Annotated in this window: 406 protein-coding genes, 1 tRNA gene, 3 rRNA genes, 12 pseudogenes and 1 riboswitch (2 of these 423 only partly in view); of the genes and pseudogenes, 253 read left to right on the top strand and 169 right to left on the bottom strand. The window is 71.7% G+C overall.

Features of this window, described 5'->3' with window-relative positions; all coding sequences use genetic code 11:
• The 4 genes from uvrB to QT196_RS10220 form a co-directional block, all read left to right on the top strand.
• Positions 1-783, top strand: the final stretch of a protein-coding gene (uvrB, locus tag QT196_RS10235) for an excinuclease ABC subunit UvrB (protein ID WP_168478595.1). Its footprint begins 1350 nt before the window's first position; the window shows 783 of its 2133 coding nt (coding positions 1351-2133); its start codon lies off the left edge, out of view; it ends in the stop codon at positions 781-783.
• A 240-nt stretch (positions 784-1023) separates the two neighbouring features.
• Positions 1024-1602, top strand: a complete 579-nt coding sequence (locus tag QT196_RS10230) for a TerD family protein (protein ID WP_085928208.1) — start codon at positions 1024-1026, stop codon at positions 1600-1602.
• 103 nt (positions 1603-1705) lie between these two features.
• Positions 1706-3832, top strand: coding sequence for a TerD family protein (locus QT196_RS10225; RefSeq protein ID WP_290354783.1), 2127 nt, complete (start codon positions 1706-1708; stop codon positions 3830-3832).
• Between the two features lie 215 nt (positions 3833-4047).
• Positions 4048-5031, top strand: a complete 984-nt coding sequence (locus tag QT196_RS10220; protein WP_168478594.1) for a TerC family protein — start codon at positions 4048-4050, stop codon at positions 5029-5031.
• 127 nt (positions 5032-5158) lie between these two features.
• Here the strand turns inward: QT196_RS10220 and QT196_RS10215 are convergent, their stop codons facing one another.
• The 3 genes from QT196_RS10215 to QT196_RS10205 form a co-directional block, all read right to left on the bottom strand.
• Entirely contained in the window at positions 5159-5815 is a 657-nt protein-coding gene (locus QT196_RS10215) for an MBL fold metallo-hydrolase (protein WP_290354782.1), read from the bottom strand.
• Between the two features lie 9 nt (positions 5816-5824).
• Positions 5825-6568 carry a maleylpyruvate isomerase family mycothiol-dependent enzyme gene (locus QT196_RS10210; protein ID WP_168478592.1) on the bottom strand — a complete coding sequence of 248 codons (744 nt, stop codon included), beginning with the start codon at positions 6566-6568 and terminating at the stop codon, positions 5825-5827.
• Between the two features lie 127 nt (positions 6569-6695).
• Complete coding sequence (locus QT196_RS10205) at positions 6696-8252, bottom strand: FAD-dependent oxidoreductase (RefSeq protein ID WP_290354781.1); 1557 nt, start codon at positions 8250-8252, stop codon at positions 6696-6698.
• A 59-nt stretch (positions 8253-8311) separates the two neighbouring features.
• Between QT196_RS10205 and QT196_RS10200 the strand changes: the two genes are divergently transcribed.
• The gene (locus QT196_RS10200; RefSeq protein ID WP_168478590.1) at positions 8312-9037 is read left to right on the top strand and encodes a TetR/AcrR family transcriptional regulator; all 726 of its coding nucleotides are present in this window, start codon (positions 8312-8314) and stop codon (positions 9035-9037) included.
• A gap of 257 nt (positions 9038-9294) precedes the next feature.
• A complete protein-coding gene (gene uvrA / locus QT196_RS10195) occupies positions 9295-12264 on the top strand; it encodes an excinuclease ABC subunit UvrA (protein WP_290354780.1) in 2970 nt (989 codons plus the stop codon).
• Between the two features lie 162 nt (positions 12265-12426).
• On the opposite strand, the gene QT196_RS10190 is transcribed toward uvrA, so the two are convergent.
• Both QT196_RS10190 and QT196_RS10185 read right to left on the bottom strand, forming a co-directional pair.
• Entirely contained in the window at positions 12427-13434 is a 1008-nt protein-coding gene (locus QT196_RS10190) for a carbohydrate kinase (protein ID WP_168478588.1), read from the bottom strand.
• Entirely contained in the window at positions 13431-14501 is a 1071-nt protein-coding gene (locus QT196_RS10185; RefSeq protein WP_290354779.1) for a LacI family DNA-binding transcriptional regulator, read from the bottom strand. Before QT196_RS10185 ends, QT196_RS10190 begins: the two co-directional genes overlap by 4 nt.
• A 251-nt stretch (positions 14502-14752) precedes the next feature.
• Between QT196_RS10185 and QT196_RS10180 the strand changes: the two genes are divergently transcribed.
• Positions 14753-15166 carry a Rieske (2Fe-2S) protein gene (locus QT196_RS10180; protein WP_290354778.1) on the top strand — a complete coding sequence of 138 codons (414 nt, stop codon included), beginning with the start codon at positions 14753-14755 and terminating at the stop codon, positions 15164-15166.
• A 38-nt stretch (positions 15167-15204) separates the two neighbouring features.
• Here the strand turns inward: QT196_RS10180 and QT196_RS10175 are convergent, their stop codons facing one another.
• Positions 15205-16143: a hypothetical protein gene (locus tag QT196_RS10175; RefSeq protein ID WP_168478585.1), complete on the bottom strand. Its 939-nt coding sequence runs from the start codon at positions 16141-16143 to the stop codon at positions 15205-15207.
• Between the two features lie 242 nt (positions 16144-16385).
• On the opposite strand from QT196_RS10175, the gene QT196_RS10170 reads away from it, so the two are divergent.
• The 13 genes from QT196_RS10170 to pgi all read left to right on the top strand — a co-directional run bounded on the left by QT196_RS10170 (position 16386) and on the right by pgi (position 30723).
• The gene (locus tag QT196_RS10170) at positions 16386-17033 is read left to right on the top strand and encodes a papain-like cysteine protease family protein (protein WP_168478584.1); all 648 of its coding nucleotides are present in this window, start codon (positions 16386-16388) and stop codon (positions 17031-17033) included.
• Positions 17034-17037: 4 nt separating this feature from the next.
• On the top strand, positions 17038-17925 hold the full coding sequence (locus QT196_RS10165) for a hypothetical protein (RefSeq protein ID WP_168478583.1): 888 nt from the start codon (positions 17038-17040) through the stop codon (positions 17923-17925).
• 227 nt (positions 17926-18152) lie between these two features.
• Positions 18153-20240: an excinuclease ABC subunit UvrC gene (uvrC, locus tag QT196_RS10160; protein ID WP_168478582.1), complete on the top strand. Its 2088-nt coding sequence runs from the start codon at positions 18153-18155 to the stop codon at positions 20238-20240.
• Complete coding sequence (rapZ, locus tag QT196_RS10155) at positions 20237-21181, top strand: RNase adapter RapZ (protein ID WP_290354777.1); 945 nt, start codon at positions 20237-20239, stop codon at positions 21179-21181. Before uvrC ends, rapZ begins: the two co-directional genes overlap by 4 nt.
• The gene (gene yvcK, locus QT196_RS10150) at positions 21178-22239 is read left to right on the top strand and encodes a uridine diphosphate-N-acetylglucosamine-binding protein YvcK (protein ID WP_168478581.1); all 1062 of its coding nucleotides are present in this window, start codon (positions 21178-21180) and stop codon (positions 22237-22239) included. The genes rapZ and yvcK overlap by 4 nt, the downstream gene beginning before the upstream one ends.
• Positions 22230-23219: a DNA-binding protein WhiA gene (whiA, locus tag QT196_RS10145; RefSeq protein ID WP_018091880.1), complete on the top strand. Its 990-nt coding sequence runs from the start codon at positions 22230-22232 to the stop codon at positions 23217-23219. The genes yvcK and whiA overlap by 10 nt, the downstream gene beginning before the upstream one ends.
• A 313-nt stretch (positions 23220-23532) precedes the next feature.
• Positions 23533-24537, top strand: coding sequence for a type I glyceraldehyde-3-phosphate dehydrogenase (gap, locus tag QT196_RS10140; RefSeq protein ID WP_168478580.1), 1005 nt, complete (start codon positions 23533-23535; stop codon positions 24535-24537).
• A gap of 114 nt (positions 24538-24651) precedes the next feature.
• The gene (locus tag QT196_RS10135; protein ID WP_290354776.1) at positions 24652-25854 is read left to right on the top strand and encodes a phosphoglycerate kinase; all 1203 of its coding nucleotides are present in this window, start codon (positions 24652-24654) and stop codon (positions 25852-25854) included.
• Positions 25855-25859: 5 nt separating this feature from the next.
• Positions 25860-26636 carry a triose-phosphate isomerase gene (gene tpiA / locus QT196_RS10130; RefSeq protein WP_168478578.1) on the top strand — a complete coding sequence of 259 codons (777 nt, stop codon included), beginning with the start codon at positions 25860-25862 and terminating at the stop codon, positions 26634-26636.
• Positions 26637-26777: 141 nt separating this feature from the next.
• Positions 26778-27014: a preprotein translocase subunit SecG gene (secG, locus tag QT196_RS10125; RefSeq protein ID WP_042161713.1), complete on the top strand. Its 237-nt coding sequence runs from the start codon at positions 26778-26780 to the stop codon at positions 27012-27014.
• A 156-nt stretch (positions 27015-27170) separates the two neighbouring features.
• On the top strand, positions 27171-27506 hold the full coding sequence (locus QT196_RS10120; protein WP_078518748.1) for an RNA polymerase-binding protein RbpA: 336 nt from the start codon (positions 27171-27173) through the stop codon (positions 27504-27506).
• 202 nt (positions 27507-27708) lie between these two features.
• Positions 27709-29013, top strand: coding sequence for an MFS transporter (locus QT196_RS10115; protein ID WP_290354775.1), 1305 nt, complete (start codon positions 27709-27711; stop codon positions 29011-29013).
• Positions 29014-29070: 57 nt separating this feature from the next.
• Positions 29071-30723, top strand: a complete 1653-nt coding sequence (pgi, locus tag QT196_RS10110) for a glucose-6-phosphate isomerase (RefSeq protein WP_168483662.1) — start codon at positions 29071-29073, stop codon at positions 30721-30723.
• A gap of 90 nt (positions 30724-30813) precedes the next feature.
• Here pgi and pgl read toward each other — a convergent pair whose 3' ends face one another.
• From pgl to tkt, 5 genes are read right to left on the bottom strand one after another with little or no spacing between them, the layout of a single operon-like run.
• Positions 30814-31596, bottom strand: a complete 783-nt coding sequence (gene pgl / locus QT196_RS10105) for a 6-phosphogluconolactonase (RefSeq protein WP_290354774.1) — start codon at positions 31594-31596, stop codon at positions 30814-30816.
• A complete protein-coding gene (gene opcA, locus QT196_RS10100; RefSeq protein WP_168478576.1) occupies positions 31593-32636 on the bottom strand; it encodes a glucose-6-phosphate dehydrogenase assembly protein OpcA in 1044 nt (347 codons plus the stop codon). Before opcA ends, pgl begins: the two co-directional genes overlap by 4 nt.
• Positions 32633-34165 carry a glucose-6-phosphate dehydrogenase gene (gene zwf / locus QT196_RS10095; protein WP_168478575.1) on the bottom strand — a complete coding sequence of 511 codons (1533 nt, stop codon included), beginning with the start codon at positions 34163-34165 and terminating at the stop codon, positions 32633-32635. The genes opcA and zwf overlap by 4 nt, the downstream gene beginning before the upstream one ends.
• A gap of 6 nt (positions 34166-34171) precedes the next feature.
• On the bottom strand, positions 34172-35290 hold the full coding sequence (gene tal, locus QT196_RS10090; RefSeq protein ID WP_168478574.1) for a transaldolase: 1119 nt from the start codon (positions 35288-35290) through the stop codon (positions 34172-34174).
• A gap of 34 nt (positions 35291-35324) precedes the next feature.
• Positions 35325-37427 (bottom strand): transketolase, encoded by a 2103-nt coding sequence (tkt, locus tag QT196_RS10085; RefSeq protein WP_266730182.1) that lies wholly within the window; start codon positions 37425-37427, stop codon positions 35325-35327.
• A gap of 458 nt (positions 37428-37885) precedes the next feature.
• On the opposite strand from tkt, the gene QT196_RS10080 reads away from it, so the two are divergent.
• From QT196_RS10080 to QT196_RS10070, 3 genes are all read left to right on the top strand, one after another.
• Positions 37886-38836: a heme o synthase gene (locus QT196_RS10080; RefSeq protein WP_290354773.1), complete on the top strand. Its 951-nt coding sequence runs from the start codon at positions 37886-37888 to the stop codon at positions 38834-38836.
• Positions 38837-38882: 46 nt separating this feature from the next.
• Positions 38883-39263: a hypothetical protein gene (locus QT196_RS10075; RefSeq protein WP_290354772.1), complete on the top strand. Its 381-nt coding sequence runs from the start codon at positions 38883-38885 to the stop codon at positions 39261-39263.
• A gap of 136 nt (positions 39264-39399) precedes the next feature.
• On the top strand, positions 39400-40446 hold the full coding sequence (locus tag QT196_RS10070) for an amidohydrolase (RefSeq protein WP_290354771.1): 1047 nt from the start codon (positions 39400-39402) through the stop codon (positions 40444-40446).
• Here the strand turns inward: QT196_RS10070 and QT196_RS10065 are convergent.
• The 3 genes from QT196_RS10065 to QT196_RS10055 all read right to left on the bottom strand — a co-directional run bounded on the left by QT196_RS10065 (position 40419) and on the right by QT196_RS10055 (position 43273).
• Positions 40419-41423, bottom strand: a complete 1005-nt coding sequence (locus tag QT196_RS10065) for a COX15/CtaA family protein (protein WP_290354770.1) — start codon at positions 41421-41423, stop codon at positions 40419-40421. The two genes, QT196_RS10070 and QT196_RS10065, sit on opposite strands and share 28 nt — an antisense overlap.
• Before the next feature lie 84 nt (positions 41424-41507).
• Positions 41508-42314, bottom strand: a complete 807-nt coding sequence (locus QT196_RS10060) for an ABC transporter permease (RefSeq protein WP_290354769.1) — start codon at positions 42312-42314, stop codon at positions 41508-41510.
• Positions 42311-43273, bottom strand: a complete 963-nt coding sequence (locus tag QT196_RS10055; RefSeq protein WP_168478567.1) for an ABC transporter ATP-binding protein — start codon at positions 43271-43273, stop codon at positions 42311-42313. The genes QT196_RS10060 and QT196_RS10055 overlap by 4 nt, the downstream gene beginning before the upstream one ends.
• 276 nt (positions 43274-43549) lie before the next feature.
• On the opposite strand from QT196_RS10055, the gene QT196_RS10050 reads away from it, so the two are divergent.
• The 12 genes from QT196_RS10050 (at position 43550) to QT196_RS09995 (ending at position 53384) form a co-directional block, all read left to right on the top strand.
• On the top strand, positions 43550-44407 hold the full coding sequence (locus QT196_RS10050) for an ArsR family transcriptional regulator (protein ID WP_168478566.1): 858 nt from the start codon (positions 43550-43552) through the stop codon (positions 44405-44407).
• The gene (sufB, locus tag QT196_RS10045; RefSeq protein ID WP_168478565.1) at positions 44404-45825 is read left to right on the top strand and encodes a Fe-S cluster assembly protein SufB; all 1422 of its coding nucleotides are present in this window, start codon (positions 44404-44406) and stop codon (positions 45823-45825) included. The genes QT196_RS10050 and sufB overlap by 4 nt, the downstream gene beginning before the upstream one ends.
• Positions 45826-45884: 59 nt before the next feature.
• Complete coding sequence (gene sufD / locus QT196_RS10040; protein WP_168478564.1) at positions 45885-47069, top strand: Fe-S cluster assembly protein SufD; 1185 nt, start codon at positions 45885-45887, stop codon at positions 47067-47069.
• Positions 47066-47383 carry a non-heme iron oxygenase ferredoxin subunit gene (locus tag QT196_RS10035; protein ID WP_018091858.1) on the top strand — a complete coding sequence of 106 codons (318 nt, stop codon included), beginning with the start codon at positions 47066-47068 and terminating at the stop codon, positions 47381-47383. Before sufD ends, QT196_RS10035 begins: the two co-directional genes overlap by 4 nt.
• A 7-nt stretch (positions 47384-47390) precedes the next feature.
• Positions 47391-48155, top strand: coding sequence for a Fe-S cluster assembly ATPase SufC (gene sufC / locus QT196_RS10030; RefSeq protein ID WP_085927733.1), 765 nt, complete (start codon positions 47391-47393; stop codon positions 48153-48155).
• Positions 48152-49408, top strand: a complete 1257-nt coding sequence (locus QT196_RS10025; protein ID WP_168478563.1) for a cysteine desulfurase — start codon at positions 48152-48154, stop codon at positions 49406-49408. The genes sufC and QT196_RS10025 overlap by 4 nt, the downstream gene beginning before the upstream one ends.
• A 37-nt stretch (positions 49409-49445) precedes the next feature.
• Complete coding sequence (gene sufU, locus QT196_RS10020; RefSeq protein ID WP_030411905.1) at positions 49446-49904, top strand: Fe-S cluster assembly sulfur transfer protein SufU; 459 nt, start codon at positions 49446-49448, stop codon at positions 49902-49904.
• The gene (locus QT196_RS10015; protein WP_168478562.1) at positions 49901-50236 is read left to right on the top strand and encodes a metal-sulfur cluster assembly factor; all 336 of its coding nucleotides are present in this window, start codon (positions 49901-49903) and stop codon (positions 50234-50236) included. The genes sufU and QT196_RS10015 overlap by 4 nt, the downstream gene beginning before the upstream one ends.
• A 124-nt stretch (positions 50237-50360) precedes the next feature.
• Positions 50361-50681, top strand: a complete 321-nt coding sequence (locus QT196_RS10010; RefSeq protein ID WP_168478561.1) for a multidrug efflux SMR transporter — start codon at positions 50361-50363, stop codon at positions 50679-50681.
• Positions 50681-51220 carry a TetR family transcriptional regulator gene (locus QT196_RS10005; protein ID WP_168478560.1) on the top strand — a complete coding sequence of 180 codons (540 nt, stop codon included), beginning with the start codon at positions 50681-50683 and terminating at the stop codon, positions 51218-51220. The genes QT196_RS10010 and QT196_RS10005 overlap by 1 nt, the downstream gene beginning before the upstream one ends.
• A gap of 122 nt (positions 51221-51342) precedes the next feature.
• Positions 51343-52338 carry a 2,3,4,5-tetrahydropyridine-2,6-dicarboxylate N-succinyltransferase gene (dapD, locus tag QT196_RS10000; RefSeq protein ID WP_168478559.1) on the top strand — a complete coding sequence of 332 codons (996 nt, stop codon included), beginning with the start codon at positions 51343-51345 and terminating at the stop codon, positions 52336-52338.
• 101 nt (positions 52339-52439) lie between these two features.
• On the top strand, positions 52440-53384 hold the full coding sequence (locus QT196_RS09995; RefSeq protein WP_290354768.1) for an EI24 domain-containing protein: 945 nt from the start codon (positions 52440-52442) through the stop codon (positions 53382-53384).
• On the opposite strand, the gene dapA is transcribed toward QT196_RS09995, so the two are convergent.
• The 3 genes from dapA to QT196_RS09980 form a co-directional block, all read right to left on the bottom strand.
• Entirely contained in the window at positions 53296-54252 is a 957-nt protein-coding gene (gene dapA, locus QT196_RS09990) for a 4-hydroxy-tetrahydrodipicolinate synthase (RefSeq protein ID WP_168478557.1), read from the bottom strand. The genes QT196_RS09995 and dapA overlap by 89 nt on opposite strands.
• A 146-nt stretch (positions 54253-54398) precedes the next feature.
• A complete protein-coding gene (locus QT196_RS09985) occupies positions 54399-54548 on the bottom strand; it encodes a hypothetical protein (RefSeq protein ID WP_168478556.1) in 150 nt (49 codons plus the stop codon).
• Positions 54549-54673: 125 nt separating this feature from the next.
• Complete coding sequence (locus QT196_RS09980) at positions 54674-56512, bottom strand: endonuclease/exonuclease/phosphatase family protein (protein WP_168478555.1); 1839 nt, start codon at positions 56510-56512, stop codon at positions 54674-54676.
• Between the two features lie 256 nt (positions 56513-56768).
• Between QT196_RS09980 and QT196_RS09975 the strand changes: the two genes are divergently transcribed.
• Positions 56769-58280 carry a hypothetical protein gene (locus QT196_RS09975; RefSeq protein ID WP_290354767.1) on the top strand — a complete coding sequence of 504 codons (1512 nt, stop codon included), beginning with the start codon at positions 56769-56771 and terminating at the stop codon, positions 58278-58280.
• Positions 58281-58338: 58 nt separating this feature from the next.
• Here QT196_RS09975 and QT196_RS09970 read toward each other — a convergent pair whose 3' ends face one another.
• Together QT196_RS09970 and QT196_RS09965 are read right to left on the bottom strand one after the other, a co-directional pair.
• The gene (locus tag QT196_RS09970; RefSeq protein WP_290354766.1) at positions 58339-58725 is read right to left on the bottom strand and encodes a cupin domain-containing protein; all 387 of its coding nucleotides are present in this window, start codon (positions 58723-58725) and stop codon (positions 58339-58341) included.
• Positions 58726-58822: 97 nt separating this feature from the next.
• On the bottom strand, positions 58823-59719 hold the full coding sequence (locus tag QT196_RS09965; RefSeq protein ID WP_168478552.1) for an alpha/beta hydrolase: 897 nt from the start codon (positions 59717-59719) through the stop codon (positions 58823-58825).
• A gap of 96 nt (positions 59720-59815) precedes the next feature.
• On the opposite strand from QT196_RS09965, the gene QT196_RS09960 reads away from it, so the two are divergent.
• Complete coding sequence (locus tag QT196_RS09960; protein ID WP_168478551.1) at positions 59816-60856, top strand: helix-turn-helix domain-containing protein; 1041 nt, start codon at positions 59816-59818, stop codon at positions 60854-60856.
• 121 nt (positions 60857-60977) lie between these two features.
• Positions 60978-62429: an alkaline phosphatase PhoX gene (locus tag QT196_RS09955; protein WP_168478550.1), complete on the top strand. Its 1452-nt coding sequence runs from the start codon at positions 60978-60980 to the stop codon at positions 62427-62429.
• 18 nt (positions 62430-62447) lie between these two features.
• Here QT196_RS09955 and QT196_RS09950 read toward each other — a convergent pair whose 3' ends face one another.
• The 4 genes from QT196_RS09950 to QT196_RS09935 form a co-directional block, all read right to left on the bottom strand.
• Positions 62448-63326, bottom strand: coding sequence for a class I SAM-dependent methyltransferase (locus tag QT196_RS09950; RefSeq protein WP_168478549.1), 879 nt, complete (start codon positions 63324-63326; stop codon positions 62448-62450).
• 278 nt (positions 63327-63604) lie between these two features.
• Positions 63605-64837 carry a TerD family protein gene (locus QT196_RS09945; RefSeq protein ID WP_290356631.1) on the bottom strand — a complete coding sequence of 411 codons (1233 nt, stop codon included), beginning with the start codon at positions 64835-64837 and terminating at the stop codon, positions 63605-63607.
• 76 nt (positions 64838-64913) lie between these two features.
• The gene (locus QT196_RS09940) at positions 64914-65186 is read right to left on the bottom strand and encodes a GlsB/YeaQ/YmgE family stress response membrane protein (protein WP_168478548.1); all 273 of its coding nucleotides are present in this window, start codon (positions 65184-65186) and stop codon (positions 64914-64916) included.
• Positions 65187-65302: 116 nt separating this feature from the next.
• Positions 65303-66121, bottom strand: coding sequence for an NAD(P)-dependent oxidoreductase (locus QT196_RS09935; RefSeq protein ID WP_290354765.1), 819 nt, complete (start codon positions 66119-66121; stop codon positions 65303-65305).
• A gap of 240 nt (positions 66122-66361) precedes the next feature.
• Here QT196_RS09935 and QT196_RS09930 point away from each other — a divergent pair, with 240 nt between their 5' ends.
• Positions 66362-67330, top strand: a complete 969-nt coding sequence (locus QT196_RS09930; RefSeq protein WP_290354764.1) for a 5-dehydro-4-deoxyglucarate dehydratase — start codon at positions 66362-66364, stop codon at positions 67328-67330.
• Positions 67331-67369: 39 nt separating this feature from the next.
• Here QT196_RS09930 and QT196_RS09925 read toward each other — a convergent pair whose 3' ends face one another.
• From QT196_RS09925 to QT196_RS09915, 3 genes are all read right to left on the bottom strand, one after another.
• A complete protein-coding gene (locus QT196_RS09925; RefSeq protein ID WP_168478545.1) occupies positions 67370-68080 on the bottom strand; it encodes a response regulator transcription factor in 711 nt (236 codons plus the stop codon).
• A gap of 100 nt (positions 68081-68180) precedes the next feature.
• Positions 68181-69452, bottom strand: a complete 1272-nt coding sequence (locus QT196_RS09920; RefSeq protein ID WP_266731412.1) for a histidine kinase — start codon at positions 69450-69452, stop codon at positions 68181-68183.
• Positions 69453-69802: 350 nt separating this feature from the next.
• Complete coding sequence (locus QT196_RS09915; RefSeq protein WP_266730139.1) at positions 69803-70573, bottom strand: IclR family transcriptional regulator; 771 nt, start codon at positions 70571-70573, stop codon at positions 69803-69805.
• Positions 70574-70711: 138 nt separating this feature from the next.
• Here QT196_RS09915 and QT196_RS09910 point away from each other — a divergent pair, with 138 nt between their 5' ends.
• A complete protein-coding gene (locus QT196_RS09910; RefSeq protein ID WP_168478543.1) occupies positions 70712-72262 on the top strand; it encodes an aldehyde dehydrogenase (NADP(+)) in 1551 nt (516 codons plus the stop codon).
• A 5-nt stretch (positions 72263-72267) separates the two neighbouring features.
• Positions 72268-72831, top strand: coding sequence for a GNAT family N-acetyltransferase (locus QT196_RS09905; protein ID WP_290354763.1), 564 nt, complete (start codon positions 72268-72270; stop codon positions 72829-72831).
• Here the strand turns inward: QT196_RS09905 and QT196_RS09900 are convergent.
• Both QT196_RS09900 and QT196_RS09895 read right to left on the bottom strand, forming a co-directional pair.
• Positions 72758-73462 (bottom strand): class I SAM-dependent methyltransferase, encoded by a 705-nt coding sequence (locus QT196_RS09900; RefSeq protein WP_290354762.1) that lies wholly within the window; start codon positions 73460-73462, stop codon positions 72758-72760. The two genes, QT196_RS09905 and QT196_RS09900, sit on opposite strands and share 74 nt — an antisense overlap.
• Before the next feature lie 41 nt (positions 73463-73503).
• Complete coding sequence (locus QT196_RS09895) at positions 73504-74283, bottom strand: helix-turn-helix transcriptional regulator (RefSeq protein ID WP_290354761.1); 780 nt, start codon at positions 74281-74283, stop codon at positions 73504-73506.
• A gap of 702 nt (positions 74284-74985) precedes the next feature.
• Here QT196_RS09895 and QT196_RS09890 point away from each other — a divergent pair.
• From QT196_RS09890 to QT196_RS09880, 3 genes are all read left to right on the top strand, one after another.
• Positions 74986-75690, top strand: coding sequence for a DsbA family oxidoreductase (locus tag QT196_RS09890; protein ID WP_290354760.1), 705 nt, complete (start codon positions 74986-74988; stop codon positions 75688-75690).
• 113 nt (positions 75691-75803) lie between these two features.
• Positions 75804-76865: an aminotransferase class V-fold PLP-dependent enzyme gene (locus QT196_RS09885; RefSeq protein ID WP_266730117.1), complete on the top strand. Its 1062-nt coding sequence runs from the start codon at positions 75804-75806 to the stop codon at positions 76863-76865.
• Between the two features lie 92 nt (positions 76866-76957).
• Positions 76958-78025 carry an alkene reductase gene (locus tag QT196_RS09880; protein ID WP_290354759.1) on the top strand — a complete coding sequence of 356 codons (1068 nt, stop codon included), beginning with the start codon at positions 76958-76960 and terminating at the stop codon, positions 78023-78025.
• A 117-nt stretch (positions 78026-78142) separates the two neighbouring features.
• Here the strand turns inward: QT196_RS09880 and thpD are convergent, their stop codons facing one another.
• The 4 genes from thpD to ectA form a co-directional block, all read right to left on the bottom strand.
• Entirely contained in the window at positions 78143-79042 is a 900-nt protein-coding gene (gene thpD, locus QT196_RS09875; RefSeq protein ID WP_168478530.1) for an ectoine hydroxylase, read from the bottom strand.
• Between the two features lie 95 nt (positions 79043-79137).
• The gene (locus QT196_RS09870) at positions 79138-79554 is read right to left on the bottom strand and encodes an ectoine synthase (RefSeq protein ID WP_018091828.1); all 417 of its coding nucleotides are present in this window, start codon (positions 79552-79554) and stop codon (positions 79138-79140) included.
• 54 nt (positions 79555-79608) lie between these two features.
• The gene (ectB, locus tag QT196_RS09865; protein WP_168478528.1) at positions 79609-80877 is read right to left on the bottom strand and encodes a diaminobutyrate--2-oxoglutarate transaminase; all 1269 of its coding nucleotides are present in this window, start codon (positions 80875-80877) and stop codon (positions 79609-79611) included.
• A gap of 139 nt (positions 80878-81016) precedes the next feature.
• Complete coding sequence (gene ectA, locus QT196_RS09860; RefSeq protein ID WP_168478527.1) at positions 81017-81583, bottom strand: diaminobutyrate acetyltransferase; 567 nt, start codon at positions 81581-81583, stop codon at positions 81017-81019.
• A gap of 610 nt (positions 81584-82193) precedes the next feature.
• Between ectA and QT196_RS09855 the strand changes: the two genes are divergently transcribed.
• Positions 82194-83285 carry an amidohydrolase family protein gene (locus QT196_RS09855; RefSeq protein ID WP_290356630.1) on the top strand — a complete coding sequence of 364 codons (1092 nt, stop codon included), beginning with the start codon at positions 82194-82196 and terminating at the stop codon, positions 83283-83285.
• Between the two features lie 287 nt (positions 83286-83572).
• Positions 83573-84538, top strand: coding sequence for an SCO1860 family LAETG-anchored protein (locus tag QT196_RS09850; RefSeq protein WP_290356629.1), 966 nt, complete (start codon positions 83573-83575; stop codon positions 84536-84538).
• Positions 84539-84701: 163 nt separating this feature from the next.
• On the opposite strand, the gene cobC is transcribed toward QT196_RS09850, so the two are convergent.
• From cobC to QT196_RS09810, 8 genes and pseudogenes are all read right to left on the bottom strand, one after another.
• Positions 84702-85793: an Rv2231c family pyridoxal phosphate-dependent protein CobC gene (cobC, locus tag QT196_RS09845; RefSeq protein WP_290354758.1), complete on the bottom strand. Its 1092-nt coding sequence runs from the start codon at positions 85791-85793 to the stop codon at positions 84702-84704.
• Between the two features lie 2 nt (positions 85794-85795).
• The gene (locus QT196_RS09840; RefSeq protein WP_290354757.1) at positions 85796-86704 is read right to left on the bottom strand and encodes a sirohydrochlorin chelatase; all 909 of its coding nucleotides are present in this window, start codon (positions 86702-86704) and stop codon (positions 85796-85798) included.
• Positions 86705-86889: 185 nt separating this feature from the next.
• Positions 86890-87309: pseudogene (locus tag QT196_RS09835) on the bottom strand (cobalamin biosynthesis protein); the annotation flags it as partial.
• A 169-nt stretch (positions 87310-87478) separates the two neighbouring features.
• Positions 87479-88879, bottom strand: coding sequence for a cobyrinate a,c-diamide synthase (locus tag QT196_RS09830; RefSeq protein ID WP_266730106.1), 1401 nt, complete (start codon positions 88877-88879; stop codon positions 87479-87481).
• 16 nt (positions 88880-88895) lie between these two features.
• A complete protein-coding gene (gene cobO, locus QT196_RS09825; RefSeq protein ID WP_042161622.1) occupies positions 88896-89492 on the bottom strand; it encodes a cob(I)yrinic acid a,c-diamide adenosyltransferase in 597 nt (198 codons plus the stop codon).
• Entirely contained in the window at positions 89492-91600 is a 2109-nt protein-coding gene (locus QT196_RS09820) for a putative cobaltochelatase (protein ID WP_168478523.1), read from the bottom strand. Before QT196_RS09820 ends, cobO begins: the two co-directional genes overlap by 1 nt.
• A 55-nt stretch (positions 91601-91655) precedes the next feature.
• Positions 91656-93227 (bottom strand): cobyric acid synthase, encoded by a 1572-nt coding sequence (locus QT196_RS09815; protein WP_266730102.1) that lies wholly within the window; start codon positions 93225-93227, stop codon positions 91656-91658.
• Positions 93228-93336: 109 nt separating this feature from the next.
• A complete protein-coding gene (locus QT196_RS09810) occupies positions 93337-94404 on the bottom strand; it encodes a cobalamin biosynthesis protein (RefSeq protein ID WP_290354756.1) in 1068 nt (355 codons plus the stop codon).
• A gap of 153 nt (positions 94405-94557) precedes the next feature.
• A riboswitch (cobalamin riboswitch) is annotated at positions 94558-94708 on the bottom strand.
• A 202-nt stretch (positions 94709-94910) separates the two neighbouring features.
• Here QT196_RS09810 and QT196_RS09805 point away from each other — a divergent pair.
• Genes QT196_RS09805 through QT196_RS09795 form a run of 3 tightly spaced genes read left to right on the top strand, consistent with a single transcriptional unit; the run spans position 94911 to position 99378 of the window.
• Positions 94911-95348 (top strand): hypothetical protein, encoded by a 438-nt coding sequence (locus tag QT196_RS09805; RefSeq protein ID WP_168478521.1) that lies wholly within the window; start codon positions 94911-94913, stop codon positions 95346-95348.
• A gap of 5 nt (positions 95349-95353) precedes the next feature.
• On the top strand, positions 95354-97978 hold the full coding sequence (locus QT196_RS09800) for a caspase family protein (protein ID WP_290354755.1): 2625 nt from the start codon (positions 95354-95356) through the stop codon (positions 97976-97978).
• Positions 97975-99378 carry an extracellular solute-binding protein gene (locus QT196_RS09795; RefSeq protein ID WP_168478519.1) on the top strand — a complete coding sequence of 468 codons (1404 nt, stop codon included), beginning with the start codon at positions 97975-97977 and terminating at the stop codon, positions 99376-99378. Before QT196_RS09800 ends, QT196_RS09795 begins: the two co-directional genes overlap by 4 nt.
• Before the next feature lie 46 nt (positions 99379-99424).
• Here the strand turns inward: QT196_RS09795 and QT196_RS09790 are convergent, their stop codons facing one another.
• Positions 99425-99661, bottom strand: coding sequence for a hypothetical protein (locus tag QT196_RS09790; protein ID WP_168478518.1), 237 nt, complete (start codon positions 99659-99661; stop codon positions 99425-99427).
• A 24-nt stretch (positions 99662-99685) separates the two neighbouring features.
• Entirely contained in the window at positions 99686-100993 is a 1308-nt protein-coding gene (locus QT196_RS09785; RefSeq protein ID WP_168478517.1) for an inorganic phosphate transporter, read from the bottom strand.
• Positions 100994-101386: 393 nt separating this feature from the next.
• Between QT196_RS09785 and QT196_RS09780 the strand changes: the two genes are divergently transcribed.
• The 6 genes from QT196_RS09780 to QT196_RS09755 all read left to right on the top strand — a co-directional run bounded on the left by QT196_RS09780 (position 101387) and on the right by QT196_RS09755 (position 108665).
• Positions 101387-102055 carry a class II aldolase/adducin family protein gene (locus QT196_RS09780; RefSeq protein ID WP_168478516.1) on the top strand — a complete coding sequence of 223 codons (669 nt, stop codon included), beginning with the start codon at positions 101387-101389 and terminating at the stop codon, positions 102053-102055.
• 124 nt (positions 102056-102179) lie between these two features.
• Positions 102180-103307 carry an alpha/beta fold hydrolase gene (locus QT196_RS09775; protein ID WP_168478515.1) on the top strand — a complete coding sequence of 376 codons (1128 nt, stop codon included), beginning with the start codon at positions 102180-102182 and terminating at the stop codon, positions 103305-103307.
• Positions 103308-103509: 202 nt separating this feature from the next.
• Positions 103510-104946, top strand: a complete 1437-nt coding sequence (locus QT196_RS09770) for a hypothetical protein (protein WP_266730088.1) — start codon at positions 103510-103512, stop codon at positions 104944-104946.
• 670 nt (positions 104947-105616) lie between these two features.
• On the top strand, positions 105617-107215 hold the full coding sequence (locus QT196_RS09765; protein ID WP_290354754.1) for an ABC-F family ATP-binding cassette domain-containing protein: 1599 nt from the start codon (positions 105617-105619) through the stop codon (positions 107213-107215).
• 335 nt (positions 107216-107550) lie between these two features.
• Complete coding sequence (locus tag QT196_RS09760) at positions 107551-107772, top strand: helix-turn-helix domain-containing protein (RefSeq protein WP_006606369.1); 222 nt, start codon at positions 107551-107553, stop codon at positions 107770-107772.
• 113 nt (positions 107773-107885) lie between these two features.
• Positions 107886-108665 carry an enoyl-CoA hydratase/isomerase family protein gene (locus tag QT196_RS09755; RefSeq protein ID WP_168478513.1) on the top strand — a complete coding sequence of 260 codons (780 nt, stop codon included), beginning with the start codon at positions 107886-107888 and terminating at the stop codon, positions 108663-108665.
• Between the two features lie 74 nt (positions 108666-108739).
• Here QT196_RS09755 and QT196_RS09750 read toward each other — a convergent pair whose 3' ends face one another.
• Complete coding sequence (locus QT196_RS09750; RefSeq protein WP_168478512.1) at positions 108740-109477, bottom strand: hypothetical protein; 738 nt, start codon at positions 109475-109477, stop codon at positions 108740-108742.
• 219 nt (positions 109478-109696) lie between these two features.
• Between QT196_RS09750 and QT196_RS09745 the strand changes: the two genes are divergently transcribed.
• The 5 genes from QT196_RS09745 to amaP are packed head-to-tail and all read left to right on the top strand — an operon-like array spanning position 109697 to position 112083.
• Positions 109697-110158: an Asp23/Gls24 family envelope stress response protein gene (locus QT196_RS09745; RefSeq protein ID WP_168478511.1), complete on the top strand. Its 462-nt coding sequence runs from the start codon at positions 109697-109699 to the stop codon at positions 110156-110158.
• A gap of 35 nt (positions 110159-110193) precedes the next feature.
• A complete protein-coding gene (locus tag QT196_RS09740; RefSeq protein WP_235470422.1) occupies positions 110194-110388 on the top strand; it encodes a hypothetical protein in 195 nt (64 codons plus the stop codon).
• Between the two features lie 6 nt (positions 110389-110394).
• Positions 110395-110787 carry a hypothetical protein gene (locus QT196_RS09735; protein ID WP_168478509.1) on the top strand — a complete coding sequence of 131 codons (393 nt, stop codon included), beginning with the start codon at positions 110395-110397 and terminating at the stop codon, positions 110785-110787.
• Complete coding sequence (locus tag QT196_RS09730; protein ID WP_168478508.1) at positions 110784-111470, top strand: DUF6286 domain-containing protein; 687 nt, start codon at positions 110784-110786, stop codon at positions 111468-111470. The genes QT196_RS09735 and QT196_RS09730 overlap by 4 nt, the downstream gene beginning before the upstream one ends.
• 7 nt (positions 111471-111477) lie before the next feature.
• A complete protein-coding gene (gene amaP / locus QT196_RS09725; protein ID WP_290354753.1) occupies positions 111478-112083 on the top strand; it encodes an alkaline shock response membrane anchor protein AmaP in 606 nt (201 codons plus the stop codon).
• Positions 112084-112124: 41 nt separating this feature from the next.
• Here amaP and QT196_RS09720 read toward each other — a convergent pair whose 3' ends face one another.
• The 6 genes from QT196_RS09720 to QT196_RS09695 all read right to left on the bottom strand — a co-directional run bounded on the left by QT196_RS09720 (position 112125) and on the right by QT196_RS09695 (position 118342).
• The gene (locus QT196_RS09720; RefSeq protein WP_290354752.1) at positions 112125-112880 is read right to left on the bottom strand and encodes an SDR family oxidoreductase; all 756 of its coding nucleotides are present in this window, start codon (positions 112878-112880) and stop codon (positions 112125-112127) included.
• 5 nt (positions 112881-112885) lie between these two features.
• Positions 112886-114670 carry a glycoside hydrolase family 15 protein gene (locus QT196_RS09715; RefSeq protein WP_290354751.1) on the bottom strand — a complete coding sequence of 595 codons (1785 nt, stop codon included), beginning with the start codon at positions 114668-114670 and terminating at the stop codon, positions 112886-112888.
• A gap of 55 nt (positions 114671-114725) precedes the next feature.
• On the bottom strand, positions 114726-115613 hold the full coding sequence (locus tag QT196_RS09710; RefSeq protein ID WP_290354750.1) for an SURF1 family protein: 888 nt from the start codon (positions 115611-115613) through the stop codon (positions 114726-114728).
• A gap of 157 nt (positions 115614-115770) precedes the next feature.
• A complete protein-coding gene (locus QT196_RS09705; protein WP_006606380.1) occupies positions 115771-116004 on the bottom strand; it encodes a hypothetical protein in 234 nt (77 codons plus the stop codon).
• Between the two features lie 63 nt (positions 116005-116067).
• Positions 116068-117099, bottom strand: coding sequence for a DEDDh family exonuclease (locus tag QT196_RS09700; RefSeq protein WP_266730072.1), 1032 nt, complete (start codon positions 117097-117099; stop codon positions 116068-116070).
• A gap of 610 nt (positions 117100-117709) precedes the next feature.
• A complete protein-coding gene (locus QT196_RS09695) occupies positions 117710-118342 on the bottom strand; it encodes a TetR/AcrR family transcriptional regulator (protein ID WP_168478503.1) in 633 nt (210 codons plus the stop codon).
• Between the two features lie 127 nt (positions 118343-118469).
• On the opposite strand from QT196_RS09695, the gene QT196_RS09690 reads away from it, so the two are divergent.
• From QT196_RS09690 to QT196_RS09675, 4 genes are all read left to right on the top strand, one after another.
• Positions 118470-119267, top strand: a complete 798-nt coding sequence (locus QT196_RS09690; RefSeq protein ID WP_168478502.1) for an acetoacetate decarboxylase family protein — start codon at positions 118470-118472, stop codon at positions 119265-119267.
• Between the two features lie 124 nt (positions 119268-119391).
• The gene (locus QT196_RS09685) at positions 119392-120285 is read left to right on the top strand and encodes an SDR family NAD(P)-dependent oxidoreductase (protein WP_168478501.1); all 894 of its coding nucleotides are present in this window, start codon (positions 119392-119394) and stop codon (positions 120283-120285) included.
• A 12-nt stretch (positions 120286-120297) separates the two neighbouring features.
• Entirely contained in the window at positions 120298-121671 is a 1374-nt protein-coding gene (locus QT196_RS09680) for an amidohydrolase family protein (RefSeq protein WP_290354749.1), read from the top strand.
• Positions 121668-122897 carry an amidohydrolase family protein gene (locus QT196_RS09675; protein WP_168478500.1) on the top strand — a complete coding sequence of 410 codons (1230 nt, stop codon included), beginning with the start codon at positions 121668-121670 and terminating at the stop codon, positions 122895-122897. The genes QT196_RS09680 and QT196_RS09675 overlap by 4 nt, the downstream gene beginning before the upstream one ends.
• A 136-nt stretch (positions 122898-123033) precedes the next feature.
• Here the strand turns inward: QT196_RS09675 and QT196_RS09670 are convergent, their stop codons facing one another.
• Positions 123034-124269 (bottom strand): glycosyltransferase, encoded by a 1236-nt coding sequence (locus QT196_RS09670; RefSeq protein WP_168478499.1) that lies wholly within the window; start codon positions 124267-124269, stop codon positions 123034-123036.
• 203 nt (positions 124270-124472) lie between these two features.
• Positions 124473-125189 carry a peptidase E gene (locus QT196_RS09665; RefSeq protein ID WP_168478498.1) on the bottom strand — a complete coding sequence of 239 codons (717 nt, stop codon included), beginning with the start codon at positions 125187-125189 and terminating at the stop codon, positions 124473-124475.
• Positions 125190-125318: 129 nt separating this feature from the next.
• Between QT196_RS09665 and QT196_RS09660 the strand changes: the two genes are divergently transcribed.
• The 4 genes and pseudogenes from QT196_RS09660 to QT196_RS09645 all read left to right on the top strand — a co-directional run bounded on the left by QT196_RS09660 (position 125319) and on the right by QT196_RS09645 (position 128616).
• A complete protein-coding gene (locus tag QT196_RS09660) occupies positions 125319-126230 on the top strand; it encodes a sterol desaturase family protein (RefSeq protein ID WP_168478497.1) in 912 nt (303 codons plus the stop codon).
• Positions 126227-126934 (top strand): lysoplasmalogenase, encoded by a 708-nt coding sequence (locus QT196_RS09655; protein ID WP_168478496.1) that lies wholly within the window; start codon positions 126227-126229, stop codon positions 126932-126934. Before QT196_RS09660 ends, QT196_RS09655 begins: the two co-directional genes overlap by 4 nt.
• Positions 126935-127149: 215 nt before the next feature.
• A pseudogene (locus tag QT196_RS09650) lies at positions 127150-127224 on the top strand (heavy metal-responsive transcriptional regulator); the annotation flags it as partial.
• Entirely contained in the window at positions 127225-128616 is a 1392-nt protein-coding gene (locus QT196_RS09645) for a TIGR03086 family metal-binding protein (protein ID WP_290354748.1), read from the top strand.
• 91 nt (positions 128617-128707) lie between these two features.
• Here the strand turns inward: QT196_RS09645 and QT196_RS09640 are convergent, their stop codons facing one another.
• Entirely contained in the window at positions 128708-130222 is a 1515-nt protein-coding gene (locus QT196_RS09640; RefSeq protein ID WP_168478494.1) for a S8 family serine peptidase, read from the bottom strand.
• 571 nt (positions 130223-130793) lie between these two features.
• Here QT196_RS09640 and QT196_RS09635 point away from each other — a divergent pair.
• The 3 genes from QT196_RS09635 (at position 130794) to moaA (ending at position 133946) form a co-directional block, all read left to right on the top strand.
• The gene (locus tag QT196_RS09635) at positions 130794-131138 is read left to right on the top strand and encodes a DUF485 domain-containing protein (protein ID WP_085927232.1); all 345 of its coding nucleotides are present in this window, start codon (positions 130794-130796) and stop codon (positions 131136-131138) included.
• Positions 131135-132772 (top strand): cation acetate symporter, encoded by a 1638-nt coding sequence (locus tag QT196_RS09630; RefSeq protein WP_168478492.1) that lies wholly within the window; start codon positions 131135-131137, stop codon positions 132770-132772. Before QT196_RS09635 ends, QT196_RS09630 begins: the two co-directional genes overlap by 4 nt.
• A 184-nt stretch (positions 132773-132956) precedes the next feature.
• Positions 132957-133946: a GTP 3',8-cyclase MoaA gene (gene moaA, locus QT196_RS09625; RefSeq protein WP_168478491.1), complete on the top strand. Its 990-nt coding sequence runs from the start codon at positions 132957-132959 to the stop codon at positions 133944-133946.
• Positions 133947-133958: 12 nt separating this feature from the next.
• On the opposite strand, the gene QT196_RS09620 is transcribed toward moaA, so the two are convergent.
• Together QT196_RS09620 and QT196_RS09615 are read right to left on the bottom strand one after the other, a co-directional pair.
• A complete protein-coding gene (locus tag QT196_RS09620; RefSeq protein ID WP_290354747.1) occupies positions 133959-134201 on the bottom strand; it encodes a hypothetical protein in 243 nt (80 codons plus the stop codon).
• Between the two features lie 230 nt (positions 134202-134431).
• On the bottom strand, positions 134432-134806 hold the full coding sequence (locus QT196_RS09615; protein ID WP_290354746.1) for a DUF3099 domain-containing protein: 375 nt from the start codon (positions 134804-134806) through the stop codon (positions 134432-134434).
• A gap of 222 nt (positions 134807-135028) precedes the next feature.
• Between QT196_RS09615 and QT196_RS09610 the strand changes: the two genes are divergently transcribed.
• Positions 135029-135307 carry a GlsB/YeaQ/YmgE family stress response membrane protein gene (locus tag QT196_RS09610; protein WP_168478489.1) on the top strand — a complete coding sequence of 93 codons (279 nt, stop codon included), beginning with the start codon at positions 135029-135031 and terminating at the stop codon, positions 135305-135307.
• Between the two features lie 104 nt (positions 135308-135411).
• Here QT196_RS09610 and tyrS read toward each other — a convergent pair whose 3' ends face one another.
• From tyrS to QT196_RS09595, 3 genes are all read right to left on the bottom strand, one after another.
• The gene (gene tyrS / locus QT196_RS09605; protein WP_266730048.1) at positions 135412-136815 is read right to left on the bottom strand and encodes a tyrosine--tRNA ligase; all 1404 of its coding nucleotides are present in this window, start codon (positions 136813-136815) and stop codon (positions 135412-135414) included.
• A gap of 124 nt (positions 136816-136939) precedes the next feature.
• Positions 136940-138379 (bottom strand): metallopeptidase TldD-related protein, encoded by a 1440-nt coding sequence (locus QT196_RS09600; protein ID WP_168478487.1) that lies wholly within the window; start codon positions 138377-138379, stop codon positions 136940-136942.
• 208 nt (positions 138380-138587) lie between these two features.
• The gene (locus tag QT196_RS09595; protein ID WP_168478486.1) at positions 138588-139061 is read right to left on the bottom strand and encodes an ArsI/CadI family heavy metal resistance metalloenzyme; all 474 of its coding nucleotides are present in this window, start codon (positions 139059-139061) and stop codon (positions 138588-138590) included.
• Positions 139062-139140: 79 nt separating this feature from the next.
• Here QT196_RS09595 and QT196_RS09590 point away from each other — a divergent pair, with 79 nt between their 5' ends.
• The 4 genes from QT196_RS09590 (at position 139141) to QT196_RS09575 (ending at position 141412) form a co-directional block, all read left to right on the top strand.
• Positions 139141-139548, top strand: coding sequence for a metalloregulator ArsR/SmtB family transcription factor (locus QT196_RS09590; protein WP_168478485.1), 408 nt, complete (start codon positions 139141-139143; stop codon positions 139546-139548).
• A complete protein-coding gene (arsB, locus tag QT196_RS09585) occupies positions 139545-140639 on the top strand; it encodes an ACR3 family arsenite efflux transporter (RefSeq protein WP_290354745.1) in 1095 nt (364 codons plus the stop codon). The genes QT196_RS09590 and arsB overlap by 4 nt, the downstream gene beginning before the upstream one ends.
• Positions 140632-141051 carry an arsenate reductase ArsC gene (locus QT196_RS09580; RefSeq protein ID WP_168478483.1) on the top strand — a complete coding sequence of 140 codons (420 nt, stop codon included), beginning with the start codon at positions 140632-140634 and terminating at the stop codon, positions 141049-141051. Before arsB ends, QT196_RS09580 begins: the two co-directional genes overlap by 8 nt.
• A 124-nt stretch (positions 141052-141175) precedes the next feature.
• Positions 141176-141412, top strand: coding sequence for a hypothetical protein (locus QT196_RS09575; RefSeq protein WP_168478482.1), 237 nt, complete (start codon positions 141176-141178; stop codon positions 141410-141412).
• 276 nt (positions 141413-141688) lie between these two features.
• Here the strand turns inward: QT196_RS09575 and QT196_RS09570 are convergent.
• Positions 141689-141958, bottom strand: a pseudogene (locus QT196_RS09570) (TldD/PmbA family protein); the annotation flags it as partial.
• A 297-nt stretch (positions 141959-142255) separates the two neighbouring features.
• Here QT196_RS09570 and QT196_RS39355 point away from each other — a divergent pair.
• The 3 genes and pseudogenes from QT196_RS39355 to QT196_RS09560 all read left to right on the top strand — a co-directional run.
• Positions 142256-142432, top strand: a pseudogene (locus QT196_RS39355) (transposase); the annotation flags it as partial.
• Positions 142433-142438: 6 nt separating this feature from the next.
• Positions 142439-142546, top strand: a pseudogene (locus QT196_RS09565) (IS5/IS1182 family transposase); the annotation flags it as partial.
• A gap of 766 nt (positions 142547-143312) precedes the next feature.
• Complete coding sequence (locus QT196_RS09560) at positions 143313-144833, top strand: ice-binding family protein (RefSeq protein ID WP_211117325.1); 1521 nt, start codon at positions 143313-143315, stop codon at positions 144831-144833.
• A 733-nt stretch (positions 144834-145566) separates the two neighbouring features.
• On the opposite strand, the gene QT196_RS09555 is transcribed toward QT196_RS09560, so the two are convergent.
• Positions 145567-147099, bottom strand: coding sequence for a TldD/PmbA family protein (locus QT196_RS09555; protein ID WP_290354744.1), 1533 nt, complete (start codon positions 147097-147099; stop codon positions 145567-145569).
• 286 nt (positions 147100-147385) lie between these two features.
• Here QT196_RS09555 and fabG point away from each other — a divergent pair, with 286 nt between their 5' ends.
• Both fabG and fabI read left to right on the top strand, forming a co-directional pair.
• Positions 147386-148090: a 3-oxoacyl-[acyl-carrier-protein] reductase gene (gene fabG / locus QT196_RS09550; protein ID WP_168478480.1), complete on the top strand. Its 705-nt coding sequence runs from the start codon at positions 147386-147388 to the stop codon at positions 148088-148090.
• A gap of 5 nt (positions 148091-148095) precedes the next feature.
• Positions 148096-148866, top strand: coding sequence for an enoyl-ACP reductase FabI (gene fabI / locus QT196_RS09545; RefSeq protein WP_006606409.1), 771 nt, complete (start codon positions 148096-148098; stop codon positions 148864-148866).
• Positions 148867-149186: 320 nt separating this feature from the next.
• Here the strand turns inward: fabI and QT196_RS09540 are convergent, their stop codons facing one another.
• Positions 149187-149867: a FadR/GntR family transcriptional regulator gene (locus QT196_RS09540; protein ID WP_168478479.1), complete on the bottom strand. Its 681-nt coding sequence runs from the start codon at positions 149865-149867 to the stop codon at positions 149187-149189.
• Positions 149868-150011: 144 nt separating this feature from the next.
• On the opposite strand from QT196_RS09540, the gene QT196_RS09535 reads away from it, so the two are divergent.
• The 4 genes from QT196_RS09535 (at position 150012) to QT196_RS09520 (ending at position 152542) form a co-directional block, all read left to right on the top strand.
• Positions 150012-151331 (top strand): MFS transporter, encoded by a 1320-nt coding sequence (locus QT196_RS09535; RefSeq protein ID WP_168478478.1) that lies wholly within the window; start codon positions 150012-150014, stop codon positions 151329-151331.
• Between the two features lie 16 nt (positions 151332-151347).
• Positions 151348-151464, top strand: coding sequence for an SGM_5486 family transporter-associated protein (locus tag QT196_RS09530; protein WP_251085181.1), 117 nt, complete (start codon positions 151348-151350; stop codon positions 151462-151464).
• Between the two features lie 239 nt (positions 151465-151703).
• Positions 151704-151916 carry a hypothetical protein gene (locus QT196_RS09525; RefSeq protein ID WP_168478477.1) on the top strand — a complete coding sequence of 71 codons (213 nt, stop codon included), beginning with the start codon at positions 151704-151706 and terminating at the stop codon, positions 151914-151916.
• Positions 151917-152023: 107 nt separating this feature from the next.
• The gene (locus tag QT196_RS09520) at positions 152024-152542 is read left to right on the top strand and encodes a histidine phosphatase family protein (protein ID WP_042161540.1); all 519 of its coding nucleotides are present in this window, start codon (positions 152024-152026) and stop codon (positions 152540-152542) included.
• A 246-nt stretch (positions 152543-152788) separates the two neighbouring features.
• Here the strand turns inward: QT196_RS09520 and serB are convergent, their stop codons facing one another.
• Positions 152789-154030, bottom strand: a complete 1242-nt coding sequence (gene serB, locus QT196_RS09515; protein ID WP_290354743.1) for a phosphoserine phosphatase SerB — start codon at positions 154028-154030, stop codon at positions 152789-152791.
• Positions 154031-154578: 548 nt separating this feature from the next.
• Here serB and QT196_RS09510 point away from each other — a divergent pair.
• On the top strand, positions 154579-157122 hold the full coding sequence (locus QT196_RS09510) for an FHA domain-containing protein (protein ID WP_290354742.1): 2544 nt from the start codon (positions 154579-154581) through the stop codon (positions 157120-157122).
• A gap of 93 nt (positions 157123-157215) precedes the next feature.
• On the opposite strand, the gene QT196_RS09505 is transcribed toward QT196_RS09510, so the two are convergent.
• The 3 genes and pseudogenes from QT196_RS09505 to QT196_RS09495 all read right to left on the bottom strand — a co-directional run bounded on the left by QT196_RS09505 (position 157216) and on the right by QT196_RS09495 (position 160575).
• Positions 157216-157986, bottom strand: coding sequence for a transglycosylase SLT domain-containing protein (locus tag QT196_RS09505; RefSeq protein ID WP_266730021.1), 771 nt, complete (start codon positions 157984-157986; stop codon positions 157216-157218).
• A gap of 554 nt (positions 157987-158540) precedes the next feature.
• Positions 158541-159694: pseudogene (locus QT196_RS09500) on the bottom strand (S-adenosylmethionine:tRNA ribosyltransferase-isomerase).
• Entirely contained in the window at positions 159694-160575 is an 882-nt protein-coding gene (locus QT196_RS09495; RefSeq protein ID WP_290354741.1) for an SDR family NAD(P)-dependent oxidoreductase, read from the bottom strand. The pseudogene QT196_RS09500 and the gene QT196_RS09495 overlap by 1 nt, the downstream one beginning before the upstream one ends.
• Before the next feature lie 187 nt (positions 160576-160762).
• Between QT196_RS09495 and QT196_RS09490 the strand changes: the two genes are divergently transcribed.
• The 3 genes from QT196_RS09490 (at position 160763) to QT196_RS09480 (ending at position 163073) form a co-directional block, all read left to right on the top strand.
• Complete coding sequence (locus tag QT196_RS09490) at positions 160763-161908, top strand: GAF domain-containing sensor histidine kinase (RefSeq protein WP_290354740.1); 1146 nt, start codon at positions 160763-160765, stop codon at positions 161906-161908.
• Positions 161909-161927: 19 nt separating this feature from the next.
• Positions 161928-162623: a response regulator transcription factor gene (locus QT196_RS09485; RefSeq protein ID WP_248001587.1), complete on the top strand. Its 696-nt coding sequence runs from the start codon at positions 161928-161930 to the stop codon at positions 162621-162623.
• Between the two features lie 207 nt (positions 162624-162830).
• Positions 162831-163073, top strand: a complete 243-nt coding sequence (locus tag QT196_RS09480) for a chaplin (RefSeq protein ID WP_168478471.1) — start codon at positions 162831-162833, stop codon at positions 163071-163073.
• 288 nt (positions 163074-163361) lie between these two features.
• Here QT196_RS09480 and QT196_RS09475 read toward each other — a convergent pair whose 3' ends face one another.
• Complete coding sequence (locus QT196_RS09475; protein WP_290354739.1) at positions 163362-164177, bottom strand: hypothetical protein; 816 nt, start codon at positions 164175-164177, stop codon at positions 163362-163364.
• 90 nt (positions 164178-164267) lie between these two features.
• On the opposite strand from QT196_RS09475, the gene QT196_RS09470 reads away from it, so the two are divergent.
• From QT196_RS09470 to QT196_RS09455, 4 genes are all read left to right on the top strand, one after another.
• Positions 164268-165080: an ABC transporter ATP-binding protein gene (locus tag QT196_RS09470; RefSeq protein WP_085927207.1), complete on the top strand. Its 813-nt coding sequence runs from the start codon at positions 164268-164270 to the stop codon at positions 165078-165080.
• 107 nt (positions 165081-165187) lie between these two features.
• Positions 165188-165601: an NfeD family protein gene (locus QT196_RS09465; protein WP_085927206.1), complete on the top strand. Its 414-nt coding sequence runs from the start codon at positions 165188-165190 to the stop codon at positions 165599-165601.
• A gap of 101 nt (positions 165602-165702) precedes the next feature.
• Complete coding sequence (locus QT196_RS09460; protein ID WP_168478469.1) at positions 165703-166638, top strand: SPFH domain-containing protein; 936 nt, start codon at positions 165703-165705, stop codon at positions 166636-166638.
• 82 nt (positions 166639-166720) lie between these two features.
• Positions 166721-167488, top strand: a complete 768-nt coding sequence (locus QT196_RS09455) for a sulfite exporter TauE/SafE family protein (protein WP_266730011.1) — start codon at positions 166721-166723, stop codon at positions 167486-167488.
• 33 nt (positions 167489-167521) lie between these two features.
• Here the strand turns inward: QT196_RS09455 and QT196_RS09450 are convergent, their stop codons facing one another.
• From QT196_RS09450 to QT196_RS09440, 3 genes are all read right to left on the bottom strand, one after another.
• On the bottom strand, positions 167522-168025 hold the full coding sequence (locus tag QT196_RS09450; RefSeq protein ID WP_042161512.1) for an HNH endonuclease: 504 nt from the start codon (positions 168023-168025) through the stop codon (positions 167522-167524).
• A 392-nt stretch (positions 168026-168417) separates the two neighbouring features.
• The gene (locus tag QT196_RS09445) at positions 168418-168957 is read right to left on the bottom strand and encodes a YbhB/YbcL family Raf kinase inhibitor-like protein (protein WP_168478467.1); all 540 of its coding nucleotides are present in this window, start codon (positions 168955-168957) and stop codon (positions 168418-168420) included.
• A 42-nt stretch (positions 168958-168999) separates the two neighbouring features.
• Positions 169000-169782: a sporulation protein gene (locus QT196_RS09440; protein ID WP_168478466.1), complete on the bottom strand. Its 783-nt coding sequence runs from the start codon at positions 169780-169782 to the stop codon at positions 169000-169002.
• Between the two features lie 168 nt (positions 169783-169950).
• Here QT196_RS09440 and QT196_RS09435 point away from each other — a divergent pair, with 168 nt between their 5' ends.
• The 6 genes from QT196_RS09435 (at position 169951) to QT196_RS09410 (ending at position 178621) form a co-directional block, all read left to right on the top strand.
• Positions 169951-170601: a DNA-3-methyladenine glycosylase gene (locus tag QT196_RS09435; RefSeq protein WP_168478465.1), complete on the top strand. Its 651-nt coding sequence runs from the start codon at positions 169951-169953 to the stop codon at positions 170599-170601.
• Between the two features lie 630 nt (positions 170602-171231).
• Positions 171232-172760, top strand: a 16S ribosomal RNA gene (locus tag QT196_RS09430).
• A gap of 301 nt (positions 172761-173061) precedes the next feature.
• Positions 173062-176184 (top strand): 23S ribosomal RNA (locus tag QT196_RS09425).
• 114 nt (positions 176185-176298) lie between these two features.
• Positions 176299-176415, top strand: a 5S ribosomal RNA gene (gene rrf, locus QT196_RS09420).
• Together the 16S, 23S and 5S rRNA genes form the textbook arrangement of a ribosomal RNA operon.
• Positions 176416-176657: 242 nt before the next feature.
• Positions 176658-177932 carry a hypothetical protein gene (locus QT196_RS09415; protein WP_290356816.1) on the top strand — a complete coding sequence of 425 codons (1275 nt, stop codon included), beginning with the start codon at positions 176658-176660 and terminating at the stop codon, positions 177930-177932.
• Positions 177869-178621: a tetratricopeptide repeat protein gene (locus QT196_RS09410; RefSeq protein WP_211117571.1), complete on the top strand. Its 753-nt coding sequence runs from the start codon at positions 177869-177871 to the stop codon at positions 178619-178621. The genes QT196_RS09415 and QT196_RS09410 overlap by 64 nt, the downstream gene beginning before the upstream one ends.
• Before the next feature lie 85 nt (positions 178622-178706).
• Here the strand turns inward: QT196_RS09410 and QT196_RS09405 are convergent, their stop codons facing one another.
• The 5 genes from QT196_RS09405 to QT196_RS09385 form a co-directional block, all read right to left on the bottom strand.
• Positions 178707-180557, bottom strand: a complete 1851-nt coding sequence (locus QT196_RS09405) for an IucA/IucC family siderophore biosynthesis protein (protein ID WP_290354738.1) — start codon at positions 180555-180557, stop codon at positions 178707-178709.
• A complete protein-coding gene (locus QT196_RS09400) occupies positions 180554-181123 on the bottom strand; it encodes a GNAT family N-acetyltransferase (protein WP_266738999.1) in 570 nt (189 codons plus the stop codon). The genes QT196_RS09405 and QT196_RS09400 overlap by 4 nt, the downstream gene beginning before the upstream one ends.
• Positions 181120-182439: a lysine N(6)-hydroxylase/L-ornithine N(5)-oxygenase family protein gene (locus QT196_RS09395; RefSeq protein ID WP_290354737.1), complete on the bottom strand. Its 1320-nt coding sequence runs from the start codon at positions 182437-182439 to the stop codon at positions 181120-181122. Before QT196_RS09395 ends, QT196_RS09400 begins: the two co-directional genes overlap by 4 nt.
• A gap of 31 nt (positions 182440-182470) precedes the next feature.
• On the bottom strand, positions 182471-184003 hold the full coding sequence (locus tag QT196_RS09390) for an aspartate aminotransferase family protein (protein WP_290354736.1): 1533 nt from the start codon (positions 184001-184003) through the stop codon (positions 182471-182473).
• Positions 184004-184155: 152 nt separating this feature from the next.
• On the bottom strand, positions 184156-185421 hold the full coding sequence (locus QT196_RS09385; protein ID WP_168478460.1) for a DUF1015 domain-containing protein: 1266 nt from the start codon (positions 185419-185421) through the stop codon (positions 184156-184158).
• 171 nt (positions 185422-185592) lie between these two features.
• On the opposite strand from QT196_RS09385, the gene QT196_RS09380 reads away from it, so the two are divergent.
• On the top strand, positions 185593-186618 hold the full coding sequence (locus QT196_RS09380) for an HAD-IIA family hydrolase (RefSeq protein ID WP_290354735.1): 1026 nt from the start codon (positions 185593-185595) through the stop codon (positions 186616-186618).
• A gap of 226 nt (positions 186619-186844) precedes the next feature.
• Here the strand turns inward: QT196_RS09380 and QT196_RS09375 are convergent, their stop codons facing one another.
• Together QT196_RS09375 and QT196_RS09370 are read right to left on the bottom strand one after the other, a co-directional pair.
• Positions 186845-187735 carry a siderophore-interacting protein gene (locus QT196_RS09375; RefSeq protein WP_290354734.1) on the bottom strand — a complete coding sequence of 297 codons (891 nt, stop codon included), beginning with the start codon at positions 187733-187735 and terminating at the stop codon, positions 186845-186847.
• A 179-nt stretch (positions 187736-187914) separates the two neighbouring features.
• The gene (locus QT196_RS09370) at positions 187915-188943 is read right to left on the bottom strand and encodes an ABC transporter substrate-binding protein (RefSeq protein ID WP_290354733.1); all 1029 of its coding nucleotides are present in this window, start codon (positions 188941-188943) and stop codon (positions 187915-187917) included.
• A gap of 107 nt (positions 188944-189050) precedes the next feature.
• On the opposite strand from QT196_RS09370, the gene QT196_RS09365 reads away from it, so the two are divergent.
• The 3 genes from QT196_RS09365 (at position 189051) to QT196_RS09355 (ending at position 192365) form a co-directional block, all read left to right on the top strand.
• Positions 189051-190055 (top strand): iron chelate uptake ABC transporter family permease subunit, encoded by a 1005-nt coding sequence (locus tag QT196_RS09365; RefSeq protein WP_290356628.1) that lies wholly within the window; start codon positions 189051-189053, stop codon positions 190053-190055.
• A gap of 26 nt (positions 190056-190081) precedes the next feature.
• On the top strand, positions 190082-191197 hold the full coding sequence (locus QT196_RS09360; RefSeq protein ID WP_168483652.1) for an iron chelate uptake ABC transporter family permease subunit: 1116 nt from the start codon (positions 190082-190084) through the stop codon (positions 191195-191197).
• A 175-nt stretch (positions 191198-191372) separates the two neighbouring features.
• Positions 191373-192365 (top strand): ABC transporter ATP-binding protein, encoded by a 993-nt coding sequence (locus QT196_RS09355; protein ID WP_290354732.1) that lies wholly within the window; start codon positions 191373-191375, stop codon positions 192363-192365.
• Positions 192366-192535: 170 nt separating this feature from the next.
• Here the strand turns inward: QT196_RS09355 and QT196_RS09350 are convergent, their stop codons facing one another.
• The gene (locus QT196_RS09350; protein WP_168478455.1) at positions 192536-192883 is read right to left on the bottom strand and encodes an SCP2 sterol-binding domain-containing protein; all 348 of its coding nucleotides are present in this window, start codon (positions 192881-192883) and stop codon (positions 192536-192538) included.
• Positions 192884-192957: 74 nt separating this feature from the next.
• Here QT196_RS09350 and QT196_RS09345 point away from each other — a divergent pair, with 74 nt between their 5' ends.
• The 5 genes from QT196_RS09345 (at position 192958) to QT196_RS09325 (ending at position 198476) form a co-directional block, all read left to right on the top strand.
• Positions 192958-193431: a hypothetical protein gene (locus QT196_RS09345; RefSeq protein ID WP_290354731.1), complete on the top strand. Its 474-nt coding sequence runs from the start codon at positions 192958-192960 to the stop codon at positions 193429-193431.
• 7 nt (positions 193432-193438) lie between these two features.
• Positions 193439-194254 carry a TlyA family RNA methyltransferase gene (locus tag QT196_RS09340; RefSeq protein WP_085924223.1) on the top strand — a complete coding sequence of 272 codons (816 nt, stop codon included), beginning with the start codon at positions 193439-193441 and terminating at the stop codon, positions 194252-194254.
• Positions 194251-195192 (top strand): NAD kinase, encoded by a 942-nt coding sequence (locus QT196_RS09335; protein ID WP_229893503.1) that lies wholly within the window; start codon positions 194251-194253, stop codon positions 195190-195192. Before QT196_RS09340 ends, QT196_RS09335 begins: the two co-directional genes overlap by 4 nt.
• Positions 195193-195774: 582 nt before the next feature.
• Positions 195775-197502 carry a DNA repair protein RecN gene (gene recN, locus QT196_RS09330; RefSeq protein WP_168483650.1) on the top strand — a complete coding sequence of 576 codons (1728 nt, stop codon included), beginning with the start codon at positions 195775-195777 and terminating at the stop codon, positions 197500-197502.
• Between the two features lie 182 nt (positions 197503-197684).
• The gene (locus tag QT196_RS09325; protein ID WP_266739006.1) at positions 197685-198476 is read left to right on the top strand and encodes a hypothetical protein; all 792 of its coding nucleotides are present in this window, start codon (positions 197685-197687) and stop codon (positions 198474-198476) included.
• 126 nt (positions 198477-198602) lie between these two features.
• Here the strand turns inward: QT196_RS09325 and QT196_RS09320 are convergent.
• Positions 198603-199729: pseudogene (locus QT196_RS09320) on the bottom strand (DUF6596 domain-containing protein).
• A gap of 5 nt (positions 199730-199734) precedes the next feature.
• Entirely contained in the window at positions 199735-200154 is a 420-nt protein-coding gene (locus QT196_RS09315) for a YciI family protein (protein WP_168483648.1), read from the bottom strand.
• A gap of 547 nt (positions 200155-200701) precedes the next feature.
• Here QT196_RS09315 and QT196_RS09310 point away from each other — a divergent pair.
• Positions 200702-201865 carry a glycosyltransferase family 4 protein gene (locus QT196_RS09310; protein ID WP_168478453.1) on the top strand — a complete coding sequence of 388 codons (1164 nt, stop codon included), beginning with the start codon at positions 200702-200704 and terminating at the stop codon, positions 201863-201865.
• Positions 201866-202075: 210 nt separating this feature from the next.
• Complete coding sequence (locus QT196_RS09305; protein ID WP_248001077.1) at positions 202076-202312, top strand: hypothetical protein; 237 nt, start codon at positions 202076-202078, stop codon at positions 202310-202312.
• Positions 202313-202337: 25 nt separating this feature from the next.
• Here the strand turns inward: QT196_RS09305 and QT196_RS09300 are convergent, their stop codons facing one another.
• Both QT196_RS09300 and QT196_RS09295 read right to left on the bottom strand, forming a co-directional pair.
• Positions 202338-203969 (bottom strand): PucR family transcriptional regulator ligand-binding domain-containing protein, encoded by a 1632-nt coding sequence (locus QT196_RS09300; RefSeq protein WP_168478452.1) that lies wholly within the window; start codon positions 203967-203969, stop codon positions 202338-202340.
• A gap of 103 nt (positions 203970-204072) precedes the next feature.
• Entirely contained in the window at positions 204073-205125 is a 1053-nt protein-coding gene (locus QT196_RS09295; RefSeq protein WP_266739007.1) for a LacI family DNA-binding transcriptional regulator, read from the bottom strand.
• A 142-nt stretch (positions 205126-205267) separates the two neighbouring features.
• Between QT196_RS09295 and QT196_RS09290 the strand changes: the two genes are divergently transcribed.
• Both QT196_RS09290 and QT196_RS09285 read left to right on the top strand, forming a co-directional pair.
• Positions 205268-205390, top strand: a complete 123-nt coding sequence (locus QT196_RS09290; protein WP_266739008.1) for a hypothetical protein — start codon at positions 205268-205270, stop codon at positions 205388-205390.
• The gene (locus QT196_RS09285) at positions 205387-206610 is read left to right on the top strand and encodes a beta-1,3-glucanase family protein (RefSeq protein ID WP_168478450.1); all 1224 of its coding nucleotides are present in this window, start codon (positions 205387-205389) and stop codon (positions 206608-206610) included. The genes QT196_RS09290 and QT196_RS09285 overlap by 4 nt, the downstream gene beginning before the upstream one ends.
• Before the next feature lie 72 nt (positions 206611-206682).
• Here the strand turns inward: QT196_RS09285 and QT196_RS09280 are convergent, their stop codons facing one another.
• The gene (locus QT196_RS09280; RefSeq protein ID WP_168483647.1) at positions 206683-208494 is read right to left on the bottom strand and encodes a glycoside hydrolase family 15 protein; all 1812 of its coding nucleotides are present in this window, start codon (positions 208492-208494) and stop codon (positions 206683-206685) included.
• 414 nt (positions 208495-208908) lie between these two features.
• Between QT196_RS09280 and QT196_RS09275 the strand changes: the two genes are divergently transcribed.
• The 9 genes from QT196_RS09275 to QT196_RS09235 all read left to right on the top strand — a co-directional run bounded on the left by QT196_RS09275 (position 208909) and on the right by QT196_RS09235 (position 220255).
• Positions 208909-210564, top strand: a complete 1656-nt coding sequence (locus QT196_RS09275) for a CTP synthase (RefSeq protein WP_168478449.1) — start codon at positions 208909-208911, stop codon at positions 210562-210564.
• Positions 210565-210659: 95 nt separating this feature from the next.
• Complete coding sequence (locus QT196_RS09270) at positions 210660-211286, top strand: NUDIX hydrolase (RefSeq protein ID WP_168478448.1); 627 nt, start codon at positions 210660-210662, stop codon at positions 211284-211286.
• A gap of 168 nt (positions 211287-211454) precedes the next feature.
• On the top strand, positions 211455-213599 hold the full coding sequence (locus tag QT196_RS09265) for a tetratricopeptide repeat protein (protein WP_290354730.1): 2145 nt from the start codon (positions 211455-211457) through the stop codon (positions 213597-213599).
• A gap of 168 nt (positions 213600-213767) precedes the next feature.
• Complete coding sequence (ald, locus tag QT196_RS09260) at positions 213768-214883, top strand: alanine dehydrogenase (protein ID WP_168483645.1); 1116 nt, start codon at positions 213768-213770, stop codon at positions 214881-214883.
• 489 nt (positions 214884-215372) lie between these two features.
• Complete coding sequence (locus QT196_RS09255) at positions 215373-216389, top strand: ParA family protein (RefSeq protein WP_168478447.1); 1017 nt, start codon at positions 215373-215375, stop codon at positions 216387-216389.
• Positions 216374-217039 carry a hypothetical protein gene (locus tag QT196_RS09250; RefSeq protein WP_266735700.1) on the top strand — a complete coding sequence of 222 codons (666 nt, stop codon included), beginning with the start codon at positions 216374-216376 and terminating at the stop codon, positions 217037-217039. The genes QT196_RS09255 and QT196_RS09250 overlap by 16 nt, the downstream gene beginning before the upstream one ends.
• Before the next feature lie 212 nt (positions 217040-217251).
• Positions 217252-218400, top strand: coding sequence for a segregation/condensation protein A (locus QT196_RS09245; RefSeq protein ID WP_266735702.1), 1149 nt, complete (start codon positions 217252-217254; stop codon positions 218398-218400).
• The gene (gene scpB, locus QT196_RS09240; RefSeq protein WP_266735704.1) at positions 218397-219095 is read left to right on the top strand and encodes an SMC-Scp complex subunit ScpB; all 699 of its coding nucleotides are present in this window, start codon (positions 218397-218399) and stop codon (positions 219093-219095) included. The genes QT196_RS09245 and scpB overlap by 4 nt, the downstream gene beginning before the upstream one ends.
• Positions 219095-220255 carry a pseudouridine synthase gene (locus QT196_RS09235; RefSeq protein WP_290354729.1) on the top strand — a complete coding sequence of 387 codons (1161 nt, stop codon included), beginning with the start codon at positions 219095-219097 and terminating at the stop codon, positions 220253-220255. The genes scpB and QT196_RS09235 overlap by 1 nt, the downstream gene beginning before the upstream one ends.
• 594 nt (positions 220256-220849) lie before the next feature.
• On the opposite strand, the gene QT196_RS09230 is transcribed toward QT196_RS09235, so the two are convergent.
• A complete protein-coding gene (locus QT196_RS09230) occupies positions 220850-221545 on the bottom strand; it encodes a nucleotidyltransferase domain-containing protein (protein WP_168478444.1) in 696 nt (231 codons plus the stop codon).
• A gap of 232 nt (positions 221546-221777) precedes the next feature.
• Here QT196_RS09230 and aroH point away from each other — a divergent pair, with 232 nt between their 5' ends.
• From aroH to der, 5 genes are all read left to right on the top strand, one after another.
• On the top strand, positions 221778-222140 hold the full coding sequence (gene aroH, locus QT196_RS09225; protein ID WP_042157464.1) for a chorismate mutase: 363 nt from the start codon (positions 221778-221780) through the stop codon (positions 222138-222140).
• Entirely contained in the window at positions 222137-223222 is a 1086-nt protein-coding gene (locus QT196_RS09220; RefSeq protein WP_168478443.1) for a prephenate dehydrogenase, read from the top strand. The genes aroH and QT196_RS09220 overlap by 4 nt, the downstream gene beginning before the upstream one ends.
• Before the next feature lie 86 nt (positions 223223-223308).
• Positions 223309-224043, top strand: a complete 735-nt coding sequence (cmk, locus tag QT196_RS09215; protein WP_168478442.1) for a (d)CMP kinase — start codon at positions 223309-223311, stop codon at positions 224041-224043.
• Positions 224040-224696 carry a lysophospholipid acyltransferase family protein gene (locus tag QT196_RS09210; protein ID WP_290354728.1) on the top strand — a complete coding sequence of 219 codons (657 nt, stop codon included), beginning with the start codon at positions 224040-224042 and terminating at the stop codon, positions 224694-224696. Before cmk ends, QT196_RS09210 begins: the two co-directional genes overlap by 4 nt.
• A 63-nt stretch (positions 224697-224759) precedes the next feature.
• Positions 224760-226220 carry a ribosome biogenesis GTPase Der gene (gene der, locus QT196_RS09205; RefSeq protein WP_168478440.1) on the top strand — a complete coding sequence of 487 codons (1461 nt, stop codon included), beginning with the start codon at positions 224760-224762 and terminating at the stop codon, positions 226218-226220.
• A gap of 26 nt (positions 226221-226246) precedes the next feature.
• On the opposite strand, the gene QT196_RS09200 is transcribed toward der, so the two are convergent.
• Positions 226247-226585 (bottom strand): hypothetical protein, encoded by a 339-nt coding sequence (locus QT196_RS09200; RefSeq protein ID WP_168478439.1) that lies wholly within the window; start codon positions 226583-226585, stop codon positions 226247-226249.
• A gap of 118 nt (positions 226586-226703) precedes the next feature.
• On the bottom strand, positions 226704-227513 hold the full coding sequence (locus tag QT196_RS09195; protein WP_085924245.1) for a hypothetical protein: 810 nt from the start codon (positions 227511-227513) through the stop codon (positions 226704-226706).
• A gap of 284 nt (positions 227514-227797) precedes the next feature.
• Here QT196_RS09195 and QT196_RS09190 point away from each other — a divergent pair, with 284 nt between their 5' ends.
• Positions 227798-228358 (top strand): transglycosylase family protein, encoded by a 561-nt coding sequence (locus QT196_RS09190; RefSeq protein WP_168478438.1) that lies wholly within the window; start codon positions 227798-227800, stop codon positions 228356-228358.
• A 28-nt stretch (positions 228359-228386) separates the two neighbouring features.
• Here the strand turns inward: QT196_RS09190 and QT196_RS09185 are convergent, their stop codons facing one another.
• Positions 228387-229181, bottom strand: a complete 795-nt coding sequence (locus QT196_RS09185; protein ID WP_168478437.1) for a phytanoyl-CoA dioxygenase family protein — start codon at positions 229179-229181, stop codon at positions 228387-228389.
• A 311-nt stretch (positions 229182-229492) separates the two neighbouring features.
• Here QT196_RS09185 and QT196_RS09180 point away from each other — a divergent pair, with 311 nt between their 5' ends.
• The 3 genes from QT196_RS09180 to QT196_RS09170 all read left to right on the top strand — a co-directional run bounded on the left by QT196_RS09180 (position 229493) and on the right by QT196_RS09170 (position 232833).
• Positions 229493-230752 (top strand): glycosyltransferase family 4 protein, encoded by a 1260-nt coding sequence (locus QT196_RS09180; protein ID WP_290354727.1) that lies wholly within the window; start codon positions 229493-229495, stop codon positions 230750-230752.
• A complete protein-coding gene (locus QT196_RS09175; protein WP_290354726.1) occupies positions 230749-231726 on the top strand; it encodes a hypothetical protein in 978 nt (325 codons plus the stop codon). Before QT196_RS09180 ends, QT196_RS09175 begins: the two co-directional genes overlap by 4 nt.
• A 72-nt stretch (positions 231727-231798) precedes the next feature.
• Positions 231799-232833, top strand: a complete 1035-nt coding sequence (locus QT196_RS09170; RefSeq protein ID WP_168478434.1) for a YafY family protein — start codon at positions 231799-231801, stop codon at positions 232831-232833.
• On the opposite strand, the gene ctaD is transcribed toward QT196_RS09170, so the two are convergent.
• Positions 232724-234403: a cytochrome c oxidase subunit I gene (gene ctaD, locus QT196_RS09165; protein WP_168478433.1), complete on the bottom strand. Its 1680-nt coding sequence runs from the start codon at positions 234401-234403 to the stop codon at positions 232724-232726. The two genes, QT196_RS09170 and ctaD, sit on opposite strands and share 110 nt — an antisense overlap.
• Before the next feature lie 508 nt (positions 234404-234911).
• Between ctaD and QT196_RS09160 the strand changes: the two genes are divergently transcribed.
• Positions 234912-235124 (top strand): I78 family peptidase inhibitor, encoded by a 213-nt coding sequence (locus tag QT196_RS09160; RefSeq protein WP_042157438.1) that lies wholly within the window; start codon positions 234912-234914, stop codon positions 235122-235124.
• Positions 235125-235226: 102 nt separating this feature from the next.
• Here QT196_RS09160 and QT196_RS09155 read toward each other — a convergent pair whose 3' ends face one another.
• Entirely contained in the window at positions 235227-236264 is a 1038-nt protein-coding gene (locus tag QT196_RS09155; RefSeq protein ID WP_290354725.1) for a phosphatase PAP2 family protein, read from the bottom strand.
• A gap of 288 nt (positions 236265-236552) precedes the next feature.
• Positions 236553-237746 (bottom strand): hypothetical protein, encoded by a 1194-nt coding sequence (locus tag QT196_RS09150; protein WP_290354724.1) that lies wholly within the window; start codon positions 237744-237746, stop codon positions 236553-236555.
• Between the two features lie 212 nt (positions 237747-237958).
• On the opposite strand from QT196_RS09150, the gene QT196_RS09145 reads away from it, so the two are divergent.
• Positions 237959-239602, top strand: a complete 1644-nt coding sequence (locus QT196_RS09145) for an MFS transporter (protein WP_168478431.1) — start codon at positions 237959-237961, stop codon at positions 239600-239602.
• A 135-nt stretch (positions 239603-239737) separates the two neighbouring features.
• A complete protein-coding gene (locus tag QT196_RS09140) occupies positions 239738-240934 on the top strand; it encodes an acyl-CoA dehydrogenase family protein (protein WP_168478430.1) in 1197 nt (398 codons plus the stop codon).
• A gap of 105 nt (positions 240935-241039) precedes the next feature.
• Here QT196_RS09140 and QT196_RS09135 read toward each other — a convergent pair whose 3' ends face one another.
• A complete protein-coding gene (locus QT196_RS09135; RefSeq protein WP_168478429.1) occupies positions 241040-241489 on the bottom strand; it encodes a cell division protein SepF in 450 nt (149 codons plus the stop codon).
• 833 nt (positions 241490-242322) lie between these two features.
• Here QT196_RS09135 and QT196_RS09130 point away from each other — a divergent pair.
• The 3 genes from QT196_RS09130 to QT196_RS09120 all read left to right on the top strand — a co-directional run bounded on the left by QT196_RS09130 (position 242323) and on the right by QT196_RS09120 (position 245908).
• Positions 242323-243231 carry a S1 family peptidase gene (locus tag QT196_RS09130; RefSeq protein ID WP_266735732.1) on the top strand — a complete coding sequence of 303 codons (909 nt, stop codon included), beginning with the start codon at positions 242323-242325 and terminating at the stop codon, positions 243229-243231.
• Between the two features lie 227 nt (positions 243232-243458).
• Entirely contained in the window at positions 243459-244379 is a 921-nt protein-coding gene (locus QT196_RS09125) for a slipin family protein (protein ID WP_168478427.1), read from the top strand.
• A gap of 452 nt (positions 244380-244831) precedes the next feature.
• Entirely contained in the window at positions 244832-245908 is a 1077-nt protein-coding gene (locus tag QT196_RS09120; RefSeq protein ID WP_168478426.1) for a S1 family peptidase, read from the top strand.
• An 87-nt stretch (positions 245909-245995) separates the two neighbouring features.
• Here the strand turns inward: QT196_RS09120 and QT196_RS09115 are convergent, their stop codons facing one another.
• The 3 genes from QT196_RS09115 to QT196_RS09105 all read right to left on the bottom strand — a co-directional run bounded on the left by QT196_RS09115 (position 245996) and on the right by QT196_RS09105 (position 248428).
• Positions 245996-246823 carry a metallophosphoesterase family protein gene (locus tag QT196_RS09115; RefSeq protein WP_290354723.1) on the bottom strand — a complete coding sequence of 276 codons (828 nt, stop codon included), beginning with the start codon at positions 246821-246823 and terminating at the stop codon, positions 245996-245998.
• Between the two features lie 90 nt (positions 246824-246913).
• Positions 246914-247354, bottom strand: a complete 441-nt coding sequence (locus QT196_RS09110) for a subtilase-type protease inhibitor (RefSeq protein ID WP_085924260.1) — start codon at positions 247352-247354, stop codon at positions 246914-246916.
• Positions 247355-247723: 369 nt separating this feature from the next.
• Entirely contained in the window at positions 247724-248428 is a 705-nt protein-coding gene (locus QT196_RS09105; protein ID WP_266735740.1) for a TetR family transcriptional regulator, read from the bottom strand.
• 107 nt (positions 248429-248535) lie between these two features.
• On the opposite strand from QT196_RS09105, the gene QT196_RS09100 reads away from it, so the two are divergent.
• Positions 248536-249306: an SDR family oxidoreductase gene (locus QT196_RS09100; protein ID WP_290354722.1), complete on the top strand. Its 771-nt coding sequence runs from the start codon at positions 248536-248538 to the stop codon at positions 249304-249306.
• 91 nt (positions 249307-249397) lie between these two features.
• Here the strand turns inward: QT196_RS09100 and QT196_RS09095 are convergent, their stop codons facing one another.
• A complete protein-coding gene (locus QT196_RS09095; RefSeq protein WP_290354721.1) occupies positions 249398-250432 on the bottom strand; it encodes a DUF3533 domain-containing protein in 1035 nt (344 codons plus the stop codon).
• A gap of 219 nt (positions 250433-250651) precedes the next feature.
• Here QT196_RS09095 and QT196_RS09090 point away from each other — a divergent pair, with 219 nt between their 5' ends.
• Positions 250652-254254 (top strand): DNA polymerase III subunit alpha, encoded by a 3603-nt coding sequence (locus QT196_RS09090; RefSeq protein WP_290354720.1) that lies wholly within the window; start codon positions 250652-250654, stop codon positions 254252-254254.
• Positions 254251-255357 (top strand): hypothetical protein, encoded by a 1107-nt coding sequence (locus QT196_RS09085; RefSeq protein WP_290354719.1) that lies wholly within the window; start codon positions 254251-254253, stop codon positions 255355-255357. Before QT196_RS09090 ends, QT196_RS09085 begins: the two co-directional genes overlap by 4 nt.
• Before the next feature lie 118 nt (positions 255358-255475).
• Here QT196_RS09085 and QT196_RS09080 read toward each other — a convergent pair whose 3' ends face one another.
• Entirely contained in the window at positions 255476-256123 is a 648-nt protein-coding gene (locus QT196_RS09080) for a pyridoxamine 5'-phosphate oxidase family protein (RefSeq protein WP_290354718.1), read from the bottom strand.
• Positions 256124-256451: 328 nt separating this feature from the next.
• On the opposite strand from QT196_RS09080, the gene QT196_RS09075 reads away from it, so the two are divergent.
• Positions 256452-257354, top strand: coding sequence for an alpha/beta fold hydrolase (locus tag QT196_RS09075; protein ID WP_266735748.1), 903 nt, complete (start codon positions 256452-256454; stop codon positions 257352-257354).
• 64 nt (positions 257355-257418) lie between these two features.
• Here QT196_RS09075 and QT196_RS09070 read toward each other — a convergent pair whose 3' ends face one another.
• Positions 257419-258006 carry a TetR/AcrR family transcriptional regulator gene (locus tag QT196_RS09070; protein WP_290354717.1) on the bottom strand — a complete coding sequence of 196 codons (588 nt, stop codon included), beginning with the start codon at positions 258004-258006 and terminating at the stop codon, positions 257419-257421.
• 85 nt (positions 258007-258091) lie between these two features.
• Between QT196_RS09070 and QT196_RS09065 the strand changes: the two genes are divergently transcribed.
• A complete protein-coding gene (locus QT196_RS09065) occupies positions 258092-258304 on the top strand; it encodes a hypothetical protein (protein ID WP_266735751.1) in 213 nt (70 codons plus the stop codon).
• On the opposite strand, the gene QT196_RS09060 is transcribed toward QT196_RS09065, so the two are convergent.
• Positions 258294-259577 (bottom strand): APC family permease, encoded by a 1284-nt coding sequence (locus QT196_RS09060; protein WP_266735753.1) that lies wholly within the window; start codon positions 259575-259577, stop codon positions 258294-258296. The genes QT196_RS09065 and QT196_RS09060 overlap by 11 nt on opposite strands.
• Before the next feature lie 80 nt (positions 259578-259657).
• On the opposite strand from QT196_RS09060, the gene QT196_RS09055 reads away from it, so the two are divergent.
• The gene (locus QT196_RS09055) at positions 259658-260125 is read left to right on the top strand and encodes an Lrp/AsnC family transcriptional regulator (RefSeq protein ID WP_168478419.1); all 468 of its coding nucleotides are present in this window, start codon (positions 259658-259660) and stop codon (positions 260123-260125) included.
• A gap of 68 nt (positions 260126-260193) precedes the next feature.
• On the opposite strand, the gene QT196_RS09050 is transcribed toward QT196_RS09055, so the two are convergent.
• Positions 260194-261210 (bottom strand): lytic polysaccharide monooxygenase, encoded by a 1017-nt coding sequence (locus QT196_RS09050; RefSeq protein ID WP_168478418.1) that lies wholly within the window; start codon positions 261208-261210, stop codon positions 260194-260196.
• A 410-nt stretch (positions 261211-261620) separates the two neighbouring features.
• Positions 261621-264146 (bottom strand): SpoIIE family protein phosphatase, encoded by a 2526-nt coding sequence (locus tag QT196_RS09045; RefSeq protein WP_290354716.1) that lies wholly within the window; start codon positions 264144-264146, stop codon positions 261621-261623.
• Positions 264147-264340: 194 nt separating this feature from the next.
• Between QT196_RS09045 and QT196_RS09040 the strand changes: the two genes are divergently transcribed.
• The 5 genes from QT196_RS09040 (at position 264341) to QT196_RS09020 (ending at position 270139) form a co-directional block, all read left to right on the top strand.
• The gene (locus tag QT196_RS09040) at positions 264341-265516 is read left to right on the top strand and encodes a methyltransferase domain-containing protein (RefSeq protein WP_290354715.1); all 1176 of its coding nucleotides are present in this window, start codon (positions 264341-264343) and stop codon (positions 265514-265516) included.
• A gap of 276 nt (positions 265517-265792) precedes the next feature.
• Positions 265793-267643 carry an asparagine synthase (glutamine-hydrolyzing) gene (asnB, locus tag QT196_RS09035; RefSeq protein ID WP_168478415.1) on the top strand — a complete coding sequence of 617 codons (1851 nt, stop codon included), beginning with the start codon at positions 265793-265795 and terminating at the stop codon, positions 267641-267643.
• A 233-nt stretch (positions 267644-267876) separates the two neighbouring features.
• On the top strand, positions 267877-268266 hold the full coding sequence (locus QT196_RS09030; protein WP_168478414.1) for a GntR family transcriptional regulator: 390 nt from the start codon (positions 267877-267879) through the stop codon (positions 268264-268266).
• 67 nt (positions 268267-268333) lie between these two features.
• Positions 268334-269110, top strand: a complete 777-nt coding sequence (ddaH, locus tag QT196_RS09025) for a dimethylargininase (RefSeq protein WP_168478413.1) — start codon at positions 268334-268336, stop codon at positions 269108-269110.
• 69 nt (positions 269111-269179) lie between these two features.
• Positions 269180-270139 (top strand): pirin family protein, encoded by a 960-nt coding sequence (locus QT196_RS09020; RefSeq protein ID WP_168478412.1) that lies wholly within the window; start codon positions 269180-269182, stop codon positions 270137-270139.
• A gap of 384 nt (positions 270140-270523) precedes the next feature.
• Here QT196_RS09020 and QT196_RS39350 read toward each other — a convergent pair whose 3' ends face one another.
• The 5 genes from QT196_RS39350 to QT196_RS09000 form a co-directional block, all read right to left on the bottom strand.
• Positions 270524-270616, bottom strand: coding sequence for a plastocyanin/azurin family copper-binding protein (locus QT196_RS39350; protein ID WP_353962384.1), 93 nt, complete (start codon positions 270614-270616; stop codon positions 270524-270526).
• A 267-nt stretch (positions 270617-270883) separates the two neighbouring features.
• Complete coding sequence (locus QT196_RS09015; RefSeq protein WP_290354714.1) at positions 270884-271003, bottom strand: helix-turn-helix domain-containing protein; 120 nt, start codon at positions 271001-271003, stop codon at positions 270884-270886.
• Positions 271004-271041: 38 nt separating this feature from the next.
• A complete protein-coding gene (locus tag QT196_RS09010) occupies positions 271042-271872 on the bottom strand; it encodes a class I SAM-dependent methyltransferase (protein WP_168478411.1) in 831 nt (276 codons plus the stop codon).
• A 757-nt stretch (positions 271873-272629) separates the two neighbouring features.
• Positions 272630-272977, bottom strand: coding sequence for a hypothetical protein (locus QT196_RS09005; protein ID WP_290354713.1), 348 nt, complete (start codon positions 272975-272977; stop codon positions 272630-272632).
• Between the two features lie 98 nt (positions 272978-273075).
• Complete coding sequence (locus QT196_RS09000; RefSeq protein WP_168478410.1) at positions 273076-274188, bottom strand: DUF5925 domain-containing protein; 1113 nt, start codon at positions 274186-274188, stop codon at positions 273076-273078.
• A 213-nt stretch (positions 274189-274401) separates the two neighbouring features.
• On the opposite strand from QT196_RS09000, the gene QT196_RS08995 reads away from it, so the two are divergent.
• The 3 genes from QT196_RS08995 (at position 274402) to QT196_RS08985 (ending at position 276739) form a co-directional block, all read left to right on the top strand.
• Complete coding sequence (locus QT196_RS08995; protein ID WP_266735857.1) at positions 274402-275112, top strand: YoaK family protein; 711 nt, start codon at positions 274402-274404, stop codon at positions 275110-275112.
• Between the two features lie 285 nt (positions 275113-275397).
• Positions 275398-276204 carry an SGNH/GDSL hydrolase family protein gene (locus QT196_RS08990; RefSeq protein ID WP_168478409.1) on the top strand — a complete coding sequence of 269 codons (807 nt, stop codon included), beginning with the start codon at positions 275398-275400 and terminating at the stop codon, positions 276202-276204.
• 271 nt (positions 276205-276475) lie between these two features.
• Positions 276476-276739 carry a hypothetical protein gene (locus tag QT196_RS08985; protein WP_085924290.1) on the top strand — a complete coding sequence of 88 codons (264 nt, stop codon included), beginning with the start codon at positions 276476-276478 and terminating at the stop codon, positions 276737-276739.
• Positions 276740-277049: 310 nt separating this feature from the next.
• Here QT196_RS08985 and QT196_RS08980 read toward each other — a convergent pair whose 3' ends face one another.
• Positions 277050-278300, bottom strand: a complete 1251-nt coding sequence (locus QT196_RS08980; RefSeq protein ID WP_266735860.1) for a type ISP restriction/modification enzyme — start codon at positions 278298-278300, stop codon at positions 277050-277052.
• Between the two features lie 218 nt (positions 278301-278518).
• On the opposite strand from QT196_RS08980, the gene QT196_RS08975 reads away from it, so the two are divergent.
• On the top strand, positions 278519-279910 hold the full coding sequence (locus QT196_RS08975) for an MFS transporter (RefSeq protein WP_266735862.1): 1392 nt from the start codon (positions 278519-278521) through the stop codon (positions 279908-279910).
• Positions 279911-280129: 219 nt separating this feature from the next.
• Here QT196_RS08975 and QT196_RS08970 read toward each other — a convergent pair whose 3' ends face one another.
• Positions 280130-280876: a GntR family transcriptional regulator gene (locus QT196_RS08970; protein ID WP_168478407.1), complete on the bottom strand. Its 747-nt coding sequence runs from the start codon at positions 280874-280876 to the stop codon at positions 280130-280132.
• 15 nt (positions 280877-280891) lie between these two features.
• Positions 280892-282217, bottom strand: coding sequence for a homogentisate 1,2-dioxygenase (gene hmgA / locus QT196_RS08965; protein WP_168478406.1), 1326 nt, complete (start codon positions 282215-282217; stop codon positions 280892-280894).
• 138 nt (positions 282218-282355) lie between these two features.
• Between hmgA and QT196_RS08960 the strand changes: the two genes are divergently transcribed.
• From QT196_RS08960 to QT196_RS08945, 4 genes and pseudogenes are all read left to right on the top strand, one after another.
• Positions 282356-283012, top strand: coding sequence for a TetR/AcrR family transcriptional regulator (locus QT196_RS08960; protein ID WP_168478405.1), 657 nt, complete (start codon positions 282356-282358; stop codon positions 283010-283012).
• Positions 283013-283205: 193 nt separating this feature from the next.
• A complete protein-coding gene (locus QT196_RS08955) occupies positions 283206-284651 on the top strand; it encodes a citrate:proton symporter (RefSeq protein ID WP_168478404.1) in 1446 nt (481 codons plus the stop codon).
• Positions 284652-286091 (top strand): annotated as a pseudogene (locus QT196_RS08950) (MFS transporter). It abuts the gene before it with no gap.
• Between the two features lie 75 nt (positions 286092-286166).
• Positions 286167-287066, top strand: coding sequence for an NAD(P)-binding domain-containing protein (locus tag QT196_RS08945; RefSeq protein ID WP_168478403.1), 900 nt, complete (start codon positions 286167-286169; stop codon positions 287064-287066).
• An 86-nt stretch (positions 287067-287152) separates the two neighbouring features.
• Here the strand turns inward: QT196_RS08945 and QT196_RS08940 are convergent, their stop codons facing one another.
• Positions 287153-287734, bottom strand: coding sequence for a hypothetical protein (locus QT196_RS08940; RefSeq protein ID WP_168478402.1), 582 nt, complete (start codon positions 287732-287734; stop codon positions 287153-287155).
• A 78-nt stretch (positions 287735-287812) separates the two neighbouring features.
• Positions 287813-289855 (bottom strand): hypothetical protein, encoded by a 2043-nt coding sequence (locus tag QT196_RS08935; RefSeq protein ID WP_290354712.1) that lies wholly within the window; start codon positions 289853-289855, stop codon positions 287813-287815.
• A gap of 743 nt (positions 289856-290598) precedes the next feature.
• On the opposite strand from QT196_RS08935, the gene QT196_RS08930 reads away from it, so the two are divergent.
• Complete coding sequence (locus tag QT196_RS08930) at positions 290599-291996, top strand: aldehyde dehydrogenase family protein (RefSeq protein ID WP_168478400.1); 1398 nt, start codon at positions 290599-290601, stop codon at positions 291994-291996.
• A gap of 79 nt (positions 291997-292075) precedes the next feature.
• Positions 292076-293158, top strand: a complete 1083-nt coding sequence (locus QT196_RS08925; RefSeq protein ID WP_290354711.1) for a zinc-binding dehydrogenase — start codon at positions 292076-292078, stop codon at positions 293156-293158.
• Here QT196_RS08925 and QT196_RS08920 read toward each other — a convergent pair.
• Genes QT196_RS08920 through QT196_RS08910 form a run of 3 tightly spaced genes read right to left on the bottom strand, consistent with a single transcriptional unit; the run spans position 293155 to position 294878 of the window.
• Positions 293155-293358 carry a DUF397 domain-containing protein gene (locus QT196_RS08920; protein ID WP_290354710.1) on the bottom strand — a complete coding sequence of 68 codons (204 nt, stop codon included), beginning with the start codon at positions 293356-293358 and terminating at the stop codon, positions 293155-293157. The two genes, QT196_RS08925 and QT196_RS08920, sit on opposite strands and share 4 nt — an antisense overlap.
• Positions 293340-294182, bottom strand: coding sequence for a helix-turn-helix transcriptional regulator (locus QT196_RS08915; RefSeq protein ID WP_290354709.1), 843 nt, complete (start codon positions 294180-294182; stop codon positions 293340-293342). The genes QT196_RS08920 and QT196_RS08915 overlap by 19 nt, the downstream gene beginning before the upstream one ends.
• Before the next feature lie 54 nt (positions 294183-294236).
• Positions 294237-294878, bottom strand: coding sequence for a TetR/AcrR family transcriptional regulator C-terminal domain-containing protein (locus QT196_RS08910; protein ID WP_168478396.1), 642 nt, complete (start codon positions 294876-294878; stop codon positions 294237-294239).
• Between the two features lie 74 nt (positions 294879-294952).
• Here QT196_RS08910 and QT196_RS08905 point away from each other — a divergent pair.
• Positions 294953-295084 (top strand): annotated as a pseudogene (locus QT196_RS08905) (acyl-CoA dehydrogenase family protein); the annotation flags it as partial.
• Positions 295085-295211: 127 nt separating this feature from the next.
• A complete protein-coding gene (locus QT196_RS08900; protein WP_190140999.1) occupies positions 295212-295841 on the top strand; it encodes a TetR/AcrR family transcriptional regulator in 630 nt (209 codons plus the stop codon).
• Between the two features lie 88 nt (positions 295842-295929).
• Here the strand turns inward: QT196_RS08900 and QT196_RS08895 are convergent, their stop codons facing one another.
• The gene (locus QT196_RS08895; protein ID WP_168478394.1) at positions 295930-296391 is read right to left on the bottom strand and encodes a MaoC family dehydratase; all 462 of its coding nucleotides are present in this window, start codon (positions 296389-296391) and stop codon (positions 295930-295932) included.
• Positions 296392-296552: 161 nt separating this feature from the next.
• Between QT196_RS08895 and soxR the strand changes: the two genes are divergently transcribed.
• Complete coding sequence (gene soxR, locus QT196_RS08890; RefSeq protein ID WP_290354708.1) at positions 296553-297110, top strand: redox-sensitive transcriptional activator SoxR; 558 nt, start codon at positions 296553-296555, stop codon at positions 297108-297110.
• Between the two features lie 52 nt (positions 297111-297162).
• Here soxR and QT196_RS08885 read toward each other — a convergent pair whose 3' ends face one another.
• The 3 genes from QT196_RS08885 to QT196_RS08875 all read right to left on the bottom strand — a co-directional run bounded on the left by QT196_RS08885 (position 297163) and on the right by QT196_RS08875 (position 300230).
• The gene (locus QT196_RS08885) at positions 297163-298602 is read right to left on the bottom strand and encodes an amidase (protein WP_290354707.1); all 1440 of its coding nucleotides are present in this window, start codon (positions 298600-298602) and stop codon (positions 297163-297165) included.
• A 188-nt stretch (positions 298603-298790) separates the two neighbouring features.
• Complete coding sequence (locus tag QT196_RS08880; RefSeq protein ID WP_290354706.1) at positions 298791-299546, bottom strand: 3-keto-5-aminohexanoate cleavage protein; 756 nt, start codon at positions 299544-299546, stop codon at positions 298791-298793.
• A gap of 69 nt (positions 299547-299615) precedes the next feature.
• Positions 299616-300230 carry a hypothetical protein gene (locus QT196_RS08875; protein WP_168478391.1) on the bottom strand — a complete coding sequence of 205 codons (615 nt, stop codon included), beginning with the start codon at positions 300228-300230 and terminating at the stop codon, positions 299616-299618.
• Between the two features lie 239 nt (positions 300231-300469).
• Between QT196_RS08875 and QT196_RS08870 the strand changes: the two genes are divergently transcribed.
• From QT196_RS08870 to QT196_RS08840, 7 genes and pseudogenes are all read left to right on the top strand, one after another.
• Positions 300470-303289, top strand: coding sequence for a penicillin acylase family protein (locus tag QT196_RS08870; protein ID WP_290354705.1), 2820 nt, complete (start codon positions 300470-300472; stop codon positions 303287-303289).
• Between the two features lie 176 nt (positions 303290-303465).
• Positions 303466-304488, top strand: a complete 1023-nt coding sequence (locus QT196_RS08865) for a LysR family transcriptional regulator (protein ID WP_266735880.1) — start codon at positions 303466-303468, stop codon at positions 304486-304488.
• A gap of 125 nt (positions 304489-304613) precedes the next feature.
• A complete protein-coding gene (locus QT196_RS08860; protein ID WP_290354704.1) occupies positions 304614-305849 on the top strand; it encodes a helix-turn-helix transcriptional regulator in 1236 nt (411 codons plus the stop codon).
• A gap of 94 nt (positions 305850-305943) precedes the next feature.
• The gene (locus tag QT196_RS08855; protein WP_266735884.1) at positions 305944-306174 is read left to right on the top strand and encodes a hypothetical protein; all 231 of its coding nucleotides are present in this window, start codon (positions 305944-305946) and stop codon (positions 306172-306174) included.
• Positions 306175-306440: 266 nt separating this feature from the next.
• Entirely contained in the window at positions 306441-306578 is a 138-nt protein-coding gene (locus QT196_RS08850; protein ID WP_266735886.1) for a hypothetical protein, read from the top strand.
• Positions 306575-307762: a methyltransferase domain-containing protein gene (locus QT196_RS08845; protein ID WP_266735888.1), complete on the top strand. Its 1188-nt coding sequence runs from the start codon at positions 306575-306577 to the stop codon at positions 307760-307762. The genes QT196_RS08850 and QT196_RS08845 overlap by 4 nt, the downstream gene beginning before the upstream one ends.
• A 62-nt stretch (positions 307763-307824) precedes the next feature.
• A pseudogene (locus QT196_RS08840) lies at positions 307825-307947 on the top strand (LysR family transcriptional regulator); the annotation flags it as partial.
• A 21-nt stretch (positions 307948-307968) separates the two neighbouring features.
• On the opposite strand, the gene QT196_RS08835 reads toward QT196_RS08840, so the two are convergent.
• The gene (locus tag QT196_RS08835) at positions 307969-309303 is read right to left on the bottom strand and encodes an MFS transporter (RefSeq protein WP_290354703.1); all 1335 of its coding nucleotides are present in this window, start codon (positions 309301-309303) and stop codon (positions 307969-307971) included.
• Between the two features lie 104 nt (positions 309304-309407).
• The gene (locus tag QT196_RS08830) at positions 309408-310685 is read right to left on the bottom strand and encodes a DUF1343 domain-containing protein (protein ID WP_290354702.1); all 1278 of its coding nucleotides are present in this window, start codon (positions 310683-310685) and stop codon (positions 309408-309410) included.
• 176 nt (positions 310686-310861) lie between these two features.
• Between QT196_RS08830 and QT196_RS08825 the strand changes: the two genes are divergently transcribed.
• The 4 genes from QT196_RS08825 (at position 310862) to QT196_RS08810 (ending at position 314871) form a co-directional block, all read left to right on the top strand.
• Positions 310862-311632, top strand: coding sequence for an SDR family oxidoreductase (locus tag QT196_RS08825; RefSeq protein ID WP_290354701.1), 771 nt, complete (start codon positions 310862-310864; stop codon positions 311630-311632).
• A gap of 96 nt (positions 311633-311728) precedes the next feature.
• Entirely contained in the window at positions 311729-313390 is a 1662-nt protein-coding gene (locus QT196_RS08820; protein WP_168478386.1) for an AMP-binding protein, read from the top strand.
• 26 nt (positions 313391-313416) lie between these two features.
• A complete protein-coding gene (locus QT196_RS08815; protein ID WP_085924316.1) occupies positions 313417-314022 on the top strand; it encodes a TetR/AcrR family transcriptional regulator in 606 nt (201 codons plus the stop codon).
• 228 nt (positions 314023-314250) lie between these two features.
• Positions 314251-314871 carry a methyltransferase domain-containing protein gene (locus tag QT196_RS08810; RefSeq protein ID WP_168478385.1) on the top strand — a complete coding sequence of 207 codons (621 nt, stop codon included), beginning with the start codon at positions 314251-314253 and terminating at the stop codon, positions 314869-314871.
• A gap of 163 nt (positions 314872-315034) precedes the next feature.
• Here QT196_RS08810 and QT196_RS08805 read toward each other — a convergent pair whose 3' ends face one another.
• The 7 genes from QT196_RS08805 to QT196_RS08775 form a co-directional block, all read right to left on the bottom strand.
• Positions 315035-316285: an acyl-CoA dehydrogenase family protein gene (locus QT196_RS08805; protein ID WP_168478384.1), complete on the bottom strand. Its 1251-nt coding sequence runs from the start codon at positions 316283-316285 to the stop codon at positions 315035-315037.
• A 7-nt stretch (positions 316286-316292) separates the two neighbouring features.
• Positions 316293-317381 (bottom strand): phosphotransferase family protein, encoded by a 1089-nt coding sequence (locus QT196_RS08800; protein WP_168483638.1) that lies wholly within the window; start codon positions 317379-317381, stop codon positions 316293-316295.
• A gap of 191 nt (positions 317382-317572) precedes the next feature.
• On the bottom strand, positions 317573-318631 hold the full coding sequence (locus QT196_RS08795; protein ID WP_290354700.1) for an MBL fold metallo-hydrolase: 1059 nt from the start codon (positions 318629-318631) through the stop codon (positions 317573-317575).
• Positions 318632-318753: 122 nt separating this feature from the next.
• Positions 318754-319092 carry a DUF202 domain-containing protein gene (locus QT196_RS08790; protein WP_356948460.1) on the bottom strand — a complete coding sequence of 113 codons (339 nt, stop codon included), beginning with the start codon at positions 319090-319092 and terminating at the stop codon, positions 318754-318756.
• Between the two features lie 26 nt (positions 319093-319118).
• Positions 319119-319529, bottom strand: coding sequence for a DUF202 domain-containing protein (locus QT196_RS08785; RefSeq protein WP_266735901.1), 411 nt, complete (start codon positions 319527-319529; stop codon positions 319119-319121).
• Between the two features lie 43 nt (positions 319530-319572).
• A complete protein-coding gene (locus QT196_RS08780; RefSeq protein WP_290354699.1) occupies positions 319573-320106 on the bottom strand; it encodes an NUDIX domain-containing protein in 534 nt (177 codons plus the stop codon).
• Positions 320107-320292: 186 nt separating this feature from the next.
• Positions 320293-321186: a DMT family transporter gene (locus QT196_RS08775; protein ID WP_190140981.1), complete on the bottom strand. Its 894-nt coding sequence runs from the start codon at positions 321184-321186 to the stop codon at positions 320293-320295.
• A gap of 210 nt (positions 321187-321396) precedes the next feature.
• Here QT196_RS08775 and QT196_RS08770 point away from each other — a divergent pair, with 210 nt between their 5' ends.
• From QT196_RS08770 to QT196_RS08755, 4 genes are all read left to right on the top strand, one after another.
• Positions 321397-323052, top strand: coding sequence for an FAD-binding dehydrogenase (locus QT196_RS08770; RefSeq protein ID WP_290354698.1), 1656 nt, complete (start codon positions 321397-321399; stop codon positions 323050-323052).
• 329 nt (positions 323053-323381) lie between these two features.
• Positions 323382-324365 (top strand): hypothetical protein, encoded by a 984-nt coding sequence (locus tag QT196_RS08765; protein WP_266736489.1) that lies wholly within the window; start codon positions 323382-323384, stop codon positions 324363-324365.
• 63 nt (positions 324366-324428) lie between these two features.
• Complete coding sequence (locus QT196_RS08760; RefSeq protein WP_168478378.1) at positions 324429-325181, top strand: molybdopterin-dependent oxidoreductase; 753 nt, start codon at positions 324429-324431, stop codon at positions 325179-325181.
• Entirely contained in the window at positions 325165-325845 is a 681-nt protein-coding gene (locus QT196_RS08755; RefSeq protein ID WP_290354697.1) for a cytochrome b/b6 domain-containing protein, read from the top strand. The genes QT196_RS08760 and QT196_RS08755 overlap by 17 nt, the downstream gene beginning before the upstream one ends.
• A gap of 21 nt (positions 325846-325866) precedes the next feature.
• Here the strand turns inward: QT196_RS08755 and QT196_RS08750 are convergent, their stop codons facing one another.
• Positions 325867-327036 (bottom strand): NAD(P)/FAD-dependent oxidoreductase, encoded by a 1170-nt coding sequence (locus tag QT196_RS08750; protein ID WP_290354696.1) that lies wholly within the window; start codon positions 327034-327036, stop codon positions 325867-325869.
• Between the two features lie 438 nt (positions 327037-327474).
• On the opposite strand from QT196_RS08750, the gene QT196_RS08745 reads away from it, so the two are divergent.
• From QT196_RS08745 to QT196_RS08730, 4 genes and pseudogenes are all read left to right on the top strand, one after another.
• On the top strand, positions 327475-328080 hold the full coding sequence (locus tag QT196_RS08745; RefSeq protein ID WP_266735912.1) for a TetR/AcrR family transcriptional regulator: 606 nt from the start codon (positions 327475-327477) through the stop codon (positions 328078-328080).
• Positions 328081-328251: 171 nt separating this feature from the next.
• Positions 328252-328377, top strand: a pseudogene (locus tag QT196_RS08740) (IS5/IS1182 family transposase); the annotation flags it as partial.
• Between the two features lie 89 nt (positions 328378-328466).
• Entirely contained in the window at positions 328467-329111 is a 645-nt protein-coding gene (locus tag QT196_RS08735; RefSeq protein ID WP_290354695.1) for a helix-turn-helix domain-containing protein, read from the top strand.
• Positions 329108-330409 carry an MFS transporter gene (locus QT196_RS08730; protein ID WP_290354694.1) on the top strand — a complete coding sequence of 434 codons (1302 nt, stop codon included), beginning with the start codon at positions 329108-329110 and terminating at the stop codon, positions 330407-330409. Before QT196_RS08735 ends, QT196_RS08730 begins: the two co-directional genes overlap by 4 nt.
• 24 nt (positions 330410-330433) lie before the next feature.
• On the opposite strand, the gene QT196_RS08725 is transcribed toward QT196_RS08730, so the two are convergent.
• On the bottom strand, positions 330434-331579 hold the full coding sequence (locus tag QT196_RS08725; protein ID WP_290354693.1) for a HAMP domain-containing sensor histidine kinase: 1146 nt from the start codon (positions 331577-331579) through the stop codon (positions 330434-330436).
• 182 nt (positions 331580-331761) lie between these two features.
• Here QT196_RS08725 and QT196_RS08720 point away from each other — a divergent pair.
• A pseudogene (locus tag QT196_RS08720) lies at positions 331762-333008 on the top strand (transposase); the annotation flags it as partial.
• Positions 333009-333056: 48 nt separating this feature from the next.
• On the opposite strand, the gene QT196_RS08715 reads toward QT196_RS08720, so the two are convergent.
• Together QT196_RS08715 and QT196_RS08710 are read right to left on the bottom strand one after the other, a co-directional pair.
• On the bottom strand, positions 333057-333860 hold the full coding sequence (locus tag QT196_RS08715) for a response regulator transcription factor (protein ID WP_290354692.1): 804 nt from the start codon (positions 333858-333860) through the stop codon (positions 333057-333059).
• Between the two features lie 142 nt (positions 333861-334002).
• Positions 334003-334404 carry a hypothetical protein gene (locus tag QT196_RS08710; RefSeq protein ID WP_085927044.1) on the bottom strand — a complete coding sequence of 134 codons (402 nt, stop codon included), beginning with the start codon at positions 334402-334404 and terminating at the stop codon, positions 334003-334005.
• Between the two features lie 182 nt (positions 334405-334586).
• Between QT196_RS08710 and QT196_RS08705 the strand changes: the two genes are divergently transcribed.
• The 3 genes from QT196_RS08705 to QT196_RS08695 all read left to right on the top strand — a co-directional run bounded on the left by QT196_RS08705 (position 334587) and on the right by QT196_RS08695 (position 339939).
• The gene (locus QT196_RS08705) at positions 334587-336011 is read left to right on the top strand and encodes a cytochrome P450 (protein WP_168478370.1); all 1425 of its coding nucleotides are present in this window, start codon (positions 334587-334589) and stop codon (positions 336009-336011) included.
• Between the two features lie 322 nt (positions 336012-336333).
• Positions 336334-337959 (top strand): ABC-F family ATP-binding cassette domain-containing protein, encoded by a 1626-nt coding sequence (locus QT196_RS08700; protein WP_290356627.1) that lies wholly within the window; start codon positions 336334-336336, stop codon positions 337957-337959.
• Between the two features lie 117 nt (positions 337960-338076).
• Positions 338077-339939 carry a hypothetical protein gene (locus QT196_RS08695; protein ID WP_266735921.1) on the top strand — a complete coding sequence of 621 codons (1863 nt, stop codon included), beginning with the start codon at positions 338077-338079 and terminating at the stop codon, positions 339937-339939.
• Between the two features lie 61 nt (positions 339940-340000).
• Here the strand turns inward: QT196_RS08695 and QT196_RS08690 are convergent, their stop codons facing one another.
• The 8 genes from QT196_RS08690 to QT196_RS08655 form a co-directional block, all read right to left on the bottom strand.
• Positions 340001-340438: an NUDIX domain-containing protein gene (locus tag QT196_RS08690; protein WP_266735923.1), complete on the bottom strand. Its 438-nt coding sequence runs from the start codon at positions 340436-340438 to the stop codon at positions 340001-340003.
• A 26-nt stretch (positions 340439-340464) separates the two neighbouring features.
• The gene (locus QT196_RS08685; RefSeq protein WP_085927039.1) at positions 340465-341139 is read right to left on the bottom strand and encodes an HAD family hydrolase; all 675 of its coding nucleotides are present in this window, start codon (positions 341137-341139) and stop codon (positions 340465-340467) included.
• Positions 341140-341245: 106 nt separating this feature from the next.
• Positions 341246-342007 (bottom strand): Bax inhibitor-1/YccA family protein, encoded by a 762-nt coding sequence (locus tag QT196_RS08680; RefSeq protein ID WP_290354691.1) that lies wholly within the window; start codon positions 342005-342007, stop codon positions 341246-341248.
• A 75-nt stretch (positions 342008-342082) separates the two neighbouring features.
• A complete protein-coding gene (locus QT196_RS08675; RefSeq protein ID WP_168478365.1) occupies positions 342083-343453 on the bottom strand; it encodes a hypothetical protein in 1371 nt (456 codons plus the stop codon).
• A gap of 3 nt (positions 343454-343456) precedes the next feature.
• Positions 343457-345991: a hypothetical protein gene (locus QT196_RS08670; RefSeq protein ID WP_290354690.1), complete on the bottom strand. Its 2535-nt coding sequence runs from the start codon at positions 345989-345991 to the stop codon at positions 343457-343459.
• 16 nt (positions 345992-346007) lie between these two features.
• Complete coding sequence (locus QT196_RS08665) at positions 346008-347498, bottom strand: SUMF1/EgtB/PvdO family nonheme iron enzyme (RefSeq protein WP_248001586.1); 1491 nt, start codon at positions 347496-347498, stop codon at positions 346008-346010.
• Between the two features lie 178 nt (positions 347499-347676).
• Entirely contained in the window at positions 347677-348618 is a 942-nt protein-coding gene (locus tag QT196_RS08660) for a pseudouridine synthase (RefSeq protein ID WP_290354689.1), read from the bottom strand.
• A gap of 157 nt (positions 348619-348775) precedes the next feature.
• Positions 348776-348860, bottom strand: a tRNA-Leu gene (locus QT196_RS08655).
• Between the two features lie 316 nt (positions 348861-349176).
• On the opposite strand from QT196_RS08655, the gene QT196_RS08650 reads away from it, so the two are divergent.
• The 3 genes from QT196_RS08650 (at position 349177) to QT196_RS08640 (ending at position 351853) form a co-directional block, all read left to right on the top strand.
• Positions 349177-350502 (top strand): M20/M25/M40 family metallo-hydrolase, encoded by a 1326-nt coding sequence (locus QT196_RS08650; RefSeq protein WP_168478361.1) that lies wholly within the window; start codon positions 349177-349179, stop codon positions 350500-350502.
• A gap of 142 nt (positions 350503-350644) precedes the next feature.
• A complete protein-coding gene (locus tag QT196_RS08645) occupies positions 350645-350878 on the top strand; it encodes a chaplin (protein ID WP_168478360.1) in 234 nt (77 codons plus the stop codon).
• 177 nt (positions 350879-351055) lie between these two features.
• The gene (locus tag QT196_RS08640; RefSeq protein WP_290354688.1) at positions 351056-351853 is read left to right on the top strand and encodes a chaplin; all 798 of its coding nucleotides are present in this window, start codon (positions 351056-351058) and stop codon (positions 351851-351853) included.
• A gap of 86 nt (positions 351854-351939) precedes the next feature.
• Here QT196_RS08640 and QT196_RS08635 read toward each other — a convergent pair whose 3' ends face one another.
• Entirely contained in the window at positions 351940-352128 is a 189-nt protein-coding gene (locus tag QT196_RS08635) for a DUF5703 family protein (RefSeq protein WP_085927031.1), read from the bottom strand.
• Positions 352129-352175: 47 nt separating this feature from the next.
• On the opposite strand from QT196_RS08635, the gene QT196_RS08630 reads away from it, so the two are divergent.
• Positions 352176-352850: a hypothetical protein gene (locus QT196_RS08630; RefSeq protein ID WP_168478358.1), complete on the top strand. Its 675-nt coding sequence runs from the start codon at positions 352176-352178 to the stop codon at positions 352848-352850.
• Positions 352851-352991: 141 nt separating this feature from the next.
• On the opposite strand, the gene QT196_RS08625 is transcribed toward QT196_RS08630, so the two are convergent.
• Complete coding sequence (locus QT196_RS08625; RefSeq protein ID WP_290354687.1) at positions 352992-355772, bottom strand: helix-hairpin-helix domain-containing protein; 2781 nt, start codon at positions 355770-355772, stop codon at positions 352992-352994.
• Positions 355769-356752 (bottom strand): aldo/keto reductase, encoded by a 984-nt coding sequence (locus QT196_RS08620; RefSeq protein ID WP_290354686.1) that lies wholly within the window; start codon positions 356750-356752, stop codon positions 355769-355771. The genes QT196_RS08625 and QT196_RS08620 overlap by 4 nt, the downstream gene beginning before the upstream one ends.
• Positions 356753-356879: 127 nt before the next feature.
• On the opposite strand from QT196_RS08620, the gene QT196_RS08615 reads away from it, so the two are divergent.
• Both QT196_RS08615 and QT196_RS08610 read left to right on the top strand, forming a co-directional pair.
• Positions 356880-357935, top strand: a complete 1056-nt coding sequence (locus QT196_RS08615; RefSeq protein WP_290354685.1) for an LLM class F420-dependent oxidoreductase — start codon at positions 356880-356882, stop codon at positions 357933-357935.
• 271 nt (positions 357936-358206) lie between these two features.
• A complete protein-coding gene (locus tag QT196_RS08610) occupies positions 358207-358995 on the top strand; it encodes a ferritin-like domain-containing protein (RefSeq protein ID WP_290354684.1) in 789 nt (262 codons plus the stop codon).
• A 31-nt stretch (positions 358996-359026) separates the two neighbouring features.
• Here QT196_RS08610 and corA read toward each other — a convergent pair whose 3' ends face one another.
• Positions 359027-360013 carry a magnesium/cobalt transporter CorA gene (gene corA / locus QT196_RS08605; protein WP_168478354.1) on the bottom strand — a complete coding sequence of 329 codons (987 nt, stop codon included), beginning with the start codon at positions 360011-360013 and terminating at the stop codon, positions 359027-359029.
• A 90-nt stretch (positions 360014-360103) separates the two neighbouring features.
• Here corA and QT196_RS08600 point away from each other — a divergent pair, with 90 nt between their 5' ends.
• From QT196_RS08600 to mshC, 4 genes are all read left to right on the top strand, one after another.
• A complete protein-coding gene (locus QT196_RS08600) occupies positions 360104-360802 on the top strand; it encodes a histidine phosphatase family protein (RefSeq protein ID WP_085927054.1) in 699 nt (232 codons plus the stop codon).
• A 120-nt stretch (positions 360803-360922) separates the two neighbouring features.
• Entirely contained in the window at positions 360923-361513 is a 591-nt protein-coding gene (locus QT196_RS08595; protein WP_168483635.1) for a DUF3090 domain-containing protein, read from the top strand.
• Between the two features lie 5 nt (positions 361514-361518).
• Positions 361519-362403 carry an SCO1664 family protein gene (locus tag QT196_RS08590; RefSeq protein WP_290354683.1) on the top strand — a complete coding sequence of 295 codons (885 nt, stop codon included), beginning with the start codon at positions 361519-361521 and terminating at the stop codon, positions 362401-362403.
• 149 nt (positions 362404-362552) lie between these two features.
• Complete coding sequence (mshC, locus tag QT196_RS08585) at positions 362553-363782, top strand: cysteine--1-D-myo-inosityl 2-amino-2-deoxy-alpha-D-glucopyranoside ligase (protein WP_266735943.1); 1230 nt, start codon at positions 362553-362555, stop codon at positions 363780-363782.
• 188 nt (positions 363783-363970) lie between these two features.
• Here mshC and QT196_RS08580 read toward each other — a convergent pair whose 3' ends face one another.
• Positions 363971-365089: a PAC2 family protein gene (locus tag QT196_RS08580; RefSeq protein ID WP_168478351.1), complete on the bottom strand. Its 1119-nt coding sequence runs from the start codon at positions 365087-365089 to the stop codon at positions 363971-363973.
• Positions 365090-365350: 261 nt separating this feature from the next.
• On the opposite strand from QT196_RS08580, the gene QT196_RS08575 reads away from it, so the two are divergent.
• The 8 genes from QT196_RS08575 (at position 365351) to QT196_RS08540 (ending at position 374064) form a co-directional block, all read left to right on the top strand.
• Positions 365351-366694, top strand: a complete 1344-nt coding sequence (locus QT196_RS08575) for an enolase C-terminal domain-like protein (protein ID WP_168478350.1) — start codon at positions 365351-365353, stop codon at positions 366692-366694.
• Positions 366691-367488 (top strand): SDR family oxidoreductase, encoded by a 798-nt coding sequence (locus QT196_RS08570; protein WP_266735946.1) that lies wholly within the window; start codon positions 366691-366693, stop codon positions 367486-367488. The genes QT196_RS08575 and QT196_RS08570 overlap by 4 nt, the downstream gene beginning before the upstream one ends.
• Before the next feature lie 55 nt (positions 367489-367543).
• Positions 367544-368572: a sugar ABC transporter substrate-binding protein gene (locus tag QT196_RS08565; RefSeq protein ID WP_290354682.1), complete on the top strand. Its 1029-nt coding sequence runs from the start codon at positions 367544-367546 to the stop codon at positions 368570-368572.
• 4 nt (positions 368573-368576) lie between these two features.
• On the top strand, positions 368577-370172 hold the full coding sequence (locus tag QT196_RS08560) for a sugar ABC transporter ATP-binding protein (RefSeq protein WP_168478347.1): 1596 nt from the start codon (positions 368577-368579) through the stop codon (positions 370170-370172).
• Positions 370169-371203 carry an ABC transporter permease gene (locus QT196_RS08555; protein ID WP_168478346.1) on the top strand — a complete coding sequence of 345 codons (1035 nt, stop codon included), beginning with the start codon at positions 370169-370171 and terminating at the stop codon, positions 371201-371203. The genes QT196_RS08560 and QT196_RS08555 overlap by 4 nt, the downstream gene beginning before the upstream one ends.
• A 12-nt stretch (positions 371204-371215) precedes the next feature.
• Positions 371216-372217 (top strand): aldo/keto reductase, encoded by a 1002-nt coding sequence (locus QT196_RS08550; RefSeq protein ID WP_266735949.1) that lies wholly within the window; start codon positions 371216-371218, stop codon positions 372215-372217.
• Between the two features lie 23 nt (positions 372218-372240).
• A complete protein-coding gene (locus QT196_RS08545) occupies positions 372241-373122 on the top strand; it encodes an amidohydrolase family protein (RefSeq protein WP_290354681.1) in 882 nt (293 codons plus the stop codon).
• Positions 373123-373272: 150 nt separating this feature from the next.
• The gene (locus tag QT196_RS08540) at positions 373273-374064 is read left to right on the top strand and encodes a 3-oxoacyl-ACP reductase family protein (RefSeq protein WP_211117317.1); all 792 of its coding nucleotides are present in this window, start codon (positions 373273-373275) and stop codon (positions 374062-374064) included.
• A gap of 124 nt (positions 374065-374188) precedes the next feature.
• Here QT196_RS08540 and QT196_RS08535 read toward each other — a convergent pair whose 3' ends face one another.
• The 6 genes from QT196_RS08535 to QT196_RS08510 form a co-directional block, all read right to left on the bottom strand.
• Positions 374189-374860, bottom strand: a complete 672-nt coding sequence (locus QT196_RS08535) for a FadR/GntR family transcriptional regulator (RefSeq protein WP_168478343.1) — start codon at positions 374858-374860, stop codon at positions 374189-374191.
• Between the two features lie 60 nt (positions 374861-374920).
• Entirely contained in the window at positions 374921-375982 is a 1062-nt protein-coding gene (locus QT196_RS08530) for a hypothetical protein (protein WP_290354680.1), read from the bottom strand.
• Positions 375983-376193: 211 nt separating this feature from the next.
• Positions 376194-377798 (bottom strand): glycerol-3-phosphate dehydrogenase/oxidase, encoded by a 1605-nt coding sequence (locus QT196_RS08525; protein WP_168478341.1) that lies wholly within the window; start codon positions 377796-377798, stop codon positions 376194-376196.
• Between the two features lie 2 nt (positions 377799-377800).
• Entirely contained in the window at positions 377801-379342 is a 1542-nt protein-coding gene (glpK, locus tag QT196_RS08520; protein WP_290354679.1) for a glycerol kinase GlpK, read from the bottom strand.
• A gap of 49 nt (positions 379343-379391) precedes the next feature.
• Positions 379392-380180, bottom strand: a complete 789-nt coding sequence (locus QT196_RS08515; protein WP_168478339.1) for an MIP/aquaporin family protein — start codon at positions 380178-380180, stop codon at positions 379392-379394.
• A gap of 229 nt (positions 380181-380409) precedes the next feature.
• Positions 380410-381174: an IclR family transcriptional regulator gene (locus QT196_RS08510; RefSeq protein ID WP_290354678.1), complete on the bottom strand. Its 765-nt coding sequence runs from the start codon at positions 381172-381174 to the stop codon at positions 380410-380412.
• Positions 381175-381436: 262 nt separating this feature from the next.
• On the opposite strand from QT196_RS08510, the gene metH reads away from it, so the two are divergent.
• From metH to QT196_RS08490, 4 genes are all read left to right on the top strand, one after another.
• Positions 381437-384946 (top strand): methionine synthase, encoded by a 3510-nt coding sequence (gene metH, locus QT196_RS08505; RefSeq protein WP_168478338.1) that lies wholly within the window; start codon positions 381437-381439, stop codon positions 384944-384946.
• Between the two features lie 246 nt (positions 384947-385192).
• Positions 385193-385906, top strand: a complete 714-nt coding sequence (locus tag QT196_RS08500) for an HAD family phosphatase (RefSeq protein ID WP_266735960.1) — start codon at positions 385193-385195, stop codon at positions 385904-385906.
• 362 nt (positions 385907-386268) lie between these two features.
• Complete coding sequence (locus QT196_RS08495) at positions 386269-387876, top strand: ABC transporter substrate-binding protein (RefSeq protein WP_168478336.1); 1608 nt, start codon at positions 386269-386271, stop codon at positions 387874-387876.
• 89 nt (positions 387877-387965) lie between these two features.
• Entirely contained in the window at positions 387966-389564 is a 1599-nt protein-coding gene (locus QT196_RS08490; RefSeq protein WP_168478335.1) for an ABC transporter substrate-binding protein, read from the top strand.
• Between the two features lie 95 nt (positions 389565-389659).
• Here the strand turns inward: QT196_RS08490 and QT196_RS08485 are convergent, their stop codons facing one another.
• Entirely contained in the window at positions 389660-390331 is a 672-nt protein-coding gene (locus QT196_RS08485) for a response regulator transcription factor (RefSeq protein WP_020929992.1), read from the bottom strand.
• Between the two features lie 13 nt (positions 390332-390344).
• Positions 390345-391301: a RecB family exonuclease gene (locus QT196_RS08480; RefSeq protein WP_290354677.1), complete on the bottom strand. Its 957-nt coding sequence runs from the start codon at positions 391299-391301 to the stop codon at positions 390345-390347.
• Positions 391302-391476: 175 nt separating this feature from the next.
• On the opposite strand from QT196_RS08480, the gene QT196_RS08475 reads away from it, so the two are divergent.
• The 3 genes from QT196_RS08475 to QT196_RS08465 all read left to right on the top strand — a co-directional run bounded on the left by QT196_RS08475 (position 391477) and on the right by QT196_RS08465 (position 394519).
• Entirely contained in the window at positions 391477-392742 is a 1266-nt protein-coding gene (locus QT196_RS08475; RefSeq protein WP_266735971.1) for a site-2 protease family protein, read from the top strand.
• A 76-nt stretch (positions 392743-392818) separates the two neighbouring features.
• Positions 392819-393745, top strand: coding sequence for a tRNA (adenine-N1)-methyltransferase (locus QT196_RS08470; protein WP_085927759.1), 927 nt, complete (start codon positions 392819-392821; stop codon positions 393743-393745).
• Between the two features lie 201 nt (positions 393746-393946).
• The gene (locus tag QT196_RS08465; protein WP_168483633.1) at positions 393947-394519 is read left to right on the top strand and encodes a hypothetical protein; all 573 of its coding nucleotides are present in this window, start codon (positions 393947-393949) and stop codon (positions 394517-394519) included.
• A 45-nt stretch (positions 394520-394564) separates the two neighbouring features.
• On the opposite strand, the gene QT196_RS08460 is transcribed toward QT196_RS08465, so the two are convergent.
• Entirely contained in the window at positions 394565-394858 is a 294-nt protein-coding gene (locus tag QT196_RS08460) for a ferredoxin (RefSeq protein ID WP_168478332.1), read from the bottom strand.
• A 249-nt stretch (positions 394859-395107) separates the two neighbouring features.
• Here QT196_RS08460 and arc point away from each other — a divergent pair, with 249 nt between their 5' ends.
• The 6 genes from arc (at position 395108) to prcA (ending at position 401269) form a co-directional block, all read left to right on the top strand.
• Complete coding sequence (gene arc, locus QT196_RS08455) at positions 395108-396874, top strand: proteasome ATPase (protein ID WP_042157154.1); 1767 nt, start codon at positions 395108-395110, stop codon at positions 396872-396874.
• A 276-nt stretch (positions 396875-397150) separates the two neighbouring features.
• Positions 397151-398662: a depupylase/deamidase Dop gene (gene dop, locus QT196_RS08450; RefSeq protein ID WP_168478331.1), complete on the top strand. Its 1512-nt coding sequence runs from the start codon at positions 397151-397153 to the stop codon at positions 398660-398662.
• A 189-nt stretch (positions 398663-398851) separates the two neighbouring features.
• A complete protein-coding gene (locus QT196_RS08445; RefSeq protein ID WP_042157149.1) occupies positions 398852-399070 on the top strand; it encodes a ubiquitin-like protein Pup in 219 nt (72 codons plus the stop codon).
• 207 nt (positions 399071-399277) lie between these two features.
• Positions 399278-399535, top strand: coding sequence for an endonuclease domain-containing protein (locus tag QT196_RS08440; RefSeq protein WP_328546396.1), 258 nt, complete (start codon positions 399278-399280; stop codon positions 399533-399535).
• Positions 399487-400332, top strand: a complete 846-nt coding sequence (gene prcB / locus QT196_RS08435) for a proteasome subunit beta (RefSeq protein ID WP_168478330.1) — start codon at positions 399487-399489, stop codon at positions 400330-400332. The genes QT196_RS08440 and prcB overlap by 49 nt, the downstream gene beginning before the upstream one ends.
• Before the next feature lie 91 nt (positions 400333-400423).
• Positions 400424-401269 carry a proteasome subunit alpha gene (gene prcA, locus QT196_RS08430; protein WP_168478329.1) on the top strand — a complete coding sequence of 282 codons (846 nt, stop codon included), beginning with the start codon at positions 400424-400426 and terminating at the stop codon, positions 401267-401269.
• Positions 401270-401317: 48 nt separating this feature from the next.
• Here prcA and QT196_RS08425 read toward each other — a convergent pair whose 3' ends face one another.
• Complete coding sequence (locus QT196_RS08425; RefSeq protein ID WP_168478328.1) at positions 401318-402418, bottom strand: LacI family DNA-binding transcriptional regulator; 1101 nt, start codon at positions 402416-402418, stop codon at positions 401318-401320.
• Positions 402419-402539: 121 nt separating this feature from the next.
• Between QT196_RS08425 and QT196_RS08420 the strand changes: the two genes are divergently transcribed.
• From QT196_RS08420 to QT196_RS08360, 13 genes are all read left to right on the top strand, one after another.
• Positions 402540-403799, top strand: a complete 1260-nt coding sequence (locus QT196_RS08420; RefSeq protein WP_266735978.1) for an MFS transporter — start codon at positions 402540-402542, stop codon at positions 403797-403799.
• A 9-nt stretch (positions 403800-403808) separates the two neighbouring features.
• The gene (gene pafA / locus QT196_RS08415) at positions 403809-405170 is read left to right on the top strand and encodes a Pup--protein ligase (RefSeq protein WP_085927767.1); all 1362 of its coding nucleotides are present in this window, start codon (positions 403809-403811) and stop codon (positions 405168-405170) included.
• Between the two features lie 230 nt (positions 405171-405400).
• On the top strand, positions 405401-406309 hold the full coding sequence (locus QT196_RS08410; protein ID WP_168478326.1) for an FKBP-type peptidyl-prolyl cis-trans isomerase: 909 nt from the start codon (positions 405401-405403) through the stop codon (positions 406307-406309).
• A 57-nt stretch (positions 406310-406366) separates the two neighbouring features.
• Positions 406367-406741: an FKBP-type peptidyl-prolyl cis-trans isomerase gene (locus QT196_RS08405; protein WP_085927769.1), complete on the top strand. Its 375-nt coding sequence runs from the start codon at positions 406367-406369 to the stop codon at positions 406739-406741.
• Positions 406742-406985: 244 nt separating this feature from the next.
• Complete coding sequence (locus QT196_RS08400) at positions 406986-407954, top strand: WYL domain-containing protein (protein ID WP_168478325.1); 969 nt, start codon at positions 406986-406988, stop codon at positions 407952-407954.
• A 16-nt stretch (positions 407955-407970) separates the two neighbouring features.
• Complete coding sequence (locus tag QT196_RS08395) at positions 407971-408921, top strand: WYL domain-containing protein (protein WP_266735985.1); 951 nt, start codon at positions 407971-407973, stop codon at positions 408919-408921.
• 55 nt (positions 408922-408976) lie between these two features.
• Positions 408977-409231: a hypothetical protein gene (locus QT196_RS08390; RefSeq protein ID WP_085927772.1), complete on the top strand. Its 255-nt coding sequence runs from the start codon at positions 408977-408979 to the stop codon at positions 409229-409231.
• A gap of 16 nt (positions 409232-409247) precedes the next feature.
• On the top strand, positions 409248-409451 hold the full coding sequence (locus tag QT196_RS08385) for a hypothetical protein (protein ID WP_168478324.1): 204 nt from the start codon (positions 409248-409250) through the stop codon (positions 409449-409451).
• A gap of 226 nt (positions 409452-409677) precedes the next feature.
• Positions 409678-409977: a Sec-independent protein translocase subunit TatA gene (gene tatA, locus QT196_RS08380; RefSeq protein ID WP_168478323.1), complete on the top strand. Its 300-nt coding sequence runs from the start codon at positions 409678-409680 to the stop codon at positions 409975-409977.
• A 63-nt stretch (positions 409978-410040) separates the two neighbouring features.
• A complete protein-coding gene (gene tatC / locus QT196_RS08375; protein WP_168478322.1) occupies positions 410041-411000 on the top strand; it encodes a twin-arginine translocase subunit TatC in 960 nt (319 codons plus the stop codon).
• Positions 411001-411404: 404 nt separating this feature from the next.
• Positions 411405-414221 carry a DEAD/DEAH box helicase gene (locus tag QT196_RS08370; RefSeq protein WP_168478321.1) on the top strand — a complete coding sequence of 939 codons (2817 nt, stop codon included), beginning with the start codon at positions 411405-411407 and terminating at the stop codon, positions 414219-414221.
• A gap of 91 nt (positions 414222-414312) precedes the next feature.
• Positions 414313-414435, top strand: coding sequence for an L-rhamnose mutarotase (locus QT196_RS08365; RefSeq protein WP_248001070.1), 123 nt, complete (start codon positions 414313-414315; stop codon positions 414433-414435).
• Between the two features lie 88 nt (positions 414436-414523).
• A complete protein-coding gene (locus QT196_RS08360; RefSeq protein ID WP_248001069.1) occupies positions 414524-414877 on the top strand; it encodes a VOC family protein in 354 nt (117 codons plus the stop codon).
• Here QT196_RS08360 and QT196_RS08355 read toward each other — a convergent pair.
• Together QT196_RS08355 and QT196_RS08350 are read right to left on the bottom strand one after the other, a co-directional pair.
• Complete coding sequence (locus tag QT196_RS08355; protein ID WP_266735991.1) at positions 414874-415356, bottom strand: ABA4-like family protein; 483 nt, start codon at positions 415354-415356, stop codon at positions 414874-414876. The genes QT196_RS08360 and QT196_RS08355 overlap by 4 nt on opposite strands.
• On the bottom strand, positions 415353-416306 hold the full coding sequence (locus QT196_RS08350) for a hypothetical protein (protein ID WP_290356626.1): 954 nt from the start codon (positions 416304-416306) through the stop codon (positions 415353-415355). The genes QT196_RS08355 and QT196_RS08350 overlap by 4 nt, the downstream gene beginning before the upstream one ends.
• Positions 416307-416492: 186 nt before the next feature.
• Here QT196_RS08350 and QT196_RS08345 point away from each other — a divergent pair, with 186 nt between their 5' ends.
• Positions 416493-417140: a MerR family transcriptional regulator gene (locus QT196_RS08345; RefSeq protein ID WP_168478318.1), complete on the top strand. Its 648-nt coding sequence runs from the start codon at positions 416493-416495 to the stop codon at positions 417138-417140.
• A gap of 134 nt (positions 417141-417274) precedes the next feature.
• Here QT196_RS08345 and QT196_RS08340 read toward each other — a convergent pair whose 3' ends face one another.
• Positions 417275-418132, bottom strand: coding sequence for a siderophore-interacting protein (locus QT196_RS08340; RefSeq protein WP_290354676.1), 858 nt, complete (start codon positions 418130-418132; stop codon positions 417275-417277).
• A gap of 49 nt (positions 418133-418181) precedes the next feature.
• Positions 418182-419096, bottom strand: a complete 915-nt coding sequence (locus QT196_RS08335) for a 5'-3' exonuclease (protein WP_168483630.1) — start codon at positions 419094-419096, stop codon at positions 418182-418184.
• A 227-nt stretch (positions 419097-419323) separates the two neighbouring features.
• On the opposite strand from QT196_RS08335, the gene QT196_RS08330 reads away from it, so the two are divergent.
• From QT196_RS08330 to QT196_RS08315, 4 genes are all read left to right on the top strand, one after another.
• A complete protein-coding gene (locus QT196_RS08330; RefSeq protein WP_235469203.1) occupies positions 419324-420514 on the top strand; it encodes a betaine/proline/choline family ABC transporter ATP-binding protein in 1191 nt (396 codons plus the stop codon).
• Positions 420507-423107 carry an ABC transporter permease/substrate binding protein gene (locus tag QT196_RS08325; RefSeq protein ID WP_290354675.1) on the top strand — a complete coding sequence of 867 codons (2601 nt, stop codon included), beginning with the start codon at positions 420507-420509 and terminating at the stop codon, positions 423105-423107. The genes QT196_RS08330 and QT196_RS08325 overlap by 8 nt, the downstream gene beginning before the upstream one ends.
• A 222-nt stretch (positions 423108-423329) precedes the next feature.
• Positions 423330-423770 carry a hypothetical protein gene (locus QT196_RS08320; RefSeq protein ID WP_266736005.1) on the top strand — a complete coding sequence of 147 codons (441 nt, stop codon included), beginning with the start codon at positions 423330-423332 and terminating at the stop codon, positions 423768-423770.
• A 65-nt stretch (positions 423771-423835) separates the two neighbouring features.
• Complete coding sequence (locus tag QT196_RS08315; protein ID WP_168478314.1) at positions 423836-424612, top strand: helical backbone metal receptor; 777 nt, start codon at positions 423836-423838, stop codon at positions 424610-424612.
• A gap of 18 nt (positions 424613-424630) precedes the next feature.
• Here the strand turns inward: QT196_RS08315 and QT196_RS08310 are convergent, their stop codons facing one another.
• Positions 424631-425776 (bottom strand): TDT family transporter, encoded by a 1146-nt coding sequence (locus QT196_RS08310; protein WP_168478313.1) that lies wholly within the window; start codon positions 425774-425776, stop codon positions 424631-424633.
• An 86-nt stretch (positions 425777-425862) separates the two neighbouring features.
• Between QT196_RS08310 and QT196_RS08305 the strand changes: the two genes are divergently transcribed.
• A complete protein-coding gene (locus QT196_RS08305) occupies positions 425863-426795 on the top strand; it encodes a LysR family transcriptional regulator (protein ID WP_211117316.1) in 933 nt (310 codons plus the stop codon).
• Positions 426796-426817: 22 nt separating this feature from the next.
• Here the strand turns inward: QT196_RS08305 and QT196_RS08300 are convergent, their stop codons facing one another.
• The 3 genes from QT196_RS08300 to QT196_RS08290 form a co-directional block, all read right to left on the bottom strand.
• The gene (locus QT196_RS08300; RefSeq protein WP_168478312.1) at positions 426818-427516 is read right to left on the bottom strand and encodes a gamma-glutamyl-gamma-aminobutyrate hydrolase family protein; all 699 of its coding nucleotides are present in this window, start codon (positions 427514-427516) and stop codon (positions 426818-426820) included.
• A 101-nt stretch (positions 427517-427617) separates the two neighbouring features.
• Entirely contained in the window at positions 427618-429087 is a 1470-nt protein-coding gene (gene eat / locus QT196_RS08295) for an ethanolamine permease (RefSeq protein ID WP_168478311.1), read from the bottom strand.
• Between the two features lie 132 nt (positions 429088-429219).
• Entirely contained in the window at positions 429220-429951 is a 732-nt protein-coding gene (locus QT196_RS08290) for an FCD domain-containing protein (protein ID WP_168478310.1), read from the bottom strand.
• A 73-nt stretch (positions 429952-430024) separates the two neighbouring features.
• On the opposite strand from QT196_RS08290, the gene QT196_RS08285 reads away from it, so the two are divergent.
• The 4 genes from QT196_RS08285 (at position 430025) to QT196_RS08270 (ending at position 434939) form a co-directional block, all read left to right on the top strand.
• A complete protein-coding gene (locus QT196_RS08285; protein ID WP_168478309.1) occupies positions 430025-431392 on the top strand; it encodes a glutamine synthetase family protein in 1368 nt (455 codons plus the stop codon).
• Positions 431393-431402: 10 nt separating this feature from the next.
• Positions 431403-432773 (top strand): aldehyde dehydrogenase family protein, encoded by a 1371-nt coding sequence (locus tag QT196_RS08280; protein ID WP_266736010.1) that lies wholly within the window; start codon positions 431403-431405, stop codon positions 432771-432773.
• Positions 432770-433555, top strand: a complete 786-nt coding sequence (locus tag QT196_RS08275) for a 3-oxoacyl-ACP reductase (protein WP_085927790.1) — start codon at positions 432770-432772, stop codon at positions 433553-433555. Before QT196_RS08280 ends, QT196_RS08275 begins: the two co-directional genes overlap by 4 nt.
• A gap of 112 nt (positions 433556-433667) precedes the next feature.
• On the top strand, positions 433668-434939 hold the full coding sequence (locus QT196_RS08270) for a haloacid dehalogenase-like hydrolase (RefSeq protein WP_290354674.1): 1272 nt from the start codon (positions 433668-433670) through the stop codon (positions 434937-434939).
• A 27-nt stretch (positions 434940-434966) separates the two neighbouring features.
• Here QT196_RS08270 and QT196_RS08265 read toward each other — a convergent pair whose 3' ends face one another.
• Positions 434967-436187, bottom strand: a complete 1221-nt coding sequence (locus QT196_RS08265; RefSeq protein WP_168478306.1) for an amino acid deaminase/aldolase — start codon at positions 436185-436187, stop codon at positions 434967-434969.
• Positions 436188-436881: 694 nt separating this feature from the next.
• On the opposite strand from QT196_RS08265, the gene QT196_RS08260 reads away from it, so the two are divergent.
• The 4 genes from QT196_RS08260 (at position 436882) to QT196_RS08245 (ending at position 440536) form a co-directional block, all read left to right on the top strand.
• On the top strand, positions 436882-437691 hold the full coding sequence (locus tag QT196_RS08260) for a hypothetical protein (RefSeq protein ID WP_290354673.1): 810 nt from the start codon (positions 436882-436884) through the stop codon (positions 437689-437691).
• The gene (gene mycP, locus QT196_RS08255) at positions 437688-438857 is read left to right on the top strand and encodes a type VII secretion-associated serine protease mycosin (RefSeq protein WP_290354672.1); all 1170 of its coding nucleotides are present in this window, start codon (positions 437688-437690) and stop codon (positions 438855-438857) included. Before QT196_RS08260 ends, mycP begins: the two co-directional genes overlap by 4 nt.
• A 68-nt stretch (positions 438858-438925) precedes the next feature.
• Positions 438926-439657 carry an SseB family protein gene (locus QT196_RS08250; protein WP_168478304.1) on the top strand — a complete coding sequence of 244 codons (732 nt, stop codon included), beginning with the start codon at positions 438926-438928 and terminating at the stop codon, positions 439655-439657.
• A 117-nt stretch (positions 439658-439774) separates the two neighbouring features.
• The gene (locus QT196_RS08245; protein WP_168478303.1) at positions 439775-440536 is read left to right on the top strand and encodes an MIP family channel protein; all 762 of its coding nucleotides are present in this window, start codon (positions 439775-439777) and stop codon (positions 440534-440536) included.
• A 91-nt stretch (positions 440537-440627) separates the two neighbouring features.
• Here the strand turns inward: QT196_RS08245 and QT196_RS08240 are convergent, their stop codons facing one another.
• Positions 440628-441008 carry a DUF1844 domain-containing protein gene (locus tag QT196_RS08240; protein WP_168478302.1) on the bottom strand — a complete coding sequence of 127 codons (381 nt, stop codon included), beginning with the start codon at positions 441006-441008 and terminating at the stop codon, positions 440628-440630.
• A 319-nt stretch (positions 441009-441327) separates the two neighbouring features.
• On the opposite strand from QT196_RS08240, the gene infC reads away from it, so the two are divergent.
• The 10 genes from infC to QT196_RS08190 all read left to right on the top strand — a co-directional run bounded on the left by infC (position 441328) and on the right by QT196_RS08190 (position 452668).
• A complete protein-coding gene (infC, locus tag QT196_RS08235) occupies positions 441328-442062 on the top strand; it encodes a translation initiation factor IF-3 (protein WP_266736496.1) in 735 nt (244 codons plus the stop codon).
• A gap of 123 nt (positions 442063-442185) precedes the next feature.
• Complete coding sequence (gene rpmI, locus QT196_RS08230) at positions 442186-442380, top strand: 50S ribosomal protein L35 (RefSeq protein WP_085925914.1); 195 nt, start codon at positions 442186-442188, stop codon at positions 442378-442380.
• 102 nt (positions 442381-442482) lie between these two features.
• Positions 442483-442866, top strand: coding sequence for a 50S ribosomal protein L20 (rplT, locus tag QT196_RS08225; protein WP_085925915.1), 384 nt, complete (start codon positions 442483-442485; stop codon positions 442864-442866).
• 130 nt (positions 442867-442996) lie between these two features.
• Positions 442997-443851 carry an RNA methyltransferase gene (locus QT196_RS08220; protein WP_168478301.1) on the top strand — a complete coding sequence of 285 codons (855 nt, stop codon included), beginning with the start codon at positions 442997-442999 and terminating at the stop codon, positions 443849-443851.
• Positions 443852-443933: 82 nt separating this feature from the next.
• Positions 443934-445094, top strand: coding sequence for a PAS domain-containing sensor histidine kinase (locus QT196_RS08215; protein ID WP_168478300.1), 1161 nt, complete (start codon positions 443934-443936; stop codon positions 445092-445094).
• Between the two features lie 192 nt (positions 445095-445286).
• A complete protein-coding gene (gene pheS, locus QT196_RS08210) occupies positions 445287-446438 on the top strand; it encodes a phenylalanine--tRNA ligase subunit alpha (RefSeq protein ID WP_168478299.1) in 1152 nt (383 codons plus the stop codon).
• Positions 446438-448963 (top strand): phenylalanine--tRNA ligase subunit beta, encoded by a 2526-nt coding sequence (gene pheT / locus QT196_RS08205; RefSeq protein ID WP_168478298.1) that lies wholly within the window; start codon positions 446438-446440, stop codon positions 448961-448963. Before pheS ends, pheT begins: the two co-directional genes overlap by 1 nt.
• Before the next feature lie 382 nt (positions 448964-449345).
• Entirely contained in the window at positions 449346-450581 is a 1236-nt protein-coding gene (locus QT196_RS08200; RefSeq protein WP_168478297.1) for a PP2C family protein-serine/threonine phosphatase, read from the top strand.
• 150 nt (positions 450582-450731) lie between these two features.
• Complete coding sequence (locus QT196_RS08195) at positions 450732-452069, top strand: transcriptional regulator (protein WP_168478296.1); 1338 nt, start codon at positions 450732-450734, stop codon at positions 452067-452069.
• 68 nt (positions 452070-452137) lie between these two features.
• Complete coding sequence (locus tag QT196_RS08190; protein ID WP_085925922.1) at positions 452138-452668, top strand: NUDIX domain-containing protein; 531 nt, start codon at positions 452138-452140, stop codon at positions 452666-452668.
• Between the two features lie 30 nt (positions 452669-452698).
• Here QT196_RS08190 and QT196_RS08185 read toward each other — a convergent pair whose 3' ends face one another.
• From QT196_RS08185 to QT196_RS08160, 6 genes are all read right to left on the bottom strand, one after another.
• On the bottom strand, positions 452699-452956 hold the full coding sequence (locus QT196_RS08185) for a hypothetical protein (RefSeq protein WP_168478294.1): 258 nt from the start codon (positions 452954-452956) through the stop codon (positions 452699-452701).
• Between the two features lie 352 nt (positions 452957-453308).
• The gene (locus QT196_RS08180) at positions 453309-454391 is read right to left on the bottom strand and encodes a protein kinase family protein (protein ID WP_290354671.1); all 1083 of its coding nucleotides are present in this window, start codon (positions 454389-454391) and stop codon (positions 453309-453311) included.
• 81 nt (positions 454392-454472) lie between these two features.
• A complete protein-coding gene (locus tag QT196_RS08175) occupies positions 454473-455168 on the bottom strand; it encodes a hypothetical protein (RefSeq protein ID WP_168478292.1) in 696 nt (231 codons plus the stop codon).
• 218 nt (positions 455169-455386) lie between these two features.
• Complete coding sequence (locus QT196_RS08170) at positions 455387-456478, bottom strand: NAD(P)-dependent alcohol dehydrogenase (RefSeq protein WP_290354670.1); 1092 nt, start codon at positions 456476-456478, stop codon at positions 455387-455389.
• A 92-nt stretch (positions 456479-456570) separates the two neighbouring features.
• Complete coding sequence (locus QT196_RS08165) at positions 456571-457041, bottom strand: DUF4334 domain-containing protein (RefSeq protein ID WP_290354669.1); 471 nt, start codon at positions 457039-457041, stop codon at positions 456571-456573.
• 222 nt (positions 457042-457263) lie between these two features.
• Positions 457264-458121, bottom strand: a complete 858-nt coding sequence (locus QT196_RS08160; RefSeq protein ID WP_290356625.1) for a 3-hydroxybutyryl-CoA dehydrogenase — start codon at positions 458119-458121, stop codon at positions 457264-457266.
• 158 nt (positions 458122-458279) lie between these two features.
• On the opposite strand from QT196_RS08160, the gene QT196_RS08155 reads away from it, so the two are divergent.
• The gene (locus tag QT196_RS08155; RefSeq protein ID WP_168478284.1) at positions 458280-459509 is read left to right on the top strand and encodes a family 10 glycosylhydrolase; all 1230 of its coding nucleotides are present in this window, start codon (positions 458280-458282) and stop codon (positions 459507-459509) included.
• Positions 459510-459596: 87 nt separating this feature from the next.
• Here QT196_RS08155 and QT196_RS08150 read toward each other — a convergent pair whose 3' ends face one another.
• Both QT196_RS08150 and QT196_RS08145 read right to left on the bottom strand, forming a co-directional pair.
• Positions 459597-459806, bottom strand: a complete 210-nt coding sequence (locus QT196_RS08150) for a DUF1918 domain-containing protein (RefSeq protein ID WP_290354668.1) — start codon at positions 459804-459806, stop codon at positions 459597-459599.
• A 209-nt stretch (positions 459807-460015) separates the two neighbouring features.
• A complete protein-coding gene (locus QT196_RS08145; RefSeq protein WP_290354667.1) occupies positions 460016-461005 on the bottom strand; it encodes a DMT family transporter in 990 nt (329 codons plus the stop codon).
• On the opposite strand from QT196_RS08145, the gene QT196_RS08140 reads away from it, so the two are divergent.
• Positions 461004-461373 carry the start of a PLP-dependent aminotransferase family protein gene (locus QT196_RS08140; protein ID WP_266736053.1) on the top strand. It continues 1136 nt past the right edge of the window, so the window shows 370 of its 1506 coding nt (coding positions 1-370); its start codon is at positions 461004-461006; its stop codon lies off the right edge, out of view. The genes QT196_RS08145 and QT196_RS08140 overlap by 2 nt on opposite strands.

The raw sequence follows: 461373 nt of genomic DNA, 5'->3' as shown, positions 1-461373 counted from the left end.
GACAAGAACGAGCGCGTCCTGGTCACCACCCTCACCAAGAAGATGGCCGAGGACCTCACGGACTACTTCCTCGAGCTCGGCATCCAGGTCCGCTATCTGCACAGCGACGTGGACACCCTGCGCCGGGTGGAGCTGCTGCGGGAGCTGCGATCGGGTGAGTACGACGTCCTGGTGGGCATCAACCTGCTGCGGGAGGGCCTCGACCTCCCCGAGGTCTCCCTGGTGGCCATTCTGGACGCCGACAAGGAGGGCTTCCTGCGCTCCGGTTCGGCGCTCATCCAGACCATCGGACGCGCGGCGCGCAACGTCTCCGGTCAGGTGCACATGTACGCCGACAAGGTCACCCGGGCGATGGAGAAGGCCATCGATGAGACCAACCGCCGCCGGGAGAAGCAGCTGGCGTACAACAAGGAGAACGGCATCGACCCGCAGCCGCTCCGCAAGAAGATCGGCGACATCGTCGCCACCCTCGCCCGGGAGGAGATCGACACCCAGGAGCTGCTGGGCACGGGCTACCGCAAGGGCTCCGAGGGCAAGGACGCCAAGGGCAAGGCACCGGTCCCGGCGCTCGGCGCCAAGGGTGCGAAGGGCAAGGGCGGCAAGGCCGGCGCGGAGCTGACGGACCGCCCCGCCGCCGAACTGGCCGCGCTCATCGAGGAGATGACGGAGCGGATGCGCGCCGCCGCGGCGGAGCTCCAGTTCGAGGTCGCCGCCCGGCTGCGCGACGAGGTGGGTGAACTGAAGAAGGAGCTGCGGCAAATGAGGGAGGCCGGCGTGAAGTAGAGGCCGCAGGCGTGCGCCGAGGGGGAGGCCCGGGACGTACGCGTCCCGGCCGTCCGGGTGGCGGGCCGCACCGGCCCGGGGCGGGTATCGCCGCACGTGGGCGCGGTGTGCTCAGCGGACCGGTGTGTTGCAGAAGCGCCACAAAACGCGGGCCTTGTGCGTGCCCCGCCCGCCGCCGTGCGTAGGGTCGAAGGGCCGCCGGAAAGCTGGGCGGGGACAGTACGAGAGAGGGGACGGCGCGTGTCGGTCAATTTGTCCAAGGGGCAGGGCATCAGCCTGCAGAAGTCCGACGGAGGAGCCCTGACCGCGGTGCGGATGGGGCTGGGGTGGCGCTCGGCGCCGCGCCGTGGCCTGTTCGGGCGGCGGACCAGCGAGATCGACCTGGATGCCTCGGCGGTGCTGTTCGCCGACAAGAAGCCGATAGACGTCGTCTTCTTCCAGCATCTGGTCAGCGATGACGGCGCGGTCCGGCACACCGGCGACAACCTGGTCGGCGGCGCGGGTCAGGGCGGCGACGACGAGGCGATCCTGGTCGACCTGGCGCGGGTGCCGGTGCACATCGACCAGATCGTCTTCACCGTCAACTCCTTCACCGGCCAGACCTTCGCCGAGGTGCAGGACGCCTTCTGCCGTCTGGTGGACGAGTCCACCGGCCAGGAGCTGGCCCGTTACACCCTCACGGGCGGCGGCGACTACACCGCACAGGTCATGTCCAAGGTGCACCGCACGGGCAGCGGCTGGCAGATGACCGCCATCGGCGAGCCCTGCGTCGGCCGCACCTTCCAGGACCTTGTGCCGGCGATCGTGCCGCACCTGTAGCCACCACCGTCGTGGCAGCGCGCACCGGGCCGCGCCGCCGCCGCTCCGGGCCCGCGCCCGGCGTCCGGCCCGGGGAACGCCATCACTACCAGGGGGAACAACGATGACGGCCGAGCTGGTCCGGGGGCAGAACCATCCACTGGACCGGACACGGGTGGAGATCCGGGTGGCGGCGGGCGGTCCCGTCGTGGCCGGGGTGACCCTCGGCGACGAGCAGGGCAGGCTCTCCGGCGTCGAGGCGGTGGCCCACCCGGGCGCACCCCGCCGCACCGGCATCGAGGTTCCCCGCCAGGCGGCCGCCGAGCACCGCATCGCGGTGGATCTCGACGCGCTGCCCGCCGCCGTCCACCGGGTGAGCGTGCTGCTGGCGCTGCCCAGCGGGCTCGGCGAGCTGACCGCCTTCGGCGCCGCCGCCGCACCCGCCGTCACGGTCACCGGCCTCGACGGCACCGGCATCGTCCGCTACACGATCACCGGCCTGGGCGCCGAGTCCGCCGTCGTCGCCGTGGAGCTCTACCGCAGGCAGGACGCCTGGAAGGTGCGCGCCGTGGGCCAGGGCTACGCCGACGGCCTCCCGGCGATGCTGCGGGACCAGGGGCTGCCACAGGCGGCGGAGCTGGCCGCGGAGATCGAGGAAGCGGTCGGCCGGGGGCAGGCCCGTGCGGTCCCCGCGCCCGCCCCCATGACGGCCGGCCGGTCCGAACGCCCCGGCACTGGCCCGGCCGCCGCGCCCGCCCAGGACCGGCCGTCCCCCGCACCCACCACGGCAGCTGACGGCCCGACACCTTCCGGGGCCGAAGCCGTATCGGGGACCGGAGCCGCATCCGGCTCCCGCCCCGGCTCCGCAGCCCCATCCGGCCCCGGCCCCGGCGTAGGAGCGAAGTCCGCCGCCGGCTCCAAGGCCGGAGACCTGCCGCCCACCCCGGCGGACGGCGGCCCCATCGACTACCGGCACCCCGGCCGCCGCAGCACCCCCGCCCCGTCTTCCCCGCGCCCGGCCGGTCCGCCCCCCTCGGCCACGGGGCCCACCGGACCGGACGGCTCCCCGCTGCCGGTGGCCGGTGACGCCGCCGGCTGGAGCATGGACGAGCGGCTCTACAACCAGGTCTGGGGCATGTTCGAGGACCTGGCGCGCTCGGTCGCCGCCTACCGCAGCGCCGCCGACTTCGCCGAGACCCGCCTGGAGCAGGAGCTGGACCGGGCCCTCGCCGACCCGCGCGCCCGCCTCGGCACGGCGGGTGACGCCGCGCGCGCCACCGCCCGCGACAAGCACGCCACCCTCGTCACCCAGGCCCGCGCCGCCCTGGACCGCGACCTCGCACAGCTGACGGCCGAGTCGGAGGTCGTGGAGCCCGCGCTGCCGCCCGCCTTCGCCCGTTGGGACAACCCCGTATGGCAGGGCTACCACGTGCCGCTGGAGCGCCCGATGGCGCTGCGTCTGGGCGATCTGCACCTTCCGGAGGTCCTGGACCTGCGTATCCCCATGCTGGTGCGGCTGCCGCTGGAGCGCGGCCTGTGGATCGACAGCGGACCCGACAGCTACGGCCGCGGCGGCCCCGGCCCCGAGCGGGACATCGGCCGGCGGGAGCTGCCCGGTGCGCTCACGGACGGGGCGCCCGACGGGGCCGAGGCGCGCCGCCTGGCCATGGAGTCGGCCGTCGCGATCGCCGCCCGGCTGCTCGCCATCCACCCCGCCGGTGAGTTCGCGGTCCAGGTCATCGACCCGGCCGGGGCTGCCGCGCCCGCGCTGGCGCCGCTGGTGGAGAGCGGTGCGCTGCCCGCCTACCCGCTGCCCGGCGCCAAGGGCGTGGCGGCGGTCCTGGAGGAGCTGACCCGGCGGGTGGAGCTCGTCCAGATGGCCGTCCGCCATCGCGCCGCGGACGCGCTGCCGGCGGACCTCGACACCGCCGAGCAGTTGCTGATCGTGCATGACTTCCCGCACGGCTTCGACGACCGTGCCCTCACCCGGCTCCGCTATCTGGCCGACGAGGGGCCGGCGGTCGGGGTGCATCTGATGCTGGTCGCCGACCGCGCCCAGAGCCGGGAGCACGGCCCGGTCCTGGATCCGCTGTGGCGCTCCCTGCTGCGTCTCACTCCGGTGCCCGACGCGCACCTCGCCGACCCCTGGGTCGGCCATGCCTGGACGTACGAGCCGCCGCTCGCCCCGCAGGGCAGCCAGGTGGTGCGTCAGGTGCTGGGCCGGCTCGCAGCGGCTCGCCGGGCCTCCTGACCAGCCATTTTACCTTTTTCTTTACTATTCATTGGTCTTCCTTTACGCTTCTTGGTGCGGAGGGGAGTATTCCCACCACGACGTACCCGTCATCACGGATTCGAGTGTGACGAGATCCCGGGGCGTCGGTCCCGTCCCCCTTCGGGCGGACGGGGCGGAAGAGACCTCCGGCAGCGACGACGCTGTAAGTGCCGTACGACTCTGCCGGAGGAGCAGTGGACGTTTCCCTGAACCTGTGGGTGCTGACCATCCTTGGTCTCTGTGCCCTGATCGCCGCCGACTTCTTCATCGGCGGCCGCAAACCACACGAGGTCTCCCTCAAGGAGGCCGGAATCTGGACCGGTGTCTGGATCGCCCTCGCCGCGCTGTTCGGCGTCGGGCTGCTGCTGTTCGCAGGCACCGCACCGGCCGGTGAGTTCTTCGCCGGATTCATCACCGAGAAGTCCCTGAGCGTCGACAACCTCTTCGTCTTCGTGCTGATCATGGCGAAGTTCGCGGTACCGACGATCTACCAGCAGCGGGTGCTGATGGTGGGTGTGCTGATCGCGCTGGTGCTGCGGGCCGGCTTCATCGGTGCGGGCGCCGCGATCATCGCCAACTTCTCCTGGATCTTCTACCTCTTCGGCGCGTTCCTCATCTGGACCGCCTGGAAGCTCATCAAGGAGGCGCGTGCCGACCAGGAGGACGAGGAGTTCGAGGAGAACCGCTTCCTGAAGTTGGTCGAGAAGCGCTTCCCGTCGACCGACAAGTACCACGGAACCAAGCTGTTCATCGTCGAGAACGGCAAGCGGCTGATGACGCCGATGCTGATCGTCATGCTGGCGATCGGCACCACCGACGTCCTCTTCGCCCTGGACTCCATCCCGGCGATCTTCGGCCTCACCCAGGACCCGTACATCGTCTTCACCGCCAACGCCTTCGCCCTGATGGGTCTGCGGCAGCTGTACTTCCTGATCGGCGGACTGCTCAAGAAGCTGGTCCACCTCTCGTACGGCCTGTCGGTCATCCTGGGCTTCATCGGCGTGAAGCTGGTGCTGCACGCCCTGCACGAGTCCGGCGTACCGGTCCCGGAGATCACCATTCCGGTCTCCCTGGGCGTGATCTGCGCCGTCCTGGTCGTCACGACCATCACCAGCCTCCGCGCCTCGAAGAAGCAGGCCGCAGCCGAGGCCACCGCCAAGGAACACATAGACGCCTGACGCCGGCACCCAGGCCCGGAAAACGGCGCCCGGTCTCCGCCCCCTCCAGGGGCGGGGCCGGGCGCCGCCGCCTTGTACGTGGCGGCACCCGTCAGTACGTCACGGTGATCCGCCGCGCCACTCCGTGCTACCAGCCGCGCTTGCGCCACTCCGCGAGCTGTGGGCGTTCCGCGCCGAGCGTGGTGTCGTTGCCGTGGCCCGGGTACACCCAGGTCTCGTCGGGCAGTTCGCCGAAGAGCTTGTGTTCCACGTCGTCGATGAGACGGACGAAGTTCTCGGCGCTGCCGAAGGTGTTGCCGACGCCGCCGGGGAACAGGCAGTCCCCGGTGAACAGATGCGGGGCGCCGTGCGGGTCGTCGTAGACGAGCGCGATGCTGCCCGGGGTGTGCCCGACCAGGTGGCGCGCGGTCAGTTCGACCCGGCCTACGGTGAGGGTGTCGCCGTCCTCGACCGGCACGTTCGTGGGGACGGGAATGCCCTCTGCGTCGTACCGCCCCGCGTAGGTCCGCGCGCCCGTCGCGTCGACGACCTCGCGCAGCGCGCCCCAGTGGTCTCCGTGCCGGTGGGTGGTGACCACGGAGGCGATACCGCTGTCGCCGATCAGCGAGAGGAGGGTGTGCGGCTCGGCGGCCGCGTCGATCAGCAGTTGCTCATCGGTCGCCCGGCACCGCAGCACATAGGCGTTGTTGTTCATCGGACCGACCGCGACCTTGGAAATCATCAGGTCGGTCAGCTCGTGCACGTCGGCCGGTCCGCCGACCTTCACTGCTCCGCTGTAGCCCATGGGACCACTCTAAAGCGGCGGTACTGCGGGCAGTACGCAGCCGTGGCCGTCCAGTTCGGCGTCGTCGCCGCGGCCGGTGAGCCAGCCGACCAGGTCGGCCGCGGAGCCGGTCACCACCAGGGGCGCGGCCGCGGCGTCCGGCCCGGTGGCCGTGCGGCCGGTGCGCCACCGGCGGCCGTCGTCGGCGCGCAGCTCCAGCGGGGGCAGGTCCGGGTGCCCGGCGAATTTGATCGCGGACAGGAAGTCCAGCTCACGGTCGATGAACGCGGGGGACAGCTGGTCGACGGTGTGGCCGACGCCGAGGTCGACATGGTGCAGTTCGAGCTCGGCCAGCCGGCGCAGCGGCAGCCGGTCGGCCCGCTCGACGACGCCGTTGCGCATCTCGACCTCGAACGCCCGGCGGGCCTCCGGCAGCGCCTCCATCGCCGCGTCGAACCGCGCGGCGGTCTCCCGGAGATCCTCCAGCTGCGCCGCCAGCGGCCGGTCCGCGCCCTGCTCGATATCGCGTTCGCGCGCCTCGGCACTGGCGTACATCGGTGTCCGCACGTCCGTACGCGCCCAGGCGAGGAGGTTGCCCAGCGCGTCCGCGTTGCGCGCCAGATGGGCGAGGACATGGCCGCGGGTCCAGCCGGGGAGCAGCGACGGCTCGCCGATCGCCGCGTCGTCGAGCTTGCTCACCGAGACCAGGAGCCGGTCGGTGGCCTCGCGGACGGCTGCCGCATCGTGCGGGAAGTCAGACGGGGTGAGGGTCATGGTGCGACGCTAGCGCCGTCCGGGCGGCTGCGGGAGTCGGCCGACGCCGGTCGGGGCGTACGCGGGCGGGGCGGGGAGCGCGTATCAGCCGAACGGGAGGGCTGGTCCGCGCCACCCGCCCCGCGGGTCAGGCCACCGCGCCGTCCGGTGTGCCGAACCAGCTGCGGAGCGCCGCGGTCGGCTCGTCCCGGGTGTCCGGGCCGCCGGAGTCCGCCGCCCAGGCGGTGCAGCCGTCCGGCCGCACCAGCAGTCCGGCCAGGCCGGGCCGCCCGGGGCAGCCCGCGGTGCGCACCCGCACCCGGCCGCCGTACCCCGCGGCGGCCGCCCGCACCCCGGCGTCATCGGCGAGATCGAGCAACAGCCCGCGCCCGTCGTGCAGATGGTCGGCGAGCCGGGTGCCGTCGGAGAGTTCCAGGTCCGGGGCGCTGCGGCCGGTCAGCGGATGACCGCCGGGCAGGTCGTAGCGCTGTCCGACCCCGGAGATCTTCTTGGCGAAGAAGGTGGTGGCGTGGACGGTCCCGGTCAGTTCCGCGACCACCCCGCGCAGCGCCCGCGCGTGCGACTCCGGCCGCATCAGGGCCACTTGGGCCCGGGTCCACCCCAGCACCCACGCGCCCAGGGGGTGCCGTTCGGCGGTGTACGTGTCGAGCAGTCCCTCCGGCGCCCGGCCGCGTACCGTGGCGGCCAGCTTCCAGCCGAGGTTCATCGCGTCACCGATACCGAGGTTCAGCCCCTGGCCGCCGAACGGGGAGTGCACATGGGCCGCGTCACCGGCCAGTAGTACCCGCCCGGAGCGGTAGTCGGGCACCTGGCGCGCGTTGTCCGTGAACCGGGTCGCCGAGAGCACCTTGTGGATCCTGACGTCCGGCACCCCGGACACCTTGCGCAGCGACTCCTCCAACTCCTCGGCGGTGACGGGGGCTTCGCGGTCCGCGGGCGGCCCGTCGAATTCCACGGTGAGGATCCGGCCGGGCATCGGCCCGTGCACATACGTCCCGGTCTCGGTCCAGTTCCAGCCCGCCCCCAGCCCGTCGGCGCCGGTCATCTCCACCAGGGCCTGTCGGCCGGTGAGCTCGGGGGCGGTGCCGGGGAACGGGAAGCCGGCGAGGCGGCGGACCGTACTGCGGCCGCCGTCGCAGCCGACCAGCCAGTCGGTGCGCAGCGACCCGTCCGAGGTGTGCACATGCACGCCGTCGTCACCGGCGTCGAAGCCGGTCAGGGTCACCCCGCGGCGCAGGTCGACGCCCAACTCGGCGGCGCGGGCGCCGAGGACCCTCTCCAGGGCCTCCTGCGGTACGAGGCCGACCTCGCCGGCGGGCCCGTGGCCGTCGAAGTCGGGGTCGGACTCGTCCAGCAGATCGCCGCGCAGCATGATGCCCGCGAAATGCCCGGCGAACTTCGGCGGCTGCCGCACCTGCGAGGCCCCGGCGTCCTGCCGCTGCCGCAGGAACGCGCTGAACTTCTCGAAGGCCGCGCGCTGTGCCTCCACCAGGCCGGGCAGCATCCCGCGCCGGTAAAACGCCTCCGAACTGGGGGAGTTGATCGCCCCCGCCTTGATCGTCGTGTCCACTTCGGTCAGCCGCTCCAGAACGACGACCGATATCTCTGCCAGTGCGAGTTCGCAGGCGAGCATCAGCCCCACCGGGCCGCCCCCCGCCACCACTACGTCTGCGTCATACGTCATGGAAATTAGTGTAGTCACTAAAAAGTTGTGGCGGCTCAAAGATGGCTAAAATTCCGCCCATGGTGGATGAGGAACGGCGCGGCGGCGCGCGGGCGGCGGACAGTGAGCGGCCAGGGGGCCGGCAGCCGGAGACCGGTTTCGGGGTGGACGAGGGGCGGCTGACCCTCCGCGAGCGCAAGAAGCTGCGCACCCGGCAGCGGATCTCCGGAGAGGCCACCCTGCTGTTCATCAGGCGCGGCTTCGACCACGTCACGGTCGCCGAGGTGGCCCGCGCCGCCGAGGTGTCGACGATGACGGTCTTCAATTACTTCCCGCGCAAGGAGGACCTCTTCCTCGACCGGATCCCCGAGGCTCGGGAGCTGATCCTCCGCGCCGTCCGGGAGCGCGGCCCTGAGGAGTCGCCCCTCGCCGCGCTGCGCCGGCTGGTGCTCGCCCTGCTGGCGGAGCGGCATCCGCTGGGCGGGGTGGGGGAGGGGTTCGGGCACTTCTGGCGCACGGTGCTGGACTCCCCGGCGCTGCGGGCGCGGGGGCGGGAGGCGGTCGAGGAGATGGAGGGCGCGCTCGCCGCACTGCTCGCCGAGGCCGCTGGGGGCGACGCGGAGCGGCCCGGTCAGGAGGCGCGGCTGGGCGCGGCGCTGACCGTCGCGGCGATCCGGGTGGCATACGTCGACGCCGCGGCCCGGCAGCTCGGGGGTGACCCGGTGGACGAGGTGGCCGTTGAGCAGGCGGAGGTGCTGCGGCGGACGTTCGATGCGCTGGAGCGGGCACTGCCGGGCTTTGCTTGACGGGGGCGTTTCCGCAGCGTATGGGCGTGTGGCGGGGCGGGAAGATTGTGCGGCCGCCACACGTTCGGGTGAAGAGGACTTGCGAGTCCGGTAAATCGAATGCGCGTGCTATAAGCTCGTGTGTGGCATCCCAAAGACAGTGCCGCGGCGGGCCCCTACCCTGGGGCGGGGCTCCGCTCGCTCCGCCGCCCCTGCTCACTCCGAGCGGCGGACGCAGAGCCGCGGCCCCCGCCCCCTCAAGAAAGGTGCCGACCGGCGTGGCCGACCGTCTCATCGTCCGTGGCGCTCGCGAGCACAACCTCAAGAACGTCTCGCTCGACCTCCCCCGCGACTCCCTCATCGTCTTCACGGGGCTCTCCGGGTCGGGCAAGTCCTCGCTCGCCTTCGACACGATCTTCGCCGAGGGGCAGCGGCGCTATGTCGAGTCGCTCTCCTCCTATGCCCGGCAGTTCCTCGGGCAGATGGACAAGCCCGATGTGGACTTCATCGAGGGCCTGTCCCCCGCGGTGTCGATCGACCAGAAGTCGACCTCGCGCAACCCGCGCTCGACGGTCGGCACGATCACCGAGGTCTACGACTACCTCCGCCTGCTCTTCGCCCGGGTCGGCAAGCCGCACTGTCCCGAGTGCGGACGGCCGATCGCCCGGCAGTCGCCGCAGGCCATCGTCGACAAGGTGCTCGAACTCCCCGAAGGCAGCCGCTTCCAGGTGCTTTCCCCGCTGGTGCGTGAGCGCAAGGGCGAGTTCGTCGATCTCTTCTCCGACCTCCAGACCAAGGGCTACAGCCGGGCGCGGGTGGACGGGGAGACGATCCATCTCGCCGAGCCGCCGAAGCTGAAGAAGCAGGAGAAGCACACCATCGAGGTGGTCGTCGACCGCCTCACGGTCAAGGAGACCGCCAAGCGGCGGCTGACCGACTCCGTCGAGACGGCCCTCGGGCTCTCCGGAGGCATGGTCATCCTCGACTTCGTCGACCTGGACCCGGACGACCCGCAGCGCGAGCGGATGTACTCGGAGCATCTGTACTGCGCCTACGACGACCTCTCCTTCGAGGAGCTGGAGCCGCGCTCCTTCTCCTTCAACTCGCCCTTCGGCGCCTGCCCGGACTGCACCGGTATCGGTACCCGCATGGAGGTCGACCCCGAGCTGATCGTCCCCGACGAGGACCGCTCCCTCGACGAGGGCGCGATCCACCCCTGGTCGCACGGGCACACCAAGGAGTACTTCGGCCGCCTGGTCGGTGCGCTGGCGGACGCCCTCGGGTTCCGTACGGACATCCCGTGGGCCGGGCTGCCGGCCCGCGCCAAGAAGGCCCTGCTCCAGGGCCACAAGACCCAGATCGAGGTGCGCTACCGCAACCGGTACGGCCGCGAGCGGGCCTACACCACCCCCTTCGAGGGCGCCCTGCCGTTCGTCAAGCGGCGGCACTCCGAGGCGGAGAGCGACAGCAGCCGGGAGCGCTTCGAGGGCTATATGCGCGAGGTGCCCTGCCCGACCTGTGAGGGCACCCGGCTCAAGCCGATCGTGCTCGCCGTCACGGTCCAGCAGAAGTCGATCGCCGATGTCGCGGCCATGTCGATCAGCGACTGTGCCGACTTCCTGCGGGAGATGAAGCTCACCGCGCGCGAGAAGAAGATCGCCGAGCGGGTCCTCAAGGAGGTCAACGAGCGGCTGAAGTTCCTGGTCGACGTCGGCCTGGACTATCTCTCGCTGAACCGCGCGGCCGGCACCCTCTCCGGCGGTGAGGCCCAGCGGATCCGCCTTGCCACCCAGATCGGCTCCGGCCTGGTGGGCGTGCTCTACGTCCTCGACGAACCGTCGATCGGTCTGCACCAGCGCGACAACCACCGGCTGATCGAGACCCTGGTGCGGCTGCGCGACATGGGCAACACCCTGATCGTCGTGGAGCACGACGAGGACACCATCAAGGTCGCCGACTGGGTCGTGGACATCGGCCCGGGCGCCGGTGAGCACGGCGGCAAGGTCGTGCACAGCGGCCCGATGAAGCAGCTGCTGGCCAACAAGGACTCGGTCACCGGCCAGTATCTGTCCGGCAAGAAGGCCATCGCGACCCCGGACATCCGGCGGCCCGCCGACCCGGCGCGGCAGCTGACGGTGCACGGCGCGAAGGAGAACAACCTCCGCGACATCGACGTCTCCTTCCCGCTCGGGGTGTTCTCCGCGGTCACCGGAGTCTCCGGCTCCGGCAAGTCGACGCTGGTCAACGACATCCTCTACACCCACCTCGCGCGCGAGCTGAACGGCGCCAAGTCGGTGCCGGGCCGGCACACCCGGGTGGCCGGGGATGATCTGGTGGACAAGGTCGTGCATGTCGACCAGTCGCCGATCGGCCGCACCCCCCGCTCCAACCCGGCCACCTACACCGGTGTTTTCGATCATGTCCGCAAGCTCTTCGCGGAGACGATGGAGGCCAAGGTCCGTGGCTATCTGCCGGGCCGCTTCTCCTTCAACGTCAAGGGCGGCCGCTGCGAGAACTGCTCCGGCGACGGCACCATCAAGATCGAGATGAACTTCCTGCCGGATGTGTATGTGCCGTGCGAGGTCTGCCACGGGGCGCGCTACAACCGCGAGACGCTGGAGGTCCACTACAAGGGCAAGTCCATCGCCGAGGTGCTGGACATGCCCATCGAGGAGGCCCTGAGCTTCTTCGAGGCGGTGCCGACCATCGCCCGGCATCTCAAGACGCTCAACGAGGTCGGCCTCGGCTATGTCCGGCTCGGGCAGTCCGCGCCGACGCTCTCCGGGGGTGAGGCGCAGCGCGTCAAGCTGGCCAGCGAGCTCCAGAAGCGCTCCACGGGCAGCACGGTCTATGTCCTCGACGAGCCGACCACCGGTCTGCACTTCGATGACATCAGCAAGCTGATCAATGTGCTGGCCGGTCTGGTCGACAAGGGCAACACGGTGATCGTCATCGAGCACAACCTCGATGTGATCAAGACCGCCGACTGGGTCATCGACATGGGTCCCGAGGGTGGCAACGGTGGCGGCCTGGTCGTCGCCGAAGGCACCCCGGAGGACATCGCGTCCATCCCGGCCAGCCACACCGGCAAGTTCCTGCGGGAGATCCTCGGCGACCGCGTCAGCGATGCCGCACCGGTGAAGGCCTCCGCCAAGAAGCCGGTGGCCAAGAAGACCGCGGCGAAGAAGACCGCAGCGAAGAAGACCGTGGCCAAGAAGACCACGGCGCGGGCCCGCCGCACTTCCTGACACCCACGGGCCGTGCGCACCGGGCCGTCACCGCTCTCCGTACGCCGGGGGCGGTGGCGGCCCGTCGTGGTGACGGGCCGCTGGCCTGACAGTGCGCGGGAGGCCGCGAGCCCATACGCCCCGTACCGGAGCGGCCCACCCTCCACCTGCCTCTGCCCCCTCCTACACCGCCACCTCCGCCGCGAACGGCGGCTCCGCGCCCGCTCGCGAGCAGGTGACGGCGGCCGCGCGGGCGGCGAAGCGCAGGATGTCGTGCCAGTCCTCGGTGCCGAGCGCGGTGACGGCGGTGCGGGAGAGGGCGTCGTGGGCGTCCAGCCGGTGCAGCAGCGCGGCGTTGACCGTGTCGCCGGCGCCGATGGTGTCGACGACGGTGACCCGCTCGCCGGGCACCGTCAGCGCGCCGCCGCCCGGCGTCAGCACCGTCAGACCGTCCCCGCCATGGGTGAGAACGATCGCCGCGGGCCCGGCGGCCAGCCACTCCTTCGCCACCGCGAGGACCGCGTCCCGGCCCCCGCCCACGGCACCGCCCGGCCCCTCGCCGGACCCCGCCAGCCACAGCGCGTCCTCCTCGGAGAGCTTCAGCAGGGCGACATCGGGGAGCCAGGAGCGGAAGCGGGCCCGGTAGGCGTCCGGGTCGGGGATCAGACCGGGCCGGATGTTGGGGTCGAGCGCCGTGAAGACCCCGCGCCCGGCCTCCCGGCGCAGCAGGGACTCATACGCACTCGCGCCCGGCTCCAGGACGAGCGAGCAGGTGCCCAGGGAGAGCGCCCGGACCGCGGCGGGCAGCACCGGCGGCAGGGCGAAGAGCCGGTCGGCGGTGCCGTCGGCATAGAAGCCGTAGCCGGCCGACCCGTCCGGGCTGATGTTCGCCACGGCAAGGGTGGTCGGCTCACCGCCGCGCTGCACCAGCGAGGTGTCCACGCCCCCGCCGCGCAGCCCGGCCAGCAGCGCCTCGCCGAACGCGTCGGTCGAGATCCGGGAGCAGAACGCGGCGGGCGAGCCCAGCCGCCCCAGTGCGACCGCGGTGTTGTACGGGCCGCCGCCGCGCCGCGGCAGCAACGCCGGCAACGGGCCGCCCGGGGCGGGGGAGCCGCCGTCGGGGGAGGGCGGGAGAGCGGTCTGCGGGCTGGGGACGAGGTCGATCAGTGCCTCGCCGGCGACGACGATCACGGGGTGCGTTTCCTTTCCTGGGCGGCCGGGCGGGCGGCCTGGGGTGCGGCCGGGCGGGCGGCCGGGGCGGGTTCGGGGCAACCGCACGACGTACGGTGCACAAAGGTGCAGGGGAGACGGAGGGTGCGCGGGGGCCGGTCCGGTTCCGCCAGGCGCTCCAGCAGCAGTCGGACCGCCGCCGCCCCGATGTCCTTGCTGGGCTGGGCGATCACGGTCAGCCGGGGCGTGAACAGCTCCGCCCACGAGAAGTCGTCGAAGCAGGCCAGCGCGATGTCGTGGGGGACCGTCCGGCCCAGTTCGCGCAGCGCCCGCAGCGCGCCGATGGTCATCGCGTTGTTGGCGGTGATCAGCGCGGTGGGCGGTTCCGCCGCGGCGAGCAGCTGCCGGGTGGCGGCCTGGGCGCCCGCCGCCTCGGAGTTGCCACCGGCAAGGAGTGCGGGCACGAACGGCAGCCCGCGGGCGCCGAGCCCCTCGCGGTAGCCCTCGACCCGCTCGGTCGTGGTGCTCAGCCCGGGGAGACCGGCCACCAGGCCGATCCGGGTGTGCCCCAAGTCGGCCAGATGCTCGACCAGTTGACGCACCGGGCCGGTGTTCTCGGCGCACACCTGGTCGTGCGCGTCGCCTACCAGCCGGTCCAGGAAGACCGCCGGCACCGCGCGCCGGGCCAGATACTCCACCATCTCCGAGGGCTCCGCGGACGGCGCCACGATCACGCCGTCGACCCGTCGCTCGTGCAGCAGCTGGACGACCGTGCGCTCATGCCGGGGGTCGTCGTGCGGATCGGCGATCAGCAGGCTGTAGCCGGCCGCCAGGGCGCCGGCCTCGACACCCTGGAGGATCTCGGTGAAGTACGGGTTGCTGATCGCGGAGACCGCGAGGCCGATCGAGCGGGTGCGGGAGGTGACCAGGGAGCGGGCCAGGGTGTTGTGGGTGTAGCCGAGCTCGTCGATGGCGCCGAGTACCGCGGCACGGGTGGTGGGGCGTACCGGCCGGGTCCCGTTCAGCACATGCGAGACCGTGGCGACCGAGACTCCCGCCCGCCGCGCCACATCCGCCATCGTCGTCATCCGCATTTCCTCCCGAGTGTGCGGCACCACGGCGGCGCCCGGGCTTCCCGGGCCTTGTCCCGCGAAGCCCCCACACTACGAGCGCCGACCCCAAACGTAAACGCTTACGTAAGCGTTTACGCCCCGGGGGTGACCCGGGGACGCCCCAGTGCCCGCCGCGGTGCCCGGCCCGGCCGGAAGCGGAACGATCTGCGCCGGTATCGTCGGAAGCCGCCGCCTGTGACCCCTGACCCCTGATCTCTGGAGCAGCCATGAGCCAGTCCCCCGACCGCCGAACCGTGCTGCGGGGTGCCGCGCTCGCCGGGGCCGCCGGCTTCGGGCTGACGGCCTGCTCCTCGGGGGATTCGGGCGCGAACGCCTCGGCGGTGCCCGACGAGCCGGTCGACCTCGGGGCCGCCGCCGACGTGCCGGTCGGTGGTGCCAAGCTCTACCGCGAGGACCGGCTCGTCGTGTCGCAGCCCGCCAAGGGCACCTACAAGTGCTTCAGCGCCAAGTGCACGCACGCCGGCTGCATCCTGTCCGACGTCGAGAAGAAGGAAGGCAGCTGCCCCTGCCACGGCAGCCGCTTCGACGTCACCACCGGCAAAGTCATCCAGGGCCCGGCGACCGAGCCGCTGCCCGAGGTCCCGGTCAAGGCCAAGGACGGCAAGCTGATCGCGGGCTGAGGCAGCGGCTCGCCGGCCTTGCGGGGCCCCCGCAGGGCTCACCCCCAGTCCCAGGCGATGCCCAGTATTCCGGGCCGCACCCCCTGCTCCACGAGGTGCACGGCGCGGTGCCGTCCGCTGAGCGTCAGCTCCTGCTGACCGCTGCGCGGGGCGCCCGCGGAGGTCTGGGCGAAGCGGCGGCAGCGCACCGGCAGCGCCGCCTCGTCGAAGCGCACCTGGAGGACGTACTGGCCGCCGGCGAAGGTGAAGCCGCGCAGGTACTCGGTGCTCGGGCCGCCGCTGCCGTCCTCGAAGACGTAGCCGAAGACATGGGTGTCACCGGCCCGCAGCCGGGCATCGAAGAGCAGCTCGGCGACCACCACCCCGGTCTCGGCGTGCCCGCGGACCCGCCCCAGCCGGCAGTTCTCCGCGGCCCGCACCTGCACCCGGGACGTCTCGCAGCCCGACTCGCCCCGGTGGATGGCGACATAGCGGTCCACGCCGTCCCGGTGGGCCCGGACCACCTGGAGCGATTCGCGGGCGAGGAGCTCACGCCCGGCTCCGATGGCGACCCGCTCGTGGTGGCCGACGGTGTGCAGCCCGCCGTCCACGGGCGTCTCCAGCTCGGCGAACAGCTGCTGCAGCGCGGCGGCGGGCGCCACCAGGGAGCGGTACGAGCGGGCGAGGGGGCGCTCGGCCTCCGGGCGGGCGGTGCCCTCCGGGACCAGCAGACGGTGCAGCGAGTGCGCGGGCAGGTCCAAGACCTCTTCCAGGGCGCGCACCGCCCGCAGTGACTCGGGGCGCTGCGGCCGCCGGGCGCCCTGCTGCCAGTAGCTCAGGCTGGTCACGCCGATGGTGATGCCGCGCTGGGCGAGCTTGTGCTGGACGCGGGTGAGGGCGAGGCCGCGCTCGGTGAGCGCGGAGCGGAGCGCGAGGTGGAACGGACCGGTCCGGAGCAGCTGCGCCAGCTCGGCCGACTGCGGAGTGTTCTCTGCCATTGCCTCGCTCCTCCGGCGCGCGGGTGAACGTTCACAACCGGATCGCGCGCCGCACACTCTGCCTGTCCGTTCACCGCAGTACGCCGGGCACCGGCCGTTCACATCCGGGCCCATCCGTCCACACCCCCATGTCCTTCCGCATTGAAGCGTGTTGACCTGCCTGCGACAACACCTGATGCTCCTCAGCAGCATCCGGATGCGCTCCTCTCACCCCCTCACCCCCCATGTTCGGGAGGAACGCCATGACTCGTGCACCCCACGCACGCCGTTCCCGCCGCCGAGGGCTGTCGGCCGCAGCGCTCACGACCGCCGCACTATCCCTGCTCACGGGCGCGACCGCCGCCTCGGCAGCGCCCCTCACGCCCCCGGCGCACACCCCCACCGCCGCAAAGGCCGCCGCACTGCGCTTCGCCGCCAACCGCCTCGACATCGCCATGCAGGCCCAGGAGAACACCAACTGGTGCTGGGCCGCTTCCGGCAACACCATCGCGACCTGGTTCGGCAGGAACTACAGCCAGAACCAGTTCTGCAATGCCGCCTTCAACCGCCAGCAGGGCAGCACCTGCCCCAACGACCAGGCCACCCTCGGCAATGTGCAGTCCGCCCTCGCCTGGATGGGCATCAACTCCGGCTCCTATGTGACCGGTTGGCTCCGTCCCGACACCGTGCAGAGCGAGATCGACGCCCGCCGGCCGGTCGAGACCCGCATCCAGTGGTCCTCCGGCGGCGGCCATATGCACGTGGTCTATGGCTATGACACAGATCGAAACTGGATTTACTGGGGTGATCCCTGGGCGACCAACTCCCGCTACAACTGGGGCGATTTCGATTACTACGTGAACGGAAGCTCCTTCTCCTGGACGCACTCCCTCTACCGGATAGGAGCCTGAGGCCATGACGAAGCGCACCGCCGTCCGCACCGCCCTCCGCGCCGTCGCCACAGGAGCGTTCGCGACCACCCTCCTCGGCCTCGCCCCGCAGGCCGCCGTGGCCGCGCCCGTCCCCACGCCCCAGGCCCCGGCCCGTGCGAGCGTCGCCGCCGCCCACGAGGCGGCCGCCGCACCCGCGACGCTGGACACCCTCGCCCGTTTCTTCGCCGCCGACCGCAAGCGCGGTGGCGCGCAGGCCCTGGCTCCCACGGCCCAGGGCGCCCCGCGCATCGAGGGCCGCACGGTCCCCGTCTACCTCCTGTCACCGGACTTCGTACGCGGCCGGACCGCGGCCCCCGTGGCCCGCCTGGAGTTCCTCGCCAGCAAGGCCGTCGCCGCCGACGGCCGCACGGCCTCCGTATGGACCGTGCGGCAGGGCGCCGCCTGGAAGGTCGTCAACATCGCCGACGGCGACGACGAGACCCGCTACACCGCGGCCGGGGCCGCGCGGGCCAAGGGCGGCACGGTCTTTCAGGAGCCGCAGATCGACGCCTGGTACGTGCAGCGCGGCGACCGGATCGAGCCGCTGGACGCCGACGCCCGCAAGGCCGTCGGGGCGCACGGCACCACCGTCGCCGCCTACCGGAAGCGGGTGGCGCAGGCATACGGGGACAAGCTGCCGGGCTCCGCGTACGACCGGCGCGGCGAGGCCGGCGGCTACGGGCCGGAGGCCGCGGCCGGCGCCAAGGAGCCCCAGGCCCAGGCGGCGCCGGCCCAGCAGCCCATCACGGCGGGCGCGTTCACGGACGACAGCCTGCCGGTGACCGCGGCCACGACCGTGGCGGGCGCCGCCGCCCTGCTGGCCCTGGGCCTGTCCGCCGCGGCGGCCGTGCGACGGCGCCGCAGCGGCTGACGGGGCGCGTCTGCCCGCCGCATGCCGTCCGTACGGCGGGCAGACGCTTCCCCTCCCCCTCCTCCCCGCCGCCCACACCCCACCGCCCCCCAAGCACCCTGCACCCCAGCCCACGCCGCCCATGCCCCCAAGACGCCCGATATCACCGGCCACACCCCCACGCCCCCCGCCAGGAACGCAGCCGGTCCCGGCCGTGATTGTCGGTGGCGGTCAGTAGGGTGGTGGGCATGGCAGACCCCAGCAGCTATCGACCCAAGCCGGGACAGATCCCCGACTCGCCGGGGGTCTATAAGTTCCGCGACGAGCACGGCCGGGTCATCTACGTCGGCAAGGCGAAAAGCCTGCGCCAGCGGCTGGCCAACTACTTCCAGGACCTGGCCGGCCTCCATCCGCGTACCCGCACGATGGTCACCACCGCCGCCTCCGTGGAGTGGACCGTCGTCACCACCGAGGTCGAGGCGCTCCAGCTCGAATACACCTGGATCAAGGAGTTCGACCCCCGCTTCAACGTCAAGTACCGCGACGACAAGAGCTATCCGTATCTGGCGGTGACCCTCAACGAGGAGTTCCCGCGCGTCCAGGTCATGCGCGGCGCCAAGAAGAAGGGTGTGCGCTACTTCGGCCCGTACGGGCACGCCTGGGCCATCCGCGAGACCGTCGACCTGATGCTGCGCGTCTTCCCCGTACGGACCTGCTCCGCCGGTGTCTTCAAGCGCTCCGCCCAGATCGGCCGCCCCTGTCTGCTCGGCTACATCGGCAAGTGCGCGGCCCCCTGTGTCGGCCGGATCTCCGCCGAGGAACACCATGAACTGGCCGAGGAATTCTGCGACTTCATGGCCGGCCGCACCGGTGCCTACATCCGCCGCCTGGAGCGCGGGATGCAGGAGGCGGCGGAGGAGATGGAGTACGAGCGCGCCGCCCGGCTGCGGGACGACATAGGTGCGCTCAAGCGGGCCATGGAGAAGAGCGCCGTGGTGCTCGCCGACGCCACCGACGCCGATCTGATCGCGGTCGCCGAGGACGAGCTGGAAGCCGCCGTCCAGATCTTCCACGTCCGCAGCGGGCGGGTGCGCGGCCAGCGCGGCTGGGTCACCGACAAGGTCGAGGCCGTCACCACCGGCGATCTGGTCGAGCACGCCCTCCAGCAGCTGTACGGCGAGGAGCGGGGCGACGCCGTCCCCAAGGAGGTCCTGGTCCCGGCGCTGCCCGAGCCCGTCGACCCGGTCGCCCAGTGGCTGACCGGGCGCCGCGGCTCCCAGGTCTCGCTGCGTATCCCGCAGCGCGGCGACAAGAAGGACCTGATGGCCACGGTCGCCCGCAACGCCCAGCAGGCCCTGGGGCTGCACAAGACCAAGCGCGCCTCCGACCTGACCACCCGCTCCCGTGCCCTGGAGGAGATCGCCGAGGCCCTCGGCCTGGATTCGGTGCCGCTGCGTATCGAGTGCTTCGACATCTCCCACCTCCAGGGCGATGACGTCGTCGCCTCGATGGTGGTGTTCGAGGACGGTCTCGCCCGGAAGAGCGAATACCGCCGCTTCCAGATCAAGACCTTCGAGGGCCAGGACGATGTCCGGTCCATGCACGAGGTCATCGGCCGCCGTTTCAAGCGCTATCTCCAGGAGAAGCAGAAGGCCGGCGAGTGGACGGAGGAGCCGGCCGACGACGCCCGTGTCGACGACAACGGCGCCACCGCCTCGACCGTCGCCGCCGGCCCGGACGAGGAGCCGGACCCGATGGCCGGCCGCCCGACCGACGAGGACGGCCGCCCCAAGCGCTTCGCGTACCCGCCGCAGCTCGTGGTCGTCGACGGCGGTGCCCCGCAGGTCGCGGCCGCCCGCCGGGCCCTGGACGAGCTCGGCATCGACGATGTCGCGGTCTGCGGCCTGGCCAAGCGCCTGGAAGAGGTCTGGCTGCCCGAGGACGACGACCCGGTGGTGCTGCCGCGCAGCAGCGAGGGTCTCTACCTCCTCCAGCGCGTCCGGGACGAGGCCCACCGCTTCGCCCTCGCCTACCAGCGCAGCAAGCGCACCAAGCGGCTGAAGTCCTCACCGCTGGACACCGTCGCCGGACTGGGCGACACCCGCCGCCAGGCGCTGCTCAAGCACTTCGGCTCGCTGAAGAAGCTGCGGGCCGCGACGATCGACGAGATCTGCGAGGTTCCGGGCGTCGGCCGCAAGACGGCGGAGACGGTCGCCGCGGCGCTGGCCGGGGCGGCGCCGTCCGCTCCCGCGGTGAATACCGCCACAGGAGAGATCATTGAGGATGACGGGGCCCCACCGGCCGCGTTGTCAGCAGAACGGGGGCAGGACCGATGAGTACACCGCACGAAGCGCAGAAAACCGAGAGAGACGGTGCACAGGTGAGTACGGGCACGACCGACCAGGGCGAGAGCGCCGCGATCCCCGAGTTGGTGATCATCTCCGGGATGTCCGGCGCCGGCCGCAGCACGGCCGCGAAGTGTCTGGAGGACCTCGGCTGGTTCGTCGTCGACAACATCCCGCCCGAGCTGATCGCACCGATGGTCGAGCTGGGCGCCCGCTCGCAGGGCAATGTCGCCCGGATCGCGGTCGTCGTCGACGTCCGCGGCCGCCGCTTCTTCGCCAACCTCAAGGAATCGCTGGCCACCCTCGACGCGCAGAACGTCAAGCGCCGCATCGTCTTCCTGGAGTCCTCAGACGAGGCCCTGGTGCGCCGCTTCGAGTCCGTGCGCCGCCCGCACCCCCTCCAGGGCGACGGCCGGATCGTCGACGGGATCGCCGCCGAACGCGATCTGCTGCGCGAGCTGCGCGGCGACGCCGACCTGGTCATCGACACCTCCAGCCTCAACGTCCACGAACTGCGCGCCAAGATGGACGCCCAGTTCGCCGGCGAGGAGGTCCCCGAGCTGCGCGCCACGGTCATGTCCTTCGGCTTCAAGTACGGCCTTCCGGTCGACGCCGACATGGTCATCGACTGCCGCTTCATCCCCAACCCGCACTGGGTCCCCGAGCTGCGCCCCTTCACCGGTCTCAACGACGAGGTCTCCAACTACGTCTTCAGCCAGCCCGGCTCCAAGGAGTTCCTGGACGGCTACGCCGAGCTGCTGCGGATCGTCGCCGAGGGCTACCGCCGGGAGGGCAAGCGCTATGTGACCATCGCCGTGGGCTGCACGGGCGGCAAGCACCGCAGCGTCGCGATGTCCGAGAAGCTCGGCCGCCGCCTGGTCTCCGAAGGGGTGGAAACCGTCATCGTCCACCGGGACATGGGGCGCGAGTGAGCGGGCGCACCCCACGGCTGCGCCGGGTCCGGCGGTTCGTCCCCAGTGGCCGTATCACGAAGGGCGCCACGCCCAAGGTGGTGGCGCTGGGCGGCGGTATGGGCCTGTCCGCCTCGCTGACCGCGCTGCGCCGGATCACCGGTGATCTGACCGCCGTCGTCACGGTCGCCGACGACGGCGGCTCCAGCGGCCGGCTCCGCGACGAGCTCGGCGTGCTGCCGCCCGGCGATCTGCGCAAGGCGCTGGCCGCGCTGTGCGGCGACGACGACTGGGGCCAGACCTGGTCCCGGGTGATCCAGCACCGCTTCCAGAGCGAGGGCGAGCTGCACGACCACGCGGTCGGCAATCTGCTGATCGTCGCCCTGTGGGAGCAGCTCGGCGACCATGTCCAGGCCCTCGACCTGGTCGGCAAGCTGCTCGGCGCGCACGGCCGGGTGCTGCCCATGTCGGCGGTGCCCCTGGAGCTCCAGGCCCAGGTCAGAGGTCATGAAGCGGGCCGTCCGGACGCGATCACCACGGTCCGCGGTCAGGCCACCGTCGCGCTCACCCGCGGCGAGGTGCAGTCCGTCCATGTGGTCCCCGAGGACCCGCCGGCCGTCCCCGAGGCGGTCGCCGCGGTGCGGGACGCCGACTGGGTGGTGCTCGGCCCCGGCTCCTGGTTCTCCTCCGTGATCCCGCATCTGCTGGTGCCGGAGCTGCGCGAGGCGCTGGAGGAGACCAAGGCCCGAAAGGTCCTTTCGCTCAACCTTGCGCCCCAACCGGGCGAAACCGATGGCTTCTCCCCGCAGCGTCATTTGGAGGTTTTGGCCCGACACGCCCCTAAACTCGCCTTCGACGTGGTGCTGGCCGACAAGGCCGCCGTGCCCGACATCGAAGGTCTGACGGTTGCCGCGAAGCAGCTGGTCGGCAGCGAGGTCGAGCTGGCGGCGGTCGCCGCACAAGGAGACGACGCCCGGTCGAGCGCCGGGGGAGCCCCCGACCGGCATGACCCGGAGCTGCTGGCAGCCGCGTACGACCGTATTTTTCGGATGCATGGAAGGATCGGCCCATGGCGATGACGGCAGCGGTGAAGGATGAAATCTCCCGGCTCCCCGTCACCCGGACCTGCTGCCGGAAGTCGGAGGTCTCGTCGATCCTGCGGTTCGCGGGCGGTCTGCACCTGGTCAGCGGACGCATCGTGATCGAGGCGGAGCTGGACACGGGCATCGCCGCCCGGCGGCTGCGCAAGGACATCCTGGAGATCTTCGGGCACAGCTCCGACCTGGTGGTGATGGCCCCCGGCGGCCTGCGGCGCGGCAGCCGCTACGTCGTACGGGTGGTGGCCGGCGGCGATCAGCTGGCGCGCCAGACCGGCCTGGTGGACGGCCGCGGCCGCCCCATCCGCGGGCTGCCCCCACAGGTGGTCTCCGGCGCGACCTGCGACGCCGAGGCGGCCTGGCGCGGCGCCTTCCTGGCCCACGGCTCGCTGACCGAGCCGGGCCGCTCCTCGTCGCTGGAGGTCACCTGCCCCGGCCCCGAGGCGGCGCTCGCGCTGGTCGGTGCTGCCCGCCGGCTCGGCATCGGCGCCAAGGCCCGTGAAGTGCGCGGGGTGGACCGCGTCGTGGTCCGGGACGGTGACGCGATCGGTGCCCTGCTGACGCGGCTCGGCGCTCATGAGTCGGTGCTCGCGTGGGAGGAGCGGCGGATGCGCCGCGAGGTCCGCGCCACCGCCAACCGCCTCGCCAACTTCGACGACGCCAACCTCCGCCGCTCGGCGCGGGCCGCGGTCGCCGCGGGCGCCCGGGTCCAGCGGGCCCTGGAGATCCTCGGCGAGGAGGTCCCCGAGCACCTCGCGGCGGCCGGCCGGCTGCGCATGGAGCACAAGCAGGCCTCGCTGGAGGAGCTGGGCGCCCTCGCCGACCCGCCGCTGACCAAGGACGCGGTCGCCGGCCGGATCCGCCGGCTGCTGGCGATGGCAGACAAGCGCGCCCAGGACCTCGGCATCCCGGGCACCGAGTCGAACCTCACCGAGGAACTCGCGGAGGGCATGGTCGGCTGACCGCCCGCGCCCCATACACCCCCGGCCGCATCCCTGATGCCCTTGTGTCACTCCCGGATCTGTGTTACCGGGAGCCGGCGCGAGCGGGCGTCGAAGGACGCGGCCGGGGGTGCTCGTTTGAGGGGGCGAAAGCCCGTTTGACCGGCGCGAACAGGCGACGAAGCGCCTGGCCGGGACTGCTCGTTTGAGGGCACGAAAGCCCGTTTGTCAATGTCACGTACGTCTCTTATTGGGGGTAGGGTCGGAGGCGGTCGGGGACAGCCCATACAGCTCGCCGGTGACCCATCGGCGTACCTAACGAGGAGATCGGTTCGTGACGATCCGCGTAGGCATCAACGGATTCGGCCGCATTGGTCGCAACTACTTCCGCGCGCTCCTGGAGCAGGGTGCGGACATCGAGATCGTCGGTGTCAACGACCTGACCGACAACGCCACCCTGGTTCACCTGCTGAAGTACGACACCATTCTGGGTCGCCTCAAGCAGGACGTCAGCCACACCGACGACACCATCACGGTCGGCAACCAGACCTTCAAGACGATGGCCGAGCGCGACCCGGCGAATCTGCCCTGGGCGGAGCTCGGGGCCGACATCGTCATCGAGTCGACCGGCATCTTCACCAAGAAGGCCGACGCCGAGAAGCACATCCAGGCCGGCGCCAAGAAGGTCCTGATCTCCGCGCCCGCCAAGGACGAGGACATCACGATCGTGATGGGCGTCAACAACGACAAGTACGACGCGGCCAAGCACCACGTCATCTCCAACGCCTCCTGCACCACCAACTGTGTGGCGCCGATGGCGAAGGTGCTCGACGAGAACTTCGGCATCGTCAAGGGCCTGATGACGACGGTCCACGCGTACACCAACGACCAGCGCATCCTGGACTTCCCGCACAGCGACCTGCGCCGCGCCCGCGCCGCCGCGGAGAACATCATCCCGACCTCGACGGGTGCCGCCAAGGCCACCGCCCTGGTCCTCCCGCAGCTCAAGGGCAAGCTGGACGGCATCGCCATGCGCGTGCCCGTCCCCACCGGCTCGGTCACCGACCTCGTGCTGGAGCTCGACCGCGAGGTCACCAAGGACGAGATCAACACCGCCTTCCAGAAGGCCGCCGAGGGCCAGCTCAAGGGCATCCTGGAGTACACCGAGGACCCGATCGTCTCCTCGGACATCGTGAACTTCCCGGCCTCGTGTACGTTCGACTCCTCGCTGACCATGTCCCAGGGCAAGCAGGTCAAGGTCGTCGGCTGGTATGACAACGAGTGGGGCTACTCCAACCGCCTGGTGGACCTGACCACCTTCGTCGGCGGCCAGCTCTGATCGCTGGTTGACGCCCGAGGCACCGAGATGTGAGGACGGGGCTCGTATGACGCGAAGAAGCGTCGTACGGGCCCCGTCCCATGGCCGAGCTACGCAAACACGGAGTCACTTCTCATGAAGACGATCGACGACCTCCAGGTCGCCGGACAGCGCGTCTTTGTCCGCGCTGATCTCAACGTGCCGCTGGACGGCACCACCATCACCGACGACGGCCGGATCCGCGCCGTCGCCCCGACGATCGCCAAGCTCGTGGAGCGCGGCGCCAAGGTGATCGTCGCCTCGCACCTGGGCCGTCCCAAGGGCGCGCCGGACCCGGCCTTCTCGCTGGCCGCGGCCGCCGCGCGGCTGGGCGACATCCTCGGGCAGGACGTGGCGTTCGCGACCGACACGGTCGGCGAGTCCGCCCGGTCCGTCGTCGCGGGCCTGTCCGACGGCCAGGTGGCCGTGCTGGAGAACCTCCGCTTCAACGCGGGCGAGACCAGCAAGGACGACGCCGAGCGCGGTGCGTTCGCCGATCAGCTCGCCGCCCTCGCCGACCTGTACGTGGGCGACGGTTTCGGCGCCGTGCACCGCAAGCACGCCTCCGTGTACGACCTGCCCAGGCGCCGTCCGCACGCCGCCGGCGACCTGATCGCCACCGAGGTCGGTGTCCTGAAGAAGCTCACCGACGACGTCCAGCGCCCCTACGTCGTCGCGCTGGGCGGCGCCAAGGTCTCCGACAAGCTGGCCGTCATCGACCAGCTCATCGAGAAGGCCGACCGCATCCTGGTCGGCGGCGGGATGGCCTACACCTTCCTCAAGGCCAAGGGCCACGAGGTCGGTATCTCGCTGCTCCAGGCGGACCAGGTCCCGGCCTGCCTGGAGTACCTGGCACGGGCCGAGAAGCGCGGTGTGGAGTTCGTGCTCCCCGTGGACGTGCTGGTCTCCGCCGAGTTCCCGGACCTGAAGACCAAGGCCCCGGCCCACCCCGACATCGTCGCCGCGGACGCCATCCCGGCCGACAAGGAGGGCCTGGACATCGGTCCGAAGACCCGCGAGCTCTACGCCGCGAAGCTCGCCGACGCGGGCACCGTCTTCTGGAACGGTCCGATGGGCGTCTTCGAGCACCCCGACTACGCCGGCGGCACCAAGGCCGTCGCGAAGGGGCTGCTCGACTCGGACGCCTTCACCGTCGTCGGCGGCGGTGACTCGGCCGCCGCGGTGCGCCTGCTGGGCTTCGACGAGAATGCATTCGGCCATATTTCGACCGGCGGCGGCGCCAGCCTCGAATACCTCGAAGGCAAGACGCTCCCCGGCCTCGCCGCTCTGGAGGACTGAACAACGTGACTGACCGTACCCCGCTGATGGCGGGCAACTGGAAGATGAACCTCAACCACCTCGAGGCCATCGCCCACGTCCAGAAGCTCGCCTTCGCCCTCGCCGACAAGGACTTCGACGCCGTCGAGGTCGCGGTCCTGCCGCCCTTCACCGATCTGCGGTCGGTGCAGACGCTGGTCGACGGCGACAAGCTCAAGATCAAGTACGGCGCCCAGGACATCTCGGCGCACGACTCCGGTGCCTTCACCGGTGAGATCTCCGGCGCGATGCTGGCCAAGCTCAAGTGTGCGTACGTGGCCGTCGGCCACAGTGAGCGCCGCCAGTACCACGGCGAGAACGAAGAGATCTGCAACGCCAAGGTCAAGGCCGCCTTCAAGAACGGGATCACCCCGATCCTGTGCGTCGGCGAGGGCCTGGACGTGCGCAAGGCCGGCAACCAGGTCGCGCACACCCTCGCCCAGGTCGACGGCGGTCTGGCGGACGTCCCGGCCGAGCAGGCCGAGACCATCGTGATCGCCTACGAGCCCGTGTGGGCCATCGGCACCGGTGAGGTCGCCACCCCCGAGGACGCGCAGGAGGTCTGCGGTGCGATCCGCGGCCGCCTCGCCGAGCTCTACAGCCAGGAGCTGGCCGACAAGGTCCGCATCCAGTACGGCGGCTCGGTCAAGTCCGGCAATGTCGCGGCGATCATGGCGCAGCCCGACGTCGACGGCGCGCTGATCGGCGGCGCGGCGCTGGACGCGGACGAGTTTGTGAAGATCGTCCGTTTCCGCGACCAGTAGCAGCTATGACGAGGGGGAACCCTCGTCGTACCCTGTCGGGGCCGGGACCGGTGCAGCAGCACCGCCCCCGGCCCCGCACCATTTGTTCCGTATATCGTGATCCATAAGTCCGTCCGTCAGTCCTAGAGAGTTGGTCCAGCCGTGGTCATCGGGTTCTCGATCGCCCTCATCGTCTTCAGCCTGCTGCTGATGATGCTGGTGCTCATGCACAAGGGAAAGGGCGGCGGCCTGTCCGACATGTTCGGTGGCGGCATGCAGTCCTCGGTGGGTGGCTCCTCGGTCGCCGAGCGCAACCTCGACCGCATCACCATCGTGATCGGTCTGCTGTGGTTCGCCTGCATCGTCGTGCTCGGCATCCTGATGAAGCTCAGCAACTGACACAGTGTCGGAGGCGCGGCCTATCATTGAGGGAGGCGTCCTCGGACGGGTAACTCCAGCCACTGGACGCGCGTTGGGCCTTACGTAGACTGGGGCGTTCCGCAGCGCAGCTGCTGCGAGAGGCTGTGCAGCACCATTACGCAGGGAGTTACGACCGTGGCAAGTGGCAACGCGATCCGAGGAAGTCGGGTCGGGGCGGGGCCGATGGGGGAGGCCGAGCGCGGCGAGTCCGCGCCGCGCACCCGCATCTCCTTCTGGTGCTCCAACGGGCACGAGACGCAGCCCAGCTTCGCCGGCGATGCGCAGGTTCCGGACACCTGGGACTGCCCGCGCTGTGGTTTCCCGGCAGGCAAGGACCGGGAGAGCCCGCCGGACCCGCCGCGCACCGAGCCGTACAAGACCCACCTCGCCTATGTCCGTGAGCGTCGCAGCGACGCCGACGGTGAGGCGATTCTCGCGGAGGCCCTCGCCAAGCTCCGCGGCGAGATCTGACGGATCAGCACCTGACGCGGCCGGCCCGGCCGGAGGGACACACCCCTTCCGGCCGGGCCGGCCGCGTCTGTGCGTCCCCGTGAGCCGTACGCGCCCGACGCGGGGCCGTCGGGCCGCATCTGAGGTAGCGGATGGGGAAGTCGCCCGAGGGCCACTGTCAGTGGCTGCCCGTAGCGTTTTCCGTACGCGGACGATGCGGACGATGCGGACGGGGGGCGGCATGGCGGACAGCGGGACGGGCACCGAAACGGGGCATGCGGCAGGGGCGGGTGCGCTCGCCGCGCGCGGCGGCTTCGGCCGGCTGTGGGGCGCCGCTGCCATCTCCCGCTTCGGTGACGCCCTGCGCGGCACGGCGCTGCCGCTGCTCGCCTACACGCTCACCGACTCGCCGCTGTTGATCTCGCTCGTCACCGCCTGCGGCTTCGTCCCCTGGCTGCTCTTCGGACTGCTGGGCGGCGCGGTCGCCGACCAGGTGGACCAGCGGCGGGCCATGTGGGCGGTCGATGTGCTGCGCGGGCTGCTGATGGCCGGCTTCGCGCTGGCCGTGGCGCTGGACCGGGCGGGTATCGCGCTGCTGCTCGCGCTGTCCTTCGCGCTCACCACCCTCCAGACCCTGTTCGACAACGCCGCCACGGCCCTGCTGCCCGCGGTGGTGCCCAAGGAGAAGCTGGCCGCCGCCAACGCCCGGCTGATGACCGGTCAGGAGCTGGCGGGCCGGTTCGTCGGCGGACCGCTGGCCCCGGTGCTGATCGCGCTCGGCGCCGCACTCCCGTTCCTGGCCGACGCGGCCACCTACCTCGTCGCGGCCGCCCTGGTCGCCTCGCTGTGCACCGGCCCGCCGGCCGGGCGGCCGGCCACCGCCGGGCGCACCGTCCGGCGCGAAATAGCCGAGGGGATACGGCAGTTGTGGTGCGACCGGGTGCTGCGCGCGTTCTGTGTGTCGGTGGCGCTGGGCAATGTCGGCATCGGCGCACTGATCGCGACCCTGGTGGTGGTCATCAAGGGCTGGCTGGGCGCCGGGGACTTCGGCTATGTCGTCGTGACCACCGGCTACGGCATCGGGATGGTTCTGGGCGGGCTCCTCGCGGACCGGACGATCGCCGCAATCGGCGGCACCGGCCGCACCCTGCTGTGCGCCGGAGTGCTCCAGGCCGTGACCCTGGTGGGCTTCGGGACGCTGCGCTCGGTCTGGCTCGCGGCGCTGCTCCTGGGCCTGTTCGGCTTCGCCGGGATGGTGGGGAACGTCCTGGAGGCGACGGCCGTGCAGCAGCGCAGCCCGGCCGGGATGCTGGGCCGGATCAGCTCCGCCTTCCGTACGGTCTCCGTCGCCGGGACCCCGCTCGGCGCGCTGTGCGGCGGCGCGGCCGCCACCGCCTTCGGACCCAACGCGCCCGCGCTGTTGGCCGCCGCCCTGCTGGCCCTGGGGACGGCCGCGTTGACACCTGTTCTTCAGCCCACCGACGGCGCCCCGTCCGGCGGCGGACAGATACCTCCCATCACGCCCTGATCAATTAGGTTGGGAGATGGCGGGGCCGGTACGAGATGAAGAAGGCTGATGTCCGAGATGAACGCAGAAGGCCGCAGCAGGCTCGATCAGATGCCTGAGTGGACGGCGCTGGGCAAGCACCGGGAGCAACTGGCGGAGGTGCATCTGCGCGAGCTGTTCGAGCGCGACCCGGAGCGCGCCGAGCGCTACACCCTGCAGGTCGGCGATCTGCACCTGGACTACTCCAAGCACCTGGTCACCGACGAGACGCTGGGGCTGCTGCGCGAGCTGGCCGCGGCGGCCGGTGTGGCCGGGCTACGGGACGCGATGTTCCGCGGCGAGAAGATCAACATCACCGAGCGGCGCTCCGTGCTGCACACCGCGCTGCGCGCCCCCGGCTCGGCGGTCATCCTGAGCGACGGCGAGAACGTCTCCCCGGGCGTGCAGCACGTGCTCACCCGGATGGGCATCTTCTGCGACCGGGTCCGCTCGGGCGACTGGAAGGGCCACACCGGCAAGCGCATCAAGACCGTCGTCAACATCGGGATCGGCGGCTCGGACCTGGGCCCGGCGATGGCGTACGAGGCGCTGCGCGCCTACACCCACCGGGACATGCAGTTCCGCTTCGTCTCCAATGTGGACGGCGCCGATCTGCACGAGGCGGTCCGCGATCTGGACCCCGCCGAGACGCTGTTCATCATCGCCTCGAAGACCTTCACCACCATCGAGACGATCACCAACGCCACCTCGGCCCGGGACTGGCTGCTGACCGGTCTGGGCGCCGGGGGAGAGGCCGTCGCCAAGCACTTCGTGGCGCTGTCGACCAACGCCGAGAAGGTGGCGGAGTTCGGCATCGACACGGACAACATGTTCGAGTTCTGGGACTGGGTCGGCGGCCGTTACTCCTTCGACTCCGCGATCGGCCTGTCGCTGATGATCGCGATCGGCCCGGAGCGCTTCCGCGAGATGCTGGCCGGCTTCCATCTCGTCGACGAGCACTTCCGCACCGCCCCGCCGGAGGAGAACGCCCCGCTGCTGCTGGGGCTGCTCGGCATCTGGTACGGCAACTTCTGGGACGCCCAGTCGCATGCCGTGCTGCCGTACAGCCACTACCTCTCCAAGTTCACCGCCTATCTCCAGCAGCTGGACATGGAGTCCAACGGCAAGTCGGTGGACCGCGAGGGCAACCGCGTCGGCTGGCAGACGGGGCCGGTAGTCTGGGGCACGCCCGGTACGAACGGCCAGCACGCCTACTACCAGCTCCTGCACCAGGGCACGAAGATGATCCCGGCCGATCTCCTCGGCTTCGCCGAGCCGGTCGCCGATCTCCAGCCGGGCCTGGTCGCCCAGCACGACCTGCTGATGGCCAATCTGTTCGCCCAGGGCCAGGCGCTGGCCTTCGGCAAGACGCCGGACGAGGTGCGCGCCGAGGGCGTGGCCGAGGAACTGGTGCCGCACAAGACGTTCCCGGGCAACCGCCCCACCACCACCATCCTGGCCGCCGAGCTCAGCCCGTCCGTGCTGGGCCAGTTGATCGCGCTCTACGAGCACAAGGTGTTCGTCCAGGGCGCGGTGTGGAACATCGACTCCTTCGACCAGTGGGGCGTGGAGCTCGGCAAGGTGCTCGCCAAGCGCGTCGAACCTGCCCTGACCGAGGGCGCCGAGGTGCCGGGCCTGGACGCCTCCACGGCCGGTCTGGTCGCCAAGTACCGGGAGCTGCGCGGGCGTTGATCCCTTCGGCCGCCGCAGGACCGTCGCACTGACGCCGTAGGCCCCGCACCCTTTGGGGGTGCGGGGCCTACGGCCTTGCTGCGGTGACCCTCAGGCCGACGCCGGCGGGTAGAGGTCGCGCGGCAGTTGGGACGCCGCCGCCTCGTCCAGCAGCCACAGGGTCCGGCTGCGGCCCCGTGCGCCGGCCGCCGGGGCCTGGACCTCACCGGCACCGGAGAGGGCGATGGCCGCGGCGTTGGCCTTGTCCTCGCCGGCCGCCAGCAGCCAGACCTCCCGCGCCGCACGGATCGCGGGCAGCGTCAGCGAGACCCGGGTGGGCGGCGGCTTGGGCGCGCCGTGCACCCCGACCACCGTCCGCTCCTGCTCGTAGACGGCGGGCAGCTCCGGGAACAGCGAGGCGACATGGGTGTCCGGGCCGACGCCCAGCAGCAGGACGTCGAAGGACGGCACCGGGCCGTGGTCCTCGGGTCCCGCGGCGGCGGCCAGCGCGGTCGCGTACGCCTCGGCGGCGGCGTCGGCGTCATTGCCGTACGGGCCGTCCGACGCGGGCATGGGGTGCACCCGGGCCGGGTTCAGCGGCACGCTGTCCAGCAGCACCTCCCGGGCCTGGGTGTGGTTGCGCTCCCGATCGCCGTCCGGTGCGAACCGCTCGTCGCCCCACCACAGATCGAGCCGGGACCAGTCCACCGCGTCCCGGGCGGGCGCCTCGGCGAGGGCCGCGAGCAGCCCGTTGCCGTTGCGCCCGCCGGTCAGGACCACGGAGGCGGAGCCGCGGGCGGTCTGGGCGTCCACGATCTTCGTGATCAGCCGGGCCGCCGCGGCCTTGGCCATCAGCTCCTTGTCGCGGTGCACGACAACCTGCGGAGCACTCACTTGGCGGCCGCCTTCTTCGCGGCCTTCTTCGCCGCGGGCCTGGCCGGGTCGCTCCCGTCCGCCGCCTTCTCCCCGGCGGCCGGCTGCTGCCCGTCCGCCGGCTGCTCACCGTTGCCGTGACCGAGCCGGTCCACACCGAACTTCAGCGCCCTGGCGTAGATCTCGTCCGGGTCGAGCCGGCGCAGCTCCTCGGCGAGCAGCTCGGCGGTCTCCCGCCGCTTGAGCGCCACCGCGCGGTCGGGCTGGCCGTGCATCGAGAGCGTGGCCAGCGAGCCGTCCGGGCGGTCCAGCACGATCGCGCCGATGCTGGACTCCATCCGGACGGCCGTCAGACCGGGGCCGTCGGACACCTTGCGGGTGACCGGGACGTTCAGCCGGTCGGCCAGCCACATGGCGAGCAGCTCGCAGCTGGGGTTGAACTCCTCGCCGGTCACCTCGGCCGAGGTGACCGTGCACGGAGCCTGGTCGAGCGCCGCCGCCAGCATCGAGCGCCATGGCGTTATCCGGGTCCAGGACAGATCCGTGTCACCCGGGACGTAGGTCTCCGCGCGGGCGGACAGCTCATGGATGGGCTGCTCGTCGGCGTAGGCGTCGGTGACCCGGCGCTGGGCCAGCGCACCGAGCGGGTCCTGTGCGGGGGCCGCCGGGGCGTTCACCGCCCACCAGACCACGACCGGGGCGTCCGGCAGCAGCAGCGGCAGCACCACGGACTGGGCGTGGTCGATGACCTCGCCGTACAGCCGCAGCAGCACCGTCTCGCCGGTGCCGGCCTCCGTGCCGACCCGCACCTCGGCGTCCAGACGGGCCTTGGCGCGGTCGCGCGGCGACCGGCTGACCCGCTTGATGACGACGAGGGTGCGCGAGGGGTGCTCACGGGACGCCTCGTTGGCGGCCTTCAGGGCGTCATAGGCGTTCTCCTCGTCGGTGACGATGACGAGGGTGAGCACCATGCCGCTGGTGGGAGTGCCCACCGCGCGGCGGCCCTCCACCAGGGCTTTGTTGATCTTGCTGGAGGTGGTTTCCGTCAGATCGATCTTCATGGCCGACGCCAGCTCCGTCCGTCTCGTGCGAGCATTTCGTCCGCCTCGGCCGGGCCCCAGGTGCCCGCCGGGTACTGCGCGGGCTTGCCGTGCTTGTCCCAGTACTCCTCGATCGGGTCGAGGATCCGCCAGGACTGCTCCACCTCCTCCAGACGCGGGAAGAGGTTGGCGTCGCCGAGCAGCACATCGAGGATCAGCCGCTCGTAGGCCTCGGGGCTGGACTCCGTGAAGGACTCGCCGTACGCGAAGTCCATCGACACATCCCGCACCTCCATCGAGGTGCCGGGCACCTTGGAGCCGAACCGCACGGTCACGCCCTCGTCCGGCTGCACCCGGATGACCAGGGCGTTCTGCCCCAGCTCCTCGGTGGCGGTGTGGTCGAAGGGGGAGTGCGGAGCGCGCTGGAAGACCACCGCGATCTCGGTGACCCGGCGGCCCAGGCGCTTGCCGGTGCGCAGGTAGAAGGGGACGCCCGCCCAGCGGCGGTTGTCGATCGACAGCTTGATCGCGGCGTAGGTGTCGGTCTTCGACTTGGGGTCGATACCGTCTTCCTGGAGGTAGCCGACGGCCTTCTCGCCGCCCTGCCAGCCCGCCGCGTACTGCGCGCGGACGGTCTCCTTGCCGAGCTCCCTGGGCAGCCGGACCGCGCCCAGCACCTTGGTCTTCTCCGCGACCAGCGCGTCCGCCTCGAAGGAGGCGGGCTCCTCCATGGTGGTCAGCGCGAGCAGCTGGAGGAGGTGGTTCTGGATGACGTCACGCGCGGCGCCGATGCCGTCGTAGTAGCCGGCCCGGCCGCCGATGCCGATGTCCTCGGCCATCGTGATCTGCACGTGGTCGACATAGCTGCGGTTCCACAGCGGCTCGAACATCGTGTTGGCGAACCGCAGCGCCAGGATGTTCTGGACCGTCTCCTTGCCCAGGTAGTGGTCGATCCGGAAGACCTCGTGCGGCGGGAAGACCTCGTGGACGATCCGGTTGAGCTCCTGTGCGCTCTCCAGGTTGTGTCCGAAGGGCTTCTCGATGACCGCGCGGCGCCAGGAGTCTTCCGTCTGGTCGGCCAGCCCGTGCTTCTTCAGCTGCTGGACGACCTTGGGGAAGAACTTCGGCGGCACGGACAGATAGAAGGCGAAGTTGCCGCCGGTCCCCTGCGCCTTGTCGAGCTCGTTTATCGTCTCCTTGAGCGTCTCGAAGGCCTCGTCGTCGTCGAAGTTGCCCTGGACGAAGCGGCAGCCCTGGACCAGCTGCTGCCAGACCTCCTCGCGGAACGGCGTACGGGAGTGCTCCTTGACCGCCGCGTAGACCTCCTGCGCGAAGTCCTCGTGCTCCCACTCGCGGCGGGCGAACCCGACGAGCGAGAAACCCGGCGGCAGCAGCCCCCGGTTGGCGAGGTCGTAGATGGCGGGCATCAGCTTTTTACGGGACAAATCGCCCGTGACGCCAAAGATGACCAGGCCCGACGGCCCCGCGATACGCGGGAGCCGTCGGTCCAGGGCGTCACGGAGCGGGTTGGCTCCGTGGGAATCAGTCAAGGGAGATCAGCCCTCCGAGGGAGCGAGGCGCTTGAGCTCCGCCTCCGTGGACTTGAGCAGGTCGTTCCAGGACGCCTCGAACTTCTCCACGCCCTCGTCCTCCAGGAGCTGGACGACCTCGTCGTACGAGATGCCGAGCGCGGCCACCGCGTCCAGGTCGGCGCGGGCGGCCGCGTAGCCGCCGCGCACGGTGTCACCGGTGATCTGACCGTGGTCGCCGGTGGCCTCCAGGGTGGCCTCCGGCATGGTGTTGACCGTGCCCGGGGCGACCAGCTCGTCCACGTACAGGGTGTCCTTGTACGCGGGGTCCTTGACGCCGGTCGAGGCCCACAGCGGACGCTGCTTGTTGGCGCCGGCCTTGTCGAGGGCGGCCCAGCGCTCCGAGGAGAAGACCTCCTCGTACGCCTCGTAGGCGAGCCGGGCGTTCGCCAGCGCGGCCTTGCCCTTGAGGCCCTTGGCCTCGTCCGTGCCGATCTTCTCCAGGCGCTTGTCGATCTCGGAGTCCACACGGGACACGAAGAACGACGCGACCGAACGGATCAGCGACAGGTCCAGGCCCGCGGCCTTGGCCTTCTCCAGGCCCGCCAGGTAGGCGTCCATGACCTCGCGGTAGCGCTCCAGCGAGAAGATCAGCGTGACATTGACGCTGATGCCCAGGCCGATGACCTCGGTGATCGCCGGCAGACCCGCCTTGGTGGCCGGGATCTTGATCAGCGTGTTCGGACGGTCCACCAGCCACGCCAGCTGCTTGGCCTCGGCGATGGTCGGGGTGGTGTGGTGCGCCAGGCGCGGGTCGACCTCGATGGAGACCCGGCCGTCCTGGCCGCCGGTGGCGTCGAAGACCGGCCGCAGGATGTCGGCGGCGTCCCGGACGTCCGCCGTCGTGATCATGCGGATGGCTTCCTCGACGGTGACCTTGCGGGCGGCGAGGTCGGCGACCTGCTGGTCGTAGCCGTGGCCGTCCGAGATGGCCTTCTGGAAGATCGACGGGTTGGTCGTGACACCGACGACATGCTGCTGGTCGATCAGCTCGGCGAGGTTGCCGGACGTGATGCGCTGGCGCGACAGGTCGTCCAGCCAGATCGCGACGCCTTCGTCGGAGAGGCGCTTGAGTGCGTCTGTCATGGGTTCTGCATCTCCTACTAGTCGTGTACGGGCGTCAGCGCGCGGCGGCTTCGAGCGATTCCCGGGCGGCGGCGGCGACCGCGTCGGCGGTGAAGCCGAACTCGCGGAAGAGCACCTTGCCGTCGGCCGAGGCACCGAAGTGCTCCAGGGAGACGATGCGCCCGGCGTCACCGACGAAGCGGTGCCAGGTCAGCCCGATGCCGGCTTCCACGGCGACCCGGGCCCGGACGGACGGCGGCAGCACACTGTCGCGGTAGGCCTGGTCCTGCTGGTCGAACCACTCGACGGACGGCATCGACACCACACGGGTGGGAACGCCCCCGGCCTGGAGCTGCTCGCGCGCCTCGACGGCGAGCTGCACCTCGGAACCGGTGCCGATCAGCACGACCTGCGGCGCGGTGTCCTTGCCCGCGGCGTCGGTGGCGTCGAAGAGGACGTAACCACCCTTGGCGGCGTCCTCGTTGGCGGGGTACGTCGGCACACCCTGACGGGTCAGCGCGAGGCCGTGCGGGGCCCCCACGCCGTACTCCTTGGTGTAGCGCCGGAGGATCTCGCGCCAGGCGATGGCGGTCTCGTTGGCGTCGGCCGGGCGCACGACGTTCAGGCCCGGGATGGCGCGCAGCGAGGCGAGGTGCTCGATGGGCTGGTGGGTCGGGCCGTCCTCGCCCAGACCGATGGAGTCGTGCGTCCAGACGTACGTCACCGGCAGGTGCATCAGCGCGGACAGCCGGACGGCGTTGCGCATGTAGTCGGAGAACACCAGGAAGGTGCCGCCGTAGATGCGGGTGTTGCCGTGCAGCGCGATGCCGTTCATCTCCGCGGCCATGGAGTGCTCACGGATACCGAAGTGGATCGTGCGGCCGTAGGGGTCGGCCTCCGGCAGCGGGTTGTCCGCCGGGAGGAACGAGGAGGTCTTGTCGATCGTGGTGTTGTTGGAGCCCGCGAGGTCGGCCGAGCCGCCCCACAGCTCCGGAATCACCGCGCCGAGGGCGTGCAGCACCTTGCCGGAGGCGGCGCGGGTGGCGACGGACTTGCCGGTCTCGAACGCGGGGAGGTGGTCCTCCCAGCCCGCGGGCAGCTCGCCCGCCGCGATCCGGTCGAACTCCGCGGCGCGCTCCGGGTTGGCGGTGCGCCAGTCGGCGAACGACTTCTCCCACTCCTTCTTGGCGTCGCGGCCGCGGTCGAGGGAGGCGCGGGTGTGCGCGAGCACCTCGTCGGCGACGTCGAAGGACTTCTCCGGGTCGAAGCCCAGGACCCGCTTGGTGGCCGCGACTTCCTCGTCACCCAGCGCCGAGCCGTGCGCGGCCTCGGTGTTCTGGGCGTTCGGGGCGGGCCAGGCGATGATCGAGCGCATCGCGATGAACGACGGACGTTCGGTCTCCGCCTTGGCGGCCTCCAGGGCCTTGGCGAGACCCGCCGGGTCCAGGTCGCCGTTGGGCAGCTGCGCGACGCGCTGGACGTGCCAGCCGTAGGCCTCGTAGCGCTTGAGGGTGTCCTCGGAGACCGCGGTCTCGGTGTCACCCTCGATGGAGATGTGGTTGTCGTCCCACAGCAGGACGAGGTTGCCGAGCTTCTGGTGACCCGCCAGGGAGGAGGCCTCGGCGGAGATGCCCTCCTGGAGGCAGCCGTCACCGGCGATGCAGTAGATGGTGTGGTCGAACGGCGAGGTGCCCTGGGCCGCCTCGGGGTCGAACAGGCCGCGCTCGTAGCGGGCCGCCATCGCCATGCCGACCGCGTTGGCGACACCCTGGCCCAGCGGGCCGGTGGTGGTCTCCACGCCGGTGGTGTGGCCGTACTCGGGGTGGCCCGGGGTCTTCGAGCCCCAGGTGCGGAACGCCTCCAGGTCGGCCAGCTCCAGGCCGTAACCGGCGAGGTAGAGCTGGATGTAGAGGGTCAGGCTGGAGTGGCCCGCGGAGAGGACGAACCGGTCGCGGCCGGTCCAGTTCGCGTCCGCCGGGTCGTGCCGCATGAGCTTCTGGAAGAGAAGGTAGGCGGCCGGCGCCAGGCTCATGGCCGTACCGGGATGGCCGTTACCGACCTTCTGCACGGAATCCATGGCCAGGACACGGACGGTGTCCACTGCCCGCTGATCCAGTTCGGTCCACTCGAGATCTGTGGTGGTCGGCTTGGTGCTCACCCTGAGTCAGGGCTCCTCTCCACATGTCGAATGCCGCGGACGGTATGTCCGCCAGGCGGTGTCGAGCCTACCCCCGCGAGTGCGTGCGTCTTTTCGACGCTCAGTCGGTGTTTTCGGCGCTCAGTCGGTGCGGCGCGGTCCCAGTGGCCCGTCGCTTTGGGCAACCAAATCAGGACTTCCGGCGTTCCGGTCCCAGATGCGAGAGCCATACGACCAGATTGCCGGGCAGCGGTCCGGTTCGCCTCCTGAACGCCGGGCGAACGGCCGGGCAAAGGCATCGGGCGCGCGTCCCCGCCCGGTGCCCAACACGACCCGACCCCCGCGAAGATCGCCGTATGGCCAACGTCTAAAGTGGCGTGGTACGCGCAAGCCCTTTACCGGGTCTTCACTGCCGGAAGTGCTTGCAAGCCTTATCTCTTCTGCGGCAGAGGCCGCTGATGTTACTTCCAGGGGTGTGCGTGACGGCCGTCGAATCCCGTCCAGCGGGGGCGCTCTCTCAGGACCCGGGGAGTCCCGGTCAGCGGCCGTTCGGGGCCCGGGTCAAGGCGTTCGTCGCGCTGACCAAGCCGCGGGTCATCGAGCTGCTGCTGATGACCACGGTGCCGGTGATGTTCCTGGCGGCCAAGGGTGTGCCCGATCTGTGGCTCGTCCTGGCGACCTGCATCGGCGGCTATCTGTCCGCCGGCGGCGCCGCGGCCTACAACATGTACCTTGACCGCGACATCGACGCGCTGATGGACCGTACGTCCCAGCGGCCGCTGGTCACCGGCATGGTGAGCCCCGCCGAATGCCTGGTCTTCGCGACCGCCCTCGCGGTGGGCTCCACGGCCTGGTTCTGGGTCCTCGTCAACCCGCTGTCGGCGATGCTGTCGCTCGGTGCGCTGCTTTTCTATGTCGTCGTTTACACGATGATCCTCAAGCGGCGGACCAGCCAGAACATCGTCTGGGGCGGTATCGCGGGCTGCCTGCCGGTCTTCATCGGTTGGTCCTCGGTGACGAACTCCTTCTCCTGGGCCGCGGTGATCCTCTTCCTCGTGATGTTCTTCTGGACGCCGCCGCATTACTGGCCGCTGTCGATGAAGGTCAAGGACGACTACGCGCGGGTCGGTGTGCCGATGCTGCCGGCAGTCGCGGGCAACAAGGTCGTCGCCCGGCAGATCGTCGCCTACAGCTGGGTGATGGTGGCGGTCTCGCTGCTGCTCCAGCCGCTGGGCTACACGGGCTGGTTCTACACCGCGGTCGCGCTCGCCTGCGGAGCCCTCTGGCTCAAGGAGGCACACGGCCTCCAGGCCCGCGCGAAGGCCGGCATCACGGGCGCCAAGCTCAAGGAGATGCGGCTGTTCCACTGGTCCATCACCTATGTGTCGCTGCTGTTCGTCGCCGTCGCCGTGGACCCCTTCCTGCGCTGAGAGGTGTGGGGGATCACCCTCACCAAAAGCCGTACTCGCGGGTAGCATGCTGGGTATGGCAGACACCCAGCAGGCGGAAGAGCAGGTGGAGGCGGCGGCCGGCACGGCGGCCGACAAGCGGGCCGGCCGGCGCACGGCCAGGCTCACCAAGCAGATCCGCGCCTTCGCCGACAGCCACGGCGGCAGCGCCGAGGGCCAGCTCGCGCACATCGGCCGCGGCCGCGTCCGGATCGCCCTCGTCGGGGCCAACGGCGAGTGGGGCAACCTCGTCGCGGACTCCTTCGACTCCGCCAGGGATGCCGCCACCGCGTCCGGCATCACCCTTCAGGACGACTTCGACGGCGACCTCGCCGCCAAGGTCCGCACCGGCCGCTACGAGTGGTCCCGGATGGCGGGCATCCAGGTCGGCGGCCCGGCCAACACCTGAGGCGCGGTAGCCGGGCGCCGTGCGCCGGAGCGTACGCCGGAAGCGGAGCCCGCTACCTCACCACCACCTCGTCCGTTAAGCCCACCAGGCGCGGCGCTTCGGCCGCGTCCGGCGGGCTCTCGGCGAGGAGAAGCGGATGGACGGCCTTCCACCGCTCATCGACCAGTACAGCTTCGGCGCGGTGCATGACGAGCTCGGCCTCGGCTCCTTCGAGACCCACCTCGCCGCCGCGGCCGGGGCCGATGGCCCGGCCCCCGCCGGCGCCAGCTACTTCGACAGCTTCACCGGCCTCGCGATACGCCGCTGGTGCCCCCCGCTGCTCGGCCTGGAACCGCACTGCCCGCCCGCCCACTACCTGGCGCGCCGCCGCGAGATGGGCGCCTACCGGGCCGGACGCATGCTGCTGCGCGGCTCCGGGATCGGCACGTTCCTGCTGGCGGCCGGGGCGCCCAGCGATCTGACCTCGGCCACCGAACTCGCCACCGCCGCCGCGGCCCACGCCCACGAGGTGGTCCGGCTCGAACCGCTCGCCGAGCAGGTCGCCGACACCTCCGGCAGCGTCGACTCCTTCCTCGGCTACACCGCCGAGGCCCTCTACGCCGCGGCCCAGCACGCCACGGCCTTCGCCTCCGGCGCCACCCACTGCGAGGGGCGCGCCCCGGAGGCCGGTGAGGTGCGGCGGGCCGCGGACCGCTGGCTGCGCCGCCGCCGGCCCGGGGAGCGGCTCGGGGAGCCCGTGCTCGTACGGCATCTGTTGTGGAGCGCGGTGGCGACCGGTCTGCCGGTGCAGCTGCACTGCCCCGACCCGCAGCCGCTGGCGCCGTTTCTGCGCGCCACCACGGGCATCGGCGCGGACCTCGTCCTGCTGCCGGAGGCACCGCACCACCGGCGGGCGGCGCAGCTCGCCGCGGTGCACGCCCATGTGTACGCGGACGCCGGGCCCTGCCCCGAGGAGACGCTGAGCCGGGCGCCGTTCGGCAAGTTGCTGTTCTCGTCGGGGGCCCGCGGGCTGCCCGAGCTCTATGTGACCGGCGCCCGGTGCTTCGTACGGGCCATGACGCGGCTCGTACGGGAGTGGACCGAGGAGGGCCTGTGCGGGCCCGGGGACGGGCGGCGGATCACCGAGACCGTCGGGTTCGGGACCGCGCGCCGGGTCTACCGGCTGAGCGCCGAGGCCGCTTGAGGCTCCGGTGCTTCGTGCGCGCCGGAGGGGGCGGGCCTGCCGGGGTCCTCCTCCTGGAGCGGACCGCGGTCGCGCAGGGAAAGACACACCCGCAGCGCCCAGATCCACACCAGGGCCGAGCCCAGCATGTGGAGCCCGATGACGATCTCGGGCAGGCCCATGAAGTACTGGACATAGCCGATGACGCCCTGCGCGGCGATACAGGCGAACAACTCCAGGAGCAGGCGGCGCGGGGCGGCCGGTGCCTTGACGGCGCGCAGCGTGAACCACAGCGCGACGGACAGGCCGACGACGATGTAGACGAAGTCGACGTGGAGCTGGGTGATCTCCTGCCAGTCCAGCGGGATGCGGTGGACCTTCTTGGCATCGCCCGCGTGCGGGCCGGTGCCCGTGACGACCGTGCCGATGACGGTGAGGGCCCCGGTCGCGGCCACCAGCAGCCAGGCCAGCTGCCGCGCCGGACGGGCGACCAGGTCGCGCGGATCCTCGTCGCCCTCGCTCGCCCGCTTCCAGCTCAGCACGGCGACCGTGAGCAGCGCCGTGGCCGCGAGGAAGTGCGAGCTGACGATGTACGGGTTCAGGCCGGTCAGGACCGTGACACCACCGATGACGGCATTGCTCATGACGAGCCAGAACTGCGCCCAGCCGAGCCGGGTGAGTGAGCGGCGCCGGGGGTGACGGGCGCGGGCGGCGATGATGAACAGCCCGACGACCGCGCACAGCACATACGTCAGCATGCGGTTGCCGAATTCGATGAGGCCGTTGATGCCCATCGCGGCAGTCGGAGTCAGGCTGTCCGGCGTGCACTTGGGCCAGGTCGAGCAGCCCAGCCCGGACTGGGAGAGCCGGACCGCGCCACCCGTGACGACGATGATCACGGCCATCACGACGGTTGCCAGCGCGGCCCGTCGTACGAAGGCCGCGGACGGCTGCCAGCGGCGGGCGATCAGCTCAAGGGGGTTCAGCGTGTTCGGCACGGGAGCCATCGTAAGCGGGCCCTTGTGCAAACTTTCACGAGGGGTGCGTTCGCGGCGGAGCCGCCCGTCCCGTGCCTCGGCCGCTCACTCCCAGCGGAAGAACCGGGCCGCGGCCCCCAGCCCGAGCACCGCCCACACCGCGAGGACGCCGAGGTCCGGCCAGGGGACGCCGGCGCCGTGCTGGAGCACCTCGCGCAGCCCGTCGGACAGCGCCGTGATCGGCAGCAGCCCGAGCACGCTCTGCGCGGCCTCCGGGAACTTCTGCAGCGGGACGATCACACCGCCGCCGACCAGCAGCAGCAGGAACACCAGGTTGGCCGCGGCGAGGGTGGCCTCCGCCTTGAGCGTGCCGGCCATCAGCAGGCCCAGGCCCGAGAAGGCGGCGGTGCCCAGGAGGAGCAGCGCGGCCACCGCGAGCGGGTTGCCCTGCGGGGACCAGCCCAGGGCGAGCGCGACCGCCGTCAGCAGCGTGATCTGGAGGACCTCGGTGACCAGCACCGCGCAGGTCTTGGCGGTCATCAGCCCCCAGCGCGGCAGCGGCGAGACGGCGAGCCGCTTGAGCACGCCGTAGCGCCGTTCGAAGCCGGTCGCGATGGCCTGGCCGGTGAAGGCGGTGGACAGCACGGCGAGCGCCAGGATGCCGGGCGCCAGGAAGTCGACGGAGTGGCCCGCGCCGCCGGCCGTGGCGGTGGGCACCGCGATGATGTCGACGGCGGAGAACAGGACCAGCAGCAGCGTCGGGATGATCACGGTCAGCAGCAGCTGCTCACCGTTGCGCAGCAGCATCCTGGTCTCCAGGGCGGCCTGCGCGCGGATCATCCGGGGCAGCGGAGCCGCACCGGGCCGCGGGCTGAAGGTGCCGGTGACGCCACCGGCCTCGGTGGTGGTCATGCGCGCAGCTCCTTGCCGGTGAGCTCCAAAAAGACGTCCTCCAGAGTGTGGCGCTCGACGGCTATCGCGTCGGGCATCACGCCGTTCTGGGCGCACCAGGAGGCGACGGTGGCCAGCAGCTGCGGGTTGACCTTGCCGTGGACGCGGTAGACGCCGGAGGCGGGCTCCGTGGCGGCGCTGTCCGCGGGCAGCGCCTTGAGGAGCGAGACGAGGTCGAGTCCGGGGCGGCCGGTGAAGCGCAGGCTGTTCTCGGCGCCGTCGCGGCACAGCTCGTCCGGGCTGCCCTGGGCGATCACCCGGCCGCCGTCGATGATCGCGACATCGTCGGCGAGCTGCTCGGCCTCGTCCATGAAGTGCGTGGTCAGTACGGTGCTGACGCCGTCGGTGCGCAGTTCCCGTACGAGGTCCCAGGTGGCGTGCCGGGCCTGCGGGTCGAGTCCGGCCGTCGGCTCGTCCAGGAAGACCAGCTCGGGGCGGCCGACCACGGCCATCGCCAGCGCCAGCCGTTGTTGCTGGCCGCCGGAGAGCCGCCGGTAGGGCGTCCGGCCGCAGCTGCCCAGGCCGAGCCGGTCGATCAGCGCGCCGACGTCGAGCGGGTGGGCGTGCAGGGTGGCGGTGTGCCGCAGCATCTCGTCGGCCCGAGCGCCCGCGTAGACGCCGCCGGACTGGAGCATCACGCCGATCCGCGGGCGCAGCGCCGCGGCGTCGGCGACCGGGTCCAGGCCCAGGACGCGCACCCGGCCGGCGTCCGGGCGGCGGTAGCCCTCGCAGGTCTCGATGGTGGTGGTCTTGCCGGCGCCGTTCGGGCCGAGCACGGCGGTCACCGCGCCGCGCGCGACGGTCAGGTCGAGTCCGTCCACGGCGGTCTTGGTCCCGTAGCGCTTGACCAGGCCGGTGATCTCGACGGCGGGCTCTCGGCCGGGGGGCCGGGGGTCGCCCCCCGGGGAGGTGCTGGGCATGCCGGGCAGTCTACGGAGAGTGGCGGGCCGGGCTTCAATGGGGGCGACGGCCCGGAATCCTGTTCGTTCCCCGATCCGGCGGTGTGTGGCCGAACGGATTTCTGGGCCCGCGACCCCTGGTGCGCCGCTGCCGGCCCGGTGGACGCCCGTGCAGGTGGGCGGCGCTTTCGCCGCTCCGGCGGGTACTTGAATTAGGTAACCCTAAGTGATAGAGGCCACCCGTCGGTGCTCCGATGAGGCTTGAATCGCTTTGACGAATTACGCAACAATGGCGTTGTGAAATACGCGAGCGAGGAACAGGAAGGGCCCGCGGTCGAGCAGACCGAGGGGCCGGCCCCCTCCGCGCCCGAGAAGACCGAGCGGCGAGGGTCCGCCACCCACGCCGCGGCGCCGCACGACGAACAGCAGGGCACCCGCAACCGGGTCGCCCGCTCCATTCTCGACCACGGCCCGTCCACCGCGGCCGAACTCGCCCTGCGCCTGGAGCTGACCCAGGCGGCCGTCCGGCGGCATCTGGACGCGCTGGCCGCGGAGGGCGTCGTCGAGCCCCGGGAGAAGCGCGTGTACGGCACCCGTGGCCGCGGCCGCCCGGCCAAGGCCTTCGCCCTCACCGACTGCGGGCGGGACGCCTTCGACCAGGCCTACGACCAGCTCGCCTCCGAGGCGCTGCGCTGGATCGCGCAGAGCGCCGGCGGCGGCGAGAAGGGCGAGGCGGCCGTCGCCGCGTTCGCCCGCGCGCGCCTCGCCGCGCAGGCCGAGGGGTACCGCGAGGCCGTCGAGGCCGCCGAGCCGGAGGCCCGTACCGAGGCCCTTGCGAAGGCGTTGACCGCGGACGGGTACGCTGCTACGGCGCGCAGCGCCCCCAATCCCCAGCTCGGTGAACAGCTCTGCCAGCACCACTGCCCGGTCGCCCATGTCGCCGAGCAGTACCCGCAGCTGTGCGAGGCGGAGACCGAGGTCTTCTCCCGATTGCTCGGGACCCATGTACAGCGGCTGGCCACCATCGCCCATGGCGACGGGGTGTGCACGACCTTCGTCCCGAAGGCCGGCGCCGGCAAGGCCGCTCACAGCACCGCACGCACCAGTAAGACCACCACAGCATCTGCAAGCACGGCCGGGAGGAACCCCGCATGACGCTCCCCACGGAGACTGCTCACCCCGAGCTCGAGGGCCTGGGCAAGTACGAATACGGCTGGGCCGACTCCGACGTGGCCGGCGCCTCCGCCAAGCGCGGTCTCTCCGAGGCCGTCGTCCGCGACATCTCGGGCAAGAAGAACGAGCCGGAGTGGATGCTCAAGCTCCGCCTCAAGGGCCTGAAGCTGTTCGACAAGAAGCCCATGCCGAACTGGGGCTCGGACCTGTCGGGCATCGACTTCGACAACATCAAGTACTTCGTCCGCTCCACCGAGCAGCAGGCCGCCTCCTGGGAGGACCTGCCCGAGGACATCAAGAACACCTACGACAAGCTCGGCATCCCCGAGGCGGAGAAGCAGCGCCTGGTCGCCGGTGTCGCCGCGCAGTACGAGTCCGAGGTCGTCTACCACCAGATCCGTGAGGACCTGGAGGAGCAGGGCGTCATCTTCCTGGACACCGACACCGCGCTCAAGGAGCACCCGGAGCTCTTCCAGGAGTACTTCGGCACGGTCATCCCGGTCGGCGACAACAAGTTCGCGTCGCTGAACACCGCGGTGTGGTCCGGCGGCTCGTTCATCTACGTGCCCAAGGGTGTCCACGTCGACATCCCGCTCCAGGCCTACTTCCGGATCAACACCGAGAACATGGGTCAGTTCGAGCGGACGCTGATCATCGTCGACGAGGACGCCTACGTCCACTACGTCGAGGGCTGCACCGCCCCTATCTACAAGTCGGACTCGCTGCACTCCGCGGTCGTCGAGATCATCGTGAAGAAGGGCGGCCGCTGCCGCTACACGACCATCCAGAACTGGTCGAACAACGTCTACAACCTGGTCACCAAGCGCGCCGTCGCCTACGAGGGCGCGACCATGGAGTGGGTCGACGGCAACCTCGGCTCCAAGGTGACCATGAAGTACCCGGCCGTCTACCTCATGGGCGAGCACGCCAAGGGCGAGACCCTGTCCATCGCCTTCGCGGGCGAGGGCCAGCACCAGGACGCCGGCTCCAAGATGGTCCACATGGCGCCGAACACCTCCTCCAACATCGTCTCCAAGTCGGTGGCGCGAGGCGGTGGCCGGACCTCCTACCGCGGTCTGGTCGAGATCGGCGAGGGCGCCGCGGGCTCCAAGTCCAACGTGCTGTGTGACGCCCTGCTGGTGGACACCATCTCCCGTTCGGACACCTACCCCTACGTCGACGTCCGCGAGGACGACGTCTCCATGGGACACGAGGCCACGGTCTCCAAGGTCAGCGAGGACCAGCTCTTCTACCTGATGGCGCGCGGCCTGACGGAGTTCGAGGCCATGGCGATGATCGTGCGCGGCTTCGTCGAGCCGATCGCCCGTGAGCTGCCGATGGAGTATGCGCTGGAGCTCAACCGGCTGATCGAGCTGCAGATGGAAGGTTCGGTCGGCTGACGGCCGGCCCCCAGCAGCGACTGACTCTCTGATTGCAGAAAGCGAGCACTACGACAGCCATGGCTGAGGCTCAGAACATCCCGGCGGGCTCCACCACCACCGGCTCCCTTGCGGTGGCGGCGGAGTCCACCGTCGCCACGAGGATGAGCGCCCCGCCGTCCTACGACGTGGCGGACTTCCCGGTGCCGCACGGCCGCGAGGAGGAGTGGCGTTTCACGCCCCTCGCGCGCCTGAAGGGCCTGCACGACGGCAGCGCCGTGGCCGGCGGTCCTGACCTGAAGATCGACATCACCGCTCCCGAGGGTGTCACCCACGAGCTGGTCGACCGCACCGACCCGCGGGTCGGCAAGGCAGGCAAGCCCGTGGACCGGGTCGCCGCCCAGGCGTACAGCTCTTTCGAGAAGGCCTCGGTGGTCACGGTCCCCAAGGAGACCGTGCTCGCCGAGCCGATCCGGATCACCGTCCACGGTGACGGCGGCACGGCCTTCGGCCACCAGGTCATCGAGCTGGGCGCCTTCGCCGAGGCGGTCGTCGTCATCGACCACACCGGTGACGCGGTGCTCGCCGCCAACGTCGACTACCTCCTCGGTGACGGCGCCAAGCTGACCGTCGTCTCCGTCCAGGACTGGGACGAGCACGCCGTCCACGTGGGGCAGCACAACGCCCTCGTCGGCCGTGACGCCACCTTCAAGTCCGTGGTGGTCACCTTCGGCGGCGACCTCGTACGGCTGCACCCGCGCATCACGTACGCGGGTCCCGGCGGCGAGGCCGAGCTCTACGGTCTGTACTTCACCGAGGAGGGCCAGCACCAGGAGCACCGCCTCATGGTCGACCACGAGGCGCCCAACTGCCGCTCGCACGTCACGTACAAGGGCGCGCTTCAGGGCCAGGACGCGCACGCGGTCTGGATCGGCGATGTCCTCATCCAGGCGTCCGCGACCGGTACGGACACCTACGAGCTCAACCGCAACCTCGTCCTCACCGACGGCGCGCGGGTCGACTCGGTGCCCAACCTGGAGATCGAGACCGGCGAGATCGTCGGCGCCGGCCACGCCTCGGCGACCGGCCGCTTCGACGACGAGCAGCTGTTCTACCTGATGGCCCGCGGTATCCCGGCCGACGAGGCCCGCCGACTGGTCGTCCGCGGCTTCTTCGCCGAGCTGGTCCAGCAGATCGGTCTCCCGGACGTCGAAGAGCGTCTGATGAGCAAGATCGAGGCCGAGCTGGAAGCGTCCGCGGCATGACGTACGTACGCGCAGCGGCGCTCAGCGAGCTGGAGGAGGACACCCCCAAGCGGGTGGAACTCGACGGCACGCCCGTCTCGCTGGTCCGCACCGAGGGGGAGGTGTTCGCGATCAACGACATCTGCTCGCATGCGAACGTCTCGCTCTCCGAAGGCGAGGTCGAGGACTGCTCGATCGAGTGCTGGCTGCACGGTTCGAGCTTCGACCTGCGCACCGGCAAGCCGAACGGCCTTCCCGCGACGCGCCCCGTCCCCGTATATCCCGTAAAGATCGAAGGGGACGACGTGCTCGTCTCCGTCACCCAGGAGTCCTGAGTTCCCCATGGCAACGCTTGAGATCCACGACCTGCACGTCTCCGTCGAGGCCGAGAACGGCCCGCGCGAGATCCTGAAGGGCGTCGACCTGACTGTGAAGCAGGGCGAGACGCACGCCATCATGGGCCCCAACGGCTCCGGCAAGTCGACTCTCGCCTACTCCCTCGCGGGTCACCCCAAGTACACGATCACCGGCGGCACCGTCACCCTCGACGGCGAGGACGTCCTGGAGATGTCCGTCGACGAGCGCGCGCGGGCCGGCGTCTTCCTCGCCATGCAGTACCCGGTCGAGGTCCCCGGCGTCTCGGTCTCCAACTTCCTGCGCACCTCCGCGACCGCGATCCGCGGCGAGGCCCCCAAGCTGCGGCTGTGGGTCAAGGAGGTCAAGGAAGCCATGCAGCGCCTCCAGATGGACCCCTCCTTCGCCGAGCGCAACGTCAACGAGGGCTTCTCCGGCGGTGAGAAGAAGCGCCACGAGATCCTCCAGCTGGAGCTGCTCAAGCCGGCCATCGCGATCCTCGACGAGACCGACTCCGGCCTGGACGTCGACGCGCTGCGCACCGTCTCCGAGGGCGTCAACCGCGTCCGCGAGACCGGCGAGGTCGGCACCCTGCTGATCACCCACTACACGCGCATCCTGCGCTACATCAAGCCCGACCAGGTCCACGTCTTCGCCAACGGCCGGATCGCCGAGTCCGGTGGCGCGGAGCTCGCGGACAAGCTTGAGGCCGAGGGCTACGAGGCCTACACGAAGGGTGGCGCAACCGCGTGACACAGCTGCCGGGCCTCCTCGACACAGAGGCGATCCGTAAGGACTTCCCCCTTCTGGACCGTCAGGTCCACGACGGGAAGAAGGTCGTGTACCTGGACAACGCGGCGACCTCCCAGAAGCCGCGCCAGGTCCTCGACGCCCTGAACGCCTACTACGAACGTCACAACGCCAACGTCCACCGCGGCGTGCATGTGCTCGCCGAGGAGGCCACGGCGCTGTACGAAGGCGCCCGCGACAAGGTCGCGGCCTTCATCAACGCGCCGAGCCGCGACGAGGTGATCTTCACCAAGAACGCCTCCGAGTCGCTCAACCTCGTGGCCAACATGCTCGGCTGGGCCGATGAGCCCTACCGCGTGGACCGCGAGACCGAGATCGTCATCACGGAGATGGAGCACCACTCCAACATCGTCCCGTGGCAGCTGCTCTCGCAGCGCACCGGCGCGAAGCTGAAGTGGTTCGGCATCACCGACGACGGCCGTCTCGACCTGTCCAACATCGACGAGGTCATCACGGAGCAGACGAAGATCGTCTCCTTCACGCTGGTCTCCAACATCATGGGCACCGTCAACCCGGTCGAGACGATCATCCGCCGGGCCCAGGAGGTCGGCGCGCTGGTCTGCATCGATGCCTCGCAGGCCGCCCCGCACATGGTGCTGGACGTGCAGGCGCTGCAGGCCGACTTCGTGGCCTTCACCGGCCACAAGATGTGCGGCCCGACCGGCATCGGCGTCCTCTGGGGCCGCCAGGAGCTGCTGGAGGACCTCCCGCCGTTCCTCGGCGGCGGCGAGATGATCGAGACCGTCTCGATGCACTCCTCGACCTATGCGCCCGCGCCGCACAAGTTCGAGGCCGGTACGCCCCCGATCGCCCAGGCCGTCGGCCTCGGCGCGGCCGTGGACTACCTCACCTCGATCGGCATGGACAACATCGCCGCGCATGAGCACGCGATCACCGAGTACGCCGTCAAGCGGCTGCTGGAGGTCCCCGACCTGCGCATCATCGGCCCGAGCACGGCCGAGGACCGCGGGGCGACGATCTCCTTCACGCTCGGCGACATCCATCCCCACGACGTCGGCCAGGTGCTGGACGAGCAGGGCATCGCGGTCCGGGTGGGTCACCACTGCGCACGGCCGGTCTGCCTGCGCTACGGAATTCCCGCGACCACGCGAGCGTCGTTCTATCTGTACTCCACGCCCGCCGAGGTCGACGCCTTGGTCGAGGGGCTGGAGCACGTCCGCAACTTCTTCGGTTAATCAAGCACAGCGGATGAGGACGAGGACTGACTGAGTCGTGAAGCTGGATTCCATGTACCAGGACGTCATCCTGGACCACTACAAGCACCCCCATGGGCGCGGTCTTCGGGACGGCGACGCGGAGGTGCACCATGTCAACCCCACGTGCGGCGACGAGATCACGCTGCGCGTGCGGCTCGACGGCGCGACGATTGAGGATGTGTCCTACGAGGGCCAGGGCTGCTCCATCAGCCAGGCCAGCGCGTCGGTGCTCAACGACCTCCTGGTCGGCAAGGAGCTCGGCGAGGCGCAGAAGATCCAGGAGACGTTCCTGGAGCTGATGCAGTCCAAGGGTCAGGTCGAGCCGGATGACGCCATGGAGGAGGTGCTGGAGGACGCGGTCGCGTTCGCCGGTGTCTCGAAGTACCCGGCGCGTGTGAAGTGCGCGCTGCTCAGTTGGATGGCCTGGAAGGACGCCACGGCCAAGGCCCTCTCCGAGGAGGCGAAGACCGCATGACCGAGACCCCGACCACCACCAAGCCGGCTTCCGAGGAGGAGGTCCGCGAGGCGCTCTACGACGTCGTGGACCCCGAGCTGGGCATCGATGTCGTCAACCTGGGGCTGATCTACGGCGTGCACGTCGACGACGCCAATATCGCCACCATCGACATGACGCTGACCTCCGCGGCCTGCCCGCTGACCGACGTCATCGAGGACCAGGCGAAGTCCGCCACGGACGGCATCGTCAGCGAACTGAAGATCAACTGGGTCTGGATGCCCCCGTGGGGCCCGGACAAGATCACCGACGACGGCCGCGAGCAGCTCCGCGCGCTGGGCTTCAACGTCTGACGAGATCTCCTGAGCGCTACGGCCGTGCCCGCCAGTCACCACTGGCGGGCACGGCCGTTTCGGCGTTCCGGGGCCCGCGCATGGCTATGTACACCCGTACGCAACGTTGTGTACGCTCGTACGCATGGCCCCTTTGATGCTCGCCGGAGCGATCCTTTCCGAGGTCCTCGCGACCACCGCGATGAAGTACAGCGACGGCTTCAGCAAGCTGTGGCCGTCGCTGTACACCGCCGCGGGCTATCTGCTCGCCTTCTTCCTGCTCGCGCAGACGCTCAAGACGATGAGCGTCGGCACCGCGTACGCCATCTGGGCCGGTGTCGGCACGGCGCTGATCGCCGCGATCGGCATGGTGTTCCTGGGGGAGAGCACCAGCGCGCTGAGGATCTTCGGGGTGCTGCTGGTCATCGCCGGTGTCGTGGTGCTGAATCTGGGCGGGGCGCACTGATGGCCCGGCGCTACGACCCGGACCGGCGGCAGCGGATCATCGACGCGGCGATCACCGTGGTGGGCGAGCGCGGGATCGCCGGGCTCAGCCACCGCGCGGTGGCCGCCGCGGCGGATGTCCCGCTCGGCTCGACCACGTACCACTTCTCGACCCTGGACGAGCTGCTGGTCGCCGCGTTGCGGCAGGTCAACGGCGCATGCCTGGCCGACTTCGCACGCTGGGTGGACGGCCTCGATCCGGCGGCGCCGCTCACCGACGAGGTGGCCCGGTTCGTCGAGGAGGCCCTGACCGGGGACCGCTCGCGGATGCAGCTGGAGTACGAGCTGTATCTGGCGGCGCTGCGGCGCGAGGCGGTGCGGCCGATCGCCGCCGAGTGCCTGGACGAGATGGTGCGGCTGCTCGGACAGCGGATCGGCGATGTCCCGACCGCACGGGCCGTGGTGGCCTTCACCGACGGGCTGACGCTCCAGCATCTGCTGACCGGGCAGCCCTTCGATCCCAGCTCGGTACGGGCCGGGCTGGCCGGGGTGCTGGGCTGAGCGGCGGCCCCGGCGACGCGCGCCTTGTGCGCCCGTACGAACCCGGTGGTGCGACCCTACGGACCGGCCCGATCGCTGAGACCGGTTCGCCTCGGCGGGCGCCCTCCGGTTAGGTTTCGAACATGACCGAAGCTGCTACCTCCCGTACGACCGGCGCCGTCGCCGCCGGGCTCGCCACCGTCACCTCCGACGGCACCGTTCTCGACACCTGGTTCCCGGCGCCCCAGCTGGCCGCCGCCGACGGCCTGGGCCCCGCCGGCACCGAGCGCCTCGACGACGAGCGCGCCACCGAACTGCTGGGCGCCGCCGTGCTCAAGGCGATCGGTCCCGACCCGGTCCGCGAGGTCGAGGTCGTCGCCGTCCGCACGGTCATCGGCTCCCTCGACGACAAGCCGCTGGACGCCCACGACGCGTATCTGCGCCTCCACCTGCTCAGCCACCGGCTGGTCAAGCCGCACGGGCAGAACCTGGAGGGCGTCTTCGGCCTGCTGGCCAACGTCGCCTGGACCTCGCTGGGCCCGGTGGCCGTCGACCGGGTGGAGACGGTGCGGCTGAACGCCCGTGCCGAGGGCCTGCATCTGATGGTCACCGGCATCGACAAGTTCCCGCGGATGACGGACTATGTCGCGCCCACCGGCGTGCGGATCGCGGACGCCGACCGGGTGCGGCTGGGCGCGCACCTCGCGGCCGGCACCACGGTCATGCACGAGGGCTTCGTCAACTTCAACGCCGGGACGCTGGGCACCTCCATGGTCGAGGGCCGGATCAGCGCGGGTGTGGTCATCGGCGACGGCTCCGACATCGGCGGCGGCGCCTCCACCATGGGCACCCTGTCCGGCGGCGGCAAGCAGATCATCGCGGTCGGCGAGCGCTGCCTGCTCGGCGCCGAGTCGGGCATCGGGATCGCGCTGGGCGACGAGTGCGTCGTCGAGGCCGGTCTGTACGTCACCGCGGGCACCCGGGTCACGCTGCCCGACGGCCAGATTGTCAAGGCCCTGGAGCTCTCCGGCGCGGACAACATCCTCTTCCGCCGCAACTCCACCACCGGCACCGTCGAGGCCCGCCCGAACAAGGCGGACTGGGGCGGCCTCAACGAGGTGCTGCACAGCCACAACTGAGCGGTCACGGTCACACCACGGCCCGGCGGGTGCACCCGCCGGGCCGCGGTGTTGCCGTCACCCCGCTCCCCGGCCCGGCCGGCCGCCGTTAAGCTTGCGCCATGCGTGATCTTGTAGCGGGGATGCGGTATCTGGGCAAGGGGCAGCGCTGGGTCGCCCAGCACGGCCGGTGGTGGGGATTCGGGCTGATTCCGGCGCTGATCGCCCTGGTGCTGTATGCCGCGGTGCTCACCGTGCTGGCCATCTGGTCCGGCGATATCGCGGCCTGGGCGACGCCGTTCGCCGACGGCTGGGACTCGCCCTGGCAGGGGCTGCTGCGCGGGGTGTTCGTGGCGCTGCTGTTCGCCGGCGGGCTGATGCTCTCGGTGCTGACGTTCACCGCGGTCACCCTGCTGATCGGCGACCCCTTCTACGAGTCGCTCTCGGAGAAGGTCGAGGAGTCCGAGGGGCACTGCCCGCCGTCCCCGGGCCGGCCGCTGTGGCAGGAGATCTGGATCGCGCTGCGGGACAGCGTGCATGTGCTGCTGCGGGCCGCCGGTTTCGGCCTTCTGCTGTTCGTCCTCGGGTTCATCCCGTTCATCGGGCAGACCGTGATCCCCGCGATCGGCTTCTGTGTCTCCGGTTTCTTCCTCGCCGTCGAGCTGACCTCGGTGGCCATGCAGCGACGGGACATCCCGGTACGTGAGCGGCTCCGGCTGCTGCGCGGCCGCAAGGGCCTCGCCGTCGGCTTCGGCACCCCCATCGTGCTGCTGTTCCTGGTCCCGTTCGTCGCGGTGGTGCTGATGCCGGGCGCGGTCGCCGGTGCCACGCTGCTCGTCCGCGACCTGGTGCCGGGCCCGGACGAGCGGTCCGAGCCGGAGCGGGGCGAGGCGGCCGCCGGGCCGGACCAGGCCGCGGCTCCGTACGGGCAGCCGGGCGCGCCGGGCGGCTTCGGACCGCCGCCCGCCCCCTTCCCGCCTAACCAGGGACCCCCGCCGGCACCGCGGTATCCGCATCAGCAGTCCGGTCCAGGGTCGTCCGCAGCGCGTCCACCAGCCGGCTGGTGAGTTCGGCGTCCGCCGCCAGCAGCGGGCCGCGCACCGGTCCGGCGGGCAGCCCGAGGTGCTGGAGCAGCGCCTTCGTGGTGACCGTGCCGGGGGCCTCCCCGCCGGTCACCGCCTCGATGAGCGGGACCAGGGCGAGCTGACGGCGGGCCGCCGCGGCCGTGTCGCCGGCGTCATAGGCGTCCAGTACGGCGCGCACCGCCCGGGGTGCGGCATTGGCGACCGTGCTGACGCAGCCGGCGCCGCCGAGGGCCCGTAGCGGCAGGATCTGTTCATCGCAGCCCGCGTAGTAGGCCAGGTCCGTCGCGGCCAGCACCTTCGCCGTCTTCAGCGGGTCGTAGCCGCAGTCCTTGACCGCCACGATCCGCGGATGGGCGGCCAGCCGCAGCAGGGTCCGGGCGCTCAGCGCGGTGCCGGTGCGGCCCGGGATGTCGTAGAGCATCACCGGCAGTCCGGTGGTGTCCGCGACCGTCCGCAGATGGTGGCCGACGGCTTCCTGGGTGGGCCGCGAGTAGTACGGCGTGACCACCAACAGGCCGTGGGCACCCGCCCGTTCGGCGTCGCGGGCCAGGGAGACGGTGTGCCGGGTGTCGTTGGTGCCGACCCCCGCGATGATCCGCGCCCGGTCGCCGACGGCCTCGGCCACGGCCCGCAGCAGGGTCTCCTTCTCGGCGTCCGAGGTGGTCGGGGACTCCCCGGTGGTGCCGCTCAGCACCAGTGCGTCGCAGCCGCCGTCGTCGACGAGGCGGGTGGCGAGCTGCTGCGCGCCGTCCGGGTCGAGCGCGCCGTCGGCGGTGAACGGGGTGATCATGGCGGCCGCGGTGCGCCCGAAGGGCGGCGCGGCGGTGCGGGGGGCGGTCAGGGTGGTCATGCCGGGAGTGTGAGGGCGCCTCATAATTCACGTCCACTGAGTTGTACTGGTGGGTTTGTTAAGCATCGCTACGCCGGTGAGGCCCGGAAACGCGAAGCGGCCGCCGCACCCTTCGGTGCGACGGCCGCTCGGGCATCACAGGCCCATCACGCGCCAGTCGGGCCATTCCGCGAACGCTTCAGGTCCTGGGTCCGCTCGGAAGCCGACTCCTCCGACGACTTCGGCTTCCGCTGGTCGGCGCGCCTCTCGGCGGCACGGTCCTTGTTGCCCGACTTACGGTTCTGGGACTTCGGCATGATGACTCCCTATGTCTCGCCGAATGGTGCTTACCTGCCCAGTACCGCACCCCAGGCGGCAGTTGGCCCCCGGGCGTGGGCCGGACGGGTGACGAGGGAGTCACGTGCGGTGACCTTCCGCCGTGCTACGGGCGGATCCGCAGCACCTGCGGATCGTGGTCGCTGGCCTGGTCGGCGTACTCGGAGTTGAGGTGCACGATGTCGTAGTCGGCGCGGGTCAGCCGGCGGCTGGTGAGCATGTGGTCCAGCACCTGCGAATTGCCGTTGTAGACATAGCCGTAGCGCTCCGCGGCGGGCAGCCGGCCGACCAGATCGGTGAGCACACCCCCGGCGGTGAGGGACTTCAGGGCCGGCGAGAACTGGTAGTCGTTGAGGTCACCGGCGACCACCACCGCGGCCTTCGGGTCCTTCGCCAGCAGCTCCTTGACGAACGTGTTCACCAGCCCGGCCTGGGCGGTGCGCTGGGTCTCCGAACTGCGGGCCGGCGGCTGGAAGCGGCTGTCCAGACTCTGGTCGCCGCCCTTGGAGTTGAAGTGGTTGGCGATCACGAACACCCGGCTCCCCGGGCGGCTCTTGAGCGAGAACTGGCCGACCAGCGGCTTGCGGCTGGTCTTCCACGCCGGGTCGTCCGGCGCGATCCGGCCCGGGGACGCGGACAGCGTGGCCTTGCCGTGGTCGTCGACCACCTTCACCGGCGTCGTGGCGTCCCCGCCCTTGATGTCGGTGAACGAGACCCGCTCGGGGTTGAACAGGAACGCCACCCGGATGTTGCCGCCGGGCTGGCCGCCGTCCTGGCCGTCGACCGGGTCGATCTGCCGCCACTCGTACGCCGGGCCGCCGGCCGCCTTGATCGCCTCGGTGAGCTTCTTGAGGGTCTCCCCGGCGGTCACCACCCCGTTGTTCTTGGAGCCGTTGTCGTCCTGGACCTCCTCCAGTGCGACCACATCGGGGGTGGCGAGGTGCTCCACCAGCCCCTTGGCCAGCCGGTCGAACTTGGCCTGCGGGGTGCTGGGGGAGAGGTTCTCGACGTTGTAGGTGGCCACCGCCAGCTCGTCGGACTTCTGCTTGCGGGTCTTCTCCGGCTCCGGGCCCTTGTCGGCCAGGTTGCCCAGCTCGGTGGCCTGAAGGGTGTAGCCGCCGAAGCTGTCGTAGTCCAGCGGCCCGGCGGTGGTGCCGGTCAGCGCGTCGCCGACGTCGGCCACCGGGAACGGCTGCTGCGCGAACGGGATCAGCGACGCCACCTTGACCCGGCCGCCGTTGGGGTCCGCGTACGAGCGGTAGAGCGTGCCGCCGCGGGCCGTGCGGTGGTGCCGCGGCTCGGCGGTCACCCACAGCTCGTGATGGGTGTTGGTCGCCCCGACGACCGGCGCGTCCGACACCGCGACGCGCATGCCCTCCAGGGACTCGTAGCGGTCCAGGGCGTACGAGCCGGGGCGCAGCCTCAGGGACTCGATGCTCTTGCCGCCCGCGTTCGGGGCGTAACGATTCGGCACCGAGGCCGGGTTGAGCGTGAAGGCGGCCGGCAGCGGGGCGTCCGCGGAGACCGTCTTCCAGGTCGCGTCGGTGATCTCGGTGACCGACTGGAGACCGGCGTCCTTGCCGCCGGGGTAGTACTCGCTGACCGTGCCGGAGAAGGTGACCGCGTCACCGACGGTGACCTTCGGCGTCTCCTTGCCGGTGAAGACGAAGACCGCCTCACTGGTGGCCGGGTCGCGGTCCGGGTGCGGGTCCTGCACCCAGAAGCCGCGCGCCGAGCCGAACGAGCGGATCGCGGTGACCGTACCGGGCACCTCGCTGACCTGCTGTCCGGCCAGCGGGGATATGCGGGTGCTGCCCTGGATGTCGTGGATCCGGGCGCCGGCTGCCGAGGCGGACTGGGTGGCGGTCAGCAGCCCGCCGGCCAGGGCGGCGCAGACCACCGCGGCGACGGTGGCCGGTCTGCGGAGCGAGCGACGGGACGGCATGGATGCCTCCGAGGGGTTTGGGGGGTGGCTTGGGCAACGTCGATACGAAGCGGGACCGGCGCACGCTACGCGCGTCGATCTGCGTCAATCTCTTGTGCACGCACGGGAGTTGTCAAGCTTCTGCGGGTAACCAGAAGGGGGCGTGCGGGTGAACCGTCCGAGATACGGAGAATTCCGTCTACGCTTGGGCGGCGCACACCCCAGCTACGGCTGGGAGTACCCCCAGCCGTAGTCCGTCCGAGGAGCTGAGCACCCGATGTCCGCAGACCGCCCCACCCTGCCGCCGGTGCGGCTGCACTCCGAAGCGGAACTGGCCCGGGACGCGCTGAGCGCCCCCCTGATGGCCCGCGCCGCGAAGCTCGCCCGCTGGGCCGAGCCCGGCGTCCCGGTCGGCGTCGGCGGCCAGATCCTGGAGGAGCCGCTGGCCGCCGCCACCGAGCACCTCGGCCTGGCCGGTGACGAGGACGGCCCCGCCTACACCGCCGAGGCCTGGCAGCTCGCGGTGGACACCGGACTCGTGGAGATCACCGAGACCGAGGAGAGCGAGGACGGCGCCGACCTGCCCGACGACGCCACAGCCGGGATCGCCACCCCCGGCGAGGAGCTGGGCCTGCTCACCTCCGGCAGCCCGCAGGACATCCTCGACATCTGGCTCGGCGGCATGGAGACCGTGCTCGCCGACGCGGCCGCACCCGACCTCGCCGACCTCGCCGACCAGCTCACCGAGGGCGGCGAACTGGACCTGGACGCGCTCGACTGGAACCCCGAGGAGGAGGCCGAGCTGCTGGACGGCATCCTCGGCAACCTCTATCTGCTCACGGCCCTGAACGAGCGCCCTGACCAGGAGGTTCCGCTGCCCGCGCTGGCCGCCTCCATGATCGTCCCGGACGATATGGACGAGCCCACGGACGATGTCCTCGAAGAGGTCTCCGAGGCGATGATGCGCCTGGACGACCAGTTCCGGGTGCTGGAACCGATCGGTCTGATCGCCTACCAGCCCGTCGACGAGGCACTCATCGAGGAGCTGGACGAGGACGGCGAGACGGCCCTTCCCCAGAAGCCCGGGGGGACCTCCGACGAGCCGCTGACCGAGGAGGACGTCTCCCGCTACGGCCTGGTCCGCCTCACCCCGCTCGGTGTCTACGCCGTGCGCGCCCGGATGCTGGACGCGGGCGTCCACGCCCCCGCGGTCGGCGACCTCACCGACAAGGGCTCCGATGTCCTCCTGGACGCGCTGCCCGACTACCCCGAGGCGCTCGCCCAGGCCGAGTCCGAGCTCTGGCTCGCCGCCCGTACGCCCCTGGACGCCGCCCGGGACCTGCTCACCGCCGCCCGCGGGGACGACGAGCGCGCCCCGCGGCGCCGGCTCGCCGCCCAGCAGACCCTCTCGCTGGTCTCGCCGGACGCCGAGGCCGCGCTGCGCGAGGTGCTCGACGACCGGCAGCTCGGCGGCCTGGCCCGGGTCTGGCTCGCCGAGCGCGCGCTGTCCGGCATCCCCGAGCCGTCCCAGGAGCTGATCTTCTGGCTGACGGTGGACACCATCGCGGCCCAGCTGGACAGCGCCGACGAGGACGCCACGACCGAGCTGCGCGACCTCGTACAGGGCCTGACCGAACAGCACAGCGGGTTCTTCGACACCGCCTGGCGGGTGGACCACCCGGCCACCGCCGACGTCCTGGAGGCCATGGGCCGCCTGCACCCGGACAAGAAGGCCGCCAAGGAGGCCCGCAAGGCCGCGTTCAAGGCGCGGTCGCGACAGTCGGGCTAGGGCTTGTCCGGGCGTGTCCGGCGGACCGGGGGCAGCCCCGATCCGCCGGACACGCCCGCTAACCCGCGCTCCGCTTCTCCAGGAGGCTGCCCCGCGGCAGGGTGACGGACATGATGTCGCCGGGGGCGTCCAGGGCGAGGCGGTGCCACCGCCCGCGCGGCACGATGGCCGCGCTGCCGGGCGTCAGCGCGATCTCCTCCTCCGGGTCTCCCGGCTGTTCCGGGCGCAGGACGAGGCGGATGCCGCCGGTGAGGCAGGAGACGAGTTCCTCCGCGTCGGGGTGGACTTCCCAGTGGTCGGCGTGGAGATCGGCGTCGGTCTCCACATGGAAGGTCATCAGCTGCCAGCCGTCGCGCCCGGCGTCGAACGAGGGCGGCTCGGCGCGCACCCGGCGGTCGTCGAGGTGGATGAAGGAGCCGAAGAGGTCGATCGGGGTGACGGTCATGCCGGGAGGTCCTTCCAGCGGTGGGTGTTCAGGCGGTGGGTTTGCGGGCGGCTCGGGCGGTGGGGTGGCGGCACGGGGGTGGCCGTTCGCGGCCGTGTCACTCGGCCAGGGCGCGGCGCAGGACGGCACCGAGTTCGGCGATCTGGCGCTGGGACACCTCGGCGGACAGGATCGCCTGCGAGCCGTGGAAGGTGCCGGGCCACTGGTGCAGCTCGACCGAGACGCCGGCCTGTAGCAGGCGCAGCGCGTAGGTGATGTCCTCGTCGCGGTTCGGGCAGAGCTCCGCGGTGGCGATGTAGGCGGCGGGCAGGCCGGAGAGGTCGGCGGCCCGTGCGGGGGCGGCGTCGGGTGTGGCGGGAGTGCCGCCCAGGTAGTGCCGCCAGGAGGCGGTGACCTTGTCGCGGTTCATCCAGGGCGTATCGGTGAAGTGCCGCTGCGACCAGGTCTCCTGCCGGTCGTCGAGTCCGGGCTGATTGAGCAGCTGGTAGCGGACCGGCGGCCCCTGCCGGTCACGTGCCCGCAACGCCAGCGCCGCCGCGAGCCCCGCGCCGGCGCTGTGCCCGCCGACCGCGATCCGCTCCGGGTCGATGCCGAGCCCGGCCGCGTGCTCCGCCGTCCAGGCCAGAACGGCGTACGCGTCGTCCAGGGCGGCCGGGTACGGATGCTCGGGCGCCAGCCGGTAGCCCACCGAGATCACCACCGTGCCGGAGAGGTCCGCCATCCGGGCCGCCCAGGGGTGCTCGGTCTCCAGGTCGCCCATGACGAATCCGCCGCCGTGCAGCCAGACGACGGCGCCCTGGGCCTCGCGCGGGCGGTAGATCCGCACCGGCACGTCCGGATCGGCGGGCACCATGCGGTCCTCGATGTCCAGGCGGGTGATGTCCGGCGCCGGGACCGCGGCGGCCAGAGCGGCGAAGTTCTTGCGCTCGGTGACCGGGTCCGTCAGATCGGCCCGGGGGAACAGCGGGATGAATGCTTCGAGTTCGGGATCCATGTCGGCCATCCTCACCGCTGCCGGCCTACCGGATCATCCGCCAACTGTCGGCCGTCCCGCCGGAGTTGCCCGCCGGTCGGCGCCTATCCTCGGCACATGGAGGCACTGGCCGCACGGCTGTCGCAACTGGATGCGCAAGGCGAGGGCGCGATCCGCGTCGTCATGTTCTACGACACCCTGATGCGCCGACGGGTGGATCTCCCGGCGCTCGCCCGGGCCTCGGCGGGCCTGGCCGAGTGCGTGACCGGGATCCGGCTGCACGGCACCGGGCAGGTGATCCGCTTCTCGCCCGGCGGCACGGCGGCGGGCGCTCCACCGCCACCGGCGTCCACCACGGCGCCGATCACCCTCGACGAGGAAGAGATCGGCACGGTGTGGCTGGAGCGCCCCGGCCCGCCCGGCCCGCGCGGCCTCGACGAGCTGCTGCTGGAGCGGCTCTCCCTCGCCGTCGCGGCGGTCGTCGAGCGCTACGGCCCGGCCCGCACGACCATGGCCGACCCCGCCCTGGTCGAGCTGGCGATCAGCGCCGACAGCGACGAGGCGGCCCGGGCCCGGGCGCTGCGGCTCCTGGGTTTCGCCGCCGACCTGCCGGTCCAGGTCGTCGCCGTACGGTCGCCGCTGCCGCTCGACCGGATCGGCGGGCAGCTCTGCCCGGCCCGCCCGGTGAAGGCGGCGCCCCTCGCCGACGTGGGCGTCATCCTGGCCACCACCGTGGACCGGACGCGGATTCCGGCCGGTGTACGCGCCGGCCTCGGCGCCGCCGCGCGCCCCGACCGGTCCTGGCGGGAGGCCCGTACCGCCCTCCGCTTCACCAGCCCGCGCGAACCGGTCATCCGCCACGCCGACCTGGGCGCACTGGCACTGCTGGCCGAGATACCCCGGGACACCGCGCGGGACAACGCCGATGTGGCCGCCATCGCCCGGATCGCCGGCCGCCCGGCGGACCTGGAGACGCTGGACACCTACTGCGCCGCCGGCTCCCTGCGCCGCGCCGCCGACCAGCTCCACCTGCACCACAGCAGCGTCGCCCGGCGGCTGGAACAGATCGGCAAGATCCTGGGCATCGACCTCACCGAGCCCACCGGACTGACCCGGGCCGGGCTCGCCCTCACCGCCTGGCGGCTGCTCGACGGCTGAGGGGCGGCCCGGTGGCAACCGCTGCCCGGATGTCGCATCGCGTTCAACTGGAGTTCGGCGGCGCACGAGAACGTGTGCCCGCAGGCAAGGGGAGAAGAATCCGGCCATCCAGGAGATGACAATGCCGCTCACCCGCAGAGACTTCGCCAAGCGTTCCGCCCTCACCGGTGCCGGGGTCGCCCTGGCCGGCAGCGTCGGCGTGCTGGCCACCGCGCCCGGAGCCATCGGCGCGGAGGTACCGGCCGACGGCGCGGACGGCGCGGCGGACGGGCACGGTATCGGCTACGGCCCGCTGATCCCGGACCCGGAGGGCCTGCTCGCGCTGCCCGCCGGGTTCTCGTACCGGATCATCACCCGGACCGGGGTCACCACGCTCGACAGCGGTGAGTCCACCCCCTCCAACCACGACGGCACCGGCACCTTCGAGGGCCACCGCGGCAGCACCCTCCTGGTCAACAACCACGAGCTGAAGGGCCCGCGCGCCGACTGGCCGCACCCGGTGCCGCTGACCGAAGGACTGGTCTACGACCCGGCGGCGTCCGGCGGCTGCACCGTCGTCGAGGTCGCCAAGGACGGCAGCCCGGTCGGCGAGTGGGTCGGCATCGCCGGCACCTCCACCAACTGCGCGGGCGGCACCACCCCTTGGGGCACCTGGCTCACCGGCGAGGAGACCGAGGACAAGGCCGGCGAGCACGGCATGACCAAGGACCACGGCTACGTCTTCGAGGTCGACCCGCACGACCGCCGCGCCGGCCGCGACCCCAAGCCCGTCAAGGCCCTGGGCCGCTACGCCCACGAGGCCGTCGTCGTCGACCCCAAGCGCGGCCACCTCTACCTGACCGAGGACGCCTCCGGCCCCAACGGCCTCTTCTACCGCTGGACCCCGCCGCACGGCTTCCGCCACGGCCGCGGCCGGCTGCGCTCGCTCGCCGGTGACTCGGGCGTGCTGGAGGCCTTCAAGTGCTTCGACTCCGGCGGCCGGTTCGTCGACGACCTCTCCCGCGCCACCAAGACCGGCACCGTCTACGGCGTCGACTGGGTCGAGGTCCCCGACCGCGACGCCCGTAAGGTCTCGGTGCGCAAGCAGTTCACGGACGGCGAGATCACCCGCGCCCGCAAGCTGGAGGGCCTGTGGTGGGCGGACGGCGGCGCGTATGTGGTGTCCTCGTACGCCCGTGACGAGAGCCCGGTCCAGCACGACGGCCAGGTCTGGTTCTACGACCCCCGGCGGCGGACCCTGACGCTCAAGGTGCTGCTGGGCGTCAACCCGGACCCGGCCAAGGACGGCGCGCTGGACGGCCCCGACAACATCACCGTCTCGCCCTACGGCGGCCTGATCATCGCCGAGGACGGCGAGGGCGTCCAGCACCTCTTCGGGGCCACCGACGACGGCCGGACCTACCCGATCGCCCGCAACGAGCTCAACATCGGCACCGCGGCCGAGCCCGCGTTCAGCGAGTTCACCGGGCCGGTGTTCTCCCCGGACGGGCGGACGCTGTTCGCCAACATCCAGGAGCCCGGCATCATGCTGGCCATCACCGGGCCGTGGAAGCGGCAGCGCCGCCAGCGCTAGCGTCCGTCCGGCGGCGGCTCAGCCGGCCGCCGCCGTCAGCAGGTAGTAGTCCAGCAGACCGGTCTCATACGCCGTCAGATAGCGGCGCGGCCACTCGTCGTCGCGGAGCTCCGGCTGCTGGGCCATATAGCGGTCGTAGGGCTCCCAGACCCCGTCGCCGATCGGCCGGACCCGCACCTCCCGCAGCCCCGCCGCGGTCAGTGTCGCGGCGACCTCGTCGACCACATGCGGGACGTCCAGGCCGTCGGCGTACGGGGGCAGCAGTTCGGGCAGGGCGCGGGCGGCCGCCCGGGTGCGGGCGAAGAACGTGGTCAGCGCCAGTTGGCCGCCGGGGCGCAGCACCCGCGCGGCCTCCCGGGCGAAACCGGGCAGATCGCGGAAGTGCTGCGCCGCCTCGACCGAGAACAGACACTCCACGGAGCAGTCGGGCAGCGGGATGCGCTGGGCCGCGCCCAGCAGGAACTCCAGCCGGCCGGGGGAGTCCCCGGCCGCGGTGAGCAGCTCCGCGTTGGCGTCCCGGGCACGGGCGATCTGGTCGGGGTGCGCGTCCAGCCCGATGACCGGCTCCAGCCCGAACTCCCGCAGCGCCAGCGCACAGCCCAGCCCGCGTCCACAGCCGACGTCGAGGGCGGTGCGGCCCCGCGGCCGGTCGAAGGTGCCCAGCACCAGGCGGTAGAGGTCCTCCTCGCTGCGCACCCGGTCGGCCGTGGTCAGCTCGCGGTCCGCGGGGCCCGGCAGACCCGTCCAGTAGCCGAAATTGATGAAGCCGCCGGCGAAGGCGGGGACGGTGCTGAGGTCGAACTCGCCGTAGACCCGCGCGACCCGCTCCGGAAGCTCCGGGGGCGCTGGGCCGTCCGGGGGGTCCGCGGGGCCGGCCGGCGGCGGCTGCTGCGTCATCGAACGCTCCTCGTGCGTGCCGTGGGGGACATACCGTGACGGGCTCTGCCGTGACGGGGCGAGTCGGAAGGGCGTGGCGGGAGAGGGCGGGATCCGGGGGCCGGTGGACGGGGGAGGAGAGGTTGCTGAGCTGGACGAGACGGACGACAACAATTCTCGATCCTGGCCCGTTGACGCACCAGGGAAGGGCGTCCGTGGCGGTGGCGCCGGGGCGGGTGAGCCGCCGCGGCCCGCCGCCCTGACGGCGGCGGGCCATCAGGGAAGCAGGCGTCCTCGGCTCACAGGGCCTGGCCGGCCGGTTTGACCATGCCGCGGACCGTGCGGGCGTCGACATACTCGCCCAGTGCCGTCATCTCCCACTCGCCGGAGAACTGGCGGATGAGCTTGGCCATCATCACGCCCGTACGGGGCTCCGAGTGGGTGAGGTCGAAGCGGACCAGCTCCTCGCCGCTCTGGGCGTCCAGCAGGCGGCAGTACGCCTTGGCGACATCGGAGAACTTCTGGCCGGAGAAGGAGTTCACGACGAAGACCAGGCCCGTGACCTCCGGGGGCAGCCCGCCGAGGTGGACGGTGATCGCCTCGTCGTCACCGGCGCCCTCACCGGTGAGGTTGTCGCCGGAGTGCTGGATCGCGCCGCCCAGGATCATCAGCTTGCCGAAGAAGCAGTTGTCGACCTTCTTGCGGTCCGGGCCGTAGGCGATGACGGAGGCGTCGAGGTCGATGCTCTTGCTGCGGAAGGCGGGCTCCCAGCCGAGGCCCATCCGCACCGAGCTGAGCAGCGGGCGGCCGCCCTTGACCAGGGAGACGGTCTGGTTCTTCTGGAGGCTGACGCGGCCCTTGTCGAGGTTGATCTTGCCCGGGGCGGCAGCGGCGGGGGCCGGGGGCGCGACCGGGGCGGGGGCGCCGGTGGGCGGCCCCCACTGGCCGGTGGGTGCCGCGGGCGCCGCGGCCGGGGGAGCGGGGGGTGTCTGCGGGGCCGCGGGTGCGGCCGGTGCCTGCGGGGCCGCGGCCGGTGCGGCCGGTTCCTCCACGCTGACGCCGAAGTCGGTGGCGATCCCCGCCAGGCCGTTGGCGTAGCCCTGGCCGACCGCGCGGACCTTCCAGGCACCGGCCCGGCGGTAGATCTCGACGACCACCAGCGCGGTCTCGGTGCCGAGCTGCGGCGGGGTGAAGGAGGCGAGGACGCTGCCGTCGTCGGCGTTGCGGACCGTGCCGGTCGGTTCGGTGCCGGCGAAGGTCGCGCCGGGGGTGTCCAGGCTCGCGGTGACCACGATCTTCTCGATGCCGTCGGGCACCGCGGCGGTGTCCACCGTGATGGTGTCGCCGCCGCCGGCCGCCGCGGAGTGCGTCACGCCCGGCCCGGCGGGCTGGTTGTAGAACACGAAGTCGTCGTCGGAGCGCACTTTGCCGTCGGCGGCCAGCAGCAGGCCCGAGACGTCCAGCCGCACGGGGGCGGTGACGTCCACCGCCACCCGCACGGCACTGAGCGGGAGGTTCGAGCCAGGAGTCATAGCGGTCATGCCGGGCTCAACGATCGGCGCGCCTTTGCGGTTCCATTACCTGCGGCCGGATGGCGGCCCGGCCCGTTCACCGGCGTTCGCGGGAGTTGCCGAAGAGCAGCCGGTAGGCGATCAGCAGGACCAGGGCCCCGGCGATCGAGGAGACCCACATCGACGGCTCGCCGAAGTCCTTCGGAATCGGGCGGTGCAGGATTTTCGTGGAGAGCCAGCCGCCGATGAAGGACCCCACGATGCCGATCAGGGTCGTGCCGATGACCCCGCCCGGGTCCCGTCCCGGCAGCAGAACCTTGGCGATGACGCCCGCGATCAGCCCGAGTACGAGCCAGCTGACGATGCCCATGATGCGTTCCTCGTTCCTGCGCGGAGATTCGGTACGTAGACGAGGACGCCTGGTGGGCGGCACGGGTTCCGTGGCGTGGCCCGTGGGGTGCCCGGTACGGCCGTGGGGCGCGCCGGTCAGTGCGGCCACCGGGGCGGGTCGGTGCAGAAGGAGCCGCCGAGATGGGCGTGGGCGGGGTTGCCGGGGTCCAGTGCGCCCTGGGCGGCGATCAGCTCCGCCGCGTACGGCTCGGAGTCGTCCCGCGGGGTGTACCCCAGTGCGCGGGCGGTCGACAGGTCCCACCACAGACGGGTGTTGGCGGAGGAGCCGTAGACGACGGTGTGGCCCACGCCGGGCGCGGTGAGCGCGGCGTCCAGCAGCCGTGCGCAGTCGGCCGGGCTCAGCCAGATCGACAGCATCCGTACCGAGGTCGGCTCCGGGCAGCAGGAGCCGATCCGGACCGAGACGGTCTCGATGCCGTGCAGGTCCCAGTAGAGCGAGGCGAGGTCCTCGCCGAAGCCCTTGGACAGGCCGTAGTAGGTGTCGGGGCGGCGGGGTGTGCCGACGGGGATGGCGCCGGAGCCGTCCGCGGGGCGCGGGGTGAAGCCGACGGCGTGGTTGGAGGACGCGAAGACGACCCGGTGGACACCGGCCGCGCGGGCCGCCTCGTAAAGACGGTAGGTGCCCTCGATGTTGGCGCGCAGGATCTGCTCGAAGGGGGCTTCCAGCGAGATACCGGCGAGGTGCACGATCGCGTCGACCCCGTCCACCGCCGCGCGCAGCGCCACCGTATCGGCCAACTCGGCGGTGATCGCGTCCGGTTCGCCGTCCGTGGTCTCGATGGTCCGCCGGTCGAAGAGGCGCAGCCGGTAGCCGTACGGCGGCAGCAGCTCGCGCATCAGGGTGCCGACGCCGCCGGCGGCGCCGGTGAGCAGGACGGTGCGGGGTGCGGTCATGGGCGGCGACTCCTCCGGCCGGGCGGCAGGGCCGCGGGTGCGGACGTCATTCAGATGGCTGGACACCGACCGTAGAAAGCCGGATCTCGGCAGGTCAAGACGCTTGACGGGTGGTGTGAAACGGCTTGTGGCACGGCAGTTGTGGCACCTTGACCGGCCCGGTGCGGCTGTCCTAGCGTGGCGCCGTTCAGAAATATGGACGTCGATCATAAACGTGCACAGGTATGCCAGGGAGCGCCCGTGACCTCAGCCCCTCCCCCCGCCACCGTAGGGAGGCAGCAGCGCCGGCTCACCGACCGCCTCGACGGCCCCCTGTTCTTCCCCGTGACCGCGTACGGACCGGACCGCGCCCCGGACCCCGCCGCCTTCCGCGCCCATGTACGCGACGGCATCGACGCGGGCGCGGCCGCCGTCTTCGCCTGCTGCGGCACCGGCGAGTTCCACGCGCTCACCCCCGGGGAGTTCGCGGACTGCGTCGCGGCCGCGGTCGAGGAGGCCGCGGGCCGGGTCCCGGTGCTCGCCGGCACGGGCTACGGCACCGCGCTCGCCGTGCAGTTCGCCGAACTCGCGCACGCCGCGGGCGCCGACGGGCTGCTCGCCCTGCCGCCCTATCTCGTCATCCCCGGCCAGCAGGGCCTGCTGACGCACTACACCGAACTCGCCGCCGCCACCCCGCTCCCGGTCATCGTCTACCAGCGCGACAATGCCGTCTTCGCCCCCGCCACCGTCGCCGCCCTGGCCAGGACCCCCGGCATCATCGGCCTCAAGGACGGGGTGGGCGACCTCGATCTGCTCCAGCGCATCATCAGCACCGTCCGCACCGAGGCCCCCGACGAGAACTTCCGCTACTTCAACGGCCTGCCCACCGCCGAACTCACCGCCCCCGCCTACCGGGCCCTGGGCGTCCACCCCTACTCCTCCGCCGTCTTCGCCTTCGCCCCCGAGATCGCCCTGGCCTTCCACCGCGCGCTGCACACCGGCGACGACACCACCGTGCAGCGGCTGCTCGACGGCTTCTACCGGCCCCTGGCCGAACTCCGCAACCAGGGCCACGGCTACGCCGTCTCGCTCGTCAAGGCAGGCGTCCGCCTGCGCGGCCGCGACGTCGGCCCGGTCCGGCCACCGCTCAGCGAACCGTCTTCTGCCCATGTGAAGGAGCTGGCGAGGTTGGTTGAGCGCGGGTTGGGGTTGGTGGGGGAGGGTGGGTGAGGGGGCGCCCCCCTCACGCCGACCCGATGCCCCCGGCCCTCACCCCGGCCGGACGAACCCGCACTCGTACGCGGCGATCACCGCCTGGGTGCGGTCCCGTACGCCGAGTTTGGCGAGTACGCCCGCCACATGTGTCTTGACCGTGGCCGGGCCCACCCCGAGCCGGTCGGCGATCTCGGCGTTCGTCATTCCGGCCGTCATCAGGCGCAGTACGGCCCGCTCCCGCTCCGACAGCCGGGCCCGCAGTGTCCGCACCGCGTCGTCCGCGGCGCGCTGTGCGGCGTGCCGGGCGGCCAGTTGGCGTACGGCGGCCGGGAACAGCAGCGAGTCGCTGCGCGCCACCAGCCGTACGGCCTGCACCAGGTCCTCCGCGCCGGACCGTTTGAGCAGGAATCCGCTGGCACCGGCCCGGAGCGCGTCATAGACGTAGGCGTCGTTCTCGAAGGTGGTCACCACGATGATGCGCGGCGGCCGGTCCATCCCGGCGAGCACCTGCTCGGTCGCCCGGATCCCGTCGATCTCCGGCATCCGGACGTCCATCAGCACGATGTCCGGGCGCAGTTCACGGATCAGCGGCACCGCCTCGGCGCCGGTCGCCGCCTCGCCGACGACCTCCATATCGCTCTCGGCGCCCAGGATCGCGCGCAGCGCCGAGCGCACCATCTGTTCGTCGTCGGCGAGCATGATCCGGAGGGGGCGGGGGGCGTCCGGGTGTTGGCCCCGCTGGTCGTCGTCCTGCGTCGTGGTCATGCCCCGCTCGTCCCCGTTCCCGGCCGCCGGCCGTGTTCCATCCGCCGCCCCGCTCGCCGTTCCCGGCCGTCGGTCGTCCGTCATCCGCCGCCCGCCCCGCTCACCATTCCTCTGTCCCCGTGCCCGGCCCCGCCTCTGCCCCCGTGACCGTCCCCGTTCCCGCCCCCGTCAGTGATAGCCGGGCCGTGAGCCGCCATACGCCGTCCCGTTCCGCCGCCGACGCCGCACCGCCCAGCAGCCGTGCGCGCTCGGTGATCCCCCGCAGCCCGCGTCCCCCACCCGGCCGGGCCCCCGGGCCCCCCGCCGCACCGGCCCCCGTCCCCGCCACCGGATTCTCCACCCGTATCAGCAACTCGCCCTCCCGGACGCCGAGATGCAGCCGGACCGGTACCGGACCGGCGTGCCGCAGTGCGTTGCTGAGGCCCTCTTGCACGATCCGGTAGGCCTCCCGGGAGATCACCGGCGCCAGCCCCGCGCACGGTCCCTCGACCGTCGCCTCGACCGGTACGCCCGCCGCCCGGGTGCGGCCGAGCAGCGCCTCCAGACCGTTCAGGGTGGGCGCGGGCGCGGCCGGATCGCTGCTGTCCTCCTCCCGCAACAGCCCGAGGACGGTGTCCAGTTCGGCGACCGCGTCACGGGTGGTCTCCTCGATGGCGGCCAGCGCCCGGCGGGCGAACTCCGGGTCCGTGTCGAGGACCCGGCGGGCCGCGCCCGCCTGGAGGGTGACCGCGCTCAGCGCGTGTCCGACCGCGTCGTGCAGGTCGCGTGCCAGCCGGTTGCGGGACGCCAGTTCGGCGGCCCGGCGCTCGGCGGCCGCCAGCCGGTCGGCCGGTGTGGGACCCAGCAGCACGGGGGCGGCGCGGCCCAGCAGCGCCCCCGCACCCCAGGCCGTGCCCACCACCAGGGCCAGCAGCGCCAGCCCCGCGAGCGGGCCCAGCACGCCGTGGAAGGTGTCCGGCAGCGCGGTGTGCCGCAGGGGGTCGGCGAACGGCAGCAACAACAGCACCACCGCGGCCGGCGGCGCGGACAGTGTCATCCCGCTGACGATCCCGCCGGCCAGCAGATGCGCCACGAACCACAGCGCCGTACGCCGCCGGGCCGCCCAGGAGACCGCCGGCCCCTCGGCCAGCCGCTCCGCGGGCACCCCGCACAACGACCGTACGGCGGCCACCTCCAGCGGCCGCAGCAGCGGGAAGAGCAGCGCGGCCAGGGCGGCAAGCGGCAGCGCACCGCCGAACGCGACGAACTGCCAGCCCACGTCGAGGAACGGGTTGGCGCCGTCCGCGAACAGCGGCACGACGACCGAGGTCAGCAGGAAGAACGGCATCAACAGCGCGCCGCCGAGCACCAGATGGACCCAGCGCCGACCCATCAGCAGCACCGGGCGTCCTCGCGTACGGCGAAGAAACGGGCCCCGGCCCCCGCCACGCTCGTCCCGACGCTCATCCGCACAGCGTAAGTGGAGCTCCTCGCCGGCGGGGGCGGCGTGGCTGTCGGCGGAGCCAGCCGCCCCACGGGCCGGGCGGCACGACCCGCCGGGCGTATGACGGGCGGCAGGGCACCGGCGTACGGGGCCCGCGCGGGGTGGTCTCTCCGGTTGCTCATGGCGCCCAGCCTCCCGGCCGCCGCTCCGCAGCGCCTCGCCCGCGCTGACGATCCTCCTCCGCCGCACGGGGGAGGAGCACTCAACCGGCCGTCGCCGATATCAACCGGCCCTCCGCCTCACAACCGCCGGGTCGCCAGCGTCAGCCGGTCGCGGGCGTCGAACAGCGCTTCCTTGATCATCTGCTCGCGCCCCGGGGCCAGCCGGGCCACCGGCACCGAGCAGCTGATCGCGTCCCGCGCCGGGGTGCGGTAGGGGATCGCGACGCCGAAGCAGCGCAGGCCCAGGGTGTTCTCCTCGCGGTCGACCGCATAGCCCTGTTCGCGTACCGCGTGCAGCTCCTCGATCAGCTGCTCGCGGTCGGTGCGGGTGTGCTCGGTCAGCGGGGCGAGGGCCGGCGGCAGCATCGCCCGGACCTGCTCGTCGGTGTAGGTGGCGAGCAGCGCCTTGCCCAGCGAGGTGGAGTGCGCGGGCAGCCGCCGTCCGACGCGGGTGAAGGGGCGCAGATAGTGCTGGGACTGCCGGGTCGCGAGATAGACGACGTTGGTGCCGTCGAGCCGGGCGAGGTGGATGGTCTCGGTGGTGTCGTCGGAGAGCCGGTCCAGCGTCGGCCGGGCCGCGGCCACCACCTCGTCGCCGTCGATGTACGAGGTGCCGACGAGCAGGGCGCGCACCCCGATGCCGTAGCGGGTGCCGGTCGCGTCGGTCTCGACCCAGCCCAGGTCGGCGAGGGTGCGCAGCAGCATGTAGAGGCTGGACTTCGGGTAGCCGACCGCTTCCTGGACCGAGGCCAGGCTGTGCATACCGGGACGACCCGCGAAGTACTCGAGCAACTCCACCGTCCGCACCGCGGATTTGACCTGCGATCCACCGGTTTCGGCAGCTGACATCGCCCTTGACCCCTCTGTTCGGACCGCCATAGAGTCCCAGTTGTTCATCATCTGGAACAGCGTTCACGATATCGAACGTGATCCGGTGTGCGGCAAGGCGCGGAACGACTCGGCAGCATCGCCCGGGAGGAATGCACGGTGGCAGCGACAGCAGCAGCACCAGTCTGGAGTGTCGACCCCCGAACCGGGAAGCAGCGGGAACAGGTCGCGGTGGAAGCCACCGCCGACGAGGTGGACACCGCGGTCCGCACCGCACACGCCGCCCGTGGCGCGCTGGCCGACCGCACCGTACGCGCCGCTCTGTTGCGCCGCTCCGCCGATCTGCTGGACGAGGCGGGTGAGGCGGTCATCGAGGCCGCCGACGCCGAGACGGCGCTCGGCCCGGGCCGGCTCACCGGCGAACTCGCCCGTACCACCTACCAGTTGCGGGCCTTCGCGGACCTGGTCGAGGACGGCGCGTTCCTCGACGTACTGATCGACCACGCCGACCCCGGACTCACCCCGCCCCGGCCCGACCTGCGCCGCTACAAGATCCCGCTGGGCCCCGTCGCGGTCTACGCCGCCAGCAACTTCCCGCTCGCCTTCTCGGTACCGGGCGGGGACACCGCCAGCGCCCTCGCGGCCGGCTGCCCGGTCGTCGTCAAGGCACACCCGGACCATCCGGCGACCTCAGAGCTGTGTGCCGCGCTGCTGCACCGCGCGGCCAGGGAGGTCGGCCTGCCGGAGGGCGTGGTCAATCTGGTGCACGGCTTCCAGGCCGGTATCGACCTGGTGCGCCACCCGCTGATCAGCGCCGCCGGCTTCACCGGCTCGGTGCGCGGCGGCCGCGCCCTGTACGACGCGGCCGCCTCCCGCCCGCACCCGATCCCCTTCCACGGCGAGCTGGGCAGCCTCAACCCCGTCGTGATCACCGAGGCCGCGGCCGCCGAGCGCGCCGAGCAGATCGGGGCCGGGCTGGCCGGGTCGATGACCCTCGGCGTCGGCCAGTTCTGCGTCAAGCCGGGCCTGGTCCTGGCGCCCGGCGGCGAGACCGGCGACCGGCTGCTGACGGCGCTGACCGCGGCGGTCAGTGACACCGAGGCCGGGGTGCTGCTCGACCACCGGATGCGCGAGGCGTTCCTCGACGGGGTCCGCACCCGCGCAGCGCTCCCCGGTGTCCACGCGCCGGTCACCCCCGGCGCGGGCAGCGAGCACACCGTCAGCGCCGGTTTCCTCGCCGTCCCCGCCGCCCACCTGGCCGCCGAAGGGCCGCACGACCTCCTCCTGGAGGAGTGCTTCGGCCCGGTCACCGTCGTCGCCCGCTACGCCGACGAGGCCGAGATCGGCGCCGTACTCGCCCGGCTCCCCGGCAACCTCTCCGCGACTCTTCAGCTCGGCGACGCGGAGAGCGCCGGCACCGATGCCGCGGGCCGCGGCGCCCGGCTGCTGGCCGAGGTCACCCCGCTCGCCGGCCGGGTGGTCGTCAACGGCTGGCCGACCGGCGTCGCGGTCGCCCCCGCCCAGCACCACGGCGGCCCCTACCCGGCCACCACCTCCACGTCCACCTCCGTCGGCGGCAGCGCCGTGGAACGCTGGCTGCGCCCGGTCGCCTACCAGGACACCCCTCCCGCGCTGCTGCCGCCCGAGCTGCACGAGGACAACCCGCTCGGTCTGCCGCGCCGGGTCGACGGCCGCGCCGAGGGCGTCTAGCGACCGTGCGCCCCGCCCCCGACGCGGCCCTCCAGGTCCGCGCCGCGACCGCCGCCGACCTGCCCGCGATCGCCGCCCTGCACACCGGGGCCCGTGCCGCCTACCACCGCGCCCGGTTCCCGGACGCGCCCTTCGACGTCGTCGCCGAACGGGCCCGCCGGCACGACGCCTGGTTACGTGACCTGGCCCGGGGCGACACCCCCGCGCTCTGCGCCGCCCGGCACGGCACCGTGGTCGGTGCGGCCTCCTACCGCCACCGCGCCGACCACCACCGGCCGGCCGTCACCCTCCACCAGCTCCATGTCGACCCCCACCACTGGGGCACCGGCGTCGGCCGCGCCCTGCACGGCGCCTGCCTGCGGGCCTGGTGCGCGGCGGGTTTCTCCCGGGCCGTCCTCGACGTGCTCTGGCACAACCACCGCGCCCGCGCCTTCTACACCCGGCTCGGCTGGCGCCCCGACCCGGACCGCCGCCCCGCTCCGGACGCCACCCACCTCACCCTGTGGCTGGACCTGGCGACACCCCCGGCGGCACCGGCTCCGGCGGTACCGGATCCCGCCGGGCGATGAGCTGAAGCCGATCGGCGGTCTGCCCGTCCAGCGTGGCCACCGACCCCTCCCGCTCCTTCACCACCGAGAAGCCCGCCTCCCGCACCAGCCCCCGCAGCCGCTCCGGCGGATGGTGCCGGAACACCCCGCCGTCGGGCGTCTCGAACACCCCGTACGTCCCGTACCGCGCCGAGAAACGCGCATACCGCTCCCGGTTGAGCGCATCCCCCTGCAACGGCACATCGCTCAGATACAGCACCCCACCCGGCCGCACCAGCCGCCCCAGCTCCCCGACGATCGCCGTCTGGTCCGCGTCCCGGGGCACACAGGTCAGCACCGCGAACAGCAGCGCCGCATCGAAAGCACCGTCCGCGAACGGCAGCGGGAAACCGGGGCAGTGCAGCAGCTCCAGCTCCGGATGCTCCCGCTTCCCCCGCGCGATCAGCGCCGCCGAGACATCCACCCCACGCACCGCGCGGTACCCGGCCCCGGCCAGCTCGGCGGTCAGCCGCCCGTAGCCGCATCCGTAGTCCAGCACCCGCGCGCTCCGCGGCACATACGCGTCCAGCAGCGCCGGGTCGAGCGGGTGGGTGAAGGTCTTGGCGGACCCGGCCGTCTCCCAGAACCCGAGAAATCCCTGTGACGAGGTCATGCGGGGACCGTACCCGGGGAATAGCCCGCCGCCCCGTCGGATCACTCAGGCGGGGTGCTGTACTGCGCCAACGCGGCCTTGCCGGTCGAGCGGTCCACCAGACGCAGTTCCCAGGGGCCCGTGTTCACGTCGAATTCCTTGCCGAAGCCGACCCACTTGCCGGTCATACGGCGGCCGGTCGGCTCGACCAGCAGCTGAACGGCGCCGTGGTAGCGGGCGCCGTTGTAGTAGCCGTCGGCGGCCGTCTGCTCCACCCATGAACCGGTGATGACGTTCCGGTCCACGGTGAGGTCCAGCGTGAGCGGGCTGTCCGGGTTGCTGCTCGCACCGGGCAGGCTCTGCGCGGTCAGCCGGTTCCCGTGCTGCACGATCACCACGTGGTGCCGGCCCTCGTACGTGGCATCCCGGCTGGAGGAGTAGAACTCGTACCGGCTCAGCCACACCCCCGTGAACGTCTCCTCGCCCGACTGCGCGGCCTGCTGCGGGCCCCTGACCGCAGCGGCGGTACCTTCCACCCCGGCATCCATGTCATGCCCTCCTGTCCCGTCTGCGTGCACCCGTGCCATCGGCACCGGAAGGGAGAATCCGAGGGCCTCCACGGGGCGGCCCGTCACCCGCTCCAGGGCCCGCGCGTACACGCCCCTCGGCGTCCTGCTGACACCGGCTTCCCAGCGCTGTACCAGGCGCTTTGATGCCTCGTTGGGTTCTCCGAGCTCGATACCCGCGCGCCGTAGCGCGGTCGCTAACTCGTCCTGACTCATGCGCAGTCCCAGCCGTACGGCCCGCAGCACGTCATTCGGCACCACAACGGTCATCGTCATGCCGTCAAAGCTAGCCCGAATCACCCTCAAATGACACCGGTTTGACGCCCACTCAGGTGTCGTTGACGCCTTTCCGAGTGACGCCCCGGCGACGCCTCAAGCGACGTCGTGATGTCCGTCCATCGCCGGGAGCATCGAAGTACCGAGGAGACGCTCAAGGAGAGGCAGAGCACATGGTCCATGGCAATGAGGGGGCACCCGGAGGCGGTGTCGGCGCAGCGGTCTCCCTTTCGCTGCCGGAGCTGCAACCCACCCCCGTGGAGGGCTGCGCCGTTTGCGGCGACCTCGCCGTGCAGCGCCGGGAAGCGCGCGAACGGGGTGATCTGTCCGCCGCAACGGACGCGAACGTGCGGCTCCGGAAGCACCGTTACCACGCAGCGAGCCGTCCATGACCATGACCGTGCGTGTCTCGCGTGACTCCGGGAGGACGTGGGAGGCCGCGGCTACGTACCCGGCCGACAGCGCCGACCGGTCCCTCAGCCCCGAGGCATCGGGAGTCTGGCCCCCGTGCGGGTGTCCGCGCTGCGTGCGGACTCACGAAGCCCTGCCCCCGTCTCCCACGGCAGATCCACGAGGAAGAGGAGGACCGGAACGTTCTTGACCCGGGCGGTCCACGAAGGCCAGGCGTCCCCCGCCCCGGGAATATCGCCCCCACCCCCCGACGTTGCCCCCGCGCACACCCACCACGAGGAAAGTCAGCTCATGCGCGTCGAAATCTGGTCCGATATCGCCTGCCCCTGGTGCTACATCGGCAAGGCCCGCTTCGAGGCCGGGCTCGCCGCCTTCGCGCACCGGGAGGGCGTCGAGGTGGTGCACCGCTCCTTCGAGCTGGATCCGAACGCGCCGGCCGCCACCGACATCCCGGTGATCGACATGCTCGCCACGAAGTACGGCGTGAGCCGGGCGCAGGCCGAGGCGATGGAGGCCCGGGTCGCCGAGGCGGCCGCGGGGGAGGGGCTGGAGTACCGGTCCGACCGGATCCACGGCAACACCTTCGATCTGCACCGGCTGCTGCACCTCGCCCGGGAGCATGGCGTCGAGGAGGCGCTGCTCGATGCCTTCTACCGGGCCAATTTCGCTGAGGCCGGGCGGCTCGGTGAGCCCGCTGTGCTCCGTGCGACCGCGGTCGGCGCGGGGCTGCCCGCCGAGGAGGCCGACCGGGTGCTGGCCGACCCCGGGGCGTATGCGGAGGAGGTGCGTGCCGAGGAGCGGGAGGCCGCGGAGCTGGGTGCCACGGGGGTGCCGTTCTTCGTCATCGACCGCCGGTACGGCATCTCCGGCGGGCAGCCCGCCGAGGTCTTCCGGGAGGCCCTGGAGCGTGCGTACGCCGACGGGGCGGAGCCGCTCGGGGCGGCCGGGGACGCCGGGGTGTGCGGGGACGACGGCTGCGCCGTGCCCGGGAAGTGAGGTGGGGAGCCGCCGCCCGCACCCGTCGTGATCTGCGGTGACAGGGACGTGGTGCGGGCCGGCCGGACGGAGTCGCCATGGACGGGGCGCGCTGTGCCGAGCAGAGTGGGGACATGCATCGACGTGAGCCACTCGGCGGGGCCGAATTCGCGCCCGAGACGACCTATCTGAACTCCGCCTCCAGCGGACTGCTCCCGCGGCGCAGTGCCGACGCCTTGCGCGCGGCCCTGGAGGAGTCCGCCTCCTACGGAACCATGGGCCGCGACTACTTCGCCGCCGCCACCGCCTCCCGTGCCGCCTTCGCCCGGCTGCTGGACGTGCCCGCCGAGCGGGTCGCGCTGGGCAGTTCGGTCGCGGTGCAGTCCGCGTTCGTCGCCGCCACGCTCCCGGAGGGTGCCGAAGTGCTGGCCCCCGAGGGCGACTTCAGCTCCCTGGTCAATCCGCTCGCCGCCCGCCCGGGCATCAAGCTGCGCACCGTGCCGCTGGAGGCGCTCGCCGACGCCGTGCGCCCCGGCACCGCGCTGGTCGCCTTCAGCGCCGTGCAGTCGCTGGACGGCCGGATCGCCGATATGGCGGCGGTGCGCGAGGCCGCCCGGGCTCATGGGGCGCGCACCTACCTCGACATCACCCAGGCCGCCGGCTGGCTGCCGCTGCGCGCCGCCGACTTCGACTTCGTCGTCGCCGGGGCGTTCAAGTGGCTGCTGTGTCCGCGCGGGACGACCTTCATGGCGTTCGGCGGGGACTACGGGCGGGGCGCGGAGTGGCCGGCCGCGCTGCATGCGGGCTGGGTCGCGGGGGAGGACATCGGCGCGTCCAACTACGGGCTGATCCAGCCGGCGGCCACCGCCCGGCGCTTCGACGAACCGTACGCGCACTTCTCCTACGTCGGCGCGGAGCAGTCCCTCGGCCTCCTGGGGGAGCTGGGCGTGGAGACCATCCATGCCCACAACAACGCGCTCGCCGACCACTACCGCGCGGGGCTGGCCGAGCGGGGTCTGACGCCGCGGCCCGCGCCCGGTTCGGCGATCGTCTCCACCCCGGGGATCGCGGACGCGGAGGACCGGGCCGCCGCGGCGGGGGTGCGGATCTCGGTGCGCGGCGGGCTGCTCCGCGCGGCCTTCCACCTCTACAACTCGACGGATGACGTGGACCGGTTGCTGGCCCTGCTGGGGTAACGGCGGCCGGGGAACAGGGGGCGGGCGGGGGCGTGGGAGCAGCTGGTGTAATGGGAAACGATCTTGTTCAGGAAGCAGTGGAAAGGCCCCCAGTGACCACCGCGTTCGACCCGATAGACCTCGCCGGCATCCCGCTCGCCAACCGCCTCGTCATGGCCCCGATGACCCGCAACCGCGCCACCGCCGAGGGCGTTCCGACCCCGTCGATGGTCCGCTACTACACCCAGCGGGCCTCGGCCGGACTCATCATCACCGAGGCCTCGCAGACCGAGCCGGTCGGCCGTGGCTACCCGCTCACCCCCGGACTGCACACCCCGGAGCAGGTCGCCGGATGGCGCCGGGTCACCGACTCCGTGCACGCCGCGGGCGGCAAGATCTTCGGTCAGCTCTGGCACGGCGGCCGCATCGGTCACCCGGTGCTGCTGCCCGACGGCCTGGTGCCCGTCGCGCCCTCCGCGGTCGGCGCGGCCGGCCAGGGCTTCACCCAGGACGGCCCGACGGACTTCGTCACCCCGCGCGAGCTGACCGACGAGGAGATCCACCGGACCATCCAGGGCTTCGCGGCGGCGGCCCGCAACGCCCTGGAGGCCGGGTTCGACGGTGTGGAGATCCATGGCGGGAACGGCTATCTGATCCACCAGTTCCTGGCGCCCAACACCAACCTGCGGACGGACGCCTGGGGCGGCTCCGACGAGGCCCGCGCCCGCTTCGCCATCGAGGTCGTCAAGGCCGTCGCGGCCGAGGCCGGTGCGCACCGCACCGGTCTGCGGCTGTCGCCCGGCAACCCCTTCAACGACATCGACGAGCCCGCGCCCGAGGCCACCTACACCGCCGTGATCGAGGCCGTCGCCCCGCTGGGCCTGGCCTATCTGCACACCTGCGATGTGCTCGATCTGGAGCTGCTGGCCCGGCTGCGCAAGCGCTTCGGCGGGACGTTCCTGCTCAACCCGGCCACCGTGGGCCGGCCCACCGGTCCCGAGGAGCTGTCGCTGGTCGAGGAGGGCGAGGCCGATCTGCTGGCGTACGGCGCGCTGTTCCTCGCCAACCCCGATCTGCCCCGGCGGCTGGCGCTCGGCGGCCCCTTCAACACCCCGGACCGGGCGAGCTTCTACGGCGGTGACGACTCCGGCTACGTCGACTACCCGGCGCTGGATGCCTGAGGAGCCGTCCGCCGGTGCGGGCCGCCCCGGCGGGGCCCCGCGCACCGGCCGCACAACACGGCGCGGCCGCCGCACAGACCTGCTGTGCGGCGGCCGCGCCACCGGTGCGAACGTCCCCTAACGCACCGGAGCGAAGTCGCGGGCCCCGATGTATTCCGGGCGCCGGACCGGTGCCGCGAACGGCTCCACCGCTTCGTTCTCCACGCTGTTGAAGACGATGAAGACATTGCTGCGGGGGTAGGGCGTGATGTTGTCGCCCGAGCCGTGCATGGCGTTGCAGTCGAACCACGTCGCCGAGCCGGCCTGACCCGTGAAGAGGCGGACCCCGTGCGTGTCCGCCAGCTTCGTCAGCACCTCGTCCGACGGGATGCCCGCGTCCTGCATCTGGAGTGACCGCTTGTAATTGTCCTTCGGCGTCGCGCCCTCGCAGCCCACGAAGTGCTGGTGTGAGCCGGGCATGATCATCAAGCCGCCGTTGGTGTCGTAGTTCTCCGTCAGCGCGATCGAGACCGACACGGTGCGCATATTCGGCAGCCCGTCCTCGGCGTGCCAGGTCTCGAAGTCGGAGTGCCAGTAGAAGCCGGAGGCACCGAAGCCCGGCTTCACATTGATCCGCGACTGATGGACATACACGTCCGAGCCGAGGATCTGACGGGCCCGGCCGACCACCCGCGGATCGGAGACGAGCTTGGCGAACACCTCGCTGATCTTGTGCACCTCGAACACGGTCCGTACGTCCTGTGACTTCGGCTCGACGATGGAGCGCGGGTCGGCGCGCATCGTCGGGTCGAGCACGAGCCGGTCCAGTTCGGCGCGGTACACCGCGACTTCTTCCGGCGTGAGCAGTTCCCCGATGGCGAAAAAGCCGTCGCGTTCGAAGTCGCTCAGCTCGGACGGCTCGAAGGGGCCGGCCGTTCCGGGCTGCGACCACACCACCGGGTCCTTCCGCGGGGTGATGACCTCAGCGGTCCCACGGGTCGGGTACAGGTCGGCGGTGCGCTCGGGTGCGGTGGTCATGGTGTTGCCTTCCTCTCCTCTCGTACGGAATCTGGCTTACGTGCGTGTGCGTGCCTCCTGGGCGCTGCCGGACGGGGCAGCGGGCGGGCGGCGCCTCAGACCGTTTCGGGCTCAGACTCCGGTTCGGTGAGAAGCGGGTAGACCCCGTTCTCGTCGTGGTCCTCGCGGCCGGTGACGGGCGGGTTGAAGACACACACGCAGCGGAAGTCCTCCTTGATCCGCATGGTGTGCTTCTCGTGCCCGTCGAGCAGGTACATCGTGCCCGGCGTGATGGTGTATTTCTCGCCGGTCTCATCGTTCGTGAGCTCGGCCTCACCCTCTACGCAGAGTACGGCTTCGATGTGGTTCGCGTACCACATCGACGTCTCGGTCCCGGCGTACAGCGTGGTCTCGTGCAGCGAGAAGCCGACGCGCTCCTTGGCGAGCACGATGCGCTTGCTCTCCCAGGTGCCGGACTTGGCCTTGACGTGGCGGTCGGTGCCTTCGATGTCCTTGAAGGATCGGACGATCACGGTGCTCGGTGCCTTTCTGTGGAACGGTAAGGATCTCTGGGGCCGCTGGGCCGATCAGGCGCAGTCGCGGACCGCGCGGGCGAGGACGCGGAGTCCCTCGTCCAGTTCCTCGGGGGTGGTCGTCAGTGCGGGGAGCAGTTTGACGACCTCGCTCTCCGGGCCGGAGGTCTCGATCAGCAGACCCAGCTCGAAGGCGCGGGCCGCGATCTTGTTGGCCAGGGGCTTGTCGTTGCACTCCAGGCCCCACACCAGACCGCGGCCGCGGTACTCGGCGATGGCGTCCGGGTGCTCCTCGGCGATCGCCTTCAGGTGCGCTTCGACGATCTCACCGCGGGCGAGAGTCTGCTTCTCCATCTGGCCGTCGGCCCAGTAGGTGTCCAGCGTCGCGGCGGCGGTCACGAAGGCCGGGTTGTTGCCGCGGAAGGTGCCGTTGTGCTCGCCCGGCTCCCAGATGTCCAGCTCAGGCTTGAACAGGGTGAGCGCGAGCGGCAGGCCGTAGCCGCTGATGGACTTCGAGACGGTGACGATGTCCGGCACGATGCCCGCCTCCTCGAAGGAGAAGAAGGCACCCGTGCGGCCGCAGCCCATCTGGATGTCGTCGACGATGAGCAGCATGTCCCAGCGCTCGCACAGGTCGGACAGGGCGCGCAGCCACTCGGGACGGGCGACGTTGATGCCGCCCTCGCCCTGGACCGTCTCGACGATCACGGCGGCGGGGGTGTTCAGACCGGAGCCCTGGTCCTCCAGCAGCCGCTCGAACCACAGGAAGTCCGGGTAGGTGCCGTCGAGGTAGTTGTCGAACGGCATCGGGGTGCCGTGCACCAGCGGGATACCGGCGCCGGCCCGCTTCATGGAGTTACCGGTGACGGCGAGGGCGCCCAGCGACATGCCGTGGAAGGCGTTGGTGAAGGACACGATCGACTCGCGGCCCTTGACCTTACGGGCCAGCTTCAGCGCGGCCTCGACGGAGTTGGCGCCCGTCGGGCCCGGGAACATGACCTTGTAGGGCAGGTCACGGGGCCGCAGGATGATGTTCTGGAACGACTCCAGGAAGGCCCGCTTGGCCACGGTGGACATGTCCAGGCCGTGGGTGACGCCGTCCCGCTCGATGTAGTCGATCAGGGCGCGTTTCAGGACGGGGTTGTTGTGGCCGTAGTTGAGTGACCCGGCGCCGGCGAAGAAGTCGAGGTAGGTGTGGCCGTCCTCGTCGGTCATGCGGCTGCCCTGCGCACGGTCGAAGACGGTGGGCCAGCTACGGCAGTAGCTGCGCACCTCCGACTCCACGGTCTCGAAGACGCTCAGATCGGGCTGGGTGATGGTCACAGCATGCTCCTGGGAGATGAGTGGCGAAGGATGAGGAAGTCTGTTGGGTGCTGGGCGGTACCGGCCGTGTCACGGGGTGTGTGCCGGGTTCCGCCTGACCGCTGCGGCGCCGTCGTCGCGCGGTCCTGTCCTGGGTGCGTCAGTGCCCCGAGCGGGCCGGTGGCTCGAACGGGCCGATGAGGTGCAGCACCTCCGGCTCGTGGCCCTGCTCCGGGAACAGCCCTGCGTCAAAGAGCACCTCGCTCTTGAGGGGCACTGAGTGCCGCTCGGCGAAGGACGCGAACAACCGGTTGGATGCGGTGTTGTCGGGGGTCACGGTGGTCTCGACGAAACGTACGCCCAGCTCGTCCCTGGCCCGGGCGGCGAGCCCGTCCAGGAGTGCGGCCGCCAGTCCCTGCCCACGGTGCGCGTCGTCGACGGCGACCTGCCAGACGACGAGGGTCTCCGGGCGTTCCGGGCGGAGGTATCCGGTGATGAAGGCGGCCGGCTCGCCCTCCGCGTCGCGGGCGACTACGGAGGTGGCGGCGAAGTCGCGACACCACAGGAGGTAGCTGTACGAGGAGTTGAGATCCAGCGCCTTCGAGTCGCGGGCGATGCGCCAGATCGCGGCTCCGTCCTCCACGCGTGGGGTGTCGAGCTTGAAGCCCTCCGGAAATTCTCTGAAATCGCTTCGGGCACCGGCATGGTCTGCTTGTGCGGCGGTCATGGGAATTAAATTTACCTAGGGAAAATGGAAATTGCATCGTGGGCAGGGGTTACGGAAGCGGCCAGGGTGTGTTATCGCGCGGGGGCGCCCGGGTGCGCGATGCCACCGCAAGATGTGCCGATTTGACCGGGATGTTCGGGGCGAAATGGACACGTTGTGTAGTCGGTCACAGCTCCGTAACACCCATGAGATCCGTCCGAATTACGGTACTTGCCACTAGCGAAATCTTGGCGTTTGAGGTGCGGAAAAGCGGGCAGAAGAATACGGGAAGCTGTACTTCTAAGAAATTGGGAATTCGCCGCCGGAAGGCCGGGCGCAGGCCCATGGAAACCTGCGCGGCAAGACCGTGACAAGACCCGCGGGAACATGCGTGAGGCGATCTCCCGGAAGACCGCGTGAAACGTACGCAGAGTCGCCGGGAACACACGGAGAACGGTGCGGCGCGGGTGGCGGAAGCCACACGGAGAGTGCACGGAAAAAAGTTCCGGCGGAAAGTCCGGCGGGGCGCCCGGCGTCCCGGAAACGGGCGGGGAAAGCCGGCCGTGCGAACCGGCGCGACCGCCCCGGCCGCCCGCCGTACCGCGCCGCCTACAGTGCCGGTATGACGTCCATGAGTGAAGGTGCGGTGCTGCACCTCAAGGGGAGGGTCCTCGTCGGACCGGACGATGTGCGCGACGAGCTGTGGGTGGTCGGCGGCCGGGTGACCTTCGACCGGCCATCGATGGCACGGGATGCCACCACGGTGACGGGCTGGGCCCTGCCGGGCCTGGTCGACGCCCACTGCCATGTGGGCCTGGACGCCCACGGCCCGGTGGACGCCCCCACCAGCGAAAAGCAGGCGCTCACCGACCGTGACGCCGGCACCCTGCTGATCCGCGACGCCGGCTCCCCCTCCGACACCCGCTGGGTCGACGACCGCGAGGACCTGCCGCGGATCATCCGCGCCGGGCGCCACATCGCCCGTACCAGGCGCTACATCCGCAACTACGCGCACGAGATCGAGCCGGAGGACCTGGCCGCCTATGTCGCCCAGGAGGCCCGCCGCGGCGACGGCTGGGTCAAACTCGTCGGCGACTGGATCGACCGCTCCACGGGCGACCTGGAGGCCTGCTGGCCCCGCGGAGCGGTCGAGGCTGCCATCGCCGAGGCCCACCGTCTCGGCGCCCGGGTGACCGCGCACTGCTTCGCCGAGGACACCCTCGCTCCGCTCGTCGAGGCCGGTATCGACTGCATCGAGCACGCCACCGGGCTCACCGAGGAGACCATCCCGCTGTTCGCCGAGCGCGGCGTGGCCATCGTCCCCACGCTCGTCAACATCGCCACCTTCCCGCGGCTCGCGGACGGCGGCGCGGCGAAGTTCCCGCGCTGGGCGGACCACATGCGGCGCCTGCACGACCGCCGCTACGACACCGTCCGGGCGGCCTACGACGCCGGAGTGCCCGTCTTCGCCGGTACGGACGCCGGCGGCTCGCTCGCCCACGGTCTGGTCGCCGAGGAGGTCGTCGAGCTGACCCGGGCCGGTCTGCCCGCCGTGGCGGCCCTCTCCGCGACCACCTGGGGCGCCCGGGACTGGCTGGGCCGCCCCGGCCTCACCGAGGGCGCCCCGGCGGACCTGGTGGTCTACGAGAGCGATCCGCGCGCGGACGTCCGGGTGCTGGCGGCGCCGCGCCGGGTGGTGCTGCGGGGGCAGGTCGTGGGATAGCCGCCGGGGTGACCCGGTGAACCTGCGCGGTCAACGCGGGTCACCCGGGAGGTGGGGCGGCTGGGGCGCCGGTGGTGCCCCGTGTCGCAGGAATCGAATACAGGCACGGAAACCACCCATTGGGATGAACTGACGCCACGTGGCTGCCCGTTCACCCTCGGTGCGGACACGATGTGCGGGTCGATGCCGTCGGCCCGCGCGATGTCCCCCATTGGCGCGGCCGGCGGCTCCATTTCTCCTGTGAGGGTTCCACACACGTGTCCACCAGTCCCACCAGCTCCTTCGGCATGCCCCGACGCCTCGCCGCGACCCTCGTCGCCACCGCGCTCACGGCCGGTCCCGCCGTCCTCCTCGGCGCCGTCCCCGCGCATGCCACCGGAGACCATGGCCCGGCCCGCGGCACCGCCGACGCGGTCGTGCTGCGCACCGGCGTGAACGTCGGGCTGCTCAACAAGACGCTCGATGTCCCGCTGAACGTCGCCCTCAACGAGGTGCACGCCCCGGCCTCGGCCAGCAAGACCGCGCTCACCGTCAAGCTCGACGGCATCGACCACGGCCGGCCGTTCAGCGTGCTGCGCGCCGACGCCGCCACCGCACGGGCCACCGCCGACCGCCGCGCCGCCGAGGGCTACGCCAACCTCGTCCGGGCCAAGGTGCATCTGCCCGGTCTGCCGCTGCTCTCCGTGATCGAGGTCCAGCAGGTCACCGCCAAGGCGGTCTGCGAGGCGGGCGCGCGGCCCCGCGCGGAGGCGAACGTGCTGGGCACGGTGCGCGTCCTGGGGCAGAAGGTCACGCTCACTGCGGGCGGCACGACCAAGGTCAAGGTGCCGGGGGTGGGCCAGGTGCGGCTCGACCTGTCCAAGAAGAACGTGACGTCCAAGGGCGCCGCGGCCACCGCCCTCGACCTCGATGTCTCCGTCAACCCGCTGAAGCTGAACGTCGCCGACGTGCACGGCCGGGTCACGCTGGCCAAGGCCACCTGCACCACGCCGCGCAGCAAGGCGCCCGAGGAGAACGGCTCCGGCGGCACCAGCGGCGGTCAGACCGGCGGCGGCACCGAGCCGGCCGGCGGCAAGGGCACCGAGGCGACGCAGACGGGCTCCGGGACCAGCACCCAGAACCTCGCGGAGACCGGCGGCAGCTCGGCCACCCCGTACCTCGCCGGCGGCGCCGCACTGCTGCTCGCCGCGGGTGCGGGGGCGATGGTCTTCGCCCGCCGGCGCCGCAGCGCCGCACCCGAGGGCCGCGGCTGACCGACCCCGTACACCGCGCCGGTGCTGTGGGGGCGTCGCGCGCGGTGTACGGCCCGGGGTGTGCCGTACGGGCCGCGGACCGTGCGGCACACCTCACCCTCGCCGGGAGCCCCGCCAGGCATGGACTGGCGGGGTCCGGCCGCGGGAGACCGTCGCGTCCGCCCTACCCGAGCACCTCTCCCAGCGCCGTCACGAAGCGGTCCGTGGTGGCCCGGTCGCGCACCGCGAGCCGCAGCCAGTCGGGGCCCAGACCGGGGAAGGTGTCACCGCGGCGCACCGCGAAGCCGCGGTCCCGCAGCGCGGCCCGTACCCGGTCCGCGTCCGGCAGCCGGATCAGTACGAACGGGCCCGCCGCCGGGCCGGCCGTCCGGATCTGCCGGAACTCGCCCAGCCGGGCCAGCAGATGGTCCCGGTCCACGGCGATCGCCTCGGCCGCCGCGGCCGCCTCCGCCAGCGCCCGCGGCGTACAGCACGCCTCGGCGGCGGCCAGCGCGGGACTGGAGACCGGCCACAGTGGCTGGGCCCGCTCCAGGGCGGCGACGGTGTCCGGGGCGGCCAGCACATAGCCGATCCGCAGCCCGGCCAGGCCCCAGGTCTTGGTGAGGCTGCGCAGCACCACGAGCCCCGGCAGATCCGTCCGCCCGGCCAGCGCCGCCCGTTCACCGGGCACCGCGTCCATGAACGCCTCGTCCACCACCAGCGTCCGGCCCGGCCGCGCCAGGGAGGCCAGCGCCTCGGCGGGGTGCAGGACCGAGGTGGGGTTGGTGGGGTTGCCGACGACGACCAGATCGGCGTCCTCGGGCACCGCGGCCGGGTCCAGCCGGAACCCGTCGCGTGCGTCGAGCAGCACCCGCCCGACCTCGTGCCCGGCGTCCCGCAGCGCCGCCTCGGGCTCGGTGAACTGCGGATGCACCACCACCGGCCGACGGGCCGGCAGGGCGCGGGCGAGCAGCACGAACGCCTCCGCGGCCCCCGAGGTGAGCAGCACCCGCTCCGTAGGCAGTCCGTGCCGCGCCGCCACCGCCCGGCGGGCCGCACGGCCGTCGGGGTAGGCGGCGAGACCGTCCAGCGACGCGGCGATCCGGGCCTTGAGCCAGGCCGGGGGAGTGCCGGTGCGGACATTGACCGCCAGATCCGTCAGCCCGGCGTCCGCGCCCCGTACCTCGGCGTCGCCGTGGTGCCGCAGATCGGGTTCGGGCGGCGGGGCGGCCGGGCCGGGGCCCCCGAGACGGGCGGCCGCGGTGGGCGAGGGCATGCTCACCGGTCCCCGGCGCCCGCGGTCAGGGAAGCGCCCTGCCATGCCGCACCGTGCGGCTGCCGGGCGTCCTCCGCCGCCGCCCGGCAACTGCACGGCGCGGAGGCGAACGGCGGCTCGCCCGCCACCGCCGCGCGGTAGCGCTCCATGACCACATCGGCCACCTCGGGCTCCGGGCCGATCACCGTCGCGCCGAAGACCTCGGTGCCGGGATGCGCCGCGGCCCAGCCCTCGGCCTGCATGTGCAGCCGCTCCACCGGGCCGCCGGGGAGGAGGAAGTAGGGCAGCACCACGATCCGGTCCGGTTCACCGGCGCCCGCCGCGGTCGCCAGCGCCCGGCACCGGTCCAGGCCCGCCGGGACGTCGGGGGCCGCCTGCGAGACGAACGCGGTCTCCACGCCCGCGAAGCCGCGCCCCTCCCACAGCAGCCGCGCGGCCCGTGCCACCTCGGCGTTGGCGTGCGGATCGGTCGCGCCGTGGCCCACCAGCAGCACCGTGGTGCTGGCCCGGTCGGCGGGCTTGCGGGCGCCGCTGCCCAGTGCCTGGTCCAGCCGCCGCTCCAGTACGTCGAGCAGCTTGGGATGCGGCCCCAGTTCGGCGCCGCAGACATGGGTGAGCCCGGGGTGGCGCTCGCTCGCCCGCGCCAGCACCGTGGGCAGCGCCTCCGGGACCGGGCCGGTCGGGGCGGTCAGCAGGGGTATGACGGCGAGCCGGTCCGCGCCCCGCTCGACGAGCCCGTCGACGGCGTCGGACAGCGGCAGCGGCGAGGCCGGGGCGCCGAAGAACCCGCCGGCGACCGGCACCTCGGGGTGGCGCTCGGCGAGCAGGCGTACCAGGGCGCGCAGGGCGTCGGCCCCGCCTTCGTCGCGGGTGCCGTGACCGGCGATGAGCAGTGCGGGAGAGGTCGTCACTAGGTCTCCTTGGTGCCGGAGGGTCCGCTGCCGGGCGCCGGGTCGCCGGCGACCGCCGTCCACCGATCCGGGCCACGGCGGGGCGGGTTGGGGGAGGTCATGACGATATCCGCAGCGGAAGAGCGGTAGGTGGCCGCTCCCTCCCTACCAGCGGTAAGGGCACCGCTCTTCGTTACAGCGGGCCCGGCCAGCGCACACGTTGCCCCGGGCGGCCGGTCCCGTGGCGCCGACTTCCGCTTGCCGGCGAGCAGTTCCGCGCCCGGCCCGGCGGCCAGCAGCGCCGCCGCCTCGGCCACGCTCGGCGTCCCGACGGCGGCCGCCGCGGCGCCGGACGGAGCGGGCACCGGCACCGCCGCCAGGGCCGCCGCCGGGAAGGACCGCAGCGGCACCCCCAGCCGGCGGGCCGCCCTGAGCAGGCCCGGCTCCGCCGCCTTGGCCGCGACCGTCGCCAGCGCGACGACCGGCCGGTCCGTACACCCGGCCGCCGCGCGGGCGGCCGCGATCAGGTCCAGCACCTCGGACACCGGCACACCACGGCGCGCCCCCACCCCGACGACCAGCGGCGCCGCGGCACCGCCGGTCTCGTCGGGAGTTCGGAGCGTCATGCCGCGACGGCTCTCCGGCCGGAGGCGATCCGTCCGGGCCGCCCCTCCAGGACCGCGGTCGGCCCGACCGGCCCGTTGGCGGCCGCTGCCCCCGGCCGCTGACGGGTGCCCCGGCCCGGACGTCTGCCGCCGCCCACCGGCCGTACGCCGGTCATCGGCCATACGCCGGTCACCGGCCGTCACCCCGGGCCGCCGCGCTCCGTGCCGCGCTCGCCACCAGCCGCCCGGCCAGCGACGGTTCGGCGGCCCAGTGCACATGCAGATACGAGGCATGCACGCCGCCGGACACAAAGCCCTCCACCCGGCGCTCCGGATGCGTCAGCCCCCACGCCGGGTCCGCGCCCGCGCCCGGCTCCAGTGCCGTGCGGTGGAACTCGTGGCCGCGCACCCGGGTGCCGGCCGCGGCCAGCGCGTTGTCCGAGAGCGCCACCGCCTCGCGGTAGCCGAGGGTGAGCCGTTCGGTCATCCGGGCCTCGGCGGGCAGCACCCCGCACATCGGCTTCCCGTCCAGAGACCGGGAGAGGTACAGCAGCCCGGCGCACTCGGCGGACACCGGCGCCCCGGAAGCGGCCAGTTCGGCCACCGCGGCGCGCAGTGGGGCATTCGCCGACAGATCCGGCGCGTACATCTCGGGGAAGCCGCCGCCGATCACCAACCCCTGGGTGCCGGGCGGCAGTTGCTCGTCCCGCAGCGGGTCGAACGGGGCCACCTCGGCGCCAGCGGCGGCCAGCAGCTCGGCGTGTTCGGCGTACGAGAAGGTGAATGCGGCGCCGCCCGCGACGGCGATCAGCGGCTGCTCCGGCGCGGCGGCCGTCCCCTCGGCCGGTGCGAGGTGCGCCGCCGGGTCCCAGGCCGCGTCCGGCAGCTCCGGCACCGTACGCGCCAGCGCCAGCAGCGCCTCCAGATCGCAGCCCGCACGGATGCGCGCGGCGAGTTCGGCCACCGACTCCACGGCCTCGGCCCGCCGTTCGGCGACCGGCACCAGGCCCAGGTGCCGGGAGGGCGTACCGGCCCGCCCGTCGCGGCGCAGGGCGCCCAGCACCGGCACCCCGGAGGAGTCCATCGCCTCCCGCAGCAGCTCCTCGTGGCGGTCCGAGCCGACCTTGTTGAGGATCACCCCGGCCAGCCGCACCTCCGGGTCCCAGGAGGCGAAGCCGTGCACCAGCGCGGCCACCGACCGGGACTGCGAGGACGCGTCCACCACCAGCACCACCGGCGCCCGCAGCAGCTTCGCGACATGCGCCGTCGAGGACAGCTCGCCCATTCCGGACGCCCCGTCGAACAGCCCCATCACGCCCTCGACGAGCGCGACATCGGCGCCCGCCGCCCCGTGCAGGAACAGCGGCGCGATCCGGTCCGGCCCGCACAGATAGGCGTCCAGATTGCGGCCGGGGCGGCCGGTCGCCAGGGAGTGGTAGCCGGGGTCGATGTAGTCGGGACCCACCTTGTGCGGCGACACCGTGAGCCCGGCCTCGGCGAACGCCGCCATCAGGCCGGTGGCCACCGTCGTCTTGCCCGCGCCGGACGACGGTGCGGCGATCACCAGCCGTGGAATCGACCCGCTGCTCACGCGCTGTGCTCCCTGTTCACCATTCGATGCCCCGCTGGCCCTTCTGGCCCGTGTCCATCGGGTGCTTGACCTTGGTCATGTCCGTCACCAGATCGGCGAAGTCCAGCAGCGCCTCGGGGGCGTTCCGCCCGGTGATGACGACATGCTGCGTACCGGGGCGGTCGCGCAGCACCGACACCACCTCCTCGGTGTCGATCCAGCCCCACTTCAGCGGATACGCGAACTCGTCCAGCACCAGCAGCTTGTAGGTCTCCGCGGCCAGATCCCGCTTGACCTGCTCCCAGCCCTCGCGCGCCGCGTCCTCGCTGGAGGCGATGTCGCGCTGCACCCAGGACCAGCCCTCGCCCATCTTGTGCCAGGCGACGGTGCCGCCCTCACCGGACTCCCCGAGCACCTTCAGCGCCCGCTCCTCGCCGACCTTCCACTTCGCCGACTTCACGAACTGGAACACCCCGACCGGCCAGCCCTGGTTCCAGGCGCGCAGCGCCAGCCCGAAGGCGGCGGTGGACTTGCCCTTGCCCTGGCCGGTGTGGACGAACACCAGCGGACGGTTGCGGCGCTGGCGGGTGGTGAGCCCGTCGTTCGGTACGACGGACGGCTGCCCCTGCGGCATTACGCGGCCTTCCTGTTGCCCTGCACGGTCCGTACGAGCGCGGAGACACTGTCCGCGCGCAGTTCGTCGAGGGTGATCGCGGTGCCCTGGAGCTCCCGGGCCAGCTCGCCCGCGAGACCCAGCCGCACCGGGCCCGCCTCACAGTCCACGACCACCGACGCGGTGCCCTCACCGGCCAGCAGCCGGGCGGCGCGGGCGGCCCGCACGACGGGCTCCGGGCCGCCGGTCGCCCGGCCGTCGGTGACGACGACCAGCAGCGGCCGCCGCGAGGCATCCCGCATCCGCTCCACCCGCAGCACCTCATGGGCCCGCAGCAGGCCCTCGGACAGCGGCGTACGGCCGCCCGTCGGCAGCTGCTCCAGCCGCGCCGCGCCCGCCTCGACCGAGGAGGTCGGGGGCAGCGCCAGCTCGGCGCCGGTGCCGCGGAAGGTGATCAGGCCGATCTTGTCGCGCCGCTGGTAGGCGTCCAGCAGCAGCGAGAGCACCGCGCCCTTGACCGCGCTCATCCGCTTCCGCGCCGCCATCGAACCGGAGGCGTCCACGACGAACAGGACCAGATTGCCCTCCCGCCCCTCGCGGACCGCCTCACGCAGATCGTCCCGGCGCACCACCAGTCCCCGCCCGCTGCGGCCGCGGGACCGCTGGTGCGGCGCAGCGGCCTGCACGGTCGCCGCCAGATGCAGCTTGCCCAGGGAGCCCTGGGGGCGGCGGGCGCCGGTGGTCCGGCCGTGCGCGGTACGAGCCCGGGAGCGGCGGCCGTCCGCGCCCTCGCCCAGGCCCGGCACATCCAGCCGCCGGGTGCGGAACGGCTCGGTGGCCCCGACCGCCGCCTTCTCCCCGGCCGCGCCGCCCTGCGGTGCGCTCTCGGGCTCGGGCTTCTCGGGGGCCTGCGGCGTCTGCGGGGCCTCCCGGTCCTGCTGGTGGGGGAGTTCGGCCTCCGGCGGCAGCGGTGCCTCCTCCGGCCCGCCGTCCTGCGGCGGCTGTCCGCCGCCCTCCGGACCGCCGCCGTCCGGGCCGCCCCCGTCGGGACCGCCGTCCGGACCGTCCGGCTCCGGGTCGTCGTCGCCGGTGCCCTCGTCCGCCCCGAACTCCTCCAGCGTCTGGTCGAGTTTGTCCTCGTCCAGACCGGGGGCGTCGAACGGATTACGGCGCCGGCGGTGCGGCAGCGCCAGCAGCGCGGCCTGCCGCACGTCCTCCTCCAGGACGTCCGTCCGCCCCGCCCAGGCGGCCAGCGCGGTGGCGGTGCGCGCCATCACGATGTCCGCGCGCATCCCGTCCACCTCGAACGCGGCACAGGTCGCGGCGATCTGCCGGAGCGCCGCATCACCCAGCGTCACCCGCGGCAGCAGCTCCCGGGCCGCGGCGATCCGCCCGCGCAGCGCGTCCTCCTCGGCCGCCCAGTCCGCCGCGAAACCGGCCGGATCGGCGTCGTAGGCCAGCCGGCGCCGGACGACCGTCACCCGCTCGTCGGGCACGCGGGAGGCGGCGACCTCGACCGTGAGCCCGAAGCGGTCCAGCAACTGCGGCCGCAGCTCGCCCTCTTCGGGGTTCATCGTCCCGACGAGCAGGAAACGGGCCGCGTGACGTACGGAGACCCCCTCGCGCTCCACGTACGAGGCACCCATGGCGGCCGCGTCCAGCAGCAGGTCCACGAGGTGGTCATGGAGCAGATTGACCTCGTCGACGTACAGGATGCCGCGGTGCGCGTCCGCCAGCAGGCCCGGCTCGAAGGCCTTCACGCCCTCCGACAGTGCCCGCTCGATGTCCAGCGCGCCGACCAGCCGGTCCTCGGAGGCGCCGACGGGGAGTTCGACCATCCGCGTCGGGCGCTCCTCGACGGCGCCGGTCTCGTGCGGCCCGTCGGGGCAGCCGGGGTCGGGCGCGTCCGGCGCGCAGGCGAAGCGGCAGCCGCCGACCACGTCCACCGCCGGCATCAGCGCCGACAGCGCCCGGACTGCGGTGCTCTTGGCGGTGCCCTTCTCGCCGCGGACCAGCACGCCGCCCACCGCGGGGCTCACCGCGTTCAGCAGCAGCGCGAGCCGCAGATCGTCCATCCCGACCACCGCGGTGAAGGGGTACTGCGGGGTGGTGTTGTGCGCGGTCGTCATGCTGTGTCGTCCTCCATGTCGCCGTCGAACTCCGGATTCGTCGTGTGCGTACCCCTCATGGCGCCCCCGGAGGCACGAACGGCAGTCCCTCCGGCACCCCTTCCTCCAGCAGCCGCAGCAGCGCGGCGGTGTCCGCGTGCTCCTCGATCAGATCGCCCAGCCGGTCCAGCTGCTCCTCGCGCAGCACACCGAAACGGGTGTCGGGCGCCGGGACGAACGCCCGGCCCGCGTCCGCCGCGACCCGCCGCAGGAAGGCCCGGCGGAAGCCGTCGCTCTCCAGGGAGCCGTGCCAGTGCGTGCCCCATACGGAGCCGGCCCGGCAGCCGTCCAAGAACTCTTCCTCCCCGCCGGTCACTTCGGCGACCCCGTGGTGGATCTCGTACCCCTCCACCGGCTCGCCCAGCGCCTCGCCGGCCGGCCGCGCGAGCGTCTTCTCCGCCGCGAACCGCACCCGTACGGGCAGCAGCCCCAGCCCGTCGACCACGCCCGCCTTCGACTCGACCTCGTCCTCGATGCGCTCGCCCAGCATCTGGAAGCCGCCGCAGATGCCCAGCACCGGGCGCCCCTCGGCGGCCCGCCGGGCGATCGCGTCCGCCAGGCCGCGCTCCCGCAGCCACGCCAGCGCCCGTACGGTGCCCCGGGTCCCCGGCAGCACCACCAGGTCGGCGTCGGCCAGCTCCTCGGGCCGGTCCACGAACCGCACCACCACGCCGGGTTCGGCGGCCAGCGCGTCCACGTCCGTGAAGTTCGACATCAGCGGCACGGCACAGACCGCCACCCGCAGCACGTCCGCCCCGTGAGGCGGTGCCACCACGCTCTCGCGCACCGCGCCGCGCAGCGACACCCGCAGGCCGTCCTCCTCGTCGATGCCGAGCCCGTGCGCGAAGGGCAGCACGCCCAGCGTCTGCCGCCCCGTGAGGCCGCGCAGCATCTCCAGGCCCGGCTCCAGCAGCGTCACATCGCCCCGGAACTTGTTGACCATGTACCCCGCGACCAGCGCCTGGTCCTCCTTGGACAGCAGCGCGGTGGTGCCGAAGAACGAGGCGAACACCCCGCCGCGGTCGATGTCACCGACCACCACCGCCGGAATACGGGCGGCCCGTGCGAGGCCCATGTTCACGATGTCGGTACGCCGCAGATTGATCTCGGCGGGACTGCCCGCGCCCTCGCAGATCACCGCGTCATGGGTACGCCGCAGCTCCTGGAGGCAGTCGGTCACCGTCCCGAGCAACTGCTCCCGGCGGCCCGCGTACTGCGCCTCCCCCTGGGACGTCCCCCCGAAGTACCCCCGGGCGCTGAGCTCGCCCACCGGCTTCCCCAGCAGCACCACCTGGCTGCTGCGGTCGCTGCCCGGCTTGAGCAGGACGGGGTTCATCAGCGCGGTCGGCTCCACCCGCGCCGCGGCGGCCTGCATCGCCTGGGCCCGTCCGATCTCCGCGCCCTCGCGCGTGACGAACGAATTCAGCGACATGTTCTGTGCCTTGAAGGGCGCCACCCGGACACCCTGCCGGACCAGCCAGCGGCAGATCCCCGCCGTCACCACGCTCTTACCGGCGTCGGACGTCGTCCCGGCCACCAACAGGCCACCACCGACCGCCCCGCCGGCTGCCTTCAACCGCCCGTTCACCGGGTCCTCCTCCTGCGCTTCGGGTCACTGCACCCGGCCACCCGCTCCGGGTCACTACACCCGCCCACCCCCCGAAGGGGGGTGGGCGGCGGGGAAAAAACGGACGGCCTCATACCGGCCCCGCCTCACGCCCGCGGACCGAACCCACCACACGCCCGCGCCCCCCGGCCCCCCGAGCCGCCGCAGCCACCGCCCTCCGAGCCACCGCCGTCCGCGCAGCGCCGACCGCCGCCCGCGCCGCCACCGTCGTCACCAGTGCCAGCACGTTCACCCGGCGGGAGAGCCGTACCGCCCGTTCGATGTCCGGCACCGCCACCGGCGGCGCCGCGCCGTTGAGCACCGGACGGTCCTCCACCCGCCCGCCGTACGCCAGCCTGCCGCCGAGCCGTACGCCCAACGCACCCGCGAACGACGCCTCCACCGGGCCCGCGTTGGGGCTCGGATGCGCACCGCCGTCCGCCCGCCAGGCCCGCAGCGCACCGCGCCGGTCGGGGCCCGCGAGCACGGTCAGCGCGGCGGTCAGCCGGGAGCCGGGCCAGCCGGCGAGATCGTCGAGCCGGGCCGCTGCCCAGCCGAAGCGGCGGTAGCGCGGCGACTTGTGCCCCACCATCGCGTCGAGGGTGTTCACCGCGCGGAACGCCACCAGACCGGGCACTCCGCCCAACGCGCCCCATACCAGGGCGCCGACCACCGCGTCGGAGGTGTTCTCGGCGACCGACTCCACCACCGCACGGGCCATCTGCGGCCCGTCCAGCGCCTGCGGATCCCGCCCGCACAGATGCGGCAGCCGCTCCCGTGCCACGTCCAGATCACCCGCCGTCAGCGCCCCGCCGACGGCCCGCGCCTCCCGGCCCAGCGAGGTGCCGCCCAATACGGCCCAGACCGTCGCCGCGGTCAGCGCGATTCCGGCGCCACCACGGAGCGACAGCGGGCCAGCGGGAGCGCCGCCCCGCACGGCGCGCTGCAGCAGCGCGGCACCGGCGGCGGCCCCGCCCGCACACAGCACGGCATGCGCCGCCCCGTAACCGCGGTGGTCGCGCCACAGCCGGCGCTCGACGGCACCCGCGGCCCGGCCGAACGCGGCCACCGGATGGCCGCGCCGCGGATCCGCCGCGATCAGGTCGCCGAGAAAGCCGAGGGCCGCGCCGTACACATATCCCGCGTGTTCGCCGCGCATCGGGTCAGACCGCCGTGCGGGCGCGTCCGTGACGTCCTGCCCGGCCCCGAAGGAGCCCTGTGGCAGCGGGCAGTGGAGATCTCAAGGGGCGGCCGGGCATGGCGGTATGTCCTCACTCAGGGTCCGCGCCCTGGCTCGACGTGACGGCGACCAGAGTCTCCTGGCTCCCGGATCGGCGTGTCCTCCGGCCTTCCAGTCCCGCGTACGTCATCCGACGTATGCGAGGCGGACCGTGGCCTTCGCTGGAGGAACGCTCCCCGGTGACAGTGGCGGGACCGCGCCGGATTCGCACCGGACTTCCTCTGCTGTCGCCGAATGGCTCCGGCAGTCCACCACGCCCCGCGAACGCCGTCAACTCACCCTTGACCTGCGACGCTGCCCTGTGGCAGGCGCTGTGGTGCACGCCACAGCGTGGCTGAGGAGTCACGGACGGTTGCCCGCGCACCTGATCCCGCGTCACTATCTGGTGCACGGCGGCGAAGGGGCCGCCGGAAGGGGGCCGGGGGATGCCGCAGCGCGCTGACCGACATGAGATCCGTATCAGGATCACGGGCACGAACAATCCTGACCAGGACGTCGAGGACCTCAAGGCATGGCTGGAGCGTGAGCCCTGGCTGAACCGGCGGTCGCACGACTGGGAACTGCGGCCGGCGGCGGAGCGCGACGACGGCCCCGGCGACATGGCCATCGGCGTCGACGACCTGATCCTGGTCGTGGTCGGCGCGGCCGCCGCCGAGATCACCAAGAGCCTCGGTATCGCCCTGCGCGAGTGGCTGCGCCGCCGCAGGGAGGAACGCGACACCGGCGAACGGCCCGCCGTGGCGGTCGGCGGCGGGGACGGCGAACTGCGCGCACTGGGCGAGCCGGGACCGGGCGCCGCGGCACCCGAACGCCCCGATCCCGGCAGCCCGGCGAACGGGGGCGGCAGCACCGCCGGGGACTGAGCCGGATGTCCGAATACGACGCACGGGGCAAGGTCAACCGGGCGCTGCTGATCTGCGTCGACGACTACCGGCATCTGCGGCCGCTGCCCGCGGTGCGGGACAACCCCGGGGAACTGGAACGCGTCCTGCTCGCCCCCGGCACCGACCTCTTCACCAAGGGCGAGGTCGTCATCTGCCGGCCCCAGGAGCCCTGGGAGGTCGAACAGGCCCTGGACACCGTCACCCAGGAGGCCCGCGGGCTGCTGCTGGTGTACTTCTCCGGCCACGGCCGGGTGGGACGGGACGGCGGCAATCTCCAGCTCATGGTCGGTGCCTCGGAACGGCGGCACAAAACCGTCTCCTGGCAGGACACGGTGCTGTCCTACCTGGACAACGCGCGGGCCGACCGGATCGTGATCGTCCTGGAGTGCTGTTACGCCGGCAACGCCGGGGAGGCCTTCCACGCCTGCCGCGCCCCCACCTCGCTGCTGATGGCCGCACAGCCCAACCGCCGGATCTTCAGCGGCGAGGAGCCCACCGGCGGCAGTGTCTTCACCCGCGCCCTGCGGCAGATCCTCGAACAGGGCATCCCCGGCAAACGGTTCGTCACCTTCGAGGACCTCGTCCGCGAGCTGCGGGACCAACTGGCCGGTGAGCGGACCCCGATGGGCGACGTCTGGGAGCCCCGCTCGGCCAAGCAGAACACCGTCGACGACGTCATCCTGTCCTTCGCCACCCCCGGCATCCGGCCGCCCACCCCGCTGCGGATCCGCTTACGGCGCCGGCTGAACACCTCCTTCCGGCACTGGTTCCGGATCCTGATGGTGCTGGCGATCATCGCCGTACCGGCCACCGCGGGCGTCGTCCTGCTGAACCTCCCGGGCGCGGCCGTTGCCTGCCCGCCCGCCCTCGAACTGCGGCTGCTCACCGCCCCCGAGGCCGAACCCGCGCTGCGCCAGGCGGCCTTCGACTACGAGATGTCCGCCGCCAACACCCGGCCCCTCAACGGCGAGGGCGACCTCCCCGACGGCTGCCGGCGCGCCCAGATCACCGTCTACTCCGCCGCCAAGGACCAGGTCGACCAGGGCTTCGCCGCCGCCGGCCGCTGGCAGGGCGAGGCCCACGGCACCGGCAAGGACGGGCCGGACGACAAGGGCATCGACCCCCTCTACCGGCCCGGACCCCAGCCCGACATCTGGATCCCCGAATCCACCGCCGACTACTACGAGGCCCGCCGCGGGATGCCCGCCAAGGGCTCCCCGGCGACCCTGCACTACAGCGCCCCGGTCGCCTACACGCCCCTGGTCGTCGGCATCCCGGCACACCGGCGGCTGGACGACGTCGAACCGGCCGGCGCCTCCTGGCGGGAACTGCTCACCGGCACCGACCGCACCCACCGCGACCTCCGGCTGCTGCGCCCGAGCCCGGTGCTCTCCGGCACCGGACTGCTGCACACCCTCGGCCTCTACCTCGCCCACGACGGCTCGGACGCCGCCTCCTCCGGCGCACCCGACCTCACCCTGGCCCGGCACGCCGAGGAGCGGCTGTCCGCCCCCGGCAGCCAGTACGCGGGCAGCACCGAACTGCTCTGTTCGCTGCGCCCCGACGCGGACGCCGCCGGGTCCGTCGACCGCACGCAGTCCGCGCCCCTGGTCTCGGAGAAGTCCCTCGCCGACTACAACCTCGGCCGCGCCACCGGCAGTTGCCCGGCCCTGGACGCCCCGCTCCCGCTCCGCAACCGCTACGTCGCCTACTACCCCCGGCACGTCCCCGCCCTCGACCACCCCCTGATCCGGGTCGACTGGTACGGCACCAGGGACGCCACCCCACGGCAGGCCGCCGTGGCGGGCTTCGCGGCCTGGTTGCGCGCCGCGGACGGCGGCCAGCGCACCCTCACCGCCCAGGGCTACCGTGGGGTGCACGGCACCGGCCCGGGAGCGGGCTCACCGCTGCTCGACAGCCGCGCGGACATCAGCCTCCTCGCCCCCACCGTCCCCTTCCGAGCGGACCCGGACCAGGTCTCCCAGGTACTGGACGGCTACGACAAGGCCCAGAAGTCCAGCCAGGTGCTGATCCTCCTCGACACCTCCACCTCCATGGCCGACGGCGGCCGGCTGCCGACCGCCGTGCGCGCGGCCGGACGCGTACTGGAGATGGTCGGCACACGCCACACCTACGGCCTGTGGGCCTTCCCGGACCGCGCGCACCCCACCGACGCCGACGCGGTGCGCGAACTCGTCCCGCCCGGCAGCGCCGACCCGGCACCGGGCCGGGCCGCGCTGAACCGGATCGCGGGCGGCGAACTGGTCGAGCACGGTGCCGCGATGGAGGAGGCGCTGACCCGCGCGGTGCGCCGGATGAAGAAGTCCCCGGCCACCAACAAGGCCATCGTGCTCATCCTCGACCAGGACGACGGCGCGGGCCCGCAGCGGGCGGCGGGCGTGGAGCGGACCCTCGGCACCCTCGTCGAGGAGCGGCCCGAAGTGCCCGTCCTGGTGCTGGCGCTGGGCAAGAACGGCTGTGACACCTTCGCCCTCCAACGGCTGGCCGACGCCTCCCACGGCCAGTGTGTGCCCGGCGGCCCGCAGGCCGTCGACACCCTGGCCGGCCGGATCGCCTCCATCGGCACGGCCACGAAGGGGGACCGATGACCGCGCCACGCACCGCCGCGGCCGCCGCCCTGGCCTGTCTCGCCCTGACGCTCGCGGCGAGCGGCTGCATGCCGGGGGAGCAACTCGTCCCGGAGAAGGGCGCGATCGTCCTCGCCACCGGCAGCGACCTCAGCAGCTCCGGCGTCCGCCAGGACCTGATCCACGACTGGGAGCGGCGCACCGGCCGTACGGTCCGGATCGTCAAACTCCCGGACACCGCCGACGGCCAGCGCAGCCAGCTGCTGGCGGCGGGCCAGTCCGGCAGCGGTGGCTACGACGTGCTCAACCTCGATGTCGCCTGGACCGCCGAGTTCGCCGAGGCGGGCGTGATCCGCCCCTGGGCCACGGCCCTGGACGGCGACTTCCTCGACAGCGTGGCCAAGACGGTGGAGTACGACGGCAAGGTGTGGGGGGTGCCCTTCAACACCGACGCCGGGCTGCTCTACTACCGCAAGGACATCCTCCGCACGTACGGCCACGGCGCCCCGTCCAACTGGGGCGAGCTGAAGGACGTGGCGACCGAGGTGGCGCAGGACTACAACCGCGAGGCCGCCCGGGACGCCGCCACCGGCCACAAGAAGCAGCGGCCCAGGATGTACGGCATGGTCGCCCAGCTGCGGCCCTACGAGGGGCTGACCGTCAACACCCTGGAGTCGGCCTGGGTCAACGGCGGCGACCCGGACGCCACCAGCTTCACCAAGGGCGAGCAGATCGGCGCGCTCCAGCAGGGCATCGCCGACCTCAAGGTCCGGCTCGACTCGATCATGCCGCACGAGGCCACCACGATGGACGAGACGGAGAGCCGCCGCTGGTTCGCCGACGGCCGCGCGCTGTTCATGCGCAACTGGCCGGTCGAATACGCCTCGGTCGCCGAGAAGCTCACGCCCGGCGAGCAGTTCGACGTCACCCAGCTGCCGGCCCGCCCCAGCGACGGCAAACGGATGTCCGTGCTGGGCGGGCAGAACCTCGCCCTCGCGGCCGGCAGCACCCGGCCGGCCGGCGCCCGGTCCCTGATCGAGGCGCTGACCGGCCCCGGCAGCGAACGCTGCCTGCTGGAGCGGGGATTCGCGGCCACCCGCGACTCGGCCTACCGGAACGAGGCCACCGCACCGCACTGCCCGCTGCCGCCCGGCGACACCGAACACGGCGAGCACGGCGCCACGGGACGGCCGGAGCCCCGGCCCGACCCCCGCACCCTGCACGCGGCGCTGATGGCGGCCGCACCGCGCCCGCGCAGCGCCCACTACCAGACCTTCAGCAAGGTCGTACAGCTCGGGGTGTCCGCCTACCTCAACGGCCCCGGCGGCACCGCCATCGCCGACCGGCTGGCCCGGCAGGCCGATGACGCGCTCGACGGACGGGGCGGACAACGGACGAGGCGCCCGGCGGACGACGGCTGATGCCGGGTCCGCCGGGCGCCTCACCCGGTCCGTCGTGGCGGCGGCGTCAGCCGGCCACGATCAGATAGATGCCATAGGCCACCGCCACCGCGCAGAGGCCGAAGGCGGCCATCGCGCCGGTCCGTGCGCCCGTACCCGGTGCGGCGACCGCGGCGGCCGCACCTTCCTGGCCCGCCTTGCGGGACGTGCCGGCGATGCCGACGGTGAACAGGCCCACGATCCCGACCGTCACCACGAGGGTCACGCCGAAGACCTGGCCGAGAGCTGCCCAGTCGATGCTCATGGAGTTTTCCTTAGGTGATGACAGCTAGCGGGTGACCGTCGCGGCCTTGGCACGCGGGGTGGTGGAGGTGTCGGCGCCGGACGCCTGGGCCGGAATCCCGGCGGCTTCCGGGGCGTCGGCCGCAGCGGCGTCGGTCTCCGGGGCGTCGGCCGCCGGGGCCTGCTGGCCCGCCGGGGGCGGGGAGACGGTGCGCAGCGCGGCGGTCACCACGCCCACCGGCTCGGCCGCGGCACCCTCGTTGACGTTGGTGTGGTCGATCGGCTTGCGCCGGGAGGCGGCCCAGATCGCGCCGCAGATGCCCAGTCCGAGGACCGCCACCGCCGCCACGCCCCAGTCGCCCTGACCGGCGAGGAACGCGGCACCCGCGGCGACCGCACCGGCGGCCGGCAGCGTCAGGCCCCAGGCGAGGACCATCCGGCCGGCCGTGGACCAGCGCACCACGCCGCCCTTGCGGCCCAGGCCCGAGCCCATCACGGAGCCGGAGCAGACCTGGGTGGTGGAGAGCGCGAAGCCGAGGTGGGAGGAGGCCAGGATGGTGGCCGCGGCGCCGGTCTGGGCGGCGAAGCCCTGCGGCGGCTGGATGTCGGTGATGCCCTTGCCCATCGTGCGGATGATCCGCCAGCCGCCCAGGTACGTGCCGAGCGCGATGGCGACACCGGCCGAGGCGATGACCCACAGCGGCGGGTCGGCGTGCGGGGCGACCACTCCGCCGGTGATCAGCGCGAGCGTGATCACACCCATCGTCTTCTGGGCGTCGTTGGTGCCGTGGGCGAGGGAGACCAGGGCGGCGGAGGCGATCTGCCCCGCGCGGTAGCCCTTGGCGGTGTCCGCCTCGTCGCGGTTGCGGGTCAGCCGGTAGGTGAGCCGGGTCGCCGCCATCGCGGCCAGGCCGGCGACGATCGGGGCGGCCACCGCCGGGATCAGGACCTTCATCACAACGGCGTCACCGTGCACACCGTGGGTGCCGACGGACACCAGGGTCGCGCCGATCAGACCGCCGAAGAGGGCGTGGGAAGAGCTGGAGGGGAGACCCGCGAGCCAGGTCAGCAGGTTCCAGACGATCGCGCCGACCAGGCCGGCGAAGATCACTTCAGGTCTGATGCCGGCGGCCTCGTCAATGATCCCCCCGGAGATGGTCTTGGCCACCTCAACGGACAGGAACGCGCCGACGAGGTTGAGGACTGCCGACATCGCCACCGCGGTCTTGGGTCGCAAGGCCCCGGTGGAAATGGTGGTGGCCATCGCGTTGGCCGTGTCGTGGAAGCCGTTCGTAAAGTCGAACACCAAGGCCGTGACGATCACGATCCCGATGAGAAGCGTGATGTGTTCCATTCACCCAGGCAATCAGTTCGAAGGTCAGTGTCGCTGGGACCGTACGGAGAGCGGGTGAACGGAAGATGAACTGGGACGGGCGCGTCGGTGACACCACCGCAGTGTTCACGCGGAGGCGCCTCTGGCGTCACTTCCGCATCACCCGTTGGCGAACTTCGTGCGCTTCACCGACGAGCCGTTCCCCGCGGTCCCCGCTGGTCGTGGATCCCCCTCGACGGTAAGGGCGAGCCACCCGGGAGAACTCGAATCAGGTCAGTTCACGGCACCTGCGCAGGTGTCCCCATCTGGCGGATACCGTGCGGACGGAACCACGACGTACGGTGCCCCGGCCCGCTCGTACGGTGTCGCGCACCGCATCCGCATCCGCATTCGCCGCACCGCGCCGGAGGACCCATGAAGGACCACCCCGACGACCTCGCCGCCGCCTGGAGCGAACTGGTCGCCACCGCCCGCCGAACGGTCACCGACGGCCTGGTCGTCGGCACCTCGGGCAATGTCTCGCGCCGTATCAGGGACCTGGTCCTGGTCACCCCCAGCGGCGTCCCCTACGACCGGCTCGGCCCCGGCGACACCACCGCGGTCGACCTCGAAGGCCGCCAGATCATCGGCGCGCTCCGGCCGACCAGCGAACTCCCGATGCATCTGACGGTCTACCGCACCACCACGGCCACCGCCGTCGTCCACACCCACGCCCCGCACGCCACCGCCGTCTCGACCCTGGTCCCCGAACTCCCGCCGGTCCACTACATGGCCGCGGCGCTCGGCGGCCCCGTCCGCGTCGCCCCCTACGCCCTGTACGGCAGCGACGAGCTCGCCGCGAACATGCGCGAGGCGCTCCGCGACCGCACCGGCTGTCTGCTGGAGAACCACGGCACGATCACCTACGGCGACAGCCTCGACCAGGCACTGGACCGCACCGCCCAGCTGGAATGGATGTGCCGGGTGTGGCTCGCCGCGAGCTCCGTACCGGGCCGCACGCCGAACCTGCTGTCCGCCGGGCAGCTCGACGCGGCCGGCGGCCGGCTGCGCGGCTACGGCCAGCAGGGCCGCGACCGGAGCTGACCGCCCGTCCCGGGGCGGCGGCCCGTACCCCGTCCGCCGCCCCGGGCCCGCCCGGCGCCCCGCCCGGTCACCCGCCCGACTCCGCCCGGTGGCCGCCCCCGGCACCGCTGCGCACACTGGTGAGGTGCGCCTGGGTACTGCGGCGGCCGTGGCCGCCATCACCGTGATAGGAGCCGGGGCGGCCGCCGTGGCGGTCGGCCGGTACGCCAGTGACATTGCCCTGAAACCATCGCCGGACCAGCCCTTCCCGGGCGACTCCCGCCTCACCGTGCACTCCGCCACCGAGGAGCGCATCGCCCTCACCCGCAGCCTGGCGTCCCTGCGCCCCGGCACCTACGGGCTCACCGGCTCCGGCTGCCATGCGGTGCTCGGCGACGTCGTCCACGGTGTCCCGCACCCCGCCGACGCGGTCGTCCGCCGCCTGGTACGGGTCACCCACGGCACCCTCGGGCCGGGCAACCGGATGCGGCTCACCCCCCAGGTGCACCTCGGCAACCCCCGGGACGCCCTCGGCCTGGACTGCGCCGACGTCGACATCCCCGGCGAACTCGGCTCCCTCCCGGCGTGGTTCGTCCCCGGCGTCCGCGACACCTGGGTCATCACCGCACACGGCCTGGGCACCACCCGCGAACACCCCATGGTGGTCATGCCGTTCCTGCACCGCCACCGGCTGCCGGTCCTCGACCTGTCCTACCGCAACGACCTCGGCGCCCCGCGCACCGTCGACGGCGTCAACCACCTCGGCGACACCGAGTGGCGCGACCTGGACGCGGCGATCCGCTACGCCCTGCGCTACGGCGCCCGGAACGTCGTCCTCCACGGCTGGTCCACCGGCGCGACCATGGCACTGCGCGCCGCCACCCACTCCGCGCTCCGCGACCGGATCAGCGGTCTGGTCCTGGACTCCCCGGTCCTCGACCGGAACGCCACGGTCCGCGCGCTGGCCGGCGCCCGGCGGATCCCGCGCGCCCTGCTGCCGCTGGTGGTACGCGCCGCCGAGGGCAGCATCGGAGTGCCCCTCGGCCACCCCGCCGACGCCGTCGACCCCGACGAGCTGGAAATTCCCACACTGCTCTTCCACGGGCCCGACGACGTGATCGCCCCCTGGACCGCGTCCCGCTCCTTCGCCGCCCGCCGGGCCGACCTGGTCACGCTTCAGCCGGTCCCGCACGCCCCGCACGCCGCGATGTGGAACGCCGACCCCTCGGGCTACGAAGAAGCGCTGCGGCGCTTCCTCACGCCGCTCATGTAGCACCGGCCCGGCCCGAACGCCGGCTCCGCCGCCGACCGCCCCCTCCACCAGGCCCGGCGCCCGATGGCTCCCGGGCATCTCCCGGGTATACGGGGGGACAACTCCCCTCATCAGGGATGGGTCGGCGAGATGACACGGCCGTGTCAGATCGCAAGCCGGGTTCCGATTGGGCTTTCGGGCCGACAGCGGCAACACTGCTCCTGTGACGTCCCGTACTCCGCGCGACTCCCGGCTCCGACTCGTCCCCCGTCAACCGGTTGCGGCCGCCCGCCGGGCGGTGACAACCCGGGCCAAGCGTCCGGCGCCCCGCCCGCCCGAGGGCACGCCGCCGCCCGCGGAACTGGCCCGCCAGGCCCGTGCCGTATTGGCCGGCGCCGCCCGGCTCGCCCGCTGGGCCGACAGCGTCGGTGCCGGCGCCGCCGGCGGCAGCCTGCGCGCCGGTCCCGACGGAGCGCTGCCGAAGGCCGCCGCGGAACGCGCCGCCGAGGCCCTGGGCCTGACGCCGCACCAGGTCCGCATCGACTGGGACCGGGCCCGGCTGGCCGGCCTCGTCGAACTCCACGACGGCCTCGCCCGCCCCGGCTGGCGGCTGCGCGCCTGGGACCGCGACGACACCGCCGTGCTGCGCGGCTGGGTCGCGCTCTTCGACGCCTGGTCGCTGGCCCGCCCCGCACCGGCCGGCGCCGGCCCCGCGATAGTCGCCGAAGTCGTCGAGGCGCTGCCGCAGTTGCTGTCCCTGCTGCATTTGTCGGCCGGCCCCGTGCGGCTGCCGGTGCTGCTCGACATGCTCGACCAGCGCGTCGCCGAACTGCGCACCGAACGCTGCGAGGTCCCCTACGGCCAGGACCCCGGCGGCCCCGACGAGGCCGCGGCCGCCGGCGACGCCGCGGGGGCGTCGCTGGCCGCGCTGCTGGACTGGGCGCTGGACGCCCTGCGGACCGTCGGCGCGCTGGTGCCGCCGGACGGCGCGGAGGCCGCGCACGATGCGTCCGAGGCGCAGCTGACGCCGCTCGGCAACTGGTCGGTATGGGTCAAGCTGGAGCAGATCTGTGTGGCCGCGCAGAGCCCGGCCGGCAACATCGAACAGTCCGCGGAGGCGATGCTGCGCGGCTGCGCCCGGCTCACCCCGGGCCCGGCCCGCGCCGAATACCGGGCCTGGCTCGCCGCCCGCTCCGTCGGCGCGGCCGTCGAGGAGCTGCTGACCGTGGCCCGCGGCGAGGACGCGCTGCTGCGCGGTCTGGCCTTCGAGGCACTGCGGGCGGTCGGCGCCCCCGCCGAGGCCGCCGTACGGGCCGCCGCCGACGAGCCGGGCCTGCGGCCGTACGCCCTGCTGTGGCTGGTCGAGCACGAGGGCGGCGACCCGGAGACCGCGCCCGATGTGCTCACCCGCGAGGAGTCCACCTGGCTGTGGGTGGACACCGCCGCGGCCGTCGCCGACCACGGCGAGACCCAGCTGCTCGTCCGCCACCTCGACTCGGCCGTCCAGGGCTCCGTCCCACGCCTCCTGGAGGAGGTCCGCGCCGTAGGCCACCCCAGAACCGTCCAGGTCCTGGTAGCCCTGGCCGCAGCCCACCCCGACCCGGCCCTCGCCAAGGCGGTACGGCGCGCGGCCTTCCAAGTCCACACGGGTGGGGTCTGATCCCACGTTTTTGTCTTTCCCGCCGTGGGTGTTGCTCGCCGTTGCGCCTGCGGCGGGCCGGGTGGTTGTCGGGTGCGGTGACGGACCTCCGGGGCCTGGTGTGTGGACTGCTTCGCTTTACGTCCACACACCAGGCCCCTCCGGCCCGTCCCCTCCCGTTGGGGGAGTGGGTGCAGGTGGGTGGGGGCTGGCCGCCGTAGCCGTGTCAGTGCGACGGAGCTGTTCACTGCGATCTACGAGGCACTGCGATCGGCGAGGCGCACCGGACCACTTACGGGTCCCCCACCGGCCTTCTTCCCACCCCTCAACGGGAGGGGACGGGCCTGCGCGGGTGGGGGTTTCCGGACGTAAAGCGAAGCAGTCCGGAAACCCCCACCCGCGCAGGCCCGTCACCGCACCCCGACAGCCCCGCGCAGCGGACCGCCCGCCGCAGGCGCAACGGCGAGGTCCCACACGGCGGGAAAGCCAAAAACGTCGACCGAGGCAAAGCGCAGCGGAACGGCGAGCAACAACCACGGCGGGCCAGCCGAAAACGTGGGAGGAGAAACGACTTGCGCGGGAACGTTAGACTGCCTCCCATGGCAGTTCTCCCTTGGGTTCATTAGACGGCGCAGCTCGCCCTCGGACCGTCCGTCCAACCCGCCGTCTTCCTGACCCTGGAGCTTTTCCCGTGATCACCGCCTCTGGCCTTGAGCTGCGCGCCGGCGCCCGCATTCTGATCGAGTCCGCTTCCTTCCGTATCGCCAAGGGCGACCGCATCGGCCTGGTCGGCCGTAACGGCGCCGGCAAGACCACCCTGACCAAGGTGCTGGCGGGCGAGGGCATGCCCGCCGCCGGCACGGTCACCCGCTCCGGCGATGTCGGCTACCTTCCGCAGGACCCGCGCACCGGCGACCTGGACGTGCTCGCCCGCGACCGCATCCTGTCCGCCCGTGATCTGGACTCCGTGCTCCGCAAGATGCGGGAGAACGAGGACCGGATGGCCAACGGCAAGGGCGCCACCCGCGACAAGGCGATGAAGAAGTACGAGCGCCTGGAGACGGAGTTCCTGACCAAGGGCGGGTACGCCGCGGAGGCGGAGGCCGCGACCATCGCCGCCAGCCTCGGGCTGCCCGACCGCATCCTCGGCCAGCCGCTGCACACGCTCTCCGGTGGTCAGCGCCGCCGCGTCGAGCTGGCCCGGATCCTGTTCTCGGACTCCGACACCCTGCTGCTCGACGAGCCGACCAACCACCTCGACGCCGACTCGATCGTCTGGCTGCGCGACTACCTGAAGACCTACCGCGGCGGTTTCATCGTGATCTCCCACGATGTCGACCTGGTCGAGACCGTCGTGAACAAGGTCTTCTATCTCGACGCCAACCGCTCCGAGATCGACATCTACAACATGGGCTGGAAGCTCTACCAGCAGCAGCGCGAGGCCGACGAGAAGCGCCGCAAGCGCGAGCGTGCGAACGCCGAGAAGAAGGCCGCGCAGCTGAATTCGCAGGCCGACAAGATGCGGGCCAAGGCCACGAAGACGGTCGCCGCGCAGAACATGGCCAAGCGTGCCGACAAGCTGCTGGCCGGGCTGGACGCCAAGCGCGTCTCCGACAAGGTCGCCAAGCTGCGCTTCCCGGACCCGGCGCCGTGCGGCAAGACCCCGCTCACCGCCGAGGGCCTGTCGAAGTCCTACGGCTCGCTGGAGATCTTCACCGACGTCGACCTGGCCATCGACAAGGGCTCCCGGGTCGTCATCCTCGGCCTCAACGGTGCGGGCAAGACCACCCTGCTGCGGCTGCTGGCCGGCGTCGAGACCCCGGACACCGGCGAGGTCCGTCCCGGTCACGGCCTGAAGCTCGGCTACTACGCCCAGGAGCACGAGACCCTGGATCCGGACCGCACGGTCCTGGAGAACATGCGCTCGGCCGCCCCGGACATGGACCTGGTCGCCATCCGTAAGACGCTGGGCTCCTTCCTCTTCTCCGGCGACGACGTCGACAAGCCCGCCGGGGTGCTCTCCGGCGGCGAGAAGACCCGCCTCGCCCTGGCGACGCTGGTCGTCTCCTCCGCCAACGTGCTGCTCCTCGACGAGCCCACGAACAACCTCGACCCGGCCAGCCGCGAGGAGATCCTCGGCGCGCTGCACACCTTCACGGGCGCGGTGGTCCTGGTGTCGCACGACGAGGGCGCGGTGGACGCACTGGAGCCGGAGCGCATCATCCTGCTGCCCGACGGCGTCGAGGACCTGTGGGGCCAGGACTACGCGGATCTGGTCGCGCTGGCCTGACCGCGGCGGATGGATCATGCCGTATGGATCATTCGGCCGATGTGTGATCCATCATCTGAGTGAGAACGGCTCGTACACCGGCGAGTCTGCGGCCTACGGCCGGGTCCTTGGGGCCCGGCCGTTGCCTTTTCGGTCACACACCACCTGACCTGCCACTTCTCGCGGACGGCCGGACGCGGGCGGCCTCCGGCACAGCCGGAATGAGGCATTCCGGCCCGTGTTTTCGGGCCTCCGCCGGCAAACGATGTCGCATCGACCTTGCGGAATGGGTGGCCAGGAAGCCGGGGAGGGGTGATCATGAGAGTCCAGAGCGCACTTCCCACGAGGAGGCACGGGTGGCCGAGACTCTGAAGAAGGGCAGCCGGGTAACCGGCGCCGCGCGCGAGAAGCTCGCGGCAGACCTGAAGAAGAAGTACGACTCCGGTGCGAGCATCCGGGCGCTGGCCGAGGAAACCGGCCGCTCCTACGGATTCGTGCACCGGATGCTCAGCGAATCCGGTGTGGTCCTGCGCGGTCGCGGCGGAGCCACGAGGGGCAAGAAGGCCGCATCGGCCTGACGGCCGCGACTCCGGGTGCAGCGGTGTCCCCCCGGTCGACCGAGCAGTCGACCGGGAGGTTACCGTTCAGTCACTTACGCACGCAGGTGCGGCTGGCTGACTCGGAGGCGCTCATGACTCTGCTCGACAAGGACGGTGTGCGGCTCACCGTGGACGGTGCGATCGCCACGGTGTCCCTCGCCAACGCGGCCAAGCGCAACGCGCAGTCGCCGGCCATGTGGCGGGCGCTTGCCGAAGCGGGGTCGCTGCTGCCGGGAAACGTACGGATCGCGGTGCTGCGTGGTGAGGGCAAGTCCTTCTCCGCGGGCCTCGACCGTCAGGCGTTCACGCCCGAAGGCTTCGACGGCGAGCCGTCGTTCATCGATCTTGCGCGCGGCACGGACGAGGCACTGGACGCCACCATCGCCGAGTACCAGGAAGCGTTCACCTGGTGGCGGCGCACCGACCTGGTGTCCATCGCCGCTGTGCAGGGGCATGCCATCGGTGCCGGCTTCCAGCTGGCGCTCGCCTGCGATCTGCGGGTGGTCGCGCCGGACGTCCAGTTCGCCATGCGCGAGACCAGCCTCGGGCTCGTACCGGACCTGACCGGTACCCACCCCCTGGTCGGGCTGGTGGGCTACGCCCGCGCGCTGGAGATCTGCGCCACCGGGCGCTTTGTGCACGCCGAGGAGGCCGAGCGGATCGGCCTCGCCAACCTCGTGGTGCCCGGCGACCAACTCGACGCCACCGTGGCCGATTTGGCGGCCGCGCTCACCGCCGCGCCGCGCGATGCCGTCATCGAGACCAAGGCCCTGCTGGCCGGTGCCGCGGGCCGTACGTACGAGGAGCAGCGCCGCGCCGAGCGGGCCGCCCAGGCGCGCCGGCTGCGTGACCTCGCGGGCGTGGGGGAGTAGTTCCCCGCCCCATACCTTCACTTGCCCGAGCTGCCCGGCCGCGCTCCCACGGAGTGCCCGGCCGGGCCGGCTCATCAGGTCCGGTCCACCGCTGTGACCAGCACCGCGACCGTCGAGACCGTGGGCGGCGCGGCCGCCACCGCCTGCCGTACGGCGCAGGCCACATCCAGCGCCCGGTGACCGGGCGCGGTCGCCAGCTGGATCAGGGCATGCCCGTCGGTGAGCCGCACCGGACGGGACGCACCGCCGAGCACCGGCGCCAGCCGGGCCACGCCCGCGACGCCCCGCGCGACGGCGGCGACGCCCGCCGCGCCCTCCTGCGTCGCACCGGTCCGCTCACCCGTCGCGGGCGCGGTGGGCGGTACTTCCTCCTGGGGCGCGGAACCGGCTGACGCGCCCTCCGCCGTGGCCTCGTCCGCTTCCAGCAGGCCGCTGACCCGCAGATCCACCACGCCCACCACCAGCCCCAGCCCCTGGATCGACGCCTCCAGCAGTGCGGCGCGCACCTGGTCGGCGAGTACGGGCAGCGGCCGGTCGGCCACCGCGGCGAACTCCGCCTCGATCCGCAGCGGGCCGGGCGGCAGCGCGCTCGGCGGCGCCGGCACCGCCGGTTCCGGGGCGTGGCCGGGGTCGGCGACGGACAGCCGCAGCGAGCCGAGGCGGACACCGGCCGGGGTACCGGCGGACGCCCGCAGCGCCCCGGTGGCCGCCTGCTCGGTGATCCACGACCCGTCCGCGGGCCCGCCGAGCGGCAGCAGCCGGCCGATCCCGAGCTGTCTGCGGACCGTCTGCGCCAACTGGTTCCCGGCCACCGCGTCACCCCTTTCCCGGAAGGTCCCCGGACGGTTCCGGACACGTCCCGGACCACGCCCCCAGCCTGCCGCAGACCCGCCCGCACGGCAGGGCGGTGGGCCCGGCGGCGCCGTAGGGAGCACTCGCCTGCCACATCCCCGGGGCGGGCCGGAGACACCCGACCTACTGTGGGAATCGGAGCGGGCGGACCGCTTCTCCCCGCGGAAAGGGATACGGCGATGAGCGAGAGCCAGCAGCACGCAGAGGCGCCCAGGACGCCCGCCAAACGGGGCGGCGGCGACCCCGCGACCCGGGGGCGGACCACCATCGCCGACGGTGTCGTGGAGAAGATCGCCGGCCTGGCGGCCCGGGACGTCATCGGCGTGCATGCCATGGGCAGCGGCCTCGCCCGTACGCTCGGCGCCGTCCGGGACCGGGTGCCCGGCGGCGGCAGGTCCGCGACCGCGACCCGGGGTGTCAAGGCCGAGGTCGGCGAGGTGCAGACCGCGCTGGACCTGGAGATCGTGGTCGATTACGGAGTCGCCATCGCCGATGTCGCACGGTCGGTCCGGGAGAACGTCATCTCCGCCGTGGAGCGGATGACGGGCCTGGAGGTCGTCGAGGTCAATATCGCGGTCAGCGACGTCAAGCTGCCCGACGAGGCAGACGAAGAAGAGGAATCGGAGCCACGGCTCCAATAGCCGGACGCGTCCGGAGTGGCAGCGAAGGAGCGACGATGAGTATGGCCGTGGGCGGCCTCTTGGCCGGTATGGCGCTGGGCTTCGCCGGATACTTCGGTGGTTTCGGCGCCTTCCTCCTGGTGGCGGCGCTGGGCGCCATCGGGTTCGTGGCCGGCAGGTTCCTCGACGGGGACTTTGAAGCCGGCGATTTCTTCCGTCCGCGCGGCGGCGACCGCGACCGGCGGCGGTGAAGCCGGGTGGCGACGGTGTCCCCGGCCGCCGCTGCCACCGCCGTACCGGCGGGTGAGCGGGGCGCGACCAGAATCGCGGACCGGGTGGTGGCGAAGATCGCCGCACGGGCCGCCCGGGAGGCGCTGCGCGCGGAGTCCCCGCGCGCCCGCACGGACGCCCATGCGACGGTGACCGTGCACCGGCGCGACGACCGTCAACACTTCGGCGAGGCGCGGGTGCGGATCGCCGTGGAGCTGGGCTACCCCTCCGACATCGGCGGACAGTGCCGGGTGGTGCGCCGCCGGGTCACCGAACGGGTGACGGAGCTGGCGAACATGACGGTGCCCGAGGTCGCGGTGGAGGTCGAGCGGCTGCACTCCCCGCTGCTGGACCGTACGGAGCGCGGGAGGGTGCGATGAGCGACGAGGACGCGGAGCGGTCCGACACCCGGCGGCTGCCCACGCTCGACAAGACGCCGGACGGGACGGAAGGGACGGGCGGGGCGGACGGGGCGACACCGGCCGCCGAGGACGCCCCGGGCACGGGGGCCGCCGACCACCACCGGATCCGGCGCTTCCGGTCGGCCCGCCGGGTGCCGGCCGCCCTGGTGGCACTGGTGCTGCTGGCCGCCGCGGGCCTGTTGCTCTACGACGTGGCCGCGGTACGCGCCAACCGTCCCGCGATGACCTGGCGCCGGTGGCTGGCCCGCGAACTGGGCACCCGTCACCTCGACAACCCCTGGGTCCTGGGCGCCGCCGCGCTGGCCGTGGTGCTCGGCATCTGGCTGGTCGTCTCGGCCGTCACCCCCGGACTGCGCCAGGTGCTGCCGATGCGGCCGGCGGCACCGGACACCCGGGCCGGGCTGGACCGTGCGGCCGCCGCGCTGGTGCTGCGCGACCGGGCCATGGAGGTCGCCGGCGTGCAGTCCGTACGGGTGGCCGTCAGCCGCCGCAAGGCCAAGACGCACGCCGTCTCACACTTCCGCGAACTGGACGAGGTCCGCGCCGACCTCGACACCTCGCTCGGTGAGGGGCTGCGGCAGCTGGGCCTGGCGCACGAGCTCCGCCTGACCGTGGACGTCCGGCGCCCGAAGAAGAGGTGAGCGAGCGATGCGCAGAGGCCGCGGAAGGGTCAACCGGGTGCTGCTGGGGCTGATCGGTGTGGTGCTGTTCGGGGTGGGCGGCCTGGTGCTGTTCGGCGGCTTCGATCTGCCCGCGAAATGGCACCTCGGCCTGCCCGCCGGCTGGCCCTGGTCCCGCCCCGACCAGGTGCTGCTCCCCGCACGGCAGCGCACCCGCTGGACGGACCAGGGCTGGTGGTGGCCCGTCGTCATCGCCGCGCTCGCCGTCTTCCTGCTGCTGATGCTGTGGTGGCTGCTGACCCAGCTCCGGCGGCACCGGCTGACCGAGATCCTCGTCGACAGCGGCGACGGCGAGGGCGCCCAGCTGCGCGGCCGGGCCCTGGAGGCCGCCCTGACGGCCGAATCGGAGGCGCTGAACGGCGTCGACGGGGCCGGTGTGCTGCTGACCGGCCGCCGGGGTGAGCCGCATGTGCGGGCCGTGCTGGCGCTCGCCCCGCACGCCGACCCGGGGACCGTCGTCCGGCGGCTGTCGGACGAGGCGATGGCGCACGCCCGCCGCTCGGCAGGGCTGGACCGGCTGCCGGCCGAGGTCCGGCTGCGCGCGGTCAAGCACCGGCCCGAGCGGGTCAGTTAGGGCCTTGGGACGACGGCGCGGAGGCCGCCGTCCGCCGCGCGTCAGAACCCGTGCCGGGCCCCGCCGTCCACCGGCACCATCACCCCGTTGATGTACGACGCGGCCGGTGACAGCAGGAAGGCCGCGGCCTTGCCGAACTCCTCCGGCCGGCCGTAGCGGCCCAGCGGGATCGCGGCGCAGTTGCGGGCGCGGGACCCCTCGGGGTCGCCGGAGCGCGCGTCGAGCTGGGTCATCCGGTCGGTGGCGATCCGGCCCGGCAGGACGCCGAGTACGCGGATGCCGCGCGGCCCGAGCTCGTTGGCGAGCGACTTGGCGAAACCGGCGAGACCGGGGCGGAGCCCGTTGGAGATGGTCAGTCCGCCGATCGGCTCGTACACCGAGCCGGACAGCACGAAACCGATCACCCCGCCCTCGGGCAGCTCGGCAGCGGCCGCGCGGGCCAGCCGTACCGCGCCGAGGAAGACCGACTCGAAGGCCGACTGCCACTGTGCGTCGGTGTTGTCGGCGGTGGTGCCGGGTGCCGGGCCGCCCACGCTGATGAGCACTCCGTCCAGCCGGCCGAAGCGTTCCCGGGCCGCCGCCATCAGGCGGCCGGGGGTCTCCGGGTCGGCGTTGTCGGCCGCGATGCCCAGGGCCCGCTCGCCGAGCGAGGCGGCCGCCGCGGCCGCGCTCTCCTCGGTGCGTCCGGTGAGCACGACCTGGGCGCCGTCGGCGACCAGTTCACGGGCGGTGGCGAAGCCGAGGCCACGGGTCGCCCCGGTGACGAGGTACGTCCGGTCGGTGAGTCCAAGATCCATGGCCCCTAGTGTGCCCGGGCTCCGTCCTGGAGGCCGAAGGCGGTCCCCACCAGGCCGATATGGCTGAAGGCCTGCGGGAAGTTGCCCAGCTGGCGCCGGGCGGCCGGATCGTACTCCTCGGACAGCAGCCCCACGTCGTTGCGCAGCCCCAGCAGCCGCTCGAACATCTCCTGGGCCTCGGCCCGCCGGCCGCTCAGCCGGAGCGCGTCGGCGAGCCAGAACGAGCAGACCAGGAAGGTGCCCTCGCCGCCCGGCAGCCCGTCGACCGCGATGCCCTCGGTGCTGTAACGGCGTACCAGACCGTCGTGCGTCAGCTCCCGGCGCACCGTGTCGATGGTGCTGAGGACCCGTGGATCGTCCCCCGGCAGAAAGCCGACACGGGGGATCAGCAGGGTCGCTGCGTCTAGTTCCCGGGAGCCGTAGAACTGGGTGAAGGTGCCGCGGTCGGCGTCGTAGCCGCGCTCGCACACCTCGCGGCGGACCTCGTCGCGCATCGCCCGCCAGCGGTCGGCCTCCCCGCCGAACTTCGGATACGCCTCGATCGCCCGCACCGCCCGGTCGGCCGCGACCCAGGCCATGACCTTGGAGTGCACGAAGTGCCGGCGCGGCCCGCGGATCTCCCACAGCCCCTCGTCGGGGTCGCGCCAGGTGGACTCCAGGTAGTCCACCAGCGCCCGCTGGATGCTCCAGGCGTGCTGCTCGGCGGGCAGTCCGGCCGAGCGGGCGATGTGGAAGGAGTCGAGGACCTCGCCGTAGACATCGAGCTGCCGCTGTTCGACGGCGGCGTTGCCGATGCGTACGGGCGCGGAGTCGCAGTACCCGGTCAGCCACGGCAGCTCGGCCTCCGGCAGCCGCCGCTCACCGGCCAGCCCGTACATGATCTGAAGGTCGTCGGGGGCGCCGGCCACCGCGCGCAGCAGCCAGTCCCGCCAGGCGCCGGCCTCCTCCAGATATCCGGCGGAGAGCAGGGAGTTCAGGGTGAGGCTGGCGTCACGCAGCCAGCAGTAGCGGTAGTCCCAGTTGCGTACGCCGCCCAGCTCCTCGGGCAGCGAGGTGGTGGGGGCCGCCACGATGCCGCCGGTGGGCGCGTAGGTGAGGGCCTTGAGGGTGATCAGCGAGCGCATCACGGCCTCGCGGTACGGCCCCTTGTAGCGGCAGCGCGCCGACCAGTCGTGCCAGTCGTCCAGGGTGTCCTGGAGCGCCGTGAACGGTTCGATCTGGGTCGGCCGGGGCTCGTGCGAGGGATGCCAGGTCAGCACGAACGCGGCGCGCTGCCCCGCGGCGACGGTGAAGTCCGAGCGGGTGCTGAAGTCCTTGCCGTAGGTGGTGCTTTCGGCCGGGGTGCGCAGCCACACCGAGTCCGGTCCGGCGATCGCCACCCGGCAGCCCTCGGTGGCGCGCACCCAGGGCACCACCCGCCCGTAGTCGAACCGCAGCCGCAGCACCCCGCGCATCTCGACGCTGCCGCTGAGGCCCTCCACGATCCGTACGACGTCGGGCGCCCGGTCCCGCTGCGGCATGAAGTCGGTGACCCGGACACTGCCCGTGGGGGTCTCCCAGACGGTGTCGAGGATCAGCGAGTCGCCGCGGTAGGAGCGCTGGGCGCGGGCGTCGGGGGAGCAGGGGGCGAGCCCCCAGTGGCCGTTGTCCTTGCCGCCGAGGAGGGCGGCGAAGCAGGCGCCGGAGTCGAAGCGCGGCAGGCACAGCCAGTCGATGGACCCGTCGCGGCCGACGAGTGCGGCGGTCTGAAGATCGCCGATGAGCGCATAGTCCTCGATACGTGGGTGCACTCAGCGCCCCTTCCCGCCCGGAGGGTGCGCTACGCGATGGTGACGGCCGTCCGGGTTACGGGCCGGCCGGGGCCGGCGTCGCCTCGTCGCCGGCTGCCTCGGTCTCCCCGGAACCGGCGGGTTCCGCGGTCCGCCCGCCGTCGCCCGCGGCCGCGGTGGCCCCGGCCTCCCGGGCCTCTTGGGCCTCCTTGGCCGCGGCCGCCCGGTCGCGGCGCTCGCGGCGTACGAGGACGATCCAGCCGACCGGCACGGCGGCGGCGAACAGCCACCACTGGATGGCGTAGGCCATGTGCGGGCCGATGGAGTCGTGGTCCGGCTCGGGGACCAGCTCCGGGGTGTTGCCGGGCGACTTGGGCGTGGTCTGCTCGATATAGCCGCCGAGCATCGGGCGGCCGGTCCGCTTCGTCTGCTCCGAGCTGTTGATCAGCATGACCTGGCGGGCCGGCAGGCCCTTGGTGTCCTTGATGCCGCTGGCGGCGGTGGTCTCGTCGGCCATCATCCGGCCGGTGACGGTGACCTTGCCGCGGGGGGCGGCCGGGACGTCCGGGAACTTGGTGAGGTCGTTGCCGGCCGAGACCCAGCCGCGGTTGATGAGCACGCCCCGGCCGTCGCCGAGGACCAGCGGGGTCACCACGTAATAGCCGATGCTCTGCTCGTCGGCGGCGGTGCGCTGGCGAACCACGACCTCGTGGGCGGTGTCGTAGGTGCCGGTGGCGGTGACCGTGCGCCACATGTCGCGCCGGGGCAGCTCCCGGCCGGGGGCGGCCAGCGTGGTGACCGGAACCGGGTCGTCGGCGAGACTGCGCGCGATCAGCGCGTTCTGCGCCACCTTGTGCTGATGGCGGTGGAGCTGCCAGTAGCCCAGCTTGATCATGACGGGGATCAGCACAAGACCCACGAGGGTGAGGATCACCCACTGCCGGGACAACAGGAAGCGGTACACGGCTTCGACGGTACCTGGGGCGCCGGGACCGCCGAGCCGGGGGTCCCCCTGCGGGTACCGCCGGCGCCCGCCGGGGGAGGCAGCCGGGGAGTGCCGGGCCGGTCCGCCCGGGCCGGTCCGGTGGCCACCCCGGGTTCAGCCCGGGTTCAGCCCTGCTTCAGACCCGGTCGACGATGCCCACGCGGCCGTCCGAGCGGGCGCAGTGCGCGCCGCAGTACCACTTCTGGTCGGCCTCGACGCCCTGCCCGATGATCTGGCAGCGGCAGTGCTCACAGATCGGCGCCATGCGGTGGATGGCGCAGGCGAAGCAGTCGAAGACATGCACCGCGCCCTGCGCGTGCACCTCGAACGTCATGCCGTATTCGTTTCCGCAGACCTCACAACGTGCCATGCGCCACAGATTGCGGGCGCCGCCCGTGCGCGGCGCGGTGCCGACGGGTGTGTTGGGCGGGCTTCACCCGGACGCAGGCGCCGGGGCCACGTCCTGGAGCAGCTGCATGAAGGCCGCCTCGTCGATGACGACCGTGCCGAACGAGGCGGCCTTGGCGGTCTTCGAGGTCCGGGCGTCGGGGTCGTTGGTCACCAGCAGGCTGGTCAGCCGGGACACGCTCGTGGCGACATGCAGGCCCGCCTCGATCGCCCGGTCCTCCAGCAGCTCACGGTCCACCGACGTGTCACCCGAGAAGGCCACCCGCATCCCCTGGATCAGCCGGCCGCCGGACTCGTAGCGCCCCGGGTTGGGGTACGGGCACGCCGGGCGCTTACGGGACGGCCGCCAGGACGTGGGGCGGTAGGACGAGGCGGCGGCATGCTGCCGGGGCGCGGGGGCGTCCGACCACTCCGTCAGCGGCTGGCAGCTGAGCAGCGGCAGCCGCACATTCTCCTGCGCGGCGCGCCGCAGACTCGGGCGGAACGCCTCGGCCAGCACCCGGGCGTCATCGAGCGCATGGTGGGCGCGCTCCTGCACCACGCCGTAATGGGCGGCGAGGGACTCCAGCTTGTGGTTGGGCAGCGGCAGCCGCAGTTCCTTGGACAGGGCGATGGTGCACAGCCGCTGCTGCACGGGGGCGGTCGCCGCGGCGCGGGCGTACTCGCGGGCGATCATCGACCAGTCGAACATGGCGTTGTGCGCGACCAGCACCCGGTCCTCCAGGCGCCGGGACAGCTCCGGGACGATCTCCGGGAAGAGCGGGGCATCGGCGAGCACGGCGCTCGTGAGCCCGTGGATCCAGACCGGCCCGGGGTCCCGCTGCGGGTTGACGAGGGTGTACCAGTGGTCCTGGACGTCGCCTTGGGCGTCGAGTTGATACACGGCTGCCGAGATGATCCGGTCGTCGCGGGCCAGGCCCGTGGTCTCGACGTCGACCACCGCGTATCCCTGCGGATACGCGGCGGGCCAGGGAGCCGGCGGCGTCTGCGGGCCCGGCTGCTGCCCAATCTTCGGCGCGATCGGGTCGGCGGCTGCTGCCATGCGGTCTTCGAGCATGGTCCCTGAGGATACGGGCCACCACTGACAGCCACCGAACCGCATCGGACCACACCGGAGGGAGACACTCCTGGCGCTCCCGCAGATTGCGGGTGGGTGGGGGAGTTGACGGGGTGTGGGGGGGCGGGGCGGGGCGGGGGCTCCGGGGGGTTACCTGGTCCGGTCCGGTCTGTTCTGGTTCGGGGCGGTGCGGGGTCTGGGGCTGGGGGTTGGGGTCTGGGGGTGCCCACCTGACCCGCCCACCCCCCGAAGGGGGGTGGGCGGCGGGGAAAAAACAGCAGGCCCCTAGGAGGAGGCGTGGGAAGCGGGCCCGCCCCCAGGCAGCGAAGTTGCCCAGAAAGCGGGCCTGCCCCAAGAAGCCGGACCTGCCCAACGAAAAAAGCCAGCCACCCGGAATGGCCGAACAACACCCCGGAGAAAGGGGGTATACGGGAACCCCCGAAAGGAAGCAGGCAAAACGCCCCTCCCGTGGCCCCCGGCGAGAATCACACGAACGGGCGGCAGTGGGCCCGGCCGGCTGCCACCGACCCACCCGTATGCCCCCGCGACCCCCGGCCGGGAGTGAGGCCCCAAGCCGCCGACGGTCACCGCCCGCCCACCCCACCCCCGTTCAGCAGCCGGCCACCCCAGGGGCGAGCAGCGAGCCCACCAGTGCCTCCAGCGTGACCGTGAACAGGCGCCCGGTGTCGGCCGGACCGGCGAGTGCGCGGGCCAGTGCCGGGTCGTGTTCGGCGGTGGGGGAGTCCCACAGTTCGCCCTCGCTCGGATGCTGTTCGGGTGACCGCTCGCGGTTGCGCTCGACCAGGACGAAGCCGACGACCTGGAACTGGATCGCCCGCACCGCCTCGGCGGCCGTCTCGCCGCGCAGCCCGGCGGCGTGCATCTCATGGACCAGCGCCTGCTGCGCGGGCAGGAACATCCGTTCCGTCAGGCCGCGTTCGTGCACCATCGCGATCAGCTGCGGGCGCTCGCGCAGCGCCGAGTGCAGAGCGCGGGCGACGGAGACGATGCGGGCGCGCGGGGTGTCCCCGGTGGGGTGGATCTCGCCCATCTCCCGGACGGTGCGTTCGACGAGGGCGTCCAGCAGCGACTCGCGGTTGCCGACGTGCCAGTAGATCGAGGTGACGGCGGTGCCCAGTTCCGTGGCGAGGCGGCGCATGGTCAGCGCGCCGGGGCCGTCCGCCCGCACCAGCCGGGCGGCGGTCGTCAGGACCTCTTCGCTGGTCAGCGCGGTACGTGTCATATTCCCCCCACTATCCCTCAACTCCCGTACGCACACAGCCCTTTACCCTTCATCCCGCTCGGTGTAACAGTGTTACAGACGCCTCGCACGACCCCCGCAAGTCACCGACGACGAAGGGTGGTACGCCATGGCACGCATACGCTACGGAGCCCGCACCGCGGCGGAGATCACCGCGGCACGCACCGCGAGCTCCCGGCTCCCCGAGATCTGGTCCACCGGTGTGGTCGCCGTGTGGGAGAGCGACCCGGACGCGGTCGCGGCCGTGCTGCCGCCGCCCCTCGAACCCACCGGACGCCCGCTGGTCCGGGCCACCATCAGCAAGGTCGAGCTGCCCGGTTACCCCCTGGGCGCCGGCTCGGTCGCCGTCGCCGCCGCCCACCGCGGCGTCGAGGGCTGGTATCCGCTGGTGATGCCGATGACCCATGAGCGGGCCCTGACCGGCGGGCGGGAGGTCTTCGGCGAACCCAAGAAACTGGGCGAGGTCACCGTCGACCGCGACGGCCCGGTGGTGCGCGCCGCGCTCGCCCGGCACGGCATCGCCTTCGTCGAGGTTCGCGGCGCGGTGAGCGGACCGCTGCCGGTCCCCGAGCCGGCCAGGAAGACCGACTTCTACTTCAAGTTCCTGCCCGCCGTGGACGGTTCGGGCCTAGACCTCGACCCGGTGCTGGTGCACTGCCTGCGCCACGAGAAGGTCCGCAGGCTGGAGCGGATCACCGGCGATGTCGTGCTGCGCGAGTCGATGTACGACCCCGTCGCCGACCTCCCCGTACACACCCTCGTCGAGCTCACCCTCGGCGAGAAGACCACCGACCAGCAGGGCCGGGTCGTCGAGCGGGTCAGTGCCGAGTCCCTGCTGCCGTACATCCACCAGCGCTACGACGATCCGCAGCAGATCCTCGACGGGCCGCCCGAGGGGAGCGCCTGATGCCGGTCCTGCCCGGAGCGCGACGCCGAGCCTCCAGCCCGTCCCGAGTCCCCCTGCCGTCCCGAACCCCCCGGCCGTCCCGAGCGGCCCTGCCGTCCCGAGCGGCCCGGCGAGGGGAGCGGGCATGGAGCTGACAGCGGGACAGGTCGCGGTCGTCACCGGCGCCGCGAGCGGTATCGGCCTGGCCATGGCGCGCCGCTTCGCCGCGGAGGGGCTGCGGGTGGTCCTCGCGGACGTCGAGGAGGAGCCGCTGCGGGCCGCCGCCGACGAGCTGACCGCGGACGGCGCCCGGGTCCTGGCGCGCACCGCGGACGTCGGGGTGCGCGAGGAGGTCGCCGCCCTCGCTGACGCCGCGTACGACGCCTTCGGGGCCGTCCATCTGCTGTGCAACAACGCGGGGGTGGGCTCCGGCGCCGAGGGGCGGATGTGGGAACACGAGCCCAACGACTGGGCCTGGGCGTTCGCGGTGAACGTCTGGGGCGTCTTCCACGGCATCCAGTGTTTTGTGCCCCGGATGCTGGCGGGCGGCGGCCCCGGCCATGTCGTCAACACCTCCTCCACGGACGGTGGCGTCGCCCCGCTGCCCACCGCGTCCGTCTACGCCGTCACCAAGGCGGCCGTGGTGACCATGACCGAATCGCTCTACGCCCACCTCAAGGCCGAGGGCGCCCCCATCGGTGCCTCGGTGCTCTTCCCCGGCCCGCACATGCTCCGCACCGGCCTGTGGGAGTCGCACCGCAACCGGCCCGCGCGCTACGCCAAGTCCCGGCCGCGCCGTACGCCGTACCGCAGCCTGGCGCAGTGGGAGGCGGCCATGAAGGAGGCCGGGCAGGACGTCGCCTTCACCCCTGTCGAGGACGTCGCCGCGCAGGTCGTGGACGGCGTACGGGCGGACCGCTTCTGGCTGCTGCCGCCCGCCGCGCACACCGACGCACAGATCCGCGCGCGGTCCGCCTCGATGCTCGGCCGCACCGCCCCCGACTACCTGGAGCACTTCATCCTCGACCCGGACGACTGAGGGAGGTTCGCCATGACGGACCCACAGGCCGCTACCGACCCACAGGCTCCTGACCCACAGGCCCCTACGGACCCACAAGCCCCCGCGGAACGGCCGGACACCCGTCCCGGCCCGGACGATCCGTACCTGATCATCTCCTCCGACTGCCACGCCGGGCTCCCCACCGAGGAGTACCGCCCCTACCTGGAGGCCCGCTTCCACCGCGCCTTCGACACGTTCCTCGGCGAACGGGACGCCCGCCGCGCGGCGGCCACCCGCCTCGGCATCCGCAACGAGGCCTTCGCCGCCCGCTGGTTCCAGGACCACGAGGAGGGCCTGCGCGGCGGCTGGGACCCCGCCCAGCGCCTGAAGGAGCTCGACGGCGACGGGGTGGCGGCGGAAGTCGTCTTCCCCGACGCGGACGCCGTCGACAGCGGCACCGCGGCCCCCTTCGGCGTCGGCCTCGGCCTCTCCGGCGACCAGGACCCGGACCTCGGCATGGCGGGTGCCCAGGCGCACAACCGCTGGCTCGCCGACTTCGTCTCCGGGCACCCCGAACGGCACTGCGGGGTGGCCCTGCTGCCGGTCACCGCCGACACCGGCCGGGTCGTGGCCGAGATTCACCGTGCCAAGGAGTCCGGGCTCGGCGCCCTGATGATCCCGTCCATGTGGGTCGACAAGGAGCCGTACCACGACCGCCGTTACGACCCGGTGTGGGCGGCGGCCGCCGAGTGCGCGATGCCGGTGCTCACCCACTCCGGGGCGGCACCCCGCCACGAGTACGGCGACCACCTCGGGATCTATGTCTCCGAGGTGACCTGGTGGCCCGCCCGCCCCCTGTGGTTCCTGCTCTGGTCCGGGGTCTTCGAACGCCATCCAGGACTGCGCTTCGGCGTCGCCGAGTCCGGCTGCTGGTGGCTCCCCAACCTGCTGTGGTTCATGGACCGCCTCTACCTGGGCGCGCACGGCGGCAAGAAGCTCTCCCCGTTCGCCGCCCTCACACGCCCGCCGCACGAGTACCTGGACCGGCAGGTCTTCGTCTGCGCCACCAACACCAAACGCCGGGAACTCGCCCAGCGTTACGAGATCGGCGTCGACAACATCCTCTGGGGCAGCGACTTCCCGCACCCCGAAGGCACCTGGCCCGACACCCGAAGCTGGCTGACGAAGACCTTCCATGACATTCCGGTCGCCGAGACCCGCCGGATGCTGGGCCTGTCCGCCGCCGAGGCGTTCGGCTTCGACACCGCGCGGCTGGCCCCGCTGGCCCGCCGTATCGGCCCTACCCCGGCGGACCTCGGCCAGAGCGCCGACCAGACGGCGGTCGAGGCCTCCTGGGCCCGCTCCCGCGAGGTGGGCCGCCACTGGCTGACCGACCACGACTTCCCGGTACTGGGGGCGCAATGACCGACGACCGCTACACCGTGATCTCCGCCGACTGCCACGCCGGCGCCGACCTCCTCGACTACCGGCCCTACTTGGAGTCCCGGTACCACGACGCCTTCGACGCCTGGGCGGCGTCCTACGTCAACCCGCACGAGGATCTGCTCGCCGACACCGCCGACCGCAACTGGAACTCCGCCCGCCGCCTGGCCGAACTGGAAGCCGACGGCATCGTCGCCGAGGTCGTCTTCCCGAACACCATCCCGCCGTTCTTCCCCAGCGCCGCCCTCATGGCCCCCGCGCCCAGCGGCACGGACGCCGAGCAGCGCTGGGCGGGCCTGCGCGCCCACAACCGCTGGCTCGCCGACTTCTGCGCCGAGGCCCCCGGCCGCCGCGCCGGTGTCGCCCAGATCCTCCTCAACGATGTCGACGAGGCCGTACGGGAGGTCCGCCGCACCAAGGAAGCCGGTCTCACCGGCGGCATCATGCTCCCCGGCACCCCGCCCGGCTCCGGCCTCCCCGAACTCCACTCCACGTACTACGACCCCCTCTGGGCGGTCTGCGCGGAACTGGACGTGCCCGTCAACCACCACGGCGGCTCGGCCTCCCCGCCGCTCGGCGACGAACCCGCCGCCCGCGCCGTCTTCATGGTCGAGACGACCTGGTTCTCCCACCGGGCCCTGTGGCACCTGATCTTCGGCGGCGTCTTCCACCGCCATCCCGGTCTCCGCCTGGTCCTCACCGAACAGGGCTCCGGATGGATCCCCGGCGTCCTGGACATGCTGGACTACTACCACGGGCGGCTGGTCGCGGCCGCGTCCCAGGCCGCCACCGCCGAGGCCAAGTTCGGCGTCGGCCTGTCCGCCGCCATGGGCGACTCCCCGGCCGGAATCTGGCGCGACCACTGCTTCGTCGGCGCCAGCTTCATGCGCCCGCACGAGGTCCCGCTGCGCCACCGCATCGGCCTCGACAAGATCATGTGGGGCAGCGACTACCCCCACGACGAAGGCACCCACCCGCACTCCCGCGAGGCCCTCCGCCTCGCCTACGCCGACGTCCCGGCCGACGAGACCGCCGCCATGCTCGGCACCAACGCCGCCCGCGTCTACGGCTTCGACCTCGCCCGCCTCGCCCCCCTCGCCGCCCGCGTCGGCCCCAGGGTCACCGACATCGCCGAGCCCCTGGAAAAGATCCCCCCGGACGCCACCAGCCCGGCGTTCGCCCGGGGCGGATCGGTACGGGTGTGGTGAGGGGGCGGACCGGCCGCGCGACGGACTGAAGCGGAATGCCCCACCGGCGGCGGGCCCGGGGCACTCCTTACGGCGTGCCCCGGAAGCCGGTGCTGTTCCGTCGCCCGCCGGTCCCCGGCTCAACGCTTCCGGTGGCTCACGCGGACCCGGGCCGCCTTCCCCGGCCGGCCACGTCGAGCAGCATTTTCGCGGCCAGCGTCGCCCCGTCCGTACGGATCGTGCCCGCCACGGCCCTCGCGCGTACCCCGGTCTCCGGGGCCAGGGTCGTGGTGAGCGCGGCCGACAGGGAGCCGACGGTCGGGGCCGGGCCGTCGTGTACCGCGCCGATGCCCAGCTCGGCCACCCGGGCGCCCCAGTGCGGCTGGTCCGCGATCTGGGGCACCACCACCTGCGGCGCACCGGCCCGGGCCGCCGTCGTCGTGGTGCCCGCGCCACCGTGGTGGACGACGGCGGCCACCCGGGCGAACAACGCCTGCTGGTTCACCTCGCCCACGACGAAACAGTCGTCCCGGTCGTCGATCCGGGCCAGCTCGGCCCAGCCGCGGGCGAGGAGCACGCGGTGGCCCCGCGCGCGGACCGCCTCGACGGCCACCCGGGCGAGGTCCTTCGACATGTGCAGGGCCATGCTGCCGAAGCCCACGTACACCGGCGGTTCCCCGTCGTCCAGGAACGCCTCCAGCCCTTCCGGGAGGGGGCGTTCGTCCGGCAGGATCCACGCCCCGGTCTGCACCAGGTCGAGCTCCGTCATCTCCTGCCACGGGCCCAGGACCGGGTCCGCCGCCAGCCACGGCCGGCCGGTCAGGACATGGTCACGGACACTGTCCACCGGCGGCAGGCCGATCGCCGCCCGGTGACGGTTGAGCGCTTCCCCGTACAGCGCGTTCACCCGCCGGCCGTCCTGCTCCCACAGCACCTTGAGATCGGTCTCCTCCTGTGGGGACGGCGTGCCGGGCCGCGCCCCTGGACGGAAGTGCCGCGAGGGCAGCCCGAACGGATGGAAGCAGGCGAACACGTAGGGGATGCCCAGCTTCTCGGCCACATCCGGTGCGCCGGCCGGCATCAGGCCGGTCGCCAGGAGCGCGTCAGCCCCCTCGGCCGCCACGGAGAGCGTGTCGAACCGCGCGGCGACCAGCTCCGGCGCCAGCCGGAACGCGTCCTGCGCCGTCGGCGGCCGCTCGCCGGTCACCACCGAGCGCACCGACGGGCCGAGCGGCACCAGCTCCACGCCGACACCGGCCAGCAGCGTCGCGAACTCCTCGTCCGGCGGCGCGCACACCTGTGCCTCCACGCCGAATTCCCGCAGCCGCACCGCCAGCGCGGCCAGTGGTTCGACGTCCCCGCGCGATCCCCAAGTCGACAACACCACACGCATAGCGCAAATCCCCCATTTCCCCAGGTTCTGGTTTCGGCCGCCCATCTTGCGGCACGACCCGGGTCTTGCCGCAAGCCCCCTGGTGCGCTATAGGTTGAGAGTGGCAGGGAGATGCACCTCCCTGCCTTTGTTGTGTGCCGTCCGCCCTGGCCGGACGGCCTCCTCGCGAAGCGACGGCCGCCCGCAGCGGATTCCCTGCGCCTTTACGCGAGGTCCTGAGCCCCCAGCAGCCGCGCCGGCCGTGCCACCTCCGTCACCGCGCCGTCCGCCCCGACGCTCACCCGGCGGAGGGTGGCCCCCGGCTTCCGGGTGGCCACCTCCACCAGGCGGCCGTCGGTGAACACCCCGGCGGCGCCGTCATCGACCGCCCAGCCTGCGGGCAGCGCACGGTCCTTGACCGCCGCCAGATAGCCGGGCCGCCGCTCCGGCTCGCTGTCGTAGTGCGGGCACAGACTGCCCGGCAGCAGGCCCAGCCCGTCGGCGAGCGGCGTCGGCGGGCCGAACGAGTCGGAGAACGCGGACTCGAACCAGCAGCACGCCCCGGCGCTGATGCCGCACAGCAGCACTCCGGACGCGTAGGCCTCGCGCAGGATGCCGTCCAGGCCGTGCACCCGCCAGACGGCCAGCATGTTGGCGGTGTTGCCGCCGCCGACGTAGACGATGTCCTGCGCGAGGACGAAGGCCCGCAGATCGGTCACGGTGCGCCGGAACAGCTCCAGGTGGCTCGGTTCGCAGTCCCGCGTCCCGAAGGCCGTGTGGAACTTCTCGATGTAGCCCGGTGCGTCGCCGCTCGCGGTCGGCAGGAAGCAGACCTTCGGCCGGGGGCGCCCCGCGGTTTCCCGTACGAAATCGTCCAGCAGGGTGTCCGGATCGTCGGAGAAGCCGCCGCCGAGCAGGACGAGGGTGGGTGCGCCGGTCATGGGGCCTCGATTCCGGTCGTGGTGGGGGCGCCGGCGGCGGACGGTGCGGCCCAGCTGACGGCACGTCTTACATACTTCTCAGTAACAACCCCTAGCGGCACGCCCGTCAACGCCTTTATGGTGCGGGACATGCCGCACCTGCCCGATGTCCTGTTGTGGTCCGTACCGGCCTTCGTCCTGCTCACCGTCGTGGAGATGGTGAGCTACCGCCTGCATCCCGACGAGGACGCGGAGGGCTACGAGGCGAAGGACGCCGCCACCAGCGTCGGCATGGGGCTCGGCAGCCTCGTGTTCGACGCGCTGTGGAAGTTCCCCATCGTGGCGATCTACGCCACGATCTACGAACTCACCCCGCTGCGGGTGCCCGTGCTGTGGTGGACGCTGCTCCTGATGCTGCTCGCACAGGACTTCTTCTACTACTGGTCGCACCGCGGCCACCACGTCATCCGCGTCCTGTGGGCGTGCCATGTTGTGCACCACTCCAGCAAGAAGTTCAACCTCACCACCGCGCTGCGGCAGCCCTGGACGACCTGGACCGTCTGGCCGTTCTACGTCCCGATGGTCGCCCTCGGCGTCCACCCGGCCGTGATCGCCTTCACCTCCGGGGCCAACCTCGTCTACCAGTTCTGGGTGCACACCGAGCGGATCGACAAGCTGCCCCGGCCCTTCGAGTTCGTGCTCAACACCCCGTCCCACCACCGCGTCCACCACGCCTCGCAGGGCGGCTACCTGGACCGCAACTTCGGCGGCATCCTGATCATCTGGGACCGGATGTTCGGCTCGTTCGTCGCGGAGACGGAGCGGCCGGTCTACGGGCTCACCAAGAACATCGAGACCTTCAACCCGCTGCGGGTGGCCACCCATGAGTACGCCGCCATCGCGCGGGACATACGGGCCGCGGACAGCTGGCGCGAGCGCGCCGGCCGGGTGTTCCGCGGGCCGGGCTGGCAGCCGGCCGAGCGGATCGCCGCGGCGCAGGCGGCGAAGGACGGCACGGCCGGGAACCGGGCGCCCGCCTCCGTCGAGGAGCCGGCCGCGTGACGGCACGCTGGCCGCGGGCCGTATCACCGCTGCTGTGGGCGTTCGTCCTGCTGAGCGTCGTGCACCTCGGGGCACTGATGGCGGGCGTCCTGCCCGTCGTGCAGCTCACCAAGCCCGTACTGATGCCGGTGCTCGCCGGCTATGCGCTGGCGCGCGGCGGCCCCCCGCTGCTCGCCGCCGCGCTCCTCTTCGGCTGCGGCGGCGACACCTTCCTCCAGATCGGCGGGGACATCGCCTTCCTGGTGGGGATGGGCTCGTTCGCCGCGGGACACGTCTGCTATCTGCTGCTGTTCGCCCGTTACGGGGCGGCTCCGGCGGGCGGCCGACGGGGACCGAACGTGGCGGCCGGTGCCGTGTACGCCGTGCTGCTGGCCGGCACGGTGGTGCTCCTGTGGCCGGACCTCCCGGCGGAGCTGCGGATCCCGGTCGCCGGGTACAGCCTGCTGCTCACCGCGATGGCGTTCGGCGGGCTCCGGGCGGGCCCGTGGGCCGCGGCCGGCGGGCTGCTGTTCCTGCTCTCCGACACCTTGATCGCGAGCGGTATCGCGCACTGGCCGCAGCTCCCGGCCCCGCAGTTCTGGATCATGTGCACCTATGCCGCGGCCCAGTGGGCGCTGGCCGACGGGGTGCTGCGGTCCGCCACCACGGCTCCGCGGCCCACGCCACGGCAGGCGGGGGAGCTGCGGGCGGCGGGCGCACCGTAGGCGTGGAAGGGCTTTCGGCGGGCCGGTGCGCCACCGGAAGCCCCTCGACTTGAGTCTCCCTCCGGGGGAGACCCGAGAGTGGACGGCATGAACGAGGACGGCACGGGCCTGCTCACCATCGGCGAACTGGCCGGGCTGACCGGTCTTCCGGTCAAGACCATCCTCCCCCAAGCTCTCAAGGAGCAGGGGGGACCCCCAGTTGGTCGGACCAGGACCTGCTGCCGCCCGCCGCCCGCACCCCCGCGGGCTACCGGCTCTACGGCCCGGACGCCCCGGCCCGCCTGGAGATCGTGCGCAGCCTGCGCGCGCTGGGCATCGGGCTGGCGGCCATCCGGTCCGTACTGCACCGCGAGTGCACGGTCGCCGAGACGGCGGCGCAGTGGGCGGACGCGCTGGACGCGCAGATCCGCACCCTGCGGCTCCAGTCCGCGGTGCTGCGCTCGGTGGCCGCGCGGGGCAGCGCAGCAGAGGAGCTGCCGTACATGACCGAACTGGCCCGTCTGTCGGCCCGGGAACGCCGCCTGATCATCACGGACTTCGTCGAGGACGCCCTCGACGGGGTGGACGCCCCCGCCTACCGCAGCGGTCTGCTGGCCGCCACCCCCGAGCTGCCCGACGACCCCACCCCCGAGCAGATCGGCGCCTGGCTCGAACTGGCCGCCCTGGTCCGCGAGCCGGAACTACGGACGGCACTGCGCCGGCTGGCCGAGCACAGCGCGTGTACGGCGGGGACGGTGGAGGACCCGGCCGCGCAGGAGCAAGCAGCCGTAGGTGTCGCCGAGTTGATGCGGGTACGCGGTGAGGAGGCCGTCGCGGCCGGTATCGCGCCGGACTCCCCGGTCGCCGAGCCCGTCATCGCCGAACTGGTCGCCGCCTGGCTCCCCACCCAGACCGGCACCGCCGACCCGCCCGCCGAGGACGGCCCGGCGGCCCGCGCCCGGCTTCTGGAGCAGCTGGAGACCGCCGCCGAGCCGCTGGTCGAGCGCTACTGGCAGCTGCTGTGCGCGGTCACCGGCCGGCCCGCACCACCCCGCTGGGACACCGCCGGCACCTGGACCACGGCCGCACTGCGCGCCCACCCCGGCCCGTACGAGCTGGACCGCTCCGCGTTCGACGGCACCGACCCGGACCGGGTGCTGCGCGCCTACGAAGAGGTGACCCGGGACGTCGCCGCCCTGGTCGCCGCCGTACGGCCCGAGGACCTGGCGCTGCCCACACCGTGCGCGGGCTGGACCGTCCGGCAGCTGCTCGACCACATGGTGTGGGAGAACCTGATGGCCACCTCGATCGCCGAGGACACCCCGCGCGCCGACCACACCGCCGACCACCTCGGCGACGACCACCGCACCGCCTTCGCGGACTCGGTACGTGCCGCCCATACCGCCTTCATCGAGAGCGGGATGCTGCACCGCACCTACGGCCCCTATGAGGCGCCCGGCGCGATGATCGTCCAACAGGTTGTGGTCGAACTCCTCGCACACGGCTGGGACTTGGCGCGGGCCACCGGCGCACCGACCGTACTGGCGCCGGAGACCGCCGAGGAGACCCTGGCCGCGGCGTACCGGATCTACGGCGCGGCGCCACGCACCGAGGGCAGCTCGTTCGCCCCGGAGCGCCCCGCCCCGCCCGGCGCGGGCGCCACGGACCGGCTGGCGGCCTTCCTCGGCCGCGACGTGGCCTGACCGGCCCACGGGCCCGCTCCCGGGAGGCGGAAAAGAGGGCCGGGTGATGATCACCCGGCCCTCCCCTCAACTGCCGTCACCGGCACATGAGTTACTTCTTCACCGCGTCCAGCGCATCGACGATGCCGTAGCCGAAGTGGCTGTTGACATGCTTGGTGCCGGTGCAGGTGGTGTCACCCGTGGGGCAGCCGGGGTTGTCCGCCTGCTTCTTGAGGAGCCACTGGATCTCCTGCGGGCTCGCCTTCGGGTGGGCGCTCTTGAGCAGCGCCGCGACACCCGCGACATGCGGGCTCGCCATGGAGGTACCGGCCAGGTAGGCCCAGTCGCCGCCCGGCATGGTGGAGAGGATGTTGCCGTTCTTGGCGGGCAGCTCGGGCACCTGCTTCGAGTCACCGCCCGGCGCGGCCACATCGATCTGGTTGAGGCCGTAGTTCGAGTAGTACGACTTGAGCTTCTGCACACCGGTCGCCGCGACCGTCACCGTGCCCGGCAGCTGGGTGGGCACGTCCCAGCAGGTCTTCGGGGTGACCTTGCGCTCGACGGGGGTGGTGTCGTTCGGGCTGGAGTTATCGGTGAGCTGGGCGGCCCCCAGATCCATCCCGGAGTTGCCCGCCGCCGCGACATTGATCGCGCCCTTGCGCTGGGCGTAGCTCGCCGCCCGGCCGACCGCGTCGATGATGGCGGCCTGGTCCGCGTCGTCCTTGCAGTTGAACATCCACGGATCGACGTAGTAGCTGTTGTTGGTGACCTCGACGCCGTGGTCGGCCGCGAAGACGAAGGCGCAGACCACGCTCTCGGCGTAGAAGAGGCTCGTCTCCGGCTCGCTGACCTTGAGGGCGGAGATCTTCACGCCCGGGGCGACCCCCGACACACCGACGCCGTTACGGGCCGCGGCGATCGTGCCCGCGACATGGGTGCCGTGGTAGTCCTCGTCCGGGTTCCAGGGGCGCCAGGCGCCCTTGGAGGTGTCGGCCACGCCGCCCACGCAGTTGGCGGACTGCTTCGCGGAGAAGTTGGCCTTCAGGTCGGGGTGGGTGTCGTCCACACCGGTGTCGATGATGGCGACGGTGACGTTCTTGCTGCCCGGGTTCACCTTCGCGGCCTTGTCGGCCTTGATGGCGGGCAGGTCCCACTGCAGCGGTTCCAGCGGCTCCTCGCCGTTGGCCTTCGCTGCCTGGCCGGCCGCCTTGAGCTGGGACTTCGGCAGGTCGATCTTCTGCGGCTTGCCGATGTCGGTGGTGCCCTGTGCCTTGAGCGGCGCGGTACGGGTCGCGCCCGCCGACTGCACGCCCGGCACCGTCCGCACGGTGGCGGCGAACTGCGGGTCGGCCGAGTGGACGACGATCACGCCTATCTGCTCATGGGCGATGATCACCTTCCCGCCGGCCTGGGCTATCGCCTTCTTGACCTTGCCGACCGTGGTGTGGCCGGGCGTGGTGTTCACGACGTACGAGAGCAGCGGGCCGTCGGCCGAGGCCGCTGCGGCCGGGGCGGAGTCCTGCGGTGCGGCGGTGGCCGCGTTCGGCAGGAAACCGAGCGACGCCGTCAGGGCCAGTCCGAGCGGTACGGCCAGCGCCCGCATGCGTCTTGAGCGGGGATGCGCCATGGATACTCCACATCATCCGTGAGACCGCCCGGGTGCGGATTTGCGCACGGGCGGGTGCGATGAGCGTGAAGTTATCGGCGATCACTCGCGGACAGCAATGGAAATGGGAAAAAAGCAGGGCGAAAACCTGACAAGGGGCCGGAATTGACAGGTAGTCAGCCGTGACGCCGCAGGGTCGTGATGCTCAGCGGGGGCAGTGAGATCCGTGGGCCGTACCAGCGGCGGGCGGCCGCGGCGGCCCCCGGGCGGGGCTCCGACGGCGTGACGGTGAGCGGCGCCGGCAGCCGGACACTGCCGTACGGGCGCCGACGGGGAGCGGGTGGCTGCGGGGCCTGCGGGGGCGGCGGATTCACACCGGGCTCAACGAAGCGCCCCGCGCGCGGTGGCGGTCGGCGCGGGCATTCCCCCGGTTTCTTCTGGGATTCAACCAACGACCCCCTGTCGGATCGTGAGCCACGCCTCTACGATGCGTGATCCAGATCACTTATATAAGCCTTATGATCGGGCGGGTGCTCCCGCGGAGACCCCGGACCGGTTGCTGGGAACCCGCCCCCTCGCGTCAGGAGATCCCGTGAGCGCCGCACCGACCCTCGACCCGGGGACGCATGAGCCGCCCGACTACCTCCAGGTGCAGTCGAGCGCGGAATTCGATGAACTCCGCCGCGCACACCGCTCGTTCGCCTTCCCGCTCACCGTCGCCTTCGTGCTCTGGTACCTCGCCTACGTGCTGCTGTCGAGCTACGCCGGCGGCTTCATGGCCACCAAGGTCGCCGGCCACCTCAACGTCGCCTTCGTCCTCGGCATCGCCCAGTTCGTGACGACCTTCCTCATCGCCTGGTGGTACTCCCGGCACGCCGCCGCCAAGCTCGACCCGAAGGCCGAGGCCATCAAGTCCCGCCTGGAGGGCGACGCATGAACCTCAGTCAGCAGCCGCTCGCGCAGCAGCTCGCGGCCGGCGGCGCGGGCGAGCACCGCGCCCTGATCATCACCCTCTTCGCGGTCTTCGTCGCCGCCACCCTCGGCATCACGGTCTGGGCGGGGCGGCAGACCAAGGGCACGGAGGACTTCTACGCCGGCGGCCGCCAGTTCACCGGATTCCAGAACGGCCTGGCCATCTCCGGCGACTACATGTCCGCCGCGTCTTTCCTCGGCATCGCCGGCGCCATCGCCCTCTTCGGCTACGACGGCTTCCTCTACTCCATCGGCTTCCTCGTCGCCTGGCTCGTCGCGCTGCTCCTGGTCGCCGAACCGCTGCGCAACTCCGGCCGGTTCACCATGGGCGACGTCCTCGCCTACCGGATGCGCCAGCGCCCGGTCCGGACCGCCGCCGGCACCTCCACCATCATCGTCTCGATCTTCTATCTGCTCGCCCAGATGGCCGGCGCGGGCGCCCTGGTCACCCTGCTCCTGGGCATCACCAGCGAGGCGGGCAAGATCCTGGTGGTCGTCCTCGTCGGCATCGTGATGATCCTTTACGTCACCATCGGCGGCATGAAGGGCACCACCTGGGTGCAGATGGTCAAGGCCGTGCTGCTGATCGCCGGCACTCTGCTGATCACCTTCCTGGTGGCGCTCAAATTCCACTTCAACCTCTCCGACCTGCTCGGCGCCGCCGCGGAGAACAGCGGCAAGGGCTCCGCCTTCCTGGAGCCCGGCCTCAAGTACGGCGCCACCGCCACCTCGAAGATCGACTTCATCTCCCTGGGACTCGCCCTCGTCCTGGGCACCGCGGGCCTGCCGCACATCCTCATCCGCTTTTACACGGTCCCCACCGCCAAGGCCGCCCGGAAGTCCGTGAACTGGGCGATCGGCATCATCGGCGTCTTCTACCTGATGACCATCGCGCTCGGCTTCGGCGCCGCGGCCCTCATCAAGCCCGAGACGATCACCGCCTCCAACAAGGCGGGCAACACCGCGGCCCCGCTCCTCGCCGAGGCGATCGGCGGCGGCGCCGGCTCCACCGGCGGCGCCATCCTGCTCGCCGTCATCTCCGCCGTCGCCTTCGCCACCATCCTCGCCGTGGTCGCCGGCCTCACCCTCGCCTCGTCCTCGTCCTTCGCGCACGACCTGTACGTCAACGTCCTCCGCAAGGGCAAGGCCACCGAGAAGGAGGAGGTCGGCGCGGCCCGCTGGGCCACCGTCGGGATCGGCGCGGTCGCCATCGTCCTGGGCGTCTTCGCCCGCGGTCTGAACGTCGCCGGCCTGGTGGCGCTCGCCTTCGCGGTCGCCGCCTCCGCCAACCTCCCGACGCTCCTGTACAGCCTGTTCTGGAAGCGCTTCACCACCCGGGGCGCACTGTGGTCCATCTACGGCGGCCTCGCCTCGTCCGTCTTCCTGGTGCTCTTCTCCCCGGTCGTCTCCGGCAAGGAGACCTCGATGTTCCCCGGCGCGGACTTCGGCTTCTTCCCACTGGAGAACCCGGGGCTGATCTCCATCCCGCTGGGCTTCCTGCTCGGCTGGCTGGGATCGCTGCTGTCGAAGGAGGAGCCGGACGCCCAGAAGTACGCCGAGCTGGAGGTCCGCTCGCTGACCGGGACCGGCGCGCACTGACGCGCTCCGGCTGAGGCGTCCGCACAGGGCCGGGCGGGGGTGGTGTCGTAGGGATCTACGACACCACCCCCGCCCACCTCGTGCTTCTCATCTCTGCTCGCTGTCACACCCATCGCGTAGGCTCGAAGACGTACTGATCCACCAAGGAGAGGTACCGAGCCATCACTCTTGGGGAGGGGGCCCAGTGCTCATCGACACTTTCGGCCGCGTGGCCACCGACCTGCGCGTTTCGCTCACCGACCGGTGCAATCTGCGATGCACGTACTGCATGCCGGAGGAGGGCCTGCAGTGGCTGGCCAAGCCCGATCTGCTCACCGACGACGAGATCGTCCGGCTGATCACCATCGCGGTGCGCGACCTGGGCATCGACGAGGTCCGCTTCACCGGCGGTGAGCCGCTGCTCCGCCCCGGCCTGACCGGCATCGTCGAGCGCGTCGCCGCCCTCGACCCGCGCCCCCAGATGTCGCTGACCACCAACGGCATCGGTCTCCAGCGCACCGCCGCCGCCCTCCGCGACGCCGGCCTGGACCGCGTCAATGTCTCCCTGGACACCCTCCGGCCGGAGGTCTTCCAGGCCATGACCCGCCGCAAGCGGCACGACGACGTCCTCCGCGGTCTGGAGGCGGCCCGCGACGCCGGTCTGACACCGGTCAAGGTCAACACCGTCCTGATGCCGGGCCTCAATGACGACGAGGCCCCCGACCTGCTGGCCTGGGCGATAGCCCACGACTACGAGCTCCGCTTCATCGAGCAGATGCCGCTGGACGCCCAGCACGGCTGGAAGCGCGACGGCATGATCACCGCAGGCGACATCCTCACCTCGCTGCGTACGCGCTTCACGCTCACCCCCGAGGACCGGGAGGAGCGTGGGTCCGCGCCCGCCGAGCGCTGGATCGTCGACGGCGGCCCGCACCGCGTCGGAGTGATCGCCTCGGTCACCCGCCCGTTCTGCCGGGCCTGCGACCGTACGCGACTGACCGCCGACGGCCAGGTCCGTACGTGCCTGTTCGCCACCGAGGAGACGGACCTGCGCGGCGCCCTGCGCTCCGACGCCCCCGATGACGAGATCGCGCGGATATGGCAGACCGCGATGTGGGGCAAGAAGGCGGGCTCCGGTCTCGACGACCCGTCGTTCCTCCAGCCGGAGCGCCCGATGTCCGCGATCGGCGGCTGAGCCGGTCCGGGCTCAGCCGGCGGCCGACGCCTCCCACTCGGTCAGTGTCACGACATCCTTGAGGAAGCCGCGCACCCCGAGGAACTGCGACAGATGCTCCCGGTGCTCCTCGCACGCCAGCCAGGTCTTGCGCCGGTCCGGAGTGTGCAGCTTCGGGTTGTTCCAGGACAGCACCCATACGGCCGCGGCGCGGCAGCCCTTCGCGGAGCAGATGACGGCGCTGTCGGCGGAGTCCTGGGGATTCGGGGAGTTCACGGCCTCAACCCTACGTCCTGGGCCCACGGCCCCGGCCCGGCGATCCCGCCCTCGGGCCCTGCGAACATGACGACGCCGGGCAGCCACGGGGGGAGCCGCCCGGCGTCGGTCTGTCGCTCCGACGGGGGATGCGGAGCGCGTACGCAGTATGTCACGGGGGATGGTGCCGAGTGCACCGGAACTCCATGATTGATCTGAGCTTTTCTTGAGCTTTGCAGACCGCGAGATGATCAGCTGGGGTCGTGTTGCGACTCGGAAGCGCCCGCCGCCGGACGCTCCGGAACGGACTCCGCGGGGGTGTCGGAGGCACCCGGCGTCAGCATCGTCCTGGTCGGGCCCGCGACGAACGTCTTCGGCAGCGAAGGCACGTTCTCCCGGCCCGCGTTGGCGATGACGACCGCGATATAGGGGAGGGCCAGGCCCAGCACCAACGTCGCGATGGCCACCGGCCGCTCAATGTTCCACAGCACGACGGTCAGCACCACGGCGACCGTCCGCACCACCATCGAGATCACATACCGGCGCTGCCGCCCGCGGACATCCTCGGACAACCCCTGCCGGGCCCCCGTGATCCGGAAGGTCTGGCCGCTGTTCTGCTTCCGCATCACGCTCCACCACCTGGTCAGTCATGCCGGATTCTCCCCGGTATCCGGTCGGTTTCCACGGTACGCCGCGACTGCGCCGCCTTCGAGACCGGGTCGTGCCACGCTTCGCCCGGATCGGCCGGGCCACCGTGCGTACCAGCGGCTCCGGCGTGCGCCGTAGTCGAAGCGGGGCGACACTGACGGAGCGACCGTCATCTGCACCGCGCCGCAGGAGGAGCCGACATGACGTGGTTGTGGGCCATCATCGTGGGCCTGGTACTGGGCCTGATCGCGAAGGCCATCATCCCGGGCAAGCAGCAGATCCCGCTCTGGCTGACCGTGATCTTCGGAATGCTGGGCAGCGTGCTCGGCAACTGGCTGGCCACGGGCATCGGGGTCGCCGACACCAAGGGCATCGACTGGATCCGGCATCTGCTGCAACTGGTCGGCGCGGTCTTTATCGTCGCCATCGGCGACCGTCTCTGGGTCTCCATGCGGAGCCGCAAGAAACACGTGGCCTAGGGCGTGTCGAGGATCGGTACGGGCTGATCCGAGCGGCACCGCCCCCACTCGCCACAGGCGGCCGGCGCGCACTTCGCGCACCGGCCGCCCGTACGTCTGCCGTCTCAGCGCCCGTCGAGCTGGGCCAGCTTCCGGCCCGCCTTCAGGTACGCGACGCCGGGGGAGCCCGCCAGCTTCTCGGCCAGCACCTCGCCCAGCGGCCGGGCCGCGTCGGCCTCCGCCAGCACCACGGCCTGCTGGCCGCCCTCGCCCTCCACGACCAGCCGCAGCGCGTTCTGCTTGGCCAGCCGCCGCGCCGCCGAGGCGCTCGGGGTGAACTCCAGCACCGTCGTCAGCACCGCCGCCACCGTCTCCGCGCCGTGCGCCGCGACATCCACGGACGGCAGCGACTCCACATCGGAGAACGACTTCTTGGAGAACTGCGCCACGAAACCGGCCCGCGCGGCCATCGCCGCGTCGATCCCGTACAGCGCGGTCACGACCTCGCCCGCGAGCACCTTCTTGAGGTCCATCGGGTGCATCGAGCGGTCCGCGACCCGGCCCAGGACGAGCGTGATCTCCTCGTCGGTCCACTCCGTCCAGGCCTTCAGGTACGGCTCCATCAGCCGGTCCGGCACTGACATGATCTTGCCGAAGACATCGTCGGCGGGTGCGCCCAGCCCGACGTAATTGCCCTTGGACTTGGACATCTTGGCGCCGGTGCCGTCCGTGCCCTCGATCAGCGGCATGGTCACCACCAGCTGCGGCCGCTGCCCGCGCAGCTCCATCAGCTTGCGGCCCATCTGAAGATTCAGCAGCTGGTCGGAGCCGCCCAGCTCCACATCGCACTCCAGCGCCACCGAGTCCAGGCCCTGCGCGATGGGGTACAGCAGCTCCGTCATGGTCAGACCCGACCCGGCCGCCAGCCGGTTGCGGAAGTCCTCGCGCTGGAGCAGCTGGGAGGCCGGCACCTGCGCGAGCAGTGCGAGCAGCTCAGGGAAGGTGTACGGCGCCAGCCACTCGCTGTTCTGCCGGAAGCTGACCTTCTCGAAGTCGAAGAAGGGGCGGACCTGTTCGCGGTACGTGGCGAGGTTCTGCGCGATGTCCGCGTCGGTCAGCGGCGGACGCTCGGCCGTACGGCCCGACGGGTCGCCGATCTTGGCGGTGAAGTCACCGATGATCAGCGTGACGTCATGGCCCAGCCGCTGGAACCGGCTCAGGATGATCAGCGGGACCGCGTGCCCGAGGTGCACATCGGTCGCCGTCGGGTCGATGCCCAGCTTGATGTGCAGACCCTGGCCGGCCGCCCGGCGCTCCTCGATCCGCTCGGCCAGCTTCTCCACGCCCGGCAGGACCTCGACCGTACGGGCCGCGATCAGCTCGGCCTGCTCCTTGGCGGGCAGGTCCGTCAGATCCAGATAGCGCCGCGCGCCCGTCTCCTTGAGCAGCTCCTGGACCGTGGCGTCCGAGGAGAGGTCGGCGGAGAGCAGACTGCTGGCGCGGGCGACGGATTCGCCGAGGCGTGTCATGGCGTTCCTGATCGATCGTGGTTCCCCGAGGGGAGGACAAGCGGACAGTCTATTCGCCCCGTACGACACTCCCGCGCCGTCCGCCCGCCCGGCCCGCCACGACGGGGCCGGGCGCACCCCCGCCTCACACCCCCCGGCTCACCGAACTCATGTTGAAGTCCGGGATCCGCAGCGCCGGCATCGCCGCCCGGGTGAAGTAGTCGCCCCACTCGCGCGGCAGCGTCGGCTCCGTACGGCCCGCCTCCACCGCCCGGGACAGCAGATCCACCGGCGACTCGTTGAACCGGAAGTTGTTGACCTCGCCGACCACCTCGCCGTTCTCGACCAGATAGACCCCGTCCCGGGTCAGCCCGGTCAGCAGCAGCGTCGCCGGGTCCACCTCGCGGATGTACCACAGGCAGGTCAGCAGCAGCGCGGGACCGTCATGCCCGGCGGCCGCCACCATCTCGTCCAGCGAGCGCGAACCACCGCCCTCCAGAAGGAGGTTGTCGATGCCCGGCGCCACCGGGAGACCGGTCAGCCCGGCACTGTGCCGGGTGGTCGGCAGCCGGTGCAGCACCCCGTCACGGATCCAGTCGGTGGCCGTCAGCGGCAGCCCGTTGTCGAAGACCGAGGCATCGTCGCCGGAGGAGTGCGCCAGGACGAACGGCGCGCACTCCAGACCCGGCGCCCCCGGGTCGCTGCGCAGCGTCAGCGGCAGCTCACTGAGCCGCTCACCCAGCCGGGTACCCGCCCCCGGCCGCGCCTCCCCGTCGCCGTCGGCCGGCCGGGAGAAGACCGTGCGGCCCTCGGCGGCGTCCCGGGCCCCGGACGACCACATCTGGTAGATCAGCAGGTCGGCGACGGCGGTCGGCGGCAGCAGCGTCTCGTACCGCCCGGCCGGCAGCTCGACGCGCCGCCCGGCCCAGCCCAGCCGCCGGCTCAGCTCGCCGTCCAGCTCCCGCGGGTCGACATCGGTGAAGTCACGGGTCGCCCGGCCGGTCCAGGCCGAGCGGCTGCGGTCCGGTGACTTGGCGTTCAGCTCCAGCGTCCCGGTGGGCTGGTCGTGCCGCAGCCGCAGCCCGGTCGAGGTACCCAGATACGACGAGACGACCTCGTGGTGGGCGAAGCCGTACAGCTCCCGGCCGCCGGAGCGGGCCTGCCGGAAGGACTCCCCGAGCGCCGGCGCGAACCCCGCGAACACCTCCGAGGAGGTCTCGGCGGGCGCCTCCGTGAAGTCGGCGGACGCCTTCTCCCCACCGACCAGCGGCTGCGCGTCCTCGGCGGGCCCGGCCTCCCGGGCAGCCGCCTCGGCGGCCCGCACCAGCGGCTCCAGGTCGTCCGCGGTCACCGCCGAGCGCGAGACGACACCCGACGCGGCGCCCTGCCCGCCGTCCACGGTCGCCACCACCGTCAGGGTGCGCCCCCGGGTGACGCCATTGGTCGTGAGCGCATTACCCGCCCACCGCAGATTCGCGCTGGACTGCTCATCCGCGATGACCACACAGCCATCGGCCCGCGAAAGCTCCAGCGCCCGCTCGACGACCTCGTGCGGCGTATTCCTACGCGACCTGCGCGTGCTCATCGACCGGCCTCCTGCGTCGTGTTGAGACAGTGCCATTCCGGGGGACGGCCCCCGGAACCCCGGCCGGATCCGTGGTGGGGTCTGGTGATGACGTGCCGTCGACCGGGGAGGAGAGCTTATCGAGCGGGGGCGGCGCTGCCGTAGAGGGCGACCGGCCTCCCGGCTTCCCGGACGGGCCGCGCTCGGCGCAGCGAAGGTGGCCGCCCGGTCAGCTTCCGCATGCGCAAGCTCCGGCGGAGGCCGGCTGCTCGTGGGCGCCGACGCAGCATCCCTCACCGCCGGTACGTGCCCGGTCGGTGCTCGGGCCCAATGTGTCGGCGTCGGCCTTGACGACGTAGACCTCCCACGGTTCCTTGCCGGGGCCGTGCACCCACACCTTGTCCTGGAGGGCGTAGCAGCACGAGGTGTCGTTCTCCTCGAATGTGGCGAGGCCGGCGTCCTTGAGGCGGGTCGTCGCGGCTGTCACCTGGTCCGTGGAGCCGACTTCCACACCGAGGTGATCGAGGCGGGTTTCCTGTCCGGGCTCGCCCTCGATCAGGACGAGCTTGAGCGGCGGCTCTGCGAGGGCAAAGTGGGCGTAGCCCTCGCGTCGCTTGGCCGGTTCGGTACCGAACAGCTTCGAGTAGAAGGTGATCGATGCTTCGAGGTCGCTGACGCGCAGGGCGAGCTGTGCACGGGACATGGTGCACCTCCCAGCTGGCTGCATTGAGTTCTGTCGATTCAAGGTTGCGCCTTGGATCGAAGAACGTCAACATAGAAGAATGTCGAAACAAGAGCTTGAGGTGCTGGATCAGGACGGCGCGGTGACCGTCTGCTGCCCGGGCATCCTGACGGCGCCCCTCGACGAGGGGCAGGCCGGGGAACTGGCAAAGGTGTTCAAGGCGCTCGGTGACCCGGTGCGTTTGCGGCTGCTGTCGCTGATCGCCTCCCGGGCCGGAGGCGAGATCTGCGTCTGCGACCTCACCCCTGCCTTCGACCTGTCGCAACCGACGATCTCTCACCACCTCAAGCTGCTGCGCCAGGCCGGTCTCATCGACTGCGAGCGACGCGGCACCTGGGTCTACTACTGGCTGCTGCCGGAGATGACCGACCGCCTTGCCGGCATCCTGACGCGCCCCGCAGGCGAACCCCTGCCCTCGCACGCCGGATCGGCCGGAGGATGTTCGTGAGCGCCGCGACGCCTGAGCCCGGCGTCGCCGGCCGTCTCTCCTTCCTGGACCGGTACCTCGCGGTGTGGATTCTCGCCGCGATGGTGGTCGGCCTCGGCTCGGGGCGCCTGGTGCCCGGCCTCGGGGATGCTCTGGCCGGAGTCACCGTGACCGGGGTTTCGCTGCCGATCGCGCTGGGACTGCTGGTGATGATGTACCCGGTCCTGGCCAAGGTGCGTTACGACCGGCTCGACACCGTGACCCGGGATCGGCGCCTGCTGCTGCCCTCGCTGCTGCTGAACTGGGTCGTCGGCCCGGTCATCATGTTCGCGCTGGCGTGGCTGTTCCTGCCGGACCTGCCCGAATACCGCACGGGTTTGATCATCGTCGGCCTGGCCCGCTGCATCGCCATGGTGATCATCTGGAACGACCTCGCCTGCGGCGATCGCGAGGCCGCCGCCGTCCTGGTCGCGCTGAACTCGGTCTTCCAGGTGATCGCGTTCTCGGCCCTCGGGTGGTTCTACCTCTCCGTGCTCCCCGGTTGGCTGGGACTGCAACAGGCGGGTCTGGACGTGTCCGTGTGGCAGATCGCCCGCAGCGTGCTGATCTTCCTCGGTATCCCGCTCGCCGCCGGATGCCTCACGCGGCGGTTCGGCGAACGCGCCAAGGGCCGCGACTGGTACGAGTCCGAGCTGCTGCCGAAGGTCGGCCCGTTCGCCCTGTACGGCCTCCTGTTCACCATCGTGGTGCTGTTCGCGCTGCAAGGTGACGCGATTGCCTCGCAGCCGCTCGACGTCGCCCGCATCGCGCTCCCGCTGCTCGTCTACTTCGCCGTGATGTGGGTCGGCTCCATGGCGCTCGGGCGCGCTGTCGGCCTGAGTTACTCACGCGCCACGACGCTCGCTTTCACCGCGGCGGGCAACAACTTCGAGCTGGCCATCGCCGTCGCCATCGCCACGTTCGGTGCGTCGTCCGGGCAAGCACTCGCCGGAGTGGTCGGCCCCCTCATCGAGGTACCGGTCCTGATCGGCCTCGTCCACGTCGCGCTGTGGGCTCGGCGCTTCTTCACCTCTCCCGCTCCCGCGCCCCAGGAGGGCACCGTCCATGTCTGACACGGCCCCGCCGTCAGTGCTGTTCGTCTGCGTCCACAACGCCGGCCGCTCCCAGATGGCGGCAGCCTTCCTCACTCACCTCGCGGGCGCCCGGGTACAGGTGCGATCGGCCGGGTCCGCTCCGGCGGAAACCGTGCACCCCTCCGTCGTGGCAGCCATGGCGGAGGTGGGCATCGACATCTCTGCCGAGACACCCAAGGTCCTCACGGTTGCGGCCGTTCAGGCGTCCGACGTGGTGATCACGATGGGCTGCGGGGACAGCTGCCCCGTGTTCCCGGGTAAGCGATACCTCGACTGGCAGTTGCCCGACCCCGCCGGACAGGGCATCGAGGCCGTCCGGCCGATCCGCAACAAGATCGAAGAGCGTGTCCGGGGACTGATCGACGAAATCGCCACCGCCGACGAGAAGTGACGGCCGCTCGATGTCGCCCCACCGGCCATGGGGGTACGGCAGATGACGCTTTCCGCGCACGCCCGGTTCGTGATCTCCAGGGAGCCCGGAGGCGATCGTGCGGCCGCGCCCGTACTGTCGCCTCATGGACTTCAACATCACTGCGGCGGAGGAAGCCATGGTCTTCCGTGTCGCCGAACGCGTCCGGGCCGGCGGTGCCCCGACGGACGACGATCTGGCGGCAGAGTTGGGTGACGAGGTCCGGCCGGAGCTTCAGTCGCTCCTCGCAAAGGGTTGGCTCATCGTCGACGCGGAGCGCTCCCTGACACTCTCCAGAATCGCCCAAGAGGCCGTGTCCAGCCGACGCGACATCGGAGGCTGAAGACCGTCCACCGGAACAAGCAGCGGTACGTGAGCTCAAGGCAAAGGCTGAGGCGCTGACCATGCTGCCGCAGCGCATGGCGCCCCGCTTCATGGCGGCCACAGAGGCGTTCACTCCCGGGATACCTCAATACCCCCACAACGGGTCTGCGTTGCCGTAGCGCCACCGATACGAACCCTCTGCTGCTCGTCGGGCAGCGCGGCGGGGGCGGAACCCGTCGCGCCGCCCGAGCGTGTCAGGGGAGGCAGACCGGGCGGAGCCGGCTCGGCCAGGGGCTCACGAGCGACCGGCCTCCTGCGTCGTGTTCAGAATGTTCACGCCCTCGAAGAGCGCTGACGGAGAGCCGTGCGAGACGGCGGCGACCTGGCCCGGCTGGGCCTTGCCGCAGTTGAAGGCGCCGCCCAGCACATAGGTCTGCGGGCCGCCGACCGCGGTCATCGAGCCCCAGAAGTTGGTGGTGGTCGCCTGATAGGCGACGTCCCGCAGCTGCCCGCACAGACGGCCGTTCCGGATCGCATAGGCCCTTTGCCGGGTGAACTGGAAGTTCACCGGAAGAGTGGAGGGCATACCCCTCTGGCGGACATCTATGCAGGTCAGGCGGCTATTCATGGTCTACCCTCAATCCCTGTCCATACCGATTCAAACCGGACTGTGCGGGGCCTGGTGATGACTTGGTGTCGACCTGGGAGCAGAGCTTACCGAGCGGCATCCGCACTGACGGAGACGCCGGTCGGCCGCCCGGCGCCGGTGGCGGGCGGCCGTCGCTGTGAAGTCTTGCCCCACAGGGGCGTCCCTGCACGAACGGGTCCAGGTCGCTGCGACCCTGGGTACCGGCCTTCGGCGCTGGTCAGGTCATGGGGGTCGCCATGGGTCGTGTCAGATGAGCTGTGGAAACGGAGCGAATCGCTGCTGCCGAGGAGGGAGCGGCGATTCCGGTATCCGGGTCGGAGGCCGCTGCCGGACCGGCAGGTGCTGTGCGGGGTCCTCTATGTGCGGTACACCGGCGTCCAGGGGGAGTATCTCGACTTCCAACGCCTCCGCATCCGCTGGGAGAGACGAGCCGACATCCATGAAGCCTTCCTTTGCCTGGCCTGCTCTCTGATCGCCCTTCGACAGATCAACTCAGTGTGTTAGTCGTGGTAAGCGCTGGGCTATTCGGGTGACATCTGGGTTCTGCCTCTATTCAGGACCAGCCGGTGACGACTTAATGGTGATAGTGAGTCCGGAGGCCGCCCATTCCTCTCGGGGACTCATGTTTTGCCGGTTGGCCGGTGAACGGTCAGCGGCATTGCTGATGGGCGCTCCTCGGACGGCTGGTTAGTTGCCCCTACCAGTCTGTTGGCTGACTTCTGATCAGCCCTTGAGAGCCCCGACCTGGATCGACGCAGACCTAGAGGGCGAGGGCTCGACACATGGGCAAGGTATTTCAGCCGAGAAGGCATCAACTGCTTTGAGCCGTGGTGAGTGGAAATCAACTCACGCTGTCGGCTCCGCTGAATCCGGCCGTACCTGTAAGGGGATTCGCTCTCACCCGGCCTCCCCGGACTGCTAGCGCGTCCGGGCGGCCGATTCGGGCGACAACTCCGCCGTTTCCCAGGCGTCCCCGTTCTCCATCAGACCTTGAGGGCGGAGCCCCACAGAGCCCGCCGCAGGCGAGTCCCCCGTGCGGCTTCCCAGGACCCGCGGCAAGGCTCGCCAACGCCTGAACATGCTGGTCAGGCAGTTGTGGCGAGTGCGCACACCACGCTCGGGCGAAGCCTTCATGTTCATCCCGGCGCAGCAGATGGCACAGCTCACCCCGTGCCCAAGGCGCCGGTCGCAGCGGTGCAAGTGCGCCGCTCTCCCACAGTTCCAGGACGGCATCAGGGCTGCCCCGGAAACCTTGGAAAGGAAACCCACGATGGCCACACTTGTACCTCTGGGCACCGCCGCCACCTTCGGCGTGCTCGCCAACACGGCGGTCACCAACACCGGCCCCACCGTGGTCACCGGCGACCTCGGAGTGAGCCCCGCCGGTGCGGTGACCGGGTTCAATCCTCCCGGAACGGTCACCGGAACCATCCACGTGAACGACGCTGTCGCGGCGCAGGCCCAGGCCGACCTGCTCATCGGGTACGGCAACGCACTTCTGCAGCCGGCCACGGCCACTGTCGCGACGGAACTCGGCGGGACCACTCTGACCCCCGGCGTGTACAACTCCGCCTCCGGCACGTTCAGCCTCAACGGGACTCTGACCCTGGACGCTCAGGGCAACCCCAACGCCGTCTTCATCTTCAAGGCGAACACCACGCTCATCACGGGAGCCACCGGCAACGTCAACCTCATCGGCCTCGCGCAGTCCGGCAATGTCTTCTGGCAGGTCGGCAGCTCCGCGACGCTCGGCGCCGGCTCCACCCTGAGGGGCAGCATCCTCGCCAACACCTCGATCACCGCCACGACGGGGGCCATCGTGGACGGCCGGCTGCTGGCTCTCGGCGCCGCCGTCACGCTGGACACGAACGCGGTCACCGTGCCGCCCCTGTCCACCTGCCAGGTGGTGGTCCAGCCGGTGGCCGGGCCGGTGGTCGTGGGGCAGCCGACCTCCGTGTCCGCTGTGGTGACCTGCAACGGTCTGCCGGTCTCGGGTGCGTCGGTGACCTTCAACGGTGGTGCGGCCCCGGTGACCGTCACCACCAATGCGGCCGGTGTCGCGACCGGATCGCTGACCTTCAACACCGCCGGGTCCGCCACGGTCACCGCCACCGTCACCGCGGCGGGCACCGCGTGCTCGTGCACCGGTGTCGTCTCCGCGCCCCTTACCGTCACCGTCACTCCGCAGCCGTCCTGCTCGGTGGTGGTCCAGCCGGTGGCCGGGCCGGTGGTCGTGGGGCAGCCGACCTCCGTGTCCGCTGTGGTGACCTGCAACGGTCTGCCGGTCTCGGGTGCGTCGGTGACCTTCAACGGTGGTGCGGCCCCGGTGACCGTCACCACCAATGCGGCCGGTGTCGCGACCGGATCGCTGACCTTCAACACCGCCGGAACCGCCACGGTCACCGCCACCGTCACCGCGACAGGCACCGCGTGCTCGTGCACCCGTGTCGTCTCCGCGCCCCTCACCGTCACCGTCACTCCGCAGACGAGCCCGCTGAGTGCGTCGCCCGCCTGCTGGCGGGTCAACCTGCCCTTCCCGGTCCCGCACCTGTTCGTGGCGACGCTGAAGGCCACCCTCACGCCGGCGCAAGCGGGAGTCACGGTCACCTTCTACGTCTCCGGCCTGCCGGTGGGCACCGCGGTGACCAACGCCAGCGGTGTCGCCACCCTCAACAACGCCGGCCTGTCCATCCTGCAGATCAGCGCCAGCAGCTACACGGCGGTCGCCACCGTCGGCGGCTCCACGGTCCAGGCGACCGGCTCCCTGGTGCCCTGCTTCCCGCCGGCGTGACCGGCCTGTGCCCGATCGGCCGGGGCAGCGCGACGGGTCCTGCTGCGGTACTCGCGCACAGGTCCGGTCACGCAGTGCAGCCCCTGACCTGACGGCCTTCCGGTAGGCGGCCGGCCCCTCAAGGGGGTGTCCGTCACGGGCTGTCCCCCGTCGTGGAAGGACGGGGGACAGCCCGACCCGAACTTACCGGTGAGCCATTCGGCACCACGTCCGCCGGCGGGACGGAGACGGGGAAACGGACAGCCCCCCGGTGCCGGTGGTACGTGGACGGCTCACGGGTGAGGACCGGGGCCGGTGCTTCCCTCCGGTATCGGCCCCGGGACAGCCGAGCGGCTCTCACAGTCCCAAGGCCCCGCGTGGAGCCCCCAGGTGGCCGGTCAGACACATGCTCGGCATCCGGGGCCCGAAGAACCGCGCCATCCCGAAGAGAACCCAGCCCGTGAGGGGACGGTTTCCGTGAGCTTTTCCGCGTTCCTTCTCGCCCTCGGCGTCACATGTCGCATCACCCGTTTTCTCACCAAGGGCACACTGGCGGCGGGGTCCAGGTCATGGATCGGCGCTCACTTCGGTGACGACTCCCGAGCCGCTTACCTGGTCAGCTGCGGATGGACACAAGCATCTGGGGCGCCACCGCCACGGCCTTGTACGCCTCCTGTTGGGGAGGCTCTCCATGGTCATGCGGTGACGCCTGCCCAGTGGCCGGGGCCCCTCCACCTCTTCGGTGTACTGCCCTTCAGGGACGCCCCGACTCCTCCGCCGTGTTCAGGATGTTCACGTTCCGGAACAGTGCCGTGGGGCAGCCGTGGGACACCGCGGCGACCTGGCCAGGTTGAGCCTTTCCGCAGTTGAAAGCCCCTCCGAGGACGTACGTCTGTGGTCCTCCGACCGCCACCATGGAACCCCAGAATTCAGGGGTGGTGCCCTGATAGGCAACATCCCGGACCTGCCCGCAAAGGCGTCCGTTCCGGATGCTGTATGCCCTCTGCTCTGTGAACTGGAAGTTGTACCGCTGCATGTCGATGGACCACGAGCGGTCGCCCACGGCATAGATGCCGCGGTCCACCCCGGAGATCAGCTCCTCCGTGGACGGTCCGGCCGCCGCCGGCTGCAGCGAGACATTCGCCATCCGCTGGACCGGCACATGGCCGGGGGAGTCCGCGTAGGCGCAGCCGTTGGAGCGCGGGAAGCCCGTCAACTCGGCGATTCTGCGGTCGAGTTGGTAGCCGACCAGGGTGCCGTCCTTGATCAGGTCCCAGGACTGGGCGGCCACCCCCTCGTCGTCGTAGCCGATCGTGGCGAGCCCGTGCTCGGCGGTCCGGTCGCCCGTCACGTTCATCAGTGCGGAGCCGTACGCCAGCTTCCCGAGCTGGTCGAAGGTGGCGAACGAGGTTCCCGCGTACGCCGCCTCGTAGCCCAGCGCCCGGTCCAGTTCGGTGGCGTGCCCGATCGACTCATGGATCGTCAGCCAGAGGTTGGACGGATCCACCACCAGGTCGTACGCACCGGCCTCGACGGTCGGTGCGTGCATCTTCTCGGCGAGGTGCTCCGGGATACGGGCCAGCTCACCGTCCCAGTCGTAGTGGCTGCCGGTCAGATACTCCCAGCCGCGCCCGACGGGCGGGGCCAGGGTGCGCATCGAGTCGAAGTCGCCGCTCGCCGGGTCCACCGCGACCGCGGTGAGCTGCGGATGCAGCCGTACCCGCTGCTGGGTGGTGCTGGTGCCCGCGGTGTCCGCGTAGAACTTGTTCTCCTGGACGGTCAGCAGCGAGGCGTCCGCGTGGGCCACGGCCTCGGCGGCCAGCAGCCGCGCGCTCCACTCCGCCAGCAGCCCGGTCTTGTCGGTGTCCGGGACGTCGAAGGGGTTGATCTCGTACGAGGAGACCCAGGTGCGGTCCGGATGCGCGGGCTCCGCCGCCAGCTCAACCCTCTCGTCGGAGCCCGCGGCCCGGATCACCTTGGCCGACAGCTTCGCCATCGCCACCGCCTGCGCGGCCACCCGCGCCGCCGCGTCCATCGTCAGATCCACCCCGGACGCGAACCCCCAGGCCCCGCCGTGCACCACCCGCACCGCGTACCCCAGCTCGGTGGTGTCCGAGGCCCCGGACGTCCGGGCGTCCCGCAGCCGCCAGGACGCGCTGCGGATCCGCTCCAGGCGGAAGTCCGCGTGGTCGGCGCCCAGCGCGCGGGCGCGGGCCAGCGCGGCATCGGCCAGCGCGTGCCGCGGCAGCGCCAGGAATGTCTCGTCAACGGCATGGGGTGCAGGCAAGGAATTCCTCCCGTGGTCGGCGCCTGCATCATGCCCTGTGGCGGGCCCGCGGCCCAGAGCGCACCGGCGTGCGGCGCCGTGCCGCCGACCGGGGTGGGGCGGGTGCCGGGGCCGGTGCGACACGGCCGGCGGGAGCCGCCGCGGTACGGGATTCCGCCGTGGTTCTGTGGAGACCCGACAGGGACCGGCGCACGCGCCTGTCCGTGCTCGATTCCCCGGAAGGGCCCCGTGACCGATAGTTTCGTATCGAAACGCTGGACGGACAGGAAACGGAAAGGGTGATCTCTTGAGCCGCTCGGTTCTGGTCACCGGAGGTAACCGCGGCATCGGCCTCGCCATTGCCCGTGCCTTCGCCGAGGCAGGCGACAAGGTCGCCATCACCTACCGCTCGGGCGAGCCCCCCGAGGGATTTTTGGCCGTGAAGTGCGACATCACGGACAGCGAGCAGGTCGAGCAGGCGTACAAGGAGATCGAGGAGAAGCAGGGTCCGGTCGAGGTGCTGGTGGCCAACGCCGGCGTCACCCGTGACCAGCTGCTGATGCGGATGTCCGAGGAGGACTTCACCTCGGTCCTGGAGACCAACCTCACCGGCACCTTCCGGGTGGTCAAGCGCGCCAACCGCGCGATGCTGCGGGCCCGCAAGGGCCGGGTCGTGCTGATCTCGTCCGTGGTGGGCCTGATGGGCGCGCCGGGCCAGGCGAACTACGCCGCCTCCAAGGCCGGCCTGGTGGGCTTCGCCCGCTCGCTCGCCCGGGAGCTGGGCAGCCGCAACATCACCGTCAACGTCGTCGCCCCCGGCTTCGTCGACACCGACATGACCCGGGTGCTCACCGATGAGCAGCGGGAGGGCATCGTCAAGCAGGTACCGCTCGCGCGGTATGCGCAGCCCGAGGAGATCGCCGCCTCGGTCCGCTTCCTGGCTTCCGACGAGGCCGCGTACATCACCGGAGCCGTCATTCCTGTCGACGGCGGATTGGGCATGGGTCACTGATCAGCATGAGTGGAATCCTCGCAGGCAAGCGCATCCTCGTCACGGGTGTCCTGACCGAGTCGTCGATCGCGTTCCAGGCGGCCAAGGTCGCCCAGAACGAGGGCGCCGAGGTCATCCTCACCGGCTTCGGCCGGCTCTCCCTCGTGGAGCGGATCGCCAAGCGGCTGCCCAAGCCCGCCCCGGTCATCGAGCTGGACGTCACCAACCAGGAGCACCTGGACGGTCTGGCCGACAAGATCCGTGAGCACCAGGGTGAGGGCGCCCGCCTCGACGGCATCGTGCACTCCATCGCCTTCGGCCCGCAGGGCGCCTTCAACTTCCTGGAGGCCGAGTGGTCCGACGTGGGCACCGCGGTCCAGGTGTCGGCGTACTCCTACAAGTCGCTGACGATGGCCTGCCTGCCGCTCATGGAGCACGGCGGCGCGGTCGTCGGCCTCACCTTCGACGCGCAGATCGCCTGGCCGAAGTACGACTGGATGGGCGTGGCCAAGGCGGCGCTGGAGAGCACCAACCGCTACCTGGCGCGTGACCTGGGCCCCAAGAACATCCGCTGCAACCTGGTCTCGGCCGGCCCCATCAAGTCGATGGCCGCCAAGTCCATCCCCGGCTTCGAGGAGCTGGCGGACGTGTGGAACCACCGCGCCCCGATCGGCTGGGACCTGGCCGACCCGGAGCCGGCCGGCCGCGGTGTCGTCGGCATGCTGTCCGACTTCTTCCCGCGGACGACGGGCGAGATCGTGCACGTCGACGGCGGCGTGCACATGATGGGCGCCTGACGCCCCGCGCGCTTCCTCCGTACCGCCCGTCCCGGTGTGCCGGGGCGGGCGGTATGCATTTGCGGCGGGAGGGGGGCGCGGGACGCTGGGGGCGCCGGGGACGCCAGGGGCAACCCGGGGGCAGGGGAGGGGGACGCCACGGGGTGCCCTGGGATGCCACGTGGTGCCACGGGAGCGCGGTCCCACGCGGTGCCGCGGGAATACCGCCCCCGCCTGGCCCGTTGTGGCCCCGCAGGGGGCGCCGGCATCCCCTACGGGAACCGTTCGACCCCTCTCAGGGCCTGGCTGCGGTCGCCCTCAGGGCTCCGGTGCAGTCCCCCTCAGACCCCCGGCACCGTCAGCCGGCAACCGAAGGGGTGCGCGCTCGCCTCGGCGGCGGCCCGGTCGGCGTCGCCCGCGCGGATCGCCTCCACCAGCCGGGCATGGTCCATGTGCGCCTCGGGCCGCAGCTCCTCGCCCACGTCGGCGCGCAGGAAGTCCCGCAGCACGCCCCCTAGGTCGGCGTAGATCTCGGCCAGCACCTCGTTGTGGGAGGCCGACACGATCGCCATGTGCAGATTCGCGTCCGCCTCCACGAAGGCCTCCGCCGCACCGGATTCCCAGGCCCGCTCGCGCCGCTCCAGCAGGGCGTCGAGCTGCCGCAGGTCCTGTGCGGTACGGCGCTCCGCGGCGAGCCGGGCGGCCGATGCCTCCAGGGCGCTGCGCAGCTCGGCGACGTGGCCGGGCTCGGCGGCCGCGAACCGGCGGTTCATCACCCCGGCGAGCTCACTGGTGGCGACCACATAGGTGCCCGAACCCTGGCGGATGTCCAGCAGCCCGTTGTGGGCCAGCGCCCGGACGGCCTCACGGACGGTGTTGCGGGCCACCCCGAGCTGCTCGACGAGTTCCGGTTCGGTCGGGATACGGGATCCCATCGGCCACTCGCCGGACGTGATCTGGGCGCGCAGCTGCGCGATCACCTGGTCCGCCAGCGCGGACCGGCGGGGCGAGGTCAGAGGCATGGCTGCGCTCCGGGGGGAAGGGGCGGACGGACGGCGGCGGTGCGGCGCCCGCCGGACCCTGTCGGCTCCCGGCGCCGCCCGGGACAGCCGAGGCTATCGGCATCGGTTGGACAAGGATTCATCCCATGATTCTATGATGGGTCTATGGCAGACGACGACCTCGCGACCCTCGGCCCCGCCGCCGGGCCCCGTACGACCTCCACCGACCAGCCGGCCGACGGCCCGGAACACCCGCAGCCGGCCCCTGAAACGGCCCCCGCGGCCGGGCCGGCCGCCCGCTGGCTGCCGCGCCTCTTGATCGCCGGTCTCGTCCTCGCCGCGCTCAACCTCCGCCCGGCCATCACCAGCCTCGGCGCCCTCCTGGAGGAGGTCCGGGACGGCCTCGGCATGAGCGGCACCGTCGCCGGGCTGCTGACCTCCGTCCCCGCCCTGTGCTTCGCCGCCTTCGGTATCGCCGCACCCCGGCTGGCCAGGCGCTGGGGGCCCGGCGCCGTCGTCTGCACCGGCATGGTCGCGATCACCGTGGGCGTCGCGGTGCGCCCGTACGCCGGCGGCACCGGCGGCTTCCTCGCCGCCAGCGGACTCGCCCTGGCCGGTATCGCGGTCAGCAATGTCCTGATGCCGGTCGTCATCAAGAGCTGGTTCCCGAGCCGGGTCGGCCCGATGACCGGGCTCTACTCCATGGCGCTGGCGCTGGGCACCTCGCTCGCCGCGGCGCTCACCGTCCCCATGACCGGGGCGCTGGGCGGCAGTTGGCGGACCGGCCTGGCGGTGTGGGCGGCGCTCGCCGCGGTCGCCGTACTGCCCTGGCTCGTGGTCGTACGGCAGCACCGGGCCGCCGCCGGACCGATCGGTTCCACCGCGGCCCGGCCCGTGGAAGCCCCGGTGCGGATCACCGCGTCGCCGACCGCCTGGGCGCTGGCCGTCTTCTTCGGACTCCAGGCCACCGCCGCGTACATCACCATGGGCTGGATGCCGCAGATCTTCCGCGACGCCGGGGTCTCGGCCGGTACGGCGGGGGTGCTGCTCGCCGTCACCATGGCGATGGGCGTGCCACTCTCCTTCGTCCTGCCCCGGCTCGCGACCCGGATGCGGCATCAGGGTCCGCTCGCGGTGCTGCTCGGCCTCTGCGGTCTGGCCGGTTACGCCGGACTGTGGCTGGCACCGGCCGCCGGCGCCTGGGCCTGGGCGCTGCTGATGGGCATCTCCAACTGCGCCTTCCCGCTGGCCCTGACGATGATCGGGATGCGCTCGACCAGCTCCGCCGGAGTCGTCAAGCTCTCGGCCTTCGCCCAGAGCGTCGGCTATCTGATCTCCATCCCCGGACCGCTGCTGGTCGGCACGCTCTACCAGCACAGCGGCGGCTGGGGGCTGCCGATCGCCCTGATGGCAGGGCTCATGGTGCCGCAGATCGCGGTGGGTGTGCTGGCCGGCCGGGACCGGCGGATCGAGGACGAGGGGTGAGTGCGACACTGGGGCCATGCCAGTGCTCGAACCGAATCCGCAGGGCGGACAGAAGAAGCTGCTCCTCGTCCTGGGCGCCATGCTCGGCGTGACCGTCGTCGTCGCGATCATCGCGAGCGTCGTCGCGCCCTAGTGCCTGCCCCGGCCGGAACGAGGCCGCGACGAGGCCCGGCCAGGGCCCGGATCCCGCGGGCCCGGGGTGGGGAAGACCCCACCGTCCCCTAGGGGGCGGGCATCAGGGTCAAGTGGGTGGCTTCCCGGGTAGGAACGGCCGCCGGTGATCCGTAGCGTCGAAGTACACCGCAAGACAGCGGTGGGCGCGCCGCGGTCCGCGGTCGTGCCGCCCGTCGACGCACCTCGGAGGCGATCCGCATGTCCGCCGTGTTCCGCCGGTCTTCCGCGCCCGGCGCGTCCCGCCTGCGGACGCGGCTGCCGTGGTGGGCGCTGGCCCTGCCGGTGGTCTCCTTCACAGCCCTGCTGGCGCTCGTCGTCGGCTCCCCCGAGGCGAGCGCCGCGAGCGCCGGGCAGGGCCTGGCTCCGCTGCTCCGAATACTGGCCCAGCTGCTGCACGGTGCCTCATGGTGATCACGCGCAGCGCTGCGTGGTGATCAGCCGTGCCCGCGTCCCACCCGGCGGAACGAGCGCTTCAACACCCCGCGCCCCGCGCCGCCTTTCGTGCGAAGCTGGGACGCATGAGCGCCGATACACCCCGCCGGATTGTCCTCCTCCGACATGCCAAGGCCGAATGGTCGGACAGCAGCGATCATGAGCGTCCGCTCGCCGGCCGCGGCCGCAAGGATGCCCCGGTCGCCGGCCGCTGGCTGGCCGGAGCCGGGATCACCCCAGATCTGACCCTGTGCTCGACGTCAGTGCGGACCCGCGAGACATGGAAGCTCGCCGTCCATGAACTACCGCAGCGCCCCAAGACCGTCTATGAGGAGCGGATCTACGAAGCCTCCCTCGGCGAGCTCATCGCGCTGCTGAACGAGACCTCCGACGAGGTGAACGACCTGATGCTGGTCGGGCACAACCCCGGTGTGCACGCCCTCGCGGACGCCCTCTCCGGTGAGGCCGAGGGCGATCTGCTGCCGCGGATGAACCGCAGCGGCTTCCCGACCGCCTCGGTGGCCGTGCTGACCTTCAACGGCTCCTGGAAGTCCGTCGAGCACGGCGTCGGACGGCTGGTCGCGTACTGGACGCCGCACGACTGATCCCGGCGCCCGCGCACGCCCGGTGCGTGCGGGGAGCGGAGACGACGAGGGCCCCGGCAGAGAGGTTTCTGCCGGGGCCCTCGGCTGAGCAAGGGACGGTCCCGCCGGGCGGTGCAGGCCGCCGGCCGTACCAGATGTGGCGGTGCCGGCCGCAGCCGTGCCGGATGTGGCGGTTGCCGGGCGTGGCCGTGCCAGTGGTGGCCGTTGCCCGACGTGATCGCGTCGGCGCGGGCACCGGCCGTGCCGTCACCCGACGTGGGTGTCCGCCGCCTCGACCTCGTCGCGGGTGATGCCCAGCAGATACAGCACGGTGTCCAGGAACGGCACATTCACCGCGGTGTGCGCCGCCTCCCGCACCACCGGCTTGGCGTTGAAGGCGACCCCGAGCCCGGCCGCGTTGAGCATGTCGAGGTCATTGGCGCCGTCGCCGATCGCCACGGTCTGCGCGAGCGGCACCCCGGCCTGCTGGGCGAAGTCCCGCAGCAGCCGGGCCTTGCCGGCCCGGTCCACGATGGCGCCGGTGACCCGCCCGGTGAGCTTGCCGTCGACGATCTCCAGGGTGTTGGCGGAGGCGAAGTCCAGCCCCAGCTCCTCCTTGAGCGCATCGGTGACCTGGGTGAAACCGCCCGAGACGACGCCGACTTGGTAGCCGAGCCGCTTGAGGGTCCGGACCAGGGTGCGGGCGCCGGGGGTGAGCCGCACCTCCTTGCGTACGGTGTCGACCACGGACGCGTCGAGGCCGCCGAGCAGCTCGACCCGGGCGTGCAGCGACTGCTCGAAGTCCAGCTCACCGCGCATCGCGGCGGCGGTGACCTCGGCGACCTCGGCCTCACAGCCGGCGTGCGCCGCGAACAGCTCGATGACCTCGTCCTGGATGAGCGTCGAGTCGACGTCCATGACGACCAGCCGTTGTGCCCGGCGCTGGAGCCCGGCCGCCACCACGGCGACATCCACCCCGAGCTGTGCGGCCTCGGGCGCCAGCACGGTGCGCAGCGCCTCGGTCGCCGCACCGGAGACCGCGAACTCGACGGCCGTCACCGGATACTTGGCGAGTCGGAAGATACGGTCGATGTTGCCGCCGGTGGACGTTATGGCGGCGGCGATCGCGGCGGCCGACTCGGCCGTGAGCGGATGCCCCAGCACGGTGACGTGCGAACGTCCGGTGCCGCGCGGACGGTTGTCGCCCCGGCCGGAGATGATCTCCGCCTGGAGGTTCAGGGACTCGGCCCAGCTGTGCACGGTGGCCCGCAGGTCGCCCTCGGTGGAGCCGGAGCCTCCTGGGGAGGGGGCGGTGACCAGTGCGCACAGCGTGATGCGTCCTCGGGTCACCACCTGTTCGATGTCCACGACGTCGACGGAGTAGGCAGCCAGGGTGTCGAAGAGGCCAGCGGTGATGCCGGGCCGGTCCTTCCCGAAGATCTTCACGAGAAGGGTCGGTACGTCATCGCCCGGTACGGCGGTGGCAGGCGGGGTCTGCGATGCGCTCATGGTGCCCTTACGGTAGCCGCCGGGCGGGCGGGCCCGTACGGGCGTCCGGGGTTCGGACCGGCGCTGCCCCGTTCCCCGCGCCCGCACCCCGTGGCTCCCGGCCCGGACCGCCGCCGTCGATCGTTATGGAGTCGTGTCCGGCCCGCCCCGGGCCGTTGGCCAGGGCATCCGCTCGGCATGCCAACGACCTTGCCGGGCCAAAGCGTTCGGCAGGCCGGGGGAGCGCGACCGCGACGGGTCGCCCCGCCACCCGGGCATTCGTCCGCTTCATCCCATCATGCGGCCTCCGGGGCGGACGTGCATGGCGTACTCGGCGGCCGCCGCCGCTCCCCGCCGCACCCGGTCCGTCCGTAACACCCGGTATCCGATGATCTCTGCCCATCCATGGGTTCTTCCCGTGCTCCGGGACCGTTTGGCGCACCGGCGCGAACTCCTTGCACCCCGGTCCCGTCCCGGTTTCCGGTCGGTGGGCCGAGCCTGAAATAGTTCCTCACGATGTTCGCCATCCCTGGACTTCCCATACAGGGCGTCACTCGGGGGACTATGTAATGGGGCGTGGAGTGCCTGAACTCGTACTCGAATTGAACGGACGGACCTGGACGCTCGACCCGTCCCGGTCCTACAACGTGGGCCGTGATCCGCAGGGCGACATGGTGCTCGACGACGCCAGGGTCTCCTGGCGGCACGCCACCGTGAGATGGGCAGGCCGCAGCTGGATCATCGAAGACCAGGGCAGCACCAACGGGACCTACGCGCAGGGCCAGCGGATCCACCAGATGGAGATCGGCCCCGGCTCGATCGTGCATCTGGGCAATGCCACCGACGGCCCCCGGGTGACCCTGTCGGCCCCGGCCCCGGCCGCCAACGCCTTCAGCGCGCCGCCCGCGAGCGCGCCGCAGCAGCAGGCCGCGCAGGGCTGGCAGGCGCCCCCGGCGCACCAGCCGCCGGCCCAGCAGGGCTGGCAGGCGCCGCAGCAGGCTCAGCAGCCGCCCTACATCCCGCCCCAGCAGGCGCAGCAGCCCCAGCAGGCCGCGCCTCCGCAGCAGGAGCGCCCGGCGCAGCAGGCGGGCGGCGGACCGGTCCACGGCGACCGCAGCCCGACCACCTTCCACCGCCTGGACATGGGCCGGGTGATGCGCATCGGCCGTGCGCTGGAGAACGAGCTGGTCGTCTCCGACCTCCAGGTCTCCCGCCACCACGCCGAGTTCCGCGCCACCCCCGACGGCCGTTTCGAGATCCATGACCTCGGCAGCCACAACGGCACGTACGTCAACGGCCAGCCGGTCCCCAAGTCCGGTAAGGCGCCGGTCGGCCCGAACGACATCATCGGTGTCGGTCACTCCACCTTCCGGCTGGTCGGCGACCGCCTGGAGGAGTTCGTCGACACCGGCGAGGTCTCCTTCTCGGCCCGCCATCTGACCGTCACCGTCGACGGCGGCAAGCAGATCCTCAAGGACGTCTCCTTCGCCGTCCCGGAGAAGTCGCTGGTCGCGGTCATCGGCCCCTCGGGCTCCGGCAAGTCGACCCTCCTCAAGGCGCTGACCGGCTACCGGCCCGCCAACCAGGGCGATGTCCTCTACGACAACCGGAACCTCTACAAGCAGTTCGCCGAACTGCGCCAGCGCATCGGTCTGGTCCCGCAGGACGACATCCTGCACAAGGAGCTGACCGTCCAGAAGGCGCTGCGCTACGCCGCCAAGCTCCGCTTCCCGGGCGACACCGCGGAGTCCGAGCGCGAGGCCCGGATCGACGAGGTGCTGCGCGAGCTCAAGCTCGACATCCACAAGGACAAGCGGGTCACCTCGCTCTCCGGTGGTCAGCGCAAGCGGGTGTCGGTGGCCCTGGAGCTGCTCACCAAGCCGTCACTGATCTTCCTGGACGAGCCGACCTCCGGACTCGACCCGGGCATGGACCGCGATGTCATGCAGCTGCTGCGCGGCCTCGCCGACGACGGCCGTACGGTCCTGGTCGTCACACACTCGGTGGCCGAACTCGCGCTCTGCGACAAGCTGCTGGTGATGGCCCCGGGCGGCGGCGTGGCCTACTTCGGCCCGCCGGACGAGGCGCTCAACTTCTTCCAGTACGACTCGTGGGCGGATGTCTTCTCGGCGTTCGAGAACTACCGCGACTACGACTGGATGGGGCGCTGGCGCGGCTCCCCGCACTACCAGATGTACGCCGCCGACATCGACGCCGTCGCGCCGCAGTCGGTGAACGTCCAGGTGCCGCCGGCCCGGATACAGAAGTCCCAGAGCTGGGGCTCGCAGCTGTGGACGCTGATGCGCCGCTATGTCTCGGTACTCGCCTCCGACCGCGGTTTCCTCGGGCTGATGGTGATCCTTCCCGCGGTGCTCGGTGTGGTCTCGATGCTGATCCCCAGCGACTACGGCCTCGGCTACGGTCCGCTGAACAGACACCGCACCAACCGCGACGCGAGCACGATCATGCTGATCCTCGCGGTCGGCATGTGCTTCTCGGGCGCCGCCAACTCGGTCCGTGAGCTCATCAAGGAGCGCGTCATCTACGAGCGCGAACGGGCCACCGGTCTGTCGCGGTCCGCGTATCTGATGTCCAAGGTGATCGTGCTCGGCGTGGTCACGGCCATCCAGGGCGTGATCATCGCGGTGATCGGCTTCTCGACCCGGAACATGCCCAGCGAGGGCCTCATCGTGGCGAAGGCCCCGGCGATCGAGATGGCGCTGGCGATCATCGCGCTCGGCTTCACCTCGATGATGTTCGGCCTGATCATCTCCGCGCTGGTCAAGACCGCCGAGAAGACCATGCCGCTGCTGGTCATGTTCGCCATCGTCCAGGTCGTCTTCACCGGCGTGCTCTTCCAGCTCTTCGACACCCCGGGCGTCGCGCAGTTCGCCTGGCTGATGCCGTCGCGCTGGGCCGTCGCCGCGATGGGCGCGACCGCCGATATGAACACGCTGCTGCCGTGGGAGCTGGGCAACCCGGACCCGCTGTGGAAGCACCAGACCGGCGTCTACGTGATGGACATGATCATCCTGATCACGCTGGGCATCGGCCTCGCCTTCGTGGTCGCGCGGCTGCTGCGCCGCCACGAGCCGGAGGTCATGCGCAAGTAACGCGCACCGCACGACAACGCCCGAGGGGCGGCACCCGAAACGGGTGCCGCCCCTCGGCGGTGTGCGCGTCCGCGCACTGCGTCAAACGCCGGCTCAGTACGCCGAGTTGACGTTGTCCATCGAGCCGTAGCGGTCGGCCGCGTAGTTGCAGGCGGCGGTGATGTTGGCGACCGGGTCGTACAGGTTCCAGGAGGTGCCCTCGACGTGGTACGTGTTGAAGGTCGGCTGGATCACCTGGAGCAGGCCCTTGGACGGGGTGCCGTTGATGGCGTTGATGTCCCAGTTGTTGATGGCCATCGGGTTACCGCTGGACTCCCGAATGATGTTGCGGTGGATGCCGTCGTAGGAGCCGGGGATGCCCTTCTTGGCCATGATGTCCAGCGACTCGCGGATCCAGCCGTCAAGGTTGTCCGGGTAGACCTTGGCGGCGGGCTTGGCGACGGGCTTCGCGGCCGGCTTCGGGGCGGCCGCGGGGATCGCGGTGCGCACCTGGGAGCGGCTCGCGGCGGCCTTCGCCGCACGCGCCTTCTCGGCCTTCGCCTTCGCCACGGCGGCGGCCTTGGCCTTGGCGGCCTTCTCGGCGGCGGCCTTCTTCGCGGCGGCCTCGGCCTTGCCCTTGGCGGCGGAGTTGTTCGCCTGCTGGGTGATCGTGGCCTGCTGGGTCTTGGCGGCGGTGTCGACGGCGCTGAAGGCAACCGGCTTCACGTTCTCCACGGCGGCGGCCTGGCTCTTGCCCTGGTCCGCGCCGGCACCCGGAACGATGCTGAAGACCAGTGCGGCGGCGCCGGCGGTGGCGACACCGGCGACGGAGAGCTTGTGGGTCCGGGACAGGCGGGGGAGACCAGAAGTGAGGTGCTTAGGCATGGCGGGACAGACCTTCCGAATGGGGGGAGGTCGCACGGGCCTTGAGCGGGGCGAACGCCGAGTTTCCGACCACGGCGCCGAGCGACGAAAGCCATTCTTAGCGGCAGGAAATTGCCCCGGCAAAGGTGTGACGTACGATCCCGCTTAGTGGAACCACGGTGCGGAATATTCCGTCCCGGATGGCAGCAGCCCAGCTCACGCCGTATTTACGGTTCCACTACCCCCGCTCGTAAGTGACCTGCGTCCTATGCGCGGCGTCACAGTGCCGAGGGGTTTGCCTCGCCAGACGTAATTGCAAATGCACAGTCTGTATATGCCGGAACTCGCCCGCGACTCTTTCGAGGGACTTTCTGGTCAAATCGGACACTTCGCATTCCGGTCCGGGGAAAGCGCGCCGGGATCACCGTCCGCGGGCGCTCGCCGACGGGCCTGCGCTGCTCTGTACCGCCGTCCGCCGCCCACGCAGCCGCCCACGCCGCCCGGATCCGGGCGGCGTGGGCGGCTGCGTGGGCGGCGCTTCACGGGGCGGGCGCAGCACCCGCCGCCTCCGGAGCTCAGTCCGGCAGCACCAGATGCAGATCCCCGAATTCGTGCCACAGATAGCGCTCCCGCACCGCCGCCGCATAAGCGCCCCGCAGCAGCTCCCCGGCCGCCGCCCCTGCCGCCGCCGACGCCACCGCCTCCAGCATCAGCAGATGGGACGCGGTGGGCTCGTGCAGCCCGGTGAGCAGGCCGTCCACCGCCCGCACCCCGCGCTCCGGCGTCACCACCAGATCCGTCCAGCCGGCCGCGGTCCGTACCCGCCCGTCCGCGCCGGCCGCCGACTCCAGGGCCCGTACGGCCGTGGTCCCCACCGCCACGATCCGTCCGGCCGGGGTGCCGCCCGCCGCCCGGCCCCGCCGCGCCGCCGCCCCGCGCCGTGCCCGTGCGGCGTTCACCAGCCACGCCGTCACCGGCGGCACCACGAACCGCTCCGGGTGCGGCGGCTCGAACGCCTCCGCCGACGCGACCCCCGTGTGCAGCGCGATCGGCGCGAACTGCACCCCTTGCTCACCAGCCGCGCCACCAGCTCCGCGGTGAAGGGCCGGGCGGCACTCGGCATCTCCGCGCTGCCGCCGCCGGGCGCGTCCACGGCGAACACCGTCTGGTACGCGGCCAGCGGCTGGTCCCGGTCCGTGTAGCCGTAGCGGATCGGCCGCCCGTGGCGCCGCAGCAGCTCCGGCACCCGTACGCCCGTCACCCGCCCCCACCACAGCCGTACGCCCCCGGGGTCCACCGGGGCCTCCAGGGTCAGCCGTGCCCCGCCGGGCAGCCGCACCACGGTGCCCGCCGGGCCGCCCGCCCGCGGCCGGGTGCTGCCGTGCCCGTCCGGGCCGCGCAGCTCCACCGCCCAGCGCCCGGCCGCCGCCCGGCCCGCCGGATGCCACCGGTCCCCGCGGGTCGAGAAGTGCACCACCACCGGCTCACCGCGCCCCCGGCCGTCCCCGATCCGGCCGTCCACCGCGGCCGGCAGCGTCCGCGAGGTGTTCACCACCAGGACGTCCCCGGCCGCCAGCAGCTCCGGCAGCTCCCCGAAGCTGTGGTGGCCGGCCTCGGCCGCGCCCCGGCTCACCAGCACCCGTACGGCGTCCCGGCCCAGACCGGGACCCCGCTGCTCCGCCGGGACCCGGGCCGACAGCTCCTCCGGAACCCGCAGCAGATCCGCGATCACCGGGAGCTCGCCCCGCCGGGCATGGCCGCCGCCGTATACCGCCCGCTGGGGGCGCCGCCGTCCAGCAGCCGCAGCAGCCCCGGGACCACCGTCGCGGGCAGCGGGCGCCCCGAGGCGTCGTCGTCCGGGGCGGCGGCCGCGTAGAGATCGGTCCGCATATCGCCCGGGTCCACCCACCACACCCGCAGTCCCGGTTCCTCCTCCGCGAGCACCGCCGACTGCTGGTCCAGTGCCGCCTTGGCGGCCCCGTATCCGCCCCAGGTCGGATAGGCCGCGACGGCCGCGTCCGAGCTGATGTTGAGAATCGCCCCACCTGTCCCTATATAAGGGGGCGAATCGGACGAACCGGCATTTCGGACATTCTCGGTATTGTGGTGTGAATCGTATGCCTCGCCATTGCTGTCCAGGCTTCCCGGAAGGGCGCTATCTGAGCGAAAAGCGACTTCCTCGTACGACGGCGAATAGGAGGAGGTTCGCAAAAGGGGCATAGCCTCCTGAATGAGTCCGAGTGGCGCCACCACATTCACTTCCAGCGCCGCCCGCAGCCCGTCCAGTGGATGGTCCGCCAGCCGCACCAGCGGCTCGGCCCCCAGCATGCTCGCGTTGTTCACCAGCAGATCGAGCCCGCCCAGCTCACCGGCCGCCGCCACCAGCGCCGCCCGGTGCCCGGCGTCCGCCACGTCCCCGGGCAGCGCCACCACCCGTGCCGCCGCCCCTCGCCCCGCTCCCTGTCCCGCTGCGCGCAGCTCCCGCGCCGCCTCCTCCAGCGGCCCCGCCGACCGGGCGTCCACCACCAGATCCCAGCCGCGCCCGGCCAGCGCCGCGGCGAGTGCCCGGCCCAGCCCCTTCGATGCCCCCGTGATGATCGCCACCGGCATGATCACATCCCCTTTCGGTCCGGACCGGGAGCCCGGCCCTCGCCCTCACGGTAGGAACGGCACCACGCCCCGGACGTCGGCCGCCGGACCGGCCGTGGCCAGGGCATTCGGCCTAGGCCCGGGGGTGTAGGCGGCAGCCGTCATCGGACCGATACGGGCTGGTCGCGCCGCCGGTACGGTGAGCCCCATGACCAACGGACCGGGAGCCGGGATCCCCGCGGTGAGCACCGCGATCCTGGCGATGAGCAGGCATCTGGAGGTGCGCGACGTCCTCAAGACGATCGTCGCCTCGGCCCGCGAACTGCTGGACGCCGAGTACGCCGCCCTGGGGGTGCCCGACGATCACGGCGGCTTCGCCCAGTTCGTGGTGGACGGTGTCAGCGCCGAGCAGTGGAAGGCCATCGGCCCGCTGCCCCGCCAGCACGGCATCCTCGCCGCGATGCTGCACAACGCCACCCCCGAGCGGCTCGCCGACGTCCGGGCGGACCCGCGCTTCGGCGGCTGGCCCGCGGCGCACCCCGATATGTCCGACTTCCTCGGTCTGCCGGTCGCCGATGGTGACGAGATCCTCGGCGCCCTCTTCCTGGCCAACAAGCGCTGCCCCAAGCCGGCCGGCGGCTGCGGCTTCACCGAGGAGGACGAACGGCTGCTCGGGATACTCGCCCAGCACGCCGCCATCGCCCTGACCAACGCCCGCCTCTACGAGCGCAGTCGCGAGCTCACCATCGCCGGGGAGCGCGCCCGGCTCGCCCACGAGCTGCACGACGCCGTCGCCCAGAAGCTCTTCTCGCTCCGCCTCACCGCCCAGGCCGCCACCGCCCTGGTCGACCGGGACCCGGCCCGCGCCAAGGACGAGCTGCACCAGGTCGCCGCGCTGGCCGCGGAGGCCGCCGACGAACTGCGGGCCGCCGTCATCGAGCTGCGCCCCGCGGCCCTGGACGAGGACGGCCTGGTCGCCACCCTGCGCTCACAGGTCCAGGTCCTGGACCGGGCCCACTCCGCACGGGTCACCTTCGAGGCCCACGGCGTCCGGGCGCTGCCCGCCGCCCAGGAGGAGGCCGTTCTCCGGGTGGCCCAGGAGGCGCTGCACAACGCCCTGCGGCACTCCGGGGCCAAGGCCGTCGAGGTGAGCCTGGCCCGCGACGGCCAGGGCGCGCTGCTGCGGATCGCCGATGACGGTTGTGGTTTCGACCCCCGCGCGGTCCGCCGGGCCGGCCGCCATCTCGGCCTGGTCTCGATGCACGACCGGGCCGGCGGCGTCGGGGGAAAGCTCACCGTGGAGTCGGAGCCCGGCAAGGGCACCGCTGTCGAGATGGAGGTGCCCGGTGGCTGAGAGAGACAAGGACGGTGCGATGGGGCTTCCCCGGGACGACGGCAGGGAGCGCCCGGGCCACCGGGCGACGGGCGAGGGGCGGGCCATCCGCGTCCTGCTCGTCGACGATCACCAGGTCGTGCGCCGCGGGCTGCGGACGTTCCTGGAGGTCCAGGAGGACATCGAGGTGGTGGGGGAGGCCGCCGACGGGGCCGAGGGCATCGCCGCCGCCGAGGAACTGCGCCCCGACGTGGTCCTGATGGACGTCAAGATGCCCGGCATGGACGGTATCGAGGCGCTCCGCAAGCTGCGCGCACTCGACAACCCCGCCCGGGTGCTGATCGTGACCAGCTTCACCGAACAGCGCACCGTCGTCCCGGCGCTGCGCGCGGGCGCGGCCGGCTATGTCTACAAGGACATCGATCCGGACGCCCTGGCCGGCGCCATCCGCTCCGTCCACGCGGGCCATGTCCTGCTCCAGCCGGAGGTGGCCGGCGCGCTGCTCGCCCAGGAGGAGAACAACGGCGGCCAGGGGCGCGGTACGTCACTCACCGACCGGGAGCGCGAGGTCCTCGGCCTGATCGCGGACGGCCGCTCCAACCGTGAGATCGCCCGTGCGCTGGTGCTGTCCGAGAAGACCGTCAAGACGCATGTCTCCAACATCCTCATGAAGCTCGACCTCGCCGACCGCACCCAGGCCGCCCTGTGGGCCGTACGCCACGGCATCGGGGCCTGACCGCCGCAGGGGAGAAGCAACTGCGCCGCGGTCCTGTACGGCCGCGGCGCTCTTGTACAACGACAGCAAGCGGAATGTCGTCTTCAGATCCGAGATTCATACTGTCGTGTAGCCGTAGCCCGTTTGGCGTATCCCTTCCCGGGCCGGGCCGTTGTCCAGTGCAGTCGTGGCGGCTGGCCACGGCAACGGCAACGAGGAGCTAGAGAAGTGAAGAACATCAAGCGCGCAATGGCCGTCACTGTGGCGGCGAGTGGTCTCGCCCTCGCGGGCGCCGGCATCGCCTCGGCGCACACCCCGCAGGCGCAGGGCGCCTCGATGGACTCCCCGGGCATCGTCTCCGGCAACAACGTCCAGGTCCCGGTGCACGTCCCGGTGAACGTCTGCGACACCACCGTCACCGTCATCGGTGCGCTCAACCCCACCTTCGGCGCCCCCTGCCTCAACCCCTGAGCACGGGCCTGCCCGCAGGATCCGGCTGACCCGCGCGACGCCACGGTCCGCGCGGGTCACCCCGGACCGGCCCGCCCCTCAGGGCGCGGGGCCGGTCGCCTCCCTCCGCCTCCGCCATTCCGGCCCGGTGCCACCACGTGAGGAACACGCCCTCCCATGAGCACCGCCAAGAAGGCCAACTGAGGTTGTCCGATCTGGGGTGCCCGGCTCCGCCTGCCCAGAGCCGTGCGCCCCACTTCGGCACGGGCCCCGTCGACCACACAATGGTCCGGCGGGGCCTGTCCCGTTTCAGCCCCGGTTCCGCTCCCGCTCCTCCACCGCGGAGTTGTACGCCGCCACCTGCGCCCGCCGGGCCGTACGCTCCACCGGCCGCAGCGCCTCGGCACGGGCCGCGATCTCCGACGAACTCACCGCCGCGCCGTGCTCCCGGCCGTCCCCGCCGGCCTGCTGCGCGATGCCGATCAGCGCACCGACCCGCTGCGCCAGCTCCAGCACCCGCACCGCCCGCGGCGGATACCCCGGAGCGAGCACCTGCCGCCCGGCCTCCGCCCGCGCCCGGTACGCCGCCAGCGCCGCCTGCGCCACCGGACCGGACCCGGCCACGTCCAACCGGGAGAGCAGCGCGGTCGCCTCCTGGAGCGCCTCCGCCAGCTCCCGCTCCGCCTCGCCCAGCGACGGCACATCGGCGGGCGGCGCCTCCCGCACCGGCAGGCAGCGCCAGACCACCTCCACATGCACATCGGGCCCGGCGCCGCCCTCAGGACCGGCCTCGTACGTCTCCGGAATGAGCCCGAGCCCGGCCCCCGAGGCGATCACCGCTTCCTCGGCTTCCAGGGCCCGTGCGTTGAATTCCGGCGGTCCGCACAGTCCCAGCGGATGGCCGGGCGCCGGCAGCGCCACCCGCAGGCCGGCCGCCCCCAGGGCCCGCAGCCGCCCCAGCGCGAGCGTCAGCCCGACCGGGGCCGCCTCCCCGGGCAGGCCCTCCACGCGGTGCACCGCATCGTCTTCCGCGATCCGGTGCGCGGCTTCATCAGGTGAGACAAGTCCGGCCAAAAGGGCATTTCCCCATGCCGCCAACCGTCCTGAACGAGGTTCATCGAGCATGGTCCCCAGCCTAGGGAAGAGCACCGACAACGAGTGGCGTAGGTTTGCAGGGGGGCTGCGCCTACAGGTGTACGCGACGACCGAGAAGCAATGGGAGACAACGCGCTCATGAGCGATGTGCTGGAGCTGGTGGACGTATCCGTGGTCCGCGAAGGACGGGCTCTGGTGGACCAGGTCTCCTGGTCGGTGAAGGAGGGGGAGCGCTGGGTCATCCTCGGTCCCAACGGGGCGGGCAAGACCACCCTGCTGAACCTCGCCTCCAGCTACCTCTTCCCGAGCTCCGGCAGCGCCTCGATCCTCGGCGAGGAACTCGGCAAGGTCGACGTCTTCGATCTCCGCCCGCGCATCGGCATCGCCGGTATCGCCCTCGCCGACAAGCTGCCGCGCAGCCAGACCGTGCTCCAGACCGTTCTCACCGCCGCGTACGGCATGACCGCCAGCTGGCAGGAGAACTACGACGACATCGACGAGCAGCGCGCCCGGGCCTTCCTGGACCGCCTCGGCATGACCGCCTACCTGGACCGGAAGTTCGGCACCCTCTCCGAGGGCGAGCGCAAGCGCACCCTGATCGCCCGCGCGATGATGACCGACCCCGAGCTGCTCCTGCTGGACGAGCCGGCCGCCGGCCTCGACCTCGGCGGCCGTGAGGACCTGGTGCGCCGCCTCGGCCGCCTCGCCCGCGACCCGTACGCCCCCTCCATGATCATGGTCACCCACCATGTCGAGGAGATCGCCCCCGGCTTCACCCATGTCCTGATGATCCGTCAGGGCAAGGTGCTGGCCGCCGGCCCGCTCGAACTCGAGCTGACCTCCAGCAACCTCTCGCACTGCTTCGGCCTCCCGCTGGTCGTCGAGCGCAACGGCAACGACCGCTGGACCGCGCAGGGCCTGCCCCTGACCTGAGCGCCGCCCGCCGCCCGGCCACTTGAGGCGCCGGGTCCGCGTCGCTGACCGATCGTGCCCTGTCCCGGGCCGCCGCACCGATCTACCATGAAGCCGTGGATCCATGGGTGTGGTGGCTGATCGCCGCCGTAGGACTGGGCATTCCGCTCGTCGTGACCGCGATGCCCGAATTCGGGATGCTCGCGGTCGGCGCCGTCGCCGGTGCCGTCACCGCAGGCATCGGTGGCGGCACCGTCCTGCAATTCATCGTCTTCGCCGCCGTATCGGTCGCGCTGATCGCGGTCGTACGCCCCCTCGCCAACCGCCATCGCGGCCAGAGCCCCCAACTCGCGTCCGGAGTCGACGCGTTGAAGGGCCGCAGCGCCACGGTCCTGGAGCGGGTCGACGGCGGAGCCGGCGGCCGCATCAAACTCGCCGGTGAGATCTGGTCCGCCCGCGCGCTCGACGGCAATCAGGTCTATGAGCCCGGCCAGCAGGTCGACGTCGTCGAGATCGAAGGCGCCACCGCTGTCGTCATCTGACCCGAACACGCTGCGCGACGAGCCACGTCTCTGAAAGACTGATCAACGGCAAGCCGGTCGCCGGCCGGCACGGACCAGCAACGAAGGGCACGGGAGCCGCTGTGGAACCGATCATCATCGTCCTGATCATCCTGGTGGTGCTCGTGTTCATCGCACTCATCAAAACGATCCAGGTCATCCCACAGGCCAGCGCCGCCATCGTCGAGCGCTTCGGCCGCTACACCCGCACCCTCAACGCCGGCCTGAACATCGTCGTTCCGTTCATCGACTCCATCCGGAACCGCATCGACCTCCGCGAGCAGGTCGTCCCGTTCCCGCCACAGCCGGTGATCACCCAGGACAACCTGGTCGTGAACATCGACACCGTCATCTACTACCAGGTGACCGACGCCCGCGCCGCGACGTACGAGGTCGCCAGTTACATCCAGGCCATCGAGCAGCTCACCGTCACCACGCTGCGGAACATCATCGGCGGCATGGACCTCGAACGGACCCTGACCTCCCGTGAGGAGATCAACGCGGCGCTGCGCGGCGTCCTCGACGAGGCCACCGGCAAGTGGGGCATCCGCGTCAACCGCGTCGAGTTGAAGGCCATCGAGCCGCCGACCTCCATCCAGGACTCGATGGAGAAGCAGATGCGCGCCGACCGCGACAAGCGCGCCGCCATCCTCCAGGCCGAAGGTGTCCGGCAGTCCCAGATCCTCACCGCCGAAGGTGAGAAGCAGTCCTCGATCCTGCGCGCCGAGGGTGAGGCCAAGGCCGCGGCCCTGCGCGCCGAGGGCGAGGCCCAGGCGATCCGGGTGGTCTTCGAGTCGATCCACGCCGGAGACCCGGACCAGAAGCTGCTCTCCTACCAGTACCTCCAGATGCTCCCGAAGATCGCCGAAGGCGACGCCAACAAGCTCTGGATCGTGCCCAGCGAGATCGGCGACGCCCTCAAGGGCCTCGGCGGCGCCCTCGGCAACTTCAACCCGGCGGGCGGCGGTTCCATCCCCAAGCCCAGCTCGCCGAACCGTGAAGCGCCCCCGATCGACTGACCGTTCAGCCTCGTGCATGATCAGTGGTGGCCCCTCGACCTTCATGGCGGGGAGGCGACCCTGACCATGTGAGGAGATGGCCTTGTCCATCGGGGAAGCAGTCGCAGTCTTCGCCGCCGGGATCGGCGCCGGCACGATCAACACCATCGTCGGATCCGGGACGCTGATCACCTTCCCGGTACTGCTCGCCTTCGGCTTGCCGCCCGTCACGGCCAACGTCTCCAACACCCTTGGCCTGGTGCCCGGTTCGCTCAGCGGCGCGGTCGGCTACCGCCGTGAGCTGACCGGCCAGCGCAGCCGTCTGCTGCGCTTCGCCGCCGTCGCCCTCATTGGTGGCCTCGGCGGCGCGATCCTGCTCCTGGCGCTGCCCTCCGCGGCCTTCGACACCATCGTCCCGGTGCTGATCGCCGTCGCCCTCGTCCTCGTCATCGCGCAGCCCAGGCTCGCCGCGAGGATCCGCGCCCGGCGCGAGCGCAACGGCACCACCGCCCACCCCGACGGTGGCCCCGTCCTGCTCCTCGGCCTGATGCTGGCCAGCGTCTACGGCGGCTACTTCGGCGCCGCGCAGGGGGTGATCTACGTCGCCCTGATGGGCGTGCTGCTCAACGAGGACCTCCAGCGGCTCAACGCCCTCAAGAACGTCCTCGCGGCCGTCGTCAACGGCGTGGCGGCGGTCTTCTTCCTCTTCGTCGCGGACTTCGACTGGACCGCCGTCGCCCTGATCGCGCTGGGCTCCACCCTCGGCGGCCAGATCGGCGCGAAGGTCGGCCGACGGATGCCGCCCACCGCACTCCGCGCCGTCATCGTGCTCGTCGGCCTGCTGGCCATCGTCCAGCTCCTCCTGAAGTAGGGGGAGCCGGACGCGTCTTCCGGACGGTGCGCGTTACGCCGGCACCGGCAGCCACTCCGGCAGCCCGTCCCGCACCGACACCCCCAGCGTCGACAGCAGGGCGTCCGCCGGCGTCGGCTCGAAGGGGCGCCGCAGCAGCCGCATCCCCGCCTGCTCGGGCGTCCGGTCCGCCTTGCGGTGGTTGTCCTCCGCACATGAGGCGACGGTATTCAGCCAGGTGTCCCCACCGCCGTGCGACCGCGGCACGACATGGTCCACGGTCGTCGCCCGGCGCCCGCAGTACGCGCACCGGTGCTGGTCACGCACCAGCACGCCCCGCCGCGACCACGGCGCCCGTCTTCGGAACGGCACCCGTACGTACCTGCTCAGCCTGATCACCTGCGGTACCGGCACATCCACCGAAGCGGCACGGATGCGCAGCCCCGGGTGAGCGTGCTCGACGACGGCCTTGTCCTGCATGACCAGCACCACCGCACGCCGCAGCGACACCGTCGACAGCGGCTCGAAGCTCGCATTGAGCACCAGCGTCTCGCGCATCCCGTCCACCTCCCGGACCCGCTCCGCCCCCGCGGCGAAGTTGCTCCACTGTGCAGCGGCAGGTATTCCCCGAACAACGCAATTTCCGTATGCCACAAGGGAAATGGAGAGGGATCGGCAGATGAAAAAGAGGTGCTCCGGCGGCGCCCCGCACGGCGCGAAAAGCGTGCGCTCCGGGTCCCACCCCCGTGAAACACGCGAGACCCGGAGCGAACGGCAGCCGGCGAGGACGCCCGAGACACGTACGGGCTCCGACAAGCAGCCGGCGACACACCTGCGCCCCGCCGCTCCCGCCACTGCGGTACCAGCTGCCCGACGCCCTTCTTACGGGGCGGCGGCACGGACACCACTCTGCGTGCGGGAAGCGCCGGGGCGCAACGGAATTACGGCGCTCAGCCCGCCGCCGGCACCTCGTACTCGGCGATCAGCTGCGCCCGCCCGAGGGTGTGGAACCGCAGATTGAAGCCCACCACCGCGGGCGAGGCCTCCGCGTCCGGACCGAGCTTCGCCTGGTCCACCGCGTAGACGGTGAACACATAGCGGTGCGGACCGTCCCCGGGCGGCGGCGCGGCGCCACCGAACTCCCGCGTCCCGTAGTCGTTACGGACATGCACGGCGCCCTCGGGCAGCCCCTTCATGTCGCCGGACCCGGCACCGGCCGGCAGCTCCGTCACCGACGCCGGGATGTCGAACAGCGACCAGTGCCAGAAGCCGCTGCCCGTCGGCGCGTCCGGGTCGTAGCAGGTGACGGCGTAGCTCTTCGTCCCCGCGGGCGCACCCTCCCACCGCAGCTGCGGTGAACGGTTCCCCGCCGAGAAGACCTGCTCCGGCCGCAGCGTCCCGCCCGGCTCCACCTCGTCGCTCAGCACCGTGAACTCGGCCACCGGCGGATGGAAATCGTGCGGGAGCGGCCGCCGCTTCAGCTCGGACACTGCAACACCTCCTGGTCGCTTGCTGACACCTGTCCGGCCAGGTTAGAGCCAGTTCCGCTTACCGCCGACCTCCGCCAGCCACTGGTTGAGGTATCCCGCCCAGTCGGTCCCCTCGAAGTCGTTCAGCCCGACCGTGAACGACCGGTAGGTGTCCGACCCCTCGCTGAACAGCCCCGGCTTCTTGTCCATCTCCAGGATCACGTCCATCTCCCGGTCGTCCGCCACGAACGACAGCTCGACCTGGTTGAGCCCGCGGTACTGCTGCGGCGCGTGGAACTCGATCTCCTGGTAGAAGGGCAGCTGCTGCCGCGTGCCCCGGATGTGACCCTGCTCCAGGTCAGCGGCCTTGAAGCGGAATCCGAGCCGCCCGAACGCGTCCAGGATCGCCTGCTGCGCCGGCAGCGGGTGCACATTCACCGGGTCCAGGTCACTGGAGTCCACCGCACGCGCGATCGCCAGCTCCGTCGTCACCCCGACGCTCATCCCGTGCAGATGCGTCCCCAGGAACGTGGTGATCGGCGTCTCCCACGGAATCTCCAGCCCGAACGGCACGGTGTGCGCCGCCCCCGGCTGCACCGTGAACTCCCCGCCCAGCTGCACCTTGGTGAACTCGACGTTCCGCTTGTACTCCTCCTCGCCGCTCTCCACCTCGACGCGCGCCTGGAGCCCGACCGACAGCCCCTGGATCTCCTGGGCCACCGAACCGCCCTGGATCCGCACCTCGCCCTGCACGACCCCGCCCGGGACGACGTTCTCCTCGAAGAGCACCGTCTCCACCGACGCGCCCCCGGCCCCCAGGCTCGCCAGCAGCTTCTTGAATCCCATGCTCGTCCTCCCCAGGCGGAACGCCTGTGCTGTGTGTAGCGCGCCGAGATCTCGGCTTGATTCCTACGAACGCGAAACCGCGCAAGCCGGTTCCACGCCACACCTTCCCAACCTCGGCACTTCCATGGCCAGCCGCCCTCTACAACGGCTCCACTACGCTCGGTCCGCATGACCGACGTACCGGAACGAATGCCGCTCACCCGGGACTTCTTCGACCGCCCGGTCGTGGACGTGGCCCCCGACCTGCTGGGCCGGACCCTCCTCCGCAACACCCCCGAGGGCCCGATCGCTCTCCGGCTCACCGAGGTCGAGGCGTACGACGGCGAGACCGACCCGGGCTCCCACGCCTACCGCGGCCGCACCGCACGCAACGCCGCCATGTTCGGCCCACCCGGCCACGCGTACGTCTACTTCATCTACGGGATGTGGTTCAGCCTCAACGTGGTCTGCGGCCCCGAGGGCAAGGCGAGCGGTGTCCTGCTGCGCGCCGGCGAGATCCTCACCGGCGCACCCCTGGCCGCCGGCCGCCGCCCCAAGGCCCGCAGCACCAACGAACTGGCGAAGGGCCCGGCCCGCCTGGCCACCGCCCTGGACATCGACCGCACCCTCGACAGCACCGACCTGTGCACCGGCGGCGCCGCCCCGCTCTCCCTGCTCCTAGGCCGGCCACCGGCCCCCGAGCGGGTACGCAACGGCCCGCGCACCGGCGTCGGCGGAGACGGCGCGGACCACCCCTGGCGCTACTGGATCGCCGACGACCCCACCGTCAGCCCCTACCGCCGCCACGTCCCCCGGCGCCGCACCACCACCGCTTCTTGACTCTGCTTCGCGAACCGCCTAACGTAGCCCGAGCCGCTGGAGACGGGCAGCGCTATCTGCGCAGACCGCCAGGCGGCACAACCAACTACTCTCAACGATTCCCTAACGGGTCCTCTTTCGCGTTGCCGAAATTTGACCCCAGCCGACCCGATTATGAGTCGCCAGGGAAAGCCGCTAAAGTAGTAACCGCCGAAAGGGCAGCAGTAAATAACTGCTCCGAGGCCGACCTCCGACGGAAAATCGGAACCGGAATCGAAACGAATCCGGATCTGGTAAGGTCGGAAACGCGAAGAAGCCGAAAGGCGGAAACGCACCGGCGAAAATCGGGCCCGCAAGGATCTGATAGAGTCGGAAACGCAAGACCGAAGGGAAGCGCCCGGAGAGCCTGCTGAAACAGGCACAAAGGAAGCGTCCGTTCCTTGAGAACTCAACAGCGTGCCAAAAGTCAACGCCAGATATGTTGATACCCCGTCCACCGGAAACACTTCCGGAGGATGAGGTTCCTTTGAAAAGCCCACCACGGCCCATGCGGTCGGGGTGGCACACACAGCGAGGACGCTGTGAACGACCGGACCTATTCCGTCTGGTCGTTCCGCTCTCGTGTGTGTTTCACCGGATTACCGGTAAACATTCACGGAGAGTTTGATCCTGGCTCAGGACGAACGCTGGCGGCGTGCTTAACACATGCAAGTCGAACGATGAACCTCCTTCGGGAGGGGATTAGTGGCGAACGGGTGAGTAACACGTGGGCAATCTGCCCTTCACTCTGGGACAAGCCCTGGAAACGGGGTCTAATACCGGATACGACCACCGACCGCATGGTCTGGTGGTGGAAAGCTCCGGCGGTGAAGGATGAGCCCGCGGCCTATCAGCTTGTTGGTGGGGTGATGGCCTACCAAGGCGACGACGGGTAGCCGGCCTGAGAGGGCGACCGGCCACACTGGGACTGAGACACGGCCCAGACTCCTACGGGAGGCAGCAGTGGGGAATATTGCACAATGGGCGAAAGCCTGATGCAGCGACGCCGCGTGAGGGATGACGGCCTTCGGGTTGTAAACCTCTTTCAGCAGGGAAGAAGCGAGAGTGACGGTACCTGCAGAAGAAGCGCCGGCTAACTACGTGCCAGCAGCCGCGGTAATACGTAGGGCGCAAGCGTTGTCCGGAATTATTGGGCGTAAAGAGCTCGTAGGCGGCTTGTCACGTCGGATGTGAAAGCCCGGGGCTTAACCCCGGGTCTGCATTCGATACGGGCAGGCTAGAGTTCGGTAGGGGAGATCGGAATTCCTGGTGTAGCGGTGAAATGCGCAGATATCAGGAGGAACACCGGTGGCGAAGGCGGATCTCTGGGCCGATACTGACGCTGAGGAGCGAAAGCGTGGGGAGCGAACAGGATTAGATACCCTGGTAGTCCACGCCGTAAACGTTGGGAACTAGGTGTGGGCGACATTCCACGTCGTCCGTGCCGCAGCTAACGCATTAAGTTCCCCGCCTGGGGAGTACGGCCGCAAGGCTAAAACTCAAAGGAATTGACGGGGGCCCGCACAAGCAGCGGAGCATGTGGCTTAATTCGACGCAACGCGAAGAACCTTACCAAGGCTTGACATACACCGGAAACGTCTGGAGACAGGCGCCCCCTTGTGGTCGGTGTACAGGTGGTGCATGGCTGTCGTCAGCTCGTGTCGTGAGATGTTGGGTTAAGTCCCGCAACGAGCGCAACCCTTGTTCTGTGTTGCCAGCATGCCCTTCGGGGTGATGGGGACTCACAGGAGACTGCCGGGGTCAACTCGGAGGAAGGTGGGGACGACGTCAAGTCATCATGCCCCTTATGTCTTGGGCTGCACACGTGCTACAATGGCCGGTACAATGAGCTGCGATACCGCGAGGTGGAGCGAATCTCAAAAAGCCGGTCTCAGTTCGGATTGGGGTCTGCAACTCGACCCCATGAAGTCGGAGTTGCTAGTAATCGCAGATCAGCATTGCTGCGGTGAATACGTTCCCGGGCCTTGTACACACCGCCCGTCACGTCACGAAAGTCGGTAACACCCGAAGCCGGTGGCCCAACCCCTTGTGGGAGGGAATCGTCGAAGGTGGGACTGGCGATTGGGACGAAGTCGTAACAAGGTAGCCGTACCGGAAGGTGCGGCTGGATCACCTCCTTTCTAAGGAGCATCTAGATCTCGTAAGAGATCCAGAGCCACTACGTCGGCAAATGTTCGACGGTGGTTAGCTCATGGGTGGAACGTTGACTATTCGGCGCACTTGATTGGTTGTCACTAGTACTGCTTCGGCGTGGAACGTGAGGACGAGTGAAGTGGGCCGGGCACGTTGTTGGGTATCTGAGGGTACGGACCGTTGAGTCTGGACCTTCGCGATGCCGGCCCCAGTGAACTCAGCCTTCGGGTTGGGGTGGTGGGTGGCTGGTCGTTGCTTGAGAACTGCACAGTGGACGCGAGCATCTGTGGCCAAGTTTTTAAGGGCGCACGGTGGATGCCTTGGCACCAGGAACCGATGAAGGACGTGGGAGGCCACGATAGGCCCCGGGGAGCTGTCAACCGAGCTTTGATCCGGGGGTGTCCGAATGGGGAAACCCGGCAGTCGTCATGGGCTGTCACCCGCTGCTGAACACATAGGCAGTGTGGAGGGAACGCGGGGAAGTGAAACATCTCAGTACCCGCAGGAAGAGAAAACAACCGTGATTCCGGGAGTAGTGGCGAGCGAAACCGGATGAGGCCAAACCAGTCACGTGTGATACCCGGCAGGGGTTGCGTGGTTGGGGTTGTGGGATCTCTCTTTTACAGTCTGCCGGCTGTGAGACGAGTCAGAAACCGTTGATGTAGGCGAAGGACATGCGAAAGGTCCGGCGTAGAGGGTAAGACCCCCGTAGCTGAAACATTAGCGGCTCGTTTGAGAGACACCCAAGTAGCACGGGGCCCGAGAAATCCCGTGTGAATCTGGCGGGACCACCCGTTAAGCCTAAATATTCCCTGGTGACCGATAGCGGATAGTACCGTGAGGGAATGGTGAAAAGTACCGCGGGAGCGGAGTGAAATAGTACCTGAAACCGTGTGCCTACAAGCCGTGGGAGCGTCGCGTTGAGTCTTCGGACTCAACGTCGTGACTGCGTGCCTTTTGAAGAATGAGCCTGCGAGTTTGCGGTATGTTGCGAGGTTAACCCGTGTGGGGAAGCCGTAGCGAAAGCGAGTCCGAATAGGGCGTTGAGTAGCGTGCCCAAGACCCGAAGCGGAGTGATCTAGCCATGGGCAGGTTGAAGCGGAGGTAAGACTTCGTGGAGGACCGAACCCACCAGGGTTGAAAACCTGGGGGATGACCTGTGGTTAGGGGTGAAAGGCCAATCAAACTCCGTGATAGCTGGTTCTCCCCGAAATGCATTTAGGTGCAGCGTCGTGTGTTTCTTGCCGGAGGTAGAGCACTGGATAGGCGATGGGCCCTACCGGGTTACTGACCTTAGCCAAACTCCGAATGCCGGTAAGTGAGAGCGCGGCAGTGAGACTGTGGGGGATAAGCTCCATGGTCGAGAGGGAAACAGCCCAGAGCATCGACTAAGGCCCCTAAGCGTGTGCTAAGTGGGAAAGGATGTGGAGTCGCAGAGACAACCAGGAGGTTGGCTTAGAAGCAGCCATCCTTGAAAGAGTGCGTAATAGCTCACTGGTCAAGTGATTCCGCGCCGACAATGTAGCGGGGCTCAAGCACACCGCCGAAGTCATGTCATTGCAGCAATACTCCCAACGGAGGCTGTGATGGGTAGGGGAGCGTCGTGTGCCGGGTGAAGCAGCCGTGGAAACGAGTTGTGGACGGTTCACGAGTGAGAATGCAGGCATGAGTAGCGATACACACGTGGGAAACGTGTGCGCCGATTGACTAAGGGTTCCTGGGTCAAGCTGATCTGCCCAGGGTAAGTCGGGACCTAAGGCGAGGCCGACAGGCGTAGTCGATGGACAACCGGTTGATATTCCGGTACCCGCTTTGAAACGCCCAATATCGAATCCATTAATGCTAAGGCCGTGAAGCCGGCCTGGAGTCTTCGGACAAAGGGACGTGGTGGAGCCGCCGATCCAAGGTGGTAGTAGGTAAGCGATGGGGTGACGCAGGAAGGTAGTCCAGCCCGGGCGGTGGTTGTCCCGGGGTAAGGGTGTAGCCCGTCATCTAGGCAAATCCGGATGACGTTAAGGGTGAGACCTGATGCCGAGCCGATTGTGGTGAAGTGGATGATCCTATGCTGTCGAGAAAAGCCTCTAGCGAGTTTCATGGCGGCCCGTACCCTAAACCGACTCAGGTGGTCAGGTAGAGAATACCGAGGCGTTCGGGTGAACTATGGTTAAGGAACTCGGCAAAATGCCCCCGTAACTTCGGGAGAAGGGGGGCCATTGCTGGTGATGGAATTTACTTCCTGAGCTGGTGGTGGCCGCAGAGACCAGCGAGAAGCGACTGTTTACTAAAAACACAGGTCCGTGCGAAGCCGTAAGGCGATGTATACGGACTGACGCCTGCCCGGTGCTGGAACGTTAAGGGGACCGGTTAGTCACATTTCGGTGTGGCGAAGCTGAGAACTTAAGCGCCAGTAAACGGCGGTGGTAACTATAACCATCCTAAGGTAGCGAAATTCCTTGTCGGGTAAGTTCCGACCTGCACGAATGGCGTAACGACTTCTCGACTGTCTCAACCATAGGCCCGGTGAAATTGCATTACGAGTAAAGATGCTCGTTTCGCGCAGCAGGACGGAAAGACCCCGGGACCTTTACTATAGCTTGATATTGGTGTTCGGTTCGGCTTGTGTAGGATAGGTGGGAGACTTTGAAGCGGCCACGCCAGTGGTTGTGGAGTCATTGTTGAAATACCACTCTGGTCGTGCTGGATGTCTAACCTGGGTCCGTGATCCGGATCAGGGACAGTGTCTGGTGGGTAGTTTAACTGGGGCGGTTGCCTCCTAAAGAGTAACGGAGGCGCCCAAAGGTTCCCTCAGCCTGGTTGGCAATCAGGTGTTGAGTGTAAGTGCACAAGGGAGCTTGACTGTGAGACTGACGGGTCGAGCAGGTACGAAAGTAGGGACTAGTGATCCGGCGGTGGCTTGTGGAAGCGCCGTCGCTCAACGGATAAAAGGTACCCCGGGGATAACAGGCTGATCTTCCCCAAGAGTCCATATCGACGGGATGGTTTGGCACCTCGATGTCGGCTCGTCGCATCCTGGGGCTGGAGTCGGTCCCAAGGGTTGGGCTGTTCGCCCATTAAAGCGGTACGCGAGCTGGGTTTAGAACGTCGTGAGACAGTTCGGTCCCTATCCGCTGTGCGCGTAGGAGTATTGAGAAGGGCTGTCCCTAGTACGAGAGGACCGGGACGGACGAACCTCTGGTGTGCCAGTTGTCCTGCCAAGGGCATGGCTGGTTGGCTACGTTCGGAAAGGATAACCGCTGAAAGCATCTAAGCGGGAAGCCTGCTTCGAGATGAGTACTCCCACCCCCTTTGAGGGGTTAAGGCTCCCAGTAGACGACTGGGTTGATAGGCCAGATATGGAAGCCTGGTAACGGGTGGAGTTGACTGGTACTAATAGGCCGAGGGCTTGTCCTCAGTTGCTCGCGTCCACTGTGTGGTTCCCGGGTTGCGAACAGTCGCAATCGCTGGTTGAACCAAGTTTCACTCTTTAACTAAAAAGTGTGCTTGTTCGCTAGAACCCGATAGGGTTTCGGTGGTCATAGCGTTAGGGAAACGCCCGGTTACATTCCGAACCCGGAAGCTAAGCCTTTCCGCGCCGATGGTACTGCAGGGGGGACCCTGTGGGAGAGTAGGACGCCGCCGAACAATCTTTCAGGACCCTTGGTCCCAGCGTTCATGCTGGGACCAAGGGTCCTTTTTGTTTTTTGCCGAAGCGCGCCGAAGTGATCGGTGCGTGAGAATGAATGCAGTACCGAAGACAGGAGTCACGTCGATGTCCACCAACTCTTCCGACGATCGTTCGGAGCGCCGGCCGCAGCGGCGCGACGACGGCGACCGCGGTGGTTTCCGGCGTGACGACCGGGGGTCGCGCGGCGACAACCGTGGTGGTGACCGCGGAGGTTACCGCCGTGATGACCGTCCGTCGGGTGGCGACCGTGGTGGATACCGCGGTGGCGACCGGCGGGACGACCGCGGCGGGGACCGCGGTGGTGACCGTGGTGGCTTCCGCAGGGATGACCGCGGGCCGCGGCGGGATGACCGTTCCTCCGGTGGTGACCGTCGGGATGATCGCGGTGGGTTCCGTCGTGATGACCGGCCGTCCGGTGGCGATCGCGGTGGATACCGCGGTGGCGACCGTCGCGATGACCGCGGTGGCGAGCGCGGTGGCGAGCGTGGCGGATTCCGTAGGGACGACCGTTCCCAGGGCGGTGACCGTGGGGGATTCCGTCGCGACGACCGTCCGTCCGGCGGTGACCGTGGCGGATTCCGCCGTGATGACCGTCCGTCCGGCGGTGACCGTGGTGGATACCGCGGTGGTGACCGTCCGTCGGGTGGTGACCGTGGTGGATACCGCGGTGGTGACCGTCCGTCGGGTGGTGACCGTGGTGGATACCGCGGTGGTGAGCGTCGCGATGACCGCGGCGGGGACCGTGGCGGTTTCCGGCGTGATGACCGTGGTGGCGAGCGTGGCGGTTTCCGGCGCGATGACCGGCCGTCGGGTGGCGACCGTGGTGGGTTCCGCGGTGGCGATCGTCGGGATGAGCGGGGTGGCGACCGGCGGGACGACCGCGGTGGTGACCGTGGTGGGTTCCGTAGGGATGACCGTGGGCCGCGTCGGGATGATGAGCGTGGTGGCGGGTTCCGGCGGGAGGAGCGGGGCGGGGATCGTCCTGGCTTCCGGCGGGATGACCGGCGCGATGACCGCGGTGGGTTCCGGCGCGATGACCGGCCGTCGGGTGGCGACCGTGGTGGGTTCCGCGGTGGTGACCGGCGGGACGACCGTGGCGGCGAGCGCGGTGGGGACCGTGGCGGATTCCGTCGGGACGACCGGCGCGATGACCGGCGTGATGACCGTGGTGGGTTCCGTGGTGGCGACCGGCGCGATGAGCGGGGCGGCGACCGGCGGGATGACCGCGGTGGGGACCGTGGTGGGTTCCGTCGGGATGACCGTGGGCCGCGGCGCGATGACCGTGGGGGATTCCGGCGGGATGACGAGCGTGGGGGGCGGCGGCCGTACGGCGGTGGCCGGGGGCGGGATGACCGCCGGGACGATCGCCGTGATGACCGGCGGGACCGGGACCGGGAGCCGATCAAGCGGCTGCCGATTCCGGAGGACGTCACCGGTGAGGAGATCGACAAGGATGTGCGGCAGGAGCTGCTGAGCCTGCCGAAGACGCTTGCCGACGACGTCGCCAAGAACCTGGTGATGGTGGCGAAGCTGCTGGACGAGGAGCCGGAGAAGGCGTACGGGTACTCGCGGGTGGCGCTGCGGCTGGCGTCCAGGGTCGCGGCGGTGCGTGAGGCCGCGGGCTTCGCGGCGTACGCGGTCGGCAAGTACAGCGAGGCGCTGGCGGAGTTCCGGGCGGCGCGGCGGATGACCGGCAGCGTGGAGCTGTGGCCCGTCATGGCGGACTGTGAGCGGGGCCTCGGCCGTCCGGAGAAGGCCATGGCCATGGCCGGTGAGCCCGAGACGCAGAAGCTCGACAAGGCCGGCCAGGTCGAGATGCGGCTGGTCGCGGCGGGTGCCCGTCGGGACATGGGCCAGGCGGACGCCGCGGTGGTGACGCTCCAGAGCCCGGAGCTCGCGTCGAGTGCGGTGCACCCGTGGACGGCGCGGCTGCGCTACGCGTACGCGGACGCGCTGCTGGCGGTCGGGCGTGAGGACGAGGCGCGCGACTGGTTCGCCAAGGCGCTGGAGGCCGACCAGGGCGGTACGACGGATGCCTCGGACCGGCTCGCGGAGCTGGACGGCGTGGAGTTCACCGACGCGCTGGACGAGGACGACGAGGCGGAGGCGGCCGAGGGCGACGGCGACGGCGCCCAGGGCGAGGCCGGTTCCGCGCGGGACTGAGCCGGCCGTCGGCCCGAGCCGATGTGACGCATGAGAAGGGCGGGACCCCGGGGAGGGGTCCCGCCCTTCGGCGTGTGGGGGTGGGTCAGGAGGCGGGAGCGTAGGGGGCGAGGGGGTTGCGGAGGGTGCCGATGAGCTGGAGGGCGCCCGCCGGGTCCTGGAGGTCGACCATCTCCTGGTTGTTGCGCAGCTGGAGGCGGTTGAGGCAGGAGAGCGCGAACTCGTCGGTGAAGAGGTCGTAGCGCGCGAACTTGTCGGCGAGCTGGGGGGTGGCCGTCCGGTAGTCGGTGACGCAGGCGGCGACCGTGCGCCAGAAGGTGTCCTCGTCGAGGGTGCCGTGGTCGTCGAGGGTGCTGCTGAGGAAGCGGAAGAAGCAGTCGAAGACGTCGGTGAAGACGGACAGCAGCTTCTTGTCCTCGGGGACGTCGGCGCGGATGCGTTCGACGGCGGGGGGCAGGACCGCGTCGATGGGGGCACCTCCCTGGCCCTCAAGGCATTGGGGGACCATGACGGCGATCTCCTCGGCGATGTCCTTGAAGATCACGCGGGCCACGGCGCCGTCCTCGATGACCAGGATGGCGTTCTCGCCGTGTGGCATGAAGACCAGGTCGTAGGCGTAGAAGGCGTGGAGTACGGGTGTGAGGTAGGCGTCCAGGTAGCGGCGGAGCCAGACGGCGGGTTCCAGGCCGGACTCCTCGATGAGGGCGGCGGCGAGGGAGCCGCCGTCGTTGTCGGTGTGGAGGAGGGAGGCCATGGTGGCCAGGCGCTGGCCGGGTTCGACGGTGGGGACGGGGCTTTCGCGCCACAGGGCGGCGAGCATTTTGCGGTACGGGGAGCCCTTGGCGGTGGCGGCCTCGTACTGGCGGTGGTGGTAGCCGATGGCGGCGCGCTCCCGGATGATCGAGAAGCGGGCGGCCCGGAAGGTGTCGTCGGCGTCGATGAGGCGGGCCAGCCAGTCGTTGATGGCCGGGGTGGCCTCCATGTAGGACGCGGACAGGCCGCGCATGAAGCCCATGTTGAGGACGGAGAGCGCCGTTTTGACGTAGTGCTTGGTGGGGTTGGTGGTGTTGAAGAAGGTACGGATGGACTGCTGGGCCAGGTAGTCGTCGTCGCCGGGGCCCAGGCACACCAGGCGCTGCTGGGCGACTTCGGAGGCGAAGGTGACGGAGAGCTTGTTCCACCACTGCCAGGGGTGGGTGGGGAAGAAGTAGTAGTCGGCGGGGTCGAGGCCGAGGCCGGTGAGGGTGGCGGTGAAGCGGGCGTGGGTCTCGTCGGGGAGTTCGTCGCGGATCAGGGCGTCGTAGTCGAGGCCGGCGCCGGCGGTGAAGGTGGCGTGGTCGCGGTGGGCGGCGAGCCAGATCAACCGGAGCGGGGCCGCGGTCTCCGGGGCGTAGGCGTGGTACTCGTGGACGCCGAAGCCGAGCCGGCCGTTGTTGGCGACGAAGCAGGGGTGGCCCTCGGTCATGCCGGTCTCGATGGCCTGGAAGTCGCTTTTCGCGAGCTCGGCGGCGGCGGGCCGGTCGGCGGCGAGCTTGTAGGCGGTGCCGGAGAGGGTGGAGCTGATCTCCTCCAGGTAGACTGGGAGGATGGCCTCGCCGAGGCCCAGGGCGTCGCGGAGTTCGAGGAAGAACGCCAGGGCATCCAGGGGGAGTTCGTCGTGGTCGCGGTGCCGGGTGATGCTGTCGGCGTCGATCTGCCAGTGGTCCAGGGCTCGTCTGCGGGCGGCGAAGCGGTACTCGGTGGCGCCGTCGTCGCTGCGTACGGCGTAGTGGCCGTCCTGGGGGAGGCGCCGGGGGGTGAGCAGCCGTTCATGGGCGAACTCGGCGAGGCCCTTGCGGATCAGCAGCCGGTTGGCGCGGGCCCACAGGTCGGGGGTGAGGTGGGCGACGGCGTCCCGGGCGGACAGGTGCGGGGTGCCGTCGGAGGGGGCGGTCATCGGTGGTCTCCTCGGGTGGCCAGGAACTGGTCGCGGGTGCAGGTGCTGAGGTAGGCGTCTTTGGAGGGGAGCGAGACGGTGCGCAGGACCTCGAAGCCGACGGCCTTGTTGAGGGCGTGGACGGCGGTGTTGCGGGCGTCGGGCTCGACGACGACGCGGCGGGTGTCCGGGTCGGCGAAGAGCATCTCCATGACGGTGGTGATCACGGCGCGGGTGAAGCCGTGCACGGGGGTGTCGGTGGGCGCCGACAGGAAGTGCATGCCGACGTCGCCGGGTTCGGCGGCGTGGATGCCGACGAGTTCGCGGTGGGCGGGGTCGTAGCGCTCCATGAGGAAGGCCGGGGTGCCGTTGTGCAGGCCGAGGAAGGCGTCGTGGAAGGGGTCGGCGGATATCCGCGCGAATTCCTTCTCGACGGCGGCGAGGCCGCAGTCCTGCATCAGCCAGAAGGCGGCCTTGGGGTGGGTGACCCAGCGGTGCAGCAGTTCGGCGTCGCCGTACGGGTCGACCGGGCGGAGCGAGAACTCCCCGAGCGCGGCGTCGGTGCGGGTGAAGAGGGGGGTGGTCATGCCAGGAGCTCCATGGGGTGGTGCGGGCCGGCCGGGGCGGCGAATTCCTGGAAGGCGATGGCCTTTTCGACCGGGTAGTACTCGCGGCCGAGCAGTTCGCGGATGATGCACGCGTTGCGGTAGGCGGCCATGCCGAGGTCGGGGGTGACGAAGCCGTGGGTGTGCAGCTCGGCGTTCTGCACGAAGATGCCCCGGCCGGTGGTGTCGATGCTGTAGTTGCGGGCCACGTCGTAGCGGCCGGCGTCGTCCCAGACGATGCGGTCGCGGACGGGGGAGAGGAAGTCCGGTACGCGGTAGCGGTAGCCGGTGGCGAGGATCAGGCCCTGGGTGTCGTGGGCGAAGTCCGTGCCCTGTTCCTCCTGGCGCAGGCCCAGGGTGTAGGTGCCGGACGTCTCGTCGTAACTCGCCTGGTGCAGGGCGGTGTTGGTCAGGAGCCGGGTGGGGACCGGGCCGGCCAGGTTCTTCTGGTAGAGCAGATCGAAGATGTCGTTGATCAGCTCGGAGTCGATGCCCTTGTAGAGGTGCTTCTGGGTGGCGTTGAGGCGGTCGCGGGTGGCCGGCGGGAGGGCGTGGAAGTAGTCCACGTACTCCGGGGAGGTCATCTCCAGGGTGAGCTTGGTGTATTCGAGGGGGAAGAAGCGCGGCGAGCGGGTGGCCCAGGTCAGGTGATAGCCGTGGCTGTCGATGTCCTGGAGGAGGTCGAAGTAGATCTCGGCCGCGCTCTGGCCGCTGCCGATGAGGGTGATGCTGTCCTTGGCCTGGAGGGCCGCCTTGGCGTCGAGGTACCCGGCGTTGTGCAGCAGGTCACCGCCCAGGTCGCGGCAGGCATCGGGGAGGTACGGCGGGGTGCCGGTGCCCAGGACGAGCCGGCGGGCGCGGAAGGTGTGGCGTTCGCCGGTGGGCCGCTGCTCGGCGTGGACGACGTAGAGCTCCTCGCGCTCGTCGTACTCGACGGTGGTGACCCGGTGGCCGAAGCGGACGGAGTCGAGTTTGCCGGCCGCCCAGCGGCAGTAGTCGTTGAACTCGGCGCGCAGCGGATAGAAGTTCTCGCGGATGTAGAACGAGTACAGCCGCCCCGATTCCTTGAGGTAGTTCAGGAACGAGAAGGGGGAGCTGGGGTCGGCGAGGGTGACCAGGTCGGCCAGGAACGGCACCTGGAGGTGGCTGCTGTCCAGCATCATGCCGGGGTGCCAGTCGAAGGACGTCTTGTCGTCCAGGAACAGGCCGTCGAGTCCGTCGATCGGCTCGGTCAGGCAGGCCAGGCCCAGGTTGAACGGGCCGAGGCCGATGGCGATGAAGTCGTGAGGGGCGGACACAGGGGTCTCCGATGGGGGGTGGTGGGGGAGGTCAGCGCGTGCTGAGGGCCGGCCGGGGCTGCTCGGCGAGGAAGCTGCCGGCGTGCTCGGCGATCAGGTCGAGGACGGTGGCGATGTCCTCGAGCGTGGTCTCCGGGTTGAGCAGGGTGAACTTGAGGTAGTGGCGGCCGTCGACGACGGTGCCCGCGACGATCGCCGCACCGGAGGCGAACAGCGCTTCCCTGGCGTGCAGATTGACCCGGTCGCTGAGGTCGGGGTCCTGGTCGGTGGAGGGCACGTAGCGGAAGACCAGGGTGCTGAGCTGGGGCTCGACGACGACCTCGAAGCGGGGGTCGTCGTGCAGCAGTTTCCAGGCGTCCGCGGCCCGGTCGATGACCTCGTCGAAGAGTTCGCCGACGGCCTGGGCGCCCATGATGCGCAGGGTGAGCCAGAGCTTGAGGGCGTCGAAGCGGCGGGTGGTCTGGATCGACTTGTCGACCTGGTTGGGGATGCGCTGCTCCACCATGCGGCGGGGGTTGAGATAGTCCGCGTGGTAGGTGACATGCCGCAGGGTGGTGCGGTCGCGGACCAGGATGGCGCTCGAACTGACCGGCTGGAAGAAGGACTTGTGGTAGTCGACGGTCACCGAGTCGGCGCGTTCGATGCCGGTCAGCAGGGCGCGGCGGCGGGAGACCAGCAGTCCGCAGCCGTAGGCGGCGTCGACATGCATCCAGGCGCCGTACCCGGCGCACAGCCCGGCGATCTCGGGGAGCGGGTCGATGGAGCCGAAGTCGGTGGTGCCGGCGGTGGCGACGACGGCCATGGGTATCAGGCCGTCGCTCTGGCAGCGGGCCAGTTCGGCGGCGAGCGCGTCGGTGCGCATGCGCTTGGTGTCGTCGCTGGGGACGGTGATGACGGCTTCCGCGCCCATGCCCAGCAGGGTGGCCGACTTGCGGATGCTGAAGTGGCTGCATTCGGAGGTGAGGATGCGCAGCCGGGGCAGTACGTCGGTGAGCCGGGCGCCCGCGGGGGAGCCCTCGCGGCTCAGCTCCCGGCGGCAGGCCTCGTCGCGGGCGAGCAGCATGGCCTGGAGGTTGGACTGGCTGCCGCCGCTGGTGAAGATGCCGTCGGCCGCCTCGCCCAGGCCGATCCGCTCGGCCGTCCAGTCGATCAGCCGGCGCTCGATGAGCGTGCCGCCCGCGCTCTGGTCCCAGGTGTCCAGGGAGGAGTTGACGGCGGAGAGCACGGCCTCGCCGACGAGGGCGGGGATCACCACGGGGCAGTTGAGGTGCGCGAGGTAGCGCGGGTGGTGGAAGTAGACGGCGTCGCGGAGGTAGACCTCTTCGAGTTCGTCGAGCGCGGCGGCCGCGTCGTGCAGCGGGCTGTCGAGGTCGACGCCGGAGACGGTGGGGGTGAGGCCGTCGACGGTGATTCCGGTGAACGGCTGGGCGGTGGCGGCGATTTTGGCGCTGATCCGCGTGACGCTCTCGGTGACCGCGCTGTGGTAGCGCCGGGCGGTGCCGTTGTTGAGCAGATACGCCCGGTTGTCGGCCGGGTCCTCGGCAGAAGGCGCGAGGAGACTCATGAAGATGTCCTCCCTGGTGCGGAGTTGACCACGTCCTGCGCAGGGCGGGGTGTGCGCAGGGGCAGGGAGACCCGCCCGGCGACGTAGTGAGGTAAGCCTAACCTAACTAAGTCGGCGGGCGGGGTTGAGAGGCCGTGACGGCGCCCTGTAGGTCAGTTCTCGTCGCCGTCCAGGGTGCGCAGGACCAGGCCCGTGGCGGGCTTGGGGCCGAAGGAGGTGGACTTCCGCGGCATCGTCACGCCGTGCTCGGCGAGCTGACGGACCGTCTCCTCGGAGGTGGCGCGCATCAGCACGGCGGTACCGCCGTGCCGGGCCGCCTGCTCGACGGCGGCTTCGGTGTGATGCAGATAGCCGATGTCCGACGGGTGGTCAGGGATGTGCCAGACCTCGTCCAGCAGGACGGAGTGCAGCACGGTGGCGTCCAGCCGCCGCCAGGCCTCGGGCCGGTCCCGGCGGATCGTCCGGTCCAGCAGAGCGGGATCGGGACGGTCCAGGAGGTGGAAGGAGTCCGGGCCGCCGGCGAGCACGAAGGCGGTGCCGGGCGTCTCCTCCAGGGCCTCCATGGCGGCGGACAGCCCGCCGGGGAGGGCGCGGGCACGGAAGGTGCCGGCCAGGTCCGCCAGCGCCTTGCCGGGCGGCAGATGGGGCAGTACCCGGTGGATCGCGCGGACCTGGAGCGGATAGCGGGCGGTGTCCACCAGCAGCACCAGACCGGAGGCCCAGGGCGAGCCGGCGGTGGCGTCGGTCTGCTGCTCGTACAGCCGCTGGTAGGTCGCCCAGCGGTGGTGGCCGTCGGCGATCAGGGCCTGCCGGCGGGCGAGGTCGTCGTCGATGGCGGTGAGGTCGGCCGGGTCGGTGACCGCCCACAGGCGGTGCGCGAAGCCGTCCTCCGTAGTGGTGGCGAGCAGCGGCTCCCGCTCCACCACGCGCTCGATGACCGCGGCGGCGCCGGTCGCGGTGCCCTCGCCGCGGTAGGAGAGCAGCAGCGGTTCGAAGTTCGCGGCCGCCGCCCGCATCAGGGCCGCCCGGTCCTCGACCACCTCGGGGATGACCCCCTCGTGCGGCAGCACCGGACCGTCCAGGCGCAGCGCCCCGATCAGCCCGCGCTGGAGCACCTCGCCGGCGCGCTGCTCGTAGACGTACAGCGCGGGCTCGGCGTCCTGCGTCAGCACGCCCTCGCCGCGCCAGCGGTGCAGGGTGTCGGCGGCCTGGCGGTGGCGGGTGGTGGGGTCCGCGGCGTGCGGCAGGATCAGCCGGACGATGTTGTACGGATCGGCGGTCTCCAAGTGGCGCACGCCGTCCGGCCGGACCACCACGTCGTACGGCGGGGACATCACAGCGGTCAGGCTGCTGACCCGCTCCGGGGCGTAGCGCAGCCCGCGGAACGGGAGGAGGCGGAGGCCGTCGGTACTGGTCATTGAAGAATGCTATGCCGCCGGACGGATGAGGGAAGATCGGGGGACAGCCCGTGCGTGGCTGGAATTATCGGTAGGCGCGAAGTGGAGGGCGAGGGTCCCCACGGTGCGGTGAGTGCGCCCCCGTGGGCGGCGGATCCCCGGCGCGATGCGTGGAGCGAGGAGCGAGACGGCATGAACGAGCAGGTTCGCAGGCGGCCCGACGGGTCCCGGCACGCGCTGAGCGAGGCATATGACACCGCGCTGCTGGATCTGGACGGAGTGGTCTACGCCGGCGGACAGGCCATCGAGCATGCCGTGGCATCGCTGACGCGTGCGCGCGAGGGCGGGATGCATCTCGCCTATGTGACCAACAATGCCGCCCGGACCCCACAGGCCGTCGCCGACCAGCTGTCCGGTTTTGGTCTGCCGACCGGTCCGGACGATGTGATCACCTCCGCGCAGGCGGTGGCGCGGCTGATCTCCGAGCAGGTGCCGCCGGGCGCGCGGGTGCTGACCATCGGCGGCGAGGGGCTGCGGGTGGCGCTGCGTGAGCGCGGTCTGGTCCCGGTCGGCTCCGCGGACGACGACCCGGCGGCCGTGGTGCAGGGCTACGACCCCTCGCTGGACTGGGAGCGGCTGGCGGAGGCCGCGTACGCGGTGCAGCGCGGGGTGCCCTGGTTCGCGTCCAACACGGATCTGACGATCCCCAAGGAGCGCGGGATCGCGCCCGGCAACGGGGCGTTGGTGGAGGTGGTCCGGATCGCCGCGGGTGGCACCCCGCAGGTGGCGGGGAAGCCGCAGCCGCCGATGCACCGGGAGACGGTGCTGCGCACCGGTGCGCAGCGGCCGCTGGTGATCGGCGACCGGCTCGACACCGACATCGAGGGGGCCTGCAACGGCGAGGTCGACTCGCTGCTGGTGCTCACCGGCGTCACCACACCGGCCGCGCTGCTGGCCGCCCCGCCGGAGCACCGCCCCGCCTACGTGGACGAGGATCTGCGCGGCCTGCTGACCCCGCAGCCGGAGGTGACCGCGGACGGCGCCGGTTTCCGGTGCGGCGGCTGGCGGGCCGAGGCGGCCGGGGACACCCTGCATGTGGACGGCGAGGGGACGCCGCTCGACGGGCTGCGGGCGCTGTGCGCGGCGGCCTGGACGGCGGCGGGGGACGGCAGTTACGCGGCGGACACGGGGCCGGCACTGGCGCGGATCGGCAGGTAAGGCGGTGTCCCGGCGCGCGGGGCTAGGGTCTGTCGTCACACTCCCGCCTGCCCCGCGGCGCTCCCCCAGCTACCGCTGGGAGGTGCCCCCAGGCACGCACGCTCGCTGCGTTGTCGGATCGTCCACGTAGACCCACTACGAGGACGACCCTCCGCCTTGCGAGCGCACGCACCAGACGCCGCGGGGCCTGCCCTTCGGGCAGACGACGGGAGTGTGACGACAGACCCTAGTCCTCCTCGGGCGCCGGGGCAGCGGCCGTCAGCTCCGCGAGCAGCTCTTCCTCGGAGGCGCCACGGCGCCAGTAGCCGGTGAACTTGACGGCCCTGCGGTCGATGCCGCGCTCGCGGACGAGATGCCGGCGCACCGCCTTGACGGTGCCGGACTCGCCGGCGATCCAGGCGTACGGGGTGCCCTCGGGCAGCTCGGCGGCGCACAGGGCGTCGAGCACCGGCTCGTGCCGCGCGGCGGTCGCCTCGTCCCGGACGAGCCAGGTGATGTCGGTGTCGGCGAAGGACGGCAGCTGCTGCCGGTCGTCCTCGTGCGCGATCTCGATCCAGACCTTGGCGTGGGTGCCGGGGGAGAGCCAGGACAGGATGCCGGCGATCGCGGGCAGCGCCGTCTCGTCGCCGGTGATCAGAATCCAGTCGGTGCCGGCCGGCGGCCGGAAGTCGACACCGCCGTTGTCCTCCACGGCCGGGGCGAGGACGGTCAGCCGGTCGCCGGGCCGGGCGTGGGCGGCCCAGCGGGAGGCGGGGCCGCCGGCCAGCGGCGAGGCATCCGGCGCGGCACCGTGCAGCGCGAAGTCGACGTCGAACTCCCGTGGTTCATGGCGCTGTTCGCGGATGGTGTACGAGCGCATCAGCGGCCGCTCGGCCGGGTCCTGCGCCCGCCAGGTGGTGTACCAGCCGTCGCCGGTGTCGTGGAAGACCGGCCGGTCCTGGTGGGGCTGCGGGAGGAAGAGCTTGAAGCGCTGGTCACGACCGCCGGAGGCCAGTTCGGCCAGCCGTTCACCGCCGAAGGTGACCCGCACCACCGAGGGGCTCAGCCGTCGGGTCCGTACGACCTGCACGTCGAAGAAGCGGAACGGTGCGGTGGCGGGGGCGGCGGTCGTGGTCATGTGGGGGACCTCCCGGGGACGGGGCGGGGACTGTGCGGTGGGGTAGCGCGGTGGCTTCGGGCGGTGCGGTGGCTTCGGGCGTGGCGACGCCGGGGCGCTGAGGTGCAGGGGTGCCGCGGTGGACCGTGGCGGCCGGGGTGTGCTGCGGCCGGGGCCGGGCGATCCACCGCGGCCGTACGTCACTTGGCCTTCTTGGCGCCCTCGATGGCCTTGGCGAGCGACTCGATGAGCGGGGCGGCGCCCGCGTAGGAGAAGCGCGGTTCGCTCGACCACGGGGTGATCTGGCCGGCCTTGACGGCGGGCAGCTTGGCCCAGGAGGGCTTGGCCGCCAGGTCCTTGGGCTGGAGGGTGGCGGTCCGGTTGTCCAGCAGGAGCACATCCGCCTGGTACTTGTCGGCGTTCTCCCAGCTCAGGCTCTCGAAGTAGCCGCCCTTGTCCAGGTGGTCGGGGACGATCAGATCGACGCCGAGGGACTTGTAGTACATGAGGTCGGCGTTGATGCCGGGGTTGGACGCGTAGAAGAGGTTCGGGCTGCCGGAGCAGGCGAGCACCTTGACCGGGTGGGACTTGGCGGCCTTGCGCAGCGCCGCGGAGGCCTTCTCGAAGCGGGCCTTGGCGTCGGTGACCTTCTTCGCCCGGAGGTCGGCGCCGAGTGACTCGGCCAGGTCGGCGTAGCGCTCGATGATCTTGACGAGCGGGACCCGGGCCGAGGTGATGGCGACGGTCTTCGCCAGCGGGGTGATCTTGTCCTTGCTCTCGTCCGGCACGAACCACAGCGCGTCCGGCTCGTACATGTTCGTGACCAGCAGATCGGGGCGCAGGGACGCGTACTTCTCGATGTTGAACTGGTCGTAGGCGTTGCCGATGATGGTGACCTTGTCGACGTCCAGGTCACCGGCCTGCGGATCGGGCTTGCCGTTCTTGAGCTTGGTGGGGCCGAAGACACCGACGATCTGGTCGTCGATCCCGAAGTCGTGAAGCGCGGCCGCGGTGCCGGTGAAGGCGACGATACGCTGAGGGGTGTTCTTCAGCGAGACCTTCTGCTTGCGGTCGTCGGTGAAGGACCACGGGCCGGTGTCGGCGCCCTTGTTGGCACCCTCCGAGCCCTTGTCTCCGCCGCATGCGGCCAGCAGGGCGCCGATACCGACGGCGCCGCCTGCGGCCAGGATGCCGCGACGGGACAGAGTGACGTTTCGGGAGGTGCTCATGGGTGCACTTCTCTCTGGGAGGGGCTGCGAGTCGGATGTGAGGGTAGGCTAACCTAACCATCGTGTTGGTTGACAGTCCCCCCGAAGCGGCAACGGTTCCGGACCCCGTGACACCCCGGCGGCGCCCCCTCCTGCGCTCCGTGGGGCTGGTGGTCTCGGTGGCCGTATTGGCCGTCATCGTCGTCCTCGGCATCGCCGTCGGCGCCAAACAGATACCCCTCGACCAGGTGTGGCACGGGGTGTTCCACTACTCCGGCTCCGACACCGACGTCGTCATCCGCGATGTCCGCTTCCCGCGCACGCTGCTCGGCCTGCTCGTCGGCGCCGCGCTCGGCCTGGCCGGCACGGTCATGCAGGCGCTCACCCGAAACCCCCTGGCGGACCCCGGAGTTCTCGGCATCAACGCCGGTGCCTCGGCCGCGGTCGTCACCGCCATCAGCTTCTTCGGCATCACCTCACTGACCGGCTATGTGTGGTTCGCGTTCACCGGCGCCGCGGTGGTCAATGTCGCGGTGTACGTCCTCGGCGGTACCCGGGGCGCCACGCCCGTACGGCTCGCCCTGGCCGGCACCGCGCTGACCGCCGTCCTCATCGGCTACATCAACGCCGTCAACCTGATGGACACCGCGGCGCTGGACAAGATGCGCTTCTGGACGGTGGGTTCGCTGGCCTCGGCCACACTGCCGACGGTCACCTCGATCGCGCCGTTCCTGGCGGTGGGGGGCGTCCTCGCGCTGCTGATCGCCCGGCCGCTGAACGCCATCGCGCTCGGCGACGACCAGGCGCGCGCGCTGGGCGCCCGACTGACCCGCACCCGGGTGCTGGCGATGCTCGCGGTCACCCTGCTGTGCGGCGGGGCGACCGCCGCCTGCGGCCCGATCGTCTATGTGGGCCTGATGGTTCCGCACGCCGTACGGGCCATCACCGGGCCCGATATGCGCTGGATCCTGCCGTACTCCGCGGTGCTCTCACCGGTCCTGCTGCTCGGCGCGGATGTCCTCGGCCGGGTCGTGGCCCGGCCCGGTGAGCTCCAGGTCGGCATCGTCACGGCCGTCCTCGGCGGACCGGTCTTCATCTATCTCGTACGACGTCGGAGGATGGCCCAGCTGTGAGCGCGACCGTGAAGTCCGGGGAGGCCGTGGAGCCCGAGGCCGGGAACGGCCGGGCGGCGGGGGCCCGGCGGGTGAGAGCGGTACGCACCAGGGGCGGCCTCTCGGTGCGCCTGGACGTACGCGCCACGGCCGTCGGACTGCTGCTGCTGGCCGTCGCACTGGCCGCCGCCGTCGCCCTGATCGGCTCCGGCGACTACCCGATGACCCCGTCCGAGGTGCTCGCCGCCCTGACCGGCGGCGGGGACCCCGGACAGCAGTACATCGTGCACGACCTGCGGCTGCCGCGGGTGCTGGTGGGGCTGCTGGTCGGTGTCGCGTTCGGGATCTCCGGGGCCGTCTTCCAGACCGTCTCCCGCAATCCGCTGGGCAGTCCGGACGTCCTCGGCTTCTCCCAGGGCTCGTCCGTCGGCGCCCTGGCCGCCATCGTCTACTTCCAGGCCGACGCCTTCGGGGTCGCGGCCGGCGCCGTGGTCGGCGGGGTGGGCACCGGGATCGCCATCTTCCTGCTCGCCTGGAAGCGCGGCATCCACGGCTACCGCTTCGTGCTCGTCGGCATCGGAGCCGGCGCCATGCTCTACGCGATGGTGCTCTTCCTCATGACCAAGGCGAACATCGTCGAGGCGACCCGGGCCACCACCTGGATGACCGGTTCCCTCAACGGCCGTGGCTGGGACCAGGTCGAGCCGCTGGCCGCGGTCTGCGCCGTCCTCGTCCCGCTGCTGCTCTTCTTCGGGCGGCCGCTGCGCATGCTGGAGATGGGCGATGACGCCGCGTACGCGCTCGGCGTACGGGTCGACCGGGTCCGTATCGTCGTGCTGCTGACGGCGGTGGTGCTCGTCGCCGCCGCCACCGCGGCGGCCGGACCGATCTCCTTCGTCGCGCTCACCGCACCCCAGTTGGCCCGCCGGCTGACCCTCCCGCGCTGGCTCAAGGGCGGGGGAAACAGGGGCGGTGCGCCGATGCCCGGTCCCAACCTGGTGCTCTCCGGCCTCATGGGCGCCGTGCTGCTGGTCGCCGCCGACTGGGCGTCCCAGCAGCTCTTCGGCGCCGACCAGTTGCCGGTGGGGGTGCTCACCGGCGTTCTCGGCGGCGGCTATCTGCTGTGGCTGCTGGCCACGGAGCGCAAGGCGGGACGGGTATGAGCGGCCGTACGACGGCGCAAGGACGGGCCGGGCGGCGGACGCCGGAGGGCGGCGCGGCCCGCGCCGGGCGCCAACTCCGCGCGGGCCGGGCCGCGGTGCGGCCCCCGGACGGTGACGGCGCGGCCGGTGGCGGGCCGGCCAACAGCAGTGACACGACAACCCCAGGAGTTCCGAAGTGAGCCGTCTCTCGGCCGAGAACGTCACCCTCGCCTACGACCAGCGGGTCATCGCCGAGAACCTCTCGGTCGCCATCCCCGACCACTCCTTCACGGTCATCGTCGGCCCCAATGCCTGCGGTAAGTCCACGCTGCTGCGCGCGCTCTCACGGATGCTCAAACCGGCCGGCGGATCGGTCCTGCTCGACGGTGCGGCGATCTCCTCGCTGCCGGCCAAGAAGGTCGCCAGGACGCTCGGGCTGCTGCCCCAGTCCTCCATCGCCCCGGACGGCATCACCGTGTCGGATCTGGTGGCCCGCGGCCGCTATCCGCACCAGGGGCTGCTGCGGCAGTGGTCGCCCGAGGACGAGCGGATCGTCGAGGAGTCGATGGCGGCCACCGGCGTCGGCGAGCTGGCCGACCGCTATGTCGACGAGCTGTCCGGCGGCCAGCGGCAGCGGGTGTGGATCGCGATGGCGCTCGCCCAGCAGACCCCGCTGTTCCTGCTGGACGAGCCGACGACGTATCTGGACATCCAGCACCAGATCGAGGTGCTGGACCTGTGCGCCGAACTCCACGAGGAGCAGGGACGCACACTGGTCGCGGTGCTCCACGACCTCAATCACGCGGCCCGTTACGCGACGCACCTCATCGCTATGAAGAACGGCGCGGTCATCGCCGAGGGCGCCCCCGCCGACATCGTCACGGCGGAACTCGTGGAGCAGGTCTTCGGCCTCAGCTGCCAGATCATCGAGGACCCGGAGAGCGGCACCCCGTTGGTTGTGCCTGCGGCGCGCAAGCCGCGTAGGGGAAGCGGGCGTGGGGGCCGGGCGGTGGAGCCTGAGGGCGCTGCGGGGGCGGAGAGGCCTTCGGCAGCGGGGGAGGCGTCCGCGGGGGAGGAGGCGCCTTCGGGGGAGAAGGCGTCTTTGGCAGTGGGGGAGGCTTCGGGGGCTGAGGGGCCTGCGGGGGCTGAGGAGGCTTCGGCGGGGGTTGGGCGGGGGAGCGGTCGGTAGGGGGGCGGGCGCGCGTCGCGGGTTGGGGGGCGAGGCGGTACGAGCGGAGCTGGTGCCGGTTGGCCGCCCCGAGCGGGGCCGCGGTCGGCGCGGCACGGCAGGGTGTGACGAGCGGGTCTGCGGCTAGTGAGGCGCGAGGGGCGGGGCTGCTGTTACAGGCGGGGCAACTGTTACAGCAGTGTCCTGAGGCGGAGCAGGTCCCGTAGCCCGGCCTCCAGCTTGACGCGGCCGCTGCCCCAGGCCTTGGCGAAGTTCAGCTCTCCGTCCACCAGGGCCAGCAGATCGTCACCGGCCATGGACAGCCGGATGTCGGCCTTGTGCGGGGGCGGCCCGGGGACGTTGGTCACCTCCTGGATGGTGCCGTCGGCCAGCCGCCCGAGAAAGGTCACATCGAGGTCCGTGATGCGGCAGCTGAGTGAGCGGTCGAACGTGGCGGCCTGGCGGACGCTGCCGTCGGCCGAGGACAGGTTCTGGGCCAGCCGGTCGAGAGCGGCGCGGCACTGGTCGAGGGTTGCCATCGTGATCGACGATACGCCAGGTCGGGGACGGCTCGTTCCTCCTCGACCGGCTTCGCCGAGGTAGCGTCGGGGGCATGGAAGAGCCGACGTCCGGCCCGGAGCCGGAGGCGCCCGCACAAGCCGCGCCAGGGGACCCCACAGAGCCCGCGGAACCGGGGGAGCCCGGCCGGCGCGAGGGCAGCGGAGCCGTGAGCACCACGGGTGGAACGCCGACCGGTCCCGTCGGGTCGGACGATGCCGTCGGGCCGGATGCAGGGGCCGAGCGGAGTGGTGCCGCTGCGTCGGGCGGCCAGGGCCGGCCCGACCCCACGGGCGGGCCGGAGCGGCCCGGCGGGCCGCAGCCGATCAGGGTGGGCGTGACGGCGACCGGTGAGGCCGCGGTCGATACCGGGCTGCGGCGCCTCGCCGACGCCGACCACCTCCCCGCGAGCGAACACCTCCGGGTGTACGAGGATGTGCACCGTGGGCTGCGCGATGTGCTGGCCGGTCTCGACCAGCACCCCGGGCCGCCCGCCCCTTCCTCGACGACGCACGACAACAGGAGCTGAACCACAGGTGGCAGGAGTGGCACGACGCCGACTCGATGCGGAGCTGGTGCGCCGCAAGCTGGCCCGTTCCCGCGAGCACGCGAGCCAGCTGATCGCCGCGGGCCGGGTGACCGTCGGCGGGGCGACCGCGACCAAACCGGCCACCCAGGTGGAGACCAGCGCGGCCGTGGTCGTCCGCGACGACGAGAGCGACCCCGACTATGTCTCGCGCGGCGGGCACAAGCTGGCCGGGGCGTTCGCCGCCTTCGTCCCGCTCGGCCTGAAGATCGAGGGCCGCCGGGCACTGGACGCGGGCGCCTCGACCGGTGGCTTCACGGACGTCCTGCTGCGGGCCGGTGCGCGTCATGTCGTCGCCGTCGACGTCGGATACGGACAGCTCGCCTGGTCGCTCCAGAGCGATGAGCGGGTCACCGTGAAGGACCGCACCAACGTCCGTGAATTGACCCTGGAGCAGATCGACTCGGAGCCCGTCGACCTCGTCGTCGGTGATCTCTCGTTCATCCCGCTGGGGCTCGTACTGCCCGCACTGGCCCGCTGTGCGGCGCCCGACGCGGATCTGGTGCTGATGGTCAAGCCGCAGTTCGAGGTCGGCAAGGAGCGGCTGGGCAGCGGCGGGGTGGTGCGCAGCGCGGAGCTGCGGGCCGAGGCCGTCCGCGCGGTCGCGAGCCGGGCCGCCGAACTGGAATTTGGCGTACTTGGCGTAACTGCGAGCCCACTGCCTGGACCTTCCGGGAATGTCGAGTACTTTCTGTGGCTGCGCGCCGGGGCGCCTGCACTCGACCCGGCGGACGTCGACCGTGCAGTGGCGGAGGGGCCTCGTTGACCACTACCCATGCAGTTGAAGGCAGCGCAGCACACGAGAACACCGGAGCCGGGCGGACGGTGTTCCTGCTCGCTCACACGGGCCGTCCCGCGGCCATCCGCAGTGCCGAACTCGTTGTCCAGGGGCTGCTGCGCAGCGGCATCGGGGTGCGGGTGCTGGCGGAGGAGGCGGCGGATCTGCCGCTGCCGTCGTCGGTCCAGCGCGTCGACTCCGAGCAGTGCGCCGCCGAGGGCTGCGAACTCCTGGTGGTGCTGGGCGGAGACGGCACGCTGCTGCGCGGCGCGGACTTCGCCCGGACGTCCGGGGTCCCGATGCTCGGTGTCAACCTTGGCCGGGTCGGCTTCCTCGCGGAGGCCGAGCGCGACGACCTCGACAAGGTCGTCGACCGGGTCGTCACCCGGGCATACGAGGTCGAGGAGCGGATGACGCTCGATGTCCTCGTCCGCAACAACGGCAATGTCGTACACACCGATTGGGCCCTGAACGAGGCGTCGGTGGAGAAGGCCGCACGGGAGCGGATGCTGGAGGTGGTGACCGAGGTCGACGGCCGGCCCGTCTCGCGCTTCGGTGGCGACGGCGTGGTCTGTGCGACTCCGACCGGTTCGACCGCATACGCCTTCTCGGCCGGCGGGCCGGTGGTCTGGCCCGAGGTCGAGGCCCTGCTGATGGTCCCGATCAGCGCCCACGCCCTGTTCGCCAAGCCGCTGGTCACCTCGCCGCGTTCCGTACTGGCGGTGGAGGTCCAGCCCAAGACGCCGCACGGCATTCTCTGGTGCGACGGCCGCCGCAGTGTCGAACTCCCCGCCGGCGCCCGCGTCGAGGTCCGCCGCGGCGCCGTACCCGTACGCCTGGCCCGTCTGCACCATGCCTCCTTCACGGACCGCCTGGTCGCCAAGTTCGCCCTCCCCGTGGCGGGGTGGCGGGGGGCGCCGCACTAAGGCCTGTCCGGTGCGTCCCCGCTGCCATCGGTTCCGGTGGCAGCGGGCGCCCGCCGCGCGGAGCGTCACGCATCCGCGGCGCTGCCGGGAGACGGGGTCCCTCCTTGAGCTGGAGACGGGGCCACTCGTCCGGACGCTCGCGAATATCGACATGTGGATCCAGTCGCGGAGCGGAGTGACGGCCGTGCGCGCCGCGGCGCCGCCGGCCATCGGTGCCCGGCGCGCGGTGGACGGCAGGGCCTCCGCGTCCTGCCGTCCGACGAGCCGCTTCACCGACGCGACGAGCCGCCTCACCGAAGCGCCGGCAATCGCCACCGCACCCCGCGTGACCACCGCAGTCCTGCCGTCCGCGGGCCGGTGACCGCACCACCCCGCAGACGTCGCTGCGTACCTCGATCCGCTGACCATGACCACACCTTTCGCTCCGGACTGTGATCAGCTTGACGGCTGAGCGTGATCACGCACCATGCGGAATTCCCCCCTTTTTCGATGCGGTTTTCCGCAGGTGCGAGGGCAGGAGTGAGGGGAGGCCGTCGCGGGGCGACCCCGGGACCTCGTAAGGTCGTATCCGTGTTGGAGGAGATGCGGATCCGGTCCCTGGGTGTCATTGATGACGCCGTTGTCGAGCTGTCCCCCGGCTTCACGGCGGTGACCGGCGAGACGGGCGCGGGCAAGACCATGGTCGTCACCAGCCTCGGCCTGCTGCTCGGCGGGCGCGCCGACCCCGCCCTGGTGCGGATCGGCGCCAAATCGGCGGTAGTGGAGGGCAGGATCAGCGTCGGCCCCCAGGCCCCCGCCGCGGTACGGGCCGAGGAGGCCGGTGCGGAGCTGGACGACGGTGCGCTGCTGATCAGCCGCACGCTCTCCGCGGAGGGCCGTTCACGCGCCCATGTGGGAGGCCGTTCCGTTCCGGTCGGTCTCCTGGCGGAGTTGGCCGACGACCTGGTCGCCGTACACGGCCAGACCGACCAGCAGGGCCTGCTGCGGCCGGCCCGCCAGCGCCAGGCCCTGGACCGCTACGCCGGAGACACGGTCGCGGTCCCGCTGGCCAAGTACACCGCCGCCCACCGCCGCCTGCGCGCCGTCGCCACCGAGCTGGACGAGCTGACCACACGGGCCCGCGAACGCTCACAGGAAGCCGACCTGCTGCGCTTCGGCCTGGACGAGATCGCGGCGGCCGAGCCCCAGCCCGGCGAGGACACCGAACTCGCCGCCGAGGCGGAGCGGCTCGGCCACGCCGAGGCACTGGCCTCCGCCGCGACCCTGGCGCACGCCGCGCTGGCCGGCAATCCCGAGGACCCCGAGGGCGTCGACGCCACCACCCTGGTCGCCGGCGCCCATCGCGCGCTGGAGGCCGTACGCAGCCATGACCGGGAGCTCGCCGGGCTCGCCGAGCGGATCGGCGAGATCGGCATCCTGATGGCTGACGTGGCGGGCGAGCTGGCCGGCTACGCGGACGGCCTGGACGCCGACCCGTTGCGGCTGGCCGCGGTCGAGGAGCGTCGTGCCGCGCTGAACCATCTGACCCGCAAATACGGCCAGGACATCGCTGCGGTGCTGGCCTGGGCCGAGGAGAGTGCCGCCCGGCTCGGCGAACTGGACGGCGATGACGACCGGATCGGCGAGCTGACCGCCGAGCGGGACGCACTCCGCACCGAACTGGGCGAACTGGCACAAACGTTGACCGATGCCCGTACAGGGTCGGCGAAGCGTTTCGCCGACGCGGTCACCGCCGAACTGGCGGAACTCGCCATGCCGCACGCGCGGGTCACCGTCGAGATCCGCCAGACCGAGGTCGCCGAGGACGCCGACGGCATCGAGGTCGGCGGCCGCACGGTGGCCTATGGACCGGCCGGCGCCGATGAGGTCGAACTTCTCCTGGCCCCCCACCCGGGCGCACCGCCCCGGCCGATCGCCAAGGGAGCGTCCGGCGGTGAGCTCTCCCGGGTGATGCTCGCCGTGGAGGTGGTCTTCGCCGGCTCCGACCCCGTACCGACCTACCTCTTCGACGAGGTCGACGCGGGCGTCGGCGGCAAGGCGGCCGTCGAGGTCGGCCGGCGGCTGGCCAGGCTCGCGAAGTCGGCACAGGTCGTGGTCGTCACGCACCTCCCGCAGGTCGCGGCCTTCGCGGACCGCCAGCTGCTGGTGGCGAAGACGAACGACGGCTCGGTCACCAGGAGCGGTGTCACGGTCCTGGAAGGCGAGGAGCGGGTCCGCGAACTCTCCCGGATGCTGGCGGGCCAGGAGGACTCCGAAACGGCCCGCGCGCATGCCGAGGAGCTGCTGGAGACGGCGCGCACGGGCAACTAGCAAGCAGCGCGTACGCGGGGCGCTTCAGCTCTCCCACCTGCCACCTGCCACCTGCCACCTGCCGCCGCCTACTGGCCACCGGCCCCCGGTCGCCGGGGGCGTCGTTCCCGCGTGACCGGGCGGCGCTCGCCCCTAGGGTGACGGGAAGCGAGCACGGCAGGGTGCCGGGTGAGGGGCGGGACATGGCGGCGGTGGCAGGCGGCAGGGTGTCGGGGCGGATCTCGGCGCTCCTGGGGGCGGCCGGGGCGACCCGGGCCGTGTACACGGCGCTCAGGAAGCGCCCGCCGGGCGGTGCCGTCCTGTGGGAGCGGAAGAACTACGCCGGCCGCACCGTGAACCTGCATGCGGGTCTCGCCACGGCCACCGGTACCGCCCTCGCCGCCGTCACCGCACCGGGTCTGCCCGCCCGTACCCGGGCCGCCGGGGCGCTGGCTGTACTGGCCGCCGGGGGCTGCGGCGCGTACGACGACGTGTTCGGCGCCGGTGATCCACGCCGCGGATTCCGGGCCCACCTCTCGGCGCTCCGGCAGAAAGAGGTCACCAGCGGGGCGGTGAAGCTGTTCGGGATCGGCGCCGCCGGGCTCGCGGCCGGCGCCCTCCTCAAGGAGCGGCCGGCCGACAAAGTGCTGGCAGGCGTGGTGATCGCGGGCTCGGCGCATCTGGTGAACCTGCTGGACGTCCGGCCGGGCCGGGCGGTCGGCGCCGTACTGGCCATCGGCGCACCCGGGCTGCTGCGCCGCGGCCCGGCGGGCGCACTGTCCGCCGCGCCCATGGGGGCCGCGGCCGCCGTCCTCGGCGACGACGTCGGGGAGCGCACGATGATCGGGGACGCCGGGGCGCACGCCCTCGGCGCGGCGCTCGGCCTCGCCATCGTCACGGGCAACGGCCGCCGTGGTCTGGCCGCTCACGCCGCCGGGCTGATCGCCGCCGCGGCCGCGGGGGACCGCGTCAGCCGGGCAGCGGCAACGCTCTGAGCCGGTAGCCGCTAGCCGGTTGAAGGCCCGCCGAGTCGCTGCCCCTCCGGGGAAGCACCCCGCGAGGGAGCACCGCCCGTCCGGTTCGGGATTCCGAGCGCCCGGCTCAACACCGGGCGGGGCCCGTCACCGCCCCCGCCCGGTGTTGAGCCGGGCGGCCTGGCGCGTCAGGTAGTCGCGCTCGGCGAGGTTGGGTGCCTTCCGGGCCGCCTCGGCGTACAGCCGGGCCGCCGTCGTCAGGTCGCCGTCGCGTTCGTGGAGGTACGCGGCCACCGCGGTGTGGCGGGGCAGGGAGTCGTTCAGCGCCGCGAGTGCCGCCAGCCCGGCGCGCGGTCCGTCGGCCTCACCGACGGCCACCGCGCGGTTGAGCCGGACGACCGGGCTGTCGGTCAGGCGCGCGAGCTCGTCGTACCACTCGACGATCTGCACCCAGTCCGTCTCCTCGGCGGTGGGCGCGTCGGCGTGGAGTGCCGCGATGGCGGCCTGGGCCTGGAACTCGCCCAGTCGGTCGCGGGCGAGGGCCGCCTGAAGGATCTCGACGCCCTCCGCGATCGACGCGGTGTCCCACCGGCTCCGGTCCTGCTCGGCGAGCGGCACCAGGCTGCCGTCGGCCGCGGTCCGGGTGGCGCGCCGGGCGTCGTGGAGCAGCATGAGGGCGAGCAGCCCTGCCACCTCGGGGTGGTCGATCGTGGCCGCGAGCTGCCGGGTGAGCCGGATGGCCTCGGCGGCGAGGTCGACGTCGCCGGAGTAGCCCTCGTTGAAGACCAGGTAGAGGACGCGCAGCACGGTGGCGACGTCGCCGGGCCGGTCGAACTGCACGCCCGAGACGGTGCGCTTGGCACGGCTGATGCGCTGCGCCATGGTCGCCTCGGGCACCAGGTAGGCCTGGGCGATCTGGCGCGTGGTGAGCCCGCCGACGGCGCGCAGGGTGAGCGCCACCGCGGACGACGGCGTCAGCGACGGGTGGGCGCACAGGAAGTAGAGCTGGAGTGTGTCGTCCACGGCGGGCGCGGGGCCTGGCGCGGGCTCCTCGTCGACGAGGTCCTCACGCCGGCGGCGGGCGGCGTCCGCGCGGGTCGCGTCGAGGAACCGGCGCCAGGCCACGGATCGCGCGGCTGGTCGGCCGGCCAGACGCGGACTGCCTCGATCAGCGCGTCCTGCACGGCGTCCTCGGCCGCCGCGAAGTCGGCTCCGCGGCGGACGAGGATGCCGAGCACGCCCGGCGTGAGGCTCCTGATCAGGGCCTCGTTCATCTGCGTCACTTGAAAGTGCACTCCGTGATGCTGGGCTCGGCGGCCAGGAACGGGCGCACTTCGAGCCACTCGTGGATCGGCTTCCCGCCCGCCCCCGGGGCGGCCGACAGTTCCCCGGCCAGTTCGACGGCGCGCTCGTGGCTGTCGACGTCGATCACCATCCAGCCGGCGATGAGGTCCTTGGTCTCGGCGAAGGGACCGTCGGTGACCGGCGGGCGCCCCTCGCCGTCGTACCGCACCCACGACCCCTCGGGGGCGAGCGCCTGGCCATCGACGAACTCGCCGCTCTTCTCCAGTCGGGCCGCGAAGTCGTTCATGTACTGCACGTGCGCCGAGATCTCCTCCGGCGTCCACTGATCCATGGGCACGTCGTTGACCGCGGCGGGAGCGCCTCGGTAGTGCTTGAGCAGCAGGTACTTGGCCATGGTGTTCTCCTCGGTGCTGGTGCGGCCCATTGTGGTCGCCTTCACCCCGGGGACGGAGCCGGTCACGGGTTCTCGACATCGCCGTCCGAAGTTTTTGGCCCGGGTAGCGGAACCTGGGTGAGCCGCCTTGTGAGGTTGGGGTTCACGGGGCGGCGCGAGGGCGAGAAGGCGGGAGGCCATCCCATTCCTTATTCGGCCAAACACCGGCCGCGCTTCGAGTGACGGCGCACGCGCCCTGTGGTGCGGCGCGAGGCGCACTCCGGGGAGTGGGTTCACCCTCAGGAGCCATTAACCCGCGCGGGCGGTTTGTCGCCCATGTGGGTGATCTGGTGGGTGCTGGGGTGAGACTTCCCACCGGAACGGCGGCCGGACGGTGCCGATTTGACCCCGCCGGGCTGGCATCCTGGGCGCGGTGCGCAGTCCCGGGCCCGCTTGCCGCATCCTGGCCCGTCGCCGGGCAGGCAGGTGGCCGCCGGCCGCGCACCGCAGCTCAGCGGACCGACCCGCCGGTACGGCCCGCCCGCCCCCGATCCAGGAGACCCACCACGTGATCAGCACCCCGACCTCCGCGCACGGGCTGTCGCCGCTGCGCACGGTCCAGGTGCTCGGGCACGGCAGCGCCGGCAGCGCGGCACATGTCCGCTCGCTGGCCGAAGGGCTGGTCGCACGCGGGGTCCGGGTGTCCGTCTGTGCCACGCCGGAAACCGAGGAGGCCTACGACTTCACCGGGGCGGGCGCGCGGTTCGTGCAGGTCCCGCCGCGGATGGATCCGGCGAGCGTGGCCGTACTGCGCAGCGCCTGCTGGGACGCCGACCTCGTCCATGCGCACGGCCTGCGGGCCGGGCTGCGGGCCTCGATGGCGTTGCGCGGACTGCGCGGCCCACGGGGCGGGCGCCGGGTCCCCCTGGTCATCACCTGGCACACCAAGGCGCACACCGAGGGTGCGCGAGCCGGGGTGGTGCACCTGATGGAGCGGCGGGTGGCACGGGCGGCCGCCGTGGTTCTGGGAGCTTGTTCCGATCTCGTGGACCGGGCGCGTGAGCGGGGCGCCCGTGATGCGCGGCTTGCGCCGGTCGCGATTCCGCGCCCCCGGTCCGGCGGTACACCGGACGAGATCGAGGAGCACGACCGGACGCGTCACAAGGAACGGGCCGAACTGGGCGCGGTGGACCGTCCGTTGCTGCTCGCGGTGGGCCGTCTCGATCCCAGCCAGGGCCATGACCTGCTGCTGGACGCGGCGCACGCCTGGTGCGCGCTCGACCCGCAGCCGCTGGTCGCGATCGCGGGGGAGGGCGATCAGCGGAGCGCGCTTCAGCGGCGGATCGACAGCGAGCAGCTGCCCGTCCAGCTGCTCGGGCGCCGTGACGACGTGCCCGAACTCCTCGCCGCCGCCGACCTGGTGGTGCTGCCCAGCCGGTGGGAGGCGCGTTCGCTGATCGCCCAGGAGGCGCTGCGCGCCGGGGTGCCACTGGTCGCCACCGACACCGGAGGCACCCGCGAACTGGTCGGCCCGGCCGCCGAGCTGGTCCGTTACGGGGATGCCGCGGCCCTGGCCCGTACCGTTCTCGCGCTGCTCGCCGACCCCGCCCGGCGGGACGCGCTCGCCGAGGCGGGCCGTGCCCAGGCGGCCGGCTGGCCCAGCGAGAACGACACCGTCACCCAGGTCCTCAGCGTCTACGACGAGCTGACCCAGCCGATTCAACCGGTCTAGCCGATTCAGCAGCGGATTCAGCCGACGGCCGGGCCGGCCAAGAGGCGGCCGAGCCGACCACGCCCGGGGCGACGCCCCCGCCCGCCCCGCCCCAGACCCCTTCGACGCCCCGGCACCGGACGCCCGAGCCGCCGCGCCCCTCGCGCCCCCGCGCGCCTTCCGGCAAGGGCTGCTGAGCTGTGGCTGAACCCCAAGGTCGGGATCTTCTTCGTGGCCGTCGTGCCGCAGTTCCTCCCCGAGGGACACTCGGTGCTGGGGACGACGCTGCTGCTCGGGGTCGTCGACGCGGTGATCGCCGCGGGCTGGCTGCTGCTGGTCGTGGTCTGCGCGGGCCGGCTGCTGCGCCGTCTGCGGCGGCCCCGGGTGCACCGCAATCTGGAGCGCACCACGGGCGGGGTGCTGATCGCGCTCGGTATGGGGACGGCGGCCGAGACGGTCGCGGGGTAACGCGCCGCCCGTTGGCCGCCGCCCGTTACGGCTTGTCCGTGTGGCGCCGGGCGCGCAGCGCCAGCCGCAGGCCCAGGACGGTCTGCGGATCGTCCAGGTCCGTGCCGAGCAGCTGCGCGATACGGGCCAGCCGGTCGTACAGCGTCTGCCGGTTCACATTCAGATCGCGGGCGGTCTCGGCCTTGCGGCCCGCGCTGGCCAGATAGGCCTCCAGCGTCGGCAGCAGCGGCTGACGGGCGGCGCGGTCGTGGGCCAGCAGTGGCCCGATGGCGCGCTCCACGAAGTCGGTGAGCACACCCTGCTCGCCGTGTTCGCGCATCCGCCACAACAGCAGCTCGATGTCCAGCCGGCGGGCGTCGTACCAGGGCTGTTCCGGCAGGCCCTGGGCCGCGGCCGCCGCCTCCGCCGCGTGCTGGAGGCCGGGGCCCGCCGCCGCCCAGTCACCGGGCGTCCCGACGACGACCACCGGGCGGTGCGCGGCCGGCCGGTCCAGGCCCGCGCGGACCACCCCGGCGCGCAGGGCCTCGGCGATCCGGCCGGCCAGCGCGTCCCGGTCCTGGCCCGCGCGCAGCGCCACCAGTATCGGTACCCGGCCCTCCACGGGGCGGACGCCGAGAAGTACGGGTACCCCGGGGGCTGCGAGTTCCTCGCGCAGGGCCTGGGCGAGCAGCGCCCAGCTGCCGGGGGACGGCAGCCCCGCCGGCAGCCGCATCACCACCGGGAACACCGGCTCGGGGCCGGGGCGGAAGCCGAGCAGGCGGGCCTGTGCGGGCGCCTCGGCCGCGGAGATCCGGCCCTCCGAGAGGTCGGCCAGGAAGTCGCCGCGCCCCCGGGCGGCGAGCACCTCTTCCTGGCGGGACTGGAGCATGACGACGGCGAGCAGATCGGCGGCGCGTTCGGCGGCGATCCGGTGCACCGGCGCCAAGGGGGCGTTGACGGGCAGCAGGACGAGACGGGCACGGACCGCGTCGGGGCCGTGGCCGCCGCCGGGCACATCGACCCGCAGACCGGTCTCGCGCAGGCCCTCCCAGGCCAGCAGCGGGTCGGCCTCCGCGGGACCGTCGTCCTCGCTGTCCGGGCCCGCCGCGTAGAGCGGGCTGCCGTCGGGGGCCTCCAGGCAGAGCGGGTTGCCGGTGAAGACGGCCAGCAGCCGGAGCACCTCGGGGACGCCGCCGCCGCGCAGCAGCACGTCCGTGCAGCGCCGCAGGATCTCGTCGGCACGCCGCAGCAGCGCGTAGTGGCTGTTGATGATCTCGGTGTGGATCGCCTCGGTGACCGTGACGTACGGGACCTCGCGGTGCAGCTGGATCAGCGGCAGCCCGCAGTCCCGGGCGGCGTCGACCAGCGCGACGGGCAGGGAGGCGAACCGGGAGCCCAGCTCCACGACGAGCGCGGCGATCTCGCGGTCCGCGAGCTTGCGGATGAAGGCGCGCTGCTCGGACGGCCGGGCCCCCAGGCCCAGGCCGGTGGTCAGCAGCAGCTCGCCGCCCTTGAGCAGCGAGGCGATATGCGGGACCTCGCCCGCGTGCACCCAGCGGACCGCGCGGTCCAGCCGGTCCCCGCCGGCCAGCACCTCCGGCAGACCGCGCCGCAGCGCGGGCAGCTCCAGCGCCCTGCGTACCGTGACCTCGGCTTCGATCTTCGCTTCCTGCCCCATGGCGAGGACGGTACCCGTAGTCCGCTATCCGGAGCTTCGCGGTCCGGATCACCGTGCCGTAGGGCGCCGGGAGGGGGCGCGTGCCTCCCGGCGCCTCCGCCCGTCACCCCGATTCCCGCACCACCAGCCGCGCCTCCGTGATCACCGGGGCGAGCTCCACCGCGTCCGCCTCCGCCGCCCTGCCCGGATCCAGCAGTCGCAGCAGCAGCCGGACCATCAGCCGCCCCATCTCCTCCACGTCCTGCCGCACCGTGGTCAGCGGCGGATCGGCCCAGGCCGCCGGTTCCAGATCGTCGAAGCCGACCACCGCCACGTCGTCCGGAACCCGTCGCCCGCGTGCCCGCAGGGTGCGCAGCGCCCCGTTCGCCATCAGGTCGGAGCAGACGAAGACGGCGTCCAGGTCCGGTGCGGCGTCCAGGAGTTCGGCCATCGCCCGCTCGCCGCCGGCGGCCGTGAACCCGCCGTCCGCGATCAGCCGAGGGTCCGGCTCGGCCGTGCCCAGCGCCTCGCGGTAGCCGTCGAGACGGTCCACCGCGGAGGTCTGGTCGAGCGGCCCGGTGATCACCGCGATCCGGCGGCGGCCGCGGCCGAGGAGATGGCGTACGGCCTGCCGGGCGCCCCCGCGGTTGTCGGTGTCGACATACAGCGGGCGCGGCACCCCGTCGGCGCTCGCCCAGCCGGGCCGGCCGCCGTAGACGGTGGGCAGTCCGGCGCGCTCGGCCATGGCGGGCAGCGGGTCGTCACGGTGCAGCGAGAACATCAGCGCGCCGTCGACATGCCCGGCCGCCAGATACCGGCCGATCCGGTCGTAGTCGTCGCGGTGCTCGACGAGCATCAACAACAGCTGGGTGTCGGCGGCGGCCAGTTCCCGGCTGATGCCGCGCAGTTGGCGCCCGAAGAACGGATCGCTGAAGACCCGGGCCTCCGGCTCCGCGATGACCACGGCGACCGCGCCGGTGCGGCGGGTGACCAGGGAGCGGGCCGCGCTGTTCGGTACGTAGCCCAGCTCGGTGACCGCCTGGCGCACCCGTTCCTGGACCGCGGCCCGGACCCCCGCACCGCCGTTGACCACACGGGACACCGTGGCGCGGGAGACCCCGGCTCGGGCCGCGACCGCCTCCAGCGTCGGCCGCGGACCGTTCGGCTCGGACACCATTCAACTCCTTTTTCTACGCGATGACTTGACGGTCTGCCAGGGAATCGGCAGGGTGCACAGCGCACGATATGAGAGCGCTCTCAGTCCGGGTACCCCCCCCGGAACTCCTCACGACCCCCCACCGTGCCGAGGAGAGAATGTCATGAGCATGAGAGTCGGACCCGGATGCCGGACGGTCGCCGTCCCGCAGCCCGCCGGGGCCGGTACCAGCCGGAACGTCACCCCCACCGATCGGCACACCGCCCCGCAAGGAGCCATCTCGTGATCACTCGCCGCAGTCTGCTCGGCGGTCTCGCCGCCGGCGCCGCCGCCTCCGGAATCGCCCTGGCCGGCCGTGCGAACGGCGCGCCCGCCCCCTCCGCCGCACCCCGCGGGCCCGCCCGGTCCGCCGCCGGAATGCCCCTGCACCTCGTCAACAACTCCGGCTCCTACGCCAACTCCTCGGTCTGGATCTACGTCGTCGGCAATGACGGCACCCAGCAGGTGCACGTCACCCCGGACGGCGAGCTCAAGCCCGTGGCACTGGCCGACAACGGGCCGGACGGCTTCACCGACTACGCCATACCGCTCGCGGCGAGCGGCACCACGACCCTCCAGCTGCCCCGGATGTCCGGCCGGATCTACACCGCGCTGGGCGGCAAGCTGAAGTTCAAGGCGGTCGAGGACGGCAACGGCAAGGCCGCGCTCGCCTACCCGGCGGGCTGGGTCGCCGGCGACCCCAACTACGACGTGCTGCACGACTGCGCCGAGTTCACCTACAACTCCGGCGGGATGTACTGCAACACCACCATGGTCGACATGTTCAGCGTGCCGCTCGCGATCCGGCTCACCGGGGCCAAGGACCAGACCACGGGCACGCTCAAGGACGGCGCCCGCGCCAAGATCTTCGCCGACGTCCGGGCCGCCGACGGCTTCGACCGGCTGGTCATCGGCGACCGCCGGGTGATCGCCCCCGGCCACGGTCTGGACAGCGGACTGTTCGCCCCCGACTACTTCGCCCCCGCCATCGACGAGGCCTGGTCCGCCTACGCGGCCAAGGACCTGTCCGTCACCACGAACGCGGGCACCTTCACCGGCCGGGTCCGCGACGGCAAGCTCGTCTTCACCGTCCCCCAAGGACTGAAGGGTCCGCGCGGTGGGGCCGCCCCCACCGGCACGGTCTCCTTCGACAAGCCGTCCACCCGCGATGTCCTCTTCTGCGACGGCACCCTCGCCGCCCCCAACGACGGCACCCGCGGCCCGATCGCGGCCATCCTGGGCGCCGCCCTCAACCGCTCCGCCCTCACCGCGCACGCCGCCCAGCCCACCACCGACCCGGCCACCTTCTACGGCGAGCGGCTGACCCACCACTACGCCAAGGCCATGCACGCCGCGACCCGGGACGGCAGGGCCTACGGCTTCGCCTTCGACGACGTCGCCGGCTTCGCCTCCTACATCGAGGACCCCGCCCCGAAGGAGATCACCCTCACCCTGACCCCCTTCTGACACACACGTGGTGCCGCCCGAAATCCGAGCGGCACCACAGAACTCCGGGCGGTTGGCGCCCCGAAGGGGGCGCTAACCGCCGTAAGCCCCACTGGCCGTCAGCCGCAGCGCGGTGTCGATCAGCGGAACATGGCTGAATGCCTGCGGGAAGTTGCCCACCTGCCGCTGGGCCTTGGGGTCCCACTCCTCCGCGAGCAGGCCCAGGTCGTTGCGGAGCGAGAGCAGCTTCTCGAAGAGCTTGCGGGCCTCGTCGACCCGGCCGATCATCGCGAGGTCGTCGGCGAGCCAGAACGAGCAGGCCAGGAAGGCACCTTCCTCACCCTCCAGACCGTCCACCCCGAGATCATGCGCACCCGACGTCGGGTAGCGCAGCACGAAGCCGTCCTCGGTGGACAGTTCCCGCTGGATCGCCTCGATCGTGCCGATGACGCGCTTGTCGTCCGGCGGCAGAAAGCCCATCTGTGGGATCAGCAGCAGCGAGGCGTCCAGCTCCTGCGAGCCGTAGGACTGGGTGAAGGTGTTGCGCTCCTTGTCGTAACCCTTCTCGCAGACGTCCCGGTGGATCGTCTCGCGCAGGTCCTTCCAGCGCTCCAGCGGGCCGTCGACGTCCCCGGACTCGATCAGCTTGACCGTGCGGTCGACCGCGACCCAGGTCATGACCTTGGAGTGGACGAAGTGCCGGCGCGGGCCGCGGACCTCCCAGATGCCCTCGTCCGGCTCGTCCCAGTGCTTCTCCACCCACTGGATCAGCTTGAGCTGCAGCAGCGAGGCGTAGTCGTTACGGGCCAGCCCCGTCATGTGCGCCAGGTGCAGCGCCTCGGTGACCTCGCCGTAGACATCGAGCTGGAGCTGTCCCGCGGCGCCGTTGCCGACCCGTACGGGACGGGAGTTCTCGTAGCCGGGAAGCCAGGTGAGCTCGTTCTCGCCCAACTCCCGTTCGCCCGCGATGCCGTACATGATCTGGAGGTTCTCCGGGTCCCCGGCCACCGCCCGCAGCAGCCACTCCCGCCAGGCCCGGGCCTCTTCGCGGTAGCCGGTGCGCAGCAGGGAGGACAGGGTGATCGCCGCGTCCCGCAGCCAGGTGAAGCGGTAGTCCCAGTTACGGACCCCGCCCAGGCACTCCGGCAGCGAGGTCGTCGGCGCCGCCACGATCCCGCCGGTCGGCGCGTAGGTCAGCGCCTTCAGCGTGATCAGCGAGCGCACCACCGCGTCCCGGTAGGGGCCGTGGTACGTGCAGTGCTCGACCCACTCGCGCCAGAACTCCTCGGTGGCCTCCAGCGACCCCTCCGGGTCGGCGACGGCCGGCGGCTGCTTGTGCGAGGGCTCCCAGCTGATCGTGAACGCGATCCGCTCACCCGGCGAGACGGTGAAGTCGGAGAACGTCGTCAGGTCCTTGCCGTAGGTCTCCGCCTCGGTGTCCAGCCACACCGAATCGGGCCCGGCCACCGCCACCGTCCGGTCGTCGATCTTGTGCACCCACGGCACGACCCAGCCGTAGGAGAACCGCATCCGCAGCTCCGAACGCATCGGGACGCGCCCGCTGACGCCCTCCACGATGCGGATCAGCTGCGGCGCGCCATCACGGGGCGGCATGAAGTCGATCACGCGGACGGTGCCGCGCGGGGTGTCCCACTCCGATTCCAGGACGAGCGAATCGCCCCGGTAACGCCGGCGGTCGGCCGGTGCGGGCCGCCCCCCGGGACCGTTGACCGGTCCCAGCCGCCAGAATCCGTGCTCCTCCGTGCCCAGCAGCCCCGCAAAGACCGCCGGCGAGTCGAAGCGGGGCAGGCACAGCCAGTCCACCGTGCCGTCCCGGCACACTAGAGCGGCGGTTTGCATATCGCCGATAAGTGCGTAGTCCTCGATGCGCCCGGCCACGTGCATCTCCCGTCGAACTGGAGTCACGCCCCCCATGGGACGTATGTATTGGTCCGTCCTGCCCATGAAACGTCGCCGAGCAGCGGGACCGGAAATCGGGCGGCGGGGGTGGTGCCTTCCCGGACGGCTCGTAGCGAGTGTCCGAGCAGGATACGACGCAGGTGGGTGATCCGCGTGACGCTCGCAAGGACGGAAGTGCTCCGAACGGGTGGCCTCCGTCACGTGACACCGTCACCCCGGCCGTGACCGCGCGATCGCCCTGTGTGGCCGGACACGACCATGCCCGGTCGCTGATAGCCTGGTACCCCGTGGACCGGTGGTCACGAGAACCCCCGAACCGCAGCGACGGCACCCCTGAAAACCAGGACGGCGCCGCTTCGCACCTCTCCACCTCGCGACCACGGGAGCCCCCTCTTGGCCATGCCGCCCAAATCCACGACGACCAAGCACCTCTTCGTCACGGGGGGCGTCGCCTCCTCGCTGGGCAAGGGGCTCACCGCCTCCAGCCTGGGTGCCCTCCTCAAGGCGCGCGGCCTGCGGGTCACGATGCAGAAGCTCGACCCGTACCTGAACGTCGACCCCGGAACGATGAACCCGTTCCAGCACGGCGAGGTCTTCGTCACCAACGACGGTGCCGAGACCGACCTGGACATCGGCCACTACGAGCGCTTCCTGGACGTCGACCTCGACGGCTCCGCGAACGTCACCACCGGCCAGGTCTACAACACCGTGATCGCCAAGGAGCGGCGCGGCGAGTACCTCGGTGACACCGTGCAGGTCATCCCGCACATCACCAACGAGATCAAGCACCGCATCCGGCGGATGGCGACCGAGGACGTCGACGTCGTCATCACCGAGGTCGGCGGCACCGTCGGCGACATCGAGTCGCTGCCGTTCCTGGAGACCGTCCGCCAGGTCCGCCACGAGGTCGGCCGGGACAACGTCTTCGTCGTGCACATCTCGCTGCTGCCCTACATCGGCCCGTCCGGTGAGCTGAAGACCAAGCCGACCCAGCACTCCGTCGCCGCGCTGCGCAACATCGGTATCCAGCCCGACGCCATCGTGCTGCGCGCCGACCGCGAGGTCCCGACCGCCATCAAGCGCAAGATCTCGCTGATGTGCGACGTCGACGAGGCCGCGGTGGTCGCCGCGATCGACGCCCCGTCGATCTACGACATCCCCAAGGTCCTGCACACCGAGGGCCTGGACGCCTATGTGGTGCGCAAGCTGGACCTGCCCTTCCGGGACGTGAACTGGACCCAGTGGGAGGACCTGCTCGACCGCGTCCACAACCCCGACCACGAGGTCAAGGTCGCGCTGGTCGGCAAGTACATCGACCTGCCCGACGCCTACCTCTCGGTCACCGAGGCGCTGCGGGCCGGCGGCTTCGCCAACAAGGCCCGGGTGAAGGTGAAGTGGGTCACCTCCGACGACTGTAAGACCCCGGCCGGGGCCGCCGAGCAGCTCGGTGACTGTGACGCGGTCTGCATCCCCGGCGGCTTCGGCGACCGCGGCGTGGACGGCAAGGTCGGCGCGATCACCTACGCCCGGGAGAACAAGCTCCCGCTGCTCGGCCTGTGCCTGGGCCTCCAGTGCGTGGTCATCGAGGCGGCCCGCAACCTGGCCGGCATCCAGGGCGCGAACTCCACGGAGTTCGATCCGGCCGCGGCCGACCCGGTCATCTCCACGATGGCCGAGCAGATGGACATCGTCGCAGGTGAGGGCGATATGGGCGGCACGATGCGGCTGGGCATGTACCCCGCCAAGCTCGCCGAGGGCTCGATCGTCCGCGAGGTCTACGGCGACCAGCCCTACGTCGAGGAGCGCCACCGCCACCGCTACGAGGTCAACAACGCCTACCGCGGTGAGCTGGAGAAGAAGGCCGGGCTGCAGTTCTCCGGCACCTCCCCGGACAACAAGCTCGTCGAGTACGTCGAGTACCCGCGGGAGATCCACCCCTACCTGGTCGCCACCCAGGCCCACCCGGAGCTGCGCTCCCGCCCGACCCGTCCGCACCCGCTCTTCGCCGGGCTGGTGAAGGCCGCGGTCGCGCGCAAGACGGGCGCCGCGAAGTAGCGGACACCACGGCGGATACGGTTGCCGGGGTACGGCCTCACGCAGGTCGTGCCCCGGTTTCTGCGTTGGTACAGGCACACACAGGAGGACGCGCCATGGCGATCAAGGACACCCCCGAGGAGTGGACGGTCACCGCGACCACGACGCCGTTCACCGGAAACAAGACCAGCGTGCGCACCGACGAGGTCGTCATGCCGGACGGCTCCACCGTCACCCGCGACTACCAGGTCCACCCCGGTTCCGTGGCCGTCCTCGCGCTCGACGAGGAGGGCCGGGTGCTGGTGCTGCGCCAGTACCGCCACCCCGTACGCCAGAAGCTGTGGGAGATCCCCGCCGGGCTGCTCGACATTCCCGGGGAGAACCCGCTGCACGCCGCGCAGCGCGAGCTGTACGAGGAGGCGCACGTCAAGGCCGAGGACTGGCGGGTGCTGACCGACGTCTACACCACGCCCGGCGGCTGCGACGAGGCCGTGCGGATCTTCCTCGCCCGCGATCTGTCCGAGGCCGAGGGCGAGCGTTTCGAGGTCTCCGAGGAGGAGGCCGACATGGAGCTGGCGCGGGTGCCGCAGGACGAGCTGGTCCGTGGCGCGCTCGCCGGTGAACTGCACAACAACTGCCTCGTCGTGGGGGTGCTGGCACTCACCGCGGCCCGGGCCGGTGCGGGCCTGGACGCGCTGCGCCCGGCCGACGCGCCGTGGCCGGCCCGCCCCTTCGAGGCCTGACCGACGGTCCGTCCCCGCCGTACGACGCGCCCGTCGGATGATCCGCCGATCCGATCGGGTGACGTAACCGCCCTGCGCTGCGCGAGACGTGACGTGCCGTGAACTACGCTCGGCAGCGTCCGCCCCAGCGGCGGATTCGTACGCGCAGGTGGACGGGAGCGTGAGCCGGTGACGGACCAGGCGGTGGGCGGGGGGCACCTCCCGCCGGAGGCGGCGCGAGCGCCTGCCACGACAGCGCCCGGACCGCGGGGCACGGCGCCCCGCCAGGACGGTGCCGCCCCCCGCCCCACCGTTCCCGCGACCGCCGCCGCCCCTGCCCCGAGTGGCTTCATCGGGCGGCGCCGCGAGCTCAAGGAACTGCACGCCGATATCGCCCGAGCCGGCCTGGACACCCTCTCCGGCCGCAAGGGCGCCCGCAGCCGGGTACTGCTGATCGCCGGGCGCCCCGGATCCGGCCGTACGGCCCTGGCCGAGGAGCTGCTGCGGGAACGGGCCGGCGACCACCCCGACGGGGTGCTGCGGGCCACCCTGACCGGGCCGGACGGCGAACCGGCCGACACCGGCCGCACCGCACGGGAACTGCTGGCCGCGCTCGGCACCGGCGCCCCGCCCGGCGCCCCCGAGGACGAGCTGACCGAGCGGCTGCGCGAGGCGCTCGCCGGGCGCCGGGCGCTGCTCTTCCTGGACGACGCACCGGGCGCCGACCAGGTCGAACCGCTGCTCCCGGACGCCCCGGACTGCCTGGTCGTGGTGGTCTCGCAGGGGCCGCTGACCGGCATTCCGGACGTCCGGCCGTGTGCCCTGGGCGGCCTGGACAGCGCGGCCGGGGTCGCCGTTCTCAGCCGGTACGCCGGGCCGACCCGGATCACCGTCGATCCGCGGACCGCCGACCGCGTCGTGGAGGAGTGCGGCGGCCAGCCGGCCGCCCTGGTGCTGGCCGGTGCCTGGCTCGCCGCCCGCCCGATGTCCTCGGTCGCCGATCTGTGCCAGGCGCTGCACGCCGTCCCGCTGCCGCCGGACCTGCCCACCGGCGCCCGGCCGCTGTTCCGCGCCTTCCGCCTGGCCCACGACGCGCTGCCGGCGCCCGCCGCCCGGATGCTGCGGCTGCTCACCCTGGCGCCGGGCGGACTGGTGGACGCGCACATCGCCTCCGCGCTGGCCGGCTGCTCGGTGGCGGTGGCCGCCACGACACTGGGCGAATTCGCCGCGCTCGGGCTGCTGCGGCCGGTCACCGCCGTGGACGACGAGGTCCCCGGCGCCCGGGCGCCCGACGCCGCCCTGTATCTCCCGTACCGCCTCCCCGGCTGCCTCGGCCCGCTGGTGCGCGAGCTGCTGACCGGGCACGAGCGCCCGGCCGACGTCCAGCTGGCCCGTGCCCGGATGCTGGAGCGGACCGTACGGCTGCTCCAGTCCTGCCGGGCGATGGGCGAGCCGGCCGATTCCCCCGCCCGGCAGAAGACCGCGGGGCTGCCGCGGTCGCTGCGCTTCAGCTCCCGGGCCGCCGCCGCGCACTGGCTGCGCAGCCGCCGGGGCGCCCTGCTGGACGCCGCCCGGATCGCCGTCGCGGACGGTGAACTCGACACCTTGGACCGGCGGTTGATGGCCGCGCTGACCCGGACGCTGCTGGCCCACCAGGGCGCCGAGGCCGCCGCGCCGGACCTCTACGCGCTGCACGGGCTCGTCCTGCGGGTCGCCGAGCGGCGCGGGCTGCCGCGGGAGCGGGCCGCAGCCCTGCTGAACCTCGGGGACCTGGACGGCCAGGCGGGACGGACCGCACAGGCGGCCACCCGCTACCGGGGTGCGCTGGAGGCGGCCCGCTCGGTGAAGGACCCGATGGCCACCGGCCGGGCGCTGGAGTCACTGGGCGGCGCGTACACCGAGCTGGGCGACTGGCAGCGGGCCGCCGACTGGTACGGCCGGGCCCTGGAGCTGCGGCTCGCCCGGGGCGAGGGCGCGGACGCGGCGCGGCTGCACGGCCGGATCGGCGGCGCGCTCAGTCAGGCGGGCCGGTGGGGCGAGGCGCTCAAGGCGTGGGGGGCCGCTGTCGGGGCCTGCCGGAGGCTCGGCGACGTGGCCGGTCAGGCGCGGGCGACCGGTGAGATGGCCCGGGTGCAGGAGTACGCCGGGCGGCCCGAGGATGCCCTGCGGACCTGCCTCGAAGCCCTGGATACGGCTCGGAAAGCGGGCGACGGACGGCTGGAGGCGGCCCTTCAGCTGCGGATTGCGGACACCCTCGACCGGCTCGGAGATCCGGCCGCGGCACGGCTCCATCGTGCCGCTGGAGAGCGACTCCTTGGAGATCATCCCGAGTGACCTACGAAATCGGTAGTGCTTCTCGCGAGAATTAATGCTTTGCAAGGCTAGACAAGAGGAGCTCCTTCAATAGACTGGCTGGACCGCGTTCGGCGCGGCCAGTTCCGTCATGCAAGGCATGAGGGGATAATTCCTCCTGCACCCTCTCTAGCAAGGACCGTGATCGACGTGAAGGTCGGTATCCCCCGCGAGGTCAAGAACAACGAGTTCCGTGTGGCCATCACGCCCGCCGGAGTCCACGAGCTCGTCCGCCACGGCCACCAGGTCTTCATCGAGAAGGACGCCGGTCTCGGCTCGTCCATCACGAATGAGGAGTACGTCTCCGCCGGTGCCTCCATCCTGGACACCGCCGATGAGGTCTGGACCACCGCTGACCTGCTGCTGAAGGTCAAGGAGCCGATCGCGGAGGAGTACCACCGTCTCCGCAAGGACCAGACGCTCTTCACCTACCTGCACCTGGCCGCTTCCAAGGAGTGCACGGACGCCCTGCTGGAGTCCGGCACCACCGCGATCGCCTACGAGACCGTCGAGACGGCCGGCCGCCAGCTGCCGCTGCTCGCCCCGATGTCCGAGGTCGCGGGCCGTATCGCCCCGCAGGTCGGCGCCTACCACCTGATGCGCCAGGCCGGCGGCCGCGGTGTGCTGCCCGGTGGCGTCCCCGGTGTCCACGCGGGCAAGGCCGTCATCATCGGCGGTGGCGTCTCCGGCTGGAACGCGCTGCAGATCGCCGTGGGCCTCGGCTTCCACGTCACCCTGCTCGACAAGGACATCAACAAGCTCCGCGAGGCCGACAAGATCTTCGGCACCAAGGTGCAGACGATCGTCTCCAACGCCTACGAGCTGGAGAAGGCCGTCGTCGATGCCGACCTCGTCGTCGGTGCGGTCCTGATCCCCGGCGCCAAGGCGCCGAAGCTGGTCACCAACGAGCTCGTCGCCAAGATGAAGCCCGGAAGTGTTCTTGTCGACATCGCGATCGACCAGGGCGGCTGCTTCGAGGACTCCCGTCCCACCACGCACGCCGAGCCGACCTTCCCGGTCCACAACTCGGTCTTCTACTGCGTCGCCAACATGCCCGGCGCGGTGCCCAACACCTCCACCCACGCGCTCACCAACGCCACGCTGCCCTACATCGTGGAGCTGGCGAACCGCGGCTGGGTCGAGGCGCTGCGCCGTGACCCGGCGCTGGCCAAGGGCCTGAACACGCACGACGGCAAGGTCGTCTACGGCCCCGTCGCCGAGGCGCACGGCCTGGAGCACGTCGAACTGCGCACCCTCCTCGGCTAAGACGTCAACCGCGGACGTCAACGCCGTACCACCGGCCGGGCCTTGTCGACAAGGCCCGGCCGGTCGCGTGTGCGACCCGCGGCGCGCCGCCCTCCGGGCCGCCGGTACTCAACTCGCCGCGAACGTAACCCTTTAACCGATTCGCGCACCCCTGAAACATCGGTCCGATACTGCTTGCGCCCTTGACATCGGGGGGTCCGGTTACCGACACATCGTGCCGGGTCCGGTGGATTGTGTTGCTGCGGACGCCCGACACGCCATAGAGTCGCCAACCGTCGGCATGGTGCCACGCTGACCTATCGATAAAGTTTCCTGGTCACGTCCAAGGAGGTAAGACGACTTGTGAATGAGTCGACATTTACTCCCGGAGGCGGTCAACCAGGAGTGGTTGCACGGGACCAGGGTCCCTCGGGGCGCGAGGCTGTCGGCTCCGTTGCGGTCCATACCTACGCAGCCCATCAGAGTATTTCCACGACAGCCCACCAGAGCATGGACGGCCATTACGTGAACGCCATGGCCGGCGACCGGGGCAGTGGAGAACCCGCCCGTCTCGCCGACTACGACGACCTGCCCGAGGGGCACTTCTACGATCCGGACGCGGAGTACGAGCCGGACCCCGAATACGCCGCGACGCTCGCGCCGGACGCCGCGCGCCAGCGCCGCGAACGCGTCGGCCCGACCGGACGCCCGCTCCCTTATTTCCCCATCCCGGGACCGCTGTCGGACCACGGCCCCGCCAAAATCATCGCGATGTGCAACCAGAAGGGCGGGGTCGGCAAGACCACCTCGACCATCAACCTGGGCGCCGCCCTCGCCGAATACGGACGACGGGTGCTGCTCGTCGACTTCGACCCGCAGGGCGCACTGTCCGTCGGACTCGGCGTCAACCCGATGGAACTCGACCTGACGGTCTACAACCTGCTCATGGAGCGGGGCATGTCGGCCGACGAGGTGCTGCTGAAGACCGCGGTCCCCAACATGGACCTGCTGCCCAGCAATATCGATTTGTCAGCGGCAGAGGTGCAGTTGGTCAGCGAGGTCGCGCGCGAGTCGACGCTCCAGCGGGCCCTGAAGCCGCTGCTGGCCGACTACGACTACATCGTCATCGACTGCCAGCCCTCGCTCGGCCTGCTCACCGTCAACGCCCTGACGGCGGCTCACAAGGTCATCGTGCCGCTGGAGTGCGAGTTCTTCGCGCTGCGCGGTGTCGCGCTGCTCACCGAGACCATCGAGAAGGTCCAGGAGCGGCTCAACCCCGAGCTGGAGCTGGACGGCATCCTGGCGACGATGTACGACTCCCGCACCGTGCACAGCCGTGAGGTCCTGGCGCGGGTCGTCGAGGCCTTCGACGACCACGTCTACCACACCGTCATCGGCCGTACGGTCCGCTTCCCGGAGACCACGGTCGCCGGTGAGCCGATCACCACATACGCCTCCAACTCCGTCGGCGCCGCCGCCTATCGTCAGCTCGCCAGGGAGGTGCTCGCCCGGTGTCACGCCGAGTGAGTCTGCCGGGCGCCGACGAACTGTTCCGTACCACCGGGGGAGTGGGGCTGCAGCCCTCCAGCCCCCGGCGCTCGGCGAACGGCTCCCCGGCCGGCGGTGAGGCGCCCCGGGTGCCCGCACCGGCCGGTGAGCCCGATCCGGCGGCGGACGGGCCGGAGGCGGCCACCGCGGTACGGCAGCGTCGGCCCGGGGCCGGCGGCTCGGACACCCCGGCGGCGACGGCCGGTGACGGCGGACCGGCCACCCCGCCCCGGGTGCCCGCCGTCGGCCCCCCGGCCGAGCACAGCGGCCGCGAGACGGCCGGCGAGACCGCCAAGGGCCACCGGGTCAAGGCGGCCAAGGGCGGCCAGACCGGCGCCGAGCCGGACGCCGCGACCGGGCAGACCGGTGGCCAGGGCCGCCGCCGCGGCGGCTCCCGCGGCGCCAACCGCCGCCCCAGCGGCCGGGAACGGCACGACGAGAAGATCACCGTCTATGTCTCCGCCGAGGAGCTCATGGACCTCGAACATGCGCGGCTGGTGCTGCGCGGCGAGCACGGCCTCGCCGTGGACCGCGGCCGGATCGTCCGCGAGGCGGTCGCCGTCGTCCTCGCCGACCTGGAGTCGCGCGGCGACGCCAGCATCCTGGTGCGGCGGCTGCGGGGCCGCTGACGCCCGCTTCCCGCGGTCCGTGCGTGCCGGTCGGCACCGTCGGGACCGCCGTCGTGGCCGCCCGCAGAGGACGGCCGAGAATTCCTGCGCCGGACGCCGCGGTGCGGAAACGTCACGCCGGGCGGGCCGGGATAGCCTGCCTCCTCGGCGGGGTCTCCCGCCCGTGACCAGCCCGTCGCCCCCGGCACGGGACCGCAGCACCATGGACCGCGATGCCGACGACCAACGACGAATCCCCCGCGCCCCGCACCCGCAGACCCCTCGGCCGCGGGGCGGGCGCGGGGCTGGTGTCACCGGGGGAGGCGGCGGCCCCGGAGGGGCCCGGGGCGGTGCCGGACGAGCCCCCGGCAGCTGAGATGCCGGAGGTTTCCGGTACGGCGGAGGCGACCCTCGCCGGGGAGGAACCCGCGACCGTCCCCGGTAGCGCTCCCACCGAGGCGCCGCCCGAGAACGGCGAGCAGGCCGAGCACGTCGAGAGCGGCGAAAGCGGCGAGAACCCCCGGAGCGCCGAGAGCCCCGAAAACCCCGACGGTCGCTTCACCCTCCACCTCGACAATTTCGAGGGCCCCTTCGATCTCCTCCTCCAGTTGATCTCGAAGCACAAGCTGGACGTCACCGAGGTCGCGCTGTCGAAGGTGACCGATGAGTTCATGGCGCACATCCGTGCCATGGGGCCGGACTGGGACCTGGACCAGACCACGGAGTTCCTGGTCGTGGCGGCGACGCTGCTGGATCTGAAGGCGGCCAGGCTGCTGCCCGTGGCCGAAGTGGAGGACGAGGCGGACCTCGCGCTCCTGGAGGCCCGTGATCTGCTCTTCGCCCGGTTGCTCCAGTACCGCGCCTACAAACGGATCGCGGACATCTTCAGCGGCCGGCTGGCGGAGGAGGCCCGCTGCCATCCGCGTACGGTCGGCCTGGAGCCGCAGCTGGCCGAGCTGCTGCCCGAGGTCGTGATCAGCACCGGGGCGGAGGGCTTCGCCAAGCTCGCGGTGAAGGCGATGCAGCCCAAGGCGCGGCCACAGGTCTATGTCGACCACATCCACGCCCCGCTGGTGAGCGTGCGGGAGCAGGCCGAGGTGGTGGTGGCGCGGCTGCGGGAGGCGGGCGAGCGCAGCTTCCAGGAGCTGTGCGCGGACGCACCGGACACCCTCACCGTCGTGGCGCGCTTCCTGGCCCTGCTGGAGCTCTACCGGGAGCGGGTGGTCGTCCTGGACCAGGAGGAGGCCCTGGGGGCGCTGACGGTCCGCTGGACGGGCGCGGAGGGGTCCGAGCCGGTGGTCACCGACGAGTTCGACCAGGAACCGGCACAGCGCGCCGCCGAGGCGGCGCGGACAGAGCGAGCGGGAGAGGAGCGGGCATGAGCGGCGCGGCCGGCGGCGAGGCGTACGACATCACGGAGACCGGTACGGGCGGCACCCCGGGCGAGCGGCCCGGGGCGCCGGCCGGGGCGCTGGGCGTCGACGGGCTTGAACTGAAACCCGCGCTGGAGGCCGTCCTCATGGTCGTCGACGAGCCCGCGACCGAGGAACACCTGGCCAGGGTGTTGCAGCGGCCCCGCCGTGCGGTCGCGCTGGCGCTGCGCGAACTGTCCGACGACTACACCCGCCAGGGGCGCGGTTTCGACCTGCGCCTGGTGGCCGGAGGCTGGCGCTTCTACTCCCGGGCCGCGTACGCGGACGCGGTGGAGAACTTCGTCCTGGACGGGCAGCAGGCCCGGCTCACCCAGGCAGCTTTGGAGACTCTGGCCGTGGTCGCGTACCGTCAGCCGGTCAGCCGTTCCCGTGTCTCGGCCGTACGCGGCGTGAACTGTGACGGTGTGATGCGCACGCTCCTCCAGCGCGGCCTGGTGGAGGAGGCGGGGACGGAACCTGAAACAGGTGCGATCCTGTACAGGACGACGAATTACTTTCTGGAGCGGATGGGCCTGCGCGGCCTCGACGAGCTCCCTGAGCTCGCACCGTTCCTCCCGGAGGCGGACGCGATCGAGGGCGATTCCCCGGAAGGTATCCCGTCGTTCGACGTAGACGACAGCGGCGACTCTCAGACGGATCATTGATGCGAAGCAGCGGCAGGAACAACGACAACGGGCGGGGCAACCACCGCGGCGCGGGTGGGGGCACCTCCCAGCCGAAGGCCGGGGGAAAGAGGGACGACAAGCAGCAGCGCGCCGGCCGTCCCCGTCCCGAGGAGCGCCGCTACGACGTGGGCGGAACCGGCGGCCCGGGCGGCAAGGACGAGCGCGGGGGCGCCAAGAGCGGCGGCCCCAAGAGCGGCGGCGCCAAGAGCACGGGCAGCCGGGGCGCGGCGGCCCGTGGCGGTGCCAAGGGCGGCCCCCGTACCGGCGCCAAGTCCGGCCCCGGTGCCAAGGGCGGCCCGCAGCGCGGCCGTGGCCAGGCGCCCGCGCGGCCCCGTGAGTACGACGCCCAGGTAGAGGAGCGCAACCGCGCCCGCCACAACAAGCCGCAGATCAAGACCCCCAAGACGTTCGGCGACGAGGAGGGCGAGCGCCTCCAGAAGGTGCTGGCCAGGGCCGGCATGGGCTCGCGCCGGGCCTGCGAGGAGCTGATCGACCAGGCGCGGGTCGAGGTCAACGGCCAGATCGTCATGGAGCAGGGCGTCCGGGTCGACCCCGAGAAGGATGAGATCAAGGTCGACGGCCTGACGGTCGCCACCCAGTCCTACCTCTTCTTCGCGCTGAACAAGCCGGCCGGCGTCGTCTCCACCATGGAGGACCCCGACGGCCGCCAGTGCCTCGGTGACTACGTCACCAACCGCGAGACCCGGCTCTTCCACGTCGGCCGCCTCGACACCGAGACCGAGGGCATCATCCTGCTCACCAACCACGGTGAGCTGGCCCACCGCCTCACGCACCCGCGCTACGGCGTCAAGAAGACCTACCTGGCCGCCATCCAGGGCCCGCTCCCGCGCGACCTGGGCAAGCAGCTCAAGGACGGCATCCAGCTGGAGGACGGCTACGCCCGCGCGGACCACTTCCGCGTCGTGGAGAACACCGGCAAGAACTACCTCGTCGAGGTCACCCTCCACGAAGGCCGCAAGCACATCGTGCGCCGGATGCTCTCCGAGGCCGGCTTCCCGGTCGACAAGCTCGTCCGCACGAGCTTCGGCCCCATCGCCCTCGGCGACCAGAAGTCAGGCTGGCTCCGCCGCATGACTAACACGGAGGTCGGCATGCTTATGCGAGAGGTCGAGCTTTAGCTCTTCTTCCCACGTTGTCGGCCGTCCCGCCGTCTGGGACCTCGCCGTTCCGCTGCGCTTTGCCCTGGCCGATGTTTTCGGCTTGCTCACCGTTGCGCCTGGCGGCGGGCGGGGTCCGCTGCGCGGGGCTGTCGGGTGCGGTGACGGGTCTGCGCGGGTGGGGGTTTCCGGACTGCTTCGCTTTACGTCCGGAAACCCCCACCCGCTCCGACCCGTCCCCTCCCGTTGAGGGGTGGGAAAACCTTGGTGGGTGGACCCGTAGGTGGTCCGGTGCGGCTCGTTGATCACATGCCATGGGGACGGGTGTGGGCACGGGCACGAGCACGGGTGTGGGCATCGGCGTAGGGATGGGCATGGGTGGCCCGCCCCCACTCACCGTCACTCACTCCCCCACGGGAGGGGACGGGCCGGAGGGGCCGGTGTGTGGGACGTAAAGCGAAGCAGTCCCACACACCGGCCCCGGAGGTCCGTCACCGCACCCACAGCCCCGCGCAGCGGACCCGGCCCGCCGCAGGCGCAACGGCGGGGGCACCGCGCAAGCGGGCCACAAACGGCGAGCAACCACCACGGCGGGAAAGCCAAAAACGCGGGCCGTCAAGCAAGCGCAGAAGCGCTCCGGGCGCGGTACAAGAAGTCGGCTACCCGGGCCCGGTCAGGGCTGGCTGGTAGGGGGGAGCCGGAGACCGCGGCTTCGGCTTCTTCGGAGAGGCGGGCCATTCGGCGTTCCACCGTGTTCCAGGGGACCTCGCCGCGGCGGACTGCCAGCAGGTGGTCCCGGTCCGGGCCGACGTCGAGGGTGAGCTCGCCGGTGCGGAGCAGGTCGCGGGAGCAGGCCAGTATCCGCAGCAGGTGCATGGCGTGTTTCCAGCGGGGCGCGCCGTGCTGCCGTACGTCGGCGCGCAGTTGTTTGAGCTGGCCGCCGGCGTAGCCGGCGAAGGTGCGGTGGACCTGCCGGGACAGGAACGCCTCGCGCAGCGTGAGCAGTTCCCGGCCGGTGGTGTCGATCCGCTCCACGAGCGGGGAGTGCAGGCATTCCAGGACGGTGGGGTTGGCGCGCAGCGCCAGCTGGCAGAACCGTTCCAGCTCCCAGGAGAACTCCTCCTCGCGCGGTCCCTCCACATGGGTCGGCGGCTTCTCGAAGCCCCAGAAGAGCGGGGTGGGGGCGAGAAACACCCCGCGGCGGTCGGTGTCGCTGGTCTCCGTGGCCAGGCCGAAGGCGCGCGAGCCCATCACGCAGGCGTAGACGGTGTGCTCGGTGACCAGGGAGTGATCTGCGGCGGCTTCGGACATGGCGGCGATTGTCGCTGGCGGGAGGGGGCGGTGTCACCAGGTTTCGGCGGTGCGTTTACCGGCCGGTTGAGGGCTCGGCCACCGTCGGTGCACGGGTGGTCGCGGGGCGCGCGGACCGCCGTCCCGCGCTGCCGGTCCGGCCGCGGCCGTACGGATTGTCCGTGCGGCTGGTTACGCTGATCAGTGCGCGCACAGGTGCGTGACGCGGCACATAACGCAGGGGAGCAGTGACGTGGCGGTACGAGCGGTCCGCGGGGCCGTCCAGCTGGAGCGGGACGACGCGGAGCACATGCAGGAGCAGGTCGGCGCGCTGCTCACCGCCATTCTGGAGCGCAACGAGCTGCGCGCGGACGACCTGATCAGTGTGTGGTTCACCGCCACCCCCGACCTGCACAGCGATTTCCCGGCCGCCGCCGCGCGGGCCCTGGGCATCACGGACGTCCCGCTGATCTGCGCCCAGGAGCTGGACATCACCGGCGCCATGGAGCGCGTGGTGCGGGTGCTGGCCCATGTCGAGACCGATCTGTCCCGGGCCGGGATCGCCCATGTCTACCTCGGCGCTGCCGGGGCGCTGCGGAAGGACATCGCGCAGTGAGGACCGCACTCGTCATCGGCACGGGCCTGATCGGCACCTCGGCCGCGCTCGCGCTCAACGCGCGGGGTGTGCAGGTGTTCCTGGAGGACCATGACCAGGCCCAGGCCCTGACGGCCGCCGCGCTGGGTGCGGGTACCGCCGAGCCGCCGCCGGGACCGGTGGATCTGGCCATCGTGGCCGTGCCGCCGGCCCATGTCGCGACGGCGCTGGCGGACGCGATGCGGCGCGGGGCGGCCCGTGCCTACATCGACGTCGCCAGCGTCAAGGGCGGCCCGCGCCGTGAGCTGGAGGCGATGGGCCGCGATCTGTCCGGCTACCTCGGCACGCACCCGATGGCGGGCAAGGAGCGCTCCGGCCCGCTGGCCGCCACCGCCGACCTCTTCGAGGGCCGCCCCTGGGTGCTGACCCCGACCCGTGACGGCGACACCGAGGTGCTCAATCTCGCGCTGGAGCTGGTCGCGCTGTGCCGGGCCGTCCCGGTGGTGATGGACGCGGATGCGCACGACCGCGCGGTCGCCCTCGTCTCGCACACCCCGCAGCTGCTCTCCAGCCTCGTCGCCGCCCGCCTCAAGGGCGCCGACGAGACCGCCGTACGCCTCTGCGGCCAGGGCATCCGGGATGTGACACGGATCGCGGCCTCCGACCCGGCGATGTGGATCGACATCCTGTCCGCGAACCCGGGCCCGGTCGCCGATGTGCTGTCCGAGATCGCCGCCGATCTCGACGAGACGGTGCGTTCCCTGCGTGCTCTGGAGTCCGCCGACGAGGACAAGCGCGGCGGCGGTGCCGGCGGCATCGAGGACGTGCTGCGCCGCGGCAACGCCGGGCGGGAGCGGGTGCCGGGCAAGCACGGCGCCGCCCCGGCCACCTACGAGATCGTCGCCGTCTACATCGGCGACCAGCCCGGTGAGCTGGCCCGGATCTTCGCCGACGCCGGCCGGGCCGGGGTCAATATCGAGGACGTCCGCATCGAGCACGCCACCGGCCAGCAGGCGGGCTTCATCCAGCTCATGGTCGAGCCGCAGGCGGTGCCGGTGCTCACCGCGGAGCTGCGGGAGCGGGGCTGGTCGATCCGGCAGTGACGCCGTGGACGGGGCGGTGCGGGTGAGCCAGTAACCTTGTCCGAGGCCCTTATGGCCCTTGGACCCCCGCCCCGTGTACAAGAAAGGTGTTCGTCACCGTGGAAACCGCCGCTCGGACCGCCCCGGCAGCAGTGATTGTCGCCATCGACGGCCCCGCAGGCACGGGCAAGTCCAGCACGTCCAAGGCCGTCGCCGCCAAGCTGGGCCTCGGCTACCTCGACACCGGTGCCCAGTACCGCGCGATCACCTGGTGGATGCTGAACAACGGGATCGACGTCAATGACGCGATCGCGGTGGCCGACGCCGCCGCCAAGCCCGTGATCGTCTCCGGCACCGACCCGGCCGCCCCGACCATCACCGTCGACGGCCTGGACGCCGCGGGCCCGATCCGCACCCAGGAGGTCACCTCCGCGGTCAGCGCGGTCAGCGCCGTCCCCGAGGTGCGGACCCTGATCACCGACCTCCAGCGCAGCATCGCCGCGGAGGCGCCGCTCGGCATCGTCGTCGAGGGCCGGGACATCGGCATCACCGTCCTGCCCGACGCCGACCTCAAGGTCTTCCTCACCGCCTCCCCCGAGGCGCGGGCGGCCCGCCGCAGCGGTGAGCTCAAGGGCAAGGAGGCCGGTGACCTGGCCGCCACCCGCGAGGCGCTGATCAAGCGCGACGCCGCCGACTCCGGCCGCAAGACCTCCCCGCTGGCCAAGGCGGACGACGCCGTCGAGGTGGACACCACCGAGCTGACCCTGGAGCAGGTCATCGAGTGTGTGGTCACTCTTATCGAGGGCGCCGGCGCCGAAAAGGCAGGGCGGGCCGCCCGGTGACCGACAGCGGCAGGGCGCCGAGCGCGGCGGGTGCCGCGGTCGGCCGCCGGATCGGCATCGGCCTGATGTACGGGCTGTGGCGGCCGCGGGTGCTGGGTGCCTGGCGGGTGCCGTCGGCCGGCCCGGTGATCCTCGCCGTCAACCACTCGCACGGTATCGACGGCCCGATGCTGATGGGCACCGCGCCGCGGCCGGTGCACTTCCTGATCAAGAAGGAAGCCTTCGTCGGCCCGCTGGACCCGTTCCTGCGGGGCATCGGGCAGCTGAAGGTGGACCGCGACACCACCGACCGCAAGGCGATCACCGACGCTCTCGGGGTGCTGACGGACGGCGGCGTGCTGGGGATCTTCCCCGAAGGCACCCGCGGCGAGGGCGACTTCGCCTCCCTGCGGGCGGGCCTGGCGTACTTCGCGGTGCGCTCCGGGGCCCCGGTCGTGCCGGCGGCGGTGCTCGGCGGCAAGGACCGGCACAGCCGGCTGTCGTCGGCCGTACCGGCGCTGCGCTCCCGCGTCGACGTCGTTTTCGGGGACGCCTTCGAGGCGGGTGACGGCAGCGGTCGGCGCACCCGTAAGGCGCTCGACGAGGCGACCGTACGGATCCAGGAGCGGCTGACCGCCCACCTGGCGGAGGCCAGGCGCCTGACCGGGCGCTGAACCACACATGAGTAGTGGGCCGCGGACGAGTGGCCCACCGATGATGAACGAGGAACGGACTTCATGAACGACCAGACCCCTACCGGCGACGAGCACGGTGCGCTTGGCGACGCCGAGTACGCGGAGTTCATGGAGCTTGCCGCGGAGGAGGGCTTCGATCTCGAGGAGGTCGAGGGTGACATCGCCGCGGCCGGCCATGGTCCGCTGCCCGTCCTCGCCGTCGTCGGCCGCCCCAATGTCGGTAAGTCGACCCTGGTGAACCGCATCATCGGCCGCCGGGAAGCGGTCGTCGAGGACAAGCCGGGCGTCACCCGCGACCGTGTCACCTACGAGGCCGACTGGAACGGCCGCCGCTTCAAGGTCGTCGACACCGGCGGCTGGGAGCAGGACGTCCTCGGCATCGACGCCTCCGTGGCGATGCAGGCCGAGTTCGCCATCGAGGCCGCGGACGCGGTCGTCTTCGTCGTCGACGCCAAGGTCGGCGCGACCGACACCGACGAGGCCGTCGTCAAGCTGCTGCGCCGCTCCGGCAAGCCCGTCGTCCTGGTCGCCAACAAGGTCGACGGCCAGTCCGGTGAGGCCGACGCCGCCATGCTGTGGTCGCTGGGCCTCGGCGAGCCGCACCCGATCTCCGCGCTGCACGGCCGGGGCACCGGCGACATGCTCGACGCCGCGCTGGAGGCGCTGCCCGAGGCCCCCGCGCAGACCTTCGGCACGGCCCTCGGCGGCCCCCGCCGGATCGCGCTGATCGGCCGCCCGAACGTCGGCAAGTCGTCGCTGCTGAACAAGGTCGCCGGCGAGGAGCGGGTGGTCGTCAACGAGCAGGCCGGCACCACCCGCGACCCGGTCGACGAGCTGATCGAACTGGCCGGCAAGACCTGGAAGTTCGTGGACACCGCCGGTATCCGCCGCCGGGTGCACCTCCAGGAAGGCGCCGACTACTACGCCTCGCTGCGCACCGCGGCGGCCGTCGAGAAGGCCGAGGTCGCCGTCGTCCTGATCGACGCGTCCGAGTCCATCAGCGTCCAGGACCAGCGCATCATCACGATGGCCGTGGAGGCCGGACGCGCCCTGGTCATCGCCTACAACAAGTGGGACACCCTCGACGAGGAGCGCCGCTTCTACCTGGAGCGGGAGATCGAGCGGGACCTCGTGCAGATCCCCTGGGCGATGCGGGTAAACGTCTCCGCGCGCACCGGCCGCCACATGGAGAAGCTGGTCCCGGCGATCGAGACCGCGCTGGCGGGCTGGGAGACCCGGATCCCCACCGGGCGGCTGAACGCCTTCCTCGGTGAGATCGTCGCCTCCCACCCGCACCCGATCCGCGGCGGCAAGCAGCCCCGCATCCTCTTCGGCACCCAGGCGGGCACCAAGCCGCCGCGCTTCGTCCTGTTCGCCTCCGGCTTCCTGGAGGCCGGCTACCGCCGCTTCGTCGAGCGCCGGCTGCGGGAGGAGTTCAGCTTCGACGGGACGCCGATCCACATCTCCGTGCGCGTGCGCGAGAAGCGCAGCAAGAAGAAGTAGCGGCGCTCTCCGGCCGTGCGGACGGCTCAGTGTCCGCGCGGCCGGGAATCCCGCCGGGCCGGTGGGAGCGCCGCCGGGCCCTGCCCCCGGGAGTGGTAGGGCTGTCGGCTCACGACCTCCCAGTGGCCCGCGGAGCCCGGCGTACGGCTCCAGCTTCCGCGTAGCGACTCCGGGAGTTCCGGCTCGTCCGTACGGTCCCCGGGCAGCGCCCGGAAGCTGCGGCGGTACTCGGCGTACAGCGCGTCATAGATCGGCGTGGCCGAGCCGTGGTCCGCGGTGTGCGCCGGCCCGTGTTCGCGTGACGGGCGCATGCCGGGGATCGGGTGGGTGTACTGGGCGGGAACGGAGGGGTCGTATGCGTGCACGTATGTGCCAACGACCCCGATGGCCGCGGGATGCGGCTTTCCTGCGGAAATGGCTGATCGCGAGGGCATGACCGGCCGGATCGGCGGTCCTGCCCCCGCGATCGGGACCACGGGAAGATCAGGTGCCGGCCAGCGGGATCTCCGCGGCGACCAAGGCGCCCTTCGCGGCGGCGTCCTCCAGTGCCTGCCGCATCAGGTCCTCGCGGGGCTGGTGGCCGATGGTGCCGGCGGGTGCGGCGTACAGCACCACGGACTGTGCCTTGTTGGCCGCGGCGCGCCAGCCGTCCGAGACGGCCAGCGGCTGGTGGGCCTGCCACCAGGCGGACTGCTGGCCGGAGTTGCCCGGCTGGAGGACGGCGTGCAGTTTGCCCATGGCCAGCAGCGCGGACCAGCCCGGGTTCGGGCCGGGGAGCTGGTTCATGTCCGTGACCGGGTGGAAGCCCTGCTCCAGGAGCAGCGGCAGGAAGTCGTCATCCGGGCCGGCCGAGCCGGGACGGGCGATCGGGCCGTCGGGCTCGACCACCAGGGCCGGGCGCAGGTCGGCCTCGACGAGCACCAGACCGCAGGTGATCCCGAGGGTCGCCTGGCGGGGCGCGGTGGGAACCGGGACGGCCGGGGACGGCTGCGATCCGGGCGTGCGGGGGGCGGCGTCCTCTCCGGTGATGGAGCGTACGGCTCCCTGGAGCTGCTCCTCCGAGACCGGGACGACCTGCGAGGGGATGCAGGTGGCATGGGCGAACGCGAGCACCGCGGTCTCCTCGCCCACGAACAGGACGGTGCTGGTGCGCTCCTGGTCGCTGTCTCCGGGGGTCCGGCAGGAGGTGCAGTCATAGCTGCCGGGGGCGTCGCCACCGGCCAGCAGGCGGTCGGCTTCTTCGTCGCCGATCTCGGCGCGAACGTCGTCGCTGACGTCGAGCATGCGCGGCACGGGTGGCTCCTCGATCTCTGTGCGTCTGCCGGGTGGTCTCCCGGCTCGTACAAGCACAACGGGTGACCTGCGGCAGGAGTCACGCGAGGACGGGAACAGAATCGAACCAATCGCCGCACAGCGGAAAATCACGGAAAGCCGCCCCACAAGCGGTCACTTAACGCCAACTCTTGCGCAGAACTTGGCGCAGTCGGCGGCGTTCCGTACGCCGGACCGGGTGGGACCGGGACGCCGAGGGCGTGGCACGCTCGCCGGCGCCGGCGGGCTGCTTACCGTCACCGGCTATGTCGGACAACTCTTCGGCGCCACGGCGCCTCGTGGGATCCGTCGGGCTGCTCACCGCGGCGGCCGCCGCCCTGCTCCTGGGCCTGCCCGGGGGCGCCGCCGCCGACGGGCCGGACGGCCCCGGCAGGACCTCGCACGCCTGCGCCGGTGACCAGTGGCCATGGGGCTGCCTCGCCGAGTGCGAGAGCAGCGGTGACTGGCACATCAACACCGGCAACTCCTTCTACGGCGGGCTCCAGTTCCACCAGCCCACCTGGGAGGACTTCGGCGGCCTGGCCTTCGCGCGGCGGGCCGACCTCGCCTCCCGTGAGGAGCAGATCGAGGTCGCGAAGAGGGTCCAGGCCGCCCAGGGCTGGGGCGCCTGGCCGGAGTGCGCCCGGCGCTACGGGCTGACCGCCAAGAGCCGGACCCATGTCGTACGGCGCGGGGAGACGCTCGGCGAGATCGCCGCCAAGTACCGGGTGACGGGCGGCTGGCAGGCGCTCTACAAGGCCAACCGGTCGGCCATCGGCCAGAACCCCAACCGGCTGTCGATCGGCACCCGGCTGCGGCTCCCCTAGAACGGCCCTGAACGCTGGGCCGTCGGCGTCAGTATCCGAGACCGCGTCGAATGGCGACCTCCACCGGTGAGTAGTCCCCGTCGGGCCGTTCGATGCGGGGGTCCGCACCCGGCCTGGGGAGCAGCGGCGGCTGGGCCATGAAACGGGGCTCGGTGCCCCGGTGCGGCTGTGCGCCGTGCACCAGGAATGGGTGGCAGAGGTAGACGTCACCGGCGCGGCCGGTGGCCAGGGCGAGCGGCCGGTGCTCGGTGGCGGGCACCGCGCGCCCGGCGAGGTCCATGAAGGACAGCCCGGCCTCACCCTCCGGCCCGAGGAGTGCGGCGACGTCCAGATGGGAGCCGACCCGGATGCGGGTCGGCGCGTCGTCGTCCCCCACGTCGGACATCAGGAACAGCATCAGCAGCCAGCGGCCCCTGGACGCGGCGTTCACCCGGTAGGACAGGAAGTCGGCGGGGTCGTCGCCCGGGAAGCTCGCGTCGATGTGCCAGCCGTCGTCGCCCGGTTCGTCGTCGCTGCGGAACCGCACCGGGAACGTGCCGAGGTCGCCGCGCGGAGCCCAGCGCTCCTTTCCGGTGAGCGCGTCGTACGCGGCGCGCAGCCGGGGCGAATTGACGGCGGCCCGGAAGGGTTCCTGCCCGTAGAAGCCGAGCCGGACGACGGGGTCCTTCCATGTCGCCGGATCGCCGGGCTCACCCGGGAGGTCCCGCCACATGATCTCCCGGCACTCCGCCGCGACCTCGGGTGAGAACGCGCCCTCCACACGGAGGAAGCCCTGCTCCACGAATGCGGATAAGGCGGTGTCATCAACAGTTGAGTCATCCATGGGGCCAGCGTGACGCGGGGGACGGGCGGCGGCCAGCGATTTTCCGGGGGCGCCGCCGGGCCGGGGTGCGCGGCGCTCAGCGGACGTCTCCGGCTCCCGTGGGGCGGAGGGGATTTATGGCCCAAGGGTTCCATGAAGTGATTACCGATGAACTAACTCTTTTGGAACAAGTTGGCGAAAGGCCCAACCGGGATCCCCGTTTCGCGGTCCTTCCCTAGAGCAGGGGGCTGCCTCGCACCATCAGGAGGGGAGCGCGAAGCGGCCCCGGGGGAGATCAGGCAGGACCGGAAGACCAGGGGACACGGGGACGGATGCACATCTCATTCCTGATTCACAATGCCTACGGTATCGGGGGGACGATCCGGACCACGTTCAATCTGGCCCGGACGCTGGCCGAACGGCATGACGTCGAGATCGTGTCCGTCCTGCGGCACCGCGACGACCCGGTCTTCGACCTGGGTCCCCGTGTTTCGCTGCGGCATCTCGTGGACCTCAGGGAGAGCAGTCCGGGCCATGACGGCGCCGATCCCGAGCACGCCCGTCCCGCCAGGGTCTTCCCCGCCGCCGAGGGCCGCTACGACCAGTACAGCGAGCTCACCGACCGCCGGATCGCCCAGTATCTGCGCCGTACGGAGGCGGACGTGCTGGTCGGTACCCGGCCCGGCCTCAATGTGCACATCGCCAGGCAGGCGCGCCGCGGCCCGGTGCGGATAGGCCAGGAGCACCTCACCCTGGACACCCACAACCGGGCGCTCAAGCTGGCGCTGCGCGGCGCCTATCCGCGCCTCGACGCGGTCACCACCGTCACCGAGGCCGATGCCGACGCCTACCGCCGGACGCTGCGGCTGCCCGGCGTGCGCGTCGAGGCGGTGCCCAACAGCGTGCCGGCGCCCGCTCTCGCACCTGCCGACGGCAGCGGCAAATGGGTCGTCGCGGCCGGCCGGCTCGCCCGCGTCAAGCGCTATGACGTGCTGATACGCGCCTTCGCCCAGGTCGCCGCCGAGCGGCCCGACTGGCGGCTGCGGATCTACGGCGGCGGCGCCGAGAAGGCCACGCTGCGCGCCCTGATCGACGAACTCGGCCTGTACAACCACGTCTTCCTGATGGGCCCGGCCAACCCTCTGGAGCCGGAGTGGGCCAAGGGCTCGATCGCCGCGGTCTCCTCCAGCCTGGAGTCCTTCGGGATGACCATCGTCGAGGCCATGCGCTGCGGTCTGCCGGTCGTCGCCACCAACTGCCCGCACGGGCCGGGCGAGATCATCGACGACGGGGTGGACGGCAAGCTGGTGCCGGTCGGCAATCCGGAGGCGCTGGCCGGCTCGCTGCTGACGCTGATCAACGACGATGCCGCCCGCAGGCGGATGGGGGTGGCCGCGCTGGCCTCGTCGGCGCGCTTCGACCCCGCCACGGTCGCCGGGCGCTATGAGGCGCTCTTCGGGGAGCTGCTCGCCCGCAGGCGCGACAGCCGATGGCACAGCAGCCTGCATCGCGCCCGCGGAGCCCTGCTCAGCGGCGCTTACGCCACCAAGGACGCGGCCCGCGCCGCGCTGAGAGGGGTGCGGACGGTATGACGGCGGCGAGCCAGTTGACCGTGACCGGACACGAGACGAAGGAGTCGTCCGCCATCGATCAGGAACCCATGGCTCCGGCGAGCCCGAGACCCGAGGGCCCCGGGCGGCCGGGCGAGCGGGGCGGCGAAGCGGCTCCGGCGGAGCTGCGGGCCGACTGCATCGCGGACTCCGCGGGCGGCCTCACCTTCGACCTGAACGCCCCTCAGGACACCCACACCACCTGGAGCGCGGCGCTGGTCCTGCGGCTGCGCGGCGGCGACGGCGCGGACGACGAGGTACGGCTGCCGCTCGGGCCGAACGGCGCCGGACGGCTGCGCGCCGTACTGCCCAGCACCGTTGCGCTCGCCGAGGGCCGCTGGAACGCCTACGCCGACCTCGGCGACGGCCAGGACCCCCGGCGCCTGCTGCCCGGCGTCAACGATCTGCGGTCGCTGGTGGACCGCCGGCCGCTGGCGGGCATCGGCCGCCTCGGTGTGCGCATCCCGTACGCAACGAAGTTCGGCAACCTCGCGCTGCGCAGCTGGCTGCGCGGCCCGCACGCCGAAGCCGGTGACATCCTTGTCGCCCCCGACGGCATGACGGTCTCCGGCCGGCTCTACGGTGCCGTCCCGGCCGCCGGTGCCCGTGCGGAGGCCCGTGCGCGCCGCAATCCGAAGTCCCCGGAGACGGCACCGGCCACGGTGGCCGTCCCGCTGACCGTCGACGGCGCGGACTTCACCTTCACGCTGCCCTACGCGGAGCTGGTCGGCCGGTGGGCGCACGGCAGCGAGCCGTGGGACCTGTGGCTGCGCCTCGCCGACGGTGCCCGGTCGGTGCGGATCGCCCGCCTCCTGGACGATGTCGCCGACAAGAAGCAGGTGTTCAGCTACCCGGCGCTGCCGGTGCCGGCCGCCGCGGGCGAGCTCAGGATCGGCCCGTATTACACGCTCGACAACGACCTGGCCCTACGGGTCGCCGGGCCGGCCGAGGACTGACGGGGCACCGGCTGCGGTCCCGGTCCGGTATCGAGGACCGCAGCTGTCCGCAAGGGCTGCGAAACTCGGGCCATGTTGGAGACCTCGGCACGTCTGCTCCGTCTGCTCTCCCTGCTACAGGCCCACCGGGAGTGGTCCGGCGCGGAGCTCGCCGACCGGCTCGATGTCACCCCGCGCACGGTGCGCCGGGACATCGACCGGCTGCGCGAACTGGGCTACCCCGTCCACTCCGCGCCGGGGACGGCCGGCGGCTACCGGCTCGGCGCGGGCGCCGAACTCCCGCCGCTGCTGCTGGACGACGACGAGGCGGTGGCGGTCGCGGTCGGGCTGCGCACCGCCGCGGCCGGTGGTGTCGACGGCATCGAGGAGGCCTCCGTACGGGCGCTGGCGAAGCTGGAGCAGGTGCTGCCGCACCGGCTGCGGCGCCGGGTCGGGGCGCTGACCGCCTTCACCGTGCCGATCCTCGACGCGGGCGGCCCCCGGGTGGATCCGCACACCCTCACCGAACTCGCGCACGCCTGCCGGGACAGCCAGCGGCTCCGCTTCGACTACACCACCCATGACGGCACGGCCTCCCGCCGCACCGTGGAACCGCTCCGCCTGGTCTGCGCCCGGCGCCACTGGTACCTCGTCGCCTGGGACGTGGACCGCGACGACTGGCGCACCTACCGTGCCGACCGCATCACCCCCACCCCGCCGCACGGCCCGCGCTTCGACCCCCGTACGCCACCGGCCGAGGACCTCGCCGCCTATGTCTCCCAGGGCATCTCCACCCGGGCGTACGCGACCCGGGCCACCGTGCTGCTGCATGCCTCGCTGGAGCAGGCCGCGGCGCGCATCAGCCCGGCGGCCGGGGTGCTCGAAGCGGTCGACGAGCGGCACTGTCTGCTGCGCACCGGGGCGCACAGCCTCGACCTGATGGTGCTGCACATCGTGCTGACCGGCTTCGACTTCGAGGTCCGGGAGCCGCCGGAGCTGCTCGGCAAGGTACAGGAGGTCAGGGACCGGCTGGACCGGGCTCTGGTACCACCACCGGCTGCTTCCCCACCTCCGGGTGGTGCAGATCGAACGCCGGGGACTCGGAGCGGATCCTCGGCAGGGTCGTGAAGTTGTGCCGGGGCGGCGGTGAGGACGTCGCCCACTCCAGGGACCGGCCGAAGCCCCACGGGTCGTCCATGGTGATCCTGACGCCGTGGTGGGTGGTCTTCCAGACGTTGTAGAGGAAGGGCAGCGTGGACAGCCCGAGCAGGAAGGAGCCGATGGTGGAGAAGGTGTTCAGCGCCGTGAAGCCGTCGGCGGCCAGATAGTCGGCGTACCGCCGGGGCATGCCCTCCACGCCCAGCCAGTGCTGGACGAGGAAGGTGGTGTGGAAGCCGATGAACAGCGTCCAGAAATGGATCTTTCCCAGGCGCTCGTCGAGCATCTTGCCGGTGAATTTCGGCCACCAGAAGTAGAAGCCCGCGTAGGTGGCGAAGACGACCGTCCCGAAGACGACGTAGTGGAAGTGGCCGACGACGAAGTACGAGTCGGTGACGTGGAAGTCCATCGGCGGTGAGGCCAGGATGACGCCGGTCAGCCCGCCGAACAGAAAGCTCACCAGGAACCCGATCGACCAGAGCATCGGCGTCTCGAACGACACCGAGCCGTGCCACATGGTGCCGATCCAGTTGAAGAACTTCACCCCGGTCGGCGCCGCGATCAGGAACGACATGATGGAGAAGAACGGCAGCAGCACCGCCCCGGTCACGAACATATGGTGCGCCCAGACCATCACCGACAGCGCCGTGATGGCCATCGTCGCGCCGATCAGCATGACGTAGCCGAAGATCGGCTTGCGGGAGAAGACCGGGATGATCTCCGTGATGATGCCGAAGAACGGCAGCGCGATGATGTAGACCTCGGGATGGCCGAAGAACCAGAACAGGTGCTGCCACAGCAGCGCCCCGCCCCACTGCGCGTCGAAGACCACCGCCCCGAACTGCCGGTCCGCCTCCAGCACCAGCAGCGCGGCCGCCAGCACGGGGAAGGCCATCAGCACCAGGATCGATGTGAAGAGCACGTTCCAGGTGAACACCGGCATCCGGAACATCGTCATGCCGGGCGCCCGCAGCACGATGATCGTGGTGATGAAGTTGACGGCGCCGAGGATCGTGCCGAATCCGGCGAGCGCCAGCCCCATGATCCACATATCGGCGCCGACGCCGGGGGAGCGGACCATCGAGTTGAGCGGGGCGTAGGCCGTCCACCCGAAGGCCGGGCCGCCGAACGGTGTGAGGAAGCTGCCCAGCACGATCAGCCCGCCGAAGAGGAACAGCCAGTACGAGAGCATGTTCAGCCGCGGGAAGGCCACATCGGGTGAGCCGATCTGAAGCGGCATGATCTCGTTCGCGAAACCGGCGAACGCGGGGGTGGCGAACAGCAGCAGCATGATCGTGCCGTGCATGGTCACCGCCTGGTTGAACTGTTCGGCGTTGATGATCTGGAGCCCCGGACGGGCCAGCTCGGCGCGCATCACCATCGCCAGCAGGCCGCCGACCAGGAAGAACCCGAACGCGGTGATCAGGTAGAGGTGCCCGATCTTCTTGTGGTCGGTGGTGGTCAGCCAGTCCACCAGCACCGAGCCGGGGTGCCGCGCCCCGGAGGGCCGGATGTGCGCCCGGTCGGCGTCCGTAACCATCCGCTGCACCTCGTTCGTCGAAGGTGGACTGGGGCCCGGCACATGATGCTCGCGTGGGGGACGCAGGGCGAGAGGGCGCTCCGGTCCGTTCCGGTGGCATCCGGCGGGCGGTGGACGGCGGGGCCGGGAGAGCGAGGGGCCCGGTAAGCGAGGTGATGGGTGATGTGCGGAAAATGTGTGTGGAGTGTGTCTCGTTGGCCAATTTCCGGTCGGCCGATAAAGGGCGTCGGGTAATGCAAATCCGGAACTGACAGGGGATTGTTTTCGGACGGCGCGTCGCGTTGACCGGACCGACTGCGTCCGTTCCGTCTTCGATCAAGGCGGAATTCCGGCCGATTAATTTTCCACCCGGTTGCGCCGTCACGCGGCGCGTACGGGTGACGGAAGTTCCGGCAAACGCGCGCACGTTCGCTGTGACACAAGTGTGACCAATGCCGGACCGGGAAGTCACCGGGGCGTGCGAGGGCGGGCCTTCCACGGGCCGTCGCGGGCGCCTACGGTGGCTGTCATGGACGTACCGAACCTCCCCGACAACCCCCAGGACGACATCGAGGCGTATGTCGGTCTCGCGCAGCAGGACGCCGAGGAACAGGCGAGAGCGCGCGGCTGGACCACCGTCCGCTCGCTGCCGCCGGGCGCGATCATCACGATGGAGTACCTGGCCGGCCGGCTCAACTTCGAGGTCAAGGACGGCGAGGTGCACCGCAGCTGGCAGGGCTGACCGCGGCTGTCGACGACGAAGGCCCCGGCCGCTCCTGGGAGCGGCCGGGGCCTTCGGTGCGGGGTGAGGGTGTGCGTACCGGCCCCGCGGCTGGTGGGGCGGTCAGCCGCTCCCGTTGCGGCCGCGCCCGGACGTCGGGCTCAGCGGCGAGGTGCGCGGGACGCGGTCCGCGTGCGGTGGCCGCCGGCTGCCCGCCGGGGTGGTCGGCGTGCGCTCCGAGCGGATGGAATACGGGCGCGACGGGTGGTGCGGCCAGCCGTCCGGGGTGTGCCCGGTGGCCGAGCGGCCGCCCGTACCGGCGGAGATCGTCTCGCGTACCAGGACCTCGCCGTCGGAGGCGAGGCGCTGCCGGGAGACTCCCGCGGCCGGCGCGCCGGCCGGCAGCGGCCCGCGCAGCGAATCGGGGCGCAGCCGCAGCCACAGCCGCAGCAGGACGCCCATGAGACGGTCCTCGAACCAGGTGACCGCGGGCTCCAGCCAGGGCATCGCCAGCAGCACCAGCAGCCCCGCGGCCCAGCCGAGCAGCACATCGCTGACCCAGTGGGTCCCGAGGTAGACGGTGGTCATGCCGACGCCCAGCGCGCCCAGCGCGGCGATCACCGACAGCGTGCGGCGGCGCAGCGAGGTGGTCGCCAGGTAGGCCAGCACACCCCACGTGACCACGGCGTTCGCGGTGTGACCCGAGGGGAATATGTCGCCGTCGAGCCACATCTCGTTGGCGCCCACCACGGTCGCGTAGTGCGGGCCGAGCCGGCCCATGCCGAGCTTGGCGGCGCCCACGGTGACGTTCAGCAGCAGCAGTGAGGCGCCGAGCACCAGCAGCGGGTGGAGGTTGCGCTGCCGCCAGCAGCGCCAGCCCAGCCAGGCGGCCACCGCCACCGCGGTCGGTCCGCGCTGCCCCAGCACCACGAAGTAGTCGAGGAAGGCATGGATCTCCGGCCACTGCTTGTAGGGCCGGAAGAACATGACCTGCCAGTCGAACGTGACCAGCCATGAAGTGGCCAGCACCCCGGCCACGATCGCGAGATAGACCGCCAGGGTGCCCCAGAACAGCCACATCCGGGTCGGGGTCATGCTGGGCGGTCGAACGCGATCGGTGGGGCGCTCCTCCATCTGGTCGAGCTTGTCATCGGTACGCACTCAATCGACGTTACCGCGTGTGATGTAGGTGCTTGGTCAAACTGTGCGCTTTGTAATGACGATGTGATGTGGAATGTGTCTCAATCGAGGCTTCGCCACAGGGATTTGGAAGGGAATTCCCGGCGATTCTCAATCGGCTCCGCGCATGCGCGTGTCGTCACCCTGAGCGCCTTATCTTCTTTTCCCCTCCGGAGTTTATCGGCTATTCGCTCATGGGTAGCGTGACGTTTCCTCGCGGCGATGCTCACGGAACGGACTCGATCGGTCACGCGGAGTATCGACGGGAGGTCATGGCGGGCCCGAACCGTTCAGCCAGAACGCCCCGTAGACCGCGGAGCCCGCCGCCGCCACCCCGACGACCAGCCAGGTCCACACCGGGTGTCTTCGCGCCAGCGCCACTGCCAGGGGCAGCAGCAGCGGGTAGGCCGGCAGCATCAGCCGGGGCTTGGACCCGAAGTAGCCCTTGGCGGTCAGCGCGAGCACCAGCACCGCCCCGCCGTAGACGGCCAGCGGCAGCGGCTGCCCCTGCCGCACCCCGTGCACGTGGAGCCAGATCACCAGTCCGACGCCGACGACCAGGGCGATTCCGGCCGCGAACGTGGGCCCCGACAGCTGGTGCCAGACGAAGGAGCAGAACGCGATCCCCCCGTCGAAGCCGTTGCCCCAGCCTTCCTGGACGTCCAGATAGCCGGTGAACGAGCCCTGCCGCGCCCCGACCCACAGGAAGTAGCCGCACCAGCCGAGCGGTGCGAGCAGCACACCGGGCAGCATCCCCGGGTGCCGGAGCGGCGCCGTGCGCAGCCGTGCCCCGCCGGCCCGCTCCCGCCACAGCGTCACCGCCGCGGTGAGCCACACGGCCGCCACCACCGCCGCGCCCACCGGCCGGGTCAGCCCGGCCAGCGAGCACAGCACCCCCGCCCACACCCAGCGCTCCGTCAGCACGGCGTACAGACTCCAGGCCGCGAGCGCGGTGAACAGCGCCTCCGAGTACGCCATCGACTGCACGATCCCGACCGGCAGCGCGGCCCACAGCGCCGCGAGCGCGACCCCGGCCCGCGGCCCGTGCAGCCGCTCCCCGGTCGCGTACAGCGCCCAGGCCGCACCCAGCGACGCCAGCCAGGCCACCAACAGTCCGGCGTCCGCGGGCGACAGCGTCGTGAGCGCCGACAACCCGCGCTCCAGCCAGGGGAACAGCGGGAAGAAGGCCAGGTTGGAGTGCACTTCGCCGGTGGGCAGGGCGACGGTGTAGCCGTAGCCCTGCTCGGCGACCCGGGTGTACCAGAGCGCGTCCCAGCGGGCGGCCAGCAGGGTGTGCCAGTTCTTGCCGTCGGCCGCCGACCAGAGGGCGAGGGTCACGATCCCCAGCAGCCGGATCGCCGCGTACGCCAGCAGCGCGGGCGCGGCCCGGCGCAGCGCGGCCCGTACGACGGATCCGTCGTACGGGGGCCGGCCGGGAACGGCGGCGGAGGCAAGATCGTTCATCGGGACGATTATCCAGGTGGCCGAAGAACGACTGCCGACGGCAAGTGGGGGAACGCATGGCGCTGCGATGAGCGTCTCATCGTGAGGTGAGCCACGCGGCACGCCACGGGACTCGCGTAGTCTGAGCGTCTTAACTCGCCCGTGCCGCCGGTTCGCCCGGGGCGTTTTCGCGCCCTGTTCCGTGGCCGCGAGAGCATGACTGGAGGTGCTGCATGTCCGGGACGACCGCGTCCGGCAGTGGACGGACGGCTGGTGTTCCCCGGCTTTCACGTGGTGGTGCGAACCGCTGGACCGTGCTGATCGTGCTCTGCGTCAGCCTGCTCTTCGTCGCGCTGGACACCACGATCCTCTACGTCGCCGTGCCCTCGGTCACCGAGGACCTGCGACCGGGACCCGTCGAGCTCCTCTGGATCGTCGACGTCTATCCGCTGATCGCGGCCTCCCTGCTGATCCTCTTCGGCACCCTCGGCGACCGCGTCGGCCGCCGCCGCGTCCTCCTTCTCGGCTACGGCCTCTTCGGCCTGGCCTCGGCCGCCGCCGCCCTCGCGCCCAATCCGCAGATCCTGATGGTCGCCCGCGCCCTGCTCGGCATCGGCGGCGCCATGATCATGCCGGCCACGCTGTCGATCCTGCGGCAGGTCTTCCCCGACCGGCGCGAGCGCGCGGTCGCGATCGGTGTGTGGAGCGCGGTGGCCGCGGTCGGTGCCGCGGTCGGCCCGGTCCTCGGCGGCTTCCTTGTCGAGAACTTCTGGTGGGGCTCGGTCTTCCTCATCAACATCCCGATGATGGCCGCGATGCTGCTGATAGGGCGGTGGCTGCTGCCGGAGTCACGCGGTGAGCGCAACGGCCCCTGGGACGTGATCGGTGCGATCGTCGCGGCGCTCGGTGTGCTGGGGATCGTCCTCGGCGTGAAGCGGATCGGCAGCGGTGCGGCCGTGGTGGGCCCGACCACGCTGCTGCCCATCGTCCTCGGCGTCCTGCTGCTGGTCCTCTTCGTCCGCCGCCAGCGCCGCCGCAAGGACCCGCTGATCGATGTGCGGCTGTTCGCCCGGCCCGCGTTCGGCACCTCCGTCGCCTGCATCGTGCTGGCCATGCTCGCCCTGGTGGGCCTTCAGCTGATCGCCGTTCAGTACCTCCAGCTCGTCCTCGGACTGAGCCCGCTGCAGACCGGACTGCGGATGCTGCCGCTGGTCTTCGCCGCGATGGCCGCCGGCCTCACCGGCTCGAAGATGCTTCAGGTCCTGGGCCCGCGCGCGATGGTCTCCCTCGGCTTCGTGCTGACGGCCGTCGCGGTGCTCTGTCTGACCGCGATGAGCGCTCAGGACCGCCCCTGGCTGCTGTCCCTGGGCTTCGTGCTGCTCGGCTTCGGCTTCCAGTCCACGCTGTTCGGCGCCTACGAGTCGATGCTCAGCGAGGCGCCCGCCGAACAGTCCGGCGGCGCCGCCGCGATCGGCGAGACCTCCTACCAGCTCGGCGCCGGTATCGGTGTCGCCCTGCTCGGCAGCGTCATGAACGCCGCCTACGCCCCGGGCCTGAACCACGTCGACGGCGTCCCCGCACGGGCCTCCGCCTCGGCGGCGCACTCCCTCGGCGAGGCCTACAAGGTCGCCGCCGGTATGGGCGGAGCCGCCCGCGCCGCCCTGCGGGAGGCCGCCCGGGACTCCTTCGTCCGCGGGCTGCACGTCACCCTCGTCGCCAGCGCCGTGCTGCTGCTGGTCGGCGCGGGGATCGCACTGCGGCTGCCGCGCCGGGCGGCGGACTCCACGGAGCGTGCGGAGGCGGACGGTGAGCCCGCCCCGGGTGAGGGCGCCGGCCGCGACAGCAGCGAGCCCGCCCCGGCGAGCTCCGGCCGCTGACCCCGGCTCCTCCCGGGCGTCCCTGCCCCGCCGCGCGGCGGTGACCCTTGCCGCGCGGCACCGCGGCCCGTACCGTCGGAAGCGCAAATAACTACCACTGCTAGTTTTTCGCGCCGATCCGCCGGAGGCCCCGCCATGTCCGCACCGCCGTCCTCGACGCTTCCGCCGTTCGACCCCAGCGACCCCCTGGGCCTCGACGATCTGCTGACCGACGAGGACCGCGCCGTACGGGACACCGTCCGCCGGTGGGCCGCCGACCGGGTGCTGCCGCAGATCGCCGACTGGTACGAGCGCGGCGAACTCCCCGGCATCCGCGAACTCGCCCGTGAGCTCGGCTCCCTCGGCGCGCTCGGGATGTCCCTGACCGGCTACGGCTGCGCGGGCGCCTCCGCCGTCCAGTACGGTCTGGCCTGCCTGGAGCTGGAGGCCGCCGACTCCGGTATCCGCTCGCTGGTCTCCGTCCAGGGCTCGCTCGCCATGTACGCGATCTGGCGCTTCGGCTCCGAGGAGCAGAAGCAGCGGTGGCTGCCCGGCATGGCGGCCGGCGAGATCATCGGCTGCTTCGGCCTGACCGAGCCCGACCACGGCTCCGACCCCGCCGCGATGCGGACGTACGCCAAGCGCGACGGCGGGGACTGGGTGCTCAACGGGCGCAAGATGTGGATCACCAATGGCTCGGTCGCCGGTGTCGCGGTCGTCTGGGCGCAGACGGACGACGGCATCCGCGGCTTCGTGGTCCCCACCGACAGCCCCGGGTTCTCGGCCCCCGAGATCACCCATAAGTGGTCCCTGCGTGCCTCGGTGACCAGCGAACTCGTCATGGACGACGTGCGGCTGCCGGCCGACGCGGTGCTCCCCGAGGTCACCGGACTGCGCGGCCCCCTCGGCTGTCTCAGCCACGCCCGCTACGGCATCGTCTGGGGCTCCATGGGAGCCGCGCGCGCCAGCTTCGAGGCGGCGCTGGACTACGCGAAGACGCGGGAACAGTTCGGCAAGCCGATCGGCGGCTTCCAGCTCACCCAGGCCAAGCTCGCCGACATGGCGGTCGAACTGCACAAGGGGATCCTGCTGGCCCATCATCTGGGGCAGCGGATGGACGCGGGGCGGCTGCGCCCCGAGCAGATCAGCTTCGGCAAGCTGAACAACGTACGGGAGGCGATCGAGATCTGCCGCACGGCCCGGACGATTCTCGGTGCCAACGGGATCTCGCTGGAGTACCCCGTCATGCGGCATGCGACCAACCTCGAATCGGTGCTCACCTATGAGGGCACCGTCGAGATGCACCAGCTGGTGCTGGGCAAGGCGCTCACCGGCCTGGACGCCTTCCGGTGAGCGGCCTCGCCCGCTGAGCGGGGCTCTGCCTCAGCCGGGGGCCGGCGCGCCGGTGGCTGCCGCCGCGGGCCCCCGGACCTCCGTCCGGACACCCGGGGGCCGGGCTCAACTCTGGTTGAAGAAGCCGCCGTTGCGATGACCGCGGGCCTCCCCGCTGACCACCCTGTAGTCGGCGGGGGTCAGCAGGAACACACGGGTGGCGACCCGCTCGATCGAACCGCGCAGACCGAACGTCAGGCCGGCCGCGAAGTCCACCACCCTCTTGGCGTCGGAGGAGTCCATGGCCGTCAGATTGACGATCACCGGCACGCCGTCCCGGAACAGTTCGCCGATGCCGCGGGCGTCCCGGAAGCTCTCCGGGGAGACCGTGGCGATGCGGGTGCCCTGGTCCTGGGCGGCCTCGTCGGCCACTCGGATCCGGGGGTCGGTGACCCAGGGGCTGTCGCCCGAGTCACCGGCATCGGGTCCCTCGGCGTAGTCGTCGTCGTAGTAGCGCTCGTCATCACTGTCGTCGACGAGGCCAAGCCAGGCACTCGCCTTGCGCACCGATCCCATTGACGCCTCCTCTCACCCGCGGTCTCTGCGTGTCCGCCCCTATCGTCGTTCATGAGGCGGAGGGTGTGCCAAGTGGATAGCCGCCGCACGGGGGGTTCGTGACACATCTGGTGCAAAGAGGGTGGCGCAGCATCAGCTTACGCGCCCCGTAAGGAAACTGACAGTACGACGAACATCACGGTCGGTACTCTATCGGGTGAGCGGGGCCGGTGCGGGCAAGAAAACGGAGCTGACCCGCGGGTCGGTTCGTGCACGGGACCAGGGCAAATGCCAATGGACTCGGCGGAGGGCCACGGGATAGCCCGATGATCGGGAGACTGGCCCATCGGAGGGGTGTTGACGCGGCGGCGGATTCCGACCTGTGTCCACCGGACCCGCTTCCCTCGAAAGTTGAGCGGGCCGATTGTCCGACGATGGCAGCCGGAGCGCGGCATTCCGGGTGGGTTTCGCGCCCCCCGGCCGGGGGGTCGGGCGCATCATTCGCGCCACGTTCGCCGCCTCCCCGGATCGCGGCACCGAGGAGGGGGCGCGGGCGGGGCGGAACCGTATCGTCCGCTGGTCCGTCCCATCCGCGACCGAGGGGGTCAGCGCCGCCCCGGCAGCCGTCAATGTGGCTGCCGGGGCGGAGTTTTGAGGGTGGCGGGGAGGGTGCGGCCGGGTGCCGGGCGGGAGGCATTGGTGCGGACCTCTTGCGCTGCGGGGGTGGTGCGCCCGAGACTCCGCTCAGCGCTTGTCAGGGGCACGCCGAAAATGAACGTGCGGATTCTTGCGTGCCCTTTGGCTGCGCCTCACCGGCCGCCCACCGGCGGCCCCCGATCCCCTCGGAGGAATCAGTGAGGAACGAGCGCACCACCCCCCGCAGCGGCGTGGCGAGACGCACCCGGCTGATCGCCGTGGCGTCCGGACTGGTGGCCGTCGGTGCCATCGCCATCCCTGACGCCCACGCACAGAACCCCGCTCCCGCACCGAAGTTCAGCGCCGCCCAGCTCTCCGCCGCCGGGAACGCGGTACGCGCCGCGGATGTCCCCGGCACTGCCTGGCGGGTCGACAGCGCGACCCGCACCCTGGTCGTCACCGCCGACCGCACGGTCTCCCGGGCGGAGATCGCCAAGATCGAGCGGGCCGCGGGCAGCAACGCCGACGCGGTCCGCATCGACCGCATCGCGGGCACCTTCCGCAAGTTCATCTCCGGCGGCGACGCCATCTACGCACCCAGCTGGCGCTGCTCGCTCGGCTTCAACGTCCGCAGCGGCAGCACCTATTACTTCCTGACGGCCGGTCACTGCACCGACGGCAACCCGCCCTGGTACACCAACTCCTCGCACACCACGAGCATCGGCCCGACCGCCGGCTCCAGCTTCCCCGGCAACGACTACGGCATCGTGAAGTACACGAACTCCTCCGTGGCCCACGCCGGCATGGTCGGCAGCCAGGACATCACCAGCGCCGGCACCCCGGGCGTCGGCCAGTCGGTCACCCGCCGGGGCTCCACCACCGGCACCCACAGTGGCAAGGTCACCGCGCTGAACGCCACCGTGAACTACGGCGGCGGCGACATCGTCTCCGGCCTCATCCAGACCACGGTCTGTGCCGAGCCCGGCGACAGCGGGGGTCCCCTCTACTCCGGGACCAAGGCACTCGGGCTCACCTCCGGTGGCAGCGGTGACTGCACCTCCGGCGGCACCACGTTCTTCCAGCCGGTCACCGAGGCGCTGAGCGCGTACGGCGTGAGCGTCTACTGACGCCGGCCGCCTGAGTCCGTACGGCCCGGGTCGCGCGGCCCCGGGTCCGTACGGCGGGAACCCCGCACGAACGCCGGACCCGGCTCCGGCGGTATGACGGCCCCCGTCCGCCGGCGGACGGGGGCCCGGCCGTGTCCGCCCCTGAGCCTCGACCGTCCCTCCGGGCCGGGCATACCATGGTAAACAGTGCGATTCAGACGCGTACGGCACATGTTCAGGGAGCCGTGATGGTCGGAGAACTGGTGACGGCCGGGGTGGCGCTGGCCTGCACGGGCACGGTGTATCTCATGGCGGCGGCGCGGGTGGTCAAGCAGTACGAACGCGGTGTGGTGCTGCGGCTGGGGCGGCTGCTCTCGGACGTGCGCGAGCCGGGGTTCACCATGATCGTTCCGATCGTCGACCGGATGCGCAAGGTCAATATGCAGATCGTCACGATGCCGGTGCCCGCCCAGGAGGGCATCACCCGCGACAACGTCACGGTGCGGGTCGACGCGGTCGTCTATTTCAAGGTCGTGGACGCCGCCGACGCGGTCATCCGGGTCGAGGACTACCGCTTCGCGGTCTCCCAGATGGCGCAGACCTCACTGCGGTCGATCATCGGCAAGAGCGAGCTGGACGATCTGCTGTCGAACCGCGAGAAGCTCAATCAGGGCCTGGAGCTGATGATGGACAGTCCGGCCATTGGCTGGGGGGTGACCGTCGACCGGGTAGAGATCAAGGATGTCTCGCTGCCGGAGACGATGAAGCGGTCGATGGCCCGCCAGGCGGAGGCCACCCGTGACCGGCGGGCCCGGGTGATCAACGCGGACGCCGAGCTCCAGGCGTCGCGGAAGCTGGCCGAGGCGGCCGCGGCGATGTCCGACCAGCCCGCGGCGCTGCAACTGCGACTGCTCCAGACCGTGGTGGCGGTCGCCGCCGAGAAGAATTCCACCCTTGTCCTGCCTTTCCCGGTCGAACTGCTGCGGTTCCTGGAGCGCTCCGGGCTCCAGGCCCAGGCGGAGACCGCGGCCGCCGAGGCGGAGCGGGACGGCGTGCAGCGGCCTGCCCCGGCGGCGCCCCGGCCGTCGCGTACGACCGTTGAGCACGGTGCGGAGGTCGCCCTGCCGCCGGAGCTGGCGGACCTCCCGCCGGTGGAGGACCTCCCGTAGGAAGCCCTCGCGCATGAGGCTCTGAGGCGGGCGCAGGCTGCCTTTCCGATGTGCCACTGAATGCCGTATGTACCCCTTGGTGCGGGTATATACGGCGTTTTCGATGCGCCGGGGGGCGGTTCCGGGCCGGTGTTTTCCGGCCAGCTATAGTCCTCACACGTTGCCGTCCGCCGCGCGTTTCGCGTGTCCGCTGATGTCCGCACTCGGCCGAGGTGCACGGATATCGGTGTGTCCTTCGTGTGGCGAAGTGGTGAACTCCCGCAGGTAAGACCGGAACTCGGTCTTGTGCGCGAGTGAGGCGGATGGGAATACTCGGCTCCACCTTGGCATGGACGCGACTCCCCGAGCCGCCGCTTCTCGGGGCGGACCCGTGCCAGTCCTGATCCCCTCACTCCACGGGCCCGGGCGACTCCCCACGGTTTCCGGGCTCTTCCCCCACGGGAGGCCCTGAGTTGCAGCACCGACGCATACCCAACCGGCGCGCCGTCATAGCGGGCGCCGGAGCGCTCGCCCTCGCCGCCACCGCCACCGTCACCCTCGCCAACGCCAACGCGTCCCAGGCCCCCACCCCCAAGCCGACGCTCGCCAAGCTGACCTCGGCTGCGGCGAGCACGCTCGCCTCGCACCTCAAGACGGACACCGCCGGTGCCTTCTATGACGCCAAGGCCAAGAAGCTCGTGGTCAACGTCGTGAACCAGGCGGCGGCCAAGGCCGTACGGGCGAAGGGGGCGGAAGCCAGACTCGTCGAGCACACCTTCGCCCAGCTCGACTCGGCCCGGCAGACGCTGAAGTCGAAGGCGACCATCCCCGGCACGTCCTGGGGCATCGACCCGCAGAGCAACAAGGTCGTGGTGACCGCCGACCGCACGGTCAAGGGCACCAAGCTGGACCGGCTCACCAAGGTCGCCAACAGCCTCGGTGACAAGGTCGAGGTCCGCCACAGCAAGGGGCAGTTCAAACCCTTCATCGGCGGCGGCGACGCGATCTGGGGGAGCGGTGCCCGCTGCTCGCTCGGCTTCAACGTCGTCAAGGACGGCCAGCCGCACTTCCTGACGGCCGGCCACTGCGGCAACGAGATCAAGAGCTGGTCCGACAAGCAGGGCGGCTCGGCGATCGCCACCACCGAGGACTCCAAGTTCCCCGGTGACGACTACTCGCTCGCCAAGTACACCGGCGACACCGCGCACCCGAGCGAGGTCGACCTCTACAACGGCAGCACCCAGAAGATCACCAAGGCCGCGGAGGCCACCGTCGGCGAGAAGGTGCAGCGCAGCGGCAGCACCACCCAGGTGCACGACGGCACCGTCAAGGCGCTGAACGCCAGCGTCAACTACCAGGAGGGCACGGTCGAGGGTCTGATCCAGACTGATGTCTGTGCCGAGCCCGGCGACAGCGGCGGCGCGCTGTTCGACGGCGAGTCCGCCCTCGGTCTCACCTCCGGCGGCAGCGGCGACTGCTCCAACGGCGGCGAAACCTTCTTCCAGCCGGTCACCGAGGCCCTGAAGGCCTACGGCGCGGAAATCGGCTGACCCACCGGCACACCCCGCAGCAGCCCGGCGCACGGTGCCGGGCCCCGGATCCGCTCGTCGCCCGGGGCCGGCACCGTCCCGCGGCGCTCAGCCGTCCGTGCCCGGGGCGGTGTTCCGGCCGTCGCCCGGCCCGAACGCCGCCAGTGCCTCCTCGGCGGAACACCGGGCCCGGACATAGGTATCCGCCCACGCGGCCGCCGACGGAGAGTCCGATTCCCGGGCGATCCGGGCGCAGGCCGCCTCGTGATCGAAGGCCGTATGCCGCAGCGTGACCGCTCCGCCGCCCGGCCCCAGCAGCGCCCAGTGGGCGCCCGGCCGGCCGTATGGCATGCCGATGCTCCCCGGGTTGACCACCAGCCGCCCGTGGGTGAACCGGACGAACGGCATATGGGTGTGCCCGCAGACCACCGTGCGGACGGCATCGGGCACCCCGGCCAGCACCTCCGCCCAGCGCTCCGGCCGGGAGTCGACCAGCGCGATCTCGGTGTCGTCGCGCGGGGTGGCATGACAGAAGAGGACCGGCCCGAGCCCGGCCACCTCCAGCGTCACGGTGGCGGGCAGCGAGCCCAGGAACTCCCGCTCGTCCGGGCCGAGTTGACCTGCCGCCCAGGCGTCCATCGGATCTCCCGGTTCGTTCCCCGGCCGGGCGGCGGCCATCTCACGGTCGGCGTTGCCGCTGATCCACACCGCCCGGTCGCCGAGGGCGCGCAGCCGCGCCAGGGTCTGGCGGGGGAGCGGCCCGGCGAGCAGATCACCGGTCAGCACGATGCGGTCGGCGGCGCGGACATCCGGTTCGGCGAGCACCGCCTCCAGCGCCGGCAGCACGGCATGGATGTCGGAGAGCACGGCGACGCCCGCGCCGTACGGGCGAACGGAGTTGGGGGCGGAGCCGGGGGCGGAGTCGGGAGCGGTCATGCGCTGACCCTAGGCGCCGTCCACGCCCCACCCCATGCGAAATCCCCGGGCACCGCGTCCGGTGCCCGGGGATCTGACGCGATGTTCCGGTCAGAAGTCGAAGACCGCGCCGATGCCGTCGGCCATCGCGCAGGAGTTGGCGAAGGTGTAGGTGTACGAGACCCGCTTGCCCTGCCACACGCCGTCGGCGGTGACCACGAAGGGGTTCCATTCCCTGGTGCACAGCCGGTCGGACGGGGCAGTGGTCACCGCGTTGAAGTCACCGGCCACCGTGCGCAGTTCGGCGCAGGCGGCTTTCGGGTTCGGGTGGCTGCCGGTCGCCCCCGGCATACAGCTGAGCGTCACGGCGCGCTGCACCGTGGCGGTCGCGCGGCTTTCGCCCTGGCCGGCCGTCAGCACCAGTGCCGTGGGGGCGTAGAGCCCGCCGGTCCGCGTGGGCTGCGCCGGTGCGGCGACAGCGTGCGCGGTGGTGGCGAGCGTGCCCAGGACCAGTGCCGCGCCGAGCGCGACCGCCCCAGTGATGTACCGCATGACGAACACTCCCTTGCTCGAAGGTGCAGATACCGGACGGGAGTCTGGCCCAACCGCACCCCGAAAGCATCCCGAGTGGGCAAGGAGCGATCACTTTGAGTCGTTAGATGAAAGCTGAGAGTAATGGCGTGAACCGGCCGGAGGCGGTACCGGACGGCCGGGGTGAAGCGGGGTGCGGCCAGCGGGGATGCCGCTGCCGGTATGCCCCGGGCAATGGGTGATCGGCCACGGAACGACGGAATCCGGCCGCCGACCGGTCGTTCGGGCGGGGTTGGATCTCCGGCGATTGGCCGAAGAGGGGGGCCGGAGGGTCCCTCCGTGCTGCCCGGGGCGCCCGGAGAGGTAAGAACCGGCCGCCCGCGGGTCGCCTTACCGGCCCCGGGTCTCCGCGTTTTCCCGCCCGTTCCCCATGTATGCCCGGCTCGGTGCAACCAGTTCCGGCAGTCCCGCCGTGAGCGCCCGCAGGGCCGGCACCACCAGTGCGCCCGGCCCCCGCGGCCCGTCCGGCGCCGCATCTCCCGCCGCCCACTCCTCCACCGCGATCCGCATCGCGGTGTTCGCGGCGGCCGCGGCCAGCCGCACCGCCCACGGGTCCGCACCGGTCAGCCGCGCCAGGACCGGCCGCAGCGCCTCCTCGGAGTCGTGATGGACCCGGTGCCAGACCGTGCGCAGCGCCGGATCGTCCGGCATCGCCCGCAGCAGCCCGCGGGTCCGGCGCAGTGCCTCGGCGGCCGGTTCGTCGGCGGGGGTCAGGGCCCGGTGGGCCGCCCGCTCCAGCACCTCGCGTACGGGGAGGGTTTCCGGGTCCGCCGGCGGCGCGGCCAGATCGTCGAGCCACTCCCGCACCCCGTTGGCCAGCAGCGGGACCACCGCGTCCTCCTTGGTGCGGAAGTAGCGGTAGAAGGTGCGCAGCGCGACCCCGGAGGTGCGGGCGATCTCCTCGGCGGTGACGGCGGCGCCGCGCTCCGTGAACAGGGCCGCCGCGGTACGGGCGATCTCCAGCTGGGTCTCGGCCTTGCGCCGCTCGGTGAGCGAGGGGCGGGGCGGCGGGGTGGAGCGGGGTGCGGTCGGCATGGGTTCAGTGTAGGGAGTGTGTGTCAGGGTGGCACGGCAGGCGCGAGTGGCATGAAGTGCCACTTGCGGGTTAGCGTGCCCGGGTACTTCGAGAACGGAGCTGGACCATGCATCGCTTTGACGGACGCCGCGTACTGATCACCGGAGCCGGCTCGGGCATCGGACAGGCGACGGTCCACCGGATCCTCGCCGAGGGCGGCCGGGTGGTGGCGGCGGATGTCGACGCCGCGGGCCTGCGGATCACCGCCGACCGGGCCGCCGCGGAGGGCACCGACGGCCGGCTGGAGACCGTGGTGCTGGACGTGGCCGACGAGGCGGCGGTCCGGGCGGGCGTCGCCTCGGCGGTGGCCGCCCTCGGCGGGCTGGACGTGCTGGTCAACGCGGCCGGCATCCTGCGCGCCGCACACACCCACGAGACCGGCCTGGACCTCTTCAACCAGGTCCTCACGATCAATCTGACCGGCACCTTCCTGATGATCCGTGAGTCGCTGCCCGCGCTCCTGGAGGGCGAGGCGCCGGTCGTGGTCAACTTCAGCTCCACATCGGCCTCGTTCGCGCACCCGTACATGTCGGCGTACGCGGCGAGCAAGGGCGGCATCCAGTCCATGACGCACGCCATCGCGAGCGAGTACAGCAAGCAGGGGCTGCGCGCGGTGTGTGTGGCGCCGGGCTCCATCGCCAGCGGCATGACCAGCGGCCCGGTGCCGGGGCTGCCGGAGGACGCCGACATGACCCTGTTCACCAAGCTCTTCCCGGCCATCGGGGAGGGCTTCGCCGGCCCGGAGACGGTCGCCGGGGTCATCGCGATGCTCGCCTCGCGGGACGGTGCGTTCATCACCGGCACAGAGATACGGATCGACGGCGGCACGCATATGTGAGCCAGGGGTGGGGGCCGGGCCGGGTGCCCGGTCGGGCTCAGCTGCCCGCCGGGCGCGGTTGCTCAGGCGCTGCGCCGGCCGGCGGGGAGGGTCATGACGGGTTCTCGCCCTTCTTGCGGAAGATCGACAGAGCCAGGGTGAGCAGGGCGCCGCCCACCGCCCAGGCGGCGAGCACCAGGAGCGGGCCAGTGATCGCGTGGCCGCGGAAGTAGGCGAGGGAGCGTGCCGTCCAGGTGCCCGCGCCCGGTGGAAGGGCGGGGCCGATGGCGCGCCAGAACGGGGGCAGCAGTGGATAGGGGTAGGCGCCGCCCGCGCTCGGGTTGCCGAGGATGACGATCAGCAGGATCGCCAGGCCGATGCCGAGGATGCCCAGCAGGGCCTGGCAGGCCAGGGTGGTGGCGCCCACCGCGAAGACGGTCAGGGCGCCCAGCCCCCACAGCCCGAGGAAGGTGCCGGGCAGGGCGCCGAGGACCGGTCCGACGATGATCGCCCCGGCTAGTCCGGCGGCGAGCGCGTAGACGGTGAGCGCGGCCAGCCGGATGACCGCCCGGTGTCCGTTCGAGGGGCGCGCCCCGGCGCTGATCGCGAGGATCGCGGCGCACAGATAGCCGCCGACGCACCAGCCGACGACGAGGTAGAAGGACGACAGGCTGCGGCTGTCGCCCGCGGCGGCGGGGGCCACGTCGACCGTGCGTACGGTGCGGTGCCGGGCCTTCTCGGCCGAGCGGACGACCAGTTCGACCGCCTGGGCGAGGGATGCGCCGCCCCCGCTGGCCACCAGCAGCCGGTCGGTGCTCCCGCGGGGGTTGACGATCAGTGCGCCGTCGATGGTCCGGTCCGCGAGCTGCTGCCGGGCGGCCCGTTCGGAGGGCAGCGCGCGCGGGTCCAGAGGAGAGCCCGGCAGCCGGTCCAGTTTGCCCACCAGTTGCGTCCTGGCCTGCGCGGGGGCGACGACGCCGAGCGGTACATCGGCCGGTGCGGGGTGGTGGAAGGCGCCGGTGTACGACGTGATGAACGCGATCACCAGCCCCAGGACGCCGAGCACCAGCAGCGAGGCATGCGGCGTCACCGCGCTCTTCACCTCCCCGAGGAAGGTGGTGCGGGTGCCGTCGTCCGTCGTGGCCATGACTCGCTCCTCGCCGCACTTCGGCTGCCGGTCCGGTGCTTTTGCTCCCTTATCTTCCGGTTGGCGGCAAAGGGGCGCAGATCGGTGGGGCTGATCGGCGGATCGTGACCGGCCTCCCGGCATGTCTTCGTACGAATGTTCGATACGCGGGTTATGGTGGAGAGGAGGAACGGGGGACGCAAGGTCAGCCGGGGGGCGGATGAGGTGCAGGAGGTGCGGATGCCCGGGTTCACGCATCTGCACACCGCTTCGGGGTTCTCCCTGCGCTACGGCGCCTCCCATCCGGAGCGGCTCGCCGAGCGCGCCGCCGAACGCGGTATGGACGCCCTCGCACTGACCGACCGGGACGGGCTCTCCGGGGCCGTACGGTTCGCCAAGGCCGCGGCCGAAGCCGGTGTCCGCCCGCTGTTCGGCAGCGAACTCGCCGTGGCGGAGCGCGCGTCGGCGCCCACGCCCACCGCGCGCCGCCGCACCCCGGTGCGCGGCGGCGCCTTCCTCGACGAGTCCGCCGCCCGTGCCGTCTTCCTGGCCCGGGACGGCGCGGCCGGCTGGGCTGCCCTGTGCCGGCTGGTCTCGGCCGCCCACGCCGGGCAGGGGGAGCAGCCCGTCCTCCCGTGGAGTGCCCTGGAGGCCGCCACGGACGGGCTGACCGTGCTGCTCGGGCCGGACTCCGAGGTCGGCCGGGCGCTGGCGGCCGGCCGACCGGACCGTGCCGCGCGGCTCCTCGGCCCCTGGCATGAGCTGTACGGCGAGGCGCTGCGCCTGGAGGTCGTCGACCACGGCCGGCCCGGCAGCGGCCCCGGCTCCCCGCGGCTGGCCGCCCGTACCCTCGGCTTCGCCGTCGACCAGGGCCTCCGCGCCGTCCTGACCAACGCGGTCCGCTATGCCGACCCCGGCCAGGGCCCGGTCGCCGATGTCCTGGACTCCGCCCGCCGGCTGGTGCCGGTGGACCGGCACCGGCCCGAGGCCTGGGACAGCGGGGAGCGCTGGCTCAAGGACGGCGCCACGATGAGCCACACCGCCGAGCGGATCGCCGAGGCGGCCGGTTTCCGGCGCGGCCTGGCCCACCGGCTGCTCGCCATGACCGAGGAGGCCGCCGGGGAGTGCCTGGTCGATCCGCAGGACGACATCGGGCTCGGCCGGATCCACTTCCCCGAGCCGCGGCTGGTCGGCGCGGAGCACCGCACCGCCGCCCGGGTACTGCGCTCGCGCTGCGCCGCCGGGATGGTGCTGCGCGGTTACGACCACGACCGTGAACGCTGGGCGCGGCTGCACGGCGAGCTGCGCACGATCGAACGGCTCGGCTACCCTTCATACTTCCTGACGGTCGCTCAGGTCGTGGACGACATACGGGAGATGGGCATCCGGGTCGCGGCCCGCGGGTCCGGCGCCGGCTCCCTGGTCAACCACCTCCTGGGCATCGCACACGCCGATCCGGTCGAGCACGGGCTGCTGATGGAGCGTTTTCTGTCCGAGCGGCGGGCGGCGCTGCCGGATATCGATATCGACGTGGAGTCCGCCCGGCGGCTGGAGGTCTACCGCGCGATCTTCGACCGGTTCGGTGCGGAGCGGGTCGCCACCGTCTCGATGCCCGAGACCTATCGCGTCCGGCACGCCGTACGGGACGTGGGCGCCGCCCTGGGCATGGACCCGGCGCGGGTGGACCGGCTGGCCAAGGCCTTCCCGCACATCCGTGCCCGGGACGCCCGGGCCGCGCTGGCCGAGCTGCCGGAGCTGCGCGGGGTGCGGGAGGCCGGCGGCGAGCAGCTGTGGCCGCTGGTCGAGGCGCTGGACGCACTGCCGCGCGGTATCGCCATGCACCCGTGCGGGGTGCTGCTCTCCGACGCCACGCTGCTGGACCGTACGCCGGTCGTCCCGACCAGCGGCGAGGGCTTCGCCATGTCGCAGTTCGACAAGGACGACGTGGAGGAGATGGGCCTGCTCAAGCTCGATGTGCTGGGCGTGCGGATGCAGTCCGCGATGGCGCATGCGGTCGCCGAGATCGGCCGGGCCACCGGGCGCCGGATCGATCTCGACGACCCCGCACAGGTGCCGCCGGGAGACCCCGCCACCTACGACCTGATCCGTTCGACCGAGACGCTCGGCTGCTTCCAGATCGAGTCGCCGGGCCAGCGCGATTTGGTCGGCCGGTTGCAGCCCGCCACCTTCCACGACCTGGTCGTCGACATCTCCCTCTTCCGTCCCGGGCCGGTCGCCGCCGATATGGTGCGGCCCTTCATCGAGGCCCGGCACGGCCGCAAGGCGATCCGCTATCCGCACCCCGACCTGGAGGAACCGCTGCGCGAGACCTATGGGGTGGTGGTGTTCCACGAGCAGATCATCGAGCTGCTGCGGATCATGACGGGCTGCGGGCGGGACGAGGCCGACGAGAAGCGGCGGGCGCTGTCGCATCCGGAGCTCCAGGGCCGGGTGCGCGCCTGGTTCGCGCAGCGCGCCGAGCGGCGCGGGTACGCACCCGAAGTGATCGCGCGTACCTGGGAGATCGTCGAGGCCTTCGGCTCGTACGGCTTCTGCAAGGCGCATGCGGTGGCCTTCGCGGTGCCCACCTACCAGTCCGCCTGGCTCAAGGCGCACCATCCCGCGGCCTTCTACGCCGGGCTGCTCACCCATGACCCGGGGATGTATCCGAAGCGGCTGCTGCTCGCGGACGCGCGGCGGCGCGGGGTGCCGGTGCTGCCGCTGGATGTGAACCGGTCGGCGGTCGCTCACCGAATCGAACTGGCGTCCGGTGCGGCTTCCCGTGGCGACGGCCCGGAGGACTCCGCGGTCTGGGGCCTGCGGCTCGCGCTCTCCGATGTGCACGGGATGAGCGAGGCCGAGGCGCAGCGGATCGAGGCCGGGCAGCCCTACCACTCGCTACCGGACCTGTGGCAGCGGGCCAGGCCGGGCCGCCCGGTGGCCGAACGCCTCGCCCGGGTGGGCGCGTTGGACGCCTTCGGGGCGAACCGGCGGGACCTGCTGCTGTACCTCGCCGAGCTGCACCACCGCGGCCGCCAGGCGCCCGGCGGTCAGCTGACGCTGCCCGGCCGGGCCCTCGACGGCGCGGACGCGGAACCGGTCGATCCGGTCGAGCCGGCCGGGCTGCCCGACCTCAGCGAGGTCGAACGGCTCAGCGCCGAGCTGGGCGTCCTCGGTATGGACGCCTCCCGTCATCTGATGGCCGACCACCGGGAGTTCCTCGCGGAGCTGGGCGCGCTGCCGGCCCGGCTGCTGCGCGACGCCCGGCACGGTGAGACGGTGCTGGTCGCCGGGGCCAAGGCGGCCACCCAGACACCGCCGATCCGCTCCGGCCGCCGGGTCATCTTCACCACCCTGGACGACAGCACCGGACTGGTCGACTGTGCCTTCTTCGACGACAGCCATGCGGCCTGTGCGCACACGATCTTCCACTCCTGGCTGCTGCTGGTACGCGGCACGGTCCAGCGGCGCGGTCCGCGCAGCCTCAGCGTGGTCGGCGCCGCCGCCTGGAACCTCGCCGAGCTGGCCGAACTGCGCCGCGAGGGCGGGCTGGAGGCGGTCGCCGCCCGGCTCGCGGAGGTGCCGGACGCGGGGGCGGCCGAGGCGGGTGCGGTGTCGGCCGAGGCGGACGCCCCGTCGGCGGAGCCGGGCCAGGGTCCGGGCCAGGGACGTGGCCAGGAGCCCGGGACGGACCAGGAGCCCGAGCCGGCCGCCGCCCCGGGCCGCACCATCCGGCTGACGACCGGCTACGAGCTGCACCCGTGGGCCGACCTCCAGCCCCCCGGCGAACGCGCCGCCACCGGACGCAAGCTGTGGCACTCCAGCCCGGGGAGCGCGGGATGACCCCCGCGCCGAGGCCGCCCGCCGCACCGCCGGATCCGCCCGGCGCCCCGCGGCAGCCGGGCATGCTCCACGTACGGTTCCGGACCGTCGACGGCACCCCCGTGAGCGCCGGATGCTTCGAACAACTGCTGGGGCTGCTGGCGCAGTTCACCCCGGTGATCGAGGCGCTGCCGCCGGACGCCGCGCTGGCGGATGTGCGCGGTGCGCTGCGCTACTTCGACCGGGACGCGACGGGCCTCGCCGAACTCGTGCGGCTGCGTGCGCTGGCCTGGCACGGCGTACGGTGCACGATCGGGATCGGCGCCAACCCGCTGCTCGCCCGGATGGCGGCCCAGGGGGCGGCGCCCGGGGAGATCCGGGCCGTCCCCGAGGGCGCCCCGGCCGTCGCCGCGTTCCTCGACCGCCGCCCGGTCTCGGCACTGCACGGTGTCGGCCCGGCGACCGCGCGCGCCCTGTGTGCGTACGGGCTCGACAGCGTCGGCCGGATCGCCGCCGCCCCGCCCGCGACCCTCCAGCGGATCCTCGGCGCCAGGATGGGCCGGATCGTGTACGAACGGGCCCGCGGTATCGACCCGACGCCGGTGACGCCCAACGCCGCGGCCCGCTCGATGGGCGCCGAACACCGCTTCGGCCACGACGAGTTGGACCCGGCCAGGCGCCGCCGGGCGCTGCTCTCGCTCGCCGACGGCCTCGGTGCCCGGATGCGCGCGAGCGGGCAGGCGGCCCGCGTGCTCACCCTCACCGTCCGCTACGCCGACCGCTCCACCACCACCCGCACCCGGCGGCTGGACGGGCCGACCGCGCACGGTCCCGCGCTGACCGAGGCGGCCTATGCGCTGCACGCCGCGCTCGGACTTCAGCGGGCGCGGGTACGCTCCGTGGCACTGCGCGCGGAAGACCTCTGCCGCGCCGAACGCGCCGCACGTCAGCTGACCTTCGACCCGTCCGACGACAAGGCACACCGCATCGAGGCCGCCGTGGACCGCGCCAGAGCACGCTTCGGCACCGCGAGCGTCCGCCCCGCCGCAACCCTCGGCCAGGCGGGCCGGACCCCACCGCCGCCGGGCACGAAGCCTCTCGGGCCCGGGGTCAACCGGCCGTAGCTTGCCGCCGGTCAGCCGGCGAGCAGGGCCTTCTCCCACTGGTCCGCCCGCTGCTCGATATAGGCGGCGTCACTGCGCCAGACGTCGCCGTGGCCTTCCGCCCCCGACGCCCCCCGCCTCAGCCGTAGAGCTTTTCCGCGTATTGGGGGCCGTAGTGCTGCTCCAGTTCCTCCAGGGAGTGGTCCGGGGCTTCGAGGCCCTTGACGATGCGGGCCCGGGAGGGCAGCGCGTCGGGGTGCCAGGTTTCCGGCTTCCACAGGTCCGAGCGGAGGAACGCCTTGGAGCAGTGGTAGAAGAGCTCCTCGACCTCCACCAGGAGCGCCAGCCGCGGGCGGTGGCCCTTGATGGTCAGGGCGTCGAAGAACGGGGCGTCGCGCAGCAGCCGGGCGCGGCCGTTGATGCGGAGGGTGTCACCGCGGCCCGGGAGGAGGTAGTTCAGCCCGACATGCGGATTGTCGAGGACGTTCATCCAGCCGTCCATGCGCTTGTTGCCGGGGCGGTCCGGGATCACCAGGGTGGTGTCGTCCAGGACATGGGTGAAGCCCGCGGGGTCGCCCTTGGGGGAGACGTCGCACCGGCCCTGCGCGTCCGCGGTGGCTATCACGCAGAACGGCGAGCGGGCCAGCCACTGCCGGTCGAGGTCGTGCAGCCGGTACCGGGTCTTGTGCGCCGCGTGGGAGCTGGGCTCACCGATCAGCTCGCGCAGCTCCGCCTTCGAGTCGATCTCCACAAGCCCGGTCAGATCCGTCGTCCCGGCCGTTTCCATCGGTCGCCCCCTCATGTCTCGTCCCCGGCCAAGTCCCTTACCTGGCCAAGTCCCGTAGCTGGTCAAGCCGTTGCCGACTCTACGCGACGGGTCTGACATCCGGTCCGGTCGCGACGGACGGGGCGCACAGGCACGGAAACCGTTCGTTGAACCCGGGACGTCCGGTGAGGGTTGTGTGCGGCTTCCTTCACCGTCACACCGCTGGCCCACCGTGCTTACCCAGCCGTAACTTACTTGCCAGTCAACTGCGTTGGCCCTTGCGATCCGGATCGCAGGTGAACGGCTCACGGAGCACTTCGGAGTCCCCTCACCCCGCAAGGAGCATCGTATGAAGCTGCGCTGGTCAAGAACGCTCACCCTTCTCCCCGCCCTCGCCCTGGCCGTCGGTGCCGCCACCGTCCCCGCCGCGGCCGCCGACCCGTCGCCCGCCACCACCCCGGCCGGAGACGCCGCGCAGCACCCCACGCGCGCGGCCGCCGGCAGTGGCTGGAACAACTACTCCTGCAAGCCCTCCGCCGCCCACCCGCGGCCGGTGGTCCTGGTGCACGGCACGCTCGGCAACTCCATCGACAACTGGCTCGGCCTGGCGCCCTACTTGGTGGCCCGCGGCTACTGCGTCTTCTCCCTGGACTACGGTCAGCTGCCCGGTGTCCCGTTCTTCCACGGGCTGGGCCCGGTCGACGCGTCCGCCCAGCAGCTCGCCGCCTATGTCGACCGGGTGCTGACCGCCACCGGTACCGAGAAGGTCGATCTCGTCGGCCACTCACAGGGCGGCATGATGTCGCGGGTGTACCTGAAGTTCCATGGCGGCGCGGACAAGGTGAATACGCTGGTCGGACTGGCCCCCGACAACCACGGCACCGATCTGAACGGTCTGACCCGTCTGCTCGACCACTTTCCCGGCGCCAAGGACTACATCGACAAGCTGACCCCCGGGCTGGCCGACCAGATCGCCGGCTCCGACATCCTCAACCGCCTCAACGAGGGCGGTGACACGCTCCCCGGCGTGCACTACACCGTGATCGCGACCAAGTACGACGAGGTCGTCACCCCCTACCGGAGTGCCTTCCTCAACGGCCCCGACGTACGCAATGTGGTGGTCCAGGATCTGTGCGGGCTCGACCTCTCCGAGCATGTGGCCATCGGGCTCGTCGACCGCGTCGCCTTCCATGAGACGGCCAACGCCCTCGACCCGGCGCACGCCACCCGGACGACCTGTCTGCCGGGCTGACCGGGAGCCGGCCCGGCCCGCTGCCGCGGCGGGGCCGGGCCGCGCTCCGTATCGGGCGTGAGGGTCAGCCGGCGGCCAACAGGGCGTCGGTGCACCGCTCCGCCAGGTCCTCGGCGTGCGGGGGCAGTGGGGTGCCGCCGCGCAGATGGCGGCGGACCAGTGACAGCGGGAGGTCGACGGCGGCGAGCGTCACCCGGTCGAAGCCCTCTCTGCCGTGCAGCCCCAGGGCCCCCGCGAGCGCCGCCAGGGCGGCCCGGACCTCCATGTTCCCCTCTTCCGCGCGCAGCAGATGCTCGTCGGACCAGTCGTCCCGCCCGAACTCCTGGGCCCCGTACAGGAGCAGCGCGGCCTCGTCCGGGTGGGTGCGGCTCCACGCCACGATGTGCCGGGCGCCCGCCCGGCCCCCGGCGCGCGGGTCGTCCGAGGATTCGAGGGCCTCGAAGTAGCCCGCCTGGAAGCCCTCGACGGTACGCAGCCACACCTCGGCGAGCAGCGCCGAGCGGCCGGCGAAACGGTGGTAGAGCGAGCCGCTGGGGGCGCCGGCGGCGGCCGCGACCGCGGACATGGTGACACCCGACGGCCCGGACTCGGCCGCCAGTCGTACGGCGGCGTCGAGGAGCTGTGCGGTGTCGAACCGGGGTGGCCTGGCCATGTTCTAGAGGGTACTCTCCACTATATTGGAGATGCGCCTCTAGAACGAGTGCGGAAGGGGTGCGGACCAGGTGAGGAAGGGCGCGATGGGTGTCTGCAACATGCACGAGTGGGAGCTGCCGGTGTCCGGGGCCGAGGCCGGTCTGCTGATCGACGGCCTGTCCGGCGGCACCGACCCGCTCTGGCCGCGCCACGACTGGCCCGCGATGCTGCTCGACGGCCCGCCGGCACCGGGCGCGGCCGGCGGCCACGGCCCGGTCCACTACACCGTGGCGGCCTACGTCCGCCTCATCGGGTGACCCGCCGCAGCGTCAGAAAGCCGACGGCCGCGCAGGCGAGTCCCGCCGGGATCAGCAGCAGCCATCCGGAGAAGGCCAGCACGGCCGCCGTCAGCAGGGCGCTCACGCATCCGCCGCACCACAGGGGAGTGCGGCGGGGCAGCAGCACCAGCGCGGCGGCCAGGCCGGCGAGGGTCACCGCCGCCAGACAGGTGGCGGTGGCCCTCATCAGGAGGTCCAGGTCGGCGCCGCCGAAGCCCGCCGCCGCCCCCACGAGCACGGCCGCCCCGCCGAGCACCGCCAGTGACCGCCGCGGCACCTCGCCCGGCGCGCCGCCCTTGGCCAGTGCGCGCGGCGCCGCCCCGTCCCGGGCGAGCGCCGCACCGAGCCGGGAGGCCCCGGCCAGATACGAGTTGACCGCGCCGAAGGTCAGAAAGAGCGCCGCCACGGCGGCCACGGGGCGGGCGGCGCCGCCCACGCTCCGGGCGAGCAACTCGGTCAGCGGAGTCTCGGTCCCGGCCGCGGCCGGCCCCAGCGCACCGATCGTGGCCACCGCGAGCCCCAGGTAGAGCACGGTGATGACGGCGAGCGTACGGCGCGTGACCCGCGGCAGATCCCGTCCGGGATCGGCGAACTCGCCCGACAGATGGCTGGCCGCCTCCCACCCGGCGAACGCGAAGAACAGCACCACGGCCGCCGACCCGACCGAGGACCAGCCGCCCGGCATGAACGGGGTGAAGTGGGCGGCGGACACCTGCGGGGCGGCGGCCAGCACGGTACCCAGCAGCACCACCGCCAGCAGCCCGCCGAGCAGCAGCTGCACCCGGCCCGACAGCCGCAGCCCCACCGCGTTGGAGACCAGCGCCACCGCGACCACCGCCCCGGCCACCACGGCCGCGCCGGTGCCGCCCCAACCGGCCGCGTCGGCCACGTACTTCCCGCCGATCCACGACGCCGAGACCACGCCGATCGGCACCGCCCCGTAGAACCACCACCCCACTACGGCCGCCGCCCGCGGCCCGATCGCCCGGTGTACGTAGGTGGCCACGCCCCCGCCGTCGGGGAACCGCGCGCCGAGCGCCGCGAAGGAGGCGGCCACCGGCACACACAGGGCGAGCAGGACCACCCAGGCCAGGATCGAGGCGGGGCCGGCCGCGGCGGCGGCCAGGGACGGCAGCGTCAGCACGCCGGGCCCGAGGACGGCCCCGGCGCACAGCGCGGTACCGCTGCCGACGCCCAGCCGCCGTACATCCGGTAGTGCGGATGCCGGGAGGGATGTTTGTTGTACGGTCACAGTCGCAGAACGTAACCGTTGGATTGATCAATCCGGCCTCTCACCGAACATAATTCGGCGGCTGCGGCACCATGGGGCTCATGGACGACATTGATTCGGCGATTGTGCGTGAACTCCAGCGCGATGCACGGCAGACCAACCGTGACCTGGCCCGTCGGCTGAACATCGCGCCCTCCACCTGCCTGGAGCGGGTCCGGGCCCTGCGCGCCCGGGGAGTGATCACCGGCTATCGCGCGACCGTGGACCTGCGCGCACTCAACCGGCCCGTACAGGCGCTGCTCACGGTCCGTATCCGCCCGATGAACCGCGAGGTCATCGAGCGCTTCAAGGCCTTTCTGACCTCGCTGCCCGAGGTGCTCAGCGTCTATGTCGTCGCGGGCGGCGACGACTTCCTCGTCCATGTCGCCGTCCCCGACGTCGACCGGCTGCACGCGCTCCTGATGGACCAGGTCTTCAAGCGCCGGGAGGTCGTCGACTGCCGGAGCTCGATCATCTACCAGCATGTCGCCAACGACATCATCGAGGCGCTGCCGCCGGCCGGCTCCTGATACGGCGGCGCCGCCCCCGCGGTGAAGCAGGGGCGGCGTCGCTGCCCGGACCCGCCGGGCCGCCGGGTTCAGCCGCGGTGCCGGGCGGCCTTGCGGCGGGTGGTGAGGAACATGACCCCGGCGCCGAGGGCGACCACGGCGGCGCCGCTCACGGCGAGCGGGGCGGTGGAGCTGTCCCCACCGGTCTCCGCCAGCCGCTGCCCGCCGGCCGGCCGGGAGCCGCCGTCGGGGTGCGCGCCGTTGGCCTCCGCGCGATCGGCGGGCGCCGGGGCGTCGGCGGCCGCCGACCGGACCGTGCCCGTGTGGCCGGCCTTACCGTCGTGGCCGCCGTGGCCGCCGTGGTGGTGGCCCGTGCCCACCGACGACTTGGGGGCGCCCGCCGCGATCTGGGCGTCGGTCGGCGCGGAGGCGGATGGCGCGGGCGCCGCCGCGCTGCCGGTGCCGGCCGCCTTCTTACCGAAGACCACGTCCGAGCAGGTGTAGAACGCCTCGGCGCTGTCCGACCGCTGCCAGATGCTGTAGATCAGATGGCGGCCGGACCGCGCCGGCACCTTCGCGTCGAAGACGTACTCGCCGTTGACGAGCTTGGGGTCGACGACCTTCGCGAACGGCTTCGACTCCAGGTCGGACCACTTCAGCGGCTTCTTCGGGTCGTAGCCGGCCCTGGTGAGGTACAGCTCGAACGAACCCCGGTGCGGCGCGGTGGCCTTGTAGTGGAAGGTGTGGCCGCCCGCCCGCATCGGCGACGACGGCCAGTCGGCGCGGGCCAGGTCCAGGCCCTTGTACTCGGCGCTGTTGGCGCTGCACAGCTTGCCGTCCGGGATACGGGTCCGGGACCGGCCGCCCGCTTCGCCGTCCCGTACGCCGTTCCAGTCGTAGAGGGCCTGGGCCCCGCCGGCCTGGACGGCGGCCTTGCACGCCGCGGACCGCGGGCTCTCGGGGCCCTCGGCGTAGCAGGCCGAGACCCGGCTGACCGGGTCCGTCATCGAGCCGTGTGCGGCGGCCGGGCTCGCGGTCAGCGCGGTGAGCGCGAGCGGGGCGATGCCGATGAGTGCGATCCCGGTGGCCTTGCGACGAACGGTCATGGTGGGGGTCTCCTTCAGGTGCGGGGAGCGGGGGTGGCGGGGGAGCGGTGGGGGTCGGGACGCGTCCGTCGGCGCCGCCCCCGGTGACCGGCGCCGACGGTCCGCGACCCGCCTTGCGAACAGCACGCTAGCCCCGCTGAACAGCGCTTTTGCCGGTGAAAGGGCGATCCTGGTGATCGTTATGGTCCGCTTAAGGGACGGCTAAGCGGGGGCTCATGCAGGTGGGGAGGAAACGGGCATCGGCGGGTGGCGGGGAGTGCCCCTCGTACCGGTGGCCGGTTGCCCTGGCGGCAGCGCCCCGGCCACCTTGCGCCGCTCTCGGGCCTTACCCGCAGCGGGAGTTGACGTCGGCGGGAGCCGTCCGCAGGCGGAGCCGTGCGCAGTGGGAGCCGTCCGCGCGGGAGTGGTGGTCAGCGGTCCTCGGTGTCGCTGACGGGGGCCGGGTCGCCGATGTCGTCGAGGCCCTCCAGGAGCGCGTCCATGGCGTTCGCCGATACGGGGCCGTCGGCCGAACGGAGCGGCTGTTCGGCCCAGATGATCTTTCCCTGGGCGGTGTAGCGAGTGCCCCAGCGCTCGGCGTACCGGGCGATGAGGAACAGTCCCCGGCCGCCCTCGTCGGTGGTGCGCGCATGGCGGAGGTGCGGCGAGGTGCTGCTGCTGTCCGACACCTCGCAGATCAGCGTCCGCGCCCGGATCATCCGCAGGCTGATCGGCCCGGAGGCGTGCCGGATGGCGTTGGTGACCAGTTCGCTGACGATCAGCTCGGTGGAGAAGGCGAGGTCCTCCAGGCCCCACTCCGCCAGCCGGCCGGCGGCGGACCTGCGGGCCTGGCCGACCGCGGACGGATCGGCGGGGATCTCCCAGGTCGCCAGCTGGGCCGGTGCCAGGGCCCGGGTGCGGGCCAGCAGCAACGCCACGTCATCGACCGGCCGTCCGCCCGGCAGACCGCCGATCACCGTGTCGCAGAGATCCTCCAGCGGGGCCTGCGGATCGGCCAGGGCGGTACGCAGTCTGGTGATCCCGCCGTCGAGATCGAGCGTCTTCCCCAGCAGCAGACCGTTGGTGTAGAGGGCCAGCAGACTGCCTTCCGGCAACGGGAGTTCGACGGATTCGAAGGGCATCCCGCCCAGCCCCAGCGGCGGTCCGGTCGGCAGCTCCAGCAGCCGGCCTTCGCCCGCGGGGCTGATGAGCAGCGGTGCGGGGTGGCCGGCGCGGGCCAGCGTGCAGCGGCAGCCGACCGGGTCGTAGACCGCGTACAGGCAGGTGGCTCCGATGACCCCGTCGTCGGCGTTGGTGTCGTGGCCGACCCGGTTGACCATGTCGTCCAGGTGCGCCAGCACCTCTTCCGGGGACAGGTCCAGGTCGGCGAGCGCCTGCACCGCGGCCCGCAGCCGCCCCATGGTGGCCGCGGCGTGCACCCCGTGGCCGACGACATCGCCGACCACCAGCGCGACCCGGGCGCCGGACAGCGGGATCACATCGAACCAGTCGCCGCCGACGCCGCTGAGCGAGTCGGCCGGCAGGTAGCGGTAGGCGGCTTCCACCGCGCACTGCTCGGGCAGATCGTGCGGCAGCAGGCTGTGCTGGAGGGTGAGGGCCGCGTTGTGCTCCCGGGTGTATCTGCGGGCGTTGTCGATGGAGATCGCGGCGCGGGTGACGAATTCCTCGGCGAGCACCAGGTCGTCGGGCTGGAACGGCCCGGTGTGCTGCCAGCGGGCGAACGCGGCCGCCCCCAGGAAGGCGCCCCGCGCCCGGAGCGGAACCACCATCAGCGAGTGGAAGCCCAGTTCCCGCAGGTGCGCCGCGCGGACCGGGTCCTCGGCCGCCCAGTCGGCCCCGGCGAGATCCAGCGTCTGGAACAGCGCCGAATCGCCGTCGATGAGACTCAGCACGACGGGCGCCGACGCCGGATAGGCGGCCGCCTCCCCGACCGCCACCACCGCCTCGGGACAGCCCTCGCGTACCGACTGCTGCCCCGCCCGGCGCATGGTGAACAGATCCGCGGCATCGACCGGCTCGGGCAGCGGCTCCTCCCCGGAGAGCAGCGCGTCGAGCAGATCGACGGTGACGAAGTCGGCGAGCTCCGGAACCGCCGTGTCGGCGAGTTCCTGCGCGGTCTGCCAGACGTCCAGGGAGCTGCCGATGCGCTCGGCGGCCCGGTTCAGCAGAGCCATCCGCTGGCGCGCCCGGTAGCTCTCCGTGACGTCGAGGACCATGTAGCAGACGCCCAGCACCTGACCGGCTTCGTCCTCCATCCGGAAGAACGAGGTGGAGTAGGCGTGCTCCCGCTGCGGATCGGACTCCGGGTGCCCCAGGTACTCGTAGCCGACCGACGGGGTGCCGGTGGCCAGCACCTTGCGCATCTCCGCCTCGATGGCCTCCACGGCCAGGCCCGGCTGGATGTCCCCCAGCCGCTTCCCGAGGCGCTGCTCGCGGCTGGTGCCGCCCATCTGCTCCAAGGCGTCGTTCAGCCACACGTACTGGAGATCGGCGTTCACCATGGCCACGCCGATCGGTGACATGCCGAGGATGCCCTCCAGGAACGACCGGCTCGCTCCCGACCAGGGCGTCCGGGTCATCTCGGCGGCAAGGACGAGACGTGTCGAGTGCTCCTGCGCGTCCATCAGCGGCAGTACGCGGAATTCCAGGTCGAGCCGGTGGCCGTCCTTGTGCCGTACGGCTTCCAGCCCGCTCCAGCCGTCCGCCGACGCCAGCCGGGACTCCCACCTGTTGTCCTGCGGCGCCCCGGTGGCCACGCCCGCGAACAGCTCCCCCAGGGGCCTGCCGACGGCCTCGGACACCGCATACCCCAGCAGCCGCTCGGCGCCCTTCGTCCAGCCCTGCGCCACCCCCGCGCGATCGGCCATCACCACGGCCGTCCGCGTGAGGTCGAAGACGCCGTCTCCGGAGAGACGGCTGCTCTGGGAGGCACACATATGACCGGTCCAATGCCGGTCCCCACCGTGCGACAGGCGCTCTCTCAGGGTGGCGCCGCCGCACTCGACCGGCCTTTTCCACGGTACCCCCTCACCCCGTCCGGGCGCTCTCCCCGGCGCCCGCCACCGGCCCGCGCAGCACGCCGGGAACCCGTGTCCGCGGCGTTGTCAGTGGGTGCTGTCACCATCGGCACATGAGTCCCGAAGCGCCCGCCGATCCGTCCCGTCAGCCCGTGACCGACTCCCTCAACCCACCGCTGCCGACCGCCGACGCCGCCTATTGGGAAGCGGCCGCCGCCTCCTTCGACGAGGAGCCCGACCACGGTCTGCGCGACCCCGCCGTCCGCGCCGCCTGGGCCGCCCGGCTGCGCTCCTGGCTGCCGTCCGCGCCCGCCGCCGTCCTCGACCTGGGCTGCGGCACCGGAAGCCTCTCCCTGCTGGCCGCCGAGCAGGGCCATCGCGTCACGGGCATCGACCGCTCCGCGCGCATGATCGAGCGGGCGCGCACCAAGCTCGCGGGCCGCGATGCCGCGTTCCTGGTCGGGGACGCCGCCGAACCACCCGTGGGGGAGCGGCGGTTCGATGTCGTCCTGGTGCGCCATGTCCTGTGGGCCCTGCCCGATCCCGCGGCCGCGCTGCGGCACTGGGCCGGTCTGCTCACCCCCGGTGGCCGGCTGGTGCTGGTGGAGGGCCGCTGGGGCGAGGCCGACCCGATGGGTCTTCCGGCCGACGAACTCACCGCCCTCGTCGCGCCGTTGGCGGCGCGCACACGAGTGGAGAGCCTCGCGCACGATCCGGCGCTGTGGGGCAAGGAGGTGGCCGATGAGCGGTATGTGCTGATCGCCGACCTCCCCCGTCGGCACACCGAAGTGGTCGACGTCCATCTGGTGGTGCGCCGCGGCGACGAGGTGCTGCTCGCCCGCCGGTCCGGCACCGGTTATGCGGACGGTCTGCTGAACGTCCCCTCGGGCCATGCGGAGGACGGGGAGGACGTCCGGGCGGCGGTGATCCGGGAGGCCGCGGAGGAGATCGGGCTGCGGCTGGCGCCCGAGGACCTGCGGGTCGCGCTGGTGATGCAGCACTGCGCCCCGCCCCCGGCACGGCCCCGGATCGGCTGGTTCTTCGAGGCGGAATACGGCGCGGGCGGCGAGCCGTGGAACCGTGAGCCGGACAAGTGCGCGGAGTTGGCGTGGTTCCCGCTGGCGGCGCTGCCGGACGACATGGCCGCCTACTGCCGCGCCGGATTGGACGGACTGCGGGCCGGGCACCGCTTCCTGCTCCACTGGCACCGGCCCGGAGACCCTGTCGCCCACGACCCGTCGGGCCCCGGCCGCGCCGTGGTGCTCGACGGACCGGGCCCGAGGGGGTGAACCGGCGAGCGCGCGCGACGCCCCGGCCACCCCTCAACTCGCTCAGGTGACACGGCTCTTGGGGGAGTGGCCGAAGCCCGGCACGCGACGGGATTGCCGCTTCTTTTCCGGTATGCGGGCCCCGCTTTGCCGCCGCTTTTCCGTAATGCGGTGCGTGCGTGGCCCGTTCCGGGCGCTCCGGGGCGGCTTGTGTGGCTGATACACCTATCCGCGCGTACGGTGCCTGCCGCAGGCCGCCGCCCGGATGCGGCGGCCCCCGAAGGAGGAGCCGCGAGCATGTGCGGAATCACCGGATGGATCTCCTACGACCACGACCTCACCAGACAGCGCGCCACCCTTGAGGCGATGACCGCAACCATGGCCTGCCGGGGTCCGGACGCGGCCGGCCACTGGCTCGACACCCACGCCGCGTTCGGCCACCGCCGGCTCGCCGTCATCGACCCCGACGGCGGCAAGCAGCCCATGACCGTCAACCACGACGGCCGCACCCTGGCCGTCACCACCTACAGCGGTGAGGTGTACAACTACCGCGAGCTGCGCGCCGAACTGGAGCAGCTGGGCCACGCCTTCCGTACCCGCAGCGACACCGAAGTGGTGCTGCACGCCTACCTCCAATGGGGCGAGGCGTTCGCCGAGCGCCTCAACGGCATGTACGCCCTGGCGCTCTGGGACCCACGAAGCCGGCAACTCCTGCTGTTACGTGACCGGATGGGCATCAAGCCGCTCTACTACCACCCCACCCCCGACGGGGTGCTGTTCGGCTCCGAACCCAAGGCGATCCTCGCCCACCCGTCCATACGCCCCACCGTCGACGCCGAGGGCCTGGCCGAGCTCATCACCTTCACCAAGACTCCGGGGCACGCCGTCTACCAGGGCATGCAGGAGGTACGCCCCGGCCATCTCGTCCGGGTCGGCCGCGGCGGGCTGACCGTCAAGCGCTACTGGGCCCTCACCGCCCGCGAGCACACCGACGACCTCGGCACCACCGTCGCGCACATCCGCACGCTGCTCGACGACATCGTGGACCGCCAGCTGATCGCCGACGTGCCGCTGTGCACCCTGCTCTCCGGCGGCCTGGACTCCTCCGCCATCACCGCACTCGCCGCCGGTGCGCTGGCCGCCCAGGGGCGCGGCCCGGTCCGCTCGTTCGCCGTCGACTTCACCGGCTACACCGAGAACTTCCGGCCCGACGATCTGCGGAGTACCCCCGACGGGCCGTACGCGCACGCCCTGGCGGAGCACGTCCGCGCCGAGCACCAGGACATCGTCCTGGACACCACCGCCCTGATGGACCCCGGCCACCGCGCCGCGGTCCTCGCCGCCCGCGACCTGCCCAACGGCTTCGGCGACGGCGACACCTCCCTCTACCTGCTGTTCAAGGCGATCCGCGAACAGTCCACGGTCGCGCTGTCCGGCGAGTCCGCGGACGAGGTCTTCGGCGGCTACCGCTGGTTCCACGACCCCGAGGCCGTGCACGCCGACACCTTCCCCTGGATCGCGGCCGGCCTCTCCGGCCGGTTCGCCGGGGGCGACGGCACCCGCGAGGCGCTGCTGGACCGCGGCCTGCTCGCCAAGCTCGACCTGCCCGGATACACCGCCCGCCGCTATCGCGAGGCGCTCGCCGAAGTGCCCTGCCTCGACAGCGACACCGGCCTCCAGCGGCGGATGCGCGAGATCAGCTATCTGCATCTGACCCGCTTCGTACAGATCCTGCTCGACCGCAAGGACCGGGCCAGCATGGCCGTCGGCCTGGAGGTCCGCGTCCCGTTCTGCGACCACCGCCTCGTCGACTATGTCTTCAACACCCCCTGGTCGATGAAGACCTTCGACGGCCGGGAGAAGTCGCTGCTGCGCGCCGCCACCCGCGATGTGCTGCCCGACGCGGTGGCCGACCGCGTCAAGAGCCCCTACCCCAGCACCCAGGACCCGCGCTATATCGAGGCGTTGCACGACGAACTGCAAGAACTGGCCGCCGACCGCGCCGCCCCCGTCCGGCCGCTGCTGGACTCCGGCGCCCTCGCGCAGGCCACCGCCGACGGCGCGACGCCCGGCATCCGCCCCGGCGCCGAGCTGGTCCTCGGCATGAACGCCTGGCTGCGGACGACGGGCACCACCCTGGAGCTGTGACCCCTCCCTGGGGGACACCGCCTACGTGACGTGCACCGCCTACGTGACGTGCCCTGGGGCTGACACCTCCCGAGAGGGGGACTTCCCGTCACAGCGGGCGCTCCTGACGCACAATGGATGCGACAAACACGCGCACCGACGGGTACGCGTACGCGCACGCATCCCGGGGACACACCCCAGGGGTACGCGCCGTCGCGCATCCGCCCCCCACCACCAGCACCAGGAGCGCCACCGTGTCCCCGCAGACCTTGACCCTCACCATCGATCCGGCCGCGGCCGCCGCGCCGTTCGAGCAGGTACGCACCCAGATCGCGGACCAGGCCAGGGACGGCGGTCTGCCGGTCGGCTACAAACTCCCCACCGTCCGCGGCCTCGCCGAAGAGCTCGGCCTGGCCGCCAACACCGTGGCCAAGGCCTACCGCGCCCTGGAGACCGACGGCGTGATCGAGACCCGCGGCCGCAACGGCAGCTTCATCGCGGCGGCCGGCGAGGCCGCGGACAAGGAAGCCGCCGCGGCCGCCGAGAGCTACGCCCGCCGCGCCCGGCGCCTCGGCCTGGACCACCACGCCGCCCGCGCGGCGGTGGAGGAGGCCCTGCGGGCCACGTATGGGGCTGACGACTGACCGCACGGCCCGAGCGGCCACCGGACCCCGCCGACACCCACCACTACGGCCCCCGAAGAGGAGCCCCATGCCCAGCAAACAGGCGCTCGTGCGCCGCCCCGGTCCCCGTCTCGCCGAGGGGCTGGTCACCCATATAGACCGGCGCCCGGTCGACCCCGCCCTCGCCCTGCGCCAGTGGGAGTCCTACGTCCAGGTGCTGCGCGACCACGGCTGGCACCTCACCGAGGTCGCCCCGGCCGACGACTGCCCCGACGCGGTCTTCGTCGAGGACACCATGGTCATGTTCCGCAATGTCGCGCTGCTCGCCCGCCCCGGCGCCGGAGAGCGCCGGCCTGAAATACGGGACGCCCGAGCGGCCGTCGAGGCGCTCGGCTGCTCCGTCAACGAGATCCGGGCGCCCGGCACCCTGGACGGCGGCGACATCCTCAAGGTCGGCGACACCGTCTACGTGGGCCGCGGCGGCCGCACCAACGCCGAGGGCGTCCGCCAACTCCGGGCCGCCTTCGAGCCGTTGGGCGCCCGCGTGGTCGCGGTGCCGGTGAGCCGCGTACTGCATCTCAAATCCGCCGTGACCGCGCTCCCGGACGGCACCGTCATCGGCCATCCGCCGCTGGTCGACGACCCCGCCGCCTTCCCCCGCTTCCTGCCCGTCCCCGAGGAGTCCGGCGCCCATGTCGTGCTGCTCGGCGGCGGCAAGCTGCTGATGGCCGCCGGCGCGCCGCGCAGCGCGGAGCTCTTCGCCGACCTGGGCTATCAGCCGGTCGTCGTGGACATCAGCGAGTTCGAGAAGCTGGAGGGCTGTGTGACCTGCCTGTCCGTGCGGATGCGCGAGCTGTATGCGTGACGGGGCATCATCCCCGGCGCTACGTGTGCCTGCCCGGACCGCGCCGCTGACCGTGCCTATCGTGGCGCCATGAGCAACCTTGAAGTCAGACCCGCGCCCAGCCTGTGCGGCGGCACCGGCCGCACGGGCCCGGTCCGCGACGTCCAGCCCGGCAAGCAGGTACCCCTCGGCGAGAGCACCGTCGTCCGCCGGCTGCTGCCGAACCTCGGCCGGCGGATGGTCGGCGCCTGGTGCTTCGTCGACCACTACGGCCCGGACGACATCGTCGACGAGCCCGGGATGCAGGTGCCGCCGCATCCGCACATGGGGCTCCAGACCGTCAGCTGGCTGCGCGAGGGCGAGGTGCTGCACCGCGACAGCCTCGGCAGCCTCCAGACCGTACGGCCCCGGGAACTGGGCCTGATGACGTCCGGCCGGGCCATCGCCCACTCCGAGGAATCGCCGCACGGCCATGGCCCGTTCCTGCACGGCGCCCAGCTCTGGGTGGCCCTCCCCGGCGCACACCGCGACACCGCGCCGTCCTTCGAGCACCACACCGACCTGCCGGTGATCAACGGCGGCGGCCTCTCCGCCACCGTCATCCTCGGCGAACTGGCCGGCGCCACCTCGCCCGGCACCACCTACTCCCCCCTGGTCGGCGCCGACCTCACCCTCACCGCCGGCGCGGACACCCGCCTGCCGCTCGACCCCGACTTCGAGTACGCGGCACTCACCATCTCCGGCGAGAGCGAGGTGGACGGCGTCCGGCTGGCCCCCGGCACCCTCCTCTACCTCGGCTGCGGCCGCAGCGAGTTGCCCCTGCGCGCCGACTCCGACAGCAGCCTGCTCCTCCTCGGCGGCGAACCGTTCGAGGAACAGATCGTGATGTGGTGGAACTTCATCGGCCGCTCCCAACAGGACATCGAGGACGCCCGCACGGCCTGGACCACCGGCTCCCGCTTCGGCACCGTCCACGGCTACGACGGCGACCGGTTGGCTGCTCCCGAGCTTCCGCCCGGCCCCTTGAAGCTGCGGGGGCGACTGCGCTGACCTGGTGCTATGCGACTTGAGTGGATCAACGGCGAGTGCGTCCACGGCCGGCCGGGCTTTGCGGACCTGAGTGACTGGCTGCGCTTCAAAGTGCAGGCTCCGGGAGCGCGCCGTCGGTCGCGTGTCCAGTCACGTGTAACCACCTCTAGTCAGACCCACGCTGACCCAATGCTGCCTTTCCTGAAGGGTAGTCAGTTCGGCGATCACCGGGTCACGACGCACCCTCTCCAAGTGCTGTCTTGGCCTGGTGGCCCGAACCCCGCCCGAACGTCAAAGAACTCGAGCCAGACGGGGCGCGACCGTCCTGGTGGCGCATCTCGCCTACCGGCGGCGGGTGAAAGCCGTAGAACTCATTCCGCGGGAGATTCCGGGGCCGCGGCACACTCACCGGACAAGAACCTCCCCCCTCATTCCGGTCCCGGCGTGGTAAGCGCAGAAGAACGAGTGCCGGCCGGTACTGGTGAAGTGGAGCCGGATGCTGCCGTGCCGCCGCCGTTGAGGTTGTCCATGCCGGAGCTGTCATGCTCGTCCCGGTCCCGCAGAGTGAGGGTGTGCGGCGCGCCACCCGCGTTCCGCACGGTGATCACCAACGGCCCCGGGCGGGCTCGTATATGTGCGAGGAAGAAGCGCTGGCGGTCGTTCACGGTGACAGTGATCCGCTGTACCCCGTCCGCTCCCTTCTTCGCGGTGCCGGTCGCCGGCCGGCCGGTTTGGCCGGCCGTCGGGCCTGCGTACGGTGCAGCGTCACGGCCGGGCGGTGGGTGCGACCAGCCGGTAGCCGACGTTACGGACCGTGCCGAGGAAGCGCGGCTGCGCGGCGTCGTCGCCCAACTCCCGGCGGATCGTGCGGATATGGACGTCCACCACTCGCTCATCCCCGAAGAAGCGGACGCCGTCGCAGCTCAGCGTCGTCGGTCGTCGGGTGCGGTGCGTGGGCCGGGCGTCCGGGCGACGGCCAGCAGCCGGCGGTGGGTGGGCGCGAAGGGGTGGCCGTCGTCACCCAGGAACCGCACATCGACGAAACCCGCTTCGCCGAGCCACTGTTCGAGTTCGCTCGGTTCGAGCATCCGTAGCGACCAGCGGCATTCGCGCAGGGCATGGTCGCGCACCACGGTGCGCCGGGATTCGAGCCGGCTCCGGGTCACGTCGTAGGTGACCTCGTCGAGCATGAAGTCGGAGCCCACCCGCTGCAACCCCAGTTGGGGCCGACCGGCGCTCAGGGCCCGCTGCTGGGCCGGATTGAGAATGTCGAGGAGCAGCCGGCCTCCCGGGCGCAGGGCGGTGCGCAGATTGGCCAGGATCACACGGCTGTCGGCATCGCTGCCATAGCCGAAGGAGGTGAACCACACCAGTGCGGCGTCATAAGCACCCGCGGCCGTCAGCTCACGCAGGTCCGCGGTGTCGAAGTCGGCCGGCAGGCTCTCCCGGCCGGCTCGGGTACGGGCGGAGGCCACCAGCGCGGGATTGCGGTCGACGCCGTGCACGTCGATACCGCGACGGGCCAGCTCCAGGCCGATGCGGCCGTAGCCGCACGCCGCGTCCAGCACCCGCATACCGGGTTCCAGCCTCCCGGCGCGTACCGCGAGGTCCGCTTCCTTCCCGTTGAACTGCGGGTCATGACCGGAACTCATGAAGTACTCGTAGTCGGTGTCGAAGACCTCGTCCAGTTCCGTCTCCCGCATGCGCCCGCCGTCCGCGAGCGGCATCCGCCGTATGTCATCCGTCTGCTGCACCTTGCGTCTTCCCCTCGTCCGCCGGCCGGTACCCGCCGGGCCGTGGCACGTCGCCGTGCACGCCGGCCCCCGTCCGACAGATATGCACCCGGCAGCGCCGCTCCGCCACTACGGCGGACTCCGACCAGCACTGTGGCGTCCGTCAACCGGACATGATCAAGCGCGAGGCTATACCTCCTGCACCCCAACTGGCCGTGGACGAGGCTCCTTTACAGCGGGCGGTGGCGGGGCGGGGCCGGTGACGGCGTGCGAACTTCTGATAGGCACCAACGCGGACGAGGCTGATCTGTACACCGTTCCCCGCGGTGCGATCGGCTCGCTGGAGGCATCCGCACCGGCGGCTGCCGCGGCACGGAGCTCTGCCCGGCCTGAGGCGGGCGTACCAGGGGTGAGCGGCTACGACGGCGACCGACTGGCGGCTCCCGAGCTTCCGCCGGTGGCATTGAAGCCACGGGGGAGGGTGCGGTGAGCTGCGGGTATGGCTGATGGGCGGGTTGTTGTGAGGGGTGCCCTTGCCCTCGACCGGACCGGGAAAGCCAGGCCCGATCGAAGGCAAGCGCACCCCTGTCACCCCTCCCCGACCCGCGCTCCGGCGGCGCGTGCCAGCGCCCGCGCCTCGGGGCTGACGCCGCGCTTGCGGGGGGACATTCGTGAATCCGTCGCCTCCCGCTGGGAGACCCACAGAAGGTTCCGGGGCCCAGGGGTCGCTACGACGGCCACATACCGGGGGTCGCCGGCGAACCACGCTGACGTGACCTCACCGGACTTCATGGTGCGCACCCAGAAGTGCTGTCCTGTCCCGATCAGACCGCCGTCCGAGGCTTACGGACTTCTCCGGCCGCTCCGGGACCGGCACGACGAACTGCGTACTCCCCTTCTTCTTCGCTCTCACGTCGGCAATGTCCACCTGCCAGGGGTAGACGCGCAGTACTCGCCGGATTCCCCTCAGGGTGGTGACTGCGACCATCGCCAGCAGGGTGTACCAGATGCCCACCCACAGCACCGGCAGCCACAGGACCAGCAGCCAGGTCGGCGTCATGACGACGGCGAAAAGCCAGGTGGGAAAGCCCAGCAGCCACGCCAGCAGGGCAGCGCACCGGAACATCGCGGTACGGCGCCACGCCTGGCGGGTGGCCGGGTCCTCCCAGGCCGTCTTGTAGTGCGTAAGACGCCTTCCATTGCGGTCTCGTCCTCCTCCGTGAATCACAGATACAACCCCGCGTCCGCGCCCGAGTCCTGGGGTGGGACCGAGGCGGGGCGGGTGCCGCGGCGTAGGGCGTAGAGCTCGGCGAGGGTGGCGCCCTCGCGGCTGATGCCCTGGTCCGTGCCGAGCCAGTGGGTGGCTTCGGGGCGGCTCAGCGGGCCGACCTCGATACGGGCCAGGCAGCGGCCGGGGCGGACCACGGCCGGGTGCATGCGTTCCAGGTCCTCGTTGGTGGTCACCCCGACCAGGACGTTCCGGCCCTGGCCCAGCAGGCCGTCCGTGAGGTTGAGCAGCCGTGACAGGGCTTGGCCCGCGGCGTGCTTGGCCTCGCCGCGGATCAGTTCGTCGCAGTCCTCCAGGAGCAGCAGCCGCCAGCGGCCCTTGCCGGAGCTGTCGTCCTCGCCGATCGCGATGTCCATCAGGTAGCCGACGTCGTTGAACAGTCGTTCCGGGTCCAGGACGCAGTCCACCTGGCACCAGTCCCGCCAGGAGCGGGCCAGGGTGCGCAGGGCGGAGGTCTTGCCCGTACCGGGCGGGCCGTGCAGCAACAGCAGCCGGCCGGAGATCTCCTCGGGGGCCACCTTCATCAGCCGGTCCATGGCGTCGGCCACCGGCGCGGTGTAGTTGGGGCGGATCTCCTCCCAGGTGCCCGCCGAGATCTGCCGGGAAGTACGGTGCGGGCCGCGGCGCGGGGAGAAGTACCAGAAGCCCATCGGGACGTTCTCCGGCTGCGGCTCCGGTTCGTCCTCCGCCCCGTCCGCGGCCTGTCCCAGCACCTTCTCGGCCAGCTCGTCGGTGACGGCGGTGACCGTCACATCGGCGCCGCGGTTCCAGCGGGAGACCAGCAGGGTGAAACCGTCGCCCTCGGCGAGGAGGGCGCTGCGGTCCTCGTCCTTGGCCGAGCGCAGGACCCGGGCGCCCGGGGGCAGCAGGGTCAGGCCCGGGCGGACCCGGTCCATGGACCGGCTGCGGGCGTACGGCTGCTCTCCTTTGGCGAACCGGCCCAGGAAGAGCGCGTCGACGACATCGGCGGGCGAATCGCTGTCGTCCATGGTCAGCCGGAGCGGAAGGGACTCCTCGGCGGCGGACGGCTGGACGTGATCGGCACACATGCGGCCATGATCCGTCACGGCGGGCCACGACGTACACGGATTATCCCGGCGTTTCCCCGGAGCCGGGCGCCGCGGCGAGCGCGGCGGCCGAGAGCCGGGGCCAGTGGTGACGGGCCGCCCACAGACGGCGCAATGACGGCCCGTCGGGCGGGGCGACCGGAGACTGGGGGGACGTGCCGCGAGGTGAGGTGACCGCGGGAAGGAGTCGCGTCCGTGGAGCCGCCGAGCGGAACCCCGCTGACGGTGATCATGGTCTGTCTGACCGTGGCCACCGGGATGCTCGATGCCGTCAGCTTTCTGGCGCTCGGTCAGGTCTTCACCGCCACCCAGACCGGCAATCTGCTCTTCCTCGGCTTCGGTATCGCCGGGCAGGGCGGGCTGCCGGTGGTGGCGACCGCGATTTCGCTCGGCGCCTTCGCACTGGGCGCGCTCCTCGGGGCGCGGATGGAGTCCCTGCTGGCCGCACGGGCCTCGCAGTGGTTCCCGGTGGCGCTGGCCGTGGAGGCGGCGCTGCTGCTCGCGGCCGCGGCGGCGGCCTGGGAGTCGGGGGCGGTCCCGGGGCTGCCGCAGGGCCGGCGCGATGTCGTCATCGGTCTGATGGCGGTGGCGATGGGCATGCGCAATGTCACCGCCATACGGGCCGCGCCGCCCGATCTCACCACGACCGTGGAGACCCGGGCGATGACGGCGCTGGTCAGCGCGTCGCCGCTGGGGCGGGACACGCGGCTGGGGTACGGCGGGCACAGCGCGGGCCGCCGACTGCTCTCGGTCGGCTCGATGTTCGCGGGCGGTCTGCTCGGGGCCGGGCTGCTCGGTCTGGGGACCCGTCCGACGCTGGTGCTCCTGCTGGTGGCCGTCTTCGTCGCGGCCACCGCCTTTCTCGTGCCCGGCCTCGCCCGCCGTCGCCGCAGCAGTGAGGAGTGAGGAGTAGGGGTGAGGAGTAGGGGGATAGGGGTGGCGCGCGGACGGGGCTGCTGCGGAGGGACCGTCAAGAGGCGGGCGGGGAGGCAGGGCAGGCCGAGCGGACGCCTCGGGGGCTCTCCCGGGTGTCATCGGCACGTGCGGGCCGCGGCGATGACATGGCGGTGAACATCGCCTCACATCGGAAGATTTGCCGTGAACCGCAGACAACTTTTGGCATGGACACTTCCGACTACCCGTGAGTCTTGCTACGACAGATAGGGCAGAGCTCCTGCTAAGGGAGGTTCCATGAAACTGTCCCGATTCGCGGCCTTGACGTCCGCCTTCTTCGTCACCACGGCGCTCGCGCTCACCGGCGCGAGCGCCGCCGCGTCCGCCCAACTCCCCGCCGCCACGGGCTATGTGGCCCTCGGCGACTCCTACTCCTCCGGCGTCGGCGCCGGCAGCTACGACAGTGCCAGCGGCTCCTGCAAGCGCAGCACGAAATCCTACCCGGCCCTCTGGGCCGCCGCGCACTCCCCCTCCTCCTTCCGGTTCACCGCCTGTTCGGGCGCCCGAACGGGTGATGTTCTCAGCGGACAACTCACGCCGCTCGGCAGCTCCACCGGCCTGGTGAGCATCTCCATCGGCGGCAATGACGCCGGATTCGCCGACACCATGACGACCTGTGCGCTCCAGGGCGAGAGCGCCTGTCTGGCCCGCGTAGCCCAGGCCAGGACGTACATCGACACCACCCTGCCCGGCCGGCTCGACCAGGTGTACGACGCCATCTCCCAGAAGGCCCCGGCCGCGCATGTGGTGGTCCTGGGCTACCCGCGCTTCTACAAGCTCCGGGGGACCTGCATCGCCGGTCTCTCCGAGAAGTCCCGTACCGCCATCAACGCCGCCGCCGACCACATCAACGGCGTCACGGCCAAGCGGGCCGCCGACCACGGCTTCACCTTCGCCGATGTCAACGCCACCTTCTCCGGCCATGAGCTGTGCTCCGGCAGCGCCTGGCTGCACAGCGTGACCTTCCCCGTCCTGGAGTCCTACCACCCCACCGCCAGCGGCCAGTCCGGCGGTTATCTGCCGGTGTTCGCCTCCGCTGCGTGACGATCCGTTCGCCGGGCGCCGGGGAGAGGCCGTGATCCCGGTCTCTCCTTGTGCGTTCCGGCGGTCCGTCAGGCCCCCCGCCTCACCCGAGCCGAAGTCCGACGGTTGCTCAACTCGCCCTGATCCAAGCCCTGTACGTGACATTCCGTATGGTGTTCGTCAACGTCCGAGCGAGGCAGGTGAATCCGATGACCGGTCTGCACGCGTGTCCTCCAAGAGAGATAGGGTTACCCTGCCCGGGCCGGGGTGCCCTCATAGGGTGGGGAGAGTCATGGAACAGATAACAGTGCGTAGCAGGGCGCGAGTCCCTGCCATCACATGCGGGAGCGTCGCCACCAGTGCGCGTCTCGACCGCCATCTCGCGGTGTTGGGTGGCCCTGCCATCCCGCAGCGTGAGGTGGAGGGTGCGACGTCGCTGATGCAGGAGCTCACCGCGCGCGATCACTCGCGCACGAGGAACGGCCGTGGCGCCAGGGTGTCGCTGTTCGCACCGCTGCGCAGGCTGCGGCGCTCGCTGTTCGGCGGGCACGGCTGACCCGTTTCTGAAGCGGCATCTCGGGCGATCACACCGTCCCGGCGCGGCACTGCGGTCCGATCGCTCAGCAGGCCGGCGGCGCCACCAGTACGTCGGTGTGTTCGCCGGGGTGGGATCCCTCGCCCCGGAGGTGCCGTGAGCCGCTCACTTCTTCGCCCGGCCCCGTCCCCGCCCGGCCGGTTGCACCACCACTCCCCACCACCCGTCGCTCCTACCGCGACGGGTGGTTTGCTGTGCGCGGCCCCAGCGGCCCCAGCGGCCCCAGCGGCCCCAGCGGCCCCAGCGGTCCACGGTCGGGCGTCCGGCGCGCTCACAGCAGCGCGAACTGCCCCTCCGGGCCCTCCTCGTGGTGGTCGAGCACGGAGGCCGGGCGGTGTGCGGAGACCGGCGCCGGGAGGATGCCGGCCGCCCGTAGTTCCCCGGCCGTCAGCTGTGCGGCCTCCGCCGTCTGCCGCCGCAACTCCGCGCACTCCGGGGCGAGTTCGGACAGCAGGGCCAGTACGGTGATCAGCTCCAGCAGCTCCGAGGTCCACTCCTGGGGCCAGCCGGTGGGGCGGAGCGCGGCCAGCGAACCGGGCTCGGGCGGTTCCGTGCCCGCGCCGGTGCGCTCGGCATACCACGCCTCCAGGACCCGGACGCCGCCCGCGTGGAAGTCCCAGGCGCCCGGCGGCACCGGCGAGATCCGGCCGCTGCCGAGAAGCAGCGCCTGCTCCTCCGGGTCGTAGCCGAGGGCCTCGGGCAGCCCACGGGCGGGCAGCGCGGAGCGCACGTACGGGCGCCGGCCGCCTGGCATCCGGGGCCGCTCGCCCGTATGCCCGCCGTCGGTCCCGTGCCCATGGGCGCCCCGGGTGCCGAGCCACAGCAGCCGGGCGCCGAGTGCGACGCCGCGGTCCCAGAGCTCCGGGTCGGTGGTGAGCGGGACCGTGCAGCCGTCGGGGGAGTGGTGGGCGCTCGCGGCGAGCCAGGCGAGCAGGTCCGCCGGGGCCGCCGGGCGGTCCAGTCGCCGGCCGAGGAGGGCGAGCAGGCCCGGGGCGATGTTCGGCTCCTGGCCGCCGGGCCGCCGGTAGAGGGGGTGGATCCGGCCGGGGCGGCCGGCCGGGGACCGTCCGTCCGGCAGCAGCGCCGAGCACAGTACGGCCGGGCCGGGCAGCTGCGGCACCTGCGGCCACTCGACCGCGAACAGCTGCCGGGCGTCCGCGACCCGCCACAGCTCCGGGCGCGCGCCGTCGAGCAGCCGGTGGTCGGGCAGCAGCCACTGCTGGTCGAAGGGGCCGTGCAGGATCCGCACCGGTTCGGGGCACGGTCCGCTCGCCCGGTACAGCCGCCCGGTCGGGGTGGGCTGGCCCGGCAGCTGGCCGACGGCGGAGTGCAGGGTCCGGGCCCGGGACGGCCGGAAGAGCCGCTCGCGTTCCGCCGCGTCCTCGGCCGCCACCAGCGCCGCCCAACGGGCCCGCAGGGTGGCCGGATCCGGCGCCCGCACCCAGGAACGGCCCAGCCGCAGTGGCGCCACGGACCACGGCATGAGATCGGACAGCCGTGGCGCGTCCTGCTTCGCCGTCACGCGGAGCCCCTCCCGGACCGTTCGGTTGACCCGGGCATGGTATCCAGCGGCCCCGCGGCCGCACCGAATCCGCAGGCCGTACCACCCGTCCGGGACGGCACAGGCGGTCTTCCGCTTGCTGATCTTGACGGAGTACGGTCCTCGCCGTACGCCCGACCACGCGGTGCGGACCCGGCTCCGTCCCGCGCGCGCCGGGACCTGCTCAGGGGAGGACCGTCATGACGGACACCACCTCCTCCACGCCGGAACGGCGCGGGGGGACCCCCATCGGTGCCCGGGCCGCGGCCCGGCTGGACCGGCTGCCGCCGTCCCGGTGGCACCGCCGCCTCACCCTCATCGTCGGCATCGGCGCCTTCTTCGACCTCTACGAGATCTTCCTCGGCGGGGTACTGGCCGCGGTCCTCGCCGACCAGTGGCACCTCGGGCACACCGCGAAGTCCTCGGTGATCGCCGCCGGTTTCCTCGGGATGTTCGTCGGCGCGAATGTGCTGTCGGTACTCGCCGACCGTTTCGGGCGGCGCCGGATGTTCCTGGTCAACCTGGGCGGCTACGCCTTCTTCTCGCTGTTGTGTGCCGCCGCCCCGGACCTGTCCTGGCTGCTCGTGCTGCGCTTTCTCTCCGGCCTCGGGCTCGGCGCGGAACTCGTGCTGGTGGACACCTATCTCGCGGAGTTCCTGCCCCGGGCCGTACGGGGCCGCTATATCGCCTATGCGTACACCCTCGGCTTTGTCGGGGTGCCGGTCGCCGCGCTGCTCGGGGCCCGGCTGGTGGCCGCACACGCGCTGTTCGGGATCGAGGGCTGGCGCTGGCTGCTGGTCGCCGGTGCACTGGGGGCCGCGTTCCTCCAGCTGATGCGGCGCCGGCTCCCCGAGTCGCCACGGTGGCTCATGGTGCAGGGACGGGATGCGGAGGCCGAACGGATCGTGGCCGGGCTGGAGGAACGGGTGGCCCGGGAGACCGGCGGCAGCCTGCCGTCCGTACCGGAGGCGGAGACCGTGCCGGAGCGGAAGGTGCCGCTGGCCGAGATGTTCCGGGGCGAGCAGCGGCGGCGCACCGTCATGTGGTGGATCTTCCAGGTGCTTCAGACCGTCGGCTACTACGGCTTCGGCTCGCTGGCGCCGGTGGTGCTCACCGCGAAGGGCCACACCGTCACCGAGTCGCTGCTGTACGCGGCGCTCAGCTTCTGCGGCTATCCGCTCGGCTCCGCGCTGTCCATCCCGCTCATCGACCGGATCGAGCGCCGGACCCTGATCATCGCCGCCGCGCTCGGCATCGCCGGCTGCGGACCGGCCTTCGGCTTCGCCACCGCCACCTGGGCCATCGTCACCTTCGGCTTCCTGCTGACGGTGTGCAGCAACGTCTTCTCCAACGCCTTCCACGTCTACCAGACCGAACTCTTCCCCACCGGTCTGCGCAGCAGCGCGATCGGCATCGCCTACTCGCTGTCCCGCCTCACCTCGGTCGCGCTGCCGTTCATCGCCCTGAGCGTCCTGACCGACCTCGGCCCGGCCGCGGTATTCACCGGCTCGGCGGCCCTGATGCTGCTCCTGTGCGTGGACGTAGCGCTGCTGGGGCCCCGGAGCACGGGGCGGAGCCTTGAGAGGATTTGAGGGCTTCCGGCGTTCTCGGCTGAGTGGCCAGGCCCCACCCACCGTCACACTTCCCTCAACGGGAGGGGACGGGCCGGAGGGGCCGGTGTGTGGGACGTAAAGCGAAGCAGTCCCACACACCGGCCCCGGAGGTCCGTCACCGCACCCGACAACCACCCGGCCCGCCGCAGGCGCAACGGCGAGCAACCCCCACGGCGGGAAAGCCAAAAACGTGGGCCGCTACGCGTCCAGCGTCACCGTGAAGGAGAACCGGTCCCCCCGATAGTGGATGCGGGCGACATCGACCGCGCGGCCGTCCTCGTCGTAGCTGACGCCCGTGTAGTGCAGGATCGGGCTGAGCAGCGGGACTTCGAGGAGCCGGGCGGTTTCGGGGTCGGCCAGGCGCGCCTCAACCGTGTCGGTGATCCGGCTGATCCGTACGCCCGCCGCGTCCCGCAGCACCTTCGTCATCGGCCAGCGGAGCAGATCCGCCAGGTCGATGGCCGCGGCGACCTCGGGGTGGACGTAGTTGCAGGCGTGGTTGGTGGGTTCGCCGGTCTTCTCGTCGCTGCGGAGCCGGCGGAAGCCGGCCACCTCCGCCAGGTCGGGGAAGAACTCCGCCAGTTCGGACGGCACCGGGGTGGGGCCGTGTTCCAGCAGTTCGGTGCGCATTCCGGACTGCTGGGCCACGATGGCGTCCACGGAGCCCAGCAGCCGCACCGGCGCCCCGCGCTGGGCGCTCGGTTCGATGAAGGTGCCGCGGCGCCGGTGCCGGCTGATCAGGCCCTCCGTCTCCAGCTCCTTGAGGGCCTGGCGCATGGTCAGCACGCTGACGCCGTAGTGCGCGGCGAGCGCGTCCTCGGTGGGCAGCCGCAGCGGCGCCTCCGGGGAGCGGCCCAGTATGGAGGCGCGCAGCGACTGCGAGACCTGATACCAGAGCGGCAGCTTGCGGTTCAGGGCGAGCGAATCGGGAGCGAAGGTGGTCACGAGGCGTTCCCGGTGTCACAGGCGGAAGTGGCGCTGGAGACCCTGCCATACGTCGTCGTAGCCGCGCTGGAGATGGCCGGCGTCCCGGGCCTGTTCGGTGAGCGTCAGCGGCCAGCGGGTCTCGAACATGAAGGCCAGCCCGTCGTCGATCTTCTGCGGCCGCAGTTCGGCGGCGCTCGCCCGGTCGAAGGTCTCCCGGTCGGGTCCGTGCGCCGACATCATGTTGTGCAGCGAGCCGCCGCCCGGGACGAAGCCCTCCGCCTTGGCGTCGTAGGCGCCCTCGATCAGGCCCATGTACTCGGTCATCACATTGCGGTGGAAGTAGGGCGGCCGGAAGGTGTCCTCGCCGACCAGCCAGCGCGGCGCGAAGGCCACGAAGTCCACGCCCGCCAGCCCCGGGGTGTCGGAGGGGGAGGTGAGCACGGTGAAGATGGACGGGTCGGGGTGGTCGTAGCTGATCGAGCCGATGACATTGAAGCGGCGCAGGTCGTAGACGTACGGGACGTGGTTGCCGTGCCAGGCGACGACGTCCAGGGGGGAGTGGTCGTAGGTGGCCGTCCAGAGGTGGCCGCAGAACTTGTTGACGACCTCGACGGGGCCCTCGACGTCCTCGTAGGCGGCGACCGGGGCGCGGAAGTCCCGGGCGTTGGCCAGGCCGTTGGCGCCGATCGGGCCGAGGTCGGGGAGCTGGAAGGGCCGGCCGTAGTTCTCGCAGACGTAGCCGCGGGCGGTGCCGTCCAGCAGCTCGACGCGGAAGCGGACGCCGCGCGGGATCAGCGCCACCTCGCCCGGTGCGGCGTGCAGCAGGCCGAGTTCGGTGCGCAGCAGCAGCCCGCCCCGTTCCGGCACGATCAGCAGCTCGCCGTCCGCGTTGCCGAACACCCGCCGTTCCATGGAGGTGTTGGCGTAGTAGAGGTGGACGGCCATACCGGTGCGCTGGGTGGCGTCGCCGTTGCCGCCCAGGGTCCACAGGCCGTCCAGGAAGTCGGTGGGCCCGGTGGGTTCGGGCAGCGGGTTCCAGCGCAGCCGGTTGGGGTCGGGGATGCAGTCGGTGAACGGCGCCGAGCGGAGCGCGTGCCGCTCGGCCCGGACGAACGGCGGATGCGCGGCCGACGGGCGGATGCGGTAGAGCCAGGAGCGGAGGTTGTGGGCGCGCGGTTCGGTGAACGCCGACCCGCTGAGCTGCTCGGCGTACAGGCCGAGCGGGGCGCGCTGGGGGGAGTTGCGGCCCACCGGCAGCGCGCCCGGGACGGCCTCCGAGCTGTGCTCGTTGCCGAAGCCGGTCTGGTACGCCAGCCCCTCGGCCGTCTTCCTCGCCTGCTCGTTGCCCGTGCCTGCCATCGCGTGCTCCCGCCGCTCAAGGAATCCTATGCATGACCTTAGGATTGCGGTCGGGGGCCGTCAACGGAGGATCCCGGCCGCGTCGGCCGGATCGCGGCGCTCATGTACCGCCGCCGGTGAGGCGGGCAGGATGGTCGGGTGCCGCAGCCGAACCCCCGCCCCGACCCGCCGCCCGCCGCCCTGCGCCGCGCCCCCGTCCAGCGGCGCAGCGCCCAGCGGCTGGCCAGAATCCTCGACGCCTGCGCCGAAGTGCTGGAGGAGAGCGGGTACGAGGACCTGAGCACCCGGGCCGTGGCCGGCCGTGCCGGGGTCCCGATCGGCTCCGTCTACCGCTTCTTCCCCAACAAGCGCGCCATGGCCGAGGCCCTCGCCCAGCGCAATCTCGACGCCTACGCGGACCGCATCACCGCCCGGCTGACCGCCCCGGCGCACACCCCGCTCCGGTGGCGCCCCGCGATGGATGTGGTGGTCGACGAGTACCTCGCCATGAAGCGGACGGTGCCGGGCTTCGCCCTGGTGGAGTTCACCGTCCCCGCGCCGAGCGCCTCCCGGCAGGCCAACTACGAGGTCGCCGACCGGCTGCTGGCGCTCTTCGCCGGCCCGCTGGGTCTGGACGCCGCCGACGAACGGCTGCGCACCGCCTTCCTGGTCGGCGTCGAGACGGCCGATGCGCTGCTCCAGCTCGCCTTCCGTACGGATCCGGCCGGCGACCCGGCCCTCGTGACCGAGACCAAGCTGCTGTTGCGGGCCTATCTGGCGCGGTATCTGGACGCGGCGGGCACGGGGGAGGAGTAGTGCCGACGGCGGGGCGGTGCGGGTCCGGTGTGCCGGTTGTGCGCATGCCCGTCCGGTGAGATCCCTATTGACCTGGGGTTTTGCTCTTATTGCTCGCGCGTCAAGACCTTGTTAACAAAACTTTGCGGGACCTAACGTCGCCTGAACCGCCACCCCCGGCAGATGTTCAAGGGCGAACGTGAGGTAACCCCTAATGCTGACAATCCTCGGATTTGTCATGATCGCCGCCTTCCTGGTGCTGATCATGATGAAGAAGATGTCACCGATGGCAGCGCTGGTGCTGATTCCCGCGCTGTTCTGCGTCCTGGTCGGACAGGGCGCGCACTTGGGCGACTACGTCCTCAAGGGCATCGGTGACCTGGCCCCCACTGCCGCGATGCTGATGTTCGCCATCATCTACTTCGGGGTGATGATCGACGTCGGGCTCTTCGACCCGATCGTCCGCGGCATCCTGAAGTTCTGTAAGGCCGATCCGGTGCGGGTGGTGGTCGGCACGGCCCTGCTCGCCACGATCGTCTCGCTCGACGGCGACGGCTCCACCACCTTCATGATCACCGTCTCGGCGCTCTACCCGCTCTACAAGCGGCTGAAGATGAGCCTCGTGGTGATGACCGGTGTCGCCGCCACCGCCAACGGCGTGATGAACACCCTCCCCTGGGGCGGCCCGACCGCCCGCGCCGCCACCGCGCTCAAGCTCGACGCCGGTGACATCTTCGTCCCGATGATCCCCGCCCTGGCCGTCGGCCTGGTCGCGGTCTTCGCCCTCGCGTACGTCCTCGGCCGGCGCGAGCGCAAGCGGCTCGGCGTGCTGACCCTCGGCGACACCGGGCCGGTGACCGAGGCCGTGCCCGAGAAGGAGACCGAGCAGGTCCTGGTCGGCGCGGGCACCGGCGGCACGGGCGGCGCCCCGGCCGAGGCCCGGCGCACCACCGGCGGCGCGGGCACCGGCGCCGACGACGAGCCGGCCGCCGGCTCCGGAGAGCCGGCCGACGACGGCCTCCAGGTCCTGGACCCGCAGCGCGCCACCCTGCGGCCCAAGCTCTACTGGTTCAACGCCGCGCTCACCCTCGCGCTGCTCACCCTGCTGATCCTTCAGACGCTGCCGATCCCGGTGCTCTTCCTGCTCGGCGCCGCCCTCGCGCTCACCGTCAACTTCCCGCACATGAAGGACCAGAAGGCGCGGGTCGCCGCGCACGCCGAGAACGTGCTCAACGTCTCCGGCATGGTCTTCGCCGCCGCCGTCTTCACCGGTGTGCTCACCGGCACCGGCATGGTCGAGCACATGGCCCGCTGGCTGGTCAGCGGCATCCCCGACGCGCTCGGCCCGCACATGGGCATCGTCACCGGAATCCTCAGCATCCCGCTGACCTACTTCATGTCCAACGACGGCTTCTACTTCGGCATCGTGCCGATCCTCGCCGAGGCCGGTGCCGCCCACGGGGTCGCGCCCATCGAGATCGCCCGCGCCTCCCTCGTCGGCCAGGCCCTGCACATGTCCAGCCCGCTCGTCCCCGCCGTCTACGTCCTCGTCGGGATGGCCAAGGTCGAGTTCGGCGACCACACCAAGTTCACCGTCAAATGGGCCGCACTGACCTCTCTGGTGGTCCTGTGCGCCGGTGTGCTCTTCGGCATCCTCTAGATGACCGCCACCCACACCGCGGGGCCCGGCAGGAGTTGGCTGCTGCGCCTGGTCCTCACCTTCTCCTTCGCGCAAGGAGCGGTGAGCATGGCCAGGCCGGCGGTCTCCTACCGGGCCCTCGCCCTGGGCGATTGGGGTCTCCCCTGCTCGAACGTAGTTGAGAGCTTGGGGAAGAACGCGCCGTCGGCGTGATCACGGCCGTCTACGCCCTGCTGCCGCTGCTCGTCGCCGTACCGCTCGGCCGCCGTACCGACCACGGCCGCTGCGCCCCGCTGCTGGTCGTCGGGGTGGCGCTGATCAGCGGCGGCTGCGCGCTCAGCGGCCTGGCCGGGTCACTGCCCGCGATGGCCGCCTGGAGCGGGGTGATGGGCCTGGGGCACCTCTGCTTCGTCATCGGCGCCCAGTCGATCGTCGCCCGCCGCAGTGCCCCCGAGGACCGCGACCGCAACTTCGGCCACTTCACCATCGGCGCCTCCCTCGGCCAGCTCATCGGCCCGGCCGCCGCCGGACTCGTCATCTCCGAGCAGGACGGCCGGATGGCCCCGACGAGCGCCACCGCCCTGCTGGTCTCCGGCGCCGTCGCCGCCGTCTCGTACGCCTCGCTCTGGCGGCTCGAACAGCGCGCCCGCACCGCCCCGTCCGGCACCCCGGCCCCGGCCGCCGGACCGCCGGTCCCGGTCCGCGGCATCCTGCGGACCCGGGGCGTACCGGCCGGCATCTTCATGAGCCTGGCCGTGCTGTCGGCGACCGACATCCTCACCGCCTACCTCCCCGTCATCGGCGAGGACCGCGCCATCACCCCCACCACCATCGGTCTGCTGCTCAGCCTGCGGGCCGCGGCCACCATCGCCTGCCGGCTGGTGATGACGCCGATGATCCGGTGGCTGGGGCGCACCGCGCTGATGGCCGTCAGCTGCGCGCTGACCGGTGTGCTGTGCGGCGGTCTGGTGCTGCCGGTGCCGGTATGGGCGCTGGCCGCGATGCTGCTCGCCCTCGGCTTCTGCCTCGGCGTCGGCCAGCCGCTGTCGATGACGACGGTCGTGCAGGCCGCCCCCGAACGGGCCCGCAGTACGGCGCTGGCACTCCGCCTCACCGGCAACCTCCCCCACGTCTAAAGGACGCGGGGGGACCCCCACCGGCCAGGTCGCCGCCCCGGCCGGCGCCGGACTGCTCGCCGGTGTCGCGGGCACCGCCGCGCCCTTCGTCCTGCTCGGCGCGCTGCTGCTGTCCTCCGCCGCGATGGCCGCCCGTACGGGGCGGGCGCGGGGCGGCGGAACCGCAAGCGGGGGCGGGGTGGCCGCGCCGGTGGGGGAGGAGGCCGGGCCGGCGTGGATGAGGGGGCCGGTGCTCAACAGGCCCGCTCCAAGGGCCCGTAAGCCCTCCCCAAGGGACCGTAAGGCTTCCCCAAAGGACCGTAAGCAGACCCGAAGGGAACCATAAGCGCGGCTCGGCAGGGTGGTGTGCACAGCGGGCCGGGCAGCGGGCCGGGCTCGCGCAGCGGATGAGGAGCACACCATGAGCAGCACCCCGAACGACCCCCGCACCCCGGTGACCGTGCTCGGCCTCGGCGCCATGGGGAGCGCGCTGGCCGGCGCCTTCGTCCGGGCCGGGCACCCCACGACGGTCTGGAACCGTACGCCGGGGAAGGCCGATCCGCTGGTGGCACGCGGTGCGGTCCGCGCGGACACGGTGGCCGAGGCGGTGGCCGCCAGTCCGCTGGTGATCGTGTGCGTGGTGGACTACGCGGCGGCCCGGGAGATCCTGGAGCCGGCCGGTCCCGGGCTGTCCGGCCGGGTCCTGGTCAATCTGACCTCCGACACCCCGGAGCGCGCACGGTCCGCCGCCGCCTGGGCCGCCGGGCACGGCATCGACTACCTCGACGGCTCGGTCATGGTGCCGACGCCGGACATCGGTGAGCCCGGTGCGACCCTCCTCTACAGCGGCTCGCGGCAGGCGTTCGAGACGTACGAGGAGACGCTGAAGGTGCTGGGCGGCCAGGCGGCGTACCTCGGCGACGACCACGCCAGGGCCGCGGTGTACGACCTCGCCCTGCTCGGCTTCTTCTTTCCCGCGATGGCCGGCCTGGTGCACGGCTTCGCGCTGGCCGGCGCCGAGGGCGTACCGGCCGCGGAGTTCGCGCCGTTCACGGCGGCGATCGCCGGCATCCTGCCGCCGCTCGCCGCGGGCATGGCGCGGGACCTGGAGCGCGGCGTCTTCCCCGGCGACCAGGACAACATCGTCATGGAGGCCGCGGGCATGGCCCACATCATCGAGGCGTCCACGGACCGCGGCCTCAACACCGAGGTGCTCGACGCCGTCAAGGGCCTCGCCGACCGCACCATCGCCGCGGGCCACGGCAAGGCGGGCTTCCTCAGCATCATCGAGGAAATCCGCAAGCCGTCCGCCAAGGGGTGAGGGCCGGGGCGCCTCTTCGGGCTTCGGCCGGTGCCGACCGGGTTCGACCGGGTTCGACCGGCAACGGAGCACGAGGCGTCCCGCGTTCAGCCGCCGCAGCCGTCGATGTCGTCGTCACAGCCGTCCACGTCCTCCCGGGCGACGGTGTTCAGCCGCCACAGGACGAGGCCGGTGCCACTCCGCACCGCGTCGACGCGGGCCGTGAAGGGGGCGCCCGGGGGAATGTTGAACTGATCGGCCTCAGGGTCCCCGCAGCCGATTCCGTAGGCCTGTTCCGCGTCGCCACGGCTCAGCGTCAGGGTGAGTTCCTCGACGCCCGCGGTGTCGCAGGTGAGGTCGAGGCGGTACCACCGCTTCCCGGGGGCCCGGAAGGTCCTGCGCACTCCGTCGGCGAGGAACGCGGACCCGGAGTCGGCGCGTTGTACTGTGCTGCCGTCCTCGTCGTAGGCGTCCAAAGCCCGCTCCGCGCGTTGCATGGCGTCGTCGGGCTCCCATGGCCTGCCGCTGTCCGGTGCCGAGGTCTTCTGCTCCTTGGGTGTCTTTGAGGGTTTCGCCGACGGGGTGCGCCGGTCCGCGGTCTCCGGCTGCGCCGCGTCGGCGCAGCCGGACAGGAGTAACGCCGTGGCGGCGCCGAGCGGGACGAAGTGGTACAGCGGGCGCAGACGCATGTGGGCCTCAAGGATGTGGGTTCGCCGATGGCGGGAGCCCGTTGAGAGCTCCCGCCATCGGCGTGCGAAGGATTCTGGCTAACGTGCGGTCAGGCGGCGCAGGCGACCGGGGCCGCACTCAGTGTCACATGACTCTTTGCCGGCTTGCTTTCCAGGAGCGAGAGCAGATGCGGCCGACGGAGGGACGAGTTGATATTCGCGGCCCAAGGCATCGGCCTGAGTGTTCCCGTAGATGGTTACCTCGCCATCGGACCAGCGGACGAAGACATCGTCTTCCCACAGGTTCCCGCCGAACTCGCCAGGGACGATCACACGTGAGTGCGTCCACAAGTCGTTCGGGCCTTTGATCTTGTTCTCCTTCTTGAGTCCGTTGGCACCCAGATCTTCATAGAGGGTGAGCTCACCGTCCGCCCAGCGTACGAAGAGATCGAAGTCGGAGTTGACGGACCCGTCGACGTCGCCGCCCGCAATGATCGAGGCGTGGTTCTTCCACAGATCGTTGGGGGCGAGAAGTTTTTGTTCGGCGTGGAATCCGGATCCATCGACGTTGGTGTACTTCGTCACTTCACCGTCCACCCAGCGGACCACCAGGTCATCGGCCCATGCGTTGCCGCCGTACTTGCCCGTGGCGATACCCTTGGCGAATTTCCATGTGGAGCCGGAAGCGGCCACCTTGATCTCGTTCGACGGGTGCTCGTCCGATGAGGTGGGCAGCTTTGTCTTCTCGTCGATGTCCTTGTAGATCGTGACCTCTCCGTCGACCCACTTGACCATGAGATCGTAGGCATTGGAGCCCGTGTAGTCGCCGGCGGTGATGACGTCCGCGTATTCGGCCCATAACTTGTTGGGCTTCGCCAATTGAGTTTCGCAGGGCTGCCCCGCAGAGCAGCCGGTGTGGAACCCCTGGGCCTGGTCGCCTGGATAGAGCGTCACCTCGCCGTCCGACCATTTGACGATGAGGTCGCCGTCCTTCGTCTTCTGCGACGAGGTGTGGAACTGGCCGGTAGCGGCCGTGGTGGCATGGCGCCACATTCCGGCGTCACCCATCCCGGCGATCCCCGAGGGCTGGTCCGGCGGGTAGTCGTTCACCGCCTGGTTGTACAGGCGCACCACATCGGCATCGAACTGCGAGGAGTAGGAGATGTTCTCGAACTTCCCCCCTGTCTTGTAGCCGCCGATGACACCGATGAGGTCTCCCCGCTTGCCGTCGAAGTTCCGCAGGAACGGCCCGCCGGACACACCCGGCGCGAACCCGTCACAGGCGATCTCCAGGAACCGGTCGTCGTATGCCTTCGTCTCGGTCGAGGGGCATACCAGCGGAGACTTGGCGGAACCAGGGAAGCCGATCAGGGTGACGTTCTTCTGGTTCAGATTCCCGGTGGCGGGGAGGGTGGTCAGTTCGTTACCCATCCCCGTGGCGTTCTCCAGGAACTGGCCCTTGGAGTTCGGACCGGTCTTCAGAAAGGCGAAGTCGAGGTCATCGGCCCTGGCGGGACCCTGAGAGAGATAGCGGCCGTCGAGCCAGATCTTCCCCGGCTTTATCGGGAAGACGCCGTAAGGTGCAATGCCTTTGCTTTTGTCCTTCGGATCCACCTTCCACCCGGGGGCGAAGGCGAGGTTCCGGAAGCGGTCGTTGTCGTTGAGGCAGTGAGCGGCGGAGATGACCAGCGACTTGGTCGGCGAGGTCACGGACGAAGCGGAACAGAACTGGTCCCGCTTCCCGGGATCCGACTGCGGGTCGTCGTCCTGGCTGATGAGGAAGACGCCGGTGGTCGCTACGCCCCTGTCATCAAAGCGGGACGGCGACTTCATCATCTCCCCCAGTGACGTTTGTTTTCCGGCCCCCTTGTCGGGATTGGCCGGAACCGCCATGGCTATGCGCTCCGGGGTCCAGTACGCCTCGGCGGCCTTGGCCTCCGCGATCTCCTGCGGAGTCGCTTTCGGCCCGTCATCTGAGGGTGTGGACTTTCCGGCGGAGCTGTCCGTAGCGGGACGGCCCGAGAAGGAGGGCGAGGGCTCACCAGGAACAGCTGTGGCCGGGCCCGTGGACGTCAAGATGAGAGCCACCGCTGCTGTACCGAGTACCACGGTACGTGCGGCGGTGTATATGTTCTTGATCATAAACTTCTTCCCGCTCTGGGTCTCGTGGCGTGAGCTGCGACGGTTGCGCGAGTTACGGGAAACTCCCTTGCATTGCCGATACGTGACATGGATGCACCTTTCTGATCTGGGCTTTCTGTGGGCGGTACCTGACGGATGGGTGCGGTGTCCCCGGGTTGGTTCGCACCCGGGGACACCGCTGGGCAGGGGGAAGCGAAGAATGTTGCTGAGGAGGAGAGGAGTTCGCCTCTCGCCGAGAGGCTCGGTCCGCCTTCCGTCATTGCCGCCGGGGGTGCGCTGTGGTGTGCGTCCCGCCTCGGTGTTCGTCCCCCTGGACCAGATCCGACAAGTCATCCGCAAGATGAGGTATCTGGCGGATATCTGAACATGCCCCGTTTAGCAGTCAACAGCCGTATAGATGCTGACGGGTGACACATTAAAGGTTTCTATATGTGTTCTCCAGAAATAGGGAATCGTTGTCTCGAACGATCTCCATGCCGGATCCCGAAGCCGACCCCCACCAGTGCCTTTCCGCAACGTGGAATGGTCGTTTTCGGACGGGTGTGGCGGAGCGGCCGGCATCGGTGGGCCGGCGCGTGGCCGCGCTCCCGGCCCGTGAACCACGCTGTAAGGATGAGGCCGGCCTTCCCCGCCGCTCGTGGTGACCGTCACCCCGGGGGTGTGGCGGGCTCCCTGGCGCGGGCAAAACTACCGGCGCTAGTTTGGGAGCGGATGACCATTGGCCGCCGCGGGAGGACCACGACGTGAAGCAGCACGACGCGATGTACATCGACGGAAGCTGGCGGGCCGCTGAGGGCGGCGGGGTGATCGAGGTCGTCAACCCGGCCGATGGGCAGGTCATCGGCACCGTCCCGGCCGGGTCCGCGCGGGATGTGGACGCCGCTGTGCGGGCCGCCCGTGCCGCCCTGCCGGGCTGGGCGGCGACCCCGCCCGGGGAGCGGGCGGACCGGCTGGCCGCGCTGCGCGATCAACTCGTCGCCCGCACCGGGGAGATCGCCGAGACGGTCACCGCCGAGCTCGGCTCACCGCACGCCTTCAGTACGGCGGTGCACGCCGGGGTGCCGGTCGCGGTCTGCGGCTCCTACGCCGAACTGGCCCGGACCTACTCCTTCGAGGAGACCCTCGGCAACTCCACCGTGCTGCACGAACCGGTCGGCGTGGTCGGCGCGATCACGCCGTGGAACTACCCGCTCCACCAGATCGTCGCCAAGGCCGCCCCGGCGCTCGCGGCCGGCTGCACGGTGGTGCTCAAGCCCGCCGAGGACACCCCGCTGGTCGCCCAGCTCTTCGCGGAGTGCGTCGATGCGGCCGGGATACCCGCGGGGGTCTTCAACCTCGTCACCGGCCTCGGACCGGTCGCCGGGCAGGCGCTCGCCGAGCACGACGGGGTCGATCTGGTCTCCTTCACCGGCTCGACGGCCGTCGGCAAGCGGATCGGTGCCCTGGCGGGCGCCGCGGTCAAGCGGGTGGCGCTGGAGCTGGGCGGCAAGTCCGCCAATGTCATCCTGCCCGGCGCCGACCTGCCGAAGGCGGTCGCGGTCGGCGTCGCCAACGTCATGGCCAACTCCGGCCAGACGTGCAGCGCCTGGACCCGGATGCTGGTCCACCGGGACCACTACGCCGAGGCGGTGGAGCTGGCGACGGCGGCCGCCGCGAAGTACGTCCCCGGCGAGAGGCTCGGCCCGCTGGTCAACGCCGCCCAGCGGGACCGGGTGCGCGGCTATATCGAGCAGGGCATCGCCCAGGGGGCGCGGGTCGTGGCGGGCGGCCCGGAGGCACCCGGCGCCGGCCCCGGCTACTACGTCGCGCCGACCGTCTTCGCGGACGTCACCCCGGAGATGACCATCGCCCAGGAGGAGATCTTCGGCCCGGTCCTGTCGATCCTGGAGTACGAGGACGAGGACGACGCCGCCCGGATCGCCAACGACACCGTCTACGGCCTGGCCGGCGCGGTCTGGGCGGCCGACGACGCCGAGGCCGTCGCGTTCGCGCGCCGCCTGCACACCGGGCAGGTCGACATCAACGGCGGCCGCTTCAACCCCCTCGCCCCGTTCGGCGGTTACAAGCAGTCCGGCATCGGCCGGGAGCTGGGCCCGCACGGCCTGACCGAATATCTCCAGACCAAGTCCCTCCAGTTCTGATCCGTCCGGCCGGTGGGGGCGGCCGCCACCGCCCCCACCACGCCACCCCGCCCCGCCGCCCTGCGCACGAGGAGTCCTTGTGGTCCGCGCCGCCGTACTGCCCGCCGTCAACGCCCCCCTCCAGATCACCGAGATCGAGCTGCCCGAGCCCGGCCCCGGCCAGGTCCGTATCCGGCTGGCCGCGGCCGGGGTCTGCCACTCCGATCTGTCGCTGTCCAACGGCACCCTGCGCCAGCCCGCCCCGGCCGTCCTCGGGCACGAGGGCGCGGGCACCGTCACCGCGGTCGGCCCGGACGTGACCACGGTGGCCCCCGGCGACCAGGTCGTCCTCAACTGGGCGCCGTCCTGCGGCGACTGCCACTTCTGCGGACTGTCCGAGCCCTGGCTGTGCGCCCACTCCGGCCTCGCCGCGAACGCCCCGTACGCCCGGCGCGCCGACGACGCCACCGAGCTCTACCCCGGCCTGGGCACCGCCGTGTTCGCCGAGGAGACCGTGGTCTGCGCACGCGCCGCGCTGCCGCTGCCGGACGGGGTGCCGCTCGCCGATGCCGCGCTGCTCGGCTGCGCGGTGCTCACCGGCTGGGGCGCCGTGCACCACAGCGCCCAGGTGCGGGCGGGGGAGTCGGTCGTGGTCTTCGGCGTGGGCGGGGTGGGCCTGGCCACGCTCCAGGCGGCGCGGATCGCGGGCGCCGGCCCGATCGTGGCGGTGGATGTCTCACCGGCGAAGGAGGAGCTGGCCCGCTCGGCCGGGGCCACCGAGTTCCTGGTGGCGGGCGACGACACCGCCAAGCGCATCCGCAAGCTCACCGGCGGCCTGGGCGCCGATGTCGCAGTGGAGTGCGTGGGCCGCGCGGACACCATCCGTACGGCCTGGTCGGCGACCCGCCGCGGCGGCCGCACCACGGTCGTCGGCATCGGCGGCCAGGACCAGCAGGTGTCCTTCTCCGCCCTGGAACTCTTCTACTTCGGCCGCACCCTCTCCGGCTGCGTCTACGGCAACACCGACCCCGCCCGCGACCTCCCGCTGATCGCCCGGCACATCCGCTCCGGCGCGTTCGACCTCTCCGCCCTGGTCACCGACCGGATCGGCCTCGACGGCATCCCGGCGGCCTTCGACGCGATGCTGGCGGGCAAGGGCGGGCGGGCGCTGGTCGTCTTCTAGACGGCTCTGCTCTTCACGGCGGCAACGAAGGACCCCCAGGCGGCGGCGCTGAAGACGAGCGCGGGCCCTTGGGGGTTCTTGCTGTCGCGTACGGGGACGAGAGCGGGGAGGTTGTCGGCGATCTCGATGCAGTTGCCGCCGTCGGAGTTGCTGTAGGAGCTCTTACACCACGTCGCGCTGCTCAGGTCAATGGCTCGCACGGCATTTCCTCCAACAATCGCGTGATGAACTTCTGCGACTCGGCCGGGGACAACGCCAGGTCGCGCACCGCATCATATGTGCGCTGCAAACGCTCAACCCTGTCGTTTTCTTCGATCAGTTCCCCGCGTACGTCGGTCTCGACGTACGCCACGGTACTGCCGTCCAGCAGCCGCAGGAACATCACATCCGTGCTGTCCAGGCCATGCGGGCCAGTGCCGAACGGCAGGACGTGAAGCGTGATGTTGGGGCGCTCCGACGCGTCCACCAGGTGGTGCAACTGCTCCCGCCACTCCAGAGGGTTGCGCAGCGAGTTCCGCAGCACGGCTTCGCAGAGGATGACGCGGAACGGCGGTGGGTCTTCGCCCTCCAGCAGATTCCGCCGGTCCACCCGCGCGTCCACCTGCTCGTCCAGCTCTTTGCCTCTGTGGCCGCCCGCCGCAAGCGCTTCACGTGCGTACGCAGGCGTCTGAAGCAGCCCCGGCGGCCTCCTCACGGAGTACTGCCACAGGCTCATCGCTTCCTGCTCCAGCGACATATAGCGGCGGTACTGCTCCTTGAACTGCGTCGGATCCCCCACCGCCAACTCCCACAGCGTCAGCAGCCATTCCTCCGCCCCGTAGTGCTGGGCCAGTGCCTCCACCACCTCCGGGCTGCCGATGGTCTTCCCGCTCTCCATCTTCCCGAACAGTGACGCGTCCCAGCCGAGCACCTCACCGAGCTTGCGCAGGCTGTCGCCCTTCTGTGCACGCAGTAAGCGCAGTTCCTCCGCGAACCGCTTGCGCGGCTCCTTGCTCCGTCCGGTGACGACCCTTCTCGGCGGCATGGGACCTCCTCCACAACCGGCCAATTCCCGTAATGGCCAGAACACTTACGGTAGTCAGCCCTTGGCGGGCCGCGCAGGGAATTGCAGCGCCAGGCCGTCCACCAGCGCCCGTAGTCCCGTCTCGAACGCGCCCTCGTCCACCTGGCGTTGATGCTCGGCCAGCAGATGCGCCTGGCCCAGGTGGGGGTAGTCGGCGGGGTCGTAGGCGCTCGGGTCGTCGACGAAGCCGCGGGCGAACGAGCCCAGGGCGGAGCCGGCCACGAAGTAGCGGACCATGGCGCAGACCCTGGTGGCCTGGGCGGGCGGCCAGCCCGCCCCGACCATCCCGCCGAACGCCGCGTCGGCCATCTTCAGGCCGGCGGGGCGGCGGCCGGGGCCCTGGGCCAGGAACGGCACGATATGCGGATGGGCGGCGAGCGCCGCGCGGTAGGAGCGGGCCCAGTCGAGCAGCCCGGCGCGCCAGTCCGTGCCCGTCTCGAACGCCGACACATCGACCTCGGCGATGACCGTGTCGGCCACCGCGTCGAGGATCTCGTCCTTGGTCGTGAAGTGGTTGTAGAGCGACGGCCCGCTCACGCCCAGCTCCGCCGCCAGGCGCCGGGTGGAGAGTGCCGGCAGCCCCTCGGCGTCGATGAGCGCCAGCGCCGTGGAGACGATGCGCTCGCGGCTCAGAAGGGGCTTGCGGGGTCGGGCCATGCCGCACATAGTAGAGGCTGCCCACCAAAAACTAGCAGTGCTAATCAACTGTTCCCGTCCACAAGGGGCCCGAGATGAACCTGGAGCTCAGCGCGGAGCGGACCGCGGTACGGCAGCTCGCGAAGGACTTCACCGACCGCGAGATCGCCCCGTACGCCACCGCCTGGGACCGCGCCGAACAGGTCGACCGCGGCATCGTGAAGAAGCCCTCCGGCCCGTACGTCCGCGGGGCCGCGGCCCGCCCGCCGGGCCCTAAGCGCTTGCTCAGCGGCGCGATATGGTGTTCGATCCGTCAGAGGAGGGTCCCTGGTGGGTCGAGGAGCGGGGTGCGCGATGGGTGCGGCGGCGGAGCGGGCCAAAGAGGAGAACGAGGAATGGGCCGGGGTGACCCCGGACGCCGCGCGACGGCTGGTGAGCGCCGCCGTCGAGGCCTTCGCCGAACGCGGCTACCACGCCACCACCACCCGTGACATCGCCGGCCGCGCCGGGATGAGCCCGGCCGCCCTCTACATCCACTACAAGACCAAGGAAGAGCTGCTCTACCGCATCAGCGGCATCGGCCACGAGAAGGCGCTGCGCATCATGGGCGCCGCCGCCGAGGCCGGGGGCAGTGCCGCCGAGCGGCTCCGCGACGCCGTCCGCACCTTCGCCCGCTGGCACGCGGAGCACCACACCACCGCCCGGGTCATCCAGTACGAACTCCAGGCGCTGAGCCCCGACCACTACACCGAGATCGCCGGACTGCGCCGCCGGACCGACCGGTTGCTCCGGCAGATCATCCAGGACGGTGCGGACAGCGGCGAGTTCCGGGCCGACGACGTGCCGGGCACCACCCTCGCGGTGCTGTCGCTGTGTGTGGACGTCGCCCGCTGGTTCACCGCGGACGGCCCGCGCACGCCCGACGAGGTCGGCACGCTCTACGCCGACCTCGTCCTGCGCATGGTGGGCGCGCCGGTCGCCTAGGGCGCGCGGCCGCGAGGCCCCCGGCGCCGGCCGGGAGCCTCGCGGCGGAGGCGGGCACCCCGGTCACACGGCCGGGGCGGCCCACCGCTCACAGATAGAAGCGGCTGACCGTCTCCGCGACGCAGACCGGCTTGTCGCCGCCCTCGCGTTCGATCGTCACGACCGTGGCGAGCTGGACGCCGCCGGACACCTCGGTCACCTCCGCGATCCTGGCCGTGGCCCGCAGCCGCGAGCCGACCGGCACGGTGGCGGGGAAGCGGACCTTGTTGGTGCCGTAGTTGATGCCCATCTTCACGTTGTCGACCCGCATCAGCTGCGGGACGAGGGCGGGCAGCAGCGACAGCGTGAGATAGCCGTGCGCGATGGTGGTGCCGAACGGGCCGGCCGCGGCCTTCTCCGGGTCCACATGGATCCACTGGTGATCGCCGGTGGCCTCCGCGAACTGATCGATCCGCTTCTGGTCGATCTCCAGCCAGTCGCTGGTGCCCAGCTCCTCACCGACCGCGGCCCGCAGTTCGTCGAGCGATCCAAACACTCGGGGCTCTGCCATCTCTCGTCTGCCTCCTCGGGGGTCCGTCCGCCGTTGGCGCGCATCGGCCGACGCTTACTAAGCGCTTGCTCAGAATGCGGAGTGCGAGCCCCCGCTGTCAATGGCCGCACGACCGGTGCCGGTCCGATGGCCCAGTGTCGGACAAGCTCTAGGGTTGAACCGTGCCCCAGCTTCCGTACAAGGTTCATGAACTCTCCGTCGGCCAGCTCTCCGCGCGCAGCGGCGCCGCGGTGTCCGCGCTGCACTTCTACGAGTCCAAGGGGCTGATCAGCAGCACCCGGACGGCGGGCAACCAGCGCCGCTACAGCCGTGACGCGCTGCGCCGGGTCGCTTTCGTACGGGCGGCACAGCGGGTCGGCATCCCGCTCGCGGTGATCCGCGACGCGCTGGCGGAGCTGCCCGACGAGCGCACCCCCAACCGCGCCGACTGGGCCCGGCTCTCCGAGGTCTGGCGCTCCGAACTGGACGAGCGGATCAGTCAACTCGTCGAGCTGCGCGACCGGTTGACCGACTGTATCGGCTGCGGCTGCCTCTCGCTGGAGAAGTGCGCGCTGTCCAATCCGTACGACAACCTCGGCGAGCAGGGGCCCGGCGCGCGGCGGCTGCGGGTCGACCGGAGCGCCAAGGACCCGGAGGGCGCCGAGCGGCGCGCCGGTGGCGAGCCGGGGAGCGGCCCGGGGCTGCCGGACGAGCAGGAGTGCTGCACGGGCGAGAGCTGAGCGCGGACGTGCCCGTCCCGGGGCGGGACGGGCGCGCGCGGTCCGGCGTCGGTCACCACACGGACGGGGTGCGTCCCGCCCACGGGCGGGCCTGTTCCAGCTGCGCCGACAGCGCGATCAGGGTGGCCTCGTCGCCGTACCGGCCGGCCAGCATCACCCCGATCGGCAGCCCTGCGGCGTTCCACTGCAACGGGACGTTCACCGCGGGCTGGCCGGTGGCGTTGTAGAGCGCGGTGAACGGCGTGAACGCCCCGAGGGCGTCGAACTCGGCCTGCGGGTCGGCGTCGTTGCGCAGCGCGCCGACCTCGGCCGGCGGGGCGGCCAGGGTCGGCGAGAGGATCACGTCATAGCCGCCCGGCGGCATCAGGCCGTCGGCCAGGGACTGGGCGAGCATCCGGAAGGCGTACAGCGAGCGGGTGAAGTCCGTGCCCGAGACCTCGGCGCCGCGGTCGCGCAGATAGCGGGTGAGCGGCATCAGCAGCTCCTCGCCCGCGGGCGGCACGGGGCGGCTCGCGGCCAGCACCGACCAGACGCGGGTGAAGGCGAGCAGGATGCTGTCGTCGGCGGGCAGCGTCAACTCCTCGACCTCATGGCCGAGTCCGGTCAGCAGGGCGGCGGTGTCGGTGGTGGCGGTGCGGCAGTCGGGGTGCACCTCGATACCGGGGACGGGCGCCTCGGTGAGGCAGGCGATCCGCAGCCGGCCCGGGTCGCGAAGGGCGTGGTCGGCGAAGGTCTCGCCCAGCGGCAGCGACGGCGCCGCGAAGGGGTCGCCGGGCATCGGCCCCGCCAGGACGTCGAGCAGGGTGGCCGCGTCGGCGACCGTACGGGCCAGCGGTCCCGACGTGGCCAGGCCGGAGATGTCGTGCAGCATCGGGCCGCTGCTGATCCGGCCGCGGCTGGGCTTGATGCCGAAGAGCCCGCAGACCGAGGCCGGTATCCGGACCGAGCCGCCGCCGTCACTGGCGTGCGCGACCGGCGCCAGGCCCCCCGCCACCGCCGCGGCGGCCCCACCGCTGGAACCGCCCGCCGAGCGCGCCAGGTCCCACGGGGTGCGGGCGGGCGGGGCGAGGCCGTTCTCGGTGTAGCAGGGCAGCCCGAATTCGGGGGTGTTGGTCTTGCCGAGCAGAATCGTGCCGCCCGCCCGCAGCTTGCCGACCACATGGTCGTCGGTGGCCGGCACATGCTCGGCCAGCGCCCGGGAGCCCATCGTGCAGCGCACCCCCGCGACCTGGTTGAGGTCCTTCACCGGCACGGGAACGCCGTGCAGCGGCGGCAGTTCACGGCCCTCGCGGCGGGCCGTGGTGGCCTCGCTCTCCGCGTCCGCGGCCTGTTTGCGGGCGATGTCGGGGGTCCGGGTGAGGAAGGCGCCGAGTGTGTCGTCGAGCCGCTCGATCCGCGTGAGGTAGTGCTCGGTGAGTTCCACGGGGGAGAGGTCCCCGGACCGGATTCCCCGGGCCTGTTCGAGCGCGGTCAGATCGTGCAGTTCGGCCATGGACGTCCACCTTCTCCTGGGAGTACCTCCCATGCCCTCACGGCATGAGGGGAGGGCGCTCGTGCGGCCTGGTGCCGTACGGGCGGGGCCGGTGCCCGCCGGGCGCGATGCCGGTGCGGGTGGTCAGCCCGTGCACAGTTGTCTCAGTTTCCGGACCGGGGCGTAAAGGCCGCATATGAACGGGCGGTTCATGCGCCGCCGGGAGGGCCGCTCATCGCGGCCGCTGCGGCGCGTATCAGCTCGGCGTTGTCGCGGGCCGGCCGGCCGTCGGGCAGCAGGAGGGTGTCCTCCAGGCCGATCCGGGTGTCCAGACCCAGTGCGCCGGCCAGCCGCAGCACCGGCCAGGCTCCGCCGTCCATTCCGTGGAGCAGCACCGGGCGGCCGGGCGCGGCACCGGCCAGCGCGGCCAGCAGCTCGCGCGCGGTGGCCGGCGCGGAATCGGCGTCGGTGCCCACATCGGTCCCGGCCTCGGTGCTGATCACTTCGGCCAGCACCCGCAACACCCTGGGGGCGAGCGGGGAGCGGGCGAACAGCCCGGCGCCGGCGGTGCCCGCCCAGATGCCGGCCTCGATGCCGACGCCGCGCTCCAGCAGGGCCGCGGCGAGCGCGTCGGCGCCCGGCTCGTGCCAGTTCACCGACGCGTGATCGGGCAGCACCGTCCAGGAACTGATCCGCGCCAGCCGGCGCTCGGGGTCCGGCTCGGCCCAGGCACCGGTCGTCACCCCGACCGGGACGTCCACCACTGCCCGGATCGCCTCCAGGGCCGCGGCCACCACCTGTGGTGAGAGCGAATCCTGGCCGCACGGGGTCTTGGGATGGACATGGACATCCTCGGCACCGGCCGCCACCGCCTGCTGCGCGGCAGCGGCCAGGGCGGCCGGTGACATCGGTACGGCGCCGGAACCGGCCGCGGTCCGAGGGCCGTTGAGACAGACCTGAAGCATGCCCTCATGATGGCAGCAGGGTCTGACAGCGTCCGGACCCGGCCGTTCGGTGCGGCCTCTCCGGCTTGCTCAGGCCGCCGCGAACGCCCCCGCGCGGTGCACTCGGTCCGCGGCCATCAGCACCTCGGGCGTGAGCACGGAGACCGGCGCAAGCACCCCGCACTGGCGGCAGGCCGGGCCGGAGGCGGGGGAGTCCGGGGACTCCGGGAGCCAGGCGAAGTGGGTGCTGCCGCACACCGGGCAGTCGCGGCGGGGCCGGCCGGCCTCCATCGCGGAGATCATGCGGCGCAGGACCACCGCGAGACGGGCCGCGGGGTGCCGTTGCGGTGATTCGCACGGCACGATGTCGCAGCCGCCCCAGGTCCGCCGGTGCCACTCGTCGAGGGCGCCGGGCTGGCGGATGCCGTGGTATTTCTCCTTGCGGCGCCGGGCGGCGCACTCCTCCTCGTACGCGAGCCAGAGCGTGCGTGCCTCCTCCAGCTCGGCGAGCGCGGCCATCAGCCGCTCCGGATCGGGATCGCGGTCCTGGGTCGCGATACCGGCCCGGGTGCACAGATGGTGCCAGGTCGCCCGGTGCCCGTAAGGGGCGAAGCGTTCAAGGCACTTGCGCAGCGCGGTGCGTCGCTGCGTCGCGACGAGACGTGGATTGCGGACCTGCTCTGCGAGGGCTCTGAAACCGGCCATTTCTTCCCACCTCCGTGGGGAGGATCCGACTGGACGGGGATGAGACGTAGCCTGCCCCCACTTGGATCCATCGAACTTTTTTGTGGCCTTGTCGGCGATGTTCCGAAGTATCGCCGCGGCACGGGCCCGATCTTCCGGCGGAAGAGCAAAAGTTGACTGTTGTTCATCTTCCGGCCGGGGATAACCGCCGGTAACGTCCCGCCCGCCCTCCCCAAAGGGACCCCCATCGAGGAGCTGCAATGCGACGACGTACCGGAAGGTTCAGGACTGCCGCCGCGGCAGCCCTGTTCGCCTTGGGCGCCACGCTCTTGGCACCGCCCCCCACCGCGGCCGCAGCGCCGCCGGACGCCCAGGACTACTGCCGGGGCCAGTGCGGCGACATCCTGCCGCCCGGCGCCACCGGCAACGCCACCCTGGTGGAGATCCTCGGCAACAAGCTGTTCGGCACCCACCCCGAGCACACCACGGACCAACTCGGCCCGTACGGCGCGCTGTCGAGCGGCTATCAGTCGCTCACCGACGACACCCTCGGCAACTTCTTCAACGACGCCTCCTTCGGCGTCCCCGCGGACCAGGTCGGCAAGGTCAGCACGCCCCGCGACGACGTGACCATCACCCGCGACAAGAAGACCGGCGTCCCGCACATCAAGGGCACCACCCGCTACGGCACCGAATTCGGCGCCGGTTACGCCGCGGGCCAGGACCGGCTCTGGCTGATGGACCTCTTCCGTCACATCGGCCGCGGCGAACTGACCTCGTTCGCGGGTGGCGCGCTCGCCAACCAGGGCCTGGAGCAGCAGTTCTGGCCGCAGGCGCCGTACACCGAGGACGATCTCCAGGCCCAGGTCGAGCGCATCCGGGACACCAACGGTGAGCGCGGCAAGCTGGCCATGCAGGACGCCCAGGCCTATGTCGACGGGATCAACGCCTACCGCGATCAGTCCAAGAACGGCCGCTACTTCCCCGGCGAGTACGTGCTCACCGGGCATGTCGACGCCATTACCAACGCCGGTGAGATCCAGCCCTTCAAGCTCACCGACCTGATAGCCCTGGCCTCCGTCGTCGGCGGTCTCTTCGGCAACGGCGGTGGCGGCGAGGTCCCCTCGGCCCTGGCGCTGCTCTCCGCCCAGCAGAAGTACGGCGTCGAGAAGGGCACCGAGGTCTGGGAGTCCTTCCGGGAGCGCAACGACCCCGAGGCCGCCAAGACCCTGCACGACGGCAGCAGCTTCCCGTACGCCGTCAAGCCCGCCAAGGCCAAGGGCACGGCGCTGCCGGACCGCGGCTCGGTCACCCCCGAACCCCTGGTCTTCGACCGCACCGGCGCGGCCACCACCAAGAGCGGGACGCCGCCCCGGGACCCGGTCAAGGCGCCCAAGAAGTACAAGAAGCTGGAGGGCCTCTTCAAGGACGGGGTGCTGCCCGACGGGAGCTTCGATCCCACCCAGCACCGCGGGATGTCCAACGCCCTGCTGGTGTCCGGCAAACACTCCGCGAGCGGCCACCCGGTCGCCGTCTTCGGGCCGCAGACCGGCTACTTCGCGCCCCAGCTGCTGATGCTCCAGGAGATCCAGGGGCCCGGTATCAGTGCCCGCGGCGCCTCCTTCGCGGGCGTCGGGATGTACGTCCAGCTCGGCCGCGGCCAGGACTACTCCTGGAGCGCCACCTCCGCCGGCCAGGACATCACCGATACCTTCGCGGTCGAGCTGTGCAACGCGGACGGCTCCGCGCCCACCAAGGACTCCACCTCCTACCGCTACCGCGGCGCCTGCGTCCCCATGGAGAAGCTGGAGCGCACCAACTCCTGGAAGCCCACCATCGCCGACCCCACGGCGGCCGGCTCCTACCGGATGCAGGTCTTCCGGACCAAGTACGGGACCGTCACCCACCGCGCCACCGTCGACGGCAAGCCCGTCGCCTACACCGCGCAGCGCTCCACCTACCGCCACGAGGCCGACTCGATCATCGGCTTCCAGATGTTCAACGACCCGTCCTACGTGCGGGACGCCACGTCGTTCCAGAAGGCCGCCGAGCACATCGACTACGCCTTCAACTGGTTCTACGCCGACTCCCGCGACATCGCGTACTACAACAGCGGCCTCAACCCGGTCCGCAACCCCGACGTCGATCCGGCCCTGCCCGTCAAGGCGGACGACGCCTACGAGTGGAAGGGCTACGACCCCGAGACCAACACCACCGAGTACACCCCGCCCGCCCAGCACCCGCAGTCCGTCAACCAGGACTACTACATCTCGTGGAACAACAAGCAGGCCAAGGACTACGACTCGGCGGGCTACGGCAACGGCTCGGTGCACCGCGGCAATCTGCTGGACGACCGGGTGCGCGCGCTGACGAAGGACGGCGGCGTGACCCGGGCGTCGCTGACCCGTGCCATGGGGGAGGCCGCCGTCACCGATCTGCGCGGTGAGGACGTGCTGCCCGAACTCCTGCGGGTCCTCAACAGTAAGCCCGTCACCGACCCGAAGCTGAAGACCGCGGTCCAGCAGCTGGAGGCCTGGCGCAAGGACGGTGCCCAGCGCCGGGAGACCGCCGCCGGCTCGCACACCTACACCCACCCCGACGCGGTCCGCCTGATGGACGCCTGGTGGCCGCTGATGACGGAGGCCGTCTTCAAGCCGGGCCTCGGCGGCGACCTCTACGACGCACTGCGCGCCAACCTCGGTATCGACGAATCACCGTCGGCGGGCCACGGCCCCACCGGGGCGCACGCCGGATCGGCCTTCCAGTACGGCTGGTGGAGCTACGCGGACAAGGATCTGCGGGAGGTGCTCGGCGACAAGGTGGCGGGGCCGCTGGGCCGGCAGTTCTGCGGCAGCGGTGAGCTGTCCGCCTGCCGCGACACCCTGCTCACCACGCTCCAGCAGGCGAGCGGGAAGACGGCCGAGCAGGTCTACCCCGGTGATGACAGCTGCAAGGCCGGCGACCAGTGGTGCGCGGACGCCATCATCCACCGCACGGTGGGCGGCCTGACCCACGCCACCATCAGCTGGCAGAACCGGCCGACCTATCAGCAGGTGGTGGAGTTCCCCACCCACCGGTAGACGGAAGGCGGCACCACCGAAGGCCCCGGGGCGTATGACCCCGGGGCCTTCGTGCGCGCCGGCCGGGTGCCTCGGCGGGCCCAACTCCCGTGCCGGGCACGCCGACTGCCCTCGGGGCGGATTCCCTTGGGGTTATGCTTCAGGGTTCTGAACTCCAGGGGAGGGGAAAGCGAGGCATGGCCTTGTCAGGTCCGCAGCAGTACCCGACGGAGCTGCTGGATACCACCATGGACCAGCTGCGCACGCTGATCGTCGTCCACGAGGCGGGTACCGCGCTGGGCGCCGCCCGCCGACTGGGCCGCGAACAGTCCAGCGTGCAGAAGCAGCTGGACACCATGAACCGCACCTTCGCCGCGCTGTGCGGCGAGGAACTGGTCCTCAAGCAGGGGCGGGGCCGGGACGCCCTGTTCACCGCGACCGGGGAGGCGCTGGTCGTGATGGCGCGCCGCACGCTGGGGGAGTGGACGGACGGTGTGCACGACGCCCGCCGCCGGCTCGGCCGGACACTCTCCGTCGGCACCACCCGCTACACACTCGGCTTTCTGCTGGACGCGGTGGAACGGGTCACCGAGGACTATGAGCGCGACGATGTCGATCTCAAGGTCACCCATGTCCGCACCGGTGACCTCTTCACCAAACTGCGCTCCAAGGAACTCGATCTTGTCTGCGGCAGCGTCGTGGTCACCGAGCGGGATGAAGCGGAACTGCTGGCTCCGTACGAGGTGATGGAGTGGCGCCGCAGTGGGCTGTCGCTGCTGACGAACCTGCCGCCGGAGCGGCTGCCCGGCACTTCCTTCGCGGCCCAGGACCTGCCCCGGCTGCCGCTGGTCGTCTCCGCACGCGGGCTGATCGGCCGCTTCCTGACCGCCTGGTACGGCCCCGACTACTGCCAGCGCCTCTCCATCGCGGCCGAGATCGAGGCCGCGCACTACGGCTTCGAGCTGCTGCGGTCCGGGGTGGTGAGCGGCGCGATGCTGGTCACCCGGGGCATCGGGGAGGCGGCGGCGGACGGCCGCCTCCCGGAGGCCGGCGGACTGCGCACCCTGGAACTCGTCGGAGAGGTGGGCCCCAAAACGGAAGTACTGGTCGGCGTCTTCACCCGCCACGGCGAACGCGACTCCTACGCCCCCGGCCACCCCCTCAACCTCCTGTGGGACGCCCTCTCCCGGGAGAGCGGCCGGTGGTGGCTGAGCTCGTGAGCGCGCGGGGGCGCCTCAGACGAGTTTGCGCCGTTGACCGGGGCGGGCGTCGGGAAGCCCACTCGGCAATGGGAGGGGGCCTTGCAGTACTCCCAACCGGCTTACGCTGAACGGGAGGTGATTCGATGTCGTCGCTGCAAGAGAACATCCGCAATCATCGTCGGCGGACTGGCATGCGCCAGGAACAACTCGCCGAGGAAGCCGGCCTGTCCGTGGGCGTCGTCCGCAAGGTCGAGCAAGGCGGGAATGTTCAAGTCGAGACCCTGCACATGCTGGCGCGCGCCCTGGGCACCACCACGTCCAGCCTCTTCGCCAGCGAGTCGCCGGAGCCTGTGCGCTCCAATGCGGGCGACGGCCCGAAGCTGATGGAACTGCGCCGAGCACTCATGCCACCCATCGGGCTGTCGGAAGTGCTCACCGAGCAGGGCCAAGCCCCCGACCTCGCAGCCATCCGGCGAGACATTGACGACTCGCACAGCCTGTACCACGCAGACCGCTACGACTCGGTCGCGAAGAAGCTGCCCGCCATCCTGCGCTCCGCCGAGGCCGCGGTCGTGCTGGCTGGGCACGAAGAGGCCCGCCAGCAGGCCACCATCCTGCGTGCGAGCTCCTTCCTGCTCGCCGGCAAGTACTTGACTCAGGTGCGGCGGTACGACATGGCCTACCACGCCCTTTCTCAGGGCATCCGGGACGCCAGGGAGACCGGGCACACGCTCATTGCCGCTACGGGCGTCGTGGGCATGGGCTGGCTGCTCCTGCGCCAGGACCGGTTCGACGAAGCCGAGCGCTTGGCCACCGTCACGGCATCCGAGGTCGAGCCGCGGATCTCCTGTGCGTCACCAGGTGAGTTGGCGGTGTGGGGCGAGCTTCTCCAGCGCGTTGCTTCCGCGGCGATGCGCAATAACCGCCCAGACGTGGCCAAGGAGGCTCGGCGTATGACTGCGACGGCCGCGAGCGCCCTGAATGTCGAGCACGTCAACTTCCGGGAGCATTGGACCACCTTCGGGCCTGTGACTGCCGAGGCGAAGGCGATCGAGGACCTCTCCCTGATCGGGGACGCCCGCGGAGTGCTCCGCCGCGCCGACGAGGGCCCAGTGGGGGCAAAAGCGTTGAAGCGGTTCGGTCGGCCGAGTGCGAACAACTGGGACCGGCACCGTCTGGACGTCGCCAGGGCCCACTCGAAGCTGGGGTCGCACCAGGACGCCATGGACGAGCTCAACGCCATCCGCCGAACCTCGCCGGAGTGGCTGAAGCATCAGTCCATGGCGCGGTACGTCATGGACGACATCCTGTCGCGCCGTAAGAGGACGCTGACAACGGACATGCGTGACATGGCCGCTCACCTGGGCGTAACCGGCTAACTACCATGCAAGGTGGCACTTCCTGTCGGATCGCCGGAGAAGTGCCACGCTGCGTGTCTGGGGCGCCTCTCTGAGTAGGCATATCTTCGTGGTCATGGCGAGCATTCAGCAGGCCGAACTCGAAATCGGCGATCTGGTAAAGGACTTGAAGACAGACCTGATCGGTGTCGTCATGGGCAAGCTCGGCGGCAGGGTCCAGCTGAGGCCCCTCGCGGGCGGTCGCGAATGGGATGCCAGACCCGACAATGTGATCCCCCCGAGCGCACGCGAGGAGCTCAGCGCACGCAACGCTGTGCGCAGCGCCAGAAGTCGGACAGTCCTGTGATGCGCGCCATCGGTCGGTTCGCCGGAGCCCTGTTCATCATCACCATCAGCGCCTCGTGCGGCCTGGTGATCGGAATGAGTCTGGCCATGCGGACGCCATAAGCAGGCTCGCCCTGGCTGGCGCGCCCGCCCCCGTGCGGGCAGTGGCTCCCCGCCCCTCCCGGGGCGAGCCTTTCCACGCCTGTCCGGTCGTCTCCGAGCTGAGCTCGACTGCCGGGCAGGTGCACAGAAGAGCACCATCCAACTGAATGAAGGCGAGGACGCGACATGATCAACTTGCAGGCGATCAACGCTGCCGGCGGTGACGAAGGCGACGGCCACCCCGGCACCCCCTGGACGCCGCCCCAGGAGCCCCCTTCTCCTGACGGCGACACCCCGCCCGGCGACGGGACGCACCGCAAGTGACGCTCAACTCTCCGCAGGAGGAGGCGCGCCCCAGCCGCAAGGAGCTGGGGCGCGCCCTCCTCGAATCGTGCTCGATGTCGTCGGACTGGGCTCCGACATTTGCGGCCGTTGACCGCGCCAACTTCCTGCCCGACCTGATGTGGCCGTTCGACATGGACACCGGGGAGAGCCTCCCCGTGGACCGGGTCGTCGACCCGGACACCTGGTACGCCGCGGCGGACAGCAACATCCCCATCGTGACTCAGTGGGACGACGGCAAGCACTCCGGCACCCAGCCGGGGAAGGTGTCCACGAGCTCGTCGTCCATGCCCTCGGTCGTCTACGCACTCCTGCAGACCTTGGATGTGGACAAGGGTATGAAGGCGCTCGATGTGGGCACTGGCACGGGCGAGACGTCCGGAGCCCTGTTCCACCGCTGCGGACATGGCCGTGTCACCACGATCGAGGTAGACCGTGCTGTGTCGCGGCATGCCCGTGAACGCCTCTGCACTGTCGGTCTGTATCCCGAAGTTGTCGTGGGGGACGGCTTCAAGGGCTACCGGGACAACGCCCCTTACGACCGCATCCTGGCCACTGTCGCCCTCCGGGAAATCCCGGGCACGTGGATCGAGCAGACCCGTCCGGGTGGCCTCATCGTCGCGCCGTGGGGCACGCACTTCTCCCACGCGGATGCTGTTGCCCGCTTGGCCGTGAGCAAGGGGGAGGCGTCTGGGCACTTCACCCGCCCGGTGGAGTTCATGAAGCTGCGGTCGCAGCGACTGGCGCGACCTAAGCATGACGAGTACTTCGCCGCGGGGGCGATGGAGGACGCTGGCACGTCCACCACGGCGATTCCCGAGGGCGACTTCCTCACCGGGAAGTACACCGCCCTCCCGTTCGCCCTCGGGCTCCGCGTCCGCGACTGCGCCAGGGCCGTTGCCGACAAGCGCAACGACGCCCGCCCCGTGTGGCTCTACGGACTGAGCGACAAGTCCTGGGCGTGTGTCATGTTCCGGGACGGAGAGAAGGAGGCGCGGGTCTGGCAGTCGGGTCCACGCCGACTGTGGGACGAGACGGAGGAGGCGTACTGGTGGTGGGTGGAACAGGGCCAGCCTGACCACACGCGATTCGGGCTCACCATCACGCAGGAGGGCCAGGCCGCCTGGCTCGACGATCCCTCTCAGTTGGTGCAGTCGCAAGGCTGACGCTCGGTCGGCAAAACGAAGAATGCCCCCCAGCCGCGAAGGCCGGGGGGCGTCTTGTTGCTCAGGTACTGGTCGGCGTCTTCACCCGCCACGGCGAACGCGACTCCTACGCCCCCGGCCACCCCCTCAACCTCCTGTGGGACGCCCTCTCCCGGGAGAGCGGCCGGTGGTGGCTGAGCTCGTGAGCGCGCGGGGGCGTTGGCGGATCAGACCAGTTCCCGCTCCCGGGTCTCCGGCAGGGCCAGGACGCACAGCAGTGAGACGGCCGCCATCGCGCTGACGTACCAGCCCACCGATGACGAGCCGTACGCGGACTGGAGACGGGTGGCGACCAGTGGGGCCACCGCGCCGCCCAGGACGCCGCCGAGGTTGTAGGCGAGTGAGGCTCCCGAGTACCGGACCCGCGCGCTGAACAGCTCCGGCAGATAGGCGCCCATCGGGCCGTACACCACGCCCATACAGAACAGCGCGCCACCGATGCCGAGGGCGATCAGTGCCGGCCGGCCGGTGTCCAGCAGCGGGAAGAGCACCAGGCCCCACACCGCCGCGAGGACGCTGCCGGCCAGGATCAGCCTGCGGCGGCCGGCGGCGTCGGAGCGGGTGGCGGCGAGCCAGGTGCCGGCCGCCAGGAAGAGGCAGGCGACGAGGGAGAGACCCAGCATGGTGTTGCGGGAGATGCCGAGGGTGCCGGTGGCGTAGGCGAGGCAGTAGGTCGTCGCGGTGTAGAAGAGGCCGTAGGCCACGATCATCCCGCCCGCGCCCAGCAGCAGTTCGCGCGGATGGCGGCGCAGCACCTCGACGGCGGGGGCCTTGCTCGCTTCTTGGGCGTCCAGCACCTTGGTGAAGACCGGTGTCTCACTGATCTTCAGCCGTACGAACAGCCCGACGCCGACCAGCAGGAACGACAGCAGGAACGGCACCCGCCAGCCCCACGAGCGGAACGCCGCGTCGTCGAGCGCGGACGACAGCAGCCAGAACACCCCGGTCGCCGCGAAGAACCCGACGGACGGGCCGAGTTGCGGGAACGCCGCGTACAGCCCCCGGCGGCTGCGCGGCGCGTGCTCGACCGCGAGCAGCGCGGCCCCGCCCCACTCCCCGCCCAGCCCGATGCCCTGGAGGAAGCGCAGCGCGATCAGCAGCAGCGGCGCCCAGATGCCCCACGTGCCGTACCCCGGGAGCAGTCCGACGCACGCCGTCGACAGCCCCATCAGCAGCAGCGACGCGACCAGCACGGATTTCCGGCCCACCCGGTCGCCGAAGTGGCCGAAGACCACCGAGCCGAGCGGCCGCGCGGCGAACGCCACCGCATAGGTGGAGAACGAGGCGAGGGTGGCGTTGACCGGGTCGAGGGTCGGGAAGAACGCCTGGTTGAGGACGAGCGCGGCGGCCGTCCCGTAGATGTAGAAGTCGTAGAACTCGATGGCGGTCCCGATGAACGAGGCCACTGCCACCCGGCGCAGGCTTTCGCCACCGGGGGCCGCCCCGTTCGTCTTCGCCGGAGCGTCGTCCGGTGTCTGTGCTGCTGTCGCGTCTTTGCTCACCAGCGCACTTTCCGGCCCGGCGGCGGAGCCGGTCAAGAGGCGACAGGGCCTGTCCCGGTTCCTGAGACCGGGACAGGCTCGGCGAAGGCACCGGCCCAACGCCCTTACGGGTAGCGCAGATACCGCCGCCGCACCGCACGGAAGCGCGTCAGGTCCTGCTGCCAGGCGGCCACGATCTCGTCCGGTCCGGCGCCCGCGTCGATCATCGTCCGGACGGTCGCGGAGCCGGTCAGCCGGTCGATGCCGTGGTCCGGGCGCCAGGCGAAGCCGGACCAGACCCGCTTCGCGGTCACCAGCAGGCCGATGCCGGTACGCACCGGGTCGAAGGCCGCGCGGTCGTGGACGTGCAGCTGGACGCCGCCGATCGTCTTGCCCTGGAACTTGGAGAAGGTGGGGGCGAAGTAGGCCTCCCTGAAGTGCACGCCGGGCAGGGCCAGTCCGGTGGCGGCCGCGGCCCAGCGCCGGTCGATGCCGTCGGCGCCCAGCAGTTCGAAGGGGCGGGTGGTGCCGCGTCCCTCGGAGAGGTTGGTGCCCTCGAAGAGGCAGGTGCCCGCGTAGACGAGGGCGGTGTCGGGGGTGGGCATGTTGGGGCTCGGGGGGACCCAGGGCAGCCGGGTGGTGTCGTAGAAGTCGGTGCGCCGCCAGCCCGTCATCCGGACCGTCGCCAGCTCCACCGGGCGCCCGGCGGCCTGCGGCACGAACTCGCCGTTGAACAGCAGCGCCAGCTCCGCCACGGTCATCCCGTGCGCCTGCGCGATCGGCTCCCGGCCGATGAACGAGGCATACGCCTTGTCGAGCACCGGGCCGCTGGCCGCGCGGCCGGTGACCGGGTTCGGGCGGTCGAGGACCAGGAAGCGCTTGCCGGCCAGGACCGCCGCCACCATGCAGTCGTACAGCGTCCAGATGTAGGTGTAGAAGCGGGCGCCGACGTCCTGGATGTCGAAGACGACGGTGTCCACACCGGACGCGGTGAAGATGTCGGCGAGGGCCTGGCCGCTCTTGTTGTAGGTGTCGTAGACCGGCAGCCCGGTGGCCGGGTCGTCGTAGCGGCCCTCGGAGCCGCCGGCCTGAGCGGTGCCCCGGAAGCCGTGCTCGGGGCCGAAGACGGCGGTCAGCCGCACCCGGTCGTCGGCGTGCATCACATCCACGATGTGCCGCAGATCCGGTGTGACGCCGGTGGGGTTGGTGACGATGCCGACCTTTTGGCCGTCCAGCAGGCGGTAGCCGTCGGCGGCCAGCCGGTCGAAGCCGGTGTGCACCCGCCGCCGTCCGCCGTCCGCCGGCTGCGCGGCACCGGCGGGCCCGGCCCCCGCGGTCAGGGCCGCCCCGGCCGCACCGGTCGCCGCCAGCCGCCCGAGCAACAGTCGTCTCGACAGAGCCATCCGCACACCTCCGTGATCAGAAATCCACCGGGTCCGTGTCGTGCCCGTGCGCACGCTAGCCGGGCCGCGGGCATCCCGGAACAGGGCGGGCCGGGGCGCGAAGGACTCTTCCGTCAGGACATACCGACTGGTTAGTCTGCCGTCAGCCGAACCGACGTGACCGAGGGAGATCCAGCGTGGCAGCCGTACGGGACAAGACCGTGGTCGTGACCGGGGCGGGCGGAGGGATCGGCGCCGCGCTGGCCCGCCGGTTCGCCGCCGAGGGCGCCCGGGTCGTGGTCAACGATCTGGACGAGGCCAAGGCGCAGCGGACCGCCGACGGGATCGGGGCGCGCGCGGTCGCCGGTGACGCCTCCGCCGTCGTCCCGGCCGCCCGCGAGGCGCTCGGCGGCGGTATCGACATCTTCTGCGCCAACGCCGGGGTCGGCACCGGCGGCGGGCCCGAAGCACCCGAGGAGGACTGGGCGCTGGCCTGGGACGTCAATGTCATGGCGCATGTCCGGGCCGCCCGTGAGCTGGTGCCGGAGTGGCTGGAGCGCGGCAGCGGCCGCTTCATCTCCACGGTGTCCGCCGCCGGTCTGCTCACCATGGTCGACGCCGCCCCGTACAGCGTCACCAAGCACGGTGCCTACGCCTTCGCCGAATGGCTGTCGCTGACCTACCGGCACCGCGGTATCGACGTCCACGCCATCTGCCCCCAGGGCGTCCGCACCGACATGCTGGCCGCCACCGGGACCGCCGGGGACCTCGTGCTCACGCCGACCGCCGTGGAGCCCGAGGACGTCGCCGAGGCGCTCTTCGCGGCCATGGCGGAGGGCCGCTTCCTGGTCCTGCCGCACCCGGAGGTCGCGGACTACTACACCGCGCGCGCCGCCGAACCCGACCGCTGGCTCGGCGGGATGAACCACCTCCAGCGGAAGCTGGAGCAGGCCGAGGGCCGCTCCTAGCGGCGCGGGGTGGCGGGACCGCCCGCCACCCCGCCGCACCTCAGCCGTTTCCCCGCAGGGATGATCGGGCGATCAGGAAGAAAGGGCCGCACCTCGATGACCTCCTACCAGGACAAGCCGTGGCTGGCACAGCTCACCGACGCCCAGCGCGCCCCCGTGCAGCCGCCGCCCTCGACGCTGCACGCCTTCCGGGCCGCGGTGGCCGGCGTCCCCGACCGTACGGCGCTCGCCTACTTCGACGGCCGGCTGTCCTACGCCGAGACCGACGCGCTCTCCGACGGCATCGCCGCCCACCTCGCCGAGCGCGGCTTCCGGCGCGGCGACCGGGCCGCGGTCATGCTCCAGAACACCCCGCACTTCGTGCTCGCGCTGCTCGGCGTGTGGAAGGCGGGCGGGGTGGCGGTGCCCGTCAACCCCATGTACAAGTCCGCCGAGATGCGGCACATCCTGGACGACGCCGAGGTCACCGCCGTCATCTGCGCCGACCGCACCTGGGACGGCTTTCTGCGGGACACCGCCGCCGGGTCCCCGTCCGTACGCATCGTGCTCACCGCCCACGAACGGGATCTCCAGACCCGCGACGACCGGCGGGTGCTGCACGGCGAGCGGATCGGGCCGCAGCGGGACGCCGACGATCTGCTGACCGTGGCCCGTACCGCCGGCCCGATACGGGTGGCACCCGCCGACCCGGAGCTCACCGCCGACGACCTCGCGCTGATCAGCTACACCTCGGGCACCAGCGGCACCCCCAAGGGCGCCACCAACACCCACGGCAACATCACCTATAACGCCGAACGCCAGCGCACCGGCCTGGGCCTTCCCGAGGGCGCCACCTACTTCGCGCTCGCCCCGCTCTTCCACATCACCGGCATGGTCTGCGAACTGGCGGCCTGTATCGCCAGCCAGGGCACCCTGGTGCTCGCCTACCGCTTCGAGGCGGGCGTCGTCCTGGACGCCTTCCGGGAGCACCGCCCCGCCTATACGGTCGGCCCCTCCACCGCCTATATGGCGCTGATGGCCCACCCCGAGGTCACCCGCGACCACTTCGCGTCCTTCCGGACCATGTCCTCCGGCGGCGCGCCGCTGCCGCCCGCCCTCGTCGAGAAGTTCCGTACCGGTTTCGGGCCGTACGTCCACAACGGCTACGGCCTGACCGAGTGCACCGCGCCCTGCGCCAGCGTCCCGCCGGGCCGGGAGGCGCCGGTCGACAAGGTCTCCGGCACGCTCGCCGTCGGGGTGCCCGGCGCCGACACCGTCGTCCGGATCATCGGTGAGGACGGCCGGGACCTGCCGTTCGGCGAGCCGGGCGAGATCGCGGTGCGCGGCCCGCAGGTCGTCCCCGGCTACTGGCGCCGCCCCGAGGCCACCGCCGAGGCCCTCCCGGACGGTGAGCTGCGGACCGGCGACATCGGCTTCATGGACCGCGACGGCTGGCTCTATGTCGTCGACCGCAAGAAGGACATGATCAACGCCTCCGGCTTCAAGGTGTGGCCGCGCGAGGTCGAGGACGTCCTCTACAGCCACCCCGCGGTGCGCGAGGCGGCGGTGGTCGGGGTGCCCGACGCCTACCGCGGCGAGTCGGTGAAGGCGTATGTCAGCCTGCGCCCCGGCACCTCCCCGGAACCCGCCGAGCTGGCCGCCTACTGCAAGGAACGGCTGGCCGCGTACAAATATCCCCGTGCGGTGGAGATCCTGGCCGAGCTTCCGAAGACCACGAGTGGCAAGATCCTCCGACGGGAGCTGCGCCACCGCGCATGACTGAGCACGAAGGACAGGTGAGGGCGATGGCCGGCACGAAGGACGGTAACGGCAACGGCGCTGCGAAGCCGGTGGCCCAGCGGCTGCTGGCCACCGCCACCAGGCTCTTCGCTGAGCAGGGCTACGACCGCACCTCCGTCCAGGAGATCGTCGATGCGGCGGGCGTGACCAAGGGCGCCCTCTACCACTACTTCGGCTCCAAGGACGATCTGCTGCACGAGGTCTACGGCCGGGTGCTGCGGCTCCAGCAGGAGCGGCTGGACCACTTCGCGGACGCCGACGCGCCGGTGGAGCAGCGGCTGCGGGACGCCGCGGCCGATGTGGTCGTCACCACCATCGAGAACCTTGATGACACCAAGATCTTCTTCCGCTCGATGCACCAGCTGAGTCCGGAGAAGGACAAGCAGGTGCGCGCGGAGCGGCGGCGCTACCACGAGCGGTTCCGGGCCCTGATCGAGGAGGGGCAGCGCACCGGCGTGTTCGCCGCCGACATCCCCGCCGACCTCGTCGTGGACTACCACTTCGGCTCGGTGCACCACCTGGGGACCTGGTACCGCGAGAACGGGCCGCTCAGCCCGCAGCAGGTCGCCGACCAGCTCGCCGATCTGCTGCTGCGGGCCCTGCGGCCGTGAGACACGCCGCAGGGGTGCGGCACTGCTCACACAGGTGCACCTGATCGCGCAGCGGGCCTTGACCGCATCCCCTGGAATTTGTTGGATTGCGCGCAAGACCAGTGGGCATGCGCTCCGGGGCCATGAGACTCAGGGGGCGGTCACGGGCAGGGGCTGTCCTCATCCCGCACCCGTAACCTAAGGTATGGATAGTACTGCTATCTATCGAGTGGGTGCCCTTTGCCTGAAGTGACACTTTTTCTCCGGGAGTACGCACGGACGAGCCGGGAGGTGGGGGCGATCGCCCCCAGCGGCCCCCGGCTCGGCAGGGCCCTCACCCGCTATGTGATCCCCAGCCCCGGCAGCGCCCGCGCAGTCCTTGAGGTGGGGCCCGGCACCGGGGCGGTGACCCGCCACATCGCCGGCTCGCTCGGCCGGCACGACACCCTCGACCTGGTCGAGGCCAACCCGCGCTTCGTCGACCTGCTGCAAGGTGCCTACGGCAGCGACCCGCGGCTCCAGTTCCGCACCGGCCTGGTGCAGGACCACGACCTGGGCAGCTATGACACCATCGTCTGCGGTCTGCCGTTCGCGAACTTCGACGCCCCGACGACCGCGGACATCTTCGACCGGCTGCTGGGCGCCCTGCGGCCCGGCGGCACCCTGTCCTTCTTCGGCTATGTGGGAGGGGCGCGGATGCGCCGCACCTTCACCAAGCGGGCGGGACGCGAACACGTCCTGGACGGGCAGAACACCCTGCGCCGCATACTGGAGCGGCACACCTTCCGTACGGAACTGGTGCTGGGCAACCTGCCCCCGGCCCGGGTGCACCACCTGGCACCGGTCAGCGCCCCCGTTCACCCGGCGTGACGACGCGCCCCCACCCACCCGCCGACGTTTCCCCGGGCGATGCCGGACAGGCATCACGGCATCGCCCGGACGGCCCCGGGCACGGCACCCCTGATCCGGGTGCCGCGCCCGAGGCTTTGTCGGCGGTGACCGGTCCCGCCCGGGTCCGGCCGCCGGACCCGCGCTACAGGTAGCGCTTCAACTCCCGGCGCGCCAGCGACCGTTGGTGCACCTCGTCCGGACCGTCCGCCAACTGGAGCGTACGGGCCCCGGCCCACAGCTCGGCCAGCGGGAAGTCCTGGCTGACCCCGCCCGCGCCGTGCAGCTGCACCGCCTTGTCGAGGATGTCCACGACCGTGCGCGGGGTGGCGATCTTGATGGCCTGGATCTCGGTGTGCGCACCCTTGTTGCCGACGGTGTCCATCAGCCAGGCGGTCTTCAGCACCAGCAGCCGCAGCTGCTCCACCGCCACCCGGGCGTCCGCGATCCACTCCTGGACCACGCCCTGCTGGGCCAGCGGCTTGCCGAAGGCCGTACGGCTCACCGCGCGGCGGCACATCAGCTCGATGGCGCGCTCGGCCATCCCGATCAGCCGCATGCAGTGGTGGATCCGGCCGGGGCCGAGCCGGGCCTGGGCGATACCGAAGCCGCCGCCCTCCTCGCCGATCAGATTGCCGGCCGGCACCCGTACGTCATGGAAGAGCACCTCGGCATGGCCGCCGTGCCAGTGGTCCTCGAAGCCGTAGACCTGCATCGCCCGCTTGACCTCGACGCCGGGGGTGTCGCGCGGCACCAGCACCATCGACTGCTGGCGGCGCGGGTCCGGGCCGTCCGGGTCGGTCTTGCCCATCACGATGAAGATCTGGCACTGCGGGTTCATGGCCCCGGAGATGTACCACTTGCGCCCGTTGATGACGTACTCTCCCCCACTCTCGGCTCCGCTCGAGTGGGAGGTGCCCCCATCGTCGCGCGCGATATGCGTCTCGATGTTGGTGGCGTCCGACGAGGCCACCTCCGGTTCGGTCATCGCGAACGCCGACCGGATCTCGCCCGCCAGCAGCGGCTCCAGCCACTGCTTCCGCTGCGCCTCGGAGCCGAACTGCGCCAGTACCTCCATGTTGCCGGTGTCCGGCGCCGCGCAGTTCAGCGCGGTGGGCGCCAACTGCGGGCTGCGGCCGGTGATTTCGGCCAGCGGCGCGTACTGGAGGTTGGTCAGCCCGGCGCCGTACTCCTCGTCGGGCAGGAAGAGGTTCCACAGTCCCTGCTTGCGGGCCTCGGCCTTGAGCTCGTCGACGATCGCCGGGGTCTCCCACGGGGAGGCCAGCGCGGCCCGCTGCTCATGGGCGGTCTGCTCGGCCGGGTGGACATGCTCGTCCATGAAGGTCAGGAGCTTCTCGCGGAGCTCCTCCGTCCGGGCGTCGAATGCGAAGTCCATGGCTGCCTCAGCCTTCCTTGAGGGTGGTGAGTCCGCGGTCGATGAAGACGGGGACGAGCTCGCCGATCCGGTCGAACCCGGCGCCGACGGTCTGGCCGAGCGTGAAGCGGTAGTGGATGCCTTCGAGGATCACCGCGAGCTTGAACCAGGCGAACGCCGTGTACCAGGCGATGGCGGAGGTGTCCCGGCCGGACCGGGCGGCGTAGCGCTCGATCAGCTCGGCCGGGGACGGGTGCCCCGGAGCGCCGCTGGTGGTGCTCACCGGTGACTCCGGCAGCCCCAGGTCCGAGCTGTACATCACCAGCAGCCCGAGGTCGGTCAGCGGGTCGCCGAGCGTGGACATCTCCCAGTCCAGTACGGCCTTGAGGGTGTCGGCGCCCCTTTCGGGCTCGTTCACCTCCGGGGTGCTCGCCGGGCCCACCAGGACGTTGTCGAGGCGGTAGTCGCCGTGCACGACGGCCGGGGCGGGCGAGGTGGGCAGTGCCCGGCCCAGCGCCTCGTGCAGCTCGTCGATGCCCGGCAGGTCGCGATTCTTCGACGCGGCCAACTGCTTGCCCCAGCGCCGCAGTTGGCGCTCCAGGAAGCCGTCGGGGCGGCCGAAGTCGCCGAGTCCGACCGCCTCCGGGTCCACCGCGTGCAGGTCCACGAGCGTGTCGACCAGGGACAGCACCACGGCGCGGGTGCGCTCCGGGCCGAGCGGGGCGAGCTGCGCGGCGGTGCGGTACGGGGTCCCCTCGACCAGCTCCATCACGTAGAAGGGCGCCCCGATGACCGACTCGTCCGTGCACAGCAGCAGCGTCTCGGGCACCGGCACCGGCGTCCGGTGCAGCGCGCTGATCACCCGGTGCTCGCGCTGCATGTCGTGGGCGGTGGCCAGCACATGGCCGAGCGGCGGCCGGCGGACGACCCAGGAGGCGGCGCCGTCGGTGACGCGGTAGGTGAGATTGGACCGTCCGCCCTCGATCAGCCGCGCCCGCAGCGGGCCGCCGGCCAGCCCCGGCCGCTCCCGGTCCAGATGCGCGCGCAATCGTGTCAGGTCGAGGCCGGGAGGGTCCTCCCGGTCCCGGTCCTGCGGGGGAGGGGTGCCCTTGCTCATCGTGCTCCTCCGTACGGAGTGGACGGTCGGATCGGTCGCTGGCACGATCATGCCGACTAGTCGGTATGGAGTCCAGTGCCGGAGCGTGGGGCGTCCGTCACGCGAGGTTATTCCGCCGTATCCGCCGCCCCGTCCGCCCCCTGCCACTCATGGCCGCGGGCCCGCCGGCTCCCGCGGCCCACGGGACCGGTTCAGGCGTGACAGGACATCGGGACCCCGCCGTTCATCACCGTCATATCGCCGAATCCGGCGATCGGGTCGAGGGGGACGCCCGGGGCGGCGCCGCCCAGTTCCGCGTACGCGCGGTGCAGATTCGCCACCAGCCGCTCACTCTCGGCCAGCTCGGCGAACGGGCCGAGATCCGCCTCCTGGGCGGTCTCCAGCGGGGTGCGCCCGGCCGCCCGGCCCTCCTCCGCGAGCCGGCCGACGAACCGCAGATAGCGCTCGATCCCGTCGTAGACCTCGGGGCCGGTCACCGTACCGTGCCCGGGGACGACGGTGACCGCGTCCAGGGCCCGCAGTGTCCGCAGCGCGCGCAGCGAGCCGGCCAGCGACCCCATGAAGACGAACGGGGTGCCGCCGTGGAAGACCAGATCGCCGGCGAAGACGATGCGCTCCCGGGGCAGCCAGACGATGGTGTCGCCGGTGGTGTGCGCGACGCCCGGGTGGATCAGCCGCACCTCGGTGTCGCCGACGTGCAGGGTCAGTTCGTCGGTGTAGGTGATCTCGGGCGGGGTGAGACGGATGTCGCCGTACCCCACCTCGGGCCAGACGGCGTGCAGTTGATGTCCGGCGGCCAGCAGTTCGCGGCGGCAGGAGGCATGGCCGACGATCGTCGCCTCGGGTGCGAAGACCCCGTTGCCGTAGGTGTGGTCGCCGTGGTGGTGGGTGTTGACCACGGTGCGGGGGGCCGGTGCGCCGCTCTCGGCGATCCGCCGGCGCAGCAGGCGCGCCCGGCGCTCGGTGGCGGCGGTGTCCACGACCAGGGTGGCGTCCCCGTCGGTGACGAAGCCCGCGTTGTTCAGGCACCAGCCGCCGTCCGGCTGGATGAACGCATGGACCCCGGCGGCCAGTTCGGTGAGATAGGGCTCGGGGACGGGGGACCCGTCGGCGGGCGGCGGGCCCGCGGGGGTTCCGGCGCCGGGCGGCTCGGTGGCGTCCGGTCCGGTCGCTCCGGGGCCGGTGGCCGGTGTCGTGGCCGGTGCCGCCGGGTTCTGTGCCGCCGTGTGCCGTGCCGTCGCGTCGTCCATGCGGGTGCGCCCTTCATCTGATAGCTCGTCACTCCACGCTGCCGAGCAGGGGCCCGCCCGGTGCGCGCGAGGTCGTGTCACGGTACCGCCGCCCCGGCCGGCGGGCGTGCCGCACCCCGGCGTCAGTGCCCCGGCCGCACCAGGATCACCCCGCCGCACAAGGCCAGCGCCAGGGTGCAGCCGACCAGCAGCAGTGCGGTCCGCGGGGGCAGGCCCGGCGGGCGGCCGCCGCCCATCGCCCGCATCCGGCGGTGGGCGAGGGCCACGAAGGCCGCCCACAGCAGCCCCATCAGCACCACCAGCGTCACGTCGACCGCTCCCGGGGCATCGCTCCGCAGCAGCTGGCGGCCGGCCAGTACCGCCATCGCGGTGGCCGACAGCGTGGTGCGCCGCCAGGCCAGCCGGGTCCGCTCCGGCTGGAGCCCGGGGTCCCGGTCGGGGGCCGGACGCGGCGTTCCCACGCCCGGCGGCTGTCCGTCCGCCATCGCTAGCCGGTCCGGCCCAGCAGCACCAGCACGACCATCGCCACCGCCAGCACGCCGACGCCCAGCGCCAGCGCGCTGGGGAAGCGGGAGACCGGCAGATCCTCACCGCGCCGCATCGCGCGTTCACAGCGCACCCAGTGGTTGACCGCCCGCAGCGCACACAGCGCGCCGCCCACCAGCAGCACGACGGTGAAGATCAGCCGCAGCCCCTCGTGCAGCCGGGGCAGGAACTGGTCCACCGCGAACCCGCCGCCGACCAGCGCCAGCCCGGTCCGCAGCCAAGCGAGAAAGGTGCGCTCATTGGCGAGCGAGAAGCGGTAGTCGGGGGTCGCCCCCTCCTCGTGGACCCGCGCGGGCGAGACCCACAGCCGTACGGCCGCGCGCAGCGACCGCAGTCCGTCGGTGAGGATCATGGCCGGAACCCTGGCCCGCGTCCCGTCCCGTACACCGGTGGCATCAGCGCTCCCCCGCCTCCCGCCGGGCGAGCACCTGCCGGTAGGCGGCCATCCCGTCCGGTGTCCACGGCCACTCGTCGAGCCGCCGCCCCAGCTCCTCCTCGGTCAGGAACGCGGCCCAGTCGATCTCCGACTCCTGCGGGGCGACCGGCAGCGTGCAGCGCACCTCGTAGACCGCGGACCACCAGGAGTGCTCGTCCGTCTCGTAGAGGAACTTGAACAGCGGCTCGGGCTGCGCCAGCCCCTGCACGCCCAGCTCCTCCTCGGCCTCCCGCAGCGCCGCCTGGTCATAGGTCTCGCCGGCGCCGACCACCCCGCCCACGAACATGTCGTAGTGCGCCGGGAAGACGAGCTTCTGCGGAGTGCGGCGGTGCACGAAGATCCGGTCCTCGGCGTCCCTGACCAGGACGAAGGCGGAGCGGGTGCGCATCCTGCGGGCGTAGGTCTCACCGCGTGGGGCCTGCCCCACGACCTGATCGTTCTCGTCGACGACGTCGAGGATCTCGTCCGCGTTGAGCGGTTGCTGATCGGTCATGGAGCCATGCAATCACCAGGGGCGGGGGCCGCACCCGCCGGGGCGGGGCGCGAGCGGCGGGTTCCGGCCGGGGGGAGCGGGACGCGAAGAAGGCCCGTACGAGGGAGTCGCACAGGGCCGGACGGGGGAGTGGCGGCGGGCGGCGCGAGGCGACGGCGGGGCACCACGCGACGCCGGAGGGGCCCGTCAGTGCGGCTGGAGCTCCCGGGCGTTCTCCCGCTGCCCGGCACCCGGCGGCATCGCCGGATGGCTGCCGATCAGCACGATGCCCGCGACGACGGCCATGATCCCGATCACCTCCGTGGCCAGCGCCCCGGGCGTCACCCGCAGCTGGTCGCCGAGGAACCCCACCCCGCAGAGGATTCCGGCCAGCGGCTGGGCGGCGGTCAGCGCCGGCAGCGACAGCCGCAGCGGCGCCGACTCGAAGGCGCTCTGCACGAACACCAGCGCCAGCACCCCGAGCACGACGATGGCGTACGGCTGCCAGCTGGTGAGCAGCCCCGACCAGCCGCCGGCCCCGAAGCGCTCACCGCTGATCCGGGTCAGCGCGTCCTGGAGCCCGTAGAGCAGCCCGGCGGCGATGCCCAGGAGGGCGGCCTCCAGGCTCACATGCACGCGTTCCCGTTTGGCGACCGCCGCCAGCAGCAGGGCGGCGCCCAGCACCAAGCCCATGATCAGCCACTGCCACATCGGGTCGGCGTTGCTGCGCCCGCCCTGGGGGCGCCCGGCCACGATGAAGGCCGTCACCCCGCCCGCCAGCAGCCACAGCCCGGCCCAGCCGCTGCGGCCGAGCCGCTGCCGGGTCAGCCGTCGTGACAGCGCCATCGCGAACAGCAGATTGGTCGCGAGCAGGGGCTCCACGAGGGTGATGTCGCCCATCCCCAGCGCCACCGCGCCGAGCGCCATCCCGACCACCATCAGACCGATACCGGCCACCCACAGGGGCATCCGGACCAGGTCGAGCAGCAGCCGGAAGGAGAGGAAGTCCTTCATCGGGGCGTGTTGCGCCGCGGCCTGCTGAAACACGAAACCGAGTCCCAGGCAGCAGGCCGCGCCAAGGGCGAGCAATATCACCGTCACGTCGCACCTCGTATCGCGCGGGGTGGGGGGATGCGCCTGAGGATAGTCATCCGGCGTCGGGCGTGGGGTGGCCCTCGTCACCCCCCATTCTCCCGCGTGCCCCGGTGTACCACCCGGTAACTCCATGGTTGACGCGGCAGTCGGGTGCGCTGAGGATCGTTCCACCGTTGCGGCCGGGGCGCCCGGCGTGCCCCGTTGAGGAGAGCAGAGATGGCGTACGACGCTGATGTGATCGTGATCGGAGCGGGGCTCGCGGGTCTGGCGGCCACCGCCGAGCTGGTGGACGCGGGACGCAAGGTGATCCTCCTCGACCAGGAGCCCGAACAGTCCCTCGGCGGACAGGCCCACTGGTCCTTCGGCGGTCTCTTCCTGGTCGACTCGCCCGAGCAGCGCCGGCTGCGGGTCCGCGACAGCCACGCGCTGGCCTGGCAGGACTGGCTGGGCACGGCCGGTTTTGACCGGCCGGAGGATCACTGGCCGCGCAAATGGGCGGAGGCCTATGTCGACTTCGCGGCCGGGGAGAAACGCGCCTGGCTGCACCGGCAGGGCGTACGGCTGTTCCCCGTCGTCGGCTGGGCCGAGCGCGGCGGCTATGACGCGACCGGGCACGGCAACTCCGTCCCCCGCTTCCACATCACCTGGGGCACCGGGCCCGGTCTGGTCGCCCCGTTCGAGCGCCGGGTACGGGCCGGGGTGGCCCGTGGCCTGGTGGAGCTGCGCTTCCGCCACCGGGTGACCGGGCTGTCGCGCAGCGCGGGGGCCGTGGACACCGTCAGCGGCGAGATCCTGGAGCCGTCGGACGTGGAGCGCGGCCGGCCCAGCAGCCGCGAGGTGGCCGGTGCCTTCGAGCTGCGGGCGCAGGCCGTGATCGTCACCTCGGGCGGTATCGGCGGCAATCACGAGCTGGTGCGCGCCAACTGGCCGAAGCGGCTCGGCAGGCCCCCGAAGCGGATGCTGTCCGGGGTCCCGGCGCATGTGGACGGCAAGATGCTGGGCATCGCCGAGGCGGCCGGCGGCCGGATCATCAACCGTGACCGGATGTGGCACTACACCGAGGGCATCGACAACTGGAACCCCATCTGGCCGCTGCACGGCATCCGGATCCTGTCCGGACCGTCCCCGCTGTGGCTGGACGCCCGCGGCAAACGGCTGCCGGTGCCGCTGTTTCCCGGCTTCGACACCCTCGGGACGCTGGAGCACATCATGCGGACCGGCCACGATCACACCTGGTTCGTGCTCACCCAGAAGATCATCGAGAAGGAGTTCACCCTCTCCGGCTCCGAGCAGAACCCGGATCTGACCGGAAAGAGCATCCGGGACGTGCTGGGCCGGGCCAGGCCCGGTGCGCCGGGCCCGGTGCGGGCCTTCATGGACCACGGCGCGGACTTCATCGTCGAGCGGTCGCTGACGGACCTGGTGCGGCGGATGAACGAGCTGACCGAAAAGCCGCTGATCGCGGAGGACGCGCTGCGCGGCGAGATCGTCGCGCGCGACCGCGAGATCGCCCACTCCTTCACCAAGGACCTCCAGGTGACGGCGATACGCGGGGCCCGGAAGTACCTCGGCGACCGGCTGATCCGCACCGCCGCCCCGCACCGGCTGCTCGACCCCAAGGCCGGCCCGCTGATCGCCGTACGGCTGAACATCCTCACCCGCAAGACGCTCGGCGGCCTGGAGACCGACCTCTCCTCACGGGTGCTGGCCGACGGCGGTGCGCCGCTGCCCGGCGTGTACGCGGCGGGCGAGGCGGCCGGGTTCGGCGGCGGCGGGGTGCACGGCTACCGCTCGCTGGAGGGCACCTTCCTCGGCGGCTGCCTCTTCTCCGGACGCACGGCGGGGCGGGCGGCGGCGCGGGCGGTGTCCTGACGGGGCCGGGGGGCCGGGATGGGGGAGGGGGCGACGGGTGGCGGGGCCGCGGGCGGTGCGCGTTCCGGCCGCCATTCGTCTCCCCCTCCCGTTGGCCGTCCGATCAATACCGTGATACGGAAGGGGGGTTGGGGCGGATCCAGCCATTCCCCTTCCCGCCTTGACGCGGAGCTCTGCGTACCGCTTTGCTTTGCGTGATGACTGGTGCGGACCAAGCCATCACCCTCTGTAGAGGCGCGTACGGATCCGGTCCCTCCCCACTGAGGGCGACTCAGGGGGTTGTTCGGGGCCGGTGCGGCGCGTCATGGAGCCCCTGACCCGTGATTTCGATTTCGCCCTCCCCACCGCCGCAGCTCGCACCCGCCCGCTGCCCGGACGGCCCGGTCCTCGCCCCGGCCCTGGACGACGCCCAACTGTCCCTCGCCGCCGACGCCTTGGCGCTCGGCCAGTGGGCCCGGGTGCGCGGCCTGCTCACCGAGACCGGCCAGGACTGGGATCTGCGCGGCCACCGGTTAACGGTCCTGGCCACCTCGCCCGGCAGCGCCGCCTGGGCCGGCGACTGGCGGCTCGCCGAACCGGACAGCGGTGACGCCGCCACCCTCCTGGCGCTCGCCACCGTCCGGCTCGCGCTGCACGGCGAGCGCAGCACCGAGGCCGCCGCCGACGCCTGTGCCGCCGCCGCCCGGCTGCTGCCCGAGGACCCCACGCCCTGGCTCGGCGCGCTGATCCTCGCCCGCCGCACCGGCACCCCGGAGGCCCGGGCGCACGCCTTCCAGCAGATCCGCGCCCGGCACCGCGACCACCATCACGCGCATCACCTGATGGCGGCCGCCCTGGCCGAGGAGCATCCCGGCGCCCGCGAGGACCCCCGGCACCCGGCCCATGCCTTCGCCGCCCGCGCCGCGGCCCGCGCCCCCGCCGACTCACCGCTCGCCCTCCTGCCCCTCGTGGCCCACACGGAGCGCTACCGCGTCCTGGCCGCCGCGGGCCCGGCACCCCGTCCGGACCGGGGCCACTGGTCCACCCGGCGCGCCCACCAGATCCTGCGGGACGCCTTCGACTGGTGGCTGGAATGGGGCGGTGAGGACCATCCCCGCGGCAAGGTCGATCTCAACTTCCTCGCCCACGCCACCTTCCACGAGGGGTGGATGGCCGAGGCCGCCGCGCTCTTCCAGCGCATCGGCCCGCACCCCACCCGGGCCCCGTGGTCGTACGCGGGCCGGGACGCCGACGGCGCGTTCCGGGCCGCCCGGAACACCGCCCTGCGCCGCGCCGGGGACATCACCGCACCGTGCCCCCGGGGACGACGATGACGAAAGTCTGACGCCGGGGCCCGGACACTGGCCCCGGCGCCCGTCCGGTGTTCGAATCGAGGCATGACCAGGGACGACAGGCCGGAGCGCGCGACGGGCGGCGGCAGGGACGGGCAGGGCACCCCCGTGGGCCGCCGGGTGGTGCTCGGCATGCTCGCGGCCGGTGCCGCCGGAGTGGCCACGGCACCCCTCCTCCAGCGCGCCTACGACAACGCCCTCGGCGCCGCCGCGCAGAAGGACCCCACCGGCCTGTCCGGGCTGCTCCCGGGTGGCGGCGGCTTCCGCTACTACTCGGTGACCGGTTCCGTACCGGAGAAGGACGCCCACCACTACCGGCTGACGATCGACGGCCTGGTGCGCCACCGGGGCGGCTACAGCCTCGCCGACCTGCGCCGGATGCCGCAGACCCGGCTGGTGCGCGATGTCCAGTGCGTCACCGGCTGGCGGGTGCCCGGTACCCCCTTCGAAGGGGTCCGCCTCTCGGCCCTGCTCGATGCCGCGGGGGTCCGCCCCGAGGCCCGGGCCGTCCGGTTCACCTGCTTCGACGGCGCCTACAGCGAGTCGCTCACCCTCGAACAGGCCCGCCGCGACGACGTCCTGGTCGCCCTGCGGATGCAGGACAAACCGCTCGCCCATGCGCACGGCGGTCCGGTGCGGCTCTATGTCGCGCCCATGTACTTCTACAAGTCGGCGAAGTGGCTCTCCGGGATCACCGTCACCGAACAGGTCGAGCCCGGATACTGGGAGGACCGTGGATATGACGTCGACGCCTGGGTCGGCCGGTCGAACGGACGCGACGATGCCCCCACGACCTGACGCCCCCTCGGCGCCGCCCGCCGAGCGCCCCCGCGTCCCCCGCTTCAGCCGCGCGGAACACCGGGTGCACCGCGCCACCGCCACCCTGATGGCCGTCTGCGTCCTCACGGCGGGCTGTCTCTACCTCCCCTTCCTCGCCGAACTCGTCGGCCGCCGCGCCCTGATGGTCACCGTCCACGAGTGGTCCGGCATCCTGCTGCCCGTCCCCCTGCTGCTGGGCCTCGGCTCCCGTGCGCTGCGCACCGACCTCACCCGCCTCAACCGCTACGGCCCGCACGACCGCCAGTGGCTGCGCGCCGCACTCCGCCGCCGGGGCGGCCGGCCGGCCGGGAAGTTCAACGCGGGCCAGAAGCTCTACGCCGCCTGGATCGCCGGTGCGGTTCTCGTGATGCTCGGCACCGGCCTGTTGATGTGGTCCACCCTCCCCCAAGCTCTCGGCTTCGCTCGAGCAGGGGGGACCCCCATCGCGCCCCTGGTATGGCGGACCGGCGCCACCTTCGTCCACGACTGGCTCGCGCTCGCCGTGGTCCTGGTGATCGCCGGCCATGTCTGGAAGGCCTTCGGTGACCCCGAGTCCCGCCGCGGGCTGCGCACCGGATCGGTCGATGCCCAATGGGCCCGGCGCGAGCACCCGTTGTGGGAGCACGAGGACAACACGCCTTAAGGTGCGTCGGCGATGTCGCCTTCAGCTGGGGTGAGTGGCGTCGGCCTCGGGGAGGGTGCCCGCCGGCCAGAGGGCGTCGGGGAACGCGGCGTCATCGGTCTCGGTGTCGGGCATGAGCGTGGCGAGCATCTGCTGGGCGGTCTTCGCGTTGTCGAGGGCGCGGGGCAGCATGACGCTTTCGTAGGCGTCGAGGGCCTCGTCGATGGTGGGGTGTTCGACGACGGCTTGGGCGAGCTCGGCGCCGTCAAGCAGGGCGAGGTTGGCGCCGACGCCGACGGGCGGCATCAGGTGGGCGGCGTCGCCGAGCAGAGTGATGCCGCGGACGCGCTGCCAGGAGTGGGGGACGGGAAGGACGAACATCGGCCGGTTGATGAAACCGCCCTCGTTGTCGCGCAGGATATCCAGCAGGCTCTCGTGCCAGCCCTGGTATTGGGCGAGTAGGCGGGCGCGTACTGCTTCGGTGTCTGCGAGGTCGAGACCGGAGTGCCAGTCCTGGGCGCCGCGGAAGGTGATGTAGACGCGCACGTGCCCATTGCTGTTCCGCTGCATCACCAGGCTGCGGCCGCCTGCCTTGGCCGACATGGTGCCGCGGCCGACCAGTTGGGCGATGCCGGGGTGCCGGTGGTCGACGTCGTCGAAGCGGGCTTCCACCATCGTGACACCGGCGTAGGAGGGTTGGTCGTCGGAGAGCGCGGGGCGCACCCGTGACCAGGCGCCGTCGGCGCCGATGACCAGGTCGAAGTCCTCGGTGGTGCGGTCGTGGTGGTGCACGCGCGCGGTGCCGTGGGGGAGCGGGGTGACGGCCCTTACGGGGTGATTCCAGCGGACCGTGCCGGGGGCGACGGAGCCCAGCAGGAGGGTGCGCAGCTGGCCGCGATCGATCTCGGGCCTGCTCAGGTCGTCCTCGCCGGCCTGGTCGTGGCGTATGAGGATCGCGTGACGGTCGTACAGGCGCCACTCCTGACTTTCGGGCCGGGCCAGTGCGAGGAACTTGTCGAACAGTCCGGCTGCGCGCAGGGCGACCTGCCCGGTGTCTTCGTGGATATCGAGAGTGCCGCCCTGCGAGCGGGAGTGGGGGTCACTCTCACGCTCGAAGACCGTGACCGGCACGCCGTGCTGCTGGAGAACGCCGGCGCAGACGAGGCCGCCGAGACCAGCGCCGACGATCGCGATACGAGGGGTGGTGGACATGAGGGTCATGCTCCGTTCTACGGGTGAAGGCGGTGCTGGTGCTGGTGCTGGTGCCTTTGGTGACGCCCGGGGAAGGGGGCGGGCGGCATGTGTGCGGCGCAGGTGGAGTCGAAAACGCTCGTGATCGCGCCGCTGCTGAGGTCCCTGCTCGTTCCCTCAAGTCGCCGCCCATTGACATCCGTTGACAGGACGGAGCTTCTCGCTCCTTACATCAGTGGCGTTACATGCGACCCCTTCCCTTCCGTCAGGCCGCGTTTCGGACACGGCAGGTCGGTCGTTCCGGGTCTCGGGACGCGAGCTCCTGGGGTCGGCAGCTAACTGCCAGTCAGTCAGGAGCACCCGCCTACAGAAACACAGCCGATTCAAAAGTACAACTGCTCCGACTTTCCACCTGATCTCCTTTGTGATCGAATCCTCTCAAGGGGGTAGGGTGGGAGGATGGTCGAGACGAAGACAGGGCGCCGAGAGCGCAAGAAGGCCCAGACCAGGCAGGCCTTGTCGGATGCTGCGGTGCAGCTGTTCACGGAGCGCGGCTTCGACAACGTCGGGGTACGCGAGGTGGCGGAGGCGGCCGACGTCTCGCTGAGCACACTCTTCAAGCACTTCCCCAGCAAGGAGGCCCTCGTCTTCGACCTGGACGCGGACATCGAGAGCGCCTTGGTCGCCGCCGTCCGCGACCGAGCCTCCGGCCAGTCCGTGCTGCACGCCCTGCGCGACCACATGGTGCATACCCGTACCGCCGTGCGGACCGACGACCCCACTTTCGTCCTCGTCGAATCCACCCCCGCGCTGCGGGATTACGCCCGGCGCATGTGGTTGCGCCACGAGGAAACGCTGACCGCCACCCTCGCCGACACCACCGGTCTCGCCCAGGACGCCCCCGCCGTCACCGGCCTGGCACGCTTCACCCTGGAAGCCCCCGGCATCGCCCGAGCAAGCGAAGACCCGGCCCAGACCATGCACGACTTGTTCGCCCTGCTGGAACAGGGCTGGGCCACCACGTCCCTGGCACGAGAGGAGAACCTCCTCGGCCAGGACGGGTGACTGCGACCAGGGCGCCGCCGGAGCCACCTCCAATTCACCTGCTCCATCAGCTGTTTGAAAAGCTGCCCGATCGCAGGAGCGGCCGGGCAGTCCGCTTCGACAGTCACCCACCACCTGCGGGCCCTGGAACACCGCGGGAACATCACCCACACCGCAGCCGCTCGTACCCCAAGAATGGTGTCTTGGCTGAGCGGCTGCCGACGCCTCCACCGACGCTACGAACGCAAGGCGGAACAGTTTCTTGCCTTCGTCGGCATAGCCGCAGCCCTCATCGGCCATCGCCGACTCGCCAAGTGAAACGACGCCTTAGAGAGCGGCAAGTTGCAGAGAACTCTTTGCAGAGAACCCTGTGCAGAGGAGTCTCTGCAACTCTAGGCTGTCGTCTCATGACCGATGCCCCTGAGCCGAAGCGGCCGCAACCGCCGTCCGCCGCCCCTCCCGTGCGCCGGATGGACGCCCGCAGTCTGCGCGGCCTGGCGCATCCCCTGCGGATGCGCATCCTGGACCTGCTGGCCCTCGACGGCCCGGACACCGCCACCGGACTCGGCCGCCGCCTCGACGAGAACACCGGCACGGTCAGCTGGCATCTGCGCCACCTCGCCGACCACGGCTTCATCGAGGAGGAGACCGGCCGCGGCACCCGCCGCGAGCGCTGGTGGCGGGCGGTGCGGGTGGCCCGCCGCCTCGACACCAACGACTTCCGCGACGACCCGGACAGTCAGGGCGCGCTCTCGGTCTATCTGCGCGAAACCGTCCACCGGGACTTCGGTCAGGTCACCACCTACCTCGCCGAGGAGTGGGCCGCGGAGTGGCGCGACGCCGGGACGCTTTCCCGCTGGCAGGACCTGCGCCTGACTCCGGACCAACTGGCCGCACTGAACGCGGAGTTGGAAGCCGTGGTCGTCCGGCACCGGGAGGCGGCGGCGCGCGAGGCGGCGGCGGGGGACGGGGCGGAGCCGGGTGCCGAGGAGGCCCGGCCTGTGATCGTCCAGCTCCAGTCCTTCCCGCGTAAAGAGAGGGACGGGCGATGAGCGGACTGCTGCGCCGCCACCGGGACTTCCGGCTGCTGTGGTGCGGGGAGACGGCGGGCAAATTCGGAGCGGCCGTCAGCACGGTGTCGATGCCGCTGGTGGCCGTCTCCACCCTGCACGCCACCACCTTCGAGGTCGCCCTGATCAGCGCCTGCGGCTGGCTGCCCTGGCTGCTGATCGGCCTCCCGGTCGGGGTGTGGGTGGACCGTCTGCGCCGCCGCCCGCTGATGCTGGCCGCCGCGGGGACCTCGATGGTGCTCTTCGCCGCCGTACCGGTCCTGGCCCGGGCCGGCGGGCTCACGCTCGGTCTGCTGATCGCGGTGGCCCTGCTGACCGGCGGCTCGGCGGTGCTGTTCCAGACCGCGTACAGCGCCTACCTCCCCACCCTGCTCGCCCCGGCCGACCAGGCCGAGGGCAACGCCAAGCTGCACGGCAGCGCCTCCGCGGCCCAGATCGCCGGGCAGGGGGCGGGCGGCCTCATCGCCCAACTGGCGGGCGCCGTCAACGGGTTGTTCGCCCATGCCGGCACCTTCCTCGTCGCGCTGCTGTGCCTGCTCGGCATCCGGTTCCGCGAACCCCGCCCGGCGGGCCGGGAGGGTGCGCCGAGGTCGCTGACCGGGGAGATCGCCGAGGGGCTGCGGCTGGTCGCCGGTGACCGCTGGTTCCGTACGCTCACGCTCTTCGGCGCCGCCTCCAACCTCGCGCTGATGGGATACCAGTCCCTCACGGCCGTCTTCCTGGTCCGCGAGGTCGGTCTGCCGCCCGGCGCGGTCGGCGGGCTGCTGGCGATGGCGAGCACGGGCGGTATCGCGGGCGCCTTCGTGGTGCGCCGCACCGCCGCCCGGCTCGGCACCGCCCGCGCCATGCTGCTCTTCGAACTCGGCGTCCCCGGCGCGGCGCTGCTCATCCCGCTCACCGCCCCGGGCGCCGGGGCGCTGCTCTACGTGGCGGGCAGCTTCGGCGTCAGCGCGGGAGTGGTGGCCGGCAACATCCTCAAGGCGAGCTTCCAGCAGAGCTACTGCCCGCCGCCGCTGCTCGGCCGGCTGGTCGCCGGCAGCACGTTCCTCAGCTACGGCACCCTGCCGCTGGGTGCGCTGCTCGGCGGCGCGCTCGGCTCCGCCCTCGGCGTCCGCACCGCGATGTGGATCACGACGGCCGGGGTGCCGCTGGCCGCCCTGTTCCTGTTCTTCTCGCCGTTCCGGACGGTCCGCGACCTGCCGGTGCGCCCGGCGGAGCAGGAGTCCGGCGGGCCCGGCCCCGGGGCGGCGGAGCGGGACGGGGCGCCGGCGCACCGCTGAGCCGACGCCGGGCCGCCCGTACGCTCATGCCGCGGGCGGCGCCGCCGGTGCCTCCGCCGCCGGCAGTTCGACCTCGAAGCGGCAGCCCGCCCCGGTGTTCCGCACCGTCGCCCGGCCCTCATGAGCCGTCACGATGCCGCGGACGATCGCCAGGCCCAGCCCCGCGCCGCCCATACCGTCCGCCCGCGGGGTGCGGGCCGCACCACCGCGCCAGCCGGTGTCGAAGACCCGCGGCAGATCCTCCGGCGGGATGCCGCCACAGCAGTCCTCCACCGCGAGCACCACCCGGCCCTCCTCGTGCCGGGCGCTGACCGCGACGGTGCCGTCGGCGGGCGTCGCGCGGATCGCGTTGACCAGCAGATTGCCCAGGACCCGGGTGATCTGCTGGGCGTCCACCCGCACCGGCAGCGGGACCACCCCGCCGTCCACCAGCCGCACCCCGCTGGCCCGCGCCAGCGGCCCGGCCCCGGCGAGGGCCTCGCCCACCAGGTCGTAGACCGACACCCGCGACAGCGTCAGGGCCAGCGCCCCGGCCTGGATACGGGACAGTTCGAAGAGGTCGTCGACCATCGCGGCCAGCCGGTCCACCTCGATCCGCATCCGTGCGTGATAGCGCGCGGTGTCCTCGGCGACCCCGTCCTCCAGCGCCTCGGCCATCGCCCGCAGCCCAGCCAGCGGAGTGCGCAGATCGTGCGAGATCCCGGCGATCAGCTCGCGCCGGGAGGCGTCCAGCGCCCGTTCCCGCTCCCGCGCCTCGGCCAGCTGTCCGCTGGTCTCCTCCAACGCCCGTGACAGCGCGGCCAGTTCGGCCGTCGGCGGTTCGGCGGGCGCCACGAAGCCGCCCTCGCTGCCGACCGTACGGGCCGAGCGCGCCAGCTCCCGGCTGCCCGCTGCGATCCGCCGCCCGAAGAGCAGCGCCGCCGCCAGCGACACCACCCCGGAGACGGCCACCACGGCCATCACCACGCCCAGGTCGTGCCCGGACAGGAACATCGCCTGGGCGACCGCCACCGTGCCCGCCGCCATCGCGGCCACCGCCAGCGCCGCCACCGCGAACAGTGACAGCGCGACCGAGCGCCGCCGCAACACCCGTACCGCGGGCGCGGCGAGCAGCCCCGCCAGCGCCGCGCCGAGCGCTGCCAGCGCCACGATGACCAGGAAGTCCGTCATCGTGTCTCCTTCGTGGATACGCCCGGCTTCAGCCGGGTGAGGAAACGAAGCTCCCGCGTGAGCGGGGCAGGGAAAGCCGATTCGCTGCCAGGGCGGATCGGGGCCCACCAGCAATGGTGGTGAGGCGACCCATGCCGGGTGAGAGCTCTCAACTGTCGTACCTCCCGGATAGGTTGCTGTTTATGACGGCGGAAGTGAAGACGAGCGGGGAGAGTGGGCATGCCAGGTTCACCTATCGTCTTCGTGTGTCGTCCACGGCCCGGGCTGCGCTCGAAGCGGAGTGGGACCGGTGCCGGTGGCTGTGGAACGAGTGTGTGGCCAAGTCCAAGCAAGTCGGCGCCTGGAACAGGACCCGTCCCGGAGGCGCGGAGAAGCGGACGTGCGGGCCAGTGCAGCTCGCCGCGATGCTGACCGAGGCCCGCGCCCGTACCGAGTGGCTGCGTGAAGGCGCATGCGTTCCGCAGCTGGGGGCACCTCCCAGCGGTAGCTGGGGGACAGCTGATACGCCACTTCGGCAAGTCCCGCGCCAAAGCCCTCAAGGACATCAGGGCCCGGTTGCCGATGCGGCAGCGGGCGGGGATGCCGAAGTACAAGAGGAAGCGCGAAGCGCTTCCCACCCTCGAATACACCAGGCGGGGTTTCCGTCTCAAGGATGGCCGTCTGCACCTCGCGGGCGGCACCGTGGTGAGGGTGGTGTGGTCGCGGGACCTGCCCAGGACGCCGTCCTCGGTGCGTGTGTACCGCGACAGTACCGGCGCCTGGCACGCCTCCTTCGTCGTCGCCACCGTGCCCGAGGACCTGCCCGCCACTGGACGTGTGATCGGGATCGACTGGGGCGTTACGGAGACCGCGACCACCACCAGCGACGACCACGACCTTCCCCATCCGCAGTACGGGAAGAACGCCGCCCAGCGCCTTGCGAAGTACCAGCGGATGATGGCCCGCCGCAGACCCGCGAAGGGACAGGCCGCGTCGAAGGGCTACCGTGAAGCGAAGCGGCAGACCGCGAGACTCCACAAGAAGGTGGCCCGGCAGCGTCAGGACACCGCCCGCAAGTGGGCCAAGCGCGTGGTCCGTGATCATGATGCTTTGGCTGTGGAGGACTTCCGGCCGAAGTTCCTTGCCAAGTCCTCGATGGCCCGCAAGGCCGCCGACGCCGCGATCGGCGCCACCAAGGCGGCGTTGGCCGAGATGGCCCGCAAGCACGGGCGGGCCGTGCATCTGGTACACCCCGCGCACACCACGATGGACTGTGCGCAGTGCGGAGCGAGAACCAAGCACGCACTTCCTCTTTCCGAGAGAACCTATGCCTGCACCGTGTGCGGAGCTGTATCCCCCAGGGATAAGAACTCCGCCCGTGTGATGCTGGTCCGGGCTGGTCTTCAACCCGGCTGGTGCTGATCGTGTAAGACCTGTCGGCCCGCCGGTCCGCAGGCGACGTGAGCTAGGAATCCCCCTCGTTTACGAGAGGGAGGAGTCAAGGGTGCAGTTCCCCTCCTGCCGCCGGCGGCCCGTCCTCCGGCGGCGGCTCGTCCTCCACGGGGTCGAAGCGGTAGCCGGCGCCCCAGACCGTCGTCACCAGCCGCGGCGCCGCCGGATCCGCCTCGATCTTCTCGCGCAGCCGCCGGACGTGGACGGTCACCGTCGACAGATCGCCGAACTCCCAGCCCCAGACCCGGTGCAGCAACTCCTCGCGGGAGAAGACCCGCCCGGGGTGGCGCATCAGGAAGACCAGCAGATCGAATTCGCGGGTGGTGAGCGAGAGCGCCCGCCCGGCCCGGTCGGCCCGCCGGCCGCCGGGGTCGGCGGACAGATCCCCGGCCCGCAGGACGGCGGCGGGCGCCGCGGCGGGCGGCGCGGCCTCCGCACGGCGCAGCACCGAGCCGATCCGCAGCACCAGCTCCCGCGGGCTGAACGGCTTGGTCACATAGTCGTCGGCGCCCAGCTCCAGACCGAGGATGCGGTCCGCCTCCTCGCCGCGCGCGGTCAGCATCACCACCGGCACCGCGGGACCGTCGCCGCGCCGCAGCCGGCGGCACACCTCCAGGCCGTCGATGCCCGGCAGCATCAGATCGAGCACGACGAGATGCGGACGGAAGTCCGCGGCCCGGTCGAGGGCGGCGAAACCGTCGGCGGCGTGGGCCGTGGTGTAGCCGGCGCGGGAGAGATAGCCGGTGACGACCTCGGCGACGGTCGGATCGTCCTCGACCACCAGGACACGGCGCGGCGGCCCGGCGGCGGGGACGGGCGGGGGAGCGGACGGCGGGGTGGCGGGGTGCACAGGTCAGCGTGCCTTTCCCGGGAGGGGCGTCATGGCCCCAGCCAACACCACCGGGGGCGGACGCGGGTGGCCCGGTCCGGCTTCGTAAGACTCCGGTAACCGAGGGCGGTGCCCGGGGCGGGGGAGTGCGGCGGCCCGGGCCTCAGCCCTCCAGGCCCTCCCGCACCCGCCGCGACACCGTGATCGCGTACAGGTCGAGCACACCCGGCGGTTCGGCGAGGCCGGGGCCGCCGGCCCGGATCCAGGCGGCGATGTCGGCCAGCGCCTCGTCGTCGTTGACCAGCCCCAGCCAGACGGGCCGTCCGCCGGCCGCCCGGCCCGCGGCCGACGGCTGGACCACGACCACATTGGCCTGGTCGCAGACGTCCAGGCACTCCGAGGCACGCACCGGCGCCGCGCCGTCGAGCGCCGCGCGCAGCCGGGGTATCTGGCCGGTGTGGTCGACGCCCGGGATCTTGGCCGCGTCGCCGCAGCAGCAGCCGCGGCATACGGTGACCCGGCACGGGGCTGCGGTGGCGGTCCGTCCGGCAGGCTTGTTGATCACCGCGTCATGCTACGCGGGCCGTTGACGGCGCCCGAGGCCGGGAGCGAATCCCGGCCCGCAGGGAGCGAACCTCGGCCCACCGAGAAGGAAACCCGTGCCCACCGAGAAGCGAACCCTGCCCACCAGGCGAGAATCCCGGCCCGCCGGGATAGACAGCGGGCGCGCCGGGATAGACATCGGGCATGTCCCTGACCGAATCTCCTCCCCCTCAGCCCGGTTCCGCCCCGGAGCGCGCGATTCCGGGCCCGGCCGGACTCCCCGTGCTCGGCTCGATGCTCGACCTCCGGCGCGACTCGCTCAGCACGTTCTTACGGGCCCGGCGGGAGCACGGCGATGTGGTCCGTCTGGAGGCCGGGCCGCCCGGCCTGCGCAGCGTCTTCCACGCGGTCTTCGCACCCGAGGGCGTCCAGCAGATCCTCGCCTCCCGGGCCGCCAACTTCCGTAAGGACCACCCGCTTTACGAGGAGGTCCGGCAGGCCTTCGGCAACGGCCTGCTGACCAGCCAGGACGCCGACTACCTCAGACAGCGCCGGCTGGTGCAGCCGCTGTTCACCAAGCGCCGGGTCGACGGCTACGCCTCGGCGGTGACCACCGAGGCCGCCACGCTCGCCGACCGCTGGCGGACCGCGGGCGGCGGCACCGTCGACCTGGTCCCCGAGATGAACCGGCTGGCGCTGCGCACCGTTTCCCGGATCCTGTTCGGTCTGGACGCGGAGGCGGCGGTGGACGCCATCCACCGCTGTGCTCCGGTCATCAACGCGTATGTCGTCCGGCGCGCCTACGTCCCCGTGAAGATCCCCCGCGAGTGGCCCACCCCGGGGAACCAGCGGGCGCGGGCCGCCACCGATGAGCTGAACGCGCTGTGCGACCGCATCGTGGCGGACCGGCGGGCCTCGCGCGACACTGCCGGGGACGCGGACGGCGCGGGCGAGGATCTGCTGTCCCTGCTCGCCGCGGCGGGCAACGACGAGGACGGCTCGCTGGACGCGACCGAGGTCCGCGAACAGGTCCTGATCTTCCTGCTGGCCGGGCACGAGACCACCGCGACCTCCCTCGCCTTCACCCTCCACCTCCTCGCCCGGCACCCGGAGGAGCAGACCCGGGTCCGCGACGAACTCGACCGCGTCCTGGGCGACCGCACCCCCACGGCCGCCGACCTGGACCGACTGCCGTATCTGACACAGGCGCTCAAGGAATCGATGCGGCTGTATCCGGCGGCGCCGGTGATCAGCCGCCGGGCCGTGGCGGCCGCCGAGATCGGCGGATACCGCATCCCGGCCGGTGCCGATGTGGTCGTCGCGCCCTGGGTCACCCACCGCGACCCGGAACTGTGGCCGGACCCGGAGCGCTTTGACCCGCGGCGCTTCGACCCGGAGCCGGAGGCGGCGCGGCACCGCTACGCCTGGTTCCCGTTCGGCGGCGGGCCGCGCGCCTGTATCGGACAGCACTTCTCGATGCTGGAGTCCGTGCTGGCGCTGGCCGTGCTGCTGCGCGCGTACGAACTCGACGCCGTGGACGAGGAGGTGCCGGTCTCGGCCGGAATCACCCTCCAGGCGACCGGTCCGGCGCGGGTGCGGCTGCGGCCGCGCGCCGGGGCGGGGGAGTAGCGCCCGGGGACGCCGTCCGGAGGGAAAAAATAAACGCAACGAAAATAGCGTTTGCTTTTCGGCGGCGTCCCCCGTACCGTCAGCATCGTTCCTGTTGCCGCCGATCGGAGAAGGCCGTTGCTCGTCTGAGGTCATGAGACACCGCGCCCGTGAGCGGTGATCCGCCCTGCGCTTCCGGTATCCGGAGCGGCGGATCATGCCTCACGCGGCCCGTCCGCGACCTCGGCGTACCCGCACGGCGTACCCCGGCGCAACACGGCGTTCCGACGCGGTGTCTCCCAGCGCAGTTCCCATGCACTCCACCCGCGCCCAGGAGACCCGTATGTCCATGTCCGCCGCCTCCCCGTCCGCCGCCTCCATCGTCTGTACCGGCCTCGGCTTCACCTGGCCCGACGGCAGCCCCGTCCTGGAGGACTTCCCGCTGGCCGTCGGCCCCGGCCGCACCGGCCTGATCGGCCTCAACGGGGCAGGAAAATCAACCCTGTTGAAGCTGATCGCGGGCGAACTCACCCCCACGGCGGGCAGTATCAAGGTCGCCGGCGAGGTCGGCTACCTCCCGCAGCACGCCCCGCTCGACACCGCCCTGCGGGTCGACCAGGCGCTCGGTATCGCCGCCGCGCGCGCCGCGCTGCACGCCATCGAGGGCGGCGACGCGAGCGAGGAGCACTTCACCGCGATCGGTGACGACTGGGACGTCGAGGAGCGCGCTCGCGCCACCCTCGACCAGCTCGGACTGCCCGGTATCGACCTCGACCGCACCATCGGCGAGGTCTCCGGCGGCGAGTCCGTCCTGCTGCGGCTGGCGGCCCTGCTGCTGCGCCGGCCGGACGTCCTGCTGCTCGACGAGCCCACCAACAACCTCGACGTGGCGGCCCGGGAGCGGCTGTACACCGCGGTCTCCGGCTGGTCCGGTGTGCTCGTCGTGGTCAGCCACGACCGCGAACTCCTCGAACGCGTCGACCGGATCGCCGACCTCCGCGACGGCGAGGTCCACTGGTACGGCGGCAACTTCTGCGCCTACGAACGGGCCCTGGCCGTCGAACAGGAGGCGGCCGAGCGGATGCTGCGGGTCGCCGAGGCCGACGTCCAGCGCCAGAAGCGCGAACTGGCCGACGCCCAGGTCAAGTTGGCCCGCCGGGTCCGCTACGGCAACAAGATGAACGCCCAGAAGCGCGAGCCGAAGATCGTCATGAATGAACGCAAGAGGGAGGCCCAGGTATCCGCGGGCAAGCACCGCATCATGCACACCGAACGCCTCAAGGAGGCCAGGGACCGGCTCGACGAGGCCACCGAGGCGGTCCGGGACGACGACGAGATCCGCATCGATCTGCCGCACACCGCCGTGCCGCCGGGCCGGACCGTACTCACCCTGCACGACCTGCAGGCCCGTTACGGCGTGCACGCCGATCTGGAGGTGCGCGGCCCCGAACGGATCGCGCTGACCGGCCACAACGGCTCCGGCAAGACCACCCTGCTGCGGACCGTCGCCGGTGTGATCCCGCCGGAGTCCGGTACGGCCGAGACCCATGTCCCCCACCGCTTCCTGCCGCAGCGGCTGGAGGTGCTCGACCCCGCGCTGACCGTCGCCGAGAACGTCGCCCGCTTCGCCCCGGACGCCACCAACAACCGCATCCGGGCCCGGCTCGCCCGCTTCCTGTTCAAGGGCGCCCGCGCCGACCAGTTGGCGGGCACGCTCTCCGGCGGCGAACGCTTCCGTGCCTCGCTCGCCGCGCTGATGCTGGCCGAACCGGCCCCGCAGCTGCTGCTGCTCGACGAACCGACGAACAACCTCGACCTCGCCTCGGTCCGCCGGCTGGTCACCGCCCTGGAGTCCTACGAGGGCGCGCTCCTCGTCGTCAGCCACGATCTGACGTTCCTCCGGGACCTCGGCATCACCCGCTGGCTGTCGACGGACGGCGGTGAACTCACCGACATCGCACCGCTGTAGAGGGAAGGGGGCGGGCCCACTGCTCGGCCCGCCCCCCGAAAACCGGTTGCCGCGCCCCTTCCCGTGGGCCACGATCCTCCCCATGACCTACAGGAAGGGCGGCCACCGCCCCACCCGATGACCGCGCGGACCCCGGGCCACGACCCGGTCCCCGCCCCGTCAGCCACCGGCCCCGACCGCCCGGCCGACGTGACCACGGCGGTCCTTGACGGATCCGCCCTCGCCCCCGGCGCCACCGTCCGTACCGCCGTCTTCGACGCGGTACGCGCCGACCCGGACGGCCCGGTCACCCAAGAGCTGACCGGACTCACCCACCACCGGCGCCCCGCCGTACGCCGCACCGCGCTCACCCTGCTCACCGAGCTGACCTACAGCGGCCACCGGCCCTGGCCGGGCCCGATCGAGGCGGCGGCGGCCCGGCTCCACGACCCCGACCCGGACGCCCGGCGGACCGCCGCCCGCCTCCTCGTGCGCGCCGGCGGCACCGACCGCGCCCGCACGGCCCTCAACAGCCACCCCGACCCCACCACCCGTATCGCGCTGGCCGACGCACTGCTCCTGTACGCCCGACACACCCCGTGCCCGCCCGGGCCGCTGCGCACCGACCCGCTCCCCGAAATCCGCCTGCTCGCCTGTATCGAGGAGCTGCGAACGGCGCCGGAGGAGGAGTGGCCCGCCCTGGACGCGCAGACGGTGGCGGAGGTCGGCGCGCTGTCCGGGCATGCCGCGGACCGCGGTTGGCCCCTCGGTCACCGCTGGGGCGACGCCCTGTTCCGGCAGGACCGGGAGCAGCACTGCTACACCGCCGCCGCCCGCCTGCTGACCGGCTCCGCGGGCCCGTACGGCCAACGGGTTGGGGTGGACCTCGCCCGGCGGGCCCTCCAGTCGTGGCGGGCCGCCCCCGCCGCCCTGACCCCGCACCTCACCGCCCTGGTCCGCACCGCACCGGCCGCCCTGCGCGACCTCGCCGTGGAAGCGCTCTGCGCCTCCCGCACCGCCTCCCGCATCGCCGCCGACGACCTGGCGGCCCTGCTACCCGCCACCCGCAACCCCCGCTCCGCCACGGCCTGGACGCTCACCTACGCCCTCGCCACGGTCGACGACCCGCGCGCCGCCCCGTACGTGCACGCCCGTCTGGCATCGGGGGCACCGCCCGCCGGTGCGGTCGCCGCCGTCCGTGGTCTGTTGCGCTCCGGGACCGCCGACCCGGAGCATCTCGTCCCCGTCATACGGAGGTTGCTCCGCTCCGACGACCCGCTCGCGGTGTCGACCGCGATCGCGCTGAGCGTGGACCTCGGCCCCGCGGCGGCGGCCTGTGTTCCCGACCTCATCGAGGCGCTCCGCGCCGAGTGCGCCGTGCGCGATGCCCAGGGCGCCGAGTGGGCCGGCCGGAGTGAACAGCGCCTGGTCACCGCGCTCGGCCGGATCGGACCCGCCGCCGTGTCCGCGGTGCCGCTGCTCGAAGGGCTCAGCCGCGCCTCCCGGCAGCGGGCGGGCTACCGGGAACTCGCCCTCGCCCGGATCACCGGCGAGCGCCGCTATGTCGAGGCCGCACTGCGCGCCCCGTCCCGGCTGCGGCGGTATGTGTCCGACCGCTCCGGGCTCTTCGAGTGGCTGCTCGACCACGGCGGCCTGACCCCGGACCAGGCCCGTCAGCTGCGCGACCTCGTCCTCAGCCGGCCCGGCGGTATGCAGGTCTTCGGATCTCGGGCCCTGTGGCGCCACGAGGGCCCGGCGGCCGCCGCCGACCTGCTCGCCGTCCTCCCGCAGTACCTCGACGACGATCTCTTCGGCTCCGCCGCCATGGCCACCCTGGAGGCCATGGGGGAGCACGCCCGCCCGGCCCTGCCGCACCTGCGCGCCGTCATCGACCGACGCACCCGGCTCCCGCTCAACGCCGGTTCCGAGGACGCCGATATGAACGCCGACGAACAACTCCTCGAAGCCGCCCAACGGGCAGTGAGCGCCGTCGCCCCCTAGGGGTGCTGTCCGGCGGACCGACCACGATCCGCCGGACAGCACCCCCGCCGCCGTGACGGGCTCACCGACCCCCGTGCCCCCGGGTGCCCGCCGCGAACAGCCCCAGCGTCTCCCCGCATTGCGAATGCAGCGGCTCCGGCAGCGCGTCCGGGGCGAACCAGTCGAGCGCGTCGAACTTGTGCGGTTCGCCGATCGTCACCCCGTCCGGGGCCACCCGTACGGCGAAGACCACCGCGACCCAGTGCGAGTCGACCGGATCGCCGCGCAGCACATTGCGCACCCCGATCTGCTCGATGCCGAGCGGCCGCACCCCGTACTCCTCCTGCACCTCCCGGGCCACGGCCGTCTCGAAGGACTCCCCGAACTCCAGCGCTCCGGCGCCGCAGTCCCAGGTCCCCGGCTCGTCCCGGGCCCCGGCACCGCGCCGCGCCAGCAGCACCCGCCCGGCGCCGTCATGGCACACGAAGACACAGGACACCTTGGGTTCCACTGTTGTCATCTCCCCTTCCACTCCCCTCGGTCCGCTCAGAAGTGGTGCAGCAGCTCGCCGAACGCGGGCAGCCGCAGCACCTTCTCGTCGGCCGGGTCGAGCTCATCGTGCTCCAGGACCCAGGTGTGGTCATGGGGGATGAACACCGCGTTCAGGCCCGCCGAACGGGCCGGCAGGATGTCCGACTTCGGGGAGTTCCCGATCATCCAGGTCGAGCCGGGCACCAAGTCGTAGGCGCGCACCAGCTCCTCGTAGGTGGCGGCGTTCTTCTCCGCCACGATGTGCACCTCCCGGAAGTGCCGGGTCAGCCCGGAGGCTGTCACCTTCCGCTGCTGCTCCTCGGTGTCGCCCTTGGTCAGCAGCAGCAACTCGTGCCGCCGGGCCAGCTCGGCCAGGGTCTCGGCCACCCCGGGGATCAGCTCCACCCGGTCCCCGGCGAAGGCCGCGGCCCACCCGGCGATCCGGGCCGACTCCTCGGCCGTCGCGGCCCGTCCGCGCAGCCGCGCCACACACTCCCCGAGGCTGTGCAGAAAGACCTTGCTGCCGTATCCGAGCGTCAGCGCGTTCGCCGCCTCGATCCCGTCGAGCACGGCCCGCACCCCGGCCCGGTCGAGCTCGGGGTGGGTCATCCACTCCAGGAACTCGTCGATGACCCGCTCGAAGATCACGTTGTTCTCCCACAACGTGTCATCCGCATCGAAGATCAGCATTCGTCCGTCAGCCCTTCTCCCAGTTCACCGGCCTGCGCACCCTACGCAGGCCGGGCGGCCGGCCGCACCGGATATTCGGTGCGGAGGGAGGTCCCGGCCGGGTGTCTCACCACCACCGGAGGTACGACAGCAGCCGCAGCAGCTCCAAGTAGAGCCAGACCAGGGTCATCGTCAGCCCGAACGCGACATACCAGGCCCACCGGTGGGAGGCGCCGGACCGCAGCAGGCGGTTGGCGGCCTCGAAGTCCCGCAGAAGGAAGAAGGACGCGGCGGCCACCATCAGCACACTCATCCCGAAGGCCAGGACACCGCCGTCCCGCAGTCCCAGGTCCGCGCCGAACCCCCACCAGGCGACCAGCTCCGCCACGAGCAGCACCAGCAGCCCGAGCGCCGCCCCGACCGCCCAGCGCGTCACCTTCGCGCTGATCCGCACCCTCCGTGTGCGATACGCCGCCAGCATGCCGGCGAAGACGCAGCCGGTGCCGAGGACGGACTGGGTCCCGATCCCCGGATGCAGCGCGTCGAAGAGCTGTGTCGCCTCGCCGAGCACGATCCCCTCGACCGCCGCGTACAGCAGGGCAAGTGCGGCACCGGGCCGGGGCCGGAGGGTGAGGAAGATCCCGAGGCCCAGCCCGGCGAACAGGGCGGGCAGGGCGAGGTACCCGAGTTCCAGGAAGACGGTGAGGAAGGCGCTCGCCACCAGGACGGCGAACACCACCAGGGTTTTGACGACGATGTCGTCGAGCGTGATCGGCCGGTCCGCGGCGACCGCCGGGGACGCCTCGCCCGACCTGGCCGGACCGGCCGGTGACACCGCACCGTCCAGCGTCAGCAGATTACGGATCGCAGGGTTGCTCGTCGTGGGCACCGGCCCTCCCGGAGGATCGAGAGAAGTGAACAACTCCGTGTTGTCACAGCATAGTTGGCGAAAACGGGGAATGCCTCAGTCCACCTCGACGACCTGCCGCGCGCCCGGCACGCTCGCCCGCAACGCCCGCGTCACCTCCGGCACCGCGGGAAACACGGTGTCCGCGCCGGACGGGGAGGCGTACGGCAGCGCCGTACCCAGATGGTCGCGCCAGGGCGCGGGCACCGCGATCGGCTGCCGGATACCGGTCAGCACCACACACTGGACCGCCTCGGCACCGTGGTCACGCAGTGCGGTCCGCAACCGGCCCGGCAGACCCAGGCGTTGCGGCACCGCGGTGTTGAGCAGCCGCTCGCCCAGGCTCTCGCCCTGCCCGGCGAGCTCGGCGCCGTGCAGCTGATGGACGGTGTCGCGGATGGCCGGGTACTGCTCCGGCAGCACCCCGCGGCAGCGCAGCACGACCACGGTGTGCGCCTTCCCGTCGACCTCCACCTCACAGGCGATGTCGAACGACATCCGGCGCTTCAGGAAGCCGTAACGGACCTCGTTGATCACCTGAAGATTCGCGTCGGGCGCTGGCCGGCCCGTCTCCCCGGGTGGCTGGCTGTACAGCCCGTGGAGCTGTTCGCCGACCGTCACCGAGCCGGTGAACAGCCGCCGCAGCCCCACCGCCACCGCATTGCGCTCGTACAGCTCCAGCCAGGCGGGCAGCCGGCTGACGCTGCTGAGATCGGGCGCCAGCAGCCGGGCCGTCTCGGCGTGCTCCAGCGCGTCGTCGCGCATCTGCTCGGTGAGCAGACCGATCCGGCGGCGCAGCTCGATCAGCGCCAGCGCGTCGAACTGCGCCGCCTCGTCACCGGTCCGCCGCCCGCCGACGCCTTCGAGCACCCCCGCCAGGATCTGGGTCGGGGCGGCCTCGGCGGGCCACCCGCGCCGCCGGGCCAGCTCGGTGAGCCGGTCCTGGGCGTACGGGGTCAGCCAGCCCCGGCCCTCGACGAAGCCGCCCCAGTCGCGGGACTCCAGACCGTGCCGGGCGGCGAGCCGCGGCAGCCGGGCCAGCAGCGCCAGCAGCAGCAACTCGGCGTCATCGATACCGTCCTGGTGGTGCCCCGTCTCCCGCAGCGCCTGGGCCAGCTGATGCCCGTCGAAGAGCGTCGCGAACACCTCGGACTCCGGGCACCCCAGAAGCTCCGCCAGCAGCGGCTGCGCGGTCGGGCCGACCAGCAGATGCAGATGCCGCCCGGTGAACACGGCCGGCAGCTCGGGCGGGGTGAAGGCGGCCCGGACCCGGGCCGCCAGCTCTGCCAGTTTGCTCTCGGCCTCGCTGAACCGGCCGATCCGGTGCAGCAGATCATGCGCGGCGAAGTTGCCCAGCGCCTCCTCGGCCGCCGCCCTGGCACGGTCCGAGCTCCGCACCATCCATACGACATACAGCTCGTTGTCCATGTCCTACCTCCCCGCCACCCGGCCGTAGCGCGGGGGTTCCTGCCCGGTGAGGACCTCGAAGAGCTCCTCGGCGGCGCCACGCGACCCCCCGGCATACGGCCCCACCAGAATCTCCTCCAGCGCCCGGCCGAGCTTCGCCAGTGCCGCGTCGACGGCCTCCTGATGCTCGGCGAGCTCCTCACCGGCCTCGTCCAGCTGCCGGGCCAGCCGGGCGTACTCCACCGCGTTCCGGAAGAGCCACACCGCGTACTCCCGCTCGGGGCTCACCTTGTTCAGCGGATCGCCCTTGCAGCTCGCCCGTGCCCGCGGCAGCCCCTGGAACAGCCGCCGGATGCCCTTGTCCAGCCCGGCCTCCGGCAGGCTCGCCAGCCAGTCCCGGGTGAACTCCTCGTCCGCGCTGCCCGCTTCGTCCAGGGCCCGCAGCGCGACATCGGGCAGTCCGGGCATCTGATGCCCGAGCAGCCCGGGGATCTCACGGGACTCCAGCCGGGCGGCCCGGCACTCCACGATCGCCCGCAGCAGCCAGACCCGGGCCTGCCACTGCGTCTCGGTACGGATGTCGTCCAGGCACTCCCGCGAGGTGAGGAACGCCTCGTTGCGCATCGCCATCAGCGCCCGGTCCATCCCCTCACCGAGCGAGATGTGCCGTTCCGCGGTCCGCAGCGCCACCTCGATCCGGTCCTCCTCGGCGGCGCTGGGCCCGGTCGGCTGGAGCGCCTCGATCATCCGCCGGGCGATCCCGTCCGGCCGCGCCCGCAGCGCTTCCAGGAACCGGCGGCTGAACTCCTCCTCGACCTGTGGCTGTTCGGCCAGTGCGGCGAGGTCGTCCCAGAGCGCCTGCGCGGACGGCCCGGTGGCCTCGGCCGGGGCCGGCTCGGCGTGGTCCGTGGCGTCCCGCACCACCAGCACGGCGCGCCCGGCATCGGCGAGGACCGCGGACCGGGTGGTGTCCACGAGTGTGTACGGGTGGCTGAAGAGCACCGCCGGGTCCTCGGCGGTCGGCGGCAGATAGCGGCTGATCAGCACCGTGTGCGGGGTGAACACATCCTCCGGTGCGATGCCGTGCCGGCGCAGCGCGCACCGCCACTCGAACCACAGCATCGGCGCGGCCTCCGTGCACCAGGCGCGGAAGGCCCGTTCGGTGGCGGGACTCTCGTCCGGGACGACGCCCCGTAACGCGGCATCGAGGAACCGCCCGGCGGCCACCTGCCGCGCCGGGGCGTGCGGCCGGTGCACCGCCGTCTCCAGCTGCTCGACCAGCTCCCGCATCCGCCGGGCCCAGGCCTGCCGCGTCTTGATCAGATGCGGAACATTGGTCGCGTAGTACTTCTCGGTGGGCACCTCCTCCGGCTCGGTGAGCCGGATGGTCCGCCCGGTCGCCTCGTCGAACCGCACGGTCAGCAGCACCGTCGCCGGCCACAGCGTCCGCCGCTCCTCCTCGCTCGCCTGCTCATAGGCCTGCTGATCGGCCGTCAGCTGCTCGATCTCCGTCTCCAGCTGGTCCAGACGCAGCCGGGCGTCCATCGTCAGCCGCTGCGACAGCACCCGCTGATGGGCCTGTTCGACGCTCACATAGGCGTCCGTGGCGAACAGATCAGGGCTGAACTCCAGCCCCACGGACGCCCCCGGCCCCCGGACCGTACGGAGATACGCCTGAAGGGACACCAGACCGTCGTCCTCCGCGGTGCGGGGCGCACGCAGGAACGCCCGGTCCGTCTCACCCGCCGCCCGGTCCGCGAGCGCCCGCAACCCCTGGGTGTACGTCACCAGGTCCGCGTACGCCAGGTCCGCGACCTCCACCAGGCCGGTCTCGTGGGCCAGCGACCGCAGCAGCCCGACGAAGTCACGCAGCGCACCCCGGGCCGTCGACGACACCGCGTCCGCCACCGTCACCGACCGGGCCCGGAACACCGACGGGATGTCGAGGGAGGCCTGGGCGCCGGACAGCCCGGCGGTGACACGGATCAGCCCGACGCCGATGTGGTCCCCGACGAAGTCGCCGCCCTCCGAGTCACCCAGACCGTTGACCCGCAGACAGGTGGTCAGCGCCGCCTGCACCACCTGCTGGCGGATCTCGGGAAGCCCCTCACCGGCCACCAGCACTTCCACCGGGCCCTGTTCGTCCCCCGCCACCCACGCCCGCACCAGCGACGACGGCAGCGCGGCCCGCACCTGCGGCGCCAGCGCGGCCTTCGGCCCCCAGGCGAGCGGCGCGGGAAACAGCGGCCCGCACTCCGCGGCCTCCCGGGCCCGCCGGGCCCACCGGGCGACCGGCCCGTCGTCGGTCCCCGGATCACCGGCGGGCACCCGCAGCCCCAGCGCCCTGGCGTGCAGCACCAGCGCGAGATCGTCCTCGGTGTCACCGAACAGCGGCGCGTCCGGGAACTGCTGGAGCCAGTACTGCCACAACCTGCTCACCAGGCGCTTCGGCACGGCCGGCCGGCTGTCCCGGAAGCGCCGCACGATCCGCTCGGCCTCATCGGCTGTCCAGGTGTGCGGCAACCGGCTCAGCACCTCGTCGACGGCGTCCCCCCGCATGGATCTCCTCTCGTCGTCACATGTCGCCGGCACACCGGAATCCGACGTTCCCGCGGCACTCGACCGGTGACCGTGGCGACAGCTCCTCCCGCAGCCGCGCCGCGGGGGTGTCATAGGCCCCGCCGCGCAACACCGGCGCCCCCCTGTCGTCCACGCAGATGTCCCAGACGTTACCGAGCAAATCGCCGATGTTGTACGGGTTCGGTGGGAATTCCCCGACCGGGGTCAACGCGGCATGACTGCCGAGGAAGTTCACCCGGCCCGCCGCGATCTCCGCACGCCACCACTCGCCGCTCCGCCCGGCCCGCGCCGCCAGCTCCCACTCCGCCGCGGTCGGCAGCCGCAGCGGTACGCCCAGCCGGCGGCCCGCCCAGGCCAGATACGCGCGGGCCGCGGGAAGGCTCACCGCGACCACCGGGTGCTCCGCGCGCCCCGCCGGGAAGTCCGCACCGCTCCAGCCCGCCAGGTAGTTGTCGTCCACGTCCGTGCCCGCCGCCCGCGCGGCCGCCGGGTGCCAGCGCGCGTTCGCCGGATCCCGGAGGAAGGCACCGAACTGCGCATGCGTCACCGGGTACCGGCCCAGCCCCACCGTCCGCGTCTCCGTGACCGCCACCGGGACCAGCCGCGGCAGACCGGGCTCCGGCTCGCCGACCGGCACCCGCACCCGCGCCGGGGCCGCCATCCCACGGTCCGACGGGACGGTCCCCCCGGCCGTCGGGCCCACCAAAACCCGCGACGGCGCCTCCTCGGCCACGGGACGCGCGTCCGCCGCCCAGGCCTGGTTACGGAACAGGCAGATCTCCCCGGCGGTCTGGCGGGTGCTCAGCTGGGGCAGCGGCCGGGACTTCGCGGTGAGCGCCGCCGTCAGCTCCGCGAACAGCGCCGCCATGCTCAGCAGCGCGGGCCGCCCCGGAACCCCGTCCTCCACGATCCGGATCAGCTCCCCGGTGAACGCGGTGTACTTCTCGCCCGGCGGGGCCAGCGCCTGCCGTGTCCCGGCGGTGGCGGTCAGCACACACGCCCCCTCGACGGCCACCGCGGGCGCGACATCCGGGGCCTGCATCAGGCCGTCCAGCGCCAGCCCGCTCCAGCAGCAGTCCAGAATCACCACGGTCCGCGGGGCGGTGGGCCGCCCGCCCGACGGATGGAGCAGGACCGACCGCAGCTCCTCGTAACGCAGCGCCGTGTACGACGGACCCGTCTGCGACCCGGGCAGCGCGAGATGGAGCTCGCCCGAGATCGGATCGACCAGGCCGTGCCCGGCGTAATACACCACCACGGTGTCGGTCGCCTCAACGGTGGCGTCCTCCACCGCCTTCAGGATCGCCTCCCGCGACGCCTGCCGCAGCACCCGGCACCGCTCGTCGGCCAGCCCCCAGACCGCCGGATCACCGCACAGCTCCCGCAGCCGGCTGACGTTACGCGCCACCGGCGGAAGGTCATCCAGCTCCGTGTACGCATGGGTGCCGATCAGGACGGCGCGCGACCGGAACGGGTCGGACTGCACCCCGGCCAACGGACTAGCTCCGCCCGGGCCGGTGCACCGGCGCCCCGCGACCCCCGCCGCCCCCGGCCTCCGAGCCCCGCCCGCCCTCGATCCGTACGCGCACCGCCGCCCCCGCCGCCGTCCGTGAACCCCGTCAGAGCGGTCAGCATAAGCGGCGCCCCGCACCCAGGTCTCAGGATCAGACGATCGGGCCGTCCGCCCACTCCGCCAGCCGCAACCGGGTCTCGAACCGCCGTACCCGTCCGTCCACCGGATCGGTGAACTCCAGGATCCCGGCGAGCAGTTGGAGCGGCGCGCGGAAGTCGTCCGGGGCCGGGTCGGTGACGACCGGATAGACCGGGTCGTGGTGGATCGGCAGCCCGAGGCCGTTCATATGGACCCGCAGCTGATGGGTACGGCCGGTCGCGGGCAGCAGCCGGTACCGCCCGAGCCCGCCCCGCCGCTCCACCAGCTCGATCCGGCTCTCCGCGTTCGGCGCCCCGGCCTCCTCGCGCGCGGCCGTCACCCCGCGCTCCTTCACGATCCGGCTGCGCACGGTCAGCGGCAGCGCCACCGCCCCGTCATACGGCGCCACCGCCTCGTACTCCTTGCGCACCCGCCGCTCGGCGAACAGATTCTGGTACGCGCCCCGGTCCTCGGGCCGTACGACGAACAGCGTCAGCCCCGCCGTCAGCCGGTCCAGCCGGTGCGCGGGCTGCAGCGCGGGCAGCCCGAGATCCCGCCGCAGCCGCGCGAGCGCGGTCTCGGTGATGTGCCGCCCGCGCGGAGTCGTGGCGAGAAAGTGCGGTTTGTCGGCGATCACGATCCGCTCGTCCCGGTGGATGATCCCCACCTCGAACGGCACCGGCACCTCCGGCGCGAAGTCCCGGTGGAACCACACATACCGTCCGGCCGCGTACGCCTCGGCCCCGCTCAGCACCCCGTCCACCCCGACGAACCGCCCCGCCCCCAGCATCGCGTCCACCCGCCCGGCCCCGATCGCCCCCTGGAACCGGTCGACGAGATGGTCCCGGACGGTGCCCCACACCCCGCCCGGATCGGCGGGCAGCCGCACCCGCACGGGGTCGATCCCGTCACGCTGCGGGAGAGGGGCCGGCGGAACCGGCGATCTGCGTCTCACCCGGCAAGAGAACCCCAGGTCGGCCGGGGTCTCAAGTCGGTACGGGCGGCGACCGGCCACGGACCTGGGGTGAGCGGCCCCGGCACACGCCCGCCCGGGCGGAAACGACCAACGCCCGCCCCGGCCGAGCGGCCGGTGCGGGCGTTGATGCTGCGAGTGTCCGAGGGGGGACTTGAACCCCCACGCCCGATAAAGGGCACTAGCACCTCAAGCTAGCGCGTCTGCCATTCCGCCACCCGGACAAGGTGTCTGCCGTTTCGGCCCTGGGCCGTTCCGACGTGGAAAACAATAGCAAACCTTCGAGGGTGGTCGATCACCCGCACAGGTGGCCGGAAGCGGGCCTGTGACCAGGGCATGTCGGGAGTATTGCGGCCTTGGGCCCAGCGGGCGACGGGTGGAGGATGGCAGTGGACCCGCCGCGGGCCGCGCTCCTCCGGGCGCGCGATGCGGCCGTGAACCCAGAGGAGGCACTGTGAGGGAGCTCAGCGAGCTGCGCGAGCGAACCGTGGAGAGGTGCGCGCCGCGTGCATGCGGGGCCGGGCGAAGCGAGGTTTCGGCATGAGTGCGTCGCAGCCGGCCCGTGGGGTCACCGGTGAGGACGAGGTCGTCGACCTGTGCCGGGATCTGATCAGGATGGACACCAGCAACTACGGCGATCACTCGGGCCCGGGTGAGCGGGCCGCCGCCGAGTACGTCGCGGAGAAGCTCGCCGAGGTCGGCCTGGAGCCGCAGATCTTCGAGTCCCACAAGGGCCGCGCCTCGACCGTCGCCCGCATCGAGGGCGAGGACCGCTCGCGGCCCGGACTGCTGATCCACGGCCACACCGACGTCGTCCCGGCCAACGCCGACGACTGGACCCACCACCCCTTCTCCGGCGAGATCGCCGAAGGGTGCGTCTGGGGCCGCGGCGCGGTCGACATGAAGGACATGGACGCGATGACGCTGGCCGTCGTCCGCGACCGGCTGCGCACCGGCCGCAAGCCGCCGCGCGACATCGTGCTGGCGTTCCTCGCGGACGAGGAGGCGGGCGGCACCTACGGCGCGCGCTACCTCGTCGACCACCACCCGCACCTCTTCGAGGGCGTCACGGAGGCGATCAGCGAGGTCGGCGGCTTCTCCTTCACCGTCAACGAGCAGGTGCGGCTGTACCTCATCGAGACGGCCCAGAAGGGCATGCACTGGATGAAGCTGACCGTGGACGGCAGCGCCGGACACGGTTCGATGATCCACAAGGACAACGCCATCACCGAACTGTCCGAGGCCGTCGGCCGGTTGGGCCGGCACGAGTTCCCGGTGCGGGTGACGAAGACCCTGCGGTCCTTCCTCGACCAGCTCGGCGACGCGCTGGGCACCGAGCTCGACCCGGAGGACATGGACGCCACGCTGGCCAAGCTCGGCGGCATCGCCAAGCTGATCGGCGCCTCCCTCAAGAACACCGCCAACCCCACACAGCTGGGCGCCGGTTACAAGGTCAACGTCATCCCGGGACAGGCCACCGCGCATATCGACGGCCGGTTCCTGCCGGGTTACGAGGAGGAGTTCCTGGCCGACGTGGACCGCCTCCTGGGCCCGCGCGTCAGGCGTGAGGACGTGCACGCGGACAAGGCGCTGGAGACCACCTTCGACGGTGCGCTGGTGCAGGCGATGCAGTCGGCGCTCCAGGCCGAGGACCCGATCGCGCGGGCGGTGCCGTACATGCTCTCCGCGGGGACGGACGCCAAGTCCTTCGACGATCTCGGGATCCGCGGATTCGGCTTCGCCCCGCTGAAGCTGCCGCCGGAGCTGGACTTCGCGGGGATGTTCCACGGTGTGGACGAGCGAGTGCCGGTGGACGGACTGAAGTTCGGGGTGCGGGTGCTCGACCGGTTCATCGAACAGAGCTGAATTCGGCGCGGTTTTCCTGCCTTTCGCGCCGGCTTCGCTGAAAAGAGTGAAAGCGCCGATGTGTTCGTAGCTTGAACGGCATTTTCCTCGTTGCAGTCAGTGCGGTCCGCGGCTGGGATCGTATTGCCTACAAGGAGGACTAATGATCAAGAAGGTCGTCGCAGCTGCGGCAGTCGCTGGTGGTGTCGTACTCGCCGGTGCCGGCCTGGCCGTTGCCGACTCGGGTGCCCAGGGTGCGGCCCTGAATTCTCCGGGTGTGGTGTCCGGCAACACCATTCAGGTGCCGGTCCAGGTCCCGGTGAACGTCTGCGGTAACACGATCTCCGTGATCGGGCTGCTGAACCCCGCCTTCGGTGCCGGCTGCGTCAACAAGTGACCTTCTGACGTCCTTTGGCGTTGTATTTACACCCGTAAAAAAAGGGTCTGACCCGGCTCGGCTCCGGGGGGCGTGCCACGCAATCCGGAGCCGCTGGGTATTTCGGCGGGCGGGTGGATCTTCCCGAAGACCGCCACTCGTCCGTATTCCTGAAGGCACTAGGCAGGGGAACAACCTATGAGACAGGTCGCACGAAAGGGCCTGATCACCGCGGCCGCCGCCAGTGGCGTACTCGCCATGGCCGCCGGCTACGCACAGGCCGACGCGGGAGCCGCCGGAGGGGCGGCGAATTCGCCGGGCGTGGGATCCGGCAACAACGTTCAGGTACCGGTCCACGTGCCGGTGAACGCCTGCGGTAACACCGTCAATGTGGTCGGGCTGCTGAACCCCGCGTTCGGCAACCGCTGCGCCAACGGCGGCGGTGGCAGGCACCACGGTGGGAACCACCACCAGGGCGGGCACACGGGGGCCGGCGCCGCCGGTACCACCGCGAACTCGCCGGGTGTCGTGTCGGGCAACAATGTCCAGGCTCCGGTCGACGTACCGGTCAACGCCTGCGGCAACAATGTCTCGGGAGGCGGGCTGCTGAACCCCACCTTCGGCAACCACTGCTCCAACGGGTCCTCGGCGACCCCGGGCAGGCCGCACCACCCGGGCAACCCGCACCACCCCGGCAAGCCCCACCACCCGGGCAAGCCGCACGAGCCGGGTAAGCCGCACCACCCGAGCACGCCGCACCACCCGAGCACGCCGCACCACCCCGGCAAGCCCCACCAGCCGGGTAACCCGAGCCAGCAGACCCCGCACAAGCCGGCCAAGCCGCAGGCGCCCAGCCAGCAGGTGACGCCCGCGAAGCCCGTCGGGCACCTCGCGCAGACCGGTGCGGGCTCGATCGGCTACGCGGTTCCGGCCAGTGCCGGGATGCTGCTCGGTGGCGCCCTGCTCTACCGCAAGGCGCGCGCCGCTCGCCGGTGATCAGCAGCAGTTAGCTCACCGGCAGCTCAGCGAGCGGGCCCCGTCTCGACGGGGCCCGCTCCGCTGTCCTCAGCCCCCGGTGGCGCTCACCACGTCGCGCGGAGCTGGCGGATGATCCGGCGGCGCAGCCGTACCTTACGGCTCCCGTCGGGGTTCAGACGCAGTCGGTCCAACTCCCAGTGTCCGTACTCGGCATGGTCCGTCAGCAGGCGTGTGGCGGCGTTCCGGGAGACTCCCCGGGGCACATACACATCGCAGAATTCGTATTCCGGCATCGCATCTATTGTGCGGGACCGGCCCCGGTACGGATAGCGTCTGCACTATGTCTGATGCTGCGCAGCCTTCCGCCGCCGAGGTACGTGCCGCCGCCGAGGCGGTCAAAGCCGCACTGGACCGTCACCTCGACGCGGTCGAACGCCGCTCGGGGCAGGACGATCCGGCCGTGTACGCCGCGTTCGACGAGCTCGCCGCGGCGGCTGAGGTCTATGACGAGCTGCTCTACGACACCTACGACGAGGTCACCCCCTTCGAGATCCCCGGAAACGAGGCGCTGCCCGCATACGCGGGCCCGGAAGACCCGAGCGCGCTGAGCGTGCTGATCCGCCGGGACTACACCGTCGCCGCACCGCAGCGACTGCTGCATCAGGCACAGCGCATCGCCGACCTTGATCCGGACGCCGCCGACGACGCGGCCGGCAGCGCCGCCGATGCCGCCGCGGTGGTCGGCACCAGCGTGCATGCGGCGCTCGGTGTGCTCTTCGGGGAGTTCGAACCGGACGAGATCGCCACCCGGCACAAGGAGTTCGGCCTGGAGGAGGGCGATTCCACCCTGTGGGTGGCGGCCGCCGACGACCCGGCCGAGCCGGGGGAGTGGCTGTCCGCCCCGTTCGACACGGCGGACCCCCAGCGGGTGGTGTGCCGCTTCGACGTCAGCGCCGTCTTCGACGAGGAACTGGGCGAGGACGACCTGGTGGAGCCGCTCGACAACGAACGGTGAGGGAGGCGCCGGGCGGCCGTGTGCCGCACCGGCGCCGCCTGCTGATCGGCAGACGCCGCTGCCCCGGCCCGTTCGCTGGTTCTGCGACGGGCCGGGGCAGCGGCGTACAGGGGCGTGGTGGAGGGCGCCGAAGCCCCCGGCTCAGTCGGCTGCCGTCGGCTCCTCACCGCTCTGCACGCTCTGCTGGAGCAGGCTGCGCAGCCGGGTCGTGCGCTCCTTCACGGGCACCTCGGCGACCGCGCGGGCCAGCGCCTGGTCGGCGCCCTGGACGACCGACAGATGCCGCTCACCGAGACTGAAGGCGGTGTAGACCCAGGCGCGGGTCAGCCCGCCGGTGGCATCGCCGGGGAGAACGACCACCGCGGCGGGCCAGCGCGTGCCGGCCGCCTGGTGGGCGGTGAGCGCCCAGCCGTGCCGTACGGCTCCCGTGCCGACCTGCTCGCGCGGCACCACGAGCGCGGAGCCGTCGCAGTCCAGATGCAGCCCGGCCGCGTCCGCGCCGGTGACCGTGCCGGGCACCGTACGGCCGGGGGCCGGGGCGTAGGCCACGCGGTCGCCGGGGTCGAAGCCGCCGAACCGGCCGGGGCCGGGGTTGAGCCGTTCCTTGAGGGCGGCGTTGAGCGCCCGGGTGCCGGCCGCGCCGCCGTGGCCGACCGTGATGACCTGGGTGTGGTCAGCGGGGACCCCGAACGCCCGGGGCACGGAGTCGGCGACCAGCTGGACGGCGCGGTGCACCGCCTCGCCGGCGTCCCGCACCGGGACGATCACCACCTCCTTGCCGGGCGCCTCGACCTGGCTCAGCTCCCCGATGCCGATGCCCGACACCAGCTCGCCGATCGGACCGAAGTCCGGGGTACGGGAGGCGACCTGCGGACAGAAACGGGCCGCGAGCAGATCGGCGAACAGCCGGCCGGGACCGGCGGACCACAGCACGCCCGGATCACCGCTGAGCACCAGCCGGGTCCCGTCGGTCAGCGACTCGACGAGCAGTGCGGCGGTCTCCAGATCCAGCTGCGGGGCGTCCAGCACGACCAGCAGATCGAGCGCGAGGGCGCCGTCCGCGTCCCGTCCCGGCCCCTCCCGTCCGGACAGCAGGCCGGAGACGGTCACCGCCGCCGCGGCGGGGTCCGGGGAGCCGGCGGCCGTGACGTCGGCCGCGATGTCGGTGAGGTGCGCGGCCAGGCGCCGGCGGCCGTTCTCGGTGTGGGTGGCGCCGAAGGCCCGCAGCCCCAGCGAGCGGGCCGCGGCGATCAGCGCGGCCGGCTCGGTGCGGGCCGCCTCCGCGCCCGTGTGGGCCACCAGGCCGCTGTGCGCGGCGGCCCGGATGAGCTCGGCGGCCGACGGCGAGGGCGCGGCGGCGGCCACGGCCTCCCAGGCGGTGGCGGAAGGCCGGGCGGGGTGCGGGGCCGGGGCGTGGTCGGCGGGGGCGCCGGTGGCCGGGGTATCGGCGGTGGGGGCCGTGGTGGCGGGGCTCTCGCCGGGGGTGTCCCCGTCGGTGACCTGCGTGTCTCCGGCGGCGGTGGACTCGTCGGCCGCCTCCCCGACGGCCGTGGTCTCGCCGGACCCGGGCCCGTCAGCCGTGGCCTCGCCGTCCTCCGCCGGTGCCGTGTCCTGGGTCGGTTCCGCCACCGCTTCGAAGGTGTTGAGCAGCCGTGCCAGCCCGTCGGCGACGCTCTCCTCGGCCATCGCGAACCGGTCCAGGCCGAGCAGGACCCGGACGGGCTGTTCCTCCTCGTCGTCACCGGTGGCCGGACGTGCCCGGCCGCCCGGCTCGTCGATCGCGTCCTGGAAGACCAGCACCGCACCGTCGGCGATGGCCGCCTGAAGGGCGTCATCAGGGTCGGGTACCGAGCGCTGGGCGAGGGCCGCGCGCAGGGCGGCGGCCTCCAGGGCGGAGTGGCCCGCGAGCGCGGCCTGTTCCAGCAGCCAGCCGACCATCGCCAGTGCGCGGCGCTCGTCGCCCGGCCCACAGGCGGGGCCGAGCAGCGCCCGCGCGAAGCCGTCGGCCTGTTCGGGGCGGACCCCCGGTACCCCGAGCAGCAGCCAGGGGTCCTCGCTCAGCGCTTCGGCGGCCCGCTCACCCAGGACCTCCGCGGTCTGCTCGGCCAGCGTCTCGGGGGCACCGCCCGCCGCGAGCACCTGCCGTACGCCCTCGACCCCGGGGAGGGCCCGCACCGCGGGTCGGGGAGCGGGGGCGGGGCCGGTGGCGGCCGGAGCGGTGGCGGCCGGTCCCGTGGCACCGCCCGCCGGTCCGTCCGGACGGGCCGGTCCGCCGGTCTCCTGCGCGGTGCGCTGCCGGGTCACCTCCGGGCCCGGGCCCGTGGGTCCGGCCTGCGACCCGCCCTGCGGCCCGCCCTTGGCAGGCTGGGCGGCGGGTGCGGCCGGCCTGGCCGGGCGGGGGGCCTCATTGAAGAACGAGGCGGCCGAGCGCTCGCCACTCTCCACGGCTCGCACGGCCGCCGCCAGCGCGTCGGCGGTCGCCTTGGCCGAGCCGGACGGCGGGTTTGCCTTTGCCGCACCGGGGTGCGCAGCCGCGGCCCCGGACGCCGGGGCAGCGGTCTCCGCGCCGGAAGACGGCGTGCCGGTTTCCGAGCCGGGCGCCGGGCTTCCGTTTGCCGCACCGGGGCTCGCGGCATCGGCTCCGGATGCGGGAGTGACGGACTCCGCCCCAGTTGACGGCGTACCGGTCTCCTCCCCGGATCCCACAGCGTCGGCCTCCGCCCCGGAAGCCGCAGCCTCGGCGCCCTCCTCGCGCCCCGTCGCACCCTCGCCGGGCGCCTCCGCACCTTCCGGCGCCTCCGCGCTCTCCGGCGCCTCCGCGCCTCCCGGCCCCGCCGCGTCATCCGGCGTCCGGGCCTCCGCGGTGGCGGGTGCGGCCTCCTGCCCGGGCGGGGTTTCGCCGGCGAGGCGGTCGGTGCTCACAGCGTGCTCCAGTCGTGATCGGGGTAGTGGTGCACCGGCGCCGAAACATCGTCCAGCGCCTGGCAGATCTCGTCAGGAAGACTAAGGGTCTCCACTGACAATGCGGCTCTGAGCTGCTGCGCTGTGCGGGCGCCCAGGATCGGTGCGGTCACGCCGGGGCGGTCGCGGACCCAGGAGAGCGCGACCTGGAGCGGGGTGACGGCCAGTCCGTCGGCGGCGGTGGTGACCGCTTCGACGACCCGGCTCGCGGTCTCGTCGAGATAGGGCGCGACGAACGCCGCCAGATGCTCCGAGGCAGCACGGGAGTCGGCCGGTGTCCCATGGCGGTACTTGCCCGTCAGCACCCCCCGGCCGAGCGGCGACGACGGCAGCAGGCCGATCCCGAGGTCGAGTGCCGCGGGCAGCACCTCCCGCTCGATGCCGCGCTGAAGAAGGGAGTACTCCATCTGCGCGCTCGCGAGACGGTTGCGGACACCGGGCGCCGCGAGCTGCCAGGTGCCGGCCCGGGCGAGCTGCCAGCCGGAGAAGTTGGCCAGCCCCACATAGCGCGCCCGGCCGCTGGTGACGGCGAGGTCGAGGGCTTGGAGCGTCTCCTCCAGCGGGGTGTGCGGATCGAAGGCGTGCAGCTGCCACAGGTCGACGTAGTCGGTGCCCAGCCGCTCCAGGGAGGCATCCAGGGCGGCGAGGAGATGGCGCCGGGAGCCGTCGACCCGGCGGTCCGCCTCCAGGACGCTGCCCGCCTTGGTGGCGATCACCAGGTCCTCGCGTGGAATGAGCTCCTCCGTCAGCCGGCCGAGGAGGTATTCGGCGCCGCCGTCGGCGTAGATGTCGGCGGTGTCCACGAGGCTGCCGCCGGCCTCCCAGAACGCCTTGAGCTGGTCGGCGGCTTCCTGCTCGTCCGTGTCACGCGCCCAGTTCAGGGTGCCGAGCCCGAGGCGGGTCACGCGCAGGCCCGTTCGGCCGAGGTGCCTTTGCTCCATGGGCCTTGAGATTACTGGGCGGAAGCCGGCATCAGGGGACCTGTGGACAACCCGCCGATGACAGCCGGCGCGACCGGCGGCTACAGTCCCCGCAACAGCGACGTTACTGATGGGTAAGGGGAGCGGCATGAGGCTTGGCATCAACCTCGGCTACTGGGGCGCCGGGATGGACTCCGACAATCTCGCGGTGGCACAGGAGGCCGATCGCCTCGGCTACTCCGTCTGCTGGGCGGCGGAGGCCTATGGCTCCGACGCCGCCACCGTGCTCTCCTGGGTCGCGGCCCAGACCGAGCGGATCGACATCGGCTCGGCGATCTTCCAGATCCCGGCGCGTACGCCCGCGATGACCGCGATGACGGCCGCGACCCTGGACTCCCTCTCCGGGGGCCGGTTCCGGCTGGGCCTCGGTGTCTCGGGGCCGCAGGTCTCCGAGGGCTGGTACGGCGTCAAGTTCGACAAGCCGCTGGCCCGCACCCGCGAGTACGTGGACATCGTCCGTAAGGCGATGTCGCGCGAGCGGCTGTCCTACGAGGGCGAGCACTGGACGCTGCCGCTGCCGGGCGGTCCGGGCAAGCCGCTGAAGCTCACGGTGCACCCGGAGCGCGAGTACATCCCGCTCTACATCGCCGCGATCGGCCCCAAGAACCTCCAGCAGACCGGTGAGATCGCCGATGGCGCGCTGCTGATCTTCCCCTCGGCCGACCACCTGGAGGAGACCGCGATCGCGCACCTCCGGGCCGGCCGTGAGAAGGCGGGCAAGACGCTGGACGGCTTCGACGTCTGTCCGACGCTGCCGCTGGCCGTCGGCGCGGACAAGGACGTCAGCGCGCTGGCCGACATGTTCCGCCCGTACACCGCGCTCTACGTCGGCGGCATGGGCAGCCCCAAGCAGAACTTCTACAACCAGCTCGCGCAGCGCATGGGTTACGGGGAGGAAGCCGCCGAGATCCAGGAGAAGTACCTGTCCGGCGACAAGGAAGGCGCCGCGGCCGCGATCCCGGAGCGGCTGATCGACCAGACCACGCTGCTCGGCTCCGTCGAGCGGATCGCCGACCGGATGCAGGCCTACGCGGCGGCCGGCGTGACCACATTGACGCTCGCCCCGGCAGGCTTCTCCCTGGAGGACCGGCTGGCGTCGCTGCGGGCCGGTACCGAGGCCCTGGAGCGCGCCGGGCTGGCGTAACCCCCACCGGGGCGCCGGGCCCCTCGGCCCTGCACCCGGCCCGGCGCCCGAAGCGCCGGGCCGGCGAGGCCCCGCGGCCGTGGTGGGGGCTCGGGGGTCTTCCCCACCACGGCCGTCAGCAGCACAACGCGGCCACGGGCACGCTGGTTACGCCCGCGTACGGGGGCATCCCTCGCCCGAACGGCCGAACGGGCCGCCGCTCCGGTTGCCGCCCATGGGCCACCCCAATTGACTCTTCCTTTACGGGTGTGTCCGTTCGGAGGTGGCAAAGATGCTCTCGGCCCGAGGCCTGTTCCAGGAGATCGTCGACAACGACGACTCCTTCCGTTTGTTCTGTTCCATCGCGGCCAGCGGAGAGGCGCAGGGCGGCTGGGAGAACGGCCGGATCGCCGCGCTGCTCCCCGCGTCGATGCGGGAGCTGGCGCCCAAGGTCACCCGGCACGGCGCCGACGAGGACAAGCACGGCCGGATCTTCCAGGCCCTGATGCGCAAGCGCGGACTGACGCCGACCGAGGTCCCGGTGGCGACCGACTACACCGCGCTGCTGGAGCGGCGGGGCATCGGTCTGACGCACGACAAGCTGCGCCGCGACCAGCCGCTCACCGAGCGCGACATCGTCGTCTACCTCTCCCACAGCCGGGTCACCGAACAGCGTGCCTCCGATCAGATGCTGCTGCTCACCAAGCACTTCGGCGACCACCCCGAGCTGGGCAAAGCGGTCCGGATGATCTCCCAGGACGAGGACAGCCACCTCGCGTACTGCCACGAGGAGCTGCTGCGGCTGGCCCGCGCCGGGCACGGCCGCGTCATCCAGCGGACCCTGCGGGAGTGCGCCCATGCCGAGATCGTCGTCTACCGGGAGGTGAGCCTGGCGGTGATGGCCCACATGGGCCGCATCCTGGAGTGGCCGGCGGCGAAGTCCGCCGCGCTCGCCGCCGGGATCCGGGCGGTGTACGGCTATGAGCGGCTGGCCGGCTGGCGGCGGATGGTCAGCCTCCGGATGCCCGAGCGGCGGAACGCGCTGGGCGGACCGGCCACCACCGCACCGGAATTCGCCTGAGCGGACCGGGCCCACGGCCCGCGGCGCGGCGTCAGAGCCAGCCGCGGCGTTTGAACAGCCGGTACAGCGACACCTCGATGATGACCATCACCGCCAGGATCACCGGGTACCCCAGGTCCCACTTCAGCTCCGGCATGTGGTCGAAGTTCATGCCGTAGACGCCGGCGATCAGGGTGGGGACGGCCGCCAGCGCCGCCCAGGCCGAGATCTTGCGCATGTCGTCGTTCTGCCGTACGCCCATCTGCGCGAGGTGGGCGGAGAGAATGTCCGACAACAGCCGGTCCAGGCCCTCCACCGACTCGTTGGCGCGGGTGAGGTGGTCGTCGACATCGCGGAAGAACGGCCGGGCGTGCGCGTGCACGAACGGGACGCCGGGGTTCTGGAGCCGGGCCATCGGCTCCGCCAACGGGCCGGTCGCCCGGCGGAATTCGAGCACCTCGCGCTTGAACGCGTAGATCTCGGCGGCGGTGTTCCGGGTGTCCCGGCCGCGTACCGGAGCGAATACCTCCGCCTCCAACTCCTCCAGATCCAGCTGGAGTTCGGCGGCCACGTCGATGTAGTGGTCCACCACCGCGTCGCTGATCGCGTACAGCACCGCCCCCGGGCCGTGCCGCAGGATCTCCGGGTGCTCCTCCAGCCGGTGCCGCACCGCCGCCAGCGGGCTGGCCTCACCGTGCCGGACGGTGACGACGAACGCGTCGCCCACGAACACCATCAGCTCGGACGCGGTCACCGTGTCCGCCTGGTCGTTGTAGGTGACCGGTTTCAGCACCATGAACAGCGAGTCGTCGTAGACCTCCAGCTTGGGCCGCTGGTGCGCCTTGAGCGCGTCCTCGACGGCCAGCGGGTGCAGCGCGAATTCCGACCGGACGCGCGCGAACTCCTCCTCCGTCGGCTCGTACATCCCCAGCCACAGGAAGGAGTGCCCCTCGGCCCGCGCCTCTTCCAGGGCGTGCGAGAAGTCGGTCGTGCACTCGGTGCGACGGCCCTCCCGGTAGATGGCACTGTCGACGATCACACCGGCATTCTCGCGCGTTGCCCGGCTGCCTGCCAGGAAGGCGCCCGGCCACCTGCCGGGAAGGCGTACCGGGAACGTAGGGTGGCGGTCATGCCCACGCTGATCCTGGTGCGGCACGGCCGCTCCACCGCCAATACCGCCGGGGTGCTCGCCGGGCGGGCGCCCGGAGTCGCACTCGACGAGCGCGGCGCGGCCCAGTCCGCCGAGCTGCCCGCACGGCTGGCGCAGGTGCCGCTGACCGCCGTCGTCTCCAGCCCGCTCCAGCGCTGCCGGGAGACCCTGGCGCCGCTGCTGGAGGCCCGGCCGTGGCTCACGCTGCACGTCGACGACCGGATCAGTGAATGCGACTACGGCGAGTGGTCCGGCCGGAAACTCGCCGAACTGAGCGACGAGCCGCTGATGGAGATCGTCCAGCAGCACCCGTCCGCGGCCGCCTTCCCCGGCGGAGAGTCGATGCGCGCGATGCAGGCCCGTGCGGTGGACGCGGTACGGGACTGGAACGCCCGGATCGAGGAGGCGCACGGCCCCGAGGCGACCTACGCCATGTGCTCGCACGGCGACATCATCAAGTCCCTGGTCGCCGACGCCCTGGGCATGCATCTCGACCTCTTTCAGCGGATTTCCGTCGAGCCCTGTTCGGTCACCGCGATCCGCTACACCCGGCTGCGCCCCTACCTCGTCCGGCTCGGGGACACCGGGGACTTCGGATCGCTCGCGCCCCGGGACGAAGGGGGTGCCGCGGCGGCCGAGCGGGACGCGGCAGTCGGCGGTGGTGCGGGAGCAGCGTGATCAGTCGGCGCAGTAGGGTGGTGCGACGGCGCTGCCCGCCACGCCCCTGCGATCCGCGCAGTGACCGCAGGACGTGCAGTGACCGCAGTGACCCCGCAGTCGAGCAATCGGAGCAGGACGTTGTCCCGTCAGGTGTTCTTCTACGACGCGCCGGACCGCTTCGTGGCCGGTACGGTCGGGCTGCCTGGCCGCCGTAGCTTCTACCTCCAGGCCACCGCGGCCGGCCGCACCACCAGCGTCGTCCTGGAGAAGACTCAGGTCGCCGCCCTCGCCGAGCGGATCGACGAACTGCTGGACGAGGTCGTCCGGCGCAGCGGCGGCAACGCCCCGGTGCCCGCCGTCTCGCCCACCGAGCTGTCCGACACCGCGCCGCTGGAATCGCCGGTCGAGGAGGAGTTCCGGGTCGGCACGATGGCGCTCGCGTGGGACGGCGAGGACGAGCGGATGATCGTCGAGGCCCAGGCCCTGGTCGAGCTGGACGCGGACAGTGACGAGGACCTCGCCGACGCCGAGGAGCGGCTGCTCCAGGACGACGAGAACGGCCCCCCGATGCTGCGGGTGCGCCTCACCGGAACCATGGCCAGGGCGTTCGCCAAGCGGGCGCTGGAGGTCGTCAACGCCGGCCGCCCGCCGTGCCCGCTGTGCAGCCTGCCGCTCGACCCGGAGGGACACGTATGCCCGCGCCAGAACGGATACCGGCGGGACGCCTGAGCGCCATGGAGTCCGCCGCAGAGCCCGCCGCGCCGCTGCCCGGCCCCGCCCGGCCGCAGGACCCGTCGGCGGCCGCGCCGGAGCCCGCCGGAAACCCGTCGGACGCGCTGCTCGCCGAAGGGGAGCTGACCGTCCGCGGCCGCATCGAGGAAGCCTCCAACGCGGTGCTCTACTGCACCGTCGCCTACGACGGCCACAGCGCCGCCTGTGTCTACAAGCCCATCGCCGGTGAGCGCCCGCTGTGGGACTTCCCCGACGGCACGCTCGCCCAGCGCGAGGTCGCCGCGTACGAGGTCTCCCGGGCCTGCGGCTGGGACCTGATCCCGCCGACGGTGCTGCGGGACGGCCCGTACGGCACCGGCATGGTCCAGGAGTGGATCGAGCCGCCGGAGAGCAGCGACGAGGTGCCCGAGCTGCTGGCACTGGTGGAGGACGAGGAGCCGGGGCCCGGCTGGAAGGCCGTCGGGCTCGCCCAGATCGGTGAGGGCCGCACCGCGCTGCTGGTGCACGCCGACCATCCGCGGCTGCGGCGGCTCGCGGTGCTCGACGCGGTGATCAACAACGGTGACCGCAAGGGCGGCCATCTGCTGCCCGGCGCCGACGGGGAGTTCTTCGCCATCGATCACGGTGTGACGTTCAACGCCGAGGACAAGCTGCGCACCCTGCTGTGGGGGTGGGCGGGGGAGCCGCTGACCGACGAGGCGCTGGAGGTCCTGCGGGGCCTGGAGCGGGAGCTGGCGGACGGCCGGCCGCTCGCCGCCCGACTGGCCGAACTGATCACGGACGCCGAGACCGAGGCGCTGCGGGCGCGGGTGGCGGGGCTGCTGCGCAGCGGCCGGCACCCGGAGCCGAGCGGCGAATGGCCCGCGATCCCCTGGCCGCCCGTCTGATGCCCGTCTGATGCCCGTCTGATCCGCCGGGAATCCGTGCCGTGGCGACGGGGCGCTTGCACGTACGGCCGTCGAACACAAGACCGCCTTTCCGGCCAGACCTCCGGTCCGGTTCGTATGCGGAACATCCGTCCGGTTACGCTCAAGGCATGCATGCATGGCCCGCTTCTGAGGTCCCCGCCCTGCCTGGCCAGGGCCGCGACCTGAGGATCCACGACACCGCGACCGGCGGACGGGTAACCCTCGACCCCGGTCCCGTCGCCCGTATCTACGTCTGCGGCATCACGCCCTACGACGCCACCCACATGGGGCACGCGGCGACCTACAACGCGTTCGACCTGGTTCAGCGCGTGTGGCTCGACACGAAGCGTCAGGTGCACTACGTACAGAACGTCACCGATGTCGACGATCCGCTGCTGGAGCGGGCCGTGGCCACCGGCGACGACTGGACGGCACTCGCCGAGCGCGAGACCGCCCTCTTCCGCGAGGACATGACGGCCCTGCGGATGCTGCCGCCCCGCCACTACATAGGCGCCGTCGAGTCGATACCCGGCATCGTCCCGCTGGTGGAGCGGCTGCGTGACGCCGGCGCCGCCTACGAGCTGGACGGTGACATCTACTTCTCGGTCGCCTCCGACCCGCACTTCGGCGAGGTCTCCGGGCTGGACGCCGAGGCGATGCGGCTGCTGTCCGCCGAGCGCGGCGGCGACCCGGAGCGCGAGGGCAAGAAGAGCCCGCTCGACCCGATGCTGTGGATGGCGGCCCGCGACGGCGAGCCGAGCTGGGACGGCGGCTCGCTGGGCCGCGGCCGGCCCGGCTGGCACATCGAGTGTGTCGCCATCGCCCTGGACCACCTCGGCATGGGCTTCGACGTCCAGGGCGGCGGCTCCGACCTCGCCTTCCCGCACCATGAGATGGGCGCCTCGCACGCCCAGGCGCTCACCGGTGAGCACCCGTTCGCCAAGGCGTATGTGCACGCCGGGATGGTGGCCCTGAACGGCCAGAAGATGTCCAAGTCCAAGGGCAATCTCGTCTTCGTCTCCACGGTGCGGCGCGACGGCACCGACCCGGCCGCGATCCGGCTGGCGCTGCTCGCGCACCACTACCGGGCCGACTGGGAGTGGACCGACGCCGTGCTGGCGGAGGCCGAGGAGCGGCTGGCACGCTGGCGGGCCGCCGTCTCCCGTCCTGACGGTCCGTCCGCCGACGCCCTCCTGGCGGAGATCCGTACGGCCCTCGCCGACGACCTGGACTCCCCGGCCGCCCTCGCGGCCGTGGACCGCTGGGCCGCCGCGCAGCAGGACGGGGGCGGCACCGACGAGGGCGCCCCCGGTCTCGTCTCCCGCGCGGTCGACGCACTGCTCGGCGTGGCCCTGTAACGACCCGTCAATCCGACCCTCAGGGGCGCTTCCGCCGGCCGGTGGAAGCGCCCCTTTCTCCTTGCGGCTGCGGGGACTTGCGGTTCGGGGGAGGTCCGGGAGGTCGGGAGGGGAAATGCCAGGGGCGCCGTACCGGCCCGCAGGCCGTCCGGCGCCCCTGGCATAACGGGGAGTTGTGTCCCCGGCGCTCAGCTTCCGCTGCTCTCCGAGCCGTCCTCCGGCCCCGGGCAGTCGGCCGGGTCCGTGCCGCCCGCGGCATCCGGGCTCTCCGATGTGTCGTTGCCCTTGGCCGTGTCCTTCGGTCCCGTCGCCGTCTCGTCGCCGGTCTTCGGCTCGCGGGGCTCCTTGGAGACCGGGCGGGGCGGACGGGTGCGGCCGCTGGTGGTGTCGCGGAGGTAGGAGCTGTCGCGGCCGTCGGCCGGCCCGCCCTCGGTCGCGACGCCCGGACCGGACTGCGGGTCGCGGCGGCGCAGATAGCGCTCGAACTCGCGGGCGATGGCCTCGCCGGACGCCTCCGGCAGATCCGCGGTGTCCCGCGCCTCCTCCAGCGACTGCACGTACTCGGCGACCTCGCTGTCCTCGGCGGCCAGTTGGTCCACGCCCAGCTGCCAGGCGCGGGCGTCCTCGGTCAGCTCGCCCAGCGGGATACGGACGTCGAGGAGGTCTTCCAGGCGGTTGAGCAGAGCCAGGCTGGCCTTCGGGTTGGGCGGCTGGGAGACATAGTGCGGCACCGCGGCCCACAGGCTCACCGCGGGGACACCGGCATGGGTGCACGCCTCCTGGAGGATGCCGACGATGCCCGTGGGGCCCTCGTAGCGGGACTCCTCCAGATCGAGCCGGGCGGCCAGGTCCGCGTCCGAGGTGACCCCGCTGACCGGCACCGGGCGGGTGTGCGGGGTGTCGCCGAGCAGCGAGCCCAGCACCACCAGCATCTCCACACCCAACTCATGGGCGAAGCCGAGGATTTCGTTGCAGAACGAGCGCCAGCGCATGCTGGGCTCGATGCCGCGGACCAGGACGAGGTCGCGCGTGCGCCCCTTGCCGTTCTTGTCGCCGACACGCACCACGGAGAGCCGGGTCGTCGGCCAAGTGATCTTGCGTACCCCGCCGTCCAGGAAGACGGTGGGGCGGTTCACCTGGAAGTCGTAGTAGTCCTCCGCGTCCAGCGCGGCGAAGACCTCGCCCTTCCATTCCCGGTCGAGATGGGCGACCGCGGCGGAGGCGGCGTCGCCGGCGTCGTTCCAGCCTTCGAACGCGGCCACCATGACCGGGTCGATCAGCTCGGGTACCCCCTCGAGCTCGATCACCCAGCGCCTCCTTCCGACCGGTCCGGCCGCCTGGGGCGGCTGCCGGCAGCAGTTCCATTACGTGCGATCCCAAGACTACGGCGTCCGCGGCGCCGGTCCGTAGCCCCTTTGCAGGAAGGGCCGGCGATTCATCCGACCTGTCCCGAGGGTCGTTGGCTCAACTTCCGTACGGGGTCTGGACGCGGTCTCACGCGCGGGTCTATACATCGGATGTCCGGCAAAGGTCCGATGTTCTTCCGCAACATCCCAGGGGGCATGCGCATGGCAGGGACCGGCACCGTCACCGAGCTGGAGGTCCACGACGTCCGCTTCCCCACCTCGGAGCAGCTGGACGGCTCGGACGCCATGAATCCGGACCCCGACTACTCCGCCGCCTACGTCGTCCTGCACACCGACGGCGGACCGCCGGGCCACGGCCTCTGCTTCACCATCGGACGCGGCAACGAGGTCATGGCCGCCGCGATCCGCTCCCTCGCGCCCTACGTCGTCGGCCGCCCCGCCCCCGCCACCGCCGCCGATCTCGCCGCCCTGCACCACGACCTCACCCACGACTCCCAGCTGCGCTGGCTCGGCCCCGAGAAGGGCGTGATGCAGATGGCGGCCGGGGCGCTGGTCAACGCCGCCTGGGACCTGGCCGCGCGCCGGGCGGGGCTGCCGGTGTGGGAGTTCCTCGCCGCGCTGACCCCCGAGGAACTGGTCTCGCTCGTCGACTTCCGCTACCTCTCCGACGCGCTGACCCCCGACGAGGCGCTGGCCCTGTTGCGCGCCGCCGCACCCGGCCGCGCCGCCCGCGCCGCCCGTCTCAAGGCCGAGGGCTACCCCGCGTACACCACCTCGCCCGGCTGGCTCGGCTACGACGACGGCAAGCTGGTACGGCTGGCCAGGGAGGCGGTGGCCGACGGTTTCGGCCAGATCAAGCTGAAAGTGGGCGCCGACCTCGACGACGACAAGCGGCGGCTGCGGCTGGCCAGGGACGCGGTCGGCCCCGGCGTACGGATCGCCGTCGACGCCAACCAGCGCTGGGACGTGGCCGAGGCGGTCCGCTGGATGACCGCGCTCGCGCCCTGGACCCCGCACTGGATCGAGGAGCCGACCAGCCCCGACGACGTCCTCGGGCATGCCGCGGTGCGCTCCGGACAGCCCGTGAAGGTCGCCACCGGTGAACACGTCGCCAACCGGGTGGTCTTCAAACAGCTGCTCCAGGCCGGCGCCGTGGACTTCGTACAGATCGACGCGGCCCGGGTCGCCGGGGTCAACGAGAACCTCGCGATCCTGCTGCTGGCCGCGAAGTACGGGGTGCCGGTGTGCCCGCACGCGGGCGGGGTGGGGCTGTGCGAGCTGGTGCAGCATCTGGCGATGTTCGACTACGTGGCGGTGTCCGGGAGTTGGGAGGACCGGGTCATCGAATACGTCGACCATCTGCACGACCACTTCAGCGACCCCGTCGTCATCGACCGCGGCCGCTACCGCGCCCCGACCGCGCCCGGCTTCTCGGCCCGGATGAAACCCGGGTCCCTCGCCGCCCACCGCTTCCCCGACGGGCCCGTCTGGCGTGCCCGTCAGCGGCCGCGGCACCCCCACGGCGAACAGGAGGTCTCCGTATGAGCGACCGACCGCGGACCGGCCACCACCCGGCCGACTTCGAGGGGATGGCCGCCCTCGTCACCGGCGGCGGCTCCGGCATCGGGGCGGCCACCGCCGCGCTGCTGCTGGCGCGCGGCGCGCGGGTCGCCGTCCTGGACCGGGACCCGGCCGGTGCGCCCGCCGGGGCGATCCCGGTCACGGCCGATGTGACCTCCGACGCCGCCGTACGGGCCGCCGTCGGCGAGGCGGTGGGGGAGCTGGGCGCCCTGCACACCCTCGTCGGCAACGCCGGGACCGGCGCCATCGGCACCGTCGAGGACAACGACGACGCGGAGTGGGGCCGGGTTCTGGACGTCAATGTGCTGGGGCTGGTGCGCACCGCCCGCGCCGCGCTGCCGGCCCTGCGCCGCACTGCGGCCGGCGCCCCGGGCCGGGTCTCCATCACCCACACCTGCTCCATCGCCGCCACCGCGGGCCTGCCGCAGCGCGCGCTGTACGCCGCCAGCAAGGGCGCGGTGCTCTCCCTGACCCTCGCGATGGCCGCCGACCACCTCCGCGAGGGCATCCGCGTCAACTGCGTCAACCCGGGCACCGCCGACACCCCGTGGGTCGGCCGCCTGCTGGACCACGCCGACGACCCGGCCGCCGAACGCGCCGCCCTCCACGCCCGCCAGCCGATGGGCCGGATGGTCACCGCTGAGGAAGTGGCCGCCGCCATCGCCTCGTTGGCGTCCCCGTCCGCCTCCGGCATCACGGGAACGGCACTGGCGGTGGACGGGGGGATGCAGGGGGTGAGATTGCGGGGGGACACGTGAACCGGGCTGCCGGGGAGAGCCGTAGGAGCCGCACACCACGACCGAGGGATCAACCATGAGATTGCGTACGACCGGCGCGGCGGCCTGTGCCGCGGTGCTCGCCATCGCCGCGCTCGCCGGCTGCAACCGCGGCAGTGACACCGCGGGCGGCAGGATCGGCATCGATCTGCCCCGTACGGACACCGACTTCTGGAACTCCTACCAGCAGTACCTGGAAAAGGACCTGGACCACGGCGGCCCGGCCGCGCTGCCGCTGTCCAACTCGCAGAACGACATCGCCAAGGTCGTCTCCAATGTGCAGGCCCTGACCGACCAGGGCGCCAAAGCGATCGTGATGGCACCGCAGGACACCGGCGCCATCACCGCCGCGCTGCAACGGCTGGCGGAGAAGAAGATCCCGGTGGTGAGCGTGGACACCCGCCCCGACGAGGGCAAGGTCTACATGGTCGTACGCGCCGACAACCGCGCCTACGGCGAGAAGTCCTGCGACTACCTCGGCAGGCAGCTGCACGGCAAGGGCCGGGTCGCCGAACTCCAGGGCGACCTCAGCTCGATCAACGGGCGGGACCGCTCCGAGGCGTTCGCCGCCTGTATGAAGAAGAAGTTCCCCAAGATCACCGTGCATGAGCTGGCCACGGACTGGAAGGGCGAGGTCGCCTCCGGCAAACTCCAGAGCCTGCTCGCCCAGCACCCGGACCTCGACGGCATCTATATGCAGGCCGGCGGCGCCTTCCTCCGGCCCACGCTCGCCCTCCTGGAGCAGAAGAAGCGGCTCGAACCGGCCGGCTCCGACGGGCACATCACCATCATCTCCAACGACGGCATCCCGGACGAACTGGACGCGATCCGGGCCGGCACGATCGACGCCACCCTCTCCCAGCCCGCCGACCTCTACGCCAAGTACGCGCTCTACTACGCCAGGGCCGGACTGGCCGGAAAGACCTTCCGGCCCGGACCGACCGATCACGGCTCCACCATCGTGAAGATCAGGAACGGTCTGGAGGACCAGCTGCCGGCGCCCCTGGTCACCAAGGACACCGTCGACGACAAGAAGCTGTGGGCCAATCAGCTAGAGAAGAAGTAGCGCCGTGGAGACCCACGACCGGGCGGCGGCGGTGCACGCCGAGGGGATCGTCAAACGCTACGGGCCCACCGTCGCCCTGGACGGCGCCCGGCTGACCGTACGGCCCGGCGAGGCGCACGCCCTCGTCGGCCGCAACGGCGCCGGGAAATCCACCCTGGTGTCCGTCCTGACCGGCATGGCACGCCCGGACGCCGGCCGGGTCACCTTCGGCGGCGCACCGGCGCCCGGCTGGGGCGACACCGCCGCCTGGCAGCGCAAGGTCGCCTGCGTCTACCAGAAGTCGATGACCGTGCCGGAGCTGACCGTCGCGGAGAACCTCTACCTGGGCCGCTACCAGGGCACGCGGACCATCCGCTGGCGGGCGCTGCACACCCGCGCCCGCGAGCTGCTCGCCGAATACGGCGTCGAGGTCGACACCGCCGCCCGGATCCGGGATCTCGGCGTCGAGCAGCGGCAGTTCGTGGAGATCGCCCGTGCGCTGTCCGGCGGTGCCCGGCTGATCATCCTCGACGAGCCCACCGCCCGGCTCGACGCGGGCGGCATCGACCGGCTCTTCGCCAAACTGCGCGGGCTGCGCGCCCAGGGCGTGGCCTTTCTGTTCATCTCGCACCACCTCCAGGAGGTCCACGAGCTCTGTGACACCGTCACCGTCTTCCGTGACGCCCGGCAGGTGCTGACCGCACCCGTCCCCGGGCTGGCCAAGGAGGCGCTGGTGGCGGCGATGACGGGGGAGGAGACGGCCGCCGTACGGAAGCCCCGGACGGGCGTGCGTCCGACGGGCGAGCCGGTGCTGCGGACCGAAGCCCTGGCCCTCGACGGGCATTTCGCGCCGCTCGACCTGACCGTACGGGCCGGGGAAGTGGTGGGGCTCGCGGGCGCCACGGCCGGCGGGGGCACCGCGATCGGCGAGACCCTGGTGGGGCTGCGGACGCCGGACGCGGGGCGGATCGCGGTGCGCGGCCGCCCGGTCCGTACGGGCAGCGTCCCGCACGCCCTCGACGCGGGCATCGGCTATGTCCCCGAGGACCGGCACCGCGAGGGGCTGATCCCGGGCCGCAGCGTCGCCGAGAACGCCACCCTCACGGTCACCGGCAGGCTCGGGCCGATGGGCACCGTACTGCCCTCCCGGACCCGGGCGTTCGCCCGCCGGATGATCGCGGCACTCGACATCAGGACCACCGGGCCCGGCCAGCCGGTGTCCGGGCTCTCCGGCGGCAACCAGCAGAAGGTCGTGATCGCCCGCGCGCTGGCCCGTGAGCCCGCGGTGCTGGTCGCGATCCGGCCCACCAACGGCGTCGACGTCAAGTCCAAGGACGCGCTGCTGGGGGTCGTACGGGAGGTCGCGGACGGCGGCAGCGGCGCCGTGATCGTCTCCGACGAGCTGGACGATCTACGGGTCTGCGACCGGGTACTGGCCGTCTTCCACGGCCGGGTGACCGCCGAATTCCCGGCCGGCTGGCGCGACCACGAACTGGTCGCCGCGATGGAGGGGGTGGCCGCCGGCGGCCCCGGCCCGGGTGACCCGCCCGGCGTGGACGGCGGCCGGGACGCCGCACCGGGCCCACCGGACACGGAAGGAACGGAAGGAACCGCGCCATGACCGAGACCGCAACGCCGCCGGCCGCCGACGCGGTGGACCGGCCGCCGCCGCGCCGCCGGCCCTGGACCGGACCAGCCCGCTGGCGGGACTTCTCCCTGGTGCCGGTGATCTTCGTACTGGGCGTCATCGGCTTCATCGTGTCGCCCGCGTTCCTCACCCAGGACAACCTCATCGGCGTCATCCAGCAGTCCACGGAACTGGGCCTGCTGGTGCTCGGCGAGGCGCTGATCCTCATCACCGGGCGGATGGATCTCTCACTGGAATCGACCATCGGCCTGGCGCCGGTGCTCGCCCTGTGGCTGGTGATGCCCGCCCACGGCACCCGCTTCGCCGGGCTGGAACTCTTCCCCGCCTGGACGGCGATCCCGCTCTGTCTGGCCGTGGGCGCGGCGGTCGGCGCCGCCAACGGCTTCCTCATGCTCACCCTGCGGGTCAACGGCTTCATCGCCACCCTCGGCATGCTCACCATGCTCCGCGGTCTGCACGTGGGGATCTCCGAGGGCCGGTCCATCGGCGACGTACCGGAGTCCTTCGCCTATCTGGGCAAGGCCGACTGGCTGGGCATCCCGGCCGCCGTCTGGATCTGCCTCGCCCTCTTCGCGCTCGGCGGCGCGGCCCTGGGCTACCTCCGGCACGGGCGGGCGCTGTACGCCATCGGCGGCAACCCGGAGGCGGCCCGCGCGGCCGGTATCCGGGTGGACCGGCTCACCTGGATCGTGCTGGCCCTCGGCGGGGTGCTCGCCGCCTTCGCCGGGATTCTCTACACCGGCCACTACGGCGCGGTCTCCGCGAGCCAGGGCAACGGCTGGATCTTCCAGGTCTTCGCCGCCGCGGTGATCGGCGGGATCGGCCTCAAGGGCGGCCGGGGCACCCTCTTCGGCGCGCTCACCGGCGTCCTGACGCTCCAGCTGGTGATCAATGTGATGACGCTGGGCGGGGTGCCACCGCTGTGGACCCAGTTCCTCAACGGCATGATCATCATCGTCGCGCTGGTCATCTCCCGCTTCACCAGCGGCGAGAAGCAGGACTGAGCGCCCGCTGCCATGCGCTATCCGCCGTACGGACCAAGGGAGTTGGGGCACACCGGCGTCACCGTTCCGCCGCTGGGGCTGGGCTGTGCCCCGCTCGGCAACCTCTACCGTGCCGTCCCGGAGGCGCGGGCGCGCGAGGTCGTCCGCACCGCCCTCGCCACCGGCGCCGGATACTTCGACACCGCCCCCCACTACGGCGTGGGCCTGTCCGAGGAGCGCCTCGGCCGGGCACTGCGCGGCCGGGACCGCGCCACCTACACCCTCTCCACCAAGGTCGGCCGCCGGCTGCGGCCGCTCGCCCCGGGGGAGCGGGCGGCGGGCGAGGGCTTCGTGGGCACCCCCGCGCGGGCCCGGGTGTGGGACCTCTCCCGCGACGGCATCCGGGCCACGCTCGACGCGTCCCTGACCCGGCTCGGGGTGGACACCGTCGACATCGTCTATCTGCACGATGTCGAGGACCGGCTGCGCGAGGTGTACGAGACCGGCTTCCCCGCCCTTGCCGAGCTGCGCGCACAAGGGGTGGTCCGGGCCATCGGGTTCGGCATGAACCACAGCGATGTGCTGGCCCGCCTGGTCGCCGACCTCGATGTCGATGTGGTGCTGTGCGCCGGCCGCTGGACCCTGCTGGAGCGCACCGCCCTCGACACACTGCTGCCGGTCTGCGCGCGCCGCGGCACCTCGGTGGTCGTCGGCGGCGTCTACAACTCCGGTCTGCTGGCCGACCCGTCACCCGGCGCGCCCTACAACTACGCACCGGCGCCTGCCCCGGTGCTCGACCGTGCGCGTCAACTTGCGTCCGTCTGCGCGGAGTTCGATGTTCCGCTCAAAGCGGCGGCGCTCCGCTTCCCGTTCGGGCACCCTGCCGTCGCCGCGGCCGTGGTCGGAGCCGCCACACCGGACGAAGTGGCCGAGAACGCACGGCTGTTCACCCATCACCTCCCCGACGCGCTGTGGCATACGCTCGTCGCCCGCGGCCTGCTCGACCCCGATCTGCCGCTGCCCCTGAACGACTGAGCGATGCCCGGAGCGCGCCCCTGATGCGTATCGACGCCCATCACCACCTGTGGGACCTCAGCCGGCGCGAACAGCCCTGGATGGACGGGCCCTGGGCCGATCCGATCCGCCGCAGCTACGGCCTGTCCGACCTCACCCCGCATCTGACCGGGCACGGCGTCGACGGCACCGTCCTCGTCCAGTCGTCGTCCTCGTACGAGGAGACCGCCGAACTGCTCACCCTCGCCGCGGGGGAGGGCCCGGTCACCGGCGTCGTCGGCTGGGCCGACCTCCGCGACCCGGCGCTCGCCGAGGTCCTCGCGGCGCTGCCCGCCGGTCTGGCCGGCATCCGGCACCAGGTGCAGGACGAACCGGACCCCGACTGGCTCACCCGCCCGGACGTGCTGCGCGGCCTGGCCGTCCTGGCCGACGCCGGGCTGGTCTACGACCTGCTGGTCACCCCGCGCGAACTGCCCGCCGCGCACACCGCGGTACGCGCCCTGCCCCAGCTGGCCTTCGTACTGGACCATGCCGCCAAACCGCCGGTCGTCACGGGGGAGTGGCAGCCGTGGGCGGACGCCGTCACCGCCCTCGCCGCGCTGCCGAACGTCAGCTGCAAACTGTCCGGGCTGGTCACCGAGGCCGACTGGGACGCCTGGCGGCCGCAGCAGATCCTGCCCTACGCCCGGCACGTCCTGGACGCCTTCGGCCCCGGCCGGGTGATGTTCGGCTCCGACTGGCCGGTGTGCACCCTGGCCGCCGGCTACGAGGACGTGGTGGCGCTCGCCGAGGCGGCCACCGGGCAGCTCTCGGCGGCGGAACGGTCGGACGTCTTCGGAGGGACGGCCGGGCGGGTCTACGGGGTCGGGGTGCCGTCGGAGCCGGAGCCGGGACCGGGACCGGGACCCGAGCCGCCCCGCCGCTGACATGGCGTCCGGATTCCGCCAGCCCCGGCTCCCGCCGCGCCGGAAGATCGAGTCGTACCGCGGAGAAACCCCGCGACCCGGTGCGCCCCGTACGGAAGCCACGGCATTCCGCACGGCCGCGCCCGGCCACGACGACTCGATACGAAGGTGATGACGATGACGGCGACGGTGCTGACGGAGACGACGGCGGCGGCGCACGGCCCCCGGCCGCTCGTCGGCAAGGCGGCCCTGGTGACCGGCGGCAGCCGGGGGATCGGCCGGGCGATCGCGCTGCGGCTGGCCGCCGACGGCGCGGCGGTGGCCCTGACCTTCCGGAGCGGGCAGGACCAGGCCGACCAGGTGGTCAAGGAGATCGAGCGGGCCGGCGGGCTGGCCTGGGCGGTACGGGCCGACAGCGCCGAAGCGGAAGAGATCCGGGCCTCGGTGGCCGGTGCCGTCGACCGGTTCGGGCGGCTGGACATCCTGGTGAACAACGCGGGCATCGGCGTGCTCGGACCGTTCGAGGGCCTCTCCCTCGACGATGTCGACCGGGTGCTGTGGACCAATGTCCGGGCGCCGTTCCTGGCGGCGCAGGCCGCGGCGGCGCATCTGACCGAGGGCGGGCGGATCATCTCCATCGGCAGCTGTATGGCCGAGCGGGTCGCCTTCCCCGGCGGCACCCTCTACGCCACCAGCAAGGCCGCGCTCACCGGTCTGACCAAGACCCTGGCCAAGGAGCTGGGGCCGCGCGGCATCACCGCCAACCTCGTGCACCCGGGCCCGATCGACACCGATATGAACCCCGCCGACGGCGAGAGCGCGGCGATGCAGGCCGGGCTCACCGCGCTGGGGGTCTACGGCCGGGGCTCGGATGTCGCGGCGACCGTGGCCCATCTGGCGGGCGACGGCGGACGGTACATCACGGGCGCCTCGATCGCGGTGGACGGCGGCTTCGCGGCCTGACCGGGGGCGCGGCCCGACGTGGGGCGCGGCCGGATGCGGTGGCGGGCGGCTGAGCTGGCCGGGCGGCTGCGGTGGTCGGCCGGATGCGGCGCCGCCCGGGCCAGGCCCCGTATACCGGCCGGTCTCACAGCGAGGCGCGCAGCCACTGCTCCACGCTCGCGATGTGCACGGTCGCCCAGGCCCGCGCCGCCTCCGCGTCCCGGTCGCGCAGCGCGCCGAGGATCGCCCGGTGCTCGGTCAGGGTGCGGGCCACCGCGTCCTTCTGCGTCAGCCCCCGCCAGACCCGGGCCCGGGTGGTCGGCCCGGACAGTCCCTCCAGCAGTGAGCAGAGCACGGAGTTTCCGGACGCCGCGACGATCCCCCGGTGGAACTCCAGATCGCAGGCGACCAGATCCTCGACCGAGGGGCTCGGCCCCAGCGCGTCCAACTGGGCCTCCAAGGTGTCCAGTTCGCCCGTCCCGATCCGGCCGGCCGCCATCGCCGTGGCGGCCGGCTCCAGGATGCGGCGGACGGCGAGGAACTCCAGCACCGTGTCGTCGCGGTGGAAGTCCACCACGAAACTCATGGCCTCCAGCAGGAGTTGCGGATCGAGGCTGGTGACATAGGTGCCGTCGCCCTGGCGCACGTCCAGGATGCGGATGAGGGAGAGCGCGCGCACCGCCTCGCGCAGGGAGTTGCGGGACAGTCCGAGCTCGGCCGCCAGCTCGCTCTCCTTCGGCAGCCGGTCGCCCGGCCGCAGCGCCCCGGAGACGATCATGCCCTTGATCTTCTCGATGGCCTCGTCGGTGACCGCCATGCCGACCTCCCCGCTGGACCCGCCCGGATGCCGCCCAGACATCCGATGTCTGGCCGCCCATTATGACCGGTGCCGCCGGCCCCAGCCCTTCCCGTACGCGGCCCAGTCCTCGTCCGTGGCGGCGAAGTCGACATACAGCGCCATACCGAACCTCCGGCGGCCCGGCTCCTCCCGGGTCAGCCCCAGACGTATGCCCCGCACCGCGGCCCGTACCGTCTCCGCCGAGGCGTGATGGCCGACGCTCTCGGTGTGGAAGAACGGCAGCCCCATCAGCAGATCGGTGTGCGGCCCCGTCGCCGCCAGCGCCAGCCGGGTCTGCTGCGCCACATAACCGCCGTAGAGGCTCTCGGCCGGCAGCCCGGTGTCGTACGACATCAGCGCGATCTGGTCGACCCGGCGCGCCACCTGCCCGAAGAACCGCTGGGATATCCACTTGCGGTGGCCCGTCAGCGCACCGCTGACGGTGTGCAGTCCGGGCAGCGGGTCGATCTGGTGGACGGCGACGGAGAGCACCGCACCCCGGCCCCGGACCGCCGGCCCGAGCCGGTCCAGCAGCCGCAGATAGTCGGCGTTGCCGGAGTGCAGCGGCTCCAGATCGAGATGGACCCCGGCGAACCCGGCCGCCAGCACCTGACGGGCGCTCGCCACGATCGCCGCACGGGCCGCGGCGTCCGACAGCCGGAGCCCGCCGCGCTCGCCCGGCTCGTAGACCAGCCGGTCGCCCAGCCAGGCGTGCACCCGCACCGACGGCAGCGCGCGGTGCAGCGCGGAGATCAGCCGGCCGGCCCGCGGATAGGCCTTACGGGCGGGCGGCAGGGTGCCGTCGTGCTCCAACGGCCCGGCGTGGACGTACAGATCACGGATGCCGGTGCCCTGGATGCGGCGGCGCAGCGCCGCCACGTCGGAGGCGTCCCGCCGGCCGTCCACCCAGGCATGCCCGAGCCAGAGCGCGTCGCGCCCACGGGTACTGGCCTCCGGAGCGGCCTCGCCCGCGTACTGGGCGCGCAGCGCGGTCCCCGCCAGCGTCACCGGCAGCACGATCAGCACCGCGACCGTCCAGGCCGCCCACTTCACCGCCCGCCGCCACCGTGGCCGCGCCTGTGTCGTCCCCCGCCGCCGCATACCGGACTTCCCCCGTTCCGGAACCCCCGTTGATTCCTGCGCACATCATCGCAGCCGCCACTGACAGTCACCGCCGATGGCCGCCCCGCCCCGCTCCGCACGCGGATATGACGATGGGGCGGCCCCGTGGCCCGCCCCATCGTCACGCGCTGCACACGCCGTGGCGTGCCGTCAGTCGCTTGCAGCTGCTTTCAGCCGTGCTGTGCCGGCGTCAGCCCGCCAGCATGTCCTTCACCTTGGCCCGGACGTCCTCCGTGTCGAGGCCGCGGATCATCAGGGTCGTACGGCGGCGCAGCACATCGTCGACCGTCTCGGCCCACTCGTGGTCGCGGGCGTAGGCGACCTGCGCCCAGATCTCCGGGGCGTCGGGGTGGATGCGTTCGGCCAGCGCCGGGTTGTCGTTCGCCAGCCGGGCGATGTCGAAGGACAGCGAGCCGTAGTGGGTGGCGAGGTGCCGCGCGGTCTCCGGGGCCATCCGCGGGCCGGGGGTGCCGCCGTCGACCAGCAGCCGGTGCGCGACCGCGTTCGGGTTGGCGATACCGGGCAGCGGGAGCTTCTTCGGCAGATGCGCGATCGGCTCCATGTCCTCGGCCAGCGGGTGGCCGGGCAGCGCGGCGAGCTTGTTCATGACCGTACGGCCGATGTGCCGGAAGGTCGTCCACTTGCCGCCGGCGACCGACAGCATGCCGCCGCTGCCCTCGGTGACGACCGTCTCGCGCTTGGCCTTGGAGGTGTCGCCGGGGCCGCCGGGCAGCACCCGCAGACCCGCGAAGGAGTACGTGATCAGATCGCGCGACAGCTGCTGGTCACGGACGGAGAAGGCCGCCTCGTCCAGGATCTGGGCGGTGTCCTTCTCGGTGACCGCGACATCCGCCGGGTCGCCCTCGAACTCCTCGTCCGTGGTGCCCAGCAGCAGCATGTCCTCCCAGGGGAGGGCGAAGGTGATGCGGTACTTGTCGATCGGGGTGGCCAGCGCCGCCTTCCAGGGCGCGGTCCGCTTGAGGACCAGGTGCGCGCCCTTCGACAGCCGGATGGAGGGGGCCGCGTTCGCGTCCTCCATCTTGCGCAGGTGGTCCACCCACGGGCCGGTGGCGTTGAGGACCAGGCGGGCGTTGACCCCGAACTCCTCGCCCTCCATGCGGTCCTTGAGCTCCGCACCGGTGACCCGGCCCTGGGTGAAGCGCAGTCCGGTGACCTCGGCGTGGTTGAGGACCGTGGCGCCGGCCGCGGCCGCCGCACGGACGGTCATCAGGGCCATCCGGGAGTCGTTCATCTGGTCGTCGCCGTACACGGCCACGGCCTTGAGGTTGTCCGTCCGCAGCTCCGGCACGTCGCGCGCCGCCTTGGCCGGGGATATGACATGGCCGACGCCGTCGCCGAACGCGGACAGCGCCGAGTAGGCGAAGACGCCCGCGCCCAGCTTGGCGGCGCCGTGCGGGCCGCCCTTGTAGACGGGCAGGTAGAAGGTCAGGGGGTTGGCGAGGTGCGGTGCCACCTGGCGGGACACCGCACGACGCTCGAAGTGGTTCTCCGCCACCAGCTTGACCGCGCCGGTCTGGAGGTAACGCAGACCGCCGTGCAGCAGCTTGGAGGAGGCGGAGGAGGTGGCGCCGGCGAAGTCACCGGCGTCCACCAGGGCAACCCGCAGTCCGGCCTGTGCGGCGTGCCAGGCGGTGGAGATGCCCAGGATGCCGCCGCCGATCACCAGGAGGTCGTATGTCGCCTTGGAAAGCTGCTCCCGAGTCTCGGCGCGGCTCGCGTGCGAACCATTGGCCGGGTGCGTCCCGAGTGCCGGGACGCTCTGCAGGGTGCTCATGTTTACTCCTCGTCCTCGATCCAGCCCATGGTCCGCTCGACGGCCTTGAGCCAGCTCTTGTACTCGCGGTCACGGGTGGCCGCATCCATCCGGGGGGTCCACTCGGCGGCCCGGCGCCAGTTGGCGCGCAGTTCGTCGGTGCTGGACCAGAAGCCGACGGCCAGTCCGGCCGCGTAGGCAGCGCCGAGGCAGGTGGTCTCGGCGACCATCGGGCGCACCACAGGGGCGTCCAGGAAGTCCGAGATGGTCTGCATCAGCAGGTTGTTGGAGGTCATCCCGCCGTCGACCTTGAGCGCGGTCAGCTCGACGCCGGAGTCCTTGGTCATGGCGTCGGTGATCTCGCGGGTCTGCCAGGCGGTGGCCTCGAGTACGGCGCGCGCGATGTGCGCCTTGGTGACATAGCGGGTCAGGCCCGCGATGACGCCGCGCGCGTCCGAGCGCCAGTAGGGGGCGAACAGGCCGGAGAAGGCCGGCACGAAGTACGCGCCGCCGTTGTCCTCGACCGTGCTGGCCAGGGTCTCGATCTCGGCCGCGCTGTTGATGAGCCCCATCTGGTCGCGCATCCACTGGACGAGCGAGCCGGTGACGGCGATGGAGCCTTCCAGGGCGTAGACCGGCTGCTGGGCGCCGATGCGGTAGCCGACCGTGGTCAGCAGTCCGTTGTACGAGTTGACCGGCTCGTGGCCGGTGTTCATCAGCATGAAGGTGCCGGTGCCGTACGTGGACTTGGCCTCGCCCTGCTCGAAGCAGGTCTGGCCGAACAGCGCGGCCTGCTGGTCACCGAGAGCCGAGGCGACCGGCACACCGGCCAGCACACCGCCGGCCGTGCTGCCGTAGACCTCGGCGGACGACTTGATCTCCGGCAGCACGGCCGCCGGGATCTCCATCGACGCGAGGATCTTCGGGTCCCACTCCAGGCGGTGGAGGTTCATCAGCATGGTGCGCGAGGCGTTGGTGACGTCGGTGACGTGCACGCCGCCGTCGACCCCGCCGGTCAGGTTCCAGATGACCCAGGAGTCCATGGTGCCGAAGAGGATGTCGCCGCGTTCGGCGCGCTCGCGCAGGCCCTCGACGTTGTCGAGCAGCCAGCGGATCTTCGGGCCCGCGAAGTACGAGGCCAGCGGCAGACCGGTCTCCCGGCGGAAGCGGTCCTGGCCGACGTTGCGGCCGAGCTCCTTGCAGAGCGCGTCGGTGCGGGTGTCCTGCCAGACGATCGCGTTGTGGACCGGCTCACCGGTGGTGCGGTCCCACATCACGGTGGTCTCGCGCTGGTTGGTGATACCGATCGCCTTGACGTCGGCGGCGGTCAGCCCGGCCTTGTGAACGGCGCTGTCGACGACCTGCTGGACGTTGGTCCAGATCTCGGTGGCGTCGTGCTCCACCCAGCCCGGCTTCGGGAAGATCTGCTCGTGCTCCTTCTGGTCGACCGAGACGATCCGGCCGTCCTTGTCGAAGACGATGCAGCGGCTGGACGTGGTGCCCTGGTCGATGGCCGCGATGAACGGGCCGTGCCCGTGGGAGGCGGTGCTGGGGGTGTCGCTCATGGTGTGCTCCAAGAAGTCTGTGCGGGCGGAGTCGGGGCGGTCAGGCGGCTCAGGCGAAAGCCACCTGGTAGATACCACCGGCGATGGCTCCGCCGATCAGCGGGCCGACGACCGGGACCCAGGCGTAGCCCCAGTCTGAACCGCCCTTGTTCCGCAGCGGCAGAAGTGCGTGCACGATGCGCGGGCCGAGGTCACGGACCGGGTTGATGGCATATCCGGTCGGACCGCCCAGCGACAGACCGATACCGGTGACGACCAGCGCGACCAGGAGCGTGCCGATGACGCCGACGCCCTTGCCGTTGTCGCTCAGACCGAGCGTGAGGATCGACAGCACGAGCACCGTGGTGGCGATGATCTCGGTGGCCAGGTTCTGCACCGCGTTCCGGATCTCCGGGCCGGTGGAGAAGATGCCGAGCACCGGTCCGGCCTTGGGAGCGGCGGTCGGGTCGACCAGGCCCTCCTCGGTGGTGTGGTCGGCCAGGACCTCGGGGTCACTCAGATGGGCCTGGAACTGCCCGAGGTAGGTGACCCACACCAGCACCGCGCCGATCATGGCGCCGAGCATCTCGCCGGCGAAGTAGACCGGCACCTGGCTCCACTCGATGCCGCCCTTGATGGCGACACCGATGGTGACCGCAGGGTTGAGGTGTGCGCCGGACTTCGCGGCGATGTAGGCACCCGTGAGGACGGCGAAGCCCCACCCGAAGGCGATGGCGACCCATCCGGCGTTGAACGCCTTGGAGCGCTTGAATGTGACGGCGGCGCAGACGCCACCGCCGAGCAAGATCAGAACAGCGGTACCGATGGTCTCGCTGATGAAGATGTCGGAGCTGGACACCCGCGACTCCTTTGTCCTTCGTCCAGGGGAAGGCGAACCCCGGGTCCCGTCCGGTGGTCCGCGCCCTCCTAGAGGGCGGTGGTCGGCCCGCGGCAATGCCCCACCATAGCGAATATTGCCGTTAGGTGTTCGACAATGCCGACCGACGAACGGCAGTTTTGTTCACCGGTAGAACCCCGTCAAGGGTTCCGTGGCGAAAAACTTAGGTGAACTTATGGGGTGAATCCGGTCAGAATCGCCCTGCACCAAGATCACGGGATACGGCGCGTGCGCAATCCCTCACGGCAGCGATGATTTCCGGCCGCAGTTCGCCGTCATTACAGACCCGCTCCACCGCCCCCGTGATGCCCACCGCGCCCACCGGCATCCGCCGCCGGTCATGGATCGGAGCGGCCACCGAGGCCACGCCCTCCCAGGTCTCCTCCACGTCCGCGGCCCAGCCGCGGGCCCGGGTCAGGTCCAGCAGCCCCTCGATGTCGCCCAGCCCGGTCACCGTGCGCGGGGTGATCGCCTCCCGCTCCGCCTCGACGATCTCGCTGTGCGCGACCGGGTCGTAGGCGCACAGCACCTTGCCCAGCGAGGTGCTGTGCAGCGGGTGCATCGCGCCCACCTCCAGCACCTGCCGGCTGTCGTCAGGACGGAAGACGTGGTGGACGATCAGCACACCCTGCTGGTGCAGCACGCCCAGGTAGACCGCCTCACCGCTGGAGCGGGCCAGGTCGTCGGTCCATACGAGGGCGCGGGCGCGCAGCTCGTGCACGTCCAGGTAGCTGTTGCCCAGCCGGAGCAGCTCCGCGCCCAGCTGGTAGCGGCCGGAGGCGGCGTCCTGCTCGACGAAGCCCTCCTGCTGGAGCGTGCGCAGGATGCCGTGCGCGGTGCCCTTCGCCAGTCCCAGCGAGGAGGAGATGTCGGAGAGCCCCAGCCGCCGTTCCCCTCCTGCGAGCAGCCGCAGCATCGCTGCGGCGCGCTCCAGCGACTGGATGGTGCGTGCCATCGGGCAACCTCCGGAAGTATGCGGTTCGACAATGCTGAACGATATCGGCCCATGCCGACTCAAGTCAGCGATCTCGAGATACTTGATAGGCGCAACCGGAGTCTGCCAACGATCAAGGGTGGTGCAGGCAGCGGGGTGGAGTGGTGCTGTCCAGGGCGTGAAACGGGGAACACGTGTACCGGACCGGCAGCTACGCTGGCCGGGTGCGCCCTCTGAAGGAGGGTGCAAAGCCGACAGCCGTCGCAACCACGGGAGCATCTCCATGGCCTCGAACACGCCAACGTCCGTCAACACGCCCCGCGCCACAACACTGCGGGAGGCTCTGGCCTCGCGGGTGGTGGTCGCCGACGGCGCGATGGGCACCATGCTTCAGGCGCAGGACCCCTCCATGGAGGACTTCCAGCAGCTGGAGGGCTGCAACGAGATCCTCAATGTGACCCGTCCCGACATCGTGCGGTCCGTGCACGAGGAGTACTTCGCGGTCGGTGTCGACTGCGTGGAGACCAACACCTTCGGCGCGAACTTCGCCGCGCTTGCCGAGTACGACATCCCCGAGCGGGTCTTCGAGCTGTCGGAGTCCGGCACCCGCATCGCCCGCGAGGTCGCCGACGAGTTCACCGCCTCGACCGGGCAGCAGCGCTATGTGCTCGGCTCGATGGGCCCCGGCACCAAGCTCCCCACGCTGGGCCACGCCCCGTACGTCACCTTGCGTGACGCCTACCAGCAGAACGCCGAGGGCATGATCGCCGGTGGTGCGGACGCGCTGCTGGTGGAGACCACCCAGGACCTGCTGCAGACCAAGGCCGCCATCCTCGGCGCCCGCCGCGCCCTGAAGGCCACCGGCAGCGACCTCCCGGTGATCTGCTCGGTCACCGTCGAGACGACCGGCACCATGCTGCTGGGCTCCGAGATCGGCGCGGCGCTGACGGCGCTGGAGCCGCTGGGCATCGACATGATCGGCCTGAACTGCGCCACCGGCCCGGCCGAGATGAGCGAGCATCTGCGCTACCTGGCCCGGCACTCCCGGGTGCCGATCGCCTGTATGCCCAATGCGGGCCTGCCCGTCCTGGGCAAGGACGGCGCGCACTATCCACTGTCCGCGGCCGAGCTGGCCGACGCGCAGGAGACCTTCGTCAGCGAGTACGGCCTGTCGCTGGTCGGCGGCTGCTGCGGCACCACCCCCGAGCATCTGCGCCAGGTCGTCGAGCGGGTCCGCGGGATCGCCCCGCCGCCGCGTGAGCCGCGCCCCGAGCCGGGCGCCGCGTCGCTCTACCAGACCGTGCCCTTCCGCCAGGACACCTCCTACCTCGCGATCGGCGAGCGGACCAACGCCAACGGGTCGAAGAAGTTCCGCGAGGCGATGCTGGACGGGCGCTGGGACGACTGTGTGGAGATGGCCCGCGACCAGATCCGCGAGGGCGCCCACATGCTCGACCTGTGCGTCGACTACGTCGGCCGGGACGGCGTCGCGGACATGGAGGAGCTGGCCGGCCGTTTCGCCACCGCCTCCACCCTGCCCGTGGTGCTGGACTCCACGGAGCTGAACGTCATCCAGGCGGGCCTGGAGAAGCTCGGCGGCCGCGCGGTGATCAACTCCGTCAACTACGAGGACGGGGACGGGCCCGAGTCGCGGTTCGCGAAGGTCACGGAGCTGGCCGCGGAGCACGGTGCGGCGCTGATCGCGCTGACCATCGACGAGGAGGGCCAGGCCCGCACCGCCGAGCACAAGGTCGCCATCGCCGAGCGGCTGATCGACGATCTGACCGGCAACTGGGGCATTCATGAGTGCGACATCCTCATCGACTGTCTGACCTTCACCATCTGCACCGGCCAGGAGGAGTCCCGCAAGGACGGCATCGCCACCATCGAGGCGATCCAGGAGCTGAAGAAGCGTCACCCGGAGGTCCAGACGACGCTGGGCCTGTCGAACATCTCCTTCGGTCTGAACCCGGCCGCCCGGATCGTGCTGAACTCCGTGTTCCTCGACGAGTGCGTCAAGGCCGGTCTGGACTCGGCGATCGTGCACGCGAGCAAGATCCTGCCGATCGCGCGTCTGGAGGAGGAAGAGGTCAAGACCGCCCTCGACCTGATCTACGACCGGCGCAGCGAGGGCTATGACCCGCTCCAGAAGCTGATGGAGCTGTTCGAGGGCGCCACCGCCAAGTCCCTGAAGGCCGGCAAGGCCGAGGAGTTGCTGGCGCTGCCGCTGGACGAGCGCCTCCAGCGGCGCATCATCGACGGCGAGAAGAACGGCCTGGAGACGGACCTGGAAGAGGCGCTGGGGGAGCGGCCCGCGCTCGCCATCGTCAACGAGACCCTCCTGGCGGGCATGAAGGTCGTCGGTGAGCTGTTCGGGTCCGGTCAGATGCAGCTGCCGTTCGTGCTCCAGTCCGCCGAGGTCATGAAGACCGCGGTGGCCTACCTGGAGCCGCACATGGAGAAGTCCGACGACGAGGGCAAGGGCACCATCGTGCTGGCCACCGTCCGCGGCGACGTCCATGACATCGGCAAGAACCTCGTCGACATCATCCTGTCCAACAACGGCTACAACGTCGTCAACCTCGGCATCAAGCAGCCGGTTTCGGCGATCCTGGAAGCCGCCGAGGAGCACAAGGCCGATGTCATCGGGATGTCCGGGCTCCTGGTCAAGTCCACGGTGATCATGAAGGAGAACCTGGAGGAGCTCAACCAGCGCAAGATGGCGGCCGACTTCCCCGTCATCCTGGGCGGCGCCGCCCTCACCCGCGCCTACGTCGAGCAGGACCTGCACGAGATCTACGAGGGCGAGGTCCGCTACGCCCGGGACGCCTTCGAGGGCCTGCGCCTGATGGACGCCCTGATCGCGGTCAAGCGCGGGGTGCCCGGCGCCAGCCTCCCCGAGCTCAAGCAGCGCCGGGTGCCCAAGCGGGACACCGCCGCACTGGAGGTCGAGGAGCCCGAGGGCGCGGTGCGCTCCGACGTTGCCATCGACAACCCCGTGCCGGCCCCGCCGTTCTGGGGCACCCGCGTCGTCAAGGGCATCCAGCTGGCGGACTACGCGTCCTGGCTGGACGAGGGCGCGCTGTTCAAGGGCCAGTGGGGCCTCAAGCAGGCCCGCACCGGCGAGGGGCCGACGTACGAGGAGCTGGTGGAGACCGAGGGCCGCCCCCGGCTGCGCGGCTGGCTCGACAAGCTCCAGACCGAGAACCTGCTCGAAGCCGCCGTCGTGCACGGCTACTTCCCCTGTGTGTCCAAGGGCGAGGACCTGATCCTGCTGCACGAGGACGGCACCGAGCGCACCCGCTTCACCTTCCCCCGCCAGCGCCGCGGCCGGCGGCTGTGCCTGGCCGACTACTTCCGCCCGGAGGAGTCCGGCGAGACCGATGTCGTCGGCCTCCAGGTCGTCACCGTCGGCTCGCGGATCGGCGGCGCCACCGCCGAACTCTTCGAGGCCAACTCCTACCGCGACTACCTCGAACTGCACGGCCTGTCCGTCCAGTTGGCCGAGGCGCTGGCCGAGTACTGGCACGCCCGGGTCCGCGCCGAGCTGGGCTTCGCCGGCGAGGACCCCCAGGACGTCGAGGACATGTTCGCCCTCAAGTACCGGGGCGCGCGCTTCTCGCTCGGCTACGGTGCCTGCCCCGACCTGGAGGACCGCGCCAAGATCGCCGACCTGCTGGAGCCGGCGCGGATCGGGGTCGAGCTGTCCGAGGAGTTCCAGCTCCACCCGGAGCAGTCCACCGACGCCATCGTCATCCACCACCCGGAAGCCAAGTACTTCAACGCGCGGTAACGGGCGGACGCCCTGACCGGAGCCCCGGCACGGCTCCGGTCACGGCAGCACCATGCGGTAACTCTGCGTGAGCAGGTCAGGGTCGTCCCGGGATACTCCCCGGGACGACCCTGACCTGTATCACCACGCATTCCGGGGCGTACCGTCGTACACTTATCGGTCCGGTGGCGGCCGGTCGTATCCCCAGCCGGGGGTGACGACCGGCCCTTTCGTCCCTTGGGGGACGTCGCAGTTGGAGGTGGATGGATGACCAGCAGCATCCCCGCAGTCGGCACCCGCACGGCCGAAGCCGCGACCCTCCAGGCCGTATTCCTCGATCTGGACGGCACCCTCGTCGACACCGAGGGCTTCTGGTGGGAGGCGGAGGCGGAGGTCTTCGCCGAACTCGGGCACATCCTCGACGACGCGCACCGCGAGGTCGTGGTGGGCGGTCCGATGACCCGCAGTGCCGGCTATCTGATTCAGGCCACCGGCGTCGACATCAGCCTGACCGAGCTCAGCGTGCTGCTCAACGCCGCCTTCCTGGCGCGGATCAGGCGTGGTGTCCCGCTGATGCCGGGCGCCCGCAGGCTGCTGGCCGAGCTGGCCGCGCACGGGATCCCCGCCGCCCTGGTCTCCGCCTCGCACCGCGCCGTCGTCGACCAGATGCTGCACTCCCTCGGTCCGGAGAACTTCCGGCTGACCCTGGCCGGCGATGACCTGGAGCGCACCAAACCGCACCCCGACCCGTATCTGACGGCCGCCGCGCGGCTGGGGGCGGACCCGGCGTGCTGTGCGGTCATCGAGGACACCATGACCGGGGTGACGGCGGGGGAGGCGGCGGGCTGCCCGGTCGTCGCGGTGCCCTCGGTGACGCCGATCCCGCCGGCCCTGGGGCGTACGGTCGTCCGTTCGCTGGAAGAAGTTGATCTGCCATTTCTCCGGACGCTCATCACGGAAAGCCGTGGAACCGTGCACTGAGCGTGCTCCGGGAAAGGCGACGGGAACCGAGTGGAGCGGCCCGCTCATTTTCCGTGACGAATGCACTGACTGAATTGTTGCTTCGCCATGGATCCTTGAACGCGTGACGTTTCTCACGTGCCAGGCCGTCGACAGCGGGCCCCACAGGTGTTCCAGGGGGTCTCCGGGGTGCTTTGTCCGGGGGTAACTGTCCGGATTGGTGGGGCAACGTGTGAATCGTTCCGCCGTCCGGATATCGAGCAGGTTGCCATCGTTATCCAGGTGCCATATCGATACAACTCCATTGAGTCCCAGTGCGGCTGGCCGTTCCTACTAATGTCGACGCGAGCAACACCTCTGCGCTGATAAGGAACCTGCCGACGATGAATCGCAAGACCCTGGTGCTGCCGGCGCTGGCCGGTCTCCTCGCCCCTGTTCTTGCTGCCTGCGGCAGCTCGGACGGTGCCGGCGAGGGCGTCGATCCGATCGTCGTGGGTGTCGCCACCCACATCGAGGCGACGAAGGCGGCCCCCGCGCCGCTCGACCCGTCGCAGGCCTACGACGTCGACGCGTGGAACGTCATGCGCAGCACGCTCCAGACGCTGCTGCGGCTGCCCCGGTCCGGGACCGCCCCGGTGCCCGAGGCCGCCCGGTCCTGCGGGTTCCGTGACACCCAGAACGAGCAGTACCGCTGCACTCTGCGCGACGGCCTGAAGTTTTCGAACGGGCATGCCCTGACGGCGCAGGACGTCAAGTTCTCCATCGACCGCATGAAGACCATCAACAACACCAATGGTCCGGTGTCGTTGCTCGACGGCATCGACAAGGTCGAGACGCCCAGCGACTCCGAGGTGGTCTTCCACCTCAAGAAGCCGGACGCCACCTTCCCGCAGAAGCTCACCACGCCCGCCGCGGCCATCGTCGACCCCGAGGTGTACCCGAAGGGCCGCCTCTACAGCGGCTTCAACGTGGTCGGCTCCGGCCCGTACACCCTCAAGACCGAGCGCAGCGACAACCGCATCACCAAGGCCTTCTTCACCAAGAACCCCACCTACAAGGGCGGGGTGACGGCGAAGAACGAAAAGGTCGAGATGCGCTTCTTCGACGACTCGGTGTCCACGGAGAAGGCGCTGCGCAAGGGCAGCATCGACGTGATGAACCGCGGTCTGGCGCCCGACCAGGTCAAGGGCCTGGAGAAGGCCCGCGACAAGGGCATCAGGCTCCAGGAGATGCCCGGTCAGGAGATCCGCTACCTGGCCTTCAACACCAAGGACCCGGCCGTCTCCAACAAGGCCGTACGGCAGGCGATGGCGCAGCTCATCAACCGCTCGGACCTGGTGCGGAACGTCTACGGCTACACCGGCGACCCGCTGTTCTCGATGGTGCCCACCGGCCTCACCGGGCACATCAACTCGTTCTTCAACAAGTACGGGAACCCCGACGCCGGGGCCGCCCGCAAGACGCTGCGGGACGCGCACATCACCTCTCCGGTGAAGTTCACCCTCACGTACACCACGAACCACTACGGATCCAGCACCGTCAAGGAGGTCCGTGCGCTGCAGAGCCAGCTCAACCGCACCAAGCTCTTCGACATCAGCATCAAGGGCATCGACAGCTGGCAGCAGTTCCGCACCGACGCCCTCGACGGCAAGTACTCCGTCTACAACATGGGCTGGTTCCCGGACATCCCGGATGCCGACAACTACATCGCGCCCTTCATCGGCAAGCAGAACTTCCTCGGCTCCCCTTACCGCAACGGAAAGATCGAGTCGCAGCTGATCCCGTCCAGCCGCCAGCAGTCCGACCGCAACGCCGCGGGATCCGACTTCAAGCAGGCGCAGGACATCATCGCCGACGACGTACCGCTGCTCCCGCTCTGGCAGGGCAAGCAGTACGTCGCCGCCCGCGATGACATCACCGGCCTCGAGTGGGCCCTCAACTCCGCATCGGGGCTACAGATCTGGGAGCTCAGCCGCGGCGTCGCCGACTGAGCCGGCGGATCCCACCCATGCAGCACACCACCGCCGCGGCTTCCTGTCCGCGGCCCGACAGGCACGACCCAGAACGTGAGGACCGTTTAGTGAGGAAGCGCGACCAGTGGCTGGCCGCCCCGATCGGGGCGGGGCTGACCACAGCTCTGCTCGCGGTCGCCGGGTGCGGCACGGACGACTCGGGGGCGGCCGGCAACGGCGAGCCCGTGGTCATGGGAATGACGGACAAGGTCGTGTCCACCGACCCCGCCTCCGGCTACGACCCGGGCTCCTGGCTGTTGTTCAACAATGCCTTCCAGTCCCTGCTGAGCTTCCCCAAGGGAGGCACCACTCCCGAGCCGGAGGCCGCCGAGCGCTGCGGGTTCACCGACAGGGAGAGCAAGGTCTACCGCTGCACCCTGAAGGACGGACTCACCTTCAGTAACGGCCACCCGCTGACGTCCAAGGACGTCAAGTTCTCCTTCGACCGCATCAAGCGCATCAAGGACAAGGACGGCCCGGCCGTGATGTTCGCCGCGCTCGACAAGGTCGAGGCCCCGGACTCCAAGACCGTGGTCTTCCGGCTGAAGTCGCCCGACGCGACCTTCCCCATGAAGATAGCCTCCGGCGCCGGCTCCATCGTCGACCACGCGGAGTACCCCGCCGACCGGCTGCGCACCGACGGCAAGGCCGTCGGCTCCGGCGTCTACACCCTCAAGGACTACAGCTCCCAGAAGGCCGTCTTCGCCGTCAACGGCTCCTACAAGGGCCCGGCCAAGGTCAAGAACTCCGGCATGACCGTGAAGTTCTTCAACGCTCCCGGCGCGCTCAAGACGGCCGTCGAGAAGGGCGATGTCGATGTCGCCTACCGCGGTCTGGCCATGAAGGACATCGCCGCACTCGACAACGCCTCGCTGAAGCAGCAGCACGGCACCCAGGTCGTCGAGGGCGCCAGCGCCGAGGTCATGCACCTGGTCTTCAACCTCAAGGACCCGGTCGCCGGCAAGCTCGGCGTCCGTAAGGCGATCGCCTACCTCCTGGACCGCTCGACCCTGGTCCGGGACGTCTACCAGCGCACCGCGGTGCCGCTGTACTCGATCGTCCCGGCCGGCATCACGGGCCACAGCACCTCCTTCTTCAACACCTACGGCGACCGCCCGAAGCCCGACAAGGCGAAGGACGCGCTGCGCTCGGCCGGCTACAACGGCAAGGTGCCGCTCACGCTGTGGGCCACCCCCGAGCGCTACGGCCCCGGCACCGTCCCGGCCTTCGAGGAGATCGCCCAACAGCTCAACGCCAGCGGGCTGTTCAACGCCAAGGTGCGCACCCTGCCCACCAAGGAGTACGAGCAGGGCATGGCCGACGGCAAGTTCGGCGTCTACGTCAAGGGCTGGGTCCCCGACTATCCGGACCCCGACAACTTCACCGCGCCGTTCTTCGGCAAGGACAGTGTGGTGGCCAACCACTACAACTCGCCCTCCATCACCGGACGGCTGCTGCCCAAGACGGCCGACCAGCCGAACCGCGGCGCCACCAAGTCCGAGTTCCGGGAGCTCCAGGACATCGTCGCGCAGGACGTGCCGATGCTCCCGCTCTGGCAGGGCAAGCAGTACGCGGTGGCCCGGGAAGGGGTCTCCGGTCTGGAATGGACCCTGGACCCGTCGACCGTCTTCCGCTTCTGGGAGATCAGCAAGCCGGCCGAGGCCTGACCGGACGTCTGCACACCACGGCGGGGCCGGCCCGGGACATCTCCCCGGGCCGGCCCCGCCGTCGTCCGTCTGCCGGGCCGTCAGGCCCCGCCGCCCTACTGTGCGCCGGGGCGCACCAGACCGCTCTCGTAGGCGTACACCGCCGCCTGCACCCGGTCGCGCAGCCCCAGCTTCGTCAGCACATGCCCGACATGCGTCTTGACGGTGGTCTCGCTGACGAACAGGTCCGCGGCGATCTCCGCATTCGACAACCCGCGGGCCACCAGCTTCAGCACCTCCACCTCGCGCTCGGTGAGGGTGTGCAGGGTGTCCGGCACCGGCTCCTCGCCCGACGGCAGATGGCCGGCGTACTTGTCCAGCAGCCGGCGGGTGATGCTCGGCGCGAGCATCGCCTCGCCCCCCGCCACCACCCGGATCGCCTGCACCAGCTCATTGGCCGGCGCGTCCTTGAGCAGAAAGCCGCTGGCCCCCGCCCGCAGCGCCTCGACGACATACTCGTCCAGATCGAAGGTCGTCAGCACCAGCACCTTCGCCGGGCCGTCCTTCGCCGGGCCGGTGATCTGCCGGGTCGCCTCGACCCCGTCCATCCGGGGCATCCGGATGTCCATCAGCACCACATCGGGCTGAAGGGCCCGCACCTGCTCCAGCGCCTGGAGGCCGTCCCCGGCCTCCCCGACGACCGCCAGATCCTGCTCCGCCTCCAGAATCATCCGGAATCCCGTACGCAGCAGGGGCTGGTCGTCGACCAGCAGGACGCGGATGGCCACGAGCTCTCCTTCGTTAGATGTCCCCCATTCTGCCCTGCGGCGGCACACCGCCCTCCGCCGGGCGCACCTGGAGCGGATACACCGGGGGAGTGCCGCCGAATTCCGGACAGTGCGCCTGGTGGTCGCACCAGCCGCACAGCTTCGTCGGCCGCGGCCGCCAGTCGCCGCTCACCGTCGCCAGCTGGATCGCCTCCCACAGCGCCAGCAACTTCCGCTCCACGCCCCGCAGATCGGCCTCGACCGGGTCGTACGTCACCACATCGCCGCTGCCCAGATAGACCAGCTGAAGCCGCCGCGGCACCACACCGCGCAGCCGCCACACCACCAGCGCGTAGAACTTCATCTGGAACAGCGCGCCCTCGGCGAACTGCGGCCGCGGCGCCTTACCGGTCTTGTAGTCGACGATCCGCACCTCGCCGGTCGGCGCGACATCCACCCGGTCGATGAAGCCCCGCAGCTGAAGCCCCGACTCCAGCACCGTCTCCACATACAGCTCACGGTCCGCCGGCTCCAGACGCGTCGGATCCTCCAGCGAGAACCACCGCTCCACCAGCGCCTCGGCCTCCGCCAGCCACCCCGCCAGCCGCTCGCCCCCCGCGTCCTCCGCGAACAGCTCGGCCAGCTCCGGCCGCTTGGCGAGCAGCTTCTCCCACTCGCCCGGCACCAGCGCCCGCGCCCCGGCCGCCGTACGCTCCGCCGCCGGAGCGTCGAAGAGCCGCTCCAGCACCGCATGGACGACCGTGCCCCGGGTCGCCGCCGCGCTCGGCTTCTCCGGCAGCCGGTCGATCACCCGGAAGCGGTAAAGCAGCGGGCACTGCATGAAATCGCTCGCCCGCGACGGCGACAGCGCCACCGGCGGCCGCGCCCGCTCCCCGTCGCCGGGCCCCGCCCCGGCCGCCACCGCGCCCGGCTCACCGCCGCTCCGCCCGCTCCGCGTGTCCGCCCCGGCCTGCTCCGTGCTCCATCCCATGCCACAAAACCCTACGGCCCGCCACTGACAGGCGCGGACGGGTCACCGGCGCAAGGGCCCCGCGGCGGACCGGGCCGGGCCGCTCCGCATACCATCGACGGCGGACCCCTTCGCCCTGCATGATCGAGATATCAGGCCGAGCAGGGGCGAAAGCCGTAGTCAATGAGGGGACGCCGTGGACGAGAGCGGGAAGTCGCAGGACCCCGAGGAGTCCGTGCGGCCCCAGCCGCCCGAGCCGCCCGAGCGCAACAACGGACCGAAGGGACCCCCTCCGGGCAAAAGGAAGAGCGGCGGCGGCATTCTGATGGGCCGTCCCTTCGGCGTGCCCGTCTACGTGGCGCCCAGCTGGTTCCTCGTCGCCGCCCTGATCACCTGGGTCTTCGGCGGCCAGCTGGAGCGTGTGCTGCCCGAGCTCGGCGCCGCCCGCTATCTGGTCTCGCTCTTCTTCGCCGTCGCCTTCTACGCCTCGGTGCTCGTCCACGAGCTGGCCCACACCGTCGCCGCGCTCCGCTTCAAGCTCCCCGTACGCCGTATCCAGCTCCAGTTCTTCGGCGGCGTCTCGGAGATCGAGAAGGAGACCGAGACCCCCGGCAGGGAGTTCGTCCTCGCCTTCGTCGGCCCGCTGCTCTCCCTCGTCCTCGCCGGGGTCTTCTACGCGGGCATGCAGTTCGTCGAGCCCGGCACCGTCCCCGGAGTCCTGCTCGCGGGCCTGATGATCTCCAACCTCATCGTCGCGGTCTTCAACCTGCTGCCCGGCCTCCCGCTGGACGGCGGCCGGATGCTGCGCGCCCTGGTCTGGAAGATCACCGGCCGGCCCATGAGCGGCACCATCGCCGCCGCCTGGGTGGGCCGCGCGCTCGCCGTCACCGTCCTCATCGGACTGCCGCTGCTCACCCACACCGGCGCCCTCGGCACCGCCCGCCCCGAGATCGGCGGCGCCGACTCGCTCACCGACGCGCTGCTCGCCGCGATCCTCGCCGCCATCATCTGGACCGGCGCCGGCAACAGCCTGCGCATGGCCCGGCTGCGCGAACGCCTCCCCGACCTCACCGCCCGCACCCTGACCCGGCGCGCCGTGCCCGTCGAGACCGACACCCCGCTCTCCGAGGCGCTGCGCCGCGCCAACGACGCCGGCGCCCGCGCCCTGGTCGTCGTCGACCGCCAGGGCACCCCCACCGCCCTCGTCCGCGAGGCCGCCATTGTCGCTGTCCCCGACCACCGCCGCCCCTGGGTCCCCGTGGGCACCCTCTCCCAGGACCTCAAGGACGGCATGCGGGTCTCCGCCGAACTCGCCGGCGAGGACCTCCTGGAATACCTCCGGGCCACCCCCGCCACCGAATACCTCGTCGTCGAGGAGACCGGTGAGATCTACGGCGTGCTGTCCACCGGCGACGTCGAGCGCGCCTTCGTCTCGGCCATGGCCCGCAAGGTGGCCCCTTAGGGCTCGGCGGCCCACCGGCCCGCCTACCGCCCGCCCACTGGTCGGCGCGGCCCCGACGGGCCGGTAGGCTGGTCACATGTCCGAACCGACCGGTGCCGCCCGCCGTCGCGGGCCCTTCAAGGTCGGGGACCAGGTCCAGCTCACCGACCCCAAGGGACGCCACTACACCTTCACGCTCGAAGAGGGAAAAAGCTTCCACACCCACAAGGGAGCCTTCCCCCACGACGAGCTGATCGGTGCTCCCGAGGGCAGCGTTGTCCGTACCACAGGGAACGTCGCCTACCTCGCGCTGCGCCCGCTGCTCCCCGACTACGTCCTGTCCATGCCCCGCGGTGCCGCCGTGGTCTACCCCAAGGACGCGGGGCAGATCCTGGCGATGGCCGACATCTTCCCCGGCGCCCGCGTCGTCGAGGCAGGTGTGGGCTCCGGCTCGCTCAGCAGCTTCCTGCTGCGTGCCATCGGCGACGACGGCATGCTGCACTCCTACGAGCGCCGCGCCGACTTCGCCGAGATCGCCACGCAGAATGTGGAGCGCTACTTCGGCGGTCCGCACCCCGCATGGACGCTCACCGTCGGTGACCTCCAGGACAACCTCTCCGACACCGAGGTCGACCGCGTCATCCTCGACATGCTCGCCCCCTGGGAGTGCCTGGAGGCCGTCTCCAAGGCCCTGGTCCCCGGCGGCATCCTCTGCGCCTACGTCGCGACGACGACGCAGATGGCCCGCACCGTCGAGGCGATCCGTGAGCACGGCACCTTCAACGAGCCGTCGGCCTGGGAAACCATGGTCCGCACCTGGCACGTGGAGGGCCTCGCCGTCCGCCCGGACCACCGCATGATCGGCCACACCGGCTTCCTGCTGACCGCCCGCCGCCTCGCCGACGGCGTCGAGCCCCCGCTGCGCCGCCGCCGCCCCGCCAAGGGCGCGTACGGCGAGGACTACACGGGCCCCGGCAAGGACGCGGCGGCGGCATCCGGCGGCGGCTCCACCGACCGCGGCTGACCGTCCAGAACCGGCCACCGAACCACCAGGCGCCGCCGACGAGTTCCCGCACGGGAATCCGCCGGCGGCGCCGCTCCGTTTCCACCCCGGATGTACACGGAAAACTACGGCCCTGCTGGTTCCTTGCCGCCCCCTCCTGTGGAACGATCTGGGCACTCCCACCGCCACAGCACTTCACAGGAGTTAGCCCGCGTGCAGCCCATGGCAGGCCAGGACCTCTTGCACACCCAGCCGCGCCCCATGCACTGGCTCGCCACCGCCACCGCCATCTCGGCGGTCGTCGCGGCCGCGTCCTTCGTCCAGCCCCCCGACGCCACGGCAACGACCACCCCCGCCGCCACCGGCATGCACCCCGCCGCCGCCCCCGACCCGAGCCGGGTGACCTTTCCGGTCGACTGCGGCCCCAACCGCCTCGACGTGGTGAAAAAGGCCTCCGGAGACCTTGACGGCGACGGGACGACCGAGACCGTCGCGGTGGTCCGCTGCCACACCGGGGCGGGCTCCCCGCCCAGCGGCGTCTACGTCCTCGCGCAGCCGGCCGGGCGCCGGGCGGCCCCGCGGATCGTGGCGACCCTCCTCGCGCCCGCGCAGCAGCGCAGCGTCCAAACCCTCGCCGTCAAGGATGGCGCGATCTCTGCGGCGGTCCTGGGCTACTCCACGCGCGATGTCCCGCGCTGCTGCCCGGACGTGCGCAAGAGCGTCAAGTGGCAATGGAAGGGCGGGAAGTTCGTCCAGAGCGAACTCCCCGCCGCTGTGAGCACCCGGCGCGTCTGACCGGTCACACGGTGTTCCCGCCGGGAGCGTTCCGCTCCGGCGGGGCTACTCCGCGTCCGGGCCGTAGACCTCGACCAGGTCCGTGACGCGGCGGACGTGGATGCAGTCCCCGGGGCACTCCTTCGCCGAATCCCGGACGTCGTCCAGCATCTTCAGCGGGACGGGCGTTGTGGCCCCCTTGTCCTGGAGCAGCTCGTCATCGGTGCTCTTGACGTAGGCCAGACCATCGATGTCGAGCTCGAAGACCTCCGGCGCGTACTGCGCACAGATGCCGTCCCCGGTGCACAGATCCTGGTCGATCCATACTTCCAGCTCTGGGGCTTCGTCCTGCGCGGTCATCTCGCCTGCCGTTCCTGCGTACGTGAACCGTTTTTGTCTAAGTGGCGCCAGCCCTGACGGGTGTTGACCAAGTCGACGATACAACCGCTCGCTTTCCGATGTTGTTGGGTGGGTATTCCCTTGGCGTGAGGACGTGCGCAAGGGTGAAGATCGGACACGCCCCGACAGTCTTTTCGATCTAGGGGTTTCAACCTGCACCGGCCCAGGTAGGGTCAGGAAGCGTCCAGCTCCTTGGAGGAGGTGAGGACCGTGGCAGCCCACGACGACGACATCAACCGCGGCATCCGGCCGGGGCGAGGGTCTGAAGATCCCGCCGGCCAGGTTGCCTATCTTGAGCAGGAGATCGCCGTCCTGCGACGCAAGCTCGCCGACTCTCCGCGTCACACGAGGATTCTCGAAGAGCGGATCGTCGAGCTGCAGACCAACCTGGCCGGCGTCTCGGCGCAGAACGAGCGTCTCGCCAATACTCTCCGCGAGGCCCGCGACCAGATCGTGGCCCTGAAGGAGGAAGTCGACCGGCTCGCGCAGCCGCCGGCCGGCTTCGGGGTCTTCCTTCAGACGAACGATGACGGCACGGTCGACATTTTCACCGGCGGCAGAAAGCTCCGGGTGAATGTCAGCCCCAGTGTGGAGACCGAGGACCTCAGGCGCGGCCAAGAGGTCATGCTCAATGAAGCGCTCAACGTGGTCGAGGCCATGGAGTTCGAGAGCGCCGGCGACATCGTCACCCTCAAGGAGATCCTTGAGGACGGCGAGCGCGCCCTGGTGATCGGGCACACCGACGAGGAACGGGTGGTCAGGCTCGCCGAGCCGCTGCTGGACATCACCATCCGCCCCGGCGACGCCCTGCTCCTCGAGCCCCGCTCCGGCTACGTCTACGAGGTCATCCCGAAGAGCGAGGTCGAGGAACTCGTCCTCGAAGAGGTCCCGGACATCGACTACACCAAGATCGGCGGTCTGGGCGGCCAGATCGAACTGATCCGGGACGCGGTCGAGCTTCCGTACCTCTACCCCGACCTCTTCAAGGAGCACGAACTCCGCCCGCCCAAGGGTGTCTTGCTCTACGGCCCGCCCGGCTGCGGCAAGACGCTCATCGCCAAGGCGGTCGCCAACTCCCTTGCCAAGAAGGTCGCCGAGGTGACCGGGCAGCCCGCGGGGAAGAGCTTCTTCCTCAACATCAAGGGCCCCGAGCTGCTCAACAAGTACGTCGGCGAGACGGAACGGCACATCCGGCTGGTCTTCCAGCGCGCCAGGGAAAAGGCGAGCGAGGGCACCCCCGTCATCGTCTTCTTCGACGAGATGGACTCCCTCTTCCGCACCCGGGGCTCCGGCGTCAGCTCGGACGTGGAGAACACCATCGTCCCGCAGCTGCTCTCCGAGATCGACGGTGTCGAGGGCCTCGAGAACGTGATCGTGATCGGCGCCTCGAACCGCGAGGACATGATCGACCCGGCGATCCTGCGCCCCGGCCGTCTCGACGTGAAGATCAAGATCGAGCGTCCGGACGCGGAGGCCGCCAAGGACATCTTCTCGAAGTACCTCACGGAACGGCTGCCGCTGCACTCCGACGACCTCGCCGAACACGGCGACTCGCGGAAGGCCGCAGTGAGCGGAATGATCCAGTCGGTCGTCGAGCAGATGTATGCGGAATCCGAGGAAAATCGCTTCCTGGAGGTCACCTACGCCAATGGTGACAAGGAAGTCCTTTACTTCAAGGACTTCAACTCCGGTGCGATGATCGAAAACATCGTAGGACGTGCGAAGAAGATGGCCATCAAGGCCTTCCTCGAACACAATCAGAAGGGGCTTCGGGTTTCCCACCTCCTCCAGGCCTGCGTGGATGAGTTCAAGGAGAACGAGGACCTGCCCAACACCACCAATCCGGACGACTGGGCCCGGATCTCCGGAAAGAAGGGCGAGCGGATCGTATACATCCGTACGCTGGTCACCGGAAAGCAGGGCGCCGACACCGGTCGCTCCATCGATACGGTGGCGAATACCGGCCAATACCTGTAACACCGCTCTCCGGCTGCGGATGTCCTGCACGGGGCGTCCGCAGCCGGACGCTTTTCCGGGGGCGCCAGAACCGCTCCCCATAAGGGCGCGGTGAACCAGGGAAAACCGGACTGGAGCAATGACTGTAATGATCTCCCCAGCGCCGCTAAGGCGTTCTAGGCTCTTCGGTACCGCTGCGTCACGCTGTGCGGGCGTGGGGCACGCACACGGACCGGAAGCACAGCGGTACTTGAGCGCCGACCCCATCCGGGGGCGCCGCCGGGCTAGGAGGGCCGCATGACTGTACGGCGAGTAATGGGAATCGAGACGGAGTACGGGATCTCCGTCCCCGGCCACCCGAACGCCAATGCCATGCTCACCTCGTCCCAGGTCGTCAACGCCTACGCGGCCGCGATGCACCGGGCACGCCGTGCCCGCTGGGATTTCGAGGAGGAGAACCCGCTGCGGGACGCCCGCGGCTTCGACCTCTCACGGGACAACGCCGACGCCAGCCAGCTCACGGACGAGGACATCGGCCTGGCCAATGTGATCCTCACCAATGGCGCCCGGCTCTACGTCGACCATGCCCACCCCGAATACAGCGCCCCCGAGGTCACCAATCCGCGCGACGCCGTCCTCTGGGACAAGGCCGGCGAGCGGATCATGGCCGAGGCCGCCGAGCGGGCCGCCCAGGTCCCCGGCGCCCAGCCCATCCACCTCTACAAGAACAACACCGACAACAAGGGCGCCTCCTACGGCACGCACGAGAACTACCTGATGAAGCGGGAGACCCCGTTCTCGGACATCGTGCGGCACCTGACGCCGTTCTTCGTCTCCCGCCAGGTGGTCACCGGCGCCGGCCGGGTCGGTATCGGCCAGGACGGCCACGAGCACGGCTTCCAGCTCAGCCAGCGCGCCGACTACTTCGAGGTGGAGGTCGGCCTGGAGACGACGCTCAAGCGGCCGATCATCAACACCCGCGACGAACCGCACGCGGACGCGGAGAAGTACCGCCGGCTCCACGTGATCATCGGCGACGCCAACCTCTCCGAGATCTCGACCTATCTGAAGCTGGGCACCACCTCGCTGGTGCTCTCCATGATCGAGGACGGGTTCATCGCCGTCGACCTGGCCGTCGACCAGCCCGTCCGCACCCTCCACCAGGTCTCCCACGACCCCACCCTGCAACATCTGATCACGCTCCGCAGTGGCCGCACGCTCACCGCCGTCCAGCTCCAGATGGAGTACTTCGAGCTGGCCCGCAAATACGTCGAGGACCGTTACGGAGCGGATGCGGACGACCAGACCAAGGACGTCCTGACCAGGTGGGAGGACGTGCTCGGCCGGCTGGAGAACGATCCGATGAGCCTGTCCGGCGAGCTGGACTGGGTCGCCAAGCGTGAGCTCATGGAGGGCTACCGGCGCCGGGACGGCCTGGACTGGGACGCGGCGCGGCTGCATCTCATCGATCTTCAGTACGCCGACGTGCGCCCCGAGAAGGGCCTGTACAACCGTCTGGCGGCCCGGGGCAAGATGAAGCGGCTGCTGGACGAGCCGGACGTCACCCGGGCGGAGCAGAAGCCCCCAGAGGACACCAGGGCGTACTTCCGCGGTCGCTGCCTGGAGCAGTACGCGGACGATGTCGCGGCGGCCTCCTGGGATTCGGTCATTTTCGATCTGCCCGGTCGTGACTCCCTGCAACGGGTTCCCACACTGGAGCCGCTGCGGGGGACGCGTAAGCACGTCAAGGAGCTCCTTGACCGCTGCCGTACCGCAGAGGAGCTGGTCAGGACGCTCTCCGGTCGCTGAGCCGCGGCAGGTGCACGACAAATTTTGTGGCGATCCGCGGCCGATCCACGGCTGAAATCGTCGCGGGGCGGGAATCATCGAGGTGACTCCCGGGCGTTGCAGCAAGTGCAGGGCCGATGTTCGACCCTGCTTGTAGGGTCGGATCTTGAAGGTCACATCGAGCGGGGCGAACCGAGCGGGGTGAGGGACATGGCGACCAAGGACAGCGGCGGCGGACAGGCCAAGGCCACGCGTTCCACCGAAGAGGTCGAGGAGCAGACGCAGGACGCGGAGGCTTCGGAAGACCTCAAGGAACGCCAGGAAAAGTTGTCGGACGACGTGGACTCGGTGCTGGACGAGATCGACGATGTCCTCGAAGAGAACGCAGAGGATTTCGTTCGGAGCTTCGTGCAAAAGGGCGGGGAGTAGAGCGGACCGGACACGTTCGATGCAGGGGGGCCGGAGCGTTGCGCGCGGTGCAGGGAATGACCGTGCGCAGCCTTCGGGCGGCATCCGGGGAGAGGCGACGGCCGTCATGGCCGCGGCACCTCGTACGCCCGGAAGGGCACCACGGCACGCGCCCGGCGCAGCGCCGGGAATGCCGTACACCGAAAGCCGGTCCGCCGGCCCCGGTGGGTGCGGGCGCCGCCGGGCGGGCGCGATGATCAAGGAGCGGCCGGTCTCCGTCCGATCCGTCCAGAGCCGGGCCCCGGGCATGTGGATCACACCCCCGATACGGGTAAGGTCCGGGGCGTACGGTGCATCAACTGCAACTCGGCACTCGGCAAGTTGAGGGATGACCCCGTCGCCATGCGCAGGGCCATCGCATATCCGGAAGGAAACGTGTGGAAGCCAATACTCGAAGCACCGGGCGTCTACCAGCTGCCTTCCTGACGCCTGGATCCTCGTCGTTCATGGATTTCCTCGGCGCGCACTCGCCCGATCTGCTGCCGGGCAATCGCCCGTTGCCGCCGGTGCAGGGTGCCATCGAGGCGCCGCACGGCACGACGATCGTCGCCGCGGCGTTCCCCGGGGGCGTGGTGCTCGCCGGTGACCGCCGGGCGACCATGGGCAATGTCATCGCGCAGCGTGACATCGAGAAGGTTTTCCCGGCCGACGAGTATTCGGCGGTCGGCATCGCGGGCACGGCAGGCCTCGCGGTGGAAATGGTCAAGCTCTTCCAGCTGGAGCTGGAGCACTTCGAGAAGGTCGAGGGCGCCCAACTCTCCCTGGAGGGCAAGGCGAATCGTCTGTCGACGATGATTCGCAGCAATCTCGGGATGGCCATGCAGGGCCTGGCCGTGGTGCCGTTGTTCGCCGGCTATGACCTGGACCGCGAGAAGGGCCGTATCTTCTCGTACGACGTCACCGGCGGGCGCTCGGAAGAGCAGGGTTTCGCGGCGACGGGTTCCGGCTCGGTCTTCGCGCGCAGCGCCCTGAAGAAGCTCTTCCAGGAGGACTTCACGGAGAATCAGGCCGCCACGGCCGTCGTCCAGGCGCTCTATGACGCCGCGGACGACGATTCGGCGACCGGCGGACCGGACATGGCACGGCGGATCTACCCCATCGTCACCGTGATCACCGAGGACGGCTTCAGGAGGCTGGCCGAGTCCGAGGTCGCGGAGATCGCCCGTGCCATTTATGAGCGCCGCCTGGAGCAGCCCGACGGTCCGCGCGCCGCGCTGCTCTGACGGGACGGATGTTCCGCAATGCTCCCCCAGCTCCCGCTGGGTGTGCCCCCAGCCACTGAGAGAGCTCTTGACAGGAAGGGACGGATAGCCGGTGTCGACGCCGTTCTATGTCTCACCCCAGCAGGCCATGGCCGATCGCGCCGAATACGCCCGCAAGGGCATCGCGCGCGGCCGCAGTGTCGTGGTGCTGCAATACACCGACGGCGTGGTCTTCGTCGCCGAGAATCCCTCCCGCGCCCTGCACAAGGTCAGCGAGATCTATGACCGGATCGCCTTCGCGGCCGTCGGCAAATACAACGAGTTCGAGAATCTGCGGATCGGCGGTGTGCGCTATGCCGATCTGCGGGGTTACACCTACGACCGGGAGGACGTGACCGCGCGCGGCCTGGCGAATGTCTACGCCCAGACGCTCGGCACGATCTTCTCCAGCGCCGCCGAGAAGCCCTACGAGGTCGAGCTGATCGTGGCCGAGGTCGGCGCCGCGCCGGAGGACGACCAGATCTACCGGCTGCCGCACGACGGCTCGATCGTGGACGAGCACGGGTCGGTGGCCGTCGGTGGCAACGCCGACCAGATCAGCAGCTATCTCGACCAGCGGCACCGCGACGGCATGACGCTGGCCGAGGCGCTGAAGCTGGCGATGGAGTCCCTGTCGCGGGACACCAACGGCGGTGAGCGCACCCTGACCGCCGAACAGCTCGAGGTCGCCACTCTGGACCGCACGCGGCCGCAGCAGCGCAAGTTCAAGCGGATCCTGGGGCGGCAGCTGTCGCGGCTCCTGGACGAGCACGCCGCCGCGGGCGCCAAGGAGCCGGCGGCGGACGCGGATGCCGGTGCGGGCGAGGCCGGGGCGTCCGACGAAGGATCCGGCGCCAAGGGCGGCAAGGGCGCCAAGGACAAGGACGACTCCGACGGGGAGTCCGGCCCGCTGCTCTGACGAGGTACCGCTTTCGGGCCCGAGGCCCGGTTCACGCGCCCCGGTGGGTCACTGCCCGCCGGGGCGCGTGGCATGTCCGGGGGTGTCCTGGGGCGGGGCGGTGGAGCCGCGGGTGACCAGTTCCACGGGCAGGGTGGGGGCGTCCGCCGGGTGTCCGTCGAGCACCGTCATCAGGGCCCGCATCCCGGCCTCGCCGAACTCCTCGGCGGGCAGCCGTACGGTCGTCAGCTCCGGTTCGACGGCGACGGCCAGGGCCAGGTCGTCGAAGCCGGTGACGGAGACGTCTTCGGGGACGCGCAGGCCCAGGCGGCGGACGGCCTTGCAGGCGCCCGCGGCGATGATGTCGTCGTCGCAGAGCAGCGCCGTGGGGCGGGGGCCGGGCCCGGTGAGGGCGGCGTGCGCGGCGTGCAGCCCGGCGTCCACCCGGAGGGCGGCCGGCTGACGGCGCAGCAGCGCGCCGGGGACGCCCCGGAGGCTGTCGGCGACGGCGCGGGCGCGCACCTCGAAGGTCCAGGACCGGACATCGGCCGCGAGGTGGGTGATGCGGCGGTGGCCGAGGGCGGTCAGATGGCCGGTCAACTGCCGTACGCCGTCGGCGATATCGAGGTTGACAGTGGCGCCGGCCCGGTCGTCGTCGGGGTCGCTGTCGAGCATGACCAGCGGCAGATCCGCGTCCCGGAGTGCGGCGAGCGCCTCGGCGGCCATGGACGAGGCGATCACTCCGTCCAGGGTGGCCGCGGCGGAGTCGAACGGGTCGCGGGCGGGGCCGATCCCCTCGGGGGAGGGGTAGAGGACCACGCCGAAGCCGTGGTCGGCGGCGACCCGGGCCGCGCCGGTGTAGACGCGGGCGAAGAACTCGCTGGTCAGGGCGGGAACGACCAGCAGCACCGTACGGGTGCGGCCCATCCGCAGGCTGCGGGCGGCGAGATTGGGCCGGTAGCCCAGCTCGCGGGCGGCGGCGCGGACGGCTTCCGCCTTGCCGGGGGAGACCCGGCCGCGCCATTTGCCGCCCAGGACGAGTGAGACGGCGGCCTGGGAGACTCCGGCGGCGCGGGCCACGTCCCGGCTGGTGACGCGGGCGGGGGCCGGGCCGCCGGGGCGCGCGGCGCCGGCCGCTCCGGTGGAGGGTGCGGCCTCGTTGCTGCTCACCGGGTGTCTCGCTCCTCACGTTCGGCCATCGCGGGTGGACCGCGGGTTGGCGTCATGGTACGTATAACGGCGAAGGTTATACGTAACACGTCCGGTGCGACCGGACCGGAAAGGGGCGCGGATGGCTGCGGGATACGCGGAGCTGCTCAGGACCCGGCATGCGGCCCGGCTCCTGGCGGGGACGCTGGTCGGCAGGCTGCCGAACGCCACCGCGGCGCTGGCCGTGGTCCTCTTCGTACGCGCCGAGGGCGGCAGCTACGCCTTGGCCGGTGCGCTCTCCGCGGTCTATGGCGTCTGCAACGCCATCGGCCAGCCGTTGCTGGGCCGGGCCGTGGACCTCTACGGACAGCCGCGGGTGATGCTGCCCGCCTCGGTGCTCTCGGCGCTCGGCATGGCGCTGCTGGCGGCCGTCGGCCTGGATGTGCTGTGGCTCGCCTACGCCGCCATGGTGATCGCCGGTTTCTTCACCCCGCCCCTGGAAGGTGGTCTGCGGGCGCTGTGGCCCGGGGTCCTCAAGCGCGCGGACCGGGTGCACGCCGCCTACGCGCTGGACGCGGTGGCCCAGGAAGTCATGTTCGCGGTGGGGCCCTTGCTGGTGACGCTGTGCGTGGCGGCCTGGTCCGAAGGGGCGGCGCTGTGGGTGATCAACCTGCTCGGGGTGTTCGGCGCACTCTCCGTCGTCGTGTCCAGGCCGTCCCGGGAGTGGCGCAGCGGGCCCCGGGAGGCGCACTGGCTGGGGGCGCTGCGCTCGGCCGGGCTGCTGGTGCTGGTCGCGGCGTTCCTCTTCGTGGGGCTGGCGATGGGGTCGATCGCGGTCGCGGCGGTGGCGTACGCCGATGAGCACGGCGGCGGAATGGTCTCCAGCGTGCTGCTGTCCGCGCTCGGTGTCGGCGCGCTGGCCGGCGGCCTCGTCTACGGCGCCCGGGAGTGGCCGGGGCGACCGGAGAGCCGGCTGCGGCTGCTGGTCTGTCTGCTGGCGGTGGGCTATGTGCCGCTGGTGCTGGTGCCGGACGTGGCCGGGATGACGGTGCTGACCGGTGTCGCCGGTGTGTTCCTGGCGCCGGCGCTGGCCTGCGCGTTCGTCGTGGTGGACCGGCATGCGCCCAAGGGCACGGTGACGGAGGCGTTTTCCTGGCTGGTGACGACGTTCGGCGTCGGAGCGTCGGTGGGGGCCGCGGTCGTGGGCCCGGCGGTGGAGAGCGGCGGCGCGGTCGCGGGCTTCGCCGTGGCGGGGGCCGGTGGGATCGCCGCGATGCTCGTCCTTTTGTCGACGAAGCGATTTCTTGGGGATCCCGTACGGCAGACGCTCGTGGCCGCCTCGGCGGAAAATGATCGAAACGGTGCGGCCGAACCCGGTTTCAGAGCAGGCCGTCAGGCGTAATGTTCAGTCATGGACCGCCGCATTTTCGGGCTGGAGAACGAGTACGGCGTCACGTGCACGTTCAGGGGACAGCGCCGACTGTCGCCTGACGAAGTGGCGCGGTACCTCTTCCGCCGTGTCGTGTCATGGGGCCGCAGCAGCAATGTCTTCCTGCGGAACGGCGCCCGCCTGTACTTGGACGTGGGTTCGCACCCGGAATACGCAACTCCCGAGTGCGACAACGTGACCGAGCTGGTCACCCACGACAAGGCCGGTGAGCGCATTCTCGAAGGCCTGCTCGTCGACGCCGAACGCCGCCTGCACGAGGAGGGAATCGCGGGCGACGTCTATCTCTTCAAGAACAACACCGATTCGGCGGGAAACTCCTACGGCTGCCACGAGAATTATCTCGTCGCCCGCCATGGCGAGTTCTCCCGGCTCGCGGACATCCTCATTCCGTTCCTTGTCACCCGTCAGCTGCTGTGCGGCGCGGGCAAGGTGCTCCAGACCCCGCGTGGCGCCGTCTACTGCGTCAGCCAGCGTGCGGAGCACATCTGGGAGGGCGTCTCCTCGGCGACCACCCGTTCCCGGCCGATCATCAATACCCGCGATGAACCGCATGCGGACGCCGAGCGCTATCGCCGGCTCCATGTCATCGTCGGTGACTCCAACATGTCCGAGACGACCATGATGCTGAAGGTCGGCGCCACCGACCTCGTGCTGCGCATGATCGAGGCGGGCACGGTCATGCGCGATCTGACGCTGGAGAACCCGATCCGGGCCATCCGTGAGGTCAGCCATGACATCACCGGCCAGCGCAAGGTGCGGCTGGCCAGCGGGCGCGAGGCATCCGCGCTCGAGGTGCAGCAGGAGTACTACGAAAAGGCCGTGGATTTCTGTGACCGCCGCGGAATCCGTACCGGCCTCGTCGAGCGGGTCCTGGAGCTGTGGGGCCGCACCCTCGAAGCGATCCGGGACGAGGAGCTCGACCGCGTCTCGACCGAGATCGACTGGGTGATGAAACATCAGCTCATCGAGCGGTACCGGACAAAGAACAACATCACCATGTCGCACCCGCGAGTGGCGCAGATAGACCTCGCGTATCACGACATCCACCGTCGCCGGGGGCTCTATTACCTCCTGGAGCGGAAGGGGCAAGCGGCACGGATCTGCAATGACTTGAAGATCTTCGAGGGCAAGTCGGTGCCGCCGCAGACCACCCGTGCCAGGCTGCGCGGCGACTTCATTCGCCGGGCGCAGGAGCAGCGCCGCGATTTCACGGTCGACTGGGTGCACCTCAAGCTCAATGACCAGGCGCAGCGCACGGTGCTGTGCAAGGACCCGTTCCGCTCCGTGGACGACCGGGTGGAGAAGCTGATCGCGGGAATGTGACCGACTGCGGGAGGTATGCCGCCGCTGGTATCGGGGACGGATTCCCCGCGTAACGCACCGTGGGGATCCGACCCGGTCGAGTGACGGCGTCCCGAGCGTGTGGTGCCGGTGAGAGTGCCGACCGGATGGGAAAGTGGCGGGTCCGCGTGACACGGCCCCGCCACTTTCGCGTGGCGTGGCTAGAGTGGCTCCGTCCATTCATTGATCGCAGCCCGTTTTGAGGGATATACGTGCGCCGACGCCGAATCGCAGCCCTGATCGCCGTGCCCCTGCTCCTCGTTTCCGCAGCGGCCTGCGGCAATGACGACTCATCCGAGGGCGGCTCAGCGCCGAAGGTGAGTGGGCAGGCGGATGCCAAGCCCAAGGTCGAGAAGGGCCAGGGCACTGCGCCCAAGAAGCTTCAGGTCAAGGTCCTCAAAGAGGGCGACGGGCCGGCGGTGAAGAAGGGCGATGCCCTCAACGCCAACTACCTCGGTCAGACCTGGGAGGGCAAGGCCTTCGACAACAGCTGGGACCGCGGCGCGCCGGCCACCTTCGAGATCGGCAGCGGCAAGGTCATCAAGGGCTGGGACGAGGGCCTGGTGGGCCAGAAGCTCGGCAGCCGCGTCGAGTTGGTCATCCCGCCCGACAAGGGCTACGGCGCGCAGGCCCAGCAGAGCATTCCGGCCAACTCCACGCTGGTCTTCGTCGTCGACCTCAAGAAGATCATGCCGAGCAAGATCGACGGCAAGCCGGTCGCGCAGGACAACGGCGATCTCCCCAAGGTCGGCACCAACATCGACGGCAAGGCGCCGAAGATCACCCTCCCCAAGGGCCAGGACGCGCCGAAGGACGTCGAGAGCGAGACGATCATCAAGGGCAAGGGCGCGACGGTCGATGCGAAGAGCACCGTGCGGGCCCACTACACAGCGGTGACCTGGAAGGACGGCAAGGTCGTCGCCAACACCTGGGCGCCGGGGCAGCCCGGGGCGCAGGATGTGCCGGTCGCGCAGCTGCCGGGCTGGAAGGAAGGCCTCAAGGGCAAGAAGGCCGGCAGCCGGGTGCTGGTCGTGGTGCCGAAGAGCAAGCTGACGCCTGACCAGCAGAAGTCCATCGGTTCCGACCTGGTCTTCTCGGTGGACGTCCTCAGCGTGAACTGATGTTGATCTGCGAGACTGGCGCCGTAATCGTAAAGATTCGTAAGTAGGAGCACATCCGTGAGCATCGACAAGCCCGAGATCGACTTTCCTGAGGGCCCGGCTCCCACCGAGCTCGAGATCGTGGACCTGAGGGAGGGCGACGGGCCGGTCGCCAAGGCCGGGGACACCGTCTCCGTCCACTACGTCGGCGTGTCCTTCAGCACCGGCGAGGAGTTCGACGCCAGCTGGAACCGTGGCAAGCCGCTCCAGTTCCAGCTGGGCGCCGGCCAGGTCATCGCCGGCTGGGACCAGGGCGTGCAGGGCATGAAGGTCGGCGGCCGCCGCCGGCTGACCATCCCCGCGCACCTCGCGTACGGCGACCGTGGCGCCGGCGGCGGCCTGATCGCCCCCGGCGAGACGCTGATCTTCGTCTGCGACCTGGTGTCCGTCTGAGACCAGGTGCCGGTCGGCCTGCGCGACCGCCGCTGACGTGACCGGGGGCCCGTGCCGTGATGGCACGGGCCCCCGGATGACTAAGCCCCCGCTCCCTTCCGGCCCGCGGCCTCCGGCACCCGGACGCCGCCGGCTCCGCCCGTCGGGCGGACGAAGGGAGCGGGGGCTTTCTCGTCCGGCTTTTGCCCTGACCACCGCGAGCGGTACGGTCAACGATCGGAACGTCAAACGAGAAAGGGCGTCGATGGCCATTGCCAAGGCCGAGCGGCTGATGAATCTGGCGCTGTGCCTGCTGGGGACGCGACGCCCGCTGACCAAGCGTGAACTGCGGTCGTCCATCGAGGCCTATATCGAGGCGAGCAGCGACGACTCGTTCAACCGCATGTTCGAGCGGGACAAGGACGATCTGCGCGAGCTGGGCCTGGTCATCGAGACCGTCGAGGGCATCGAGGGCGACATCGGCTATCTCGCCCGCCGCGACAGCAACCGCCTGCCTCCGATCACCCTGGACGCCGAGGAGGCCGCCGCCCTGGGGCTCGCCGCCAAGATCTGGCAGCAGGCCCGGCTGGCGGGCGCCGCCAGCGGTGCGCTCCAGAAGCTGCGCGCCGCCGGAATGCCGCTGGCCGCGGACGGTGCCGACTACGACGCCGGACAGCCGCACAGCGCGCTGGAGCCCCGGATCCCCGCCCATGAGGCCGCCTTCGAGCCGCTGATGCTGGCCTGCCGCGATCGCCGCCCGGTCGTCTTCGACTACCGCAAGTCGAATGCCGCCCACCCCGAGCAGCGGCAGGTCGAACCCTGGATCCTCGAATGCTGGCGGGGTCACTGGTACGTGGCCGGCTGGGACCGTGAGCGCCAGGCCGAGCGGGTCTTCCGGCTCTCCCGGATCACCGGCAAGGTCCGTTCCCGGCAAGGGGCGTTCACCGCGCCGGTGCCCGATCACGTCACGGTCCGGAACACCGTCGAGAGCTGGGCCGGCGAGACCGCCACCGGCACCGCCACGATCAAGCTGCGCGCCGAGCACGGGTACCCGCTGCGCGCCCGCGCGCTCACCGTCCGCGAGCTGGGCGACGGCTGGGACGAGCTGGAGATCCCCAACGGGCACGGACTCGACGCCTGGCTCGTGGAGTTCGGCCCCGACGTGGTCGTCCTGGAACCCGCGGAACTGCGCGCCGATGTCATCGACCGGCTGCGTGCCGTGGCCAAGGGCTGAGAGGGATACGAGACCCATGGCGACGAACGCCATCGACCAGACCCGCCGGATGCTGTCCCTGGTGACCTACCTGCGTGAGCGCCCCGGCGCCCGCGTCGGGGACGTCGCCCGCGCCTTCGGCATCACCGAGGACGAGCTGATCGGCGACCTCGACGTCCTGCCGATGTGCGGGACGAGCTTCCGCGGCGGCGACCTCCTGGACATCGACACCGACGGCGACCGCATCTGGTGGCACAACCCCGACGATGTCGCCGAGCCGCTGCGGCTCGCTGCCGACGAGGCGACCGCGCTGCTGGTCGCGGCCCGTGCGGTGGCCACCCTGCCCGGGCTGCGCGAGGGCGACCGGCAGGCGCTGCTGCGGGCCACCGCCAAGCTGGAGGCGGCGGCCGGTGAGGCGGCCGGTGCCAGCTCCCGGCTCTCGGTGACCTTCGAATCCGAGGGCGGGGTCTTCGCCGACGTCGACCGAGCCATCGCCGAGCGGCGCCGGCTGTGGCTGCGCTACTACTCCCCGGCCCGCGACGAGCTGACCGAGCGCGAGGTGGACCCGATCCGGCTCTTCGCCGTCGGCCACACCTATATGGAGGCCTGGTGCCGGCTCTCGGAAGCCCGGCGCACCTTCCGGCTCGACCGGGTCGCCGAGATCAAGCTGCTGGACGCCCCCGCCGACCCGCCCCCGGTCGAGCTGCGTGATCTGTCGGAGGGCCTGGTGCAGCCCGCGGCCGAGGACCCCGAGGTCTCCATCGAGGTCGGACCCGGCGGCCGCTGGGTCGCCGAGTACTACCCGCACGACAGCGCCGAGGAGCTGCCCGACGGCGGGCTGCGCATCACCCTGCGCACCCCCGACCCGGCCTCGCTGCGGCGGTTGGCCCTGCGGCTGGGCCGGGACGGCCGGATCGTGGCGCCGCAGGCCCTCGCCGACAGCGCGCGGCAGGCCGCCGAGCAGGCCCTCGCGGCGTACGGCGCGTGAGCGCGACGGGCCGGGCGCGCCGTGCGGCGCGGGGCGACGGACGAGGCAGCGAAGGATGACGATGGTGACCACCACCTTGCCGGGCCGGCCCGCTCCGGTGCTCTACAAGGCAGCCTGCCCGGACTGCCGGGGCCGTTTCGAACTGGCCTCGGACGCGTTCCGGCTGGCGATCGGCGCCAGCAGCCGCACCACCTTCTACTCCTTCACCTGCCCCGACTGCCGCCGGGCGGTGCGCAAACCGGCCGGCGAGCGGATCATCGAGCTGCTCACCGGCGGCGGCGTCCGCACGCTGCGGCTGCACACGGGCTGACCGTTAGGCTCGTCCCATGCTCTGGCCCATGATCGCAATCGCCCTCGGCTTCGCCGGGATCGCCGTGCTCGGCGTCCTCGCCGTCCGCGTCTTCGTCGAGGTGCGACGGCTGGCCCGCCAGGTCGGGGCCACCTCGGAGCGGATCCAGCGGGCCAGCGAGGACCTGGAGCGGGCGGCGGTGCCGCTGGCTTCCCGGATGCACGAGGCAGGCCGGGACTGAGATGTCGCAGTCCGGATGCGTGCCCTGCTCCGCCGGAGAGCAGAAGGGTAGGCTTCCCTCTGCGGTTCACAGCGCGCGGCGGTCGAGTCAATTCGGAAGACGCACGGGCATTGCCCGGCGTTCACCACCGAACGTTACGATCGAGCGAGCCAGCACCAGGACGCCAGTCCGACCCCATTCGGCAGGCACCACAGCAGACGCCGCCCCGGCGAGAAGGTAGTCGCAGATGTTGAGCAACTTGAGGGCCCCCGAGATCATTCTGATCCTCGTCGTCATTGTGCTGCTGTTCGGTGCGAAGAAGCTTCCGGACATGGCGCGTTCGCTCGGGAAGTCCGCTCGCATCCTCAAGAGCGAGGCCAAGGCGATGAAGAAGGAGGGCGACGCGGACGGCGGCGCCACCTCCGGCACCTCCTCCGAGGCGCCCGCCGACGCTGCTCAGCAGGCCCCTCGTACGATTCAGGCGGCTCCCGGTGATGTGAGCAGCTCGCGCCCCGTGGCCGAGCCGAACCGCACCAACCAGAGCTGACCGAACCGATCCAGTCGCCCCGGCCCGGTCGGCGGCGGCTGATGTACGAGACGAGGAAGTGGGTTGCTCAAGTCTGCCCGCACGCAGGAGAAGGACCCCGAGGGGCGGATGCCGCTCGCGGCGCATCTGCGTGAGCTGCGTAACCGGTTGCTGAAATCGGTGCTGGCGATCATGGTCATCACTGTCGTCGCGATGTGGCAGTACAACGCGATCGCCGACTTCGTCACGGGCCCGGTCATCGAATCGGTCGGCTGCCCCAAGAGCCAGTCCGTTCCGCGCGACCACCCCTGTGCCCAGATCGTCGCCAACGGTCTGCTCGCACCGTTCACGATCATGCTCAAGGTGTCCCTCACCACCGGCGTCGTCCTCGCCACCCCGGTGTGGCTCTACCAGCTCTGGGCCTTCCTCGCGCCGGGGCTGCACCGTCACGAGAAGAAGTACGCACTCGGCTTCGTCGGCGCCGGTGCCCCGCTCTTCCTGGGCGGCGCGTACCTCGCCTACGCGGTCCTGCCGACCACGGCGGGTGCGCTGGTCGGACTGACCCCCGAGAACTGGGGCAACCTCTTCCCCGCCGACGAGTTCTTCGACATCGTCACGCGCATGGTGCTGGTCTTCGGCCTCGCCTTCGAGCTGCCGCTCCTCCTGGTGCTGCTCAACTTCGGCGGGGTGCTCACCGGCCGCCGGATCATGAGCTGGTGGCGGTTCATGGTGCTCGGCATCACGGTGTTCGCGGCCCTCGCCACGCCGACCGGTGACCCGCTGACCATGGGGCTGCTGGCCGCTCCGATCGTGGTGCTGTACTTCGGTGCCGTCGGAATCTGCCTCTTCAACGACCGTCGCCGCAAGATCGGCAACCCGGATGCGGGGTTGAGCGATGACGAGGCCTCGGAGCTCGATCTGACGCCCGGCGAGGTCGAGGAGATCGAGCCGGTTGCCTCCGGGCGGATGCTGCCGGAGCAGGCGAGTGGTGAGGCGGGCGAGGGTGATGCGGGGCGTCGTGGTGGGTACGACGACTTCACGTGATGGGCTGTGACTTGGGGTAGCCGGCGCTTGTAGTTCGGCTGCGGGTTTCGTTGTGGTTGGGCGCGCAGTTCCTCGCGCCCCTGTGGGGGTGGCCGCGCCGTTCGTTCGGTGCGGCTGTGTATGTGGCTGGCGTCGTTGCGGGATACGTGATTGCCGCGGGGGCCGGAGGGGACGCACCGGGGCCCTCCCCCAGCCTTCGGCCGGGAGGTGCCCCCACGGCGCGGGCGACGCGGGTGCGTTCGTTTGATTGCCCCGGTGTTCGCTCCGGTCCTGCGGGCGGGCCCCGGTGCATCCCCTCCGACCCGCCACCCACCCGTCGTAGGCGAACCGGTGGCCGGCCACCGGCAAAGGTCGCCATAAAGATCGGGTCGTTGTCAGAGGCGGCCGGTAGGCTCGTAAGCACGATGACCGAGGACATGTCCCCTGCTGAGCGCTATGCCGCCGCCAAGCTCCGGGCGGCCGAGCAGGCCACCGCACTCGCCCCTTTCCGTGAAATGTACGACTTCGGGCTGGATCCGTTCCAGATCGAGGCGTGTCGGGCCCTGGAGGCCGGCCAGGGCGTACTGGTCGCGGCTCCTACTGGATCCGGCAAGACGATCGTCGGCGAATTCGCCGTCCACCTGGCCCTGGAGCAGGGCCGAAAATGCTTCTACACCACGCCCATCAAGGCGCTGTCCAACCAGAAGTACCAGGATCTGGTGCGGCGTTACGGTGCCGACAAGGTCGGTCTGCTGACCGGCGACAACAGCGTCAACTCCGAGGCTCCGGTGGTCGTGATGACCACCGAGGTGCTGCGGAACATGCTCTATTCCGGTTCGCAGTCGCTGGTCGGCCTCGGCTATGTGGTCATGGACGAGGTGCACTACCTCTCCGACCGCTTCCGTGGCGCCGTCTGGGAAGAGGTGATCATCCATCTCCCCGAGTCGGTGACGTTGGTGTCACTGTCGGCGACGGTCTCCAACGCCGAGGAGTTCGGCGACTGGCTGGACACGGTGCGTGGCGACACCGCCGTGATCGTCTCCGAGCACCGGCCGGTGCCGCTGTGGCAGCACGTCCTCGCGGGGCGCCGGATATACGACCTGTTCGAGGAGCGGGACGGGCAGCGCGGCGGCCGCCGTGAGGTCAATCCCGACCTGGAGCGGCTGGCGCGGATGGAGAACAGCCGGCCGACGTTCGGGCGGGACAAGCGCCGGGGCCGCAATATGCGCGAGGCGGACCGGGAGCGTGAGCGGCGCCAGCGCGCGCGTATCTGGACGCCGAGCCGGCCCGAGGTCATCGACCGCCTCGACAACGAGGGCCTGCTGCCCGCGATCACCTTCATCTTCAGCCGGGCCGGCTGCGAGGCGTCCGTCCAGCAGTGCCTGGCCTCGGGCCTGCGGCTCAACGACCAGGAGGGCCGCGAGCAGGTCCGCCGCATAGTCGAGGCGCGGACGGCCGGGATCCCGGATGACGACCTTCATGTGCTCGGCTACTTCGAGTGGTTGGAGGGCCTGGAGCGGGGCATCGCCGCGCACCACGCCGGCATGCTGCCGACCTTCAAGGAGGTCGTCGAGGAGCTGTTCCTGAAGGGTCTGGTCAAGGCCGTCTTCGCCACCGAGACACTGGCGCTGGGCATCAACATGCCCGCGCGCTCCGTGGTGTTGGAAAAGCTGGTGAAGTGGAACGGTGAGCAGCACGCCGACATCACCCCCGGCGAGTACACCCAGCTGACCGGCCGCGCCGGGCGCCGCGGTATCGACATCGAGGGCCACGCGGTGGTGCTGTGGCAGCGGGGGATGGACCCGGGCGCGCTGGCCGGGCTCGCCGGGACGCGTACCTATCCGCTGCGGTCCTCGTTCAAGCCGTCGTACAACATGGCGGTCAACCTCGTCTCGCAGTTCGGCAGGCACCGTTCGCGGGAGCTGCTGGAGATGTCCTTCGCGCAGTTCCAGGCCGACAAGTCGGTGGTCGGGATCTCGCGGCAGGTGCAGAAGAACGAGGAGGGGCTGGAGGGTTACCGCGGCTCGATGACCTGCCACCTCGGTGACTTCGAGGAGTACTCCCGGCTGCGGCGGCAGTTGAAGGACCGGGAGACGGAGCTGGCCAAGCAGGGCGCGGCGCAGCGGCGGGTGGCGGCCGCGGCGGCGCTGGAGAAGCTGAAGCCCGGCGATGTCATCCATGTGCCGACCGGCAAGTACGCGGGCCTCGCACTGGTCCTCGACCCAGGGATGCCCTCGGGGCGGACGAACGGCCACCGCGGCTTCGATGCGCAGGACGGCCCGCGGCCGCTGGTGCTGACCGCCGAGCGGCAGGTCAAGCGGCTGGCCTCGATCGACTTCCCGGTGCCGGTCAAGGCGCTGGACCGGATGCGGATCCCCAAGTCGTTCAACGCCCGCAGCCCGCAGTCGCGCCGCGATCTGGCCTCCGCGCTGCGGACGAAGGCCGGCCATATGGTGCCGTCGCGGCATCGCAAGCCCCGTGCGGAGGCGGCCGACGACCGTGAGATCGCCCGGCTGCGTACGGAGATCCGGGCGCACCCCTGCCATGGCTGCGCCGAGCGGGAGGATCACGCCCGCTGGGCCGAGCGCTATCACCGACTGCTGCGTGACACCCGCCAGTTGGAGCGCCGGATCGAGGGCCGGACGAACACCATCGCCCGTACCTTCGACCGGATCTGCGCCCTGCTGACCGGGTTGGACTACCTCGAAGGCGACACCGTCACCGACGAGGGCCGCCGGCTCGCCCGGCTCTACGGTGAGCTGGATCTGCTGGCGAGCGAGTGTCTGCGCGAGGGCGTCTGGGAGGGGCTGGGCCCCGCCGAGCTGGCGGCCTGCGCCTCGGCGCTGGTGTACGAGGCGCGGCAGGCGGATGACGCGGTGGCACCCAAGCTGCCGGCCGGCAAGGCCAAGGACGCACTGGCCGAGATGGTCCGCATCTGGGGCCGGCTGGACGCCCTGGAGGAGGATCACAAGATCAACCAGGCGGAGGGCGTCGGCCAGCGGGAGCCGGACCTCGGCTTCGCCTGGGCCGCCTACCGCTGGGCCTCCGGCTTCGGCCTCGACGAGGTGCTCCGCGAGGCCGAGATGCCCGCCGGTGACTTCGTCCGCTGGTGCAAGCAGCTGATCGACGTCCTCGGCCAGATCGCGGCCGCGGCCCCACCCGGCGGCACGGTCGCCCGCACGGCCCGCAAGGCCATGGACGGGGTCCTGCGCGGCGTGGTGGCGTACTCGTCGGTGGGCTGAGCAGGACGGGCCGAGCGCGGCTCCAGCAGTTGCGGCGGCGCCGTGCCCCCTCCGGAGGGGGCACGGCGCCGCCGCATTTTGCCGGGCCAAGATGGCCGCCGACCCCGTGACCCGGCGGTGGTGGCAGCTCACCGACCCGTGTCGGGAGCAGACCGAGGGCGCCGTGCCGGGGGAGTGGTGGACGCCGATGCGGGAGGTCTTCCACCACGACTGAGGGCGGCGATGCGTTTCGACCGGTTGCCGCCCGAAAAGCACGCGCCGATTTCCCGCTTCGGTGGAACGCTGGCGGCATGATTGATCACATGGCGATTCAGGTGGCGGACGTTCCCGCCAGCGCGGCCTTCTACGACCGTGTCCTCGCTCCGCTCGGGGCCCAACGGACCAAGGAATTCGGCGAGTTCATCAGCTTCGGCACCACCGGGCACACGCTCTGGCTGGTCCCCGCGACCGACGAAGGCCCCGCCCGCGAGGTGCACCTCGCCTTCGCCGCGCCCGACCGGGCGGCCGTCGACGCCTTCCATGCCGCTGCCGTCGAGGCCGGTGCCGAGTCCCTGCACACACCACGGCTGTGGCCTCAGTACCACGAGTCGTACTACGGGGCCTTCGTCCGTGACCTCGACGGCAACAACGTCGAAGCGGTCTGTCATACGCCCTAGCCGTGCTGACCCGCAGCGGTCGGGGCCGGCTGCCGTGGCGGTGTGGCATCCGGCCGGCGGAGGCGGCGGGCGCCCGCGCGGAGGGCGAGGAAGAGGAGGACGCCCACGGGGGAGAGCAGCACGGTGAGCAGGAGCAGGGGGCCCATCACCAGGGGATGGATGCCCAGCTCCCGGGCCTCGCGGTACATCCACTGCCCCAGGAAGAGGTCCCAGGCGATGACCTGTGCCCAGATCGCGCCCGCTCCGCCGCCGAGCCGCAGCAGCTCCTGGAATCCCGCCAGATCGGGGTGGCTGACGGCGGCCCACAGTTGCGGGAACACCGGGACGGCCAGGGCGGCATAGACCGCGAGGACCGGCACCATCGGCAGCGGGGAGGCGGCGATCCGGTCGGTCCAGCGCCACCCCGGGGCCAGGATCAGCAGCGCCCAGAACGGCGCTGCGAGGGTGAAGGCCAGGTTGAAGAGGGTGGGGGTGGTCATGCCGGCAGCTCCTGCTCGGGGTGGTGGGGGCGGGCGGTCTCGGCAGTGGTGGCGGACGGGGACGGGGTTCCGGGGGCGGTCCGGTCGCCGCCGGGGCGTCGTAGGGCGGCGAAGGTGCCTGCCGCGGTGGCCGCCATGAGGGCCGCTAGGGCGCCGAGTGTCGCGCCGTCCGGGTGGATCAGGGCCTGGCCGCGCAGGGCCTGCCAGGTCGCCAGGGCCAGCAGCGCGGTGGTGAAGCCGGCCGCGACCAGCACCAGGCGGAGGCGTATCCGCTCGTCCCGCAGCCGGGCGCAGCGGCCGGACAGTGCCTCGATCGCGTAGAGGAAGAGCGGCAGTGCCTGGAGGGCGTGCATGCCGACGAAGTGCGGGATGCGCAGATCGCCGCCGGTGGTGTTCCAGCCGGTCATCGGCATGGCCGGACCGCCGTCGGGGATGCCGACGCTGTGCGCGCCGACGAGGGTGCGCAGCGCGCCCTGGGCCTGCTGCTCCGGTGTGGGCATCGCCATCAGGCCGCCGACCAGCAACCCGGCCAGAGCGATCAGCAGTCCGAGCCGGATCGCCCAGGTCGCGGCGCGGTCACCCAGGCGGGCGCGGAAGAGCAGGACGGCGATGACGAGGGTGGCCACCCACAGGACGGCGATGGTGACGCCCATGGTGAGGAACAGGCCCCGGTCCAGCGGGGTTTCGATGTTGAAGTGGCTGCGCCGGCCCCGGATGGTCTGCCCGGTGATGATCGCCATCTCGATGGTTCCGGTCACCACGACGGTGTGCGCGGCCCACCGCCCGGTCCGGCTCGGGGGCGTGTGCCGGGACAGCATCCAGGCCAGCGTCAGCCCGTACGCGGTGAAGGAGACCGCGAACTTGAGGGGCTTGAGCCAGATGGGCGCGCCGACCAGGACCCGGTCGTCGACGATCAGGCCGACCGCCGCGACGGCGGCGAGTGCGGCCATCGCCCAGGAGAAGGCGAGCAGTAGGCGATATCTGGACATATGGATCCCCCGTGAATGGATAGTGGCACTTTCTGCTATCTGATAGCTGGACTATCTATGATGGAGGGCGGAATGGCAAGGCCGGGTGCGGGCGCCCGGCCATTCGGCACGCCGGGGAGATGGCCCCGGCGAGGAGAAGGGCGACAGATGCGCATCGGGGAGTTGAGTCGCGAGACGGGAGTCGCGATCCCGACGATCAAGTACTACGTCCGCGAGGGGCTGTTGCCCGCGGGCCGGCTGACCAGCCCGAACCAGGCCAGTTACGACGCCGGCCACGTCCGCAGGCTGCGGCTGATCCGGGGGATGATCGACGTCGGGGGACTCTCGGTCTCGGCCGTGCGGGGCGTGCTGGCCGCCGTCGACTCACCGGAGGAGTCGGTGCACAAGGTGCTCGGCGCGGCACAGGAGGCGATCACCCCGCGGACGGCCGCCGCACCGGAGGGGATGGCGGAAGCGCGGCGGACGGTCGCGGAGCTGATCCGCCGCCGCGGCTGGCGGGTCGAGCCGGAGAACCCGTCCATCGAGAAACTGGCCGTCGCGCTGGCCACCTTCCGGGGCATCGGGCACGGCGATTTCGAGGACGCCCTGGATACCTACGCCGACGCCTGTGAGCGGGTCGCCGCCGCCGATCTGGCGTGGGCGGGGCGCAATGCCGAGGTCGAGGGGCTGGTGGAGAGCGTCGTGGTGGGGACCGTCCTGGGGGACGCAGTCCTCTCGGCGCTGCGCCGGCTCGCGCATGTGGAGGCGTCGGCCCGCAGGTTCGAGAGTCTGGCGGAAGGGGCGGGCGGCCGATAGGGCGCGCGGGCGGCGGCGGCCGCAGCCAACTCCCGGCCCCTGTAGGGCGGAGGCCGCTCCCCCCGGTTCCCGTACGACAGCGGGCCCTTCCCCGCGGCACTCTCGCCGGGAAGGGCCCGTAGGGCTCCGCCGTGTCAGGAAGCCGCCGCTGTGGCGGGCTCCTGTTCGGCCTCGACCTGCTGGTTCCAGTCGCGCTTGGCGGCCTGCCAGCCGTCCTCGTCGTGGCCGGTGCGCCAGTAGCCGGAGATGGACAGGTCCTCGCGGGGTATCTCGCGCTCGACGCGGAGCAGCCGCCGAAGTTCCTTCACGAAGCCGGCCTCGCCGTGCACGAACGCCTGGACCCGGCCGGACGGGAACGCCAGCGCCCGGACGGCGGCGACCAGTTCGCGGCCGACCGGGGCGGCGCCGCGGTACAGCCAGGTGACCTCGGCGCCGGCCGGTACGTCCAGCTCCTGGCGCTCCTCCGGTCCCGCCACCTCGATGAAGGCGTGTACCGGCACCCCGGCGGGCATCCGGGCGAGCGAGGCCGCGATGGCCGGCAGCGCGCTCTCGTCGCCCGCCAGCAGATGCCAGTCGGCGGCGGTCTCCGGGACGTAGGCGCCGCCGGGGCCGAGCAGGAAGATCTCGTCGCCCGGCTGTGCCGCGGCCGCCCAGGGGCCGGCCAGGCCCTCGTCGCCGTGCACCACGAAGTCCACGGTCAGCTCGCGGGTCGCGGCGTCCCAGGTGCGGACGGTGTACGTCCGGGTGCTGGGCCACTGGTCGCGCGGGAAGTCGGTCCGGATCTGCGCGATGTCGAACGGCTCGGGGTAGGCGACGCCGGGGCGCGGGAAGACCAGCTTGACGTAATGGTCGGAGTACTCGCCCGCGGCGAACTCCGTCAGCCCTTCACCGCCCAGCACCACCCGGACCATGTGCGGCGTGAGCTGCTCGGTGTGCCGCACCCGGGCGCGGTGCACGGCGGGCTTTTTGCGGGACGGACGCTCTGCTGCCACGGCAATCTCCCCTGACGCCAAGGTTATTAGGTATACCTAACCTAACAGTTCACCGGCGAAGTGTGAGGAGCAGCCGCTGGAGGGCGCCGCCGAGGCCCCACTGGGCGGCCAGTGCTTCCAGGCGCTCGGGGTCGGCCGGTTCGCCGGGCAGGGCGTGGTCGACGGCGGGCACCGGCACATCGGTGGCCACCTTCACGACCTTCGGCGCGACCGCCACGTACGGGCGGGACTCCAGCAGCCGCTTGCGCTGTGCGGGGGTCACCTTCGAGGCGGGGTCGTCGGCGGCGGCCATGATGCCCGCCAGGTCGCCGTAGGTGGCCAGCAGCTTGGCGGCGGTCTTCTCGCCGATGCCCGGGACGCCGGGCAGGCCGTCGCTGGGGTCGCCGCGCAGCAGCGCCAGATCGGCGTAGCCGGGGCCGTCCACCCCGTACTTCTCCCGCAGCAGGGCCTCGTCGGTGACCTGGAGGGTGCCGACGCCCTTGAGCGGATAGAGGATGCGGATGCCGCGCCGGTCGTCGACCAGCTGGAAGAGGTCGCGGTCGCCGGTGACGATGTCCACCGGGCCCGTGGCCTGCGCGGTCAGGGTGCCGATGACGTCGTCGGCCTCGTAGCCGGCCGCGCCGATCCGGGCGATGCCGAGGGCGTCCAGGACCTCCTCGATGACCGGGACCTGCGGCGAAAGGGTGTCGGGGACCTCCTCCTCGTCGGGCTCCGCGGACCCGGCCGGGGCCTCCTCGGCGACCCGGTGTGCCTTGTAGGAGGGGATCAGATCGACCCGCCACTGGGGGCGCCAGTCGAAGTCCATGCAGGCGACCAGGTCATCGGGGTGGTGGTCCTGGACGAGCCGGGCGATGAAGTCCAGCAGACCGCGCACCGCGTTCACCGGGGTGCCGTCCGGGGCCTTGACTGATTCCGGTACCCCGAAATAGGCGCGGAAGTAGAGCGAGGCGGTGTCGAGGAGCATCAGGCGTCGAGTCACATCCCGCATCTTGCCGTATGCCCCATACGTCACACAGACGTGAGCTGGATCACCGTTGTGTTTGAGCCAGATAAAGACGGGCAGGCGCGCACCCGGAGTGAACCAGGTCGGGATTCAACTATTCGACCGGTAAACGCGGGCCGACCCCGTGCCGCTCCACGACCTGGCTACGGGGGTGGCAGGACGTTCTTCACACAACAAGAGAGGCATATGTGTCCAGGCTGCAAGCCGAGCACCTGTACAAGGTGTTCGGCAGAAGACCGGAGGACGCGGTCCGCAAGCTCGAAGCCGGCGAGAGCCGGGACGAGCTGCGGGCCGAAGGCACCACCGCGGCGGTGATCGACGCGTCGATCGAGGTCGACGAGGGCCAGATCTTCGTCGTCATGGGCCTGTCCGGGTCCGGAAAGTCCACGCTGCTGCGGATGCTCAACGGGCTGCTGGAGCCGACCGCCGGAACCGTCCGGATCGACGGCCAGGACCTCACCTCGCTCAGCGGCAAGGAACTGCGCAAGGTCCGCTCCGAGAAGATCTCCATGGTCTTCCAGCACTTCGCGCTCTTCCCGCACCGCAGTGTGCTGGAGAACGCCGCCTACGGCCTGGAGGTGCAGGGCGTCCCCCGCGCCGAGCGCACCCGGCGCGCCACCGAGGCGCTGGAACTCACCGGGCTCAAGGGCTGGGAGAAGTCCTGGCCCGACGAGCTGTCCGGCGGGATGCAGCAGCGGGTGGGCCTGGCCAGGGCGCTGGCCACCGATGCCGATCTGCTGCTGATGGACGAGTCCTTCAGCGCGCTCGACCCGCTGATCCGCCGCGATATGCAGGACCAGCTGCTCGAACTCCAGAAGACCCTGAAGAAGACCATCGTCTTCATCACCCACGACCTCAACGAGGCGATGCGCCTCGGTGACCGGATCGCCGTGATGCGGGACGGACGGATCGTGCAGACCGGCAGCGCCGAGGACATCCTCGTCACGCCGGCCAACGACTACGTCGCCTCCTTCACCCAGGACGTGGACCGTACGCGGGTGCTGACCGCGGGCGCGATCATGGCCGAGGTCGGGACGGTGCTCGGTGCGACGACCCCCGAGGGCCACAAGCTCACCACCGCGGCGGAGTTCCGGGCCGCGGCGCCCGCCACCGTCGGTGTGGACACCCCGCTCTTCGAGCTGTTCACCCCCTGCTCGGCCGGCACCGTTCCGGTCGCCGTGACCGATGAGCACGGGGACCTGGTCGGCGCGGTGTCGGCGGAACGGCTGCTCGCCGTCCTCGGCGAACCCGCCCGGCAGGAGACGGCCGGTGTTCCGGCCCCGGGCGGCGACGGCACGGCCGTACCGCTCGGCAAGACGACCGCGGCGGACGAGCCGGCCGGCCACGAGCCCGAGGACAAGGTGATCGCCGGTGCCTAGGATCCCGATAGGCAGCTGGGCCGAGGGCGCCGTCAACTGGCTGCGTGACAACCTCGACTGGCTCTTCACCCTCATCACGAAGGTGCTCAACGGCCTCTACGACGGGATCCACACGGTCCTGTCCGGGCCCGAACCGCTGCTGCTGGCCGGCATCCTCGCGGTGCTCGCCTGGTGGCTGCGCGGTCTGCCGGCCGCCCTGCTCGCCTTCGCCGGCTTCGCCCTGATCGACTCGGTCGAGCAGTGGAACCCGACCATCGAGTCGCTGTCCCTGGTGCTGGTGGCCTGCCTGATCACCGTGGTGGTCGCGGTGCCGCTCGGAATCTGGGCGGCCCGCAGCCGGGTCGTCGGCGGTGTGCTGCGTCCGGTCCTGGACCTGATGCAGACGATGCCGGCGATGGTCTACCTCATCCCCGGCATCCTCTTCTTCGGCCTCGGTGTCGTCCCCGGCATCGTCGCCACCATCGTCTTCGCCATGCCGCCCGCGGTCCGGATGACCGAGCTCGGCATCCGGCAGGTCGACGCGGAACTGGTCGAGGCGGCCGAGGCGTTCGGCACCCACCCGCGGCGCACGCTCTTCCGCGTCCAGCTGCCGCTGGCACTGCCGACGATCATGGCCGGTATCAACCAGGTCATCATGCTGGCGCTGTCCATGGTCGTCATCGCCGGCATGGTCGGCGGCGGCGGGCTCGGCGGGTCCGTCTACAACGCGATCAGCTCGGTCGATGTGGCGCTGGGCGCCGAGGGCGGCATCGCGGTCGTCATCCTGGCCATGTACCTGGACCGGATGACCGGCGCGCTCAACCAGCGGGTCTCCCCGCTCGGCCGGCGGGCGCTGGCCAAGGCGCAGGCGGCGCTCGGCGGCCTGAAGTTCCTGCACTGGCGGCCCGCCACCTCCGTGGCCATGGCCGGCATCGTGGTGCTGGCGCTGCTCGCCGGCGGGATGGGCATGACCGGCAAGGGCGGCGGCCAGGCCGGCGGCGGCAACGGCCGTCCGATCAGCCTCGGCTACGTCAACTGGGACGAGGGCAAGGCCACCACGTACCTCTGGAAGGAAATCCTGGAGGAGCGCGGCTACAAGCCCAAGGTCGAGGCCCTGGAGGCCGGTCCGCTGTTCGCCGGCCAGGCCCGTGGTGACATCGACGTCCAGACCAACGCCTGGCTGCCGACCACCCACGCCTCGTACTGGAAGAAGTACCAGGACAAGCTGGAGGACCTCGGCACCTGGTACGACAAGACCTCCCTGGAGATCGCGGTCCCGTCCTACATGAAGGGCGTCAAGACCCTCGACGACCTCAAGGGCAAGGGCGGCGAGTTCGGCGGCAAGATCACCGGTATCGAGCCGGGCGCCGGCGAGATGAAGATCCTCAAGGAGAAGGTACTCAAGGACTACGGCCTGGGCGGCGAGTACAAGGTCCAGGAGTCCAGCACCGCGTCCATGCTCACCGAGCTGGACCGCTCGCTGCACGCCAAGAAGCCGATCGCGGTCACGCTGTGGTCCCCGCACTGGGCGTACGACAAGTACAAGCTCACCAAGCTCAAGGACCCCAAGGGCTCCTTCGGTTCCGGGGACGGTCTGCACCTGCTGGGCCGTAAGGGCTTCGCCAAGGACGAGCCCGAGGTCGCCAAGTGGATGAAGAAGTTCCACCTGGACGAGAAGCAGCTCACCAGCCTGGAGAGCGACATCAAGGACGCCGGTCAGGGCCATGAGCAGGACGGTGTGCGTACCTGGCTGAAGAAGCACCCCGGCCTGGTCGACAAGCTCGCACCGTCCGCCGACGCCGCCTACGCCAAGGGCAAGGACGCCGGCAAGGCACCGAACATCGGCTACCCCGCGTGGGACGAGGGCATCGCCACCACGTACCTGTGGAAGAACGTCCTGGAGAAGCGCGGCTACAAGCCGAATATCCGCAACCTGGATGTCGGGCCGATGTGGACGGGACTGTCCACCGGCCAGATCGATGTGGAGACGGACGGCTGGCTGCCGGTCGCGCAGAAGCAGTACTGGGACAAGTACAAGAAGGATCTGGTCGACGTCGGGCCCTGGTACGACAAGACCTCGCTGGAGATCGCGGTGCCCTCGTACGTCAAGGGTGTGAAGACCCTGGACGATCTGCGCGAGCACCAGGACGAGTTCCAGGGCAAGATCATCGGCATTGAGCCGGGCACCGGTGAGATGAAGCGCCTCAAGGACACCGTCGCTCCCGCGTACGGCCTGCAGGACTTCGAGGTCACCTCGGCCGGCACCAGCGCCATGCTGACGGAGCTGGACCGGGCATACCACAAGAAGGAGCCGGTCGCGGTGGTGCTGTGGTCGCCGCACTGGGCCTACAGCAAGTACAAGCTCACCAAGCTCAAGGACCCCAAGGGCACCTGGGGCGCCAACAACCAGATCAAGACGCTCGGCAACAAGAGCTTCCCGGAGAAGTTCCCGGAGTTCCACGGCTGGCTGAAGAACTGGAAGATGAGCGCCGACGAGCTCGGCAGCCTGGAGCAGGACATCCAGGACGCCGGTAAGGGCAACGAGAACAAGGGCGTCGAGAAGTGGATCGCCGACCATCCGGGCATCGTCGACAAGATGGCGCCGGTGAAGTAGGCGGACCGGGCGCGTAGTTCGCGCCGCCCTGTCCTCCAGTGAGCCCCGTCCCCGGCAGTTGCCGGGCGGCGGGGCTCGCTGCTGCGCGCAGGCCGCGCGGTGCGGGGGCGCTGGATCACCCGACCGGCGGCGTGTGCTGCGCGGCGGGGTGGGACAGGTGATTCGCTCTGCTGTGTGCCCGTTTTTCCTGAGGGGCCGCCGTGGTCGCGGCCGGCGAAGGAGATGACCGTGAAGCCCGCACCTTCCGCCGCCGTCGCCCTGCTCGGCCTCACCGTCCTGGGGCTCGCCGCACCCACCGCCGCCGCCCGGGTCGACCCCGATCCGATGGTGGCCGGACAGCGGGTGCGTATCAGCGACGGCGGGCGGTGCGCTCAGGACGGTGCCGCGCGGGTGTCGTCGAGGCTGTTCGGCCCGGTGGTGCTGCGGCCGGGGGAGGGCGGGATGGGGGCTCAGGCCCGGGTCGCCGAGGGGGCCGCGCCGGGCCGCTACCCGGTGACCATCCACTGTGCGTCGGGCGGGGCGAGCTTCACCGAGACCGTCACGGTGCGCGACGCCCGGGTCGAGGGGCTGAACGCCGCGCAGGCCGCGGGCGGTCTGGCGCTGCTGGCGCTGGCCGCGGGTGCGGCGTTCTGGCTGCGGCGCACGGTCGGCGGACGCTCCTGAACACCCGGGCCGCGGGCTGATACCGGCCTGCTGCCCGCGTGGTGACGGGCGCGTACCGTGAGCGGATGACCGGTCACCGTTCCCCCCGGCGCGTGGTGTCCCTGGTGCCCTCCCTCACCGAAGCGGTGGCGGCGAGCGCGCCCGAGTTGCTGGTCGGGGTCACCGACTGGTGCAGCCACCCCGCCGGGCTCGACGTCCCCCGTATCGGCGGCACCAAGAATCCCGACGTCGGCCGGATCGCGGCACTGGCGCCGGAGCTGGTGATCGCGAACGAGGAGGAGAACCGTCCGCAGGATCTGGCCGCGCTGCGGTCCGCCGGGCTGACCGTCCTGGTCACCGAGGTGCGGACGCTGGACCAGGCGTGGCGCGAACTGGCGCGGGTGCTGGTGACCGGCTGCGGACTGCCCCGGCCCGGGTGGCTGGACGCCGCCGAGGCCGCCTGGCGCGACCTGCCGGCCCCGGCGGCGATTGGGGTCTCCCCTGCGCGAACGGAGTTGAGAGCTTGGGGAAGGACGGCGGTGGTGCCCATCTGGCGCCGGCCGTGGATGGTGCTGGGCCGGGACACCTTCGCCGGCGATGTCCTGGCCCGTCTGGGCGTACGGAATCTGTACGCGGACCACGCCGAGCGCTACCCCCGCATCCCGCTCGACGCGCTCAACGCCGGGGCCGCCGATCTCGTGGTGCTGCCCGACGAGCCCTATCGCTTCAGCGCCGGGGACGGCCCCGAGGCGTTCCCCGGCCTGCCCGCCGCGCTGGTCAGCGGCCGTAGCCTGACCTGGTACGGGCCGTCGCTGGCGGCGGCCCCGGCCGTCCTGGCACAGGCACTGGCCGGGGCCCGGTGAGAGCGCCGGGGACACCCCCTACGGCGTGACCGGCCGGGGCGGGGCCAGCAGGCGGCCGCGGGCCAGGCCGGCGGCGGTGCGGGTGCCGGCCACCGCGACCGCCGCCACGAGGGCCGCGAACAGCGCCGCGGCGAGCCAGCCGAAGGCATGCAGACCGGTGTGCCGGGCCAGGCCGGCCGCGCCCGTGACGCAGGTCCCCAGGGGGAAGGTGAAGCCCCACCAGGTCATCGAGAAGCCCATGCCGTGGCGGACGGCGCGGACCACCATCGCGGTGGCGAGCGCCAGCCAGAGCAGCGCGAAGCCCATCACCGGGACGCCGTAGAGCACCGCGAAGGCGCCCATGGCGTGGGCGGTGGCCGGGTCCACGACTCCGGGTGCGGCGTCGGCGAGGTTGTTCACGGCGGTGGTGGACTGGCCGAGCGGGCCGAGGACGAGGAACAGCGTGGGGGTGAGCGCCAGGGGGAGCGGGCCGTGGTGGATCAGCCGGGACAGCACCAGCGGCAGCACGAGCAGGGTGGCCAGCAGGGACATGCCGAACAGGGCGTAGCAGCCGAGCAGCAGGGCCCGCTGCCACTGGCCGGCCGGCAGCTGCGCCACCAGCGCCGGGCCGACCGCCGCCGAGACCATCGGGGCGACCAGCGGCAGCAGCCAGACGGGGGAGGCGCTGCCGGGCTCGATCCGGTGCCGGGTCACCATCAGATACGGGATCGCCGCGGCGCCCACGAGTCCGGTCAGGGTGCCCACGGTCCACAGCACGGCGTCGGCGGCCACCGCGGCCGGTGTGCCGATGACGTCCCGGCCCACCGCGAGCGTGCCGCCGCCGACCGCGAGCAGGGCCATGGCGAGACAGCCGTAGAACGGGGCGACGGCCGGGTCCAGCAATTGGCGGCGCGCCTGGTCGCCGTGGCGGACCCAGTGCACGGTTCTGGCGGCCAGCAGCGTCAGCAGCATCAGCACGGACAGCGCCCAGACCGCCTGGTACACGGTGCGCGCACCGGGTCCGGTGAACGGCAGCACCGCACCGGCGTTGGCGACGATCGCGGTGCCCATGACGGTGGCGTACCAGTTCGGCCCGAGCTGGCGGACCGACGCCGGGGCCGGGGTGCGGGGGGTGCCAGGGGCCGGGGTGTCGGTGCGGGAAGGTGCTTGCGCGAGGGTTGCCATGAGAACAGCGTCGCCGCCCCGGACAGCCGCCACCAGGGACTCCGTGTCTATGAGGGCATAAGCTGGGGTTATGCGCAGGGGGATTTATGGGTGCTGAGGACGAGTCCGTCGCCGTGTCGCTGGCGCACCGGGTCCCGGATCTCGGCGCGTTGGAGCTGCTGCTCGCCGTCGCCCGGCTCGGGAGTCTGGGGCGGGCCGCCCGCGCGCGGGGCATCAGCCAGCCCGCCGCCAGCAGCCGTATCCGTTCGATGGAGCGGCAGTTGGGGGTGGCGCTGGTGGAGCGCTCGCCGCGCGGCTCCCGGCTGACGGATGCCGGAGCGCTGGTGACGGACTGGGCGCGGCGGGTGGTGGAGGCGGCCGAGGCCTTCGACGCGGGCGCGCAGGCGCTGCGCGGGCGGCGCGATTCCCGGTTGCGGGTCGCGGCCAGCATGACGATCGCCGAGTATCTGCTGCCGGGCTGGCTGATCGCCCTGCGCGCCCAGCGGCCCGGCACCGCCGTCTCGCTGCTGGCGGGCAACTCCAGTGCGGTCGCCGAGCGGTTGCTGGGGGGTGCCGCGGACCTCGGCTTCGTCGAGGGGCTGGAGGTGCCGGCGGGGCTGGACGGGACGGTCATCGGACAGGACCGGCTGATCGTGGTCGCCGCCCCGTCCCACCCCTGGACCCGGCGCCGTACGGAGCTGACCGCCGCCGAACTGGCCGCCACCCCGCTGATCCTGCGTGAGCGGGGCTCCGGGACCCGTCAGGTGCTGGACGCGGCGCTCGCCCGGCACGGCGGCCTGGCCGAACCGCTGCTGGAACTCGCCTCCACCACGGCCGTGAAGGCGGCGGTGGTGAGCGAGGCGGCGCCGTCCGTGCTCAGCGAACTCGCCGTCGGTGAGGAGCTGACCGCGCGCCGGCTGGTGGAGATTCCGGTGCGCGGACTGCGTCTGGGCCGGGAGCTGCGCGCCGTGTGGCCCACCGGTCAGCGGCCCGCGGGCCCGGCCCGCGACCTGCTCGGGCTGACGCGCGGCACACCCTGAGGCCGGGGCGGTTCGAGCGGTCTCACTCCGCCGGGGACGCCCCGCGTGCCGCCGCGACCAGCGCGTCCATCACCCGGGTGTCCTCCCCGGCCTCCGGGTGCCACTGCACCGCCAGCGCGAAGCCGTAGGCGCCCGGGAGTTCCAGCGCCTCGATGGTGCCGTCCTCCGCGTACGCCGAGGCCAGCAGCCCGCGGCCGATCCGGTCCACGGCCTGGTGGTGGTACGTCGGCACGGCGACCGGCTCGGGGAGCGTACGGCCCAGCAGCGTTCCGGGGACCGGCTTGATCTCGTGCTGCTCGAAGACCCCGGGCGCTCCGGCATGCCCGTCGAGGTGCTGGATCAGGGAGCCGCCCAGCGCCACGTTCAGCAGCTGGAGCCCGCGGCAGATGCCCAGCAGCGGGACGCCGCCCGCCAACGCGGCCTCGATCAGGGCCAGTTCCCAGGCGTCCCGGTCCAGGGCGGGCGGGCCGGTCCTGGGGTGCGGCTCGGCGCCGTAGCGTGCCGGCTGGACATCCGCGCCGCCGGCGATCACCAGACCGTCCAGGCGGGCGACGGCCGCGGCGGCGGTGGCCGGATCGCCCGGCGGCAGCAGCGCGGCCAGCCCGCCCGAGCGCTGCACCAGCTTGGGGTACCCGGCGGGCACCAGCGCGGCGGGCAGCGTCCACACCCCCCACCGGGCCTCTTCCTGGTACGTGCTGATGCCGATGAGGGGCTGGGACATGGGGTGTGGTCCTCCGTGCGTACGTGGGGTGGGTGCGGTGCGGGGACTGCCGGAGCCGGCCGGGAGGTCCCGGCCGGCCGTGGGGCGTCCCGAGGTGTCGGTCAGGTGCGTTCGAGCTCCGCCTCCGCCGCCGCCAGTGCCGCGAACTCCTCCTCGGGCGCCGCGGCCACCAGCCGGTGCCGGGAGTAGAAGGCGAAGTAGGCGAGCGCCACGACGTAGACACCGAGGGCGATGAAGGCGGCCTCCTTGTCCACCAGGAACGTCGCCACCAGCGCCGAGCAGGCCAGGACGAACGCGATGGACGAGGTCAGCATGCCGCCGGGGGTGCGGTAGGGGCGGGGCAGTCCGGGCTCGCGGCGGCGCAGCACGATGTGGGAGAGCGCCATCAGCGCATAGGAGATGGTGGCGCCGAAGACCGCGACATTGAGCATCCGGCCGCCGTCGCCGGTGGCCGCGGCCAGCGCGAAGCCCAGTGCGCCGGGCACCAGCAGGCCCAGGTAGGGGGCCTTGCGGCGGCTGGTCAGGGAGAGGAAGCGGGGGAGATAGCCGGCCCGGGAGAGCGCGAAGAGCTGGCGGGAACCGGCGAAGATCAGGGAGAAGAAGGAGGCCACCAGGCCCGCGAGCCCCGCGTAGTTGACGATCCGGCTGACGGTGGTCGGCTTGCCGTGCGGCTGGAGCGCCTGGACCAGCGGGTCGCCCACCGACTGGATCGCCGCCGAGCCGCGCGCGCCGGTCGCGGCGACAAAGGTGATCAGCGCGAGCACCAGCAGGATCCCCATCGCGGCAGCCATCGCCCTGGGCAGCGAACGGGCCGGGTCCTTGGTCTCCTCGGCCGCCAGCGGGACGCCCTCGACGCCCAGGAAGAACCACATACCGAACGGGAAGGCCGCCCAGATCCCCAGGATGCCGAACGGCAGCCAGGAGTTGGCCCCGAAGGCGCCGGCCTTGACGGGGATGTCGTTGAGCGAGTCGACATGGAAGTCGGTCAGTGCGGCGATCGCGAAGACGACGACCGCGGCGACCGCGATGGCGGTGACGATCAGGCTGAAGCGCAGTGCCTCGCCCACGCCCCACAGATGGATCCCGATGAAGATCGCGAAGCAGGCGAGATAGACCGGCCAGCTGGAGTGCAGACCGAACAGGCCGAGCGATTTGACGTAGTCACCGATGAAGATGGAGATCGCGGCGGGCGCCAGCACATATTCGATCAGGATCGCGGTGCCGGTCAGAAAGCCGCCCCAGGTGCCCAGGGCGCGCCGGGCGAAGCCGTAGCCGCCGCCCGCGGTCGGCAGGATCGAGGCCAGCTCCGCCAGCGCGAAGACCAGACAGGTGTACATCAGGCCCATCAGGACGGCGGCGATCGCCAGGCCGCCGAAGCCGCCCTGCGCCAGGCCGTTGTTCCATCCCGAGAAGTCGCCGGAGACGACATAGGCGACGCCCAGGCCGGTCAGCAGCAGCGGTCCCGCGCTGCCGCGGCGCAGCGTCCGCCGCTCCAGATAGGTCTCGTCGGGGGATGCGCCGCCCGCGGACCCAGCGGGCGGTGCGGTCTGCGTTTCCGTGTTGTCGGCCATGAGCCGCTCCTGCCTCGCCGAGGGGATAACGAGCAAAGGTTTAGCCGCATACCTTTGCTGGCGGGTCGGCGCAGCGCAAGACCTGTACGTAAAAGAATGGTGAACGCGCGCTCACCGTCCCCGTGCGGCTGCTCAGGGTGACGGGGCGGTCAGGAAGCCCCGCAGCAGCGCCGCGGTGCCGCAGCAGTGCTCCCGCATCACCTCGCGCGCCCCGTCCGCATCGCCCTCCAGCACCGCCTCGACCAGCGCCGTGTGCTGGGTCTGGGAGTGCTCCAGATTCCGGACGAGCAGCGGAATGCAGTCCAGGAGATCGTTCACCCGGGCCCGGACCGCCGCGTACTGCGCCGCCAGCGACGGTGAGCCGGACAGCTCCGCGAGCGTCAGATGCAGCAGGGTGTCCCGCCTGCGGTAGTCGGCGAGCGGGGCGTCCTGGGTGGCCGCGAGGGCCGTACGCAGCCGGTCGCTCTGGGCGTCGGACAGCCCGTGGGCGGCGCACAGCCCGGCCGCGCCCACCTCCAGTACCTCCCGGAAGCGCAGGGTGTCCTCGACGTCGACCTTCTCGATCCGGCGCCGCAGCTCGGCCTCGCCGTGGTTCTCCGTGCGCACCCGGACGAACGTGCCGCCGTAGCGTCCGCGCCGGCTCTCCACCAGCCCCTCGTCCTGGAGTACCTTCAGTACCTCGCGCAGGGTGACCCGGCTGATCTGGAGCCGCTCGGCCAACTCCCGTTCCGCGGGCAGCCGTTCACCCTGGGGCACCAGGCCGAGCCGGACGATCTGGAGTATCTGCTCCAGAGCTTCCTCGAAACCGTTGCCTGCGCGCACCGGCCGCAGCACCGGTGCCAGCCGATCAGCCGCACTCTCCATCGATACCCCTTCCCAATCAATGGTTCGTGTGCCTACCTTATGACCTCCGGATGCAGTGACAGGAGGCAATACCGTGGCAGACCGCACGCCCCCACTCTCCGTCGAGGAGCTCAGGGTCCTCGTCGACGCCGGGGAGATCGACACTGTCGTCCTCGCCTTCACCGATATGCAAGGCAGGCTCCAGGGCAAGCGGTTCGCGGCCCGATATTTCCTGGACACCGTCCTCGACCACGGTACGGAGGGCTGCAACTACCTCCTCGCCGTCGATGTCGACCTCAACACCGTCGAGGGCTACGAGATGTCCTCCTGGGAACGTGGCTACGGCGACTTCGCCATGCACGGCGACCCCGGCACCCTGCGCCGCACCCCCTGGAACGCCGGCACCGCCCTGATCACCGCCGACCTCGCCTGGCACGACGGTTCGCCGGTCGTCGCCTCGCCCCGGCAGATCCTGCGCCGCCAGCTCGACCGGCTCGCCGAGCGCGGCTGGAGTGCGTACGCCGGTACCGAGCTGGAGTTCATGCTCTTCAAGGACTCCTACGAGGACGCCTGGTCCCGCGGCTACCGCGAGATGAACCCCGCGAACCAGTGGAACGGCGACTACTCCGTCCTCGGCACCGGCCGCGTCGAACCCGTGCTGCGCCGCATCCGCAACGAGATGGGCGCGGCCGGCATGACCGTCGAGTCCGCCAAGGGCGAGTGCAACCTCGGCCAGCACGAGATCGTGTTCGTCTACGACGAGGCGCTCACCACCTGCGACCAGCACGCGATCTACAAGACCGGCGCCAAGGAGATCGCCGCCCAGGAGGGCATGTCGCTCACCTTCATGGCGAAGTACGACGAGCGCGAGGGCAACTCCTGTCATATCCACCTCTCGCTCCAGGACGAGGACGGACGGCCGGTGCTGGCCGACGACAACGGCCCGTACGGCATGTCGAAGACCATGCGGCACTTCCTGGCGGGCCAGGTCGCCGCGATGCGTGACTTCACCCTCCTCTACGCGCCCAACATCAACTCCTACAAGCGCTTCCGCCCCGGCTCCTTCGCGCCCACCGCCGTCGCCTGGGGCCCCGACAACCGCACCTGCGCCCTGCGGGTGGTCGGCCACGGCCGCGCCCACCGCCTGGAGAACCGGCTGCCCGGCGGCGATGTGAACCCCTACCTCGCGGTCGCCGGCATGGTCGCGGCGGGTCTGTACGGCATAGAGCACGAGCTGGAGCTCCCCGAGGCGACCACCGGCAACGCCTACACCGGCGACGCCGCCCATGTCCCCACGACCCTGCGCGAGGCCGCCGAGCTGTGGGAGCGGAGCCCGATCGCCCGGGCGGCGTTCGGCGACGAGGTCGTCGACCACTACCGCCACATGGCCCGCGTCGAGCAGGACGCCTACGACGCCGCCGTCACGGACTGGGAGCGCTTCCGCTCCTTCGAGCGCATGTAAGGAACCGCACGTGTTGCACGAGCTGAAGATTCTCAACCCGGCGACCGAGGAGGTGGTGGCCACCGTCCCCACCACCTCTCCCGAAGAGGTCGACGCGGCGGTCCGCCGGGCCGCGGCCGCCCAGGAATCCTGGGCCGCCGTGGCACCCGGCGACCGGGCCCGCATCCTGCGCCGCTTCGCCGAGGTCGTCGACGCGCACATCGAGCCGCTTGCCGCCCTCGAACTCAAGGAGGCCGGCCACCCGCTGGGCAACGCACGGTGGGAAGCGGGCAACGTCCGCGATCTGCTGCACTACGCCGCCGGGGGAGTGGAGCGGCTGACCGGCACCCAGATCCCGGTCGCCGGCGGACTCAACATCACCGTCCAGGAGCCGCTCGGCGTCGTCGCCGTCATCGCCCCCTGGAACTTCCCGATGCCGATCGCCGCCTGGGGCACCGCCCCCGCGCTCGCGGCCGGCAACGCGGTCCTCCTCAAGCCCGCCGAGACCACCCCGCTCACCGCGCTGCGGCTGGCCGAGCTGGGCCTGGAGGCCGGGCTTCCCGAGGGCCTCTTCCAGGTCCTGCCCGGCGAGGGGTCGGTCACCGGCACCGCGCTGGTCGACCACCCCGGCGTCGCCAAGGTCGTCTTCACCGGCTCCACCGCCACCGGCCGGCAGATCGCCGCCCGCTGCGCCACCCGGACGAAGCGGCTCACCCTCGAACTCGGCGGCAAGAGCCCCAACATCGTCTTCGCCGACGCCGACATCGAGGCCGCCGCGGCCGCCGCCCCCGGCTCCTTCCTCGACAACACCGGCCAGGACTGCTGCGCCCGCAGCCGCATCCTCGTCCAGCGCTCCGTGTACGACCGTTTCATGGAGCTGCTGGAGCCCGCGGTCAAGGCGTTCACGGTCGGCGACCCGGCCGATCCCGCGACGCAGATGGGCCCGCTGATCTCCGCCGCCCAGCGCGAGCGGGTACGGTCCTTCGTCCCCGAGGACGCCCCGGCCGCCATCCGTGGCGAGGCGCCCGCCGGCAAGGGCTTCTGGTACCCGGCCACCGTCCTGGAGGGCCGCCCCGAGGACCGTACGGCCGTCGAGGAGATCTTCGGCCCGGTCGCCGTCGTCCTCCCCTTCGACGACGAGGCCCACGCCGTCCGGCTCGCCAACGCCGGTGACTACGGGCTGGCCGGCTCGCTGTGGACCCGTGACGTCGGCCGCGCCCTGCGGGTCTCGCGCGGCGTCGCGGCCGGCAACCTCTCCGTCAACTCCCACAGCGCCGTGCGCTATTGGACCCCCTTCGGCGGGTTCAAGCAGTCCGGTCTCGGCCGTGAGCTGGGCCCCGACGCACTGACCGCCTTCACCGAGACCAAGAACATCTTCATCAGCACCGAGGAGACCAAGTGACCGAGCAGACCGCAGTGTGCCGCCGCCTCGTCGGCCGTACCGCCGTGATCACCGGTGCCGGCAGCGGCATCGGCCTGGCCACCGCCCGCCGACTGGCCTCCGAGGGTGCCAATGTCGTCTGTGCCGACATCGACGAGACGGCGGGCAAGGCCGCGGCCGCCGAGGTCGGCGGCCTCTACGTCCAGGTCGATGTGACCGACTCCGACCAGGTCGAGGCGCTCTACAAGACCGCCTTCGACACCTACGGCTCGGTCGACATCGCCTTCAACAACGCCGGGATCTCCCCGCCCGACGACGACTCGATCCTCACCACCGGCCTGGACGCCTGGAAGCGCGTCCAGGAGGTCAACCTCACCTCGGTCTACCTCTGCTGCAAGCACGCACTGCCGTACATGCAGCGCCAGGGCCGCGGCTCCATCATCAACACCGCGTCCTTCGTGGCCGTCATGGGCGCCGCCACCTCGCAGATCAGCTACACCGCCTCGAAGGGCGGCGTGCTGTCCATGTCCCGCGAACTGGGCGTGCAGTTCGCCCGCGAGGGCATCCGGGTCAACGCCCTGTGCCCGGGGCCGGTCAACACCCCGCTGCTGAAGGAGCTGTTCGCCAAGGACCCCGAGCGCGCCGCGCGCCGTCTGGTGCACGTCCCGGTCGGCCGGTTCGCCGAGCCCGAGGAGATCGCCTCCGCGGTCGCCTTCCTCGCCAGCGACGACTCCTCGTTCGTCAACGCCGCCGAGTTCCTGGTCGACGGCGGTATCGCGGGCGCGTACGTGACTCCGGTCTGACCGCGCGCTGTTCACCTGCGCGTAAGCGCCATGGCGGCCGGACGTCGTACGACGTCCGGCCGCCATGCGCTAGCGTCCGCCTTCGGTTCTTCGTTCGACAGGAGTGCGTTCCATGCTCACCAAGCGTCGTTGGACGGCAGCGGGTGCTGCCCTCGCAGTCTTGGGCGGCGGCGTCGCCGTCGCGCAAACGGCCACGGCGGGCCCGGCCCCCCGCCACTGCCCCACCCTCCACGTGACCAAGGGCTGGTACGGCGACAACCGTGCCAAGCTCCAGAAGATGATCGATGAGCAGGGCAGCTGCTCCGGCTCCGGGGGCGCGAAGCCGGTCGCGACCTTCGACTGGGACAACACCGTCGTCAAGAACGACATCTCCGACGCCACGCTGGCCTGGATGCTGCGGAACGACAAGGTGCTGCGCCCCGCGAGCTGGAAGGCCACCAACAAGTGGATGACGGACGACGCCGCCGCCGGCCTCACCAAGGCGTGCGGTACCTCCGTCCCCGCCGGCCGGCCGCTGCCGACGTCGACGGACACCGGCTGCACCGACGAGATCCTCGACATCTATCTGGACGCCAAGACCTCCACCGGCAAGAAGGCGTTCGAGGGTGAGTGGAACGCCCGCCGCACCGTCCCCGAGTACGTCTGGATCACCCAGCTCTTCGCCGGTCACAGCCCCGCCCGGCTGACCGCGTACGCCCGCGCCGCGCGCGCCGAGAACCTCGCCGCGCCGATCGGCACGGAGCAGAAGGTCGGCACCCACATGATGGCGGGCTACGTCCGCTACTACGACCAGCAGCGCGACCTCATCGGCACCCTCAAGAAGGCCGGTTTCGACGTCTACATCGTCTCCGCCTCGGCCGAGCCGCTGGTCCGCGCCTGGGCGCCCGGTGTGGGCATCGACCGCGACCACACCATCGGTATCCGCAACCTCGTCCGCGACGGCAAGCTCACCACCGGCGTCCAGGGCTGCGGCGACGTCAAGGACACCAACGGCGAGGTCCTGACCTACATCGACGGCAAGCGCTGCTGGATCAACCAGGAGATCTTCCACGTCAAGGGCGCCAAGGCCTGGCAGCAGCAGGACCCGGCGAACCGCCCCGCCTTCGCGGCCGGTGACGCCGACACCGACGTCACCTTCGTCGGCGACGCCACCGCCGGACACCTCGCCATCAACCGCAACAAGACCGAGCTGATGTGCCGGGCGTACGACAACGCCGACCACCGCTGGCTGGTCAACCCGATGTTCATCGAGCCGAAGAAGGGCCAGGCCGACCCGTACCCGTGCGCGACCACGGGCTACACCCGGCCGGACGGCACCCCCGGGCCGCTCCGCCGCCCGGACGGCAGCATCGTGCCTGACCAGCAGGACCGCGTCCACGGCTGACGGCAACAACGGGACGGGGGCGCGCCTTCACAGGAAGGCGTGCCCCTCTCCCCGGTACGTCGGGACCGTGTCCACCACCCGGTCCCCGTCGATCAGATGCAGCTCGGCGAACCGCTCACACAGCTCACCGGCCTTCGCATGCCGGAACCACACCTTGTCGCCGATCCGCAGCCGGTCCGCGGCCGGTCCCAGCAGCGGGGTCTGCACCTCGCCGGGGCCCTCCTGCGGGTCGTAGCGCAGCCCCGCGGGAAGATGCGGCACCGGCAGCCGGTCCGGGCCCGCCACCCCCGACGCCGGATAGCCGCCGCCCAGCACCGTCACCACCCCGGGCCCCGGCCGGCGCACCACCGGCTGGGCGAACAGCGCCGCCGGACGCCCGCTGAACGAACGGAAGTTGTCGAACAGCCGCGGCACATACAGCCCCGACCCGGCCGCGATCTCGGTGACCGCCGCCTCCGCCGCGGTGTGCTGCACACTGCCGGTCCCGCCGCCGTTGACGAACTCCAGCCGCGGCGCCACCTCCCGCACCGCCCGGACGGCCGCCCAGCGCCGCTGCGCCAGCTCCTTGCGCGCCGCCGCCTGCATCACCCGGATCGTCCGCGAGAACACCGGCTTGCCGGCGACCTCGTCACCGACCCCCGCCACATGCCCCTCGTACGCCATCAGCCCCACCAGCCGGAACCCGGGACGGCGCACCACCGACCGGGCCAGCGCGGCCAGTTGCGCGGGCGTCCGCAGGGGGGAGCGGCGGGCGCCGACCCGCACCTTCCCGCCCAGCAGCCGGTAGGAGGTGTCCAGTTCCAGGCACACCCGCACCTCCTCGCCCGGCCCGCCGGACGGCCGGGCGGCGTCGATCAGATCCAGCTGCACCGGGTCGTCGACCATCACCGTCACCGCGGCCGCGAGCCCGGCGTCGGCGGTCAGCTCGGCGAAGCCCGCCCGGTCCGCCGACGGATACGCCAGCAGGACGTCCGGGAAGCCCGAGCGCGCCAGCCACAGCGACTCGGCGAGCGTGAAGCTCATGATCCCCGCGAAGCCGTCCCGTGCCAGCACCCGTTCCAGCAGCGCCCGGCAGCGCACGGACTTGCTCGCCACCCGGATCGGCTTGCCCTTCGAGCGGCGCACCAGATCGGCGGCGTTGGCGTCGAAGGCCCGCAGGTCGACGACGGCCAGCGGCGCGTCGAGGGCGGCGGTGGCCCGGTCGTAGGCGGCTTTGTCGGCATCCGCGCCGGATGTGTAGGGGGGCATGGCCGCAGCCTGCCAGACCCCGCTACCACGGGGTAGGGGAGAGATTGCGACAGAGCGGACAGGGGTTGGAGCACCGACGGCGCCAGCCCTTACAGTGGCTCGACACCGCAACCAGCAGGTCAGCGGCGTGTTGTCCGGATACGAACCACCGTGCCCCGATTGCGGATCGGGCCCGGAGGTCAGCGGTGCAAGGGGGAGCGCGGGTGAGCACCGACGCCGAATTCGCCGATGCCCGGCACATTCCACCGATACCCCCGCAGCCGCCCCGGCAGCCCGCCCCGGCCGGGATGCCGGAGCCCGAGGGGGACCCGCTGACGACCGTGCTGCGCCGGGTGCCGGCCGAGCCGTCGGCACCCGCGCCGCCCGGGGCGCACCCCGTCCCGCCGCCCGCCGGTGCGCAGCCGCCACCCCGCCCGGACCGTGCGCCCGGCACCCCGGCCGCTCCCACCCCGCCGCCGCCAGCCGGCCGCCCCAACGCCTTCCGCGACACCGCCGCCTTCCACCTGGCCAACAGTCAGAAGCTGTGGAGCGACTCCCGGGAACCCGCCGCCGGCCGCGCACCGGGCGCCCGGCCGGCCCCCGCCACCCGGCCGCCGGCCCCTCGGCGGCCCCCGGCAGCGAGCCGCCCCGCCCCGCGGCCGAGCGCCCGCCACACCCGCCCTGGCCCCCAACAGCCGCCCCGCACACGGGAGTTGTGCCTGCCCCCGGCGCTCCGCGACGGCCCGGCTCCGTCCGCCGCCCCGGCCCCCGGCTGCTCGGCGCCGCGGCCTGCCTCGTCCTCGGTATCGGCCTCATCGGCGGCGCCGCGGCCGGGAGTTGGCTCACCGACGAGGCCGACGCCGCCCCGCCCACCGCCGAGGCCGTCTTCGCCAAGGGCCGCGACGTCTGGCACAACACCCCCGTCGACCGGCTCTTCCCGCGCACCGTCAACGGCCTGGGCGTCGGACCCGGCGGCGCCGACCGGACCTGGACCCGGATCGCCGTCGCCCCGGACGGTGGCTGCGGCCACGCCTACGACCCGAAGCTCGCCGCCGCGCTCGCCCGTACCGGCTGTACCCGGCTGCTGCGCGCCACCTACGCCGATGCCACCCGCAGCAGCGTCATCACGGTCGGAGCGCAGATCACCAAGGCCGACCAGCCCGGGATGATGGCCCTCAACACCCGCTTCAGCACCAAGAGTCTGGGCACCCGTACCGACCTGCTGCCGCTGCCGTACGCCGCCAAGGGCACCCCGGCCGAGGGCTTCGGGCCCGCCCAGCGGGCCAGTTGGACCGTCCGGATCCTCACCGACATCCCGGTCGTCGTCTACGCCGTATCCGGCTTCGCCGACGGCCGCACCGTCACCGACCCGCAGCCCGCCGAGGCCGCGGTCCGGCCCGGCGTCACCACCGCCGCGGCCGAATCCGGCCTGGGCCACGACGCGAAGGGTCTGGCGGACCGCATCGGAACGGACTTCCGCAAGGCGGCCGGCAGCCCCACGCAGACGACGGAGGCCTCGTCATGACGCACACCGTGCTGCGCGGCACCGCCCTCGCACTGGCCTCCGCGGCGCTCGCCGTACTCCCCGCCGTCCCCGCCCGGGCCGACGCCCTGCGCGCCCAGGAGTGGGCCCTCCAGGCCGTCCACGCCCAGCAGGCCTGGCGCACCACCAAGGGCGAGGGCGTCACCGTCGCGGTCCTGGACACCGGTGTGGACGCCAACCACGCCGACCTGGAAGGACAGGTGGAGCCCGAACGGGACCTGGTGGGCTTCGGAGCCGGCCCCGGGGACACCGCCTGGGCCCGGCACGGCACCGGAATGGCCAGCATCATCGCAGGTCACGGCCATGGTGCGGGCCGCGAGGACGGTGTGCTGGGCCTCGCCCCGGCCGCCCGGATCCTGCCGGTCCGGGTGATCCTGGAGGACGACGACCCGCAGCGCGGACGGGCCCGCACGGAGAAGGCGGGCGCGCTCGCCGACGGCATCCGCTGGGCCGCCGACCACGGCGCCGACGTGATCAATATGTCGCTGGGCGACGACAGCGAATCCGCGCACCCCGAGCCCCGCGAGGACGCCGCGATCCAGTACGCCCTCGGCAAGGGCATCCCCGTCGTCGCCTCCGCGGGCAACGGCGGCGAGAAGGGCAACCGCGTCTCCTACCCCGCCGCCTATCCGGGCGTCATCACGGCCAGCGCCGTCACCCACCTGGGGGGCCGCGCCCGGTTCTCGACCCGCCACTGGTACGCCACGGTCAGCGCCCCCGGCTACGACATCATCATGGCCGACCCCGAGGACGACTATCTCTCCGGCTGGGGCACCAGCCCCGCCGCCGCCTTCGTCTCCGGCGCCATCGCCCTGATCCGCTCCGCGCACCCCGACCTGAGCCCCGCCCAGATCCGCCGGCTGCTCACCTCCACCGCGCAGGACAGGCCCGAGGGCGGCCGCGACGACGACTACGGCGCGGGCCTGATCGACCCCGCCGCCGCCCTCCAGGCGGCGGCGGATCTCCGGCCCACCGCGCAGAAGCCGTCCCCCGCCGCCTACGCCGACCGCTACTTCGGCCCCGGCCCCACCGCCGACGACACCGCGGACACCGGCACCTCCTGGCTCCCCTGGACCGCCGGCGCCGTCGGCGTGGCCCTCCTCGCGGCCGCCGCCGTCCTCTGGCGCAGCCGCTCCCTCGACCACTGACCCGTACGCCGCCCGCCGGAGCCCCCGCACCCGCTGACGCCGCAACCCCACCCGATACGCTCGGGCGCGTGCAGAAGAACATTCCCGACCCCGGTTTCGGCGACGACGACGGCTCCGCGGACCCGGCCCTGACCGCGGCCCTGGCGGCCTACGACCGGGACCGGAGCGCCGAGCCCGAGCTGCTGTCGGCGCTGGCCGGCGCACGCGTCCTGGTGCCCGTGGTGGCCGTCCTCGGCGAGGTCGAGACCGGACCCGACGGCCTGCGCCGGGAGAAGACCAGCGATATGGCCGTCCCCACGCTCCAGGCCCCGGACGGCCGCCGCGCCCTCCCCGCCTTCACCTCCATGGAGACCCTCCAGCGCTGGCGCCCCGACGCCCGCCCGGTCGCGGTCCCGCTGCCGCAGGCGCTGCTCGCCGCCTCCCACGAGCAGGCCGACACCGTGGTCGTCGACCTGGCAGGGCCGGTCACCTACCAGCTCACCGGCCCCGCCCTGCGCGCCCTCGCCGAGGGCCGCACCAGCGCCGACCCGCTCGCGGACCCGGCCGTCACCGACGCCCTGCGCACCCTGCTCGACGCCGAGCCCGCCGTGCTCGTCGCCCACCTGGCGCCGTCCGCCGAAACCGACGCCACCCTCGCCCTCGGCCTGGCGCCCGACGCCACGGCCGCGGAGGTCGCCCAGCGGCTGGCGCAGGCCCTGGCCACCGACGAGGCGCTGCGCGCCCGGCTCGTCCGGGGCCTGGACCTGGCCCTTCTGCCGCCGGGCGGCGCGACGGCCGGGGAGCCGTTCTACCGGCGCTGACACCCCACGGCCGGGTCCCGGTGCCGACGGCCGGGCCCCCGGCCGTCAACGGGCGGGTTCGTCTCCAGGGCCGCACAATGCGGAGGAGAGCTCAAGATCCACGCGAGGAGAGCCCCCATGGAGAAAACGGAGATCTCGTCGGTACTGACCCGCACGGTCGTATCCGAGTTCCTCGGCACCCTGCTCCTGGTGTTCTTCGCCGTCGGCTCGGCAGTGCTGGCGGGCGAGTACATCGGCACCTTCGGCATCGCCCTGGCCTTCGGCTTCACCATGGTGGCGCTGGCCTACGCCCTCGGCCCGATCTCGGGCTGCCACTTCAACCCCGCGGTGACCCTGGGCATGCTGCTGGCCCGCCGGATCACCCTGCGGACGGCCGCCGAGTACTGGATCGCCCAGGTGGTCGGCGCCATCGCCGGCGCGGCCCTGCTCTTCCTGGTCGCCAAGCAGATCCCCGGCCTCCAGACCCATGAGTCCTTCGGCACGAACGGCTGGGGCGACCGCTCGGCGGTCCACCTCAACCTCGGCGGTGCCTTCGTCGCCGAGATACTGATGACCTTCCTGCTGGTCTACGTCTGGCTGTCGGTGACCCACAAGGTGGCCGTGATCGGCTTCAACGGCATGGCCATCGGCCTGGCCCTGGCCGCCGTCCACCTCATCGGGGTCCCGCTCGACGGCACCGGCGTGAACCCGGCGCGCTCCATCGGCCCGGCACTGTTCGCGGGCGGCGCGGCCATCACCCAGCTGTGGCTGTTCATCGTCGCGCCCCTGATCGGCGCCGCCATCGCGGCGGTGGTCCACCAGATCACCCATCCGCCGCACGAGCCGGTCCTCGTCGCCGACGAGCCGATGCCCTACGAGCCCGCCGACGACGGGCTCTGAGGCACCGCGCCCCCACCGCACACACGACGGGCCCCGGCCGTATCCCGGCCGGGGCCCGTCGTCCCGTGTATGCGGCGCTCCGCCGCCCGGCTCAGCCGTAGACGGGGCCGGTGTACTTCTCCCCGGGACCCTGGCCCGGCTCGTCCGGCACGACCGACGCCTCGCGGAACGCCAGCTGGAGCGACTTCAGGCCGTCGCGCAGCGGCGCCGCGTGGTACGAGCCGATCTCGGTGGCGCTGGCGGTGACCAGCCCGGCCAGTGCCTGGATGAGCTTGCGCGCCTCGTCGAGGTCCTTGTGCGCCGCGCCCTCCTCGGCGAGCCCGAGGTTGACCGCCGCCGAACTCATCAGATGCACCGCGACCGTGGTGATCACCTCGACCGCCGGCACCTCCGCGATGTCACGGGTCATGGCGTCGAAGTCGGGATTCTCCGCGTGCGCTGCGTCGGGCTGCTGCGGGGTCTGGTCACTCATGTCTTCGGGCTTCTTCCTGCTGAGGGGACGCCTCCAGCCTATGGGCAGCGCCCCCGGACCCCGCGTCCGGGAGCGCCCTCCCGGTCCCGGGGCGGGTCCGCGTCAGCACAGAAGTGGGTGCCACCCCTTGACTCGTGTATTCTGGTGTTCCGACCGGCCGGACACGCATGTGACCGGCCCACAAGTGGAGGCTCCGATCTCCCACCCGACCGACCTCACGGTTGGCGGGTCAACGGTCCGGCTGCGCCCCGCGGAGACTTCGCGGCGGTGCTCCAGATCCACGTGGAGCCCCGCCTGTGTCCCGTCCGGGGCGTTTTTCATGCTACCGGCGCGGTTGGTCACACCGAAAAGACGTTACGCGGCAGTCCGCCAGGCCGTCGCGTGGTGCTACCGAGGAGGATCCATCAGCGCCGAGCCCCGCATCAACGACCGGATTCGCGTTCCCGAAGTGCGACTTGTCGGTCCCAGCGGCGAGCAGGTCGGGATTGTTCCGCTTGCCAAGGCCCTTGAGCTTGCTCAGGAGTACGACCTCGACCTGGTCGAGGTGGCGGCGAACGCTCGCCCGCCCGTCTGCAAGCTCATGGACTACGGGAAGTTCAAGTACGAGTCGGCCATGAAGGCCCGTGAGGCGCGCAAGAACCAGGCGCACACGGTCATCAAGGAGATGAAGCTCCGGCCGAAGATCGACCCGCACGACTATGACACCAAGAAGGGTCACGTCGTCCGGTTCCTCAAGCAGGGTGACAAGGTCAAGATCACGATCATGTTCCGTGGTCGCGAGCAGTCCCGCCCCGAGCTGGGCTTCCGGCTGCTGCAGCGGCTCGCGTCCGACGTGGAGGACCTCGGCTTCATCGAGTCGAATCCGAAGCAGGACGGCCGAAACATGATCATGGTTCTCGGTCCGCACAAGAAGAAGACCGAGGCGATGGCCGAGGCCCGTGAGGCGCAGGCCGCCCGCAAGGCGGAGCGCCAGGGTGGAGTTGCCGAGGAGCCCGCCGAGGCACCCGCTGAGGCACCCGCTGAGGCACCCGCCGAGGAGCCCACCGGGGCGTGACCCCGAGGCGTCGGCCCCGGTTCGCGCCGGGGCGCCCCGCCCCGGACATCAATCGATATATATGACGCTCCCGCTCGCCGGTTCGTGCCTGCGGGAGCGCCAATGACGAGGAGAGAACGGCGCATGCCGAAGAACAAGACGCACAGCGGTGCCAGCAAGCGCTTCAAGGTCACCGGTTCCGGCAAGGTGCTGCGTGAGCGCGCCGGCAAGCGCCACCTGCTCGAGCACAAGTCGTCCCGCGTGACGCGTCGCCTTTCCGGCAACGCCGAGATGGCCCCGGGCGACGCCGCGAAGATCAAGAAGCTTCTCGGCAAGTGAGCCGACGCGCCCCATTGACCGGGGGCGCGCGACTCGGACCGGGACCCAATCGATTCGGGCCGTTGTGACGACAACCACGGCCCCGCTACAAGGAGTTAACTAGTGGCACGCGTCAAGCGGGCAGTCAACGCCCACAAGAAGCGCCGGGCGATCCTCGAGCAGGCCAGCGGCTACCGTGGCCAGCGCTCCCGCCTGTACCGCAAGGCGAAGGAGCAGGTCACCCACTCCCTCGTCTACAACTACAACGACCGCAAGAAGCGCAAGGGCGACTTCCGTCAGCTGTGGATCCAGCGCATCAACGCCGCTGCCCGCGCCAACGGCATGACCTACAACCGCTTCATCCAGGGTCTGAAGGCCGCCAACATCGAGGTGGACCGCAAGATCCTGGCCGACCTCGCGGTCAACGACGCCAGCGCGTTCGCCGCGCTCGTCGAGGCCTCGCAGAAGGCGCTTCCGAGCGACGTCAACGCCCCGAAGGCTGCCTGAACTTCAGCCTGACGACGTTGAGCGGACCCGCAGGCCCCGGCCTGCGGGTCCGCCGCTTTTCCGGAACCGGCGCGCACCTCCCGTGCCGCGGTCCCCACCCGCACCGAACGACAGAAGCGAGCCGCCGCCCATGGGCACCCCCGAGCTGATCTCCCCGCGTTCCCCGCGTGTCACCGCCGCCCGGCGGCTGGCCCGCCGCGCCTTCCGCGGCAAGGAGCGCCGGTTCATCGCCGAGGGCCCGCAGGCCGTACGGGAGGCCATCGCGCACCGCACCGGCGGAACGCCCACGCTCATCGAGCTGTTCGCCACCGTCGAGGCCGCCGAGCGGCACACCGAGATCATCGAGGCGGCCCACGCGGCCGGGGTGCGGGTCCACCACGCCGACGACAAGACCGTCGCCGACATCTCCCAGACCGTCACGCCGCAGGGGCTGCTCGGCGTCTGCGAGTTCCTCGACTCGCCCTTCGAGGAGATCCTCGCCGCCCGCCCGCAGCTGGTCGCGGTGCTCGCCAACGTCCGTGACCCCGGCAACGCCGGCACGGTGCTGCGCTGCGCGGACGCCGCGGGCGCCGACGCGGTCGTGCTGACCGACGCCTCCGTGGACCTGTACAACCCCAAGTCCGTACGGGCCTCGGTCGGTTCGCTCTTCCACCTGCCGGTCGCCGTCGGCGTCCCGGTCGAGCGGGTGGTGAGCGGACTGCGGTCGGCCGGGGTACGGATCCTCGCCGCCGACGGCGCGGGCGACCGCGACCTCGACGCCGAACTGGACACCGGCTCCATGGGCGGGCCCACCGCCTGGGTCTTCGGCAACGAGGCCTGGGGACTGCCGGAGGAGACCCGGGCGCTGGCCGACGCTGTCGTACGCGTCCCGATCCACGGCAGGGCCGAGAGCCTCAACCTCGCGACGGCCGCCGCGGTCTGCCTCTATGCCTCCGCCCGCGCCCAGCGCAGCCCCGGCGGCTGCCGCGCGGTGTCACCCGCCTGAGGGGTGTCCCCCCGATCTTCGGGGCACTTCCGGTGCGAACTAGTAGTCTTGCGTGCTCGGGGGCCCGGAAGGGGGTACGGGGATGAGTGTGAGGACTTCCGGCATCACAGTCACCGCTGACGGCCGCCGGTCCGAGGGGCTCGTGGGCGCTCAGCCGTCCGCTCCGGCCGGAGAGCCGGCGGCCCTGGGGACCGGTCTCGGACTGGACCCCGACGATCTCCCCGACGGCCTGGTCGTCGCCGACGAGACCGGCCGGGTGATCTGCTTCAACGCCGCCGCGGCCCGGATCACCGACATCGCCCCCGAGGACGCCGTCGGCCGCCCCCTCGAACAGGCCCTGCCGCTCCAGGACATCGAGGGCCGCCGCTGGTGGCGGCTCACCGACCCCTACGGCGGGCTCGCCATCCGCCGCGGCCAGCCCGAGCGCAATCTGCTGCTCGGCGGCCGCGAGGTGCTGGTCTCCGCCCGCTATGTCCGCAGCCGCCCGACCGGGCCCGTCCAGCGGCTGGTGATCGCGCTGCGCGGCACCGAGGCCCGGCGGCGTACGGAACTCAGCCACGCCGAGCTGATCGCCACCGTCGCCCATGAGCTGCGCTCGCCGCTGACCTCCGTCAAGGGCTTCACCGCCACGCTCCTCCAGAAGTGGGAACGCTTCACCGACGACCAGAAGCGGCTGATGCTGGAGACGGTGGACGCCGATGCCAACCGCGTCACCCGGCTGATCGCCGAGCTGCTGGACATCTCCCGGATCGACTCCGGGCGGCTGGAGGTGCGCCGCCAGCGGGTCGACATGAGCGCCGCGGTCCGTCGGCACGTCCAGGCGCAGACCACCGCCGGCCAGCGGCCCGATCGCTTCCTCATCCGGATGCTGGAACCGCTGCCCGATCTCTGGGCGGACCCGGACAAGGTGGACCAGGTGCTGGGCAACCTGCTGGAAAATGCGGTGCGCCACGGCGAGGGAACGGTCACCATCGAGGTCGGACCGGTATCGGACGAGACCAGCACGGAGGGGACGAGCGTCACCGTGAGCGACGAGGGCCCCGGCATCCCGGAGGAATCGATGAGCCGCGTGTTCACCCGCTTCTGGCGGGGCAGCAAGCGCGGGGGCACCGGCCTGGGCCTCTACATCGTCAAGGGCATCGTCGAGGCGCACGGCGGGACGATCACGGTCGGCCGGGCCCCGGCCGGCGGCGCGCAGTTCCGATTTAGCCTGCCCGTCGCGACCCCGGCCTTCCTGGCCTGAAGCGGAAGCGGCGGGCGCCCCGCACGGGGGCGCGGACCGGCCGCGCGGCCCGTCCCCCTTAGACTTGACCTTTGGCACCTTTGGCGCACAGGCATCGCGGGCACAGCGCGGGCTCGGCATCCGACCTTTGTGATCGAGGAGCCGAGGCGAAGCGAGCCAAGCCAAGCCAGTCCACCGGAAGCACGGGAAGAGATGTCCGCACCCAATAAGTCGTACGACCCTGTCGAGGTCGAAGCCCTGAAACCGGAAGAGATCGCCGCACGGCTGGACGAGGCGCTGGCCGCCATCGCCGCCGCGGGTGACCTCGATGCGCTCGCCCAGGCGAAGATCGCGCACACCGGTGGCACCTCGCCGCTCGCTCTCGCCAACCGCGAGATCGGCGCCCTGCCCCCGCAGGCCAAGGCGGAGGCCGGCAAGCGCGTCGGCCAGGCCCGTGGCCGGGTGAACCAGGCGCTCAAGGCCCGCCAGGAGGAGCTGGAGGCGGAGCGCGACGCCCGTGTGCTGGTCGAGGAGGCAGTGGATGTCACGCTGCCCTACGACCGCACCCCGGCCGGCGCCCGGCACCCGCTGACCACCTTCATGGAGCGGGTCGCGGACGTCTTCGTGGCCATGGGCTACGAGGTCGCCGAGGGCCCCGAGGTCGAGGCGGAGTGGTTCAACTTCGACGCCCTGAACTTCGTGCCCGACCACCCGGCGCGCCAGATGCAGGACACCTTCTTCGTCCAGGGTGGGGGCACCTCCCAGACGGAGTCTGGGGGAGGCACCGAGGGCGACGAGTCCGGCGTCGTGCTGCGCACCCACACCTCGCCGGTGCAGGCCCGTACGCTCGTCGACCGCGAGCCGCCCGTCTACGTCGTCTGCCCGGGGCGGGTCTACCGCACCGACGAGCTGGACGCCACGCACTCCCCGGTCTTCCACCAGATCGAGCTGCTCGCCGTCGACGAGGGCCTGACCATGGCCGACCTCAAGGGCACCCTCGACCACATGGTCCGGGCGCTCTTCGGTCCGGACATGAAGACCCGGCTGCGGCCGAACTACTTCCCGTTCACCGAGCCGTCCGCCGAGATGGACATGGTCTGCTACGTCTGCCGTGGCGAGTCCGTGGGGAACCCCGACCGGCCCTGCCGTACGTGCTCCAGCGAGGGCTGGATCGAGCTCGGCGGCTGCGGCATGGTCAACCCCAAGGTGCTCATCGCCTGCGGCGTCGACCCCGAGAAGTACAGCGGCTTCGCCTTCGGGTTCGGCATCGACCGGATGCTGATGTTCCGGCACAACGTGGAAGACATGCGTGACATGTTCGAAGGCGACGTCCGGTTCACCCGGCCGTTCGGGATGGAGATCTGATGCGGGTCCCGCTTTCTTGGCTGCGGGAGTACGTCGACCTGCCGGCCACGGCAACCGGTCGTGACGTACAGGAAAAGCTCATCGCGGTCGGCCTGGAGGTCGAGTCCGTCGAGCGTCTCGGCGACGGGCTCAAGGGCCCGCTCGTCGTCGGCCAGGTGCTGACCATCGAGGAGCTGGAGGGCTTCAAGAAGCCGATCCGCTTCTGCACGGTCGACGTCGGCCAGGCCAACGGCACCGGCGAGCCGCAGGAAATCGTCTGCGGCGCGCGGAACTTCTCCGTCGGTGACAAGGTCGTGGTGGTCCTCCCCGGCGCCGTGCTGCCCGGCGACTTCAAGATCGCCGCGCGGAAGACGTACGGCAAGAAGTCGCACGGCATGATCTGCTCCGGCGACGAGCTGGGCATGGGCGACGACGGTACGCACGGCATCATCGTGCTGCCGCCGGAGTACGAGGTCGGCACCGACGCCATCGCGCTGCTGGAGCTCGTCGACGAGGTGCTGGACATCGCCGTCACCCCGGACCGCGGCTACTGCCTGTCGATGCGCGGTGTCGCCCGCGAGGCCGCCACCGCGTACGGCCTGCCGCTGCGCGACCCGGCGCTGCTGGACGTGCCGCCGCCGAACTCCACCGGCTACCCCGTCCAGGTCTCCGACCCCCTCGGCTGCGACCGCTTCACCGCCCGTACGGTCACCGGTCTCAACCCCGAGGCGCGCTCGCCGATCTGGCTCCAGCGCCGCCTTCAGAAGGCCGGGATGCGTCCGGTCTCGCTGGCCGTCGACATCACCAACTACGTGATGCTGGAGCTCGGCCAGCCGCTGCACGCCTACGACCGCACCAGCGTGGACGGCCCGATCGGCGTCCGCCGGGCGGCCCCCGGCGAGAAGCTGACCACCCTGGACGGCACCAAGCGGGTGCTGGACGCCGCTGACCTGGTCATCACCGACAACCGCGGCCCGATCGGCCTCGCGGGCGTCATGGGCGGCGCCCACACCGAGATCGCGGCCCCGGCCGCGGACGCGGAAACCGGCGAGGTGCGCGGCACCACCGACGTCGTGATCGAGGCCGCGCACTTCGACGCGCTGTCCATCGCCCGTACGGCCCGCCGGCACAAGCTGTCCTCGGAGGCCGCCAAGCGCTTCGAGCGCGGGGTGGACCCGGAGGCCGCGTCCGCCGCGGCGCAGCGGACCGTCGACCTGCTGGTGCTGCTCGCCGGCGGTACCGCCGGGGAGGGCGTCACCGAGGTCGTCACGCCCCGCGGGCCGCGCACCATCAGCCTCTCCGCCGGCCACCCGGACAAGGTCGCCGGTGTCGACTACGGCCGGGAGACCGTCGTCCGCCGCCTCCAGCAGGTCGGCTGCGATGTCTACGGGCAGGACGAGCTGGTCGTGACCGTGCCGTCCTGGCGGCCGGACCTCAGTGAGCCCAACGACCTGGCCGAAGAGGTCATCCGGCTGGAGGGCTACGAGAACCTGCCCTCCACCCTCCCGAAGCCGCCCGCCGGCCGCGGGCTGACCGAGCGTCAGCGGCTGTACCGCCGGGTCGGCCGGTCGCTGGCCGGTGCGGGCTATGTCGAGGCGCTGAACTACCCGTTCACCGGCTCGCACGTGCTCGACCAGCTCGGCATCGAGCAGGACGACCCGCGCCGCGCGGCGGTCACCCTCGTCAACCCGCTCTCCGACGAGGAGCCCGACCTCCGTACGACGCTGATCCCGGGCCTGCTGAACGCGCTGCGCCGCAACTACGGGCGCGGCACCCACGACCTGGCGCTCTTCGAGACCGGACCGGTCTTCCGGGCGACCGGCGACGAGAAGCCGGCCAGCCGGCTGGTCGTCGACCGCCGGCCGACCGACGACGAGATCGCCTCGCTGGACGCCTCCCTCCCGCAGCAGCCGCGGCGCGCCGCGGTGGTGCTCGCCGGGGGCCGTGAGCAGGACGGCTGGTGGGGCGGTGCCCGCCCCGCGATCTGGGCGGACGCCATCGAGGCGGGCCGGACCGTCGCACGGGAGGCGGGTGTCGAGCTGATCGTCCGCCAGGACCAGCACGCCCCGTTCCACCCGGGCCGGTGCGCGGCGCTGCTCGCCGTCGCCGACGGCGAGGAGATCCTCGTCGGCAACGCCGGTGAGCTGCACCCCCGCGTCATCAAGACGCTGGCCCTGCCGGAGCGCACCTGCGCGATGGAGATCGACCTGGACCGCCTGGAGCAGGCCGGTAGCGGACCGCTGCGCGCCCCGAAGATCTCGGCCTTCCCGGTCGCGACCCAGGACGTCGCCCTCGTGGTCGACGCCGGGGTCCCGACGGCGGAGGTCGAGGGCGCGCTGCGCGACGGTGCGGGTGAACTGCTGGAGTCGCTGCGGCTGTTCGACGTCTTCACCGGCGAGCAGATCGGCGCGGGCAAGAAGTCGCTGGCGTACGCGCTGCGCTTCCGCGCCGCCGACCGGACGCTGACCGCCGAGGAGGCCTCGGCGGCCCGTGACGCGGCGGTCGCGGCGGCCGTGGAGCGGACGGGAGCGGTGCTGCGCGGCTGAGCGCGGCCCGCGGCGCCGCGACGGCGTGCGCAACGGGGTGAGGGCGTGGACGGCAGGCACCGTCCGCGCCCTCACCCTTTTTCGGTGTGCGGCGGACAGGTTCCGCGGGGGCGGTGGGGCGCGACGGGCGCCGTGCGGCGGGCGGTGCTGTGCGGGAGACGATCGGATCCGTACACCATCACTCCATCGGGTGATGATGTACGTATCGTCGTCGGATGGACACGGAACGTCGCGAGAATCGACCGGGTCGGCCGGGCCCGTGTGACCACGGCAGCGGGCCGGACCGAACCGCTCAGCACCTGGGGGACCACCGGCGAGCGTGCGTGCCGGACCCCGCGAGCCCGCCATGACCCGAACGACCCGCCCTAGGGGGACCCTCGGCATGATCCGACACCGGGCGAGGCGTGGCGCACGCGCCGGGGCGGCAAGCGCCCGGCGCGCCCTCGTCTTCGTCCTGCCCGGCCTCTGGGTCCTCGGCGTGGTGGCCTGGGAGCTGAGCCACCCGACCAGCGGCCGGCTGCTGCAACTCCTCGCCGCCGCACCCGCCATCGCCTGCGCGGGCACCGGCCGCCGCCAGTGTGTGCTGCTCGGCGGGCTGTGCGCGCTGCTCGCGCTGCTGCCGTTCGGCGAGGTGGAGCCGGGGGCCGGGTGGGGCAGCCGGCTGATGACCTGTGGTGCGGTGCTCGCGGTGATCGGTGCCAGCTATCTGACCGCCGGGTGGCGGCTGCGGCTCGTACGGGAGCTGGAGCGGACCCGGGAGGTCGCCGCCACCGCGCAGCGGGTGCTGCTGCGGCCGTTACCGCGGCGGATCGACGGGGTGCTGCTGGCGGCCGACCATCTCTCCGCGAGCGAGGGAGCCGTGGTCGGCGGGGATCTGTACGAGGTCGTGGGGACCCGGCACGGGGTCCGGGCGGTGATCGGGGACGTACGCGGGCACGGGCTGGACGCCATGGGCACGGTCGCGGCGATGCTCGGCAGCTTCCGCGAAGTGGCGCACGACGAGCCCGAACTGGGGGATGTGCTGCGCCGGTTGGAGCGTTCGCACCAGCGGCATCTGTGGGAGCGGGCGCGCCCCGGACGGCGGGCGGCCGACGGGGCGCCGAGCGGTCCGCTCGCCGAGGAGTTCGTGACGCTGCTGCTCGTGGAGGTGGCCCCGGACGGGTCCGTCACGGCCCTCAACTGCGGGCATCCGTGGCCCTATCGCATCGCCCGCACGGCGGTCGCGCCGGTCGCCCCGGCCGATCCGATGCCGCCGCTGGGCCTGTTCCCGCTGCCGGCCGAGCTGTCCACGGTGTGCTGTGGGCAGCTGCGGCCCGGGGAGGGGCTGTTTCTGCACACCGACGGGGCGGCCGATGCGCGGGACGCGGCGGGGGAGTTCTTCCCGCTGACCCAGGAGCTGCGCAGCAGCGTCGAGGCGGCCGCGGCCCCGGGCGGGCCCTCGCCGACGGGGGTGGTCGGGAATGTCCGCAAGGCGTTGCTGCGGCATGCGGGCGGACGGCTGACGGACGATGTGGCGCTGCTGATGCTGAGCAACGACCGGGTGCGGGTGCCGTCGCAGTCGGCGCGGGGCCGGCGGACCGCCGGGCCGGGGCGGGTGGAGGCGGGACGGGCCGAGTAGCGGCGGGGGCCGGTCCGTGACGGGTGCTGGCACGCCTCTTCACACCCCGTGTGAAGGGGCGTTCACTACGCTCAACTGACGGAGTGGTCCTGTCGACATGGCCATGAGCCCGCGGTCCGGCGGACGGGCCCGGCTCACCGGGAGGCCGGTATGGAGCCCAACACCCTGCTGGACGCGATGCTCGACGAGTCCGGTATCTCGCATGCGGGGCTCGCCGCGCGGATCAACCGGCTCGGCCGGTGCCGCGGGCTGGCGCTGCGGTACGAACACACCGCGGTGGCCCGGTGGTTGAAGGGGCAGCGGCCGCGGGGCCAGGTACCCGATCTGATCTGCGAGATCCTGGGCGAACGGCTGCACCGGCCGGTCGGACTCGCCGACATCGGCTTCAGCGGCCCGGGGTCGCAGCGGGCCGCCGACACCCCGCTCTCCGGCTTCGTCGAGCGCGCCACCGCGCTGTGGCGGTCCGATGAGCAGCAGCGGCCGCACATCCTCGACGCACCGGCGCTCACCGGCACCTCGGCGGTCATCCCCGTATGGGAGTGGGAGAACCCGCCCGAGGACTCCGATGTCTCGCGCGACGGGCTGACCCGGGTCGGCATGGCCGACATCGAGATGCTGCGTACCGCGCGGACGCACTACGAGACGATGTACCGGAAGGCGGGTGGTGTCGCTACCAGAGCACGCATCGTGGGATTCCTCAACGCCGAGGCGGCGCCGCTGCTGCGGGGCAGCTACAGCGATGCGACGGGGCGTCAGCTCCACCGGGCGACCGGCGGACTGGTCGCGGTCGCCGGCATCTGCGCGTACGACTCGGACTCTCTCGGGCTGGCCCAGCGCTACTTCCATCAGGCGCTCCGGCTGGCCAAGGCCAGCGGGGACCGCGGCCTCGGCGCGTATGTCATCGCGCTGCTGGTCAACCAGTCCCTCTTCGTACGGGAATACCGCCAGGCGGTCGCCTTCGCGGAGGCGGCGCTGCGGGCCGCGGGTCCGCAGATCACCCCGGCGCTCTCCGCGGACCTCTACGCGATGCAGGCCAAGTCCTACGCCCGGCTCGGCGACGGCGCCGGCGCGCTGTCCTGCATCCGGCGCGCGGAGGCTGCCGCGGAGCGTATCCGGCCCGGTCTCGAACCGGCGGAGACGGGCTATGTCCAGCCCGGCCTGGTGAACGTACAGGTGGCGGAGGCGCTGCTCAGCCTGGGGGACTTACGGTCCGCCCGGGAACAGGCGGACGCCGCCGTCGACACCCCCGCGCACGACCGCGGCCGGGTCCACCGGCTGGCCATGCTCACCCATATCGAGCTGCGTCAAGGCGATGCGGACCGGGCCGTGGCCAATGCCGCGGAGATGACGGAGCAGGCCCGCGGCATGGAGTCGCAACGGCTGCGGGACCGGCTGCGGGCGGTGCGCGAACATCTGGCGGAGACCGGGAGCTCCGCGACGGACGAGGCTGCCGATCTCATCGACGAGGTGCTGCGCGTTCCGCTGTAGGGCGTAAGACACGCCCCTGACCGGGCTCGTGTCACCTTGCCGGCCCTACAGCGGAAGGTGGCAGTTACGTGCGTTGGAACAATCTCAGCGAAAAGCCCGTCTATGCGAATCCCTGGTTCCGGGTCAATCTGGCCGATGTGGAGCTGCCCGACGGCCGGCACCTGGACCACTATCTGATCCGGATGCGGCCCGTCGCCGTGGCCACCGTGGTCAATGAGGCCAACGAGGTGCTGCTGCTGTGGCGGCACCGGTTCATCACCGACACCTGGGGCTGGGAGCTGGCCGCGGGCGTCGTCGAGGACGGTGAGGATCCCGCGGCGGCGGCCGCCCGCGAGATGGAGGAGGAGACCGGGTGGCGCCCCGGCCCCCTCCACCATCTGCTCTCGGTGGAGCCGTCCAACGGCCTCACCGACGCGCGGCATCACATCTACTGGTCCGAGGAGGGCGAGTACACCGGCCCGCCGCAGGACGGTTTCGAGTCCGAGCGGCGGGAGTGGGTGTCGCTGAAGCTGGTGCCCGACATGGTGGCGCGGGGGGAGGTGCCGGCCGCCAACATGGCCGCCGCGCTGCTGATGCTGCATCACCTCCGGTTGGGCTGACCGGTGCCGGCCGGTGACCGTGGCCGGCGGTCATCGGCCCAGGGCCTGCCACACCGCCACCACCAGCGCCGCGAGCCCCGTGAGCGCGGCGAGGGACGGCAGTGGCCAGCGGGTGCTCTCCAGTCGTGTGACGCGGGCCTGAAGGTCCTCCGCGTCCCGCTCGTACTGCGCGGAGCGCTGGGCGAGCAGCGCGAGGTGGCCGTCGACCCGGGCGGTGCGGACGTCGAGCTGACGCCTCAGCTCAGCTAAGTCGGCGGTTACCAGGTCGGGTTCGGGGTGGGCGGTCACGGTCCGCTCCTCATTCCTTCGGTCGGCTGCTTCGGGGTCCGTACGGGCCTTCAGTCAACTGTGCTGCGGCGAAGGGCGGGAGCGTGTGCGGCGGGGAGATACGGGTCTGGGCTTCACACCCCGTGTGAAGTGACCCGGGGTGACGGCGCGGCGGCCCTTCACACGGGGTGTGAACCGCGCACCCCGACAGGGCCGGTTCACACGCTCCCGTACGCGCCCGCGCCGCGCTTCACTCGAAGATGCCACGGGGGCCGACGCCGGCGGACGGGCGCCCGCCGGCCCGGGGTCCGCCCGCCGGTTTCTCCCCCGAGCGGCGGGCGGACGGCCCGTGGGCCGCCTCTGGGCCGTGGCCTCAGCCTGCCCGTGTGGAACCGGAAGCCAGGGCATGTTCGATCTCTGCCGCAGGGAAGGGCGTCCGCTTGCTCTCGGTGAGCAGCCGGCGGTGGAAGCGGTCCAGGACGACGGCGGGGCGGGCGTGCCGGTCGAGGAGCGCGGCGATCCCGGGCGGGAGGCCGCCGGGACGCCGCCCGTCGATCCAGGCGCGCAGAAAGGCCGCGCGTTCCGTGGGGCCGGGCAGGTCGTCGAGCAGGTGCTGACGGAGCAGATGGGCCACGGTGTGGCAGCGGTCGTACGCGAGATGGTTCGCGAGGAACTCGGTCTCGTCGGCCGCCAGGTCGAAGCGGGAGCTCAGGGCGAGTCCGAAGTCGGCGAAGTAGAGCCGGCGGCCGTCGGTGAGGATGTTGGCGAAGTGCGCGTCGAAGTGGACGAGTCCGTGCGCGCTCATGAAGGCGGTCCCGCGCGCCAGAGCCTTCTCCGCCCAGGTGTAGGGCGAGTCCGGTCCGCTGTCCGTCACGGCGGCGTCGCCGTGCTCGGCCAGCCAGCCGGCGAGGGTGTGCGGCACATGCTCCAGGAAGAGCACCAGGCCGGCCGAGGACCGGCCGATGGCCTCCAGCCGGTCGCGCACCGCAGGTGATCCCTCCCAGTGGGCGACGGCCCCGTCCACACCCCCGAACTCGTCGGTGAACCCTTCGGGAGGGGAGTCGGGCAGGACCCGCCAGTGGTACATCAGCGGGAAGCCCGCGTACGCGCCCCCGAGAACCCAGTGGGTGGTCAGGGTGTGGGCCGCCAGCTCCCGCCAGGCACCGAAACCGGCCGAGCCCGCCCCGTACTGGTAGAACGTCGGCAGCCCGAAGACGTTCGCCGTCGACCGCACATGCTCCGGCCGCAATTCGATGTCTGTCAGGGGCACCCGCTTGACGAAGACGCGCCGCCCCGCGATCTCCAGCTCCGCCGACCTGCCGCCGATACCGGACCCGAGCGGCACGGCGGAGGCCACCAGCTCCTTGAGCCGGTGGTCGCTCAGCAAGGAGAGCTCCGTGGCCACGGCCCCGTAACCGGCCAGGCGTGCGGCTTCCGGCGGATCCCTGTCAGGCATCAACCGCTCCTCGGTGCCCTCACCAGGGCCTCGGCGATGGTACGTACGGGGCGGACCCTACGGGCCGCGCGACCGGTCGTGCTAGGTGATGCCCTGGGCGCGGGCGTTGGCCAGCAGGGCCTTCAGGCCGTTGAGGTCGAAGCCGGTGAGGCGGCCCATTCCGGTGGCGGTCCGGTAGCCGCCGTTGGGTGAGCACATGATCGGGGTCTCCCCGGAGGGGTTGGCCGGGCATTCGTAGTCGGCGGTCTTCCCGTCCTTGTTGAGGTCCAGGTTGGGGTGGTCCAGGCCGAGGGCGTGCAGCGGCTCGTGCACCAGCGTGTTCCGCAGCTTGTACGCGGGCATCGGCCAGCTGCCGTCCCAGTACTCGGAGTCGATGGCGACGATGCCGCCGGTGCCGACGCCCTTGGGCGGGTTGGGGCAGGGCATGCCCTGGCTGAAGCCGGGGCGGCCGAGCGGCCGGTAGAGCTCGGTGAACTGGATGTGCCCCACGGGTCCGCACTTGGCCGGGTTGACGGGTTCGACGCCGCCGATGGCGAGCTTCAGCCCCGCGGCCTTGGCCTGGGCCACCGCGGCCGATAAATAGGGCGTGTAGCGGGTCTTCATGGCGGACGTGGCGAACGTGATCGTGTACTGGCGGCCGGGGCTGAGGCTGGTGACGCCGAGCTGGGTGGTGAGCTGCCACCCGGTGCCCTTCGTGGTGAGCGTCGCCGCTTGGGTGGGTACGGCGGCGAGCGCGCACACCGCGAGCGCCGCGGCCACGGGCAGGGCCTTGTACATGGGTCCTCCGTATGTAGTTGTGGGGGGAGTGTGATGGTCCTTCATAAGTGAGACGCATGAGACCGGTAAATGGATACATCGCCAACTAGATCGGTTTCAGGGTGATTTGGGGGATGGTGGGAGGTGTCAGCGATGAGTGGTGGGCGCACAGCACAACGCCTCGCACCGGGAGGCGCGAGGCGAGGTGGGGGGGGAGGGGGCGGTCCGGCCCGTACGGGCTAGCCGAGGGTGAGGACGGGTTTGACGACGTGGCCCGCCAGCGAGGCCTCGGCGGCGGCCTCGATATCGGTGAAGGGGAAGGCGGTGATGAGCTTTTCGAGGGGGAGTTTCCCCTGCCGGTGGAGGCTGATCAGATGGGGGATGGTCACGGCGGGGAGCGCGTCCCCCTCGGTGACACCCCGGAGGGTGAGGCCCTTGGTCAGCACGGGCATGGTGTCGAACTGCGCGGAGCCGATGCCGACCAGGGCGAGCGTTCCCCGTTGGCGCAGGGCGCCGATGGCCTGGGACACGACGGCGGGCCGGCCGGTGGTGTCGAGGGCGTACTGCGCTCCGCCGTGGGTGAGATCGCGGACAGCAGCTGCCACCTCCTCCTCCGCGGTGGGGTCGATGACGGCCGCGGCGCCGAGTTCCTTCGCCAGCGCGCGGCGCGCGGCGAGGGGTTCGATGGCGATGACGGTGTGGCCGTCGGCGACGGCGGCCATGAGGGCGCTCAGCCCGACGCTGCCGGCTCCGAAGACGGCCAGCGTGCTGCCCGGCGACGGCCGGAGGACGTTCTGGACCGTGCCGACCCCGGTCTGGACGCTGCATCCCAAGGGAGCGACCAGCGTCGGGGGAAGGTCCGCGGGGACCTTGACGGTGTTGCTCGCGGTGGTCAGGCAGTGTGTCGCGAAGGCGGACTGGCCGAAGAAGCTGCCGTAGGCCGGGGTGCCGTCGGTGTGCGACAGCGTCGTGCTGCCGTCGGGCCGGGAGCCGAGGGCGTTGAGGGCGCCGGACTGCTCGCAGTAGGCCGGGCCCCCGGTCGTGCACGGGTCGCAGGCCCCGCAGCTGCGGTAGGTGAGGCAGACGGTGTCACCGGGGGCGACGGTGGTCACCGCGTCTCCCACGGCCTCGACGACACCGGCGCCCTCATGGCCGAAGACCATGGGCAGGCGTTCCCGGGGCCAGACCTGCCGCATGGCCAGGTCGGTGTGGCAGATGCCGGTGGCGGTGAGCCGGACCAGGATCTCGTCCGGCCGTGGCGCGTCGAGGTGAAGCGAGTGGAGGGTGAAGGGGCCGCCGGGGGACTCCACCAGGGCTGCTTGTATCCGCACGTACGTCTTCCTTGAGCTCGTGGCTGCCGTGCGCGCCGGCCGGGACGGGGCGTCCCGTGTGGGCGCCGTCGGCGGGGCAAGTGGTGGGGGCGTCAGGCGCGTTCGAGGAGGAAGTAGAAGTGGCGTCCGTCATCGAGGACGTTCTTGCCGTTCATGACGCCCAGGAGGGTGTCGTCGCCGGCCCGTTTGAAGTGGTCGAGTACGGGCTGGCCGTCGTAGACCATCGTGGCGGTCGTCTCCCCGCGGAACTCCACCATCCACAGGCTCGCTTCGCCCTTGGCCAGCTCGGTGTGGGAGAAGAGCGCGCCCTGCTCGTCCCGGCAGATCAGGGGCTCGACCCGGTCGACGGAGTGGAAGGTCTTGCCGTACCAGCGGGCCTGGGCCAGCAGGCCCTCCACCTGGTGGCCGGTGCTGATCCCGGTGCCCTTCCAGGTGCCGAGGATCTCCTCAGGACGTACGGTCTCCAACGCCGCCCACAGCCGGTCGCACTCACCGGTGTCCGACACCATGTCATCTGCCGCCTGTAGGGCGGCAATTCGGGCACGGGCCTGCTCGGCGTCCATGTGGCACTCTCCCCTTGTTGAACCACGTCCAGGTCGGGGCCAGTCTGCCAGCGATCAAGGACGCTTGCCGGGCCATGTCCTCGTACGGAGCGGGCCGGGCACTGCTGCCCCCACCACGTCCGGCCGCACCGCCCACAACACCCGAGCGCAGCACCGTCATCGGTGCTGCGCTCGGGTGAATGCGGCGGTGAACGGCGGCACTTGACGGTGTCGCCGGGCCCGCTAGTACGGATAGAAGCCCGACCCGGACTTCCGGCCCAGCCGGCCCGCGTCGACCATCCGCGCGAGCAGCGGGGGAGCGGCGTACAGGGGCTCCTTGTACTCGTGGTACATCGATTCGGCGACCGAGGCCACGGTGTCCAGGCCGATCAGGTCGGTCAGCTTGAGCGGGCCCATCGGGTGGGCGCAGCCCAGCTCCATGCCGTTGTCGATGTCCTCGCGGCTGGCGATGCCCGACTCGAACATCCGGATCGCGGAAAGCAGATACGGGATGAGCAGCGCGTTGACGACGAAGCCCGAGCGGTCCTGGGCGCGGATCGCGTGCTTGCCCAGCACGTCCTGCACCAGCGCCTCGGAGCGCTTGATGGTCTCCTCGGCCGTGGTCAGGGCGGGGATCAGCTCGACGAGCTTCTGGACCGGTGCCGGGTTGAAGAAGTGGATCCCGATGACCTGGTCGGGGCGGGAGGTGGCGACCGCCAGCTTCACCAGCGGGATCGACGAGGTGTTGGATGCCAGGATGGCGTCCGGCCGGGTGATCACCTGGTCGAGGACCTGGAAGATCTCGGTCTTGATCTGCTCGTTCTCCACCACGGCCTCGATGACGAGATCGCGGTCGGCGAACTCCCCGAGGTCGGTGGTGAAGCTGAGCCGGCCGAGCGTCGCGTCGCGCTCCGCGGCGGTGATCTTGCCGCGCTCGGCGGCCTTGCCGAGAGAGTTGGTCAAACGGGTACGACCCAGCTCCAGAGCTTCGCCGGTGGTCTCGGCGACCATGACGTCCAGTCCGGCGCGGGCGCACACCTCGGCGATGCCTGCGCCCATCTGGCCGCAGCCGACCACTCCGACGCGTTCGATGTCGGTCACATCGTGCCTTTCGCTGATCTTCAGGACCGGCGGTACGCCGTAAGGGTCCGGCACCCGCCTCGGCCCCGACGTTACTCCGCGCGGTGCTGGGCCACGGGTGCCGGGGCGGGCATTCTGAGCCCCCAGACGGGATGAACCGGACAACTTGGGGACTTTTGATGCGACCGATGACACGCAGAACGTTTGCCGCGGCCGGGCTGGGGGCGGCTTCCGCGCTGCTCGTCACGGGTGCGGCGCCGTCCGCGCGCCGGGCGCCGCGCCGTGAGCTGCGCGGCATGTGGCTGGCGACCGTCGCCAACCTCGACTGGCCCTCCCGTGCGAAACTCGGGCCCGCCGAGCAACAGCGCGAACTGCGCGCCCACTTCGACACGGCCGTCGCCCGCCGGCTCAATACGGTGTTCTTCCAGGTGCGGCCCACGGCGGACGCCCTGTGGCCGTCCCCGTACGAGCCCTGGGCGCAGTATCTGACCGGACAGCAGGGCCGCGACCCCGGCTGGGACCCGCTTGACTTCGCGGTGCGCGAGGCACACCGGCGGGATCTGGAGCTGCACGCCTGGTTCAACCCGTACCGGGTCGCCAACCACACCGACCCCGGCCGCCTCGTCGCCGGCCACCCCGCCCGCCGGCACCCCGACTGGGTCCTCCCGTACGGCGGCAAGCTCTACTACAACCCGGGCCTGCCGGAGGTCCGCGGCTTCGTCCAGGACGCGATGCTCGACGCGGTGCGGCGCTACCCCGTCGACGGAGTGCACTTCGACGACTACTTCTATCCGTATCCGGTCGCCGGGCAGCGCTTCGACGACGACGCGGAGTTCGAGGAGTACGGCAGCGGCTTCGCGAGCCGGGCCGCCTGGCGGCGGGACAACATCGACCGGCTGGTGTACGAGATGGCCGGCAAGCTCCGGGACGGGAACGAGCGGGCCGGGCGCACGGTGCGGTTCGGGGTCAGCCCGTTCGCGGTCTGGCGCAATCAGGGCACCGATCCGCAGGGTTCCCGCACCAAGGCCGGGGTGCAGACCTACGACGATCTGTACGCCGACACCCGCCGCTGGGTACGCGAGGGCTGGCTGGACTACATCGTGCCGCAGGTCTACTGGCCCCTCGGCTCCGCGCCCGCCGACTACGCCGAACTCGTGCCGTGGTGGGCGCGGACCGTCGACGGCACCGATGTGGACCTCTACATCGGCGAGGCTCTCTACAAGGCCGGTGACACCCAGCCCGCCGCCTGGAAGGACCCGGCCGAAATCTCCCGCCACCTCACCTTCGCCGCCCGCTATCCGCAGGTGGGTGGCCATGTCTACTTCTCGGCGAAGGAGGTGGCCAGGGACCGGGCCGGTGCCATGGCGCGGGTCGTGCGCGACCACTACGGCAGCGCGGCGCGGTCCTGAGGCCCGGCGGACAGGGACCAGAGGCGGCCCGCGCGGGCGGTGGCACCGTCCGCGCGGCCGCGGTGGCGTTCCGCGTACGGGGTCCGGCTACCGGCCGGCGTCCACGTCGGTGGTCTTGCCGTGCCGGACGACGCAGTCGGGGCCGGGCGACATGATCGCCTCATGCCCGTCCTCACCGCGGACACGGTAGGGCGGGTCGCCGTTCGTGCCCAGCACCTCGATGATCTCGACAACCCGGTCGTGATGCCCGACGGTCCTGCCGTGCACCACCAGCCGGTCGCCCCTGCTTGCGTGCATGAGAGTCCTCCCCGCTTCGGGGCGGCCGTGCGACCGGTTCGGCCGACGGCGTGCCGGCCAACGGTTGAACGGCCAACGGTTTCAACGGTTTACGGGCCTGGAGCAGCCCGGACGGCGGTATCCGCCTTCGCGGCAAGTTTACGTCGGTAAGGGACGGCTGCACCCGGTAAGTCCCGAGCCGCCCCATTCCGGTCGGTGCCCGGCGCCGGTCAGCCGCGGGTCCGCTGGGTGACCGCGATGCACGCCAGGACCGCCAGCGCCGCCGCCGGAGCGGCCGGCGGCAGCCGCTCGCCCAGCAGCAGTACGGACCAGACCAGGGTCAGCAGCGGCTGGGCGAGCTGGAGCTGGCTCGCCTTGTGGATGCCGATCGCGGCCATCCCGCGGTACCAGACGACCAGCCCGAGGAACTGCGAGCCGAACGCCAGCCACAGCAGTCCGCCGACCGAGTGCACGGTGAGCCGCAACGGCTCGGTGGACAGCGCCAGCGCGGCGCCCGCCACCGTCACCGGCAGCACCAGGACCAGCGCCCAGCCGATCACCTGCCAGCCCGGCATGTGGCGGGCCAGCCGGCCGCCCTCGGTGTACCCGGCCGCGCACACCAGCAGCGCCGCGAACAGCAGCAGATCGCTGCGGCCCAACGCCCCGCCGCTCTGCTGCACCGCGAAGCCGATGACGACGGCGGCGCCGACCAGCGAGGCGATCCAGAACGTACGCGAGGGCCGCACCCCGGTCCGTACGGCCGAGCAGGCGGCCGTGGTCAGCGGCAGCAGGCCGACCACGACAGCCGCGTGCGAGGTGGTGGAGGTCTCCAGGGCCAGGGTGGTCAGCAGCGGAAAGCCGAGGACGACACCGCCCGCGACCACCGCGATACCCGCCCAGTGGCGCCGCTCCGGCAGGCGCACCCGGAAGACGGCGAGCGCGCCACCGGCCACTACGGCGGCCAGCACGCTGCGCAGCATCACCACCGTCCAGGGGCCCATGCCCTCCAGCGCCCAGGCGGTCCCGGGGAAGGTGAGCGAGAACGCGGCCACGCCCAGGACGGCGAGCAGGGCGCCACGGCTGGCGAGGGCGCCACGGGCGGGGGTGGCGGCGGGCGCCGGGGTCTGCGGCCCGGCGGTGGTCCGGGTGCCCTGCCCGGCGGGGTCCGGGGTGCTGACCGCTATCGTGGCGGTGGCAGTAGCGCTATCGTTGGCTCTCATGCAAGAGCGTAGCAGTGGTGCCGAACTGGCCGCGATCCTGCGTACGGAGCTGAATCGCTACTCTCCCGGAGAGAAGCTGCCGTCCAGCCGTGCGCTGGTGGAGCGGCACCGGGTGAGCCCGGTGACCGTCTCCCGCGCACTGGCCGAGCTGGCGGCGGAGGGACTGGTCACCACTCGGCCGGGCGCCGGGGCCTTCCGGGCCGAGCCGCGCAGCGAGGCGCCCCGGCCGGTCGACACCTCCTGGCAGGAGATCGCGCTGAGCGCGGAGCCGGCCGGCGACCAGGTGCCGCGCAGTGTCGACGCCGCGGGCGTGGTGGCCACCCTCGCCGTCCCCGGCCCCGGCGTCATCGAGCTCAACGGCGGCTATC

It is taken from the genome of Streptomyces sp. P9-2B-2, assembly GCF_030406865.1.
Classification (GTDB): domain Bacteria; phylum Actinomycetota; class Actinomycetes; order Streptomycetales; family Streptomycetaceae; genus Streptomyces; species Streptomyces platensis.
The sequence above is the reverse complement of the archived record's forward strand: the minus strand, read 5'-3'. Positions and strand labels throughout refer to the sequence as shown.

Excerpts from the sequence above, each read along its gene's own strand:
- QT196_RS10225 (WP_290354783.1), top strand. The coding sequence starts at position 1,706 with ATGACGGCCGAGCTGGTCCGGGGGCAGAACCATCCACTGGACCGGACA.
- QT196_RS10215 (WP_290354782.1), bottom strand. The coding sequence starts at position 5,815 with ATGGGCTACAGCGGAGCAGTGAAGGTCGGCGGACCGGCCGACGTGCAC.
- QT196_RS10210 (WP_168478592.1), bottom strand. The coding sequence starts at position 6,568 with ATGACCCTCACCCCGTCTGACTTCCCGCACGATGCGGCAGCCGTCCGC.
- QT196_RS10205 (WP_290354781.1), bottom strand. The coding sequence starts at position 8,252 with ATGACGTATGACGCAGACGTAGTGGTGGCGGGGGGCGGCCCGGTGGGG.
- QT196_RS10200 (WP_168478590.1), top strand. The coding sequence starts at position 8,312 with ATGGTGGATGAGGAACGGCGCGGCGGCGCGCGGGCGGCGGACAGTGAG.
- QT196_RS10185 (WP_290354779.1), bottom strand. The coding sequence starts at position 14,501 with ATGACGACGATGGCGGATGTGGCGCGGCGGGCGGGAGTCTCGGTCGCC.
- QT196_RS10180 (WP_290354778.1), top strand. The coding sequence starts at position 14,753 with ATGAGCCAGTCCCCCGACCGCCGAACCGTGCTGCGGGGTGCCGCGCTC.
- QT196_RS10175 (WP_168478585.1), bottom strand. The coding sequence starts at position 16,143 with ATGGCAGAGAACACTCCGCAGTCGGCCGAGCTGGCGCAGCTGCTCCGG.
- QT196_RS10170 (WP_168478584.1), top strand. The coding sequence starts at position 16,386 with ATGACTCGTGCACCCCACGCACGCCGTTCCCGCCGCCGAGGGCTGTCG.
- QT196_RS10165 (WP_168478583.1), top strand. The coding sequence starts at position 17,038 with ATGACGAAGCGCACCGCCGTCCGCACCGCCCTCCGCGCCGTCGCCACA.
- uvrC (WP_168478582.1), top strand. The coding sequence starts at position 18,153 with ATGGCAGACCCCAGCAGCTATCGACCCAAGCCGGGACAGATCCCCGAC.
- rapZ (WP_290354777.1), top strand. The coding sequence starts at position 20,237 with ATGAGTACACCGCACGAAGCGCAGAAAACCGAGAGAGACGGTGCACAG.
- whiA (WP_018091880.1), top strand. The coding sequence starts at position 22,230 with ATGGCGATGACGGCAGCGGTGAAGGATGAAATCTCCCGGCTCCCCGTC.
- QT196_RS10135 (WP_290354776.1), top strand. The coding sequence starts at position 24,652 with ATGAAGACGATCGACGACCTCCAGGTCGCCGGACAGCGCGTCTTTGTC.
- QT196_RS10115 (WP_290354775.1), top strand. The coding sequence starts at position 27,709 with ATGCGGACGGGGGGCGGCATGGCGGACAGCGGGACGGGCACCGAAACG.
- pgi (WP_168483662.1), top strand. The coding sequence starts at position 29,071 with ATGAACGCAGAAGGCCGCAGCAGGCTCGATCAGATGCCTGAGTGGACG.
- opcA (WP_168478576.1), bottom strand. The coding sequence starts at position 32,636 with ATGAAGATCGATCTGACGGAAACCACCTCCAGCAAGATCAACAAAGCC.
- tal (WP_168478574.1), bottom strand. The coding sequence starts at position 35,290 with ATGACAGACGCACTCAAGCGCCTCTCCGACGAAGGCGTCGCGATCTGG.
- QT196_RS10075 (WP_290354772.1), top strand. The coding sequence starts at position 38,883 with ATGCTGGGTATGGCAGACACCCAGCAGGCGGAAGAGCAGGTGGAGGCG.
- QT196_RS10070 (WP_290354771.1), top strand. The coding sequence starts at position 39,400 with ATGGACGGCCTTCCACCGCTCATCGACCAGTACAGCTTCGGCGCGGTG.
- QT196_RS10060 (WP_290354769.1), bottom strand. The coding sequence starts at position 42,314 with ATGACCACCACCGAGGCCGGTGGCGTCACCGGCACCTTCAGCCCGCGG.
- QT196_RS10055 (WP_168478567.1), bottom strand. The coding sequence starts at position 43,273 with ATGCCCAGCACCTCCCCGGGGGGCGACCCCCGGCCCCCCGGCCGAGAG.
- sufB (WP_168478565.1), top strand. The coding sequence starts at position 44,404 with ATGACGCTCCCCACGGAGACTGCTCACCCCGAGCTCGAGGGCCTGGGC.
- sufD (WP_168478564.1), top strand. The coding sequence starts at position 45,885 with ATGGCTGAGGCTCAGAACATCCCGGCGGGCTCCACCACCACCGGCTCC.
- QT196_RS10035 (WP_018091858.1), top strand. The coding sequence starts at position 47,066 with ATGACGTACGTACGCGCAGCGGCGCTCAGCGAGCTGGAGGAGGACACC.
- sufC (WP_085927733.1), top strand. The coding sequence starts at position 47,391 with ATGGCAACGCTTGAGATCCACGACCTGCACGTCTCCGTCGAGGCCGAG.
- QT196_RS10015 (WP_168478562.1), top strand. The coding sequence starts at position 49,901 with ATGACCGAGACCCCGACCACCACCAAGCCGGCTTCCGAGGAGGAGGTC.
- QT196_RS10010 (WP_168478561.1), top strand. The coding sequence starts at position 50,361 with ATGGCCCCTTTGATGCTCGCCGGAGCGATCCTTTCCGAGGTCCTCGCG.
- QT196_RS10005 (WP_168478560.1), top strand. The coding sequence starts at position 50,681 with ATGGCCCGGCGCTACGACCCGGACCGGCGGCAGCGGATCATCGACGCG.
- dapD (WP_168478559.1), top strand. The coding sequence starts at position 51,343 with ATGACCGAAGCTGCTACCTCCCGTACGACCGGCGCCGTCGCCGCCGGG.
- QT196_RS09995 (WP_290354768.1), top strand. The coding sequence starts at position 52,440 with ATGCGTGATCTTGTAGCGGGGATGCGGTATCTGGGCAAGGGGCAGCGC.
- dapA (WP_168478557.1), bottom strand. The coding sequence starts at position 54,252 with ATGACCACCCTGACCGCCCCCCGCACCGCCGCGCCGCCCTTCGGGCGC.
- QT196_RS09985 (WP_168478556.1), bottom strand. The coding sequence starts at position 54,548 with ATGCCGAAGTCCCAGAACCGTAAGTCGGGCAACAAGGACCGTGCCGCC.
- QT196_RS09980 (WP_168478555.1), bottom strand. The coding sequence starts at position 56,512 with ATGCCGTCCCGTCGCTCGCTCCGCAGACCGGCCACCGTCGCCGCGGTG.
- QT196_RS09975 (WP_290354767.1), top strand. The coding sequence starts at position 56,769 with ATGTCCGCAGACCGCCCCACCCTGCCGCCGGTGCGGCTGCACTCCGAA.
- QT196_RS09970 (WP_290354766.1), bottom strand. The coding sequence starts at position 58,725 with ATGACCGTCACCCCGATCGACCTCTTCGGCTCCTTCATCCACCTCGAC.
- QT196_RS09965 (WP_168478552.1), bottom strand. The coding sequence starts at position 59,719 with ATGGATCCCGAACTCGAAGCATTCATCCCGCTGTTCCCCCGGGCCGAT.
- QT196_RS09960 (WP_168478551.1), top strand. The coding sequence starts at position 59,816 with ATGGAGGCACTGGCCGCACGGCTGTCGCAACTGGATGCGCAAGGCGAG.
- QT196_RS09955 (WP_168478550.1), top strand. The coding sequence starts at position 60,978 with ATGCCGCTCACCCGCAGAGACTTCGCCAAGCGTTCCGCCCTCACCGGT.
- QT196_RS09950 (WP_168478549.1), bottom strand. The coding sequence starts at position 63,326 with ATGACGCAGCAGCCGCCGCCGGCCGGCCCCGCGGACCCCCCGGACGGC.
- QT196_RS09945 (WP_290356631.1), bottom strand. The coding sequence starts at position 64,837 with ATGACTCCTGGCTCGAACCTCCCGCTCAGTGCCGTGCGGGTGGCGGTG.
- QT196_RS09940 (WP_168478548.1), bottom strand. The coding sequence starts at position 65,186 with ATGGGCATCGTCAGCTGGCTCGTACTCGGGCTGATCGCGGGCGTCATC.
- QT196_RS09935 (WP_290354765.1), bottom strand. The coding sequence starts at position 66,121 with ATGACCGCACCCCGCACCGTCCTGCTCACCGGCGCCGCCGGCGGCGTC.
- QT196_RS09925 (WP_168478545.1), bottom strand. The coding sequence starts at position 68,080 with ATGACCACGACGCAGGACGACGACCAGCGGGGCCAACACCCGGACGCC.
- QT196_RS09920 (WP_266731412.1), bottom strand. The coding sequence starts at position 69,452 with ATGGGTCGGCGCTGGGTCCATCTGGTGCTCGGCGGCGCGCTGTTGATG.
- QT196_RS09915 (WP_266730139.1), bottom strand. The coding sequence starts at position 70,573 with ATGTCAGCTGCCGAAACCGGTGGATCGCAGGTCAAATCCGCGGTGCGG.
- QT196_RS09900 (WP_290354762.1), bottom strand. The coding sequence starts at position 73,462 with ATGACCTCGTCACAGGGATTTCTCGGGTTCTGGGAGACGGCCGGGTCC.
- QT196_RS09895 (WP_290354761.1), bottom strand. The coding sequence starts at position 74,283 with ATGACGATGACCGTTGTGGTGCCGAATGACGTGCTGCGGGCCGTACGG.
- QT196_RS09890 (WP_290354760.1), top strand. The coding sequence starts at position 74,986 with ATGCGCGTCGAAATCTGGTCCGATATCGCCTGCCCCTGGTGCTACATC.
- QT196_RS09885 (WP_266730117.1), top strand. The coding sequence starts at position 75,804 with ATGCATCGACGTGAGCCACTCGGCGGGGCCGAATTCGCGCCCGAGACG.
- thpD (WP_168478530.1), bottom strand. The coding sequence starts at position 79,042 with ATGACCACCGCACCCGAGCGCACCGCCGACCTGTACCCGACCCGTGGG.
- ectA (WP_168478527.1), bottom strand. The coding sequence starts at position 81,583 with ATGACCGCCGCACAAGCAGACCATGCCGGTGCCCGAAGCGATTTCAGA.
- QT196_RS09855 (WP_290356630.1), top strand. The coding sequence starts at position 82,194 with ATGAGTGAAGGTGCGGTGCTGCACCTCAAGGGGAGGGTCCTCGTCGGA.
- QT196_RS09850 (WP_290356629.1), top strand. The coding sequence starts at position 83,573 with ATGCCCCGACGCCTCGCCGCGACCCTCGTCGCCACCGCGCTCACGGCC.
- cobC (WP_290354758.1), bottom strand. The coding sequence starts at position 85,793 with ATGCCCTCGCCCACCGCGGCCGCCCGTCTCGGGGGCCCCGGCCCGGCC.
- cobO (WP_042161622.1), bottom strand. The coding sequence starts at position 89,492 with ATGCCGCAGGGGCAGCCGTCCGTCGTACCGAACGACGGGCTCACCACC.
- QT196_RS09820 (WP_168478523.1), bottom strand. The coding sequence starts at position 91,600 with ATGACGACCGCGCACAACACCACCCCGCAGTACCCCTTCACCGCGGTG.
- QT196_RS09810 (WP_290354756.1), bottom strand. The coding sequence starts at position 94,404 with ATGCGCGGCGAACACGCGGGATATGTGTACGGCGCGGCCCTCGGCTTT.
- QT196_RS09805 (WP_168478521.1), top strand. The coding sequence starts at position 94,911 with ATGCCGCAGCGCGCTGACCGACATGAGATCCGTATCAGGATCACGGGC.
- QT196_RS09800 (WP_290354755.1), top strand. The coding sequence starts at position 95,354 with ATGTCCGAATACGACGCACGGGGCAAGGTCAACCGGGCGCTGCTGATC.
- QT196_RS09795 (WP_168478519.1), top strand. The coding sequence starts at position 97,975 with ATGACCGCGCCACGCACCGCCGCGGCCGCCGCCCTGGCCTGTCTCGCC.
- QT196_RS09790 (WP_168478518.1), bottom strand. The coding sequence starts at position 99,661 with ATGAGCATCGACTGGGCAGCTCTCGGCCAGGTCTTCGGCGTGACCCTC.
- QT196_RS09785 (WP_168478517.1), bottom strand. The coding sequence starts at position 100,993 with ATGGAACACATCACGCTTCTCATCGGGATCGTGATCGTCACGGCCTTG.
- QT196_RS09780 (WP_168478516.1), top strand. The coding sequence starts at position 101,387 with ATGAAGGACCACCCCGACGACCTCGCCGCCGCCTGGAGCGAACTGGTC.
- QT196_RS09755 (WP_168478513.1), top strand. The coding sequence starts at position 107,886 with ATGACTCTGCTCGACAAGGACGGTGTGCGGCTCACCGTGGACGGTGCG.
- QT196_RS09745 (WP_168478511.1), top strand. The coding sequence starts at position 109,697 with ATGAGCGAGAGCCAGCAGCACGCAGAGGCGCCCAGGACGCCCGCCAAA.
- QT196_RS09740 (WP_235470422.1), top strand. The coding sequence starts at position 110,194 with ATGAGTATGGCCGTGGGCGGCCTCTTGGCCGGTATGGCGCTGGGCTTC.
- QT196_RS09730 (WP_168478508.1), top strand. The coding sequence starts at position 110,784 with ATGAGCGACGAGGACGCGGAGCGGTCCGACACCCGGCGGCTGCCCACG.
- amaP (WP_290354753.1), top strand. The coding sequence starts at position 111,478 with ATGCGCAGAGGCCGCGGAAGGGTCAACCGGGTGCTGCTGGGGCTGATC.
- QT196_RS09720 (WP_290354752.1), bottom strand. The coding sequence starts at position 112,880 with ATGGATCTTGGACTCACCGACCGGACGTACCTCGTCACCGGGGCGACC.
- QT196_RS09705 (WP_006606380.1), bottom strand. The coding sequence starts at position 116,004 with ATGGCACGTTGTGAGGTCTGCGGAAACGAATACGGCATGACGTTCGAG.
- QT196_RS09700 (WP_266730072.1), bottom strand. The coding sequence starts at position 117,099 with ATGCTCGAAGACCGCATGGCAGCAGCCGCCGACCCGATCGCGCCGAAG.
- QT196_RS09695 (WP_168478503.1), bottom strand. The coding sequence starts at position 118,342 with ATGACACGTACCGCGCTGACCAGCGAAGAGGTCCTGACGACCGCCGCC.
- QT196_RS09690 (WP_168478502.1), top strand. The coding sequence starts at position 118,470 with ATGGCACGCATACGCTACGGAGCCCGCACCGCGGCGGAGATCACCGCG.
- QT196_RS09685 (WP_168478501.1), top strand. The coding sequence starts at position 119,392 with ATGGAGCTGACAGCGGGACAGGTCGCGGTCGTCACCGGCGCCGCGAGC.
- QT196_RS09680 (WP_290354749.1), top strand. The coding sequence starts at position 120,298 with ATGACGGACCCACAGGCCGCTACCGACCCACAGGCTCCTGACCCACAG.
- QT196_RS09675 (WP_168478500.1), top strand. The coding sequence starts at position 121,668 with ATGACCGACGACCGCTACACCGTGATCTCCGCCGACTGCCACGCCGGC.
- QT196_RS09670 (WP_168478499.1), bottom strand. The coding sequence starts at position 124,269 with ATGCGTGTGGTGTTGTCGACTTGGGGATCGCGCGGGGACGTCGAACCA.
- QT196_RS09665 (WP_168478498.1), bottom strand. The coding sequence starts at position 125,189 with ATGACCGGCGCACCCACCCTCGTCCTGCTCGGCGGCGGCTTCTCCGAC.
- QT196_RS09660 (WP_168478497.1), top strand. The coding sequence starts at position 125,319 with ATGCCGCACCTGCCCGATGTCCTGTTGTGGTCCGTACCGGCCTTCGTC.
- QT196_RS09640 (WP_168478494.1), bottom strand. The coding sequence starts at position 130,222 with ATGGCGCATCCCCGCTCAAGACGCATGCGGGCGCTGGCCGTACCGCTC.
- QT196_RS09630 (WP_168478492.1), top strand. The coding sequence starts at position 131,135 with ATGAACCTCAGTCAGCAGCCGCTCGCGCAGCAGCTCGCGGCCGGCGGC.
- QT196_RS09615 (WP_290354746.1), bottom strand. The coding sequence starts at position 134,806 with ATGCGGAAGCAGAACAGCGGCCAGACCTTCCGGATCACGGGGGCCCGG.
- QT196_RS09610 (WP_168478489.1), top strand. The coding sequence starts at position 135,029 with ATGACGTGGTTGTGGGCCATCATCGTGGGCCTGGTACTGGGCCTGATC.
- tyrS (WP_266730048.1), bottom strand. The coding sequence starts at position 136,815 with ATGACACGCCTCGGCGAATCCGTCGCCCGCGCCAGCAGTCTGCTCTCC.
- QT196_RS09600 (WP_168478487.1), bottom strand. The coding sequence starts at position 138,379 with ATGAGCACGCGCAGGTCGCGTAGGAATACGCCGCACGAGGTCGTCGAG.
- QT196_RS09595 (WP_168478486.1), bottom strand. The coding sequence starts at position 139,061 with ATGTCCCGTGCACAGCTCGCCCTGCGCGTCAGCGACCTCGAAGCATCG.
- QT196_RS09590 (WP_168478485.1), top strand. The coding sequence starts at position 139,141 with ATGTCGAAACAAGAGCTTGAGGTGCTGGATCAGGACGGCGCGGTGACC.
- QT196_RS09580 (WP_168478483.1), top strand. The coding sequence starts at position 140,632 with ATGTCTGACACGGCCCCGCCGTCAGTGCTGTTCGTCTGCGTCCACAAC.
- QT196_RS09575 (WP_168478482.1), top strand. The coding sequence starts at position 141,176 with ATGGACTTCAACATCACTGCGGCGGAGGAAGCCATGGTCTTCCGTGTC.
- QT196_RS09560 (WP_211117325.1), top strand. The coding sequence starts at position 143,313 with ATGGCCACACTTGTACCTCTGGGCACCGCCGCCACCTTCGGCGTGCTC.
- fabI (WP_006606409.1), top strand. The coding sequence starts at position 148,096 with ATGAGTGGAATCCTCGCAGGCAAGCGCATCCTCGTCACGGGTGTCCTG.
- QT196_RS09540 (WP_168478479.1), bottom strand. The coding sequence starts at position 149,867 with ATGCCTCTGACCTCGCCCCGCCGGTCCGCGCTGGCGGACCAGGTGATC.
- QT196_RS09535 (WP_168478478.1), top strand. The coding sequence starts at position 150,012 with ATGGCAGACGACGACCTCGCGACCCTCGGCCCCGCCGCCGGGCCCCGT.
- QT196_RS09530 (WP_251085181.1), top strand. The coding sequence starts at position 151,348 with ATGCCAGTGCTCGAACCGAATCCGCAGGGCGGACAGAAGAAGCTGCTC.
- QT196_RS09525 (WP_168478477.1), top strand. The coding sequence starts at position 151,704 with ATGTCCGCCGTGTTCCGCCGGTCTTCCGCGCCCGGCGCGTCCCGCCTG.
- QT196_RS09520 (WP_042161540.1), top strand. The coding sequence starts at position 152,024 with ATGAGCGCCGATACACCCCGCCGGATTGTCCTCCTCCGACATGCCAAG.
- serB (WP_290354743.1), bottom strand. The coding sequence starts at position 154,030 with ATGAGCGCATCGCAGACCCCGCCTGCCACCGCCGTACCGGGCGATGAC.
- QT196_RS09510 (WP_290354742.1), top strand. The coding sequence starts at position 154,579 with ATGGGGCGTGGAGTGCCTGAACTCGTACTCGAATTGAACGGACGGACC.
- QT196_RS09505 (WP_266730021.1), bottom strand. The coding sequence starts at position 157,986 with ATGCCTAAGCACCTCACTTCTGGTCTCCCCCGCCTGTCCCGGACCCAC.
- QT196_RS09495 (WP_290354741.1), bottom strand. The coding sequence starts at position 160,575 with ATGCCGGTGGCGATCATCACGGGGGCATCGAAGGGGCTGGGCCGGGCA.
- QT196_RS09490 (WP_290354740.1), top strand. The coding sequence starts at position 160,763 with ATGACCAACGGACCGGGAGCCGGGATCCCCGCGGTGAGCACCGCGATC.
- QT196_RS09485 (WP_248001587.1), top strand. The coding sequence starts at position 161,928 with ATGGGGCTTCCCCGGGACGACGGCAGGGAGCGCCCGGGCCACCGGGCG.
- QT196_RS09475 (WP_290354739.1), bottom strand. The coding sequence starts at position 164,177 with ATGCTCGATGAACCTCGTTCAGGACGGTTGGCGGCATGGGGAAATGCC.
- QT196_RS09470 (WP_085927207.1), top strand. The coding sequence starts at position 164,268 with ATGGGAGACAACGCGCTCATGAGCGATGTGCTGGAGCTGGTGGACGTA.
- QT196_RS09450 (WP_042161512.1), bottom strand. The coding sequence starts at position 168,025 with ATGCGCGAGACGCTGGTGCTCAATGCGAGCTTCGAGCCGCTGTCGACG.
- QT196_RS09440 (WP_168478466.1), bottom strand. The coding sequence starts at position 169,782 with ATGGGATTCAAGAAGCTGCTGGCGAGCCTGGGGGCCGGGGGCGCGTCG.
- QT196_RS09435 (WP_168478465.1), top strand. The coding sequence starts at position 169,951 with ATGACCGACGTACCGGAACGAATGCCGCTCACCCGGGACTTCTTCGAC.
- QT196_RS09405 (WP_290354738.1), bottom strand. The coding sequence starts at position 180,557 with ATGACCGCCCCCTCCGACGGCACCCCGCACCTGTCCGCCCGGGACGCC.
- QT196_RS09400 (WP_266738999.1), bottom strand. The coding sequence starts at position 181,123 with ATGACCACCCCCCTCTTCACCCGCACCGACGCCGCGCTCGGGGAGTTC.
- QT196_RS09390 (WP_290354736.1), bottom strand. The coding sequence starts at position 184,003 with ATGAGTCTCCTCGCGCCTTCTGCCGAGGACCCGGCCGACAACCGGGCG.
- QT196_RS09385 (WP_168478460.1), bottom strand. The coding sequence starts at position 185,421 with ATGACCAGTACCGACGGCCTCCGCCTCCTCCCGTTCCGCGGGCTGCGC.
- QT196_RS09380 (WP_290354735.1), top strand. The coding sequence starts at position 185,593 with ATGAACGAGCAGGTTCGCAGGCGGCCCGACGGGTCCCGGCACGCGCTG.
- QT196_RS09375 (WP_290354734.1), bottom strand. The coding sequence starts at position 187,735 with ATGACCACGACCGCCGCCCCCGCCACCGCACCGTTCCGCTTCTTCGAC.
- QT196_RS09370 (WP_290354733.1), bottom strand. The coding sequence starts at position 188,943 with ATGAGCACCTCCCGAAACGTCACTCTGTCCCGTCGCGGCATCCTGGCC.
- QT196_RS09350 (WP_168478455.1), bottom strand. The coding sequence starts at position 192,883 with ATGGCAACCCTCGACCAGTGCCGCGCCGCTCTCGACCGGCTGGCCCAG.
- QT196_RS09345 (WP_290354731.1), top strand. The coding sequence starts at position 192,958 with ATGGAAGAGCCGACGTCCGGCCCGGAGCCGGAGGCGCCCGCACAAGCC.
- recN (WP_168483650.1), top strand. The coding sequence starts at position 195,775 with ATGCGGATCCGGTCCCTGGGTGTCATTGATGACGCCGTTGTCGAGCTG.
- QT196_RS09325 (WP_266739006.1), top strand. The coding sequence starts at position 197,685 with ATGGCGGCGGTGGCAGGCGGCAGGGTGTCGGGGCGGATCTCGGCGCTC.
- QT196_RS09315 (WP_168483648.1), bottom strand. The coding sequence starts at position 200,154 with ATGGCCAAGTACCTGCTGCTCAAGCACTACCGAGGCGCTCCCGCCGCG.
- QT196_RS09300 (WP_168478452.1), bottom strand. The coding sequence starts at position 203,969 with ATGGGGCAGGAAGCGAAGATCGAAGCCGAGGTCACGGTACGCAGGGCG.
- QT196_RS09295 (WP_266739007.1), bottom strand. The coding sequence starts at position 205,125 with ATGGTGTCCGAGCCGAACGGTCCGCGGCCGACGCTGGAGGCGGTCGCG.
- QT196_RS09290 (WP_266739008.1), top strand. The coding sequence starts at position 205,268 with ATGAGCATGAGAGTCGGACCCGGATGCCGGACGGTCGCCGTCCCGCAG.
- QT196_RS09280 (WP_168483647.1), bottom strand. The coding sequence starts at position 208,494 with ATGCACGTGGCCGGGCGCATCGAGGACTACGCACTTATCGGCGATATG.
- QT196_RS09275 (WP_168478449.1), top strand. The coding sequence starts at position 208,909 with ATGCCGCCCAAATCCACGACGACCAAGCACCTCTTCGTCACGGGGGGC.
- QT196_RS09270 (WP_168478448.1), top strand. The coding sequence starts at position 210,660 with ATGGCGATCAAGGACACCCCCGAGGAGTGGACGGTCACCGCGACCACG.
- QT196_RS09255 (WP_168478447.1), top strand. The coding sequence starts at position 215,373 with ATGGACGGCCATTACGTGAACGCCATGGCCGGCGACCGGGGCAGTGGA.
- QT196_RS09245 (WP_266735702.1), top strand. The coding sequence starts at position 217,252 with ATGCCGACGACCAACGACGAATCCCCCGCGCCCCGCACCCGCAGACCC.
- scpB (WP_266735704.1), top strand. The coding sequence starts at position 218,397 with ATGAGCGGCGCGGCCGGCGGCGAGGCGTACGACATCACGGAGACCGGT.
- QT196_RS09235 (WP_290354729.1), top strand. The coding sequence starts at position 219,095 with ATGCGAAGCAGCGGCAGGAACAACGACAACGGGCGGGGCAACCACCGC.
- QT196_RS09230 (WP_168478444.1), bottom strand. The coding sequence starts at position 221,545 with ATGTCCGAAGCCGCCGCAGATCACTCCCTGGTCACCGAGCACACCGTC.
- der (WP_168478440.1), top strand. The coding sequence starts at position 224,760 with ATGAACGACCAGACCCCTACCGGCGACGAGCACGGTGCGCTTGGCGAC.
- QT196_RS09190 (WP_168478438.1), top strand. The coding sequence starts at position 227,798 with ATGTCGGACAACTCTTCGGCGCCACGGCGCCTCGTGGGATCCGTCGGG.
- QT196_RS09185 (WP_168478437.1), bottom strand. The coding sequence starts at position 229,181 with ATGGATGACTCAACTGTTGATGACACCGCCTTATCCGCATTCGTGGAG.
- QT196_RS09180 (WP_290354727.1), top strand. The coding sequence starts at position 229,493 with ATGCACATCTCATTCCTGATTCACAATGCCTACGGTATCGGGGGGACG.
- QT196_RS09175 (WP_290354726.1), top strand. The coding sequence starts at position 230,749 with ATGACGGCGGCGAGCCAGTTGACCGTGACCGGACACGAGACGAAGGAG.
- QT196_RS09170 (WP_168478434.1), top strand. The coding sequence starts at position 231,799 with ATGTTGGAGACCTCGGCACGTCTGCTCCGTCTGCTCTCCCTGCTACAG.
- ctaD (WP_168478433.1), bottom strand. The coding sequence starts at position 234,403 with ATGGTTACGGACGCCGACCGGGCGCACATCCGGCCCTCCGGGGCGCGG.
- QT196_RS09160 (WP_042157438.1), top strand. The coding sequence starts at position 234,912 with ATGGACGTACCGAACCTCCCCGACAACCCCCAGGACGACATCGAGGCG.
- QT196_RS09150 (WP_290354724.1), bottom strand. The coding sequence starts at position 237,746 with ATGAACGATCTTGCCTCCGCCGCCGTTCCCGGCCGGCCCCCGTACGAC.
- QT196_RS09145 (WP_168478431.1), top strand. The coding sequence starts at position 237,959 with ATGTCCGGGACGACCGCGTCCGGCAGTGGACGGACGGCTGGTGTTCCC.
- QT196_RS09140 (WP_168478430.1), top strand. The coding sequence starts at position 239,738 with ATGTCCGCACCGCCGTCCTCGACGCTTCCGCCGTTCGACCCCAGCGAC.
- QT196_RS09135 (WP_168478429.1), bottom strand. The coding sequence starts at position 241,489 with ATGGGATCGGTGCGCAAGGCGAGTGCCTGGCTTGGCCTCGTCGACGAC.
- QT196_RS09125 (WP_168478427.1), top strand. The coding sequence starts at position 243,459 with ATGGTCGGAGAACTGGTGACGGCCGGGGTGGCGCTGGCCTGCACGGGC.
- QT196_RS09115 (WP_290354723.1), bottom strand. The coding sequence starts at position 246,823 with ATGACCGCTCCCGACTCCGCCCCCGGCTCCGCCCCCAACTCCGTTCGC.
- QT196_RS09110 (WP_085924260.1), bottom strand. The coding sequence starts at position 247,354 with ATGCGGTACATCACTGGGGCGGTCGCGCTCGGCGCGGCACTGGTCCTG.
- QT196_RS09105 (WP_266735740.1), bottom strand. The coding sequence starts at position 248,428 with ATGCCGACCGCACCCCGCTCCACCCCGCCGCCCCGCCCCTCGCTCACC.
- QT196_RS09100 (WP_290354722.1), top strand. The coding sequence starts at position 248,536 with ATGCATCGCTTTGACGGACGCCGCGTACTGATCACCGGAGCCGGCTCG.
- QT196_RS09095 (WP_290354721.1), bottom strand. The coding sequence starts at position 250,432 with ATGGCCACGACGGACGACGGCACCCGCACCACCTTCCTCGGGGAGGTG.
- QT196_RS09090 (WP_290354720.1), top strand. The coding sequence starts at position 250,652 with ATGCCCGGGTTCACGCATCTGCACACCGCTTCGGGGTTCTCCCTGCGC.
- QT196_RS09085 (WP_290354719.1), top strand. The coding sequence starts at position 254,251 with ATGACCCCCGCGCCGAGGCCGCCCGCCGCACCGCCGGATCCGCCCGGC.
- QT196_RS09080 (WP_290354718.1), bottom strand. The coding sequence starts at position 256,123 with ATGGAAACGGCCGGGACGACGGATCTGACCGGGCTTGTGGAGATCGAC.
- QT196_RS09075 (WP_266735748.1), top strand. The coding sequence starts at position 256,452 with ATGAAGCTGCGCTGGTCAAGAACGCTCACCCTTCTCCCCGCCCTCGCC.
- QT196_RS09070 (WP_290354717.1), bottom strand. The coding sequence starts at position 258,006 with ATGGCCAGGCCACCCCGGTTCGACACCGCACAGCTCCTCGACGCCGCC.
- QT196_RS09065 (WP_266735751.1), top strand. The coding sequence starts at position 258,092 with ATGGGTGTCTGCAACATGCACGAGTGGGAGCTGCCGGTGTCCGGGGCC.
- QT196_RS09055 (WP_168478419.1), top strand. The coding sequence starts at position 259,658 with ATGGACGACATTGATTCGGCGATTGTGCGTGAACTCCAGCGCGATGCA.
- QT196_RS09050 (WP_168478418.1), bottom strand. The coding sequence starts at position 261,210 with ATGACCGTTCGTCGCAAGGCCACCGGGATCGCACTCATCGGCATCGCC.
- QT196_RS09045 (WP_290354716.1), bottom strand. The coding sequence starts at position 264,146 with ATGTGTGCCTCCCAGAGCAGCCGTCTCTCCGGAGACGGCGTCTTCGAC.
- QT196_RS09040 (WP_290354715.1), top strand. The coding sequence starts at position 264,341 with ATGAGTCCCGAAGCGCCCGCCGATCCGTCCCGTCAGCCCGTGACCGAC.
- asnB (WP_168478415.1), top strand. The coding sequence starts at position 265,793 with ATGTGCGGAATCACCGGATGGATCTCCTACGACCACGACCTCACCAGA.
- ddaH (WP_168478413.1), top strand. The coding sequence starts at position 268,334 with ATGCCCAGCAAACAGGCGCTCGTGCGCCGCCCCGGTCCCCGTCTCGCC.
- QT196_RS09020 (WP_168478412.1), top strand. The coding sequence starts at position 269,180 with ATGAGCAACCTTGAAGTCAGACCCGCGCCCAGCCTGTGCGGCGGCACC.
- QT196_RS09005 (WP_290354713.1), bottom strand. The coding sequence starts at position 272,977 with ATGTTCCGGTGCGCTGCCCTGCTGGCGTGGCTGCTGGGCTTTCCCACC.
- QT196_RS09000 (WP_168478410.1), bottom strand. The coding sequence starts at position 274,188 with ATGTGTGCCGATCACGTCCAGCCGTCCGCCGCCGAGGAGTCCCTTCCG.
- QT196_RS08990 (WP_168478409.1), top strand. The coding sequence starts at position 275,398 with ATGAAACTGTCCCGATTCGCGGCCTTGACGTCCGCCTTCTTCGTCACC.
- QT196_RS08985 (WP_085924290.1), top strand. The coding sequence starts at position 276,476 with ATGGAACAGATAACAGTGCGTAGCAGGGCGCGAGTCCCTGCCATCACA.
- QT196_RS08975 (WP_266735862.1), top strand. The coding sequence starts at position 278,519 with ATGACGGACACCACCTCCTCCACGCCGGAACGGCGCGGGGGGACCCCC.
- hmgA (WP_168478406.1), bottom strand. The coding sequence starts at position 282,217 with ATGGCAGGCACGGGCAACGAGCAGGCGAGGAAGACGGCCGAGGGGCTG.
- QT196_RS08955 (WP_168478404.1), top strand. The coding sequence starts at position 283,206 with ATGCTGACAATCCTCGGATTTGTCATGATCGCCGCCTTCCTGGTGCTG.
- QT196_RS08945 (WP_168478403.1), top strand. The coding sequence starts at position 286,167 with ATGAGCAGCACCCCGAACGACCCCCGCACCCCGGTGACCGTGCTCGGC.
- QT196_RS08940 (WP_168478402.1), bottom strand. The coding sequence starts at position 287,734 with ATGCGTCTGCGCCCGCTGTACCACTTCGTCCCGCTCGGCGCCGCCACG.
- QT196_RS08935 (WP_290354712.1), bottom strand. The coding sequence starts at position 289,855 with ATGATCAAGAACATATACACCGCCGCACGTACCGTGGTACTCGGTACA.
- QT196_RS08915 (WP_290354709.1), bottom strand. The coding sequence starts at position 294,182 with ATGCCGCCGAGAAGGGTCGTCACCGGACGGAGCAAGGAGCCGCGCAAG.
- QT196_RS08910 (WP_168478396.1), bottom strand. The coding sequence starts at position 294,878 with ATGGCCCGACCCCGCAAGCCCCTTCTGAGCCGCGAGCGCATCGTCTCC.
- QT196_RS08900 (WP_190140999.1), top strand. The coding sequence starts at position 295,212 with ATGGGTGCGGCGGCGGAGCGGGCCAAAGAGGAGAACGAGGAATGGGCC.
- QT196_RS08895 (WP_168478394.1), bottom strand. The coding sequence starts at position 296,391 with ATGGCAGAGCCCCGAGTGTTTGGATCGCTCGACGAACTGCGGGCCGCG.
- QT196_RS08885 (WP_290354707.1), bottom strand. The coding sequence starts at position 298,602 with ATGGCCGAACTGCACGATCTGACCGCGCTCGAACAGGCCCGGGGAATC.
- QT196_RS08880 (WP_290354706.1), bottom strand. The coding sequence starts at position 299,546 with ATGCTTCAGGTCTGTCTCAACGGCCCTCGGACCGCGGCCGGTTCCGGC.
- QT196_RS08875 (WP_168478391.1), bottom strand. The coding sequence starts at position 300,230 with ATGGCCGGTTTCAGAGCCCTCGCAGAGCAGGTCCGCAATCCACGTCTC.
- QT196_RS08870 (WP_290354705.1), top strand. The coding sequence starts at position 300,470 with ATGCGACGACGTACCGGAAGGTTCAGGACTGCCGCCGCGGCAGCCCTG.
- QT196_RS08865 (WP_266735880.1), top strand. The coding sequence starts at position 303,466 with ATGGCCTTGTCAGGTCCGCAGCAGTACCCGACGGAGCTGCTGGATACC.
- QT196_RS08860 (WP_290354704.1), top strand. The coding sequence starts at position 304,614 with ATGTCGTCGCTGCAAGAGAACATCCGCAATCATCGTCGGCGGACTGGC.
- QT196_RS08855 (WP_266735884.1), top strand. The coding sequence starts at position 305,944 with ATGGCGAGCATTCAGCAGGCCGAACTCGAAATCGGCGATCTGGTAAAG.
- QT196_RS08850 (WP_266735886.1), top strand. The coding sequence starts at position 306,441 with ATGATCAACTTGCAGGCGATCAACGCTGCCGGCGGTGACGAAGGCGAC.
- QT196_RS08830 (WP_290354702.1), bottom strand. The coding sequence starts at position 310,685 with ATGGCTCTGTCGAGACGACTGTTGCTCGGGCGGCTGGCGGCGACCGGT.
- QT196_RS08820 (WP_168478386.1), top strand. The coding sequence starts at position 311,729 with ATGACCTCCTACCAGGACAAGCCGTGGCTGGCACAGCTCACCGACGCC.
- QT196_RS08815 (WP_085924316.1), top strand. The coding sequence starts at position 313,417 with ATGGCCGGCACGAAGGACGGTAACGGCAACGGCGCTGCGAAGCCGGTG.
- QT196_RS08805 (WP_168478384.1), bottom strand. The coding sequence starts at position 316,285 with ATGGACTTCGCATTCGACGCCCGGACGGAGGAGCTCCGCGAGAAGCTC.
- QT196_RS08800 (WP_168483638.1), bottom strand. The coding sequence starts at position 317,381 with ATGAGCAAGGGCACCCCTCCCCCGCAGGACCGGGACCGGGAGGACCCT.
- QT196_RS08795 (WP_290354700.1), bottom strand. The coding sequence starts at position 318,631 with ATGGACGACGCGACGGCACGGCACACGGCGGCACAGAACCCGGCGGCA.
- QT196_RS08785 (WP_266735901.1), bottom strand. The coding sequence starts at position 319,529 with ATGATCCTCACCGACGGACTGCGGTCGCTGCGCGCGGCCGTACGGCTG.
- QT196_RS08780 (WP_290354699.1), bottom strand. The coding sequence starts at position 320,106 with ATGACCGATCAGCAACCGCTCAACGCGGACGAGATCCTCGACGTCGTC.
- QT196_RS08770 (WP_290354698.1), top strand. The coding sequence starts at position 321,397 with ATGGCGTACGACGCTGATGTGATCGTGATCGGAGCGGGGCTCGCGGGT.
- QT196_RS08760 (WP_168478378.1), top strand. The coding sequence starts at position 324,429 with ATGACCAGGGACGACAGGCCGGAGCGCGCGACGGGCGGCGGCAGGGAC.
- QT196_RS08755 (WP_290354697.1), top strand. The coding sequence starts at position 325,165 with ATGCCCCCACGACCTGACGCCCCCTCGGCGCCGCCCGCCGAGCGCCCC.
- QT196_RS08750 (WP_290354696.1), bottom strand. The coding sequence starts at position 327,036 with ATGTCCACCACCCCTCGTATCGCGATCGTCGGCGCTGGTCTCGGCGGC.
- QT196_RS08745 (WP_266735912.1), top strand. The coding sequence starts at position 327,475 with ATGGTCGAGACGAAGACAGGGCGCCGAGAGCGCAAGAAGGCCCAGACC.
- QT196_RS08735 (WP_290354695.1), top strand. The coding sequence starts at position 328,467 with ATGACCGATGCCCCTGAGCCGAAGCGGCCGCAACCGCCGTCCGCCGCC.
- QT196_RS08730 (WP_290354694.1), top strand. The coding sequence starts at position 329,108 with ATGAGCGGACTGCTGCGCCGCCACCGGGACTTCCGGCTGCTGTGGTGC.
- QT196_RS08725 (WP_290354693.1), bottom strand. The coding sequence starts at position 331,579 with ATGACGGACTTCCTGGTCATCGTGGCGCTGGCAGCGCTCGGCGCGGCG.
- QT196_RS08705 (WP_168478370.1), top strand. The coding sequence starts at position 334,587 with ATGTCCCTGACCGAATCTCCTCCCCCTCAGCCCGGTTCCGCCCCGGAG.
- QT196_RS08700 (WP_290356627.1), top strand. The coding sequence starts at position 336,334 with ATGTCCATGTCCGCCGCCTCCCCGTCCGCCGCCTCCATCGTCTGTACC.
- QT196_RS08695 (WP_266735921.1), top strand. The coding sequence starts at position 338,077 with ATGACCGCGCGGACCCCGGGCCACGACCCGGTCCCCGCCCCGTCAGCC.
- QT196_RS08690 (WP_266735923.1), bottom strand. The coding sequence starts at position 340,438 with ATGACAACAGTGGAACCCAAGGTGTCCTGTGTCTTCGTGTGCCATGAC.
- QT196_RS08685 (WP_085927039.1), bottom strand. The coding sequence starts at position 341,139 with ATGCTGATCTTCGATGCGGATGACACGTTGTGGGAGAACAACGTGATC.
- QT196_RS08675 (WP_168478365.1), bottom strand. The coding sequence starts at position 343,453 with ATGGACAACGAGCTGTATGTCGTATGGATGGTGCGGAGCTCGGACCGT.
- QT196_RS08670 (WP_290354690.1), bottom strand. The coding sequence starts at position 345,991 with ATGCGGGGGGACGCCGTCGACGAGGTGCTGAGCCGGTTGCCGCACACC.
- QT196_RS08650 (WP_168478361.1), top strand. The coding sequence starts at position 349,177 with ATGAGTGCGTCGCAGCCGGCCCGTGGGGTCACCGGTGAGGACGAGGTC.
- QT196_RS08645 (WP_168478360.1), top strand. The coding sequence starts at position 350,645 with ATGATCAAGAAGGTCGTCGCAGCTGCGGCAGTCGCTGGTGGTGTCGTA.
- QT196_RS08640 (WP_290354688.1), top strand. The coding sequence starts at position 351,056 with ATGAGACAGGTCGCACGAAAGGGCCTGATCACCGCGGCCGCCGCCAGT.
- QT196_RS08635 (WP_085927031.1), bottom strand. The coding sequence starts at position 352,128 with ATGCCGGAATACGAATTCTGCGATGTGTATGTGCCCCGGGGAGTCTCC.
- QT196_RS08630 (WP_168478358.1), top strand. The coding sequence starts at position 352,176 with ATGTCTGATGCTGCGCAGCCTTCCGCCGCCGAGGTACGTGCCGCCGCC.
- QT196_RS08620 (WP_290354686.1), bottom strand. The coding sequence starts at position 356,752 with ATGGAGCAAAGGCACCTCGGCCGAACGGGCCTGCGCGTGACCCGCCTC.
- QT196_RS08615 (WP_290354685.1), top strand. The coding sequence starts at position 356,880 with ATGAGGCTTGGCATCAACCTCGGCTACTGGGGCGCCGGGATGGACTCC.
- QT196_RS08610 (WP_290354684.1), top strand. The coding sequence starts at position 358,207 with ATGCTCTCGGCCCGAGGCCTGTTCCAGGAGATCGTCGACAACGACGAC.
- QT196_RS08600 (WP_085927054.1), top strand. The coding sequence starts at position 360,104 with ATGCCCACGCTGATCCTGGTGCGGCACGGCCGCTCCACCGCCAATACC.
- QT196_RS08590 (WP_290354683.1), top strand. The coding sequence starts at position 361,519 with ATGGAGTCCGCCGCAGAGCCCGCCGCGCCGCTGCCCGGCCCCGCCCGG.
- mshC (WP_266735943.1), top strand. The coding sequence starts at position 362,553 with ATGCATGCATGGCCCGCTTCTGAGGTCCCCGCCCTGCCTGGCCAGGGC.
- QT196_RS08575 (WP_168478350.1), top strand. The coding sequence starts at position 365,351 with ATGGCAGGGACCGGCACCGTCACCGAGCTGGAGGTCCACGACGTCCGC.
- QT196_RS08570 (WP_266735946.1), top strand. The coding sequence starts at position 366,691 with ATGAGCGACCGACCGCGGACCGGCCACCACCCGGCCGACTTCGAGGGG.
- QT196_RS08565 (WP_290354682.1), top strand. The coding sequence starts at position 367,544 with ATGAGATTGCGTACGACCGGCGCGGCGGCCTGTGCCGCGGTGCTCGCC.
- QT196_RS08555 (WP_168478346.1), top strand. The coding sequence starts at position 370,169 with ATGACCGAGACCGCAACGCCGCCGGCCGCCGACGCGGTGGACCGGCCG.
- QT196_RS08550 (WP_266735949.1), top strand. The coding sequence starts at position 371,216 with ATGCGCTATCCGCCGTACGGACCAAGGGAGTTGGGGCACACCGGCGTC.
- QT196_RS08545 (WP_290354681.1), top strand. The coding sequence starts at position 372,241 with ATGCGTATCGACGCCCATCACCACCTGTGGGACCTCAGCCGGCGCGAA.
- QT196_RS08540 (WP_211117317.1), top strand. The coding sequence starts at position 373,273 with ATGACGATGACGGCGACGGTGCTGACGGAGACGACGGCGGCGGCGCAC.
- QT196_RS08535 (WP_168478343.1), bottom strand. The coding sequence starts at position 374,860 with ATGGCGGTCACCGACGAGGCCATCGAGAAGATCAAGGGCATGATCGTC.
- QT196_RS08530 (WP_290354680.1), bottom strand. The coding sequence starts at position 375,982 with ATGCGGCGGCGGGGGACGACACAGGCGCGGCCACGGTGGCGGCGGGCG.
- QT196_RS08525 (WP_168478341.1), bottom strand. The coding sequence starts at position 377,798 with ATGAGCACCCTGCAGAGCGTCCCGGCACTCGGGACGCACCCGGCCAAT.
- glpK (WP_290354679.1), bottom strand. The coding sequence starts at position 379,342 with ATGAGCGACACCCCCAGCACCGCCTCCCACGGGCACGGCCCGTTCATC.
- QT196_RS08510 (WP_290354678.1), bottom strand. The coding sequence starts at position 381,174 with ATGGCACGCACCATCCAGTCGCTGGAGCGCGCCGCAGCGATGCTGCGG.
- metH (WP_168478338.1), top strand. The coding sequence starts at position 381,437 with ATGGCCTCGAACACGCCAACGTCCGTCAACACGCCCCGCGCCACAACA.
- QT196_RS08500 (WP_266735960.1), top strand. The coding sequence starts at position 385,193 with ATGACCAGCAGCATCCCCGCAGTCGGCACCCGCACGGCCGAAGCCGCG.
- QT196_RS08495 (WP_168478336.1), top strand. The coding sequence starts at position 386,269 with ATGAATCGCAAGACCCTGGTGCTGCCGGCGCTGGCCGGTCTCCTCGCC.
- QT196_RS08480 (WP_290354677.1), bottom strand. The coding sequence starts at position 391,301 with ATGGGATGGAGCACGGAGCAGGCCGGGGCGGACACGCGGAGCGGGCGG.
- QT196_RS08470 (WP_085927759.1), top strand. The coding sequence starts at position 392,819 with ATGTCCGAACCGACCGGTGCCGCCCGCCGTCGCGGGCCCTTCAAGGTC.
- QT196_RS08465 (WP_168483633.1), top strand. The coding sequence starts at position 393,947 with ATGGCAGGCCAGGACCTCTTGCACACCCAGCCGCGCCCCATGCACTGG.
- QT196_RS08460 (WP_168478332.1), bottom strand. The coding sequence starts at position 394,858 with ATGACCGCGCAGGACGAAGCCCCAGAGCTGGAAGTATGGATCGACCAG.
- dop (WP_168478331.1), top strand. The coding sequence starts at position 397,151 with ATGACTGTACGGCGAGTAATGGGAATCGAGACGGAGTACGGGATCTCC.
- QT196_RS08445 (WP_042157149.1), top strand. The coding sequence starts at position 398,852 with ATGGCGACCAAGGACAGCGGCGGCGGACAGGCCAAGGCCACGCGTTCC.
- QT196_RS08420 (WP_266735978.1), top strand. The coding sequence starts at position 402,540 with ATGGCTGCGGGATACGCGGAGCTGCTCAGGACCCGGCATGCGGCCCGG.
- pafA (WP_085927767.1), top strand. The coding sequence starts at position 403,809 with ATGGACCGCCGCATTTTCGGGCTGGAGAACGAGTACGGCGTCACGTGC.
- QT196_RS08400 (WP_168478325.1), top strand. The coding sequence starts at position 406,986 with ATGGCCATTGCCAAGGCCGAGCGGCTGATGAATCTGGCGCTGTGCCTG.
- QT196_RS08395 (WP_266735985.1), top strand. The coding sequence starts at position 407,971 with ATGGCGACGAACGCCATCGACCAGACCCGCCGGATGCTGTCCCTGGTG.
- QT196_RS08390 (WP_085927772.1), top strand. The coding sequence starts at position 408,977 with ATGACGATGGTGACCACCACCTTGCCGGGCCGGCCCGCTCCGGTGCTC.
- QT196_RS08385 (WP_168478324.1), top strand. The coding sequence starts at position 409,248 with ATGCTCTGGCCCATGATCGCAATCGCCCTCGGCTTCGCCGGGATCGCC.
- tatA (WP_168478323.1), top strand. The coding sequence starts at position 409,678 with ATGTTGAGCAACTTGAGGGCCCCCGAGATCATTCTGATCCTCGTCGTC.
- QT196_RS08370 (WP_168478321.1), top strand. The coding sequence starts at position 411,405 with ATGACCGAGGACATGTCCCCTGCTGAGCGCTATGCCGCCGCCAAGCTC.
- QT196_RS08365 (WP_248001070.1), top strand. The coding sequence starts at position 414,313 with ATGGCCGCCGACCCCGTGACCCGGCGGTGGTGGCAGCTCACCGACCCG.
- QT196_RS08360 (WP_248001069.1), top strand. The coding sequence starts at position 414,524 with ATGGCGATTCAGGTGGCGGACGTTCCCGCCAGCGCGGCCTTCTACGAC.
- QT196_RS08355 (WP_266735991.1), bottom strand. The coding sequence starts at position 415,356 with ATGACCACCCCCACCCTCTTCAACCTGGCCTTCACCCTCGCAGCGCCG.
- QT196_RS08350 (WP_290356626.1), bottom strand. The coding sequence starts at position 416,306 with ATGGCCGCACTCGCCGCCGTCGCGGCGGTCGGCCTGATCGTCGACGAC.
- QT196_RS08345 (WP_168478318.1), top strand. The coding sequence starts at position 416,493 with ATGCGCATCGGGGAGTTGAGTCGCGAGACGGGAGTCGCGATCCCGACG.
- QT196_RS08335 (WP_168483630.1), bottom strand. The coding sequence starts at position 419,096 with ATGCTCCTCGACACCGCCTCGCTCTACTTCCGCGCCTATTTCGGGGTA.
- QT196_RS08320 (WP_266736005.1), top strand. The coding sequence starts at position 423,330 with ATGACCGTGAAGCCCGCACCTTCCGCCGCCGTCGCCCTGCTCGGCCTC.
- QT196_RS08315 (WP_168478314.1), top strand. The coding sequence starts at position 423,836 with ATGACCGGTCACCGTTCCCCCCGGCGCGTGGTGTCCCTGGTGCCCTCC.
- QT196_RS08310 (WP_168478313.1), bottom strand. The coding sequence starts at position 425,776 with ATGGCAACCCTCGCGCAAGCACCTTCCCGCACCGACACCCCGGCCCCT.
- QT196_RS08305 (WP_211117316.1), top strand. The coding sequence starts at position 425,863 with ATGGGTGCTGAGGACGAGTCCGTCGCCGTGTCGCTGGCGCACCGGGTC.
- QT196_RS08300 (WP_168478312.1), bottom strand. The coding sequence starts at position 427,516 with ATGTCCCAGCCCCTCATCGGCATCAGCACGTACCAGGAAGAGGCCCGG.
- eat (WP_168478311.1), bottom strand. The coding sequence starts at position 429,087 with ATGGCCGACAACACGGAAACGCAGACCGCACCGCCCGCTGGGTCCGCG.
- QT196_RS08290 (WP_168478310.1), bottom strand. The coding sequence starts at position 429,951 with ATGGAGAGTGCGGCTGATCGGCTGGCACCGGTGCTGCGGCCGGTGCGC.
- QT196_RS08270 (WP_290354674.1), top strand. The coding sequence starts at position 433,668 with ATGCTCACCAAGCGTCGTTGGACGGCAGCGGGTGCTGCCCTCGCAGTC.
- QT196_RS08265 (WP_168478306.1), bottom strand. The coding sequence starts at position 436,187 with ATGCCCCCCTACACATCCGGCGCGGATGCCGACAAAGCCGCCTACGAC.
- mycP (WP_290354672.1), top strand. The coding sequence starts at position 437,688 with ATGACGCACACCGTGCTGCGCGGCACCGCCCTCGCACTGGCCTCCGCG.
- QT196_RS08245 (WP_168478303.1), top strand. The coding sequence starts at position 439,775 with ATGGAGAAAACGGAGATCTCGTCGGTACTGACCCGCACGGTCGTATCC.
- QT196_RS08240 (WP_168478302.1), bottom strand. The coding sequence starts at position 441,008 with ATGAGTGACCAGACCCCGCAGCAGCCCGACGCAGCGCACGCGGAGAAT.
- infC (WP_266736496.1), top strand. The coding sequence starts at position 441,328 with ATGCTACCGGCGCGGTTGGTCACACCGAAAAGACGTTACGCGGCAGTC.
- rpmI (WP_085925914.1), top strand. The coding sequence starts at position 442,186 with ATGCCGAAGAACAAGACGCACAGCGGTGCCAGCAAGCGCTTCAAGGTC.
- QT196_RS08220 (WP_168478301.1), top strand. The coding sequence starts at position 442,997 with ATGGGCACCCCCGAGCTGATCTCCCCGCGTTCCCCGCGTGTCACCGCC.
- QT196_RS08215 (WP_168478300.1), top strand. The coding sequence starts at position 443,934 with ATGAGTGTGAGGACTTCCGGCATCACAGTCACCGCTGACGGCCGCCGG.
- pheS (WP_168478299.1), top strand. The coding sequence starts at position 445,287 with ATGTCCGCACCCAATAAGTCGTACGACCCTGTCGAGGTCGAAGCCCTG.
- pheT (WP_168478298.1), top strand. The coding sequence starts at position 446,438 with ATGCGGGTCCCGCTTTCTTGGCTGCGGGAGTACGTCGACCTGCCGGCC.
- QT196_RS08200 (WP_168478297.1), top strand. The coding sequence starts at position 449,346 with ATGATCCGACACCGGGCGAGGCGTGGCGCACGCGCCGGGGCGGCAAGC.
- QT196_RS08195 (WP_168478296.1), top strand. The coding sequence starts at position 450,732 with ATGGAGCCCAACACCCTGCTGGACGCGATGCTCGACGAGTCCGGTATC.
- QT196_RS08180 (WP_290354671.1), bottom strand. The coding sequence starts at position 454,391 with ATGCCTGACAGGGATCCGCCGGAAGCCGCACGCCTGGCCGGTTACGGG.
- QT196_RS08175 (WP_168478292.1), bottom strand. The coding sequence starts at position 455,168 with ATGTACAAGGCCCTGCCCGTGGCCGCGGCGCTCGCGGTGTGCGCGCTC.
- QT196_RS08165 (WP_290354669.1), bottom strand. The coding sequence starts at position 457,041 with ATGGACGCCGAGCAGGCCCGTGCCCGAATTGCCGCCCTACAGGCGGCA.
- QT196_RS08155 (WP_168478284.1), top strand. The coding sequence starts at position 458,280 with ATGCGACCGATGACACGCAGAACGTTTGCCGCGGCCGGGCTGGGGGCG.
- QT196_RS08150 (WP_290354668.1), bottom strand. The coding sequence starts at position 459,806 with ATGCACGCAAGCAGGGGCGACCGGCTGGTGGTGCACGGCAGGACCGTC.
- QT196_RS08145 (WP_290354667.1), bottom strand. The coding sequence starts at position 461,005 with ATGAGAGCCAACGATAGCGCTACTGCCACCGCCACGATAGCGGTCAGC.